The sequence below is a fragment of the Emcibacter sp. SYSU 3D8 genome (assembly GCF_039655875.1).
Lineage (GTDB): Bacteria > Pseudomonadota > Alphaproteobacteria > SMXS01 > SMXS01 > RI-34.
Genome location: NZ_JBBYXK010000002.1, coordinates 164,615 through 619,787, shown reverse-complemented (window position 1 = coordinate 619,787; position 455,173 = coordinate 164,615). Strand labels below are relative to the sequence as shown.

The window sequence follows — 455,173 nt, the reverse complement described above, 5'->3', positions numbered from 1 at the left end:
CCTGCGGGCACAGCAGGCCCTGCTCGCCGGCCTTGCGCCAGAAATCCCGCGGCACCTTGCCGGCCTTCTCCCACTCGCCGTGGAACGGTGTCAGCTCCTTCTGGAAGAACTTGCGGACGGCGTCGCGGAACATTTCGTGTTCCGGCTCATAGATGTTGCGGGTGAGCATGGAGGGCTCCTGCGTGGATTCGGGTAGGGCGTAAAGAGAGGGCAAGTCGGCCGTTCAGGCAAGCCGTTCGCATCACCCTCGGCCGTCATGGTTCCACCAAACCCCTGATCACCTGCATCGGCAGCACGAGCCGCAGCGAGTCCGGCAGCCGCACGAAGCCGTTGGCTTCATAGAAGGCCGCCGCGCGCTCGTTGATCGCGTCCACCACCAGCATCGACGAGCCGACCGTCGCCGCGCTGGCGTGGGCGCGGCGCACGGCGTCGGCGAGCAGCATGGCGCCCAGCCGCTCGCCCTGTCTCGTGTCCGACACAGCCAGCCGGCCGACGAGGGTGGCGCTGACCAACGGATAACGCGGCACATGCTTGAGCGCGGCGGCGGGAACGTCGCCCGGCGCCAGCGCCGTGGCGCAGAGCGTGTAGTAGCCGAGCACGACATCCGGCCGTTCGGGTTCGACGAGAACGAAGACGCCGTTGGCCTTGCGCCTGACATCCTGTGAGGCTTGGGTGCGGAAGTAGCGGTCGAGGCTGTCGACGCCGCAGGAAAAGCCGTCCCGGTCGTGATGCGCCGCCAGCGCCTCGATCCTCAGATCTGGCGGCGCGGCCACGCTCAGGGCGCCACGCGCCGCTTGTGTTCGGCCAGCGCGCGCACCAGCCGTTCGCTCGGCTCGGGCGGATTGACCAGCGCGTCGAAGAACGCCGCGCGGTCGCGGTCAGACAGCGCCAGCGTCTCATGCTCGGCGATGGTCCGGCGCGCGGTCTCGGCCAGCGCGGTGACGCAGAAGTCGCTCACCTTGCGCCGGGACAGATGGGCCGCCCGCTCGATCAGCTCCTTGGTGTCCTCATCCAGCCGAAACCCGAGCCGCTCGACGCGGTTGGGCGGGCTTTCGGCTTTCGCGTGTTTGCGCGGCATGGGGCATACTCCTGACGGGCATTCATTTGACGCATAATGTGTGTCATATAGACGTACAATTCAAGTGCATTCCAATCCTTGGGTTTATTCGACATCGCTAAGAGAATTGCCGACAACTGGGACGAGTGCGGTCACCTACTTTGAAAAGCGCATCGAGCTTGTCGTGTCAGACGGAAATTGGCCATCAAACTTGGTTGGAACGCCGCCAGACTCGGAATAACCGCCTGGCTCGCACCAGAATCCGACATTGGGAAACGGTTGCTTTCCCTCGGCTTTGGCCGAGGCTTCGAGGTTCGCATTAAGTATTTTGGCCGCCATTTCACAACTGCCAAGATTGTAGTCGGCTCCTTCCGCAGCGTCGAAAGTTGCCCAATGAATGCGGAGATCGTTTGCCAAGGGGGAGTTTCGATAAAGCGTAACTACATCGATCTGCTCGCTAGGCCCGCATCCGGCGATCAACCCCGCTGCAATAAACGCAATTGTTCGCATCATTTGCCCTTTGGGTATAAGCGCCACCGGAATGTGACGAAAATGCGCTCAGAAGGCATTTGGGCTAGGGAACTCCTCGTACCCGGCACACATCGCGTATTCGGCATAATTGGCGTAGCGAGCATAAGCGTCTCGTGGCGCGTAGGGCGAGAAACTCGACTGAATGCAGGAGAACTTACCGCAGTGCGTAATGAGACGATCTCGATTCATCAATTCGCCCAAGTATCTTCCGTTTGGGCGATAATTTTCACTGCCGACGAAACGACCAACGTGCTTTCCATCGGATGTCCACAAATCGTCGCTATGGCGATACCCAAATCACTCGCCTCCCAATGTCCAGAGCTACAGTATCGCCCTATCCCCAATAGTTGTCTCGCTTCCGTTGCTCATCGGGCAAGCGCTTCAAGATTTCTGTCAAAGATGGCATCGGGTTTTCCTCCAACCGGAATCTAATCCCCCATCGCCTGCTTCACCAGCGCCACCGCTTCCGGGCTGTCCCATTCGGCGTCGCCCAGCATGCGGCCCAGTTCGCGGCCCTGCGCGTCGAGCAGGATGGTGGTGGGCAGGCCGGTGACGCCCAGGCCCATGCCGACGGCGTTCTTGGGGTCGTAATAGCGTTCCAGCTTGAAGCCCTCTTCGTCGAACCAGGGATCGACCGCGCGCTTGCCGGCCCGGTCGCTGGAGATGGCGACGACGGCGAACTTGTCGCCGCCCAGCTGCGCCTGCAGCCGGTCGAGCGATGGCATCTCCACCTTGCACGGTGCGCACCAGGTGGCCCAGAAGTTGAGCAGCACGGTCTTGCCGCGGAAGTCGCTCAGCGTCACGTCCCGGTCGCCCACGGTCTTGAAGGCGAGCTCCGGCACGGGCCGGGGCTCGGCGGCAACCTCGAAATCCTCGACCTGTCCCACGGGTTGCAGCGCGGGCGCCGTACCGGTTTCCGGGTTGCCTGTCTCGCCGCAGCCGACATATAAGGCAGCGCTTAGGACAATGGCGGTGCGCAGCAGGCGCTTCAGGGTCATGATGAGCTCCGGTTCAGGGGCGGCGGCGGACAAGATGGCAGACGACAACGGGTCCAACAAGCTCTGGGGCGGCCGCTTCGCTGGCGGGCCGGCCGCGATCATGGAGCGTATCAACGCGTCCATCGGCTTCGACCGCAAGCTGTATGCCCAGGATATCGCCGCGTCGAAAGCCCACTGCGCCATGCTGGTCGCCACCGACATCATCGGCGCCGAGGACGGCAAGGCGATCCTGGCCGGGCTCGACCAGATCAAGGGCGAGATCGAGGCGGGCGACTTCACCATCAATCCGGCGCTCGAGGACATCCATATGCATGTGGAGTCCCGGCTTGCCCAGATCATCGGCGACGCCGCCGGCCGGCTGCACACCGCCCGCTCGCGCAACGACCAGGTGGCGACCGACTTCCGGCTCTGGGTGCGCGACACGATCGACGATCTGGACGGCGCGCTCATCGACCTGCAGCAGGCGCTGCTGGCACGGGCCGAGGAGCATGCGGAAACCCTGATGCCGGGCTTCACCCATCTGCAGGTGGCCCAGCCGGTGACCTTCGGCCACCACCTGATGGCCTATGTGGAGATGTTCGGCCGCGACCGTGGCCGGCTGGCGGATGCGCGCACGCGGCTCAACGAGAATCCGCTCGGCTCGGCGGCGCTTGCCGGCACGTCGTTCCCCATCGACCGGCACATGACGGCAAGGGCGCTCGGCTTCGACCGTCCCACCGCCAATTCGCTCGATGCGGTGTCCGACCGGGACTTCGCGCTGGAGTTCCTGTCGGCAGCCTCGATCTGCGCCGTGCATCTGTCGCGGCTGGCGGAAGAGCTGGTCATCTGGTCCAGCGCCCAGTTCCGCTTCGCCAGCCTGAGCGATTCGTTCTCGACCGGGTCGTCGATCATGCCGCAAAAGCGCAACCCGGACGCGGCCGAGCTGATCCGCGCAAAGACCGGCCGGATCGTCGGGTCGCTCAACACCCTGCTGATCGTCATGAAGGGCCTGCCGCTCGCCTATTCCAAGGACATGCAGGAGGACAAGGAGCCGACCTTCGACGCCGCCGAGGCGATCGGCCTGTGCGTCGCGGCCATGGCCGGGATGATCGGCGACCTGAAGGTCAACAAGCCTGTCTTGCTGCAGGCGGCCGGCGCCGGTTTCGCCACCGCGACCGACCTGGCCGACTGGCTGGTGCAGAACCTGGACATGCCGTTCCGGCGCGCCCATCACGTCACCGGCGCGCTGGTCAAGCTGGCCGAGGACGAGGGCTGCGACCTGCCGGATCTGAGCCTTGCGCAGATGCAGGCCGTCGAGGCCGGGATCACCGACGCCGTGTTCGGCGTGCTGACCGTCGAGCGGTCGGTGGCCAGCCGCCGGTCCTATGGCGGCACCTCGCCCGAGCGGGTGCGCGAGGCCATTGCCGCGTGGAAGGAGCGCCTCGCATGAACGCCTTGAAGATCGCCGCCATCATCGCGCTTTGCGGGCTTGCTGCCGCCTGTGGCCGCAAGGGCGCGCTGGAGGCGCCGCCGAACGCAACCGCACCGCCGCCGGTAAAGGAAGTGTCGCCCCAGTCGCCCGGCTCCAAGCCGACGATGAACGTGCCGCCCCAGCAGAACACGCCCTGATGAATCATTTCGAGTACCGCAACGGCATCATGCATGCCGAGGATGTGCCGCTGACCGAGATCGCGGCGGCGGTGGGCACGCCGTTCTATTGCTATTCGACCGCGACGCTGACCCGGCATTACACCGTATTCTCGAATGCTTTCGCGCAGATGGACGCGCTGGTCTGCTACGCGATGAAGGCCAATTCCAACCTGGCGGTGCTGAAGACCCTGGGCAGACTGGGCGCCGGCGCCGACATCGTCTCGGAAGGCGAGCTGCGGCGGGCGCTGGCGGCGGGCATCCCGGCGGACAGGATCGTGTTCTCGGGCGTCGGCAAGACCCTGGACGAAATGGCCTTCGCTCTCGATCAGGGCATCCTCCAGTTCAACGTGGAATCCGAGCCCGAGTTGATGGTGCTGAACGCCGTCGCCGTGCAAAAGGGCGTCCGGGCGCCGGTGGCGCTGCGCATCAACCCCGATGTGGATGCCAGGACCCATGAGAAGATTTCGACCGGCAAGGGCGAGAACAAGTTCGGCCTGCCGCTGGCGCGGGCGCGCGAGATGTACCGGCTTGCCGCCGACCTGCCCGGCATCGAGCCGGTCGGCGTCGACGTGCATATCGGCTCCCAGCTGACCTCGCTCGATCCCTACGAGGAGGCGTTCGGCCATATCGCCAGGCTGGTGGTGGAACTGCGTGCCGAAGGGCACGACATCCGGCGCGTGGACGTGGGCGGCGGGCTCGGCATCCCCTATCATCCCGATGATCCGGAGCCGCCGCATCCGGACGCCTACGCCGCGTTGATCGCGCGGCTGATCGGGCCGCTGGATTGCCAGGTCGTGCTCGAGCCGGGCCGTCTGATCGTCGGCAACGCCGGAATCCTGGTCTCGAAGGTCGTCCATGTGAAGCAGACCGGAAACCGCAGCTTCGTGATCATCGACGGCGCCATGAACGACCTGGTGCGGCCCAGCATGTACGGCGCCTATCACCATATCCTGCCCGTCGCCGAACCTGCCCCGGACATGGAAGCCTCGCCGGTCGATTTCGTCGGCCCGGTTTGCGAAACCGGCGACACCTTCGCCAAGGAGCGGATGTCGACCCCGCTTGCCGCCAATGATCTTGTCGCCATCATGTCCGCAGGCGCCTATGGCGCTGTGATGGCGTCCAGCTATAATACCAGGCCGTTGGTGCCGGAAGTGCTGGTGGACGGCGACAGATTCGCCGTGATCCGCCGCCGGCCTACATACGAGGAAATGCTGGCCGCGGAAACGCTGCCGGAATGGCTGCTGGGCTGAGGAAACGCAGGGCAAGATGCCTGATTCCGACGAACAACCTCCGGGCCGCCTCTCGCGGATACTGGCTGTCGCGCGCTGGGCCGCGGTCGGCGTGCTGCTCGCCATCATCGCCGTGCGTTATATTCTGCCGCACGTTGCGGCCGATCCCGACATGGTGTCGATCAAGCTCGAAGATGCGGTCACGGTCGACGACATCAAGGACAAGCTGGTGCCGCCGGACCAGATCTTCGTCAACCCGGTCGCCCGCCAGCTCGTCGAACTGGGTAACCGCCTGGTCGCCGCGCCGCGGGACCGTCAGGACGCGATCCGCCAGCTGTTCGCCCTGAGCGAAAATCCAGACATTCTGGGCGACGATATGACCACCTATCTGGCGGTGCGCTCGGCCTACTGGCAGCTGCGCCGGGATCCGGAAGTGCGCGGCAGCTTCGAGACCGCCCTGATGCTGTGGGACGCGGCGGAAAGCCTCGAGAGCAACAGCGCCATTGCCGCGGCCAGCAGCGGCAGCGCCGCTGGCGGTCTGGATTAGCTGGCCGTCGGCTTGAGGCGGCCTGCGGCAATATTCCGGCCAGCGGGACGCTTAAGTGCTTTTCGCGCCTATAGTCAATTTTGACGGCCGATTGGCTGTGGAATCGGCCAGAATCGCGGGAAAGCGGTTCATTCCGCTGGCGGTTCGAACTCGTAGACCCGGCTGCAAAATTCACAGGTCACGACGATCTTGCCGTCGACCACCATGTCCGACATGTCGTCGCCGGCGAACTGGGCCAGCACGTCCTCGATGCGCTCGCGGCTGCACTGGCAGAACACGGCAAGCGATAGGGGGTCGAACACGCGCACGCCGCGTTCGTGGAACAGCCGGAACAGCACCTGCGTCGGCGTCAGCGCCGGGTTGACCAGTTCTTCGTCGCGGGTGCTGGCCATCAGGATGGCGCTCTCGCGCCAGCTGTCGTCATCCTCGTCGCCATCGTCGTGCTGGTGTCCGGCGGAGGCCAGATATTGCAGCATGATGCCGCCGGCCCGCCATTTGCCGTCCACCCGCGCGGCGCTCAGCTTCACCGCCGAGGGAAGCTGCTCGGAATCCTCGAAATATTTCTGGGCGCATTCGGCCAGGGTGCCGCCTTCCAGGCCGACGATGCCCTGGTAGCGTTCTGTATCCGGTCCCTGGTCGATGGTGAAAGCCAGATAGCCGCCGCCCAGCAGCTGCGGCACCTCGCGGCCCGGATCGACGCCCTTGGCCACCGCCGCGTCATACAGCGCCTGGTCGAAGGCAACCCAGCCGCGCATCTCGCCCGGCGTCCTGTAATCGACGACGATGGTCTTCACCGCGCCGTCGCCCTTGGCCTGCATGATCAGCTTGCCCTCGAACTTGATCGCGCTGCCCAGCAACGCTGTCATGGCCAGCGCATGGGCAAGCAGGCTGGCGACGCCATCCGGATAGGCGTGGCGGTTCAGGATATCGTCGACCAGCGGACCGAGACGGACGACCCGGCCGCGCACCGCCGCGCCCTCGATCTGGAACGGCTGGATGACATCGTCGGCGGTGCCGCCGAGTAGCGAGGCGCTGGCAGGCATGAAGGCTCTTACTTTCCCAGGCACCACAGCAGGATGGCCTTCTGGACGTGTAGCCGGTTCTCGGCCTCGTCCCAGACGACCGACTTGGGCCCGTCAATGACCGTCTCGTCCACTTCCTCGCCGCGATGGGCCGGCAGGCAGTGCAGGAACAGGGCATCGGGTTTCGCCGCGGCCATCAGTTCGCTGCTGACGGCGAACGGCGCCAGCCGCTCCAGCCGCTTTTCGCGGCCGGTCTGCCCCATGGACACGAAAGTGTCGGTGAACACGCAGTCGGCGTCCCTGACGGCGGCCCACGGATCCTCGCCGACCGAGACACGGCCTCCATGCGCGGCGGCCCAGTCCAGCACGTCCTGGCGCAGGGCATATTTCTTCGGTGTGGCGATGCGCAGCTCGAAATCGAACTTCACGGCCGCATGCACCAGGCTGGCGCAGACATTGTTGCCGTCGCCGGTCCAGACCACCACCTTGCCGGCGATGGGGCCGCGATGCTCCTCGATGGTCATCACATCGGCCATCAGCTGGCATGGATGAGTCAGCTGGGTCAGGCCATTGATCACGGGGATCGTGGCGTTTTCGGCCAGCTCCAGCAGGTAATCGTGGCGCAGGGTGCGGAGCATGACAGCGTCGACAAAGCGCGACAGGACGCGGGCGGTATCGGCCACCGTCTCGCCACGGCCCAGCTGGGTTTCGTCGCCGGTCAATATCATGGTCCGGCCGCCAAGCTGGCGCATGCCGACGTCGAACGACACACGGGTCCGGGTCGACTCGCGCTCGAAGATGGCGGCCAGCATGTGACCGTCCAGCGGCGCGTCGGGGTCCGGCGCGCCCTTGGGCAATCCGGCGCGCGCGCCCTTGATCTGCCGGGCGCGGGCGATGATGGCCTTCAATTCGCCGGCATCGATTTCATCAAGGTCGAGAAAGTGCCGATAGCCGCCGTCGCTCATGGCACGGGACTCAGCCGTGCCGCGACCGCGCCGCACGCCGTGTCGATGGCGGCGACCGCCTCATCGATTTCATCCTCGGTGACGGTCAGCGGCGGCAGCAGGCGCACCTGGTTTTCACCCGCCCCGACGGTCAGCACATGCTGGTCGCGCAGCGCATTGACCAGATCGGTGTTGGGTACCTTGCAGCGCAGCCCCCGGATCAGGCCGACGCCCTGCACACTGTCCAGGATGTCCGGATGCTTGGCCACCACCGATGCCAGCTTCTGGCCCATATAGCCGCCCAGATCCTGGACCCGGTCGAGAAACCCGGGCGCCAGCACGACGTCGAGCACCGCATTGGCCACGGCGCAGGCCATGGGGTTGCCGCCAAAGGTCGAGCCATGGCTGCCGGCGACCATGCCTTTGGCCGCTTCTTCAGAGGCGAGGCAGGCGCCGATCGGGAAGCCGCCGCCCAGGCCCTTGGCACTTGCCAGGATGTCGGGCGCGATGTCGGACCATTGATAGGCGAACAGCTTGCCGGTGCGGCCGATGCCGCACTGGACCTCGTCCAGCACCATCAGGATGCCGCGCTCGTCGCACAGCTTGCGGATCCTGGCCATCAACTCGACCGGAATGGCGTTGATGCCGCCCTCGCCGCGCACCGGCTCGAACAGCACGCCGGCGGTGGCCGGACCGATGGCGTTGGACAGGGCGTCGAGGTCGCCGAACGGCACCTGGTCGAAGCCCTCTACCTTGGGCCCGAAGCCCTCGAGGTGCTTGGCCTGTCCGCCGGCGGCGATGGTCGCCAGGGTGCGGCCGTGAAAGGCGCCTTCCATGGTGACAATACGGAAGCGCTCCGGCGCGCCGTTGACATAGTGATATTTGCGGGTGGTCTTGATGGCGCATTCCAGCGCCTCGGCGCCCGAATTGCATACAAACACGGTATCCGCGAAGGTCGCCTCGGTCAGGCGCGCGGCCAGCTTTTCCTGTTGCGGAATTCGGTAGAGGTTCGAGGTATGCCAAAGCGCCTCGGCCTGGGCCTTCAGCGCCTCGACAAGATGCGGGTGGGCATGGCCGAGGCTGGTCACGGCGATGCCGCCGCAGAAGTCCAGGAACTTCTCGCCTTCGGTGCTGTAGAGGTACGAGCCCTTGCCCTTGTCAAAGGCGAGGTCGGCCCGCGCATAGGTCGGCATCACAGCCGTGATCATCGAATTTCCCCGTCCGGGTTTGGGTCTCGGAAAAAGCCGTGGAGTATCGGGAGGCCCCCACGGGGTGTCAACGAAAAAGGCAGACGCCCGAAGGCGCCTCGGTCCTGGTCGCGGTGTTCGGACGGCGAGGCTTTCAGCCGCGCCTGAAAGCGCTCAGTCCTTCAGCCGGTAACCTCGTCGGAACACCCAGTAGCAGACGGTGTATAGCCCGATGTTGAGCGCCAGCATGACGCCCATGCCCAGCGGAATGGAGCTGTCTGCGTGATCGATGAACGAATAGCGCAGGCCGTCGATCGCATAGAAGAACGGGTTGAAATGGCTGATGGTCTGCCAGACGGCCGGCAGTCGCTCGATCGAATAGAACGTCCCCGACAGGAATGACAACGGCATGATGACGAAGTTGGTGATCGCCGCCATGTGGTCGAACTTGGTCGCCCAGACGCCGCCGAGCAGCCCTACCAGCGACAGCAGCAGCGAGGCCGACAGCGCGAAATAGACCGCCAGGAAGGGATGCGGCAGGTGGATGTCGACGAACGGCAGCAGCGGCAGCACCACGGCGACGGCGACCAGGATGCCCCGCGTCACCCCGCCGAGCGCGAAGGCCAGCACCATCTCGCCGGCGCTCAGGGGCGGCATCAGCAGATCGACGATGTTGCCCTGCACCTTGGCGATCAACAGGGAAGACGATGTGTTGGCGAAGCTGTTCTGGACGATTCCCATCATCACCAGGCCCGGGACGAGGAACTCGGCAAAGGGCAGGCCGCGCACCACCCGGTGGTCGCCGCCCAGCGCCAGCATGAAGACGGCAAAGAACAGGATCGTCGTCACCGCCGGCGCGAACACCGTCTGCAGGCCGACCTTCATGAAGCGCTTCACTTCCTTGCAGTAAAGCGTCCAGAGCCCGATCCAGTTGACGGCGCCGATCTGGCGGACGGCATAGGCGGGCGGTTCGATGATCTTGTGCATGCGGTTCCGATATCCTCGCGCCGCTTCTACCGCGAGGCCCGATATTGGGCAAGTGCGCCGGAAGGTGCGGCGCTGCACGGACGATGTGCGCGGGGATTTGACAAGCCCGAAGGGCGTACTATGTCTCGCAATTGACCGAAACGAGCGTTTTCTGTAGGGTGCGCCCCCCGAACTCCGGACAGGATTTAGACGATGACCTTGGGTTGGACCGACGAACGGGTCGAACTGCTTAAGACTCTTTGGAAGAAGGGCCTCAGCGCCAGCCAGATCGCCGAGGAACTCAGCGGTGACGTGACGCGCAATGCGGTGATCGGCAAGGCTCACCGCCTTGGCCTGTCGTCACGGCCGTCGCCGGTGAAGAAGCCCGCCGAGGAAGCTGCCGAGCCGGTGGCCAAACCGGCGAAGAAGGCGCCGAAGGTCGAAAAGCCCGCGCCCAAGGCCGAACCTGAGATGATCACCATCCTCACGCTCACCGACCGCATGTGCAAATGGCCCATGGGCCATCCCGGCGATTCGGATTTCCGGTTCTGCGGCCGCAAATCGACACCGGGCCAGCCCTATTGCCAGCACCACGCGTCGATCGCCTATCAGGCGCCGCAGCCGCGCAAGGATCGCCGCCGCGGCAACCGGTAGGGTCTTGCGTTCCGTCCAATCGAGACGCTGAATCGAAAAGGGCATCCCGGTGAACCGGGATGCCCTTGAACGTTTCGGCGTTGGCCGCCTCTGTCTCCGGAGCGGCCGTTACTTGGCTTCCGGCTCGGCGGGCGGCGGCGCGTCCTCGCCTTCGTGGCCCGAACCGGCATCGGCGGTCGGCGTCGGCTTCTCGATCTTGGCCTTGCTGCGCAGTTCTTCGAGGATTTCCTGGACCACCTTGTCGTGCTCGGATTCCCGGATCTGGGCTTCCACGTCTTCCAGCTTGGGCGGCGTGCTCTGCCGGGTGTCGACGACCTTGATGACGTGCCAGCCATACTGGCTCTTCACCGGCGTCTTGGATACCTCGCCCGGCTTCAGCGCGGTCACCGCCTGGGCGAACTCGGGCACCATCTTGTCGGGCGCGAAATAATCGCCCAGATCGCCGCCTTCGGCGGCCGAACCCTTGTCCAGCGACTTGTCTCTCGCCAGCGCGGCGAAGTCGGCGCCCTTGGCGAGATCGGCGATGACCTGCCGGCCCTCTTCCTCGGTCTTCACCAGGATATGGCTGGCCTTGAATTCGGTCGATGGCTTGAACTCGGCGACCATCTCGTCATAGGCCTTCTTCAGTCGCTCGGGAGACAGGCGCTTGTCGATCTCCTTGGACAGCCAGACATCTTCCAGAATCTGGTCCTTCGCCTGGCTGAGCCGTTCCTTGTACTTGGCGTCCTTCTCCGTGCCATCGGCGCGGGCCTTGGCGGTCACCAGCTTCTGGTCCACCAGCCGCTCGACCAGCTGGTCCTGCAGGAAGTCGATGGGCAGCTGGCGGTATTGACCCGGCAGCGCGTCGTAGAGTTCGGTCACGTCGGATTGGCGGATCTTCTGGCCGTTGACCGTCGCGACCACGGCGTCCTCGGCCTTTGCCTGTTCGTCGGGGGCCTTCTTGTCGCAGGCCGTCAGCGCGAGGCAGGCAAGCACAAGGCCCGTAACGGGTCCGAGAGCGAATTTCATGGCGGCAGCCTTCTCTGAATTTGTGATCCGGCGGGTTTTTTGATCGGGCCGGTTGGCGTTTCCTAGCCTCGCATGCTGTAGCAAGCAGTCGGGACAAAGAAAAGATGTAACTCCGCCACACCCGAAGGCAACGGCGGGTTTCAGTGGCTGTGGCCGGAACGCCCATGGTCGTGGGCCGCGCGCTCGCGTTCACCGTGGCTGTGGCGCAGCCGGTGGTAGGTCAGGTGCAGCAGCGAGCCGGCAACGAATGCCTGGAGCCAGGCGAATTCGGCCTCGCTGGCGACGCTCGCCACCGCCGACGCGGCGAAATAGCCCGCCACGGTCGCTGCCGCGAGCAGGGCCAGCACCACCATGGCGGCGCGGGTGCCGACATTGGTCTGTACCAGCCACCAGATGGCCAGGCCGGCGGGCACGTTGTGCAGCACCACGGCCATCGACAGGGCTTCGTGACGGCCGAGCTGTCCGCTCAGCAGCGCCGCGCCATCGGCCGCGCTGTGCAGCAGCAATCCGCCCACGCCCACGACCAGAGTTACCGCATGGACCCCGCGCTCGCGGTGCAGCAGCGCCTCGGCGGCGAGCGGGCCGGCCAGGCCGGCCGTGGCGAAGGCAACGATCAGCCAGCCGCCGGACTCGGCCGTGTCCCACAGGATCAGCAGCGCCAGCACGGTGATGACGCCCGTGACAGCCAGGTCAAGCGCGTGCCTGAACCGCGACAGCCCCTGCAGGAGCTGGTACGCGGCGGGTCCGATGAGCAGGGCGGCGATGCCGGCGGCGAGATACATGTCTTTGTTATAACATAACGCTGAGAGTGATGCGTCCTTATCGGTGACATGTCGGGCGGATGCAAGCGCCCCGTCGCGGACGTCGGACTTGCAAACATCACCATGCCCGGCATTAAGATGTCCGTGGAGGATCCGATGCCCGTCAGACCGATTATCGCCGCGCTTGTGCTCGCCGCCAGTGCCGCAAGTGCGGCTGTTGCCGCCGAGGCCGACCTGGCGGACGCCAGCCCGGCCGAGCTGCAGGCGGTCATCGAGCGGATTGCGCCTGCCGGCGCGCCCAGCGATCAGGCATTGCGACGGGCCGAGGCGATGTTTCGTCTTGGCGACCTGAACGGCGACGTCGGTCTGATCCGCCGCGGCGCCGACGCGGCATCCGCCGTGTTGTCGTCGCTGGAAAGCGGCGGCCGCGGCGCGCTCTGGGTCGCGGCAAGCAAGGATGTCGGCACGGCACTGGTGATGCTGGCCCGGCGCACCAATGATCGCAGCCGGCTCGACGAGGCCATTGCCGCCTTCGAATCGGCGGCGCTGTTCGCCCGCGATTCGCAACCGGAACAATGGCCCGGCCTGATGAACAGCCTGGCCATCGCCCAGTGGACCAAGGGCAGCATGGCGAAGGACGCCGCCGCGCTGAAGCTGGCCCATCAGACCTTCCGCGAGGCGCTGAGCGATCGGGCGATCAAGCCGGACGACCGCGAGCGGGTGCGCATCCAGGTCAACATGGCGAGCGCGCTGGTCGAGATGGCCATGCTGACCAACGAGGCGGCGCCCGCCGACGAAGCGGTGACCCAGCTGCGCGCGGCGCTGGCTATGGCGGCAACCCTCGATCTGCCGGCCCAGACGGCGATCATCCAGGGCAATCTGGCCCAGGCGCTGACTGTCCGGGGATGGCACAACAAGGCCGCCGCTGACGTGGAACAGGCGGTCGAGCTTGGCAAGGCGGCCATAAGCTATTGGGATTCCGTGGGCGCGATCGATGCCCGCGACGACACCGAAGCCAATCTGCGTCAGTCCTATCAGGTTCTGACGGAGCTCTACAGCATACGCTGAATAACCGAAGCGGGGAGACGCGACATGGTTGCCTTGGACGATTACCGCACACTGGGCCGAAGCGGCCTGAGGGTCTCGCCCCTTTGCCTGGGCGCCATGACCTTCGGCGAGGATTGGGGCTGGGGCGCCAACGCCCAGGACAGCCGCCGCATGTTCGACATGTATGCCGATCGCGGCGGCAATTTCGTCGACACGGCCGATGGGTATACCCAGGGCACCAGCGAGACGCTGCTCGGCGAGTTCATGAAAGGCCAGCGCGAGCGCTGGGTGATCGGCACCAAGTTCACCATGAACACCTCGCCGGGCGATCCCAACGCCGGCGGCAACGCCCGCAAGAACATCATGCAGTCGCTGGAAGCCTCGCTGAAGCGTCTGGGTACCGACTACATCGATCTGTACTGGCTGCATGTCTGGGAATTCCGTACGCCGGTGCATGAGATCATGCGCGCGCTCGACGACGCGGTGCGCCAGGGCAAGCTGCTCTATGTGGGCGTGTCCAACGCGCCGGCATGGAAGATCGCCCAGGCCAACGTGCTGGCTGAGTTGAAGGGCTGGACCCCGTTCGTGGCACTCCAGCTTGAATACAACCTGCTGCAGCGAACACCCGAACGCGACCTGCTGCCCATGTGCCGCGAATTCGGCCTGGGCGTTACGCCGTGGTCACCGCTCGCGGCGGGCCTGCTTACCGGCAAATATGGCCGCAAGCACATCGCCCAGCCGGGAAGCGGCGACAGCCGCGTGCTTGGCGGCGGCAATGGTACCCGCGAGAACATGGTGGCCGCCTCGGGCCGGGTGACCGAACAGGCGCTCGAGATCAACGACGCGCTGATCGACATCGGCAAGCAGATCAACGCCACGCCGGCGCAGGTGGCGCTGGCCTGGGTGATGGCGCATCAGAATGTCTCAAGCACCATCCTGGGCGCCCGGACGCCAGCCCAGCTCGAGGATAATCTCGGCGCCATGGAGGTGGCCCTGCCGCTGGAGCACAAGGCGTGGCTGGACGAGCTTACCCAGATCGAACTGGGCTATCCCCACGACCTGATCCAGAGTCAGTTCATCCAGGACGTTTCAGACGGCGGCGCCAAGATCGACAAGCCGTTCGGCCGGCCGGCGTAACCCTGGCCCGAACCTTCTGCCGGCCGTCGCTGGCCGCTAGAAGTGCGCGCGCAGATATTCGCCGACGCGATTGATGCCGCGCGAGGCTTCCGGCACGCCGTGGCCCAATGCGTGCCAGACATGGATCACGTCGGGCCAGCATTCCAGGGTGACGTCGACACCAGCCGCCGTCGCTTTCTCGGCGGCGGCGCGCGAATCGTCCAGCAGGGACTCGTTTTCGCCAACCTGGATCAGCATGGGCGGCAGGCCGGCGTAGTTGCCGAATAGCGGCGACACGCGCGGGTCGGCGGGATCGCCGTCGCCGACCACCAGGCCCGCCATCCACGAGATCAGGCCATAGCCGACCATGGGGTCCTTGTCCGAGTTGGTACGCAAGGTGCCCCCCGAGCAGGTCATGTCGGTCCAGGGCGAGATCAGGACAGCGGCATCGGGTGCGCGCACGCCTGCATCGCGGATTCCCTGCAGCACGGAGAGCGCCAGGCCGCCGCCGGCCGAATCGCCGGCGACGAAGGCGTGGCTCGCCGGGTCTTCGCCCAGCGGGCCATTGTCCAGCATCCAGCGATAGGCCAGCAGGGCGTCCTCGAACTGGGCGGGTGCGGCATATTCGGGCGCCAGCCGGTAGTCGACGTTAAGCACCGATGCGCCGGACGCCACCGAGATATCGCCGCACAGGGCCCGGTGGGTGTCCAGGTTGCCGGCCGCATAGCCGCCGCCATGCAGGTACAACACCCGCTTGTTGGAATCGGCGCCCGGGGCGCAGACCCATTCGCAGGGCACGGTCACCGCCCGCGCCTTCGACGTCCTCAGTCCGGACGGTGCCGGCGCGGTGAATACCGCGCTGGCCATCATCTCGCGCACGCCCTCTACCGAGGGCGCCGCGCCGGCCTGGGCGGCGGCTTCATTGCCCGCACGCAGCTTGTTGATGGCGTCCAGTAACTGGGGCGATGCGGCCATGGAACCCTCCCGTGTGATCAGGCGGGTATTGTCGGGGTAAAATCGGGCGGAGTCGACCTCAGGCCGACAGTGCCGCGACGAGTTTCTCGATGAAATCCGTGCCCGCGTCCATCTGGCTCAGTTCGATGAACTCGTCAGGCCGGTGGGCCTGGTCGATGGAGCCGGGGCCGCAGACCACGGTGGGGATATCGGCCAGCTGGAACAGCCCGGCTTCCGTGACATAGGCGGCGGTCAGCGAATCGTTCTCGCCGGTGAGCGCCCGCACCAGTTCTTCGGCGGGCGAATTCGGCTGACGCAGCAGCGCCGGCGCCCGCGCGATCTGCGTGGTGACGATGGACGCGCCGTCGAACCGGGCGCGCATCTCGGCCTCGACGTCGCGGGAGAATGCGTCGAAGCGGGAAATGATCTCATCCTCGTCGGCCTGCGGCAGCGGCCGGTATTCCCACACCATCCGGCACCGGTTGGGGGTGATGTTCAGGGCGCTGCCGCCGTCGATCGTCCCGATATTGAGCGAGGTATAGGGCGGATCGAACCGGCCGGTGTCGTCGCCGCGCGCCTTCATCTCGGCAAGGATCGCGCGGAGAAATTCGATCAGCCTGCCGCCTGCCATGATGGCGCTGACGCCGAATTCGGTGTTGCTGGAATGGGATTCGCGGCCGGTGATCACGGTCTCGAAGGCGCGGATGCCCTTGTGGGCGGTCACGGCGCGCATGGAGGTGGGTTCGCCGACAATGCAGGCGCGCGGCAGCGGCGAGCGTCCCGCGATCTTTTCGATCATGCCCGCCACGCCGCGGCAGCCGACTTCCTCGTCATAGGAAAACGCGAAATGGATCGGCCGCTTCAGATCGGCCCTGGCGATGACCGGCGCCATGGCCAGGCAGATGGCGATGAAGCCCTTCATGTCGCAGGTGCCGCGCCCGAACAGCTTGCCGTCCCGCTCGGTCAGGGAAAACGGGTCGCTCGACCAGTCCTGCCCGTCGACCGGAACCACGTCCGTGTGTCCGGACAGCACGATGCCGGGCACACCGGCCGGGCCGCCTATGGTGGCGAACAGATTGGCCTTGGCGCCGCTGTCGTCGCGGATCAATTCGCACTCGACACCCACGCCCGCCAGGTAATCGGCCGCATAGTCGATCAGCTTCAGGTTGGAGTTGCGGCTGACCGTGTCGAACGCGATCAGGTCGTGGAGAAGCTCCACCGCACGATGCGCGTTCGGCCGCATCGCCTAGCCGTAGATCCGGCTGGCCGGGCTGCCGATCATGGCCATGAACTCGGCGCGGGTGTGAATGTTGTCGCGGAACGCGCCGAGCAGTGTGCTGGTGACCATGGACACGCCGTGCTTGTGCACGCCGCGGGTGGTCATGCAGTGATGCACCGCCTCGACGACGACGGCGACGCCATCGGGCTGCAGGGCCGAATTGATGCATTCGGCGATCTGGGCGGTCATTTTTTCCTGCACCTGCAGGCGTTTGGCGAAAGCGTCGACGACCCGGGCCAGCTTGGAGATGCCGACCACGCGATTGGTCGGCAGATAGGCCACATGCGCCTTGCCGATGATCGGCGCCAGATGGTGCTCGCAATGGGATTCGAACGGAATGTCGCGCAGCACGACCATCTCGTCATAACCCGCGACTTCCTCGAAGGTGCGCTCCAGATACTGGTTCGGATCCTCGCGGTAACCGGCGAAATATTCTTCATAGGCGCGCACGACGCGGGCCGGCGTATCCATCAGGCCTTCCCGCTCCGGATCGTCGCCCGCCCAGCGCAGCATGGTGCGCACGGCCTCCTCCGCCTCCTCGCGGGTTGGCATCCTCACCACTCTCTTGTCCACTGGGTCCTCCCCGTTTCGGGCGTCAGTTCAGGCTGGTCCGCTGATACGGGCTGTCCAGCGAGAAGGCGGGGATGTCGATCTCGAATCCTTCGCCTGCCTTGGTTTCCATATGGTACCGGCCCACCATGATGCCTGACGGCGTCGACAGCGGCGTGCCGCTTGTGTACTCGAAGCTTTCGCCCGGCCGCAGCACGGGCTGCTCGCCGACCACGCCGTCGCCGCGCACTTCCTGAACCTGGCCGTTCGCGTCGGTGATATGCCAGTACCGGCCGATCAGCTGCACGATCTCGTCGCCGGCGTTCTCGATATTGACCTGATATGCCCAGACGAAGTGGTTGTCTTCAGGGTCCGACTGATCCTCGATGAAGTAGGGCGTTACGGTCACGCTGATTTGCCGGGTGACGGCGTTATACATGTTCAAGCCTTGTGTTCGATCGGACCGGGCCGCGTTTCGGGTACTCTACCCCCCGAACGCGGATTGTCCACTGCCCTAAGCCGATATACGCGACATCGCCTGTTCCAGATCCTCGATGAGATCGTCGGAATCCTCCAGCCCCACCGACAGGCGCAACGTGCCCTCGATGATGCCCAGTTCCAGACGCGCGTCCTCGGCCAGCGAGCGGTGCGTCGTGCTCGACGGATGGGTCATCAGGCTCTTGGCGTCGCCCAGATTGTTGGAGATGTCGATAATCTCCAGCGCGTTCAGCAGCCGGAACGCGGCATCGCGCCCGCCGGGCACGTCGATGGTGATAACGCTGCCGCCCGTCTTCATCTGGCGCATGGCGAGGTCATGCTGCGGATGGTCGCGCCGGCCCGGATACAGCACGCGCTCCAGCTTCCCGCTCTCGGCCAGGAAGTTGGCCACCTTCAGGGCGTTGTCGCACATCCGCTGGACCCGCAGATCCAGGGTCTCCAGACCCTTCAGCATGATCCATGCGTTGAACGGGCTCATGGTCGGGCCGGTATGGCGCAGATACTGGTTGAGGTGATCTTCGAAGAACGCCTCGCTGCACAGGATCACGCCGCCCAGCGCCCGGCCCTGGCCGTCGATGTGCTTGGTGCCCGAATATACCACGATGTCGGCCCCGAAATCCGTGGGGCGCTGCAGCAACGGGGTGGCAAAGACATTGTCGACGATAACGGTCGCGCCGACGGCATGCGCCGCCGAACAGACATGGGCGAGGTCGACCACGTCGAGGGTCGGGTTGGCCGGCGTCTCGATGAACACGGTCTTCGTGCCCGGGGTGATCGCCCGTGTCCAGGCGTCGTTGTCGGAACCGGTGACCAGCTCGGTGGTGATGCCGAAGCGCGGCAGGATCTGCTCGAGAATATAGCGGCACGAGCCGAACAGCGCCTTGGCGCCCACCACCTTGTCGCCGGCGCGGAGCTGGCACATCAGGGCGGCGTTGACCGCGGCCATTCCGGTCGCGGTGGCCTTGGCCACGGGAAGGCCCTCGATCAGCGCCATGCGCTCCTCGAACATGGCCACGGTCGGGTTGGACAGGCGCGAATAGGTGAAGCCGTCGGCGGTGCCCGCGAAACGGTCGGCGGCGACTTCCGCTGCGTCGTAGCGGAAGCCCGAGGTCATGAAGATCGCCTCCGACGTTTCGCCGAAGTCCGACCGCTTCGTGCCGCCGCGCACCAGCCTGGTGGCCAGCCGCCATTCGGAAGGTTTCTTTGCCGTCATGCGCTTGCTTCCTTCTCGTTCCGTTCCATCGCCTCGGCGATGGCGGTGTTGTTCTCGCCGCCCCGGGCCCGCAGCGCGGCGATCACCTTGCGGCGGTCGGCGCTGGTCCGGTTCTGCGACAATTTCCATTTTGCGTCGATCCGCTCCAGCGGGATTTCCAGGCCGACGATGTCGCGCTGCATGGACACCACCGCCTTCGCCGGCGCCTGCCCCAAATCCCAGGCCGGCTTGGGCGCCAGATGGCGTTCCTCCTGGGCGATGAGCGCGCGCAGATGGGCCTCGAGCGCCGCCGCCGGCAGTTCCCTCGCCATGCCCGAGACATGCACCGCCATGTAGTTCCAGGTCGGCACCTGTCCGGCGGTGTCGTACCAGTCCGGCGACACGTAACAATGGGGGCCGGAGAATACCGCCAGCACACGGCTGCCCAGCGCCTCGCGCCAGACAGAATTGGCCCGCGCCACGTGGCAGCGCAGCAGCCCTTGCGAACGGTCCAGCACGAACGGAATGTGCACCGCTTCGGCGCCCGCCACCAGCAGGCCGAATTCGTTCCGCTCGATCAGGTCGAGCGCGGCCTCGCGGTCGTCCTGCTGAAAATGGTCCGGTACGTACATCGCATCCGCCCAAAACAAAAAACCCCGACCGGAACGGGTCAGGGTTTGCGCCCGACCGTTTAGCTGTTTTTTTAACGTGGCCGCAAGCTGGTCGCCAAATCGCCACGGGCAAAGTGTTAGGCGTTTTCCTCTGCACGGTCAAGCAACTGGCGCAGCTGGGCGGCCAGTTCCTGGTTGCGGAACGGCTTGCGCAGCACCGGGTCGTCCAGCCCGATCTGTCCCATCTTGTCCGTCGCGTTCTTCGGATAGCCCGACATGAACAGCACCTTCAGGCCGGGCCTGAGCGCCCGCGCCTGTTCCGCCAGCTTGTCGCCGTAGAGGCCGCCGGGCAGCACCACGTCGGTCAGTAGCAGATCGACGGCGGATGTCTCGCGCAGCATCTTGAGCGCCTTCACCGCATTGTCGACGGGCACCACCTCATAGCCCATGCCGCTCAACCGGCGCACGAGCAGGTCGCGCACCGCCGCGTCGTCTTCCACCAGCATGATGCGCTCGCCGTAACCCGGCGGTCCCGCCGCCGCGTTCCTTGTGCTGGCCACGGCCCCGGTCTCGTCGCGGTGACGGGGCAGGTAGAATGTCAGCCGGGTGCCCTCGCCGGGCTCGCTGCGCGCCTCGATGGCGCCGCCCGACTGGCGCACGAAGCCATAGGCCATGCTCAGGCCAAGGCCGCTGCCGCGGCCGGTGTCCTTGGTGGTGAAAAACGGCTCGAAGATGCGGTCGAGCACGTCCGGCGGCATGCCGGTGCCGGTGTCCGAAACCGTGATGGTCACGTAGTCGCCCGCCGGCAGCGAATCCTTTCCGGCCATGGTTTCCTCGGCGAAACAGTCATTGCGGGTGACAATGGTCAGATCGCCGCCCAACGGCATGGCGTCGCGGGCGTTGATCGCCATGTTGAGAATCACCGATTCGAGCTGGGTCGGATCGACCCGCACCAGCCACGGTTCCCGCGTCAGGTCGCGCCGGAGACGGATGCCGTCGCCCAAAGCATGGTCGAGGATGTCGCTCAGGCCGAGGAGCAGGGCATTGACGTCGACCACCTTGGGCGACAGCGCCTGGCGCCGCGAGAACGCCAGCAGGCGCTGGATCAGCAACGCGCCGCGCTCGGCGGCATTGAGCGCCTTGCGGAGCAGCGATTTGCTGGCGCCCGGGGCCTCGGCCAGGGTTTCCTCGGCCAGTTCCATATTGCCGATGATCACCGCGAGCAGGTTGTTGAAGTCGTGCGCCAGCCCGCCGGTCAGCTGGCCGACGCTCTCCATCTTTTGCGCCTGGAACAGGGCGTCGGCGGCATCGATCTGTTCGGTGATGTCGCTACAGGCGCCGCGATACCCCACGAACAGGCCATGATCGTCGAAGATCGGCTTGCCGCTCGCCATCAGCACCTTGCGCTCGCCGGACATGGTGGTGACCGGCACGCGCATGTTGCGGTAGCTTTCGTGCTGCCTGATATGCTCGAGCAGGATCGGCCAGTCGGGCTCGGTGGCACTGGTCACCTCGTCCATGAACGCCACCCGGCCCAGCAGCAGCTCGGTCTGGCTGCCGACGAATTCGGCGAAGCGTTCCGACACATATTGCAGCCGCCCCATCGCGTCGGTCTCGAAGAAGAAGTCACTGGCGCTGTCGGCGATATCGCGCAGGCGGCGCTCGCTGGCGATCACTTCCCGCTGCATGCGCCGCATGGCCTCCATGGCGGCATAGAGCAGCAGCGCCGTCAGGGTCGACAGGGTGCAGAACGAAGTCAGGGTGGTCCACTGGCCGCCGATGGTGAAGCCGTGCAGCGGGCCGGCGCCCTGGGCGGTGCCGAACTGCGCGAAGACCAGCGACACGGCGATCAGGATGCCGACGCCAAGCAGGTTGAAACGGACCGCCATCCAGGCGAGCAGCGGAAACTGGCTCACCACCAGGGCAAGCTGAACCGAGTTGGGCAGCGCGGGCGTGTTGATCAGGGCCGCGGTCAGGGCCTTGATGCCCAGGATGCCGGCGAACTCCAGCCAGCGGAGCGGCCGGGTGGCGATGGCGGTGCTTTGGTTCATGCCCATCAGCAACGGCACGAAGGCAAATCCGCTGAACACGCAGCCGAGCCAACGGCCCAGGATCGCGTCGCCCGGATCGGCGGCCGTGGGCGAGAGTTCCGGCACCAGAAACAGCAACGCGTCGCCCAGCGCGGCGACGAGAGCCGTGGCCGGCACGATGACCGCCATCAGCAGTCCCACGTCGCGGAACCGGTCGAGACCGGTGCCCAGGCGCAGCCTTGCCGCCAGCCAGGCGCCCCCGAGCGCGGCCGCGGTGCCGGTGCCGGCCGAAATTGCCGCAGCGGGGCCCAGACCGGCGATCAGGGCCCCGGCCAGCCAGCCCAGGAACACGCCAGGCCACGCGACGCGGCCCAGGACGATCAGGCCGCCCAGGGCAATGCCCAGCGGCCACCAGGTGGCGGGCGGCACGATGCTGGCAATGGAGAACAGGTGACTGAAGGCGGCGATAGCCGCGCAGGCGAGCGCGACAAGGAAGACCTTGCCGGCCTCGGCCCAATTACGTGGAATCATCGCGGAACCGCACGCCGTTTCCCAATCACGGTGCTGTAGGCAATCCCCAAGTCCACTCCATCATAAGGTCATCTACCCGGATCGGGCATAAAATTCGCGCCGCTCACACCGCTGGCGGATTGTGCAGCCGGTGTTCGGCCAGCGCGATCTGGACGCCTTCGTCGTCGAATCGCTGCTTGAGTCGTTCGACCAGATCGTAGCGGAAAACCAGATAATCGGCGCTCCTCACCCAGACCCGGATGATGATCTGCACGGCCATATCGCCCAGCGCACCGGCCACCACCTGCGGCTCGGGCTGGGGCAATGGCCGCGGATCGGCGGCGATGGTGTCGCGGATCATGGCGAGGACCGCGTCCAGCCGGTTACCGTAGCCCACATTGACGCTGAGGTCGACGCGCCTGGTCTTGTGGGCGCTGAAGTTCTTGATCGCCGCGCCCCATACCATGCCGTTGGGCAGGTACAGCTGCACATTGTCCGCCATGGCCAGTTCGGTCGCGAACAGGCTGATGGCGCGCACGGTGCCGATGCTCGAGGCAACCTCGATGTCGTCGCCGATCCGGAATGGCCGGAAGATCAGCAGCATGACGCCCGAGGCGAAGTGACTGAGTGTCCCCTGCATCGCCAGCCCCACGGCGATCGACGCGGCGCCCAGCACCGCGATCAGGCTGGTGGTCTCGACGCCGAACTGGGACAGCACCGCGATGATGGTGAAACCCAGGATCGCCCAGCGCGAGACGCTGGCCAGGAACAGCGACAGGGTCGGGTCCAGCCGGCTGGCGCGGCCCGACAGCCGCAGCATGGCCCGGTTCGCCCAGGACGACAGCGTCCAGCCGACGATCAGGATCACCACCGCGCCGATCAGCTTCAGGCCGTAGACCGTCAGCAGCGTGGTCGCCGATCGTACTATTACGTGCATGTCCATGTGGTTCTCCCGCTGGAACGCCCTTCAATACGGGATTTCTGCAACGCGCGGGAGATATGAAAATGCTCGACAGCACCGGCCCATATGCTATCTCAGACCGGCTGGACGCGCGGGTGTAGCTCAATGGTAGAGCAGAAGCTTCCCAAGCTTACGACGAGGGTTCGATTCCCTTCACCCGCTCCACCCTACGCCCTCACGGGCTTCGGGTGGCAGGCCACCACACTTGACGGCGTAGGGTGATCTCCCGAAGCTGCGAAGCAGCGCAGGGAGACTTTATGTGGTACGTCTATTTTCTTAAGTTGAGCAATGACGATGTCTATGTCGGCTCGACGAATGATCTGAAGCGACGATTCTCTTCGCACAACGCGGGTAAGGTGCTTTCGACCAAAGCATATCTCCCCGTTGTTCTGAAATCCTATGTCGCCGTCGAGACGGAACAACACGCGCGCGAACTCGAGACGTATTTCAAGTCTGGATCGGGAAAGGCTGTCGCGCTCAAACGCCTGATCCGAAGCCCCAAATCGACCGACTATTTTTACCCCGACTTCGTTGCCGAACTGCAGGACGGGCGGCAGCTGGTAATCGAATACAAGGGGGTGCGAACCCAAGATTCAGAGGAAAAGGACAACATCGGGCGCAAGGCGGAAGAGACGAGCGGCGGCAAATTGCTGTTTCTCATGGCCTTCAGGCGTGACGAGGCTGGCCGCAGCGTAACCGATCAGATTCTGCATAAGATCGGTCAGGGTGGATAGACGCGGCCACCTACTTGATCTCGACCATGATTTCCCGGTAGCGGCCGGTGCCGACATTCTTTGCATCATGCACCGCCGGGGTGCTGAGGCCGCCCGACGTGGCGACGCCGCCGCTGATCTCGAAGAAATGGGTGTCGTTCGGCTGGAGGGTGACGTCCACCTGATTGCCGCCGTCGCCGTCGGTGGCGCGCAGGGTCGAGCCCTCGATCACATGGACCATGTAGCTGAGCTCGTGCCGGTGCACGCCGGTGCTCTCGCCGGGTTCCAGCACCAGTTCCCAGACGATGACCTTGTCGTTCTCGAGCAGTTTTCTTGTCGCGACCTCTGTCATGAATGCCTCCCTGCGTTCAGGCGGCCTAGAATCCGTAGCCGCCGGATTCCGGCGCCGGCCGGGCGCGCTGGTTGTAGAGCATCTTCGTGCGGCGCTCGATTTCCTCGGGCGGCAGGTCGGCCAGGTTGGCCGCGAAGTCGGCGCCGACGGCCATGCCGCGCTGGACGGCGGGACGTTCGCTGAGCTCGTCGAACCAGCGTTTGAAATATTTGAATTCGCCCAGGTCCTGGCGGTGGAATTTCCAGTTCACCGTCCATGGATAGGCGGCCATGTCGGCGATGGTATAGGTGTCGCCGGCCAGGTAGCGGCGGTCGTACAGCCGGTTGTTCAGCACGCCGTACAGCCGGTTGGCTTCGTCGGTGAACCGGCGCACGGCGAATGACTGGTCGCCATGCTTGTCGCCGGCGCGGATGAAGGTCCCCAATTCACCCAGCTTCGGTCCCTGGTTCGCCATCTGCCAGAACACCCACTGCACCACGTCGTATCTGGTGCGCAGGTCCTGCGGCCAGAACTGACCGGCCTTCTCGGCCAGATAGAGCAGGATCGCGCCGGATTCGAACACGCTGATCGGTGCGCCGCCGTCGGCGGGCGCGTCGTCGACCATGGTCGGCATCCGGTGATTGGGATTGATCGCCAGGAATTCCGGCTTGAACTGGTCGCCAGCGCCGATGTTGCACGGCACGATCACATGCTCGATCCCGGCTTCCTCGAGCAAGATCGTGACCTTCTTGCCGTTCGGCGTCGGCCAGTAATGAAGATGGATCATGGAATGGTCCTCCGTTGCTGCCGCCGGCCGTGCCGTGGCATGTCCCCAGGCCGCGAAGCGTAAACCGCCGCCTGGCGACCGGCCAGCCTTGTGTGCCGGCGGGGAGGACTAATTCTTCATCGGCGGAATCCGCCCGGCCGCATGCGCATCGCTGGGGCGCTTGACGTCGATCAGGCGGCCATCGCGCTGCATGCGGCGCCCGGCATCCTGCCAGAACGGCAGGCGGGCCGTCTCCTGTTCCCAATGGAGCACCGATGCCTCGCTGCACCAGCGGTGCAAATGGGGCATGATCGCCTTGTGGGCGCCCGACGTCACAAAGGCCCGCATGGATGCCTCGTCACGCCAGGCCGACTTGGTCCAGAACGTCATGCCCGCATCCCGGAACACCTCGGCGCCCATATTGCCGGGCGCGGCCCGGGTCTGCCGCGTGATCCGCACCGAATGCAGCAGAAAGTCCGGCAGGAACCGCCAGGACCTTACGCGCAATCGGGTGACGGAGATAATGGCCATGGAATCCTCAGGGTGCCGGGAACGTATATATAGTCGTTGTCACGACACCAGCAATAACGGCCCCGGGCGGTTTCCGGTTTCAAAGATTTGCTGCAGCTGGCGCGACGCGGCGGCGGTGCGGCCCATCACCAGCAGGCCGGGTTGCAGGTCTGCCAGTTCGGCGGCCAGCGCGGCGGGGTCGGGCTCGGAGAACTGCAACAGGCGCGTCGGCAGGCCGCGACGGCCCAGCCAGTCCTGCGCCCGGCGGCGGGCGCGGGCATCCATGCCGTGGGGCAGCACCACGGCCAGGTCCTTGGCGAATGCCCGGGCCATTTCGCGGGCAACGCCCAGAACGCTGGTGTCGCCCTCGTACAGCGCGATCACCGGCCGGTCCTGCCCCATGCCGTCGCCCAGCAAGAGCAGCGAACAGGCAAGCGCGCCGATCGTGTCGCTGACCCGGGTGGCGGTTCGCGACGAGATCGCCAGCAGGTCGCCCTGCAGCGCCTCCCGGGCGGCCACCTGTTCGGTGTGGCCGGTCGTGGTGCGGAACGACCAGCGCACGCCGGACGCCGCGCGGGCCAGCAGCGCCTCGGCCTGGTGCGCCAGCCGGTCCAGCCGGTGTTCCAGCATGGTCCGGTCGATCTGGCGGGTGACGCCGGCGCGGCTGGTCAGCGTGGCGCCGAACGGCAGCGAGACCATGTTCATCATGTCGCTGGTCTTGACGAACAGCGTGACCAGATCGGCCTCGTAGGCGCGGGCCAGACGCACGGCGGTGTCGATGGCCTCGCCGCCCATCGATTCGGCTTCGATGGTCAGCACGACGCGGCTGACCGCACGCCGCCTTCCGGTGGTCCCGGGCCCGGTGGCGGCCGCGGCGGTCACGTGCCGGATTCCCACCGGGGCGGCTGGCCGAATCGCTGGCGCGCCTCGGCGAAGCCGTGCAGCCGCGCGGCGACGCGGGCGTTGATGCTGCCGGGCGGAAACAGGCCATTTTCGTCGGCCTTGCCGGCCGCCACGCCGGTCAGGATCTCGATGCCCTGGTCAATGCTCGAGACCGCGTGGATGTGGAACTTCCTGGCCTCGACCGCCTCGACCACACGGCGGTCCAGCATCAGGTGCTTGACGTTGGCGGTGGGGATCAGCACGCCCTGCTTGCCGCTCAGCCCGCGCCTGTCGCACAGGTCGAAATAGCCCTCGATCTTCTCGTTGACGCCGCCGATCGCCTGCACCTGGCCGCGCTGGTTGACCGAGCCGGTTACCGCGAAATGCTGGAAGATCGGCGCCTCGGCCAGCGCCGACAGCAGCGCGTAGAGCTCGGCAGACGAGGCGCTGTCTCCGTCGACTCCGCCATAGGATTGCTCGAACACCAGGCTGGCCGACAGCGACAGCGGCATGTCCTGGGAATATTGCGCGCCCAGATAACCCGACAGGATCAGCACGCCCTTGGAATGCAGCGGCCCGCCCAGCGCCACGGTGCGCTCGATGTCGAGCACGTCGCCGCGGCCCAGCCAGACCCGCGCGGTGATGCGGCTCGGCTTGCCGAACGCCGCGGCGCCGATGGTATAGACCGACAGGCCGTTGATCTGCCCGACGACGGCGCCCGCCGTGTCGATCAGCATGGTCTGGCGCATGATCTCGGCCTGCATGCGCTCGTTGATCCGGCTGACCCGGCGGCGCCCGGCGTCGACGGCGTCGTTCACGTCGCCGGCCGTCACCACGTCGTGGCCGGTCTTGCCGGCCAGATAATCGGCCTCGCGCATCAGGTCGGTAAGGTGCTCCACATTGGCCGACAGGCGCTCGGAATCCTCCTCCTCGCGGGACATGTCGTCGATCAGCCGGGCCACGGCGTTGCGGTGGAACGGCCTGAGACTTTCGCTGCGCGCGCGGGCGGCGATCAGCCGGGCCATTTTCTGCACCGTCGCGTCGTCGCGGACCACCCGCTCGTCGAAGTCGGCCATCACCTTGAACAGGCCGGGAAAGTCCGGATCGTAGGCATGCAGCGGGTAATAGATGTTGCCCTCGCCCAGCAGCACGATCTTGACCTGGAGCGGGATCGCCTCGGGCTCCAGCATGGTGGTGACCGGCAGGCCCATGGCGCCGAACACCGGCTCGATGCGCACCTCGCCCGCCCGCAAGGCGCGCTTCAGCGCCTCCCAGGCCATGGGCTGCATCAGCACTTTTCTCGCATCGAGCAGCAGATAGCCGCCATTGGCCCGGTGCAGCGCGCCGGCGCGGATCATGCTGAAGTCGGTCACCAGCGTGCCCATCTCCACCCGCTGCTCGATGCGGCCGATCAGCCGCTCGTAGGTGGGCTCGTCCTCATAGACCACGGGCGCCGGTGCGCCGTCCTTGTGCTCGACGATCAGGTTGACGAGGTAACGGCGGAAGAACGAATCGGCTTCCGGCCCCCTCGACGGTCCCCTGTCGTCTTCCGGCGGTTTTTGGGCCTTCAGGAACAGGTCGACGCTGTCCTTCAGGTCGGCATGGACCCGCTCGAGATAGGTCGCCACCGCCTCCAGATCCGAAAAGCTCTGTTGCACGGCGCGCACCAGGCCGCCGGTCGCGAATTCGGCGGTCTCCTCGTTCAGCGTCTCGATGCGCTCGCGCACCTCGCGCAGCACCGCCGGCATCTTCTGCATGGCGACGCGCAGGCCTTCCTGCAGGTCGCGGATATCCTCCTCGATGCGCTTGCGGTCTTCCTCGGGAAGCTGGTTGAAATTCTCCGGCTCCATCACCTTGCCATCGGCCAGCGGCGCGAATCCCATGCCCATGGGCGTGTTCAGCAGGGTGATGTTCTTTGCCGCGGCCTGGGCGCGCAGCTCCTCCAGGGCGGCGTTCTGGCGCCGTTCCACATCGTCCTGGATGGCCTGGACGGCGTTGCGGTAGTCCTCGCCCGAAAAGGCGCTGGTCAGCGCCGCGCGGGAATCGTGCACCAGCTTCTTCATCGCCTCGGCCAGGACCTCGCCGCGCCCGGCGGGCAGGGAAAGGGCGCAGGGCCGCCGCTCGTCGTCGAAATTGTACACATAGGCCCAGTCGAGCTCGCCGGTGCGGTTCGCCGCGGCCTGCTCCACCAGCCCGCGCACCAGCCGGTACTTGCCGGTGCCGCGCGGACCCACGGCGAACAGGTTGTAGCCGGGCTTGTCCATGCCCAGCGCGAACTCGATGGCCTCGATCGCGCGCTGCTGGCCGATGACGCCGTTGGCCTCGGTGATCTCGGCGGTGGTCTCGAATCCCAGCGTCGACGCGTCGCATTGCCCGCACAGGGCGCTGGCGGGCAGCGGCAGGTGGACCGGTGCGTCGGTTGCGGTTGGCTTCTTCGTCGGCATGGCGTTCCTCCCAAGCGGAAAATAGGGCGGCTGACCGGAAAAGTCTTGATTGAACGCCCGGGGATGCGAGAAACGACGCTGGTTCCGCACAGTGCCGAGACTGCCATGCCGCCGAAAATCTCAAAGCGCAGCGACATTCCCGCGTTCCGCGTCATGGACGTGATGACGGCGGCCGCCGCGCTGGAGGCGCAGGGCCGGCGGATCATCCACATGGAGGTGGGCGAGCCGGGCACGCCGACGCCCGCGGCGGTGACGGACGCCGCCGAGCGCACCATGCGCGCCGGACGCGGCGGCTACACCGTGGCGCTGGGCATCCCCTCCTTGAGGGAACGCATCGCCCGGCATTACGGCGACGCCTATGGCGCCGACGTGGATCCAAAGCGGGTGATCGTCACCACCGGCTCGTCGGCGGCGTTCACCCTGGCCTTCACCGCCTGCTTCGACATCGGCGACCGCATGGCGATCGGCCGGCCGTGCTATCCGCCCTATGAGCGGATCATGCGCACCCTGGGCATCGAGGCGGTCGAGTTGCGCACCACGCTGGCCGACAATTTCCAGCCCACGCCGGCGCATCTGGCGTTCGTCGACCGGCTCGACGGCCTACTGGTCGCCAGCCCGTCCAATCCCACGGGCACCATGATCGACGCCGCCGGCATGGCCGCGCTGGGCGCGGCATGCCAGGAGCGCGGCGTCCGGCTGATCTCGGACGAGATCTACCACCGCATGGTGTTCGACGGCGACGAGGTCACCGCCCTGTCGTTCAACCCGGAGGCGGTCGTGATCAACAGCTTCTCGAAATATTACTGCATGACCGGCTGGCGCATTGGCTGGATGGTGGTGCCCGAGGCGCTGGTCCGGCCGGTCGAGCGGCTGGCGCAGAACCTTTTCATCTCGCCGCCGACGGTGGCCCAGCATGCGGCGCTGGCGGCGTTCGAGTGCACCGAGGAGTTGGACCTGCGCGTCGCCGCCTACAAGACCAACCGCGATCTGCTGCTGGCCGAACTGGCGCCGCTGGGGCTCAGCTTCGCCAACCCGCAGGGCGCGTTCTACCTCTATGCCGACGTGTCGCGCTTCACCAGCGACAGCGCCGCGTTCTGCCGCGCCATGCTGGACGGCGCCGGCGTGGCGACCGTGCCGGGCACGGATTTCGACGAGATCGACGGCGACCGGTTCATCCGGATGTGCTTCGCGGGCACGGCCGAGGACATGGCCGAGGCGGCGCGGCGGCTGAAGGCGTGGCTGCCTGGGCAGGCCGCCTAAGTTCGCCCACGCCAGCCACTACCGCCGCCCATGCGCCGGCAACACGGCGCGGATGGCGCACAACAGAAAACGGCTCCCCGTCCGCACACGGGAAGCCGTTTTCCGAAAGAGACCCAAGCCGAGTTCCTGAAAACCTCAGGCGGCCCAGGCCGTCGGCATGTCCGGGGCGCGCATGATGCGCTTCAGTTTCTCGAAGGCGCGCACCTCGATCTGCCGCACCCGCTCGCGCGAGATGCCGTGTTCCTGCGACAGGGCGTCGAGGGTCGGCGGATCGTCGCGCAGCCGGCGATTGATCAGGATATGCTGTTCGCGCTGGTCCAGATGGGTCAGGCAGCGGGTCATCAGCGCCCGGCGCTTGGCCATCTGGTCGTTCTCGATCAGTGCGTCTTCCTGCGTGACCTCGCCGTCCTCAAGCCAGTCCTGCCATTCGGTGTCGTCCTCGTCCGAGATCGTCACGTTCAGCGACTGGTCGCGGCCGAACAGCCGCTGGTTCATGGAGATCACGTCCTCCTCGCTCACCTGTAGCTGGTGGGCGATGAACGCGACCTGCACCGGCGTCAAGGTGTCCTCCTCGATGGCGCGCAGGTTGGTTTTCAGCCGGCGCAGATTGAAGAACAACTTCTTCTGCGCCGACGTGGTGCCGAGCTTTACCATGGACCACGTCCGCAGGACGTATTCCTGGATCGTCGCCCGGATCCACCACAACGCGTAGGTGGACAGCCGGAAGCCGCGCTCGGGCTCGAAACGGTCGATGGCCTGCATCAGGCCGACATTGCCCTCGGCGACAAGTTCACCCAGCGGCAGTCCGTAGCCCCTGAAGCTCTTGGCCACCTTCACCACGAGGCGAAGATGGCTGCCCACCAGCTGCTCGGCGGCATGGGGGCAGCGCCGCTGCTGCCACGCTACCGCCAGTTCCCGTTCATTAACTGCGTCCAGAACCGTGAATCGCCGCATTTCCTTGAGGAAGCGACCAAGATTCTCATCCGCGACAAAAGTTGCTCTCGACATCGTCACCCCGATGGATCGTGGAACCTAGGGTATCCGTGCCCTCGTCACGATGAAGAATGGTGCCGGACAGATGAACGCTGGCTGAACATGAACGGTTCCCGGCGTTCAGATTTCAGGTGAAGACCGGGTTCCTGAGACTTCGACTCGTGCGCGGAATCAGCGGCGCCGGAAAGCCGCCGCGGCGGTCCATCCGGCGGCCACCGCGAGCACGATGGCGGCCAACCCGTAGGCGAACGGATGGTTATGGGCGACATTGTAGGTCCACTGCTCCAGACCCTGCTTGCCGACAGTGAGAATCGAAATGGTCCGGCCGATCTCCTTGCCGCCGCGGAACATGCGGACGATCACCCGGTAATCGCCTACCGGCACGCGGGCCGGGAAATAGATGTCGGCGCGAAACAGGTCGCCCGACGGGAAGGTGACGGCATCTTCCTGAATCTCGTACAGGCCGGCGCTGGTGCGGTTTTCGATGATGGCCTCGCGCAACCCCTGCAGCTCGTCGGTGCTCACCTCCTCGACCGACAACAGCACCAGATTGCTGGGGCCGATATTCTCGCGGCGCAGATAATTGGCGCCCGCGATGTCGGCAAGGCGGCGGTTGCTGGCCACCGCGTAGAAGCCGGGCACGTTGTGAAAACGCACGGGCCGGCTGTTCATCCAGATGCCGGCAATCCGCTGCTTGCGGTAGATCGTCATGGGCTGCTCGGGGCCGTGCACCACGGCGATGATGTCGACGGGCCCTTCCTTGGGGCCGGTGTTCTTCGACCCGAACAGCAGCAGGCTGGTGCCGTTGAAATTGGACCGGATGGCGATCTCGCGGCTCGACAGGTCGCTCGACAAGGTGGCTGCGTGTGCCGGGCCGCCGGACAGCGCCATGGGAAGCAGCAGGAGCAGCAGGATGTGCAACCGCGTCATTCGTCATCCACCAGGGTCGAGACGAAGTACATTTCCCGCGGTGTCACCACCAGCCCCCAGGCCAGGCCCAGGCAGACGGCGACGACCACGCCGGCGAGCATCAACCGCAGGTGCTCGCCCTTGACATTCAGGCCGGCGCGGGCGCCGAACTGGGCGCCGACGACGCCGCCGGCGATCAGCAGCAGCGCCAGGATCACGTCGACCGTATAGGTGGTCGTGGCGTGCAGCATGGTGACCGTGGCGGTGACGAAGATGATCTGGAACAGCGAGGTGCCGATGACCACGTTGGTGGCCATGCCCAGCAGGTAGATCATCGCCGGAACCATGACGAAACCGCCGCCCACGCCCATGATCGCCGACAGGACGCCGGTGACGAAGCCGATGGCGACGGGGGGAATGACGCTGATATAGAGTCGTGACTTGCGGAACCGCATCTTCCACGGCAGCCGGTGCGCCAGGTCGTCGTGGCGGCGCCGGGAAGGCACGACGCCCTTGCGGGCGCGCAGGATGGCGCGAATGCTCTCGTTCAGCATCAGGCCTCCCACCGTGCCCAGGAACACCACGTAGCTGAGCGAGATCAGCAACTCCACATGGCCGACCGAGCGCAGATAGTCGAACAGCACCATGCCCGCGCCCGATCCGAGCACGCCGCCGACCATCAGCACGGTGCCCATCTTGAAGTCGACGCCGCCACGCCGCCAGTGGGCCATGACGCCGGAGACCGACGAGGCGAGGATCTGATTGGCCTGGGTGCCGACGGCGACCGCCGGGGGGATGCCGGCGAAAATCAGCAGGGGCGTCATCAGGAAGCCGCCGCCGACGCCGAACATGCCCGACATGAATCCCACACCCGCGCCAAGACCCAGGATCAACAGCCAGTTGATCGACAGTTCGGCAATGGGCAGATAGATCTGCATGGGAAGGTGGGCGTTTCCGCTTTTCTACCGTGTGTATGCGCCGAAACGCCTCGTGGCGCAACGGATGGTAGGGGAATTATACGCCAGCCATGTCCATTTCCAGCGGGATTACGGCGTGGGCTCGGCCGGCGGAGGCGGTCCGTCGCCGCGCCGCTCGTCGCCGCGGCGTCCCCTGGCCTTGTCGCCGTCGCGGCGCGGGTCCAGCAGCCGGCGCATATAGCGTTCGCCGCCCTTCGCCAGCTTCACCCGTTCCTCGACGGGAAGACGGCCGGCGGCCTCGATGAAGCTTTGCTGGACGGTGGCCTGGATCGCGTCACGATGCCTGCCCGCCTCGGCAAAGGCGGCCTCCAGCGCGGCGCGGTCGAACGGCTCCTGCTCCAGGGCCCGGGCGATGCCGTCGCGGGCGGTGCGCATGGCGTCGAACTCCAGCCTCAGCGCGTCACGATTCTGGGCGACGGCCTCGCGCAGCACGTCCCGGGATTCGGGCGCCAGGTGCTTTTCCAGCCGACCGACGCGCACGTCGGGCCCGCGATGCCGATCGTGATGCGGGCCGGGATGGAAGAAGATCAGCGCGGCAAGCAATCCGTTGAGGGCGAGCGACAGGCCCAGCCCGCCCAGCAGCCATTTCTCCGATCGGGTCATAGTCCTGCTTCTCCGTCAATGCCGCCGCCGAACACGTAGTCGCTGATGATGACGGTGTCGTTGTCCGCCGCCATGGTCTGGACCGGCTGGAACAGGCTGGTGGTGCCGATGTAGAAGCCCAGCATCGCCGCCGCCGCCAGTCCCGCGAAACGCGGCAGCACCGGCAGGAATCCGAAGCGCCAGCTGCCGGCCTTGCGCGTTTGCCGCGCGGTCCGGGGGATCGCCAGAACGCTGTCCAGCAGCGCGGCGCTTGGCGCGGCGGGCGGCGCGCCGGCGAGCAGCCCGTCGAACGCCGCCTCCTCGGCCAGCAGGCGCCGGGCCTCGTCCGAGACCGCGAGCAGCGCCTCGGCAGCCTCGCGCCGTTCGCCGGGCCAGCGCCCGGGATCGGCGCCCCAGGCGTCCAGCAGGCTCCTGAATTCCTCCAGCCTCATAGTCATTGGGCAACCCCCGACACTTCAGTTCGCAGCGGCGCCAGATGCTGCTTCAACGCGGCCCTGCCACGGGTGAGCAGACTCTCGAGCGCCTTGATGTTGACCTGCAGCACGGCGGCTGCCTCCTTGTTGCTCAGCCCCTGCAGATAGCAGAGGCTGATCGCCTCCCGCTGCCGCTCGGGCAATTCGGCCAAAGCCCCGTCGATCCGTTGGCGGACCTGCCGGTCGTGGATGCCGGCGTCGGCGCTCTGCCGCCCGTCGGCCAGTTCGCCCGCATCCTCAAGCGGCACGTGCCGGCCGCGCCGCTTGCGCTGGCGGTCGATGCACAGGTTCAGCACGACCCGATAGAACCAGGTGGTGAACCGCGCCCCGCCCGGCTGCCAGTTCGCGGCACCGCGCCAGAGATTCAGAAACGCTTCCTGCATGACTTCCTCGCCGTCGGCCCTGTCGCCCAGCACCCGCACGGCAAAACCCAGATTGCGGCCCAGATGGCGCTCGACCAGCACGCTGTACGCCGGTTGGTCGCCCACGCCGACGCGCTGCATCAGCGCCTCGTCCGAGAGGATATTCAGGGCGGCGGTACCAGCGGCGATAGTGGGCGGCGCGGGACGCGCATTGTCCGTGGTCAATCCGGTCATCTCCCAGGACGGTTTCACCCAGTCTATCCGATCGCCAATCGTTGCTCTAAGTCCTGTTCTTGGCTATTAAACGATGGCCTGCGGGAAACCCTTCGGCATGGACGGCTATATTCCGGTATAGACTTCCGGACGAGGCCGGGGCATGGGGATTTGAAGTGAGACGTCATAGGGGAGAGGTGGGCTGATGGGCCTGACCGTTGCCATTATCGGGTCCGGGCCCGGTGGATTTTACACGGCCGCCGCGCTGGTCAAGGATATCCCGGACTGCAGGGTGGACGTCATCGATCGACTGCCGACGCCGTTCGGCCTGATCCGTGCCGGCGTGGCGCCGGATCACCAGAGCAGCAAGAAGATCGCCAAGATCTTCGAGCGCACGGCCCAGTCGCCGCAGGTTCGCTTCCTGGGCAATGTGGAAGTGCCGCGCGACGTGACCATCGCCGAGTTGCGCGGCCTCTACGACGCCGTCGTGCTGGCCACCGGTGCACCGCGCGACCGCCGCATGGGCATTCCCGGCGAGGATCTGGCCGGCGTCTACGGCTCGTCCGAGTTCGTCGGCTGGTACAATGCCCATCCCGACTTCCGCGAATTGTCGCCCAGCCTGGAAACCGGCACCGCGGTGGTGATCGGCGCCGGCAACGTGGCGCTCGACGTGGCCCGCCTGCTCGCCAAGACCGGCGAAGAGGTGCGCGCCACCGACATGGCCCATTATGCCGCCGACGCCATCGACACCTCGCCGGTGAAGGACATCTATGTGTTCGCCCGCCGCGGGCCGCTGCAGGCCGCTTTTACCCACAAGGAGGTGAAGGAGTTCGGCGAACTGGAGAACGCGGTGACCCTGGTCGATCCGGCCGTGCTGCCTGACGAGACCGTGGCGCTCGAGGACAAGGGCCGCGGCAGCCAGGAAAAGAATATCGGCTACCTGCGCGAATATGCCCTTCACACGGGTGACGAGAAGGGGGTGCGCATCCACCTGGAATTCTACGCCATGCCCGTCGAGGTGCTGGGCGCGGACGGCAAGGTGGCGGCCATTCGCATGGAACGCACCCGGCTGGATGACGACGGCCGCGTGGTGCCCACCGGCGAGACGTTCGAGGTGCCCTGCAACATCGTGGTCGCCTGTATCGGCACCCAGTCCACGCCGCTCGACAACGTGGCCTATGATGACCGGAACCAGCGGTTCCAGAACGAGAACGGCAAGATCGATGACGGTCTTTATGTGGCCGGCTGGGCCAAGCGCGGCCCCAGCGGCACCATCGCCACCAATTTCCCCGACGGCAGCCAGGTGGCGGAACACGCCAAGGCACTGACGCCGGACGCCTTCAAGCAGGGTCCGGCGGGTCTCGACCAGCTGCTGTCCGATCGCAAGGTGCGGGTGGTGACGTTCGAGGACTGGAAGCGCATCGAGGCGGCCGAGGAAGCAGGCGCCACACATGGCGCGCCGCGCCGCAAGTTCACCACTATCCCGGAGATGATCGGCTCGCTGGGCTGAGGCGCGGTTTCCCGAGGCAGGTTCTGATGTCGCAGAATGGTCCCGATAACCCGATCCGCCCGCTCGGCGTCGGCGAGGCCGCGTCGCTGCGGCGGAGGTAACCTTTTCCGCATGCGCGCGTTAACAGGCTCGGGAAGACTCCCGAAACTGTTCGAGGCTCGCCATGCGCTACATGCTAATCGCCGTCGCCATTCTCCTGGTGCTGATCGTCGGTGCGATCGTGTTCGACAGGGACCATACCCCAATGGCGTCGCGCGACGACGCGCTGATCGTGCGCACGGAAGGCCGGTGCGGCATGGTCGACCGCGACGGCAAATGGGTGCTCAACCCGCAATTCGATGCGCTGTGGCCCTATGAGAACGGCCTCGCCGTGGCGCGGCAGGGTGACCGCTGGGGCTATGTGGACAAAAGGGGTAAGTGGGCGATCCCGCCCGATTTCACCGCAGCCTACCTGTTCGGCGATAATGGCCTGGCGCCGGTCGAGACCGAAGACGGCGCCGGCTATATCGACAAACAGGGACAGTGGGCAATCGAGCCGACAATCGAGTCCGCCGGCGATTTCTCCGATGGCGGCATTGCCGCCGCCATGCAGGCGGGCCTGTGGGGTTATATCGACAAGACCGGCAAGTGGGTGATCAATCCCCAGTTCACACAGGCCAACATGTTCAACGAGGGCCGCGCCGCCGTCCGCCAGGGTGACCGCTGGGGCTATATCGGCAAGGATGGCAAATGGGTGGTCAACCCGCAGTTCTCCTCGGCCGGGACCTATGGCGACGACGACAGGGCGCGGGCCGGATTTGAGGGACGTTACGGCTTCATCGACGGGAAGGGCGTCTGGATGATCAACCCGGAGTTCGACCAGGCCGGCGTCGAGTTCGAGGATGGCCTGGTGCCCGCGTCCCAGAACGGTCTCTGGGGCTTCCTCGACAAAGACGGCAAGTGGGCCGTCAACCCGCAGTTCCAGTACGCCGGGCCGTTCGAGGACGGCCTCGCGCCCGCGGCGCTGAATGGCCGCTGGGGCTTCATCGACCGGAAGGGCCACTGGGTGGTCAACCCGCAATTCGACGACGCCGGACCGTTCGACGACGGCCTGGCGCTGGCCAGTTTCGGCGGCAAATGGGGCTTCGTGAACAAGAAGGGCAAGTGGGTCATCAACCCGCAATTCGACGGCAACGCCGGCGACTGCGCGCGGTAGGCCTCGTCAATCCAAGAAAAAAGGGGCGCCGCGCGGCGCCCCTTCGTGTTTCCGGAGGCTGAAAGCCTCAGTCGACGGTCCAGGTGCTGCCGGCGAACAGCAGCTCCTTCATGTCGGCGTTCGGCTTGGCGCTCTTGGCCGACTCGACCTGCGAGGCGACGCCGCCGTCATAGGTGTCGGCCGGATTGCAGTAGATCACGCCGACCACGACCGGCGCGTCGGGCCCGTCGAGGGTGACCAGCATCTGTGCCAGCAACGCATCGGTCTCGTCATGCACCAGGATGTCGTCCTCGGTGATGCCGTTCTCGCCGATGGTCACGATCTCGATCGCCACATTGTCGCGGTCGAGGCGCAGGCCCTTCTCGTTGTTGGGGCCGAAGACCAGCTTGTGGCCATGCTCGGCGCGCAGCTGGCGCTCCGGTGCGTTCTTCTTGTCGGTGAAGTCGGCGAACACGGCGTCGTTGAACACGATGCAGTTCTGGAAGATCTCGACGAACGACGCGCCGCGGTGTCCGTGGGCGCGCTTCAGGATCTCGGGCATGTGCTTCTGGTCGGTATCGACGGTACGCGCCACGAAGCATGCGCCGGCGGCCAGGGCAAAGTTGCACGGATTCAGGTTGCGCTCGATCGAGCCGCCGGGGCTCGACGGCGAGCGGGTGCCCGGCCGCGACGTGGGGGAATACTGGCCCTTGGTCAGACCATAGATCTCGTTGTTGAACAGCAGGATCTGGATATCCACGTTCCGGCGCAATACGTGCAGCAGGTGATTGCCGCCGATCGACAGGCCGTCGCCGTCACCGGTCACCATCCAGACGTCGAGTCCCGGATTCGCCAGCTTGATGCCGGTGGCGAAGGCCGGGGCGCGGCCGTGAATGGTGTGGAAGCCGTAGGTGGCCATGTAATAGGGGAAGCGCGACGAGCAGCCGATGCCCGATACGAACACGGTGTTTGCCGGATCGGCCTCGAGGTCGGCCAGCGTCTTCTGCACCGATTTCAGGATGGCATAGTCGCCGCAACCCGGGCACCAGCGCACTTCCTGGTCGGTGGCATAGTCCTTGGCGGTCAGCTTCTGCGGGGAGAGTTCGTTCATGATTGCTTTCCTCAGCCCAACGTCTCGGCGATGACGTCGTTCAGGTGGCTCACCTTGAAGGGCTGGCCGTTGACCTGATTCAGCCTGACCGCGTCCACCAGGTAATTATCGCGCAGCACGGTAGCGAACTGGCCCTTGTTCATTTCGGGGACCAGCACCTTCTTGAAGCCCTTCAGCAACTCGCCCAGGTTCTTCGGCAGCGGCCACATGTAGCGGACGTGAATCTGCGACACGTTCAGGCCCTTGGCGCGCGACTGCTCGACGGCGCGGTAGATCGGGCCGAAGGTCGAACCCCAGCCCACCACCACCAGTTCGCCCGAGGCATCGCCCTGGGTGATTTCCTGCAACGGGATATCGTCGGCGATGCCGAGCACCTTGTTCCAGCGCGTATCGGTCATCAGCTGGTGATTGTCCGCGGCGTAGGAAATGTTGCCGGTGTTGAAGTCCTTCTCGATGCCGCCGATGCGGTGCTCGGTACCCGGATTGCCGGGGATCGCCCAGTTGCGCGCCAGGGTCTTCTGGTCACGCGTGAACGGGCTGAACCCTTCGGCCTCGGTGTGGAACGCGACCGGGAATGGCTTCAGGCTGTCGAAATCCGGTACCGGCCACGGCTCGGCCGCATTGGCCAGATATCCGTCGGTCAGCAGGATCACCGGAGTCATGTACTTGACGGCGAGGCGCACGGCCTCGATGGCCACCTCGAAGCAATCGCCCGGCGTGGCCGAGGCGATTACCGGCAGCGGCGCGTCGCCGTTGCGGCCATAGATCGCCTGGTACAGATCCGACTGTTCCGTCTTGGTCGGCAGGCCGGTCGACGGACCGCCGCGCTGCGAATTGACGATCACCAGCGGCAGTTCGGTGGTGATGGCAAGACCCATGGCTTCGCCCTTCAGCGCGATGCCCGGACCGGACGAGGACGTCACGCCCAGCGAGCCGGCGAAGCTGGCGCCGATGGCCGAGCAGATGGCGGCGATTTCGTCTTCCGCCTGGAAGGTGACGACGCCGTGCTCCTTCAACCGCGCCAGCTGATGCAGCAGGGTCGAGGCGGGCGTGATCGGGTACGAGCCGAACATGATGTTCAGTCCGGCCAGCTTGCCGCCGGCCACCAGACCCAGCGCCAGCGATTCCGCGCCGGTGATGGTGCGGTAGACGCCCGGCGCCACTTCGGCGCGGCCGACCGTGGAATGGCTCATGTCGCCCGCCAGCTCGGCGGTCTCGCCGAATGCATGGCCGGCATTCACGGCGGCGACGTTGGCGTCGGCGAGCTGCTGCGACTTGGCGAACTTGCCGCGCAGCCAATCGACCACCGACTGGCGCTGACGGCCGTACATCCACAACATGAGACCCAGGGTCCACATGTTCTTGCAGCGGATGGCGTCCTTGTTGGACAGGCCGAATTCCTTGACGGATTCCAGCGTCATCTTGGTGATGTCGAGCAGGATCACCTGATAGGGCGCGATGGTGCCGTCCTCGAGCGGGTTCGAGGTGTAGCCCGCCTTGGCCAGGGTCCGGCTGTTGAACGAGCCGGTGTCGACCACCAGAGTCCCGCCCGGCTTGAGCGAGTCCAGATTGGTCTTCAGCGCCGCCGGGTTCATGGCGACGAGCACATCGGGCTGGTCGCCCGCTGTCAGCACGCGGCGTGCGCCGAAATTGATCTGATAGGCCGAGACACCGAACGTGGTGCCTGTAGGCGCCCTGATCTCCGCCGGAAAGTCGGGGAAGGTCGCCAGGTCGGTGCCCATCAGCGCCGTCGAGTGCGTAAATTGCGTGCCCGTCAATTGCATGCCGTCGCCGGAATCACCGGCAAAACGGATAACGACGGATTCGAGGCTTGCGGGGACGCGATCGTCCACGCTCGCGGTCGGCTTTTGAGCGAGATTGGTTGCCATCTTCTCCCAGCCCCATCCTTTCGGGGTCGAATTTTCGGCAGACGTGCTTAAACGCGCGCTGTCACACGGCTTACATACTACCACGCGTACCCTGCGGCAAGGCGAACAATAGCGGTAGAGCCTGCGCGCATAACTGTTGGGGTATCTAGTGTTACGCGCTGGACTAATCAACAAAAATGTAAAATATAATTTAATACACAATTTATATGTATTATTGTGCGCCGCCCGCCTGATCTGTTAGCGCCCGCAACAATCCGGCCGATCCGGCCTCGATCAGATCCAGCACTTTGTCGAACCCGCCGGTGATGTAGGGATCGGGCACGTCGTCCAGGCCGACGACAGGCGCATAGTCCAGAAACAGCCTCGGAACCGTGCGCCCCGAAGCGGCCATGCGCTGCACTGCGGCAAGGTTGCTGCGGTCCATCACGAGGATATGATCGAACTCGACGAAGTCTTTTTCGTGCACCTGCCGGGCCCTGAGGCCGGTGATGTCGATTCCCCGTTTCGCGGCCGTCGTGATGGCGCGGCGATCAGGTTGTTCGCCGATATGCCAATCTCCGGTGCCGGCTGAATCGATGGCAATGACCTCCTTGAGACCGGCTTTCACGACCATGTCGCGGAACATCCCCTCGGCCATGGGCGAGCGGCAGATGTTGCCCAGACAGACGAACAGGACGCTGGTTGGAGACATCGGGGCTACTGTTTCACGGCCATGGTGAGGCCGTCGCCGATCGAGACCAGCACGCTGAACACGCGCGCATCGTCCCTGATCTTCTCGTTCAGCGCCCGGATCGCGGCGGTGCTCTCGTCCTGCTTCTCGGGATCGGCCACGCTGCCGCCCCACAGCACATTGTCGACCAGCACCACGCCGCCCGGCCGCAACAGGGTCAGGCTGTATTCGTAGTAGCCGTCATATTCCTTCTTGTCACCGTCGAGAAAGATCATGTCGAAGGTGCCGGCCTCGGGACCGTCCGCCAGCGCCGCCATGGTCTCGAGCGCGGGCGCCAGCCGCAGGTCCACCTTGCCGGCGACACCGGCCTCGGCCCAGTAGCGCTTGCCGACCGCGGTCCATTCCTCGCTGATGTCGCAGGCCACCACCTTGCCGTCATCCGGCAGCGCCTGGGCGACCACCAGCGCGCTGTAGCCGGTGAAGGTGCCGACCTCCAGGTATTTTTTTGCGCCCATCAGCTTGACCAGCACCTGCATGAACCGGCCCTGGTCGCGGGAGATCTGCATGCCGGCCCACTGGCCGGTCTTTTCGGTGGTCTCGTCCCGCAGCCGCTCGAGCAGCGGCTCGGGCGCGAGCGTCGCCTTCAGCAAATAGTCGTAAAGGCCATCATTGAGAAAACTGCCTCTGGACATATCTCATCTCCATCCGGTCATATCGACATAGCAGCGGCGGCGAGAGGCATCAACATGACAAAACTCGAGGGACCCGAGCGCACGGCGGCGCTTGCCACCCTGCCCGGCTGGTCCGACGTGCCGGGCCGCAACGCCATTACCAAAACCTACAAGTTCGGCGACTTCAACGAGGCATTCGCCTTCATGGCGCGGGTCGCGCTGGCCGCCGAGAAGGCCGATCACCATCCCGAATGGTCTAACGTCTACAACCGGGTGGAAGTGACCCTGTCGACCCACGACGCCGGCGGCGTGACGAAGAAGGACATCGCGCTGGCGACGTTCATGGACAAGGCGGCCAGATAGTCCGGGACGCGGCCTGCTTGCGGCGCAACGGAATGCCCAAATCCCTGAGCGGGGATTCGGATAAAAAAAGGGGCCGCGAAGGCCCCTTTTCCCGTCCTATCTGGACAAGCTCACTTCGGCGCCATGCGCAGCGCGCCGTCGAGACGGATGGTCTCGCCGTTCAGCATCACATTGTCGAAGATGAACATGGCGGTCTTGGCGTATTCGCTGGGATCGCCCAGGCGCGGCGGGAACGGCACCGACTCGCCCAGCGCGTCCTGCACGTTCTGCGGCAGGCCCTTCAGCATGGGGGTGATGAACAGGCCCGGCGCGATCGTGCAGCAACGGACGCCGTCGCGCGACAGGTCGCGGGCGACGGTCAGCGTCATGGACACCACGCCGCCCTTCGACGAGGCATAGGCCACCTGGCCGATCTGGCCTTCATAGGCAGCGACCGAGGCGGTGTTGACGATCACGCCACGCTCGCCGTCGGCCAGCGGCTCCATCTGGGTCATGCGCGCGGCCGCCAGGCGGATGCAGTTGAAGGTGCCGATCAGGTTGACGTTGATCACCTTGGTGAACACAGCCAGCGAATGGGGCTCGCCCTTGGACACGGTCTTGCCCGCGTCGGCGACGCCGGCGCAGTTCACCAGGATGCGGGCGTCCTGACCATGGGCCGCCTTGCCCTTGTCCAGGCCGGCGATGACGCTTTCTTCGCTGGTCACGTCGACCTTGGCGAAGACACAGCCCATTTCCTTGGCCGCCTGTTCGCCCAGGGTTTCATTGACGTCGAAGATGGTGACTTTGGCACCCTTGGCCAGCAGCGCTTCCGCGGTGGCCCGGCCCAGGCCGGATGCGCCGCCGGTGATCACGGCGGCAACTCCATTCACATCCATTCTGTGTCCTCGTTTTTCGTTGTTTCGTGTTTAGGCGCGCCGATTTAGCACAGTGGTTTCACGGAGTCGAGGATGCGGCGGGTGGTGAAATTCACGTTACCGCCAGACGCTGGCGGTCATCGCCTCGAATGTTGCCCTGTCGGCGTAGACCTGGCTGGGGGGCGTGCGCATGACCAGATTCCAGTGGGCGAGAATGGTTTCCTGGAAGGCGCGGAACCGGGGCTGCAGCGCCTCGAGCGGCTGGCCGAACACGGCCTCGAGATAGGTCGGGTACATCTTGCGGTCGCGGGCCCTCAGCGCCGCCATGAAGGCGGGCAGCTTGCCCTCCTTCCAGATGAAAATCATCAGTAGCCGCTGCTGGCTCTGGTACCGGGTTCCGTCCACGGTTGGCGTGTCCGAGACCAGATTCGCCAGCTTCAGGTCGGGCAGCAGCAGCCTGATGTCCTGCAACCGCCAGGGATTGTGATAGCCGTGGGCGAACCGCACCACCCGCTGGCCGGCCGCGGCGTCGGTCTCCCAGAAGCCGTAGAACTTCTCGAAATAGGTGCGCAGCCCGGTCACTGCCCATTGCGGCAGGTCGTCGTATCCGTCGCGCAGCAGGCCAGGCAGCAGCAGGCTGGTGACGGTGCCCACACCAGAGCGGCTGTAGGTCACCAGCCGGCCGTCGCTGACAAAAACACCGTATTTGGGGATGTCGATCGCCGGATAGTTCCGGCGCATGTAGGACGCGAAATGCGCGGCATCGTCGGTCATCACGATCTCGATACCGGCATGGGGATCGCGGGGCAGGAACTCGTTGTCGACCATCGCGGCGAAGCCGTCGATGACGGCCTGCATTTCGGCCTTGCGCCCGGGGGTTTCCAGATACTCCCAAGAGATGGTGATCTCGGGTCCGGTGCTGTCGAAAACGCCGGCCATGTCGAGCGCTGCCGCCACGCGGGCGGGCATCGCCGCCAGCGCGAGACTCAACGCTGCCGCCAATATTCTCGCCGCCATGTTGTTCCCCTCGCCGGCCGTTATGCGGCCTCAGGCATTGTAAACGGCCCGTGTGACGGGTGGCCAGCCGTTAATCTGCCCGCGTGGGTCAGGGATTGGTGGACACGGCGGGCGGCTTGCCCGCCTTTGCCAGCCGGTGTTCGCGCCGCGTGATGTAGAAGGTCGAGCCGATCAGCAGCAGCGCGCCGGCGCCGGTCCAGATGTCGGGATATTCGGCGAACAGCAGCAACCCGGCCGTCGTAGAGAACAGCAGCCGCGTATATTCGAAGGGCGCCATGGAGGACGCCTCGGCCAGCCGATAGCCGCGCACCACACAGGTTTGCAACAGGGTGGCGACGACGGCGATGGCCGCGAGCAACGCCAACTCGCGCAGGTCGGGCGTGTGCCAGTTCAGCGCGGCTGGGATGGCGAGCACGATTGTCTGCGCCAGCACCGCATAGAACACCAGCGTCTCGGTGCGGTCCGTTCGGGTCAGGATGCGGACGAGCACGATATTGACCGCCGCCAGCCCCGCGGCGGCCAGCGCGATCAGCGCCGCCGGTTCCATGCCTGGCCCGGGCCGCATGACAATCAGCACGCCGACGAAGCCCACCAGCGTCGCCGTGGTCCGGTACCATCGCAGCCGTTCGGACAGGAACAGCGCCGCCAGCACCAGCACGAACAGCGGGCGCGAGAACAGGATCGAGGTCACCTGGGCCAGTGGCAGGTGCACGAACGCATAGAACGCCGCCAGCAGGATCATCCCCGAGCTGACCGCGCGCACCAGTTGCAGGATCGGCCGGTGGGTCTTGAAACCGCCCAGGCCGACGCGCCACATGAACGGCAGGACGACCGCCAGACCGAACAGGCCCCGAAAAAATGCGATCACCGTCGGCGGCACGGTCTCGCCGGTCACCTTCACCAAGGCCATGAGCACTGTGTTGAGCACCGCCGCCGCCAGGATCCATACCGCGCCGCGCAGATTGTCGCGGGCCTGTTCGGGCCTTTCAAGCGCTGCGGCCACCTATTCGGCCGGATCCGGCACGGCCTTGGCCGCCGCCCGGCCCGCCGCCTCGCGCCGGGCGATGTACACCGTGCTGAACACGATAAGTCCGCCGCCGACCACGGTGAGCAGATCGGGCGTTTCGCCGAACAGCGCAACACCCAGAAGGGTCACGAACACCAGCCGCATGAAATCCAGGGGCAGCACGGCGCCGGCGTCGGCCATGGACAGTGCCTTGGCGAGGAACCACTGGGCGGTGCTGGACACCGCGCCGATGATCGCCAGCACCATGAAATTGTGCCAGGTCATGGCCTGCCAATATATCAGCGCCAGTCCCAGCGAGATGGGCAGGCACAGGGTGTTGCCGTAAAGGATGATGGTCTGGGTGGCCTCGGTGGCCGACAGCTTCTTCACGCACAGGAGCGAACTGGCCATGGCCATCGCGCCCATCAGTGCGGCCAGGATGCCGAGATGGACGTCCTCGATGCCGGGCCGCACCACCACCAGCATGCCGAGGAAGCCGACCAGCACGGCCACGATCCGCCGACGGTGCAAGGTCTCGCCCAGCAGGATCGCCGCGCCGATGGTGGCGAACAGCGGCGCCGAGTAGTTCACCGCCATGCCCTGCGCCAGCGGCACGTGGGCGATGGAATAGAAGATGCCGACCATGGCGACGAGGCTGCAGGTGCTGCGCAGGAAATGCAGCGGCAGCCGCCGCGTCCGCAGCCCCGCGCCGCCCGATTTCAGGAACAGCGGCGCCAGCACGATTGCGCCGAACAGCGAGCGCCAGAACACCATGTAGATCGGATGCATGGTCTCGGCGCCCCAGCGCAGCAGCGCCCACAGCACCGAAATGGTGGCGCTGGCGCAGATCATCAGCAGTACGGCCTGGACCGTCCGGGATGGGGCGGCGATTTTCAGCATGCGCGCAGGTTATGCCGATCGTTGTGGCCTGCCAAGACTCTGGTAATATCCGTTCGAATTTTCGAGATGACGGGCTTGATGTTGACGCGATTGATTTTCCTGCTCGCCGCGCTTGCGTGGTCAACGTGCTTCTCCGCGATGGCGGACGAACCGGCTCTGGACGCGACCGTATCGGCCCTAAACGCCGATCCTTGGGGTTATCACGGCAAGCGGGTTCGCCTCACCGGCACGTTCGGAGAATGTTATGGCTTCAATTGCGTGCTGTGTGACGGCGAACAGCAGCCGAGGCCGGGCGCGGCATGCGCCTCCGTTTCGTTCTCTGCCAGAGGCGCATCGCGCCAGGAACTCGATCTCGCCGAAGCCCTCGAAAGGCGACTGCGTTATGCGACCGCGACCATCGAAGCGAGCTACGATGCCGCCTGCTCCGGGGTAAAGCGTCCCGGAAGCCCGCCGAATTTGATCACAGTCTGCACGGACAAGGGGAGCACGCTCGAAGGCGTGACTCTGGTGCGCGTCCTGGCCTTCCGCGACGGGATATCGCAGGTGCCTCGTGGGGGTGGCAACCCACTGACCAAGCCCTTGCCGAAGGACGAACGGGGATTGCAGGCCGCACTGGCTGACATATTGCCAGGAGGCGACACCTACGGGTTCGAGCAGCCGTTCCTCTTCGTCGTGGAGGAACACCCGCAAGCACCGCCGGAGTTGCCGGTGGAGGCCCGTGGCGGTGCCTGCATCTGTCTGGCCGCTGCATGCGCGGTCTGGCCGTTCACCCATGGACAGACCTACATCACCACCGATATCGATCCCTATCGCTGCTGGCAGGCGGAACGCCGTGACGGAAGATGGCGTTTCGTGCTGTCCGATCCGCTGCGTTGAGGGCCAGAACAGGAACCCGGGCGTTTTCGCATCCTGCTACTCGCACGGCGTGCTGAACGGCAGGGTTGGTCTTTTCGACCGTATAGCGTAACTTGACACCGAACATATGCGCCCATATCGAGATCATCGACCTCGATTATGAAGATTGCCACTAGGAACCCGCCGTGAACGCGACCGCAGGTATCCGGCTGAAAAACCCCGCCCATCCCGGCGGCTTCATCCGGCACGAGATCATCGAGCCCCTCGGACTGTCGGTGACGGCGGCGGCAGCGGCGCTCGGGGTGACGCGGGCGACGCTGTCGACCCTGCTCAACGAACGCTCCCACCTGTCTCCGGAGATGGCCTTGCGGCTGGAGAAGGCCTTCGGCGTGTCGATGGATACGCTCATGCGCATGCAGAACAGCTTCGACATCGCCCAGGCCCGCAAGCGCGAGGGGGAGATCGATGTCGCGCGGTTCGGGGCACCCCTGTAGCCGGCTGGATTTGCGCCATCGCCGCGCACCCTGTATAAGCCGCGCGAAACCGGCCTTTCAGGCCATGGACGGAGCGCATGCGCGGGTTTTTCGGCATCGGGGTCGAGAGCGGCGACAAATCGGGCAATCTGGGCAACCTGATGCGTACGGCGCACGGGTTCGGCGCCAGCTTCCTGTTCACGGTCGGGCGCGACTACAACAAGGACGACACCTTCTCGGACACCAGCCGCACCGACCGGGAAGTGCCGCTGTACCGGTTCGACAGCGTCGAGGCCATCATGCTGCCGGCGCGCTGCGTGCTGGTCGGCGTCGAGCTGACCGAGGATGCGATCGACCTGCCCAGCTTCGCCCATCCGCGCCAGGCCGCCTATGTGCTGGGTCGCGAGCGCGGGTCGCTGACGCCGGAGATCCTGGCGCGCTGCGCGCATGTGGTCCGCATCCCCACCAGCTTCTGCCTCAACCAGGCGACGGCGGGCGCGGTGGTGATGTATGACCGGGTGCGCACGCTGGGGCGCTGGCCGGTACGCCCCGTGACGCCGCGCGGCGAGCCGATCCCCATGCTTGAGCATCGCTACGGCGAGCCTATCTCCCGGTTGAAATCTTGACGGCCGTGAAAAACAGGACGATCCACAGCTCTGTGGTGGATGTCGTGGAAAATCGGCGCCGCGCCTTATATGGTAGGTCCATGAAAACTATCCTGATTCTGGCCGGACTCGCGGCCTTTGCCGCCGCCGGGCCCGCGCTCGCCGCGCAGCCCAAGCTGCTCGGAACGTTCACCGACTGGGACGCGTTCACGAATGGCAGCGGCAACGCGAAGACGTGCTGGGCCATTACCGTGCCCAAGCGCACCAAGCCCCAGGAAGTGGATCATACAGGCGTGTTCTTCATGGTGTCGCACAAGCCCGGCAAGAAGATCAGCGACGAGGTGCGCTTCGGCGCCCGCTACACTCTCAAGTCCAACAAGGACGGCACCGCCATCATGGGCGGCTTCAAGGAGCCGCTGTTCAATTCGGGCAAGGATGCCTGGGCTTATGACGCTGCCTCCGACAAGCGGATCGTCGCCACCATGAAGGGCGCGGCGCTGCTGACGGTCAAGGAAATGGCGGCCAACGGCGACAACACCGAATACGACTTCTCGCTGTCCGGATTCACCGCCGCGATCAATGCGGCAAAACAGGCGTGCGGCTCATGAACATGCTTCGTACGCTGAACACGCCCGAAACGTCCGGCAAGAGCAATCTATGCGGCCTGTCGCGCGACGAACTGCGCGCCGCGCTGGCAGTCGCTGGCGTGCCCGAGGGCCAGACCAAGATGCGCGCCCAGCAGTTGTGGCACTGGATCTACAACAAGGGCGCCACCTCGTTCGACGTCATGACCAATGTGTCGAAGGACATGCGGGCCACGCTGGAAAAGACCTGCGAAATTCGCCGGCCCGAGGTATCCGTTGCCCAGCTGTCCGAGGATGGCACGCGCAAATGGCTGGTCCGGCTCGACGATGGCAACGAGGTCGAGGCGGTATTCATTCCCGAGGACGACCGCGGCACCTTGTGCGTTTCGTCTCAGGTCGGCTGCACGCTGACCTGCAAGTTCTGCCACACCGGCACCCAGCGGCTGGTGCGCAACCTGACCGCCGCCGAGATCGTGGGCCAGGTGCTGATTGCCCGCGACGCGCTGGGTGAGTGGCCAAGCCCGTCCGACGGACGGCTGCTGTCCAATATCGTGCTGATGGGCATGGGCGAACCGCTCTATAATTTCGACAACGTCAAGCAGGCCATGAAGATCGTCATGGACCCGGAAGGCATCTCGCTGTCGAAGCGCCGCATCACCCTGTCGACCTCGGGCGTGGTGCCGATGATGCAGCGCTGCGGCGAGGAGATCGGCGTCAACCTGGCGGTCTCGCTCCACGCGGTGCGCGACGAGACCCGCGACGCCATCATGCCGATCAACAACAAGTATCCGCTGAAAGAACTGCTGACGGCCTGCGCCAATTATCACGGCGTGTCGAACGCCCGCCGCATCACCTTCGAATACGCCATGCTGAAGGGCGTCAATGACAGCCTGGAAGACGCTCAGGAACTGGTCCGGCTGCTGAAGAAGTACGACATCCCGGCCAAGGTGAACCTGATCCCGTTCAATCCGTGGCCCGGCACCGCCTTCGAGTGCTCGGACTGGGACACCATCCACGCATTCTCGGAATATGTGTTCAATGCCGGCATCTCGGCGCCGATCCGCATGCCGCGCGGCCGCGACATCATGGCTGCCTGCGGCCAGCTGAAGTCCGCCTCGGAAAAGATCCGCAAGGCCGATCTGCCGGCGTCCGGCCCGGCGGCCACCTCCGCGTAGAGCTGGCCGCATGGTGCCCTTGAAGCTCCTGCTACGCAGGCTCATCAGGAAGGGTACGCTGGCTGTCACCGATCCCAGCGGCAAGACCGAGACCTTCGGCACGCCGCCGGGCATTTCCTCGGCCATCAGGCTGCACGACCCGAAGCTGGCGTGGCGCATCCTGCGCGACCCGACCCTGGCGGTGGGCGAGGCCTATATGGACGGCACCTTGACCATCGAGCAGGGCGATATCCTCGATTTCCTCAACCTGGTGGCGGTCAATTCCGGGCGCGCCACCGACGCCAGCGCCTTCCGCCTGGGCGCCGGGCCGTTGATCCGCGGCGTACGGCGCGCCAACAGCCGGCGGCGCGCCAAGCGCAATGTGGCGCAGCACTACGAATTCACCACGGAATTCTACGACCTGTTCCTCGATGGGAACCGGCAATATTCCTGCGCCTATTTCCGCAATCCCGGCGACACGCTCGAGCAGGCCCAGCGCGACAAGCTTGACCATGTGGCCGACAAGCTGCTGCTGCAGCCCGGTCACCGGGTGCTCGATATCGGTTGCGGCTGGGGCACGCTGGCCCGGCACATCAACGCGGTCTCCGGCGCTCATGTCACCGGCATCACCCTGTCCGAGGAACAGTGCCGCGCCGCCCGCGAAATGGCGGCTGCCGAGGGCAAGGAGGATGTCCTCGATTTCCGCATCGAGGATTATCGCAAAATCGAGGGTCCGTTCGACCGCATCGTCTCGGTGGGCATGTTCGAGCATGTGGGCATGGCGCATTACGACACGTATTTCCGCCGCATCCGCGACCTGCTGACGCCGGACGGGCTCGCCATGGTGCACACCATCGGCCGCAGCGACGGACCGGGCGGCACCGACGCCTGGACCGAGAAATACATCTTTCCCGGCGGCTATTCGCCCGCCTTGTCCGAGGTGATGCCGGCCATCGAGCGCTCCGGCCTGTTCATCAGCGACATCGAGGTACTGCGGCTGCATTACGGCCGCACCACCGAAGCCTGGTACCGCCGTTTCCAGCAGAATCGCGACCGGATCAGGGCGCTCTATGACGAGCGCTTCTGCCGGATGTTCGAGCTGTTCCTGGCCGGCTGCGTCGGCAGTTTCGACTATGGCGGGCTGGTGGTGTTCCAGATGCAGCTGGGCAAGCAGGCTGATTCGGTGCCGCTGACCCGGGATTATCTGTACCGGTAAATCTTTGGTGCTTCTGCGAGCGTAGCGAAGCAATCCAGCCAGGCCGTCGCACAGCCGTCAACGGCACGGCTGGATTGCTTCGCGTTGCTCGCAAAATCACGGGAATTCAAGGTAGGAGGCTCTCGAACAGCCGCAGTTGCCCCTGCGTCGTCGCGTCCCAGCTGAAGCCTTCGGCGTAGGCGCGCGTCGCTGTCCGCTCCGGCGGATGGTCGAACAGCGCCTTCAGGCCAGCCGCGATACCGGCCGCCGACCTGTCCTTCACCAGCACCCCGGCCTCGGGCGCGGCGACCACCTCGCCGGTGCCCCAGACGTCGGTCGCGACCACGGGCGTGCCGCAGGCCATGGCCTCAAGCAGCACATTGGCCCAGCCTTCCCGGCTCGACGCCAGCACCAGCGCGTCGGCCGCGCTGTAGAGCGATGGCAGGCTGTCATGGGGCACCTGGCCCAGCAGCCGCACCCGCCCGGTCAGGCCCAGCTCGGTGATCTGCCGCTCCAGCGCCGGCCTTTCCTCGCCGCCGCCGGCGATCAGCAGCGAGGCGTCGGACACCGACTTCATCGCCTCGATGGCCAGATGGTGTCCTTTGCGCTCGATAAGGCCGCCGACCGAGACGATGGTGCGGCCGTCGGCGCCCCAGCGGTTACGGGCGGCCATGCGGTCGAGCGGGCGGAACAGCGCCAGATCGACGCCGTTGCGCAGGGTGGTGATCTTGCCGGCATCGATGCCCATGTCGAGCAGCGGCTGCTGCAGCGCATCGCAAACGGTGATGATCGCATTCGCCGCCCGTGCCGCCTGCTCGATCTGCAGCCGCGGTATATCGAATTGGGGGATCAGGTTGAGATCGGTGCCGCGCGCGGTGATGGCAAGCGGCAGGTCCAGTTCGCCGGCCAGCTTCGCGGCCGCCACGCCGTCGGGATAGAAGTAATGGGCATCGATCAGCTGGGCGCCGCGCTCGCGGGCCAGTTTCCGTACGATCGTGCGCGCGCCGCGATAGAGCAGCGCCGGCGCGATATTCATGCCGACCTTGGGAATCACCTTGTAGCGTGGGTGGAAGATTTCGATGCCGTGGCGCACTTCGTGCGCGGGCACGCTGGCATAGGCCGCATAGGTACCGAACGCCTTCGCGGTGAACGGGAACCAGGGCACCGGCGCGACCACGGTCAGGTTGACCCGGCCGCTCTCGGTCAGACGCCGCAGCCGGTTCTCCACGAATATGCCCAGCACCGGCTGGGCCGCGTTGGGATAGAGCGTGGTAAAACTGAGGATGTTCATGGCCGGCTCGCGGCATCGTGCCGCAGGAACCCCTGGAACATCAGCAGCAGCCAGAGAATCCTCGAATTGTCGCGGTAGCCGCCCTGATGCTGGTTCAGCAGCATCTCGACCGCCTGCGCATCGACAAACCCCGACTCGCTGAGCAGGCTGCCGGTCAGCGCCTCGCGCACCATGTCCCTGAGCGGCCCGCGGAACCACGGGCCGATGGGCACGGAGAAGCCCTGCTTGGGCCGGTAGAGAATGTCGGCCGGCACGAACGGATCCATCGCCTGCTTCAGGATGGCCTTCTTCTCGCCCCCGGCGATTTTCACCGAAGCCGGCAGGTTGACGCCCCATTCCAGCAGGCGGTGGTCGAGGAAGGGTGCGCGCACTTCCAGGCTGTTGGCCATGCTGGCCCGGTCCACCTTCACCAGGATGTCGCCGGGCAGCCAGGTCTTGATGTCGGCGTATTGCGCCTGCTTCAGCGGGTCGGCGCCATCGGCCTTGCGCCAGTGATCGCGCAGCACCTCGATGGGATGGTAATCCGAGCGGTGCAGCTGGCCGCGCACATCGAGGCTCAGCAGGTTGCGTCGCTGCCGCTCGGTGGTCGCCGAGACGCTGAGGAAGTACGCGTCGACGTCGTCGAGGGCCAATTCCTGGAACGTGGTCCTGGCGCGCAGCATCCGCGGCGCCCAGTCGGCCCTGGGGTAGATCTTGCCCAGCGTGCCGAACAGCACGCGGCGAAAGCCGGGCGACAGCAGCCGGCGCACCCGTGCCTCGCGCTCATGCCACAGATAGCGCCGGTAGCCGCCGAACACCTCGTCGCCGCCGTCGCCGGACAGGGCGACGCTCACCTTCTCACGCGCCAGCGCGCAGACCTGGAACGTGGGAATGGCCGAGCTGTCGCCGAACGGCTCATCATAAATCCCCGCCAGCCGATCGATCAGTCCGAACGAATCGGGGTCCACCTGCCGCGCCGTGTGATCGGTGCCGTACCGGCTGGCGATGACGCCGGCATAGGCCGATTCGTCATAGGCCCTGTCGCCGAAGCCGATGGAGAATGTCTTTACCGGCGTCTCCATGCCCAGCGCCATCTGGGCGACAATGGCGCTGGAATCCACACCGCCCGACAGGAACGCACCCAGCGGCACGTCGGCGATCAGCCGCCGCCGGGTGGCGATTTCCAGTTGGGCTGCCACGTCGGCCGGATCGCCTGCGGTCGGCGCCAGCTGCAGGTCCCACCACTGGCGCAGCTGCGGCTCGCCGCCGCGCCGCCAGCGCAGGCAATGTCCCGGCGCCAGCTTGCGCGCCGCCCGGTAGATGCTTTTCGGGTCGGGCACGTAGCCATAGGCGAAGAAGTCGGCGACGGCCTCGGTGTCGATGTCGCGCGGCAGGTCCGGATGGCAGGCCAGCGCCTTCAGTTCGGAGCCGAACAGGCACAGGCCGCCGGGCAGGATGGCGTAATAGAGCGGTTTCTTGCCCAGCCGGTCGCGGGCAAGGAACAGGGTGCTCTCGCGCGGGTCCCAGAGGGCGAAGGCGAACATGCCGTCGAGATGAGACAGGCACTCGGCGCCCCATTGCTTCCAGCCATGCAGGATCACCTCGGTGTCGCACCGGGTGCGGAAACGGTGGCCGTGACCGGCCAGGGTGTCCATCAGCGCGGGGAAATTGTAGATCTCGCCATTGAACACGACTGTGACGCCGGTTTCCGGATCGGTCATCGGCTGGGCGCCGCCGGCCAGATCGATGATCGACAGCCTGCGGTGGCCCAGCGCAATCCCCGGCTCGGCGAACAGTCCCGACCCGTCGGGTCCGCGATGGACAAGGGTATCGGTCATGCGCCGGAGGAGGCCCCGGTCCATGGGCCGCGTCCCCGTGCCGTCGAACATGCCCGCCAATCCGCACATAGGCTTGTTTTCTATCAGAATCAGGCGCTTGGCGGGCGCAAAAAGCGCGCCTTGCCCGTCGGCGTCATTTCCCTATACTCCGCCGCCAATCCGATCCCCGGGAACACACGCTAATGAGCAAGAAAATCAACAAGGTCGTGCTTGCCTATTCAGGCGGGCTGGACACCTCGGTCATCCTGAAGTGGTTGCAGGCCACCTATGATTGCGAGGTGGTCACATTCACCGCCGATCTGGGCCAGGGCGACGAGCTGGAGCCGGCGCGCAAGAAGGCCGAAATGCTGGGCGTGAAGCAGATCTACATCGAGGATCTGCGCGACGAATTCGTGCGCGACTATGTGTTCCCCATGTTCCGCGCCAATGCCGCCTATGAGGGTATCTACCTGCTCGGCACCTCCATCGCCCGACCGCTGATCGCCAAACGGCAGATCGAGATCGCCCGCGAAGTGGGCGCCGATGCCGTGTGCCACGGCGCCACCGGCAAGGGCAACGACCAGGTCCGTTTCGAGTTGGGCTATTACGCGCTGCAGCCCGACATCAAGGTGATCGCGCCGTGGCGTGAATGGGATCTGACCTCGCGGACCACGCTGATCAAGTTCGCCGAGGAAAACCAGATTCCGATCCCGAAGGACAAGAGGGGCGAGGCGCCGTTCTCGGTCGACGCGAACCTGCTGCATATCTCGGCCGAGGGCAAGGCGCTCGAAGACCCGTGGTCCGAGCCCGAGGAATTCGTGTTCTCGCGCACCGTCGCGCCCGAGGATGCGCCCGACAAGCCGACCTATGTGGAAATCGACTTCGAGAAGGGTGACCCGATCGCCATCGACGGCGTCCGGATGGGCCCTGCCGACCTGCTGACCCGGCTCAACGAACTGGGCGGCGCCAACGGGATCGGCCGTCTCGACCTGGTCGAGAATCGCTTCGTCGGCATGAAGAGCCGCGGCATCTACGAGACACCGGGTGGCACCGTGCTGTATGCGGCGCACCGGGGCATCGAAAGCATCACCCTCGACCGCGGCGCGGCGCATCTGAAGGACGAGATGATGCCGCGCTATGCCGAGCTGATCTATAACGGTTTCTGGTTCAGCCCCGAGCGGCGCATGCTTCAGGCGCTGATCGACGAGAGCCAGGAAAAGGTCTCAGGCACCGTGCGGCTGAAGCTGTACAAGGGCAGCGCGACGGTGGTGGGCCGCAAGTCGCCCAACACGCTCTATTCGCTGCAGCATGTGACCTTCGAGGAAGACGCCGTCTACGACCAGCGCGACGCCGAAGGCTTCATCAAGCTGAACGCCCTGCGGCTGCGCCTGCTGGGGCAGCGCGACCAGAAATAAAAACTCGCCGGTTCTGCGAGCGTAGCGAAGCAACCCGGCCAGGCCACCGCACAGCCGTCAACGAGACGGCTGGATCGCGTCGCTATGCTCGCGAAGTTGGGCTCGGGCGATGGTCTAAACCTTTGGCTCCTCGACCCCTGCCTGCCGGCAGGCCGCGATCACCGTGTTGTGCAGCAAGGTCGCGATGGTCATGGGGCCGACGCCGCCGGGCACCGGCGTGATCGCCGCCGCCCGGTCCTTCGCCTCGGCAAAGCACACGTCACCCACCACGCGGGTGCCGCCGCCATCCTTGGGGATGCGGTTGATGCCCACGTCGATGACCACGGCGCCGTGCTTGATCCAGCCGCCGCGCACCATGTCCGGCTTGCCGACGGCGGCGACGACGATGTCGGCGCGGCGGCATTCGGCCGGCAGGTCGTCGGTGCGGGAATGGGCCATGGTGACCGTGGCGTTGGCGCGCAGCAGCATCTGGGCGATGGGCTTGCCCACCAGGTTGGAGCGGCCGAGCACGATGGCGCGCTTGCCCGACAGGTCGGCGCCCAGCTGGTCCTCGATCAGCATCATGCAGCCCGACGGCGTGCACGGGAACAGGCCCGGCAGGCCGCTCGCCAGCCGGCCGGCGTTGATCACATGCAGGCCGTCGACATCCTTGTCCGGGTCGATGGCCTGGGTGACCGGCTGCTCGACCAGCGGTTTGGGCAGCGGCAGCTGCACCAGGATGCCGTGGACGCGGGAATCGGCGTTCAGCTCGCGCACCAGGCCCAGCAGCGCGTCCTGGGTGATGTCGGCCGGCCGCTTGAACTCGAACGAGTTCATGCCGGCCTCGGTGGTCTGGGTGTGCTTGTTGCGCACATAGATCTCGCTGGCCGGGTCGGCGCCCACCAGCACCACCGCGAGGCCCGGCGTCAGGCCGTGGTCCGCCTTGAGTGCCGCCACCTGCCGCGCCACCTTGCCGCGAAGATTCGCCGCGAACGCCTTGCCGTCGATGATCGCCGCTTCAGACACCCAGCTCTCCTGTCAGTTTTTCCAGCAGGACGGCGATCTCGGCGGGGTCGCCGCGCACCAGTACGTCCTTGTTCCGCGATGTCGTGCCGCCAACCACTTCGACCCGCCCGCCGGCGACGCCCAGCGCCCTGGCGAGCAGTTTCTCCAGCGACGCGTTGGCCTTGCCCTTCTCGGGCACGGCGGTGACCTTGACCGCCAGCGCCCGGCCGCCCGCCGCCTCGTCCCGCAGGCCTTCGATGACATTCCGCGACGCCTTGGGCGTCAGCCGCACGGGCACGACCACCCCATCGGCTGTCGCCCGGCCGATCACATGAACATCGGCAGGATGTCCTGCAGCAGCAGCGTCTGGATCACCCAGATGATGATGATCAGCACCATCGGCGAGAAGTCGATGCCGCCCGCGGTGGGCAGGAAGCGCCGGATCGGCCGCAGCAGGGGCGTGAAGAGCGCCTCCAGCGAGCGCATCACGCTCGACACGAAGGGGTTGCGCGCGTTGACCACGTTGAATGCAATCAGCAGGCCCAGCACCGCCCAGATGATGAGCATCCAGATCAGGAGCTGGCCGGCCAGATAGATGAGCTGCGCAAGTGCGTTCATGGAATTCCCGCCTGTTGTGAGGCTGGTTTAATATGGGCTTGGGTCTGCGCGCAAGTAGGGTTGTTCACCCGGCGCCGCGCATCTGCCGAAAGCGCGTGGACGGCTCTTGACTTTAGGGGCGCGCCGTCACAAGGTGCGCGCCGTTTCGTCGGAGGGGCCGTAGCTCAGTTGGGAGAGCGTCGCGTTCGCAATGCGAAGGTCAGCGGTTCGATCCCGCTCGGCTCCACCAGAAACACTTCCCTGAAATCAATGGGTCATTCCGGACAGAATTGATTGTCTGGAGCGGCGGACAAATTGGCCGGCACGATCCGGACACAGCGCCGCAGAATTTTCTTTTTGCCAAGTTCCAAAAAGGACGCCTTGTCGCCGTCCGGGCATTCCGCAGCCGCCTTTCTGAGTTGATGAGCCAGCGCGGTGTTTTGCCTGCGGCCTCTCCTGCGCCTTGGTCTGGCGGTCCAAAATCACCTACGGTGGCACTTCCGCGCGCCGTCTATTGAGCGCGGGGGCTTCAATCGGGCGCAGCTTTGCGCAGGCAGGACAATTGACCGACTCAAGAAGCAAACTCGCCGCGTCTTCCCCCGAGCGCCGCCGCGGCATGCTGTCACACTTTGCCCGGCGCATGCTGGGCGATGTCGGCGCTGTTTTCCTTGTCTCCATGATCGTGATCCTGGGTTTTGCCGCCCTTGCGGCGTTGGTGCCGGTGTCTGTCGCCGCGGTTTCAAGTCGGCTTCTCGATGTCACGGCCCACAATTTCGGGTGGCTCTATCTTTTCGTGACCAGTGGCTTCGCCTGCTTTGCGATCTTTCTTGCCGTCTCCAGGTTCGGGACCATCCGGTTCGGCCCCGACCACGAGCCGCCGGAATTCTCGTATACCGCATGGCTGGGCATGATCTTCTCGGCGGGCATGGGCGTGGGCCTTGTGTTCTGGGGGGTGGCCGAGCCTCTGACCCATTTCAACGAGCCGCCCCTCGGGATCGGCACGCCCCGCTCTTTCGAGGCGGCGCAGACGGGGATGCGATATTCGTTCTTCCACTGGGGCATTCATCAGTGGGCAAACTTTGCCATCGTCGGCCTTTCCATTGCCTATGTGCGGTTCCGGCACAACAGCCGCGGCCTGATCAGCGAGACCTTCAGACCCCTCATCGGCAGTGGCGTCGATGGGACCTGGGGCAAGGCGATCGACATCCTGACCGTGGTCTCGACGGTTTTCGGGGTTGCGACCACCCTCGGACTCGGGGCCCTGCAGCTGAACAGCGGGGTCGTCCGGTTTCTGGATGTGGACTATGGCTATTCCACCCAGCTCGCCATCATCCTCGGGCTGGGCCTTGTGTTCCTCGTTACGGCGGTGACGCCGCTGGAAAAAGGCATCCGTTACGTCAGCAACGCCAACATGGCGATCGCGGCGGCGTTGCTGGTTGCGGTCGCCGTTCTCGGCCCGACCTCATTCATTTTCGGCGTGCTCACCCAGACGCTGGGTGAGTATCTGGGAAACATCGTCGAAATGAGCCTGGTGACGTCACCATATTCCGGCGGCCAATGGGTCGAGCAGTGGACCATGTTCTATTGGGCGTGGGGACTCAGCTGGGCGCCATTCGTGGGCAGCTTCATCGCCCGTATCTCGCGAGGACGGACCATCCGGGAGTTCGTGCTGGGCGTGATGATCGTCCCCGTCGCGCTCAGCATGCTCTGGTTCTCGGTCTTCGGCGGGTCGGCTGTGTATTTCGAGCTGTTCAAGCAGGCCGGTATCGCCGACGCCGTGGCCAATGAGGCGCCGAGCGGCCTCTACGTCCTGCTCGACCAATTGCCGGCCAGCCGGATGCTGGTCGCCGGTACGGTCCTGCTGGTCGCCATGTTTGTCATGACGTCGGCCAATTCGGCGACCTTCATCCTGGGCATGTTCACTTCCAAGGGCGTGCTGAACCCGACGCGTTTCGTGCGTGTCTTCTGGGGGGTGATGATCCTCGTTCTCGCCGCCGCGCTGCTCTTCAGCGGCGGGCTGGGCGGCTTGCAGACCATCTCGATTATCACCGCGTTTCCGTTCATGCTGCTGATGATCCTGATCGCGTTTTCCCTCTACCGGGACCTGTCCAAGGAATTCGCCATACGCGACGAAAGTGCCCGTGTGCTCAACGCGCGCATCGAGCAGTTCTTTTTGCGAGAACCCGAACGTGAGGCGGCGCGCGAAGCCGAGGAGGAGGTCCACCCGACCGCGCCCGAGGCAGACATGCCCGATCCAAAAAGCGACCCGACGCAGGGGATCTCGCGCTGAATGTGCGAATCCTCCCGCTACGGGCGCCGGCGATCAGTCGCTGCCAAGTTCCTTCGACGATTCGGTGATGTTGCGGAGAACGCGCGCCTCGGCTTCGTCAAAGTTCGGGTGCGATGTGGCGACGACATCGCCGGCCGGTGAAATGGTCACGGCCAGATAGGGAAGCCCTGGTTCCGGCGGCCCATAGACCGCCCTGATTGCTGTCGCACTGCTCATGGTCGCTCTCCTGATGTTCGGATGGGACGGACTGCGCCGGCCGGGCTGGATTTCCGCGGGTGGCGGGCCTTACTGGATGGCGTGCACATGCACGTCCTTGCCGGAATGTTTCTCGAGGATGCCGACGGCCCGCTTTTCGCGATCCGCATCCCAGGTTCTGACCCAAAGCAGCAGTCCGCCATGATCCAGCTGTTCCTGCAGATATTGGGCATGATGTTCGCCGACCACCACGGCAAGCACCGTACCGATGGCGCCGCCAGCGCCGCCCATGAGTGCTGCACCGGCGATGACCGCCGCCAGCGTGCCGCCGGTGGCCACGATCGCGCCCGCACCGGCAACGGCACCGACATACAGCAGGGCGCTGACCAGCGCGCCCTCAGCGGCGCCGACCGATTCCGGGTTCACATAAAAGGCGCGGGGAACGGTCTCGTCGTCTTCAAGCTGGGCAACCCTGCGATAGGTATGGCCAAGCTTCTCCTCGACCGCGTGCTCGCCCGCCAGCAGGCTGAGCTCGGCCCGGTCGAAGCCTGACGTGAGCAGCTCGTCGATGGCACTCTGAAGCGACTCGAATGTGGTGAACACGCCTACCGCTTCCCGAATTGGTTCCACCGGCTGTTCGGGCATCATCTGACTCCTTTTGAATGACTTCATTGTATCGCGCATCCGGAGGGATCGGCCATTGAGACAGATCAATCCGTGGCCGGCTGACCCGGCGCCGGTGGAACCGCAGGCCCCAGCGGCGGCGGCGACTTCTCCAAGAAACGTCCGGTCGGACCGGGCACGGCGTCCCGGCCGGCAAGGCGCTATCCGACCGGCCAGCGCAACGCCAGGTTCTTCATGGTCCGGAGTTGGCCGCTCTCGTAGACAGGCGGTGATCCCGGGACCAACTCGAACGCCGGGATGCGGCGCAGGAATTCCTCCACCGTCACCTTGATCTCAAGCCGCGCGAGATGCTCGCCCAGGCAGCGGTGCGGGCCGACGCCGAAGGTGGTGTGGACGATCTGGCTGCGCTTCGGATCGAAGGTGCCGGGGGCATCGCAAGCCGCCGGATCGCGGCTGGCGGCGGCGAAGTTCAGCGCCACCCGATCGCCCGGCTTCAAAACCACGCCAGCCACCTCTGTGTCGGCGCGCACGGTGCGCGCGGCGGCCACCACGGGCGGATAGAGCCGAATGACCTCCTCGACAACTGCGTCGATCAGACCCGGATCGGCCCGCAGCATATCGCGGGTTTCGGGATGGGTCGCAAGGTGATGGATGGCGCCCGACATGACATGCGTCGTCGTCGCCAGCCCGCCGAACACCACGTCGAGGATAATATAGACCTTGTCCTCCCACGGACACGGCGCGCCGTCCTTGTCCACGCCCGCGACGATCAGGTCGACAAGGTCGCCCTGGGGCGGTTGTGCGCTGCGGTCGCGGAGGAAGGCCTCGAGATAGGCGTGGACCCGGGCAAATGCCGGTCCGCGCTCCTCGACAGGGCCGAACGAGAAGGTGTCGATGTCCTGGAACAGCACCGGCAGGTCGGCCACCGGCACCGGCAGGATGCGCTCGAACAGGATGCGGCCCGGCAGGATGGCCGCGTAGTCGGCGATGAACTCGCACGCGCCCCTGGGCGCCAAGGCCTCGATCAACTCGCGGGCGCAAGCCCGGGCGAAGTCCTCCAGGCCGCCGACCTTGCCGCGGCTGAAAAAGGGGTTCAGCACGTGACGCCAGGTGTTGTGATAGGGCGGGTCGGAATCCTCGGGCAGGATGGGGATCGAGCCTTCGGGTGCGTTCAGCATCCAGCCATCGGCGCTGGAGAAGGTGCGCCAGTCGCGGGCGCAGCGGTACACATCCTCGTAGCGATTGATCACGAAATAGCCGCTGCCATCGCGGCTGCGGGCAACTGGGCAGCCGTCCAGCAAGTCGTCGAGCGTTTCCTCGAAGTGCTCGTCGAACAGCGGGTCCTCGATGTGGAAGTCCGTGTAAAGACGCCGCGCCACTTCCGAATCGGTCATGCTCTGGTCCTCCGGCATCGAGACTAACCGAGAGTTCCCGACGATTCGACTGCATATGGCGCTGGCGTTCCGGCGCATTGGATCCGGCCACAGATATTGTGGCCGCGCCAATCCGCGCATTCAGCTGCTTTCCGGCGGGCTCCCGCAGGAACCATCCGCGCCGGGCGAGGTTTTTCACGCGGCCAGACCAGTGGAGACACATGCATGGGGACCGACAGCGGATTTGGGCCGCCCGACGAGCGCACGGTGCATCTGTGCATCGACATGCAGCGCCTGTTCGCGCCGGGCGGGCCATGGGCCGCGCCCTGGATGGACTCGGTGTTGCCAGTCGCCGCCGGGATCGCGCAGCGCAGTCCCGAGCGCACCGTGTTCACCCGGTTCATACCGCCGCTCGAACCCGAGGATATGCCCGGAGCCTGGCAACATTATTACCGGCGTTGGCGCCATATCACCCGCGACCGGCTGCCGGCCCGCATGCTTGATCTGGCGCCTCCCCTCGACCGGTACGTGCCGCCCGCCGCAATCGTCGACAAGGCAACCTACTCGGCGTTCGGCACTCCGGCGCTGGACCGGCTGTTGCAGGCCAAGAACGTGGATGGCCTGATCGTGACCGGTGCCGAGACCGATTCCTGCGTGCTCGCGACCGTGCTGGGCGCGGTCGACCGGGGGTACCGGGTCTATCTGGTGACCGATGCGGTGTGCAGCTCTTCCGACGAGGGGCACGATGCGCTGATGGGCCTCTATCGCCGGCGGTACAGCCAGCAGATCCAGACCCTGAGCGCAGCGGAAGTGATCGAATCCTGGCGCCTCTAGCGGCTCGTGACGGGAAGGCGCCCGGCAGCGTGCCGGGCAGGCAGGTTTTCGCGGGCAGAAGCGAGGGCGTGTCGCGGCAAATTTTTCTCTGGAAAAGCGCGGCTGGCGGGCGCCATGCTTGGGACCGCCAGAAACCGGGAGAGCCTCATGTCATCACCGCTTTATCTGCACGTCACCCTGAAGGTCCGCATGGACGGTTACCACCGCTTCTGCGAAGGCATGGCCAAACAGGTGCCGATCATCGAGAGCTACGGCTGGAAGCTGATCGGTGCGTGGGTAACCACGGTCGGCCGGCTTCACACGGTGATCGACATCTGGGAAATTCCCGATGCGAACGCCTATGCCGAGGTGATGAAGAAGGTTGCCGAGCGTCCCGATTATCCGGCGTTCTGGAAGCTGCTCGAGGAAACGCTCGAGGAAGAAGTGGTCACCATGGTCCAGAAGGTGCCCTACGCACGCTGACGTCGGCCCCGGATCAAATGATCCGCAGCCGCATGGCCTGAGCCACGGCATGGGCGCGGGTCTCGACGCCCAGCTTGGTCTTCAGGTTCGCCACATGGTAGTTCACCGTCCGCTCGGCGATCTGCATGATCTCGGCAATGTCCTCGGTGGACTTGCCGTGGCTCAGCCAGCTCAGGATTTCGACCTCGCGGTCGCTGAGCATCGGCGTGTTGTCGCCGCCGCCGGCCGTCAGTTGGCACCAGGTCTCGTGCGCCTGATTGCACAGCGCCGGCATCAGCATTTCCGCGTGCTCGAAATGTTGCGGGCCCAGCGCCTCGTAGTCGGCCTTGGTCGGCGTCACGGCGAACAGCCCCATGTAATTGGTCTGGTCGCGCACCGGAAAGTGCCAGGCCGGCGAATAGATGCCGAAATCCTTCAATCCGTGGAAAATGTCGCTGGCCCAGGAGCCGTCGTCGTCGATGTCGCTGCGCCGGACGGGCGTGGTCTTGGTGATGACGTAGGCGATGAGCGGGTCGCGGACGGCGACGCTGGTATCCGCCCAGACGCGGCGGATCTCGTCCGGATAGGTCGAGCAGATCATGTACAGCCGCGGCTGGCTGACGTCGATCTGGGAATAGATGTAATGGGAAAAGCCGAGACTCTGGATGACCTTCTGAAAACGGCGGCCCAGCGCGCCTTCGTCGGGCGCCTTGCGCACGAAGTCAATGAGCGAACTGTTCGGCTCAACCCCCTGAATGGGAGCAAGCCTCTCAACGTGAATTTGTCTCAAAATAACCCTCGGTAAACCTGTTGCCGCGCCAAATGCGGCGCGATTAGTCTGAAGCCGCCTGGTAGGTCCTGCGCTGGAAAATGAACAACAATTCTTGATGGTTGGCCATGAAGTCCGATGTTCCCACCTTGAACATGTTCACCAGTTCCCACGCCGACCCATGTTCAACATAGAATTCATCGAGCATTTTTTCCAGCCTGTGCGACTGGTCGTGCAAGGCGCCGCCCGTCGCCGCCACCATGACGCGGTGCTCGATGCGCAGCCTTGGCTGTTCCCTGACCACTGACGTGGGTTTAGCCACCGGCATTCCCTGGGACCCCCGATCTCGTGTTCCGAGCCGCTTTTTACGGCGTTTCCACCCAGGGGATAGGACACGCCAAAATTCGCTTCAGGGGAACTGTAAGAATTTACAGTCTGGGCGTCCGGCCGGGTCCGGCGTGCTACATCGCGCTGATTCCGCCGTCCAGCACCAGCTCCGAGCCGGTCATGAACTTGGATTCCTCGGACGCCAGGTAGACCACGCCCCAGGCCACGTCGTCGGGCTCGCCCACCTTGCCCAGCGGAATCTGGCGGCCGAGCTTTCCGAGGGCTTCTTCGCGACTCATGTTGACGGCAATGTCATCGAGAATCGGCGTGTCCACGAAGGCGGGGTGCACCGAATTGCAGCGGACACCCGGCGCCTTGCGCGCGCAATGCAGCGCCACCGACTTGGTCAGGTGCCGGACCGCCGCCTTGGCGGAATTATAGGCCGGCACATTGTGCCCGGCGACGATGCCGGCGATGGAGGAGATGTTGACGATGGCGCAGCCCCGTTCGGGCGTCGCCGCCGCGCGCAGATACGGCACCGCGTACTTGCAACCCAGGAAAACGCTGTCCAGGTCGATGGCGTGAACCCTTTTCCACTCGGCGAATTCGGCCTGCTCGATGTTCCCCACCGAGCCGATTCCCGCGTTGTTGACCAGCACATGGATCGCGCCGAACCGGTCGGCCGCCGTCTTGAGGACTTCCTGCCAGCGCGTCTCGTCGGTGACGTCGTGCTGCAGGGCAAGGCTGCCGGGAATTTCCGAGGCGATGGCCTCTGCCGCGGCCAGGTTGATGTCGGTCAGCACGACGCTCGCGCCTTCCTGCGCCAGCCGCCGTGCGATAGCCGATCCCAGCCCGCCCGCCGCGCCGGTCACGATTGCCACCTTACCGGCGACCCGGCCAGTTTTCCCGTTCGTCATGTCGATTTCCTTAGTGGGCTTCGTCCCAGTTGTCGCCGACGCCGACGCCGACCGTCAGCGGCACGGACAGATCGACCGCCGGCGAGGCTGCGCCTTCCATCACGGTGCGAACCAGATCGCCTGCGGCATCGATCTCGTTGGCGGGCACCTCGAACACCAGTTCATCGTGCACCTGCAGCAGCATCCTGGTGCGCAGTCCGGCTTTCTCCAGCGCCGCGGGCATGCGCACCATGGCGCGGCGGATGATATCGGCGGCCGAGCCTTGAATCGGCGCATTGATCGACGCGCGCTCGCCGAACTGGCGCAGCGCGGGGTTCTTGTCGTTGATGGATTTGATATGCACCCGGCGGCCGAACAGGGTGGTGACGTAGCCGCGCTCGCGCGCCTGGGCGATGGTCTCGTCCATATAGGCCCTGATGCCCGGGAAGCGCTCGAAATAGCGGGTGATATAGGCCTTGGCCTCGCTTTGCGGGATCGACAGCTGGCGCGCCAGGCCGAAGGGCGAGATGCCGTAGATGATGCCGAAATTGATCGCCTTGGCGCGGCGGCGCTGTTCCGGCGGCATGCCTTCCATGGGAATGCCGAGGACTTCCGACGCGGTCATGGCATGGATGTCGAGGCCGTCTGCAAATGCCTGCTTCAGGGCCGCGATGTCGGCCATGTGCGCCAGGACACGCAGTTCGATCTGGCTGTAGTCGGCCGACATCAGCTTGTGTCGTTCCTTCGGGATGAAGGCCTGGCGAATCTTGCGGCCTTCCGCCGTGCGGATCGGGATGTTCTGCAGGTTGGGCTCGGTCGACGACAGGCGGCCGGTCGTGGTCGAGGCCATGGAAAAGCAGGTGTGAATCCGCTGCGTGACCGGGTCGATCTGCTGCTGCAGGGCGTCGGTATAGGTGCTTTTCAGCTTGGACAGCTGGCGCCAGTCCAGCACGCGGGCGGGCAGGTCGTGGCCTTGCGCCGCCAGGTCCTCGAGCACATCGGCGCCGGTCGAACGGGCGCCGGATTTGCCGGTGCGGGTACTGCCCAGGCTCATCTCGTCGAACAGCAGCTCGCCCAGCTGCTTGGGCGAGCCGATATTGAACTCGCGCCCGGCCAGCCGGTAGATTTCCTTCTCCAAGGAGGCCATGCCGTCGGCGAACTCCCGCGACAGGGTGGCAAGGCGTTCCCGGTCAACCTTGATGCCGTCGCGCTCCATGGCGCCCAGAATCGGCGACAAGGGCCGCTCCAGCGTCTCGTAGACCGTCACCAGATGTTCCGGCACCAGCCGCGGCTTCAGCGCCTGATGCAGCCGGAGCGTGACGTCGGCATCCTCGGCCGCATAGGCGGTGGCGGTGTCGATGGCCACCCGGTCGAAGGTGACCTGGCTCTTGCCGCTGCCCGCCACCTCGGAGAACTTGATGGGCTTGTGGCCCAGATGCAGTTCGGACAACTCGTCCATGCCGTGGCCGTGGGCGCCGCCTTCCAGCACGTAGGAGATCAGCATGGTGTCGTCGATCGGCGCGACCGAGATGCCTTCCTTGGCGAACATCACCGCATCGTACTTGATGTTCTGGCCAATCTTCAGCACGCCCGGATCCTCGAGCAACGGCTTCAGCCGGTCGAGCACCGCCTGCTTGGGCAGCTGCTCCGGCCGGTCGCCGTCCAGATCCAGCGTGCCCGCGCCGCCCGAGCCGGTGTGACCGACCGGAATGTAGCAGGCCTTGCCGGGCTGGATGGCGAGCGAGACGCCGACCAGGCTGGCCAGCATGGGCTGCACCGATGTGGTCTCGGTATCGACCGCGACAAATCCCTGGTCCGCTGCCGACTCGATCCACATGTCGAGCGCCTCGAGGCTCAGGATGGTGTCGTAGCCGGTGGTCTCGATCTTCTGCCGGGGGTGCGCCGGCATGGGGCCGGACGCCGCCGAGCCGCCGCCGGCACGCGCCCCCAGCTTGGTGGCCAGGCCGCGGAAGCCATTGGCCTCGACGAAGGCGACCGCCCTTGCATAGTCGATGGGCCGCACCTTGATGTCGTCGATGCCCTCGGGTATCGGCACCCGGTCGTCGAGGCGCACCAGATCGCGGCTGATGCGGGCCTGGTCGGCGAAGGCGATCAGGGATTCGCGGCGCTTCGGCTGCTTGATCTCGCCGGCCCGGGCCAGCAGCGTATCCAGATCGCCATATTCGGTGATGAGCTGGGCGGCGGTCTTGACGCCGATGCCGGGAACGCCGGGCACGTTGTCGACGGAATCGCCGGCCAGCGACTGCACGTCGACCACCTTCTCGGGCGCCACGCCGAACTTCTCGAACACTTCGGGAATGCCCAGCCGCTTGTTCTTCATGGTGTCGAGCAGCATCACGCTGTCGTCGACCAACTGCATCAGGTCCTTGTCCGACGAGACGATGATCACCGTGGCGCCCCGTTCGCGGGCCTGCCGGGCATAGGTGGCGATGATGTCGTCGGCTTCGTAGTTTTCCAGCTCGATGCAGGGCACGTCGAAGGCGCGGACCGCGTCGCGGATCAATGCGAATTGCGGGACAAGGTCCTCGGGCGGCTCGGGCCGGTTGGCCTTGTAGGCCGGATAAAGTTCGTTGCGGAAGGTGATCTTGCCGGCATCGAAAATCACCGCCAGATGGGTCGGCGCCTCGGCGCCGCTGTCTTCCAGCAGCTTGTACAGCATGTTGCAGAAGCCATAGACCGCGCCCACCGGCGTGCCGTCTGACGGCCGCGAAAGCGGCGGCAGGGCGTGGTAGGCCCGGAAGATGTAGCCGGACCCGTCGATCAGGAAGATGTGCTCGCGTTCGCTCATGGGGCCGCATCATGCCGAGCCGGACACGCCGAGGCCAGCCCTTCGTGCGGCTGGCGGATGAACGCGGCTGCGCACAGCGGCTTCAGACCTGTTAGATCAGAAGAAGTATGCTTGACGTACATAATACATATCCGCAATATCAAAGGGTTGTGGTGTTCAGGAGGCGATATGTCAAAGGCGCCCGTCCATCCCGGCCAGTATCTTGCCGATGCGTTGCAGGACATCGGGGTGACGCCGACCGAGTTGGCGCGGCAGATCGACGTACCCGCCAACCGACTCTCGGAGATCATCCGCGGCCGACGCTCGATCACCGGCGATACCGCCCTGCGGCTCAGCCACTGGCTGGGCACGACGCCGCAATTCTGGATGAATCTTCAATCCGCCCACGACCTCCGTGTAGCCGCGCTTCGGGCGGGCGAGGCGATCGGCAAATTGCCGCGCCGGGGAGATGAAGGGGCGTGAAAGCCTAGTGGCTGCCGTCGCCGTCGAGAATGAACAGCCGGTCGCAATAGGGACACTCTACCCGGCCGGTCTCGTCCATGTGGAGGTAGACGCGGGGATGGCCCAGCGCGCCGTCGCCGCCGTCGCAGACGACCTCGATCGTATGGGTGTGGATGACTTCTGGCGCCTCGGGCGCGGGTGCTGCGGAATTCGGCACAGTGATTGTTCGCTTTTTATGACGCCAGGGTCGTTGAGGTTTGCCTGAGCGGATGATACGGATTGCCGCTCGCACTTCAACCGATAGTGCGCGCCACACAACAGGCATGCAGGAAATCCGTCGCCCCATGATCGCGCCCGATAACGCCATCGAGATCCGGGGACTGCGGAAGCAGTATCGCGGCGGCAAGGGTTTCAGTCCGCACGAGGCGCTGAAAGGCATCGACCTCGACATTCCGCGCGGCTCGTTTTTCGGTCTGCTGGGCCCCAACGGCGCCGGCAAGTCCACCCTGATCAACATCCTCGCCGGACTGGTCAACAAGACCGAGGGCGAGGTTCGGGTGTGGGGTTACGACATCGACAAGCATCCGCGCGGCGCCCGCGCCAGCATCGGCGTCGTGCCGCAGGAGATCAGCTTCGACGCGTTCTTCACGCCGTTCGAGGCGCTGGAGTTGCAAGCCGGCCTCTACGGCGTGCCCAAGTCCGAGCGCCGCACCATGGAAATCCTCGCGGCCATGCACCTGACCGACAAGGCCAACGCCTATGCCCGCGCCCTGTCGGGCGGCATGAAGCGCCGGCTGCTGGTGGCCAAGGCCATGGTGCACAGCCCGCCGATCCTGGTGCTCGACGAGCCCACCGCCGGTGTCGACATCGAGCTTCGCCAGCAGCTCTGGGAGCATATCGAGGCACTGAAGAGCGGCGGCGTCACCATCATGCTGACCACTCATTACCTCGAAGAGGCCGAGCGTCTCTGCGACCGCATCGCCATCATCGACAAGGGCGCGGTGGTCGCCAACGAGCCGACCCAGACCCTGCTGCAGCGGATCGACGAGCGCGAGCTGGTGTTGCGTCTCGATCGTCCGGTGACGGGCGTTCCGGAGGGGCTGCTCGGTTTCCAGACGAAAACGCTGGCCGACAACGAGCTGTGCGTGCGCTACTCGGCCAGCCTGCACAAGGTGGACGAGGTGCTCGGCGCGGTGCATGGCGCCGGTTATTCCATCCTCGACCTCACCATGCGCGAGGCTGATCTCGAGGACATCTTCATCAGTCTGACCAGCCGGAAATAACATGGCCAACGATGCCGTTTTCGATGTTCTGGTGATCGGCAGCGGCGCGGCCGGCCTGACCCTGGCGCTGTGCGTGGCGGACCATTGCAAGGTGGGCGTCGTCTCGAAGGCCGGGATCGATTCGGGCAGCACCAACTGGGCGCAGGGCGGCATCGCCGCCGTGCTCAGCGCCACCGACACGTTCGATTCCCATGTGCAGGACACCGAGATCGCCGGCGCCGGACTGTGCGATCCGGACGCCGTCCGCTTCACCGTCGAGGAAGGTCCCGCCGCCATCCAGTGGCTGCTCGATCAGGGCGTGCTGTTCGACACCACCAAACGTGGCCCCTGGCACCTGACCCGCGAGGGCGGCCACAGCCACCGCCGGGTCATCCATAACAAGGATGCCACCGGCAAGGCGGTGCAGCGGACGCTGGACGAACAGGCCAAGCTCCATCCCAACATCACCGTGCTGGAGGATTACGTCGCCGTCGACCTGATCAACCGGGACGCGTCGGGCGAGCGCGGCCCCTGTCAGGGCGCCTATCTGTACGACCAGACGGAATCGCGGGTGAAGACCTTCGGCGCCAAGGCGACGGTCATCGCCACCGGCGGCGCCAGCCGCGTGTATCTCTATACCTCGAACCCGGACGGCTCGACCGGCGACGGCATTGCGATGGCCTGGCGCGCCGGCTGCCGGGTGGCGAACATGGAGTTCAATCAGTTCCATCCGACCTGCCTCTACCATCCCGAGGCGCGGACCTTCCTGATTACCGAGGCGGTGCGCGGCGAAGGCGGCAAGCTGCTGTTGCCGAGCGGCGAGCGGTTCATGAAACGATTCGATCCCCGCGGCGAGTTGGCGCCCCGCGACATCGTCGCCCGCGCCATCGATCACGAGATGAAGCGGCTGGGTCTCGAATGCGTCTATCTCGACATCAGCCACAAGAAGAAGAGCTTCATCAAGGAGCACTTCCCGAACATCTACAAGCAGTGCAAGAAATACGGCATCGACATCTCCAAGGAACCGATCCCGGTGGTGCCGGCCGCACATCATACCTGTGGCGGCGTCATGGTCGACCGGCACGGCCAAACCGACGTGGAGGGGCTGTATTGCATCGGCGAGGCGTCTTATACCGGCCTGCACGGAGCCAATCGCCTGGCCAGCAACTCGCTGCTGGAATGTGTCGTCTATGCGACCAGCGCCGCCCAGGACATCCTGGAAAAGCTGGAGAGCCTGCCGCCGCCGCCCGACCTGAAGCCGTGGGATGAAAGCCGCGTGACCAATTCCGACGAAGAGGTCGTCGTGTCCCATAACTGGGACGAGCTGCGCCGCACCATGTGGAACTATGTCGGCATCGTGCGCACCGACAAACGCCTGCGCCGCGCCCAGCGCCGCATCGACCTGCTGCGCGCCGAGGCCCAGGAATATTACGGCAATTTCCGGGTCACCTCCGATCTGCTGGAGCTGCGCAACCTGGTGACCGTGGCCGACCTCATCGTCAAGTCGGCGGCCTCGCGCAGGGAAAGCCGGGGTCTGCATTATACGCTCGACTATCCGGATACATTGCCGGAAGCGGTGCCGACCGTGCTGGCGCCGGCCTGATCATGTCGCGGGTCGCCTACGTCAACGGCCGCTATGTGCCCTATGCCCACGCGGCGATCCATGTGGACGACCGGGCGGTACAGTTCGCCGACGCGGCCTATGAGGTGATCGCGGTCATCGGCGGCCGGATCGCCGACCTGGAGCCGCATCTCGACCGGCTCGACCGGTCGCTCGCCGAGTTGCGCATCGAAGGCCAACCGGGCCGCGCGGCGCTGATGGTGATCGCGAACCAGATGCTGCGCCGGAACCGCCTGCAATACGGCCTGCTTTACGTTCAGGTGGGACGGGGCGCACCCGGCCTGCGCCATTCGCCGCGCGACAGCGCCTTTCCCCTGAACGTGAAGCCTTCGGTGATCATGACCTGCCGCCCGCTGGATTTTTCCAGGGTCGCGGCCCGGGCGGCGTCGGGCGTCGCCGTCGCGACCATGCCGGACCAGCGCTGGGGCCGGGTCGACATCAAGGCCGTGTCGCTGCTGCCCAATGCGCTGGCCAAGCAGGCGGCCCGCGAATCCGGCGCGTTCGAGGCATGGATGGTCGGCGCGGACGGCAAGGTGACCGAAGGCGCGTCCACCAATGCCTGGATCGTCGAGGCGGATGGAACGATTGTCACCCGGCCGCTGTCCAACAACATCCTGGCCGGCATCACCCGGCAGGTGGTGATCGTCCAGGCGCGGGATGCGGGCCTGAAGGTTGACGAGCGCGCCTTCACCGTGGCCGAGGCACAGGCCGCGAAGGAGGCGTTTTTCACCAGCACCACCGGCGGCCCGATCCCGGTGGTGACCATCGACGGCAAACCGGTGGCGAACGGCGCGCCGGGCGAGATCACTGAAAAACTGGTTGGCCTCTACCGGCGGCACCTGGCGTCGTTCGCGGCCGACCCGGAGGCGGCGTTCCAGACGCTGGGCGGTTGATGGCACACGAACTCCACGGCAAGGCTACCTGGATCTTCGATCTGGACAACACGCTCTATCCGGCGGCCTGCGACCTGTTCGCCCAGATCGACGTGAAGATGGGCGCCTATATCTCCAGGCTCCTCAGCGTTGACCTGATCGAGGCGCGCCGGGTGCAGAAGGACTACTTCATGCAGTACGGCACCACGCTCGCCGGCCTGATGCGCCATCACGACATCGATCCGCATGATTACCTCGACTATGTGCACGACATCGACGTCAGCGTTGTCATGCCCGACGAGCGCATGGCGAAGGCGCTGGCGGTGCTGCCGGGGCGCAAGATCGTCTACACCAACGGCTCGGCCGGGCACGCGGCGCGGGTCATGGAACGGCTGGGGATCACCCACCTGTTCGAGGGCACCTTCGACGTGCTCGCCTCGGATTTCATCCCGAAGCCCGATCCCGGTGCGTTCACCGCCTTGATCGAGGCCTATGCCATCGACCCGGACGACGCGGTGATGGTCGAGGATCTGGCCAAGAACCTGATCCCGGCCCACGACCTGGGCATTACAACGGTCTGGGTGCCGACCGCCTCCGAATGGTCGCGCGCGGGCGCCGACGGCGGCTTCATCGATTATGTGGCCGACGACCTGTCCGCCTGGCTGGCCGAGGTGGCCGGTCTAGCCGATTGACACGACCTCCGGCGCGGCTATGGTCTCCGCGCCTCAAGATTTAAGGATAAAACCATGAGCCTGACGAGCCTGGAGCCCATCATCGACCGCGCCTGGGACGAGCGCGACGGGATTTCCCTGACCACCACCGGCGAAGTGCGCGACGCGGTCGATTCGGCGCTCGATGCGCTCGACGCCGGCAAGGCGCGCGTGGCCGAGAAGGCCGATGGCGGCTGGGTGGTCAACCAGTGGCTGAAGAAGGCGGTGCTGCTGTCGTTCCGGCTCAACGACATGGAGCCGATCATGGGCGGCCCGGGCAACCACGCCCGCTGGTTCGACAAGGTGCCGTCCAAGTTCGAGGGCTGGACCGGCGAGCATTTCCGCGCTGCCGGTTTCCGCGCCGTGCCCGGCTGCTTCGTGCGCCGCTCGGCCTATATCGCGCCCGGCGCGGTGCTGATGCCCAGCTTCGTCAATCTGGGCGCCCATGTGGGCGAAAACACCATGGTCGATACCTGGGCGACGGTCGGTTCCTGCGCCCAGATCGGCAAGAACTGTCACATCTCCGGCGGCGCCGGCATCGGCGGCGTGCTCGAGCCGCTGCAGGCCGACCCGGTCCGCATCGAGGACCACGTGTTCATCGGCGCCCGCTCGGAAGTCGCCGAAGGCGTCATCGTCGAGGAAGGCTCGGTGCTGTCCATGGGCGTTTATATCGGCGCCAGCACCAAGATCGTCGACCGGGAGACCGGCGAGGTGTTCTTTGGCCGCGTGCCCGCCTATTCGGTGGTGGTGCCGGGAACACTTCCCGGCAAGGCCCTGCCCGACGGCTCGCCCGGCCCGAGCCTCTATTGCGCGGTGATCGTGAAGCGGGTCGACGCGAAGACGCGGTCGAAGACCTCGATCAACGAACTTCTGCGGACTTAACCGCCTCTCTCTGCCATCATCCCGGCGTGTGCGGGGATGACGATTTTGGGGTGTGGTGTGGCAGGCATTGATCCAATCAAGCTGACCCAGGAACTCATCCGCTGTCCGAGCGTGACGCCGGCGGATGCGGGGGCGCTCGACGTGCTGCAGCGGGCGCTGGAGCAGGTCGGCTTCGTGTGCCGGCGGTATGTGTTCTCCGAGGAGGGCACGCCCGACATCGACAACCTCTATGCGCGGCTCGGCACGGCGCTGCCGAATTTCTGCTTCGCCGGCCACACGGACGTGGTGCCGGTGGGCGACCTGGCCGGCTGGACCGTCGATCCGTTCGGCGCCGAGATCATCGACGGCGTCCTGTTCGGCCGGGGCGCCGCCGACATGAAGGCGGCCATCGCCTGCTTCGCCGCTGCCGCCGGGCGCTTCGCCGAAGCGGCGCCGGGCTTTCCAGGCTCCATCAGCCTGCTGATCACCGGCGACGAGGAAGGCCCATCGATCAACGGCACCAGGAAGGTGCTGGAAGCGCTTCGGGAGGAAGGCGAGCAACTCACCCATTGCCTCGTCGGCGAGCCGACCAATCCCATCCGGCTGGGCGACATGGCCAAGATCGGCCGGCGCGGCAGCCTCAATGGCCTCATTACGGTCAACGGCGTGCAGGGGCACGTGGCCTATCCGCACCTGGCCGACAATCCGGCGCCAAGGCTCGTGCGGCTGATGACCCGGCTGGCCGGGCTGGAGCTCGACCGGGGCAATGCCCACTTCCAGGCGTCGAACCTGGAGATCACCGCCATCGAGACCAGTCCGGGGGCCGAGAATGTCATCCCGGCCTGGGCCCGTTGCCGCTTCAACGTGCGCTTCAACAGCGACCATTCGTCCCAGGACGTCGAGCGGCTGGTGCGCCACGCGCTCGACCACGAACTGATCCCTTACGACCTCGCCGTCAAGGTCAGCGGCGAATCCTTCCTCACGCCGCCCGGCAAGCTCAGCCGGCTGGTCGTCGATGCCTGCAAGGCCGTGCTGGGCAGGGAGCCGGAGTTGAGCACCACCGGCGGCACGTCCGACGCGCGATTCATCAAGGATTATTGCCCGGTGATCGAGTTCGGCATGGCGAGCGGCACCATGCACAAGGTCGATGAACGGGTCGCGGTCTCCGACATCGACGGCCTGACGACGATCTATGAGGAAGTCCTGCGGCGTTATTTCGCCGGATAGACCACCCGCGTCAGGTAAAGCCCGTCGGGCGGCGCATTCAGCCCCAGCCGCTGCCGGTCCCGCGCTTCCAGCGCCGCCGCCACGTCGTCTGGCGTCCATTTGCCTTCGCCCACCAGCTTCAGGGTGCCGACCATGGAGCGCACCTGGTGATGCAGGAACGAGCGCGCTTCGGCGATCACGGTGAGTTCGGCGCCGTGGCGCGAGACGTCCAGCCGGTCCAGGGTCTTGAGCGGCGACTGCGCCTGGCAATGGGCCGAGCGGAACGTGGTGAAGTCGTGTCTGCCGACCAGGTGCTGGGCCGCCGCGTGCATGGCGCCCGCGTCGAGCGGTACCGGCACCTGCCAGGCGAGGCCGCGGTCCAGAGTCAGCGGCGGGCGCCGGTTGACGATGCGGTAGCGGTAGGCGCGGCCGACGGCGTCGAACCGGGCATGGAAGTCCGGCGCGGCGACCGCCGCGTCCAGCACGGCCACCGGATCGGGCTTCAGGTGATGGTTGAGCGCGCCCTGGACCTCGTTCGGACCCTTGTCCGCCAGCAGGTCGAAATGCACCACCTGGCCTTCCGCGTGTACGCCGGCGTCGGTGCGGCCGGCGCCGATGATGGTCACCGCCTCGCCGCTGAACCGCTCGATGGCGCGCTCCAGCGCCGCCTGGATCGATGGTCCATTGGTCTGGCGCTGGAAGCCGACGAACGGCCCGCCGTCATATTCGATGGTCAGCCGATAGCGGGGCATCAGGCGAGCGCCTCGCCGCATGCGACGGGAAAACCGCGCAGCAACGATCTGGCGTCCATGGCGCCCTTCCCGGCTCGCTGCAATTGGGTCAACGCGACCGCGCCGTCGCCGCATGCGACGGTCAGCAGGTCGTCGAGTACCGTGCCGGGCGCGCCCGATCCGGCGGCGAGCCGGCTGCGCAGCGCCTTGATACGCTCGCCGCGCAGCTCGAACCACGCGCCGGGAAACGGGCTGAGGCCGCGGATCTGCCGGTCCACCTCGATCGCGGGGCGGGTCCAGTCGATGCGGGCCTCGGCCTTGTCGATCTTCTTCGCGTAGGTGACGCCGTCCACGGCCTGCGGCACGGGCGCCGCGCCGGCCTCGAGGTCGGACAGTGCCGCGAACAAGGGCGCGCTGCCCAGCGCGGCCAGGACGTCGTGCAACTCGCCTGCGGTCATCTCGGGACCGATGGGAATTTCCTCGCGGCGGTAGACCGGGCCGGTGTCGAGGCCTTCCTCCATGCGCATGATGCACACGCCGGTAGTCTGGTCGCCGGCCATGATCGCCCGCTGGATCGGCGCCGCGCCGCGCCAGCGGGGCAGCAGCGAGGCGTGGACGTTGAGACAGCCAAGGCGCGGCGCATCGAGGATCGGCTTCGGCAGGATCAGCCCGTAGGCGGCGACAACCGCCACGTCGAGATCGAGCGCGGCGAAGTCGTGCTGGTCCGTAGCGGATTTCAGGTTCCCGGGCGTCAGGACGGGAATGCCCAGCGCGTCAGCCAGGCGGTGCACCGGCGACGGCTGCGGTTTCTTGCCGCGGCCTGCCTCGCGCGGCGGCTGGCTGTAAACGGCGACGACCTCGTGTCCGTGGATCCGCGACCAGTCGGCAAGATCGGCGAGGATGCGCGCCGCGAAATCGGGCGTGCCCATGAAGGCAATGCGCATCGTTGGCGTCCGGTTACTCGGCGGCTTCGATTTTGCGCGCCTTGGTCAGCTTGCGCACGATGATGTCGCGCTTCATCCGCGACAGGTGATCGATGAACAGCACGCCGTTCAGGTGGTCCATCTCGTGCTGGATGCAGGTGGCGAGCAGGCCGGTCGCGTGGATTTCGCGCGGCTCGCCATTGTAGTCCAGGTAGCGGACCTTGACCTCGGCCGGGCGGTCGACGTCGCCGAAAGACTCCGGCACCGACAGGCAGCCTTCCTGGTAGGAGGCCAGTTCCTCGGATTCCCAGACGATCTCCGGGTTGACGAAGTGCCGCGGCATGCGGCCCTCCTCTTCCGTGGCGATGTCCATCACCAGCACCCGCTTGGGCACGCCCACCTGGATGGCGGCGAGACCGATGCCGGGCGCGTCGTACATGGTCTCGAGCATGTCATCCATCAACGCGCGGAGCGCGTCGTCGACCGTCTCCACAGGCTTTGACACCTGTTTCAGGATTGGATCGGGGACAGTGACGATGGTGCGGATGGCCATGTTTGCTCGCTGGTCTGTTTGCCGGTAGTTAGTACGGGTGGCCGGGAGCGTCAAGCGGCGCTGGGCACGGCGAATCCCGGCATGGTACCCTATGTCACGGATTGGCCGCCAATATCGGGAGCGACGACATATTGATGGAAGACACAGGCGCCTTGCTCGTTTTCGGCCTGATCGTTGTCGTCCTGCTGGTCGCCGGCGGTTTTTGGCTGGTGCTCAATCATCTGAAGCAGCCGCGCCAGGACCCGATGGCCCAATGGCAGGCCGAACAGCTCGCCAGCCTGACCGCGCGGCTCCAGGCGCTGGCGGAAAGCCAGGTCAACCTGCAGGGCGCCATCAACCAGCGGCTCGACAGCGTCACCCACCGGCTGGGGGAAGGCTTCAGCCAGAACGCCGAGAAAACCGCCAAGTCGCTGGGCGAGATCCAGGAACGGCTCAACGTCATCGACAAGGCCCAGGACAATCTGGTCAAGCTGTCCAACGACGTGGTCGGCCTGCAGGATATCCTGTCCAACAAGCAGGCGCGCGGCGCCTTCGGCGAGATCCAGCTCAACGACCTGGTATCCCAGGTCCTGCCGCCCTCGGCCTACGAGTTCCAGGTGACGCTGGCCAACGGCAAGCGCGCGGATTGCCTGATTCACCTTCCCAATCCGCCAGGCTCGATCGCCATCGACGCCAAGTTCCCGCTGGAAAGCTATCGGCTGCTGCGGGCCGCCGAGCGCGGTGACGAACGCAAGCTGGCCGAGCGCGCCTTCCGGGTCGACGTGCTGAAGCACGTGGCCGATATCGCCGAACGCTACGTGGCGGTCGAGGGCACCGCCGATTCGGCGCTGATGTTCCTGCCGTCCGAGGCGGTCTATGCCGAGTTGCACGCCAATTTCCGCGAGGTGGTGGAAAAGTCGTTCGCCGCCAAGGTGTGGATTGTGTCGCCCACCACCATGATGGCGACGCTGAACACCGTGCGCGCAATCCTGCGCGATGTGCGGATGCGCGAGCAGGCCGGCCTGATCCAGAAGGAAGTGGCCGTGCTGATGGAGGACATCCGCCGGCTCGACAAGCGGGTCGACAATCTGCAGACCCATTTCAACCAGGCCAGCCGCGACATCGACGAGATCGTCATCTCCAGCAAGAAGGTGACCAGCCGCGCCGGCAAGATCGAGGAGCTGGAGCTCGACAAGGCCGAACCGGTGGTGAAGCTGGTGGTGGAGAATTAGGGCCTAGAACGGCCGTCTCGCCCTGAGCGCCGTCGTCAGCGTCCCGTCGTCCAGGTAATCCAGTTCGCCGCCCATGGGCACGCCGTGCGCCAGGCTGGTAACGGTCACGCCCGCATCCTGCAGGCGGTCCGTGACGTAGTGGGCGGTGGTCTGGCCGTCGACCGTGGCGTTCATGGCCAGGATGATCTCGGTCACTTCGGGGCGGCTTGCCCGGTCGATCAGCCCGGCGATGTTGAGGTCGTCGGGGCCGACGCCGTCGAGCGCCGACAGCACGCCGCCCAATATGTGATAGCGGCCCTTGTAGGCGGCCCGCTCCAGCGCCCACAGATCGGCCACCTCCTCGACGACGCACAGGATCGACGGGTCGCGCCGGGGATCGGTGCAGATGTGGCACGGGTCCACTGTATCCAGATTGCCGCAGACGCCGCAGGGCTTGATGTTGATCGCCGCCTCGGTCAGCGCCCGGGCGAGGGATTCCATGGCCGACGGGCCCTTCTTCAACAGGTGAAGGGTCGCGCGCCGGGCCGAGCGGGGGCCGAGCCCCGGCAGCTTGGCGAGAATCTGGATCAGCCCGTCGATCTCCGGGCTGATGACGGGCGCGGCCACTAAAGCGCAGCCCTGCGAGGCGGGCTCGCCCTGCTGCCCGAAAGCCGCGACAAACCGGAAAGGCGTGGTGGGGTCTTCAATGAACCGCTCTAGAACGGCAGGCTCATGCCGGGCGGCAGCTCAAGGCCGCCGGTGACCTTCTTCATTTCCTCGGCGGCATATGCCTCGGCCTGGGCCTTGGCATCCTTGTGGGCGGCCAGGATCAGGTCCTCGAGCATTTCCACGTCGTCGGGCGTGGCGATCGACTTGTCGATGCGGATGCGCTTCATCTCGCCCTTGCCCGACAGGGTGACAACGACCATGCCGCCGCCGGCGCTGCCGTCCACCTCGGCACCGTCAAGTGCGGCCTGCATATCGGCCATCTTCTGCTGCATCTGCTGGGCCTGTTTCAGCATGCCGGCAAGATTCTTCATAGGTCCAGTTCCTCCAAATCGTCCGGGTCCGCGTCGATAACGGAATCGGCCTCTGACGGTGCCGGGTCCGCCGCGGCGGTATCGATGATCGATGTTACCTGTGCGCCGGGAAAGGCGCGCAGCGCGGCCTTTACCAGCGGATGCTCGTTGACTTCATCGTGGCGCTGGCGCTCGGCGGCCTGCCGCTGCTCGCGCAGGGTCGGCTCGCCCGGTTCGCTTGAGACCGTCACCACCCAGCGCACGCCGGTCCATTCGTGGAGGCGCTGGCTGAGCTTGCCGATCAGGTCGGGCGGGGCACGGCCGGCCGGGCGCAGCTCGATGCGACCGGGCTGGAAGCGCACCAGGTGCACGTTGTCGATCAGATGGGCCTCCAGCACGCCTTCCTTCTGCTCGACGGCTAGCGCGACCAGATCAAGGAAGCTGCGCGGCTGCGGCAAACCGCTGGCCTGCGGCTGCGGGGCGGCGTGGGCCATGGGCGCGGTCTCGGCACGCGCCGATCCGCCATGGGAGACGGCCGAGGCGCCGCCATTGCCGCCCGACGGCTGGGGTGCGGCTGGCGCAGACGGCGCGGCGCCCGCGCTCGTGGCCGGTGTACCCTGCAGCTTTTTCACGAGGTCGGCCGGGCTAGGCAGGTCGGCGGCATAGGCGAGGCGGATCAGCACCATTTCTGCCGCGCTGATCGGCGCTGGCGCGGCGCGGGTTTCCTCCAGGCCCTTCAGCAGCATCTGCCAGGCGCGGGTCAGCGACGGCATGGTGAGGCTGCTGACGATCTTCTCGCCGAACTGGCGTTCGGCCTCGGGCAGGCCGTCGGTGCTGGCCTCGGGGGCGAGCCTCATCTGGGTCAGCCAGTGGGTGACGCCCAGCAGGTCCTCGATGATGGTGGCCGGATCGGCGCCCGAATTGTATTGCTCGCGGACATTGGCCAGGGCGGTGCGGATGTCGCCGCTTATCACCGCCTCGAACAGGTCGAGCACGCGGGCCCGGTCGGCCAGGCCCAGCATGTCGCGCACCTGCGCTGCGTCGACCTTGCCCGCGCCGTGGGAAATGGCCTGATCCATCAGCGACAGCCCGTCGCGCACCGAGCCGTCGGCCGCGCGGGCGATCATGGCCAGCGCGTCGTCGTCGATTTCCACATTCTCCAGTGCAGCGAGCGAGGCGAAGTGCTGCTTCAGCGTGGCGCCTTCCACCCGGCGCAGATCGAATCGCTGGCACCGCGACAGCACCGTGATCGGTACCTTGCGGATCTCGGTGGTGGCGAAGATGAATTTCACGTGTGGCGGCGGCTCTTCCAGCGTCTTCAGCAGGCCGTTGAAGGCCTGCTTCGACAACATGTGGACCTCGTCGATGATGTAGATCTTGTAGCGCGCGTCGCCGGGCGCATAGCGCACGCCGTCGATGATCTCGCGGATGTCGTCGATGCCGGTGCGGCTGGCGGCGTCCATCTCGATCACGTCCACATGCCGCGATTCGGCGATGGCGAGACATTGGCGGCAGACGCCGCAGGGATCGACCGTCGGACCGCCCTGCCCGTCGGCGCCGACGCAGTTCAGCGCACGGGCGATCAGCCGCGCGGTGGTGGTCTTGCCCACGCCGCGCACGCCGGTCAGCACGAAGGCGTGCGCCAGGCGGCCGCTGTCGATGGCATTCTTGAGGGTGCGGACCATCGGCTCCTGGCCGATCAGCGCCGCGAAGGTACCCGGGCGGTACTTGCGCGCCAGCACCCGGTAGGGGGTGGCCTGCGTGTTGGTCTCGGGGATCTGGGCTGTGCCGTCCGTCATCCGTTCCGCGCGCCGGGGCGGCCTGCTGTCTGGCGGTGCCGCGATGTATGGGAGGAGGCTGGACGAGTGACCCAAATCGGGCTCGTTACGGCTGCTTCCTTCCGGACCTGACCGGGTTGGCGAGTGATCTGCCCACCGCCAACCTCCCGCCCTCTATATCGGGCATTTGTTTCAGCGTGGCAAGGGCAGGTGCAAAAATCGAAGGGCCGCCCCTTTCGGAGCGGCCCTTCCATTGTCAGCCGTTATGGCGCGACTAGCGACCGAACTCCACGGCGGAGGTCAGTGCCCTCAGTGCACCTTTCGGCGTGTGACAATGAGACATCGGACCACCTCCTTTCTATATGTTGACGACACCATCCATATTGAACGAACCGAGCGAAATATCAAGATACGGTATGTCGCTTCTTCATCAGCGTTGAATTACCCGAAATTCGCGCCTCGTCCGGCAGGCCGGTTTCCCGTCCGGATCCGGAACGACCCGCGCGCTCCGGCGTGGAACCGACCCGCCTCGCGGGCGTTCGTGTGTCGGCGAGTCTGCAGCCGCGGTGAACTCGTCCTGTAAGGGAGTAGCGGGTGGCGGCAATCGGTTTGGACATGCAGCGTCTGGTCTGGGATTGGTCGTCCTGGCCTTTCTGCTGGTGCTGCCGATTGGCTGGGAGCGCGGGCGGGGCCGGCACAGTGTCGGCTTTCGCACCTTCCCGGTCGTGGCCATGGCCGCCTGCGGATTTGCCATGATCATAGACGCCGAGGCGGCGAACAACGTGGAGGCGCGGGCGCGTGTCCTGCAGGGTGTGGTGACGGGGATCGGGTTCATTGGCGGCGGCGCCAATGTCCGCGGACTGGTCACCGCCGCCAGCATCTGGAACGCCGGCGCGATCGGCACCGCGATAGGGTTCCAGCGGGCGAACATCGCCGTCGTCCTGGCATTGATAAACATCCTCAGCCTGCTGGTGCTTTCCCGGGTGAGTGACAGGGTGGTGGGCGATCCTGGGGAGGACGAGTCATGACGCCTGACATTTTCTTCAATAGCTGGAGCGGCCTGGGCCGGGCCCTGTTGATCGGCGTGCTGGCCTATGCGGGCTTGATTGTCCTGCTGCGCATTTCCGGCAAGCGTACGCTGAGCAAGATGAACGCCTTCGATCTGGTGGTGACCGTTGCGCTGGGCTCGACCCTGGCGAGCGTGTTGCTGGACCGTTCGGTGCCCCTGGCGGAAGGGCTGCTGGCGTTCGCGCTGCTCATCGTCCTCCAGTTTGTCATCACCTGGATGTCGGTCCGGAACCGGTGGTTTCGCGGCATGATCAAGAGCGAGCCTTCGCTGCTGGTGCGCGATGGCGCCTATCTGCCCGGGGCCATGCGGCGGCAGCGGGTTACCCGCGAGGAGATCGAGGCCGCCCTCCGGAAACACGGCCACGACGACATCGCCAAAGTGGCCGCCGTCGTTCTTGAAACGGACGGCGCGCTGAGCGTGATACCCAGCCGCAGCTCTTAGATTTATTGGAGTTTCGCCCCGGCGAATGAGCGGCTAATCTGCGCGCCATGCTGAACCATATTCCCGTTCTCGAAACCCATAACGTGTTCGCCGGCAGTCCGCTCGATCGCTGCGAGATCCTGCGCGGCGATTCGGGCAGGGTCGATGCCATGATGCGCGCGGCCGATACACGCTTCATCTGCATCTGGCGCACCAAGCCGCTGATCAAGCCAGGCGAGACCCTGCGCATCCAGTGGGTCAACGGGTTGATGGCACTGCCGATCATCGACGCCGGCGCCGCCTGGGTGTTCCTGGGAACGGCCGACGGACGCGCCCATTTCGCCGTCGACATCTCGGCGGAGAAGGATCCCGAGAACAGCGGCGATTTTGCCGGCATGGGCATCTTTCCCGACCTGCGCATGAGCGCGGCGAGCCTCGACCGGGGCGACGCGGCGATCATCGCCCAGGCCAAGCCGCTGATCGACTGGCACAGCCGCCGAACCTTCTGCTCGGTATGCGGCTCGCTGACCGCGATGCGCCAGTCCGGCGCGTCGCGCATCTGCACCAACGAGGCGTGCAAGGCGTCGCACTTCCCGCGCACCGATCCTGTGGTGATCATGCTCGCGATCCATGAAGGGCGCTGCCTGCTGGGCCGGCAGAAAATCTTTCCACCGCACATGTATTCGGCGCTGGCGGGCTTCATCGAGCCGGGCGAATCCCTCGAGGAGGCGGTGCGCCGCGAGATCCAGGAAGAATCGGGCGTGCCGGTCGGCGAGGTGCGCTACCACTCCAGCCAGCCCTGGCCGTTCCCCGCCTCGCTGATGATCGGCTGCCATGCCATCGCGCTCGACGACAAGATCGAGCTGCCCGGAGACGAGCTCGAGGAAGCGGTCTGGTTCGAGAAGGGACTGATCCGCGAGGCGCTGGAAGGCAAGCACCGCGACCGGGTCTGGATGCCGCCGCCTCATGCCATCGCCCACCAACTCATCAAGAGCTGGGCGTCGGTAGACTAGCCGGTCGCCCCTTTATCGCCGTTGCCAGGCGCGTGGCGACGCGGTCATCCAGCCGTGCTGTTGCCGCTCGCGCGGAGAATAGCCTGGTCTGCTTCGCCTGGCGCACGACGACGGCGGCGCACAAAGAACGCTAGTCCAGCGTGTCGCGGAACGCATTCTTCGGGTAGACGCCCAGCACCTTCACCGTGGTCGAGAAGAACCGCAGCTCTTCCATGGCCAGCTGCACCGCTCGGTCTTCGGGGTGCCCTTCGATGTCGGCATAGAACATGGTGGCCTTGAAGCTGCCCTCGAGCTGGTAACTTTCCAGCTTGGTCATGTTGACGCCGTTGGTGGCGAAGCCGCCCAGGCTCTTGTAGAGCGCTGCCGGCACGTTCCGCACCTCGAACACGAAGCTCATCATGGTGGGCGTGCCGGGCGCGGGCACAGCGGGCTCGCGCGACAGGATGACGAAGCGGGTGGTGTTGTGTCCCGCGTCCTCCGCTTCTTCCAGCAGGATGTCGAGGCCGTAGATCTCGGCGGCGAGCGAAGAGGCCAGCGCGCCGAGAGTCCTGTCGCCTTTCCCGGCGATCATCTTGGCCGCGCCCGCGGTATCGGCATTGGCGACCGGCCTCAGGCCCAGCCCGCGCAGCCGTTCGCGGCACTGTCCCAGCGCCTGGACATGGCTGTGGACCTCGCGCAGGTCGGCGATGGTCGTACCCTTCAGACCCAGCAATTTATGGTTCACGCGCTGGAAGTGCTCGCCAATGATGTGCAGGCCCGAATCCGGCAGCAAATGGTGGTTGTCCGCCACGCGTCCGGCCAGGGAATTCTCGATCGGGATCATGGCGAGTGCCGCGCGGCCATCGGCAACGGCCTGGTAGGTATCCTCGAACGTGGCACAGGGAAGCGGCGACATATCGGGCCGTGCATTGCGGCACGACAGGTGCGAATACGCGCCCGGTTCGCCCTGGAAGGCGATGGTCCTGTTGGGGCTGGCGCCGTCCGCGATGGTCACGCTCTGCTCTTTCCGTGCAATCCTAGGCCGCATAAATGTGCGGGCAGGTGGCCGGTTATACGGCTTGCAAACGAACGGGGGAAGCGGCTAAATTCCGCGCAAATTTCGGACCCCAGGGGCCTGAAGCACGGCCTGAAGAAGAAGGGCGGAAACAGTGGACAGTTTTGAGTGGAACAAGATCGCGGGCGCGGTGCTGTTTGCGATGCTCGTGGTCATGGGCCTTCGCCAGGTCAACGAGATCGTGAATCACGAACCTGAAGTGGCCGAAAAAGGCTGGCAGGTTCCCGGCGTCGAAGCGACCGAGACCGCGGCCGAAGCGCCGAAGGAGGAGCCGCTGGCCGTGCTGCTGGCCAAGGGCAGCGCCGAGGACGGCGCCAAGGTGTTCAAGAAATGCCTGGCATGCCACACGATCGAGCAGGGCGGCGCCAACAAGGTCGGCCCCAATCTGTACAACACCGTGGGCAATCATTTCGCCCACATGGAAGGCTTCTCCTATTCCGAGGCCCTGAAGAGCCATGGCGGCACCTGGGGCTACGAGGAAATGGACCATTGGCTGGCCAGCCCGCGCTCCTACATCCCCGGCAACAAGATGGGTTTCGCCGGACTGCCCGATGGACAGGACCGCGCAAATGTCATCCTCTATCTGGCTGCCAATGCGGCAAATCCGCCGCCGCTGCCGGAGCCGCCGCCCGAAGCACCTGCCGAGGAACCGGCCGACGAGGCAACGCCGGCCGACGGCGCCGCGCCTGCGGACGGCGCGGCCCCTGCGGACGGCGCGGTCCCTGCGGAAGAGGCCGCTCCGGCGCCCGCGCCGCAAGGCTGAGGCACCCGGACATTCCCGGATCACAAGGGTCGCTTCGGCGGCCCTTTTTGCGACCAGCCGACAAGGTGTTATATCTTGCCGAACGGGTTGGGTATCGAGGCGAGACGTTGATGAAGAACATGATTCTGGCTGGCGCGCTGATTCTGGCGGCCATGGTCCCGGCGCTGGCGCAGCAGCCGGTCACGACGAAAACCGTCAACGCCCTGTCGCTGATCGGCGAGCCCAAATACAAGCCAGGCTTCGACCATTTCGATTTCGTCAATCCGGATGCGCCCAAGGGCGGCAGCGCGCGCCTTTCCGTGGCGCCGGGCAGTTTCGACAGCCTCAATCCCTATATCGTCGCCGGCACGCCGCCGCGGGGCGTCGGCCTGGTGTTCGAATCCCTCACCCAGGACAGCTTGGGCGAGCCGTCGACCGCCTACGGGCTGATCGCCGAGACCATTACCGTGCCCTCCGATTCTTCCTGGGTGGAATATGCGCTGAACCCGAAAGCGAAGTGGCATGATGGCAAGCCGATCACGCCCGAGGACGTAATCTTCTCGTTCAATACGCTGATGGACAAGGGCACGCCGTTCTGGGCCCAGTATTATCACAATGTGAAGAAGGCCGAGAAATCCGGCCCGAGAAAGGTGAAATTCACCTTCGATCAGGCCGGTAACCGCGAGCTGCCCATGATCATGGGGCAGCTGCCCGTGTTGCCGAAGCATTATTGGCAGGGCCGCCGTTTCGATGCGCCGACCCAGGACCCGCCACTGGGCAGCGGGCCGTATCGCATCGCCGAGGTCAAGCCGGGCCGGTCGATCTCCTATGAGCGGGTCAAGAACTACTGGGGCAAGGACCTGCCGGTAAACAGGGGTTTCTACAACTTCGACCGGATCAGCTACGAGTATTTCCAGGATGAGACGGTCGAGCTGGAGGCGCTCAAGACCTACAAGTTCGATTTCATCAACGAGAATACCGCCAAGACCTGGGCAACCCAGTACCAGCCCGGCAGCTTCCCGGCGCTGAGGGCCGGCCTGGTCAAGAAGGAGGAGCTGCGCCACAAGAACCCGACCGGCATGCAGGCCTTTGCCTTCAATATCCGCCGCGACGTGTTCAGGGACGTCCGAGTGCGTGAGGCGCTGAACCTGGCCTTCGACTTCGAATGGACCAACAAGAACATGTTCTACGGCCAGTACACCCGGACGCAGAGCTTCTTCTCGAATTCCGACCTGGCCAGCAGCGGCCTGCCCTCGCCGGCAGAACTGGCCCTGCTCAATCCGCTCAAGGGCAAGATTCCGCCGGCCGTGTTCACGCAGGCCTACAAGGCGCCGGCCTCGGACGGCACGGGCGGCAACCGCGCCAACCTGCGCCGGGCCGCCATGCTGCTGCAGCAGGCCGGCTACGAGATCAAGGGCCGCATTCTGGTCAACAAGCGGACCGGCAAGCCCCTGGCATTCGAGATCCTCAACGCCCAGCCGGCGTTCGAGCGGATCATGCTGCCGTTTGTCGAGACGCTGAAAAAGCTGGGCATCGAGGCTCATATCCGCACCGTCGATCCGGCTCAGTACGAGCAGCGCATGAAGGACTTCGATTTCGACATGACGGTCGAGACCTTCCCGCAGTCGAATTCCCCCGGCAACGAGCAGCGCGAATTCTGGAGTTCCGGCGCGGCGGCCCGCGCGGGCAGCCGCAATGTCATCGGCATCAGGAACCCGGCGGTGGATGCGCTGATCGACAAGGTGATCTATGCACCCGACCGGGCCGGCCTGCTGACCGCGACGCGGGCGCTGGACCGGGTGCTGCTGAACAACCACTACGTGATTCCCATGTGGCACACCCGCGTGTTCCGAATCGCCTATTGGGACAAGTTCGGCCGCCCCGCCAATCCGCCGGAATATCATCACGGCTTCCCGCTCATCTGGTGGCTCGATGCCGCCAAGGACGCGGCGCTCAAGACGAAGATGAAATAGAGGCGTCCAGCAACATGGTGGCAGCACGCGCCGATGCCGGTATGATCGCCGCATGAGAGCCTTCGCCGTGGCCACGCTCGTGGCCTTTCTGTCCATCTGCAGCACCATCACCGGACCGGTCCAGGCTGCGCCTGTTCATGGCCTTTCGGCGTTTGGCGCATTGAAATACGGGCCGCATTTCAAGCACTTCGATTATGTGAACCCGCGGGCGCCAAAGGGCGGCGCCATGGCGCTGCTGCCGGTCAGCGGCAAGACCACCTTCGACAGCCTCAATCCATTTATTCTGGCGGGCACCGGCGCCGAGGGCATCGACAACGATGATCCGCGCAGCCTGGTCTACGATTCCCTGATGACCCGCGCCTATGACGAGCCGGATGCGGTCTATGGGCTGGTCGCGGAAAGCGCTGAACTGGCGGCCGACCGGACCTGGGTCGTGTTCAATATCCGGTCCCAGGCCAGGTGGCATGACGGCACGCCGATCACGGCGGCCGACGTGGTGTTCACGTTCAAGGCGCTCAAGGACAAGGGGCATCCAAAATACGCGGCCAAGCTGGCCGACGTGAAGAACGCCGTGGCCCTGTCGCCCTCGAAGGTGAAGTTCAGTTTCGATCCCAAGGGGGCGGTGCGCGACCTGCCGATGACGGTCGCCCAACTGCCGATCCTGTCGAAAGCCTGGTACACGGCGCATGAGTTCACCAGGCCCTCGCTGCAGCCGCCCCTGACCAGCGGGCCCTACCGCATCGGCAAGGTCGTGCCGAACCGCTCGGTGAGCTACGAGCGCGTCAGGGACTATTGGGGCAAGGATTTGCCGGTCAGCGTCGGCCGCATGAACTTCGACACCATCCGTCTCGAATATTACCAGGACCGCGCCATCGCCATGGAGGCGTTCCTGGCCGGCGCCTACGACTTCCGCGAGGAATTCACATCGAAAACCTGGGCCACCGAATACAAGGGCCCCGGCATCGACAGGAAATGGATCCTGCGCGACACATTGAAGGACAACCGGCCATCGGGGGCGCAGTTCTTTTTCATCAATCAGCGCCGCCGCACCTTCAGCGACATCCGGGTACGCGAGGCGCTCGATTTGGCGTTCGACTTCGAATGGACCAACAGGGCGATCTTCTATGGCGCCTACGGCCGCACCAGCAGCGTGTTCGAGAATTCCGACCTGGCTGCGACCGGCATGCCTGGCCCGGCCGAGCTTGCGCTGCTCGAGCCGTTCCGTAACCAGCTTCCGCCGGCCGTCTTCGGTCCCGCTTTCGAGCCGCCGAAAAGCGACGGCAAGGGCCGGAACCGCGAGAATCTGCGCAGCGCCGTCATCCTGCTGCAGCAGGCGGGCTATGTGACGAAGAACGGCGTCCTGACGGGCAAGGACGGCAAGCCGCTTACCGTCGAAATCCTGAACTACGAGCCCGGCTTCGAACGGGTGCTGCTGCCCTATATCGAAAGTCTCAAGCGGATCGGTGTCGTGGGAAGCCTGCGTACGGTCGACCCCGCCCAGTACGAGCAGCGGGTGAAGGACTTCGACTTCGACCTGACCATGGAACGCATTGCGTGGCCGAACACGCCCGGAGTCGAACAGCGCGCCTACTGGTCATCGACCGTGGCCGATGTGAAGGGCAGCTTCAATCTGGCCGGCATCAAGAACCCGGTGGTCGACGTCCTGATCGGCGCGATCCTCGACGCCAGGGACCGGCCCGCCCTGATCGCGGCGACTCGCGCGCTGGACCGGGTGATCATGTTCAACCACTACATGGTTCCGCAGTACTTCAAGGGCAGCCACACCATCGCCTGGTGGGACAAGTATGGCCGTCCCAAGGTGAAGCCGCCGTTCGAGCGGGGCGTGGAGGATCTGTGGTGGTACGATGCCGCCAGGGCCAAGGCGCTGGCCGCCGCACGGGGACGCTGATGGCCGCCTATATCCTCCGCCGCCTGCTGCTGATCATCCCGACCCTGTTCGGCATCATGGTCATCAACTTCGCCATCGTCCAGGTTGCGCCAGGCGGCCCGGTCGAGCAGATGATCGCCCAGATCACCGGCACCGATGCGGGTTCGACGGCGCGCCTTGGCGGCGGCACCGGCGGCGACATGGGCTCGGCCGCGCGCCAGACCGACGTGGCGGGCCAGGGCGCGGGCAGCGACGTCAAGTACCGGGGCGCGCAGGGGCTCGATCCGGCGCTGATTGCCCGCATCGAAAAGCAGTTCGGCTTCGACAAGCCGGCCCATGAGCGCTTCTTCATCATGGTGCGCGACTACGCCACGTTCAATTTCGGCGAGAGCTTCTTCAAGGGCAGGCCGGTGATCGACCTGATCCTCGACAAATTGCCGGTATCGATCACGCTGGGCCTGTGGACCACGCTGATCGTCTACATGGTCTCGATCCCGCTCGGCATCCGCAAGGCGGTGCGCGACGGCACCCGGTTCGATACCTGGACCAGCGCGGCGATCATCGTCGGTTACGCCATTCCCGGCTTCCTGTTCGCCGTGCTGCTGATCGTGCTGTTCGCGGGCGGGTCCTACTGGGACATCTTCCCGCTGCGTGGACTGACCTCGGACAACTGGGACCAGTTGAGCTGGTTCGGCAAGACGCTCGATTATCTCTGGCACATCTGCCTGCCGGTGCTCGCCATGACCATCGGCGGCTTTGCCAGCCTGACCATGCTGACCAAGAACTCGTTCCTCGACGAGATCAACAAGCAATATGTGATGACCGCCCGCGCCAAGGGCCTGACCGAACACCGGGTGCTGTACGGCCACGTGTTCCGCAACGCCATGCTGATCGTCATTGCCGGCTTTCCCGGCCTGTTCGTCTCGATCCTGTTCGCCAACTCATTGCTCATCGAATACATCTTCTCGCTCGACGGGCTGGGCCTGCTGACCTTCGAGGCGCTGATCCAGCGCGACTATCCGATCATGTTCGGATCGCTCTACGTGTTTACCCTGATCGGACTGATCGTGAAGCTCATCGGCGATCTCACCTATGTCTGGGTCGACCCCCGCATCGATTTTGCCACGCGAGATGTCGGATGACCGGTCAACCCGCCGCCCGCCGATTCCTGTTCTGGAAGATGACGCCGCTCAACGAGCGGCGCTGGACCGTGTTCAAGCGCAACCGGCGCGGCTACTGGTCGCTGTGGGTATTCGGCGTGCTGTTCGGCCTGTCGCTGTTCGCCGAGCTCATCGCCAACGAACGGCCGCTGGTCCTGCAATATAATGGCGGCATCTACGTGCCGGTGCTGCGCGACTACCCGGAAACCGAGTTCGGCGGCTTCTTCGAGACACCGGCGGACTACCGCGATCCCTTTGTCCAGAACCTGATCAAGGACAGCGGCGGCTGGATCGTCTGGCCGCTGATTCCCTACAGCGAGAACACCATCAACCGGAAAATCCCGGTGCCGGCGCCCGCGCCGCCGAGCTGGGACAACCCGCTGGGCACCGACGACCAGGCCCGCGACGTGGCCGCCCGCGTCATCTACGGCTTTCGCATCTCGGTGCTGTTCGGCCTGTTGCTGACGATCGCATCCTCGATCATCGGTGTGTGGGCCGGCGCCATACAGGGCTATTTCGGCGGCAAGATCGACCTCGCCGGTCAGCGGTTCATCGAGGTGTGGAGCGGGCTGCCCGAGCTGTTCCTGCTGATCATCCTGGCGAGCATCGTCACGCCAAGCTTCTGGTGGCTGCTGGGCATCATGGTGCTGTTCAGGTGGACCAGCCTGGTCGATGTGGTCCGCGCCGAGTTCCTGCGCGCGCGCAATTTCGATTATGTGCGCGCCGCCCGTGCGCTGGGGCTGGGCAACGGCAGGATCATGGTCAAGCATGTGCTGCCGAACGCCATGGTGGCGACGCTCACCTTCATGCCGTTCATCCTCAATGGCTCGATCACCACCCTGACGGCCCTGGATTTCCTGGGCTTCGGACTGCCGCCGGGCTCGGCGTCGCTGGGCGAGTTGCTGAAGCAGGGCAAGAATAACCTGCAGGCGCCGTGGCTCGGCATCTCGGCGTTCCTGGTGCTGGCGTTCATGCTGTCGCTGCTGATCTTCATCGGCGAGGCGGTGCGCGACGCGTTCGATCCGCGCAAGACCATGGGTGAGCGCAAGTGAGCCTGCTCGAGGTCAGGGACCTGTCGGTGAATTTCCGCTCCGAGGACCGGATCGTCGAGGCGGTGCGCGGTGTCTCGTTCTCGATCGACAGGGGCGAGACCCTGGCGCTGGTGGGCGAATCCGGCTCGGGAAAGTCGGTCAGCGCCCTCTCCGTCCTGCAGCTGCTGCCCTATCCAACGGCCTTCCATCCGACCGGCTCGATCCTGTTCGAGGGTCGCGAACTGGTGGGCGCCGACGAGAAGACCCTGCTCTCGATCCGCGGCAACCGCATTTCCATGGTGTTCCAGGAGCCGCTCACCTCGCTCAACCCGCTGCATAGTGTCGAGCGCCAGATCGGCGAGGTACTGGCGCTCCACAAGGGCATGAAGGGGCAGCAGGCGCGGGCCCGGATCATCGAACTGCTCAATCTCGTCGGCCTCGGCGACGTCACCGCACGGCTGAAGGCCTATCCCCATGAACTGTCCGGCGGCCAGCGCCAGCGGGTGATGATCGCCATGGCGCTCGCAAACGAGCCCGATCTGCTGATCGCCGACGAGCCGACCACAGCGCTCGACGTCACCATCCAGGCCCAGATCCTGGCGCTGCTGCGCGACCTCCAGCGCCGCCTGGGCATGGCCATCCTGATGATCACCCACGACCTGGGCATCGTCGAGAAGTTCACCGACCGGGTCTGCGTCATGACCGACGGCGAGGTCGTCGAGAACGGCCCTTCGCAGGAGGTATTCTCCCGGCCGCAGCACCCTTATACCCAGAAGCTGCTGGCCTCGGCGCCGCGCGGCCGGCCGGCAGCCAAGCCGGACGGCCTGCCGGTGCTGGTCGAGACCGATCACCTGAAGGTCTATTTCCCGATCAAGGGCGGCCTGCTGCGCAAGACCGTCGATTACGTGCGCGCCGTCGACGACGTGACCATTTCCGTGAAGGCCGGCACGACGCTTGGCGTCGTCGGCGAATCCGGTTCGGGCAAGACCACGCTCGGTCTCGCCATCCTGCGGCTGATCTCCAGCGACGGGCCGATCCGTTTCGCGGGCCAGGATATCGCGGGCCGGTCGTTCGGCGACATGCGTCCGCTCAGGCGCGAGATGCAGATCGTTTTCCAGGACCCGTTCGGCTCGCTCAGTCCGCGCCTGTCCGTCGCCCAGATCATCGAGGAAGGCCTGACCATCCACGAGACGCAGCTGGACGAGGCCGAGCGCGACGTGCGCGTGGTGCAGGTGATGGGCGAGGTCGGTCTCGACCCGGACATGCGCCACCGCTATCCGCACGAATTTTCCGGCGGCCAGCGCCAGCGCATCTCTATTGCCCGGGCCCTGGTGCTGAAACCGCGCTTCCTGGTGCTGGACGAGCCCACCTCGGCGCTCGACATGTCGGTGCAGGCCCAGATCGTCGATCTGCTGCGCGATTTGCAGGCGCGCCACGACCTGACCTACATGTTCATCAGCCACGATCTGCGGGTGGTGCGCGCCCTGTCCGACCAGGTGCTGGTGCTGAAGGACGGCAAGGTGGTCGAGCATGGCCCCGCCGACCGCATCTTCGACAGCCCCCAGACCGACTACACCAGGGCGTTGATGGCCGCCGCCTTCAACCTGGAAGTGGCCCACGCGGACGCGGTGGGGACCTGACGAACCGCCGGCCTAGACCAACCGCCGGATCGCCGTGATCGGCACCGGGTTCTTCTTGGCGATTTCGGCGGCCACGTAGCGCAGCGGGTGGGGCGAGACCATCATGTCCCAGGCGTTGGCGTGGAGCAGCACGCCGTCGTCGATCACCAGACCCACATGGCCGGGGAAGAACACCAGGTCGCCGCGCCGGGCGAGGCGGGCGTCGGGCTCGATGGGCTCGCCGAGGCCGGCGGCCTGCATGTCGCTGTCGCGCGGGCAGTTGAGGATGCCGGCAAAGCGCAGCGAGGTCTGCACCAGCCCCGAGCAGTCGAGGCCCATGCTGGTGTTGCCGCCCCACAGATAGGGCACGCCGATGAATCGGATGGCGGTGGTCAGGTAATCGGCTTCCACCTCGGCCACGGGCTTCAGGTGCCCAGTGAACAGATAGCCGCCGCCATCGATGGCGGTGAATTCGCCGTCGTCGCCCGTCGCGGACACGGTCGCGCCCAGGCTGGCGGCACCCAGCACCGGCGACTTCAGGTCGGGCTGACGGTAGATGAAGCTGCGCAGCGCGGCTACCTTGTGGGTCGCCTCGGGTCCGGGGTCGCCCAGCGCTACGCTCGGCATGTAGCCCACATAACCATCGGCGGCGAGCTGGCACCAGGACCAGCCGCCCGCGTCCTCGTAGACGGTCACCGCCTCGCCCATCAGCGCCTCGGTCAACCGGCCCGAGCCTGTGTCCGGCCGCTTGTGCAGCGGCGCATAGGGCAGCCGCACCTGTTTGGCCACGCCCTTGGCGTAATTGGCGACCTTGACGACGGCGCGCAGATAATCGGCGGCCAGATCCTCGCGGGCCGGCGTGATGCGTGGGTCGCCCCTCACGGGCTGGCACCTGTCACGCGTCGAAGCCTGCCGTGACGATGATGTCCGAAAGCTGGCCCAGATAACTTGAGCCGCGCGGCGTCCGGTCGATCAGCACGTTCCGCTTGTCGGTCATGTCGCGCCGGCGCTTCAGCAGGCCGAGCCTGCCGAGGGTATCGAGCGCCCTGGTCACCACCGGCTTGGTGATGTCCAGTTCGGCGGCGAGACCGCGTACCGTGTGCGGGCCGGGAGTGAGATAGACGGTAAGCAGGATCGCCATCTGACGCGATGTCAGATCGTGCGTTTCCTCGCCACGGACCAGCGTGCTTACGGTGTTCAGCCAAAGGCTCAGTGCCTGGGGATTTGTAAGTTGTAAAGTCATAGAAAGATTATCGGTTTGCGCGGTTCTTTTACAAGCGGCCCCACAACGATTTTAACGGGCAAACCGGGACCTTATTAGGTCGAAGACAGCCCGCATTGCCATCACTTCGCCACCAATGAGGCGGCCGGCCCGCTTGTCGGGATTCCACGCATAGATGTCAAGGTGGATCCAGCGTTCTGGCCTGGCCACGAAACGCTTCAGAAACAGCGCCGCCACCACCGCGCCGGCGAAGGGGCCGCCGTCATTGCGCAAATCGGCGATATTGCTTTTCAGGTTGTCCGCATAGGCCGGCCACAACGGCAGCCGCCAGACCGGGTCGGCCGTCGCCTCTCCGGCTCGGGAAAGCGCCGTCGCCAGGTCCTCGCCATCGGTGAAATAAGGCGCGACTTCGGGGCCAAGAGCCGAGCGTGCGGCACCCGTCAGGGTTGCAAAATCGACGATCAATTCGGGCGATTCTTCGCTGGCGAGCGACAGGGCGTCGGCCAGAACCAGTCTTCCCTCGGCGTCGGTGTTGCCGATTTCGACCGTCAGGCCCTTGTGGGTGTCGATCACATCGCTGGGCCGGAACGCGCCGCCGGACACGCTGTTCTCGACCGCCGCCACCAGCACCCGCAGGCGAACCGGCAGGTTCAGGGCCGCGATCATATGGGCCAGGCCCAGCACATGGGCCGCGCCGCCCATGTCCTTTTTCATCAGCGCCATGCCCGAACCGGGTTTCAGGTTATAGCCGCCGGTGTCGAAGCACACACCCTTGCCGACCAGGGTCACCTTGGGATGGGACGGATCCCCCCAGCGCAGGTCGATCAGCCGCGGCGGCCGCTCGCTGCCCTTGCCGACCGCGTGGATCGCGGGGAAGTTGCTGTCGAGAAGATCCTCGCCGATGACGCTGGTCGCTTCGGCGCCGATGCGCGCGGCCAGGTCGAACGCCTCGCGCTCCAGTTCGGCCGGCCCCATGTCGTTAGGCGGCGTGTTGATCAGGTCGCGGGCCAGGAACGTGGCCCGGGCGGCTGCCTCCACATAGGCGCGGTCGCAGCCGTCGGGGATCGCCAGATGCGGATGCGGCCGCGGCGGTTCGGCGTCCGACAGCTTGTACCGCTCGAAACGGTAGGTGCCGAGCGCCCAGCCCAGCGCCGCGGTGGTGGCGAAGGCGGCATCGGGGACGCCGTCGAAGGCATAATTTCCCTGTGGCAGGATGGCGGGCAGCCCGGCGAAGGTCCATGGCGACAGCGGCCCGTCGCCGCTGCCCAGCCCCAGCAGCACGCGGCCAACATTGCCATCGCTGCCGGGCAGCGTGACGATCTGCGCCTTTTTTGCCTTGAAGCCATGAAGATCGGCCCATTTGCGGACCGGTCCGGGTTGCGCTTCCAGCCAGCCCGGCAGGGCGGCCTCGGTCAGCGCCGTGATGGCGACGGTATCGTCCGGACGGTTGTCGGTGAGGAAATCGAACACGAGCGCCCCTGCCTGTGAATTTCGGTCGCTCCGTATGTAATGCACCAGGCGCGGCGGACCAAGGGCTTCGCGGCGTGGCTATAATATGAGCGAAACTCTTAATTGACCAAAAAATGCACAATGCCTGCCCATGGATTGTCCGGGCCGGCGCTGCGGCGGCCCTCATACTGCCGGTAACCCGGAAATTGCCCGCTTGGCACGGGAGTTGCTTGTTACCCAAGGCATGGTGGCTAGGGTTCCGGCGCGAACAAATCGCGCGACTGGTCCGAGAGCCGCCGCTCGTCCGGTGAACAGCGGCCGAGTACACGGCGGGACAAAAGCCCGGGAGGTCACCATGATGCTGGGATTGGCATCATACTTTCGGCCTCGCCAATCCTCGGATCAGCACTCGTATTTGGAGGATTGGAACTATGCAGAAAACATCCAGGTTCATCGCCGCGCTGGCGATCGCCGCCATGACGCTGACGGCCTTTGCCGCACCGGCAAGCGCCGCCAAGAAAACCGAATTCAAGTTCGCGTGGTCGATCTACGCCGGCTGGATGCCATGGGGCTGGGCCGCCGATCAGGGCATCGTCAAGAAATGGGCCGACAAATACGGCATCAAGATCGAGGTGGTGCAGTTCAACGACTACGTGGAATCGATCAACCAATATACCGCCGGCGCCTATGACGGCGTCGTCGCCACCAATATGGACACGCTCGCCATCCCGTCGGTCGGCGGCGTCGACACCACGGCGCTGATCGTCGGCGATTTCTCCAACGGCAACGATGCGCTCATCCTCAAGGGCAAGACCAAGCTGCCAGACATCGTCGGCCAGAAGGTGAACCTGGTCGAGCTGTCGGTGTCGCATTATCTGCTGGCCCGCGCCTTGCAATCCATCGACAAGGCCGAGAAGGACGTCACCGTGGTCAACACCTCGGACGCCGACATGGTGGCGGCCTGGAAAACCAGTGACGTGACGTCTGTGGTCACCTGGAACCCGCTGGTTGCCGAGATTCTTGCCGACAGCAATGCTCACAAGGTCTTCGATTCCGCCCAGATCCCCGGCGAGATCATGGACCTTTCGGTGGTCAATACCCAAACCCTGAAGGATAATCCCAACTTCGGGCGCGCGCTGACCGGCGCGTGGTACGAGACCATGAAGATCATGAGCTCGGACACGCCCGAAGGTAAGGCCGCCCGCGAGGCCATGGGCAAGGCCTCGGGCACCGACCTGGCCGGCTACGATGCGCAGCTTGCCACCACGCGCATGTTCTACAAGCCTGCGGAAGCCACCTCGTTCACCATGGGCGGCACCCTCTACAAGACCATGGACCTGGTGCGGAACTTCCTGTTCTCGCACGGCCTGCTGGGCCAGGGCGCGGCCAGCGCCGACGTGGTGGGCATCGCCTTCCCCGACGGCAAGGTGCTGGGCGACAAGGACAATGTGAAGTTCCGCTTCACCGCCGCCTATATGAACGAAGCCGCCAAGGCCGAATAAGGACGTGACGATGGACGCGACGGCGGGCGGCAGACCGGTCAAGCGCAAGCGCATGATCAATGTCTATCCGACGCGGGGTACGGCGCTGTTCCTGGCGGCGCTCCCCTTCATTCTGCTGCTGCTCGCCTACCTTTTCGCATCGGCGGCCCGGCTTGCCATCAACCCTGACGACAAGCTGCTGCCGTCGCTCGCGTCTATCGGCGCCGGCTTCGCCCGCATGGCGTTCGAGGCCGATCCACGAACCGGTGACGTGCTTTTGTGGGTCGACACCGCGGCCAGCCTTGCCCGATTGCTGGCCGGGCTGGCCATCGCCACGGTGATGGCCGGGGTATTCGGCATCGCCATCGGCCTGGTGCCCTATATGCGGACCACTTTCAATGGCTTCGTCGGGGTCATCGCGATGATCCCGCCGCTCGCCATCCTGCCGATCCTGTTCATCATCTTCGGGCTGGGCGAGACGTCCAAGGTGGCGCTCATCGTCATTGGCGTCGCGCCCGTGGTGATGCGGGACATGATCCTTCGGGTCGACGAGATGCCGAGGGAGTTGATGGTGAAGGCCCAGACGCTCGGCGCCTCGACGTGGCAGATCGCCCTGCGCGTGGTCGTGCCGCAGATGATGCCCAGACTGATCGATTCGGTCAGGCTGTCACTGTGCTCGGCCTGGCTGTTCCTGATCGCGGCGGAAGCCATCGCCTCCCAGGCGGGTCTCGGCTACCGCATCTTCCTGCTCAGGCGTTATCTCGCCATGGATACGATCCTGCCTTATGTGGCCTGGATCACCCTGCTCGCCTTCGCCCTCGATTTCGGTCTGCGGCGGTTGCAGCGCAAGGCCTATCCCTGGTTCGCGCAGGGGAGAAGCTGATGACCGCCGTCAGCGTCCAGAACGTCTGGAAAGAATATGACGGGCGCATCGTGCTCGAGCAGGTGTCGCTCGAGGTCGAGCCCCATTCCTTCGTGTCGCTGGTCGGCCCCTCCGGCTGCGGCAAGTCCACCTTCCTGCGCATGCTGCTCTCGGCGGAGACGCCCACCAGGGGCGACATCCTGGTCGAGGGCGAGCGTCTCCCCGATGAGCCCACCGCCGATCGGGGTGTGGTGTTCCAGCGCTATTCCGTGTTTCCGCACCTGACGGTGCTGGAGAACGTGATGCTGGGCATGGAATTCGCCGCCGCGCCATTCCTGGGCATGCTGTTCGGCAAGGCGAAGCGGAAAGCCCGCGACGAGGCGACCGAAATGCTGACCGCCGTCGGGCTGGGCGATTTCATCAACCTTTATCCCAGCCAGCTGTCGGGCGGCATGCAGCAGCGCCTCGCCATTGCCCAGGCGCTGGTCAAGCGGCCGCGCATCCTGCTGCTGGACGAGCCGTTCGGCGCGCTCGATCCGGGCATCCGCGCCGAGATCCACGTGCTGATGCTGAAGCTGTGGCGCGAAACCCGGATGACCGTGTTCATGGTCACCCACGACCTGTCCGAGGCGTTTCATCTCGGCACCCGGGTCATCGCCTTCGACCGGCTTCGCAACCGGCCCGAGGAACGCGAACGCTACGGCGCCACCATCACCCATGATCTGGCCGTCTGGCCGCCGAAATACCCCGTATCAGACACGCACACTGCCTCGGGTGGGACGACCCACCTGCTCGACGAGCTCGAGGCTTTGCCGGGACGGCCCGGCGTCGGTCAATAAGGAGGACATCATGACCGCGCCAGACCAGGCCACCCCGGAGGAATTCCGCCGCCGCTACGAGCAACTGAGGGCCGGCGCCCACGACATGTCGCCGCGTCTCGCCCAGGCGGCGCAGGAACCATCCAACCCCGCACGCATCAAGCCCAGGAAGGTCGTCCACCGGGAAATCATCCCCGGCGGCTGGTACTGGGGCATGGTGATCCCGCGCGGGCAAACCCTGCGCATCGTCAATGGCGGCACCGGCAGCGTGTCGGCGCTGTTCTGGAACATCGACGATACCAGCGAGCGCTACAACGCCGGCGACACCGTCAAGGTGCAATGGCACGCCAATTTGTCGAAGGGCCGGGTGCTGTTTTCCGACATGGGCCGGGTGTTGATGTCGATCACCGATGACACGGCGGCGGGCCGGCACGATTTTATCGCGGGCGGCTCGACGCCGTTCAGCAACGTCCGCAAATACGGTGACGACACCTTGCGGAACAGCCGCGACAATTTCCGGCTGGCGGCGGGCAAGCACGGCATGGGCGTCAAGGACGTGCCGCCATGCGTCACCTTCTTCGCCGGCGTCAGGGTCGGCGAGGATGGCCGCTTCACCTGGGCCGGTGGTCACGACAAGGCCGGCGATTATGTGGATTTGCGCGCCGAGATGAACGTGCTGGCGGTGTTGTCCAATTGCCCGCACCCGCTCGATCCATCGCCGGTCTATGCGCCTAAAGCCGTCGAGGCGATCGTCTGGAGGTCGCCCGGCCCCGGCGACGACGACCTCTGCCGCACGGCGACGGAGGAAGCCATACGAGGCTTCGAGAACACCGATCCGCTGTTCGACGGCAAGGCATAGGGAGGCGGACATGACAAAGTTCATCGAGCGTGATTACGCGGCTGCTGCCTACGATTTCGTCATTCCCGCCCAGAAGCCGTGGTCGGGTGTCGTGAAGCAGGGCCAGGTGCTGCGCATCGTCGACCTGGAAAGCCAGCAGGCCGTCGACACCATTCTCTACAACGCCCACAACACCACCGAGCGGTACAGCGCCCAGGACACGCTGACAGCCCAGGGCGCCGCCTATATCGAGGCGGGGACGGCGCTGATGTCCAACGAGGGCAACGTGATGGCGACGCTGGTCGCCGACACCTGCGGCCGCCACGACACCTCGGCCGGCGCCTGCTCATGCGAGAGCAACACCGTGCGGTTCGGCCACCAGACCAGATACATGCATGCCTGCCGCGAGAACTTCCTGCTCGAGGTCTCGAAATACGGCATGTCCAAGCGGGACATCGTCGGCAACATCAACTTCTTCATGAATGTGCCGATCAGTCCGGACGGCGAGGTCAACATCGACGACGGCATCTCCGAGCCGCTGGGCTATGTCGATCTGGAGGCGGCCATGGACGTGCTGGTGGTGATCTCCAATTGCCCGCAGGTGAACAATCCCTGCAACGGCTTCAATCCCACGCCGATCCGCGTGCTGATCTGGGACGCGGCGTGACATGTTCAACAAGGTCCTGATCGCCAACCGAGGCGAAATCGCCTGCCGGATCATCCGTACCCTGCGCCGCATGGGCGTCGGCTCGGTCGCCGTCTATTCCGACGCCGACCGCCATGCGCGCCACGTGCTGATGGCCGACGAGGCGGTCCGCATCGGTCCGGCGCCCGCCGCCCAAAGCTACCTTGACCAGCAGGCCATCATCGACGCGTGCACCGCGACCGGCGCCGAGGCGGTGCATCCCGGCTATGGTTTCCTCAGCGAGAACCCCGGCTTTGCCGAGACGCTCGATCTTCATGGCGTCCGCTTCATCGGTCCGAGCGCGGACCACATGCGCGCATTCGGCCTGAAGCACACGGCGCGCGAGATCGCGGAGAGAAGCGGCGTGCCGCTCCTTCCCGGCACCGGCCTGCTGGCCGACGTCGGCGAAGCGATGCGCGCCGCGGCTGAAATCGGCTATCCGGTCATGCTCAAGAGCACGGCGGGCGGCGGCGGCATCGGCATGCAACTGTGCCACGGCGAGGCTGAACTCAGCGCCCGCTACGAGGAAGTGAAGCGCCTCAGCCAGAACAATTTCGGCGACGCGGGCCTGTTCATCGAGAAATTCGTCTCGCGGGCGCGGCACATCGAGGTGCAGGTCTTCGGTGACGGCAAGGGCAATGTGGTTGCCCTGGGCGAACGCGACTGCTCACTCCAGCGGCGCAACCAGAAGGTGGTCGAGGAAACCCCCGCGCCGAACCTGTCGGCCCGGAATCGCCTCGACCTGCACGCCGCCGCGGTCGCGCTGGGCAAGACCGTCGACTACGAATCCGCCGGCACCGTCGAGTTCGTCTACGATGTCGACGCCGAGGCCTTCTACTTTCTCGAGGTCAATACCCGGCTGCAGGTCGAGCATTGCGTCACCGAAGAGGTGTTCGGCGTCGATCTGGTGGAATGGATGGTGCGCCAGGCGGCCGGCGAGACACTGTCGCTGGACGTGCCCGAGCCGAAGGGTGCGGCCATCGAGGTGCGGATCTACGCCGAAGACCCCGCCAAGGATTTCCGTCCCAGCGCCGGCCGGTTGACCCAGGTGACATTCCCCTGCTCGGCGCGTGTGGATGGCTGGGTGGAGTCCGGCACCGAGGTGCCGCCCTATTACGATCCCATGCTGGCCAAGCTGATCGTCTCCGGCCCGACCCGCGCCGCCGCGGTCGAGAAGCTGGCCGACGCGCTCGACAAGTCCGCCCTTTACGGCATCGAGACCAATCTGGCCTATCTTCGCGAGATCGCCCGGTCACAGGTATTCCGCGACGGCAAGGCGATCACGGCGACCTTGAAGTCGTTCCCGTTCGTGTCGAAGTCGGTCGAGGTGCTGGCGCCCGGCGCCCAGTCGAGCATCCAGGACTGGCCCGGCCGCATCGGCTACTGGAATGTCGGCGTGCCGCCGAGCGGCCCTATGGACGCGTTCTCCTTCCGCCTCGCCAACCGGCTGGTCGGCAATGACGAAGGCGCGCCGGGCCTCGAGATCACGCTCACGGGCCCGACCCTGCGCTTCGGCTGCGACGCGGTCATCGCGCTGGGCGGGGCGAAGATGAAGGCGGCGCTCGACGGCGAGCCGGTCGCCTGGTGGCGGACGCTGACGGTGAAAGCCGGGCAGACCCTCGCCATCGGCGGCATCGAGGGACCCGGCAACCGGGCCTACCTGGCGGTCGCGGGCGGCTTCGACGTGCCCGACTATCTGGGCTCGGGCGCTACCTTCGGGCTGGGCGGCTTCGGCGGCCATGCCACCGGCACCTTGCGCACCGGCGACGTGCTCCGGCTGAGCGGCACGGACGTTGCTCCTGTTCCCCAGACGCTGCGCGCCGATGCGCTGCCGCCGCTGACGCGGACCTGGGAGATCGGCGTGCTCTACGGCCCGCACGGTGCACCCGATTTCTTTACCGAAGCCGACATCGAGACCTTCTTCGCGGCGGAATACGAGGTGCACTTCAACTCCTCGCGCACCGGCGTGCGGCTGATCGGGCCGAAGCCGCAATGGGCGCGGGCCGACGGCGGCGAGGCGGGCCTGCATCCGTCCAACATCCATGACAATGCCTACGCCATCGGCGCCGTCGACTTTACCGGCGACATGCCGATCATCCTCGGCCCCGACGGCCCCAGCCTGGGCGGCTTTGTCTGCCCGGCGGTGATCGTGGATGCCGAATTGTGGAAGACCGGACAGCTCAAGCCGGGCGACAAGGTGCGGTTCCGGCGGCTGGAGCTGGAAGAGGCCGCGGCGCTGCGAAGGGCGCAGGACGCGGCGGTGATGAACCTGGCCGCGCCGCCGCCGGTCGTGGCGCCGGTCACCCATCACCGGGACGCCGTTCTGGAGCGTTATTCCGAGGATAACGTGCCGGTGTGCTACCGCGCGGCCGGCGATTCCTACCTGCTGGTGGAATACGGCCCGCTGGTGCTCGACATCGCGCTGCGCATGCGGGTCCACGCGCTGATGCAGGCCATCGAAGCCGAGAACTGGCCCGGCATTATCGACCTGACACCGGGCATCCGCTCGCTGCAGATCCATTACGACAGCATCGCCCTGCCGCTGGGCAAGCTGCTGGACGGCCTGAAGGCGCTGGAAGTGAGCCTGCCCGACGCCAAGGATATGCGGGTGCCGTCGCGCATTGTCCATCTGCCGCTGTCGTGGAACGACGACCAGGCGCAGCTTGCGGCGCAAAAATACATGGAGCTGGTGCGGCCCGACGCGCCGTGGTGCCCGTCCAACATCGAGTTCATCCGCCGGATCAACGGGCTCGATAGCGTCGACGACGTCTACAAGCTGTTCTTCGACGCCAGCTACATGGTGCTCGGCCTGGGCGACGTCTATCTGGGCGCGCCCGTCGCCACGCCGGTCGATCCGCGCCACCGGCTGGTCACCACCAAGTACAATCCGGCGCGCACCTGGACGCCGGAGAACGCGGTCGGCATCGGCGGCGCCTATCTGTGCATCTACGGCATGGAAGGGCCGGGCGGCTACCAGCTGGTCGGCCGCACCATCCAGGTGTGGAACACCTGGCGCCAGCCGAAGCCGTTCGAGCCCAAAGTGCCGTGGCTGCTCCGGTATTTCGACCAGATCCGGTTCTTTCCGGTGTCGGCCGACGCGCTGCTGGAGGCCCGCGCCGACTTTCCCCATGGCCGCTACAAGGTCGACATCGAGGAGACCAGCTTCAGCCTCAAGGAATACACGCATTTTCTCGATGCCAACGCCGACGGCATTGCCGCTTTCAAGGCGACGCAACAGTCGGCGTTCGAGGCCGAGCGCCAGCGCTGGGCCGAGCAGGGCCTCGCCACCTATGTGGGCGAGGAGACCGTCGCCGCCATTCCCGACGAGGCCGCGCTGCCGGAAGGATCGGTGGGCGTCGAATCCCACGTCCCCGGCAATGTCTGGAAGCTGGTCGCCGAGCCGGGCCAGTCGGTCGAGGCCGGCGACACCCTGGTCATCGTCGAATCCATGAAGATGGAGCTGGCCATCATTGCCCCGGTTGCGGGCGTGGTCAGCGAATATCGCTGTCAACCCGGCCGTCCCGTGCAGGCGGGACAGGTCGTCGCCGTATTGAAGGCCGCCTGATGCCCTTGTCATCGTTTCAGATCGAAGACCTCCTTGCCGCCTATCGCGAGGGCCACACCACGCCCGAGGCGGTGATCGCCGAGGTCTATGACCGGATCGAGGCTTGGCCCGACAAGGCGGTGTGGATCAGCCTGTTCCCGCGCGAGGAGGCGCTGAACAAGGCTCGGGCGGTGGCCGCGCGGCCCGAGGGCGTCGACGGGTTGCCGCTCTACGGGATCCCGTTCGCGGTGAAGGACAACATCGACGTGGCCGGCCTGCCGACCACGGCGGCCTGCCCCGACTACGCCTACCAGCCCTGGGAGAACGCCACGGCGGTGCAACGCCTGCTCGACGCCGGCGCCCTCGTCATCGGCAAGACCAATCTGGACCAGTTCGCCACCGGCCTCAACGGCACGCGCTCGCCCTATGGCGCGCCGCGCTGCGTGTTCGACCAGGACTATATCTCCGGCGGCTCCAGCTCGGGCTCTGCCGTGGCCGTTGCCTCGGGCATGGTCTCGTTCTCGCTCGGCACCGACACGGCCGGGTCGGGCCGGGTGCCGGCGGCGCTCAACAACATCGTCGGCGTCAAGCCGACCAAGGGCCTGCTCAGCACGGCGGGCGTGGTGCCGGCGTGCCGGTCGCTCGATTGCGTCACCGTGTTCGCGCTCAATGTGGGCGACGGCAACCGGGTGCGGCGCATCGCCTCGGCCAATGACGGCGACGATCCCTATGGCCGGACCATGACGCCAAAAGCCCTTCCGCTGCGCGGCTTCCGCTTCGGCGTGCTGGCGGAAGAAGACCGCAAGTTCCTGGGCGACCGGGATGCTGCCGGCCTCTACGACCGCGCCTGCGAGCGGCTTGCCAGTCTGGGCGGGCAGGCGGTTTCCTTCGATTACCAGCCCTTCCGCGCCGCCGCCGCGCTGCTCTATGACGGGCCGTGGGTGGCCGAGCGGCTGGCGGCGATCCAGACCTTCTTCAACAACAACCCCTTGATGGTGCATCCGGTGGTGCGCCAGATCATCCAGGGCGGCCGCCGGTTCAGCGCCGTCGATGGGTTCGAGGGACAATACCGGCTGAAGGCGCTGGAACGGGTGGCGGCGCGCGAGTGGGAAAAGTTCGACTTCATGCTGCTGCCCACCTGCCCGACCACCTACACGGTGGCGGACATGGAGGCCAATCCGGTCGAGTACAATGCCAATCTGGGCCTCTACACCAATTTCGTGAACCTGCTGGATTGCTGCGGCCTCGCCGTGCCGGCCGGCAAGCGCCGCGACGGCCTGCCGCTGGGCGTGACCCTGATCGGCCCGGCCTTCACCGACGACGCGCTCGGCGTGCTGGGCGACCGGCTGCACCGGGCGCTGGTCGAGAGCGCCGGCGCCACCGGCCAGCTGCTGTCGGCCCGCTCGCTGGTCGCCGAACCGGCCGGCGCCGCCTGGGTGGACCTGGCCGTGGTCGGCGCCCACCTGCGCGGCATGCCGCTGCACCACCAGCTCACCGAACTCGACGCCCGATTCGTGCGCGCCTGCCGCACCGCCGGCAGCTACCGGCTGTTCGCGCTGCCCGACACCACGCCGCCCAAGCCCGGGCTGATCCGCGATCCGGACTTCAAGGGCAAGGGGCTGGAGATCGAGGTCTGGCGCCTGACCGACGCCGCCTTCGGCCGCTTCGTCGGCCGCATCCCCGGCCCGCTCGGCATCGGCACCATCGAGCTGGAGGACGGCACCAGCGTGAAGAGCTTCCTCTGCGAGGAATGGGCCGTGCGCGGCGCCGAGGACATCACCGGCTTTGGAGGGTGGAAGGGCTATTGCACCGCTTTGACGATAGGGACGGCGGGGGCGGCATCGCCGGGTTGATCGGTGGCGGCTCCTAAATCGGCTGTCATCCCGAGCATGGTGGTACGCCGAAGTCGCCGAACTGGCGCGGAAATGAGGACGTCCCCGTGCTCGATCGGCTGTTGGAATTCATAGTTGGCAAAGCGCACTGTCCGCAATCGACAACCCACTGCGGACGTTCGAGCTGTCTATGAGGACCGGTCCCTTGGAGGTGGGCTATGGATCAATTGCCGCCCCACGGTCATCGATGATTTGTTTCGAGACGGTCCTCAGCGCACCAGACCACAGGAACATTACCACCCCGGCGGAGAGCGACATCACCGCACCGATGGAAAGTCCAAGCCTGGGCGCCGTGTCCACAGGCACCAGAGTGAACAACACCGTCATCAATAAGCCGCCAGCGGTCTGTCCAGAAAGCCGAGCGAGGCTCTGCAGCCCACCGGCAGCACTGCTGCGCTCGCGCGGTGCGGACAGGAATATATTGCGGTTGTTAGGCACGTTGAAGAGACCGAATCCGATTCCGCAGAGGATAGTGCAAAAGCTCAATGTTAATGGTCCGAAGTACACCGGCAGGATCGCGGCGAGGCCCAGTCCGACCGAGAGGAGTACCCCACCAGCAAAGCAAAGCCATGCCGGCGAAATCCGGTTCGCCAGCCGGCCAACAACCGGCGCCATGGATGCCACGGCCAGCGGCCAAGGCGTGAGGTACAGACCAGTGATCACTGGCGACATGCCACGCGCGTTCTGGAAGTGGAACGGCAAGGCGACCAACGCTGCACTCACACCCGTGAAGCACATCACGGACGCGATGACCGATATACCCAAAGACGGCGTGCGCAGCAGGTCAAGCGGAATGAGAGGTGAAGCGTAGCGCGACTCTCTCTTCACCAGCAGAACCGCAATTGCCGCAGCTCCAACAACGAGCGCCCCTGCGAGCACAGGGCAGTTCGGCGCAATCTGGACTCCGATAACTATAAGGGCGAAGAAGCATGCGCTGAGCGCAACGCTCAGGAAGTCAACGGGTTGGCCCGTACCCCTCACCCTCGGAAGCGAACACGCTGCAAGCAGCACCATCAACCCGATTGGCAAATTGACAACGAACAGCCAAGGCCATGGCGCCACGGAAAGGATCGCCGCACCGAGCATCGGGCCCGCTGCTGACGTAAGCGCCACAGTCAGCGCGTTCCAGCCGATAGCGGCGCTTAGGCGATCCTTTGGAACTATGAAACGCAGCAGTGCGATTCCGAGGGACATTACGGCGGCGCCGCCAAGCCCTTGGACAAAACGCGCGGCTACCAGGATGTTTAGCGATGGCGACAGCGCACAAATGATGGACGCGAGGGTGAATATTGCGGCGCCCGTCAGGAATACACGTCGGTAACCTAAGCTTTCACCAAGCGCAGCGGCCGGAAGCAGGCTAATGACAAGGCCAAGTTGGTAGGCGGTCACGACCCTGACCGCCGCCGCCGGCGTCACATGCAAGGCCCGCTCAATGGTCGGGAGGGCAATGTTGGCGATAGCCGCGCCGAGCACCACTAGTACCATCGCGGCCAGCACTGCGGCGATGGCAAGGGTGCGCCGCGGCTCGGCGAATCGCTCCCAGTCATCGAGCGCTAAGACAGAGGGGGCGGTCATTGGCCACTCGTCGTCCAGTAGCCATCGCGTTGGACGTACCGGCTCACCCGATGGTCGACTTCATCCTCCACCTTCAGATCCCGCTCGGTGAAGCGGAACAGGATTGCGGGACCGGAGACGCACAAGGTGTCATGGATATCGCCGGGCAGGTACACCTGCGCCATCCCGGGCTTTAGGAGTTTGGTGTTGCGCTTCGCTAGGCGGACCTGACCAGCCGGAGTTTCGGTCCGGCCGTAGGTTCCCATCTCGCTCTCGCCTTGCTGGACGGCATAGACCACCCAGCTCCGCCCATGGTCGTGCGGCGGGCGGTAGAGGCTGGTCATCTCGACGTGGGCGAGAAGGACAAACCCATGCACCGGATCACGATACAGTTCGCTTCTGGCCGGCAGATCGCGGTGTAAGTCCGCAAGCCACGGTTCGTCGGTCGAAGCCCGCGCTAGGGTCTCCAGATGCAGCCGGGCTGCATCGGCCAGCTCTGTCGTTAGCGGCCCCCACATTGAACTCAGGGCTGCCATGGAGTCTTCGAGAGTATTCTTAGTCATTCCATCCTCTTTCGGCTTAGGACTGCAGCTAGGTTTCACAACAAGCCTAGGACGGCCGAATACGTGGCGGAATGCGCAACGATTGCAGGTTATTAGTGCATTTGACGCCACATGTGGCAAAGTCGAGTCATGTCAGGCCCCGACCTCAATCTGCTCGTAGTTCTCGATGTTCTGCTCGAGGAAGGCAGTGTGGTACGTGCCGCCCGCCGGCTCCGTCTTAGCCCGTCAGCGATGAGCCGTTCTCTTGCCAGGCTGCGGGAGACGACCGGTGATCCGCTGCTCGTGCGGGCTGGTCGCGGCCTCGTTGCGACGCCCCGCGCACTTGAGCTACGTGGGCGCGTTGGGGCGCTGGTGCAGGAGGCGCAGTCCGTTTTACGTCCCGCTGACGCAATGAGTCTTTCGACGCTGGAGCGCACCTTCACACTGCGCACCAGCGATGGCTTCGTTGAGAACTTCGGACCGCGCCTCTTGGCCCGCGTCAAAGCCACGGCACCAGGCGTCCGGCTCAACTTTCTCCAGAAGCCAGACAAGGACAGCACGCCTCTGCGCGAGGGTGCGGTCGATCTGGAGACGGCTGTCGTCGAGCCGTCTATGGGGCCGGAATTGCGTGCTCAAGCACTGTTTCACGATCGCCTCGTCGGCGCCGTGAGCATGGACCATTCATTTGCAGCAGAGGGTGTTACCGCCAAGGACTACGTGCAGGCGTTGCACGTTATCGTCTCACGTAGCGGCTTCGACGAAGATGCTGTCGAGCGGCCTTTCCTGCCAAACAACCTCTCACGCCGCGTCGTCAGCGCTGTGAGCGGCTTTGCAACTGCGCTCGCGCTGGCGCGCAATTCAGATCTCGTCGCCACGGTTCCTGAACTGCACACTTCCGCGCTGAGGAAAGGAATGTTCAGCTTTGCCGTGCCGGTAAGGACGACAGGCTTTACGGTCTCAATGGTCTGGCATCCTCGGTTGGACGCCGACCCGGTCCACCGGTGGCTCCGCGCATGCATAAGGCAGGCCTGCACTCCTACCGACGTGGATTGACGTCCGGCCGTGAGCGGTGCTCTGGGCGCCGTTTAGGGCGCAGGGCTGCCTTGACGACCGTTCGAGGCAAAGGTTCGCTTTCACCCATAGCGGATTACAGTTTTGCTGTCCAAGGACCCTACGGCGGCCAATCTACGCTCTCCCTACGAACGTCACCAGCACAGTGCCCTCGGCCACCTGATCGCCCGCGGTAACGCGCACCTCGTCGACGGTGCCGGCCGCGGGCGCCACCAGAACGTGCTCCATCTTCATGGCCTCGAGGATCACCAGCGGCGCGTGTTTCGCCACCGCCTTGCCCGGCTCGGCCAGCACCTGCGCCACGCGGCCCGGCAGCGGCGCGCGGATGTCGGATGCGCTGGCTGCGGCGTCGTCGCCCGCCGCGTCGGCCTGCACCAGTTCCAGCTTGTGGGCATGGCCCCTGCGCAGCACGGTGATCGCGTCGCCCTCGGTGAGCACGTGGACCGATGAGCGCACGCCGCCGAGGCTGACGGCCAGGTCGCCGTTGGCCTCCTGCGCGAAGGCGGCGGGCAGGCTTTCGCCGTCGATCTCGAGGGTCAGCGACGGCGCATGGGTCACGGTCACGCGGCGCTCGGCGTCGCCGTCCTTCAGCACGAAGATTTCGCACGGCGGCAGGTTCATGCGCCATGCGGTGCGGTCGTCCCACGGGTCGGCGGCGGGCTGCGTGCGCGCCGACAGGATCGACAGCACCGCCGCGCCGAGCGTTTCCCTGTCGGCAGGCTGGGCCGCCGGGATCAGGTCGGCGGCGTGCTCGTCGATGAAACCGGTGTGCAGGTCACCCTTCAGGAACGCCGCGTTGCCGGCGATGGCGGCGAGGAAGCCGAGGTTGGAGGCGATGCCCGCCAGCCTGGTCTGCTCCAGCGCCGTCTCCAGCCGCCGCGCCGCGCCGGTGCGGGTTGTGTCCCAGGCGATCACCTTGGCGATCATCGGGTCGTAGAAGATGGAGATGTCCTGGCCTTCCTCGACGCCCGAATCGATCCGGACATGTGCGCTCTCCGGCGGGAAGCGCAGGCGCTTCAGCGGCCCGGCCTGCGGGAAGAACTTCTTCGCCGGGTTCTCGGCGTAGAGCCGCGCCTCGATGGCGTGGCCGTTGATGGCGAGCTGGTCCTGCGTCAGCGGCAGCGCCTCGCCCGAGGCGACGCGGAACTGCCATTCGACCAGATCGGTGCCGGTGATCATCTCGGTCACCGGATGCTCGACCTGCAGCCGGGTGTTCATCTCCATGAAGAAGAAGTCGGCGTTGGCCAGCCCCTCGCTGCCGTCGACGATGAACTCGACCGTGCCCGCGCCCCGGTAGCCGATGGCCTTGGCCGCCGCCACCGCCGCGCCGCCCATGCGGCCGCGCAGCTCTCCGGTCATCCCGGGCGCGGGCGCTTCCTCGATCACCTTCTGGTGGCGGCGCTGGATCGAGCATTCGCGCTCGAACAGATGGACCGCGTCGCCATGGATGTCGGCGAACACCTGGATCTCGATGTGGCGCGGGCGGGACACGAATTTCTCGACCAGCATGGTGTCATCGCCGAACGCACTCATCGCCTCGCGCCGCGCGGCCTTCAGTTCCTTGTCGAACGACGCCGGATCGTTTACCCGGCGCATGCCCTTGCCGCCGCCGCCCGCCGCCGCCTTGATCAGCACCGGATAGCCGGCATGCTCGGCGGCCAGCGCCAGCATCTCGTCGGACTGGTCGGCGCCGTGATAGCCGGGGACGACGGGGACGCCGGCCCTGTCCATCAGCGCCTTGGCCGCGCTCTTGTTGCCCATCTGGCGGATCGCCTCGACCGGCGGGCCGACGAACACGATCCCCGCCGCCGCGCAGGCCTCGGCGAAGACCGCGTTCTCCGACAGGAAGCCGTAGCCCGGATGGATCGCCTCGGCGCCCGACCTGACGGCCGCCTCGATGATCCGGTCGATCTTCAGGTAGCTTTCCAGCGCCGGCGGCGGGCCGATCAGGTGCGCCTCGTCGGCGAAGCGGACATGGGGCGCGCCGGCATCCGCCTCGGAATGGACGGCGATGGTCCGCATGCCCATGCGCCGCGCGGTGCGCATGACGCGCAGCGCGATCTCACCCCGGTTGGCGACGAGGACCGAACGGAACATGGCTACATCCTGAAGACGCCGAAGCGGGTTTCGGGGATCGGCGCGTTGAGGCTGGCCGAGATCGACAGGCCCAGCACGCGGCGCGTGTCCGCCGGGTCGATGATGCCGTCGTCCCACAGCCGGGCGCTGGCGTAATAGGGATGGCCCTGTTCGTCGTACTGGGCGCGGATCGGCGCCTTGAACGCCTCCTCGTCCTCGGCCGGCCAGCTCTCGCCGCGCGCCTCCATGCCGTCACGCTTGACGGTGGCGAGGACGGTCGCCGCCTGCTCGCCGCCCATCACCGAAATCCGCGCGTTGGGCCAGGTGAACAGCAGGCGCGGGCCGTAGGCGCGGCCGTTCATGGCGTAGTTCCCCGCGCCGAACGAGCCGCCGATGATCACTGTGAACTTGGGCACTTTCGCGTTGGCGACGGCCATGACCATCTTCGCGCCGTCCTTGGCGATGCCGCCGGCCTCGTATTTGCGGCCGACCATGAAGCCGGTGATGTTCTGCAGGAACACCAGCGGGATGCGCCGCTGGCAGCACAGCTCGATGAAATGGGCGCCCTTCAGCGCGCTTTCCGAGAACAGGATGCCGTTGTTGGCGACGATGCCGACCGGAAAGCCCCACAGCCGCGCGAAGCCGCAGACCAGGGTATCGCCGTAGAACCGCTTGAACTCGTCGAAGCGCGAGCCGTCCACCAGCCGGGCGATGATCTCGCGCACGTCGTAGGACTGGCGGCCGTCCTTCGGGATGATGCCGTAGATGTCCTCGGCCGGATAAAGCGGTGCTTCCGGCGCGGCGATGTCGAGCCCGTGGGCCTTGCGCCGGTTGAGGTTGGCGACGATCCGCCGCGTCATGGCGAGCGCATGGGCGTCGTTGCCCGCCAGATGGTCGGTGACGCCGGAGATGCGCGAATGCAGGTCGCCGCCGCCCAGCTCCTCGGCGCTCACCACCTCGCCGGTCGCCGCCTTCACCAGCGGCGGGCCGCCGAGGAAGACGGTGCCCTGGTTGCGGACGATGACGCTCTCGTCGGCCATGGCCGGCACATAGGCGCCGCCCGCCGTGCACGAGCCCATCACCACGGCGATCTGCGGGATGCCGCCCGCCGACAGGTTGGCCTGGTTGTAGAAGATGCGGCCGAAATGGTCGCGGTCGGGAAACACCTCGTCCTGGCGCGGCAAATTGGCGCCGCCCGAATCCACAAGATAGACGCAGGGCAGCCGGTTCTCGGCCGCGATCTCCTGCGCCCGCAGGTGCTTCTTCACCGTGACCGGATAGTAGCTGCCGCCCTTCACCGTGGCGTCGTTGCACACGATCATGCATTCGGCGCCGGACACGCGGCCGATGCCGGTGATCAGCCCGCCGGCGTTGATGGTGTCCTCGTACATGCCGTGGGCGGCGAACTGGGACAGCTCGAGGAACGGCGCGCCGGGATCGAGCAGGGCGTCGATCCGGTCGCGCGGCAGCAGCTTGCCGCGCGCCACATGCCGCTCGCGGGAGCGCGCGTCGCCGCCCAGGGAAATGGCGGCGGCCTTCGCGCGCAGATCGCCGACCAGCGCGCGCATGGCGGCGGCGTTGTCACGGAAGGTGTCTGACGTGGTCTTGATCGCGGTCGCAAGCGGCTGCATGACGTCTCCCCTGCAGCAGTTGTAACGCAGGCTGGCCGCTTTAATCCATAACCCGTCTTTGCGAGCGCAGCGCGGCAATCCAGCCGTTCCGTCGCACAGCCGTCAACGGCACGGCTGGATTGCCGCGTCGCCTCGCTCCTCGCAAAGACGGAGAATTTAGAGGAAAGGACCCTTTACCGGGTCGGGACAGGCTTCTCGCCGGAATAATCGTAGAAGCCGCGGCCGGATTTCTTGCCCAGCCAGCCGGCCTCGACATACTTCACCAGCAGCGGGCAGGGCCGGTACTTGCTGTCGGCCAGGCCGTCATACAGCACCTGCATGACCGACAGGCAGACGTCGAGACCGATGAAATCCGCCAGCTCCAGCGGGCCCATCGGATGATGCGCGCCCAGCTTCATGGCGGTGTCGATGGCCTCCACATTGCCGACGCCCTCATAGAGCGTATAGACCGCCTCGTTGATCATCGGCACCAGGATGCGGTTGACGATGAAGGCCGGGAAATCCTCGGCGTTGGTGGTGATCTTGCCCAGCTTGTCGGCGAAAACCTTCACCGCCTTGTAGGTGTCTTCCACCGTAGCGATGCCGCGGATGATCTCCACCAGTTCCATCAGCGGCACCGGATTCATGAAGTGCATGCCGATGAAACGCTCGGGGCGGTCGGTGGTCGAGGCAAGACGGGTCACCGAGATCGACGACGTGTTGGTCGCGATATAGGCGTCCTTGTTCAGGGTCTTGCACAGCTCCTGGAAGATGGCGACCTTCACCGTCTCCTTCTCGGTCGCCGCCTCGATGACCAGATGGCAGTCGGACAGCGCCGCAAGGCCGTCCACCAGACGAATCCGGTTCATGGCCTGGCGGTGCTCGTCTTCCTTGATACGGCCGCGGGCAACCTGACGAGACATATTGCCGTCGATGATCCCCAACGCCTTCTGGGCGGCGTCCGGATTGGCGTCCACCAGCAGCACGTTGAATCCGGCCAAGGCAGCAACGTGGGCGATGCCGTTGCCCATCTGGCCGGCGCCGATGATCCCGACTGTCTCTATCATGGCGTCTGCCTCGAGCCGTTGGAGTGTGGGATAAGTCCGATTTTACAGAGCCTTTTCGAGCTCGGGCACGGCCTGGAACAGGTCCGCGACAAGGCCGTAATCGGCCACCTGGAAGATCGGCGCCTCTTCGTCCTTGTTGATCGCCACGATCACCTTGGAATCCTTCATGCCAGCCAGATGCTGAATGGCGCCCGAGATGCCGACCGCGATGTAGAGCTCCGGCGCCACGATCTTGCCGGTCTGGCCGACCTGATGGTCGTTGGAGATGAAGCCCGCATCGACGGCGGCGCGCGAGGCGCCAACGGCGGCGCCGAGCTTGTCGGCAAGGCTCTCGATGATCGAGAACGCCTCGCTCGAGCCCATGCCGCGTCCGCCCGACACGATCACCTTGGCGGCGGTCAGCTCGGGACGGTCCGACTGGGCCAGGTCCGCGCCCACGAAGCGCGAATTGCCCGGATTGGCGGCAGCGGCGACATTGCGGATCTCGGCCGAGCCGCCAGTGGCGGCGGCCGCGGCAAAGCCGGTGCCGCGCACGGTCATCACCTTCTTCGAGTCCGTGGACTGCACCGTGGCCAGCGCGTTGCCCGCATAGATCGGCCGGACGAAGGTGTCGGCCGATTCGATCTTCATGACGTCGGAAATCTGGGCGACGTCGAGCAGCGCAGCGACGCGCGGCAGGATGTTCTTGCCCGAGGTGGTGGTGGGCGCGACGATGGCGTCGTAGTCACCGGCCAGCGAGACGATCAGCGGCGCGACATTCTCGGCCAGCTTGTTCTCGTAGGACGGGTCTTCGGCCAGCAGCACGGCCGAGACGCCGGCAATCTGGGCGGCTGCATCGGCCACGGCCTGGGCGCCGCCACCGGCGACCAGCACATGCACGTCGCCGCCGAGCTGGGACGCGGCGGTGACCGCGTTCAGGGTGGCGGGCTTGAGTTCCTTGTTGTCGTGTTCTGCGAGGACCAGCGCCGTCATTAGATCACTCCCGCTTCGTTCTTCAGTTTGTCGATCAGCTCCTCGATGGACTTCACCTTGACGCCGCCGGTGCGCTTGGGAGGTTCTTCCACCTTCAGCGTCTTCAGGCGCGGCGCGGTGTCCACGCCGTAATCGGCGGGAGTCTTGACGTCGAGCTGCTTCTTCTTGGCCTTCATGATGTTCGGCAGCGACGCATAGCGCGGCTCGTTGAGGCGCAGGTCGGTGGTCACGATGGCCGGCATGGTCAGCGCCACGGTCTCGAGACCGCCGTCAACCTCGCGGGTCACCTCGATGCCGCCGTCCGTCACCTTGACGATGGAGGCGAAGGTGCCCTGGGGCCAGCCCAGCAGGGCCGCCAGCATCTGGCCGGTCTGGTTGCTGTCGTCGTCAATGGCCTGCTTGCCAAGGATCACCAGGCCGGGCTGTTCGGCATCGACGACGGCCTTCAGCAGCTTGGCGACCGCAAGCGGTTCTACCGCCTCGTCGGTCTGGATCAGGATCGCGCGGTCGGCGCCCATGGCGAGGGCGGTACGCAGCGTTTCCTGGGCCTGTGCCGGGCCGATGGACACGGCGATGATTTCTTCCGCCTGTCCCGCTTCCTTCTTTCGAATTGCCTCTTCAACGGCAATTTCGTCGAACGGATTCATGGACATCTTGACGTTGGCCAGGTCCACGCCCGTCTTGTCGGCCTTCACGCGCGCCTTGACGTTGTAATCAATGACCCGCTTCACAGGGACCAGAATCTTCATGCCTGAGGTCTCTCCCGCATTTTCTAGCATTTTTTCGCAGTGCACCAATTAACCCAAGGGCATATTAGTGTCAACGACCCACCCCCGCAGGAAGGGCGTCGCAGATTCCCCAACGCGCTTTGCGAGGCTCCTCCGGGATCGGGCGGATCGGGAGGTCCATGATCGGTGGACCCTATCGGTTCGCGCCAGGCACCCACAGGACGTCCTGAGCGCCATTGTCGTTCAGGTGACGGGCGAGCACGAACAGGTAATCGGACAGCCGGTTGATGTAGCGGATCGCCGCCGGATTGACCGGCTCGGTTTCGGCCATGGTCACCATGTCGCGCTCGGCGCGGCGCGCCACGGTGCGGGACAGGTGCAGCGCCGCCGCCGCCGGCGTGCCGCCGGGCAGGATGAACGAGGTCAACGGCAGCAGCCGGTCGTTGAGCAGGTCGATCTCATGTTCCAGCCGGGCCACCTGGGCCTCGACGATGCGCAGATTGGATGTGTTCTCGAAATCCTCGCCCGGAGTCGCCAGGTCGGCGCCCAGGTCGAACAGGTCGTTCTGGATTCGCGACAGCGCCGCGTCCGCCTCGCCGATGGTATGAACCCGGGCCAGGCCGATGGTGGCGTTGGTTTCGTCGACCGTGCCATAGGCCGCCACCCTCGGCGCCGATTTCAGCACCCGGTCGCCGCTGACCAGCGAGGTTTTGCCGGTGTCGCCGCCGCGCGTATAGATTTTGTTGAGTTTGACCATCCCTAGCTGCCGAGGGCCAGGGCGGCGAACAGGATCAGCAGGATGACGAACTGGATCGCCACGCGCATCTGCATCAGCTTGTTGGAGCGGCGCGGATTGGTGCCGCCATTGCGCGCCAGGCCGACGATGCCCATGCCCAGCACGACCACCAGCGCGATGGCGAGAAGACCGATGATGACGAGCAGCGGCGTTGACATGGGCCTAACCTAGTGCGGGGATCAGTTGCTTTCCAGCAATCTGCGCGTAATCACCTCGGCCTGGATTTCGCCCGCGCCCTCGAACACGTTGAGGATACGGGCATCGCACAGGACGCGGCTGATCGGATATTCCAGCGCATAGCCGTTGCCGCCATGAATCTGCATGGCGTTGTCGGCGGCGGCCCAGGCGACGCGGGCGCCCAGCAGCTTGGCCATGCCGGCCTCCAGGTCGCAGCGCAGGCCTTCGTCCTTCTCGCGGGCAGCGAAGTATGAAAGCTGGCGGGCCATCATGATCTCGACCACCATCCAGGCGATCTTGCCGAACACGCGCGGAAAATTATAGATCGGCTTGCCGAACTGCACCCGGTCGAGGGCATATTTCAGGCCAAGCTCCATGGCGCACTGGGCCACGCCGATGGCGCGGGCGGCGGTCTGGATGCGGGCCGACTCGAAGGTGGCCATCAGCTGCTTGAAGCCGTTGCCTTCCTGCTGTCCCAGCAGGTTCTCGGCCTTGACCTCGAAGCCGTCGAAGCCCAGTTCGTATTCCTTCATGCCGCGATAGCCCAGCACGTGGATTTCGCCGCCGGTCATGCCCTTGGCCGGAAAATCGGTCTCGCTGTTCATACGGGGCTTCTCGGCCAGGAACATGGACAGGCCGCGGTAATCCTTGGTTTCGGGATTGGTGCGGACCAGCATGGTCATCACGTCGGCGCGGGCCGCGTGGGTGATCCAGGTCTTGTTGCCGGTGATCTTGTAGACGTCGCCGTCCTTCACGGCCCGGGTGCGCAGGCTGCCCAGGTCCGAGCCGGTGTTGGGCTCGGTGAAGACGGCGGTCGGCAGCGTCTCGCCCGAGGCGATCTTGGGCAGCCACTGGTGCTTCTGCTCCTCGGTGCCGCCGTTCAGTATCAGCTCGGCAGCGATCTCCGAGCGTGTTCCCAGCGAGCCGACGCCGATATAGCCCCGGCTCAGTTCCTCGGACACCACGCACATGGCGGTCTTGCCCAGGCCCAGCCCGCCATATTCCTCGGGGATGGTCAGGCCGAACACGCCCAACTCGCTCATATGGTTGACCACATCGGCCGGAATCAGCTCGTCCTTCAGGTGCCAGTCATGGGCATAGGGCGCGACCTCTTCCTGGGCGAAACGGCGGAACTGGTCGCGGATCATGCCCAGCGTCTCGTCCAGGCCCGTGTCGCCGAAGGCGCCGGTGGCGAGGCCGTCCTGCACCAGTTCGGCGATGCGGGCGCGCACCGACTCGGTATTACCGCCGCGCACCAGCGCGCGTACGGCCGGATTGCTCGCGAAGGCGGCGATCTGCGCGTCCGAGGCGCCCATCTCCGACGGGCGTGCCCATTCCACCTGGCTCATCTGCAGCCCGCCGATCAGCTGGGCGCAATATTCGCCGAAGCCGGCCTGCAGGATCAGCGTCTCGAGCTCGCCGCCTCGGCCTTCTTCCGTCAGGGCCTTGCGCCATGCCAGCGTCTGGCGAAGCGCCTCGATATAGGTGGCGTACCAGCCATAGCCGTGGGCGACGGACTGGTGGGCCTCCAGCAGCTTGCGGTCGACCCGGCCGTCGCGGACGATCAGCGCGGCAACGGCGGCGCGAACGGCAAGGGCCAGGGTCTCGGCGGCTTCCAGCGCCTGCTCGCACAGCGGCACCAGATTGTCGAGATGCACGCTCTGGGTTTCGTCCTTTGGCAGGGTGGAGGCCATGTCGCAGTCCTTCTCGTTTCGTCGGTAGGCTTCGCTATACGGAGGCGCTTCCTTAGCGGATGAAGCCCCGCAAATCCAGCCGTCCGGTCAGGCGCCCAGGCCCGGTTCGTTGCCGGCCTCGATGGCGTCCTCGATCGTCCTGAGGCCCGGGTAGCGGGCCGACACCAGCACGGCCATGTTGCCGGGCTTGTGCTCGTTCTTCCACATCTTGGTGTGGGCGCGCGGGATATCCTCCCACGAGAACACTTCCGACATGCAGGGGTCGATGCGGCGCTCGATGACCAGCTGGTTGGCCTGGCTGGCCTGCTTCAGATTGGCGAAATGGCTGCCCTGGATACGCTTCTGGCGCATCCACACGAAGCGGGCGTCCATGGTCAGGTTGTAGCCGGTGGTGCCGGCGCAGAACACCACCATGCCGCCGCGCTTGACCACGAAACAGCTCACCGGGAAGGTCGATTCGCCCGGGTGCTCGAACACCATGTCGACGTCGTTGCCCTTGCCCGTGATGTTCCAGATCGCCTTGCCGAACTCGCGGCTGCGCTTCATGTAGTCGGCATAGACAGCCTGATCGCCGACCGGCGGCAGCTGGCCCCAGCAATCGAAATCCTTGCGGTTGATCACGCCCTTGGCGCCCAGCGACAGCACGAAGTCGCGCTTGCTTTCGTCGGAAATCACGCCGATGGCGTTGGCGCCGGCGGTGGCGCAGAGCTGGATCGCCATGGAGCCGAGTCCGCCCGATGCGCCCCAGACAAGAATATTGTGGCCCGGGCGGATGATGTGCGGCCGATGCCCGAACAGCATGCGGTAGGCGGTCGCCAGGGTGAGCGTGTAGCAGGCGCTCTCTTCCCAGGTCAGGTGCTTGGGCCGGTGCATCAGCTGGCGCGCCTGGATCTTGGCGAACTGGGCGAACGAGCCGTCCGGCGTTTCATAACCCCAGATCCGCTGCGACGGCGAATTCATCGGGTCGCCGCCGTTGCACTCCTCGTCGTCGCCGTCGTCCTGGTTGCAGTGGACCACGACCTCGTCGCCCACCTTGAAGCGCTTCACGCGCGAGCCGATCTTGTAGACGATGCCCGACGCGTCCGATCCGGCGATGTGGTATTCGGCCTTGTGCACGTCGAACGGCGACAGCGGAATGCCCAGGCCAGCCCAGACACCGTTGTAGTTGACGCCGGCCGCCATCACCAGAATGACCACCTCGTCCGGGTCCACATCGGGTGTATCGACCACCTCGATCTGCATGGCCTCCTCGGGCGGGCCGTGACGTTCCCGGCGAATCGCCCATGCGTACATCTTTGGCGGCACATGGCCCAGCGGCGGGATTTCGCCGACTTCATACAGGTCTTTCAGGACCTGTCCGGTGGGCGGGGCGTTTTCTGCGGTTGCGGGCTGCTGGGTCATGGGCGTTCACTCCTGTCGCCGGGCTGCTTTCCCGGAAGGCAGACCTTCCAAAGCAACATTGTCGTTCAAGTCATTTTGCGGCGCAGCATCTATTATGATATTTCCGGTAGGCGGTCCATCCGGAAATAAACGACTCCGTTACCACCCGGTAGCGCTAACAAACCACAGGAGAACCAATGAGCGAGACGTCAGGCAAGGGGGCCGACTCAGTAAAGCCGAAGACGGCCAGGGACAAACCATGGCTGATCCGCACCTATTCCGGCCACTCCTCAGCCAAGGCGTCGAACGAGCTCTACCGGACCAATCTGGCGCGCGGCCAGACCGGCCTTTCAGTGGCGTTCGACCTGCCCACCCAGACCGGTTACGACAGCGATCATCCGCTGGCGCGGGGCGAGGTGGGCAAGGTGGGCGTGCCGGTCGGGCATCTGGGCGACATGCGCGCCTTGTTCGACGGCATCCCGCTCGAGAAGATGAACACCTCGATGACCATCAACGCCACCGCGCCGTGGCTGCTGGCGCTGTATATCGCCGCCGCCGACGAGCAGGGCGCCGACCGCTCGAAACTCAGCGGCACGGTGCAGAACGACATCATCAAGGAATATCTCAGCCGCGGCACCTACATCTTCCCGCCGGCGCCGTCCATGCGCCTGACCACGGATGTGATCAGCTACACCTACCGCGAGCTGCCGAAGTGGAATCCGACCAACGTCTGCTCCTACCACCTGCAGGAAGCCGGCGCGACGCCGGTGCAGGAGGTGGCGTTCGCGCTGGCCACCGCCATTGCCGTGCTCGATTCGGTGCGCGATTCGGGCCAGGTGCCGGCGGACGAGTTTCCGACGGTCGTCGGCCGGATCAGCTTCTTCGTCAATGCCGGGGTGCGCTTCATCACCGAGATGTCGAAGATGCGCGCCTTCACCGAGCTGTGGGACGAGTTGACGGCGACGCGCTACGGCATCGAGGACGCCAGCCTGCGCCGCTTCCGCTATGGCGTGCAGGTCAATTCGCTGGGTCTCACCGAGCAGCAGCCCGAGAACAACGTCTACCGCATCCTGCTGTCCATGCTGGCGGTCACCCTGTCGAAGAACGCCCGCGCCCGCGCGGTGCAGCTGCCGGCCTGGAACGAGGCGCTGGGCCTGCCGCGTCCGTGGGATCAGCAATGGAGTCTCAGGCTGCAGCAGATCGTCGCCTATGAGACCGACCTGCTGGAATATGCCGATATCTTCGACGGCTCGGTCGCCATCGAGAAGAAGGTGACGGCGCTGAAACAGGAAATCCTCGAGGAGTTCGAGCGCATCCAGGCCATGGGCGGCGCGGTCTCGGCCATCGAATCATCCTATATGAAACAGGCGCTGGTGCAGTCGAACAGCCTGCGCATGAACGCCATCGAGGCGGGCGAGCTGCCGTTGATCGGCGTCAACATTTTCGCCGAAACGGCGCCCTCGCCTCTGACCGGCGGTGACGGCGCGATCCTGACGGTGGACGATTCGGCCGAGCACGACCAGATCGAGCACCTCAAGGCCTGGCGCGCCCAGCGCGACGGGGCGGCGGTGAAAGCCGCCCTTGCCGGCCTGTCCGACGCCGCCAGGGAAGGCCGCAACATGATGCCGGCGTCGATTGAAGCGGCGAAGGCGGGCGTCACCACCGGCGAATGGGGCCAGGTGCTGCGCGAGATCTTCGGCGAATACCGCGCGCCCACGGGCGTGGGCCGCGCTTCCAATGACCGGGGCGCGGATCTGTCGGCGGTGCAGGCCAAGGTCGACGCGGTCTCGGCCAAGCTGGGGCGGCGGCTGAAAATCCTGGTCGGCAAGCCCGGCCTCGACGGCCACTCCAACGGCGCCGAGCAGATCGCCGTGAAGGCCCGCGATTCCGGCATGGAAGTGGTCTACGAAGGCATCCGCCTGACACCCGCCCAGATCGTCAACGCGGCGCTCGAGGAAGGCGTGCACGTGGTCGGCCTGTCGATCCTGTCCGGCAGCCACGTCGCGCTGGTCACCGACGTCATGGACCGCATGCGCGCGGCCGGCATGGGCGACATCCCGGTCGTGGTCGGCGGCATCATCCCGCCCGAGGACGAACGGACCCTGAAGGCGGCCGGCGCCGCGGCGGTCTACACGCCCAAGGATTACCAGATCAGCGAGATCATGAGCGACATCGTGGATCTGGTGGACAAGTCGCAGGACGAGGCGGCGTAGAAGCCCGATCGCACAGTCGCTAGCCGGTGCGCAACCTTTCCGGCATCATGCCGCCCGTTTCAGGAGGTGCGCATGACGCAACAACACCTTTGGCTCGTCTTCGATCTCGGCGGCGTGCTGTTCGATTTTCATGGCGTGCATGGGCTGGCGGACATCACCGGCCGCAGCTACGACACCATCCATGCCTCGCTGAAACATTCGCCGGCCTGCCGGCTGTTCGAGAGCGGCAGGATCGGCGGCAAGGAGTTCGCCGTACTCCTGCGCGACGAACTGGCGCTGGACATGCCGCCCGGCGAACTGCTGGAGCGCTGGGTCGGCTGGCTGGGCGGGCTGAAGCCGGGGGCGGCGGAGTTGCTGGCCGAGGTCCGGGCGCGCTATCGCACCGCCTGCCTCAGCAACACCAACGAGCTGCACTGGGCCGGGCTGATGGACATCCACGGCCTCGGCGGCCTGTTCGAGCGCACCTTCGCCTCGCACGAGATCGGCCACTGGAAGCCGGACCCGGAGATCTTCGCCCATGTGGCGGACGCGCTGGGTGCGGCGCGCATCGTCTATTTCGACGACAACGCCCACATCGTCGACGGCGCCCGGGCGTTCGGATGGGACACGCACCATGTGCAGGGGCCGCTGGAGATCAGGGCGGCGTTGGGGACGCTGGGGTTGGTCTGACCATTTAAAAAAACCTCGTCATTCCCGCGCACGCGGAAACCCAGCTCTTCGTAGGGCCGGTTACCTGGGACCGCCCCTTAAGCGAAAGGCATTCTTCGTGACGGCGCGGTTGAGAGGCCACGTGACGGCCCCGACTGGGTACCCGCGTGCGCGGGTATGACGACGATATTTTGAATGCGAGAACGGCCCTTACTTCGGCTGGGGCACCACGCGCAGATACGGCTTCACCGTCTTCCAGCCGCCGGGGAATTTTTCCTTGGCCTGCTCGTCGGAGACCGACGGGACGATGATCACGTCCTCGCCGCTCTTCCAGTTCACCGGCGTCGCCACCGAGTGCTTCGCCGTGAGCTGCAGGGAGTCGATCACCCGCAGGATCTCGTCGAAGTTGCGGCCCGTGCTCATGGGATAGATCAGCATCAGCTTGATCTTCTTGTCGGGGCCGATGACGAACACGGTGCGCACCGTGGCGTTGTTGGCGGCGGTCCGGCCTTCCGATGTGGTGCCCGCGTCCTCGGGCAGCATGTCGTACAGCTTGGCCACCTTCAGATCGGGGTCGCCGATCATCGGGAAGTTCACCGGCGAACCCTGGGTTTCCTCGATGTCCTTGGCCCATTCGCCGTGATTCGTCACCGGATCGACGGAGAGCCCAATCACCTTCACGTTGCGCTTGGCGAATTCGGGCGCGAGGCGGCCCACATAGCCCAGCTCGGTGGTGCAAACCGGCGTGAAGTCCTTGGGATGGGAGAACAGCACGCCCCAGCTGTCGCCCAGCCACTCATGGAAGTTGATGGTGCCCTGGGTGGTCTCGGCGGTGAAATTCGGGGCGTCGGAATTGATGCGCAGCGACATGGGAAGCTCCTCTCTCGGGGCGCCCGACCGGCCAAACGGGGCACGGGGACGCCAAACGCGCCGCAGGATACATCCTCGCTTGTGTCGAATCCATGACCCCTTGGGCGCGATCGGGTCGTGCGGTGCCTGATCAGCCGGCCGGCGGGCGCGGCTTGTTGGTCAGTTTCCACTCCTGGCGGGCCGCCCATTCGCGCATGCTCTCGAGCTTGATCGGGATGCGGTCGAGCACCGGCTTCATGTCGACCACGAACGGCTTGGTCGGGGCGAAATTGTTGTAGATGTAGAATTCGGCGATGCGGGCCGAAATGGCCGCATGTTCTTCCGGCGATACGCTGTCGCCGAACGCGTCGGCCAGCGCCTTGCCGAACTGGGCCGGCGTGCGCGGGACGAATTCGATGGGGCGGCCGATGGTCTCGCTCAGCACCTGCGCCACATCCTCGGGCACCATGCGCTCGGGACCGCCGATGTTCATCCACGCGCCTTCCAGGTCGGGCCGGTCGATGGCCGCGATCATGAACTTGGCCACGTCGTCCAGGCTGATCCAGTTGGCCTGCAGGAAGGGGTTGTGCGGATAGGTGTAGATGCCGTCGCGGACGATCGACTCGAACGCCCAGCCGGTCAGCAGATTGTCCATGAACAGCACCGAGCCGAATACGGTGGCCGGGCAGCCGGTGCGCCACAGCTTGTTGATGGCGATGGTGTTGGCGCCATATGCGCCCGGATCGCCCGGCCGGTCGGGAATCCACATGGAGGTGTTCCACACCATGCGCTTGACCCCGGCTTTGGCGCAGGCCTTGCCGACCCGTTCGACCCAGGTCACGCGGTCGCCGCCGCGCACCGGATGGGTGTAGAACACGGCATCGACGCCGTTCACCGCGTTCTGCAGCGAGACGTCGTCGGCGGTATCGGCCGGCATCACGCTGATCTTGCCGGCGCCCTCGAAAACCTCGCCGTAGAATGGGTCCTTGCTGCGCGATAGGGCGCGCACGTCATGGCCCGCCTTCACCAGCTGGCGCACCTGCGCCAGGCCCTGGCGCCCGCTCGCGCCGAATACCGCCACCAATGCCATCTGGTCCTCCCGTCTGATTGATGTGGGCGGATATAAGCACACGGCGAAATACCGATCAAGCATGATCGGTCTTTAATATGGACAGACTCGCCAGTTTCGACCACTCTGGCGCCATGGCAACCATGAAACCCCTCGAACGGCGGCCCCGCCGGTGGCTCACACGACGTGGCGAGAGCGCGCGCGAGACCATACTGCGCGCCGCCGTGGCTTGCTTCGTAGAGGTCGGCTACGCCCGCACTACCATGAGCGAGGTCGCCAAACACGCCGGCGTCACTCGCGGCCAGGTGCAGCACCACTTCGCCACCACCCGCGACCTGTTGCTGGCGGCGGTGCGCTGGCTGCACGCCGAGATCGGCCGCGAACTGGACGAATCGCTTGCCCAGGCGGCAGGCCGCGACATCGTCGAAACGGCGGTCGTGGCGCTGTGGAATCACGCTGGTGGTCCCATGCAGACCGCCGCGCGCGAATTGACAGCCGCCGCACGTACCGACGCCGGGCTGCGTCAAGTGCTCGACGAAAGCCGTGCCGGCATTGAGGGCGACCGCAACGACCGGTTGCGCCATCTCTACCGCGAGGTGATCGAACTCGATCCGGAAGGCTTCGCCATGCTGGCCGACTACATGGAGGTATTCCTGCACGGCCTGTCCGAGACTGCCTTCGCCACCGATGACGCAGCCCGCAAGCGGGCGCTGCTCGAGTTCTTCATGGCCAACATCCGCCGCTTTTGGACCGACCGTGGTAAGAGCGCGGCCCTGACGCCGAAGCAGGTGGGCTCGCGGGCGGCGTCGTCGCGTGGGAAGCCCCAACTTCAGCTGTCATCCCGCCGAAGGAGATTGTGATCAAACCAATTAACAAAGCTGTCATTTCCGCGCACGCGGAATCCCGGACGGTCGTCGTAGAGCGAGTTAGTCGCCATGGCCCATATCCGCAGAAAAATCATTTCGCTCTATGGAGGGGTTGAACGCTTCTTGCCCTTGCCCACCTTGGACCCCGCGTGCGCGGGAATGACGAGGACTTATTTCAAGATATTGTTTTCTTCACACGCTATTCAGCGGGATGACGATGTTGGGAAGGCGGAGCCTAATCCACCAGCGCCCGCGCCTCGGCCGTCGTCATACCCGCGGCGCGCAGGTCGCGCAGCGCCGGGGCGCCCTTGGACTTGGCAAGACGCATGCCGCCGGCATCCCGGATCAGTCGGTGATGCCAGTAGTCCGGCACCGGCAGCTGCAGCAATTCCTGCAGCAGCCGGTGGATATGGGTGGCGTGGAACAGGTCCTCGCCGCGTGTCACCAGGGTCACGCCTTGCAGCGCGTCGTCTACGGTAACCGCGAGGTGATAGGACGTGGGGATATCCTTGCGCGCCAGCACCACATCGCCCAGCGATGCCGGATCGGCGGCGACCTGGCCCCTCAGCCGGTCGGACCAGCCCAGCGGCCCGGTCATCGCCACCGCTCTGGCCACGTCGAGGCGGATGGCGAATTTCTCGCCGGCCTCGATCCGCCGCCGGCGTTCGCCGTCAGACAGGTGGCGGCAGATGCCCGGATAGAGCGCGCCCTCGGGACCATGCGGCGCGGCAGGGCTCCTTGCGATCTCGGCCGCGATGTCCTTGCGGGTGCAGAAACAGGGATAGGTCAGGCCCATCGACTCCAGCCGGGCGAGCGCGGCTTCATAGTCGGCGACATGCTCGGACTGGCGGCGCACCGGTACCCTCCAGGTCAAGCCAAGCCAGGCCAGATCCTCGAAGATCGCCTTCTCGAATTCGGGCCGGGCACGGGCCGTGTCGATGTCTTCGATACGCAGCAGAAACCGGCCATCCGGCCGTGCCGCCCGGAACCCGGTCATGGCGGACAGGGCATGGCCAAGATGCAGGTAGCCGTTGGGGCTGGGAGCGAAGCGGGTGACGATCATCGCAGGGCCAGCACCTGGTATTCCTGGTCGATGTTGCGCCCGCCGACGCGCAGGCTGGCCTTCTCCAGCCCGTAGACCGTGAAGCCGAAGCGGGCATAGAGCGCGCGGGCCGGTGCGTTGGCGACGGCCACCTTCAGCCAGATCATGTCGACCAGCGGGCGCGCATGCTCGATCACCGCCTGTACCAGCGCGGCGGCCATGCCGGTGCCGCGGGCGCTCTCGCGCACATACATGGCATAGAGCACCCCGCGGTGCCGCTCCTTGGCGCGGGGCATGACGTAGAAGCCGACGATACCGGCGAGCGCCTCGCCCTCGAAGCCGCCCCAGAACTGGTGCGCCGCCAGCGTGGCCGCGAAGTCGCCGGCGGGCCGCTCCCGCTCGACTTCCCAAACCGTGCCGAAATTCTCCGGATGCAGGCGCAGGCATTCGAGGCGCACCGCGCGAAACGCGGCCGCATCGTCAACGTCCAGACGCCTGACCCGGATCATCGGTTTCGCTCCCCTCGCCGCCCCGCTATCTTTCACGCGAACCGTTCCTGCCGCAAGGAAGCACAATGCCCGATCTGCCAAAACTTTCCGGTCCCAGCCTGCCGCCCTTTGCCGGCGGCCGCCCCAGCAAGATCGTGGTGCTGTGCCATGGCTTCGGCGCCAGCGGCCAGGACCTGAACGGGCTGGCGCTGGGCTGGCGTATGGCGTTCCCGCACACCGCGTTCTATTCGCCCGACGGGCCGGACCGTGTGCCCGGCATGGAGGACGGTTACCAGATCGGCTACCAGTGGTGGCCGATCCGCAACTTCTCGGCCGCCGAGAGCGAGGCGGGCCTGGCCTATGCCGCGCCGATCCTGAATCACTTCCTCGATCGCCTGCTGGAGAAGGCCGGGCTGACCGAGGCCGACCTGGCGCTGCTCGGCTTCTCCCAGGGCACCATGCTGGCGCTGCATGTGGGGCTGACGCGCGAGAAGCCGGTTGCCGGCATTCTCGGCTATTCGGGCGCCATCGCCGCGCCCAGGCTGCTGGAGCCGCTGATCCGCTCGCGGCCGCCGGTGCAGCTTGTCCACGGCGACCTGGACCAGATGATTCCGCCCATGGCGATGGATTCCGCTGCCAATTTCCTGCGACGGAACCATGTTCCGGTAGAGACGCACCTGTCGGCCCATGTCGGCCACGGCATCGGGCCGGACGGCGTCGACCTGGGGGAGACATTTCTGGCACGGGTGCTTGGCCCTGAAAAATAGTGGCGAACGGCACTTGCGCGTGCAAAACTTGGTGGTGTCATCACGGCGTCATACCCGATCTGGTATGACATCGATGACTAAGGAAGCGGAACGCCTGTGGAAACTGCCGTACCGACCCTGGAGAGTTGCCCTGCGCTGGTGCTGAACGCGGATTATCGTCCGCTCAGCTATTACCCGCTCTCGCTCTGGTGCTGGCAGGACGCCGTCAAGGCGGTGTTCATGGAGCGGGTGGTCATCGTCGCCGAATACGACCGGGTGATCCGCTCGCCCAGCTTCGAATTCAAGCTGCCCAGCGTGATCTGCCTGAAGCGCTACGTGAAGCCGGCGCCGTTCCCGGCTTTCACCCGGTTCAATCTGTTCCTGCGCGACGAATTCGCCTGCCAGTATTGCGGTGATCGCCACGATCTGACCTTCGACCACCTGGTGCCGCGCGCCTATGGCGGCATCACCACCTGGGAGAACGTCATCACCGCCTGCGCACCGTGCAATCTGCGCAAGGGCGGTCGCACACCGGGCGAGGCCGGCATGCATCCGCGTACGGTGCCGTTCCGACCCAACCAGCACGACCTGCAGGATCGCGGACGGCGCTTCCCGCCCAATTACTTGCACGAAAGCTGGCGGGACTATCTCTACTGGGATGCGGAGCTGGAGCCGTAATTCACGCTGCGCTTGGCAGCGGCTTGGCGCGTTCGATCCGGCTGCGCTCCGCCGGCGAGTTCATGGCCTCCCCCCATCTCGCCCTTCGGTAGATTCCAACGACGGCGCATAGGCCCGCACCATAGAGCGCTATGAACAGCACGTCGTGTCCGAAACCCGGCGGGCCAAAGAAGACCCAAGGCTTGGTTTCGGGCGATATGACGAACAGATTAGCGGCGCTGAGCGCCAGCTCCAGGCAGAGCAGTCCAACAGCGACCAAGACGGGCCACTTCAACGCTGCCGTATCGTCCATCCGTTACTTCGCCATATACCCACCATCCACCACCAGCGACGAGCCGGTGATGAAGCTGGCCTTGTCGGACATCAGGAAGATCACCGCGTCGGCCACGTCCTGTCCGGTGCCGAAGCGGCCGATCGGGTGCAGGTCGAGCAGCATCTTCTGGAATTCCTCGGGCAGCGGGCCGGAACCCAGCCGGCCATCGGAGATCACGGCGGGCGAGACCGCGTTGATCCGGATGCGGTCGCCGGCATATTCCAGCGCCGCCATCTTGGTATAGCCCTCGACGGCGTGCTTGGTGGCCGGATAGTGGCCCGAGCCGGCGATGCTCACATGGCCCTGCACCGAGCTGCAATTGACGATGGCGCCGCCGGTCCCCTGCTTGAGGAACTGCAGGATCTCGTGCTTCATCGACAGGAACACGCCTTTCACGTTGATGTTGAACATGTCGTCGAAGCTGTCGGCGTCCATGTCGGCCAGCCGGCCGCCCGCCGCGCCGATGCCGGCATTGTTGAACGCGGCGTCCAGCTTGCCGAATTTCTTCACCGTCTCGGCGATCGCCTTCTCGATGTCCTCTTCGTTGGAGACGTCGCCCTGCACGAACAGCGCCTGCCCGCCCGCCTGCTCGATCAGCGCGACGCATTCGGCGCCTTCCTCCGGCCGCCGGCCGGTGACGGCGACCTTGGCTCCTGCCTTCGAGATCGCCTGCGCGGTGATCCGCCCGATCCCGCTGGAGCCGCCGGTCACGAGTACGACTTTGCCTTCAAGCATTCGGTATCCTCCCCTTGATGTGGCGGGGAGTGTATTCGCAATCCCATCAGCCGTCATCCCGCCGGAGGGCGGGATCCAGTCCCCAACGAAAACACCGGCGCGAATCGCGCCGGACTGTCAAGTCTGGGTCCCGGCCCTCGCCGGGATGACGGCTAAAGTGGTGGCTAAACCCTGCTCGACAGCCAGATGGCCAGCCGGGCGCCGGTCTTGATGGCGCCCGTCAGGACGGGGTAGCCGATGGCCTCGCGGGCGCCCTGCTCCTCGGCTTCGGCCTTGTGCTCGATCTCCTCGGCGCGGCATTCCTCGATCAGAGTCTTCAGTTCGGGGTCGCCGTCTTCCAGCCGCTCGGCCTGGCGGGAATAGTGCTCGTCGATCACTTCCTCGACGGCGACCGTACACGCCATGGCGGCCTTCTCGCCGATCAGCGCGGTGGCCGCGCCCAGGGCGAAGCCGGCCATGTGCCACACCGGCGACAACAAGGTGGGGCGCACCTGGCGCCGGGTCATCAGCCGGTCGAATTTATCCAGGTGCCGGGCTTCCTGCGCGGCCATGCGGCGGATCACCGCGCCTGAGGTGCGGGCGCCCAGCACGGCAAGCTGGCCTTCATAGATGCGCACGGCGCCATATTCGCCGGCCTGGTCGACGCGGATCATCCGCGCCTTCTCTTCGTCCAGGGTCAGCGTGCCGGGCAGGCGTTCGGGCGTGTCGGTCATGGCCGTCCTTTCAGGGCCAGCCGGAACGCGCCGAGCGCCAGCAGACCCGAGATGACGAAATTGTAACCCGCCATGGACACGCCGAACAGGGACCAGGGCGTCTGGTCGCAGCGGATCAGGCCGGGGCCGATGTCCTGGTGGAAGATGTCGCCGGTCACCGGCGGGCCCGAACAGGTATCGGGGCCGGGCCACCAGTGATATTCGACGCCGGCATGGTACCCGGCGATGCCCATGCCGGCCAGCAGCGCGAGGCCGGTCAGGATCAACAGCGCCCGTGCGGCTGGCGTGCCGCGCGTCGCGGCGACCACCAGCGCTAGCCCGGCCAGCGGAATCGCCGCGTAATAGGCGTAGCGCTGCCAGTAGCACAATGCGCAGGGTTCGAACCCGCCGATATACTGAAAACCATAGGCGCCCAGGATCATGGCGAGGCACGCCGCGAACAGGACGACGGGTCCGGAGATCGACGGTTTCGCTGAACGAATCATGCGGTCCTCGCTGCCGTGGAACGTGCGCCCGAATCGTGTAACAGGCCGCTTTTGCCGCTGCAATCCAAACCGGATCGCCTATCTAAGCGGAACGTGAGCGGGAGAGCGATATGCAGACCATGCACCGGCGGCCCATTCCATCGACCGGCGAGTTGCTGCCGGTGATCGGCTGCGGCACCTGGCAGGCCTTCGACGTGCGCGACGGCGCGCCGCTGGTGCCGGTGCTCGAGGAATTGTTCGCTGCTGGCGGCTCGCTGGTCGATAGCTCGCCCATGTACGGCAGGGCCGAGGCGGTGGCCGGTGCGCTGCTCGGCCGCATGGAATCGCTGGACCGCGCCTTTGTCGCCACCAAGGTCTGGACTTCGGGCCGCGACGCCGGCATCGCGCAGATGGAGCGCTCCATGGCGCTGCTCGGCAAAACCGACCTGATGCAGGTGCACAATCTGCTCGACTGGCGCACCCATTTCGAAACCTTGCGGCGCTGGAAGGATGAGGGCCGCGTGCGCTATCTGGGCGTGACCCATTATACGCCCACCGCCCACGACGCGCTGGAAGCGGCCATGCGCGCCGAGGCCATGGATTTCGTCCAGCTCGACTATGCGCTGGACGACCGGGCCGCCGAGCGCCGGCTGCTGCCGCTGGCGGCCGACAAGGGCATCGCGGTTATCGTCAACCGGCCGTTCGGCGGCGGCGGGCTGGCCCGGCGGGTGCGCGGCCGCGCGGTGCCGGACTTCGCCGCCGAGCTGGGCTGCGACACCTGGCCGCAATTGCTGCTGAAGTTTATTCTCGGCCATCCGGCCGTCACCTGCGCCATTCCCGCCACCGCCAATGCGGTTCACATGGCGGACAATGCCCGCGCCGGCTGCGGCCCGCTGCCCGATGAAGCCATGCGCGCCCGCATCGCGGCGTCGTTTGCATCCTGAGTTCAACCGCAAGCCCCGGAGTGTCCGCTGTTGCATCCTTCCATAGATAGGGGTTGAAGCCGGCGTTTGCGCGCGGCTCAATGGAAAGGATCAGGATGATGGACATGACCCCGATCGCCTCGACCGACACATCCCGCTGGCAAGCCGTGCTGGACCGCGATCCGGCCGGCGGCTTCGTCTACGCCGTCGTCACCACCGGCATCTATTGCCGGCCCGATTGTCCGTCACGGCGGGCAAAACGCGAAAACGTCCGGTTCTTCGACACCGGGGAGGACGCCCAGTCGGCCGGATTCCGCGCCTGCCTGCGCTGCCGTCCCGGTCAGGCGGACCGCAACGCCGCGCTGGTCGAACGGGCCTGCCGGATGATTGAGGACGCCGAGGAAGCGCCCGACCTGAGGGCGCTGGCCGAGGCGGCGGGGCTCAGCACCTTCCACTTTCACCGGCTGTTCAAGGCCCGCACCGGTGTCACGCCGCGCGAATACGCCAGGGCCCTGCGCGACCGGCGGGTGCGCGCGGCGCTGGGCGAGGCAAGCACCGTGACCGAGGCGCTCTATGACGCCGGCTTCGGCTCGTCGGGCCGGTTTTATGCCGGCGCCAATGCCAGCCTCGGCATGACGCCCACCCGGTTCAAGGCCGGCGGTCAGGGCGAGACCATCCGCTACGCCTGGGGCGAAAGCTCGCTGGGCGGCGTGCTGGTCGCGGCCACAAGCCGGGGCGTCTGCGCCATCATGCTGGGCGACGACCGCGCGGCGGTGCTGGACGAGTTGCGCAGCCAGTTCCGCAAGGCGGCGCTGGTGCCGGGCGGTGCGGATTTCGACCTGTGGGTGGCGCAGGTGGTCGCTTGTGTGGACGATCCCCGGCTTGGCCTCGGCCTGCCGCTCGACATCCGCGGCACCGCCTTCCAGCAGCGGGTGTGGCGGGCGCTGGTCGCGATCCCCGTGGGCGAGACCCGCACCTATACCCAGATCGCCGAGTCGCTCGGCACGCCGAATGCGGTGCGGGCGGTGGCGAGCGCCTGCGCGTCCAATCCGATCTCGGTCGCTATACCGTGCCACCGGGTCCAGCGCATCGGCGGCGCCCTGGCCGGCTATCGCTGGGGGCTCGAGCGCAAGCGCGCGCTGCTGGATCGGGAAAGCGAAGAATGAGTGACGGCCTGCCATCGGGGGATTTGTTGGCAGGTCTGGCTGGTCCGTCGACCGAGCCGCTCGCCAGCGGTGCGGTGCTGCTGCGCGGCTTCGCCGCTGATGAGGCAGCCGCACTGCTTGAGGCGATCGGCCGGATCGCCGCGCAGGCGCCTTTCCGGCACCTGGTCACGCCGGGTGGATTCCGCATGTCGGTGGCCATGACCAATTGCGGCGCGGTCGGCTGGATCAGCGACCGGCGCGGCTACCGCTATGGCGCCGATGATCCTGAAACCGGCAAGCCGTGGCCCGCAATGCCGCCGCTGTTCCGCGGCCTGGCCGGGCGCGCGGCGCGTGAAGCGGGCTTTCCCGGCTTCGAACCCGAGGCCTGCCTGATCAACCGCTACGAACCGGGCGCCCGGCTCACCCTGCACCAGGACCGGGACGAGGGGAACCTGTCGCACCCGATCGTCTCGGTATCGCTGGGCGTGCCCGCCACCTTCCTGTTCGGCGGTCTCGACCGGAAGGACAAGCCGCGCCGGTTCCGGGTCGACCATGGCGACGTCGCCGTCTGGGGCGGCCCGTCGCGACTCGCTTTCCACGGCGTCGATGCGCTTAAGCAGGGGCATCACGATCTTACCGGCCAGCTGCGGTACAACCTCACCTTTCGCAAGGCGCTTTAGAGACAGCCTTACAAATACCGGCAAGGGCTAGGGCGCGGCAGGATCGTCGCCGTAGCGGTTGGGACCTTTCGTGCCGGCGCGGGCGAGCATGACCACCAGCACGATGAGCATCGGCGGCAGGGCCATTAGTCCCCACGCGCCCCCCAGGCCGCGATCATGCAGCCGCCGCGTCACCGCGCCCGCCAGCAACAGGCAGAAGCCTGCGCTCGCGGCGATACCCCACGGGATCAATCGGTTGAAGTCCGGCTCGGCGGCCAGTAGCTCGGGATGGCCGACGGACAGTTCGGTCCTGCGCTCCATCACGCCGTAGATCAGCGGAACGGTGACCGCAATCTGGGCCATCGTCAGCGCGAGATAGAGGAAGATGGCGTAGGACCAGAACTGCGACCGCGTGTCCCTGCCGGAAAACACGGCAACCATGCGGAATCCACGCCAGACCAGCCCAAATATTCTACCGAAACTCATGGTCCTCCCCCGCACAATATCGCTTTTGTGTACTCCGGCCTGGCGCCACGGTCCACAGGCGGCGCTTGCCGACATTGACCCGGCGCGCGCCCTCGCTATGATGCGCTTCCTCCGCGCGGGCGTGGCGGAATGGTAGACGCGGCGGACTCAAAATCCGTTTCTAGCGATAGAGTGTCGGTTCGAGTCCGACCGCCCGCACCAGCCTTCGCGCTGCACGCTTCGGCTTGGCGAGCCAAGGACGATATGACTCATACCGGCAGGTGATCGAGCGGCAGCGATGCCGGCGACTTTACCGTGCGGATGGCGAAGTTGGAGCGCACGTCGATCACGCCGGGAAGCCTGAGCAGGCGGCCCATCAGGAACTGCTCGTAGCCTTCCAGGTCCGGCACCACCACCTCCAGCAGGAAATCGTGCTCGCCCGACACCAGGTAGCAGGCGATCACCTCGGGCACGTCCGCCACCGCCCGCTGGAACGCCGTCGCTTCCTCGTCGTGGTGGCGCTCCACCTTCACGCCGACGAACACGGTCAGGCCCAGCCCGGCGTTCTTGCGCGACAACGTCGCGCGGTAGCCGGCGATGATCCCCGCCTCCTCCAGAATCCGCACCCGGCGCAGGCAGGGCGAGGGCGACAGGCCGATGCGGTCGGCCAGTTCCACATTGGTCAGCCGGGCGTCTTCCTGCAGCTCGCGCAGGATGCGCCGGTCGATGGCGTCGAGAGTCAGTTTTGGCATAAGACACGTTTAATCAGGTAAAAATTGGCAGAGAACGCCAATACTGTCGGGCTTTTCCCCAAAGAACGCAAGGACATGCGCGGGCTTCCGGCGCTAGGTTTCCGCTCGTCGTCCCCACTCACGGCGACGCGCAGGGCGGCGCCTCCGCCCAACCAGAAGGAGTGAGAGAGATGCCATTGGTCACCATCAAGGGAATCGAAGGCGTGTTTTCCCCGGAACAGAAGCGCGACGTGATCGAGCGCGTCACCGAGGCCATGGTCGCGGTGGAAGGCGAGGCGCTGCGCCCCTACACGTTCGTCATCTTCGAGGAAGTGAAGAGCGGCGACTGGGGAATTGGCGGCAAGACACTGGCCGCCGCAGACGTAAAGGCCATGCAGGCCGCCGGCGCAAGCCGGGCCGCCTGACGGCGCGAGGCGGCGCGGGTTTTGCAGTCTCGGCCAGCCGGTGTAGCCTTCGCGCTTCGGGGCCGGAGGTGACCATGAGCAGAGCTGTAAAACCCGCGATCCGCGTCGGTATCGGCGGCTGGACGTTCGAGCCGTGGCGCGGCGAATTCTACCCCGAAGGTCTGGTGCAGCGGCGCGAGCTGGAATATGCCAGCCGCCGACTCACCTCCATCGAGGTCAACGGCACGTTCTACGGCTCGCAGAAACCGGAGACTTTTGCCAAGTGGCACGACGAGACGCCCGAGGACTTCATGTTCGCGCTCAAGGGCCCGCGATTCGCCACCAACCGCCGCGTACTGGCCGGGGCGGGAGAATCGGTCGAGCGGTTCCTAGCCAGCGGTGTGCTGGAGTTCAAGGACAAGCTCGGCCCCATCAACTGGCAGTTCGCCGCCAGCAAGACGTTCGATCCGGACGATTTCGAGGCGTTCCTGGGCCTGCTGCCCCATGAATTGAACGGGCGCAGGATTCGCCATGCCGTCGAAGTGCGGCACGACAGCTTCCGCGTGCCGGCATTCGTCGATCTCGCCCGTAGCTACAAGGTCGCGGCTATCACCGCCGGCGATTCGGATTACCCGCAGATTGCTGATCCGACCACGGATTTCGTCTATATCCGCATCATGGGGACGCAGGAAAATCTTCCCCACGGCTATACGCCCGAGGCGCTCGATGTTTGGGCGGCGCGTGCGAAGACATTCGCGCAGGGCAGCGTGCCCGAAGACCTCGCCGTCATCGGCACTCCCGCGGCCGCGACGCCGCGCGACGTCTTCCTCTACGTCATCAGCGGCGACAAGGTGCGCAATCCGGCGGCGGCCATGGCGTTGATCGAACGGCTCAGATCCGGTTGATCGCCGGGTCTGCCCCGCCGGCCCAGGCCTTGCGGTAGAGCTCCCGCGTCGCGGAAGCGGCGAACGGATCGCCGGCCTGCGCATAGGCTTCCTTCAGGCCATACAGCGCCCAGCCGTTGTTGGGGCTGCGGATCAGCGCCTCGCGGAACGCCTGCACCGCCTTGCCGGTCTCGCCCGCCTGCAGCAGGACGGCGCCCAGGGTCTGCCGGAGCGGATAATACCAGTAGGGCGGCTCCGTATAGGGAATGGTGTCCTCGATGGCGATGGCCGCGCGCAATTGGACGGCGCTGGCGGCGTAGTCGCCCCGCGCCTGCGCGGCGCGCGCAGCCACGACCCGTTCTGCAACCTGGAGAATGTCGGCCACGGGTACATTGGCGTTGACCAGCGCCGTCATGTCGGCGCTGGCGCGGATGCCGGCGATGGCCTTGGCCTCGGCCTCGGCGCCGGCCGGGTCGCCTTTCAGTGCGAGGGCGACGCCGCGGGCGTAATGCCACTGGGCGACCACGTACGGAAATTGTGCGTCGGGACGCTCCAGGGCGAGCACTTCCCCGGGCGAGGCGAACCGCGCCTGCACCATATAGGGCGATGCCATCATCGGCTGCAGCAGACCCGCGACCGCCAGCGCCATTTCGGGATTGATGATCCGCGACAGTTTCTCCGCCGCCGCCAGGGCGTTCGTCCGGTCGCCGGCCATCAGCGCCGAAGTCAGCAGGAAGTGGACGTTGTGGGGATAATAGGCGTTGGCATAGAGCCCCGCGCCCGCATTCGCGGCGCGAATGAACGCCTCGTCCGCTGCCGTGGCGGTGATGTTGCTGGCCAGCGAGTCCCGGAACCGGCCCACGCGGTAATAGGTATGCGACGGCATGTGCACCAGGTGCCCCTGTCCCGGCATCAGCGCCGCCAGCCGCCCGGCCGGTGCCTCTGCCTTCCACGGATCACCCGATGCCTCGGTGAGGTGGATGTAGAGATGGATCGCGCCGGGATGGTCCGGGTTGGCGGCCAGCACCGTCTCGATGGCAGCGATCGCCGGACCGATCCGCCCCTTGGGCGTCACCCGGTCGGCTTCCCAATAGTCCCAGGGCTGGGTGTCCATGGCCGCCTCGGCATAAAGGACGGCGACATCCTGGTGGTCCGGGAAGCGCTCGTGGACAGCCTTCATGGCGTCGGCATAGGCGATGTCGAAGGGGGCGCGCTCGGCTTTCTGATCGATGGAGTAGCGTGACCTGAGCGCCTCGATCAGCGCCCGTTCCACATCGGTTTCGTCATTGACCGCCGCCACGGTCCGCTGCAGCGCCTCCCAGGCGGGCGGCGCTGCATCGGGATCCATGGGCACGTTGATATTGGCGCCCAGCGACAGCGATTCGCCCCAGAAGCACATGGCGCAGTCGGGATCGAGCCGCTGCGCCGCCTTGAAGGCGCGGATCGCCTCGGCGTGGTTGAAACCGAACATCAGGCGCAGGCCCTGGTTGAAATAGGCCTGGGCCTGCGGCGAGGTCGTGGTCACGGCCATGGCATAGCTGCCGAGGTTGTCGTAGAGCGGCGGTGCCTCGGTGGATTGCGACGCGGCAATGGCGGCGGGAATGCCGAACAGGGCGACGAGTCGGGACAGGCGGTTGTCCGCCTCCCGCGCGCCGCCGCACAGTCCGGCGCGAAGCTGGGTCGGGTCGAGCAGCCGCGCCGCGTCGGCGGCATGGGGCGCGGTTTCTTGCTGGCCGCTGCCGGGCGCAAGGATCAATGCGCCGATGACGATGGCCGCTGCGGTCAGACCGCCGGTAAGAATGCGGTTCATGGTCCCCTCCATGATGGTCGAACGCAGTCCACGGTGGTTCCAGTTTACCGCAAAGTGGCCCCGGAACGAAGCATGCGGTGCATCGCTGTTGCCACCGCTCCGCGACCAAGGGAAACTGGGTCATTATCCACCGCCGAGGACCGCCGATGCCGCCAGCCCCTTCTCCGTTCCAGCGGGCATGGCTCGCCGGTGTGCTGGCGCTGGCGGCGTGGCTCGCCGGCTGCGGCGTGATCGGGCCGTCCAAGCAGTCGGTCGAGACGTTCTGCACGGAGGTGGTGCCGGTCATTTCCGAGTGGCGGGCGGACGCGCTGAAGCCGTTCGGCACCGACGAGTTCAATGGCAGGATCGGCAGCGCCGACCAGCAGCGGATGTTCGTGGTGTTCTCCAAGCTGGGCGATCTGGCCAGCTTCCAGGCGCCCACCATGACCGGCTACACGAGCTCCACCGGAAAGGGCACGTTCGTCACGGTGGAGGTGAATGCCAGGTTTGCCAGGGGGCCGGCGGTCATCCGCATGGTGCTGCGCAGCAGTGGCGGCGACCTGAAGCTGAACGCGCTCAACATCCGGTCTCCGGTGTTCAGCGATCCCTCGGCCCGTCCCAGCACGGTGCAGCAGATCTGATCAGCTTGCCGCGTGCGCCGCCGCCAGGTCGCGCGGCAGGCGGCGCGCCGCCAGGTAGTAGAACAACACGCTGAGCAGGATCGGCACGGTCAGCGCCAGCATGGCGTAGCGCAGGGATTCGAGGCCCAGCGACGGCTGCAGCAGATCGCTCAGCAGGCCGACGACGAACGGGCCCACGCCGCCGCCGATCACATTGAGGCAGAACAGCAGGAATGCCGCCGCCAGCGCCCGCAGCCGCAGCGGCACCAGTTCCTGCACCAGCGCAAAGCTGGGGCCGGCATGGAAGATGGCGACGGAGGCGGGAAACGTCATCAGTGCCAGGGTCAGCCACTGGTTCTGCGCCAGGAACGCGGCGGCCGCCAGCGGCGCGGCGATGCTGGCCGAGATGCAGATGATCCACAGCCGCCAGCGCACGTCGCGCTTGCCGGTGCGGTCGGCCAGCCAGCCGCCGGCAAAGGTGCCGATGGCGCCGCCCACGCCGACCAGGATGCCGATGATCGGCCCGATCTCGCCCGGGCTCAGCCCGTAGCTGCGGTGGAAGAATGCCGTCGCCCAGGCGATGGCGCCATAGCCGAACATGCCGGCGCAGGAGAAGCCGGCAATGATCCACAACAGGGCCGGCCGCGCGGCGATGGTCCGCAGCAGTGTGCCGAAGCCGGGCCGGTCCCCGGCGCGGTCCTCGACCTTGTCGATCATGCCCCGGCGCGGCTCGCGCATCGAGGTGACGAGGATCACGGCCATCAGCAGGCCGGGCACGCCGACAGCAATGAACGCCATGCGCCAGCCGAACATCTCGGCGAGGATGCTGCCGGCGATAAAGCCGAACATGATGCCGAGATTGGGACCCACGGCCAGCAGCGCCATGGGTGTCGCGCGTTCGCTGGGCGCAAACAGGTCCGAGACGATGCTCTGCGACGCCGGTCCCGCGCCCGCCTCGCCCACCGCCACGCCGATGCGCGCAAGCACGAGCTGAAGGGCGGTTGCCGCCATGCCGCAGAACACGGTCATGGCGCTCCACACCGCGATGGCGGCGGCGATCAGGTTGCGCCGGTTGGACCGGTCGGCCAGCAGGGCGAGCGGCACGCCCAGCACGGCATAGAATACCGAGAACGCGGCGCCGGTCAGCAGCCCCATCACCTTGTCGGACAACCCGAACTCGGCCTTCACCGGCTCGACCACCACGTTGAGGATCTGGCGGTCGATATTGGCGAAGATCTGCACCGCCAGCAGCAGCGCCACGATGGTCCAGCGTCCGGCGGTTTCGGGCGACATGGCCGTCCGGTCTGGGGTGTTCAAGCGGCGGGCTCCTGATCCTGGGTGAGGAACCTTAGACCGACGGGATGAAGGATTACCAGCGTGTCCGGTCGCGGTACGGATCGGTGCCTTTCCAGCCCACCGATGCGACGGCGATGCAGCCGAACAGATCCTGCAGGTCGGGCGTGTCTTCCAGCAGCTCGGTCATGATGCCGAAGGCGGGGCGGGTGTCGATGAAACAGGAGCGCCGGGCGCCGATCGCGACAGCGGATGATCGCCCGCAAGGGTGAAATAGCTGGCCAGCAGGTCAGCCGTGGACTCACGCGTCCAGATAGGTCAGCAGCGTCTCATGCACCCGGCGGATGCGTGACTCCTGGTAGCTCGACAGGGTCGCCTTGCCCTTCTTGCTGGTCCGCATGCCTTCCTGCTGCCAGCGCATGATGCTGGTGTCCTGGTCATAGACCTTGGCGACGAACGGGTCGAGACCGGGCACCTTGGCGAAGCTCTCGTCCTCGCGGATGGTTACCGGCTCGGCGGGGTCGGGGCGGCCGTCCTCGGGGCGGAACGGGCGCAGGCGGAAGGATTCCATCACCGACCGGTTCGGGTCGTTTGCCACCGGCCAGAACACGGTGATCGACGCAGCGGCGACGCCCGCGTTCACCATCACGTTGGGGAACAGGTTGTATTTCAGCGAGTCGATGATCTCGGCGTCGGACAGATCCGACAGGTCCATGCCGTACTTGTCCGCGTAATTCTTGCGCATGGTCTTCGCGAGCACGATGCGCGCCGTCTCGCCCTCCGGCACCATCATCCGGTTGCCGCCCTTGGCGGTGCTGGGGTCGCCCAGGAACATGTTGTCGAGCAGCTCCTGCTCGGTGCGCTTCTCGGCGGTCGGGCTGGTGACGCCCATGGCCGACAGGTCGCGGCTGACATGGTCGCCGAACACGTCGTGCTGCAGGTTCCAGTCGCCGACCACGGTGGTCAGCTCCGGATGCACCACCGGCGTGTGATAGGCCTCCATGAACGCCTCCAGCACGACCTTCCAGTTGCAGGCGAGCTCCTTGCGGAAATGGATGAAGGTGTACCAGTTGCTCAGGTCGCGCCTGGCGAAGTGCTCGGGTAGCACTTCCAGATACTCGAGCAGCGGCCGGGCGTTCTCGTCCATGTTGATGAACACGAAGCTGTTCCACACCTCGACCTTCACCTGCGGCAGCCGGTTGGCTGCGTAGTCCAGGTGCTTGAACTCCCAGGCGCAGGGCACTTCGTTCAGCGTGCCGTCCAGGGTCCAGGTCCAGCCATGGAACGGGCACTGCAACTCGCCTGTCCAGCCACTGGTGCCCGACGGCTTCAGCTTGGTGCCGCGGTGCAGGCAGGAATTGTAGTAGCCGCGAATGCCGTCCTCGGTGCGGATGACGACGATCGACCAGTCGCCGATGTCGTGCACCCAATAGTCGCCGACCTCGGGCACATGCTCCTCGCGGCAGACGAACTGCCACACCCGCGGCCACATGCGCTCCATCTCCAGGTCGAAGAACGCCTGCGAGGTGAACTGGTCCAGCGGAATGTCGTCGGTGGGCTGCGGCGGGTTGGATTTCAGCGCCAGCAGGTCCGCCACCGGCGTGCTGTCGCGGGCGATGATGTCCTGGTAGCTCTCGAATGCCGGCGCGTCCGCCTTGTTGAACTTCCTGATGCGCTCGTTCATTGCGTTCGTCCCCGTGATCAATTAGACGTTTGTCTAATCATGAAGCGGCAGTCAGGCAAGTGTCGATGTCCACGGTGCGCAGGCGGGATGCGGCGGCGACGCGCGGGAAGATCCTCGACGCGGCCGAAGAGCTGTTCGCCGAGCGCGGCTATCATGGCGTCTCCATTCGCGAAATCGTCGCGCTGGCCGGTGTCGATCTGGCGCTGGTGCATTACTATTTCGGGCCGAAGGACGCGCTGTTCCGCGAGGTGATCGAGCGCCGCGGCGCCGGGCACGCCGCCGACCACATGGCGGCGTTGGACAAGCTGCGGGCCGAGTCGGACGGCCCGCCCGGCGTCGCCGCGCTGATCCGCGCCTTCTGTGCGCCGATGTTCGAGAAAATGGGCCGCGGCCCGGAATGGCGGAACTACATGCACCTGCTGGCGCACCGGGCACTGGCCCGCCAGAGCGAGGTGTTCCTGGCGCCCTACGAAAAGACCTTCGAGCCCATGACCCGCGCCTTCATCGCCGCCTTCCGCGAGGCGCTGCCCGAGGCGGATGAGAAGAACCTGTTCCACGCCGTCTATTTCATGCACGGCGCCATCGTCTACGCGCTGGCCGAGACCGGCGCGATCGAGCGGCTGTCCGACGGCAAGATGGATTCGTCGGATTTCGACACCCTGCTCGACCGCTTCGTTCCGTTCTTCACGGCGGGGTTCATGGCATTGGCCAAGGCGCCGCGATAACCCAAGCGGCGCGGCCTTGCCCGATCTATTCCTTCAGCAGCGCGACGAAGTCGATCATGTGCGGGTCGGCGTCCTTCATCTCGCCGTCGAGCCAGCGGCCGTTGCCCTTGAACCGGCCGGTCTTGCCGGTGGCCGGATCTTGGACGGCGACGGTGCCGTCCTCCTGCCTGGTGTAGACGCGTCCGTCGATGGCGCTGGTGCGCGAAACCGCCATGCTGTTCTCCTGAATCGAAGGACCCGGCCGAAGCCGGGTCCTGAACCGTGCGTTACTCGGCGTTGATGTATTCGTCGATCTTCCAGTGCAGGTGGCGCAGCCGGCTTTCCTGGTAATTCGCCAGCGTCACGCCGCGTTTCAGCGACTTCATGCCTTTCTGCACCTTGGGCATGTTGAGCATGTCCTGCTGGAATACGGCCGCGAGGCCGCCGATCTCGTCTTCGGCGACGATCCATTCCTCGTCCTCGCCCAGCAGGCGCATGGGCGCCGGGTCGGGACGCGGGCCGTTCAGGTCGTAATCGCTGAGAATGAACACCTCCATCAGCGCCGAATCCGGGTTCAGCCCGTCGGGGCGGAAGCGGTAGGTGATGTTGGTGCCCATGCCGCCCCACGGGAAGAAGTTCGGGAACACCCAGTACTGGATGGCATCCAGCATCTCGCTGTCGGTGGCGTCCGAATAGTCGCGGTTCTTGGCATCGCCCACCTGCTTGCGCCGCATCTCGGCCATGTACTGGCGCGCGGTCATGCCTTCGGGCACCTTGAACTCGTCCATGGCCATGCCCATGCGATAGGCGCGCGGCGTCATGGAATCGACGATGGCCTGCTCCTCCATCGGCGGAATGTGCGGGCTCTGCACGCCCATGGCGGTAATCATGCGGTTGTAATTCAGCTTCGGATCGACGTCGTACTGGGTGTTGGCGTCGGCGGTCGAGGGCATGATCTGCGGATGGGTGGCGACCACGTGGAAGCTCTCGGCGAAGGCCTCGATGCCCACCTTCCAGTTCATGTCCACCCGCTTGGCGATGTGATTCATGACGTATTTGTTCTTGAAGTCCCAGCGCTCGAACTCCGGGACCAGGTCGCCCAGGAAGCTTTCCAGGCTGTCGGCGTTCTCATCCATGTTGATGAACACGAAGCCGCCCCAGGTGCCGACCTTCACTTCCGGCAGGTGATATTCGGCGTCGACGATATGCGGGAAGTCCCAGCGGCAGGGGAAGTCGCTCAGCGTGCCGTCGAGGGTCCAGGTGAAGCCGTGGAAGGTGCAGCGCAGCTCGGTGGCGTTGCCGTGGGTGCCCTCCGGCTTCAGCTGGTTGCCGCGGTGCAGGCAGGCGTTCCAGTAGGCCTTGATGGTCTCGGCCTCGATGCGGATGACGAGGAACGACCACTCGCCGATCTCGTAGGTGGTAAAGTCGCCCACTTCCGGGATGTGCTCCTCGCGGCAGGCGAACTGCCAGACCTTGGTCCACATCTTGTCCATTTCGAGCCGGGCGAAGGCCGGGTCGGTCCAGCGCGATGTCGGCAGCCGGTCCGAGCCCATATGGACGTTGAAGTTCTTGCGCAGCACCGGCGGCACGGCGAGCTTTTCGCGATCGAGCAACTCCTGCACCGAAATCGCTTCCGAGCGCGCCTCGCCGGGCTTCAGCTTCTTTGGGTTCTCGATGTTCATGCTCTGCTCCTCGTTTCGCGGCGGCGACGTGTCAGACGGGTTGCCGGTCGTACCGTGGCCGGGCGATTTTGCGCGTTGTCTACGGCCCTTGCCGAACACGTTCCATATTTGACCTTGCGCCGTCAAATGGAATACCCGTCAGGCTGGCGACAACGCGGCTGAAATTTCCCACCTTTTTTCAGGCGGTGCAAGATCGGGGCGGCGGAGACGCTTTGCCCGTTACCGGCAACCGTCGCAGTGTGCACGCGCGCAGCAATTATTAAGCGTTAATGACTTTTTACTATACCGCCAGAAGAGGACCGTGGCGACCGAAACCTTGCCCGGGAAGGCCGGTAGAATCAGAATCCAAGCGCGCTCAACCCCGGGTGGTCGTCGGGACGCCGGCCCTGAGGCCAGTGGAACCTGCGGGCTGCGGCGGCGATGGGCGCATCGTTGATGCTGGCGATGCGCCACTGCATCAGCCCGCGGTCGTCGAACTCCCAGTTTTCATTGCCATAGCTGCGGTACCATTGGCCGCTGTCGTCGCGCCACTCATAGGCGAATCGTACGGCGATGCGGTTGCCCGTGAAGGCCCACAATTCCTTGATCAGGCGGTACTCCATCTCCCGCGTCCATTTGCGAGTGAGGAATGCCTCTATCGCCGCGCGCCCCTCGACGAATTCGGCCCGGTTGCGCCACCGGCTGTCCGGCGTATAGGCCAGTGCCACGCGGGACGGATCGCGGCTGTTCCAGCCATCCTCGGCAAGGCGCACCTTCAGGGCGGCGCTCTCGGCGGTGAAAGGCGGCAGCGGCGGGCGTTGGTCGTCCTGCATGGTCATGCTCCCTTCAAGGCCGCCAGTTCCCGGGTAAGGGCGGCGTTTTCCGATTCCAGTTGTTCCATGCGGTCGCGGACAGGCGCCAGCGCCGCCTCCAGTTCCGCCTCGGTGAAACGCGGCGTGATGTGCTGCGGGCAGTTCCAGTCGAAGGCCTCCAGATGGAGCAGGAAGGCGCGTTCGGGCTTCGCCTTGTAACTGCCCAGGTCCAGCGCTTGTGCCAGCGCCGGATCGGCGGCCATACCGCGCTGCTCTGCCCTGGCGTAGATCTTGAGCCGGCGGCGGTTCGGGTAATCCATCAGAATCAGGGCGGCCCGGTCGTTCGCGGTCAGATTGCCCAGGCTGATATATTGCCGGTTGCCGCGAAAATCCGCGAATGCGAGCGTCTTGTCGTCGAGCACGCGCAGAAAGCCTTTTGGCCCGCCGCGGTGCTGGACATAGGGCCAGCCGGTTTCCGAGACACTGGCCATGTAGAAGCTGTCACGGGCGGCGATGAACTGTTCCTCCACCCCGGTGAAGCGATCGAATGCGCGGTGTGCCTTCGTGCCGGACCAGAGCGCCGCGCTGCCATTGGCCGCCTGTGCCTCGCGGACACTCGGCGTCGCCGCGATGTCCAGAAATCCGTAGGCCATGATCGTGCTCTCCTTATGCGGCAGGCGGACCGGCAGGTGCTGCCGGTCCGTATCCGTATGCCGATCAGGCTGCTTGCGCGGCCTGGACGACCGGGAAGTCGATGTCGGTACGGGCGACATTGTTGATCAGGTTCGTGAACATGTTCTCGGCCACGATCGCCACGATCTCGATGATCTGCGCGTCGCCGAACCCGGCCAGTTTCACGGCCGACAGGTCGACGTCGGACACGCGGCCCCGGGTCTCGGCCACGCTGGCGGCGAAGCGGACGGCCGCATCGGCTTTGGGGTCGCTGGACCTGCCCTGGCGGTTCAGGGCGATTTCCTCGTCGCTCAGGCGGGCCATGTTGCGGCCGATATAGGTGTGGGCCGACAGGCAATAATCGCAGCCGTTCACCTGCGCCACCGCCAGCGCGATCCGCTCGCGGGTCTTGACGTCCAGGGCCTTTGACAGCGCGCCGCCAAGACCGGTCAGGCCGGCAAGGACGGCCGGGCTCGAAGCGGCGAGGCGGTACAGGTTCGGCAGGGTGCCAAGCTGCTTTTCGATGGCGTCCAGGATGGGCTGGGCGGCGTCGGGGGCATTTTCACGGGATGGAATGGCGATGCGGGACATGGGTTTTCTCCTTGTGGATTTGCGCCGGTTCCGGCGCGGCAGGAGAACCCTATCCAGTTTCGGTAATTCCAATAATATAGACTTTTGTATAATCACCTTCTCGAAAAATGGAATGATCGTGTGGATCGATTAGAGGCCATGTCCATCCTCGTCGCTGCCGTCGAGACCGGCAGTTTCTCGGCAGCGGCGCGCCGGCTCGGCACGTCGTTGCCGACGGTCAGCCGCAAGGTGGCGGAGCTCGAAACGCACCTCAATGCGCGCCTCCTGATCCGTTCGACCCGGAAGCTCACCTTGACCGATACGGGCCAGGCCTATCTGGCCGCGTGCCGGCGTATTCTGGAACAGGTGGGAGATGCCGAGAGGGTCGCCTCGGGCGAATACAGCGCGCCCCGGGGAGACCTTGTCGTCACCGCGCCGGTCGTGTTCGGCCGGCTGCATGTGCTGCCGGTGGTGACGGCCTTTCTCGCCGCCTATCCGGACATCAATATTCGCCTGTCGCTGTCCGACCGGAATGCCCACCTGATCGACGATCATATCGATCTCGCCGTGCGGATCGGCGCGCTGCCCGACAGCGGACTGGTCGCGGCCCGCGTCGGCGCGGTGCGGCTGGTCGTCTGCGGCAGTCCGGACTACTTCGCCAGCCATGGCGCGCCCGCCACGCCGGCAGACCTGTCGGCGCTGTCGTGCATCAGCTTCGATGGGCTCGCACCGGCGTCCTCATGGATTTTCGGCGGTCCTCGATCAGGCGGTGCCGCGCAGGTTCCCGTCATTCCCCGGCTGTCGGTCAACACGGCTGAAGCCGCCATCGACGCGGCCGTCGCGGGCCTGGGCGTCACGCGCGTCCTGTCGTATCAGGCGGCAGCGCCCGTCGCCTCCGGCGCGCTGGCTGTCGTCCTCAGCGAATTCGAGCCGGCCCCGATGCCGATCCACCTGGTCCACGCGGGACAGGGCATGGCGCCGCTGAAGCTGCGGGCCTTTCTCGACTTTGCGGCGCCCCGCATCCGCGAGCGGGCCGCCGAGATCATGCTGCGGTAGGGAAAGGCGTTACCCGGCCAGATATTTGTCCAGCGTCTGGTGGATGTGCCGCACCCGCGCTTCCTGGTAATTGCCGAGGGTGATGCCCGGCTTGCGCGCCGCCTTCAAGCCGATCTGCAGCCGCTCCAGATTGGACGTGTCCTGGTCGAATACGGGGCCAAGTCCGCCCAGCTCCGGCGCGTCCGAGAACATCTCGTCATCGCCCAGGATGTGCAGCGGCGCCGGGTCGGGACGCGGGCCGTCCTTCGGGCAGGGCCGCATGATCAGGACGTCCATGATCGAGCTGTCCGGATCGTTGCCGTTGGGCCGGAAACGATAGACCAGCGGCACCGTGATGTTCGCCCAGGGGTGGAAATTGGGGAACAGGAAGTACTCGATGGTGTCGAGCGTCTCGCTGATGCTCAGATGCGACAGGTCGGTGCCCAGCGCCGGCCCGATCGACTCCTGCACGCCTTTCGCGATCACCTGCCGCGCGGTCATGCCGTCGGGCACCTTCAGCATGTTGCCCTCGCCGGCGTGGCCCAGATCCATCAGCATGGCGTCGGCGATCACCTGCTGGCTGACCTCGCCCAGATGCGGGCTGGCGACGGCCTGGGTGTTGAGCTGGCGGCTGACGTGGTCGCCCCAGATGTCGTACTGGGAATTGGCGTCGCCCAGATAGGCCAGCGCCTGCGGATGCGTCGCCAGCACGTGGTAGGATTCCATGAAGGCTTCCTGGGTCACCTTCCAGTTGCAGCGGATCACCTTGCGGACGTTGGCGACGATGGCGCGGTCTTCCAGCGGCCAGATCTTCATCTGCTCGGGCAGCACGCCCAGATAATCCTCGAAGGGCTGGCAGTTCTCGTCCGGATTGATGAACACGAAACCGCCCCAGGTGCCGACCTTCACCTCGGGCAATCTGAATCCCTCGTCGGTGACCTTGGGGAAGTCCCAGCGGCAGGGGATTTCCTTCAATGATCCGTCCAGATTCCAGGTCCAGCCGTGGAACGGGCAGCGGAACTGCGCCGCCGTCCCCGCCGAGTCGGAAGGGCGAAGCTGGGTTCCCCTGTGCAGGCAGGAATTGACGTATGCCCTGATGGCGCCCGAGTCGGTGCGCACCACCAGGAACGAGTAATCGGCGATGCTGTATTCCACATAATCGCCCGGCTCGGAAATTTCCTCCTCGCGGCAGGCGAATTGCCAGACCCTGGTCCACATCCTGGCCACTTCCAGGTCGTGGAAGACGCGGCTGGTATAGCGCTCGGTGGGAACGTCGGCATCGCCGAGAAAGCGATAGGACTGCTCGCGCAGCACCGCGGGGACATCCTGACCGTCGGCGGTGATGATGTCCTGGGCGCTCGGGCCGGGACAGCGCGCTTCGCCGGGCTGCAATGTCTTGGGCGTCTCCACATTCATCGCGTTTCCCCTTAGCGTCGATGACTTCCGCAGGTTTTACGCCAACAATGCGGGGTGCGCGACTCATGTCGCGAAGTCAGGGGCGCGGAAAAGGGGAGAAAGATGGATTACTCGTCCTATCAACACCTGCTGATCGAGCGCCGGGACAAGGTGCTGCGGGTCACGCTGAACCGGCCCGACGTGCTCAACGCGGTGAATGCGCGGCTGCATTACGAGCTGTCCCACATCTGGGACGACGTGATGTATGACGACGAGGTCGATGTTGTGGTGCTGACCGGCGCGGGACGCGCATTCTCGGCGGGCGGCGATTTCCCCTGGCTGCTCGAGGGGCTGAAAGACCGCAGCGTGGGCAAGCTGTCGAGCTACGAGGCCAAGCGCGTGGTGTTCAACCTGCTGGAATGCGAAAAGCCGGTGATCTGCCGCATGAACGGCGACGCGATCGGCCTGGGCGCCACGCTGGCGCTGTGCTGCGACATGGTGATCGCCGCCGACACCGCCCGGATCGGTGACCCGCATGTGCGGGCCGGCCTGGTGGCGGGCGACGGCGGCGCGGTGCTTTGGCCCCAGCTGATCGGCTATGTCCGCGCCAAATACTATCTGATGACCGGCGATCTGATCGAGGCCGCGGACGCGGTCAGCATGGGCCTGATCAACCGTGCCGTGCCCGCGGACGGGCTGGACGCGGCGGTCGACACGCTGGCGGACAAGCTGGTGAACGGCGCCACCAAGGCGATTCGCTGGACCAAGGTATCGGCCAATATCGCCCTGAAGCAGCTGGCCCATGGCGTGTTCGATGCGGGTATGGCCTACGAGTTGATGACGCAGGTCGCCGACGACCACGCCGAGGCGGTCCACTCCTTCGTCGAGAAACGCAAGGCCAGGTTCACCGGCTCGTAAGTGCGGTATCGCTTGGCTGTAACCACTTTGAGAGACATATTGAGAGGGCATAAATAGAGCGGGAGGCTCAAGTGACACTGGACGAGGCAACACAGGCGATGAAAAGCCTGTTCGACGGCAAGGACAGCGGCATTGGCCGTACCCTGAAGCTCAACTTCGGAAACGATGGCGTGGTATTCATCGACGCTAAGTCTGCGCCAAACTCGGTTTCGAACGAAGACGGCGAGGCCGACACCACACTGGTCATCACGCTCGAGAATTTCGGCCGGCTGCGCAGCGGCGAGCTGCAGGGCCAGCAGGCCTTCATGACCGGCGAATTGCAGGTCGAAGGCGATCTGATGGGCGCCATGGCGTTCGGCACCTATACGTCGCAATAGGACCGGGGCGATGGCGTTGGAGTTCCCCGGAGAGCGGCTGACCCCACTGCGCCTTGTGCCGCGCGGCGGCCTGTGCGCGCGCTGCGGGGTGCGCACCGTGGCGGCCTGCGCCGCGCTCGATGACTGGGAACTCCAGCAGTTGGAGGCGATCACCGTTTCCACCAGCTTCGAGGACGGCCAGACCATATTCGAGCAGGGCGACGAACCCCGCTTTATCTTCAACCTCACCCAAGGCGCGATCCGCCTGGTCAAGCTCCTTCCCAACGGCCGGCGGCAGGTGGTCGGCTTCGTGTTTCCCGGCGACATGCTGGGCCTGTCGAGCCACGGCGCCTATACCTGTTCGGCCGAGGCCATCGGCAAGGTCGGCGTCTGCCGCTTCCCGCGCGGCAAGCTGCTGGCGCTGCTCGACGAATTTCCCAACCTGAAGACAAGGCTGCTCGACATTGCCGCCGACGAACTCAGCGAGGCGCAGGAGCAGATGCTGTTGCTGGGGCGCAAGTCGCCTGCCGAAAAGCTGGCCTCGTTCCTGTGGCGGCTGCACCGGGACGGCAGCCGTTGCGGCGGGTCGGAGGATCGCATCGACCTGGCCATGAGCCGCTCGGACATCGCCGATTATCTGGGCCTGACCATCGAGACGGTCAGCCGAACCTTCACCAAGCTGAGAAACGACGGCGTGATCAGTCTCGACGGCGCCGCCCATGTGGTCATCGAGAACGCGGACGCGCTTGAGGAACTTGCGGAGGCGATGGGCGACTAGGCAGCCTCCGTTTCCAATCGCCGCGAAAAATTATACGATGCTCGGGTTTTGAAACGGGCGGGAGACCGGGAATGGCCGTGCCGAAGAACGAGAAGTTCGAGATCATGGGCATCAATCACCTGGCGCTGGTGTGCCGGGACATGAAGCGCACGGTCGAGTTCTATTCAGGCGTGCTGGGCATGCCGTTGATCAAGACCCTCGATCTGCCCTATGGCTCCGGCCAGCACTTTTTCTTCGACATCGGCAACGGCGACGCGCTGGCGTTCTTCTGGTTTCCCGATGCGCCCGACTCCGTGCCGGGCGTGACCCATCCGGCCAACCTGATCGGCAGGGGCTCGATGACCTCGGCGCATGCCTCCATGAACCATCTGGCGTTCAACGTTCCCGCCGAAAGAATCGATGAATACCAGAGAAAGCTGGAAGCGGCGGGCATCGAGGTGACGCCGGTGGTCAACCACGACGAATCCGAGACCCAGGCCAGCATGGAGCTGACGCCGTCCACCTTTGTGCGGTCCATCTACTTCCTCGACCCGGACGGCATGATGCTTGAATTCGCCGCCTGGACCCGCGCCATGGGAGCGCCGGGCGACGTCCGCCACGAACCGGCGACCGACACGGACAAGGCCCGCTACATGGCGATGAAGCCGAAGGTGAAGGAACCGGCGCAGTAATGCCGGCCAGGCACCGCGGCCCGGTTCCCTTGGCAGGCTGCTCATCCTATCGTGTGTCGACCGCACGACAGGGGAGATGACCATGCCCAGACTTCGCCAGGTGCCACGCGCCGAAGCCGCGTCCGAGGTGCTGAAATATTACGATGCGCTGTTTCCGGGCCGCGACCCGGTTGCCGAGCCGGGCACGGCGACGGGAACGCCCGGCAACTGGTGGACCGTCTTCGCGCTCCAGCCGGCGATTTTCAGCCACGCAACCGCGCACTTCGCCATGTTCGGCATGTTCGCCGACAGTTCGATCAGCAAGCTGGATCCGGCGATTCGCGAAATCGGCATTCTGCGCGCCGGATTCGCCGCCGGCAGCCAGTTCGTGTTCTCTCAGCATTGCAAGGCCGGCCGGAAGAACGGTGTGTCCGACGCCAAGATCGCGGCCATCCCGCATTGGGCCGTTGCGGATGTCTGGACGCCGCTGGAACGCGCGGTGCTCGCCTATACGGACTGCCTGGTCTACGACGGGGGCCGGACACCGGACGGCGTGTTCGATGCGCTCAAGGCGCTGATGAGCGATGAGGACATCCTGGAGCTGACCTATCACGTCTGCGGTTACAATCTGCATGCCACCATGTGCCGGGCGCTGCGGCTGGAATATGACGACGTGCCCGAGCGCATCGAGGAAGTGCCCATGCCCGACGGCCCTGGCGTGCAGGCCAACCGCGATACTGAAAACTGGGCCGGCCGCGCCTGGTCGAAGCCGGCTTGAAGGCTGTCCTGCAATACCGCGCCAGCACCGGATTCCGCAGCCAGCTCGAGGCGGCGCGGCCGGACTGGCTGTCGCTCGCCATCGTCGACGAGGATGACCGCCCTGCCTTCGCCCACGAGATGGCGGATGCCGACATATTGCTGCACGTATTGGAGCCGGTGACCGCGGCCGTGATCCGGGCGGCGCCGCGGCTGCGGCTGATCCAGAAGATCGGCGTGGGCGTCAACACCATCGATCTCGATGCCGCGCGCGCCTGTGGCGCCGCCGTCTGCAACATGCCCGGCAGCAATAGCCAGGCGGTGGCCGAGGCCACCCTCATGCTGATGCTGGCGGCGCTTCGGCAGGCGGTTCCATTCGATCGAAGGACGCGTGACGGTCAGGGTTGGCGCATGAGCGCCGACGTCTTCGACCGGGTGGGCGAGCTTGGCGGGCGCACGATCGGGTTGATCGGATTTGGCGCGATTCCCCAGCGGCTGGCGCCGGTGCTGCGGGCGCTGGGCGCCCATGTCATTCACACCTCGCGCACGCGAAGGCATGAAGGCTGGCAGCCGCTTGCCGACCTGCTCGCCCGCGCCGACGTGGTGTCGCTGCATGTTCCGCTGACAGACGAGACCAGGCGGCTGATCAACGCGGACAGTCTCGGCGTGATGAAGCCGGGCGCCGTGCTGGTCAATACCGCGCGGGGCGGTCTTGTCGACGAGCCGGCGCTGATCGACGCGCTCCGCTCGGGGCGAGTCGGGGCCGCCGGCCTCGACGTCTTCGCCGGGGAACCGGCGCCGGCGGACAATCCATTGTTTGCTCTCGATAATGTGATCGTGTCGCCGCATGTGGCGTGGCTGACACCCGAGACCCTGGCGCGAAGCATTCATGTGGCGATCGAGAATAGCCGCCTGCTGCGAGATGGCGGGACCCTGCTCAATCGGGTTGTCTAGGGCGCCATGTTGAGCGGGCCGAAATCAGGCAGGCCGTCATCCTGCTCCTCGGTTTGCGGCGTTTCCGGCAGCTTGAGGCGTTTGCCCTCGCGCCAGTCCCACGGAGCGATGTAGTCGCCGGTCCAAACGCCCTGCCTGGCGCTCTGGGCGGTATCCTCATAGGGCGCGTAGTCGTTGTTGACCGAGCGGTCGGCAAAGGCCCAGCCGCTTGCCACCATCCATGCGCCGAGGTCTTCCCCGTTGAGGTCGCAGGTGGCGAGAATATAGCCGCCCACATTGCGAATCGTCTGGCACCGGACCGGCTGTCCGCCAATCAGCGACGACAGCGACCGGGCGGATTCCTCGCCGCAGGGCCACGGCCGGTTGCCGTTCAGGCAGATCTGCTCGGGTTCCAGGGCGTCGATGCCGAACAGCTTCACAACCTGCCCTTGCATCTCGAGGGTTTCGCCGTCGATGACATCGGCGGTGCCGGTCTGGTCGGCATGCGCGGTGCCGATACACAGCACCAGGCCCAGCACGGCCAGCCTTCCGCGGGTAAATGTCTGTAGAACCATCCGAGATCCCAAACCGTTGAGAAGCATGTGTATTCCGTCCATCAATAAAACAACGTCGGTAAAATTGCGATGATCATGCATGCCGGGGCGTTCTGTGCGCGAGGCGCGGCGCGAGCGGCGCGGCGGCGCCGCAATATATTCTGGTTCCGTAACCATCACTGCATATGCTTGTTTCCGGTTGCCGGAGTCTGCCCGAACAGGCTGGCATTACAAAAAGCGTAGTGATAATCTCCCCTTAGGTGATCGCGGCGGCGCGTTGACACGAAAAATTCCATTGCCGCTCGTGGTGCACGATGATATGCCTAATGACGCTGTAAGCCGCTGGGGGTTTCGGAGGGGGTGACTATGACGAATGCCAACAAGTTGATGACGGCCGCCGTATGTTCGGTGGTCACTGTCGTCTTGGGCGCATCCGCGGCCTTCGGCAACGGGTTCCTCGAGAACCGGCCGTGGCAGTTCGATACACCGAATGACAAGATTGCCAAGGCGTCGATCGCCGACCTTCGCGAGAAGAAGAAGGGCGGCTACTACGATGGTTTCGACACCAACATCAACAACACGTACAGCACGAACATCGCGGGCGATCAGATCAACTGCAACCTGACCGCGTCGGCGATTGGCAACACCGGCTCGAACGGCGTGACCAGCAATGCGTCCTCGCCGGTGGTCGATATGCCTGGCAGCATCGGCGCCAATGCAACCGGCAACAGCAGCAGCACGGCGACCAACGGCTCGTCGCCCGGAAACGGGGCGGACAGCTCGGCCAACAGCAGCTCTTCCGGGCAATCGTCCGCAGTGGGGCAGGCTGGCCAGCTCAGCAATACGTCGCAGGGCAATACCGACAGTCCGCAGACCGCAGGTGTGGACAATTCCAGCGTATCCGGCAGCGTCGACGGCATGAATTCCTCAGGGGGGCATTCGGACGTCGCGCTGAATTCTGATATGAGCAACATGGATAGCCCGCAGACCGCATCTGTCGATAACAGCGAAGCATGCGGGTTCAGTGAATCGGCCGCAGCGCCGTTGAACTGAACATCTGGTCCGCGGGCAGGCGTCGCCGGCCAATGGGCAAGGGCAAGAGGGGGAATAACGTGACTACCGGCTTTACTTTGTGCAGGAATATCGTCACCTACGCAGCGATCATTTCGCTGACCGGGTGCATGGCGTCGGTCGATCACTACAAACGTAACCCTGATGAGGCGCCCACTGTGCAGGGCCCGCCGGTTACCGACAACACCACGCCGCTGGAAGGCACATTCCAGTGCATGGCTCAGAAAATCCGTGAAAATGGCCGCAACAAGATCCGCGTCGCCGTCGGCACGGTGAAGGACTACACCGGCAAATTCAGTGAATCGGAAGGTGGCAACCCGATCACCCAGGGCGGCTCGCTCATGGTGATGTCGGCGCTCGGCAAGCTGGGCGACGCGGTGCGGATGCAGGAACGTTTCGACACGCAGGTTACCGAGCTTGAGTTGCGCTATCTCGACCGGCGCTATCTCGGCGACGGGTCCGTGCACGAGGTTCGCGGCAAGACCGGCAGTTCGCAGAAGGTTCCGTGGAAGCCGTATTACGGCGGCACGGTCATCGAATCCGACTACTTCATCGTGGGCGGCATCACCGAGCTCAATTACAACGTGCAGTCCGGTGGCCTGGAAGTGAACGTCGACGGGTTCGGCGGCAAGGGCCGCGTGTTCACCGTGAACGTCGCGGCTGACCTGCGCATCGTCGACACCTCGTCGCTGGAAGTGCTGAAGACCGTCAGCCTGCAGAAGCAGATTACCGGCTACGAAGTGGGCGCCAACGTCTTCAATTTCTTCAAGAACACCCTGGTCGACGTCAATGCCGGCCTGAAGAGCCAGGAGCCGCTGCAGCTGGGCGTTCGCACCGTCCTCGAACTGGGCGTGCTCGAGCTGGTCGGCGCCGTCACCGGCGTTGACGAAAAGCCGCTGGTCAATTTTGAGGGCGTGAATTCCTGTCCGTCAGTGGCTGGCGTGCCGGTGGCCGTCGCGCCGGAAGAGCCGCCGCCGCCGCCGGAAGCCCCGGTTCCGCCCAAGGCCAGCACGTTCACCGTATATTTCGCCACCGCCAGCGCCCAGTTGACGCCGGAGGCCGCGAAGACCATCGCCGATGCCGCCGCCGCCGCAAGGGCCGGTCAGGCAGCCAACCTGCTGCTTGAGGGCCATGCGGATACCCAGGGCGGGGAACTCTACAACCTTGACCTGTCGCGGCGCCGCGCCGTGGTGGTCCAGGAGGCGCTGGTCAAGGAAGGCATTCCGAAGAACCGTATCTCGCTGGTCTGGTATGGCGAAAGCCAGCCGGCCGTGAAGACCGGGGACAATGCCGCCGAACCGCTGAACCGCCGCGTGGTGATCCAGATTCTGGAAGATACCGCCCTGCTGAAGTGAAGCGGCTGATGCAGCGGGCGTAGGCAGGCCATGGGGGGCAATGGTGAAGGCATGGTGGGGCGGCTCGGGAGTGATCGCGGCGGTACTGGCGGGGGTTCTCGCTGCCGCTGTGGACGCCCAACCCCTTAACACCGAGATACCTGCCGACCCGGTTACCGGGGACGGCATGCCGCTGGGCGAAACCGGCGACATCGGTGACAGCCGCACGCCGCCACCAGCCATGACGCCGCCGCCACCGGGTGTCACCGGTCTCCCGGCGCCGGGCGTCGAGTGGGCCGAGCATGTTTCGCCGTCCTTCCGCCGCTGGATCGATGGCGCGACTGCGCCCATGTCCGAGGCGGCTGCAACGCCAGACGCGCCGATTCGCAATCGACCAGACGCAATCCAGGCGGGCAGCGACCTCAGTTCCGTCGAGAACGCCTTGGACAAGCACGCCGCCGCTGCACCCGACCAGGGTGGCGCCAGCGCGCGGATATTGTTCATGAAACGCACCAGCCGCGCCCATGCCCGCTCGATCGTCGGACCCGAAGGCGCGCTGATGGGGGCCGAACTGGCCGACGGCATATCCATGGCGCCACTGGCGCGCAGCCGTTCCAAAGGCACCCTGTTCGAGCGACAATTGCCGGAAATCGGTGCCGCGCCCAAGCTGGCGACAGGCCCGATGCCGGGTGAAGGCCCGTTGCAGGACATGCCGCCCGCCGAGAATTACGACGGCGGGCCGATCTACAGTCAGGATGCGGCGCCCGACCGGCCGGCCGAGGACAAGGCCTACATGATCACCCTGGCGAAGGGCGATCTGGTGGGGGTCGACCTGGGAGACAAGGTCAGCGTCGTCCACGTATCGCAATTCGCCAGGGGCGAGCGGCCGGATGGCGGTGAGTTCGTGGTCTATCCGCGCGGCCGGTTCCGCCCGTTCGGCCCGATCAATTCGTTCGAGACCGTGAACTCGTTCCAGGCCATCAATGTCGAGCCGCTGCAGAGCGCGCAGGACCCTGCCGACCTGTCCCCGGCTGCGCGCAGCGCCTATGCCATCGGCAACTGGGATCTGCCCGGCGATATCCAGTTGTCGCTGTCGGACCGGTCCGTGTATGACCGCCGCGACTGGCTCATCCGTCATCTGCATGATTGCTGCGGCCGCAACTATGTTTCGGTGATGCACGATCCGCTGGCTCTCGTGGTGCATCACAACGGCATATTCTTCGTGCCGGGCCAGACCTATGGCCATGTTCCGCTCGCGCCGGGTATGCCGGCGTTCTGATCCAGATCCTGCCGGGAACCCGAGAGCGGCAGTGGTATCTCATTGCTTCTTCTCGATATTTTTCGCCAAATTGATGTCATTTTTCTTGGCCGTTGCCCCCCTGTCTTGTACCCTTTAGCCGCTGAGTCTGAGATTCAGCCGCGCGCAAATACGGCCAGTGGCCGGCTGCCGCGATTTGTAGGGCTTTGAGGGGGCTAATCATGAAATTTAATCTCGCCTTGACGGCGGTGAGCGCTATTGCTTTGGCCACGGCGGCCGGTGTTTCCGGTGCGCGTGCCGACAACATCCTGTTCGACCTGTCGCTGGCGCCGACGTTGACGGCACCAGGCGCGAGTTCGGTGATCGACACCAGCGTCCAGAACAACACGACGACCTCCCTCAGCGCCACGAACGCGGTTGCGTCCATCTCCATTCCGCTGATCGGTCCGCAGGACGTCGAGGGCGGCACGGTAACCGTGCTCGAGGATTTCAATACGATTTTCGCCCTGGCCGTGGGCAATGCGGCGATCAGTCCGGTGGTGGTCGGTGCGGTCGATACCGATCCCGGCACCTTCGTGGATCTGTACACGGCCACCGGCACCGGCACCACCAGCGCGGCCACAGCCGCCACGCTTCAATCCAATGTCAATCTTGGTGCGGTCGGCATCAGCGCCACCACGTCCAGCGCGGAGATCCGGTCGGAATTCGATGATCTCGGCACGGGCAGTTCCGTGATTCTCGACAACAACGCCATCGTGTCCGACGGCCGCGGCAACCAGGCCTCGACTATGGTGGCGGGCGACATCAACCCCGGTCTCTCCAGCGCCGAAGCTGGCCAGTCGACACTGACCAATCCCGGCGCGCCGGACGAAGTGGTGGCGGGCGCGACCATCCTCGCCGCCAGCGCGCAGCTCAACGCCAATCTGGCGGTAGCGTCGGCGACGGTCGGCGATTCGCGGATCGGCACCCTGGCCACTGTTGACGGCACGCCTGCGGCGCTTGCTGGCGTCAATCTCGATCTGACCAACAGCCTGATCCGGGCGGATTTCACCGGCAATGACGCGGCCACCAGCGTGAACGTCGGCAACGACGGCAAGCTGGATCTGGTCGGCACCGCCGGAGTCACGAGCGTTCAGCTCAGCGGCGGAGACGTACCGTTTTCGGCCAGCGTCACCAATTCCGTGGTCGAAGCCGGCGAGTCGGCGACATCCACGGCCATTGCCGATCTGGCGGGCAGCAGCCTGACCTTCACCGGCAACGACATCATTGCCCAGTCCACGGCCAATACTTCCGCCAATTCCCTGAATCTGGCTGATGGCGTCAACCAGGCTGCCAGCCTCAGCACTCAGGCAAACACCTACACGGGCGGTTCGCCCGACATCGCCGAGGTGGGCGCTGATCTGTTCGTCCAGAATGGGCAATACAGCCTCGTCGATGCCGCAGCCAGCGACCAGGGCGACATGTTCGTGCTGACCGAGGATCTGGATGGCGCCACCGTCACGGCGTCGTCCAACAGCATCGGCGCCGCCGCAACAGCCAACGCCACCGTCAACGATCTGCAGGTAGAAGGGGCGACCACGTTCGGTTCGATCGCCGCGGTCCAGTCCATCCAATATGCCGAGAACCTGCAGACCGCCGATACCGGCGCCGCGGGTGATGGCGCCAATCTTCAGGTGTCTATCGCCAGCCTCGCCGGCGCCGCCGGCGACATCGTCGGCACCGAAGTGCTGGTCGAGGATAACCGCCTGTTCTCCAAGGCCATGGGCAATGTGGGCGACAGCGCGATCGTCATCGATGGCACGACTGTGGGTGATGGCACGACAGGATCGGACCTGGCGGACTACCGCTCGTCTCCGTTCATTGGTGCATCCGCGGAGGTATCTCTGCTCAACGGGCAGGTGCTTGACGGTGGCGGCGCCCAATCCACCACGATCTCCAATATCCGTGTGAACTCGGCAATGTTGTCGCCGGCGGGCTCCGAGATCGACACCGCCCATATCAGCACGTCGAATAACGAGATCTCGGCACTGACCGTGGGCAACCTGTCCACCGGGGCAAGCGTTGATATCACCGGTAACAGCGTAACCCTGGGCGCCATTGCAGCGAATTCCCAGACCGTCGAGGACGGCGCCTCGCTGACGGCTCAGACGGATTCGCCGTCGACCAATCAATCGCAACTCGAAGTGTGGGGATTTCCGCAGCAGATCGCGGATTCCAGCATCAACACGGACGGCAACGTGTTCAGCGCCCGCGTCTTCGGCAACCTGTCGGATGGCACCGGGACCTCGCTTGACGTCGCCGGCACCACCATCGTCTCGGGTTCCGCGCTTGGCTATGCCGCTACCCAGCGGGGCTCCGGTGTTGCAGAGGCCGAAAGCGTCTCGGACTTTATCGTGTTGAACGACCAGGCCGTGGAAGACCTGGAAGGCGCCATCGTCACCGCGACCAACGGCATCGTCGCGGATGGGGCGCAGGGTGACCTTGTCTTCGTGCGCATCGGACTGAATCCCGCATTCGCGCTGACCGACAGCAAATTCACCGCCAATGGCAATGCCGGTGTCGTCTCGGCCACCTTGAACCAGGCCACCTCCTCGCTGTCCGTCGATGCGGCAACCACGCTGGATGCCATGTCGTCGCTGATCAATATGCAGTCCGTCGCCGACGATGATGGTGACGGCAATTCGGCGGCACTGATCGCCAACCAATACGATGCGGACATCACCCTGAGCGTCGGCAGGACCGGCGACGGCTCGCCCGAATCCATTACCGGCGCGCGCTTCGAGATTGACGGCAACGAACTGCTGGCCTCCGGCCGCATCAACCTCGCCACCAACACTTTGTCGGTCGAGGCTCAGACACAGGCGCCCGGCGAGTATCAATCAGTCGGCAATCAAACTGCGGCAATTGACGGTTCGGGCATGTTCACAGCCGCCGCGCACTCACTCGTCAATGACCAGTGGTTTGTCGATCTTGGCGATGCGGGCAGCGGCGCCGGTCTCGACGTCGTCAACGACAATTCGGACTTCAGCATGGTCGTCGGCACCGCGGGTGCCTTCACCAACAATGTCGCCGAGATCGATGGCAACGCCATGACCATTCAGGCCCTGGGCAATGATGCCAGCAACAGGCTGGCCCTCGACATCGGGACCTTGAGCGCGCCGGTCACCGGCAGCGCACCGTTTGCCATGCTGGTGTCGAACCAGGGATCAGAAGTCACGGATACTAACAACGGCTTCTCGGCGCTCGGCGATACGACGCGGGCCATCCTGGACCTTTCCGGCGTTGCCGGCGCGATCAGCGATGGTTCAGTGACCATCGACGGCAATGAAATGCGGGCGGTGGCCAGGGTCAACAATGTCAGCAACGTGCTGACGGCCACGGGCACCTCGCTGCCCAATATCAATCCCGCCGACACCCAATTTCCCACCGCAGAGGTGTACGATTCCGGCTCCGGCGACATCGTGACCTTCACCGACTCCGTATTCGGTCTGGCCTCCAACCAGGTAAACAGCCACGACGTCACAGCGGCGCTGACCGGTTCGGGCGGCGGCACGCCCGTCGGCATGCGGATCATCGCCGACGGTGCGCCCACCATCACCGGCACCGACCTGTCAGCCAGCGGCAATTCGCTGATCGCGGAAGCGCGCGGCAGCGATTCGTCGAACCTGCTGGTGTCCGACTACGTCACCAATTACGGACAGGCATTCCTGGCCAATGTGCAGAGCGCGACGGATGAGGATCCGTCCATTACCGCCGACGTCTTCGATATCGAGATTCTGGTGGATGTGGATGGCGATACGATCGGCATCAGCCCGGCGCTGGATGGGGTCAGCATCAGCCTGGAGGGCAATGGTATCGGTGCTCTCGCCTCCTCCAACCGGACAGCCAATACGCTTTCTGTCACGGGCACCAATATCCTCAGCAGCTTCGACGTAGCGCCCTCAGCGTCCATCAGTGCAGGCGGCGCGCCCATGATCGGGGTGACCGGCGATATCGCGCTGATCAACATGCAGGGCAGTCCGGACTTCACATCGCCCAACGAGGACGAAGACGTCTACGCAACCGTCGATACCGTCAACATTCTGGCGGACGTGGCGACGTTCAATACCGGGTCGTTGACCGTGGACAACAATGCCGTGCTCAGTCAGGCAATGGTGCACAGCGCGTCAAATCTGCTGTCCATCGCCGGCGCCGCCAATATCGGCGCGGTGGACGAAACGCCCAGCGCGGCGCTGGTCTCGGTTCAGACAATCTCTGACGACGGCGAGGTCGAGGCCCTTACCACCAACGTGACAATCGGGGCGGCCGACGCGATCAACTCGGCGGCCTCGGAGGGCCTTGATGCAATCGGCAGCAGCGGCAGTGTGGCGGCAAGTGTGTCGGGGAACTCCGTGGCCAGCACCGCCACCGGTGGCACGGCAACCAATCGCCTGACGGCGACCGCAGGTGCGGCCATCCTCGGCGGGGTTACCGCACCGGCACCGTCCGTCGGTTTCCCCGGCTCGGACGACATCAACCTGGATGCGGATTACTCCCTGCTCAACATGCAGACAGCCTTCAGCGACGAAGAGGACATTGCGTCAGAGGTATCGCTGACCGGCATCGGCATCGTTGTCGACTCCGATGCGGTCACCGACGCGCTGACCGTCGACAACAACATGGTGATCGCGCAGACGCGCGGTTTCTATGCGAGCAATGCACTCGGCCTGGATGCGGGATCGTCCAGTGACGCCACCGCACAGGTTGCCAGCATCCAGGTGCTTGACGGCTTCGCGGCCCTGTCCGCCGATGCCGACGAGATCGCCATCGGCCTGGCCGTAGCGGGCAGCGGGCTGGACAGCAGCGCCAATGTCGCCGGCAACCAGGTGCAGGCTTCGGTTTCCGGCAACACGGCCCTGAACAGCCTTGCCACCATCGCGGGCGCGGCCTTGCAGGAAGAAGCCGGCGCGGGCGTATCCATCGATCCGGGCGCCTCGACCGAGATCGGAATCACCGGCGCCGAATATGCGGTGCTGAACCGTCAGTCGGTGTCTGGATTTGACGAGGGATTGTTGGCCACGGCATCGGACGTGACGGTTGGGATCGACGGGTTTGTCGGCGGCGTCACCGATTCAGTGCTGAACGTCAGCGGCAACGAGGTCGGCGCCAGCAGCATTGGCAATGATGCGGTCAATTCCCTGGTGCTGAACACGGGTACGTTCGAGCATCCGTCCGCAGCTGTTGCGAACCTGCAGACCATCTCGGGGACCACGATTTCCGCAACGGTCACCAATACGCTGGTGGGCATTGGCAGCGGCGTCAATATCAGCGGCGTCAGCAACAACAGCACGCTGAAGGTGCAGGGCAACACGGTTGGCGCCACGGCCATCGGCAACCGGGCTACCAACAGCATCGGCAGCAACTAGTCTCGGTTCGATCGGGCCGCTTCCCGGCGGTCCCCGGCACGACATTCGGGCGAAGCAGCACTGCTTCGCCCGAAATGCTGTCAACGCCGGGTCTATGGGCAGGCGGGGCGCTGCCTGTATGATGCCCTCGCGATTCACCGGCGGAAGGAGTGGCATTATGCGGATCGGAATTCTCACGGGCGGCGGCGACGTTCCGGGCCTCAATCCCTGTATCAAGGCGGTGGCCACCAGCGCCGCCGAGCTTGGTTGGGAAACCGTCGGCTTCCGCCGCGGCTGGGCCGGTCTCCTCAACATCGATCCGGACGACCGAGAATCCATCGACGCCAACACGATGATCCTCGACCGGGGCCGGGTACGCGGCATCGACCGCACCGGCGGCACCATCCTTCACACATCGCGCACCAATCCCGGACGGGTGGCGGTGAAGGATCTTCCCCGCTTTCTGGAATCGCCCTATGCGGTCGACGCCGGCGCGCGCATCGACTGTACCGACCATGTGGTCGATGTGCTGGAGAAGCTGGGCATCGGCGCGCTGATTGCCGTTGGCGGCGACGACACCCTGTCCTATGCGGCGCGGCTGCATCAGGAGGGTGTCAAGGTGATGGCCTGTCCGAAGACCATGGACAATGACGTCTTCGGCACCGATTACTGCATCGGCTTCGGCACGGCGGTCAGCCGTAGCGTCGAGGCCATCGACGCCCTGCGCACGCCGACGGGGAGCCACGAGCGTATCGCCGTGGTGGAGCTGTTCGGGCGCAACAGCGGCGAGACGGCGCTGATCTCAGGCTATCTCGCTGCCGCCGATCGGGTATTGATCAGCGAGGTGCCGTTCGACGTGGAGAAGGTCGCCGAACTGGTGATGCGCGACAAGACCGACAATCCGGCGGGGTATGCCATGGTGGTGATTTCCGAAGGCGCCTCGATGACGGGCGGCAGGACTGTCGAGACCGGTGAGGCCGATGCCTACGGCCACCGCAAGCTGGGCGGCATCGGCACCTATCTGGGCGAGGAACTGCAACGGATCACCGGCCAGGGCATCGTCAACCAGTCGCTGGCCTATCTGATGCGTGCCGGTGCGCCGGACGCCCTCGACCGCATGGTTGCCTCGGCCTATGGCGTCGGTGCGGTGCAATTGCTGGCCGAGGGCAGGAGCGGCCTGATGATGGCGATCCGCGACGGCAACTACACCACCGTGCCTGTGGATACCTGCATCCAGGGCAAGCGGCGGGTCGACGTGGCCGAGCTCTACGACACCGAGCAGTACCGCCCGGTGATCCGCCAGGTTCAGGGCAAGCCCATGTTCCTGTATTAGGGGCTGCGTCCGGCGGACCTGTTCAGGGCCGCATGTGGAACAGCGCCCTGCCGGCGGTGCGTAGCGGGGCGGCCAGGTTGGCGAACTCGCACAACAGCGGGCGGGTGTCGCGCGGGTCGATGATGTCCTCGATCAGGAAGGCTTCCGCGGTGCGGAACGGCGAGCGCACCCGGTTCAGGCGTTCCAGGATGTCGGCCAGCATGGCTTCCGGGTCCTCGGCTTCCCGCAACTCCTGCGTGTAGGCGGCCTCGATGCCGCCTTCGATGGGCAGCGAACCCCAGTCGCCCGACGGCCATGCATAGCGATAGCGCAGCCGCTCATGATTGGCGTGGGCCGAACCGGCAACCCCGAAGGCCTTGCGGATCACCACCGAGCACCAGGGCACCGTTGCCTGATAGACGGCGGCCAGCGCGCGCGAGCCGTGCCGGATGGTGGCCGCCTGTTCGTGCGCCACGCCCACGGCAAAGCCCGGATTATCGACGAAATGCACCACCGGCAGGTGGAACGTCTCGGCCATGTCGATGAAACGGATCGCCTTGTGCGACGCGTCGGCCGTCCAGCCGCCGCCATAGAAGTACGGATCGCTGGCCAGCACGGCGACAGGCCAGCCGTCCAACCGGGCAAGGCCGGTAATCAGCGGGCGACCATTGTATTTGCCGATCTCCATGAACGAGCCCGCATCGACCACGGAATCGACGATCTTGCGCATCTTGTAGACCTTGCGCCGGTCCCTCGGGACGATCGACAGCAGCGCGTCGTCCCGGCGGTCCGGGTCGTCGGTCGTGGGGCCGCGCGGCGGCAGTTCATGAACGCTGGGCGGCAGGTAGGACAGAAACCGGCGGGCATTGGCGATGGCCTGGTCCTCGGTCGCCACCTCGTCGTCGACCGAGCCGTTGCGGGTGTGCATCCAGCTGCCGCCCAGTTCCTCCTTGGTGACGTCCTCGCCCACATGCCTGGCAACGGGCGGGCCGGCGACGAATACCTGGCTGAGTTCCTTGACCATCACCGAATAATGGCTGGTCACGAGCCGTGCCGCGCCCAAACCCGCGACCGGGCCCAGACCCAGCGCCACCACGGGGACCGTGCCCATATTGGCGACGACCAGATCCCAGCCGGGATTGCGCGGCAGATAGGTGCGGCCGTCCTTTTCGAGCATCTTGACCGAGCCGCCGCCGCCGGTGCCGTCGATCAGCCGCACCAGCGGAATGCGCAGCTCCAGCGCCATCTGTTCCGCATAGGCCTGCTTGCCGGCGATGGCGGCATCCGATGCGCCGCCGCGCACGGTGAAGTCGTCCCCCTGCACCATGATGGTGCGGCCCTCGACCTTGCCGCGCCCCATCACCGTGTTGGCCGGCATCACCTCGATCAGGTTGCCGTTCTCGTCATAGGTCGCTTTGCCGGAGAGGCCGCCGACCTCGCGGAACGAGTCCGCATCGACCAGCCGGGCGATCCGGTCGCGGACCGTCAGCTTGCCCCGGGATGTCTGCTTCAGGACCTTGTCTTCGCCGCCCATCTTCAGCGCCATTTCCTGGCGGCGGCGCAGTTCGGCGACGTCGGCTTCCCAGCTCATTCCGTGTCTCCCCGTTTCACAGAGAAGGCATTCTCACGGATAAGGGGCCGGGACGCAATTCACGCGCGGCCAGCGCGGTCCCTATTCGACCAACTGGCCGGCGAGCGCGATTTCCTCGATGCTCGCATCGCCCGTTGCGGCAGCCTTGGCGACAACGTCTTTTGCCAGTTTGCCGGATTCCTCGATGGTCTTCTCGACCGCATCCGCCGCAACGGCCCCGGTGCTTGCCGCCATGACAGCGAGCAGGTCGGACTGCGCCTGGCGGGTGATCCCGGCGAGCTGGCTGGCGTTCTGCAGGGTAATCCTGGTGCCGAGGCGCGCGGCCTCGAGCGGCAGCTCGAGCAGGCCTGCCGGATCCCGGGGCACGGCGGTCTCGCGCCAGCTTTCCAGGATCGTCGCTGCCATCTCCTGCTGTTGCTCGAGCACCTGCCGGCTGGCTTCGGCGCCGATACGGGCGAGTGCTGCCATCACCTCTGCTGGCCCCTGCGCCGAACCGGCGAAAGGGGTGCCGGCGGCAAACCAGGACGAAAAGGGGAAAAGCGTGGTGGCCATGATCGGGTTCCTTTCTCGGCGACGGGGCGGCACGGAGGCCGACACTCTCGATCTACCCAACGCGCGTGGCCGGGAAGGGATCGGGAAAAAGGAAAAACGAAGGCGCAGGGCTGGCCCGCGCCTTCGTCAAGTCGTGCGGTGCGGCTCCCGTGGGGCGCCGCGCCGGGTTTTATGGCTATTTCTTGCCAGTATTCTTTTCAAACTGGGTCGTCAGCACGCCCCAGATGTCGGTCTGGGCCTTGCGGGCGATTTCCGACAGGTCACCGAAATTCTTGGCGGCTTCTTCCGCCTTGGTGCGGAAGGTGTCGAGCGAGCCGGTCATCAGCGCCTGGCCTTCGCCCCTGGCGAGCTTGCCGGCCGTATCCTGCCACTCGGCAACCGCCTGGGTGGCGATGGCCTGCTGCTGCTTGACGATGTCCTGCAGTGCGTTCGCGGCGATCTTCGCCACGTCACCCATGGCCTTCATGTTGCCCTGACCGGCCTCGGTCAGCGACTTGAGATCGACGGCCGGCAGGGTGCCACCGACCATCTTCTGTACGTTCTCATACCAGTCGGCGAACGGGTTCGCCGGGGTGCTGGAGTTCTTGCTAGCCATCTTCAGTTCCTCTCGTTGTCGCCTTGCGGCGGGATCGACCCCGATGCTCAGTGATGAAAAGGTTCCAAAACGGCCGGGGCTGCTGTTTTGTGCACTGCAACATAACCATCAAATATTATATTGCAAGTGCGAAATACACTTCGGGAGTTTCTCAGCCAAAGTCAGGCAAGCGGTAGACCCGGCTGGCCGTGCCCGAAAATAGCGCGGTCTTGTCGGGCGCGCTGAAACCGGCGGCGATCTGCTTGAAGGAATTCCACAATATTCCGTAGGAGACGGACAGCTTGTCGACGGGGAAATTGCTCTCGAACATGCACCGGCCGGGACCGAACACGTCGATCATGTGCAGGTACCAGTCCCGCGTCGCCGCGGTCAGTTCGGCGGATGTCGGCGGCTTGTCGCGTTTGTGCCAGCCGAAACCGTTCACCGCCATGTTGATGCCGCCCAGCTTGGCGTTGACGTTCGGGCATGCCGCCAGTTCGGCGACGTCCTTCTTCCACTGGGTGAATATCTCGTCGCGCCTGCCTTCATAGGGGCCGACGCCGAGTGGTCCGCCGAAATGGTTGAAGATCACCGGGATGCCGGGAAAGGCACGCGCCAGGTCGGTCAGCTCGGGAATCTGCGGATGGTACAGCCAGGAATCGAAGCTCATGCCGAACTTGCCCAGCTGGGCGTAGCCCTCGCGGAAGGTGGCATCGAGCAGCAGGTGCTCGGTCGGGTTGGTGTGCGAGCGGCGCACCCGGTCGTCCTTGTCCCAGCCGGCGGCGTGGCGGATGCCGCGGAACCGGTCGGGCGCGGCGTTCATATGCGCCTCGAGCACCTCGGCGACCGCAGCGCCCAGGGTCAGGTCGGCAAAGCCGACGATGCCGGCGCAGGCCCGGGTCTTCCCGTAAAGGCCGCTGGCGCTCATGGCGGCGACGCCGTTGACGAATTCGGTCTCGCCGACCGGCGCGATGCGCACCGGTCCGTCGGCCCGGTACATGGCGGCGCATTCCATGAATACGGTGGCAACGACGTTGTGACCGCTGCCGGTGTCGGCAAGCAATTCGTCGAGCAGATAGCGCGAGCCGGGGTGATCCCACAAATGATGGTGCGGATCGACGATCGGCAGGTCGGGCTCCAGCGCCTCCTCCTGCACCTGTGCCAGCCAGGCTGCATCACCTGCCATCATGTTCTCCCCATTCAGTTGCGCAGCGAGCCTACCCCAAGCGGCGCTGCAGGAAAACGGGGCTCATCATTTCTCGGCGCAGGGCGCCTTGCGTGCGAAGCCATCGAACAGATCCAGCATGCGCTGGCGCCAGTGCTCGACGATATCGTCCGGCTCGAGGATCGGGCCGGTGCTGGTCCGTGCCCACATGAAGCCGCCGAACGCGCAGTAATCGGCATAGGCGGGCGCGTGGCCGGACAGGAACGGCCGCTCCTTCAGGGTCAGCCGCATGGGCTCCAGGCTGGCGCGCACCTTGCCCACATTGCCGGCGTCGCGGATCTGCTCGATGGTCATACCGGTCCACTGGAACCGGCTCTCGCGGTAATAGGGCTGATCGGCCTCGGGTGTCAGGTCGTAGGTCGGCGCGCAGCACAGCATGAACAGGCTGGACAGGAACTGGCTGTCGCACCAGTGGTTGAACACCCGCGACAGCGCCCGGCCGCCGTCGCCGCCGAACAGGCTCGGCCGGTCGGGATAGCGGTCTTCCAGATGGCACGCGATGCGCCACGAATCCGCGATCACCCTGTCACCGTCGACCAGCACCGGCACCCGGTCCTGGCCCGAGAAGGCAAGGGCCGCCTTGTCGCCATAGCCGATAGCGACGGTTTCAGGGGTGAAGCCCTTGTGGGCGAGCGCCATCTTGGCCCGCCAGACGAACGGGCTGACCGAGCGGCCGTGATCGAGAATGAGTTCATAAAGCTGCATGGCCAGAGACTATCGCGGCGCGGCGATCATTGCGCGCCGGAACCGACATAAATTCTCGTGCTGTATTCCAGATCGACCGTGTCGTTTCGCGCCGTGCGCTCGAACAGATCGTGCAGCGCCAAAGCAAGAAGTCCATGGCCGCGGCCGGATAGGATGTCCGGTATCGGATGTAATCGGCGACCCGGCCGCTAACCGGCGGGTCGAATCGCTGCTCATCGGCTCCCTCGCGACGCTCGAAAGATGGTGACGTCGGCTTAGTAATCCAGCTTGTACTGCAGCTTGAACTTCTGGTTTCCGGTCGTTGTCGCTTCCGTGCCCACGCTCAGATGTTTGGTCAGGTCGATTTCCACCGAGACAGACTGCGCGTCTTCCTCCTCGGTGGCGCTGCCCGCCTCGATATAGATGTTCTTGGTGATGTACTTGCCACCACGGATCACCGGCTTGCCGGCATTGTCCTCGTCGTCGGCGCCGGGCTGATCGAGGGTGCCCACGGACAGCCGGTCCAGGGTCAAGGCGCCGCGCAGCTTGCCGATGACATCGAAGCCAGAGCCGGACGAGCCCAGCGAGGCGACGGCTGCCGCAAGCTGGGCGGCCTCGAATGCCGACAGGTTCTGCTTGTCCTGGCCGAACAATACCCGCGAGATGATCTCGTCCTGCGGCATCTCCGGGTTGGAGGACAGCTTGATCTGCGGGTTGGAGGCGCGCCCGGTCAGCGCGATCTCGGCAGTCAGCGAGGTCACCGAATATACCGCGCGGGCGGTGATGACCGGATCGAGATCCGTGCCGCCCAGCAATTCTATCCGCGAGCCGTCCTGCAGCACGAAGCGGCGGCCGGCGAAATCGAATTCGCCTTTCACCAGTTCGATCCGTCCCTGCATGGCAAGCTGGTCGGTGGTGCCGCGCACGCGGACCTTGCCGCTCCATTCGGAATCGAGGCCGCGGCCGCGCACGAAAATGCGGTTGCCTGCGGTGACGTCGATCCGCAGCCGGGTCTTGAACGTGCGCTCGGATGGCTTCTCGGGCAGGCTGATCAGACCTGGCGGACGGTTCAGCTCGACCACGTAGAGCTTGACGAAATCGTCCGACGCCTTGGCATTGAGGGTGTACTCGGCCTCGTTGATGGCGGCCTCGCCCTTGAGCAGCGCGCCGTCCTTGTCCTGGGTGTATTGGATCTGGCCGGTGGCGCGCGCCGTCATGTCGCGCAGCTTAAGGATGCGCGCCTTGGTGAACTGGGCGGTGATGTCGGCCTGCATGCCGCCGGGCGCCAGCGGTCTCACCCAGCCGGACAGCACGATGCTGCCCTTGCTACCGTCGGTTGCATTGGTGGTCGGCAACTCGAGCAGGCTGTCCTTGAGCACGAAGCGCATATTGGCGGCCTCGATCTGGGTTCCCGTGGACAGGTTGCGATAGGTGAGACCGGCAATGGCAAAGTCGCCGTTCAATGTCGGATTGGCGACGGACCCGGTGACACGCGCATCCACGGTCGCCCGTCCGCCGACGATATGTTCATAGGCGCCGGTGAGCGGCCAGAGATAGGCCAGTTCGGCGTTGCCCTTGATGTCGAGGGCGAGCGGCTTGTCGGTTTCGACCGCGAGCGCGAATGGCCCCTTGGTGCCGCGCGCCACCGGCAGGTCGAGCGCCACGTCCAGCGCCCGTTCGCTGGCCGTGTCGACGGTCAACCCGCCCTTCACCCGGCCGCCTGCCAGCGTGACGCTGCCCTTCAGGTCGACCGGCTTCTGGTCGAGCGTATCTTCGACGATCAGATCCTTGACCTGCAGGTTTGCCTCGCCGCGCGGCATGCCGCCGCTGAAATCGATCTGGCCGTCGATGGTCAGCTTGCCGGCGACGTCCTGGCCGCCGGTCAGGATCGACATCACCGACAGGTCGAGGTCCCTGCCCGAGAGTCTCGCGGTGCTGCCGCTGTCGCGCAGGGTTGCCTGCATTTCCAGCGGCGCGCCGTTGTAGCTCAGCCGGATCGGGCCAATGTCGGTGCGATCCTCGGCAAGCACGGCGGTGGCCGGTGCCGACAGGGCGATCTTCTGGCCGGCAAAGGTGCCGTCCAGGCTGTCCAGGGTGATGGTGTTGGGCGCGGCCAATATGGCGCGGTCGGCGCGGCCTTGCAGCGACAATTCCAGCGGCCCCTCGAACTCGCCCTTGGCCGAGGCGGTGAGCGCCAGGCCGCCGCCGCTGGGCGTGACGGTGGCGGCAAGGCTGGCCAGCTTGGCGCGGCCGGCGGTGATGTCGGTTCCATCCAGGGTGATGCGGCGCACGTCGAGTGCATCGCCGATGGCGACATCGCCCTCGAGACGCGCGCGGGCAACGGTGGCGACCGAGCCGTCTCCCGTGGCGAAGGAGGCCTTGGCCACAGCCACATCGAAACGCAGTCCCTGGACGTCCTCTTCCGGCTCGAGGATCACCGCGCCCTCTACCGAGCCGGAGGCCGGCATACCGGCCAGCGCGGACATCACGCCGCGTCCCGACAGACGCAGGTCGAGTCTGCCGGTCATGGGCGCGCCCAGGCTGGCGGAGGCGAGGCTGCCCGACAGGCTCGCCGACTTGCCTTTTACCTCGATGGGATCGGCGGTCCAGCCGCCGGTCTCGTCGAACAGGAAGGGGATCTCGGCCGTCACCTTTTCGCCGTCCATGGCAAAGGCGGCATCGATCCGGCCGCGCGGTGCGCCGCCCAGATCGGTGGCCTCGGCGGTCAGGGCAAGGTCGGTGATCGCAATACCGGAAAGCGATGCCTGCGCCAATTGGGTGCGCAGGGTCACATCGGGCGAGTCGGTGGCGCCCCTCAGCGTGCCGGTCACGATCAGCGGACCGGACGCTTCCAGCGCACCGTCTCCAGCCAATGCCGCGACGTCCGCAAAGCGCGCCTCGTAAACCGCGTCGACGGTACGGCCGATGCGGCCCTTCAGGCTGGCCGTCACCTGCGCGCCGGTGACGGCGCCGTCGAGTTCGCCCTGACCGTTGCCGGCCGGATCGTCCAGCTCCAGGCGGAACGACGGCGCCGGACCCAGCAGCGCCGAAAGCCGTGCGTCGGCCAGCACCAGGCCCTTGGCCGAGCCCTTGGCCTTCACCATCAGACGGCCGCGATCGGGCCGCCACTCGAAGCTGCCGTCGGCGGCAATGCCGCCGCGCATGCCTGCGCCGGTCCAGCGGCCGATCTCCGTTACCGCCACCGTGGCCGAGCCTTTGACCGACAGCGGCGAGAGACTCACGTCGCCCTTGGCGGCGATGCGCGAGCCATTGTCCGAAAGCCGCAGGTCGGTGATCGATATCTGTTCCTTGCCGGGATCGTAGCGGCCGTCCAGCATCCAGTCGGCGCGCAGGTTGCGCTCGCCGGCATCAATGCCCTCCACCGCGCCCTTGCCGGTCAGTGCATAGGCCAGGGTCCCGCCCGCGTCGCTGGCGGTCAGGCTGATGTCGCCGGAAAATTTTCGCGCGGCGAAGCCATCGCCCGCGAGCCGTTCGACAGCCATGGTGGCTTGCACATTCGGGCCGTCGCCGGTCTGGGACACGGCGCCGGATAGTGACGCCCGCCCGAAGGTCCAGCCGCCCAGCACCGGCGCAAACCACGCCGCATTGCTGGAGACGACGGAGAACCGCGGCGACAATATGGCCTCGCGGTCGGCGAGACTGCCTGCCAGGCGGATATTCGCGCCGTCGTTTACGATGCCGGCGGTGTAGGTATCGGGCAGGCCGTTCTTCAACTTGAGGTCAAGGGTCACGCGCGGCGCGCCGATCAGCGCCGTGGTCTCGGTTCCGGGCAGGAAGGGCCGGGGATCGAGCATGCCGTCGATGCGCAGCCGGTCGGTGACGGCGATATCCAGCGCCGCGACGACGTCGTTGCCGCGCTTGCCGTCCAGCCGGCCGCGCCAGTTCTCCACCGATCCCTCGCCAGCCAGCACCAGTGAAATATCGCCTGATTCGCCGGGGAACAGGAAGTCGCCCAGCCCGCCGCCAGACTTGCTCGTCAACTTTCCGTCCAGGACCAGGCGGTTTTCGTTGGGCTCGTAGTCCACGGAGAGACGGATGAACTCGCCATCCGGGTCCTGCGGCGCGAGCGCCAGGCGCACCTCGATCGCGGGATCGGTGGTCCAGCGGCCGGCACCCACCAGCGTGAAGACCGTAGGCGACCCCTCGAAACGGATTTCGTCCACCTTCAGCCGGACGAGCCGGACGTCGACGGGCAGTTTCGGCAAAGCGGTTGGCAGCGGCTGCTCGGGACCGCCCGGCGGCGCCGCCGCCAGCAGCAGCCGTTCGGCCGTCAGCGTCTCGACCCGCACGCGTCCGGACAGCAGGCGCAGATGGCTCCAGCGCAGCTCGATCTGCTCGGCGGCCACGGTGACCTTGCCGCGCTCGGCAATGGTCAATCCGCGGATGGCGGCGTCGGACAGCGGGTCGCCCCGCAGGCCGTTGACGGTGGCGACCGTTCCGGTGGCCGGGTCGCTCAAGGCGTCCTCGATGAGACCTGCGATCATGCCGTTGAAGGCGCCCATGCGGACCAGCGCATAGAGCAGCACGACGGCCAGCACCAGGGCGCCCAGCACATAGGCCGCGGCCCGCTTCCACCGGGTCGTGCCCTTGTGTTCCGCTGGTGCCTCGGCCATCAGAATGCCTGTCCTATGCTGACATAGATCTGGAACTTGTCGTCGGTGGGCTGTTTGTTGATCGGAAAGGCGACGTCGAGCCTGATGGGCCCGAATCCGGTGTAGTAACGCACGCCGATGCCCGCGCCCCAGCGCAGCTTGCGCGAGAAATCGGGCAATTCGCTGTCGAACACGCTGCCGCCTTCGAAGAACGGCACCACGCCCCAGGTCTCGGTGATCTTGATGCGCATTTCGGTACTGACTTCGAACAGCGACATGCCGCCAATCGGCTCACCGGCCGGATCCTTGGGGCCGATGGCCTGATAGCCATAGCCGCGGATCGAGTTGCCTCCCCCGGAATAGAACCGCTTCGATGCGGGTACGTTGCGGATATCGTCCGCGCCGAACAGCACACCCACTTTCACGCGGCTGGCCGAGACGAACCGGCCGCCGTCGTCGAGCCGGAAATAGGCCCGCGCGGTGCCCTCCATGCTGACGAAATGCTTGCCGTCGCCGAACACCGCGTAGGGCGAGACCTTGCCGTCGAGGCGGTAGCCCCTGGTCGGGTCGAGCAGGTTGTCGCTGTGGTCATAGGTGACGATGGCTGGCAGGCCGACCAGCACGTTCTTCGCCGGCGCGAAGGCGTCGCGCGTGTCCAGGTACGATACTTCCGGGCCAACCCGCACCCGCAACCGTTTGTTGATCTCGCGCTCCACCGCCGCGCGCAGCACGCCGCGATATTCAAGGAACGCGTCGGTGTCCTCGCGCGCCGCCTCGGCGCCGAATAGGAGTTTCTGGTCCTTGCGCAGGAAGCGCGGCTTGGTCAGGTCGGCCGTGAATTGCTGCAGTTTCTGGTCGCCTTCCAACTCCAGCACCAGCCGTTCTCCTGCGCCGAAGATGTTGCGATGCTCCCAGAAGACCGAGCCGCCAGGCCCGTTGACCGTGGAATAGGATGCCGTTGCGCCGATCGAGCGGTGCTTGGCCTCGCGCAGCCGGATCTTGACCGGCTGGCGGTCGCCCTGCAGCGGATCGTCGGTGTCGATCCGGATCGAGGCGAACAGGTTCATCTCGGTCAGTTCCTGGCGGAACGCCTCGACCTTGCGGCTGTCGTAGACGTCGCCGGTCTTCCAGGTTACCGACTTCAGCACATAGCCGGATTTCACACTGGCGAGCCCGTCGAGACTGATCTCGCCGAAACGCACCCGCGGCCCGGTATCGATCCGCACCCGGGCGGTCAGCTTGCCGGTCTTGTGATCGGCCTTGAAGTCCTGCACCGCCAGTTTGGCGCGCGGATAGCCGCGTTCCGGCAGCTTGGCCATCACCTGTCCGAACGCCAGCGCCACGGTCTCGCTCCGCGCCGGCCGGCCAACCTGGCGGTCGGCGATCGAGCGCGCCTCGTCCATGACCGGCTGGGGCACCGAATCCGGGCCCACGAGTTCGATGGAATAGGCGCCGATGACGAATCGCTCGCCCGGTTCCACGTCGATGGCCACCCTGATCGGCTTCGCAGCCCGGTCGATTTCGTAGGTAATGCGGGCGCCGTAATAGCCCTCGGAACGCAGCACGTCGGCAAAGCCGGTGATGTCGCGGCGAATGCGCGCGCGCAGATCCCAGATCGACGCCGGTTCCTCCTTGCGCAGCCGCACCAGATCCGACCGGTCCTTCAGCAGTTGCTCCAGCCCTGTCTTCTTCAGTCCTTCGATGTCGACCTTGTAGGCGTAGGAGGGCAGGCCCAAAGCGGCGCGCTTGCGGTCCTGTTCCTCTTGTTCCCGCTTCTTTTCCTCGTCCAGTCTCTCCGTTTCCTGCTTGAGACTCTTGCGCTCGGCCTTTTCGGCCTTCTTTTGCGCCTTGGTCATCCGGGGCGGGTCGAGCGCGGATTGGGCAAGCGCCGACGCCGCGCCAAGCGGCACGGCCAGTCCGGCCCACGTGATTATCGCAATTGTCGTCAAGGCCGGCCGAATCACCGCTCTCCTGTTGGTGGGCGGCTTGACCGCCGGACTGGTCGCCACCTGTCCGCCCCTCCGGAGCGTTAACGCGGCAACATGCGAATGGTTCGTCCCGCGCCGTCGCGGGCGGCCTCGACCCCGGCAAGTGTGGCACGAATGGGCCGTTATTTCCACGAGCGGACGAGGCACGACAACAGGTTAAGGTTGTATGATGTTTCGATGATGGCGCGTTTCGATGGTTGTAAGGCGCCGCAGGCTAAGGTAAGGTTTTTACATCAAATGTGCGTCTTTCGGCCGTGGGGCTGCCGCGTCGCGCATGGGCGGGCTATCAGTCCGCGTGTTGTTGAGGCCGCAAAATTTTCTCGAGGGGGGCTACCAATGCGTAAATCCAATGTGCTGGCAACTGTCAGCGTAATCGCGCTTTCCACGGCTGCAGGTTTCACCGGCGCCAATGCTGCGGGTGATGCCAATCTGCGCCTGACCTGGGAGCCCGCGCCGTTGCTGGCCATAGACGCCGGTTCGACGGCGATTGCGGCGGTCACCAACCAGGACAACAACAACACGCCGATCAGTGCAACGATCGATGTCACCAAGATCACCAGCAACGCGCCTGGTCTCAACGATTTCATGGGCGGCGCCGGCAACAGCATTTCCGTCACCGACAACGTCGGCACCGCGACGGCGATCGGCAACATCGAAGACACCAAGTCCATCAGCATCTGGACAGTAACCGGATCGGGCGCAACGGACGCCGGCACGCTCGGCTCCATCCAGATGAACCGCGGCACCACGACCATCGACAGCGCGATTTCCAACTTCGAAATCGAGGCGGCATCCGAGGATCTGGGGCTGGGCAGCTCGCAGCTGGTCGACCGCAACAGGCTGACCTCCACCACCTCGGGCAACATCACGGTCAACGTGGTCGAGGGCGACCTCAACCCGGCCTGGAGCAGCACCGAACTGGGGCAGACCCAGATCGCTCAGGGACTCAATGATTTCCTCGAGGCCAGTGCCGGACTGCTGATCGGATCGGCCCAGGTCAATGACGGGATCGATGCGACGGCCACGGTGACCACCGCGCGAATCGGCTCGCTGGCGCTGGTCAACGACGATACGATCACCATCGACGGGATCCCGCTGTCGGTGCAGGACAACACCATCGAAGCGCTGATCGTGGGCAACGACGGCATCAACACCCTGCAGCTCGACGACGACCTGGACGTGAAGAACGCCTCGGATGTCGTCCTCGATGGCGCGGTTGGCGTCGTGAACGCCCAGCTCAATCGCCAGGACGCGATGAGCCTCACCGCCGAGGTCAAGGACGTGGCAATCGAGGCCGGCGATACGTTCGGCGGCACCGAGCCGATCGACAATCTGACCGGCTCCACGGTCAATTTCGCGGGCAACGACATTCTTGCCGACGCGATGGGTAATACCGCAACCAACAAGGCGCGGGTCGACGGCATCACCGTCAACGGCACCTTCAGCGCCGGCAAGGCGACTGACAATGTTGGCCTGATCAACGCGGGCAATGAAGAAGGTCATGTGCTGGCGGTGGGCGATGTCTTTGTCTCCAGCCTGCAGTTCACCGAGGCCACCGTCACCGCGACCATCGGCGACGGCGTCGGTGCGCTCGACGTCAATGACGGCGACCTGAATGTGCTGGTCGAAGACACGACGGGCTCCAGCGTGATCGGCGGCGACACCGATCTGCTGGACGGCGTGTTCGACGGCAACTCCATCTTCGCCGCCGCCGGGGGCAACTCGGTCAGCAACCGCGTCGATGTGGAGAATGTCACCACCTTCAACGCCCTGACCACCCTGACCAGCCTTCAGAACACCGATGGCGGCAACCAGCAGATCGCCTCGACCAACGGCGACCTGACCGTCAGCGTTGCAACACTGGGCGGGTCTGACGGCACGATCGACGACACGGCGATCAACGCCGATGGCAACCGGATCGGCAGCTCGGCGATCACCAATAACGGCTCGAACAATCTCAGCATCGATGCCACCACCATCAACGGTCCGGGCGTCGATCCGAATGAAACCAACCTCGGCTTCATGACCCGGTCCTGGCGGTCGAACCTGGTGTCCAGCGCCTCGACCGATATCGCGCTTGTCAGTTCGCAGCATGTCGACGACAGCACGCTGTCCTCGACGACGATCGGCAGCTTTGTTGTCGAGGCTGCCGATATCGGCGGCACCAAGGGCTCGGTCACCCAGGCCGATGTCAGCGCGTCGGGCAACGCCGCGGTCGCCCTGATCATCGGCAACGTCATCAACGAAAACCATATCGACATCAACAGCGATGGCGGCGGCGCGACGTTCGACGCTTCGGTCGGCCTGGTCAGCACCCAGGTGGTGCAGAATTCCAACGACGCGTCGAAGATCGGTCTCAACCTCTCTGCCACCGTCCGTCCCGGCGACGACGTCGCAGGCCTGGCCATCGTCGACATGGACTCGAATGCGCTGGCGACCTCCGACTCGCAGTTCGATGCCGACGGCAACAGCATCAGCGCCCAGGTATTCGGCAACCTGGTGAACTCGGACACCAACGCGATCACCATCTCGGGTGTTACAGTTGGCGACAATGACATGGGCTCGCGCACGGCGGCAGGGTCCAAGGCTCTGGAAGTATCGATCGGCGCCATTGAAGCCCAGGTCGACCGCAACATCGCGGGTGACGATCTGCCCCAGACGACCGTCAATTCCGGCTTCTCGCTGATCAGCGATCAGAGCTTCGAGGATTCGGAGGGCAACCCGATCACGGCCACCGTCATCGGCAATTTCGTCGATGTGGCGATCGGGTCCACCGATGCCGGCGCGACGCTCAGCAAGGTCGATGTCTCGGCCAGCCAGAATGCCATCGAGGGCTCGGTTGCACTCAATACCAGCAACAACCTGATCGATGTCGGCGCCGTGACGCTCGACGCTAACAGCACGCTGGTCAACACCCAGACCCTGTGGGACGAGGAAGACCAGTTCAACGGTTCCGGTTCGGTGGAAGTCAGCGTTACCGGCGACATCCTTGTCGACGTTCAGGCTGGCGCCACCACGATCAGCGACCTGAATGCCGAGGCCAACAGCAACAGCATCCTCGGGTCTGCCCGGATCAATAACAGCACGAACGCTGTCGAGATCAGCGCCCAGACGCAGGAAGTCACCGGCATCATCGCAGGCGCAGACATCAATTCGATCAACATCGGCGCGGACAAGAGCGTGATGCGGGCCGAGACGGGCCTGCTCAACGATCAGGATTTCAATGGCCTGATGGGCAACGGCCTGTCCGTGCTTATCGACGATACGGATATCCAGGTGACCGCCGGCACCAATGATGGCTCCATCGAGAACAGCACGGTGACGGCCGACGCCAACAGCATCAAGGCGCAATCGCTCGCCAATGAAGCCAGGAACTCGATGACCCTCGATGTGGGTTCGTTCGACCTGGACGATGCTCTCATCGGCGGCGGCGCCGGTAATGCGCCGCTTGGCATCATCGGCAACGCCCAGCGTTCCAGCGACGCCGACCAGGCGGGCGCTGTCGGCGTGGTTCAGGCGCAGATCCAGGGCGTCGATATCCTCGCCAGCGTGGCCGATGTGGATAACGCCGCAGACGGCATCACGCTGACGGTGGACGGGAACGACATCCGGTCGGTGGCCCGCGTCAACAACGGCATCAACACCCTCGCCGTCAGTGGCACCACCTATGAGGAGGCCGTTGCCGGCACGCCTCAGGTCAAGGCGCTCAGCGGCGCCCCCGGCGGCAGTGTGGCGGCGGACGATCTGGCGTTCGGTATCGCGTCCTATCAGATCAATGGCTATGACGTGACCGCCATCGGTCAGAGCATGAGCCTGATCGCCGACGCGGAAGGCCCCGGCACGATCGACGCCTCGACCATTTCGGTGAGCGGAAACACCCTGCTTTCCGAGGCACGCAGCAATGAAGCCAGCAATGCCGCGGCGGTGGACTTCGTCACCAACAACGCATCTGCCTTTGTCGCCAATGTCCAGACGCCTGGTCCGGGTAACCTGGTCGTGACCGCGTCGCAGGATGGCAATTCGCTCATCGTGCGCGGTGACCCGGTCGGCACATCGGTCACCACCGACAGCCATGCCAGCGTCGACGGCAACGCGATCGCCGCCCTGGCTAGCTCCAACCGCGCCACCAACCAGCTGGTTCTCGACGGGACCAACGTATTCAGCGGCTCGGGCGGTGCGGCGCCTGCCGCCACCATCGATCCCACGGGCGCATTCGACGTGACCGTGGCCTCGGATGCCAGCATCCTCAACGTCCAGGGTCCCGCCATCGGCGGTATCGAGACCGAGGATGTGATTGCCGAGGTGGACAACACCAACCTGTCGGCCTTCTTCGACACGGTCGATAGCGGCACCGTGTCCATCGACAACAATCTGCTGCTCGGTCAGGCGGTCATCCATAGCGCCACCAACCGGCTGGGCATTGGCGCGGGCTATGGCCTCGACTCAGGCGGCCAGCTTGTTGTTGTCGACAACGGCAACCTCGCCAATCTGGACGGCGCCTCCGCCTCGGTCATTTCGCAGCAGGTCCTGACGGACGGCAGCAGCGTCGAGGTCGATACGGAAGACATGACGCTTGAGGCCAACATCAACAGCATCGCCAGCACCGACGCGGTCGCGGTCAGCATCTCTGGCAACAACATGCTGGGCCAGGGCATCGGCGGTTCGGCTTCCAACCGGATCGACATCTATGCAGGGGCGGCGATCACCGGCGCGGTTGGCGCACCGGCCCCGGTTGTCGGCGACCTGTCGGCCACCAATCCACTCACGCTCAACGCCGACTTCAACATCCTGAACTTCCAGACCGGCGCCCAGGCAATCGATGTTGATGTCGAGGACGGCTCCTTGCTCATCGACATCGAATCGGAACTGGACGGCGATGCTGCCGTGATGAACCAGAATGTCGTGAGCGGCACCAGCACGGGCTTCAGCTCCTCGAACATCCTGGTGCTCAATGCAGGCGCCGCCAGCGACGCCACGGCGAACGTGCTGAACCGCCAGGACATCAATGGCGGCACCATCGATACCGACGTAAACGATATCGACATGGTGATCATCAGCCACAACGACGCCGATACCGGCGCCGTCAACAGCTCGGTCACGATCAACGAGAACGAAGTGCTGGGTTCCGCCACCGGCAACACGGCGCTCAACGCCCTGTCGACCACGGCGGGCTCGACCCTGCAGGAATCCTCGGGTGCGGGCGTCACCATCGACCCGGCCGGTGTGCGGCCGATCGTGGTCAGCGACAGTGACTACGCCGTTCTCAACTGGCAGAGCCTGGACGCCGCAACGGTGAACACGGACATCGACAATGTGACGATTGCCATCGACGACTTCTCCGGCCTGACCGGTGTGGTCGACAGTGCGCTCAGCGTCAACGACAACATCGTCGAGGCGACCACCACGGGCAACCGGGCGGTCAACAGCCTGGTGCTGAACACCGGTACGTTCCAGCATCCGAGCGCGACGGTGGCCAACCTGCAGACCACGTCGGGCGCCACGATCTCGTCGTCGGTCAACGATGTGTCCATCGGCATCGGCAACACGGTTGCGTTGGGCAACGCCGTCAGCACCGGAAGCTCGTTCACGGTGCGCGGCAACCAGGTCGGCTCGACCTCCATCGGCAACAGCGCCACCAGCAGCATCACCGGCAACTGATCGCCGCTGCAGCGAGAAACCCGCAAGGGCCGGAACGCAAGTTCCGGCCCTTCGCATTTGCGCTACACTGGGACAAATGCTCCAGGGGAACCGCCATGCTGATATTCCGGCAGCTATTCGATCCGCAATCATCGACCTACAGCTATCTGCTGGCCGATTCCCGAAGTCGCGACGCGGTTCTGATCGATCCGGTGTTCGAGCAGGTCCGCCGGGAGGTGGCGCTGATCGAGGAATTGGGACTCAGGCTGCGGCTGACCCTGGAAACCCATGTGCACGCGGACCACGTGACCGGCGCGTGGATGCTCCGGCGCCGACTCGGCAGCCAGATCGCCATGTCGGCGCGATCGGGGGCGCAAGGTGCCGACATAATGTTCGGCGACGGCGATCGCCTTGAATTCGGTGGCCGCCACCTGAGGGTGATGGCAACGCCCGGCCACACCGGTGGCTGTTCCACCTTTGTGCTGGACGACAATTCGATGGCGTTTACCGGTGACTGCCTGCTCATCAGGGGCTGCGGCCGGACCGACTTCCAGCAGGGCGATCCTGCCGCCATGTACCGCTCGGTGCATGACCGGATATTTCGCCTGCCCGATGAATGCCTGCTCTATCCGGCACACGACTACAAGGGCTCGACGGTTACCAGCGTAGCCGAAGAGAAGCTGTTCAACCCGCGCCTGGGTGAGGACATCGGCGAGGACGACTTTGCCGGCTACATGCGTAACCTGGGACTTGCCCACCCGAACAAGATTGATATCGCCGTGCCCGCCAATCTGCGGTGCGGCGAGCCCGAATCATCCGCGCCGGTGGATCCCAGTGTCGCCGAGCCGGACTGGGCGCCGCTGACCTATACCTATGCGGGTCTGTGGGAGTTGCAGCCCGAATGGCTCGAGGAGCATTACGCCCAGGTGCAGATCGTCGATGTGCGCGAGCCCGATGAATTCAACGGCATCCTGGGGCATGTCGAGGGCGCCGTGCTGATGCCGCTGGGGGAACTGAAGCAACAGGCCGCCACGCTCGACAAGACACGGCCTGTCGTCACGGTGTGCCGCTCCGGCGCCCGGTCGGCCCAGGCGGCCGTCATGCTCGACAAGGAAGGCTTCGGCAAGGTCGCCAACCTGGCCGGCGGCATGTTGCGCTGGCGTACCCAGCGATTGCCGGTCGAGGGCATGGATTAGCGGCCGGCGCCGGCATTCCGGCTTTCACGGAGACGCCAGCGCCGATCAGGCCGAGGCTATCCGCGCTTGCCAGCCTCGCGCAGGATGGTCGGCTCCTGCTGATGGAATGCGCCATTGCCGACGGCGGTCGTCGCGCCGGCGTCTACCGCCAGTGTCTGGCCCGTCACGTAGCGGGCCTCGTCGCTCGCCAGATACAGCAGCGCATTGGCGATATCGATCGGATACGCCGCGATGCCCAGCGGCGAGGATGCCTTGAACGCGGCGGCGGTCTTCTCCTCGTCATCGACATTGCCGGTTACTGCGCTTGCCGTCATTGGCGTGACCGTACCGGCCGGCGCCACGGCGTTGACCCGGATGCCCGAGGACGCCAATTCCGATGCCGCCGACTTCGTCAGGCCGACCACAGCGTGTTTGGCGGCGGTGTAGGCGTGGGGACCCAGCCCGCCCAGGATGCCGGCGGTGCTCGACAGTGACAGGATCACGCCGCTATTGCGGGGCTGCATGACGCGTGCCGCGTGCTTGATCCCGAGGAACACGCCGCGCAGCAGAATGGCGATGGTGGTGTCCCACGCCTCGACCGACGTCTTCGAGATGGGACCGATGGCGCCGACGATACCGGCATTGTTGACCATGATGTCCAGCTGGCCGAACTCGGCCATTGCCAGGTCGATGGCCGCGGCAACGTCGACTTCGCGGGTCACATCCGTGCTGATGAAGCGGGCCCGGTCACCGAACTCGGCCGCAGCGGCGATCCCGGCCTCGGCCTGCAGGTCGGCGATAACCAGCGACGCCCCTTCTTCGAAAAACCGCCGCGCCGTGCCCAGCCCGATGCCGCTTGCCGCACCGGTGATGACGGCGACCTTGCCCTGTAACCTAGCCATGAATTCCTCCCTGTTTGCAGATCACCCCGCAACGATGAGGCTCCACCGAAGCGCCCGAAGATGATCGATTCTCGTGTACCAGTGCTTCTGGTCCGGGTTCAGCCGAACGTTGTTTGCTCTGGATGCCGGGCGATCCTAGAGCGGTTCGTGCCGGGTGAAAATCACATAAGAACAAGGGCTGCTTCGCCCGGCGGTGCGGTTGTCCCACCCGGCTGTGCAAATATACCGCTGGATTTTTTGGTGTCAGCCGCCCACACCAACCCCTTCCCGACCGGAGACCGTAATGCCACAGAAGACGGCTGAAGAATTTCTGGGTCTCAAGCCGACCCACAATCCGCACCGCTGGATCCTGCCGGTGGTCGACGCCGTGGCGACTCCTGGCAATTTCCTGTTCGGCGGCTGCGGCCTCGCCGCGGCGATTTCGGCCATGGAACAGACATGCGGCCGTCCGGCGGTGTGGGCAACCGCCCAGTACCTGTCCTATGCGCGGCCGCCAAGCATCATGGACCTGGACGTCATCGTGCCGGTGTCGGGCAAGAGCAGCACCCAGGCGCGCGTCGTCGGCCATGTGGGCGACACGGAAATCCTGACCGTGAACGCGGCGCTGGGTTCGCGCGACATGGAGCTGTCCGGCCAGTGGGCGACGCCGCCGGACGTTGCGCGGCCGGATGATTGCGATCCGGTGCCGCGATGGTCGAAGCGCGAGGGATTCATCGACAGCCGGGTGGAGTTGCGGGTGGCCCGCGGCCGCTGGGGCATGCATGACGACGGCACGCCGGGCGATGGGCGGGCGGTTCTGTGGGCGCGGATTCCGGAAGGGGTCGAGATGACGGCGCCCATGCTGGCGGTCATTGCCGACAAGATGCCGGCGGGTTTCAGCGGCGCGCTGGGCCACCGGGTGGGAGGCAACAGCCTCGACAACACCATCCGGATACACCAGATCCGCCCGACCGAATGGGTGCTGTGCGACATCCAGGTGCATGCCGTCCATGCCGGCTACGGCCATGGCCGGATGCATCTGTGGAGCGACGACGGCGTCCTGCTGGCGACCGCCAGCCAGTCGGCGATAATGCGGATTCACAATGAAACACCAAAGGGATAATTCACTGTCTGCTTCAAACACGTGTTGTATCCGGGCACCTGTCAGTTTTAACATGCCCGGGCTGCCGATGGGCTGGGGGAGTGCGTCGGGCTCGCCGCTTGAGTTTGTTTGTTAAGTATCCGGCACGGAGGCCAATGATATGGTGACGCATACGACCCTAAAGCGGTCGAACGTCGCCCTTGTATGCCTGCTGACGACAGGCGTCTGGACTGAAACGGCAACGGCGGCTGATGGGCCCGCCGCTGGATTTGCTCGCGCGGAATTCCAGGTTCTCGATCAGGTTGTCACGACCGCCCGCCGACGCGCGGAAACGGTTCAGTCGGTTCCGGGCACCATATCGGTGTTGCCGGAGGCGCTGATGCGCCGGCTTGGTGTGGAAAGCCTCGAGGATCTCTCCGAGATCGCGCCGAACCTGCTGGTCGCCCCCGATAACGTGTCGTCGCGCGCATCGCGCATTACGCTGCGCTCGCAGGTGCAAAACGACACGCTGATCACTGTCGATCCGGCCGTGGGGCTGTACCTGGACGGCGTCTATGTGGCGCGCAGCGCGGCCTCGCTGCTCGACCTCGTCGATGTGGAACGGGTCGAGGTGCTGAACGGTCCGCAAGGCACGCTCTATGGCCGAAACACCACCGGCGGCGCCATCACCGTCACCGCCAACAAGCCGACCCAGGAATTCGAGGGCCGGCTCAGCGGCGGCATCGGCATGTATACGGACAAGCCGGGCAGCGGCAACGGCGTCAATCACGACGTGTCGGCCGTGGTCAATATTCCGCTGTCCGACAAGCTGGCAGCGCGCTTTGTGGCACAGAGTTCGGGCCTGACCGGCTACAGCGAGAACACGGCCCTGGGCCGCGATCTGGACGACGACCGCACGCTGTCGTGGCGGGCGAGTTTCGCCTGGCAGGTCAATGACGATGTGGACGTGCTGCTGATTCACGACGGCATGCGCTCGCGCGGCCAGCAGCGGCTCGTGCAGGTGTCGGAAATCGTGCCCGCCGGGCTTGATCCCGGCTGCAGCCTTGCCGATCCCAACCCGGTGAACGCCTCGGCCTGCGCCATCAATCTGTTTCTGACCGGCGGACAATGGGGCACGGCGGCGCTCGACGGCGACCCGCGCCGTACCGGACAGAACCCGCTGGTGCTGACCGGCGAGCCGGGCCGTACCTCCGCCGACGTCCAGGGCGTGGCGCTGATCACGACCGCTCGCCTGGATGGCCTCGTCCTGAAGAACATCTCGGCGTGGCGGCACATGGAACAGTTCAGCTCGTTCGATTTCGACGGCACGGTGTTCGATATCGGCGAAGCGGTGCAGACCGACACGCAGCGTCAGCTATCGACCGAGTTCCAGCTTCTCAGCGACAATCCGGGCGGCGCGGTGAACTGGCTGGTCGGCGCCATCTATCTGCACGAGGCCGGCCGTACCGACAATGTGGCGCGGGCGCTGTCGTTTCTCAATCCGACCAACCCGTTCACCGCCACGGGGCGCGGCGTGAACAGCGCGGCCGGTGTCTACGGTCACGCGGTCTGGACGCTGAACGACGTGTTCTCGCTGGTCGGCGGTGCGCGCTTTACCTGGGAGCGCAAGGAACTGACCGCCGACAGCCGGGACGCGCTGGTCGGTTGCCTGGTGCCGCCCGAGTTCAACCAGGATCTGGCAACCGGCGGCTGCCGCGGCGAGTTCGGCAAGAGTTTCACGCGCATCACGTGGGAAGCGGGGGTCAACGCGCAGGTCACCGACCGGACATTGCTGTTTGCCAAGCTGTCCACCGGTTTCAAGAGCGGCGGCTTCAACCTGCGCGCCAAGTCGGACATTTCCTTCGAGCCGTTCAAGCCCGAACGGGTGCTCAGCGTGGAAACCGGGTTCAAGGCGTCCTTCCTCGACGGTAACGGGCTGGCCAACCTGACCATTTTCTATGCCGACTACACCAACATCCAGCGCACCGACTTCACCTTCGAGGGCGGCAACGTCACCACCTTCATCACCAACGCGGCCAAGGCCAATGTGTGGGGCGGCGAGTTCGAGCTGGACGTGACCGCCCATGAAAGCCTGCGGCTGCGCGGCACCCTCGGCGTGTCCGTCGCCCGCTACCGCGCATTCGATTTCGGCGGCGTGGATTTCTCCGACAAGCGGTTCCCGCTGTCGCCGGACTTCTCGGCCGGCATCGCGGCGATCTACACCCTGCCGGTGGACTGGTTCAACGCGGACTGGACGCTGACCGGCGATTTCACCTGGCGGTCGAAGGCCTATCAGGACGTCGCCAATACCGCGAGCCTCGCCCAGAACGGCTTCGGCCTGCTCGATCTGCGGCTGGACGTGGAGCCGGAAGGCAGCCAGGTGCGGGTCAGCCTGTTCTGCAAGAACGCCACCAACAAGCTGTTCCGGACCACCGGCACGACCTTTCTCGACCAGCTCGGATGGGCGTTCAGCCAGTATGGCGCGCCGCGCCGCATCGGCATGCAGGTAGATGTGAGCTGGTGACGGCCGGCGCCCGCTAACGGGCTTTAACCATCCCGGATTAGTTGATAATAGGGGCTGGCCTTTCGATAACGCTTTTGTGAAGAATAATCACGATATGTTGACGCCCGACGAAATCGCCCTGTGCGAGCAGGCTGCTGTGATTTGCCCCAGCTTCCATCTGCGAAAATCGGCGCGGGCGGTGTCACGGATGTTTGACGAGGCGCTGCAGCCCAGCGGCCTGCGCTCGGGCCAGTTCGTCATGCTGCTCTCGATCGCCCGTCTGGGCGATCCGACCTACGGCCAGCTGGCGCGCGAACTGGTGATGGATACCTCGACCATCGTTCGCAACCTGCAGCCGCTCCAGCGCGAAAATCTGATCGACCTGGTGGCCGGCCCGGATCGCCGGCGCAAGACGGTTCGGATCACCGCCGGCGGCGCCGCCCGCATTCGCCAGGCGGTGCCGCTTTGGCGCAAGGCCCAGGAAAGTTTCAACAGCCGGGTCGGCGAAGACCGCTGGACCCGCATGCTGGTCGATCTGGGCCAGACCCTGGAGAGCGTCCGGGGGTATTAGCCTCTCGGCCCGAACAGGATGACGCAGGCGCCCGCAATCGCGAGCGCAGCGCCGATCATGTCCCAGCGGTCGGGCCGGACGTTCTCGGCTCCCCACAGCCACAGCAGCGAGGCGGCGATGTAGATGCCGCCATAGGCGGCGTAGGCGCGCCCGGCCATGTCGGCGTCCACCCGGGTCAGCAGAAAGGCGAACAGCGCCAGCGAGGCCATGCCGGGTATCAGCCACCAGGACGATTGTCCATTGCGCAGCCAGGCCCAGAAGGCGAAGCAACCGGCGATCTCGGCCAGCGCCGCGCCGATATAGATCGCGACCGACCCCACCACGGTTCCTCAGTAAAGGGCGTCCAGCACGTCCTTGTAGTTGCGGACGATAACATGCCGCCGAATCTTCATGGTCGGCGTCATCTGCTCGTTGTCGATGCTGAACGGCGCGGTAGCCACGGCGAACCGGCGGATCTTTTCGGTCGAGGACAACCGCTGGTTCACCCGGCCGACTGCCTTGTCGAGGGCCGTGTGGAACGCCGGGTCGGCCGACAGCGCGGCCATGTCGGCAGTCTTGCCGTTCTCGCCGGCCCATTTCGCGGCCCAGTCCATGTCGGGCACCAGTAGACCGACCATATGCGGCCGCCGGTCGCCATACAGCATGGCCTGGCCGATTTCGGGCTCCAGCGTCAACAGGCCCTCGACCCGTGCCGGCGCGACATTGTCGCCCTTGTCGTTGACGATGATGTCCTTCTTGCGGTCGGTGATCTGCAGGTGGCCATCCTCGTCGATGATGCCGATGTCGCCGGTGTGCAGCCAGCCGTCGATAATCGTGCGCGCCGTCGCCGCGTCGTCGCGCCAGTAGCCCTTCATCACCAGTTCGCCGCGGATCAGGATCTCGCCATCCTCGGCAATGCGCACCTCGGTTGCCTTCATCGGCGGGCCGACGGTGTGGATCTTCACCAGGCCGGGCCGGTTGACGCTGACCACCGGGCCGGATTCGGTCTGGCCATAGCCCTGCAGCAGCCGCAGGCCCAGCGCGTGAAAGAACAGGCCCACATCCGAATTGAGCGGCGCGCCGCCCGACACCAGCGCCTTCACCCGTCCGCCGAACCGCTGCTGCACCTTGCGGCGCACCAGCTTGTCCAGCACCACGTTCTCGATACGCTCGCCCAGGCTCAGCGACCGCCGGTCGTTGAATCGCTTCTCGCCCAGCTGCACGGCACGGTGAAACAGCCTGGCGCGGGTGCCGCCCTGTTCCTCGATGGCGCGGGTCACGCGGGTGCGCAGCATCTCGAACAGCCGGGGCACCACGGTCATGATGGTGGGGCGGCATTCCGCCATGTTGGCTGCCAGCTTCTCGATGCTTTCGGCGTAATAGATCTGCGCCCCGATCGACAGCGGGAAGAACTGGCCGCCCGAATGCTCGTAGGCGTGCGACAGCGGCAGGAACGACAGGAACACCTCGGTCTTGTCCAGGCCGTCGTCCAGCCCCAACTCGGCGATCACCTCGCTGGCGCCGGTGCAATTGTGCAGGATGGCGCCGTGGCTGATCATCACGCCCTTCGGCGCGCCGCCGGTGCCCGAAGTGTAGATCAGGCATGCCAGATCGTCGCGGCCTATGCCGGCGATCCCGGCACGGGTGGCAGCGACGGTGCCCTTGCTGTTGGCGATCACGTCCTGCCAGAGGTGGACGTCCAGGTTCAGGCTTTGCGCCAGCTTGGGCTGTTCCATGGCGATGACGAAATCCAGCGAGCCGGCGTCCATGGCGGCGGGCAACAGGGCGCGCGCCAGCCTGGCGGTCGACACGATGGCGCCGCGCGCGCCGCTGTCGTTGAGGATGTGGGCGTGATCGCGCTCGGTATTGGTGGTGTAGGTCGGCACGGTCACCGCGCCCGCCGCCATGATCCCCAGGTCGGCGATCAGCCATTCGGGCCGGCTCTCGCTGACCAGCGCCACCCGGTCGCCGGGCCGGATGCCCATGTCCTTCAGCGCCGCCGCAAGCCGCGCGACCTGCTCCGCCACCTGGCGCCACGACACGGGCTGGAAGGTCTTCGACGTGCCGGGCTTGGACCAGACGCAGGGCCGCTCCCCGCGCCGCTCGGCCTGGTCGAGGAACATGTCGACGAGATTGCGCGCCTTGTCCGCTGTCATCCGTTCCCCCGGTTGGATAACAGGACGTTACGTCATGCCCCCGGCAGGGGCAAGGCGGCGCTCAACCCAGCAAGGTGCTGATCGCGGGCGGCAGGACGAAGGCGGCCTGATGAACCTCCGGCGTGTAATAGCGGGCGCCGATGCCGCTGCCGCGGAACCGGTCCTGAAGCAGCGAAAGCGCCGCCGTCCGGGTGGCCGGATCGCGCGCCGCCCAGCCAAAGGCCATGGCGCCGCCCGCATAGCTGGGCACGGCCGCCAGATAGCAGGCGACGTCCGGGAACAGGGGCGACAGCGCCGCCGCCGCCCGCCGCAGGGTTTGCGGGCCGGTCAGCGGCAGGCCGCACTGGGCGACCAGAATGCCGCGCGGGTCCAGCCGGTCGCGGCACGCCCGGTAGAAGGCCGCGCCGAACAGCGCCTCTCCAGGCCCGGCCGGATCGGGCGAATCCACCAGGATCACGTCGAAGGTTTCCCTCGTCCCGGCGATGAATTCGGCGGCGTCGCCGATTTCCAGCCGCAGCCTGGGGTCCTCGAAGGCGCCGCCGCAGATGGACGGCAGGTGACGCCGTGCCACCTCGACCACGGCGGCGTCGATCTCGGCGACGATCACCTGCTCGACGCCGGTGTGCTTCAGCACCTCCTCGGCCAGGCCGCCGTCGCCGCCGCCCACGATCAGCACGCGCCGCGCCGCGCCGTGGACCAGGATCGGCACATGGGCCATCATCTCGTGATAGACGAATTCGTCGGCCTCGGTGGTCTGGATCGCCCCGTCCAGCGCCAGCACCCGGCCGAACAGCGGGTCGCGGAATACCAGGATGGACTGGTACGGGCTGCGGCTCTCGTGGATGATCTCGGCGGTCTCCAGCCGCAGCCGGGGCGCCTCGTCCTCGTCGAACCAGCCGTTCATGCGGCGGCCGTACCGCGCAGCAGTTCGTGGACTTCCACCTCGTCCGCCTCGAACGCCTCGCGCAGCACCTCGATGGCCGCATGCGGATCGGCATCGCCGCACATGAAGATGTCCAGCGCCGCATAGTCCCGCTCGGGCCAGGTGTGGATGCTGATGTGCGATTCGGCCAGCACCGCCACGCCCGACACGCCGCCATTGGGCGTGAAATAGTGCAGGTGGATGTGCAGCAGGGTCGCGCCGGCGACCTCGATACAGCGCCGCAGGGTCTGGTCGATATGGGTCAGGTCGTCCAGCCGGCGGGCGCCGATCAGGTCGAGCACGAGATGGATGCCGGCGCAAACGACGCCGTCGCGCTCGACGAAATGATCCCTGTTCTCTTCCTCCGGTGCCGCCGTCGCGGCGGCGGTGTCTTTTTCTTCCGTTTGGGCGTTTGTTGAACCGTCATAGAGGTCCATCCCCAATTGGAAGAGGGATTGTGTTTGGGACACAGTGCTCCTCCCCAACCAGCAGATGTTGCCGCCACCGCGGCAGGAGAGTCCGTGTACAGGGGAAAGCGGTGCCGAATCAACCCCTTGGGGTCAATTCGCAGGCTCTAGGCGCGCCAGACGCAATATTCGTTGCAGCTCGGCCGCGCCACCTTGACCCAGGCGAGGCCCGGGAACGTGCCGGCAAGCCGGGCCGCGATCCAGCGCGAGATGGTCTCCAGCGACGGAGTCTCGAGGCCCGGAATCTCGTTCAGCACATTGTGGTCCAGGATGTCCCGCACCGCGTCCAGCGCCTTGCCCACCTCGGCGAAGTCGGCGACCCAGCCGGACACCGGATCGGGCTCGCCGGTCAGCGCCACCTCGACATGATAGGAATGGCCGTGCATGCGCTGATAGCCATGCCCCACGGGCATGTGCTGGAAGTGGTGCGCCGCCTCGAAGGTGAACGCCTTGACGATTTCAAGCCGACCGGTCATGGCGCGGCTGTGTACGGGAAAGGGGCCGGTTAGGCAAGCGGGATGAGGCTCATCTCGACCTACGTCACTTTTGGTTGCCAATACCCTGCATCACTCTGGCCAAATTCTGCCAAGAGTACTCCAGGATGCTGACGGGCCCACAGGGCTGTTGAACAACCGAGATGGTTGCAAGCCCATTACGCCCGATCTCAGCCTTCAGACCGACGATCACTTCCTTGGGTTCGATCCAGGTGTCCGGCTCTCCGAAAGTCGAGTTACGCCACTCCGCTTTAACCTCGCGGGCGGCAATTTCCCCGCTGAGCGTCTTTAACACTTCGAAGCGGAAGACAGCATTCTGACCGGCAGGGCGCTTCTCATATGCAACTACCCATGCACGCAATATCAGGTCAGATTCGCGAAAGATGGTATAGTCGATCTCAGGATTGGCTTTAAAGCAGGCTGCCGCAGGTGGCGCAGAGAAGAGTAGGCACATTCCCGCTAGGTATATATTCAAAGCTATGTACGGTGGAGGCATTATTTAAATTCCATAGCGTTACTTAACATATATAGAAATTTATTCGGAATATTGAGAGGTCTCTATCAATGCTTTGGCCAGCTCACGTAACTCCGTACGCCGTATTTTGATGCCATTGGCGCTTTCGATAACAGGGAATGATTCCAGTGTCGCAAAACGCATGGGCTGCTTGTATCGGGCGAGCGTCTGACAGTGGACGATCAGCGCTGCATGATCAAGCGCCTGGCCCTCGCGCAGGATCACGAACGCCACCGGCCGCATGCCCTGCCCCGTGCCGACGGCCACCACCTGCGCCACGTGAACCGATGGGTGCGCCTGCAGATGCTCCTCGATCTCGGCCGGGTTCACCAGGAACCCGCCGAGGCGCAGCACGTCACCCATGCGGCCGAGGAATTCGAAGGCGCCGTCGGGTTCCATCCGCGCCAGGTCGCCGGTGCGGAAAAAGCCGTCTTCGGTGAAGGCGGCGGCCGTCGCGTCGGGGTTGCCGTCGTAGCGGGCGAACAGGCTGGGGCCGGCCACTTCCAGCGCGCCGGCCTCGCCCATGGGCAGCACCGCGCCGGTCTCGGGGTCGGTGACACGCACGCGGGCGTCCGGCGATACTGGCGTGCCGCCGCCCTTCTTGCGCTCGGCTACGGAAGCGTCGATGGGGCGGACGCTGTAGAGCGCCATGCACTCGCTCATGCCGTAAAGGCCGCGCAGGGTCACGCCGCGCGCCTGCGCCCGCTCGGCGATGTCGCCCAGGGCGCTGTTGAAGGCGGCGTAGCCGACGAATTTCAGGCTGGGGAACGGCTCGGGCCCGGCGGCGAGGATGCGCTGGATCATGTCGTCGCTGGCGGCGAAGCTGTCCACCTTCCATTGCCGGATCAGGCTGGCGGCCTGCGCGCCGTCGAACTTGGCCAGCATCACCAGTCGGCCGCCCGAGGCCAGCACCGCCATGGCTTGGGCGAAGCCGAACACGCCGCACAGCGGCAGCGCCTGGAGCGAGACCGTCTCCGGCCCGAAGCCGAACCCGGCGGCCACGTCGAACGCGTGCCGGGCGATGGCGCCATGGGTCTGCACCACGATCTTGGGCGCGCTGGTGGTGCCCGAGGTGGTGAAGGTGGCGCAGTCCATGTCCGGCCCGGCCAGCGAGGTGTCCATCGGCGGGTCATCCAGCAGCGCCTCGAAGCGGATGCGCGGCGCGTTCTCCCAGCCGGGCGCGGTCACTGCGCCGCCGCCCATCTCGATCAGCATCTCCAGCCGGGGCAGGGCAACGGGATCGATGCGGGCCAGCACGTCCTGGCTGGCGATGCCGCCGAAATCGGGCCACAGCGCCAGCGCCTTCGCCCCCGAGCGGCCGACGATGTCGGCCACCTCGCCTGCGCCGAAGCGGGTGTTGACCGCCACGGCCGTCACGCCCAGCCGGGCGCAGGCCAGCAGCAGGACCACATAGGCCGGCACGTTGGGCAGCCAGAAGGCGATGCGGTCGCCCGGCATGAAGCCCAGGTTCTTCAGCCCGCCGGCCACGTTCGCCGCCTGCTTCACCATCTGGCGATAGGTGATAAGCTCGTCGTCCCATATCAGGGACACGCGGTCCGGATGCCGTTTCGCGGCCGCGTCCAGCACTTCGGGGAGGGAATTGAACCGTGTCATCCACAACAGTTAACGAACGTCTGCAGCGCTCCACAAGCGGAGACATCAGGCTGCTCGAAGGAAAGATTGCCATTATCACCGGCGCGGCCTCGGGCATCGGCCGGGCCGCCGCCCACCTGTTCGCCGAACATGGCGCCAGGGTGCTGGCCGTCGACCTGCCGGACCACGGCCTGGTCGATGCCCACGAGGACTACGACGACATAGTCGGCCTCGAACACGACATCACCGGCGCCGACGCACCCGAGAAGATCGTCGATACCGCCATCGCCACCTGGGGCCGGCTCGACATCCTGTTCAACAATGCCGGCGTCAGTGGCCGGGCCAATACCGTCGACATGCCCGACAGCCACTGGGACAAGGTGATGAGCGTCAACGTTACGGCCCAGTTCCGCCTTGCCAGGGCGGCGATTCCCCATCTGCGCGAGAGCGGCGCGGGGCGGATCATCAACACCGCCTCGGTGATGGCCCAGGGCACCGATTACGGCCTCGCCGCCTATTGCGCGTCGAAGGCCGGTGTCGCCGGCCTCACCCGCACCATCGCGCTGGAGGAAGGCCGCCATGGCATCACCGCCAATTACATCGAGCCGGGCGCTGTCGTCACCGGCATGACCACGGCCATGCACCAGGACGAAAATGTGGCGGCGATCTGGGCCAAGAAGTCACCGCTGAAGCGCCTCGGCCAGCCCATCGACATCGCCAAGGGCGCGCTGTTCCTGGCGTCCGACCTGGGCGGCTTCGTCACCGGGCACGGGCTGCGGGTCGACGGAGGGCTGATGCTGCGGGTTTAGGCCTATCCCAGCTCGAAGCTGGTGATGCCGTAGATTTCCCCCAGCGGCAGCAGGGGAATCGGACCCGAATACATGCGTGCGGTCTCGAAAACCCTGGTCAGGCCCTTGCGGTCTGCCAGGGCGATCGCGGCCTCGTTGGGTTCGGGCACGTCGAGAAAGACCGGCGCGGCCGCGTGCCGCGCGGCCGCGTCGAACAGGCGTTCGGCCACCTCGGCCGAGACGGCGAACAGCGGGGCGATCTTGGTGCCTTCCCGGCACGGTCGGGTGACGCAGAAGCCGTCGAGCCGGCTGCCCTGGAAGCAGCCCAGCGCCCGGTGCCCCTCGGCTGACACCCAGGCATCGAGAAACGACTTCCGCTCGTAACCGAAACAGGCCAGGTCCATGGCGTAGACGCTGTGCATGTCGGCCGGCGTCAGCGGGCGGACGCCGTCGTCCGGGCCGCCCAATCCGGTGGGCGTGCCGCCGTAGCGGTAATTCGGGTGCGCCAGGGTGAAGCCCCATTCGGCGTAATTGTCCTGCTGCTCGACCACCCCGTCGAGGCCGATGGTGCGGGCTTTCAGTGAATCGCGGCCGAAATTGGCGATCTTGAAGCCATAGCCGTCGCCGCGATGTTCCGGGGCGCAGATATAGAAACCCATGAACGCGAAGGACGCCCCGTAGGAAACAGCCGAGACGGCGGTGATGATCCTGCCGTCCAGCACGCCGACCAGGAAGCCGTCCGGATCGGCGGTATAGAAGCATTCCGCGTCCCGCAGCCCTGGATTCCAGCCTTCCTTCGCGGCCCAGTCGACGATCATATCGACTTCGTCCCGGGTCGCCGTGCGGATCACGTAGTTGTCTTCGGCCATGGTCTGTTCACTCTCCGGCTGCAATTCGGGCGCCAACGCGCAATGCGCGCGCCATTACAGCACGCGCGCGGCGGTGAGGGCTAGGAGCGCAGGTCGAGCACATCCGGGCCCGGCGGCTGCTCGAACAGCCTGGCTTCCAGGTTGGCGCGGTTTTCCAGCGCGGCCCGCTGGTTGACGTAGCCCTTCTCGGTGATCTCGTGGTTCTCCATGGACGGCGGCTCCACCATCAGCAGCGCCCGCTGGATGCGGGTGGACGAGCCGGGCCGGGCCTTGTTGTGGGCGTCGAGGCCATTCCTGATGTGCTGGATAACTTTCGGGTGGCGGATCAGTTCCGCCACGGGCATGTCGTCGCCGACGCCGGCGATCTTCCGGCAGGCGGCCACATTTGGCCACAGCAGGCTGCCGACGAAGTCCTTGTCGTGGCCGGCGATCAGATTGTCGGCCACGGCAGGCGCGCAGGCGTCGTTGACCTGCACCCGCAAGGTGCCCACCGACACGAAGGTGCCCGAGGTCAGCTTGAAATCCTCGACCACGCGGCCGTTGAAGCGCAGCCCCTGATTGATGTCGTTCTCGTCCACCAGCGCCAGTGCGTCGCCGATCTTGTAGAAGCCTTCCTCGTCGAATGCCTCGGCGGTCTTTTCCGGCTGGCGATAATAGCCGGTGAAGATGTTCGGGCCTTTCACCCGCACTTCCAGCTTGTCGCCGTTGGGCACCAGCTTCAGCGTCGTGCCGGGCATGGGCAGGCCCACATTGCCGGTGCCCTCGATGGGCCAGTGCAGGGTCGAGGATACCGGTCCGGTCTCGGTCGAGCCCCAGCCGGTGCGGAACAGCAGCCGCTGGCCGGTCTCGCGCACCGCCAGGTCCTGGTAGCGCTGCCAGATCTCGTGCGGCAGGCTGGCGCCGCCATAGCCCAGCTTGCGGACGCTGGAGAAGAAGTGGCGGGCGAGGTTCTTGTCCTCCTCCAACGCGTGCACGACCAGCGCGTGGCCGGCGGCGACCGACAGATATTCGGTCGGCGCGATCTCGCGCAGGTTCTCGACCGTGCGGCCGAGGAACTCGGGCAGCGGCTTGCCGTCGTCGATGTAGAACGAGCCGCCCTGGCTCAGCACGCCGTTGAAGTTGGAGTTGCCGCCATAGCAGTGGTTCCACGGCAGCCAGTCGACCAGCACCGGCGCGTAGTCGGGATCGCGCGGGAAGATGATCTCGTTGGCCCTCTGGTTCGAGCACATCATCCGCTGGGTCTGCGCCACGCCCTTGGGCATGCCGGTCGAGCCGGATGTGAACAGGTACTTGCCGACGGTGTCGGGACCGGTGCGGTGGTAGGCCGCCTTGACCGCGTCGGTCGGCGTCGTCGCCGTCAGGTCGCTGAACGGCGTCGCCCGGAAGCCGCGCGGCGGATCCTCATGGGCCACCAGTTCGACCCCCTCGAGGTCGAGGGAGGCCAGCGCCCCTTCGAACGGCGTGCCCTGCTCGACGAAGATCAGTTTCGGCTCGATCAGGTTGAACACATGGTGCAGCTTGGAGTGGGCGCCCGGCATGGTCGAATAGGCGGTGGCGACCGGCGAGGCGGGAATGCCCACCTGCATGGCGCCCATCACCAGCAGCGCCTGGTTGATGGAATTGCCGGACAGGATCATGACCGGCTTCGAGCCGTCGAGGCCGCGATCGAGCAGCGCCTGCGAGATCGCGTTCACCTTCCGCAGGCCCTCGCCATAGGTGATGCTCTCCCAGCTGCGGTCCTTCGCCCGCTGCGCGATCCACAGCCGGTCCGGCACCTTCGCCGCCCACTGGCGCAGGAACGCGACCACGTTGGGCTCGTAGTCGCCCAGCTGCAGCAGGGTGTCGACGATGATGCTGCCGTCCGGCCGGCGCACCATCTTGCCCTGCGGCTCGGCGTAGGGGATCGGCAGGAACGGGGCGAGGTTGGTCTTCTGGTCCATGTGTGGCCTCAGCGTCCGGTGAATTGGGCGGGGCGCTTCTCCAGGAAGCTGGCTACGCCCTCCTTGTGGTCTTCGGTCTGGAACAGGATGCCCAGGATGTGGGCGATCCAGCTGCCGATCTCGCGGTGGTCGCCATAGGTGGTCTTGCGCAGCCCTTCCTTCAGGTGTTGCACCGCGAGCGGCGGATTGGCGGCGATCTTCGCCGCCATGGCGTAGGCCGCCGGCATCAGTTCGGCATGGGGGACAGTCTTGAGCACAAGGCCGATACGCTCGGCCTCGGCGGCGTCGATGATGTCACCGGTGAACAGCAACTCCGCCGCTTTCTGCACCCCGACGACCAGCGGCAGGCGGGTCAGGCCGCCCAGGTCGGTGATCAGGCCGCGCTTGACGAACAGCTCGGAAAACCTGGCCTTGTCCGAGGCGATGCGGATGTCGGCCATCAGCGACAGGTCCATGCCCCAGCCCATGGCCGCCCCGTTTACCGCCGCGATGATCGGTTTGCCGCAATCCATGATGGCGGTGGCGGCCGGCGTCGGCACCGGTTTGACGCGGGTCAGGCGGTGGACGCTGCCCTCGCGTTCGTTGCCCGCCATGATGGCGCGCACGTCGTCTCCCGAGCAGAAACCCGGATCGGCGCCGGTGAGCACGATGACGCGCACCTCCGCATCGTCATGCGCCAGCAGGAACGACGTTTCCAGCTCGTCATAGGCGCGGTGATTGAGCGCATTGTAGATTTTCGGACGGTTCAAGGTGACCGTCGCGACATGATCCTTCACGTCATAGATGACGTGGACGAATTCTTCAGGTTTCAGCATCCCGTTTCCCCAGTAACGCGCCAGTCTATGCGGCGCGAGCCGCGCTTGGCAACGTGGCGATCACCGGGCGCAATCAAAGATAAAGTCACGGCTGAACTCTATACAGCGTTACACATTTTAAATTGACTCGCATGACCGGGAGTAGAATATTCAACTGGAGAAGTTGACGAACGGCGCTGGCAAGACATCTGTTCAATAATCGATTGGTAAATCAAAGTATAAAAAATACCGCATCCGCGTACTTTTTGCCTGGGGAGGTGAGAGGCCATGAATGCATCGAGACATCGCATCGCGATATCCATCCCGCTGGCGGCCGTTCTCGTCGCAGGCGGCGTTTGGGCAGAACCGGCGGCGGCCCAGGAGCTTGCGCCGGAAGTGGAGCGGAAGACCGAAACCATCACGGTAACGGCGCGCAAGCAGGAGGAAACCCTGCAGGAAGTACCGGTGGCGGTGACGGCCATCGGCGGCGCGGATGTCGAGCGTTTCAACTTCGACAAGGTCGAGGACGTGGTCACCCGCATTCCGACCCTGAATGTCCAGATCGGCGGCTCGGGTTCCGGCGCCCAGCTCAGCCTGCGCGGCGTCGGCTCGTCGAACATCTCGGCGGCTTTCGACTCCGCTGTGGCGCTGGATTTCGATGGCGTGCAGATCAGCACCATGCGGATCCTGCAATCGGGCTTCATGGATATCCAGCAGATCGAGGTGCTGAAGGGGCCGCAATCGCTGTTCTTCGGCAAGAGCGCCTCGGCCGGCGTGCTGTCGATCAAATCGAAAAACCCCACTCCCGACTGGGAGTTCGGCGGCAAGGCAGCCTACGAGTTCGAGGAGCGCGGCTATACGCTCGAGGCCTTTGCATCGGGACCGATCACCGACAAGCTGGGCATTCGCGTGGCAGCCCGCTTCAACGATGTCCAGAAGCTGCTGTTCAACACCGCGCCGGTCGCCGATCCCAAGCGCGGCGAACAGAACTTCAACGGCCGGGTCACCTTGCAGTTCGACCCCACCGACAATTTCTCGGCCAATCTGAAGGTGAACTACGTCAAGCACGAGAACGACGGCGCCATTTTCTACGCGGTGAACGATTGCGGCAAGAACGGCCAGCCGGACGGGATTTACCTGCTCGGCGGCGGCTTCGTGGTGCCGCCGGGTTACGGCTGCGACACATCGGGCAAGACCTTCTTCCTGCCGGATATCGCGCCGCCGCTCGCGATCCAGGGATTTGACGGGGCGCACAAGCCCGGCAACAACAACGGTATTCCCTATGGTATCGCCGAGACGCTGTTCACCATCCTGAAGATGGACTGGGACATCACCGACAGCCTGACCGTGTCCTCGGTCACCGGCTACGTGACCCAGTCGGCCCAGGACCTGGACGAATACAGCTATGGCGGCTTGCTGGGCGGTGTTTCGTTCGGCGTCGGTACCGGCGAAACCGACCACCAGCTCAGGCAGTTCAGCCAGGAATTGCGCCTCGCCAGCGACTTCGACGGCTTCTTCAATTTCATGCTCGGCGCCTTCTTTGAAAGCCGGCATGTCGAGTTCAATACGGGGCAGCAGGCGGTCAACATCTCGCTGGTCGGACGCGACCCCGTCACCGGCAACAGCTACGACTGGTACAAGCGCCACATCACCAACGGCGATGCCTTTTCGGTATTCGGCAGCGTGGCGTTCGATATCACCGACGATCTCGAGTTGTCGGGCGGCGTACGCTGGACCCACGAGAAGAAGACCAACACCATTCTGGTGCCCTATGTGCACACCTTCTTGTCATCGGGCCCGGCCTTCATCGGCAGTGGCTTCGATTCCGGGCCGATCCAGTTCAAGGACAACAACCTCTCGCCCGAAGTGACGCTGGCCTACCAGGTGACACCGGACGTCAATGTCTACGGATCATACAAGACCGGCTTCAAGTCGGGCGGCATCGACAACAGCGCGCTGCCGTCATCGAATCTGCTGGGTTTTGCCAGTCCAGATCCAGCCGTCAGGGCGGCGACAGCCGATGCGCTGATCTACGAATCCGAAACGGCCAAGGGCGGCGAAATCGGCGTGAAGTCCCAGTGGATCGATGAATCCCTGACGGTGAACGCGACGGCCTTCTATTATGTGTTCAAGAACCTGCAGGTGCAGAACTTCGATGCCGTGTCCATCCAGTTCTCCACGTCCAATGCCGGCGAGGTGACCACCAAGGGATTCGACATGGACCTGAACTGGCTGACGCCGGTGGACGGCCTGCGTCTTTATGGCTCCATTGCCTATACCGAGGCCAAGTACACGGCGCCATTCGACCCCAATCCCAACGACACAGTGATCGACAACCTCCAGGGTCGAGCCGTCGCGCGCGCGCCCAAATGGTCGGGCAATGTGGGGGCGGACCTGCGGGTGCCGCTGGGCAACGCCCTGGAATTCGGGATCACGGGCAACATGCAGTACAGCGGCAAATACTTCACCAACGAGGATTCGTTCGACGACATCGTCCAGGGTTCCTTCGTGACATTCGATCTGGCGGTATCCGTTGGCGATCCGGATGGCCGCTGGCAGGTGGCGTTCATCGGCTCGAACCTGGCCGACAAGCGCTATATTTCCACCAGCGGCGGGCGGCCCTTCCTCGCCCCGGCAGGGAACCCGCAGGGCCTGCTGGCCGGCGACGACCAGATACTCAACCTGAATCGTGGCCGGCAGCTCTCGGTGGAGGCTTCTTTCAAGTTCTAGGGACAGATCGTCTCCAGATGCTGCCTGGCTGCCCGAATGTAATTCGGGCAGCCTGTGCTATTGGCCGGCAGGCGGGACACAGGCGCCTGAAATAAATGCTGTCATTGATGAAACACGCCGCCTTGTCTGGCGGGCGTGGTGAGATAAATTCAATCCGTGGCCGCCGCGAGGGGTGCTGCCGGTTGCAAGAATATTTGGGCGGGAAACGTGTCGGGAAGGTCAGCGGGGGCGCTCGCCGGATTTTGTGCATTGAGCGCCATGCTGCAAACCCTGCCGGCGTGGGCGCAGGATGTCGCGCGCCCGGCCCTGCACCCCGAATCGATCACGGTTTCCGCCCGCAAGCAGGAGGAAAGCCTGCAGGCCGTGCCCGTCACGGTAACCGCCGTCGGCGCCGCCGAGATCGCGCGCTTCCAGTTCGACAAGCCCGAGGACATCATGACTCTGGTGCCGACCCTGCGCGTGCAGGTGGGCGGGCCAGGGTCTGGCGGTTCGATCAGCCTGCGCGGCGTCGGCTCTTCCAACCTGTCTGCCGCCTTCGATTCCGCGGTGGCGCTGAACTTCGACGACGTGGTGGTCAGTTCCATGCGGGTGTTGCAGTTCGGCTTCGACGACATGCGCCAGATCGAGGTGCTCAAGGGCCCGCAATCGCTGTATTTCGGCAAAAGCGCCTCGGCCGGGGTCCTGTCGTTCAACTCCGCCGATCCTGCCGATGAATGGGAAGCGGGCGGCAGGGCGGCCTACGAGTTCGAGGAGCGCGGCTATACGCTGGCCGCCTACGTCTCGGGGCCGGTCACCGAGACGCTGGGGTTTCGCCTGTCGGCCCAGTTCAACGACATTGCCCGGCTCTTTCGCAATGCCGCACCGGGCGCCGCGCACCCGGTGCGCGGCGAGCAGAACGCCAACATCCGAACGACCTTTCAGCTGGATCCCTCGGACCGTTTCTCGGCGAACCTCAAGCTGAACCACATCCGTTTTGAGAACGACGGGCCGTTGCGCTTCGTCGTGGTCGATTGCGGCGCCAACGGCATGGCCGACCCGTTGGTGCTGCTGAGCGGCGCGCTGCGGGTGCCGGCGGGCTATGCCTGCGATACTTCGGGCAAGCAATATTTCCTGCCCGATTCGCCGCCCGTGCTGGCAAAAAAGCCGCCGCTGGGATTGGACAACAAGGGCGGGGCCAGTTTCGGCCGCTCGCAGATCTGGTTCGGCCGGTTCAAGTTCGATTGGGAACTGGCCGACGCGCTGACCCTGTCGTCGGTCACCGGCTATTTTGATCAGTCCGCGCACGAGCAGGAACAGTACAGCTTCGGCGGCCTGTTTCAGGGCGTTGGCTTCGGCCTGGCCGGCGGCCTGCCGCGGCACGACCTGCGACAGGTCAGCCAGGAATTGCGGCTGAGCAGTTCGTATGACGGCATGGTCAACTTCATGCTGGGCGCGTTCTTCGAGACACGGCACATCGTCTACGCCTCGGCCCAGCAGATCGCCGCCATCTCGCTGCTCGGCGCCGATCCGATTACCGGCAGCACCTATGACTGGTACAAGCGCTTCATCACCGACACCGATGCCTATTCGGTTTTCGGCAGCGTCAGCCTGCAGTTGTCCGAAACGCTCGAACTGACGGCGGGTGCCCGCTGGAGCACCGAGACGAAGGATTCGGTGTTCACCGTTCCCTATGTCCATGCGCTGCTCTCGGCAACGCCGGCTTTCGTCGCCAGCGGCTTTGATTCCGGGCAAATCCGCTTCAAGGACAACGACCTCTCGCCCGAGGCCTCGCTGACATGGCGCGCCAATCGGGACTTGACCCTGTTCGGCGCCTTCAAGACCGGTTTCAAGTCGGGCGGCATCGACAATTCGGCATTTCCCTCGGCCACATTGTCTGGTCTTCTCAGCGCCAGCCCGGCAGTGCGCGCCGCCGCCACCGACCTGGTCTCGTTCGATTCCGAGACCGCGATCGGCGGTGAACTGGGCGCGAAGACGCGGCTGTTCGCCGGGACGCTGACCCTGAACGGCTCGATCTATTATTACGTGTTCGAGGATTTGCAGGCCCAGCACTTCGACCCGCTCAGGGCACAATATGTCACCACCAACGCCAGCGAGCTGACCACCAAGGGCGCCGACCTGGACTTCCACTGGGCGACGACGGTCGACGGGTTCAGCATCTTCGGCTCGCTGGCCTATACGGATGCGCAATTCACCAAGCCCTATGTCGCCGACCCGGACAGCCATCCGGAGCGGGACATCAATGGCCGCCGCGGTGCTCGTGCGCCCCGCTGGGCCGGCAACATCGCCGCCGATCTGAGCGTGCCGCTAGGCAATGCGCTGCAGCTCGGGCTGACGGGTAACATGCAGTTCTCGAGCGCCTATTTCACCAACGATCTGGCGCTGGACGACTATGTTCAGCCCGCCTATGTGCTGTTCGACGTCAACGTGTCGGTCGGCGATCCCGACGGGCGCTGGCAGCTTGCCTTTATCGGCAAGAACCTGACCGACAGGCGGGCGGTCGCCACCAGCGGCTCCCGGACCTACCTGCCGGCGAATGGCGACGACCGCGTCCTCGACCTGACCCGTGGACGACAGCTTTCGGTGGAAGCGTCCGTCAGATTCTGACGACTATTCCGCCGCCTTCCAGTGAGGTTCGCGCAGCGAATATTTCAGCACCTTGCCCGCCCCGGTCAGCGGCAGCGGCTCGGTGCTGAATTCATAGCTCTTGGGACATTTGTAGGCCGCGATCAGCGCCCGGCAGTGCTCGTCCAGTGCATCATCGGATATTTCGTGGCCGGCGCGCGGCACGATCACCGCGTGCACCGCTTCGCCCCATTTTTCGCTGGGAATGCCGATCACCGCGCACTGGGCGACGGCCGGATGGCGGTAGAGCGCGTTCTCCACCTCGCCCGAATAGATATTCTCGCCGCCCGAGATGATCATGTCCTTGAGCCGGTCGGCGACGAAGACGAAACCGTCCTCGTCCATATGGGCCAGGTCGCCGGTGAACATGCGGCCGCCGCGCACGGCCTGGCTGGTTTCTTCCGGCCTGTTCCAGTAGCCGAGCATGATCGTCGGTCCCGAGACTGCCACTTCACCCACAGTGCCGCGCGGCACTTCGTCGCCGTTCCCGTCGACGATGCGCACGTCCATGCCGTGGATCGGCTGGCCTGCGGATCGCAGCTTGGCGCCGCCGAGCACCTGGAATGGCGGCTTGAGCAGGGTGAAGAAACCGGTGGTCTCGGTCATGCCGTAGCGCTGCATGAAGCCGGCCTTGGGAATTTTCTCCAGTGCCCGGACCAGCAGCGTCTCGGCAATGGGCGAGGCGCCGTAGATCATGCTGCGAAGCGAGGACAGGTCGTAGTCATCGAAACTCGGATGGTCGAGCACGGCGCGCAGCATGGTCGACACCAGATAGACCTCGGTCACGCCGTGGTCCTGGATCGCCTTCATGGTCGCCTCGGGCTCGAAGCGGGGCAGGCAGACATGGCTGCCGCCCGACATGGTGGCGCCCATCACCGTGCCCACGTCGGCCAGATGGAACATGGGCGCCGCATGCAGGCCGACGGAATCCGGATGGAACATGTCCTCCGCGATCATCATCAGGCTGTGCATGTAGAGGTTGCGCTGACTGAGCATCACCCCTTTCGACCGGCCGGTGGTGCCACCGGTGTAGAAGATGCCGGCGAGCTGATCGTGGGGGACCGGCTCGGGTGGCATGGGCCGGGCGGCCGCGATCAGCGTTTCCAGGTCATGGGCGCCGGCGGGCGTCGCGCCGGTGGCGATCACGATGTCGATCGATGGCGCGCCCGCCAGCACGCCGGGCAGCAGGTCGAGGTGGGCGTCATCGACGATCATGACCCGGGGCGCGCAGTCGTTCAGTCCGTCGATGATCTCGGGCAGCGCCCAGCGGGTGTTGACCGGGGCGATGGCCGCGCCTGCCCAGGGAATGGCGAAATAGGCCTCGATATGCCAGCCGGCATTGTCGGCCATGACCGCGACCCGGTCGCCGGTCTCCACCCCCAGAACGCGCAAGGCCGAGGCGAACCGGGAAACCCGGTCCTCTACCTCGGCCCAGCTCAGCCGCCTGCCCGGTTCGATGATCGCCGTGTGGTGTCCGCGAAGCTGTGCGGTACGGCGCAGGCCGAGCGAAAGCAGCATGGGTTCGTGGCTACTCGGCGGCCTTCAGGCGTGCCTGCTTCTTCGGACCCTGGAAGCCGAACAGGTAGCCCGCCACCTTGCGGATCTGGATCTCTTCCGAGCCTTCCGTGATGCGGTAGCGGCGATGATGGCGATAGATGTGCTCGAACGGCTTGTGCCGCGAATAGCCCATGCCGCCATGGGTCTGCATCGCCTGGTCGGCCGCGTTGCAGGCCAGGCGGTTGCCGCGGTAGTTACACATGGAGACCGCGTCCGAGACTTCCATGTGGTTGTGGCGGTCCAGTTCCCAGGCCGTCTTGCGCACCAGCCAGCGGACCATCTCGCATTCGGTCTGCAGTTCGGCCAGCGGCCACTGGATCGCCTGGTTGGCCGAGATCGGCTTGCCGAAGACGATGCGGTTGTTGGCATATTCGACCGACTCGTTGATGCAGTACTGGCCGACGCCGACGCCGGATGCGGCCTGGCGGATGCGGTTCTCGTGCAGGAAGGTCTGCGCGACCTGAAGGCCAAGGCCTTCTTCACCGAAGATCGACGAATGCGGCACCTTCACGTCGCGCAGGGTCACGTGGGCGTGATCCGTCGGCATGTTGAAGGTCCACATGAACTTCTCGACCTTGAAGCCCGGCGAGTTGGTGGGCACGAAGAAGCAGGTGATGCCCTTGGCGTCGCCCGGCTTGCCCGAGGTGCGGGCGTAGATCATGTCGTGGGTGGCGTGATGCAGGCCGGTGTTCCACATCTTCTCGCCGTTGATGATCCAGTCGTCGCCCTGGCGGACCGCGTTGGTCTCCATCCAGGTGGCGTCCGAACCATGGGCCGGTTCCGTCAGGCCGAAGGCGACCCGGGCCTTGCCGGTGATCGTCGGCTCGAGGAACTGCTCCTTGTGCTCCTTGCTGGCGAAACCCATCAGCATGTGCACGAACGGGAAATTGCCGACGATGGAGCTTTCGTTCTGCAGGTCGTTGTGCAGGCCCAGGCCCTTCTTGGCCAGGTGCTCGCGGATGATCGCCATGCCCAGATTCGAGCCGCCATCGCCGCCCACTTCCTTGGGCAGGGCATAGCGCAAATGGCCGGCCTTGTCGGCGCGGCGGCGCATCTCGCGCAGCAGCTCTTCCCATTCGGCGTTGGGCTGGCCGTCATTGTCCCAATCGGTCCGCGAATGCTCGCGGCGGTGATCGAAGAAACGAATGTTGTCGTTCTCGTTCTCGAGCGGCTTGATTTCCTTCTCGATGAAGGCGTCGAGCGCGTCGAGCTTGGCCTGGATATCGGCCGGAATCGTGAAGTCCATGATCGTCTCCCCTGTCGGACGGTGGCGGCCCGAAGGCCCGGTCGTCGGGCACTATAGGCGCTCGGTTACCGGCTGTTAACGGGAAAAGGGCGTGGATGAAGGTTTGCGAGATACCGGCCCTGCTGTCGGCGGTCAGGCCAGCCGCCGGGCGATGTCGTAGGCCGCCTTCGATTGCGGCCAGGCGCGCCTGCCCATCATCATGGCCTGGTCGCTGGCCGCCGTGCCCTTCTGGGCGCGGGCCAGGATGCCCAGCGAGATCTGCGCGTGGCGGAACAGCATGGCGGCCAGGTAATATTCCCAGTGCGGCACGCTGCTTCGGCCCGAATATTTGCAATAGAGCGTCAGCATCTCGTCCTCCGTGGGGATGCCCATGTCCTTCAGGGGAAGATGTTGCAGGCCGCCGGGGACGTCCTCGCCCTGGCGATAATAGAGCGCATAGACGGCAAGGTCGGCCAGCGGCTGGCCGATGGTCGACAACTCCCAGTCCAGGATGCCGATAACCCTGGGCTCGGTCGGATGCAGCACAAGGTTGGCCAGCTTGTAGTCGCCGTGGACGATGGTGGCCGGCTCCTCGGGCGGGATGTTGGCGGGCAGCCACTCGGCCAGCCAGTCCATTTCGGGAATCTTGGTGGTTTCCTCCAGCCGGTACTGGCCGATGAAGCGGCTGAGCGTACGGGCGATGTAATCGGTGGGCTTGCCATAATCGGACAGGCCGATCGCCTGGTAGTCCACCGCATGCAGCCGCGCGAATGTCTCGATCATCGATTCGTGGATCGCGGCCCGCTCTTCCGGGTTCGACTCCGGCACGTCGTTGCCCCAGATGATGCGGCCGTCCATGTGGTCCATGATGTAGAACCAGGTGCCGATGACGCTCTCGTCGGTGCACAGGGCGTAGGTTTTCGGGACCGGCACGTCGGTGGCGCCAAGCGCCGACATGACCTTATATTCCCGGTCGACGGCATGCGCGGACTTCAGCAGCTGCCCCGGCGGCTTGCGGCGCATGACGTAGCGCTTGCCGCCGGCGGTCAGGCTGTAGGTGGGATTGGACTGGCCGCCCTTGAACTCGCGCGCCTCGACGGTCCCGGTGAAGCCGGCCACATGCTCTTCCATGAAGGCCTGCAGCCTGGCGATGTCGAATGCCCGGCCGGGCGAGACCGGCTGGGTCCCGGTAAACAGATCCTGGTCAGACATTGCCGTCCTGCTTGGTCATCGTCGCCTCCCGTTCGATCATGCTCTGCTCGCCGATGCGCAGGAAGCGCGCGGCGGCGGTCCACAGGCCACCGAGAACCTGTATCCCCAGCACCGCGGCGAAGGCAAGCCGGTAGCTGTCCGGCGCCGCGTCGACGCCGACGCGCGGATAGAAGTCCAGCAGGCTGCCGACGACCCACTGGACGATGGACGTCATCAGGAAGCTCATCTGGTTGAAGCCGGTATAGACCCGTCCCGCCAGATGCACGGGGAACGCCCGCGCCAGGCTGGCCAGGGTAAGGCTGCTCCAGCCGATCGACAGCGCCCAGAACACCCACAGCAGGGTCATGCCGGGAAAGGCGACGATCAGGCCCAGTACCACCATGCTGAGGAAAATGCCGGTATAGGGCACGGTCATCGGGCCGAAGCCGCGCTTTCCCAGCCATTCCATCAGGAAGCCGACCAGCAGGTAGTTGAAGATCGACACGAAGGCGATCAGGAACAGGATGTCGGTGGCGCCGGACAGGCTCAACCCGCCTGCGCCCTTCAGCCAGGAAATCACGTAAAGCGTGCCGATGCCCTGCGAGATGCCGATGGAGATGAACGCCCATGGCGTCGTGCGCCAGAAATAGCCGTCGCCATACACCTTGCCGATGCCCTTGATCTGACTCAGCAGGCTCTCGCCCGACGCCTTCGACAGGTGCTTCGGCGCGATGGTCAGCAGCAGCACGGCGGCCAGCATCGTGAGCGCCGCCATGGTCAGATTGATGCCGCGCCAATCGGTCACCTCCAGCAGCCACTGGGTCGGCTTGGTGGCCGAAATGGCTCCCAGGATGCCGACCGAGAACTGGATGCCGTTGATGGTCGGCAGCTTGTTCACCGGGAACCACAGCGAATAGGTCTTGAGCGCCGACATCATGCAGGCGGCGAACCCCATGCCCATCAGCACGCGTCCCACCGCCATGTGGCCGCTGGTATGGGAAAAGGCGAAGACCAGCGTGCCCGCGGCAGCGACCAGCAGCATGAAGGCGCAGACCCGGCGTGGGTCGTAGCGGTCGAGCAGCACGCCGATGGGCAATTGGGCCAGGCCGAAGGCGATGAAGAAGGCCGTCCCGAAGGTCAGGCCCATGGTCGCCTCGGACAGGCCCAGGTCGGCCTGGACGGGCCCTTTCAGCAGGTTGCCGCTGGAGCGGCAGAACATGGAGAGAAAGAAGCCGAAGCCGAACGCGGTCAGGATACGCAGGGCAAGGCCCGCGGGCAGGGTGGCAATCTTCAATGGCGTCGGTCCGGTTCAGTTCGAGCCGGAGCCTAGCCGCAATCGCCCCTGCCGCCTAGACCGGACTGAGCCGGGCCGCCGGATCAGTCCGAGCGCTTCTCGGTGTAGAAAAGATGGCCGCCAAGTTTGGCTGTCTGCACCATCCGCCGTGCCCAGTCGGGCTTGCCGACCGAGACGGCGTGAAAATATTTCGAGTCGCCGACGGGATCCGGCAGCCAGTTTTCGCGCACCATATAGGCGATACGGTTGGCCGTGTCCCACGCCGCCGGATCGTGCGGCCGGTCGGACAGGCCGTCGCAGGCGAAGTGGAACTGGCACCGGTTCAGGTTTTGCTGGTTCTGGAAAACCACCCCGCAGATGGTGCCCGGATAGCGGTCGTCGCCGACCCTGTTCAGAATCACGCGGGCCACGGCGGCCTGACCTTCGGTCGGTTCGCCGCGTGCCTCGAAGTAGACCGCCTGAGCCAGGCAATATTGCTGCGTGTCTTCGGCGCCGGGAACATTCGCGAAGTCGACGAGTTCATGGACCGACGTCGGCAGCTTGGTCCCTACGGCAACTTCCAGCATCGCCATGCGATGTTGGGCCCAGGATTCCAGCGGCGATCGGTGGTGGAGCCCCGCGCTCGCGGGGATCGTCATGATGCCGGCGCAGATAGCGAACGCGACGGCAACATGCCAGGTATTGTTAATCAACTTCACTACTGAGTGTTGCCCTGCGTAGTTAGCGCATGAACGGCGACTCATGCCGTGCCCGCGGCACCGGAATTTACGACCCCGGCCCCAGACGAGCGGGCTGGACGTAGTCGGTCTGGTCGCAAGGCGCAAGCGTTTTTGGCCCAAAATTGGGGCAAACGGAGAATATTACCTGAAGTTCGACGTGATTGTGTGTCTAAACGGCAACATATAGTAGGGCTTGGCCACTACTTCTTGGAGATCTGCTCCAACTGCTTCTGCAGGGCGTCGAGCTGGGCTTTTACCTGCGCCAGCGATTCATCCGGGCTTTCCCGTGCGGGTTCCGGCGCGGGCTGTTCCCCGCCCTCAGCCTGCGCCGAGAACGGCGAGAACATGTTGAACATGCGCTCGAACAGGGCAATGTTCTGGCGCGCCATATCCTCGAACCGGGCGAGCGGCGGCTTGGGCGTGAACGTATTCACCAGATATTCGCGCATCTTTTCCTGGTCGCGGGTGAACCGGTCCATGCTCATGTCGAGATATTTCGGCAGCGCCGCCTGCAACGTGTCGTCGTAGAACCGGATGAGTTGGCGCAGGAAGTTGATGGGCAGCAGATTCTCGCCCTTGGATTCCTGCTCGAAGATGATCTGGGCGAGCACCGTGCGGGTAATATCGTCACCGCTCTTGGCATCGAAGACGACGAAGTTGTCGCCCTCCTTCACCATCTCGCGCAGGTAATCGAGCGTCACGTAGCTGCTGGTAGCCGTATTGTACAGCCGCCGGTTGGCGTATTTCTTGATGACGATCGGCGCTTTTTCGGTGCCGTCATCTGCGGCTTTCGGCGTTTCCGGTGCTTTTGCTATCTTACGCTCCCTCAACGACTCTTCCCCCCTGGCCCAGCATTTAAGCGCGCCTAACTTTTGAGCATCTTGCGCGTTCATGTTGCATCGCGCAAGGCCCTACTTCCCTAAAACCGCTTGATTCTACCGCGCTGCACTATAAGGTCCGCCGCATTCTTGGGCGCGGCGAATCGGGACGCGCCGAGGGTGACTCAGCTTCAGGGAGATGCAGGATGACCGAGGTCTATATCGTCAGTGCCGCGCGCACGCCGGTTGGTTCTTTCAATGGCTCTCTGAGCGGCGTTCCTGCCCATTACCTGGGTCAGGTGGCGATGACCGAGGCGCTGAAGCGCGCCGGTGTCGTCGGCGCCGATGTGGAAGAAGTGATCTTCGGCCAGATCCTCACCGCCGGCCAGGGCCAGAACCCGGCCCGCCAGGCGTCCATGGCCGCGGGCATCCCCAAGGAAGTTTCCGCCTGGGTCGTCAACCAGATGTGCGGCTCGGGCCTGCGGACGGTTGCGCTTGCCACGCAGGCGATCAAGAACGGTGACGGCAACATCATCGTCGCCGGTGGCCAGGAGAGCATGAGCCAGGCCCAGCATGCCGCGTATCTGCGCTCGGGCGTGAAGATGGGCGACCTGAACTTTATCGACACCATGATCAAGGACGGCCTGTGGGACGCCTTCAACGGCTATCACATGGGCACCACGGCCGAGAACGTGGCGAAGCAGTGGCAGATCACCCGCGACCAGCAGGATGAATTCGCCCTCGCCTCGCAGACCAAGGCGTCCGCCGCCCAGAAGGCCGGCCGGTTCGCCGACGAAATCGTTCCTGTCACCATCAAGGGCCGCAAGGGCGACGTGATCGTGGCCGAGGATGAGTACATCCGCCACGACGCCACCCTGGAGAAGATGTCCGGCATGCGCCCGGCCTTCAGCAAGGACGGTTCGGTGACCGCCGCCAATGCCAGCGGCATCAACGACGGCGCCGCCGCGCTGGTGCTGATGTCGGGTGAGGAAGTGAAGCGCCGCGGCCTGACGCCGTTGGCCCGCGTCGCTTCGTGGGCCCAGGCCGGCGTCGATCCGGCGATCATGGGCTCGGGCCCGATCCCGGCCAGCCGCAAGGCGCTGGAGAAAGCCGGCTGGAAAGTCGGCGACCTGGACCTGATCGAGGCCAACGAAGCCTTCGCCGCCCAGGCCTGTGCGGTGAACAAGGACATGGGCTGGGATACGGCCAAGGTGAACGTCAACGGCGGCGCCATCGCCATCGGTCATCCTATCGGCGCCTCGGGCGCCCGCGTGCTGACCACGCTGCTGCATGAAATGGGCAAGCGCGACGCCAAGAAGGGTCTGTCGACCCTGTGCATCGGCGGCGGCATGGGCATCGCCCTCTGCGTCGAACGCGACTAATCAGAAACCATAGAAGACTTCAGGAGACTTAGCATGGCACGTGTTGCGCTGGTTACGGGCGGCACTCGGGGTATTGGCGCGGCGGTGTCGTGCGCGCTCAAGAATGCGGGCTACAAGGTCGCGGCGAACTACGCCGGCAACGACGAGGCCGCTGCCCAGTTCAAACAGGAACACGGAATCGCGGTCTACAAGTGGAATGTGGGCGACTTCGACGCCTGCGCCGCCGGCATCAAGGCGATCGAGGCCGATCTGGGCCCCATCGACATCCTCGTGAACAACGCCGGCATCACGCGCGATGCCATGCTGCACAAGATGTCCAAGGAACAGTGGGACGATGTGCTGAACGTCGATCTGACCTCGGTGTTCAACATGTGCCGCCACCTGATCGACGGCATGCGCGAGCGCAATTTCGGCCGCATCATCAACATGACCTCGATCAATGGCCAGAAGGGCCAGATGGGCCAGACCAACTATTCGGCCGCCAAGGCCGGCATGATCGGCTTCACCAAGGCGCTGGCGCAGGAGACGGCGAAGAAGGGCATCACTGTCAACGTGATCGCGCCGGGCTACATCAACACCGAGATGGTCGCCGCCGTGCCAGAGAAGGTTCTGGAGAGCATCATCGCGACGATCCCGTGCGGCCGCCTCGGCGAGCCGGAAGACATCGCCCGCGGCGTGCTCTACCTGGCCGCCGACGACGCCGATTTCATCACCGGTTCGACCCTCACCATCAACGGCGCCCAGTACATCGCCGGCTGATTGACGGTCTCAGAGACGACGGAAAGGGCGGCCTCGGGTCGCCCTTTTTCGTTGGAAGCCTGAAGGGACGCGGTCCGGTTCGACCCTGCTAGAAATTATCCTTCCGCCGCCGGGTCTCGGCGAACACGTCGACCAGCGGGGCGCCAACCATGCCCAAAGTCTTCTGCAGGTCCGGGCTATCCGGGCGCAGGAACGGGTTGCTGGCGAGTTCTTCGGCCAGGATGGACGGCACGGTGCGCCTGCCGCTGGCGCGCATGTCGTCGATCAGCGCCTTGCGCTTGACCAGCACGGGATTGCCCGGCTCGACGGTGATCGCGAAGTTTGCATTGGCCTGGGTATATTCGTGGGCGCAGTACACCCGTGTCTGCGGCGGCAGGGCGCGCAACTTCTGCAGTGACGTCCACATCTGCTGCGGCGTTCCCTCGAACAGCCGGCCGCAGCCCAGCGCAAACAAGGTATCGCCGCAGAACAGCGCGTCCGACTCCCCGAACCAGTAGGCGATATGACCGCGCGTGTGGCCGGGCACGTCGAACACCTTGGCCACGCTCTCGCCCAGCGCATAGCTATCGCCATCGCCCACTTCCACGTCGATGCCGGGGATCCGGTCCCGGTCGGCGCGCGGGCCGACGATGATGCAGCCGGTGCGCTCCTTGACCACCAAGTTGCCGCCGGTGTGGTCGGCATGGTGATGGGTGTTGAGGATGTGCGTCAGGGTCCAGCCCTTCTGCTCAAGCGCCTCGAACACTTCCTCGTGGGTGGCCGGATCGACGACGGCCGTCATCCCGGTCGCCGCGTCGTGGGCCAGGTACACATAATTGTCCGACAGGACGGGTATCTGATGTATTTCAAGCATGGGGCTAACATAGTCCCGGCGAGGGGCATTTGGAAGGCGCAGCAGGCCGGTGTATCTCGACATAACGGAACTTCAGGCGTTCTACGCAAGCCCGCTGGGGCGCACCGCCCAGATGCTGATCCGCGCCCGGCTGGTCGAGGCCTGGCCCGATTTCGGCGGCGGTCTTACCGTGGGATTCGGCTATGCCGGGCCGCTGCTGCGCGGCCTGGAGACCGGCGGCGGCCGGCCGCCGGTTCTGCTCATGCCGGCCGAGCAGGGCGTCGCCCGCTGGCCGCGCGGCCAGCCCAACCGGGCGGCACTGGCCGACGGCGACTATTTGCCACTGGCCGATGCATCGGTTGACCGGCTGGTGGTGGTCCACGCGGTCGAACACGCCGAAAACACCCGGAAGCTGATGCGCGAATTCTGGCGGGTGCTCAGCCCCGCGGGACGCATCATGCTGGTGGTGCCGCACCGCCGCAGCCCGTGGTCGTTCACCGAGCGCACGCCGTTCGGTCATGGCCGCCCCTATTCCGTCCGGCAGGCCAGCCGGCTGCTGAGCGATGGCCTGTTCGAGCCGGCCGGCTGGCGCGGCGCGCTCCACGCCCCGCCGGGACCGGTGAGCCTGCTCCGCTGGGCCGAGCGCCCGGGCGTCAGGCTGTGGCCCACGCTGGCAGGCGTGCTGCTGGTCGAGGCGGTGAAGGTGGTCGAGGCGCGCATCAATGGCGGCAAGACCAGGCCGGCGCTGGCCTATGCGCGGGCATGAATTTTTGTCACGCAAGTGACCGGGCTTAGAGAAGGGTGGCCAATTGCGCCGGCCGTTCCAGCAGCCGCGTCATCCCCGCCAATTCCAGTTCCTCCGGGCTGCCATAGCCCCACAGCACGCCGATGGGCCTGATGCCGTGGGCGCGGGCGCCGATGGCGTCGTGCTCGCGGTCGCCGATCATCATGGCATTCGCCGGGTTCTCGCCGGTCTCGGACAGGGCGAAGCGCAGCAGGTCGGTCTTGCGGACATTGGCGCCATCCAGTTCCGAGCCGAAGATGCGCAGGAAATGTTCCGCCAGGCCGAAATGCTCCAGGATGCGCTCGGCATAGACCCGTGGCTTGCTGGTCGCCACATAGAGGCGCGGCCCTGCTGCCCGCAAGGCGGCCAGCGCCTCGGGGATGCCGTCATAGACCTTGTTCTCGAACAGGCCGACCTCGGCATAGCGTTCGCGGTAATGAATCAGCATCTGCGCGCCGCCCGCCTCGCTGCCGGCAAGCGTGCGCAGGCTTTCCTGCATGGGCGGGCCGATGCACCAGGTCAGCTCGTCCTGATGCGGCACCGGCAGGCCGTGCCTTTCAAGCGCGTATTGCAGGCAGCCGGTGATCCCGGGCTTGGGATCGGTCAGGGTGCCGTCCAGGTCGATGAAAACGGCGTCGATGGTCATCGGTACAGCGGCGCGCCCGACTCGTCCCGCTCGCCATTGAACGCCAGCAGAAACAGCGCCTGCTCGGCCATCAGGTTGGCGCGGCGGGTGGAATGGACGGTGCGCGAGCGCTTGCCGCCCGCGTCGATGGCGAGGAACCGTTCGATGGTGATGCCCAGATCCTCGCACAGCGCGATAAAGTCGCGGATGGTGCACAGATGGATGTTGGGCGTGTTGTACCAGGGATGCGCCAGCGTCGCGGTGTCCGGCATGCGGCCCTTGAACAGCAGCTGCATCCGCACCCGCCAGTAGCCGAAATTGGGGAACGACACGATGGCGCGCTTGCCGATGCGCAGCATCTGTTCCAGCCCGGCGCGGGTGTCGCGCATGGCCTGCAGCGTCTGGCTGAGGATGGCATAGTCGAACGCGCCGGTCGGATAGTCGATCAGGTCCCGGTCGGCGTCGCCCTGCACCACCGACAGGCCGCGGGCCACGCAGGCGTTCACGCCCTCGCGGCTCAACTCCATGCCGCGCGCATCCACACGCCGGTCATGCACCAGGTGATAGAGCAGGTCGCCGTCGCCGCAGCCGATGTCGAGCACCCGGCTGCCCGGCTCGATCATCCGGCCGATCTCCAGCAGGTCGACGCGCACGTCCCGCGCCCGGATGGTGGCCTCGCGCGTCGCCATTACAGGCCCCGCTTTTCGGCCGCGGCGCCGATGAAGCCGCGCAGCACGTCGTAGAATTCGGGCACGTCGAGCAGGAAGGCGTCGTGGCCCTTGTCGGTCTCGAACTCGACGAAGCTCACCGGCGCGGCCACGGCGTTGAGCGCGTGGACGATGGCCCGGCTCTCCGCCGTGGGATAGAGCCAGTCGCTGGTGAACGAGGCGACGCAGAACCGGGCCTGCGTGTCCTTGAAGGCGTTGGCGAGCAATCCGCCATAATCCGCCGCCAGGTCGAAATAGTCCATGGCGCGGGTGATGTAGAGATAGGAATTGGCGTCGAACCGGTCGACGAAGGTGCTGCCCTGGTGCCGCAGATAGCTTTCGATCTGGAAGTCGGCGTCGAAGCCGAAGGTCAGCGCGTCGCGGTCCTGCAGCTTGCGGCCGAACTTCTGGTGCAGCCCGGCTTCCGACAGATAGGTGATGTGCGCGGCCATGCGCGCCACCGACAGGCCCGCCTTGGGCCCCGGCCCGCCGTAATAGGCGCCGCCGCGCCATTCCGGATCGGCCATGATCGCCTGACGGCCCACTTCGTGGAACGCGATGTTCTGCGCCGAATGCCGTGCCGTGGTCGCCACCGGGATGGCCGAGAACACCCGTTCGGGATAGCGCGCCGCCCAGTCCAGCACCTGCATGCCGCCCATGGAGCCGCCGATGACGCAGAACAGGTCGGCGATGCCGAGCTGGTCGAGGAACGCTGCCTGCAGCCGGACCATGTCGCCGATGGTGATGACCGGGAAGTCGATGCCCCATTCGCGGTTCGTCGCCGGGTTGATCTCCTTCGGACCGGTGGTGCCCAGGCAGCCGCCCAGCACGTTGGCGCAGATCACGTAGAAGCGGTTGGTATCGATGATCTTGCCGGGCCCGACGGCGCTTGCCCACCAGCCTTCCTTGCCGGTGATCGGGTGCGGATTGGCCACATGCTGGTCACCGGTCAATGCGTGGCACACCAGCACCGCGTTCGACTTGTCGGCGTTCAGCGTGCCATAGGCCTGGTAGGCCACCGTCACCTCGGGCAATTCTGTGCCCGACACCAGACGGAACGGCACGGCCTCCAGCCGCAGCACGCTGCCGCGCGGGTCGTTGTCCTGTCCGTGCTGACGCCGCGCCTCCACATAATTGGGGTGCGGCAGGGAGATCGAGTTCATCGCGTCGTTTCGGGTCTTGGGTTCTGGCCGGTTCACATAGGTCCGGACGGCGAACTAGCTAGGGGTCGGCGCTTCGGAGTGTCAATGTTTTCTTTGATTTTCAGGGGGGTGCCGACTAGTAATTGGCGCTTCCGAAATCAGGGGCCAGCCGCCATGTCCCAGCCGACGCTGGAGCAGATACGCGAGAAGATCGACGACGTGGATGACCGGATCCACGCGCTGCTCATGGAACGCGCCATGCTGGGCGAGCTGGTGGTCGCCGCCAAGAACGGCGCCGCGCCCGACGCGCCGCGCCTGCGGCCCGGCCGCGAGGCCAGCATTCTGCGACGCCTGCGGCAGCGTCACTCGGGCAGCCTGCCATTCCCGGTCGTCGCCCATATGTGGCGCGAGATGATGACCGCGTTCCTCAACCGCCAGTCGCCCATCGAGATCGCCGTCTGGGGCGGCCGGAACCGCATCGCGGTGTGGGACATCGCCCGCGCCCATTTCGGCGTCAACACCCGCTTCACGCCGCAGCAGGACGCATCGGCCGCGCTCGCCCACCTGGCGGCGACGCCGGGCGCCATCGGCGTGTTCGCGTTCGATCCCGCCGCCGCAGCGGATGGCGGCGAGCCCTGGTGGCGCAGCCTTGCATCGTCCGAGACCAACGGGGCAGGCCTGCAGATTTTCGCGCGCCTGCCCTTTTTCGTGGACAACGGGACGACCGCCTTCGCCGTCGCCAATGCCCGCGAGGACAGCGGCGACGAAACCACCCTGGCGGTGCTGCAAGGCGTTGGCGGCAACGAGACCCGGTCGCCGGCCGGCGACGTGCTGGCGCGACATAGTGACACGGCGCTGGTCGCCATCCCCGGTTTTCACCGGGCCGGCGATCCTGCGCTGGAAGCCGTCCGCGCCGCCCATGGCGCCAGGAGCGCCGCAATCATCGGCGGCTACGCCAACCCAATCAAAGGTTAAAGTCATGACCGGACCCGTTCCGCGCCCCGGCGTGCTCGCCATCGAGCCGTATCAGGGCGGCAAGTCCAAGGACACCAGCTTCATCGGCAAGTTGTCGTCGAACGAAGCCGCGCTGGGCCCCAGCCCCAGGGCGCTTGAAGCCTATGCGCAGGCCGCCGCGCTGGTGCACCGCTATCCCGACGGCGGCGCGCAACTGCTGCGCGAGGCCATCGCCCGCCACCACGCGGTGGAGCTCGACCGCGTCGTCTGCGGCTTCGGCTCGGACGACATCCTGCAATTGCTCGCCCGCGGCTATGCCGGCCCGGGCGACGAGGTGCTCTACAGCGAACACGGCTTCCTGATCTATCCGATCGCCGCCCATGCGGTGGGCGCGACGCCCGTGGCGTCGAAGGACGACGGCTACACCGTCTCGGTCGACAACATGCTGAACTGTGTCGGCGAGCGGACGCGGCTGGTCTATCTGGCCAATCCCAACAATCCGACGGGCACCTATATCGGCCGCGACGAGCTGGAGCGGCTGCATGCCGGCCTGCCCGAGCACGTGGTGCTGGTGATCGATTCCGCCTATGCCGAGTTCGTCGACGACCCGGACTACGATTCCGGACAGGAGCTGGCCTCGTGGGCGCCCAATGTGGTGATGACCCGCACCTTCTCTAAGATCTACGGCCTCGCCGCGCTGCGCGTGGGCTGGGCGTATGGTGCGCCGGGGATCATCGACGTGCTGAACCGGCTGCGCGGCCCGTTCAACGTGGCCGCGCCGGCCCAGGCGGCTGCCGTCGCCGCCCTCGACGACCGCGAATTCTTCGACAAGGCCCGCGCCCACAATACGCGCTGGCGCGACTGGCTGTTCCAGCGTCTCGGCGGTCTTGGCCTGTCGGTGGTGCCCAGCGCGGGCAACTTCCTGCTGATCGACTTCGGCGCGCCTGAGCGCGCCCAGGCGGCCGACGCCTATCTGCGCGACAGGGGCTGGTATCTGCGCCGCATGGAGTCCTACGGCTTTCCCGGCCATCTGCGCCTGACCGTGGGGACCGAGGCCGAAAACCGGGGCGTCACCGACGTGCTGGCGGCGTTCATGGAGCCGGCCCGTGGTTGACCGGCCCATTTTCGACCGGCTGGCGCTGATCGGCGTTGGCCTGATCGGCTCGTCCATCGCCCACCGGGCGCGGCGGGACGGGCTGGCCGGTGAAATCGTCGCCACCGCTCGCAGCAAGGCGACCCGCGACATTGTCGCCCGGCTGAAGATCGCCGACAGGGTGTTCGATACCGCCGCCGAAGCGGTCAAGGGCGCCGACCTCATCATCCTGTGCACGCCGCCCGGCGCGTTCGGCGACGTGGCGCGCGAGATCGCGCCTCATCTGGCGCCCGGCGCCACCCTTACCGATGTGGGCTCGGTCAAGCAGGCGGTGGTCGACGATGTCGGCCCGCATGTGCCGCCGGGCGTGCATTTCGTGCCCGGCCATCCGGTGGCGGGCACCGAGAATTCCGGTCCCGAATCCGGCTTTGCCGAGCTGTTCGAGGGCCGCTGGTGCATTCTCACGCCGCCGCAGGGAACCGACGCCGCCGCCACCGACAAGCTGGCGGCGTTCTGGAAGGAAATGGGCAGCAAGGTCGAGGTGATGGACGCCCGTCACCACGACCTGGTGCTGGCCATCACCAGCCACGTGCCGCATCTGATCGCCTACAACATCGTCGGCACCGCCGCCGATCTGGAGGAAGTGACCCAGTCGGAAGTGATCAAGTTCTCGGCCGGCGGCTTCCGCGACTTCACCCGCATCGCCGCCTCGGACCCCACCATGTGGCGCGACATCTTCCTGGGCAACAAGGAAGCCGTGCTGGAGATGCTGGGCAGGTTCACCGAGGACCTGACCGCGCTGCAGCGCGCCATCCGCTGGGGCGACGGCGATGCGCTGTTCAACCTGTTCACCCGCACAAGGGCGATCCGCCGCGAGGTGATCGACGCGGGTCAGGAGACACCGGCGGCCGATTTCGGACGGCCGCACGGGAAGGGGTGAGGCCGGCTTGAAACCGCCTGACGTCGCTAACTGACCGGCGACGCCTCCGCAATGGCCCGCGCCAACTCGTCCTGCGTGAACGGCTTGGCCAGCCTCGGCAGGCCCGCGCCTGTTCCCGGCGGCAGCTCGGCGAACCCCGTCGCCAGAATGATCGGCACCGCCGGCCACCGCGCATTGACCATGGCGGCGAGCTGGGCGCCGGTCATCTGCGGCATGGCGTGGTCGGTCAGCACCAGCTCGATGCGGTATTCCTTCAATATGTCCAGCGCCTCGGCGGCGGAATCGGCCTCGAACACGGTGTGGCCTAGGTCGGCCAGCATGGCGGCGGTGTTGTTCAGCACCAGCGGGTCGTCGTCGACGGCGAGCACCGACAGGTGCCGGCCGTCGGCCAGCGGCTCGGGCGCGGCCGTGGCCCGGTCGGCGGCGGGCGCGCCCTCGGCGGCCACGGGGAACCACAGTTCGGCGGTGGTGCCTTCGCCCATGCGGCTGGTCAGCACCAGCCGGCCGCCGGATTGCTCGGCAAGGCCCTGCACCATGGACAGGCCCAGGCCCGTGCCCTTGCCGACGCCCTTGGTGGTGAAGAACGGGTCGGAGGCACGGGCCAGGGTTTCCGGGTCCATGCCCTCGCCATTGTCGGTCACGGCGATCACCACATAGCGGCCGGGCTTCAACGCGCCGTCCTCGGCCACCGTCTCCTCGCGGCCGGTGATGGCGATGGCGCCGCCCTGGGGCATGGCGTCGCGGGCGTTGACCACCAGGTTGAGCAGCGCCGCCTCGAGCTGGTTGGCGTCGGTCATCGCGGGCGGAAGGCGGTTGGGGAAGGTTGTGTCGATGCTGAAGGCGGGGCCGAGCGAGCGCTGCATCAGGTCGTTCATGTCGGCGACCAGCGCCTGCACGCCGGTGGGCTGCGGGTCCAGGTTCTGGCGGCGGGCGAAGGCCAGCATGCGCCGGGTCAGAGAGGCGCCGCGCTGGGCGCCCTGGACGGCGTTCTCGAGCAACGGCATCAGCGACGAATCGCCCGGCAGGCGCTTGCGCATCAGCTCGAGGCTGCCCAGCACCACCATCAGCAGGTTGTTGAAATCGTGGGCGATGCCGCCGGTAAGCTGGCCGATGGCCTCGAGCTTCTGGGCCTGGAACAGCTGCTCGCGCGCCTCATCCAGCGCCCGCTGGGTCGCCTTGCGCTCGGTGACGTCGCGGGTGATCTTGGCGAAGCCGATCACCCGGTTGGTGGCGTCGCGGATCGGGTCGATCACCACATTGGCCCAGAACCGGGTGCCGTCCTTGCGGACGCGGATCGCCTCCTTTTCGAAACGGCCCTCGCGTTCGGCGGTTTCGAGCGCCCGCTGGGGTTCGCCGGCCTCGCGGTCGTCCTCGGTATAGAATGCCGAGAAATGCCGGCCGATGATCTCCTCGGGGGTGTAGCCCTTGATGCGCTGGGCGCCCGGGTTCCAGTTGCTCACATGGCCGGTGGCGTCGAGCATGTAGATGGCGTAATCGGACACGCCCTGCACCAGCAGGCGGAACTGCTCCTCGCTCAGCCGCAGGCTTTCCTCGGCCAGCTTGCGCTCGGTCAGGTCGCGGGTGATCTTGGCGAAGCCCAGCAGCTCGCCCGATGGCGTGCGGATCGGGTCGATCACCACATTGGCCCAGAACCGGCTGCCGTCCTTGCGCACCCGCCAGCCCTCGCCCTCGAACCGGCCCTCGCGCTCGGCGGTCTCCAGCGCGATGGCGGGGCGATCGGCCAGCCGGTCGGCGTCGGTGTAGAACCGCGAGAAGTGCTGGCCGATGATCTCGTGGGCCTCATAGCCCTTGAAGCGATGGGCGCCGGCGTTCCAGCTCGTCACCACGCCGTCCGGGTCGAGCATGTAGATGGCGTAGTCGGTGATCGCATCGACCAGAAGCCGGTAGCGGTCTTCCTCCGGCGGCGGTGCCGAGACGCTTACGGCGCGTTTCATGACCGTCCCTCTTCAGCCCGCATATGGTCCGATCCCCCGTGCCCAACCCTTGCCAACGCCGGCGGCACAGGTCTGTTCCCGGACCCCGGCGCGAATCCTAGCAGGCGGCGTGGCGCAAGGGGAGTTCTGCTTTCCCGGGGGCGGTGTTTCGCCGCCGCAGGAAAAACGGTTCCGCAACTATTTGCGCCGCCGGGGCGTTACCACCCTGCAATGACCGGTAAGGAGAATGCAAAAATGTCCCGCAATGTAGTGATCGGACTCGCCGTGGCCGTCGTCGTGATTGTCGGCGTCCTGTTCGCCTCGGGGTTCTGGAGCGCCAATGTCACGGATCCGGGCGAGATGCCCGAGGTCAACATTTCCGCCGAGCCGGGCCGCGCGCCCGATGTAGACCTGGATTCCAAGAAGGTCGTCATCGGCACCGAGGAACGGACTGTCGAGGTTCCCAAGGTCGAGACCGAGGAAAAAGAGATCGACGTTCCCGTCATCGGCGTGACCGACGGCGACAAGGACTAGGTCAGGTGCGCCCACGGGCCGCGAGGTCCGTGGGCGTTTCCGTCCCTCCGCACGACGGATTCAGACCATGAGGGCGGCGACAAGCAGCGCCGCCGCTGCCGAACTGGCCACGGTGCGAACCGTGTTCCAGGCCGTCCACACCTTCAGATAACGCGCCCACAACGGCGCTTCCCGATCGGGCGCCGCGCGCGCGAGCGCATTGTTCAGCGGCACGTTGAACACCATCGTCACCCCGAAGCACCCGAACAGGTAGAGCAGGCTGCCGGCCAGCGCGGCCTTGCCCGCCAGTCCGTCCAGCACGGGCAGCGACAGGCCGGCCAACGCCAGGCACACCAGCGCGGTGCCCATGAACGCCAGCATGAACACCGGATTGATCACCGCCACGTTGATCGCCTTCATGGCAGCCGCGCCCTGTTCGGCGGGCAGTCGTCCCAGCGCGCGCATCACGAACGACGAGAACGCATAGAAGATGCCGCCGACGATGCCGCAGCCCATGGCGGCGACAAAGGCGAGGATGACAAAGGCGCGGTCGCCCAGTCCGGCTGCTTCCATGTGAGGTCTCCCTTGAACGGCGTGGCATGCACCGCCAATTCTCGCCAAATGCCCTGCAACTGCAATCGTGGGTAACCGCGCGGGCTTGAGGTATGATGGGATTTGGGGAGACCACATGCCTGGAACCGCCAGAGTCATGCTGCCGCTTGCACTGTCGCGCCGCCTCGACACGGCCGCCAGCGCGCTCCTGCGTTCGGAAAGCCATGCCATCGATTTCGCCCAGCCAGCGGGAGAGCCCGCGCTGGTGGCCGCCGATTCCGTGTCGTGGCGCATTTTCAAGAACCCGATCACGATGTTCATCGGCGGGGTCGCGGCGGTGATCCTGGAACTGGCCGAGCCGTCGGTCCGGTCGGGCGTATGGGAGCATTCCGGCTTCCGGGGCGATCCTGTGCGCCGGCTGCGGCGGACCGGCCTCGCTGCCATGGTCACGGTCTATGGCGCGCGCAGCGTGGCCCAGACCATGATCGCCGGCGTCCGGCGCATGCATGCGCGGGTGCATGGCGAAACCGCCTCGGGCGTCCGTTACCGGGCCGCCGATGCGGACCTGCTGACCTGGGTGCAGGCGACCGCCAGCTTCGGGTTCGCCGAGGCCTGGAGCCGATATGTCCAGCCGCTGTCGAAGGATGAACTCGACCGCTACTACGCCGAGGGTGACGCCGCCGCCCGGCTCTACGGCGCCGTCGACGCGCCCATGTCGGATGCCGAGCGCGCGGCCCTGTTCGATGCCATGCACGGCCGGCTGGAGGCGTCGCCCATTCTGTTCGAGTTTCTCGAGATCATGGGCCGGGCGCCGATCTTCCCGGCGCCGTTCCGGCCGGCCCAGCGGCTGCTGGTGCGCGCCGCCGTCGACATCACGCCACGGCGGGTGCGCGACCTGCTGGGACTGGACCGCGACCAGGGCCTTGTGCCGTGGCAGGCGCCGCTGGTCCGGCGGGCGGCGCAATTCTCCGAACGCATGATGCTGGCGTCGAGCCCGGCGGTGCAGTCGTGCCTGCGCCTTGGCCTGCCGGCTGATTTTCTCTACCGGCGGGGCGCGGCATGACATGGATCACGGACGAGATGCGCGGCATTGTCGGCAAGGTGATGCGCGAGGCCATCTCCCATCCCATCGCGCTGTCGGACATCCGCAAATGGGCGATGGCGGTATACTGGCCCGAACCACCGCCGCGCCAGTACTGGGACGAGGACTATGCCGCCCAGTTCGGCGGCATCGCCGCGCCCGAGGACTTCAATCCGTTCGCCTGGACAGCCGCCATGCCGACGCCCGACGATCCGCCGGTTTCCATGAGCGCCTTTCGCGAATCCGAACTGGGCGTGGCGACGCCCGATTACAAGGCGATCCTGCTGACCGAGATCCGCGCCCGTCACGGCGCGCCGATGCGGCCCGGCGACGTGATCCGCTGCATCTGGAAGATCACCGACTACATGGAGCGCGAAGGCCGCATGGGGCTGATGCTCTACACCACCTTGTCGCAGGAGTTCACCAACCAGCGCGGCGAATGGGTGCGCACCCTCGATTCCGTCTTCGCGAGGTACTGATGACCGATCCCGGCGCCATCGCCGTGGGCGACGAGATCCCGGCGTTCTCCCGCGAGGGCACCGTGCATCACTGGAACCGCTTTGCCGCGGTGAACGATGAATTCGCCGGCCATCACTGGGACGACGACGTGGCGCGGCACGAGGGTTTTCCCGCGCCTTTCGCCATGGCGCCGCTGCTGCATGCCTATCTGCACGCCATGCTGCGCCATTGGGCCGGTCCGTCGGCGCGCATCGCCGCCGTCGCCATCCGTCTGCGCGGCCCGCTCTTCAAGGGCCGCCGCATGACCTCGGGCGGCAGGGTGACCGCCCTCCGCGCCGAGGCAGGCGAGACCATTGCCGATCTCGAGTTGTGGATGGACGACGATACCGGCGCGCGGCTGTCCACGGGCACGGCGACGGTGGCGTTTCCCGTATGAAGCGCCATGCCTCCTGACCGGCCAGGGATTCTGCGCAGGCGCTGAATAATCCGTTTACGCGGCCCCTGAACCGTCGGAGACTGAACGCCGAACCAAACGGGGAAAATTGATGCGCTGGTACTACGGATGGAACGTGCTCGCCGTGGCGATCGTGTTCCAGGCGCTGATGGTCGGCATCGTGTTCTATGGCTTCACCGTCTGGGGAACGCCGTGGATCACCGAGTTCGACACCGGCGCCGAAATGATCATGCGCGCCAATGCCGGCGCCACGCTGGCGACCGGGGCGCTGATGCTCTATGCCGGCCGGCTGATGGACCGCTTTTCCATGCGCTGGATCATCATCGGCGGCACGCTGCTGCTGGCGGCAGGCATGGTGCTCGTCGCCTACGCCACGTCCATGTGGCAGATCATCACGCTGTACACCACGCTGATCGCCTGCGGCTACGCGTTCTCCACCACGCTTGCCGGGCAGGTGCTGGCGGCCAGGTGGTTCCCGAGCCGGGTCGGCTTCGCCGTCGGCATCTCGCTGCTCGGTTCCTCGTTCGGCGGTATCGTCATGCCGCCGCTGCTGGCCTGGCTGCTGAAGAATTACGGCTGGCGCGACGCCAACCTGATGCTGGCGGCGCTGGTGGTGATCCTGGTCGTTCCGCTGGTGTGGTTCATCGTCCGCATGCCCCGCGAGGGTGAGACGCGCGTTGCCGACACGGCGCAGACGGCACAGGGCACGGCGGCGGGCGAGGCGCCCTGGGGGTTCTTCGAGGTGCTGCGCGAGCCGACTTTCTGGATCATCGGGCTCGCTTGCCTGGGTACGACGCTCGCCTCCTATTCCTTCCTCACCAGCATCGGGCCCTATGCGCACGATCTGGGCATCGATCCCCAGCGCATGTCGCTGCTGATTCCGATCCTTGCCGTCGCCGGCATCGTCGGCAGGCTGGCGCTGGGCTGGATGGCGGACAAGGTCGATGCGCGGATTCCCTACTGGATCGCCACCGCGGTCATCTGGGGCACGCTGCTGCTGACCCTGGGCGAGCCAAGCTATCGTCAGCTGATGCTGATCAGCGGCCTGATCGGCCTTGGCGCCGGCGGCCTGCTGCCGGTGTGCTGCGTGATGGTCGGACAGAAGTTCGGCGCCCGCTCGTTCAGCCGGGTGATGGGCATGGCGACGCCGTTCTTCTCGATCTCGGCGGCGGCGGGACCGTGGATTTCCGCCAAGATCCGCGACAGCCTTGGCAGCTATACCGGGACGTTCCATTTCGAGATTGCCGGCCTGCCGCTGTCGGTGACGGCATTCGGGATCTATCTCTGGGTGCTCCCCTTGGCCGCCGCGCTCATGTACTTCCTGCACAAGAGCGCGATGACCAGGACGGCGGCTATCGCGCTGCCGCGCCGGGCCGCCGCCTAGGTCCGCTCGATCCCGTCCCGCTTCAGCTCGTCGGCGCTGGCAAGGCGCGACGCGCTGCCGCGCGGCTGCTCGTACCAGCCCGGATCGGGATTGTCCGTCAGATCGTCGCGGACCTTCAGGATGGTGAACATGCCGCCCATGGTGATCGCATCGTGCGGCCCCTGGATCGGCGCCATGGCGATGGTGTTCTCGGGCATCTCCATGTGCATGCCGTGCTCGCCCATGTCGTCCATGCCGCTGGTGCCCATGACCATGGCATCCGGCACGGCCTTGCCGATGGCGGCCCGAAGCTTTCCGGCATCGGCGCCGATCATGTTGGGCAGGTCGTGCCCCATCTGGTTCATCAGGTGATGGGTCATGTGGCAATGCATCGCCCAGTCGCCGGGATGCTCGGCGGTGAACTCGATCGTGCGGGTGGACCCGGTCGGCACCAGCACGGTGGTCTCCGGCCACTGCCCGGCCCGCGGTATCGGCCCGCCGTCGGTTTCCGTCACCCGGAAATTGTGGCCGCGCAGGTGGATCGGGTGATGATCCATGGCGCTGAGGTTGCCGATGCGGATCCGCACCAGGTCGCCGGTGCGCGCCAGCAAGGGGGGCGTCCCCGGATAGCACAGCCCGTTCATGGTCAGCACGTTGAAGTCGGTCATTTCGTTGGGATCGGGGCGCGTGGTGCCGGGCGTCACCTTCCATGTGCTCAGCATCAGGGCGTAGTCGCGGTCGGCGGGCCGCGCCTCGCGCGGATGCACCACCACCAGCCCCATCAGGCCCATGGCCATCTGGGTCATCTCGTCGTGGTGCGGGTGGTACATGAATGTCCCGTGCTGGCGGAACGTCCATTCATAAAGGAACGTCTCTCCCGGCTTGATGGTCGGCTGGTTCAGCCCGCCGACGCCGTCCATGCCGTTCGGCAGGATGATGCCGTGCCAGTGGATGGTGGTCGGCGCGGGCAGCTTGTTGGTCACATAGACCCGAACCCGGTCGCCCTCGACCGCCTCGATGGTCGGCCCATGCACGCGGCCGTTGTAGCCCCAACATTGCCCGTTCAGGCCCGGCGCGAAAACATGCGCCACCGGTTCGGCAACCAGGTGGAATATCTTCACGCCGCCGACCGTCCGGAACGACAGCGTGTCGCCGCCCGGTGTCGTGACCCTGCCGCGCCGGGATGTCGCCGCCGGCGGCGGCGGGGCGGGCGATGCCGGTGGCATGTGGTGATCGTGCTGGGCCAGCGCGTCGCGCGATACCAGCACGCCGGCGGCCAGTGCCGCGCCCGAAAGCCCCAGTGCCTGTCTGCGATTGATGCCGGACATCAGTGCTCTCCCGCGGTCTGGGCCGCCACGGACACTGCCGTGCCGGCCGAGCCTCCCTGCGCCAGCAGCGCGGCGCGGGTGCTGGCCGACCAATAGGCGGTCAGCGCCACCACGTGCCGGCGCTTGGTCTCGATCGCCGCCGCGCGGGCGTCCAGCAGATCGAAGATGCCGGTCTGCATGGCGTTGTAGCCGAGCATGGCCTGACGCATCGCCTCGCGCCCCGCGGGCAGCGCCTGGTCGCGGCTGGTCGCCGCATCGGCGCGCGCCCGCTCCAGCTGCGCCCGTGCCGCGCGGGCCGCCGACAGGACCCGCACCTGGGCGGCGGCGTGACGGTCCTCGGCCTGCAGCACCTGCGCCCGCGCCCTTGCCGAGCGTGCCCCGCCCAGGTCGAACAGCGGCAGCGGCACGGCGATGCTGGGGCCCGCTTCCCAGGAGCCTTCGTTGCGTTCGGCCACGGCGCCGGCTTCGGCGTCGGTGATGACCCGCCGGGCGAGACCGTTGCGTTCGCCAAGGGCGATCAGATCCTGCCAGGCCGCGGCCACTTCAAGGCTCGCCTCGAGCGCACGGCGCTCCAGGCCGTCCAGCCCGTCCGCCGCCGGCATATCCGGGATGGTGGAGGTCGCCCGCCATCCATCCTCGCGCACGCCCATGAGGATATTGAGCCGCTCGCGCGCGGCGGTCCTGGCGTCCTGTGCCGCAGTGGCGGCGAGCCGCGCCTGCGCCAGCTGGCCGGCCGCCATGGCGCGCTGTCCGGCAGTGATGTTGCCGGCCTCGCGCAGGACATTCGCCGCGTCCGCCCTGGCCTGGGCGATGTCCAGCGCGTCGGCGGACAGGGCCGCGCCGCGTGTCGCCGCCTGCACCTCGACGAAGGCGATCCGTGTCCGTGCCGCCAGCGCCAGCACCTCGCCGGTCACACGCAGCCGTACGGCCTCGGCCTCGGCCTCGGCGGCCCGGCTCCGGGCGGGCAGAAACAGCAGATCGATGAACTCGAACGCGACGCCGAAATCCAGGTTCAGCCCGCCGCCATCGGTGGGCAGCTTCATGGCGGCATCGAGCACCGGGTTGCGCGGGGTGGCCGCCTGCACCGCGTCGGCGGTGGCGACCTGGGCGAAGCTGGCCTGCAGGTCGCGGTTGCCCACCAGCGCGATCCGGGTGGCGCTGTCGGCGGTCAGGGGTTCGGCAAGCAGCGAGGCCGTGAGCGCATCCGCCAGTTGCCGGGCATCGCCGTCGCGCAGCCACGCGACATCATGGCCCGAGCGGGATTTCACCTCTTGCGCCACCGGCGAGAAACCCTGGTCCGGCGGCATCGCCGCGCAGCCTGCGAGCAGGCCGAACAGCGCGAGATGGGATGGGATACGTCCACCATCACGGCATTGATAGTGGATTTGTACTATACCCCCGTAAGGTATGTCAATGCGACGCCGGCGGGGTCCTCGCGGCAGCTTCGCGGGCGCTAGAGAATGTCCAGCACGGCCTCGGGCGGGCGGCCGATGCGCGCCTTGTCGTTCGCCAGCACGATGGGCCGCTCGATCAGCACCGGATTTTCGACCATCGCCTGGATCAGCTGGCCGCGAGTCAGCGCCTCATTGTCCAGCGCCAGCGCCTTGTAGGGCGGTTCCTTCCGGCGCATGGCCTCGCGCGGCTCCATGCCCAGTTTCTGCAGGACCGCGTCCAGCTCGGCGGCCGACGGCGGCGTTTTAAGATATTCGATTATGTCGGGCACGACCCCCTTCTGCTGCAGAAGGGCAAGGGTCTCGCGCGACTTCGTGCAACGCGGATTGTGGTAGATGGTCACGTTCATGCTCGGTCCCCGATTTGTCCGGCTCCCCTGAAACCACGCCGCGCCACCGGGCGCAAGCGATGACGGAGCAGGGCTTCACTTCCAGAGTAATTGACACTCATTCGCATCAGGCTATATACAAATGGCAACTGGAGTGCGAATCGAATGTACGTTTGCATCTGTAACGCCCTGCGTGAAAGCCAGATTCGGGAACTGGCCGTGGAACGCCCGGCCGCATCCGCGGAAGACATCTACGCCGCGCTCGGCGTCGACCCTGATTGCGGCACCTGCCTGTACTACGCCCAGGACGTGATTGATTCCGAACGGGCCAAACTCGCCGCTCCCGTGGAACTTGTCTCCCTCTAGTCCATTGCGCCGCCGCGTAATTTTTTGACCGGCGCGGCGAACGGACCTATTCTGAACGCCAAGCGTTTATCGTCGATATCCGGCGATTAAAGGAGGGTCCCATGAAGGGCGACAAAAAGGTTATCCAGTTCCTCAATCTGGCCCTCAAGAACGAACTGACCGCGATCAACCAGTACTTCCTCCATGCCCGCATGCTGAAGAACTGGGGGCTCAACAAGCTCGGCGACTACGAGTACGGAGAGTCCATCGACGAGATGAAGCACGCGGACAGGCTGATCAACCGCATTCTGTTTCTCGAAGGCCTGCCCAACCTGCAGGATCTGAACCGGTTGCGGATCGGCGAGAATGTGGCCGAACTCCTGAAGGCCGATCTCGATACCGAAGTGGAAGCCTGCCCGGTGCTGCGCGACGCCATCGCCCATTGCGAGACGGTGCGGGACTACATTTCGCGTGAGCTATTCGAGGACATCCTGGAATCGGAAGAAGAGCATATCGACTTCCTCGAGACCCAGATCGAGTTGATCGACAAGGTCGGCATCCAGAACTACCTGCAATCCCAGATGGGCGACGACAGCGGCGAGAGCTGATCGTTGCGGCCATGATGGCGCCCTTATAGCGGCTAGTTCTTGCCCACGGCGTCGGACACAGTCGCGAAGCCGTCGCGCTTCAGCAGCGCCGACAGCTCGCCCTTGATGCGTCTGACAAGGCCGGGTCCCTCATAGACCAGCGCCGAATAGAGCTGGACGACCGATGCGCCGGCGCGGATGCGGTCGTAGACGTCCTGTCCCGACGATATGCCGCCCACACCGATCAGCGGCACCGTGCCGCCGGTCAGGCGGTACATCCGCTGGAGAGTCTCCAGCGCCAGTGCTTTCAGCGGCGCGCCGGACAGTCCACCGGCTTCGCTCCTATGCGGGCTGTGCAGGGATTCGGGGCGGCCGATCGTGGTGTTGGAAATGATCAGGCCGTCAATATCGTGCTCGAGCGCCAGCGCGGCGATGTCCTCCAGTTGGGGCGCGCTCAGGTCCGGCGCCAGCTTCACCAGCAGCGGCGGCTTGCGTACCCGGCTCATATGCTCGCGGGTGGCGATCAGCGCATCCATCAGCGGCTTGAGCGATTCGCGCGTCTGCAGGGCGCGCAGGCCCGGCGTGTTGGGTGACGAGATATTGATGGTGTAATAGTCGCCCAGGCCCGAGAACCGCTGCAACCCGTTGACGTAGTCGCCCACCCAGTCCTCGGAATCCTTGTTGGCGCCGATATTGATCCCGATCTTGCCCATGCGCGAGGCGGCTCGGCGTTCGGACAGGCGGCGCGTCACGATGTCGGCGCCCTCGTTGGCGAAGCCGATCCGGTTGATCACCGCCTCGTCCTCGACCAGCCGGAAGATCCGGGGCGGTGGGTTGCCTGCCTGGGGGCGCGGCGTCACCGTGCCGATCTCGACGAAACCGAAACCCAGGCGCAGCATGGCGTCGGGCACCTGGGCGTTCTTGTCGAAGCCCGCAGCCAGCCCTATCGGATTCGGCAGGCGAATCCCCAGAAACGTGGTCTCCAGGTCGGGTGTTTCGGCGGTGTCGCCGCCAAGCAGCCCGGCCAACGGCGAGTTCAACAGCCGCAAGGTCAGACGATGCGCCTGCTCGGCGTCGATCTTCATCAAGGCAGGGCGGATCAGCCGGTACAAATCACGCATCGTCCAGGCTTTCTGGAAACAGGTGACCTGCGCCGTCCCGCCACGGCAGCGGGTCCACACGCAACGCTGCGGTCACGGGCAACGGCGCATACAGATGCGGGAACAGGGCGCCGCCCCGCGATGGCTCCCATTTCAGGACTTCCCGGGGCAGCCGGTTCGTATCGATCTGCACCAGGACGAGGCCGTGCTGGCCGGCGAAATGCTTCGCGGCGGTGTCGGGTGCCTGCTGCGCGGTTGAGAAGTGAATGAACCCGTCCGCCCTGTCCACGGCCGACCCGGCATAGCTGCCGGCCGCTACGGCCTGCGCCCATTCGGCGCGCGAACAAATCTTGTAAACCAGTCGGTTCATGTCGCGGGCACGCTACCGCAATGGGCTTGAGGTGAACAGGGCGATCGAGCGCGGCGGGGACGCCGTCCCGGCTATTTCCCCGCGATCATCTTCTCAAGCAGGTTCGGTGCGTCGAAGTAGCTGCCGTTGGCCAGCCTGTGATGGGCCCATTGGCGCGGGGCGCCGGGCCCGGTGCCGCTTCGGCCTTCGGCGTCGAACAGGCTGCGGGTCTCGCCGTCATGGTGATAGAGGCGGCGCAGGCGGTCATATTCGACCAGCAGGTAATTGTCCCGGGTCACGCCGTCCCAGACGCCCACATGCACGATGTCGTGGCTGGCGCCGTCGACGGTCAGCACCAGTCGGCTCCCGTCCGGGATTTCGGGAAGCGTCGCCGCGCCGGGCGCCTGAAGGCCGCTCTCGAGCAGCAGCAGATAGCCGCTGCCGTTCATGCGCACGGTGTCGTAGGCCAGCGGCTTGCCGTTGGCGCCCAGCGTGACGCGCCAGATCAGTCCGTCCAGCGGGTTGGCCTTGAACCAGATCAGGTAATTGATCTGCAGGACCGGCGCGCCCTTCCACTTCGCCTGCGAAAATTTCGCATAGGCCACGGCGGCATTGTATTCGCTGTCGATCTTGCCGTCCTTCCAGACCGGAATGACCATGGACTCGTCCGGCTCTCCGCTGACGCGGACCATGGGCGCGAAGCTGCCGAACAGCCGTTCGGCGGCGTCTTCCTTGGGCTCGGGAATCTTCAGTTCCTCGGTGCGCGACTGGTCGACAAGAAGCTTCACCGTATAGGCCGACATCGGTTTGGTGCCCATGGGCTCGAACACCGTCGTGCCCGTTGTCAGGGGCGGCGTCGCCGCGGTCAGCGCGGCAAGCTGCGCGGGCGAACGGACGGCGGCCTTGGCCGGCGCGGCGTCCGATGCGGGCACCAATGCGCGCGGCGGCAGCGCCTTGTGCGCCTCGGGCTTGAGGTGGTCGAATGCCCGGAGACTGTCGGCGCACGCCTTGGTGCTGGTGACCGGATCCCGCTCCAGGTTGCCGTAAAGCTCGCCGCGCTTGGTCGCGGGCAGGTTGCCGATCTCGATGGCGCGTTCGTCCTTGTCGGCCTGCACCAGCTGGTCGATCCATTCGGTGCGCTCGGCCGGCTTCAACGCATTGAAATCGTAGCTCGCCAGAAAGCGGTTGATCCGGAAATAGGGAAAGCCGTCGATGCGCGCATATTCGGCGTCGGCGGTGCCGGCTTCCTCAACGGCCCTGTCGATATTCGCGTATTCGGCGATACATTTCTCGACGGCGGCGTCGCCCACGCGCCATTCGCCCGTGGGAGACAGGGCCATGAGCCCGATGGCGGCGGCGGCAACGAAAACAGCTTTCAGCAATCCCTGCTCCATCGATGAGGGCCTAGACATTCTGGTGCGGATGACCTGGACTTGATCATCAGGCCGCGAGCTTGCCCGCCAGCGCGTCGGCCAGCAAGGCGCGGCTGTTGTCCAGACCGTACAGCGCGAAGAAAGATCCCATGCGCGGGCCCTGGCTCTGGCCCAGCAGAGTCTCGTATAGCGCCTTGAACCAGTCGCGCAGTGGCTCGAAATCATGGGTCTTGCCGACGGCATAAACCTCGTTCTGGATCTCCTCGGCGGTTGCCCCGGCCGGCAGGCGATCCAGCGCCGCCGCCAGGTCGGACAGCGCCGCCCGCTCGCGTTCGTCGGGCTTGCGGAACCGCTTGGCCGGCTTCACGAAGTCGTCGTAATAGGCCACCGCGAAGCGCACCAGGCGATTGAGCAGCGGATGCGTGGCGGGAGTGGCGCCCGGCGCGTATCCGCTGATGAAGCCCCACAGGATGGCCGGGTCTTCCGAATTGCTGGCGCTCACCAGGTTGAGCAGCAGGCCGAACGTGACGGGCACGTCTTCCTTCGGCGGGTTGCCGCCGTGGATGTGCCACACCGGATTGGCCAGCCTTTCCGCGGCAGCCGACTGCCGGTGATAGGCGTCGAGGAAGGTGATGTACTCATCGACCGCCTTCGGGATCACGTCGAAATACAGCCGCTTGGCCTTGCGCGGCGACTGGAACATGTAGAGCGACAGGCTCTCGGTCGGCGCATAGCGCAGCCATTCCTCGATGGTCAGGCCGTTGCCGCGCGACTTGGAAATCTTCTCGCCGTTTTCGTCGAGGAACAGTTCGTAGTTGAAACCCTCGGGCGGCGTTCCGCCCAGCACGGTGCAGATCCGGCTCGACAGCTTCACCGAGTCGATCAGGTCCTTGCCGGCCATCTCGTAATGCACGCCCAGCGCTACCCAGCGCATGGCCCAGTCGGCCTTCCATTGCAGCTTGCAGTGGCCGCCGGTGACCGGAACGGTGACCCGTTCGCCGCTGTCCTCGTAGGTAATGGTCCCGGCGGCTGCGTCGCGGTCGACGACCGGCACCTGCAGCACCTGGCCGGTGCGCGGGCACACCGGCAGGAACGGACTGTAGGTGGCGCGGCGGTCCGGGCCCAGGGTCGGCAGGATGACGTTGATCACGTCATCGTAATTGTGCAGCACCTGCAGCAGCGCCGTGTCGAACCGGCCGGCCTTGTAGCACTCGGTCGAGCTCATGAATTCGTATTCGAAGCCGAACGCGTCGAGGAACGCCCGCAGCCGGGCGTTGTTATGGGCGCCGAAGCTGTCATGGGTGCCGAACGGGTCGGGCACCTGGGTCAGCGGCTTGCCCAGATGCGGGACCATGGCTTCCTTGTTGGGGATGTTGTCCGGCACCTTGCGCAGGCCGTCCATGTCGTCCGAGAAGGCGATCAGCCGGGTCGGGATATCCGAAATGGTCTCGAACGCCCGGCGCACCATGGTGGTGCGCGCGACCTCGCCGAAGGTGCCGATATGCGGCAGGCCCGACGGGCCGTATCCGGTCTCGAAGATCACCGCGTCCGGTGTCACGCCGGTCTTCTCGAACCGGTCGACCAGCTTGCGCGCTTCCTGGAAAGGCCAGGCATTGCTGTTCAGGGCGATTTCTCGAAGCTCGGACATGGGTGTTCCCGGGACTGGAAGTCGGCGGAAGGTAGGGCCAAGGCGATGAAGCGTCAATGTTCCAGCGGTTTCAGGTGGCGTCATGGCCGGCATGCGATCCTGTTTTGTTCGCAGCACGCATGACAGGGCGCCGGGTCTCTCCTTATATTGGGTCCGATGACTGCTTCCGCACCTACTATCGCGCTTCCCGCCATGCCCGCTCTCGCGGTCGGTTTTCGCGCTGCCGCGCTGGTGACCGTCGATGGCGAGGTGGAGACGCTGGGCCTGGGCGAGGCCGCCGTCCGGGCGGCGCGCGGCATGGTGCTGGTGTGCCACGAGCCGGTCGTCAGTGCCCGGCTTGAAACCGAGCCACTGGTTCGGGTACTCGATGTCCTCGACCTCTATGCCTTTGTCCGGCCCGCGACGTTCTGCCTGCCCACACCGGGCGGCCTCGCGGCGGCGCTCGGCCTCGACATGCCGGCATCCGAGCTGGAGGACCAGGCGGCGATCCTTCACCGGGCCGCGGCGCTGCTGCTCGCCCAACTCGCCGATCCGCGCTATCCGGACAGGCCCGAGGCGCAGCGCCTCGCCCGCTCCATGGCGAAGGCGGGCTGGACCTGGGGCGCCAATGTCACGGCGGCGCTTGGTGCGCCGGTATCGGGCGAGGACGCGGGCAGCGGTCTCGATGTGTGGCGCCGTCTCCCGCAATGGGAGGACGAAGCGCCGCGTCCGCCGCCCGATGACTTTCCCGTCGGCCCGGGCGAGGTGCAGGACCGGTTGACGGCGCTGCTGGGCCGGGGCGCCGAAGACCGCACCAGCCAGCGCGACTATGCCGGCGTGGTTACCGCCGCCTTCGAGCCGCGCGAGATCGTCTCGGCGCCCAATGCCGTGATCGCCGAGGCGGGCACCGGTATCGGCAAGACGCTGGGCTACATCGCGCCGTCGAGCCTGTGGGCCGAACGCAATCACGGTCCGGTCTGGCTCAGCACCTACACCAAGAACCTGCAGCGCCAGCTGGACCAGGAGCTGGACCGGCTGTTCCCCGACCGGCGCATGAAGGCGCGCAAGGTTGTGGTCCGCAAGGGCAGGGAGAATTATCTGTGCCTGCTCAATCTGGAGGAGGCCGTTGGCCGTGCCCAGATGATGCCGGAGAATCTGGTGCGCCTTGCGCTGGTGGTGCGCTGGGCGCGCTATAGCCGCGACGGCGACATGGTCGGCGGCGATCTGCCTGCCTGGCTGCTGCAGCGGATCGGAGCGGGCCGCGCCTCGGGCCTCACCGACCGGCGCGGCGAATGCGTCTATTCGGCCTGCACCCATTGGCGCACCTGCTTCATCGAGCATTCGACCCGCAAGGCGAAGGGCGCCGATCTGGTGATCGCCAATCACGCGCTGGTGATGATCCGCGCCGCGCTGTACGGCCCGGAAGAGGACAAGCCGACACGCTACGTGTTCGACGAAGGCCACCACCTGTTCGACGCCGCCGACAGCGCGTTCTCGGCCCATCTTTCGGGCCTTGAGGCGGTCGAGCTGCGGCGCTGGGTGCGTGGCCCGGAAGGGGGCCGGCGGGGCCGGTCGCGCGGCATCGAGGCGCGCATCGGCGATCTGCTGGTTCTGCATCCGGAATCCGAGACGCTGATGCGAGAAGCGATCCGTGCCGCCGCCGCCCTGCCCGGCGAAGGCTGGCTTGGACGCATCGCCAGCGCTGCCGCGCAAGGCGCGGCCGAGGCGTTTTTCGCCGCTGTCCGCACCCATGTCTATGCCCGCGCCCAGCGGCCTGACGATCCCTATACGCTGGAGGCGGCCACCCATACCCTGTCCGACGAACTGCGCGCCGCAGCCGGTGGGCTGGAGCGGGCGCTGGCCGAGCTGACCGTGCCCATGCAGCAGCTTGCCCGCGTCATCGGCAACCGGCTTGCCGATGAATCCGAGGAACTGGACAGTTCCGAACGGACACGGCTCGAGGCGGCGCGGGGCGGTATTACCCGGCGGGTCGACGCCATGATGCTGCCGTGGCGCGCCATGTTGCGCGACCTGGAGAAGGGCACGGCGGAGGGCTTCGTCGACTGGTTCTCGGTCGAGCGCGGCGGCCAGCGCGAATATGACGTGGGCCTGCACCGGCACTGGATCGACCCGACCAAGCCGTTCGCCGACGTGGTGCTGGCGCCGGCCCATGGCGTCGTCGTGACCTCGGCCACGTTGCGCGACGAGACGGGCGGCGAAGGCGACGACCTGGACAGCTGGCGCAATGCCGAACTGCGGACCGGATTCAACCATCTGGTGCTGCCGGCGAAGCGGTCGAGCCATAAGTCGCCGTTCGATTACGGCAGCCAGGCGAAAGTGCTGGTGGTCCGCGACGTCAAGCGCACCGATTCCCAGCAGGTAGCCGGTGCCTACCGGGCGCTGTTCGAGGCGGCCGGCGGCGGCGGACTGGGCCTGTTCACCGCCATCAACCGGCTGCGCGATGTCCATGGCCGCATCGCCGCGCCGCTCGCCCAGCAGGGGATCGGCGTCTATGCCCAGCATGTCGACGCGTTCGACCCCGGCACGCTCGTCGATATCTTTCGCGCCGAGCACAATTCCTGCCTGCTGGGGACCGACGCCATCCGCGACGGCGTCGACGTGCCGGGCGATGCACTGCGCCTGATTGTGTTCGACCGGGTACCATGGCCGCGCCCGTCGATCCTGCACCGGGCCCGGCGCGACGCGTTCGGCGGCAGCCGCTATGACGACATGCTGGTCCGGTTGCGGCTGAAGCAGGCCTTCGGCCGGCTGATCCGCCGTGCCGGAGACCGGGGCGTGTTCGTCATGCTGGACAGCGCCATGCCCAGCCGTCTGCTCGGCGCGTTCCCCGACGACGTCGAGGTGGCGCGGGTCGGCCTCGCCGAGGCGGTGGAGATCAGCGGGGCCTTCCTGCGTTCGGCGGTGCCGGCGGCATAAGTCGTTGAAGGCCGTGTGCCGCGCACCTATGTTGGCGCGCACCGCAACAAGGCAGGATTCCATTTGTGAGCGACTCGGTTCTTACCCCCCATTCCGCACTGGTCTACCTGATGGTGATCGTGGCTGCCGCCGATTCGAAGATGGTCGACGCGGAGATCGGCGCCATGTCGCACACGGTTTCCCACCTGCCGGTGTTCGAGGGCTATGACCGGGCCAAGCTGCTGTCGGCGGTCCAGGCCTGTAACGATATCATCGAGCATGGCGAGGGCCTGGAGACGGTACTCGGCCTCGTGAGCGAAGCGCTGCCCGACAGCCTGCGCGACACGGCCTATGCCATTGCCTGCACCGTGGCCATCAGCGACGGCAGGCTGGGCCAGGAAGAGTTGCGCCTGCTGGAGATGATCCGTCACGAACTGGACATCGACCGGCTTGCCGCTGCCGCGATCGAACGCGGGATCGTTGCGCTCAACCGCAAACTGCCAGCCTAGGCGTTTTCGCCCGCCAGGCGCCGCTCCCCATTCACGGGAACGACACGTTCGATCTGTATGGTGCGCCGTGAAGTGAAGGGAGACCCGCGTTGAAACGTCTGCTGCTGCTCCGCCACGGCAAGTCCGACTGGAACAATCCGGATCAGCCGGACAAAGGGCGGCCGCTCAACGACCGGGGCCAGCGCGCCGCCGCCCTGATGGGCGCCTATCTTCGCCAGCGCGGCCTGACGCCCGACCTGATCCTCTCCTCGCCTGCCGTTCGTACCAGCGAGACCGCGCAGCGCGTACTGATTGCGCTGCAGTCCGACGTACCCCTGACGTTCCGCCCCGAGCTTTACCTGGCCGATCCCGAGACCGTCATGGAGGTGGTGCGCGGCGCGCCTGACGATGTGGCGACCCTGCTCGTCATCGGCCATAATCCGGGCATGCAGCTCGCCGCACTCAAGCTTTCGGCCGGCGATCCGGCGGGGCGCCGCGACGACATCGAGGACAAGTTCCCCACTGCGGCGCTGGCGGTCATCGAATTCGACATCAAGAGCTGGGCCGCCGCCAAGTCTGGCGACCTTGTCGCCTTCGACAGTCCCAAGGCGCTGGTCTGACAGTTCGATAAGTATTTCACTGGCCGGTTGATCGGGCGCAAGGTTCGGGGCGGGATAGTCCCGCAGGCTTGGCGTTATGAACACTCCGTCAGAATCTGCCGCGTTCCGCGTCGAAGGTCTGACCAAGGTCTATGACATGGGCGAGGTCCAGGTGATGGCCCTGCGCGGCGTCGATCTCGAATTGTACGAGGGTGAATTTGTCGTGCTGCTGGGGCCGTCCGGCAGCGGCAAGTCGACGCTGGTGAATATACTGGGCGGCCTCGATACGCCGTCCGATGGACACGTTTTCTTCCGCGGCGAAGATCTCACGCTGGTTGGCGATCAGGCGCTGACCTTGTACCGGCGCCACCATGTGGGATTCGTCTTCCAGTTCTACAATCTGATCCCGAGCCTGACCGCCCGCGAGAATATCGCGCTGGTCACCGAGATCGCACCGGATCCTCTGGCGCCCGAGGAAGCCTTGCGCCTCGTGGGGCTGGGCGAACGCCTCGACCACTTTCCGGCGCAGCTCTCGGGCGGCGAACAGCAGCGTGTCGCCATCGCGCGCGCGGTGGCCAAGCGTCCCGACGTGTTGCTCTGCGACGAGCCGACCGGGGCCCTCGACATCACCACCGGCATGATCGTGCTTGAGGCACTGGAACGGGTGAACAGGGAACTCGGCACCTTGACCGTGGTCATTACCCACAACGCATCGATCCGCCATCTGGCCGACCGCGTGATCTACTTTGCCGATGGCCGGATCAACCGGATCGAAGCCAACCCGGTGCGGATGAAGCCGTCGGACATCGACTGGTAGCGATGGCCGTACTTGATCGAAAGCTGCTGCGAAACCTGCGCTCGATGGCAACCCAGGTAATCGCCATCGCCTTGGTGATGGCCGCCGGCATTGCCACCTATGTGATGAGCACGGGGCTGATCGATTCGCTGGGCGAGACGCGGCGGCTCTATTATCAGGACTACCGGTTCGGCGACGTGTTTGTGAGCGTCAAGCGCGCGCCGGAGATAGTCGGGCGGCGGCTGGCCGATATTCCGGGCGTCCAGCGTGTCGAGACACGGGTTGCGGTCGGCGCGATCCTGGACGTGGCCGGCATGAGCGAGCCGGCTACCGCATTGCTCACGTCGCTGCCCGAGGCGGGACAGCCCACATTGAACCGTCTGCATCTGCGTGCCGGCCGTTTGGTCGAGCCCTACCGTGAGAACGAGGTGGTGATCAGCGACGCATTCTCGGAGGCGCACCGTCTTGGGCCGGGCGACAGCGTGTCGGCGCTGATCAGCGGGCATCAACGCCAGCTGGACATTGTCGGCGTCGCCATTTCTCCCGAGTTTGTCTACGCGTTACCGGCCGGCGCCCTGTTCCCCGACAACAAGCGCTTTGCCGTGATGTGGATGGGCCGCGCCGCGCTCGAGGCGGCGCATGACATGGAGGGCGCGTTCAACGACGCGGTCCTTTCGCTCATGCCCAACGCCTCGGTGGCCGACGTGATCGATGCCATCGACGCCATGACGCGCCAATATGGCGGGCGGGGCGCCTATGGCCGCAAGGATCATCAGTCCGACATGTTCCTGCGCAGCGAACTGGACCAGCTCCGCGCCATGGCGGTCATCCTGCCGCTGATCTTCCTGGTGGTGGCCAGCTTCCTGCTCAATACGGTGCTGGCGCGCATGATCAACCTGGATCGTGCTGAAATAGGCACGCTGAAAGCACTGGGACTGACCAACCGCGAGGTGGGATGGCACTATGCGAAATTCGCCGCTGCCATCGCCATCGCCGCCGCCGTGGCGGGCATTGCCGCAGGTGCCTATTTCGGCCGGTCGATGGCCGACATGTATGCGGAGTTCTATCGGTTCCCGCATCTTCATTACAGGCTCGACCCGCTGGTGCTTGTGTCCTCGGTCGCGCTGAGCCTGGTGGTGGCGTTCCTGGGCGTTGCCCGGTCCGTTCGCCGGGTGATGCTGCTGCAGCCGGCGGAAGCCATGCGGCCCGAGCCGCCGGTGGTATATCGCGCGCTGCTGTTCGAGCGGCTGGGCCGGGCGCAGCTGCTGTCACCGACGGCGAGGATGGTCCTGCGCTACCTGGAGCGCCGCTGGCGCCTCACCCTGATCACCTGCCTGGGCATCGCCACGGCGCTGGGGACGCTGATCGCAGCCAGCTTCTTTCTCGATACCATCGATTTCATGCTCGATGTTCAGTTCAACCGGTCCGAACGCGAAGACATTGCCATCACCCTGGTCGAGCCGGCGTCGCGGGGGGCGTTGGGCGACCTCGTCCACATGCCGGGCGTGATGCGGGCCGAACCCTATCGTGCCGTGCCGGTGAAGCTCAGCCTGGAAAATCGCACGCGTCGGCTGGCGATCGTCGGCATGGAGATGGGTGGCGATTTGCACCGCACGCTCGACAAGCGGCAGCGCCCCGTATCGCTGCCTCCGGATGGCCTGCTGCTATCCGACCTGCTGGCCCAGTTGCTGGGCGCGAAACCAGGGGACATGCTGACCGTCGAGGTGCTGGAGGGGCGCCGGCCGGTCCACCAGATTCGCGTCGCGGGCATTGCCGAGCAATTCATCGGCACTGGCGCCTATATGGACATCGCGGCGCTGAACCGGCTGATGCTGGAAGGGCCCAGCATTTCCGGCGCCTGGATGAATGTCGATGAAGCGTCGATGAGCCGGTTCTATGACGCCGCCAAGAGAACCCCGGCCATCGCGGGCGTGTCGATCCGTTCCGCCGCGATCAGCGGCTTCGACGAGACGATGGGTGAGAACCTGGTGCAGATGACCATGGTCAATATCGTCTTTGCGTCGATCATCGCCTTCGGCGTGGTATACAATTCGGCGCGGATCAGCGTCTCCGAGCGGGGCCGGGAACTGGCCAGCATGCGGGTCATGGGCTTCACGCGGGGCGAGATATCGACCATCCTGCTGGGCGAACTGGCGCTGCTCGTGGCGCTCGCGGTGCCGCTGGGCTGGCTGATGGGATACGGCCTGTCGAACCTGATGGTTCAGGCGTTTCAGACCGAGCTGTTCCGCCTTCCGGTGGTTATCGACAGGTCCACCTACGGCTGGACCGCTCTGGTGATCATCGCTGCGGCGTCGGTCTCGGCGCTGGTCGTGCGGCGGCGTCTCGATCGGCTCGATCTGGTCGCTGTTCTGAAGACGCGGGAATAATCATGGCGATGAACGACAAGCACATCCGGTCAGTCGTCGGCCGCTGGGGCAAGTGGGCGGCCGGCGGCATTGTCATCGCCGTCCTGCTTTACCTTGCATTCGTGCCCAGTCCGCTTGCCGTCGACGGCCGCGAAGTGACGCGAGGGCGGCTGGACGTGTCGGTCACTGCCGAGGGCAAGACAAGGATTCGCGATATCTTTACCGTGTCGGCGCCGGTCAACGGCCGATTGCGCCGCGTGACGCTCGATCCCGGGGACCCGGTTGTCGCTGGCGAAACCATGGTGGCGATCTTCGAACCGAGCGCGCCGGATTTCCTGGACCGCCGCAGCGCGGCCCGGTCACGGGCGCGCCTTGACCAGGCCAAGGCGGTGACCGCGCGCGTGAAGGCCGACAGGACGCTGGCCCGACTCGAATGGGAAAGGGCCAAGGCATTGACCGCGGGAACCGCCATCTCGCAGCGCGACCGCGACCGGCGGCGTGCGGAACTGGATGCAGCGGAGGCGGCTTACCAGGCCGCCACGGCCGAACTGGCGGCTGCCCAGGCGGAACTCATCGTGCCGACCGACGAAGCGGGCGTCGCCGATGCCGGTTGCTGCCTGCGCATGGCCGCACCGATCTCCGGCCAGGTATTGCGGGTGATGCAACAGAGCGAACGGGTCATGGCGGTCGGCGCGCCGATTCTCGAGCTGGGCGATCCGCGCAATCTGGAGATCGTCGTCGATCTGTTGTCGCAGGACGCCGTGCGCGTCCGGGCGGGCCAGCCCGCACGCATCGAAAATTGGGGCGGGCCGGGCGACCTGAACGGCACGGTGCGCCGCGTGGAACCGTCGGGATTTACCAAGGTTTCGGCACTCGGGGTCGAGGAACAGCGGGTCAACGTGATCATCGATCCAACCGATCCGCCGGCGCGCTGGGACTCGTTGCGCGATGCATACCGGGTCGAGCCGCGCATCATCGTCTGGTCGTCCAGCGATGTTCTGACCGTGCCCCTGGGCGCCCTGTTCCGCAGTGGCGGCAACTGGGCGGTCTACCGGGTCGAGGACGGACGTGCCATGCTGCGCCGCGTCCAGATCGGCGTACGCAACACCGAGGCAGCGCAGGTGATAAAAGGGCTGAAGCAGGGGGATGTGGTGATCAGCCACCCGAGTGAAGATGTCAGCGACGGCCGGCGGGTTAGCGTTCGCACGGTGGACGGGGCCTGATGCAGGAAAAGGAGTTGCGTCTTGCGATCGTGTGCAGTGGCGGCATCTCGCTGGCCGTCTACATGCACGGCATCGCCAAGGAAATCCTCAAGCTGGCGCGGGCGTCGAAACTCTATCATTCAGTTCACGATGCGGGCCTGAAGCGCGAGCGCAGCTTCGCCGACCTGCCGCCGAGTACCGATCGGATCATCGATACCGAGGCGGTCTATTTCGACCTGTTGCGCGAGATCGGGGCGGGGCTCGATCTGCGGGTCATCGTCGATGTCATCGCCGGCGCCAGCGCCGGCGGCATCAACAGCGTGCTGCTGGCCCGTGCGCTGGCGCACGACCTGCCGTTCGACGACCTGCGCGACATGTGGCTGACCGGCGCCGACGTGGAGTCGCTGATTTCCGAGGGCAGCACGACGGCCTGGAGCGACCGGCTGTTCTGGCCGCTGGTGCGCTGGATCGCCGGCGACCGGCTCGACGACATCGATCTGGACGACGAGGTGGAAGGCAAGCTGCGCCGGATGATGCAGATCGTCCGCCTTCGTCCGCCGTTCGACGGCGAGCGGCTGGTCGACAGCCTGATCAACGCCATGGAGGCCATGGGGGCGCCGAGAAGCGCCATCGACTCGCTGGTGCCCACCGGTCTCAAGCTCGACATGTTCGTCACCCTTACCGATTTCTTCGGCTATGAACGGTCTATCCCGCTCTATGACCCGCCGCTGATCGAGGAACGCGAGCACCGTCACCGGCTGCATTTCCGCTACCGCCGCTGGGTCGATGGCCAGGTGGAAACCGATTTCGACATGGCCTGCATTCCGGCGCTGGCCTTCGCCGCCCGCGCCACCGCCAGCTTCCCGGCCGCGTTCCCGCCGGCCCAGCTCGGCGAAGTCGACCGGGTGCTCGATCGCCGCGGCCGGACCTGGACCAACAAGGAGAAATTCCTGCGCGCCAATTTCCGGCCCTATTTCCAGGCCGGCACGGATCCGGAGAAGACCTCATTCCTCGATGGCAGCGTGCTCAACAACAAGCCGTTCGCGCCGGCCATCGATGCCATCGGCCGCCAGCCGGCCTATCGCCGGGTGGACCGGCGGCTGGTCTATATCAATCCCAGCCCGGCCAACAAGCCGCCGCCGCCCACCGGCAAGCCGCCTGGCGTGCTGCGCACCCTGAAGGCGGCCTTGTCCGACATTCCGCGCAACGAGCCGATCGCAGACGATCTGGACTGGGTGCAGGAGCTGAACCGCCGCACCCGCTCTACCCGGCACATCATCGAGGCGGCCCGGCCCGACATCGTCGCTGCCGTCGAGAAGGTGACGCGGGGAAAACTGGATCGCCGCCGGCTCACCGACGCACAGATCGCCGAGTGGCGGACGCAGTGCAGCGCCGAGGCCGCCAAACAGGCCGGATTCGCCTACAAGGGCTATCAGCGGCTCAAATTGCAGGAGGCCGTCGATCAGGCGGCGAAGATCGTCGGCCTGCTGTGCGGCCAGGAGCGCGGCACCGTGCAGGCGGAATTCATCGAGGCCGCGCTGCACGAATGGGCCGCCGCTCGCGGGGTTCTGCCCGCGGGCGACGCGGCGCCGCAGGCGGAGGACGGTCCCGGCCTGCCGGCCTGGGTAAAATTGCTGCGAACCTTTGACCTGGAGTTCCGCAGCCGCCGGATCCGGTTCGTCATCCAGGAACTCAATGCGCTTTATGGGCGGCTGGACCCTGAAGGCATGTCCGACCTTACCGGCCACAGACTGGACAGCCTGAAGGGGCGCTTCTACGAAGTGCTCGACGCGTTGCGCTCGCGTGACGGCACCGCCGCCGTCAGCCTGGAGGCGGCGGGCCGGACCCGCGACGTCTTCGGCCCCATATTATCCCGCGCCAAATTCGACGGTTCGGGCGGCGCCGCCTTCGCGCGCGACAATCTTGCCGCCATCGACGCCATCGTCACCGGCATTGCGCGCGATATCGATCTGGAATCCCTCAACCGCCGTTCCGATGAGATCCTGTCGGGCATCGAGCCGGAGGGCACTGCCGGCACCATCCGCCGCGACCTGCTGATTCATTATCTGGGCTTCTCGTTCTGGGACATGGTGACGTTCTCGGCCGGCATGTGGGACCCGACCGGCAATTACAACGAGATCAGGATCGCCCGGCTGAGCCCGCAGGACTGCACCACCATCCGCAGCGGCGGACCCGAGGAATTCCTGAAGGGCGTAAAGCTGGGCAATTTCGGTGCGTTCTTCAAACGCGCCCACCGCGAGAACGATTATATCTGGGGCCGCCTGCACGGCGCCGACCGGCTGATCGATATCGTCGTCGACGCCGCCCGCGTGGACGGCGCTGGCGGTGATATCGATTCGCTGGCGCTCAAGCGGCGGGCATTCCGCATCATTCTCGATGCGGAGAAGCCTTTCCTGAAAGAGAGCGCCGAACTCATTGCCGAGCTGGAGCGGGAAGTCGAGGCGCTGGCCGGCCAGGCGGACCAGCGGCGGGCCTGAAGGGCGCATCCGGGGGCTACCGAACCACGTGCGCCGCAGCGAAACCTCGCATTGCCGGAAGCGGGCGAACCCGGCACAATGTCGCTGTGCCGGCCCGTGGGGTGTGCTGGTGCGTGGTGGACAGGTTCGGTTGCTCGGCCTGGTCCATCCCTGGGGCAAGCATCATGGAGGGGCACGTGAGCAGCGCAGTAAAATTGTACAAGCCGAAATCGGTCAGGACAGCGATCAATATTCTGGCCGCCGGCCTGTTTCTGGGCCTGATTATGCTTGGCCTGGAATACGCGCACTTCCACTCGGGCCTGCTCGAGACATTCACGCCGCTCCATCAGGGCATCGCCTATGGGGCGCTGATCCTGCTGCTGTTGCTGGTGTCCAACGGGCAGGGCTGGGCGCGGTTTCTGCTCGCGGCCTGGTTGCTGGCCGGCGTGGTGCTGGGCGGGCCTGTGATCCTGGCGCTGTTCGCCAAATATTCTGTACTCGCCGCGCTGGCCGCCGGTCAGCTCGTTCTGGTCCTGGCCGGACTGGTGATGCTTTTCGGCCAGCGCGCGAACAGCTGGTACAAGGGCTGATCAGCCCTGCGCCGGGCGCTCGCGATGCGCGCGGTATTCTGAAACCAGCCTGTGTTAGCGTTTCGTTTTCCGGTTTGCTGGAGCGGGGCTGGATGCGCGTGTTCATGGATTTCGAAGCGTCGGGGTTGACCCAGAACAGCTATCCCGTCGAGGTGGCCTGGGTGTTCGAGGACGAGCGGCAGGAAAGCCACCTGATTCGGCCCGCGCCCGGCTGGACCGCATGGTCGGCCTCCGGCGAGGAAACCCACGGCATCAGCCGGACCACCCTGGACAAGTCGGGCGAGCCGGTCGGTGCAGTGGCGCGGCGAATGGTGGAAACCCTGTCGGGCCATGACCTGTTCGCCAGCGCCCCGGCATGGGACGGCAAGTGGCTCGGCGACCTGCTCGAGGCGGGTGGCTTCCCGCGCAATGCACTGACCCTGCGCGATACCGAGGTGGCCCAGGCCGAGATCATCGCCGAGACCCTGGGCATCGATCTCGCCACCGCGCCGCGCGATCCGGGCGAGGAATTGCCCATGGCGGTCGAGACCATCATGGTGCTGGCCTCGATGGAGGAACGCCGCCCTCACCATCACCGCGCCCTGGACGATGCCCAGGAGGAGCGGCGCCAATGGATACGCGTGCGCGAGATGGCCGAGAAGCAGAAAGGGCGGCTGGCGGGATAGTCCCGGCGCGGCGCAGAATTGCGAGGTAATGCGCCAGAACCGCTTGTTTCACCCGTGGTTCTTCATGCAGTGTGAATGTCGACTATAAATGTAAACGGGAAAGAATAAGCACGTTGAAAAGTTATCGGGACAAGGTCGTCGTCATTACCGGTGGTGCAACCGGAATTGGTTTCTCTTTCGCCAAGCGCTTCGGCGGCGATGGCGCGAAGCTGGTGATTGCGGGCCGCCGCAAGGACAAGGTCGATGAGGCGGTCGCGGCGCTCAGGGACATGGGCTACCAGGCGGTTGGCACGGCGTGCGACGTGTCCGAGCTTTCCCAGGTCGAGGCGCTCGCCGATTTCGCCTGGCAAAGCTGGGGCCGCGCCGACGTCATCATGAACAATGCGGGCGTTGCCCAGCGGCCCGTGCCGATCATCGGCACCGATCCCGAAGAAGTGGAACGCATCATGCGGACCAATTATTTCGGGGTCTGGTATTGCTGCCACGTCTTCGGCAAGCGCTTCATCGAACAGGGCACGCCGGCCGCCATCTACAATGTCGGCTCGGAGAACAGCCTCGCCAATTTCGTCTTCATGGCCGGCACCTACGAGGCGTCGAAGCATGCGCTCCATGCCATGACCGATGCGATGCGCGAGGAGGTGCCGGATTTCATCGAGGTATCGTTCGTGGTGCCGGGATTCGTCTCCTCGGAGATGACCGATCCGTTCGGCAAGGGTCTCACCATGGATACCGACCGCTATACCGGCATCGCCTTCCCGCAGTTGCAGGCGGGCGAGTTCTACGTCGTTTCCCACGCCTACAACATGAAGCGCATCACCGACCGCTATGAGGAAATCAGCGCGGCCTACGCCAAATACGCGCCGCGCTACGAGGGCGACGAGGAATTCGACGCGCGGTCGCTGATGGCGAAGATCCGCGCGCGTATGCAGGGATAGGATCGCGGTCCAGCCGCTCAGAGCACCATCGGGGCGATGCTCAGCGCCAGTGCCGTGCCCATGGCGATGTTGAACCATTTCAGCCGCACCGGATCGGCGAGGAACCCGCGCATGGCGGTGCCGAATCCGGCCCATGCCGACACGCTGGGGAGGTTGACCAGGGCGAAGGCCACGGCGACGAGGATCACCGACAGGATCGGCCGCTCGGCGCTGGTGTAGAGCGACATGGCGGTGACTGCCATGACCCACGCCTTGACGTTGACCCACTGGAACGCCGCGGCCTGCAGGAAGGTCATGGGTTTCGCGCCAGTCGCGCCCGCCTTGCCCATGGTTCGTGCCATGGCGATCTTCCAGGCCAGGTACAGCAGGTAGGCGCCGCCGGCCAGCTTCAACGCAATGTGGATCGGCGGGTATGCCATCAGCAGCGCGCCGAGCCCGAACCCGACCGCCAGCAGCAGGACGAGGAAGCCGACGCCGATCCCCAGCATGTGCGGGATGGTCCGCACGAAACCGAAATTCACCCCGGACGCCAGCAGCATCAAATTGTTGGGGCCGGGCGTGATCGAGGACACGAAGGCGAACAGGAGAAGCGCGAGGAAAACGTCGAGGGACATGAGATTACTCAAATGTTCCCCATCGGCGTCATTCCCGCGCACGCGGGAACCCGGCTCTTCGTAGGGCTGGTTGACTGCGGCCAGCCTTCTACAACGAAAGAGGAGTCTTCGTGACCGAGCGGGTTGAGGGGCCACGTGACGGCCCCGACTGGACTCCCGCATGCGCGGGATGACGATAGTGGGGATTGAAGGCCGAACTGAACCTTGCGTCAGACGGTAAAGCTCTCGCCGCAGCCGCAGCGGCCTTTTTCGTTGGGGTTCATGAACAGGAAGCCCGAGAAGAACTTGTCTTCCTGGTAGTCCATCTCCGAGCCCAGAATGTACATCACCGCCTTGGGGTCGACGTAGACCTTACCGCCATCGGTTTCGACCACGTCGTCGCCGGGCTTGGCCTCGTCGGTGAAGTCCACCTTGTAGCTCAGGCCCGAACAGCCGGCTTCCTTGATCCACACGCGCAGGCCCGCCGCATCCGGGCGCTTGGCCATGAGCGTCTTCACGCGGTCCACCGCGCGGTCGGTCAGGGTAATGATGCCTGCTGCCATCGTCTGCCTCCTACAACATGCCCAGTTCGAGCTTGGCCGCCTCGGACAACTTGCTCATGTCCCAGGCAGGCTCCCATACGAGCTCGACCTCGACCTCATTCACGCCGTCGACCTCTCGCACCTTGCTCTCCACCTCGCCGGGCATGGATTCGGCGACGGGGCACATGGGCGTCGTCAGGGTCATGGTGACCTTGATGTCGTTCTCGGCCGATACGTCCAGTCCATAGATAAGACCAAGTTCGTAAATGTTAACCGGAATCTCCGGATCATAGATCGTCTTAAGCTTGTCGACGATCTGTTCGCGAAGCGCATTGTCCGGGGCGGCCTCTGCCGGGCCGTCGAGGAACTCGTTCAGAAAGGTCTCGCTCATTCCGTCACCACTGTTTCGCCGACATTTTCCAGGGCCGCGTTCATCGTGTGCCAGCCCAGCGTGGCGCATTTTACCCGCAAGGGATAGTCGCGCACGCCGGAGAACACGGCCAGTTTATCAAGATCCTCGAGCTGTGCCGGTGTCACGCCTTCGTCACCGGTGATCATTGCGTGGAACTTCTCGAACAGGTTTCTGGCATCGACCTCGGTCATGCCCTTCAGCGCTTCGGTCATCAACGAGGCGCTGGCCACCGAGATGGCGCAGCCCGCGCCCTCGAACTTCACGTCCTCGACGATGCCGTCCTTTACCTTCACGTGCACGTCCAGCTTGTCGCCGCACAGCGGATTGTGGCCATGCGCCTCCCGGTTCGCGTCCGGCAGCGCGCCGAAATTCCGCGGCTTGCGGCCGTGATCCAGGATCACTTCCTGATAAAGCTCGCGCAGGTCGTTCATGAGCCGAATATCTCCTGAACCTTGGCGATGCCGTGGATCAGTGCGTCCACGTCATCGAAGTCGTTATAGATGCCGAAGGACGCCCGGGTCGTCGCCGGCACGCCGAACCGGTCCATTACCGGCTGGGCGCAGTGATGCCCGGCGCGCACCGCGATGCCTTCGAAATCCAGGATCGTGCCCACGTCGTGCGGATGCACGCCCTGGATGGCGAATGAGATCACCGCCGCCTTGTTCTTCGCGGTGCCGTAGATGGTGATGGTGTTCAGCGCCTGCAACCGCTCGGTGGCGTATTCCAGCAGCGCCTGTTCATGCGCCAGCAGGGCCTGCCGGTCGAAGCCCTCAAGGTAGTCGATGGCCGCGCCCAGAGCGATGGTGCCGGCGATGTTGGGAGTGCCTGCCTCGAACCGCTGTGGAATATCCGCATAGGTCGTCTTGGCGAAGGTCACCGACGAGATCATGTCGCCGCCGCCCTGATAGGGCGGCATGGCTTCCAGGATCTTCGCCTTGGCGTAGAGCACGCCGACGCCGGTCGGCCCATAGAGCTTGTGGGCGGAAAAGACGTAGAAGTCCGCGTCCAGCGCCTGAACGTCGACCGGCATGTGCGGCACGGCCTGGCAGCCGTCGACGAGCACGGGCACGCCGTGCGAATGGGCGACCTTGATGATCTCGGCCATGGGCGTAATGGTGCCCAGGGCGTTCGACACATGGGTCATGGCGACCAGCCTGGTTTTCGACGTGAACGCCTTCTCGTAGGCTTCCCAGACGAGTTCGCCGGAATCCGTGATCGGGATCACCACCAGTTCCAGCCCGGTCTCCTCGCGCAGCATCTGCCACGGCACGATGTTGGCGTGATGCTCCATCTCGGACAGGATGATCTGGTCGCCCTGCTTCAGATTCTTGCGGCCCCAGGTCTGCGCCACCAGGTTGATGCCTTCGGTGGCGTTGCGCACGAACACGATCTCGCGGTCGCTGGCGGCGTTGATGAACTTGCGCACCTTGGTCCGCGCCTTGTCGAAGGCGGCGGTGGCGCGCTGGCTGAGGTCGTAGACGCCGCGGTGGATGTTGGCGTATTCGGCTTCGTAGACATGGCTCTGGGCATCGATGACCTGGCGCGGCTTCTGGGCGCTGGCCGCCGAGTCGAGGAACACCAGCCGCTTGCCGTTGCTGGGCAATTGCAGGATGGGGAAATCGGCGCGGATGCGCGCAATGTCCAGGCTGGCCGCAGGCGCGACGCGGGTTTCGGTGGGCGCGTTCACGACAGCGGCCTCCCCCGCAGCCAGCCGCCGATGTCGGTGCGGAACATGTCGCGGATTTCGGGCGAGACGATACGTTCGAGCACTTCCAGCACGAAGCCCTCGACCAGCAGCGCCCGGGCGGCTTTCGGCTCCAGGCCGCGCGCCTGCATGTAGAACAGCATGTCCTTGTCGAGTTCGCCCACCGTGGCGCCATGGGCGCATTTCACGTCGTCGGCGAAGATCTCCAGCTCGGGCTTGCTGCTTGCCTCGGCCGAGCGTGCCAGCAGGATGTTGTGGTTGGCCTGGCGCGCGTCGGTCTTCTGCGCGTCTTGCCGCACAATCACCTTGCCCTGATAGACGGCGTGGGACTGGTCGTCGAGCACCGCCTTGAACATCTGGTCGCTGATGCTGTTCGGCACTGCGTGGTCCAGCACGGTCACGCTGTCATGCAGCTGCCTGCTGCGGCCCAGCGACACGCCGGCCAGATGGCATTGGGCACGCTCGCCCGCGATGGTGACCTGGACCTCGTTGCGGGCGACGACGCCGCCCAGCATGATCGCGACGCTGTTGAAGCGCGCATCGGCCGCCAGCCGGACGCGGCTGGAGCCGATATGATAGGCGGCAAGGCCTTCGCTCTGCTGGCGCGCATGCTCGACGCTGGCGCCCTCGGCCACGAAGAACTGGTTCACCACATTGTTCCAGTAGACGTCCCGGGTGCCGAAATAGCCTTCGGCGACAGTGACGCTGGCGCCCTTGCCGGCGACGATCACGTTGCGCACCTGGTTCATCCCGCCGCGCTTGGCGAAGAACAGCAGGTGGATGGGCGCCTCGACCTGGACGCCGTCGGCCACGCGGATCACCGCGCCGTCATTCATCAGCGCCGTGTTCAGCGATACCAGCGCGTCATCAGGGCTGTCGCCGGCAGCCTGGGTCAGCCAGGGCGACAAATCGTCACCCCGCGCCAGCACGTCGGCCAGGCTCTCGATGGTAACGCCCTTGGGCGCCTGCTCGACATTTGACAGCGCCGCGTCCATGCGGCCGTTGACGAAGACCAGTGTGAGCGCGTCGGGGATCAGGTGGGCGGCGATGTCGGCGGGCGACACGTCCGATGCATCTGCCGGCTCAAGGTCGGCGGAGCTGATCGGCGTCAGCTTGGTATGGCGCCACGCCTCGCGTTTCACGCCGGGGAAGCCGTGCGCCGCATAGCGGGCGAACGCCTGCTCGCGCAGGCCAGCCGCGCCGGGAAGGGCAGGCTTCAGTCGCTCGAACTGTTCGGCATAGGGAATGGCGGTCATGGCTTACGCCGCCTCCGGCACGTAGTTCACGTAGCCGTCGCGCTCCAGTTCCAGCGCCAGCTCCTTGCCGCCCGAGGCGACGATCTTGCCGCGCGCCAGGATGTGGACGAAATCCGGCTCCACATAGGACAGCAGCCGCTGGTAATGGGTGACCAGAACGGTGGCCTTGTCCGCGCCGCGCAGGGCGTTGATGCCCTTCGACACAACCTTCAGCGCGTCGATGTCGAGGCCGGAATCGGTTTCGTCCAGGATCATCAGGTTCGGGTCGAGCACGGCCATCTGGGCGATCTCGTTGCGCTTCTTCTCTCCTCCCGAGAAGCCGACATTGACCGACCGCTTCAGCAGCGCGTCGTCCATCTCCAGCATCGTGGCTTTCTGGCGCAGCAGCTTCAGGAAGTCGATGCCGTCCAGTTCCGGCAGATCCCGGTGCCGGCGCACGGCGTTGGCGGCGGTGCGAAGGAACGTCATGCCGTTCACCCCGGGAAGTTCGACCGGATACTGGAAGCCCAGGAACACACCCTCGCGGGCACGCTCGTCGGCCTCCATCTCCAGCAGGTCCTTGCCCTGATAGCTCACCGATCCTTCGGTGACTTCATAGCCGGCGCGGCCGGCGAGCACATAGGCCAGGGTCGATTTGCCCGAGCCGTTCGGCCCCATGATTGCGTGCACTTCGCCGGCGTTGACCGTCAGGTCGATGCCGTTGAGGATTTGCTTGCCGTCGACGGCGGCGTGCAGATTCTTGATTTCCAACATTGTCTGTTCCGTTTCCTTCAGCGTCTCAACCGACGCTGCCTTCAAGACTGATGCCCAGCAATTTCTGGGCCTCGACGGCGAATTCCATGGGCAGGTTCTGCATCACTTCCTTGCAGAACCCGTTGACGATCATCGACACCGCCTCTTCCTGGGTCAGCCCGCGCTGCAGGCAGTAGAACAGCTGGTCTTCGCTGATCTTCGATGTGGTCGCCTCGTGCTCGATCTGGGCGCTCGGATTCTTCACCTCGATATACGGCACCGTATGCGCGCCGCACTTGTCGCCCATCAACAGCGAATCGCACTGGGTGTAGTTGCGCGCGTTCTCGGCGCCCGCCAGCACCCGTACCAGACCGCGATAGGTGTTCTGGCCGCGGCCGGCCGAGATGCCCTTGGAGATGATCCGGCTGCGGGTGTTCTTGCCGATATGGATCATCTTGGTGCCGGTGTCGGCCTGCTGCATGTTGTTGGTGATGGCGACCGAGTAGAACTCGCCCTGCGAGTTGTCGCCCTGCAGGATGCAGCTCGGGTACTTCCAGGTGATCGCCGAGCCGGTTTCCACCTGGGTCCAGGAAATCTTTGAGTTCACGCCGCGGCAGGCGCCGCGCTTGGTGACGAAGTTGTAGATGCCGCCCTTGCCGTTCTTGTCGCCCGGATACCAGTTCTGGACCGTCGAATACTTGATCTCGGCGTCGTCGAGCGCGATCAGCTCCACCACTGCGGCATGCAGCTGGTTCTCGTCGCGCATGGGCGCGGTGCAGCCTTCGAGATAGGACACGTACGAGCCCTCGTCGGCGATGATCAGGGTGCGCTCGAACTGGCCAGTTTCCTTGGTATTGATGCGGAAGTAGGTCGACAGTTCCATCGGGCAGCGCACGCCCTTGGGGATGTAGACGAACGTGCCGTCCGAGAACACGGCGGAGTTCAGCGTGGCATAGAAATTGTCGGACACCGGCACGACCGAACCCAGATACTTGCGGATCAGCTCGGGATGGGTCTTCACCGCCTCGGAGAACGAGCCGAAGATGATGCCCATCTCCTCCAGCTTCTTCTTGTAGGTGGTGGCGACGGACACCGAATCGAACACCGCGTCGACGGCGATGTTGGGCGAGCCCATGACGCCGGCCAGCACTTCCTGTTCCTTGATCGGAATGCCCAGCTTGGCGTAGGTCTCGAGCAATTCCGGATCGACCTCGTCGAGGCTCTTGGGACCGTCCTTTTTCTTCGGCGCGGCATAATAGTGGATGTCCTGGAAGTCGATCGCCGGATAGTGGACCTTGGCCCATTCCGGCTCCTCCTCCTTGCCCCATTTGCGGAACGCCTCGAGCCGCCATTCGAGCAGCCATTCCGGCTCCTCCTTCTTGGCGGAAATCATGCGGACGACGTCTTCGCTCAGGCCTTTCGGCGCGACATCCATCTCGATGTCGGTGACGAAGCCGTGCTTGTACTCGCCGCCGATGTCCTTGAGGGCTTGCTGGGTTTCGGTGGTCGCGGCCATGGTGTTCGGACTTCCTTACTGCACGTCTGCGATGGTCTGCCGCGGCGCGGGAGTGCGCGGCGGGAACATGGCAATCTGATCGGCGCACAATTCCGCGAGACTGATCTCGCTCAGCGCGCCGCTGACCGCCTTGTTGATCTTCTGCCAGGAGGTGCGCACGCCGCAGAGCGACTCGATGCCACACCCGCTGTCGTCGGTCAGGCAGTCGGTGAGGGCGATGGGGCCATCGACGGCGCCGACGATATCGGCCACGGAGATGGCGGCCGGCGGGCGCGCCAGCGTGTAGCCGCCGGCCTGCCCCCGGTGCGAGGTCAACAGACCGCCGCGCGACATCACGCCCAGCAGCTTGCTGACCGTCGGCATGGGAATATGCGTCTCGACCGACAATCCGCCCGCATTGTGGATGCGGTCCGGATGACGGGCGAACTCATGACCCAGATGGGTCATCAGCAACACCGCATAGTCTGCCAGCCGCGTCAGGCGGATCATGAAACTGGTCCTCGCTCCATTGCACCGATCATACTATACCGTTTTGGTACGGAATGCGTGAGATGGGGCATGACGCCCCATGAGTCAACGGCGTTTGACTAAATCGGAGCGATCTTGTCAAGATTCCGGGCGTTTTCCGGGTGCAGCTGAGAATCGCTCGCGAAAGCGGCGGGTTCGCGGCGACCGCGGGGACTAATTCTCCCGGCGGCGTGACATGTCGACGTCCTCGTAGATCGCCTGCGGCCGCTCGAAGCTGCTTTCGTCGGCCATGCCGATGCGGGCGCTCTGCAACTCCACGGAACCCTGCATCATGTCGGTGCTGGTGCGCATGTATTGCATCACCATGCGGTCGTCGATGCACAGCCGCGTGCCGGTGTTGCCGCCCATGTCCCAGATGGTGCAGGGCGTACCGTTGAACGTGTCCATGCCGACCCGCTTGCCGCCCTGCGCCAGCGTCAGTTGCTCGAAGAACTCCCGGCCGCTTCCGGCGCTCGCGGCGGCCGCCGCTTCCTCGTTGGGCACCCGCGTGCCCTGCTTCGCGGCAAAGTCGTAGGTGTAGATCCATTGCGGGTCGGTAAAGGTCGATACGTTGATCTGCTGCGGACCTTCCGCCGAAGGCACGGTCGCCTCGTAATGCTGGGCGGTGGTGCGGCCGAAATCCTTGATGGTGATGGTCTGGGTGCCTTGCTGCGCGCCCGTGACCGCGTAGGTCAGGGTCGCTTTCTCGAACGGGTACATCTTCACCGGCTCGGCAGCCTGCGCGCAGGATGCCATGGCGATGGTGGCAAGACCAGCGACGACGAGGGTTCTCAAATCAGCCTCCCGCATGAATGCAATCGTTACGGACAATGATATGGGCACGAAGCCCGTTCGCCGCTACCTTTCCCACCGTACCGCCGGGGAAACCCATGAAGCTCAAGACCCTCACCGGGCGCAAGCCCATCGTCATCGCCCATCGCGGCGCCAGCGGCTATGCGCCCGAGCACACCGCTGCGGCCTATGCCCTGGCGCTCGATATGGGCGCCGACGCGGTCGAGCCCGACCTGGTGATGACGCGGGATGCACGGCTGATCGTCCGCCACGACCGCTATCTGGGCACCACGACAGATGTGGCCGGGCATCCCGAATTCGCCGGCCGCCGCGTGGTCAAGCCCGGCAAGGCCGAGCCCGAATGGTATGCCGAAGATTTCACCCTGGCCGAAATCCGGCGATTGCGTGCCCGCCAGCCGTTTCCCGGCCGGCCGAAGGACATGGATGGCCTCTACCCGGTCATGACCTTCGAGGAGTTGCTGCAATTGCTGCGTGACCGCGAGGCGCGCCGAGGTTCGACCATCGGCTTCCACCCGGAGATCAAGCATCCGGACACTCTGCTGGAGATGGGGTTCGACTTCATCCCGCCCTTGCTGAAGGCGCTGGCCGATCACGGTTACGGCGCGGATCGCGGCGATTTGTACGTCCAATCCTTCGACCATGCATTCCTGAAGCGGCTGCGGCCGCTGACCGAGATATGCCTCACCCAGTTGCTGGTGGATGACGGACACGGCGCGCCCCATGTATCGCTGGCGCAGGCCGCCACCCTGGCGGCGGCGATCGGGCCGCAGAAGTCATTGCTCCTCGATCCCGCGACCAGGCAGCCGACCCGACTCATCGAGCAGGCTCATGCGCTTGGCTTGCAGGTCCATACGTGGACATTCCGCGACGATGCGGTCGGTCCGGGCTTCGCCGATGTGCGCGAGGAGATGCTGGCGTATTTCGCCGCGGGTATCGACGGCGGGTTTTCCGATTTCACCGACACGGCGCTGGCGGTCCGTGACGAGTTCATCGGCAGCCTGTAACGGGCCTGCATGGCCTCCAACCTGCCCGCCAGCCAAGGGAGCATCCGATAAAGCGGCTATCCGTATTTCTGCTCTGGGTCATGCTGACGCTGTTGCCCGCCGTGGCGGCTGCCGGCGCTGGAGGCACGCCCGCCGTCATCGCCCATCGCGGGGCGAGCGGCTACCTGCCCGAACACACGCTCGAAGCCTATGCCAGGGCCATCGACATGGGCGCCGACTTCATCGAGCCCGATTTGGTGTTCACCAAGGACGGCGTGCTGGTCGCCCGGCACAATCGCTGGCTGAGCCTGTCGACGGATGTGGCCGATCGCCCAGAGTTCGCCGATCGGCGCGTGATCAAGCCCGGCAAGGCCGAGCCAGACTGGTACGCCGAAGACTTCACCTTCGCGGAACTGCGCACCTTGCGGGCGCGCCAGGCGTTTCCCGGCCGCAGCAAGACCGATGACGGCACATTCCTGATCCCGCGCCTCGAGGAGATCCTGGAGCTTGCCCGCGATGCGAGGGTCGGCGTCTATCCGGAAGCGAAGGCTCCGGCGGCGCTGGCCGCGCTGGGCCACGACTTCGCCGAACCGCTGCTCGATGCGCTCGGCCGGTACGGCTTCGGCCCGGGTGGGCTGCCGGTGTTCATCCAGTCCTTCGACCCCGGCTTTCTGCGCAGCCTGCGAAACCGGACGCGGATCCCGCTGATGATGCTGGTCTACGGGGTGGCCGGGTCCGAAAGCGTCAGCCTCGATCAGGCGGCCGAATTCGCCGATGGCGTTGCCCCGGCCAAGGCCCTGCTGATCGACCCGCAGGGCGCGGACACCGGTTATGTAAGACGTGCCCACGAACTGGGGCTCCTGGTTCACCCCTACACCTTTCGCGACGACTTGGTGGGCACCGGCTTCGCCGATATCGACGCCGAGTTGCGGGCGTTCCTGGCGCTCGGCATCGACGGTCTGTTCACCGACTTTCCGGATACCGCCGTTGCCGTGCGCGGCGCTCGCTGAATGCCGCCTGCGCGGGTGCTTTTTCAACTGCATCCGCCGCGCGGACCGTGCTAGCGTCTTGCCCCACAGGACCGGATAGTAACAAGCGCGTTGTCTGGCGTTTGAAGATCGAGAGGAATGGGGACATGGATTTCAACGACTCACCGGAAGAAGCCGAGTTCCGCGCCGAAGTGCGCGCCTGGCTGGCCAAGAACGCCCCGGAAGGCTGGCGCGAGCGCATGGCCGCGGGTCAGGTGCAGGAAGTCTGCAAGGAATGGCAGCGGGTGAAGTATGACGCCGGCTGGGCCTGCCTGAGCTGGCCGAAGGAATATGGCGGGCAGGGCCTGAGCCCGATCAAGTCGGTGATCTGGTCGCAGGAAGAATCCAAGGTCGCCCCGCCGTCCGCCGCCATGCTGGTCGTCGGCCTGGGCATGACCGGTCCCATGCTGATGGTCCACGGCACCGAGGAACAGAAGCAGACCCATCTGCCGCCGATGGCGCGCGCCGACATCATCTGGTGCCAGTTGTTCTCGGAACCGGCCGGCGGTTCCGATCTCGCCGCACTCCGCACCCGCGCGGTGAAGGATGGCGATGAGTGGGTGGTCAATGGCCAGAAAATCTGGTCCTCGGGCGCGCACCAGTCCGACTGGGCGATCCTGGTTACCCGCACCGACCCGACCGTGCCGAAGCACAAGGGCCTGACCTTCTTCATCGTCGACATGAAGACGCCGGGCATCGAGCCCCGGCCGATCAAGCAGATCTCGGGCGCGGCCCACTTCAACGAGGTGTACCTGACCGACGTGCGCATCCCCGATTCGAACCGTATCAGCGCGGTGGGCAATGGCTGGAACGTGGCCATGACCCTGCTGATGAACGAGCGTCTCGCGGTGGGCGCCTCGGGCGGCGCGGCCGGCGGCGGCGTGAGCTGGGACGGCCTGTTCGAGCTGGCGCGTTCGCTTGAGGACGACGACGGCCCGCTGATCAACAACCAGGCGGTGCGCGAGAAGCTGGCCGACTGGTATGTGCGCGAGGCGGGCGTGCGTAACGTCAACGCCCGCACCCTGTCGGCGCTGTCGCGCGGCGACACCCCCGGTCCCGAATCGTCCATCGCCAAGCTGATCCAGGGGCCGCAGAAGCAGAACATGGCCTCTTACGGCATGGACCTGGCGGACATGGCCGGCGGTATCTCGGACCCCGATCTCGCGGTGCAGCGCGCCGCCTATCCGTGGACGCTGCTGGGGGCGCCGGCTGGCCGCATCGCCGGCGGCACCGACGAGATCATGCGCAACATCATTGCCGAGCGCGTCCTCGGCATGCCGGGCGACATCCGCGTCGACAAGGACCTGCCGTTCAACCAGATCCCGACCGGCGGCAAGGCGGCGTAGCCGAGCGCTGCCCGCGGCAACACCCGCGCAGCGGCTGGAGGACAACTTACTGTTGACTCCATCCACTGTTCCCGGCTGTTTGTCGCTCAACTGTCATGAGGCGGTCCATTCGCGCCGTGCATGGGAGCCGTCAGGTTGTCGGAAGACGCCAATGCGGCTATATGCGGCGGACACCGGAAACCAACGGGATTTGAAGGCGTGAGCACGACGGCAAAGGCGACCAGCAGCGGGGTGCAGATTTCCGCCGCGCGGCTGACCCATCTCCAGAGACTGGAGGCTGAGTCCATCCACATCCTTCGCGAAGTGGTCGCCGAGGCAGAAAATCCGGTGATGCTCTATTCGGTCGGCAAGGACAGCGCCTGCATGCTGCACCTGGCGCGCAAGGCGTTCTATCCGTCGCCGCCGCCATTCCCGCTGCTTCACGTGGACACCACGTGGAAGTTCAAGGCCATGTACGAGCTTCGAGACCGCATGGCCAGGGAAAGCGGTATGGACCTGATCGTCCACCAGAATCCGGACGCCAAGGAAAAGGGGATCAACCCCTTCGACCACGGGTCGCTGCACACCGACATGTGGAAGACCGAGGGCCTGAAGCAGGCGCTCGACAAGTACGGTTTCGACGTGGCCTTTGGCGGCGCCCGCCGCGACGAGGAGAAGAGCCGCGCCAAGGAACGCATCTTCTCGTTCCGCTCGGCCAACCACCGCTGGAACCCCAAGAACCAGCGCCCCGAACTGTGGCGGCTCTACAACGCCCGCAAGGCCAAGAGCGAGAGCATTCGCGTGTTCCCCATCTCCAACTGGACCGAACTGGACATCTGGCAGTACATCCACCTGGAGAGCATCCCCATCGTGCCGCTTTATTTCTCGGACATGCGCCCGACCGTGGAGCGCGACGGCCTGATCCTGATGGTGGACGACGAACGCTTTCCGCTGGAGCCGGGCGAAGAACCCGTGATGCGGCCGATCCGCTTCCGGACGCTGGGCTGCTATCCGCTCACCGGCGCCGTGGTCAGCGAGGCCGCGACTTTGCCGGAAGTGATTCAGGAAATGTTGCTGACCACCACCTCGGAGCGCCAGGGCCGCGCCATCGACCACGACCAGGCGGCCAGCATGGAGAAGAAGAAGCAGGAGGGCTATTTCTGATGGCTACGCCCCTGTCGGATGCCTCCAAGGCCAGCGCCTACAAGGCCCAGGATCTCATCGCCGAGGATATCGACGCCTATCTGCTGCAGCACCAGCACAAGAGCCTGCTGCGCTTCATCACCTGCGGCAGCGTCGACGATGGCAAGTCCACCCTGATCGGCCGGCTGCTCTATGATTCGAAGATGATCTTCGAGGATCAGCTTGCGGCCCTCGAGGCCGACAGCAGGCGCGTCGGCACCCAGGGCGACGAGATCGATTTCGCGCTTCTGGTCGATGGCCTCGCCGCCGAGCGCGAGCAGGGCATCACCATTGATGTGGCCTACCGGTTCTTCTCGACCGACCGGCGCAAATTCATCGTCGCCGACACGCCCGGCCACGAGCAATACACCCGCAACATGGTGACCGGCGCCTCGACCGCCGACCTCGCCGTCATTCTGATCGATGCGCGCAAGGGCGTGCTGATCCAGACGCGGCGCCATTCCTATCTGACCAAGCTGATCGGCATCCGCCACATCGTGCTGGCCATCAACAAGATGGACCTGGTGAACTACGACCTGGCGGTATTCAACCGGATCGTCGAGGAATACCGGGCGTTCGCCGAGAGCATCGGCATCGACCAGTTCCTTGCCATCCCGATCTCGGGCCTGCGCGGCGACAACATCACGGCGAACAGCGATGCGACGCCCTGGTACAGCGGCCCGACGCTGCTCGAGCATCTCGAGACGGTCGAGATCGGCGATGATCCCGCCTCGACCGGCCCGTTCCGCATGCCGGTACAATGGGTCAACCGGCCGAACCTGGATTTTCGCGGCTTCTCGGGCCTGATCACCGGCGGCACCGTCTCGCCGGGCGACACGGTCCGCGTGCTGCCGTCCGGACGTACCTCGACGGTCGCCCGCGTCGTTACTTTCGACGGCGATCTGCCCAAGGCCGTCACCGGCCAGTCGGTCACCGTCACCCTGACCGACGAGGTCGATTGTTCGCGCGGCGACGTCATCGCCGCCGCCGGTGCGCCGCCGCAGGTGGCCGATCAGTTCGAGACCACCATCATCTGGATGGCCGACGAGGAAATGCTGCCCGGCCGGCCCTACTGGCTGAAGCTCGGCACCCAGATGGCAACAGCCACGGTGCAGCCGCCGAAGTACCAGGTGAACGTCAACACCATGGAACACCTTGCGGCAAAGACGCTGGGGCTGAACGCCATCGGCGTGGCCAACATGTCCACCGACCGGCCGCTGGTGTTCGAGCCCTACGAGACATCGCGCGACCTGGGCGGTTTCATCCTGATCGACAAGATGACCAACGCCACGGTCGCCGCCGGTCTGGTCAACTTCTCGCTGCGCCGGGCACAGAACGTGCACTGGCAGGCCATCGACATCGACCGCGACGCCCACGCCGCACAGAAAGGCCAGCGTCCCAGGCTGCTGTGGTTCACCGGCCTGTCGGGCTCGGGCAAATCGACCATCGCCAACCTGGTCGAGAAGCGGTTGTTCGCCCTGGGCAAGCACTCGTTCCTGCTCGACGGCGACAATGTCCGCCACGGCCTCAACAAGGATCTCGGCTTTACCGACGCCGACAGGGTCGAGAACATCCGGCGCGTCGGCGAAGTGGCGAAACTGATGTCCGATGCCGGCCTGATCGTGCTGGCCGCCTTCATCAGTCCGTTCCGCGCCGAGCGCGACATGGTCCGTGCCATGCTGCCGGAAGGCGAGTTCATCGAGATCTACGTCGACACGCCGCTGGCCGAGGCTGAGAGGCGCGACGTGAAGGGGCTCTACAAGAAGGCGCGCGCCGGCGAACTCAAGAACTTCACCGGCATCGACAGCCCCTACGAGCCGCCGGCAAAGCCGGAACTCACCATCGACACCCAACAGATGACGCCGGATCAGGCCGCCGAGCACATCGTCGCCCGCATCCTGTGGGGCCGCTCGGAGATTCCCGACGACGACGATCCGGACTGGTTCAAGGGCCGCGGGATCTAACATCGCCGGCGCATAGCCTGTTCAGGGTCACGCCGCGACGGTCTCGCGCCGTCTCGATTCCGGCCACGCAGTCGTATAGATTTCGAAGTCGCGCGCCAACCGGACAGAGGGAAGGCGGGGCGAGCGGAGAAGGGCCGTCCCCATGGATAATCAACCGACTGCGCCCACCAGCGTGTCGCTAGTCCCGCGATTGCTGCGCAAGGCTTTCGAGGCATCGCCGGACGGCAAGTTCGGCGCTCTGGCTGGCGTGTTCACGCCCAATGTGCTGACCATCCTCGGCGTGATCATGTTCCTGCGCTTCGGGCAGGTCATCGGGCAGGCCGGCATCCACGATGTGGTGATCATCGTGTTGCTGGCGACGTCCATATCCCTGCTGACGGCGTTCTCGCTCTCGGCGGTCGCGACCAACACCAAGGTCAAGGGCGGCGGCGCGTATTACCTCATCAGCCGAAGCCTGGGCATGGAATTCGGCGGCGCCATCGCCATCGTGTTCTATCTCGCCCAGGCGATCGCGACGGCCATGTACATCATCGGCTTTACCGAGGCGATCAAGCAGGCGTTCCCCGCGATTCCCTGGTCGTCGCAGGTGATCGGGACGATCACCAACGTGGTGGTCTTCATCAGCGTGTTCGTCGGCGCGGGATGGGCGATCCGGTTGCAGTTCTTTATCTTGGCCGTGCTCGCCCTCGCCCTCGTGTCGTTCTATGTCGGCGCAGGGCTTTCGTTTTCGACGGCGACATTCATGTCGAACCTGCCTGCCAATTACGAGTTCGACCAGAGCTTCTTCACCATGTTCGCGCTGTTTTTCCCCGCCGTAACCGGAATCATGGCCGGCGCGAACATGTCCGGGGACCTGCGCGATCCTGCCGCCGCAATTCCAAAGGGCACCTTCGGCGCGATCGGCGTGACCACGCTGGTCTATCTCAGCATCATCGTCCTGCTGGCGGGGGCGAGCACGAGCGAGACCCTGATCGACAACAACTTCATCATGCGCGATATCGCCGTGAGCGGGACGCTGATCGTCGCCGGCGTGTTCGCCGCGACCCTGTCGTCGGCGCTCGGCAGCATGATGGGGGCACCGCGCATATTGCAGGCCTTCGCCAAGGATGACATCTATCCGTGGCTGCGCTTTCTGGGCCGGGGCTGGGGCCCCAACAACGAGCCGCGCACCGCCATCGTGCTGACCTTCCTGGTGACCGAGGCGGCGGTGATGCTCGGCGACCTGGATATCATCGCGCCCATCATTACCATGTTCTTCATCGTGACCTACGGCACGCTCAACCTGGCCTGTTTCTACGAGGCCTATTCCCGTAATCCCAGTTATCGGCCGCGGTTCAAGTTCAACCACTGGACCGTCAGCCTGGCGGGCGCCATCGGCTGCGCCATCGTGATGCTGCTGATCGCGCCGCTATGGGCCATCGCCGCCGCGCTGACCATGGTCGGGCTCTACAAGATCATCGCCCTGTCCGAGGTCAAGACCCGGTGGGGCGACGTCAAGGGCGGCATGGCATTCGAGCGGGCCCGGCGCGCGTTGCTGCGCCTCGAGGAAGAGGAACAGCATCCCAAGAACTGGCGGCCGCGGATGCTGGCGCTGGTGGCGGGCAAGTCCAGCGGCTACATCGCGGCGGAATTCGGCTACTGGCTCGGCGCCGGCAACGGCGTGCTCACTCTGGGGCAGGTGATCAGCGGCGCCATCGGCGAGCGCCTGCAGCGGGTCAAGTTCGCCGAGAACAGCCTGCGCGAGGTCATCCGCTCGGAGGGACTCGCCGCGTTCCCCTGCGTCGTCGCCGAAGACGACGTGGTCGAGGGCATCAAGGCCATGCTGCAATGCCACGGCATCGGTGGCATCAGGCCGAACGCCATCGTGCTGGGCTGGCCGCGCGACATCAGCCACGCCGAACAATTCGGCGACATGCTGAGACTCACGCGTCAGCTGGGCCGCAGCGCCATCGTTATCAAATGCCGGCCGGGCCACGAATTGTGGACGGTGCCGGCGGGCAATATCGAGGTCTGGTGGCGTGACCGTCAACATGGGCCGCTGATGCTGATCCTGGCGCATCTGTTGACCCAGAACCGCGAATTCCGGCAACACCCGATCAAGGTCATCCAGGTCGTGCCGCATCTCGCGGGACGGGACAGCGCGCTGGGATACATGAACAACATCATCCAGGGGGCGCGCATCGACGCCACGGCCGAGGCCCTGGTCAGCGGCGATCTGCAAAGCGCGCTCGGCGTGCGGGGAAGCCGCGACGGGATTGTGTTCCTGCCGTTCGAGCCACCGGAAAAGGGCGCGGAAAAGGCGTTTCTCGATCAGTATGAGGCGATGGGCAGCAAGGCCCATACGATGATCATGGTCTCAAGCGCCGGCGGCATCGACCTCGACGTCTGATGCCGAGGCGACGCGCCGCCAGCACAGGGTCGGCGCGCCGGCTTTGCCGCTTATCCGACAGGCCGGAACAAGACAGGCGGTTGCCGGGTTGAGGAGCTGTACAGCCATTTGCCGAACCATGGGGAGGCACCTGTCATGATCCCAGCCAACAACAATTCTGTCGGACCTGACTCGGGCCAGACTGGCGCAGGCCGACGACCAGAGGACGCCCGTCCCGAGCCGCAGCCTGCCGGACGCCGTGCCGCGCCGTCCGCCTATCCCTCCGACAAGGCCCGGGGCGCCGAGATCATCCTGAAGACGCGCGCCCGACGCTTCATCTTCTTCGGCGGCCCGGCTCTCGCCCTGCTTCTCGTGTTCCTGCTTATCGCGCTCTGACCGAAGCGCCGAGGCCAGGCGGGTTCTACGCCTTGGCCTCGCTGGTCGCCCAGGCCGCCATCATGGTGTTGGACGGCAGGGTTTCGTCGACCAGCTTACGGGCGGTTTCGCGCCCAGCGACTGGCAGCAGCGAGGGATCCAGCTTGCCGATCTGCACCAGCACCGAGGCCTGATCCCAGTAGATGTGTTCGTTGTACAGCTTGTCGCCGCGGAAGCAGACGATGGCGATCAGCGGCACCTCGACATATTTGCCGGTGGGCGCGACGCCGGGCAGCATCCAGTCGATCTCGCGCGTATGGGTGAAACAGAACAGCATCTCGTCCACCACCCGGTCGGCGCCGATGGTGCGGGAGATCGGAATCAGCCTGGTGTCGTCCGGGTTGGCGTGGACAAAATGGTTCTTGTAGAACCGCTTCAAATGATCGTGCCCGACGCCGCCTGTCATGGTCGGGATATGATTGACGTAAGGCTCGGCGACCATGGTCGCCATGGTCGCGTCGACGTCCCGGGTGCCGAATTCGTAATAGCAATGGGCATCCCACAGGGCGCCCAGATCATAGACTGGCCCGATCGCGCCGCGCAGCACGGTAAGGGTGCGCGAATAGGCCATCATGGTGGCCGGCTTGTCGAACTGGGGCCGGGCGGGCGCGGCGAAGACATGGTCCGCATCGGGGTAGACGAAGGCCGCGAAACCTGGCTTGCCCTCGAACGCCGCGCTGATTTTTGCCTGCGCTTCCGGCGGACACATCTTGTCCTTGCCGGGGATGTGCAACACCACGGGACAGCGGATCGCGCCGATCTCGTGCAGGTCGTTTTCGATGCCCACCCCATAATAGCCAATGGCGGCGTCCACATCGGTCCGCGCCGCCGTCAGGAAGGCGAGCCGTCCACCCAGGCAGTAGCCGACCGTGGCGACGCCGCCGGCCTGCTCGGGCCGGGCCCGCAGGGTGTCGATGGTGGCGGCAATATCCTCGACCGCCTTGTCGGCGTCGAACCGGCCATACAGGTCGAATGCCGTGGCGATCTCAGCGTCCGAATACCCCAGGTCCACGCCCGGCTCCAGCCGCCAGAACAGGTCGGGCACCAGCACCACATAGCCTTCCTCGGCGAAGCGGCCGGCCATGGACCGCATGAAGACATTGATGCCGAGAATTTCCTGCAGCAGCACGAGGCCCGGTCCGGTGCCCTTTTCAGGCAGCGCCATATAGGCCTTGAACGTGCCGCCGTCGGCGGATTGGATGTCGATATAGGTGCCGGCCACCGGTATTCCCCTCTGATGCGGACGTCGGGCCGCATCATGGCAGGCCGTCAGCGCATGTGCCAGAGCACGTCCCGCGGTCGAGGCTGAAACGGGCCCGTCAGCCCCACAGGGCCGTGTCGGCGGGCTGCATCACGCCCCGGTCGTAACGGATGCCATTCTCCCGGTCCTTCGCCAGCAGCAGCGGGCCGTCGAGATCGACCCAGGACGCGTCCTGCGCGACCAGCATGGCCGGCGCCATCGCCAGCGAGGTGCCGAGCATGCAGCCTACCATCAGCTTCAGGCCGCGCTCGCGGGCGGCGGCCGCCGTGGCCAGCGCCTCGGTCAGGCCGCCGGCCTTGTCGAGCTTGATGTTCACGGCCTGGTATTTGCCGGCGATGTCGTCGAGGCTGCCTCGCGTATGCAGGCTCTCGTCGGCACACAGCGGGACCGGGCAGGAATAGCCGCGCAGCGCGTCGTCCTTGCCGGCCGGTAGCGGCTGCTCGATCAGGTCGACCCGCAGCCCGGCAAAAAGCGGCGCCAGGTGCTGCAGCGCCCCGATGGTCAGCGCCTCGTTGGCGTCGACAATGAGCCGCGCCTGCGGGGCGGCGGCGTTCACCGCGCGGATACGGGCCAGATCGTGCTCGTCGCCGGCCAGCTTGATTTTCAGCAGGGGCCGGTCGGCGACTGCCCCGGCGGCAGCCAGCAGGTTCTCGGGCGTGTCGATGCTGAGGGTAAAGGCGGTGACCAGCGGTCCCGGCCGGGACCGTCCGGCAAGGCGCCATGCGGGTGTCCCGGACCGTTTTGCGTCCAGATCCCACAGCGCGCAATCGAGCGCATTGCGGGCTGCGCCGTGGGGCAACCGCGCCTGCATGACCTCGCGCCGGATGCCTGCCTCGACCGCTTCTCGCAGCCCTTCAAGCTGGCTGGTCACGCTCGCGGCGCTTTCGCCATAGCGCACATTGGGGCCGCATTCGCCGCGCCCGGTGAACCCGCCATCCTGCACTTCCACCACCACCACGTCGGTCTCGGTGGCGGAACGGCGGGAAATGCGAAACACGCCGGCAACCGGCCAGCGTTCGGCTCTGATTTGATAGATCATGGCTGGAAGTTACCGGGTGGACACGACATGATGTGCCCAACCATAAACGGACCTATTCCAAAACGGGAGATTTCTCGGATGTCACAAGAAGCCACCGCCACCAAGACCGACCCTGAAGTCCTGCTGGATATCCGGGATCATATCGCCACCATCACGCTCAACGCGCCGCACCGGATGAACACCATTTCCGGGCCCATGCTCGATCTGCTGGCCAGGACCCTGGTCGAGGTCGACGCCAATGCGGATGTGCGCGTGGTGATTCTCACCGGCGCGGGGCGCGCCTTCTGCGCCGGCCTCGACCTTGGCGGCGCCAAGCAGGGCGGCACCGGCATGTCCGGCGCGTCCACGTCCAGCACCATCAGCCTGCGCGATACGCCGCCGACCGTGCTGCACAACATGGATACACCGGTGATCTGCGCGCTGAACGGCGGCGCAGCCGGTTACGGCATGGACATGGCCATGGGCTGCGACATGCGAATCATGGGCGAGGGCGGCAAGCTGGCCGCCGCCTTCACCAAGCGCGGCCTGCTGCCGGAATCGGGCGGCACCTGGATCCTGCCGCGGCTGCTGGGCTGGGCCAAGGCCGCCGAGCTGGTGTTCACCGGCCGCACGCTGGGCGCCGCCGATTGTCTGGAACTGGGACTGGTCAACAAGGTCGTGGCCGACGCCGAGGTTCAGTCGGCTGCGCGTGCGCTGGCCGAGGAAATCGCCGCCAACGCCCCGCTCGCCGTCCGCGCCGCCAAGCGCATGATGCGCATGGGCCTGAAGGAGCCGTTCGACGAGCACGTCCACCATGTCTTCCTGCAGCTGCTGCCGCTGCTGAAGACCGAGGATTTCGGCGAGGGCATCAAGGCCTTCATGGAAAAGCGCGCCCCGGTGTTCAAGGGGAAGTAGCTGCTTTTCCCGTCATTGCGAGCGCAGCGAAGCAACCCAAGCGTTGGTGCTGCCGCACTGCCGTTTCTGGGTTGCCGCACCGCTTCGCGGCTCGCAATGACGGATAGGAATTACGCCGTGTACGGCAGCCGCAATCCCGGACGCGGCCAGTCGATGGCGATCAGCTGGCCCAAACCGGACAACGTCACATAGGCCGTCTTCATGTCCGGGCCGCCGAACGCCACGTTGGTCGCAAGAAAGTCCGTGTTTATCGGCGTGTGCTCGATGGTCTGGCCGTCCGGCGTAATGCGGGTCAGCCCGCCCTTCACCGGCGTGGCGATGACGATGCTGCCGTCTTCCTCGATGGCCAGCGAATCCCAGTAGGTATTGCCGCCAGGCGAGGCCACGGTGCGGCCCTGGAACAGGCCCGGTGCCTTGGCGATCTCGCCCTCGCCGGTGATGTCGAAAGCGAGCAGGTGGGCGCTCATGGACTCGGCCGCGTACACCGTCTTGCCGTCGGGTGAGATGCCGCAGCCATTGGGCGTCAGCAGGCCGAACACCGCTTCCTTTACCAGTGAACCGTCGGGCCTGCCGTAATACAGGCCGCCGCGATCCTGGTCGCGCGCGCGGCCCTGGCCCAGATCGGTGAACCAGAAGCCGCCATTGCGGTCGAACATCAGGTCGTTGGGGCCGGTCAGCGCGTGGCCGTTCACCGTGTCGTAGAGCCGCGTCACCTTGCCGGTCTTCAGGTCGACCCGGTCGATGGAGCCGCCCTTGTAGTTGTTGGCCTGGTGTCCGGGCAGCACGAGGCCGCTGGGCAGGGTGTGGAACTCGAAGCCGCCATTGTTGGTGACGTAACAGGCGCCGTCCGGGCCGATCGCCGCGCCGTTGGGGCCGCCCGGCACCTCGGCGACAACCTCGACGGTGCCATCGGGCCAGCACTTGGCCAGCGCCTGGCCCTGGATTTCGGTGACCAGCACGCTGCCGTCGTTCATCACCACCGGGCCTTCGGGAAAGCGCAGCCCTTCCGCGATCACCCGGTAGTTGACGGCCGGTACGACAGTCGTCGGCGGCGTATAGACCGGCGTCGCCCGGCAGGCGTCGATCAGGCTCTGCGCGGCGGGCGCGCGTCTTTCCCGGGTCCCCATGACTCTCCCCCCTTCTATGATCGGTGCGAGGAGCCTAGCAGAGACCCCGGCACGGTCCAGTGGCGGCGACGGTCAAAGGCCGCCGGCGACGGTGATGATCTCGCCGGTCACCCACGCCGCGGCGGGCGAGGCCAGGTAGACGGTGGCGCCGCAGATGTCTTCCTCCTTGCCCATGCGCTGCATGGGGATCTTGATCATGTCGACAAGGCCGGGAAGCTGCTCTTCGGTCAGCTTGAGGGCTTCCATGAACACTTCGGTGGGGATCGGGCCGGGCGCGACCGCATTCACCCGGATCTTCGGCGCCAGTTCGGTCGCCAGCGTCTTGGTGAGGCTGTTCACGCCCGCCTTGGCCGCTCCGTAGGGTCCGTTCATCGGCGCCGGCTTGAACGCGGCGATCGACGAGATGTTGATGATCGAGCCACCCTCCGGCATGCGCTTGGCGGCAGCGATACTGCCCGCCCAGACCGCCTTCAGGTTGAGGCCGAGCTGGTAGTCCCACTGATATTCAGGCAGGTCCATGAAGGTGCGCATGGTGCGGTCGTCGGCGCCGCCGGCATTGTTGACCCACAAGGTCAGCTTGCCGAGCTGCTTCACGGTCTCTTCGGCCAGATTGTCGATGGCGGCCATGTCCATCATGTCGGTGGTGATCGCCGCGGACTTGCGCCCCAGGGCGCGAATTTCGTCGGCCACGGCCTCGATTTCCCCTGTCCGCCGGGCAGCCACGGCCACATCGGCGCCGGCCTCGGCGAGCGCCAGCGCGATGGCGCGGCCGATGCCGCGGCCCGCGCCCGTTACTACAGCCACCTGGCCGTCCAGGCGAAACTTGTCGATGATGCTCATGATGTTCCCCGTTGTCACAAACTGATCCATCCATGGCCCATCCCCTGGGCCATGTCCAGACGTTTGCCTGCGCGGGTGACTTTTACTTCTTCGGCGTGAACTCGATGTGCAGTTCCTTCAGCGCGCGCAGCGCGAAGGTCGGTCCATGCTTGAAGTCGTTCTTGCCTTCGGCGAACTGGATATGGTCGAACCGGTCGATCATGGCCTTGAAGCCCCAATACAGTTCGCGGCGGGCCAAAGGCGCACCCAGGCAGTGATGGATGCCCGAGCCGAAGGCCATGTGGCTGCCGGCGTTCTTGCGGTCCAGGTCGAGCTTCTCGGGATTGTCGAAATGCCGCTCGTCACGGTTGGCCGAGGCGTAGCGGGTGTTGATCATGCTGCCCTTGGGGATGTGCACGCCGTGGATTTCGATGTCCTTGGAGGCGATCCGGAACAGGCTCTGCACCGGGCTTTCGAGCCGCAGCACCTCCTCGACGAAGGTGCGCAGGTCCTTTTCCACGCCCTGCTTCAGCCGCGCCCACACATCCTGGTTCTGGATCGCCAGCATCATGCCGGCCGACAGGGCGTTGGTGCTGGTCTCCGAGCCGCCGACGAAGGTGTCGGCCATCATCTCGGCATGCAGTTCGTTGTCGTTCAGCGTGCGGCCCCATTCGGGGATCACGGTATTCACCAGATCGGACAGCAGGGTGTCGTCCGGCTCCTTGCGCAGCCGCTCGAAGATGGGCTGGAAATAATGCTGGGCTTCGATCTCCATCTCGACCGACCAGCGTTCTTCTTCCTCGCTGAGCATCATGCCGAGGCGTTGCACCCAGGCGTCGGTCCAGGCCTTGATCCGCCAGATATCCTCTTCCTTGGCGCCCATCTGCCTGCCGATGATGATCAGCGGCAGCGGCACGGCGAACTGATGGACCCATTCGCAATGGCCGTCGGCAAGGAATGCGTCGATCAGCTTGTAGGCGGTCTGCTCGACGGCCGGATCGACTTCCTTGATCTTGCCCGCGCGGAACGCCGCGTCGAACATGGCGCGCATCTGCTTGTGATTGGGATCGTCGCGGCCGGCCAGGGTGGGCTCGGGAAGCCAGCCCTTTTCCTCGTAAAGCTTGCGCATCCGCTGGGTGCGCTCGGGGACGAGCGTCGCCTTGGGACGCACATTGCTGAAGCTCTCGGTGTCGAGCAGCACCTTGCGCAGGTCGTCGTAGCGGGTGATGAAATAGAAGCCCGTCACCCCGTCCTTCCACACCGGCGCGTCGTCGCGCAGGGTGCGATAGGCGTCATACGGGCATTCCTGCAAATCCGGTTCGAAGAAGTTGAACTCGGGCGTCTTGGCGGTGGTGCTCATCGGTGCTCCCCAAAGTCATCTGTGAGTGTTTGTACAACCCTTCCGGCGCGCCGGTAAAGGGCACTGAAGGATGAAGAAAAAATTCAGCGTTTAAGGTAGCTGCATTATGCATTAATGTACCTTGTATACTATTTGCCGCCGGGATAGATGTCATCCTATGCAAAACGAGGATCTGGACCGCACCTTCGGGTTTCTGGTGCACGACATCGGCAGGCTGATGCGGCGCGACTTCGAGCGCCGCGTGCGCGACATGAGCTTTACGCGCAATCAGTGGCGCGTTCTTGCCCATCTGCGCCGGATCGACGGCATCAACCAGAGCCAGCTCGCCGACCGCATGGACGTGGAGCCGATCGCGCTGGTGCGCCTGCTCGACAAGCTGGAAGCCGCCGGCTACGTACAGCGCCGCCAGGACCCCCAGGACCGCCGCGCCTACCTGCTCTACCTGACCGAAAAGGCCGGGCCGCTGATCGAACGGCTCGAGGCGATCTCGGTCGAGCTGCGTGAAGAGATGCTGGGTGATCTGAACGCCGCCGAGCGCGACGTCCTCATCGACCTGCTGATGCGGATCAAGTCCCGGATGACCAACAAGACCACCGAGAAACTGCTGGAGGTTGCGGCCCATGAATAAGGTGGCGCGCATCGACGAGGCGGACGCCTCGCCTGTCGACACAAGCCGGTCGGGGGCCTCCTGGAAGACCCGCATGCGCGAAGGCCTTCGCGTCGGCCTGCTGGTGCTGCTGGGCGTGGCCGTGCTGACCGGACTCGTCTTCTACCTGCTGTCGGGGCGCTACGAGACCACCGACAACGCCTATGTGCAGGCGAACAAGTCCTATATCAGCGCCCAGGTGCAGGGGCGGGCCGTCGAGGTGATGGCGCACACCAACCAGACCGTGAAGGCCGGCGACGTGTTGTTCCGTCTCGATGACGCCTCGTACCGGATCGCCCTGGCCAAGGCCGAGGCCGATGTGGAGACCACACGCAACGACCTGGGCTCGCTCAACGCCTCTGTCGGCGAAAAAAGCGCTGCGGTCGGTGCCGCCAAGGCCAACCTTGCCTTCGCCCAGAAGGAATACGACCGGCAGAAAGAGCTGACGGCCCGCGGCGTGGTCTCCAGGGTCAAACTCGACCAGGCCGAGCACGAGCTGTCGGTCGCCCGCCAGAGGGTGGCCCAGGCGCAGCAGGATCTGGCTGCGACCACGGCCCGGCTGGGCCAGAGAGTCGGTCCTGCGGTCGACCAGAACCCTGAAGTGCGCCACGCCATCGCGGTGCGCGACCAGGCCAGGCTCGACCTCGACCACACCGTGGTGCGCGCGCCCGAAGAAAGCATCGTCGCCTCGGTCGATGTGCAGCTTGGCGAGCAGGTCGTGCCCGACAAGCCGGTGGTGAGCCTGGTGTCGAAGAATTCGCTGTGGATCACCGCCAATTTCAAGGAGACCCAGCTCACCAATGTGCATCCGGGCCAGACCGCGACGATCACGGTCGACATCTATCCTGGGCGGGAATGGCACGCTACGGTGGGCAGCCTCAGCCCGGCGACCGGCGCCGAATTCTCGCTGATCCCGCCGCAGAATGCGTCGGGCAACTGGGTGAAGGTGGTGCAGCGCGTGCCGGTCCGGCTCTATCTGCTGGACTACAAGGGCGACGTACCGCTGCCAGCCGGTCTCAGCGCCCAGGTCAAGGTCGACACCGGCCACCGCAGCGGGCTGGCGCGACTGATCGAAAGCGTGTTCGGCTAACCCCATGAGCGATTCCGGCCACAAGCCGATGCCCTATCGCGGCATCGTGTCGGTCTCCGCCATGATGGCGACCACGATGCAGGCCATTGACGGCACCATTGCCAACGTGGCCTTGCCGCACATGCAGGCGAGCCTGTCGGCGACACCGGACCAGATCGCCTGGGTGCTGACCTCCTACATCATCGCCTCGGCGGTGATGATCCCGCTGACCGGCGTGCTGACCTTCCGATACGGCCGCAAGAAGCTTTATCTGCTGTCCATCGCCGGCTTCACCATGGCCTCGGCGCTGTGCGGCATCGCCACCTCGCTGGACGAGATGCTGGCGTTCCGCCTGCTGCAGGGCGTGATGGGCGCGGCCCTCATACCGCTGTCCCAGTCGCTGATGCTGGACGCCTATCCCGATCACGAGCGCGGCAAGGCCATGGCGATCTGGGGCGTGGGCGTCATGGTCGGCCCGATCCTGGGGCCGACGCTGGGCGGCTGGCTCACCGAATCGTACAACTGGCGCTGGATCTTCTACATCAACGTGCCGTTCGGCATCGCCGCCTTCGCGGGCCTGGCGCTGTTTTCGGCCGACACCGTCATCGACCGAACCCGCAAGTTCTCGGGCTATGGCTACGCCATGCTGGCGCTCGCCATCCTTGCATCCCAGCTCATGCTCGACCGGGGCGAGCGCGCCGACTGGTTCGAGTCCGACGAGATCCTCATGTGGGCGGCGCTGGCGTTTATCGGCCTGTTCCTGTTCCTCCATCACATGGTGTTTTCCAAGCAACCCTTCATCACCCGGGCGGTGCTGAAGGACCGGAATTTCGTCGCCGGATCGATCTTCTATTTCGCCGTGGCGATGGTGCTCTACACCTCCATGGCCATGGTGCCGGTGATGCTCCAGAACCTGATGCATTATCCGGTGCTCACCACCGGCTTCCTGATCGCGCCGCGCGGCTTCGGCATGATGCTGGGCATGACCGTGGTGGGCCGCCTGGCGCAGCGCGGCTACAGCGCGCGCGGGTTCATCGCCGTCGGCCTGCTGCTGACGGTCTATTCGCTGTGGGAAATGTCACGCTTCAATCTCTACACCAGTTCGGGCGAGTTCATCTGGCTGGGGGTGGTGCAGGGCGTCGGCATCGGCATGACATTCGTGTCGCTGAACCTGATTTCCTATGCGACGCTCGAGGCGCGGCTGCGCACCGAGGCAGCGGCCTTTGCCAACACCATGCGCAGCTTCGGCTCCAGCATGGGCATCGCCGTGGTGTTTGCCTTCCAGTCGCGCGCCGCCGGAATCAACCACGCGACGCTCGCCGAGCACTACACGATGTCGAATAAATCATTCGAGATCATGCGCCCCGACATCTGGGACCTGGGCACGGCCGCCGGCCGTGCGGCGCTCGACATCGAACTGGGCCGGCAGGCGGCGATGATGGCGTTCACCACCGACTTCCAGCTGGTGATGGTCGCCACCATCTGCATCTTCCCGCTGCTGCTGCTGGTGAAGATGCCGAAGGACATGTTGAAACCACCACCCCAGGCCGCGGCCAGCGATTAGGGTTACTTCTTCTTTTTCTTCTTCGCGGCCTTCTTCGGCACCTGCACCGTGCCCTTGCCGATGATCCAGGGCAGGTCGAGAAATGTCTTCACGCCCGAGGGCGCGTCGCAGACATAGGGCACCGCGTTCACCGCGTGCATGGCCGTGCCCTGCAGGCCGTCGCTGATCCACTGGGCGTCGAAGTTGACATGCATGCGCGGCTCGCCCTCGATGGCCACGGAATGGTCGCCCGTGGGCCATTCCGGCGCGACGCTCTCATGAATGCGCCAGACGGTTTCGTGGACGATCACGTCGTTGCCGCCGGCGACACCGGCCCATGTCCAGTGCTGGCCCGCGACCGTGCCCTTCCTGACCGTGCCCGAGGCCGTCTCCAGATCGGTCGCGGCCAGCTCGCGCACGGTGCTTTCCCTGATGTCGTCGAGCTTCACCCCAAGGGCGTCGGCGATCATCTGGATGTTCTCGCGGAACAGGCCGGACAGCCAGAAGGAATAGCGCTCGGCATCCTTCTTGAACTGGGTTGGCGTCTTCGAGAATCCCATCATGTCGAACATGATCTCGGGCGACGGATAATGCTGGAAGTTGGAGATTTCCCGGACATAGATCTTGTCGACCCGCCTGGACAGCGCGGTCATCGTCATGGGCAGCAGGTCGCCCAGCCAGCCGGGGTTGAGGCCGGTGGAGTGAAACGTCGAGCCGCCCTTGCGGCAGGCTTCTTCCAGCCGCTTGTTCAGCTTCGGCCCGTACACCTTCGGATACATGTAGCCGACGGTGGTGATGACGTCCTTGCCCGACGCCAGCAGCCGGCAGAACAGGTCGATGTCGGCCATGGGATCGGCGCCATAGACCAGCGATGGCAGCGCGGTGTGGATGACCACGTCGGCATCCATGGCGACGATCTTCTCGGCATCGTTCGTCGCCTTGACGCCCAGCTTGCCGATGCCGGCGACCTTGCCCGCGTCCTGCCCGGCCTTGGCGTCGGAGAACACATACATGCCGACCAGCTTCATGTCGGCCCGCTCGGCGACGGCGCGCGCGGCATGCTTGCCGACATTGCCGCTCGACCACTGGATCACTTTGTAGGCCATGGAAGGCTCCCCTCGTCGCTGCCCCAAACGGGCACGATAGACAGCAGCGGACGATGTTACCAGAGGGTCAAGCGGTGGCGGAGTTGAACTGCAGGCCGGAACATGCCATTCCGGTTGCAGGGACCATGTGCACAAGGGGAAGATTCATGGCTGATACCGCGCAATATGTCGCCGACCGCATGGCGCTGATGGACGTGATGCTGAAATACGCCAAGGGCTGCGACAACCGCGACCTGGCGCTCTACCGCTCGTGCTTCGCCGACGACGCGGTGATCACCGGCTTCGGCGACGTCACCTACGACGGCGGCGACGCCTGGACCGCCTATGTCGTCGAGGCGCTGGGCCGCTTCGGACCCACCCAGCACATGCTCGGCCCGCAGCTCGCCACCATCGACGGCGACACCGCCGAGTGCCGCACCGACGTGCAGGCCACCCACTATCTGAAGGACGCGGCCAGCACCACGATGACCTTGTGGGCCACCTACGAAACCCAGATGAAGCGCATCAACGGCGAATGGAAAATCGCCCGCCACCACCTGGTGCGGCGCGGGACGCGGGTTCAGGCGGACTGAGGTCTACCCCACCCGCGTGTCCATCCCCGCCCAATAGGGCTCGCGCAGCTCGCGCTTGAGCAGCTTGCCGATGGTGCTGCGCGGCAGGTCGTCGCGCAGCTCGACCTTGTGCAGGCGCTGCAGCTTGCCAAGGCGCTCGTTGGCCCAGGTGCGGATTTCCTCGCCGGTGGCCCTGGCGCCGGGCTTCAGCACCACAAGGCCCAGCGGGCTCTCGCCCCATTCGTTGCTGGGGATGGCGATGACGGCGGCATCATCCACCGCCGGATGCTTCAGCAATTCGGTCTCCAGGTCGGCGGCGTAGATGTTGAAGCCGCCCGAGATGATCATGTCCTTGGCGCGGTCGAGCAGGACGATGAAGCCTTCCTCGTCCATCTTGCCCATGTCGCCGCTGCGCTGCCAGACGCGGCCCTCGGCGTCGGTCCAGCGGGATTCCGACGTCTTGTCGGGCTTGTTGTAATAGCCGGACATCATGAAGCCGGACCAGCCGATCAACTCGCCGGTCTCGCCGCGGGGCACTTCCTTCATGGTCTCGTCGACCACGCGGATTTCGGTGCCCTCGCGGGCATAGCCGACAGTATGCACCTTGTCCGGCCGTTCATGGGCGTTGAGGAAACAGCCCACGCCGCCCTCGGTCATGCCGTAGACCTCGGTGAAGCCGCCCGGCCAGTCGGTGATCAGCCAGGTCTTGAACTTGGGCCGCAGCGGCGCCGAGGTGCAGAACTTCCACACGAAGCTCGACAGGTCGTATTTGCCGAAATCCGGGTGATCGTGCAGCCGGTGATACTGCACCGGCACCTGCATGGTGTGGGTGGCGCGCTCCTTCTCGGCGAGGCGCAGATAGTTCTCGGTGTCCGAGCGCGGCAGCAGGATGGTGCAGCCGCCCCAGGCCAGCGCCGGCAGCAATGCGAACAGGGTGGTGTTGGAATAGAGCGGCGTCGAGACGATCAGCCGCGTGTCCGGCCCATAGCCGAACGCGTCGCGCGTCGCCCAGTAGGAGATGCGGGTGCGGTGATCGTGCAGGATGCCCTTGGGCACACCTGTCGTGCCCGACGAATAGATGATGTTGAAGTCATCCAGCTTGTCGATCTCGACGCCCGGATTGGTGCCGGGATACTGGGCGATCCAGTTCTCGAAGCCGGTCCAGCGGTCGTCGGAGAAATCATAGGCGATGCGCCCGCCAGGCACGATGGTGGCGAGCCGTGTGTCGATCTGGCCCACCAGATCCATGGTCTTCTTCGACACGAACAACGCTTTCGAGCCGCTGTCGGCGATCATCGCCTCGAGGCTTTCGGCGCTCGCCATGCCGGACAGCGGCACGGCGCAGGCGCCGGCGCGGATGATCCCCCAGAAGGTGAAGAAGTACTCGGCCGAGGTGTCGGCCAGGATGGCGACCTTGTCGCCCCGGCCGATGCCGAGCGCGATCAGGCCGTTCGCCACCCGGTTGATGATTTTATCGCCCTCGCCCCAGCTGTAGCGCCGGTCGTTGAACACCAGCATTTCTGCGTCCGGGCGCGTGCGCGCCTGGAAGTCCATGAGGTCGGAGAGGTTGGCTTCCCGTTCGAACTGCGTGAGCATCGTCTGATCCCTGAGAGTTTCTTGAGGCGCAGCGTGCCCGGGGCACGGCGCAAGTCAATAGGCAGCTTCGAGTATGGCTTTCACCGACTCCACGTCGGGCAACGGGCGCGGGTTGGTGCGCACCCACATGCTGGCCACGCTCCGGCTGGCGATGCCGTCGAAATCGCCGCGGCTCACGCCCACGTCGCGCAGCGTCTGGGGCAGGCCGAGACTGCCGATGAAATCGTGCACCAAGTCGGCGGCGTCTTCTTCGGGCTTGCCGAAGGCGGCCGCGACATAGCGCTGCGCCTCTTCGGTCACCGGCTTGTTGTAGCGCAGCACGTGCGGCAGCAGGATGCAGGAGGTATAGCCGTGCGGCACCTCCTTCATGCCGCCCAGCACGCCGCCGATGCCGTGGGACGCGCCGTAGGGCGCGCGGTCGATGCCGTGGCCGGCGATCCAGGTGGCCTGCTGGCAGGCGAGACGGGCCTCGAGGTCGTTCGGGTCGGCCTTGGTGCGCGGCAGGTTGACGCGGAACATCTCGATCGCCTGGCGGCAGCAGCCGGTGATGAACGGATTGGCCTTGATCGAGCAGATGCCCTCGACCGCGTGATCGAAGCCGCGGATGCCGGTCGACAGCCACAGCCATTCCGGCGTGTGCACCGTCATCGCCGGATCGAGGATGATGACCTGGCCGGCCGAGTTGGTGCCGACGAAGCCGTCCTTGAAATGCTTCCTGAGGTCGGTGACGCCGGCGATGGTGCTGAACTCGGCACCCGACAGGGTCGTCGGCACGATGATCTGCCGCACGGTCGACGGCTTCGTCTTCGGCGTGACATAGGTGCCGTCCGGATTGACCCGTGTATGCCACGCGTCCATGCCCTCGATGGTGCGCACGTCCTCGGCGATGCAGATCTGCACCGTCTTGACCATGTCGATGGCGGTGCCGCCGCCGATGGTGACGATCAGGTCGGCGTTCGCGGCGCGGACCGCGTCGGCGCAGTCAAGCACGGTCTCGCGCGGCGTGTGCGCGATGCAGTCGTCATAGAGACCGACGACGAGGTCGCCCAGCGCCGCCCGCAGGTCGGCGATGGCCGGCGTTTTGCGGTTCAGCGACCTGGCGGTGACGATGAACAGGCGATTCTTGCCCAGGCGCGCCGCTTCCGCCGCGATCGCCTCGGCCGACGGGCGGCCGAAGACGATGCGTTCCTGCGGAATGTAGTCGTAGCTGCCCGAAGGCATGCGTGGCTCAGGAGCCGCCGGTGACATAGAGGCACTGGCCGGTCACCCAGCCCGACGCGGGCGAGGACATGTAGAGTACGGCGGCGCCGATGTCCTCGGGCGTGCCCCAGCGCTCGAGCGGGAGCTTGATATATTCCTTCAGCTCGGCCTCGCGCTCGGGCGTGTGCATCTTCATGGAATCGATGAAGTTCTCGGTCGGGATCGGGCCCGGCGCCACCGCGTTGACGCGGATCTTCGGGGCCAATTCGCGCGAGAAGGTGGCGGTCAGGCTGTTCACTGCCGACTTCGATGCGCCGTACGGACCATTCTTCAGGTTCGGGCCCATGTCCTTGGCCGCGCGCGACGAGATGTTGACGATGGCGCCGCCCTTGTCGCCCATGGCCTTGGCCGCGACCACGCAGCCCGCCCACACCGCTTTGATGTTCAGGTCAATCTGCGCCATGAACTGCTCTTCCGACGTGCGGGTCAGCCAGCGCGGAATGCCGTCGGGCAGGCCGCCGGCATTGTTCACCCAGATATCGAGACCGCCCAGTTCGTCCTGGGTGCGCTTGGCCAGGTTCTCGAGGAATTCCATCTTGGTCACATCGGTCGGCACCGCGATGGCGCGGCGGCCGCGCTCCTGCACTTCCTTGACCACCCGGTCCAGTTCGTCCTTGCTGCGCGAGGCAACGGCGATGTCGGCGCCCGCTTCGGCCAGCGCGAGCGCGATGCCCCGGCCGATGCCCTTGCCCGCACCCGTGATGACGGCAACCTTGCCGTCCAGCTTGAATAGATCGAGAGCACCCATCCCGTTTGTTCCTTTCAACTTCCCTGTGGATTGTTTCTAGGCGGTCGCCGCCGGCAGGCGGATCACCATCTTGCCCCGGTTCTCGCCATGATAGAGCCGCTGGAATACGTCCGGAAAGTCGCCAACGTCGCCGTCGACGATATTTTCCCGCATCACCAGCTTGCCGTCCTTTACCCAGGCCGCGAGTTGCTGCTGGGCGGCGGCGAATTTGTCCGCATAGTCGTAGACCACGAAGCCCTGCATCCGGGCGCGCATGGTGCCCAGCCAGATATAATTGCTGGGGCCTTCCATCTTTTCCTGTGTGTATTGCGACGTCGAGCCGCACAGCAGAACCGTGCCGCGCAGGGCAATCCAGCGCAGGCTCTCGTTGAGGATATCGCCGCCCACATTGTCGAAGATCGAATTGATGCGGTCGGGCGCGGCTTCCACCAATTGCTCGTAAAGGTCGCCCTTCTTGTAGTTGATGGCCACGTCGAACCCCAGTTCGTCGGTCAGCCAGCGGGCCTTCTCATCGCTGCCGGTGATGCCGATCACCCTGGCGCCCATGATCCGGCCGATCTGCCCGGCGATGGAGCCGACGGCGCCGGCCGCGCCGTTCACCACCATGGTGTGGCCGGGGCCCGGCTTGCATTCCTCGGTGACGGCGAAATAGGCGGTCAGGCCGGATACGCCCATGCCGCCCAGCCATTGCGGGAGCGGTGCGATGGAGGTGTCGACCTTCTCGAGACCGGTGCCGTCGGAGACGGCATAATTCTGTACGCCCAGACCGCCGGTGACATAGTCGCCCTGCTTGAATTTGGGGTTGCGGGATTCGACCACCTTGCCGGCCACGCCGCCGCGCACCAGGTCGCCGGGCTGGACCCGGAACAGGAAGTCCTTGCTGTCGCGCATGATCAGCCGCAGCGCCGCGTCGACGGACAGGTACTGGATCTCGACCAGCACCTCGCCATCCTTGGGCTCCGGCATCGGCGCCTCGCGCACCTCGAAGTCGCCGGGCCCGGCTTCGCCCTTGGGAAACCGGGTCATGAAGAGCTGGCGGTTGCGGCTGTCATTGCGGAGTGTGGTCATGGGATCAACGCTTCTCGAAAGTGACGTGCAGGTGCTTCAGGGCGCGCACCATGAAATTGCCCTGGTGCTGGAAGTCGTTCTTGCCCTCGGCGAAGCGGAAGTTCTTCATCCGCTGGAACAGGATCTTGAAGGCGATGTTCATTTCCTGCCGGGTCAAAGGCGCACCCACACAATGATGCTCGGCCGTGCTGAAGGCCAGATGCGCGCCGGCGTTCTTGCGGCAGACGTCGAGCCGGTCCGGTTCGGCGAATACCTTGGGATCGCGGTTGGCGGCCCCGAAGCGCATGTTGATCATGGAGCCGCGCGGGATCATCACGCCGCCCAGTTCAACATCCTTCACGGCGACACGGAAGATGCCCTGGGTCGGGCTTTCGACCCGCAGCACTTCCTCGACGAAGTTCTTGATCAGCTTCGGGTCTTCCTGGACCAGCGCATACTGGTCCGGATTCTGGATCAGCAGCATCATGCCCGACGACATGGCGTTGGTGGTGGTTTCGTTGCCGCCCACGAGCAGTTGCTCGACCATGGACATGATCTCGCGGGTGGTCAGGTCGCGCTCGCCGTTGAACTTGCCGTGCACCAGGTCGCTGATGATCCGGTCGTCGCGGTTCAGCCGCTTTTCCTCGAACTTTTCGGCCAGGTAGCGCTGCAGTTCGACGATGTTGCGGGCGCATTCCACCTCGCGCTGCTCGCTCATGGTGTGGGCGTGCGGCAGCACCCATTCCTCGGACCAGAATTTCAGTCTGGGCAGGTCCTCGGCCGGCAGGCCCAGCCGGTCGGCGATGACGTGCATGGGCAGGGGGTAGGCGAAATCCATGATGAAGTCGCACTCGCCCTTGTCGATGAACTTGTCGATCAGCTCATTGACCAGGCCGGTGATGAACGGCTCCACGGCGTCGATCCGGCTCTTGGTGAACGAGACGTCCACCAGGCTCCGGTACATGTCGTGCAGCGGTGGATCGCGCGACAGGATCTGGTCGCGGGGCCAGCCCTCGTTCTCGAAGATCGCCGGGATTTCCGGGTTCTTCCACAGGGTTTCCTGCGACCAGTCGCTGAGCTGATCCGAGAACGTCTCCCAGTCCTTCGCCACCTTGCGGCACAGATCGTAGGCCGTGACCACGTACCAGCCGGTCTCCGGCATCCGGTAGACCGGCGCTTCCTCGCGCAGCCGCTGGTAGTCGTGATAGGGGCACTCGACACTGGCCGGATCAAGCAGGCGAATGTCGATTTTTTCCTGGTTCATGGCTTCCTCGCTGTCTCTTCGGCCGCGGCGCACCTCACCGGTTGCGCAGCTTCAGCCACCAGTCCTGCATGACCACGCCGTGGTCCTGCGAATAGCGCCGGGCCAATTCGCTGGCGCCCGGCGGCAGCGGTTGCGGATTGGTCGCCGGCAGGTCGGAGGCGCCGTCGACCGGGTCGAGCCATTCCAGCCGGTTGCTCTCGAGCAGCGCGCCGAAGTCGGGCGCTTCATGGTGATCGCTGGTCTGGTGGACCATGAAGGAATTGAAATCCTTGAACGACAGCAGGCAGTAATAGTGGCCCGGCGTCTGCGACCGAAAATATTCGTAGCGCAGCACGTCCTTTTCGAGCGTGTGGGTGTTTTTCCACAGCTCCCGGGCGACCTTCTCGAACTCGGCTTCCTTGCCGTCGAAAATCTTGATGTGGGCGAAGAATGTCGCCATGGCCTGTCTCCCCTGATCCCCTAGTTGCGCAGCGCTTTCCACCAGTCGGCCATGCGCACCGCATAGTCCTTGCTGTATTTCCGGACCAGGTCGCTGGCGCCCGGCGGGGCGTCCTGCGGCGCGGTCGGTGCAAGCGCGTTGGCGCCCTCGATGGCGTCGACCCATTCGATACGGATGTCCTGCACCACGTCGCCGAACTGGCCGCCGAATTCCTCGTGGGCATCACTGGACTGGTGCACCAGGAAAGCCTGAAAGTCCTTGAACGACAGCAGGCCGTAGTACCAGCCTTCCTTTTCGCCGCGGAAGAACTCGTAGCGGGTGGTGTCCGGCTCGTTCGCATGCGTGCTGCGCCACAGCGCGCCCTGCAATTCCTCGAACCGGGCTTCCTTGCCCGGCCTGATCTGGATGTGCGCCAGAATCGTCGCCATGCCTGCCGTCCCCGTTTTTTCTGGGGCTCCCCAGGGCGCTTCCCGTCGCCCCATGAAACCTTCATGCGTGATTGTTGTGGCGAGTGTGGGGCTGCGCGCACCGCCAAGTCAAGCGTTAACGGGTGTGCTTGCGGGCTGCCGGCGAGGGCGCCGCACTGCCGGAAACAAATAGGCCCGATTGTCGATTTGTTGCTTTGCCGCCACACGGTTCAGGTTTGTCGTTTTCAAAAGTCACGCGTGAACGGTTTTGCGTGACGTGATTGATTTCACGCGACTATTGTCCGCCGCGTAGCAAGGCGACCCGGGTCAACCGGGCGCGACAACCACCAGAACCGAAGGGGGTTCCTTAATGAGTGCTTCATCAAGGCGCGCGCTGTGCGCGTCTATAGCATTGGCTATTGCGGGTGCATGGTCACCGGTTTTCGCCCAGAGCGACGCGCCTGCCGCGCTTCCGTCCGCCGCACCTGACCGTGCGTCTGTCGGCTCGCTGGAATCGGTGACCGTCTCGGGCACCAAGCGCGATGAGTTGGCGCAGGACGTGCCGATCGCCCTGTCGGCGATTTCCGCGTCGCAGTTGGCCAATACCTTCCGCACCGACATCCTGGCCGTATCCGACCTGTCGCCTGGCGTGCAGCTTGGCCAGGTGCCGGGCTTCCGCGCGGTCGCCGGCGGTATCCGCGGCACGGGCCAGAACGGCATTCTGACCACCCAGGACAGCTCGGTCGTGCTGTTGCTCGACGATTTCGCGCTGACCAGCGTCCAGTCGCAGTTCGTCGAGATGTTCGACGTCGATCGGGTCGAGATCTATCGCGGTCCGCAGGGCACCCTGTTCGGCAAGTCGGCCACCGGCGGCGCCATTTCCATCGTCACCAAGCGGCCGGAGATGAACGAATTCTCCGGTGCGATCGAGGGCCAGATCGGCAAGTTCGACAGCAAGGGCGGCGGCATGATCGGCAAGGGCAAGCTGGCCCTGAACATTCCGGTCGTCGACGACAAGCTGGCGTTCCGCTTTACCGCTCTCTACGACTACGATGACGGCTTTTTCCGCAACGACAAGGCCGCCAGTGCGTTTCCCGACAACATTCCGATCTATTCGCTCTATGGGTTGCCGACGGCCAATCCGCCGCTGCCGCCCGAGCTGAACACCGCCAAGAAGGGTGGCGGCGAGCGCCTCAACGGCACCGATACCTTCGCCTCGAAGTTCAAGGTGCTGTTCACGCCGACCGATCACTACGAAGCCTATTTCATCTTCGAGTTCCTGCGCGACCGGTCCGAGGCCGTGCCCGGCGTCAACGAAACGCCGGCACTGGGCCAGATCGATTCGGGCGTGACGCGTCTTTCCAACGGCACCTTCGTGCGCAACAATCCGTCGGTGTTCACGCTGGCGCGGCTGGGCTTCGACGGTATCCACACCACGGGCCAGACCGACGTCTACAGCACCGGCACAACGAACAACTGCCCCGGCGGCAGCGCGTTTTGCCAGACCAAGGGGCACCGGGTCAGTGTCGAGGCCTACAATCTGCAGCAGCAGCTGACCTATGACAGCTTCAACCTGAAGCTCATCACGGCCTATCGCCACACCACGGAAATCCTGCCGGACACCTATACGGGCGAAGCCTTCCTGTCGCTGTTCGACAGCTCGCGCAACACCACCCGCAACTCGGTCCAGGTCGAGCTGCGCGGATCGACCACCTTCGACGGTCCGTTCAACTTCGTATCCGGCCTGGTCTACACCTACGACAAGACCGACATGCTGGCCTACTCGACGGTCGGCCTCTCGAGCCTGCTGCCCCAGACCGACACGGCGCTGGGCAACCCGGCCAACGGCAACCCGTTCCTGGACGACCGCGGGTTCATCAATCTGAACCTCGACTACATCAACGACCCGACCATGACCGGCGCCCGCCAGAAGCGTAACACCTACGCGATCTACGCCGACGGCCATTACGACATCACCGACCGGCTCCGCTTCACCCTGGGCGGCCGCTACACGTTCGACGAGAAGACGTTCTTCCGCCGGGCCAATGCGGGCGGTCCGTGCACCGCCAATACGCCGGCGCGCGACCAGGTGACCGTGGGCGGCGTCTGTCTCGACAAGCGCTCGAACACCATCTCCCGCGTGGGCGGCGGCTTCACCATCGCCGATGCGGATCCGCACAATCTGCCGCTGCCGGACAGCGCCTTCGGCATCAACAACACCTTCCACGACAACTGGGACAAGCTCACCTGGCGTGCGGTGCTGGATTATCAGGCCTGGGACGACGCCATGGTCTATGCCAGCTATTCGACCGGTTTCATCCCCGGCGGTTTCACCGAGACCTGCTCCAGCATCACCACCTGCGCGCCTTATGAGTCGGAAACCAACTGGAATGCCGAAACCGGCATCAAGGCGCGGTTCTTCGACCAGACCCTGCAGACCAACCTCTCGTTCTACTACACCCGCTACTCCAACCTGGTGCGCTCGCAGGTGGTGCCGTTCACCGATCCGTTCGGCCTGACCACCCAGGAAACCACCAACATTAACGCCGGCAAGTCGCGCAACCTGGGCGTCGAGCTGGAAGCCACCTGGGTGCCGACCAACGATCTGCGGTTCGACTTCACCGTGGGCTTCATGGACCACAAGTACCTGGAGTTCATGCTGGGCGGCCAGGATCTGTCGGACCTGTCGGTGCCGTTCTCGCCGCGCTGGAAAGTCAGCGCCGGCGTGACCTACGACATGCTGGTCGGCAATGCGGGCACGCTGACCTGGAACACCTCCGTCAACTACACGTCGGAATCCGAATCGTCGGTGTTCAACTCGCTGTACACCCAGTACAGCGACCGCACCCTGTGGGACGCCAGTGTCACCTGGCGCGACCTCAACGAACGGTACCGCGTGACCGCCTACGTCAAGAACATCCTCGACGAGCGGTATCGCACAGGCGCCAATTCGGTGGCCGGCCTGTGGAACTTCACCATGTGGGGCCGTCCGCGTGAATTCGGCGCTGAATTCGGCGTCAAGTTCTAAGCCGTTCGAAGGGTGCGGCGGCGACGCCGCGCCTTACGAATCCGACTGACACTTTAGGGCGGGCGCTTCGGCGTCCGCCCTTTTTTCGTGACCTAGAGAGACGAAAGAAAAGAACATTAGGGACTGTTTTAATGTGATGTTTCCGCAAATGAGGTGCGAGTTTGCATGGTTCCGGAAAACACAGGATACCCCTTGGGTCATCAGTGGTTTTAGGCTCGAAGATGTCTGGGGGTGTTGCATAAAGAGCACGAAAGGCGGAAAACAGAAAAAATACATTCATGTCTGATCTTTGTTGATGACGCCGCAGTGTCTGCTTTGTATCGTCCGCTTACTGGGGGGTAACCGGAGCAGAGAGTCCGGAAGCCGCCAGTGTCACAAAGCGTATCGGGGGGAGAATCCGAATGAAGCTTTCAATCAGACACACCATAAGCGTGTGCGCCTTGGCCGTGGCCATGGGCGCACCCTTGATTGCCGCGCCGGCCCTGGCGCAGAACCCTCCGCCCGGTCCTGCCGCGGCGGCGCCTGCCGGCGCGCCGATGGCCAAGCGCCTCGAGTCCGTCACCGTGTCGGGCACCAAGCGCGAAGAATCCGTCCAGGAAGTGCCGATCGCCATCACGGCGATCACGGAAACCGCCCTGGCGCAGACCTTCCGTAACGATATTCTCGCGGTATCGGACATGTCGGCCGGTGTGGCGCTTGGCCAGATGGCCGGCTTCCGCGCTGTCTCGGGCGGTATCCGCGGCACCGGCCAGAACGGCATCCTGGTGACCCAGGACAGTTCCGTCGCCATCCTGGTCGACGAGTTTGGCCTCAACAACGTGCAGGCCCAGTTCGTCGAACTGTTCGACGTGGAACGGGTCGAGGTCTACCGCGGTCCGCAGGGCACCCTGTTCGGCAAGAATGCCACCGGCGGCGCGATCTCGATCATCACCAAGCGTCCGGAGATGAACGAATTCACCGGCGACATCGAATTCCAGATCGGCATGTTCGACAGCAACAACGGCAAGATCGGCAAGGGCAAGGTCGCCGTGAACGTGCCGGTGGTCGAGGACAAGCTGGCGATCCGCATGACCGCCATCTACGACTACGACGACGGCTATTACAGCAACACCAAGGACGCCAGCGGCTGGCCGAACAACGTGCCGTTCTATGGCCTGTTCGGTTTGTCGCCGTCGCAGCTCCCGCCGGAACTGTTCGCGCTGCCCGGCACCAGCGGCCGCGCGGCGGGTGGCCGTGCCAACGGCACCGAAGTGTTCGCCGGCAAGTTCAAGGTGCTGTTCACGCCGACCGACAATTACGAAGCCTACCTGATCGTGGAAATGCTGCGGGACAATTCGGAGTCCGTGGTCAGCGAGAACGATTCGCCGGCCATCGGCGCCATCGATCCGGATGGCGGCCCGCAATCCATGCTAATGCCGCTGCTGGGCTTCGATGGCCGTGATGTGAACCAGCCGGGCAAGTGGGTGTCGGCCATCGACAACCAGTGCCTCGACAACAACACCAAGGGGCTTTGCATCCCGTCGGGCCATGACGTCAAGGTGATGGGCTACAACCTGCAGCAGACCCTGAAGCTCGAGGACGTCGACTTCAAGCTGATCACCGCCTATCGCGAGCAGAAGGAAATCCTGCCCAGCACCTATCCGGGCGAGCCCTTCAACAGCCTGTTCGACGCCAGCCGCAACCTGGAGCGCGAGCAGATCCAGGTCGAGTTGCGCGCCGCCACCCATTTCGACGGTCCGTTCAACTTCGTCGCCGGCGCCACCTATCAGGAAGACAACGTCGACATGCGGGCGTTCTCGACCGTGGGCCTGTCCGGCCTGCTGCCGAAGACCGATGACTATTACGGCCGGCCGATCAACGGCAATCCGTTCCTGGACGACCGCGGCTTCATCAATCTCGACCTGTCCTATCTGACCGATCCCGCCACGGGCGGCGCCAGCCAGGACCGGACCACATACGCGGTCTATTTCGACGGCAGCTATGACGTCACCGATCGCCTGCGCTTCACCGCCGGCGTCCGCTGGACGCTCGACGAGAAGAGCTTCTTCCGCCGCGCCAATGCAGGCGGCCTGTGCAACCAGTACACGCCGTTCGAGCACATGTCGACGGACGTCAACGGCGCCTGCCGCGACATCCGCTCCAACGTCATCTCGCGTGGTGGTCTGGAGCCTGTCGACATCGACCCCCGGGTCCTCCCGCTTCCCGACGAGCAGTACGGCCTGGTCGTCAACACCAAGGACAATTGGGACCGGATCACCTGGCGCGCCGTGGTGGATTACAAGGTCACCGACGAAGCCATGGTCTATGCCAGCTACGCGACCGGCTTCATCTCGGGCGGCTACACCGAGACCTGCTCCAGCCCCACAACCTGCATTCCCTTCCAGCCCGAAAAGAACTGGAACGCGGAACTGGGCCTGAAGGCCCGCTGGCTGGACAACTCGCTGCAGACCAACATCTCGGTGTTCTACACCCAGTACAGCGACCTGATCCGCTCGCAGGTGGTGCCCTACACCGACGTGGCCGGCAACACCACCCAGGAAACCATCAACGTGAACGCCGGCAAGTCGCGCAACATCGGCGTCGAGGCTGAAATCAACTGGCAGCCCACCGACGCGTTGCACATCGACCTCTCGGCCGCCTACATGGACCACAAGTACAAGCAGTTCCTGCTCGACCGGAACGGCGACGGTCTGTACACCGGCTACACGCTGGCCAATGGCTGGTTCATCAACGAAGACCTGAGGCACCTGAAGGTGCCGTATTCGCCGAAGTGGAAGATCGGTGGCTCGATCACCTATGACATCGATCTCGCCGACAGTGGCCATCTGGCCCTGAACACGACGGGCAACTACCAGTCGACCGCCGAAACCTCGGTGTTCAACTCGCTCAACACCCAGATGGAGAGCCGGTTCCTGTGGGACTTCTCGGCCACCTGGGAAGATCGCGACTCCCGTTACCGCGTGACGGCGTTCGTGAAGAACATCCTGAACGAATACAAGCGGATCGGCGCCAACTCGGTGGCCGGCCTGTGGAACATGACCATCTATGGTCGCCCGCGGACCTATGGCCTGGAAGTGGCCTACCACTTCTAGACGCCGCATCCTTTGCTTTGCTACCGGCGGGCGCTTCGGCGCCCGCTTTCTTTTCCGCTCGTCGGCATCATACAATCACGCTTGATTTTTGAGGTGACGCCCGCCGCGATTTGAATTATCGTCAGATCGATTGGTAACCGCACAGGCTGATTTTTTTGGTGCGTGAGCCAATGGAAGTGGGGAAACTCAACAGACGTCCATAGGGCGTGGGGCAGCCGAAGGGCCCGGATTGCGCGTAAACTAGCCGGAAGACAGGGGCTAAAAAAGCATCTGAACTGGATACTTTTACGCGCTGCCGCTGCTGGGATTCTCCACGGAAAACGAAATCAAGGACCGGCACAAGCCGGAACGCTGTAACAAACATTTGGGGAGGTTCCATGAGGGACATCAGAACAAGGGCGAGCACTTACGCCATGGCCGTGGCCATGGGCGTAGGGATGCTTGCCGGACCGGCATTCGCGCAGGACAATGTCCCGCCGCCTGTCGCCAACGTTGGCGCGCCGATGGCGAAGGGCCTCGAGTCCGTCACCGTGTCGGGCACCAAGCGCGAAGAATCCGTCCAGGAAGTGCCGATCGCCATCACGGCGATCACGGAAACCGCCCTGGCGCAGACCTTCCGTAACGATATTCTCGCGGTATCGGACATGTCGGCCGGTGTGGCGCTTGGCCAGATGGCCGGCTTCCGCGCTGTCTCGGGCGGTATCCGCGGCACCGGCCAGAACGGCATCCTGGTGACCCAGGACAGTTCCGTCGCCATCCTGGTCGACGAGTTTGGCCTCAACAACGTGCAGGCCCAGTTCGTCGAACTGTTCGACGTGGAACGGGTCGAGGTCTACCGCGGTCCGCAGGGCACCCTGTTCGGCAAGAATGCCACCGGCGGCGCGATCTCGATCATCACCAAGCGTCCGGAGATGAACGAATTCACCGGCGACATCGAATTCCAGATCGGCATGTTCGACAGCAACAACGGCAAGATCGGCAAGGGCAAGGTCGCCGTGAACGTGCCGGTGGTCGAGGACAAGCTGGCGATCCGCATGACCGCCATCTACGACTACGACGACGGCTATTACAGCAACACCAAGGACGCCAGCGGCTGGCCGAACAACGTGCCGTTCTATGGCCTGTTCGGTTTGTCGCCGTCGCAGCTCCCGCCGGAACTGTTCGCGCTGCCCGGCACCAGCGGCCGCGCGGCGGGTGGCCGTGCCAACGGCACCGAAGTGTTCGCCGGCAAGTTCAAGGTGCTGTTCACGCCGACCGACAATTACGAAGCCTACCTGATCGTGGAAATGCTGCGGGACAATTCGGAGTCCGTGGTCAGCGAGAACGATTCGCCGGCCATCGGCGCCATCGATCCGGATGGCGGCCCGCAATCCATGCTAATGCCGCTGCTGGGCTTCGATGGCCGTGATGTGAACCAGCCGGGCAAGTGGGTGTCGGCCATCGACAACCAGTGCCTCGACAACAACACCAAGGGGCTTTGCATCCCGTCGGGCCATGACGTCAAGGTGATGGGCTACAACCTGCAGCAGACCCTGAAGCTCGAGGACGTCGACTTCAAGCTGATCACCGCCTATCGCGAGCAGAAGGAAATCCTGCCCAGCACCTATCCGGGCGAGCCCTTCAACAGCCTGTTCGACGCCAGCCGCAACCTGGAGCGCGAGCAGATCCAGGTCGAGTTGCGCGCCGCCACCCATTTCGACGGTCCGTTCAACTTCGTCGCCGGCGCCACCTATCAGGAAGACAACGTCGACATGCGGGCGTTCTCGACCGTGGGCCTGTCCGGCCTGCTGCCGAAGACCGATGACTATTACGGCCGGCCGATCAACGGCAATCCGTTCCTGGACGACCGCGGCTTCATCAATCTCGACCTGTCCTATCTGACCGATCCCGCCACGGGCGGCGCCAGCCAGGACCGGACCACATACGCGGTCTATTTCGACGGCAGCTATGACGTCACCGATCGCCTGCGCTTCACCGCCGGCGTCCGCTGGACGCTCGACGAGAAGAGCTTCTTCCGCCGCGCCAATGCAGGCGGCCTGTGCAACCAGTACACGCCGTTCGAGCACATGTCGACGGACGTCAACGGCGCCTGCCGCGACATCCGCTCCAACGTCATCTCGCGTGGTGGTCTGGAGCCTGTCGACATCGACCCCCGGGTCCTCCCGCTTCCCGACGAGCAGTACGGCCTGGTCGTCAACACCAAGGACAATTGGGACCGGATCACCTGGCGCGCCGTGGTGGATTACAAGGTCACCGACGAAGCCATGGTCTATGCCAGCTACGCGACCGGCTTCATCTCGGGCGGCTACACCGAGACCTGCTCCAGCCCCACAACCTGCATTCCCTTCCAGCCCGAAAAGAACTGGAACGCGGAACTGGGCCTGAAGGCCCGCTGGCTGGACAACTCGCTGCAGACCAACATCTCGGTGTTCTACACCCAGTACAGCGACCTGATCCGCTCGCAGGTGGTGCCCTACACCGACGTGGCCGGCAACACCACCCAGGAAACCATCAACGTGAACGCCGGCAAGTCGCGCAACATCGGCGTCGAGGCTGAAATCAACTGGCAGCCCACCGACGCGTTGCACATCGACCTCTCGGCCGCCTACATGGACCACAAGTACAAGCAGTTCCTGCTCGACCGGAACGGCGACGGTCTGTACACCGGCTACACGCTGGCCAATGGCTGGTTCATCAACGAAGACCTGAGGCACCTGAAGGTGCCGTATTCGCCGAAGTGGAAGATCGGTGGCTCGATCACCTATGACATCGATCTCGCCGACAGTGGCCATCTGGCCCTGAACACGACGGGCAACTACCAGTCGACCGCCGAAACCTCGGTGTTCAACTCGCTCAACACCCAGATGGAGAGCCGGTTCCTGTGGGACTTCTCGGCCACCTGGGAAGATCGCGACTCCCGTTACCGCGTGACGGCGTTCGTGAAGAACATCCTGAACGAATACAAGCGGATCGGCGCCAACTCGGTGGCCGGCCTGTGGAACATGACCATCTATGGTCGCCCGCGGACCTATGGCCTGGAAGTGGCCTACCACTTCTAGACGCCGCATTATTCTCGACCTGGACGGGCGCTTCGGCGCCCGTTCTTGTTTTTGGGGCCACGAGACCGGCAACGGCTCCAGCCACTTTTCCGCTCGGTCAAACTCGAGTAAAAGGGCGGGCCGTTCCGGCACCGTCCGCCAAACCGAAGGCCCCCCATGCAGGCACCCCCCACCGCCCGGCCGCCGGAGCCGTCATGGCCTAACCCGGCCTATGCCTGGTATGTGGTCATCATCCTGTTCATCGCCTCGATCGTGTCGTTCCTCGATCGGCAGATCATCGCCATCATGGTCAGCGACATCAAAGCCGATCTGGGTCTCAACGATTTCGAGATCGGCCTGCTGCAGGGTCCGCCCTTCGGCATCTTCTATGCGCTGATGTCGGTACCCATCGCGCTGGCTGCGGACCAGCTCAACCGGCGCAATATCATCGCCCTGGGCGTCACGTTCTGGAGCCTCGCCACCGCCGCCTGCGGCCTCGCCGGGAACTTTGTCCATCTGTTCGTCGCCCGCATCACCGTCGGCGTGGGCGAGGCGACGCTGGGCCCATCGGCCTATTCGATCATCAGCGACTACTTTCCCCGGCAGAAGCTGGCCATGGCCATGAGCGTCTTCACCATGGGCAATCTCACGGGTATCGGCCTGGCGCTGATGCTGGGCGCCACGCTGCTTGGCGCGATCAATACCGTCGGCATCACCGAAGTCTGGCTGCTGGGCGAAGTGCGGCCGTGGCAACTCGCCTTCATCTGCGTCGGCCTGCCCGGCTTGCTGCTGACCGTGCTGATCCTGACCATTCGCGAGCCGTTCCGCCGCGGCCGAATCCGCAGCGAGGAGGCGGTCGGCGGCGCTGCCCAGATGGGCGAGTTCTTCCGCCACCTGCGATCCCACGGCCGCACGTTCACCCATATTCTCGTCGCCTTCACCACCATGGTTCTGGTGGCCTACGCCAATTTCGGCTGGGTCGTGCAGCATCTGGTGCGCGAGTTCGGCACCACCCAGATTCATGCCGGGTACTGGTATGGCGTGGTGCTGCTGATCTGCGGCACCTCGGGGACATTCTTCGGGGGATGGTTCGCCGGATATCTGGCGCGCCGGGGTCATGCCGACGCCATGCTTCGCGCCAGCCTGATCTGCACTGCGCCGCTGGGACCGGTCGCCGCCCTGACTTTCCTGTGGTCGCCGACCCTGGACTGGGCGGTGTTCCTGCTCGGTCCGTGCCAGTTCATGGGCGCGGTCCCGGCGGGCCTGGCGGGCGCGTCCCTGCTGTCGATCACGCCCAACCAGATGCGCGCCAAGATCGGCGCGCTCTATGTGTTCCTGTCGAGTGTGGTGGGGATCAGCCTGGGCAGCACGATGGTGGGATTTCTCACCACCTACGTTTTCCGTAACGAGCAGATGCTGGGCGAGGCGCTGGCGCTGATCAACTGCATCGGCATCCCGTTCGGGGTGATCCTGCTGATCCTGGGCCTGAAGCACTACCGCGCCAGCCTGGCGCGGATCGAGGCGCAGACGGCGTCAGCCTGACAGCCAGGGGAGCGTTCCCCGGGGAATCGGGCAGTCCGGATGCCGGCTGCCGATGTCGCCGCCATAAGGGGCGCATGCGAGCCGCCCAGCGCACGAGTCTAGGCCCATGCGCCGGCGGCTACGTGCACCGGTATTACTTCTTGGTGGAGGTCTGCACTTCGGAAATGCTTTCCTGAACGCGGCGGCCGATGATGCCCCACGCCTCGGTCTGCGACTTGCCGGCCAGCTCGGCCAGTTCCTTCATGTTCGCGACCGACTTCTCGAAGCTGCCACGGGCCAGTTCGACGGGCTTGGCGAAGACTTCGGCACCCTTGCCGGCGCCGATGGTCTTGGCGGTTTCCTGGAATTCGCCGAACGCTTCGACAGCCATTTCCTGCTGACGCTTGGCGACGGCCTGCAGGCCTTCCAGCGCGATGCGGTTGGCTTCGGTCAGGGCGGCGATATTCGCCTGGCCGGCCTTCATCAGGCCATCGACGTTCATGCCCGGGACGGCGCCCGTGAACTGCGAAAAGCCCTTGGTCCAGTTCTCGAACACATCGGCGAACGGATTGGTCTGCGACATGGTGATCTCCTAACTCGGTAAGCTGCCAGTTATCGGTGTTGCGGGATTATCCCGTCCTTGTTGCACTGCAATATATCTGCCAGGGTTTATTTTGCAACCGCAAAAAGCAAGCGTGCTCGCACAAATCGTCGAGTTCGCCTTTGAACCACTTCGACCCAGATATGTTACTGATTGGTGACGAAGCCCTTTAACTAGGTATAGTGGTGCCCTTGGGAGAGACGCCCAGTGAATGGGCGCAACGGCGAGGAAACAATATGAATGCGGATGCGCATGTGACGCTGGGCGCACGGCACTACGACCCACCTCCTGCAATATGGTCCATGCTCGAGCCTGCCCGGGCCATGATGGAGATGGGCCTGCTGCCCTTCGCGGCGCCCTGCCTGGGGCAGGCGCCGCGCGGCGACGGCCATCCCGTCATGGTGATTCCCGGCTTCATGGGCACCGATACCTCGACGGCCGTGCTCCGCACCTATCTGCAGGCGCTGGGCTACGCGGTACATCCCTGGGCGCTGGGGCGCAATGTCGGCCCGCGCGGCGACATCGAGGAGCGCATGGTCGAGCGCGCCAATCACCTCGCCGCCCGTTATGAACGCAAGGTCAGCCTTGTCGGCTGGAGCCTGGGCGGCATCTTCGCCCGGCAGATCGCCCGCGATATTCCCGACGCTATCCGCCAGGTGATCACCATGGGCAGTCCGTTCGGCAGCGCCGGACAGGGTGGCACCAACAGGGAGATCGCCGAGCTGTATGAAGTGCTGTCCGGCGACATGATCGGCCATGCACCCGAGCACATCCGCGCCGTGCACCGTTCGCGTCCGCCGGTGCCGTGCACGGCGATTTTCTCGAAAACCGACGGCGTTGCCGCGTGGCAGGTCTGCTCCGAGGAGCCCGGTCCCGATACCGACAACATCCAGGTGGTCGGCAGCCACACCGGGCTCGGCTTCAATCCGCTGGTGCTCTACGCCGTCGCTGATCGGCTGGCGCTGCCCGAGGACGGCTGGCAGCAGTTCGACCGGGGCGGGTTCAGGGCACTGTTCTACGGGTAATCGGCGCGGGCCGACGTCCCGGCGCCAGGGACCGGCGAAGACGGTCGGTCTGACGCCGACGCGTCAAACGGCTGTTCCTCGCGGCCGGCTCTGATATGGTCCTACCCGAACACAACGGGAGGATGTCATGAGCAATCTGGTCAATCGGCAATGGACCCTGGCGAGCCGGCCGTCCGCCATGGTCAGCCCCGACAATTTCAAACTGGCCGAGGCGCCGGTGCCCGATCCGGGCGACGGCCAGATCCTGGTCAAGATCACCTATATTGCGTTCGAGCCGGCCATGCGCGGCTGGATGGCCGACAATCCGGGCTACATGGCCGCGATTCCGATCGGCGGCGTTATGCGGTCGATGGCGGCAGGCGAGGTGATCCAGTCCCGCCATCGCGACTTCCAGCCGGGCGACAAGGTCTCGGGCATGTTCGGCTGGCAGGAATATGCTGTGGTCGACGCCAAGGGCGCGTTGCTGCCGGTGCAGAAGCTCGCGCCGGGCGTGACCGAGGAAATGGCCTTGAGCGTGCTCGGCATTACCGGCCTGACCGCCTATTTCGGCATGCTTGATGTGGGCAAACCCCAGCCGGGCGATACGGTCGCCGTGTCGGGCGCGGCGGGCGCCACCGGCTCCATCGCCGGCCAGATCGCGAAAATCAAAGGGTGCAAGGTCATCGGCATCGCCGGAGGCCCCGACAAATGCACGTGGCTGACCGAGACTGCCGGCTTCGACGCGGCCATCGACTACAAGTCCGAGAACGTCCGCAAGCGCCTGCGCGAGCTGGCGCCCGACGGCATCAACGTGTTCTACGATAATGTGGGCGGCGAGATTCTCGAAGCCGCGCTGGACAATTTGGCGGTGGGCGCGCGCATCACCCTGTGCGGCGCCATCTCGGGCTACAACACCGGCTCGGTGCCGCAACCGCCGAAGAATTACATGGCGCTGATCCTGAAATCCTCCAGCATGGCGGGATTCCTGCTCGGCCAATATTCGAAGCGGTTCGGCGAGGCGTCGGCCGAGCTGGGCGCCTGGGTGCGTGACGGCAAGCTGAAATTCGCCGTCGACGTGCAGGACGGCTTCGAGAATGTGCCGTCCACGTTCCTGCGTCTGTTCCACGGCCAGAACCTGGGCAAGCAACTCAACCGTGTCGGTTGAGGCAGGCGCCGTGACCCAGAACCGCCAATGGCTGCTCGCCAGCCGTCCCGAGACTGCGATCTCGGAGGCCAATTTCGTGCAGGCCACGGCCGAGCTGGCCGAGCCGAAGCACGGACAGGTCGCCGTCCGCGTCACCCACATCGCCTACGAACCGGCCATGCGCGGCTGGGTGCGCGAAGTGCCGGGGCAGGGCTCCAACGTCAAACTGAACGGCGTCATGCGATCCCAGGGCGCGGGTGAGGTGATCGCCTCGCGTCATCCGGACTTCCAGCCCGGCGACCGGGTGACCGGCTTCTTCGGCTGGCAGCAATATGCCGTCGTCGACGTGGCGGGCGAGTTGCTGCCGGTGAAGAAGCTGCCCACCGGCGTGACCGAGGAGATGGCGCTGTCGGTCCTCGGCATCACCGGCCTGACCGCCTATTTCGGAATGCTGGACGTGGGCAGACCCCGGGCTGGCGACACGGTCGTGGTCTCGGGCGCCGCGGGCGCGACCGGCTCCATTGCCGGCCAGATCGCGCGCATCTCAGGCTGCCGGGTGATCGGCATCGCCGGCGGCGCGGATAAGTGCCGCTGGCTGACCGGGGACGCGGGCTTCGATGCGGCCGTCGACTACAAGACCGACGACGTCTCGGCCCAGCTCAAGCGCCTGTGCCCGACCGGCATCAACGTGTTCTACGACAATGTGGGCGGCGCAATCCTCGAGGCGGCGCTCGACAACATTGCCCTCGGCAGCCGCATCGTCATCTGCGGCGGCATCTCGGGCTACAACGTGGCCGACGGCGAATGGCCGGGGCCGCGCAACTACATGCGCATCGTCAACAACCCGTCGACCATGAGCGGATTCCTGCTCGGTCAGTTCAGCGCCCGCTTCGGCGAAGCCTGGACCCGGCTGGCCGACTGGACCCGGGACGGCCGGATTCGCTTCGCCGCTGATGTACAGGAAGGCTTCGACAACGTGCCCGCCACGCTGATGCGGCTGTTCAACGGCCAGAATTTGGGCAAGCAGCTGTGCCGCATCGGCTGAACCGGAGCGGCATGCCAGCCGTACAGGAGCCATGACCCAGACCGATTCAACCGTCGGTGTGCTGCTCATCAATCTGGGCACACCCGACGCGCCGACGCCGCAGGCCGTGCGGCGGTATCTGCGCGAGTTTCTCAGCGACCGGCGGGTGATCACCACCAACCCGCTGATCTGGCAGCCCATTCTCAACCTGTTCATCCTACCGTTCCGGCCGAGGAAAGCCGCCAAGGCCTACCAGCTGATCTGGCGCGACGATGCCGACGGCTCGCCGCTGCGCCACTTTACCCGCACCTTGACCGAGGCGGTCGCCGCCCGCGCCGGCCAGACGCGCAACGATGTCGTCGTCGACTGGGCCATGCGCTACGGCACGCCATCGGTGCGCGACAAGCTGGAAAGCCTGCGAGCCCGGGGATGCACGAGGATCCTGGCCATCGCGCTCTATCCGCAATACAGCGGCACCACGACGGCATCGGCCTATGACGCCGTCACCGCCGGCCTTCGCGCCCTGGACTGGCAGCCAGAATTGCGCACCGCCGCGGCGTTCCCGGAAGACCGAACCTATATCGAGGGGCTGGCCCGGTCCATCGAGGACCATGTCGCCGCGTTGTCCTCGCCGCCGGATGTCATCATCGCCTCCTATCACGGCCTGCCGCAAAAATATGTCGACGAGGGCGATCCCTATTACGATCAGTGCCTGCTGACGACGCAGCGCCTGCGCGAGCGCCTGGGCTGGGGTGAGGACCGGCTGCGCATGACCTTCCAGTCCCGCTTCGGCGCCATGGAATGGCTCCGACCCTATACCGACTTGGTGCTGGCCGCGCTCCCCGGTGAAGGTGTGAAGAAGGTGGCGGTGATCGCGCCCGCCTTCCTCGCCGATTGCCTGGAAACACTGGAGGAAATGGCCGAACGCGGCCGCGAGACCTTTCTGGAAGCAGGCGGCGAGCAGTTCAGCTATATCCCCTGCCTCAACGATACGCCGCCCGCCGTCGCGCTGCTCGACGGGCTGATCGGCCGCGAGATCGCCGGCTGGGCCGGCCGCTGAACGGACCCTGAGCATGGCCGAAGCCGAATTTTTCCTGGTTGGAACGTCCCGCACGTATTTGCAATGATGCCGGAAATGGTCCCCTGATCCTTCGGGAAGCAGCGGGCCCTGTTGCCCTGCAATCAGGGGCTTTGCCGGTAGGCCGGGATGGAAAACGCGCTCATCGCATTGGTGACTGCCGGGGTCGCGGGACTCCTGCTGATGCCCCGGCTGGCCCGTTCGCGGATGTGGCGGGCGACGATAACGCCGCTTGCATCGATCATTGGCAGCGGCTTTCTGGTGCTGGGGCCGATCCTCAACGTCTCCTATGGTTATCTGGCGCCGCTGGTCATGGCGCTGCTTTGCCTCGTCGCCTATCTCTTCGGCTCGGCAATCCGGTTCAACATCAGCCGGCTCGACGCCGAGGGGGCCGCGCGCCCCAGAACCGAGACCGAGATCGAAGACGCGGCGTCATGGGTGCTCGCGGTCGCCTATTTTATTTCGGTTGCCTATTACCTCAACCTGTTCGGCTCGTTCGGCGTCAGCCTCACGCCGTTCGACGACACCCGCTATGCCCGGCTGCTGACCAGCGCCATGCTGCTGTTGATCCTGGCCGTGGGATGGTTGCGCGGATTCTCGGCGCTGGAGCGCCTTGAGCAGGTGTCGGTCGGCATCAAGCTGGCGATTATCGCCGGATTATTGGTTGGCCTCTGCTGGTATTTCCATGACCGCGCCACCGGCGCAAGCCTGGTCTTCGCGCCGCCAACACTGACGCCTGTCGCCAGCGTCACCCTCGCCTTCGGCCTGCTGATCACCGTGCAGGGTTTCGAAACGTCGCGCTATCTGCGGGATCACTACGACGCAGCCACGCGCATCCGTTCCATGAAGCTGGCCCAGTGGCTGTCGGCCGCGATCTACATGGCCTACATCCTGCTGATCGCCTTCGTCTTCCGCGCCAATGGCGTGGCGCTGACGGAAACCGCCATCATCGACATGATGCGGGTGGTGGCGCCGGTCCTGCCGGCCATGCTGGTCGTCGCCGCGCTCGCCGCCCAGCTCAGCGCGGCGGTGGCGGACACCAACGGCTCCGGCGGCCTGGTCGAGGAACTCAGCCGCGGACGCATCCCGGCGCGCGGGGCCTACAGCTTGCTGGTGGCGGTGGGCCTGCTGCTGACCTGGACTGCCAATGTGTTCGAGATCATCAGCTATGCCTCGCGGGCCTTCGCGCTCTACTACGCCCTGCAGAGCCTGATCGCCGCGCTGGCGGCACGGCGCACCGGCCGGCACGGCCGCGCCGGCCTCTATCTGGGGCTGGCGTTCCTGGGCCTGATGGCCGTGCTGTTCGGAACGCCAGCCGAATAGGGTCGGTTTATTTCTTCGCCGCCGGTCCGTCGAACGACTTGATCAGCTCGTACCAGCCCGAACCCTTGACGGCGAGGGGCATGCCATCGAACTTTTCCGCCGTGTCCAGATGCTTCTGGCGGCCTTCCCATGCCTTTGGGTCGCGCTGCCACTCGTTGAGGACGCGCTCGGCCTCTTCATAGCTGGGCGCCTCGACCTCGTAGAGCGACAGGTAGCCGGACACGGTCTCGCTGCCCAGATGGGCACCCGCCAGCTTGAACACGCTGCCGCGCACGAAGTTCGGGCAATGGGCCGTGTCCTCGATGTGCTGGTCGACGAACCATTCGTCGAACTGCGCCTGCTTGTCGGCGCTGGGCGGCTCGCAGAGCCCGATGAGAACGAAACGCGGCATGAAAGGTCTCCCCCTTTTAGTGAAATCCGTCAGCAAGGTAGCAGTTTTTCGAGGCGCTCAACGTTCAAAATCTTCCGGGCGGCGCTTGTTCGAGCGCCGGCGCCGCTGCATGATCGCCTTATGTTCATCGACCGTTTTTTCGACCGCTCCCGCCACGTATTTGCCGAGCAATTTCAGCCGGACGGCGAGGCATTTCTCTATCGCAAGAATATGCGCGGCGCGGCCCGGAAGGTGACTGCGGGCGAGCGCGAGATCTTCATCCGTGAGTTCGACAAAGGCCTGCGCTATCTGGCCCGCTTCCTTCTCGCGGGCGTTCCGGTAACGGCGCTGTGCCTGATGGGATTTGCCGGTGCGCGCGGCGGTTACATCGACAAGGGCTGGATCTTCACGTCCGTCTCCATCTGGACCGGCATCTGCCTCAGCTCCTGGCATTTTCTCTGGCATGTGCCGGAGCGCGCGCTGGCTCACCGGCCTCGCGCCAGAAACCGGAGTTCCCACGCCAAGGTTCGCCACCTGGTGGTAGCGAAAGCCAGTTGGGATCAGTTGGCCAGCGCCGGCACGTCGATCATGCTCGTCATCGCGAGGTTTGCGGCCAGACCGCAACTCCTGACGGGCTGGAACAGGCTAATGTTTTTCGCCGCCGCCGGCGGACTCGTCGCGCTTGTCGGGCAGGTTCTGAAGCGGTTCGGGAGGCGCCGCCCTTGACACGCGGTATCCGCTGACGCCAAAACCGGCGCAACGGAAACGCCCGGGACGAGCATGAACGTCGAAACCCCGCTGTCCGGCCAGGCCATGGACGACATATTGCGCGGCGCGATCCGCGACGGGTTCGCGTGGTCGGTCTCGACGCAGCATCCGGACGGCTACTGGGTCGGCAAGCTGCAGACCAACGCCTGCATGGAAGCGGAATGGGTGCTGGCGCTACACTTTCTGGGACTGCACGATCACCCGCATCTGCCCGGCCTGAAGCGATCGATCCTGCGCGGCCAGCGCGAGGACGGGTCGTGGTGCATCTATCACGGCGCGCCCGCCGGCGACATCAACGCCACCGTGGAAAGCTATGCGGCGCTGCGCTGCATGGGTCTGCCGGCCGACGATCCGGTGATGGCGAAGGCGCGCGACTGGATCTTCGCCAAGGGCGGCCTGCGCAACGTGCGGGTGTTCACCCGCTACTGGCTGGCGCTGATCGGCGAATGGCCGTGGGACAAGACGCCGAACATCCCGCCGGAGGTGATCCGCTTCCCGCTGTGGTTCCCGTTCAGCATCTACAATTTCGCGTCCTGGGCGCGGGCGACCTTGATGCCCATCGCCGTGCTGTCGGCGCGCCGGCCGTCGCGGCCGCTCGGCAAGGGCCGCACGCTCGACGAGCTGTTCCCCGGCGGCCGCGCGTCATTCGACTATTCGCTGCCGAAGAAGATCAGGCCGTTCACCTGGGAACAGTTCTTCATGGGCACGGACAGGATCCTGCACGGCGCCCAGACCCATAACCTGGTCCCGGGACGCGAGGCGGCCATCGCCCGTGTGCTGGAATGGATCGTCAAACATCAGGACGCAGACGGCGCCTGGGGCGGCATCCAGCCGCCCTGGATCTACAGCCTGCTGGCGCTGCACATCGAGGGCTATCCCATGGGCCATCCGGTGATGGCCAAGGGGCTGGCGGCGCTTAACGATCCGCGCTGGTCCTACGAGACCGCCGACGAGGACGGTGTCGCCGTCAACATCCAGGCGTCGGTGTCGCCGGTGTGGGACACGGTGCTGACCCTGCTCGCCATGGAAGATTGCGAGGCACAGGACGAGCACAAGGAGGCGGTCGGCAAGGCGATCGGCTGGCTGCTCGACAACGAGGTGCGCCATTACGGCGACTGGTCGCAAAAGGTGAAGGGCGTCGAACCCGGCGGCTGGGCGTTCGAATACGCCAACCAGTTCTATCCCGACGTGGATGATACCGCCGTGGCGCTGATCGTGCTGGCGCGGCACCGCCACGATCCCGGATGGCAGGCGCGCGGCATCGGCGCGGTGATCGCCCGGGCGGTGAACTGGGTGCTGGCCATGCAGTGCCGGGGCGGCGGCTGGGCGGCGTTCGACCGCGATAACGACGCCGCGATCCTCACCCGCATCCCGTTCAGCGACTTCGGCGAGGCGCTCGATCCGCCCAGCGTCGACGTCACCGCCCATGTGCTGGAAGCCCTCGGCGTGCTCGGCTACGACCGGCATCATCCCGCCGTTGCGCGCGGCGTCGCCTTCCTGCGCAAGGAGCAGGAAAAGGACGGCAGCTGGTGGGGCCGCTGGGGCGTCAACTACATCTACGGCACCTCGGCCGCGCTGCCGGCGCTGCGGGCGGTGGGCGAGGACATGCGCGAGGCCTATATCGCCCGCGCCGCCGACTGGACCATCGCCCACCAGAACGCGGATGGCGGCTGGGGCGAGAGCTGCGGTTCGTACATGGACCGGTCGCTGGCGGGGAAGGGCGACAGCACGGCGTCGCAAACCGCCTGGGCGCTGATGTCGCTGCTCGCCGTTGGCCGGCCCCAGGACCGTGCGGTTATCGAGAAGGGTCTCGGTTTCCTCTCGTCGCGCCAGAAAGACGGCAGCTGGGACGAGGCGGAATATACCGGGACCGGCTTTCCAGGCTACGGCCTTGGCCGCCACATCGACCTGGACACCGGCGCCGCCGAGACTCTGGGCCAGTCGATCGAGCTCAGCCGCGGCTTCATGATCAACTACAACCTCTACCGCCACTACTTCCCGCTGATGGCCATGGGCCGGGCGCGGAAATACCTGGCACGGCTCGGCAACGAGGCCCTGTAGGGACCAAAAAATCTACGTGGCGATCCGGCGACGCGAGCCGGATCGCCACGTAGTACAGGGGAACGCTAGAACCTGAACGACGCTTCCACCGTGAGCTGCCGGCCGCGCGCGAAGGTGAAGATCTCGTCGTCGCCTACGCCCGGTTGCAGGAACGGCCGCGGGCCGGAGCTTTGCAGGTAGTGCTTGTCGGTCAGGTTGGTGCCAATCATCGACAGGCGCCAGCGGCCCTCCGGATCGCCGATGGAGGCGGCCAGGTCGAACGTCCAGTAGGCCCTCTGCCGGTAATTGCTGAAGTTGGTGAAGAACGAGCCGCTGTACCGGGCGTTGCCGGTCAGGCCGAGCTCCAGCGAGTTGCCCAGCGGCACGCGCCAGTCGAAGGCGGCGTTGCCGGAGAAGTCCGGCGACTGCAGTCCGTCCCGGCCCTCGAGGTTCTGCGACACGCCGTCCAGCGGGTTGGGGTCGAAGAACGCCGTGTACTTGTTGCTCAGGAACGTCATCGATCCGTAGAGGCTGAGGCCGTCGAGCGGCGTTGCCCAGCGCCAGTCCAGGTCGACGCCCTTGGTGGTCACCTCGCCAGCGTTGGCGGTCAGGAACTGGATGGCCACGGCGTCGAAGTTCTGCACCTGCAGGTTCTTGAACACATAATAGAAGGCCGACAGGTTCAGGGTCAGCGAGCGGTCCGCCCATTGCGACTTGACGCCGATCTCGCCGCCCTTGGCGGTCTCGGACTCATAGACCAGCGCATCGGCCGTGGCCTGTCGGACCTCCGGATCCGGGCTGGCGAAGCCCAGCAGGTTTGACGACGGCAGTGCCGAATTGTCGATGCCGCCCGACTTGAAGCCGGTCTTGTAGGATGCGTAGAGCTTGATGTCGTCCGTCGCCTGCCAGCTCAGCGTCACTTCCGGCGAGATGTTGTTGTCGCGGAATTCGATCGGGCCAGAATCGAACCCGCTCTGGATGAAGGCGCCGGTCGCCACCAGGAAGGTGTGCACATAGGGCACCAGGATGTGGTTGACCTTCTTTTCATGGGTCCAGCGCACGCCACCCGACAGCTCCAACTCGTCGGTGAAGTTGATGGTGGCGCTGCCGAACACCGAGACTGCGCTCGTATCGGTCGGATGCTCCTTGTACCAGTCGAAGCTGTTGCCGGTGATCGGGTCGGGGCTGAAGAACGAGATGTTGACCGCGTTCTGGCTGGTGTTGAACTCGATGTGGCGGTCCTCGTAGAAGGCGCCGACCATGAAGTTGAACCAGTGGTCGAAGTCGCTGCGCAGGCGGACTTCCTGGCTGAACTGGCGCAGCTGGTTGTCGGTCAGGCCAGTGCCCGCGCCCTGGCCGACGCCGGCGATGACGCCGCCGTAGGAATAGCTGTCGTTGTCCTGGGCCGACTGGTCCAGGTAGCCGCTGACCGACGACAGCGTCAGGCTGCCGGTGATGTTCCAGTCCCACTTTAGCACGCCGAAATAGATGTCCGAGCGGCCATAGGGGATGCCCCCTTTCAGCCTGGGGCCTTCGGCCGGCGCCTGGGCCGAGAGGGCTGGCGCCATGTCGGGGAGGTAGAACACCGGTTGCTTGCCTGTCTCGTAGCACGGATAGCCCGCCGGAATTGGCAGCGCGCCGCTCAGCAGGAAGACGGAATCGGGCACGCCGTTGGGCCCGCAATCCATGGCCGAGCGCTGGATGGCGCCGTCATTGGCGTGACGGATGTAGTTGAGCTTGAGGTTGGCGGTGAAGTTGTCGGTGGGTTCGAACTCGAACGTGGCGCGGATGTTGAGGTTGCGCTCGCCGCGGTGGGGATCGGCCACCGGCGCGGTGTTGAACCACACCGTCCTGATGTCGTTGTAGCGGGCCGCCAGCCGGAAGCCGAACTTGTCGGTGACCGGGCCGGAAACGGACGCTTCCGTGGTGAGGCCGTCCTCCTCGAACTCGTAGGCGACCTTGCCGCCGAACTCCCAGTCGTCGGTGGGGTCGGCGGACTTGATCGACAGCACGCCGGCCGAGGCGCTCTTGCCGAAATACAGCGACTGCGGGCCCTTCAGCACCTCGATCTGGCGAACGTCCATGAAGGCCGACTGCAGCACGCGCATGGAGCTGACCTGCATGCCGTCGAAGTCCAGCGCCACGGCGGAATCGAACGCCGCCGAGATGTAGGACGAGCCGACACCGCGCAGGCTGAGCGACGCGCCCGAGCCCGAGCCGCCGGTTTGCACGTTCAGCGTCGGAATGCGGCTGGTGATGTCCGCGACCTTGTCGTAGTTGAAGCGATCGATCTCCGCGGCGCCGACGGCGGTCACGGTCACGGGCACTTCCTGCAGCGTCTCGGTCTGCTTGCGCGCCGTCACCGTCACCGTCTCGGTGCCGCGCAATATGATAGGCTTGTCCTGAGCGGATGCCTGTATCGGCGCAAGAGCCAACAATAGTCCGGCAAACAATCCGATAGACAAAGCCGATCTTGCGATGGCATCACGGCGCGGTTTTTCACCGCGTCTCATGAGCTTTTTCATAGTTTCCTCCCCCGCGTCATCTGCGGATGGGCCGCAGATTCATCCCTGACGTGCCGATGGACACGTTCCCGGATGGTAAGTTGGCGAGCGCGCGGGTGACTACCTGATAGATTTACGAGGTTCCGGCCCTCGTGGCGGCGGATCCGTTATGCGATCGTTTCCGGCGCCGGCATAGGCCGGGGCAACAGGCCGAGTCCCATGGCGTTGTAGATGGCCTGCTGGCGGGAGCTGGCGTCGAGTTTGGCCATGGCGTTCTGGACGTGAAAATCGGCGGTACGGGCGCTGATGGCCAGGATCAGGGAAATTTCCCACGAGGTCTTTCCCATCGCCACCCACCTGAGGCACTCGATCTCCCGCGCGGTCAGCGCGGGCGCGGCGGGGCTCGGCGGCGCTTGCCGGCAGGCGCAGGTGATGAGCGAGTTTCCCAGCGGGATCGACTCCTTGATTTCATCGATCGCGCGGTCGACCTCGATACTCTCGGCGGAATCCAGCGCGACGAGCGTGCCGCGGATGTTCGACGGTCCGAACAGCGGGATTGAGACGCCGCTATGGAAGCCCTCGTCGGCGACAATGGTGAAAAGCTCGCGCTGGCGCGGGCTGCCGTTGTGGCGGAACTCGTCGACGGTCCATATGACGGGTTTGGCGTTGTCCCTGATCCAGCACTGCACCGGGTCCTCGTCGCCGAATTCCTCTCTGGTGTATTGCTCAATCAGCTTGCGCGCCGAGGATGAAACCGCGCCGGAGGCCTTGAGCGGGATGTGCGTTCCGCTCCTGCCTCCTTCGACCGAACAGATATATCCGGACCAGCCGCGGCTGTCGGCGTAGTTGTCCAGGATCCGCGAACCCGCGACATCGGAGACTTCAGGGAAATCAACGACAATCATTCCACATCACCTACGCTTCGCTCGGTTGGGGCAAGTCGCAAGACCTGTCCCGCCCCTGAGCACAACTCAATGTGGCCGCGAGGATGGTCCGCGCGGGACAGACCTGCTTACACCCGCTGCCGCGTCGCCGATACCTGTCAGTTCACACAGGGGTGCGGCCTCGCCCTTGCCACTAAAGTCCGGGTCAATTGCCACCACGCGCTGACGGAGCGAATGTCCATGGCCAAAGTGAACCGCATGGCGGATCCGGTATGCCCGCGAAGCCTCGACGAGGCGGTGCTGGCCGACCCCGAAGTGCTGGAATGTCCCTACCCGACCTACGACCTGCTTCGGGAACAGGCGCCGGTGTGGCGGGATCCGTTGACGGGCATCTTCAACATCACCCGCTACGAGGACCTGCGGCAAATTCTGCGGGACACCGACACCTTCTCCAATCGCCGGCCGGGCGAGGACTTCAAGAATGCAACGGGCACCGCGCGTCTTGTCCACGACAGGTACCGTGATAAGGGCTGGGTGCCGGGCATCTCGCTGGCGGGCCGCGACGACCCCGAGCACAAGCAGATGCGCGCCATGTTCGACCAGGCGTTCACCGCGGGCAAGATCAAGGAGATGGATTCCTTCGTCGAGCAGGTCGCCGGCCAGTTGATCGACGGGTTCATCGGCGACGGCCATTGCGAGTTCGTCGGCCAGTACGCCGCGCCGCTGCCGTTGATCGTCATCTGCAGGCAGATGGGCGCACGGGACGAGGACATCTGGCGGATCAAGGAGTGGACCGATGCCTGGATCAAGGGGCGCGGTTTCGGGCTGACCGAGGAGGAACTGCTCTGGTCCATCGACAAGGAGATCGAGGCCCAGCACTATTTCCAGCCGATCTTCGAGCGGCTGCGCCGCAATCCCGACGGCACGCTGCTGTCGGCGCTGGTCAACACGGTGATCCCCGAATGGGGCCGGCCGCTGACCGACAACGAGCTGCATGCCGAGATGATGCAGGACACCTTCGTCGGCGGGTCGGAGACCACCACCAACGCCATCGCCGGTGGGCTGATGCTGCTGGGCATGAACAAGGATGTCTGGAACCGCCTGAAATCCGATCCGGACCGGTATCTCAAAACGTTCTGCGAGGAAGTAGTCCGGCTGGAAAGCCCGGTGCAGGGACTGACCCGGCTCACCACGCGCGACGTGGAGATGCATGGCGTGACCATCCCGCAAGGGTCGATCATCTGCATCCGCTTCGCCGCCGCCAATCGGGATCCGGAGAAGTTCGAGTGCCCCGGGCAGGTGGACCTGGAGCGCAAGAACGCCGGCGCGCATCTCGGCTTCAGTTCGGGTACACACCATTGCCTGGGGGCGCCGCTCGCCCGGCGCGAGCTCTACTGGGCCTTCAAGACCTTCATCGACCGGGTCGAGGATTTCCGATTGGCGCCCGAAAACACCTTCCGGCACCTGCCCAACTACGCCCTGCGGATCAAGACGACGCTGTTCGTCGAGTTCACGCCAAGGCAACAACCCGGCGGTCCAGGCTGAGCGCAATGCCTCGGCCAAAAAAAACGCCTCGAATCGAGGCAGTTTGGTAGGCGAACTTCTGGAATCAGTCTCTTGGCGTCCCGGGCCGTGGAGCCCGGGATGCATGTGGAGGGCTCACGAGTGAGACCCTCCCTGCAGTTCGCCGGATTGTTAGTCGAGCGGCTTCAGTTCTTCAGCTGAGCTTTTGCCGTTGCGGCCACGAGTCAGTTCGTAAGAGACTTTCTGCCCCTCACGCAGGCCCGACAGGCCGGCCCGCTCGACGGCGGAGATGTGGACGAAGGCGTCGGCCGAACCATCGTCCGGCTGGATGAAGCCATAGCCCTTGGTCGAATTGAACCACTTCACGGTTCCGTTGGTCATAGAGAGTGCTTTCTTCAATGATGGCATAACGACCATCCGCACCAACCGGTGCGGACAGTTTCTCAGCTCGCTCAAGTCCTGAATTCGATAGCTCGGTCGGTGACGAAGCAGATGAGCCCGGTCTTAGGTCACTGATCTTGCGGATATAATCACGCAATCTGGCGAACACAAATAAAATTCACCCGGCGCGCGGACCTGATCCCGGCCGGAAACCGGCCGTGACCAGGGGCTGCGAAAGTCTCAGGCGGCCTGACGCATGGGACGGCGGCGGCGGCGATTGGGATTCCGGCGGGCATCCGGCTGCGCTGTCGTATTGCGCGTGTTGCCCGGCTCGGACCGTGCATCGCGGGGAGGCCTTGCCTCGCGGGCAGGCCTCGCGTCGCTTTGATCGGCGCCGGCCTCGCGGGGCGGCGTGCCCGTGACCGTGAGTTGTACGCGGGTCAGCTTCTCGATGCTTTTCAGATAGGCCCGTTCGGTCGGGTCGCAGAACGCGATGGCGACGCCGCCGGCGCCGGCGCGCGCGGTGCGGCCGATGCGGTGGACGTAGCTCTCGGGCTCGTTCGGCAATTCGAAGTTGATCACGTGGCTGATGCCGTCCACGTCGATGCCGCGGGCGGCGATGTCGGTGGCGACCAGCACGCGGGACGCGCCGGACTTGAAGCGGTCAAGGGCGCCCTGGCGGGCGCTTTGTGACTTGTTGCCATGGATCGCATCGGCGGGCAGGCCCGACCGGCCAAGTTGCTCGGCGACGCGGTTGGCGCGGTGCTTGGTCCGGGTGAACACGATCACCTTGGACAGGGCCTCGTCACGCAGCAGGGTGGTCAGCAGCGACTGCTTGCCGGCGGACTCGATGAAATAGACGCTCTGGCTGATCTTCTCGACGGTGGTCGCCTGGGGCGTGACCTCGACACGCACCGGATCGATCAGCATGTCCTGGGCAAGCCGGGCCACGTCTCCGGGCATGGTGGCCGAGAACAGCAGCGACTGGCGCTTGCGCGGCATGTGGGCAACAATCTTGCGCACGTCGCGGATGAAGCCCATGTCGAGCATCCGGTCGGCCTCGTCGAGCACCAGAATGCCTGTGCCCGAGAGGTTGACATGCTTCTGATTGACCAGGTCGAGCAGGCGGCCCGGCGTGGCGACGAGGATGTCGACGCCGCGGGCCATGGCCTTTACCTGCGGGTTCTGGCCGACGCCGCCAAGAATGACGGTGTGGCGCAGGTTCAGATGGGCGCCATAGGCGCGGATGCTGTCGGCGATCTGCACCGCCAGTTCGCGGGTCGGGGCGAGGATCAGCGTCCGCGCCGTCTTCGGCGCGGCCTGGATATTCTCGGCGGCCAGGCGCTGCAGGATGGGCAAGGTGAACGCGGCGGTCTTGCCGGTGCCGGTCTGGGCAATGCCCAGCAGATCGCGGCCCTGCAGCAGCAGCGGGATCGCCTGCGCCTGGATCGGGGTGGGGGTGGTGTAGTTCTCGGTGGCCAGAGCCTTCATCAGCGGCTCGATAAGCCCGAGATCAATAAATTGGGTCACTTAAACAGAGTCCTTCCGCGCCGGGCGCACGCGGTCATCGCGGACGCTCTCAGCGTGTTGCCTTTTCCACGCGCACCTGGAAATCAAGCGGGGTTTTTCGGTGACCTGTCCGGAAGGAAACGCCATCAGGGCGTATCGCGCGGTCACGGTAGGTCTGCAGGGTAAGTGCGCCTGCTTCGTGCCCATGTCAAGCGGTATCGGGCTATGACCCTGAAGGTGATGCGTTTTCGCCACACCCGGGGAATCTTTTCCACCAAACGCGGCGAAGCCTTTCCCAACGCCTACGTCCTGTGCGACCACTGCCGCGCGCACGGGACGTAGGCGCGTGGGTGTAAAGGGGAAAGACTAGGGAGGCGTCATCGTCGGCACTGGCCGTTTTCCGTTCCATCCGTCTTGCCCAACCGTGATTTGCACAGTTGGGCGCTTGCAATTTACCCTGTGAACAGTTGAGATTGCGCTCGCGCAGTTGAATCACCCGAGAGGCTTCTGAATGTATCAAGTCCGACCCCGCCGCCGATTGCGCGCCGGCTACGCCATTGCTGGAGGCCTCGTCGTCGCCAGCACCATGGGCGTGCCCGATCTTTCGGAGGCCGCGGACCTGACCATCACGAAAACGGTGACCGAGCCGGTCAACACCGCCAATGCCAGCAGCGGTCCCGGCAACATCCTCATCGAATCCGGCGGCGCGGTTTCGGTCGACAAGGGCACCGCGGTCACCGTCAACAGCAACAACACGGTGGAGAACAACGGACGCATCCAGTCCAGCGGCGGCATCGACAGCCGCGGGATCGTGATCAGCGGATCGGTGACCAGCGACATCACCAACAAGGGGACCATCTCCCTCGGCACCGATGCGGACGACGACACCAAGGACGGCGGCAATTACGGTATCTATCTGCAGCCCGGCGCGAGCATGGCCGGCGACATCCTCAACGACACCGGCGGCACGATCACCGTCGACGGTTTCGAATCGGCCGGCATCTTCAGCGCCGGATCGCTGACCGGCAGCATCAAGAACGACGGCCAGATCACCGCCACCGGCGAGGCTGGTGTCGGCGTGCTGGTCAGCGGCAATGTTTCCGGCAGCGTCACCAACAACGGCTCGATCAGTACCGGCGTCGGCTCGAGCCAGTCCTTCGACAGCAAGGGCAATACGATCACCATCCCGGAAACGCCGGGCGGCGACGGCCTGGCGATCGCGGGTAGCGTCAGCGGTGGCATTGTCAATACGGGCGACGGACTTACCGATGTGGAGGAGAAGAGCCTCACCGCCGGAACGGTCGAGACCATTCGCGGTCTGAAGAAAGACGACATCGGCGTCGACGCAACGATCACCATCATCGGCCCCGAAAACGCGCTGCATGTCGGCCCCGATGCCGGCGGCACCGTGGGCGGCAATCTCACCATCGGCGCGGTGGGAGCGGACGAGGACGCCTACGGCATCATCAATCGCGGCGACATGACCAGCAGCTCGACCGCCGATAATGGCCCGGCCGAGACCGTGCGCATCGGTCTGGGCGCGGGGACCGGTGCCACGGGCACCACCACGGTGGTCGGCGGCTTCCTGAACGACGGCGGCGACATCACCACCAAGTCCGACAGCGGCAAGTCCACCTCCGTTGCCATCGGCTCGGGCGCGATCCTGCCCGAGTTGAACAATGTGGGCACGATCAAGGCCACCACCGAGACCGGCGACGCCTATGCCCTGTCTATCGAGCAGAGCGCGCAACTCGACAAGCTGACCAATTCGGGCTTGCTGGAGGCCGAGGCGACATCGGTGAACGGCGACGCCATTACCATCGTCGACGCGTCGGACACGCTGAAGTTCATCGAGAACACCGGCACCATCTCGTCGATCGAAACCATTGGCGCCGACATCAAGGGTCTGCCGATCACGTCAACCGGCACGGCCATCGACCTCAGCGTGTCGACGGTCGACGTATCCGTCCTGAATACGGGCACCATCGCCGGCGACGTCCTGTTTGGTACCGGTGACGACAGCTATACCCTCGACGGCGGCACCCAGACCGGCACCATCGATTTCGGCGGCGGTGAAAACACCTTCATGCTGAACAATGCGATGTTCTCGGGCGACCTCGCGGCAACCAAGGGCAGCGTCGATCTCGACGTCAAGGGCTCGACCTTCGCCATCGTCAGCGAGGACGGCGCGCAGGTGCGCGACGCGGCGTTCGACAAGGATTCCACCCTGGTCGTTCCGATCTTCGGCAGCGACGCCATTGCCGGCACGCTGACGGCATCGGGGACGGTGAGCTTTGCCGACGGGACCGGCCTGGTCACCGATTTCAAGACGCTGTCCGCCGAGGATATCACCTTCACGCTGGTCGATGCGGCGACGCTGACCTTCGAAACGGACGTAACCGGGCTGATGATCTCGGACACATCGGCGTTCTTCAATGTCGACGTGGCGATCGACGAGGAAGACCCGGGCAAGCTCGTTGTCACCGTCCACCGGGCGACCGCCGAGGAGCTTGGCCTGAACGGCAATCAGACCGCTGTCTTCAACGTCACCAAGACGCTGCTCGAGCAGGACACGGAAATGGGCGCGGCCATGGCTAATCTGAAGACCGCCGAAGAGGTCCAGGACGCCTTCAACCAGCTCATGCCGGACAACAGCGGCGCGACGCAGCAGGGCATCTTCCAGACCCAGGCCGCCATCTTCGGCGCCATCAACAAGCGTATGGACGGCATTTACAAGCTCGATCAGCGCTACAAGGAGCGGGTCGAGCGCATTGCCGGCAAGGATCCCAAGCGCGCCAAGCGGATGAGCAAGCGGAACCAGCCGACAATCTGGGCCGAACAGCTCGTCCTCGTCGCCAATCAGAGCCCGTTCGCCGATCAGCTCGGCTATGGCGGTTACAGCTATGGCGTGGCGCTGGGCGCGGATTATCCGCTGCTCGGTCTCGACGCGGTGGGCATCAGCCTTTCGCAGGTCTGGTCCGAATACAAGGAGAAGACCTCGTTCGATAAACCGACGGCGGTCTCGACCACCCAGTTCAATGTCTATGCCGGTTGGGAGAACAGTGGTTTCTTCGTCGACGTCAGCGGCGGCTACGGCTTCAGCTCCTATGACGGCGAGCGCAACATCGTCATCGGATCGGTCTCGCGCACCTCGCTTGGCGAGTGGAGCGGTCATCATATGGCGGCCAATGTTCGCGCTGGATACAACATCGTCATGGGCCGCTACACACTCGGCGCAGCGGCCAGTTTCAGCTGGATGAAGCTGCATGAGAACGGGTATGTGGAAACCGGCCTTGGCGAAAACGACACCTCCGGCGCGGCGACCAATCTGGTGGTGGGTGAGCAGGACGTCAGTTTTGCGCGCGGCAATTTCGGCCTGACCGCCGGCATGCGGTTCGAAGACGGCACCGGCCTTATCGAGCCACAGATCCGCGTCGGCGCCACGCACGAATTCAGCTACAAGGGGCCGACCAATGCGGCCTATTTCGGCTTCCTGAAGGATGGCAACAACCTGCCTACCCGGCTGTCCGACGACTTCATGACCGTGGGCGCGCTCGCCGCCAAGACCACGTATTATGCGGGTGTCGGCGTCGATCTCAGCGCGCATTTCGGGACGCTGTCGTTCGATTACGACGCCGAATTCGGTGGCGGCAAGCTGAACCACATCGTGTCGGGAACGGTTCGCGTCAGCTTCTGACAAATAGGAACGAAGCCCGGCGGCTTTCGCCGCGCGGGCCCCGTCCCGTATGTAGCCGGCTGAGACGACTACAGCCTGTGAACGTATGCCCGTGGCGAAGGTTCCGTGTCGCGGGACCGGGCGTCTGGTCCGCACTGTCCGTGCCAGCGCCGCGGCGCCCTCGTCAGCCGCGAAATCCGTAGTCGGCCCGCCGCTTATGCAGTATTGAGAAAATGCTTCCGGTGAGGATCGGCGGCCAGCCCTGAACGACGAGAAGCAGCCGCATGAGCACCATCGCCGCCGACGCCCATGCCAGCCGTCCGCTGTCCCGGCAGGACGTGAAGACATTGTCGCTGTCCGCCCTGGGCGGTGCCCTCGAATTCTACGACTTCATCATCTTCGTGTTCTTCACGGCGGCGCTCAGCAAATTGTTCTTCCCGCCCGACGTGTCCGATTGGGTGCGGCAACTCCAGACCTACGGCATATTCGCGGCGGGCTATCTGGCGCGGCCTCTGGGCGGCATCGTCATGGCGCATTTCGGCGATCTGGTCGGCCGCAAACGCATGTTCACCTTCAGCATCTTCCTGATGGCCGTGCCCACCTTCGCCATGGGCCTGTTGCCCACCTACGCCGACATCGGCATCGCCGCGCCGGTCCTGCTGCTGCTGCTGCGGATCATCCAGGGCGCGGCCATCGGCGGCGAGGTGCCGGGCGCCTGGGTATTCGTGGCCGAGCATGTCCCGCCGCGGCATATGGGCTTTGCCTGCGGCACGCTTACCGCAGGCCTCACGGTCGGCATCCTGCTGGGATCGCTGATGGCCACCTTCCTCAACCAGACCCTGTCGCCGCAGGAGGTTCTCGATTATGGCTGGCGCCTGGCCTTCGTGACCGGCGGCGTGTTCGGCCTGCTCGGCGTCTATCTCCGGCGCTATCTGAGCGAGACGCCGGTATTCGAGGAAATGCGCCAGCACAGGGCGCTGGCCCGCGAATTGCCGGTGAAAACCGTGCTCCTCGCCCATCCGGGCTCGGTGGCGCTGTCCATGCTGCTCACCTGGATGCTGACGGCGGCCATCGTCGTCGTGATCCTGATGACGCCGGGAATCCTGCAATCCGCCTACGGCTTTGCGCCGGCAGCCGCGTTCAACGCCAATTTGCTCGCGGTTGCCTCACTGACCGTGGGCTGCCTGTTCGCCGGCTGGGCCATCGACCGCTACGGTGCGGGCACGACCTTCATCGCGGGCAGCGTGCTGCTCGCGGGCTGCGTCTGGGGCTTCTATACCAAGATCGTCGCCGATCCGTCGCAGCTGATGACGCTCTACGCGCTCGCCGGCCTGTCCGTCGGCATCGTCGGCGCGGTTCCCTATGTCATGGTCAAGGCGTTTCCACCCGCGGTGCGCTTCTCCGGATTGTCGTTTTCGTACAACCTTGCCTATGCGATTTTCGGCGGCCTCACCCCTGTTGCGGTGGCCGCATTGCTCGGGGAAAGCGCCCTCGCGCCGGCCTATTATGTCATCGCAACCTGCGGCATCGGCCTGGTGGCGGGCATCTACATGAAGCTGACGGGCTTTGGCCGGGACACGGTTGAACGCTCCGCCCCAGGCCCTACCTAAGACATAGGGTTTGGCAATGGAGAGGTTCGATGCAAGCGACACAGATCATCGACTATGCCCAGCGGCTCTACCGGGCACACGGCAACCAGGCGGAATACGAAGCCGCCTCCCGGCAGCAGGAATGCGAGAAGCGCGGCGACAAGGAACAGGCCGAGACCTGGAACCGGATTCGCCTAGCGATCCGCGAAATACGCCACTGATCCTGTCCCGGCGCGGCAGGGCCGCCTGAGATCGCTCAGGTCGCAGGGACGATCTCGTCCCCAAGCTGCTTGATCATGTCCGCTGCCTTGTCCGGCCAGAGGGCGAATACGGGTACGGTCAGGCGGTGGACCCCAATGTCCGCAAACCGCTTCACCGCGTCGGCGCCGCCCTTCATCGCCCATACCCCGGTAATCTCGATCTCGTTGAAATCGCGGCCGACCCGGTCGCAGGTATCGCGCAGCACCGCAAGCTGCTCGGTCAGTTCGGTGACGCTGCCACTGGGCGAATACCAGCCGTTGCCATAACGGGCGACCCGCTCGAACACCTTGCCTTTGCTGCCGCCGATATGGACCGGAAGGGGCGTCTGCACCGGCACCGGGTAGGACTTGAAGTTGTGCCAGCTGACAAACTCGCTTTCGTGCTCCACGACATCGCCCGACCAGACCTTGCGCATGGCCTGGATATAGTCGTCGAACCGCGCGCCGCGGTGCTCGAACGGCGTGCCCATGGCGGCGAACTCTTCCTTCAGCCAGCCGATGCCGGCCCCCAGCATGAACCGGCCTCCGGAAATGAAATCCAGGCTGGCGGCCTGCTTGGCCAGCAGCAGCGGATTGGCCTGCGACAGGATGTTCACGCCGGTGCCGAGGCGCAGGGTCGTGGTCTCGGCGGCGATGGCCGTCAACGCCAGCAAGGGGTCCACGTAATTGGTTTCGGGAATCGCCGTCATGCGGCCCGTGGCGTTGTAGGGATAGCGGCTGTCGTATTCGAGCGGAATGATGACATGCTCGAAGGTCCAGACCGATTCGATTCCGGCCTGCTCCGCCAGCCTGGCATTGGCGATCATGGCGCCGGGCGAGGCGATGTCCTTGTTGATGGGGCCGATACCGAATTTCATGCTTTGGTCCGCTTTCTCGTTGGCAGGAAAAACATGCCCGCCGCCGCGACGAGCGCACCGATCATATATATTTCCAGCGCCGGATCGTAGGAGTTGAAGTGGTCGAATACGCGGCCCGAGATGACCGCGCCCAGTGCGCTTACGGTCAGGAACGGCATCAGCAGTCCGGCCACCTTGCCGAACGAGGCCGCGCCGAACCGGGCGCCGACCATGGCGCCCAGCAGCGCCATGTGCGAGCCGCCGGTGAAGCCGGCGCAGGCGGCGACGGCGAGCATGGCGGGATAGCTGGGCCGGCCGATCATGATTGCCATGGCCACCATCAAGGGAATAGCGGTGGCCCAGTAGACGAAGCGCAGGTCGACGCGGTCCGACAGGGTGCCGACCGCCAGCTTTGAGCCGACCATGGCCACCGCCACCACCGACATCAGCGACGCGCCCAGCGCGGGCGGAATGCCCACATCCGCGGCATAGGGCCCAAGGTTGGCCATGAAACCGGCAAAGGCCAGCGCAGGCGGCAGGATGCCGAGGACGATCAGCCAGAACGTCCGCTCGCGCAGAATCTCGGCATAGCTCCACTCCCGGTGCAGCCCGTCGGCGGCGGCCTGCCGCGACAGGGCGCTTTCGGGGTCCGGTACGACGCCCGCCGCTTCGGGGCTGTTGCGAATAACCAGCCAGGCCGGCGGGATGATGGCCAGGGCGGCGAATACGGCGAGGATCTGGTGGGCGGTGCGCCAGTCGAACTCCCGGGCGAGAACGGTAACCAGCAGCGGCAGCACCGCGCCGCCGAGCGAACTGCCCAGCGAGACGATGCCGATGGCCAGTCCGCGCTTGCCCCGGAACCATTTGGCGGCGAGGGCCTGTCCGCCCAGCGATCCTGCAAGCGTGAAGCCAAGGCCCAGCAGCACGGCATAGATGGCGACGATCTGCCAGAGCGCCGTGGAAACCGAGATCAGCGCCAGGCCCGCGGCATAGGATAGCCCGCCCAGGCAGATCAGCACCCGCATGGAGACCCGGTCGAACGCCCAGCCGGCGGCTGGTCCCATCACGCCAAGGGCAATGGTAAAGACGGTGATCGCCCACATCACGTCGCCGCGCCCCGCGTCGAATGCATGCATCCAGTGTTCGACCCAGAAGGTGAAGGCGTAGGTACCCAGGCCGAACGTCACCGCCTGGAACAGCATGGCCACGGCGACCACGTACCAACCATAGTAGATCTTCATGCAGGCACTCTCCCCGGCGGCGATCTTAGGGCTTTTGGCCGAGTGGGGAACCTGCATTCTGGCCGTGCGAGGGCGGCCATGCGAAACTGCCGCGTCGCCTGCAAGGGGAATATCTGTTTGACGAAACTGAGAGTGTTCTGGGTGATCGTGACACTGTGCCTGGCGGCGGCGCCGGCACCCGCACTGGTCGTGGCCGAGAGGCCGGCGCCCGTGAGCCAGGATGATCTGGACCAGCTCATCGCGCCGGTCGCGCTCTATCCCGACCCGCTGCTCGCCCATGTGCTGGCCGCGGCGACCTATCCCGTCGAGGTCGGTGAAGCCGTGCGCTTCATGGAAGAGCACGACGGGTTGCGGGGGCAGGAACTGGCGATGGAGATCCGCAACAAGGGCTGGGAGCCGACTGTTTCCGCGCTGCTGCAGTTCCCCGCCGTTCTCGCCATGATGGGCGCCCATGCGGACTGGGTGCGCCGTCTCGGTGACGTGTTCCTGCGCGAACAGCCGGCGGTGATCGAGACCGTACAGACGTTGCGGGGCCTGGCGCTTGACCAGGGATCGCTGCGCTCCAGCCTGCAGCAGAACATCTATGTGGCGGGCGACCTCATCACCATCCTGCCGGCCAATCCGCGCGACATCTGCGTGCCGGTCTACGACCCGTCCACCATCTACGGCGCCTGGTGGCTGCCCGAGAAGCCGCCCCTGATCTGGAGGCCCCGCCAGCGCGGCCCCCGTGTCCACGACATGCTCTCGGCCGGCATATCCTTCGCGCCGTGCAACACGCTGGCGGCCGCATCCTATGCCAGCGCCAGCCCCGACTGGGAAACACGGCAACTCAGGATGACCCGCCGCGGCGTCACCGAAACATGGCAGCACGACCCCGGCCACCGGCGCGGCGCGCCCTATCCCACAGCCGCGGTGCGGGCGCGGTTCGAATCGGAGGGCCCTGGCCGTGACAGCGGGATCCGCCGCGGCCCTCGGGGCGCATCGGGCGTCACGATCATCCGACCTAAGGTGGACCCGCAGCCGGAAGCGGAGCGCTAGAAACACCTGGAATCGCAGTGTCGCTGGTCAGGGCCAGATCGGCGCCTCGCCCTCGGGCAGGCGCGCGTCGGCGACGTTCAATGTGAACGACACCAGGCAATAATAGCCGACCAGCGCCGTCACTTCGGCCAGCTTCGGAAAACCCAGCGCCGCGCTGGCGGCGGCGTGCAAGGCGTCGCCGACCCGGCCGGACTGCAGGAGGTCGCGCGCCACTTCGTGCACCAGACGCTGGGTGTCGTTCTCATAGGGCGGCGGGGCGCCGGTGCGCACGGCCTCGATGATCGCCTCGGGCAGGCCTTCCGCGCGGGCCATGCGGGCATGGGCCCAGAATTCGTATTCCGCCTTCCAGTGGGCGCCGACGGTGAGGATCGCCAGTTCGCGTTCCCTGCCGCCCAGCAGCGAGCCGAAACGCAGCCGCTCGCCCATCTTCGAGCCGATGTGGCCGAACGACGGAATCTGCAGCCAGGCATTGAACGGTCCGCCCAGTTCGGCGGTGGGCGGGCCCATGCTCGCCTTGCGCGGTCCCTCGACGATATCGTCCCACAGGGCCGCCTGTTCGTCGGTCAGGTCGCCGCGCCGCAGCTTCGGAAATTTCACCATTCGTTCCTCCCATATGGCGGGAGGAATATGTCAGCCCTGGCCCACCAGCCGAAGCGGTTTCCGCTGGCCATCCACCACCAGAATGCGGAAGGCGTCGACCGCGCCGTCGAAATCGGCGAGCGACGGGTGCAGCAGCGTGTAGGAGGCGATGCCCGACATCACCAACGACGCCAGCACCGCACCCGCGACCGTCGCATCCGTGTCGGCTGGCAGTTCGCCCGCGTTCACCGCATCGCCGATGATCCGCTGGAATGGCGCGTCGATGTGGGCGCGCGCGGCGCGGATGGCGCCGAACCGGTCCGGGTCGCGGGCGCACTCCAGCAGCGCCGAATGGCCCAGGCGCTGCAGCACCATGTCTTCGCGGTAAAGCTCGTGGATCATGCCCAGCACCGCCGTGACCTGCGCCAGCCAGCCGCCGGGGGCGGAGACGGTTTCGTCGATGGCGGCGGCGATCTCGTCGAACATCGAGCATACGGCCGCGATGAACAGGTCATCCTTCGACGAGAAGTGGTTGTAGATCGCGGGAGCGGTCAGACCCGCCGCCCCGGCGATCTCGCCCAGCGTCGTGCCTTGCAGGCCATTGCGGGCAAACAGGGTGGCGGCGGCCTGCAGCAGACGCTTGCGGGTTTCCTCCGCCGTGGCACCTTCCGGCCTTCCCAGATTACGGGCGGTGAGGCCGCCGGTGCCCGGCTCGCCGGCCATGTCAGCGCTTCTTGAACGTGATCGGCAGCTCCTTCATGGGCATGAAGTACAGGCTGGGATTATGCACCGGCTGAGGCAAATCGTGCTCCAGCCTGATGTCGTCCAGCCTTGTCAGCAGGGCGGTGAACGAGCTGACCATCTCCTGCCGGGCCAGGCTGGCGCCGACGCAGAAATGCGCGCCCGCGCCGAAGGCGATCTGGGCCCCCGCATTCTTGCGGTCGATGTCGAACAGGTGCGGGCACTCGAACTTCTCCGGGTCGCGGTTGGCGGCGCCGTAGCGGGTCAGCACCAGGGAGCCTGCCGGGATCAGCGTGCCGTTCAGCTCCACGTCGCGCGTGGTCTTGCGGGCCAGTCCCTGGACGGGGCTTTCGATGCGCATGGCCTCCTCGCAGAACGGCTTGATCAGGCTCATGTCACCCCGCAGCCGCTGCATGGTCTCGGGGTGACGCAGCAGCAGCCACAGCCCGTGGGCGATGGCGCTCTGGGTGGTCTCGAAGCCGCCGCTGATCAGCTGGTGCATCAGGTTTTGCAGCTCGTGCATGGACAATGGCTCCTCGTCGTCGCCATGGGCATGGACAAGGGCCGAGATCAGGTCGCCGGTGGGGTTTTTCCGACGGTCCTCGAACACATCGAAGAGATAATGCTGCATTTCCAGCTCGGTTTCGGCGATCTGGCGGATCTCCGGCTCGCTCCACTTGCGGATCGACAGGGCGATCAGCGCGTCGGCCCAGCGCTTGAACCTGGCCACGTCCTTGCGGCCCAGGCCGAGCTGTTCGGCGATGATGATGCCGGGCATGGGCATGGCGAACTGGCTGTTGAACTCGCAGCGGCCGTCGTCGATCCATGATTCGATCAGGTCGTTGGCCACCTGGTCCACATAGGGCAGCATCTCCCGCACCCGCCTGGCGGTGAACACCCGGTCCAGCAGCTTGCGGTAGCGCGAGTGCTCGGGCGGATCGGTGCGCTGCAGGGTCTGCACATGGGCCCAGCCGCGCTCGGCAATGATCTCCTCGTACAGCACGCCCAGATCGCCCTGCAGGCCTTTGCCGTCCTTGGCGCTGACGTCGTTGGAGAAGGTGTCGGTATCCTTCAGCACCTGCCGCAGATCGTCATATCTGGTGACCATGTAGAAGCCGGTCTCGGGCATCCGGTAGACGGGACACTGCTCGTGCAGCGCCGCATAGAATTCGAACGGGTCGCTCTGCGTCGCGTGATCCATGAGGCTGTAGTCCTCGACCCGGCGCTTGACGGCGGCTTCCATGGCTTCCTCCCCGGAAATCCCTGATGAGGCGATTTATATTAACAATGGTTCATTAAATCTGCAACGGCCTTGCGGGCGCGCGCTGCTGCCGCGATCATGGGGCTGATTATCCAGGGGAGGAAACCATGGCCGACGCGAGCCTGTCCGATATCATATTCACCACCCGCGCCATGCGCCGGCTGAAGCCAGACCCGGTGCCCGACGCGCTGATCGAGCAGATTCTGCGCGCCGGCCAGGCCGCGCCCAGCGGCGGCAATGCCCAGAACTGGGGATTCCTTGTGGTGAAGGACCCAGACGTCAAACGTCAGGTGCAGGTCTATTACCAGCGCGCTTACGACGAAGGTGTCGGCAAGCACTATGCCGAGCGGCTGGCATCCATGTCGGCCGGCGAGGCGCGGGACAAGCTGGAGCGGCAGGTCGCCGCCGTGCACCACCTGACGCTGCATTTCCACGAGGTGCCGGTGTGGATCGTGCCGTGCCTCGACGTCGGTGCGCGGGGGCCGCTCGGCATGAGCGGCGCGTCCGTCTATCCGGCGGTGCAGAACATGCTGCTGATGGCGCGGTCGCTGGGCCTCGGCTCCACGCTCACCTGCCGCCACATGATGTTCGGCAAGGAATGCGACGCCATTTTCGGCCTGCCGGAAACTGTTGCATCCTTCGCCATCCTGCCGGTGGGCTGGCCCGAGGGAAAATTCGGGCCGGTCAGCCGCGGTCCGCTGTCCCAGGTGGTATACCGGGACCGTTGGGGCCAGCCATACTTCTGAACCAGCCTGCTCCGCCGCCATGTATGTTGAATTTGCATCAATCGTCGGTATTCTGCCGCCATGAAGAAAACCGTCCTATTGGCCTGCTCCCTGTGGCTGGCTTTCGCGGCGCCGGCGCTTGCCGCGGCCGTTGTCAGCACCGACGCGCTGCGCGAATGGAACCTGATCGTGTTCGGCAACGTCACGTCGAATTCAGAGGTCGAGGGCCGCTCGTTCATCGGCGGCGATCTCGATGGCAGCTCGTCCAACTACATGATCCGCACGCCGCCTCTCTCTCCGACCAGACAGCCGGGCCTGACCGTGGTCGGCAACGTCACCGGCAACACCAAGAGCCTCAATAACGGCTCGGGCGCGGTGATCGGCGGCAACGTCACCAGCGGCTTCAACCTGAATGGCCCGGCGCAGACCGTGAAGGTGGGCGGCACCATCAGCAACACCAACGTCAACCAGAACACGGTCCTGTCGGGCCTGGCCGCGTCGGACCAATATTTCCTGGCCGACCTGACCCAGCAGAAGACCCTGCTGCAGAGCAGCCTGACCGACCTGTCCGGTTCGCTGTCGCAGCTGGCCTCGAACAGTTCGGTGACCGTCGCCAACAACCGGGCCACCTTCATCTCGGCGCCGGATTCGACGGGGCTGGCGATATTCGACCTGACCGCGGCACAGCTGGGCAACGCCAGCGAGATTGCGCTCAACGTGAACGGGGCCGACACGGTGGTGATCAACGTCAGCGGCGAGAACATCGCGCTGGCCAAGAACTTCCTCGGCGGGACCACCGGCCTGGGCGAGAAGGTGATCTGGAATTTCTACGAGGCGAAGAATTTCGCCCTGTCGACCGCCTGGGGCGGTTCGGTGCTGGCGCCGCTGGCCGCCGCGCAGACCAGCAACTACATCGAGGGCTCGGCCGTGTTCGCCAGCCTGCAGCAGAACGGCGAGTTCCACCTGGGAACCTATTCCGGCACATACTTCCCGCCGCTGGTGCCGCCCGGTGGCGACACCAGTCCCGGCGGCGGCGGCGGGACAAGCGTGCCCGAGCCGGCCACGTGGCTGCTCCTTCTCGGCGCGCTGGCATTGTTGTGGACCGGACGGCGGACATTGGCACGGCGTGCGCGCTGGGCCTCAACCCGTCCTTGATTTCGGCCGCCGCATCGTCTATCCGTTGCGGCGTTTTCCAGGGCCGCTTTAGCTCAGCTGGTAGAGCATCGCATTCGTAATGCGAGGGTCAGGTGTTCGAGTCACCTAAGCGGCACCACTTTCCCTGGTAGAATCACCCTTCCAAGAATAGCGTAACCTCCGGATTCGCCGTCCGGAATCGGCGTGCCGGACGCCATCGACAGCCTATGGTTGCGGTGGTATCATTTTGCCATCAGCCAAACCATACGAACGTAATTTTTTCGCGACACATAATCTCCTCGGGGGCGGAGCAGATGGACATGAGCACTGAGGATGGCAGGCCGGACGGCGCCGTGCGGACTGGCGTGTCGCACCGCCGGGTGCTGGTCGTCGACGACAATGCCTTCGTCCGGATCAGCATTCGCAACATCCTGCTCGATGCCGGCGCCGATTATGTGGAAGAGGCGCGCGACGGCGACGAGGCGCTGGCCAAGGTCAGCGGCGACCTGCCATTCGACCTGATCTTCTGTGACCTGCAAATGCCGGGCCGGGACGGCATCGAGACTCTGCGCGGACTGGCGGGCTTCGATACCCAGGCCTGCATCGTGCTGATGAGCGGCGAGGACCGGAACATCCTGGCCGCGGCCGGCCGCCTTGCGAAGTCGCACGGCCTGCGCATCCTCGGCAACGTGACCAAACCCATCCCCGCCGAGGCGGTTCGCGAGTTTCTCGCCGCCGCCAACGCGGTGGTCCATGCGCCCCGCAAGCGTCCGGGCGGCACCACGCGTATTTCCGACGACGACATCCGCCGGGGTCTGGCCGAGCGCGAATTCTATGTCGACTTCCAGCCCGAGGTGGGGATCGCCGACGGCCGCATCTGGGGCAGCGAGGCGCTGGTGCGCTGGCGCCACCCCGAGCATGGTCTGGTCAGCCCGATGTCTTTCATCGGCGTCGCCGAGCAGTCCGACACCATCGACCTGCTGACCGACTTCGTCCTTGGCAAGGCGCTGGAAGCCCAGACGCTGTGGCGCACGCAGGGCCAGGACATCCACGTGGCGATCAATATCTCGGCCCATTCCATGGTCAATCTGGACATGCCGGATCATCTGGCGCGCATCGTGACCATGCTGGGCGGCAGCCCGGCCGCGGTGACGCTGGAGGTGACCGAAAGTTGCCTGGTCGACGACCTGTCCGCCTTTCTCGACATCGCCACCCGCCTGCGCCTGAAGGGCTTCCGGCTGGCGATCGACGATTTCGGCACCGGCTTCGCCACCCTGGAGCAGCTCAGCCGGCTGCCGGTGAGCGAGCTCAAGATCGACCGGGAATTCGTCGCCGGCGCGCCGGACAACGAACGCACCCGCGCCATTCTCGAGGCCAGCCTGCAACTGGCGCGCAGCCTCAGCCTGACCACCATCTGCGAGGGCGTCGAGACGCAGGCCGAATGGAACCTGGCCGCCGATCTGGGCGCCGACTGCATACAGGGGTTCTACATTGCCAAGCCGATGGCTGCGGGTGAGCTGGTCGGCTGGTTCAACGCGTGGCAGATGACCTGAGCACAGGCGAGGTAGCGGAAAATTTTCTGGGGCGGGGAAGGAATATTCCGGATGCGTGGGCCAACATCTCGGAAGTGCCGGGACACTATCAGGGAACGGTGCGCCGGCGCGGCGGGTGCCTTCGGGGCGGGTATCGTCGCCGTTTCTCTCGCGGCAGGGCCGGCGGCGGCGGCTGAGCGCGTCGCTCTTCTCGATGTGAATGAAATGTCCATCGAGGAACTGGCCAATGTGGAGATCACGTCGGCATCGAAGACGCCTGAGCCGCTCAGCGACGCGGCCGGCGCCATCTTCGTCATCTCCCACGACGACATCGACCGGGCGGGCGCCACGAGCGTGCCCGACATGCTGCGGCTGGCGCCCAATCTGCAGGTGGCGCAGGTCGCCTCCAACAGCTTCGCCATCGCGTCGCGCGGCTTCAACGGCACGCTTACCAACAAGCTGCTGGTGATGATCGACGGGCGCAGCGTCTACACGCCGCTTTATGGCGGCGTCTACTGGGACATGCAGGACGTGATGCCCGGTGACGTGGACCGGATCGAGGTGATCAGCGGGCCAGGCGCCACCTTGTGGGGGGCCAATGCCGTAAACGGCGTGGTCAACATCATCACCAAAAGCTCTGCCGAAACCCAGGGCGGCGTCATCGAACTGGGGGGCGGCAATCTGGAGCGCGGCGCCGCGCTCCGGTACGGCGGCCGGCTCGGACCCGAGCTCACCTACCGCCTTTATGCCAGGGCGACGGATTACAGCAGCCTCGACCAGGTGGGCGGCGCCGAGCGCCAGGAAGGCTGGCACAAGCCCCAGGGCGGATTCCGCCTGGACTGGACCCCGGGCGACGACGTGGTCACCTTGCAGGGCAATTTCTACCGCGGCGAGGAAAAGGCGGGCGCCCTGGCGCACCAGAATGTCTCCGGCGATAACGTCCTGGCGCGCTGGCAGCACCGCTTCGACGACGGATCGAACCTTCAGGTGCAAGCCTATTTCGATCAGGCGAGCCGCTTCGACGCCAATGCCGAACACACCGGTTTCGAGATCAGGACATTCGATATCGACGTCCAGTACAGCTTCCAGGTCGGCGATTGGAACGACGTGGTCATCGGTGGCGGCGAGCGCGCATCGCGCTACCGCATAACCGGAAACGACGCGTTGCTGTTCGTGCCCGACCGGGGGACGCTTTACCTGACCAATGGCTTCATCCAGGACAGCATCAGCCTCGGCGACTCGGTCACGCTGGTGCTTGGCGTCAAGCTCGAGGACGATCCCTATTCCGGCCTGGCGGTACTGCCCTCGGCCCGGCTGTCGTGGAAGGTTGGCGACGACACGTTGCTGTGGGCCGGTGTGTCGCGGGCGGTTCGGTCACCCACGCCCTATGACACCGGCATTGTGCTGAGGCTGGGGACGGTCGACTTCCTGACCGGCAGCAAGAGCTTCAAGGCAGAAAAGGTGACCGCCTACCAGATCGGCTATCGTGGCCAGCCGTTGCCGCAACTGACGCTTTCGGTGTCCGCCTTCTTCAATGACTACGATGATCTTCTGAGCGTCGAGCCGACCCCTGTTACAATATTGCCGCTGCATTTCGAGAACCTGATGCGCGGCCACACCTACGGCATCGAGGCCTGGGCCACCTACCAGGCGGCCGACTGGTGGCGGATCAGCGCCGGTGTCAACTGGCTGCATCAGGACCTGGGCTTCAAGCCGGGCGCCGGCCAGATTGTGGGTCAGGAATTCCTGGGCAATGACCCGGACTACCAGTTCTCCGTCCGGTCGTCGGTCAGCCTGGGTCACGGGATTTCCTTCGAGGCGGCCGTGCGGGGCGTCGGGGCGTTGCCCGATCCCAGGGTGGGGTCATATGTCGAAGCCGATGCGCGCATCAGCTGGCAGGTGACCGAATTTCTCGATGTGTCGGTCGAAGGAACCAATTTGCTGCACCGGAGACATCAGGAGTTCGTGACGGACGGCCTGATGGGGCTGGTCCAGCGCAGCTTCTTCGTGAGCACCCGATGGAAGATCTGATTCGCATCAGGCGTCTGTCCTGGTTCTGCGCCCGCGCCGTATTGGCGCTGGGCGTGATGCTGGCTGGTGGACCCGGCGCGGCCAGCGCGGCGGCCGACAATCCCGTCGAGGCCGCAGTCAAGGCGGCGTATCTGTACAAATTCGGCGCGTTCGTGCGCTGGCCGGACTCGGCGTTCGAGTCCCCGTCGGCGGCAGTCAATGTCTGCATCGCCGGCACCGACCCGTTCGGCGACAAGCTGGACAAGGCGGTCAGCGGACAGCGTATCGGCGACCGCCCGATCGTGGTCCGGCGGCTCAAGACGGTCGACCCGGGTTCCGGCTGCCAGATTCTCTATGTAGGCGGCCCGGACGACAAGGAGGTCGCCGCGGCCCTATCCGCCGTGCGCGGCGCAGCGGTTTTGACGGTGACCGACGATGGCCGGGGCGGCGCGGCGGGAATCCTGCAATTTGTCATCAAGGACAACCGGGTCCGGTTCTCCATCGACGACCAGAAGGCGGCCGAACACGGCCTGGAGCTCAGCTCCCGGCTGTTGCAGCTTGCCGTCTCGGTCAAGCCGAGGGCATAGCCATGCGCTCGCGCATTGCCGGCATGCCGATCCGCTGGAAGCTGGCCTCGGTGACGGTCGTGACCACCATCGTCGCGCTCATCGCAACCGGGCTGACCCTGGCGATCTACGATACGCGGACCTATGAGCGGCAGCGCATCGCCTCGATCGCCGGCACCACCAACATCCTTGCCGACAGCGTCGCCGCGGCGCTCATGTTCAACGATCCCACGACCGTCTCCGAGTACCTGCATGTCTTCGCCGCCAACCCCGATACGGTCGCGGCGGCGGTCTACGGGCCCGACCGGGAACTGATCGCGCGTTACCAGCGGCAGGGCATGACGCAGGTGGCGGTGCCCGAAACCTCGCCCGGGATCGCCAGCCGGTTCGAGGGCGGGTTCGTCAGCGCCTCCGTATCCGTCATTCGCGATGGCCGCAGCCTCGGCACGGTCTATGTCCGCGAGCGCGCCGAGTCCGTCGCCACCCGGCTCCTGCGCTTCGGCGTCATCCTGCTGATCGCGGTCGCGGCGTCGCTCGCCGTCATCCTGCCGATCGCGCTGCGGCTCCACCGGGCGATATCCAATCCCCTGGAGCAACTGGCCGACAAGAACGCGATCATCGAGACCACGTTGGCCTCGGTCGATCATGGCGTGCTCGTGGTCGATGGAAGCATGCTGGTATCCTATCTCAATGAACGCGGCTCGGAAATACTGGCAGGCTTCGGCCTGGGCGACCTGGACATCGGCCACAATATCGAGGACGCCATCCGTCAGTCCGGCAAGGCGGCCATGCGGCGCGACCTGGAGTTGATGGCGTCGCAGGAGCCGTTGCGGCTCAACCAGCAATTGCCCGACGGCCGCACCATCGAACTGCGCCAGTCGCCGCTGCCTCAAGGTGGCTTCGTGCGTACCTACACGGACATCACCGAGGGCATTCACCGCGAGGCCGAGCTTCAGGCCGCCATGCTGAAGGCCGAGGCTGCCGACCGGGCCAAATCCCAATTCCTCGCTGCCATGAGTCACGAAATCCGCACGCCGATGAACGGCGTCATCGGCATCGTCGAGTTGCTGCACGGCACGGCGCTGTCGCCCGAGCAGCAGCAGATGGTGGAAATCATCCGTCAGTCGGGACTCAGCCTGCTCGACGTCATCAACGACATCCTCGACTATTCCAAGATCGAGGCCGGCAAGATGACCATCGAGACGACCCGGTTTGCCCTGGGCGACGTGATCGAGACGGCGGCGGTGGCCATCGGCGGTCACACCAAGAGCAAGACGCTGAACATCCGCTGCGGCATCGATCCTGCCATCGACTGGGTGGTCGAGGGCGACCCGGTCCGTATTCGCCAGGTTGTCCTCAATCTGATGGGCAACGCGCTGAAGTTTACGGAAATGGGCACCATCGCCGTCGACGCAACGGCCGAATCGACGACCGGCGATTCGGTGACGGTGCTGTTCGAGGTCAGCGATACCGGTATCGGCATCGAACCGGAAAAGCTGAGGACCCTGTTTCAGCCGTTCAGCCAGGCCGATTATTCGACCACCCGTGTATTTGGCGGCACAGGCCTCGGGCTGTCGATCTGCAAGAACCTCGTGGAACTGATGGGCGGCGATATCGGTTGCCGCAGCGCGCCGGGTGAGGGGTCGGTCTTCTGGTTCCGGGTTACCTTCGGGCGCCTGCCCGAGAGCGAGCGGAAAGATCCGTTCGTGCGCTACGCCGAGACCCTCGCCGGCCTGCGCGTGATTGTCTTCGACCGGTCCGAGGCGAATCCGGCGACGGCGCGGTACCTGAAGGCGGCCGATGTTCAGGTTACCAACTGCCGGACCGTCGCTGAATTGCTGGACGGCCTGTCCCGGGCGCAGGCCGCCGGCCAGCCGCTCGACCTAGCGGTCATCAGGGTCGGTGTCAGCGAGGACAGCGGCTCGCTGATCACCGCCGAATTGACGCGGCGGCGGGATATCAAGGACACGAAAACCCTCTTCGTGGTGCCGCGCATCGGGTCGCTGGCGCACCAGCTTTCCGGCGCGGATGCGTCAGCGGCGGTCGTGGTCTCGCCGCTGCAGCGCGACCGATTCTATGATGCGGTGGCCGAGGCGACCGGGCGCGAGCCGGCCCACGACGGCGCGCGGGCGGCGGTGGCGGCCCTGGAATTCACCGCACCGGGCATCGAACAGGCCGCCGCCCATGGGGGCCTGATCCTCGTCGCCGAAGACAACGAGACCAACCGCTTCGTGATCGAAAGCCAGCTGGCAAGGCTCGGCTATGCCGCTGAATTCGTCTACGACGGCCGCGAGGGCTGGAACGTCTATTGCCGCGACGACAGCCGATACAGCCTGCTGATCACCGACTGCCATATGCCGTTCACCGATGGCTATCAGCTGACCGGCATGATCCGCGACCGGGAGATGTCGACCGGACGGCGGCTTCCCATCGTGGCGCTTACCGCCAATGCGCTGAAGGACGAGGCCGACACCTGCCTCGCGGCGGGGATGGACGACTACATGTCCAAGCCCGTCGAACTGAAGCACCTGGACGAGATGGTGCGGCGATGGATGCCCAAAGGGGCCGAACTGCGCAGACCGGCGGGAGCCGCGCCGCCGGCCGTACCAGCCGCCGCGCCGTCGGCACCCGCGCCCATCGACATGGAGGTGCTCGCCCGAATACTCGGCAAGGATGATCCCAACTATCTGCGCCTGATGCTGGATGTCTTCTGGCAGAGCGTGGAAGACAGCCCGGCGAAACTCCACCAGCTCGCCGAAGTCCGCGACGCGCGGCAGCTCAAAAGCGCAGCCCACTCGGCCAGGGGCGCCGCAGCCTCGGCCGGCGCCAATATCCTGGCCGAGTTGCTCGGCATTCTCGAGGCCGCCGCCGATGGGCAGGAATGGCGCATCGTCGACGACCTGCTGCCCGGTGTCCAGTCGGCCTTCGACGACCTGGGCGCGTTCATCGAGGCGACGCGGGCGACGGCAGGATAAGTCTGGCCTGCACTGGCGCGCGGCCAAGCCCGGTCGGGGCCTGCTTCACGCCTTGGCGGGCGTGAAGGTCAGCGACAGGCCGTTGATGCAATAGCGCAGGCCGGTTGGTCTGGGCCCGTCCTTGAACACATGCCCCAGATGGCCGCCGCAGCGGCGGCAGTGCACTTCCGTGCGGACCCAGCCATGCGAGCGGTCGGGTTTCGTGCGCACGGCGTTTGCCAGCGGCCTCCAGAAACTGGGCCAGCCGGTGCCGCTGTCATACTTGGTCTTCGATGAAAACAGCGGCAGGCCGCAACCGGCGCAGCTGAAGGTGCCGGCGCGCTTCTCGTGGTCGAGCGGGCTGGTGAATGCCGGCTCGGTTCCTTCGCGGCGCAGCACCCGGTAGGCAGCGGGACTCAGCAGCGCCCGCCACTCCGCGTCGGTTTTTGTGACTTCGAAGGTCTCGGCGCCTGCGGATTTCGCGCCGGCCCGCACCACACCCGTCGCCCCAAGGGCGGCGAGCAGGCCGGCGCCGCCGAACAGCACGGATCGTCTGGTATACATGGCCATGCTCCTATTTCGCGGCGATCAGCACCGGCTGATCGCGGTACTGCTGCGGGAACATCTTCTTCAGATTGGCGATCTTCGGCAGATCGTAATAGGCGATGTAGCGGCTTTCCGGATGCAGCGTGGCGTAGTCCTGGTGATAGTTCTCGGCGGGCCAGAATTTCGGCGCAGCCTGCACCTTGGTGACGATGGACCTGGGATAGGCCTGCGCCTTGTCGAGCTGGGCGATATAGGCGGTCGCAACCGTCATCTGGCTGTCGCTGGTTGTGAAGATCGCCGAGCGGTACTGGGTCCCCGTGTCGGGTCCCTGCCGGTTAAGCTGGGTGGGGTCGTGAACCACCGAGAAGAAGATGTGCAGCAGCTGTCCATAGGTAACCTGCCGGGGATCATAGGTTACCTTGACCGCTTCCGCGTGGCCGGTACGGCCTGAGGTCACGGCCTTGTAGCGCGGCGACTTGACGGTCCCGCCCGCATAGCCGGAGACGGCGCTGGTGACGCCCCTGGTGTGCTGGAAAACCGCCTGCACGCCCCAGAAGCAGCCACCCGCCAGGATCGCGGTTGCCGACGTCGCTGTGGACGGCGCATCGAACGCGGGCGGCGGAATGGCGACCGCCTTCTCGGCGGATGCAGCCGGCGGCGCAGTCAGCATGGCGGCGGCGAGCGCGGTGGCGAGAATGCGGGAAAGCGGGTGAAAGAATCGGTTCATGGGCTCTCTCCTGCGGCCGCACCGGGTGGAGCGCGGCCTTCTCCTGTCATTCGGCAGGACGGTATGAAAGGTTACACGCCCGCCGCCAATAGGGCCCCGCGAGCGAAATTTTCATGGCATGATGTAACCCGCAGCCTGACTCCGGCGAATGAGTTCTCATACAGACCTGCATCGGGGTAAACCGCATGTCCGGCGACGCCAGCACCCAGCCGCGGCCGCACCGCGCCATCCATCCTTCTATCGTCCGGTTGACCCATTGGATCAATGCCGCGGCCTTGATCGCCATGGTGATGAGCGGGTGGCAGATCTACAACGCCTCTCCGATCTTCGACTTCCGGTTCCCGGTTTCGATCACCCTTGGTGGCTGGCTTGCCGGCGCCATCGCCTGGCATTTCGCGGCCATGTGGGTGCTGGCCGTCAACCTGCTGGTCTATCTGGCCTATGGGCTGTTCTCCGGCCATTTTCGCCGCGACCTGCTGCCGATCACGCCCGCCGGCGTCTGGCGCGATGTCAGGGCGGCGTTCGCCTTCCGGCTGCCGCACAGGCCAGGCCGGTACAACGCCGTGCAGCGGTTGCTTTACGCGGGCGTCATTATGCTGATCATGCTCGCCATTGTCTCGGGCCTCGCCATCTGGAAACCGGTGCAGTTCCAGACGCTGGCGTGGCTGATGGGCGGATACGATATCGCCCGTGTCGTCCACTTTTTCGCCATGGCCGGCATTGTCGGCTTCTTTGTCGTTCATATCCTGTTGGTGCTGATCGTTCCAAAGACGCTGCCGCCGATGATCGTCGGTGGCAGAATCGAGGACGCGGAGACAAACCCATGAGCCTCGCCAGACCGCAACGGCCGTCACTTGAGGATATCAAACCCGACCTGGTCGACATGGAGCGCCGGCTGTTCCTGCGCGGCAGCCTGTCGCTGGGGGCGCTCACCATGTTGACGGGCTGCAACCTCGTCGAAGGCAATTCGGTCGACCGGGCGCTGATGGCCATGTCGCGCTGGAACGACAAGGTTCAGGCATGGCTGTTCGACCCCGACAAGCTGGCGCCCACCTATTCCCGGGCCGATATCACCCGGCCGTTTCCGTTCAATGCGTTCTACCGGGAAACCCGCGCGCCTGTCGTCGACGGGTCAACCTACAGGCTGGAACTGTCCGGCATGATCGCGGACAAGGCGCCCTGGACCGTCGATCAACTGCGCGCGCTGCCCCAGGAAAGCCAGATCACCCGGCATATCTGCGTGGAGGGCTGGAGCGCCATCGGCGAGTGGTCCGGCGTGCGCTTCGCGACCTTTCTCGATCGCATCGGCGCCGACAGGCGCGCCCGTTACGTGGGGTTCAAATGTGCCGATGGTTACTATTCAAGCATCGACATGGCCACGGCGCTTCACCCGCAAACCATTCTGGCGCTGGATTTCGGCGCATCGCCGCTGCCGCGCAAATATGGCTACCCCATGAAATTGCGCGTGCCCACCAAGCTGGGTTTCAAGAATCCCAAGCACATCGCCGCACTGTTCGTGACCAACGACTATCCGGGCGGCTACTGGGAAGACAAGGGCTACAACTGGTTCAGCGGATCCTGAGGGTGACCGAATAGGGATTTGCCAAATGCCAGCAGGTGTCCTTAGCCTAGATCAAGGCGCGTTCCGCGCTTCCGGAACCAGCAGAGTGGACAAACGTGAACGGGACGAGATCGACCGCCATCTGGGCGGGCTGATGGCGTCGGCGCAGGCCGGCGACCAGGCCGCCTACGATGCGCTGTTGCACGCGTCCGTTCCCCTCGTCCGGGCGGTCGCACGCGGCCGCGGCGTGCCGCCTGAAACGGTCGACGACGTGGTCCAGGAAACCTTGCTGACCATTCACCGGGCGCGCCACACCTACGACCCCACCCGCTCGTTCCGGGCGTGGCTGCGCACCATTGCCGATCGCCGTGCCATCGACCTGCTGCGCCGGCAGGGACGGCAGCGGTCGCGTGAAGTCCATGACGAGCTGGCTTACGCGTCTCATGCCGACCCCGCGCCCGTCAGGCCGACGCGCCCTGAACTGGACGGTGACCTGCGCCGCGCCGTCGACTCGCTTCCCGATGGCCAGCGTCAGGCCGTCGAGGAATTGACGCTGAAGGATCGAACCCTTGCCGAGGCGGCCATGGCTACCGGCCGGTCTCAGGGGGCACTGAAAGTCAACCTGCACCGCGCGCTGAAGTCGCTGCGGACGCGGCTGAGCGGCTGGGAAGGCTAGATGACAGACAGCCGCTCCACCGAATCCCTGATCCGCAACCTGGGCGCCGGCCTGATGCCGGTCCGCCGTGCCGCTTCGCCAAACCGGCTCACATTGGTGTGGCTCGGCGTCGCGTCGCTGATCGCGGCGGGGCTTTCCCTGATATTCGACATGGATGCCATGATGGCCCGGCTGGCCTCGGCCACCGATCTGTGGCTTGCCGCGCTGGGTGCGCTGCTCACCGCCCTGTTGGCGGCCAAGGCCGCGTTCGAACTGGGCGTGCCCGGGCGCTCGCGCCTGTGGGCGTTGCTGCCGCTGCCGGCGGCGCTGCTGTGGATCGGCGCGAGCGGCATGGGCTGCCTGCGCAACTGGGCCGAAAGCGGCTGGCAGGGCGGTGAGGATCTGGAATGCCTGAGGTTCATCCTCGGCACATCGATTCCGCTGGCGGTCGCCATTGTGGTGCTGCTGCGCCGGGTTTTCCCGCTTTATCCCATGTTGACGGCGGGGCTCGCGGGGCTTGCCTGTGCAGCGGCATCGGCAGCCCTCCTCAACATCGGCCACCCGTTCGACGCGACGGCAACCGATCTTGCCGCCCACGCGGCGGCCGTGGCGCTGGTGACCCTTGCACTGACCGTCTCCGGAGGCCGGTTGCTGCGCCGGTAGGGAACCAGTGCGGGCATTCTCCCTGCGGGTCCTGACAGGTTTCTGGTCCCTTTGACGGCGTGGTAGAACCATGCTGCCCGCCGTGCCGGGGGCACAACAGGGGAGGACGCCATGCCGGGAACCGAGGACAAGCTGGACATCCACGAGACGCTTTATCGCTATTGCCGCTCCATGGACCGCATGGACGCGCCACTGGCGCTGGATTGCTTCTGGCCGGATGCGACACTGGAATATAGCGGCCTCTACAACGGGTCGCCCGCGGGCTTCGTCGACTGGCTGTGGCCGGTGCACGCGTCCATGGTCTGCCACACCCACCGGGTCTGCAACATGCTGGTCGACTTCACCGGCGACGCGGCGGCGGTCAGCGAGAGCATGGTGCAGGTCACGCTGCGCATGCAGCAGGGCGACGAGTTGATCGATCTGATCGGTCATGGCCGATACCTCGATACCTGGCGCAAGGCCGAGGGCCGCTGGCGTATCGCCGACCGCGTCTTCGTGTCGGACATGAGCACCATGGTGCCGGTGCGCGCCCGCGACGTCGGTGCTATTCTCTATCCGGGCACGCCCGGGCAGCAGCCGCTTCCCGGCAGGCGCGACACCTCGGACCTGTCCTACCGTTTGCTACCTAACCTGGGGAGAGCGTGATGAAACTGGGCGCCGTCTATCCGCAAACCGAATTGAAGGGTGATCCGAAGGCCGTGCACGACATCGGCCTTGCCGTCGAGAAACTGGGCTACGACCACATTCTGGTGTTCGACCATGTGGTTGGCGCCTCCCACGACCGCGAACCCAAGCTGTGGGGGCCCTATACCGAGAACCATCCGTTCCACGACCCGTTCGTGATGTTCGGCTACTGGGCCGGCATCACGCACCGGCTCGAGATGGTGACGGGCGTACTGATCCTGCCGCAGCGCCAGACCGTGCTGGTCGCCCAGCAGGCCGCCGATGTGGACCTGCTGTCGCATCAGCGCCTGCGTCTCGGCATCGGCACCGGCTGGAACTACGTCGAATACCATGCCCTGGGCCAGGACTTCGAAACCCGCGGCGCCCGCGCCGACGAGCAGATTCCGTTCCTGCGCCGGCTATGGTCCGAGCAGGTCATGAGTTTCGACGGCAAGTTCGACCACATCGACAAGGGTAACATCCTGCCGCGCCCGAAGCGGCAGATCCCCATCTGGGTCGGCGGTTTTACCGAGCCGGCGTTCAGGCGGGGCGGCCGGCTGGGCGACGGATACATCTTTGCCGGCGATATCGATCACGCCACCCAGGGCTGGGAGCGGGTGCGCCACCACCTGAAGGAATCCGGTCGGCCCGAAGCCGGTTTCGGCCGCGAACTGATCACCATCCGCGCCACCAATCTGCAGGAAACCGTCGATACGGTGAAGCGCTGGCGCGACCTGGGCGGCACCCATGCCTCGATCAACTCCATGGGCAAGGGTTTCACCACCATCGAGGCGCATGTCGACTTCATGTCCGAGGTGCGCCACCGCATCGAGGCGGGACAGACCGCGCCTATGGTCGTTTGAACCCGATAAAGCTGGCGTCGAGCGATCGCGCGTCGATCCGTTGGGCGGCAGCCACCACCGGGATGTAGTAATCGGCCGGCCCGCCGCGGACCGGGTTGGTGTATTCCCACAGCACGGTGCCGGTCCCATCGACCTCGACCAGCCGGCCGCCTTCGGACTCGGTCAGCAGCGTGTTGCCGTTTGCCAGCCGCCGGGCCGATAGCCCCGTCGCGCTGGCGAAGGGCTCGTCGGTGCCGCCGCCATAGGACCAGATGACCGTGCCGGTCGACAGATCGATCTGCTGCACCCTGCTTTCGTTGTCGGCCGGAGCGTCGGCGATCATGAGGTCGCCATCCGGCAGCGCGCGGGCCTCGTGCTGGCTTTGCCATTCGCCGCGCTTCGCCCAGACGATCTTCCTGCTCGGTACATCGAGGATGGCGACGGCATCGAGCATGCCGAATGACAGCAAAACCCGTTCGCCCGCGCTGTCAGGCGCCCCTTTCACCGGGTTGCCGCCAAGATACTGAACGCTTGTCGCGCCCAGCGGGTCGTGTTCGTCAGGCGGCGCGTTATCCAGAAGCGAGGCGAAGCGCGAACGCTCCAGCGCCTCGACCAGCGAGATTTTCGCCAGTTCCTTGCCGGCCGGGGACAACAGCACCAGGAAATCCTCAAGGTAAGGTGTCTCGATGGTCGAAGACGGCCGGCTGTCCTGCTGGATGGACTGGACCAATACCAGCACCCGGCCATCGGGCGTCATGTCGAACCCGCCGTGCGCGCGCTCCAGATAGCTCCAGACCGGACGTGAATCCTTGTCCACCTTGACCATTCCATAGCCCGCCGGCAGGTGCCCGGCCGCCTCGAAGACAGCGATCAGGTCGCCATTGGGCAGCACTCGTGCATCGCGCAGAAACACCAGATCGTCGGGCTGAGGCTCCTTGACGGCAGCCTTTTCCGGAGTCCACGCCCGGCTGTAGGGAATGGTCCATTCATGGACCGGTGCGCCCGTCATGGTCACCAGCCGTGCAATCGGCCCTTCGCCCGACGTGTACAAAGTAAAGCCGCGCTCGGCGTTGATCGGATCCCAGATCGTTACACCCTTGTCGGCGGCGCGGGCGGCGCTCCAGTGATCCGAGGTCAGTGGATCCGTGATCGCCTGCCGCTCCTCGCGCAGCGCGTCGCCCTGCCAGGTATCGAGCACGAAACGCGTGGCCGGCGGCCAGAGCATGAGAACGGCAATCACCGCCGCCACACCTGCCACCCCAACGCCGATCCAGGCCTTATTCTGCAATTGCGGTCCTTTCCTCCAGCGCCTCACGGCGCACCATAGAGGTACAGCGTCGCGCGGGCCAATGCCACCACGCTGGCCAGTATTGCCCCGGCGGAAAGAAGCCTGTTCAGGACAGTTCCGGAATCCCCGGTCAGTGCTCAGAAGTGGGTTGATGTCTGATCTATCCGGACAGATGACAGAAAAGGGGGTGATTGGCTGGGGAACAAGCGACCAGCCATAGAGTTATGTTGATATCAAGCGTGCCTATTTCGCTGCCATGTCAGGAAAGGACATCATCATGACTGATCGTGTTCATCAAAATACCCGCTCGCCGTGGGTGAAAACCGTCGCCATTGTGCCGATCGTCGGCGCCATGCTGGGACTCGCCGCCTGCGGGAGCAGTTCTGGCGGCGCCTATTACACGGACGGCTATCACGGCAATTCGGGCGGCGTCTATTATCGCGAAACCCACCGGCATGATCGCTATGATCGCCATGATCGCCATGATCGGCACGGCGACCGTCATGACCGGGGCCATTACGACCGCAAGGGACACGGGCACCGCTACTGACGGTATCCATGCCTCGGCAATGCAACGCGGGGCAGGCGGCTAACCGGTGTTGTCCAGTACCGTTCTGACTTTCTGGGCCATCTCGGCCTTCCGGAACGGCTTGTTCAGCAGGTTGACGCCGTCGTCGAGCCGGCCGTGATGGACGATGGCATTGTCCGTATATCCCGATGAGTACAGGACCTTGGTGCCGGGCACGCGCCGGACAACTTCCACGGCGATGTCCCGGCCGTTCATGCCGCCTGGCAGGACGATATCGGTGAACAGCAGATCGAAGCGGAGTCCGTCGTCCATCGCCCGCAGCAATTCGGGACCGGTCGGGAACGATGAAACCGTATAGCCCAGCGCCTTGAGGTTGAGTTCCGCGAACTTGCGCACGAGCTCCTCATCCTCGACAAGGGCGATCCGCTCGGACCCGCGTGCGGGCTTGATTTCTTCCAGGCTAGCCGTTCGCACTTGCTCATTGGCGTCTGCGGCGCGGGGAAGGTAGATTTTCACCGTCGTCCCATAGCCCGGCTCGCTGTACAGCTTCACATGGCCGCCCGATTGCCGCACGAAGCCGTAGACCATGGACAGACCGAGGCCGCTGCCCTTGCCGACCGGCTTGGTCGTGAAAAACGGGTCAAAAGCACGCCCAAGAATTGCCGGATCCATGCCCTCGCCGGTGTCCGATATGGCGATCAACACATATGGTCCGGAGTTGATGTCTTCCTGTTCGGTGTAGCTTTCGTCGAGCCGCGTATTCGCGGTTTCGATCGTCAGTTTGCCACCGCCAGGCATGGCGTCGCGTGCATTGATGACGATGTTGATCACCGCGTTTTCGAGTTGCGATCGGTCGACCACCGCCTTCCACAACCCGGCGCCGCGCACCAGTTCGATGTCGATGTTTTCATGCAGCGTGCGGCGAAGTAGCCCTTCGAGGCCGGCGACAAGCTGGTTGGGGTCCACGACGACGGGCGCGAGCGGCTGACGGCGCGAGAATGCCAGCAGACGGTGCGTCAGGTCGGCGCCGCGCTCGGCGGCAGTCTGGATCATCTGGGCAATGCTCCGCAGATGCGGGTCCGCGCCGACCTCCTCCACGAGCATGTCCGCATTGCCGAGAATGACGGTCAGCAGGTTGTTGAAGTCGTGGGCCACGCCGCCGGTAAGCTGCCCGACGGCCTCCATCTTCTGGGCCTGGCGCAATTGCTGCTCGGCACGCCTGCGATCGGTGATGTCGGACACATAGACCGTCATGCCGTCCGGCCCTGGAAACAATCTCACCAGATGATAGCGGTCGATCGGCTCGTAGTAATTCTCCAGTGTCGCGTGTTCGCCGGTTTCCCGGGCTTGCCGAAACTTCGCGTGGACGTCGCTGTCCACAAGCTCGGGAAAAACCTCCCACATGGATTTGCCGAGAACATCTGCCTCCTTGATGGTGAACATCTCTTCGGCGGCCCGGTTGACCCGCGTGTAGCGCCAGTCCATGTCCAGGTGGTAGAGGCCATCCGACATGGTGGAGAATATGCGGGCAATCTCGTCGCGCGCTTGTTCTGCCGCCGCCAGTGCGCGTGTTCTCGCCTCCAGCAGCCGAACATTCTCGATGGCGGCCGAAACCATCTGGGCAAGCTGCATCAAGACCGCCTCGTCGCGGTCGTCAAAGTCGGCGGTTTCCCGATCCGATAGCTGGATGAGGCCGATATTGCTGCCGTTCTGGGCGATCAGCGGCACGGCCAGCCAGCCGCGCATGGGCGGATGCTCATGCCGGGCCGCGCCAAAGCCCTTCCACGCGGTGTGGGTTTCCAGTTCGTTCTGGGTCAGGCGCATGGGCTGATTGTTCATGCAGACCAGCCGGTAGATGCCTGATCCATCGGCATGGCCCTCGTAGTTCCGCCATTTGCCGTATTTGTCGGACAGCGAGACCGTATGCACCGCCTGGGCATAGTCCTGATCGATGGTCAGGCTGATCACCGCCTGATGACTGGGCACGAGCTCGCGCGACAGTTCCACCGCGCGCCGCAGGACGTCATCCGTGCTGCGCTGGCTCGAGATGTCGACGGACGCGTCGGCCAGCAGGTTGAGCTGGGCGCCGGTGCGATCCTGGTCGCGCTGGCGAAGGCCGAGTTCGCGCACCGCCAGTCCCGTGGCGCCGATGATGAACGCCGTCAAAAGCACGTCGATAAGCGTGCCGATGAGCACACGCATCTTCCAGCGGGCGAAAACGTCACTTTCCGGCATGCGCGCGAGCAACATCAGCGGCATGCCCGGAACACGCGAATAGACGAGCATGGAGCGTTCGCCGGTGGCGGACGTGCCGCCCGCCCAGAACGAACCGGTCTCGCCGGCGTCCTTGAGCGGCCCGTCGAACAATGCTCCCGTCCGATCGGGTCCAAAGGCAGCAACCGCGCCGTCGCCGCTGCCGGCAAGCAGCACCCCATCGGTCCGGACCAGCGCAATATTGGTGTGCGGCGTGAGGATCATGGATTCGAACAGCGTCTGAAAGTGCCGCACGCTGACCGTGCCCACTGCCCAGCCCGTGAGATTGCCGTCGGGGCTGAAACGGGGCCGCGCCAGCCGGATTATCTCGGCCCCGGCTGCCCGGCCGAGGCGACCGGTCAGCGGCGAACTGATCCGCGGCGCCGTCTCGGTCTTGGTCGGCACGGCGTTGAAGGGCGGCTCCCCGGACATTTCCGTGGGTTCCGGTACCGGTTCATAGGACGCTGCGACCACCCGGCCGTTCGCGTCAAGGACGTAGAACTCCAGCACGCCGACGGCGGTATCCCTTCCGGCGCGCAGCGACTCGTGAACACTGCCTGTTGGTTGTTCCAGGTCGAGCCTGCTGGCGAACAGGGCGACGCCCCGGTCGATGGTGCCTAGGGTCTGGCGCGCATGAACGGCGAGCGCGTTGGTAAGATTGTGGAGATCGCCGCGGACCTGCTTGGCCTCGCGCTCATGGTCCAGACGCATCTGAAGGCCGTGCAGGACCAGGAGGATGACGGAAATGGTGGCGACGAGCACGACCAGTAGCCGGACAGACGTAGCCATATGCGATTTCAATGCGTTGCCCCCTGCCGTCCGCACCGACGTGAACGGCATGCTACAACGAATTTGCCGCAACTGCCGACTCATTGCTTTGCAAAGCAACAGGGCCATGCAAAGCGACCGGCCGTGCGGCAAGCGGAAGACCGGCGACGGTCCCGCACCCCGATGAAACGCGCCTGAGCAAAGGATGGTCTAGAGGTTGGTCATGTCCGCCGCTATCCTGCCCCAATGGGGCTAGATATCTTCCAACGCCATGCCAGACGGCCGCTGACCGGCGCGCTGATCGCCGGTGCGATATTGTTGCTTGCCGTTCTGCCCGGCGCGGCGTGGGCAGCCGTGAGCGCGATGCCGCGTGTCGATATGAGCGCGGTCAGTCCGGACGGCGCGCGCGCCGCCGATCCTCTGGGTGACGACGGCGGCGGCGATATCGACTATCTGTTGCAGCTGAAGACGTTCTCCGAACTGGAGGAGCGAGCGGAGCGGGGCGACGCGGACGCGCAGTGGCGGCTCGCGCTTTCCTATTATCGCGGCACCGGCACCGCCGTGGACCCGGAGGCAGGATTCGGGTGGCTTGTCCGGTCGGCTGAAACGGGCAACGCCATGGCTGCGGCGATCCTGGGCAACGTCTATCAGCGCGGCATGGGTACGGCCGTCGATTACGACGAGGCTGTGAAGTGGCTGCAGAAGGCCGCCGATGCCGGCGTTCCCGTGGCATTGTACCAGCTTGGGCTGCATGCCATGCGCGGCTGGGGTATGCCGGTCAATCGGGAGCACGCCCGCACCTGGTTCAAGCTGGCCCACGACAAGGGATGGTCCGACGGGCTGTGTGCCCTGGCCCAGCTGGACATCGAGGGTGACCCCGGCCCCGAAAAGGGCGCGCAGATGGCCGAGCTTGTCCGCCAGGCTGTCGCCGAAGGTTCGGAACTCTGCATGGTCTCGCTGGCCCAGCTCCAACTGGAGGGCCGCTATACGGAACGCGACGAGACGGCGGCGCGCGAACTGCTGCTACGCGCGTCGAGCCTGGGCAACGCCTACGCTCAATATCTGGGCGCAGTCGTGCTGTTGTCCGGCCGCGGCGGCGAGAAGGAACCAGAACGCGGCATGGACCTGTTGCGCCAGGCAGCAGAACAGGGCGTGCCGGACGCACAAGCCGCGCTCGCCGCCGCCTACAGCATGGGCGAGGGCGTCGGCCAGGATCCGGCCAAGGCGTTCGCCCTGGCGACGGCGGCGGCTGGCAAGGGGTCGGTCTATGGCCAGCTGCTGCTGTTCACCTATTACCGGGAGGGCATCGGAACCGCAGCCGACGCGGCCCAGGCTCGCACCTGGCTGGAACGATGCGCCGAGGCGGGGCAACCGGACTGTCTCTACAATCTTGGCGTGCTTTATTCGCGGGGCGACGGGGTGGCTCCCGATCAGACCAGGAGTGCCCGCTTCTGGACTCGCGCGGCCGAGGCGGGCCATCCCGACGCCCAATACGCGTTGGGCGGGCTGTATATGACGGGCGCCGGCGTCGCGAAGGACACGTCCAAGGCGCGCGCGCTGATGGAACAGGCAGCTGCCGGCGGGGTCGATCAGGCTCGGTCGGCACTGCGGTATATCACGGCGCAGGACGGGGCCGGGACGCCGGACCCGGCGGCCGCCAGTGCGGCCTCCCGGCTCTATGCAGACTCGGCGCTGGCGGTCCCGGTGCCGGACGGCGCCGAGGGCCGCATCTCGAGGGCCCGCGCGCTGCTTGGCGAGGCCCAGCGCGGCGGACCTGCCGATGCACCTGCCCTGGTGGAACGTGCGATCGCGGAACTGCAGACGGCGTCGGATATGGGATCGGCCGATGCGGACTATGTTCTGGCCCGGCTCCACGCCGATGCCAGGTTTGGCCGCGTCAACGATACAGCCTCGTTCGCCGCGGCCCTGAAAGCGGCCCGGAAAGGCCATGTGGAAGGCCAGCGGATGGCCGGCATCGCCTATTACCTGGGCAAGGGCGTTGCGCATGATGCCATCGAGGCGCGTCGCTGGTTCTCGGCCGCGGCGGAGGCCGGCAATCTGGGATCACTTGCGAACCTGTCCTACATGCAGCTGACAGGCCACGGCGGCCCGCGTGACAAGGATGCCGCCTACAAGGGCTATCGCAAGGCCGCTGAAGGCGGCGTGGCCGTGGCCCAGTACTGGGTCGGACGCCTGTTGCTGCAGGGCGTGGGCGTGGCGCGCGATGACGTAGCGGCGCGGCGTTGGCTCCAGACCGCGCTCGATAACGGCTGGAGCAATGCAGGACCGTGGCTCGCCAAGTGCCTGTATTGGGGCTGGGGCGGGGCGAAGGATCCGGCGGGTGCTCGCGCGCTGTTCGAGGCCGCCGGCGACGGCGAGTCACTGTGGTACCTGTCCCGGCTGTATGCCAGGGGGGACGGCGTGGAGGCCGACCCGGAGGCATCCATGAACTATCTCCGGCAGTCGGCCGAGTTGGCTTACATCCGCGCCATGGCCAGCCTGGGCGAAGCCTATTATTACGGCAATGGCGTGCCCCAGGATGCTGCCACGGCAAAGGACTGGTTCCTCAAGGCGGCGGAAAAGGGACATCCCGGATCGCAATATGCGCTGGGCATGCTGTACACGCGCGGCGAGGGCGTCGTGGTCAACGACGAGCGCGCACTGGAATGGTTCCGGCGCGCGGCCCGCAACGGCCAGGTCGATGCCCAGGTCCGGCTGGGTGGGTTGCTGGCCGGCCAGCCCGATGCGCCGCCCGATGCCCAGGAAGAAGCGCTGTTCTGGCTCGGCGTTGCGATCGACAAGCTGAAGCCCGGCGAGCTCCGTACTCGGGCGCAGGATGCGGCCCGCGCGATCGAGCAGCGGCTGACGCCCGAACAGCTTGGCGAGGTCCGCAAGCGCCGGGCGGACAGGGGCGCCGATCCGGCCGGCGATACGCCGGATGGCGACGTCGGCCTGGACACCAACTGAGACGCGCGCCAGAATCCCGTGTCTCGGCGGGAGACTTTTGCGATAATCCGGGGCAAAATGACGTATGTGCCGCAGAAGCTGACCGCCTGTAAGGTCGGTACATGGCCGTAGATGCACGAATGACCATTGTTAAGACGCCCGTTGACCTGGCCGGCAGGATCGGCCGCATTCTCTCGGAGCATGAGGCGGTCGAGGGCGCGTGTCTGGTCGTTCTGCAGGCCATCCAGCGCGAGTTCGGATATGTGCCCGCCGGGGCGCTGGAGCCGGTCGCCAGGGCGCTCAACCTCTCCCACGCCGACGTTTACGGCGTGCTGACCTTTTATCACGACCTGCGCCGCGCTCCGCCCGCCCGGCACGTGGTCAGGGTCTGTCAGTCGGAAGCATGCCAGGCCATGGGGTCGCGGAGCCTCACCGAGCAACTCTCCAGGCGCTTCGACATCGGCCTTGGCGAGACCACGGCGGATGGCGCGACTACACTGGAGGCCGTCTATTGCCTCGGCAATTGCGCATTGTCCCCGGCGGTCACGGTGGATGGCGCGCTCTATGGACGGGCAACCGAGTTCCTGGTGCTGGAACGGCTGGGAGCGGCTGAGTGAAATCGGAGACCTTTTTTGTCTCGAGCGATTCGGCGTCGGTTTCGGTCGGTGCCGACGATCTGGTCCGCGCCATCACCGCGGAAGCGGCGCGGCGCGGAATCGAACCACGCATCGTGCGCACCGGCAGTCGCGGTCTCTATTTCCTCGAACCCATGTTCGAACTCGAGACGCAGGAGGGACGCTTCGGTTTCCAGCCGGAGGGCACGATGGCTGAATGCGTCACCGAAATGTTCGACATCGGTGTCGAGGCCCGCACCTGCCTTGGCCTGATGGATGATCTGCCCTGGCTCCACAAGCAGGAACGCCTGACGTTCGAACGGTGCGGCATCGTCGATCCGCGATCGATCAACGACTACCGGTTCCATGGCGGTTTTCTGGGTCTCGAGCGGGCGCTCGGCATGGCCCCGGAAGACATCGTCGCTGCGGTAACCGAATCCGGCCTGCGCGGCCGGGGCGGCGCAGGCTTTCCGGCAGGGGTAAAATGGAGCACGGTGCGCGGCGCCCCCGGCGACGTGAAATATGTGTGCTGCAACGCCGACGAGGGCGACAGCGGCACGTTTGCCGACCGCATGCTGATGGAGGGTGACCCGTTCCTGTTGATCGAAGGGATGATCATCGCCGGGTTGGCGGTCGGCGCCGGGAAGGGCTTCATCTACATCCGCTCGGAATATCCGGCCGCCATCCAGATGATGCGCCAGGCCATCGAAACCGCCCGAATTGCCGGCTGGCTGGGCGGCGACATCCGGGAGTCGGGCAAGGCCTTCGACATCGAGATTCGGGAAGGCGCGGGCGCCTATGTCTGTGGCGAGGAAACCGCCATGCTCGAGAGCCTGGAAGGCAAGCGCGGCATGGTCCGCGCCAAGCCGCCGCTGCCGGCGCTGGAAGGCCTGTTCGGCAGGCCGACCGTGGTCAACAACGTGCTGACGCTGGCCGCCGTTCCCATGATCGTTGCGCGCGGTGCGGCATTTTACCGGAATTACGGCATGGGCCATTCGCGCGGCACCCAGCCGTTCCAGCTCGCCGGCTGCATCCGCAACGGAGGGTTGGTCGAGAAGGCGTTCGGCACCACACTGCGTACCCTGATCGAGGATTTCGGTGGCGGTACCGCGACCGGCCGGCCGCTGAAGGCGGTGCAGGTGGGCGGCCCGCTGGGCGGCTATATCCCCGAGCACCTGCTCGACCTGCCGGCTGATTACGAGGCGCTGGCGGAGGCCGGGTTCATGCTCGGCCATGGCGGCCTGGTGGTGTTCGACGACCGGGCCGACATGCTGGAACAGGCACGCTTTGCCATGGAATTCTGCGCCATTGAATCGTGCGGCAAGTGTACGCCATGCCGCTTGGGCGCGCAGCGCGGCGTCGAGGTCATCGACCGTGTCGCGGCAGGCGTGGAGCCGGCGAAAAACCTTGCCCTGCTCGATGACCTCTGCACCTTGATGAAGGACGGCTCGCTCTGTGCCCTGGGCGGGCTGACACCCATGCCGGTGCGCACGGCGCTGTATCATTTTCCCGGCGACTTCGAGCGGGCCGCTGCCCAGGGAGACATCAGGTGGGCCTGATCCACGAGACCGATTTCGGCACGCCCGGGAGAGACGGCGCACCGGTGACGCTCGAGATCGACGGCATGGCGGTGACCGTGCCGGAAGGCACCTCGGTCATGCGCGCCGCCATGGAGGCGGGAGTGAGCGTGCCCAGGCTTTGCGCCACCGACAGCCTGGAAGCGTTCGGCTCGTGCCGGCTGTGCCTGGTCGAGATCGAAGGACGCAAGGGTACGCCGGCATCCTGCACCACGCCCGTCGCCCCGGGCATGCAGGTCAGCACCCACACGAAGCGGCTCGCAGATCTGCGGCGCGGCGTGATGGAATTGTATATCTCCGATCATCCGCTCGATTGCCTGACCTGCGCGGCCAACGGCGACTGCGAGTTGCAGGACATGGCGGGCGCGGTCGGTCTGCGCGAGGTGCGCTATGGCTATGAGGGCGCCAATCATTTCGACGCCCCGAAGGACGAGAGCAACCCCTATTTCAGTTTCGATCCGGCCAAGTGCATCCTGTGTTCGCGCTGCGTCCGGGCCTGCGACGAGGTGCAGGGGACGTTCGCGCTGACCATCGACGGGCGCGGCTTCGCCTCGGCGGTTTCGCCGGGCGGCGACGATTTCCTCGACTCCGAATGCGTGTCCTGCGGCGCGTGCGTTCAGGCCTGCCCGACGGCGACGCTCATCGAGAAATCCGTGATCGAGAAGGGCCAGCCCGAGCGCAGCGTGCTCACGACCTGCGCCTATTGCGGCGTCGGCTGCTCGTTCAAGGCCGAGATGCAGGGGAACGAGGTGGTCCGCATGGTCCCGGACAAGGACGGCGGCGCCAATGAAGGCCATTCCTGCGTCAAGGGCCGCTTCGCCTGGGGCTATGCGATGCACCAGGACCGGGTGCTCAACCCGATGATCCGCGAGCGCATCACCGATCCGTGGCGGGCGGTGAGCTGGGACGAGGCCATCGCCTACACGGCCGATCGCTTCCGGACGATCCAGGAAACGTATGGGCGCGGCGCCATCGGCGGCATCACCTCGTCGCGCTGCACCAACGAGGAAGTCTACGTGGTGCAGAAGATGATCCGCGCCGCGTTCGGCAACAACAACGTCGATACCTGCGCCCGCGTCTGCCATTCGCCCACGGGCTACGGCCTGAAGCAGACCTTCGGCACCTCGGCGGGCACCCAGGACTTCCGCAGCGTGGCGAAGTCCGATGTCATCATGGTGATCGGCGCCAACCCCACCGACGGCCATCCGGTGTTCGCCTCGCGCATGAAGCAGCGGCTGCGCCAGGGCGCCAGGCTGATCGTCGTCGATCCCCGGCGTATCGACCTGATCGACGCGCCCCATGTGCCGCAGGCGCTGCACCTGCCCGTCCGGCCGGGCGGCAATGTCGCCCTGATCAATGCGATGGCCCATGTCATCGTGACCGAGGGACTGGTCGACGAGGCGTTCGTCGGCGAGCGCTGCGAGGACGACAGCTTCGCCCGCTGGGCCGATTTCATCGCCCATGAGCGGAACGCGCCAGAAATGCTCGAGGAGGCCACCGGCGTCCCGGCAGCGCTGGTCCGCGACGCGGCGCGGCTTTATGGCGGCGGCGGCAACGGCGCCATCTATTACGGCCTGGGCGTGACCGAGCATTCGCAGGGCTCGACCATGGTGATGGGCCTCGCGAACCTGGCCATGGCGACCGGCAATATCGGACACGAGGGCGTCGGCGTGAACCCGCTGCGCGGCCAGAACAACGTGCAGGGTGCATGCGACATGGGTTCGTTCCCGCACGAATTGCCCGGCTACCGCCACATCAGCGACGCCGCCGCCCGCGGCCTGTTCGAGAAGGTCTGGGGCATCCAGCTTGAGCGGGAGCCGGGCCTGCGCATTCCCAACATGCTGAATGCCGCGCTCGACGGCAGCTTCCGCGCCATCTTTGTCCAGGGCGAGGATATCGCCCAGTCGGACCCGAACACAAAGCACGTCACCGCCGCGCTGAAGGCCATGGACTGCGTTGTGGTGCAGGACCTGTTCCTGAACGAGACCGCGGCCTTTGCCCACGTGTTCCTGCCGGGCACCTCATTTCTCGAGAAGGACGGCACCTTCACCAATGCGGAACGGCGGATCAACAGGGTGCGTCCGGTGATGCCCTCGACGACCGGCCTCGACGAATGGGAGGTTGCCTGCCGTCTCGCGACCGCGCTGGGCTATCCGATGAGCTACCCGAATGCATCCGCCATCATGGACGAGATCGCCGGTGTGACGCCAACCTTCGCCGGCGTCAGCTTCGAATTGCTGGACCGGCTGGGCAGCGTGCAATGGCCGTGCAACGACGCGGCGCCCGAGGGCACGCCGGTTATGCATCTGGACCGCTTCGTGCGCGGCAAGGGCCATTTCGTTGTCACCGAGTTCGTGCCGACGCCGGAGCGCGCGACCCGCATGTTTCCGCTCATCCTCACCACCGGCCGAATCCTCAGCCAGTACAATGTGGGCGCCCAGACACGGCGGACCGACAATGTGATCTGGCATGCCGAGGATATTCTGGAGATCCATCCGCACGATGCCGAGGAACGCGGCATATCGGACGGCGACCGGGTCATGATAGCCAGCCGAATGGGCACCACCGCATTGCATGCGATCGTGACCGACCGCATGCCGCAGGGCGTGGTTTACACCACGTTCCACCACCCGGTAAGCGGCACCAATGTCATCACCACCGAGTTTTCCGACTGGGCGACGAACTGTCCCGAATACAAGGTGACCGCCGTGCAGGTCACGCGGACGAACCTTCAGGAGAACGCCGAGGCGGCGGAATGAGCACGCCGGTGCGGCGCGCGCCCCGCTTTCGCGGCGGCGACGCCATGGTCTCCGGCCGTCTCGAATCAACTGGCGACGTCCGCTGGCACCTGGCCGAAGAAGTACCGGCGGCTCTTGCGTTCAACAATGGCGTGAGCGTGGTGATGATGGTGACGCCTGCCGATCTGGAGGATTTCGCCGTCGGTTTCGCAATCAGCGAAGGCATGGTGCCGACCGCCGCCGACATCACGAAGATTGACGTCCTCGCCAGCGCCAACGGCTATGTCATCGACATCCGGGCGAGCCGTCTGACCGAGCGCGCCGGCCGCGAGCGCGCCATCGCCGGCCGCACCGGCTGTGGGCTGTGCGGTGTCGACTCGCTGGAGGATGCGGTGCGGCCACCTCGCGCCGTGACGCGGCGGTTTCCGGTTGGCGCGGACGCTGCGGCACGTGCGCTGGCGGCGCTGCCGGAGCACCAGCCGCTCAACCGGCTGAATCATTCGGTACATGCGGCGGCGTGGTGCGGCCCGTCGGGTGATATTCGGTGCGTGCGCGAGGACGTAGGCCGGCACAACGCCCTCGACAAGCTGCTCGGGGCGCTGCTGCGCGGCGGCCTCGATCCGGCGGATGGGTTCGTCGCCCTGTCCAGCCGCTGCAGCTTCGAACTGGTGCAGAAGGCCGCCGCATTAGGCGTGCCCTATCTGGCGAGCATCTCCGCGCCGACGACTCTGGCGCTGTCCATGGCGAGGGAGGCGGGGATGGGTCTGGCCTGCCTGTCGCCGGACGGTATCGTCACCTTCGGTGCGGACTGATGGCCAGCGCCGACATCGTCCGCATGGCCAACCAGATTGCAGACTTCTTCGCCGTGTCCGGCCATGACGAGGCCGTCGTGGGCATTGCCGGTCATATCCGCAATTTCTGGGATCCGCGCATGCGCCGGGAGTTATACGCGCATGCGGACAGCGGCGGCGAAGATCTGGCGCCGCTGGTGATCGACGCCGTAGCGGCGCTGAAACAGGCGGACGTGACCGCCTCAGCCGGCTGAGCTGACGTCTTCCTTGCGGACGGCGGTCCATTCCAGCGTCGCGAAGCTGCCGCAGCTGCCGCACAGTTCGGACCAGGCGCTCTGGCGGTAGCCGCAATTGCTGCATTGCCACGCAGGACCGCGCGGCGCGGAAGCCGCCTTGCCGGCGGCGAACCGCGCGGCGGTATCGTTGCCCAGTTTCTGCTCCAGCGCCTCCAGCGCCAGATAGACCCGGCGCTGCGGACCCAGCTCCAGCGCTGCATTCAGATGGCTGCGCGCAGGTCCCGGCAGGTCCGCGGCGGTGGCGTGCCTGCCCAGCGCGAGATGACCATCGATGCTGGTCCGGTCGCCGATCAGCGCCTCGAGTTGCTGGTACCGGCGCGTCGGCGAGGTGTCGTCGGCGAGGTCGAGCCATGCCGCCGTCAGATCCGGATGAGGCATATGCCGCCAGCCCTCGCGCACCATGGCGCGAGCCCGGCGCACAGCGCCCTTCTTGCGGTACTGGGCGGCGGCCATAAGCCGGGCGGGCACCAGCGCCGGCTCCAGCTTGATCGCCTCGCGCGCCAGCTTCAGTACGTCATCCCCGCGGCCTTCCGTCTCGGCCTTGCGGGCCTCGGCCAGCCGGATGGTGGCACGGCGGTGGCGGAACTCCTGCTCTGTCACCCGGCTCGACCGGTAGGCGGCGAGCAGCGCCTTGTCGGCGGCAGCCCAGTCGGCCAGCGCCACGGCGTTCTCGAACAGGCCGGTCTGCGCCCAGTCGGCGCGGGGAAGTTGTTCGATGGCCCGGCGCGCGGTCGCCAGCATGGCCGGCTGGTCGCCCTGCGCGGCATCGACCGCGAACAGGCCATGCAGGGCCAGCGCCTTGGTGCGGCGGTCGCCTTCCAGCGCCCGGAACCGCTTGCGGGCCGTCGCCATGTCGCCTTCGGCAAGTGCGGCCTGTCCGGCGAGCACGTCGGACAGGGCCGTCTGGCCGACCAGATCCTCGAATTTCCTGGCGTGGCGGGCGGCACGCTTGCCGTCGCCTTCCATCAGCGACGACAGGCCCCAGGCCAGTTCGTTGTAGCCGCGCCGGTGGCGTGCCAGCTTCTGGCGCTCCCAAAGGCCAGTGGTGATCCAGCGCCACAGCAGCATCAGCAACGCGGACAGCACCATCAGTACCGCTGTGGCGATGGCCAGCATGGCGACCGAGGTGTCGAGCCGGTGGTTCTCGAAATCGATAACCACCCGTCCGGGGTGATCCATCACCCACGCGCCCGCCGCCGCCAGGGCGGCCGCGACGGCAAGGGCGAACAGCAGCCGGATCATGCTGGTTGGGCCTCCCTCGCATAGCCGACCGATTGCAGCGCGCGCGCCACGTCGTCCAGTGTGGCCGGGTCGTCAATGGTGGCCGGCATGGTCCAGGCGTCGCCGTCGGCGATTTTCTGCATGGTGCCGCGCAGGATCTTGCCGGAGCGGGTCTTGGGCAGACGCGCCACCACGGCCGCAGTCTTGAACGCGGCGACCGGGCCGATGTGGTCGCGCACCCGCTGGACAAGTTCGGCGACGATCTCGGGATGAGGCCGGTTGACGCCTGCCTTCAGCACGACCAGTCCCACGGGCGCTTGTCCCTTAAGCGCATCGGCGACGCCAAAGCAGGCGCATTCGGCCACGTCGGCATGGCCGCCCAGCACTTCCTCGATGGCCCCCGTCGACAGCCGATGGCCGGCGACGTTGATCACGTCGTCGGTCCGGCTCATCACGAACAGATAGCCGTCCTCGTCGATGTATCCCGCGTCGCCGGTCTTGTAGTAGCCGGGATAGTCGGTCAGGTACTTTTCCACATAGGCATCGTCGTTCCCCCACAATGTGGGAAAACAGCCGGGCGGCAGTGGCAGGCGGATGACGATCGCCCCGGTCTGGCCGGCGCGAACCGGCATTGCCGCCTCGTCCACCACCTGCACGTCGTAGCCGGGTGACGGCTTGGCCGGGGAGCCGTATTTGACCGGCAGGAAGCCCAGGCCACGGAAATTGGTGTTGATCGGCCAGCCGGTCTCGGTCTGCCACCAATGGTCGATGACCGGCACGTTCAGCGTACGCTCGGCCCACTGGATGGTGTCCGGGTCGCCGCGCTCGCCGGCAACGAACAGGGTCGCGAATTCGCTCAGGTCGAAGTCGCTGGCCAGCTTGCCCTCGGGATCCTGCTGCCTGATGGCGCGGATCGCTGTCGGCGCGGTGAACATGGCGCGCACGCCGTGCCGCTCGATGATCCGCCAATAGGTGGCCGCATCCGGCGTGCCCACCGGCTTGCCCTCGAACAGCACGCTGGTATTGCCGTTCAGCAGCGGGCCGTAGCAGATATAGGAATGGCCGACGACCCAACCCACGTCGCTGGCCGCCCAGAAGACCTCGCCCGGCTTCATGCCGTAGACGTCGCGCATGGACCACGCCAGTGCGACCATGTGGCCGCCATTGTCGCGGACGATGCCCTTGGGCGTCCCGGTCGTCCCGGACGTGTAGAGCACATAGAGCGGATCGGTCGCCGCGACGGCCACGCAATCGGCGGGCGGGGCGGCATGCTCCCACGCGGTCCAGTCATGGTCGCGGCCTTCGGTCAGGGCGGCCTGTGACTGCGGCCGCTGCAGGACGACGCAGGCCGAGGGTTTCCTGGTGCTCATCTCGATGGCTGCATCGAGCAGCGGCTTGTAGGGAACCACGCGGCCCGGCTCGATACCGCAGGAGGCGGACAGAATGACCTTCGGTTCCGCGTCGTCGATGCGGCTGGCCAGTTCATGGGAGGCGAACCCGCCAAAGACCACGGAATGGACCGCCCCAATGCGCGCGCAGGCCAGCATGGCGATGATCGCCTCGGGAATCATCGGCATGTAGATGATCACCCGGTCGCCCTTGGCCACGTCCAGCGCCTTGAGGCCGCCGGCGGCTTTCGACACGCGCTCCAGCAACTCGCTGTAGGTGAGACTGCTCACCGTGCCGGTGATCGGACTGTCGTGGATCAACGCCTTCTGGCCACCGCGTCCCGCCGCCACGTGCCGGTCCAGGCAATTGTAGCAGGTGTTCACCTCGCCGCCGGTGAACCAGCGGTAGAAGGGAGCGTCGGTGTCGTCGAAGACCTTGTCCCACGGCTTGACCCAATCGATATGCGAGGCGGCGTCTCCCCAGAAGCCTTCCGGGTCTGCCATGGCGCGGGCATAGGTCTGGTCGTATTGCGTCACTGTGGCGCGTCCTCGATCTGCGGCGCCGCCTCATCGAGGATCGCGGCCTCCAGCGTGTCGATCGAGGCCAGAACCGATTGGCGGGTCTGTGCCTGTCGCAACCAGTCGGCGGCGGCCAGCGCAGCGGCGGGTGACAATTCCTGCAGCTCGCCTGCCGCCTGGTCCACGTCGCCGCGGTTCAGCGCCGCTTCGGCGCGGGCGACGATCGCCGGCGCATCCTGGCCTTTCACCTCGCCGGTCGGGCGGACAGTGACCATGTTCATCAGCCGTGCCAGCGTGCGGTCCCACCACGACGCCTCGGCCGGGGCGGATTCGGCGTCGATGATGTCGTCGATATGCTCGGCGAACTGGTCCCGCAGGGCCATGGCCGAGACCACGCCCCGATTCTGGTGCGCATCGAGCGTCAGCAGCGCCGTACTGGCCGGCTCGGGCAGTGTCATGCCGTCCAGCAGCCGGTGCACGCCGCCCAGCGCGCCCGCATAGGGCGCCCCCTGCTCGGCCGCCTGGCGCAGGCGCGCGAGCGCCAGCACCGTCATGGGCTTGAGCAAGGTCTGGGACGAGGTCTGTTCCAGCACGGCCAGCCGCTGCTGCTGCTCGGCAAGCTGGTTGAGCATGTGGGCGATCTGGCTGCCCATGGAGGTTACGGCCTCGGCGGTCGATGCCTCCGCCGCCACTTCGCCCTGCAGTCGGGCCAGGTCGATTTCCAGCGCCGCCACCTGGCGGGCCAGTTCGCCGGCATCGGGAACCGGTGCGGTCGGCTCAGGCTCGGTCAGGTCATCGGGCGCTTCGGCCTCGGGCGCGGGAAGCGCGGCGGATTGTGCCGCGGGCTCGGCCGGCGCGGCGACGGCGGCGTCCGGTAGCGGTGCCGAGGCGCCGGTCATCCACCCTGGCAGCGACGCCATGATGCGCGGCGCCAGCAGCACGCCGGCGGCGAACATGGCGGCCAGCAGCACGACAACCAGCAAGGGCAGCATCGACCGCTTCTTGCGGGCGGGCTTTGCCGGTTTCTCGGCGCTCGGTGGGACGTCGGTCATTGGATCAGCTCGATCAGCGCGTTCTGGGTCGGTTCGGCGGCCACCAGCAATCTCCTTCTCGGCAGGGCGTCGAGGGTCTCCGCCACTGCGGCGCTCAGGCACAGCAGGTCGACCGTGCCGAGTCTGTGTGCAAGCCCCGCTTCCTGCACGATCCTAGCAAAGGTTCGCGCCGTGCGCGGCGAAAACAGCGTCACCGCGTCGATCCGGCGGTCCGCCAGCGCAGCGCGCGCCTCTCCGGAAAGCCGCAGGGCGGCCTCGGTCTCGTATACCACCGCGCGCCTGACCTCGAAGCCCGAAGCCGTCAACTCGCCGGCAAGGTCGCCCGCCGAGATCGTGCCTGCGACATGGACCAGCGGCCCGGCTTCCGGCCGGCATTTGCCGCGCACCAGCTCAGCGAGATCATGAACATCGCCCGCGGCGCTCTCGATGCGGTCGAATCCGGCCTCGTGCGCCGCCCGCGCCGTTGCATCGCCCACGCACAAGGCAGGCAGGCCGCGCTCTTCGGTGAGCCGTGCCGCGGCGCGTACGCCGTTGGCGCTGGTGAACAGCAGCGCCTGCGCGCCGGCCGTGTCCAGTGACGCGTCCGTGCGCAGCCGCACGCTCAACAGCGGCTCGATCTGGACCTGGTGGCCCAGCCCGGTGAGGATGTCGGCGAAGGATGCTGCATCCTCCTCCGGCCGTGTGACGAGGATGCGCGCCATGATCAGATCGCGAAGAAGGTGGGGCCGCCGCGCCGTTTCAACTCGGCGCCTGCATCATAGCCCATCGCCGCGGCATCGCTGACCGGGCCTTCTCGCTCGGCATAATGGTACTCGCGTCCGTCGGGCGTCAGGATCTCGCCGCGCAGACGGATGCGGCCATTCGCCAGTGTGGCCAGGCCGGCAATCGGCGTCCTGCACGAGCCGTCCAGTGCCGCCAGCAACGCCCGTTCGGCGTTGACGCAATGCTGGGTCGCCTGGTCGTTGATGGCGAGCAGCAACTGGGCCATTTCTGCGTCGTCCAGCCGCGCCTCGACGCCGATGGCGCCCTGGGCGATGGCCGGCAGCAGATTGTCGATGGGCCCGGCGGCCACGTGCTCCAGCCCCAGCCGCCGCAGCCCGGCCATCGCAAGCAGGGTGGCGTCGGCCTGGCCTTCCTCAAGCTTGCGCAGGCGGGACTGCACGTTGCCGCGGAAAGTTGCCACCCGCAGGTCCGGCCGCAGCCGCAATATCTGGGCCTGGCGGCGCAGCGAGGCGGTGCCGACCAGCATACCCGGTGCCAGCGTCTCGATGCTGGCGGCCTTGTGACAGATGAAGGCGTCGCGCACATCCTCGCGCGGCAGCAGGCACGAAATGCCCAGCCCCTCGTGGATTATTGTCGGCATGTCCTTCATGGAATGCACGGCGATGTCCAGCGAGCCGGCCTTCAGGCCATTCTCGATTTCCTCGGTGAACAGCCCCTTGCCGCCCAACTCGGACAGCGGCCGGTCCAGCACCCGGTCGCCCTTGGTGGAGATCGCCACGATCTCGATCTGGTCGTCGCGAAGCTGCGGATGCGCCGCCAGCAGCCGGTTCCTGGTTTCGTGGGCCTGCGCAAGCGCCAGGGGGCTGCCGCGCGTGCCGATGCGGATGGTGCGGGTTGTCTCGGTCATGAATGTGCCTATAACAGGCCGCGAACGGAACTTGAAGCGTCAGGACAGTGCGCGTTCTCGGCATCGAAACCAGTTGCGACGAAACCGCCGCCGCCGTCGTCGACAGCGAGCGGGGCATTCTGTCGAATGTGGTGCTGAGCCAGCTCGACGAGCATCGGCCCTATGGCGGTGTCGTGCCCGAGATTGCCGCGCGTGCCCACATCGACCATCTGGACGGCCTGATCGCCCAGGCCATGGACGAGGCGGACGTCTCATGGGCCGACCTCGACGGCGTCGCAGTAACCTCCGGGCCGGGCCTGATCGGCGGCGTCATGGTCGGGCTGATGACGGCCAAGGCCGTGGCCAGCGCGCATAACCTGCCGTTCGTCGCCGTCAATCACCTGGAGGCCCACGGTCTGGCGGTGCGGATGACCGACAAGGTGGCGTTCCCCTATCTGCTGCTGCTGGTCTCGGGCGGCCATTGCCAGCTGTTGATCGTCGAGGGCGTGGGGAAGTTTACCCGCCTCGGAACCACCATCGACGACGCGGTCGGCGAGGCGTTCGACAAGACCGCCAAGCTGCTGGGGCTGGGCTATCCCGGCGGCCCGGCGGTGGAAGCGGCGGCGAAAACCGGCGACCCGAAGCGCTTCGATCTGCCGCGCCCGCTGATCGGCCGCGACGATTGCCATTTCTCGTTCTCGGGCCTGAAGTCCGCCATCCGCCGCGAGGTGGAGAAGCTCGGCGTTCCCACCGACCAGGACAAGGCCGACCTATGCGCCGGTTTCCAGGCCGCCGCCGCCGATGTGCTGATCGACCGGTCGCGCCGCGCCATGGAGATTTTCGAGCGCCGTACCGGCGGCAAGGGCGCGTTCGTCATCTCGGGCGGTGTCGCCGCCAACAAGTATCTGCGCGCGCGCCTCACGGTGCTGTGCGAGCGGGAAGGCTTTCCCATGATCTGCCCGCCGCCGTCGCTGTGCACCGACAACGGCGCCATGATCGCATGGGCGGGACTGGAGCGGCTCGCGCTGGGGCTGGTCGACACGCTGGAAGCCCAGGCCAGGGCGCGCTGGCCGCTCGACCCGGACGCACCGGCGGCCATGGGCGCGGGCGTGAAGGCCTGAGCTATCGCTTCTGCAGGCCTGTCAGCAGCAGCTGGATGACGCCTTCCAGTTGCGGCTCCAGGTCGGGCAGGTGGCACTGGCTGTGCAGCTGCGGATACCGGAACCGGAAAGTCGCGTCCTGGATATAGGAGGCGGCCGCGTCGGGATCGTCGATGGCGAACTCGCCGGCGGCGACGCCGGCTTTCAGGATATCGGCCAGCAGGCAGCGCGAGCGGGTCAGATATTCCTGCGCCAGCATGGGGCCCTTGCCCTGCGGATCGCGGACCTGCTCCTGCAGGGTCGGATAGGTCTCGAGCTGGTCGTAGGTGAATTGCATTTCCCGCAGCACGAACTCACGGAACTGGCCGGCCATCGTCAGGTGCGGCAGCGCAAATACCGAGCGCAGCTCGTCCAGTACCTGGTCCATGGCCTCGCGCATGATGACTTCGGCGATATCGGCCTTGTTCTTGAAATAGCGATAGAGGTTGCCGGGCGACATGCGGCAGTCCGCGGCGATCTCGGCCACGTTGGTCTTGCCGTAGCCATATTGGCTGAACCGGCCGCCGGCGGCGTTGAGGATGCGGCGGCGGACGTCGTCCATGGATTTGAGCGTGCTTGCCATTGGCCGACATTACGGAGGCTTGGTGCGCCGCGCAATCTTGGAGTTGGCAGGTATGGCATGTCTCGGCGCGCGGCTTGCGGCGGCCTGCGGCAGCGGGCATAAACGTCGTATCGGAGGACGCGATTTGAACCATATCGGGGTCATCGGCGGAGGCGCCTGGGGGACGGCGCTGGCAGCTAGCGCGGTGCGCGCGGGCCGGCGCGTGACGCTCTGGGCGCTTGAGGCCGAGGTGGTCCAGGCGGTCAACGAATCCCACGAGAATCCGCTTTACCTGCCGGGCGTGGCGCTCGACTCGGCGCTGCGCGCCACCGGCGACATGGCGGAGGCTGCCGCGGCCGACGCCATCCTTCTGGTCTGCCCGGCGCAGCACATGCGCGCGGTCAGCGCCCAGGTTGTCGACGCGGGCGCCGACGCGCCGCTGGTGATCTGCGCCAAGGGCATCGAACAAAAGACCCTGCAACTGATGAGCGACGTGCTCGGCGATACCGCGCCCGGCATGGACATGGCCATATTGTCCGGCCCTACCTTCGCGGCCGAGCTGGCGAAGAACCTGCCGACCGCCGTTACCCTGGCGGCGCGGGACGACGGGCTGGCCCGGTCGCTGATCGACGCGCTGGGTCACAACCGTTTCCGGCCTTACCAGTCCCATGACGTCATCGGCGCCCAGATCGGCGGCGCGGTGAAGAACGTGCTGGCCATCGCCTCGGGCATCGTCGCGGGCGCGCGGCTCGGCGACAACGCGGCGGCGGCGCTGATCACCCGCGGCCTCGCCGAGATCATGCGCCTCGGCGCGGCGCTGGGCGCCCGGCGCGAGACGCTGATGGGCCTGTCCGGCCTGGGCGACCTGGTGCTGACCTGCGGCAGCATCCAGTCGCGCAACATGTCGCTGGGCAAGGCGCTCGGCGAGGGCCGCACGCTGGCCGAGGTGATGGGCGAGCGCCGGTCGATCGCCGAAGGCGTCTATACCGCAAGCGGCGTTGCCGCGCTGGCGGCCCGGCATGACATCGACATGCCGATCTGCGCCGCCATGGACCGGGTGCTGAATCACGGGGCGGCGGTGGGCGACGAGATCGAAGGCCTGCTCAGCCGCCCGTTCAAGGTCGAGACCGTTTAGGAGAATTCCATGCTGTACGTCATCTACGCGCCGGACAAGTCCGATTCGAAGGAACGCCGCGCCGCCACCCGGCCACGCCATCTGGACTATTGGGGCAAGAACGCGCCGCTGAAGGTGATCCTGGCCGGACCCATGCTCGACGAGGGCACCGGCGACATGAAGGGAAGCATGCTGATCGTCGAGGCCGACGACATCGAGACGGTGCGCGAAAAGGCGTTCGACGATCCCTACTGGACCGAGGGCGTGTTCGAACGGATCGATATCACGGCCGTCAGGCTGCCGCTGGGCGTGCTGGCGGAGAAGTTGTGATGGCGTACTGGCTGGTGAAATCCGAGCCGGGCGCGTGGTCGTGGGACGACCAGGTCCGCGACAAGACCACATCGTGGACCGGCGTACGCAATCATCAGGCGGCCCTCAACCTGAAAGCCATGAAGAAGGGCGACAAGGCGTTCTTCTATCATTCGGTCGCCGAGAAGCGGATTGTCGGCGTGGTCGAGGTGGTCAAGGAAGCCTATCCGGACACGACCGATCCCACCGGCCGCTTCGTCACCGTCGATCTGAAGGCGGTCAAGCCGGTGCCGCAGCCGGTCACGCTCGCCGACATCAAGGCCGACCCGCGCATGGCCGAGTTCGGTCTCGTGCGTCAGTCCCGGCTTTCCGTGGTGCCGGTGACCGACGAGCAATGGACGATCATCTGCGGCATGGGCGGCGTCACGCCGTGAAGCGGCCGCGCGCCGAGAGCCTGGACGAAGTGCCCGGCGGCCCGTCTTTCGGCTCCGTGCTGTGCCGTCTCAGCGAGCTGCCGCCGCGCGGCTCGAAGGCGTTCCAGTTCCGCGATGGGCGGCTGCGTTACGACATCTTCGTCCAGCGGTGGGACGACAAGGTCTACGCCTACCGGGATGTCTGCCCGCATTTGAGCCTGCCGCTGGACTGGCGCCGCGGCCATTTCCTCGACGTCGACGGCCAGAACATCCAGTGCGGCCATCACGGCGCGCGCTTCCGGGTCGAGGACGGCTTGTGCATCGAGGGGCCGTGCAAGGGCGAATATTTGACCCCGGTGCGCATCGCGGTGCGCGGCGACGAGGTGCAGGTGGCATGATACCGGGCAGGTGGTGCGCGCCGGCGGCGGTTCGTCGCACGACGTTTGCGCGCTATTGTGCGGGCGTGGGCCAGCCACCTATCATCCGGCCGGGCAGGACAGGGAGACCATGATGGCTGACGATCACGTATATCCGGTTTCGAAGGACTGGGCGAAGCGGGCCTGGGTGAACGACGCCCGGTACCAGGAGATGTACAAGCGGTCGATCGCCGATCCGGATGGTTTCTGGGGCGAGCACGGCAAGCGGCTGGACTGGATGAAGCCCTACACCAAGGTCAAGAACACCAGCTTCGAAGGCAGTGTCAGCATCAAGTGGTTCGAGGACGGGGTCCTCAACGCCAGCGTCAACTGCATCGACCGGCACCTCGACAAGCGCGCCGACCAGACCGCCATCATTTTCGAGGGCGACGAACCCACCGACTTCCGCAATATCACCTACCGTGAACTGCACGACGAGGTCTGCCGCTTCGCCAATGTGCTGAAGGCGCGCGGCGTCCGCCGCGGCGACCGCGTCACCATCTACATGCCCATGATCCCCGAGGCTGTTTATGCCATGCTGGCCTGCGCCCGTGTCGGCGCGGTGCATTCGGTCGTGTTCGGCGGTTTCTCGCCCGACAGCCTGGCCGGCCGCATTCTGGATTGCGAATCCACTGTCATCATCACCACGGACGAAGGCGTGCGCGGCGGCAAGAAGATCCCGCTGAAGGCCAATACGGACGAGGCGGTGAAGAAATGCCCGGGCGTGAAGGCGGTCATCGTGGTCCGGCACACCGGCGGCGAGGTGGCGTTCAACCCGGACATCGACGTCTGGTATCACGACGAGGCCCAGCACGTGCCGCCGTTCTGCCCACCCGAGGAGATGAACGCCGAAGACCCGCTGTTCATTCTCTACACCTCAGGCTCGACCGGGAAACCGAAAGGCGTGCTGCACACCACCGGCGGCTACCTGATGTTCGCGGCGATGACCCACCAATATGTGTTCGACTATCACGACGGTGACATCTACTGGTGCACGGCCGATGTGGGCTGGGTCACCGGCCACAGCTATATCGTCTATGGTCCGCTCGCCAACGGCGCCACGACGCTGGTGTTCGAGGGTGTGCCGACCTATCCGGACGCGTCGCGGTTCTGGCAGGTCATCGACAAGCACAAGGTCAACATCTTCTACACCGCGCCCACCGCCATCCGTGCCCTTGAGCGCGAAGGCGACGGACCGGTGAAAAAGACATCGCGGGAATCGCTGCGTCTGCTGGGGAGCGTCGGCGAGCCGATCAACCCGGCAGCCTGGGAATGGTACCACGACGTGGTCGGCGACGGCCGCTGCCCGATCGTCGACACCTGGTGGCAGACCGAGACCGGCGGCATCCTGATCACGCCGCTGCCGGGCGCCACCGCGCTGAAGCCCGGCTCGGCGACCCGGCCGTTCTTCGGCGTCCAGCCGGCATTGGTCGACGCGGCCGGCACGATCGTCGACGGCGCCGGCAGTGGCAATCTGGTGCTGCTCGATTCCTGGCCGGGTCAGATGCGCACGGTCTATGGCGACCACCAACGCTTTATCGACACCTACTTCAAGGCCTATCCGGGCATGTATTTCACCGGCGACGGCTGCCGCCGCGACGAGGACGGCTTCTACTGGATCACCGGCCGGGTCGATGACGTCATCAATGTTTCCGGCCACCGCCTCGGCACCGCCGAAGTGGAGTCGGCGCTGGTCGCCCATCCGAGGGTGAGCGAGGCGGCGGTTGTCGGCTATCCGCACGATATCAAGGGGCAGGGCATCTACGCCTATGTCACCCTGACGGCCGGCGACGCGCCAAGCGAGGCGCTGCGCAAGGAATTGGTCGACTGGGTCGGCAAGGAAATCGGCCGGATTGCGTCGCCCGACAGGCTGCAATTCGCGCCCGGATTGCCAAAGACGCGCTCGGGCAAGATCATGCGCCGTATCCTGCGCAAGATCGCCGAGAACGACCCGGGCAATCTGGGGGATATTTCCACTCTGGCTGATCCGGCTGTAGTATCGGACCTGGTGGATAACCGACTGAATAGACAGGGCTAAACCGATGAGGGGTGCCATATGGATCTGCTGACCAATCCGGATGTCTGGGCGTCGCTGGCGACCCTGACGATCCTGGAAATCGTTCTTGGTATCGACAACGTCATCTTCATCGCCCTCCTCGTGCAGCGGCTTCCGGTAGAGCAACAGGCCAGGGCGCGGACGCTGGGGCTTGGCGGCGCGCTGATCATGCGCGTGCTGCTGCTGTTCGCCATCGTCTGGCTGACCAAGCTCACAAAGCCGCTCATTGAACTGGCGGGGCAGACCTTCTCGTGGCGCGACATCATCCTGATCGGGGGCGGCGTCTTCCTGGTCGTGAAGGCGACTATCGAGATACACCATTCCATGGAAGGGCACGTTGACACACCGAAACTGGGTGCGGCGTCGGCGTTCGGTCTCATCATCGCGCAGATCATGGCGCTCGATATCGTGTTCTCGCTGGACTCGGTGCTGACGGCGATCGGGATGGCCGAGCATATCGAGGTGATGATCGCGGCGGTGGTCATCGCCATCGGCGTGATGCTGTTCGCGGCCGGCCCGATCTCGGATTTCATCCAAAAGCATCCCACCACCAAGATGCTGGCGCTCAGCTTCCTGCTGATGATCGGCATGGCGCTGATCGCGGATGGCTTCGGGGTGCATCTGCCGCGCGGCTACATCTATGCCGCCATCGGCTTCTCGGTGATGGTGGAAGTGCTGAACCTGGCGATGCAGAAGCGCCGGGCGAACCGGCATCCGCCCCACGAGACGTGATCGCACGGGCGGCGCCTTCGGGCGCCGCCCGGCGCGCCGGGCCTATGTCGCCAGGAAGGCGCGGCCGATACCGATAAGCGAGACCACCGCCAGCGTCATGGTTGCCGCCATGGTAATCAGCATGCCGGCGCTGCGTTTGGCGGGATCCTTCATATAGGCCGAGGCATAGACGATCCGGCCTGCCAGCCACACGGTGCCGATCAGGCCGCTCCAGGCATCGCCGATCACCGATACCGAAAGCCACAGCACCGGCAGGAACACAACCAGCTGTTCCAGGCTGTTCATATGCACCCGGAATGCGCGCTCGAAGATCGGATCGCCGGTGGTCGCGGGTGCCGCCACGCCGGTCTTGCCGCGCAGCGCGCCGACCCTGCCGGTCAGAAAGAAGATGTAGAGGATCGCCGCGACGGTCACCAGCGCGGTTAGTTTGGCCATGATCATGGTTAGGTTCTCCCTCGTCCCCAGTCATTGCGTGCTCGCAATGACTGACGTTACGACCAGGAGCGTCCGGTGTTCAAGACAACCGGGCGAAATCGGAAACCAGGGGGTCGGAGCGGCCTAGAAGTCGCTGATGATGCCGTTGCGTTCCCAGTCGCCGTAGCGGGTCGGCTCGGGTCCCTTGGGGCCGCCGAATTCGGCTGGCTTCTTCCTGGTGTCGGCGGGCGGCGCCGGATCCTCGGCGCTGGTCTCCGGCTGCTTTTCCGTGGGCTTGGTCATATGCGCGAATCCGTCGGGAGGTTCATTGAATGGACACCGACAATCCTTACATATCGGTAAGTTCGCAACATTAATGAGTCCAACACCACACCATGAACTGGTTCCGCACTACCCTGCTGATGGCGGCGCTTACCGCGCTGTTCATGTTTATCGGCGGCCTGATCGGCGGCAGTGCCGGCGCGCTTCTCGCCCTGCTTGTGGCGGGCGGCATGAACCTGTTCGCCTATTGGAACTCGGACAAGATGCTGCTGCGCATGCACAATGCGCAGCCGGTCGACGCGCGCTCCGAGCCCGAGTTGCATGAAATGGTCTCGCAACTGGCGCAGAACGCCGGCATTCCCATGCCCAGGCTCTATATCGTCGACGAAGACCAGCCCAACGCCTTCGCCACCGGGCGCAACCCGGAAAACGGGGCGGTTGCCGTGACCACGGGCCTGCTGCGGCTGCTGAGCCACCAGGAGGTGGCTGGTGTCGTCGCCCATGAGCTGGGTCATATCAGGAACCGCGACACGCTGATCATGACCATCACGGCCACCATCGCCGGCGCGATCTCCATGCTGGCCAACTTCGCCCTGTTTACCAGCGGCAGCCGCGACAACCCCATGGGCATCATCGGCTCCATCGCCATGATGATCCTGGCGCCGGTCGCCGCCATGCTGGTGCAGATGGCGATTTCGCGCACCCGCGAATACGCCGCCGACCGCGCCGGTGCCGAGATCAGCGGCCGGCCGCTGTGGCTTGCCTCGGCCCTCGAGAAGCTCGAGATGGGCTCGCAGCGGATCGACAATCACACAGCCGAACGGAATCCCGCCAGCGCCCACATGTTCATCATCAACCCGCTGCACGGCGGCGCCATGGATGGCCTGTTCACAACCCATCCCAACACCGCCAACCGCATCGCCGCGCTCAGGGCGATGGCGGGCGCAGGGGCGCCTGGCCCCTGGGGCTGAGCTAGCTGGCCTTGACCAGCCCGAGGACGTCGGAGAGCAGGAAGATCAGGCTGACGATCATCCCGTAGACCACGCCGGAAATCAGCACGACCGACAGCACCGCCGTCACCAGGGCGGCGATATAGACCAGCCCGTCGCGCTCCAGCAGCGCCAGCGAGAACAGGCAGATCGCCAGCGCCGGCGGCATGTTGCCGAGCGGAATGGGCAGGAACAGCACGACCGAAAGCAGCAGGCACGTCAGGCCCATGAACTGGTCGAACGGCCGCGTCGCCAGCAGCACGAGGCGCGGCCGCATCAGGCGTTCGGCCCGCGCCATGACCGGCGCCACACGCGCCACGATGCGGGCGAAATCGGTCAGCAGCAGGGAACGGCGCGAGATCAGCTGGGGCAGCCAGGGCGACGACCGTCCGATGGCGAGCTGGAGGGCCAGGAAGACCAGCGGCGCCCCGAGAATCAGTGACGTGCCCGGCGGCGTGGGCAACAGGTTGGGCACCGCGAAGATGAACATTAACGCGCCGAACGCGCGGTCATCGAGCCGGACGGTAATGTCGGCGATGGAAATGCGCTCGTCGGGATGATCGGCGGCGATCTGGGTCAGCAACTCCGACAGCTTGGGGCCGCGCGGCCGAGCGTGGCCGGCTTCGGCCCTCGTTGCGCTGTCGGGTTCGGTTGTATCGGGCGGTGGGTCGGTGCTCACGGAATCGAGGCTTACCAGATCAACCGGGCGTTGTCTGCGCCCGCATCCGTGAAATGCTCACGACGCTCGAAACAGCGCTTGAAACGGCGTGCGGCGGCGACTACTGAGAGCGCCCATGGATGTTGCACGCCAGACCGCTCTCGCCCTGCTCGAAACGGTGCTTTCCAAGCGCCATGCTTTCGACGATTCGTTTGCCCGCGCGGTCGAGCCGCTGACGCCGCAGGATCGGGGGTTCGTGCGCCAGCTCTGCGCCACCGTCCTGCGCCGGCTTGGCCAGATCGACGACCTGATCGACGGATGCCTGCAAAAACCGCTGCCGCCCGGTATGTCGGCGCCGCGCGACATCCTTCGCCTGGGCGTCGCGCAGCTTCTGTTCCTCAATACGCCGGCCCATGCCGCCATCGACACGTCGGTGACGCTGGCCGATTCCCATGCCGACAAGCGGGTCGCGGCGTTCAAGGGCGTGGTCAACGCCGTACTGCGCCGCCTGTCGCAGGAAGGCGCCGCCAAGCGCGCCCGGCAGGACGGACCGAGACTGAATACGCCGAAATGGCTGTGGGATTCCTGGTCGAAGGCGTATGGCGGCCAGAAGGCGCGCCAGATTGCCGAGATGCATCTGCGCGAGCCGGCGCTCGATCTGACCCTGAAGCCGGGTCTTGATCCGAAGCAGTGGGCGCAAAAGCTGGCTGGGCAGGCGCTGGCGACCGGTACCGTTCGCATCACCGCCGCGGGCCGAATCGAGGAACTGGCTGGCTACAATGACGGCGCGTGGTGGGTGCAGGATGCGGCGGCGGCGCTGCCCGCGCGGCTGTTTGGCGATATTGCCGGCAAGTCCGTGATCGACCTGTGCGCCGCCCCGGGCGGCAAGACGGCGCAACTGGCGTCGGCCGGCGCGTCGGTGATCGCCGTCGACCGCGCGCCGCCGCGGGTAAGAACGCTCAATACCAATCTGCGCCGGCTCAAGCTCGACGTCGAGGTCGTCACCGCCGACGGTACGACCTGGGCGCCGCCGGCGCCCGCCGACGCGGTGCTGCTCGATGCGCCGTGCTCCGCCACGGGCACCATCCGCCGCCATCCGGATGTCGCGCTGCTCAAATCCGAGCGCGACGTCACCTCGGTCAAGACCGTGCAGACCGAGCTGCTGAAGAACGCGGCACGCATGCTGAAGCCGGGCGGCACGCTGGTTTATTGCGTGTGTTCACTGCAGCCCGAGGAGGGGCCGCAGCAGGTCAATGCGTTCCTGAAGGGGCATCAGGGCTTCAGCCGCAAGCCGGTGACGGCGGACGAGATCGGCGGCCTTGCCGAACTGATCACTCCGGACGGCGACCTCCGCACACTGCCGCTGCATCTCGGCGAGCAGGGCGGCATGGATGGCTTCTACGTGGCCAGGCTAGTCAAGAAAAGTTAGTCCGCCCTCACATCCTCGGTCGCGATCCTGCCATCGATGATGTGGATCTGGCGGTCGCCGGCGCGGGCGAAGTCCGGGTCGTGAGTGACGGCGACGACGGTTTTATCCCGCTGGTGCACCAGCTCGGACAGAATGTCTCGCACATTGGCGCTGGACTTCGAATCCAGGTTTCCCGTCGGTTCGTCGGCCAGGATGATCAGCGGATCGTTGGCCAGCGCACGGGCGATGGCCACCCGCTGGCGCTGGCCGCCGGAAAGCTGGTCGGGCCGTTTGCGGATCTGGTCGCCCATGCCCAGATCGGTCAGCAGCGACTCCGCCCGTTCGCGCTGTTCCCTGTCGGTCAGCCGTCCCAGCTTGGCCATCGGCAACGTGACATTGTCGAGAACCGAGAACTCGACCAGCAGGAAATGGAACTGAAACACGAAGCCCAGCTTCTCGAGGCGCACGCGCGCGATTTCCCGCTCGGTCAGCGTCGTGACGGCCTGGCCGTCCAGCGTGATCGTGCCCGAGGTCGGCATGTCGAGCAGCCCCAGAAGATAGAGCAGCGACGACTTGCCCGAACCGGACGGGCCCATGATCGAGACGAATTCGCCGCGGTTGATCACCAGGCTGGCGTCGCGCACCAGCGTCACCGGCACTTCGCCGGTGAGTTCGCGCGTGACATGTTCGGCGCGCAGGACTTCGGTCACGTTTGCGCCCCGCTCATGCCTGGCCTCGCAGGATATCGACCGGATGCACCAGGCCGGCCTTGCGCGCCGGAAAATACGCCGCGCCCATGGCGCTCAGCGCGGCGAACGCACAGGCCAGCAGCGCCTGGTCCACGCCCCAGTAAAGCGGCATCTCGATCGGCACGCTGACGCCGGGCACCTGGAAGCTCAGGGTGGACAGCACCCACATCAGGCCATAGCCCAGCGTCAGGCCGCCCACGCTGCCCATCAGGCCGATGATGGTGCCTTCCCACAGGAAGATGCGGCGGACGTCGCGGGCGGTGAAGCCCATGGATTTCAGGATGGCGATGTCGCGGCGCTTCTCCATCACCACGGTGGAGATGATATTGTAGATGCCGAACGACGCCACCACCAGGATGGCGCTCACCACGCTGTACATGATGATGTTGCGCACCAGCAGCACCGACAGCAGGCTTTCCGATGCCTCCTGCCAGGACCGCGCCCGGTAGCCGATCTGCTTCTCGATCCGTGCCGCCACGTCGCGTGAGGCATAGGGATCGTCGAGCTGCATCACCAGCATGTTGGCCCGGTCCGGCCGGTCCAGCAGCACCTGGGCACGTTTCAGCAGCACATAGGCCTGGCCTTCGTCGACCGCGGTCGCGCCGGTCTCGAACAGGCCCACGATCTTCATGGTGCGCACCAGGCCGACCGGCGACGACACGGTCACGTTGTCGTCCATGTCCAGGTTCATTTTTCGCGCCAGCGCCCGGCCGATGATGATGCCGTTGGGATTGGACGACAATGCCTGCATGTTGCCGGCGACGATCTTGTCCTCGATGTCGCTCACCCCGGACATCAGCTCGGGGACCACGCCGTTCATCAGCACGCCCTGTTCCTTGCCGGCATAGGTCAGGATGATCTGGCCCGACAGGACGGGCGCGACCCGCAGCCCCGGGATGTCGTCGATGAACGCCATCTTCTGCTTGTAGCCGCGGATGCCGCGGACCTCGGTCTTCGGCTTGACGTTGGAAATGGCCACCGCGCCGTCGGCGAACCGGCGGACCGCCGGCTGAACCGGCGCCTCGCGGAATTCGTCGGTCACCGAGATGTGCGGCGCGGAATCGACCAGGCGCTTGATGAAATCCTGCTCCGATCCGCGCATCAGCGAACTCACCGCCATGAAGAACGCCACTCCCAGCATGACGCCCAGCAGCGACATCAGCGTCTGCCGCCGCCGGCTGTTGAGGTGCGTGACCGCGATCTTCAGCGTAAGCGGCATCAATTGGTTCCGGCGCGCCGGGCCTTCACCTCGCGTCCGGGATTGAGCCGGTCGTCCGGGCTGACCACGAAGGTGTCATCCCTGGTCACGCCGGACTTGATCTCGGTCCAGCCATTGCCGGATGCGCCGGTGACCACGGCCCGTTCCTGGGCCTTGCCGTCCTTGACCAGCCATACCTTGCCCTCGTTGATGGCGGTTGCCGGCACCAGCACGGCGTTGGGTTTCTCGTCTGCGATGATGTTGCAGTCGGCGGTCATGCCGATCAGCAGCGGCGTGTCCTCGGGCAGGCGGATTCGCACCCGGAAGCTTCGCGCGACCGGATCGCCCTTGGGGGTGATCTCGCTTACCGTGCCTTCCAGCACCCTGTCCGGATAGGCGTCGGCCTGGATCAGCACCTTCTGGCCGGGGACGACTTTGGGAATGTCCTCCTCGTCGACTTCCACCGACACGCGGAGCGGCGCGCAACAGGCCATCCAGAACAGGGCCTGGCCCGCGGAGAACACCTGCCCCACTTCGCCGTCGCGGCGGATGATGCGTCCGGCCTCGGGCGCATAGAGCACCATTTCCCTGGTTTGCTTGCGAATCCGGGCGAGGGCCGCCTTCGCCGTATCCAGGTCGTGCCGCGCCGAATCCCGCGCGACGCCTGTGCCGACGCCGCGCGCCAGCAGGCTGGCCGCGCGGTCATACTGATTCTGCGCGAAACGGACGCGGGCTTCCCATTCGCGCACCGACTGGACCAGTTCCTCGCTATCGAAGGCGGCGAGCTTCTGGCCCTTGACCACCTGGGCGCTTTCGTCGACCAGCAATTCATCCAGCCTGCCGGAGATTTTCGGGGCGATCGGCATCATCACCGTCGGCTCGACCGTGCCCGACGCGTAAACGGCCTGCACCGCGGGACCGATCCGCGCCTGGGCCACCTCGACCGTCACCGGTCCGGTACGCCACCAGAATACCGCGAGAGCAACAGCCAGCACGACGGCCAGAAGGAGAAAACGTAGCAGCCACTTATTCATATGCCGTCATACCAGCCCATCCCGAAAAACGCACTATTCCGCCTTGGGTCCGCCACATCGTTAGTTACCCGGCGGTAAGCAGGCGAAGAATGCACTGTAAATGGGCGCGGCGCTGCCAAAAACGACCGTCGCGCTTGCGGCTTCAGGGTCAAGTTGGTAAGCACATCCCATGCAACAACAGGTCCGGATTTCACCGTCCATCCTATCCGCTGATTTCGCGAAGCTGGGCGAGGAAGTCCGCGCGATCGATGCAGCTGGTGCGGATTATATCCATATTGACGTCATGGACGGTCATTTCGTACCCAATCTGACCATTGGCCCTGCCGTCATCAAAGCGCTGCGACCGCACAGCGACAAGATATTCGACGTTCATCTGATGATATCGCCGGTCGATCCGTACATTCAGGCGTTTCGCGATGCCGGCGCCGATATCATCACCGTCCACCCCGAAGCCGGACCGCATCTGCACCGGACAATCCAGGCGATCAAGGCGACGGGTGCCAGGGCCGGCGTATCGCTCAATCCGGCGACGCCGGTCGATGCCATCGATTACGTGCTGGACGACATCGACCTTGTTCTGGTGATGAGCGTCAATCCGGGCTTTGGCGGGCAGTCCTTCATCGAGAGCCAGCTTGCCAAGATCGAGCGACTGCGTACCATGATCGACCGCAGCGGCCGCACGATCGACCTGGAAGTGGATGGCGGTGTCACGGCTGACAACGCTGCCAGGGTCATCGCGGCCGGTGCGGACGTACTCGTCGCCGGCACGGCGGCGTTCAAGGGAGGACCGTTGCAGTACTCGGATAACATTCGCCGGCTCCGCGGCCCTTCAGCCTGATCCGCCGGAGCGCCATGGCAAAGTCGGCGAAAACCAGATTCATCGACCCGACGCGCGGCATGCAGCACGGGTTGCGGCAGCGGCTGCGTACCTATTACTTCGGCACGTTCCTGTACCGCCGGGTGCTCAAGGGCACCCATCCCGTGCAGATCAAGTTCAATCCGAAGAACCATTGGGGCGGCGATGTGGCCGTCGCCGATGCGCTGTTCCGCGGCCAGTACAGCTTCGCCGGCCACACGGTAAGTGCGCCCAACGAGAACCCCTGGCGCCTGCCGGCGCCCAGCCAGGCATGGCAGGATGCCTTGCACAGCTTCAACTGGCTGAGGCATTTCCGCGCCCAGGGCGGCGACGCCGCCAAGCGCCATGTGGAATCGCTGATCCGGAAATGGCTGCAGGACTACCAGGAGTGGGATCCCGTCGCGTGGCAGCCGGATGTCATCGCCCAGCGGCTGATCGCCTGGATGAGCAACGCGTCCATGGCGGTCAGCACCCAGGATCTGGTGCACCACAGCGCGGTAATGAATTCCATGGCGCGTCAGGCGCGGCATCTGGCGCGCACGGCGCTGATTTCCCGCGACGGATTGCCCCGCCTGATCGCCGTCATCGGCCTCGTCTACAGCGGCTTTTGCCTGCCTGAAGGCGCGCGGCGGATGTCGCGAGGCCTGCAGCTTCTCGAGCGCGAGCTGGACCGGCTGGTATTGGCCGACGGCTGCATCGTCACCCGCAATCCCAGCGATCAGTTCGAGGCGCTCCGGGCGCTGGTCGCGCTCAAGGCGGACTTGCGCGCGGCCAACCAGGAGATGCCCAATTATATCCAGCGCGCCATCGACCGCATGACGCCCATGCTGCGGTTCTTTCGGCTGGGCGACGGCAGGCTGGCGCTGTTCAATGGCAGTTTCGAGGATTCCGCTGACGAAATCGACCAGGTGCTCGACGCGGCCAAGGCCCAGGGCAAGCCGCTGGGCGGCGCCATCTATTCGGGCTTTCAGCGGGTCCAGGCTGGACAGACGGTCATTTTGGTCGATGCCGGTTCGCCGCCGCTTGGCGACCTGAGCGTCAATGCCCATGCAAGCCCCAATGCGTTCGAGATGTCGGTGGGGACCGAGAGGCTGATCGTCAATTGTGGCTCAAGCGACGAGATCATGTTCGACGGCGTGCACAAGGTGAGCCGGACGACCGCTGCCCATTCGACCCTGATCATCGACAACAAGAACTCTTTTCCGATCCTGAAGAACCAGCGCATCGGCAAGCGGCCCAAGAAGGTGTTGGCCGTGCGCGACGAGATGGACGACACGGTCAGTCTCGACATCACCCATTACGGCTACGTCACGGCCTTCGGCTATGAACACGAACGTATCCTGAAGGTGGCGCGCAGCGGCAAGGTGGTCGAAGGGATCGACGCGCTCAAGTCGATCAACCGCAAGAAACGGCCCAAGACGCCCATCGACATCCGTTTCCATCTGCACCCCGCAGTGGAGGCCCGGCGCACCGTCGACGGCGGCGCGGTCGAGTTGACCCTGCCGGGCGGCGCCATGTGGCGCTTCGAATCCACCCACGGCGTCAACGTGGAAGAGAGCATCTATCTGGGCGAGCGCGGCAAGGTGCAGCCCTCGCGCCAACTCGTGGTCAGCAGCACCAGCGGCGCGTCGCGGCTGCAGATCAACTGGCGACTGCTCAAAGTCTAACGCAAGAACAAGAAGGAATGCCATGACCGACCAACCCATCCGCAGGGCGCTGCTTTCCGTTTCCGACAAGACCGGCCTGGTGGATCTCGGCCGGTTCCTCGCGGGTCACGGCGTCGAGATCCTGTCGACCGGCGGCTCGGCCAAGCTGCTTGCGGAGCAGGGTGTGCCGGTGCGGGAAGTGGCGGATTATACGGGTTTCCCCGAGATGATGGATGGCCGGGTGAAGACGCTGCACCCCAAGGTCCATGGCGGCCTTCTGGGCCTGCGGGACAAGCATGCCGACGCCATGAAGCAGCACGACATCGGCGCCATCGACCTGCTGGTGGTCAACCTCTATCCGTTCGAAGAGACGGTGGCGAAGGGCGCCGGGTTCGACGAGTGCATCGAGAACATCGACATCGGCGGCCCGGCCATGATCCGCTCGGCAGCCAAGAACCACAAATACGTGACCGTCGTTGTCGACGCCGGTGACTACAAGGCGGTGATCGACGACATGACCGCCCATGGCGGCGCGACCAGCGAGGCAACCCGCCGCCGGCTCGCGGCCAAGGCTTATGCGCGCACAGCCTCATACGATTCGGCCATTTCGGGCTGGTTCGCCGGCCAGCTCGGCGACACCTTCCCCGAGCGGCTGACGATCGCCGGCACGCTGCAGCAGACCCTGCGCTACGGCGAGAATCCGCACCAGCAGGCCGCCTTCTATGTCACCGGCGACACACGGCCCGGCGTTGCCTCCGCGCGTCAGCTTCAGGGCAAGGAACTCAGCTACAACAACCTCAACGACACCGACGCCGCCTTTGAGGCGGTGGCCGAGTTCGACCCGGCCGAATCGCCCGCCGTGGTCATCGTCAAGCACGCCAATCCCTGCGGTGTCGCCATCGCCGGCAGCATGGCCGAGGCCTATCGCCGGGCGCTCGCCTGCGATCCGGTCAGCGCGTTCGGCGGCATCATCGCCCTCAACAACACGCTCGACGGCGAGACCGCGGCCGAGATCGCCAAGATCTTCACCGAGGTGATCATCGCCCCCGACGCGACGGACCAGGCGCGCGAGATCATCGCCGGCAAGAAGAACCTGCGCCTGTTGCTGACCGGCGGCCTGCCAGATCCGGCGGCGCCGGGCATGACGGTGAAGTCGGTGGCCGGCGGGTACCTGCTGCAGAACCGCGACAACGGCCGGGTGTTCCGTGACGGCCTGAAGGTGGTCACGAAGCGCGCGCCGACCGAGCAGGAGCTGACCGACCTGCTGTTCGCCTTTCGCGTCTGCAAGCACGTCAAGTCGAACACGATCGTCTATGCGAAGGACGGCGCCACGGTCGGCGTCGGCGCCGGCCAGATGAGCCGGGTCGATTCAGCCCGGATCGCTGCCAGGAAAGCGCAGGACGTTGCCGAGGCCGAAGGTCTGGCCGAGCCCCGCACCAGGGGTTCGGTGGTCGCCTCCGACGCCTTCTTCCCCTTCGCCGACGGCCTGCTGGCCGCCGCCGAGGCGGGCGCGACGGCGGTGATCCAGCCGGGCGGCTCCATGCGCGACCAGGAAGTGATCGATGCGGCCGACGCTGCCGGCCTGGCGATGGTCCTGACCGGGATGCGGCACTTCCGCCATTAGGCCGGGAGACGCTCAGATCGACGCGAACACGCCCCTGATCTGGCGGGCCACATAACCCAGCTTGCCGACGGTGATGCTGCCGCTCGATTGCATCTCGGCGATCAGTTCCCGGGCGCGGTCAAGCGCCTTGGCATGGTGGTCGGCCCACGGCTCGAGGCCGCCTTCGGCGAGCGCCATGCCAGTCAGCTCGCGCTGCTGGTCGTAAAGGTCGTCGACGATGCTGCCCAGCGCCAGCCGGTCCCAATGGTCACTCGTGACGACCATGTCGGTGGCGCCGCGCAGCCAGTCCAGTCCGGTGCGCGCCCCGACGGCGAAATAGGCGCTGGCGATTTCGTCCAGCGGGACCGTATCGCGTTCCTTCAGCAGAACGATGTCGGGCGCCGAGAGCATGGGCTCGAGGCTGGCGATCCGGTGCGCCAGGTCGGCCGGCACGCCCTTGGCGGCCAGCAGGCTGACCTGCTCGGCAATGGCGTCGCCGCTGCTCAACTCCAGCAATGCTTTCGAGGCCAGCAATGCCTGTACGCCGGGCTGGAAGCGCTCGACCACGGTGCGGATGTCGAGCGGCAGGCCCAGATGCGTCAGGAACCAGCTGGACATGCGGTGCAGCAGCTCCTTGACCTCGATGATCATGCCGGTCTGCACATCGGCCGGCACGGTGTTGTCCAGCCGGTCGATGTCGTCCCACAGCGCCTGCAGGCCCATCACCTCGCGGGCGACGATGTAGGCAGTGGCGATCTGGTCGACCGGCGCGCCGCTTTCCTCGGCCACCCGGGTGACGAAGGTGATGCCGGCCCGGTTGACGATCTCGTTGCCGACCGTCATGGCGATGATGTTCCGCCGGAGCTGATGCTCCTTGATCCTGTCGGTGAAACGCTCGCGCATGGCGGGCGGGAAATAGGCGATCAGGTCGTTGCAGATCCAGGGATCGTCGGGCAGGTCGCTGCGGGCGAGGCGCCGCTTCAGCGAGTTCTTGGCATAGGCCATCAGCACCGCCAGTTCGGGCCGGGTCAGTCCCTCGCCGGTGGCATGACGCCGCGCGATCTCCTCGTCGTCGGGCAGGAACTCCACCGGCCGCTCCAGCGAACCCTCGTGCTCCAGCCGGTGCATGAACCGCGCCTGGGCGTCGAGCTGTTCGGCGGCGCGGGCCACCGTGGTGGAAAGCGTCTCGGTCTGCCGGTAGTTGGTGGCCAGGACCAGTGAGGCCACGTCCCCGGTCATCTCGACCAGCAGGGCGTTGCGCTGCTTTCCGGTCATGTCGCCGTCGGCGACCACCGCGTTCAGCAGGATCTTGATGTTGACCTCGTAGTCCGAGCAGTTCACGCCGGCCGAGTTGTCGACTGCGTCAGTGTTCAGCCGCCCGCCCTTCTGGGCATATTCGATGCGCCCGCGCTGGGTAAAACCCAGATTGCCGCCTTCGCCGACAACCTTGAAGCGGAGATCCCGGCCGTTGATCCTGATCGTGTCATTGGCACGGTCGCCAACCTCGCTACTGGTCTCATCGCTTGCCTTGACGTACGTTCCGATGCCGCCCACCCAGAGCAGGTCGGCGTCGGCCTTGAGCAGCGCATGGATCAACTCTGCGGGGGTGGCGGTGTCGGCGTCGAGGCCGGTCAGCGCCTTGATCTGGGGTGTCAGCGCGATTGCCTTGACCGACCGGGCGAAAATGCCTCCGCCTTCCGAGATCAGTGCGGCATTGTAGTCGGCCCAGCTCGACCGGGGCAGGTCGAACAGGCGCCTGCGCTCCTCGAAGCTGGTCTCGGGATCGGGCGCGGGGTCGATGAAGACGTGCCGGTGGTCGAACGCAGCCACCAGTTTCACGGCCCGGGACAACAACAGGCCATTGCCGAACACGTCGCCTGACATGTCGCCGATTCCAACCACGCTGACCGGCTGGGTCTGCACGTCGATGCCGAGTTCGCGAAAGTGGCGCTGGACGCTGATCCAGGCGCCGCGGGCGGTGATGCCCATCTTCTTGTGGTCATAGCCGTTGCTGCCGCCCGAGGCGAAAGCGTCGCCAAGCCAGAAGCCATATTGGACCGAGATCTCGTTGGCGATGTCCGAGAAGCTGGCCGTGCCCTTATCGGCGGCGACGACGAGATAGGGATCGTCCTCGTCATAGCGCACGACATGGTCGGGCGGGACCACCTGTCCGCCGACGATGTTGTCGGTAATGTCCAGCAGGCCTGCCATCAGCGTACGGTAGCAGCGAATCCCCTCGGCCTGGATTTCCTCGCGCGTACCGGCCTCCGGCAGGCGTTTGGGGACGAATCCGCCCTTGGCGCCATCCGGCACGATCACCGAATTCTTCACCATCTGGGCTTTCATCAGGCCGAGGATTTCGGTGCGGAAATCCTCCGGCCGATCCGACCAGCGGATACCGCCGCGCGCGACGTTGCCGCCGCGAAGGTGGACACCTTCCGTCCACGGCGCATAGACGAAGACCTCCACCATCGGTCTTGGCTTGGGCAATCCCTCGACCATCTGGCTGTCCAGCTTCAGCGACAGATAGGGCTTGTGCTTTCCATCGGTGCCGAGCTGGTAATAGTTGGTGCGCAAGGTCGACCGGATCAGGTTGACGATGCGCCGGATGATGCGGTCTTCGTCCAGGCTCTGTACCGCCTCCAGCTGCAGCTCGATCCGGCGGGCGATGGCGCCGGCTTCTGAATGGTCGGCGGCGGGATCGAAGCGGGCGGCGAACAGGGCCACCAGGTTACCGACGATCTCGGGATTGGCGGTCAGCGATTTGCGCAGATAGGTTTGCGTGAAGTTGGTGCCTGCCTGCCGCATATATTTCAGGTAGGCGCGCAGGACCACGATCTGGCGCCAGCCCAGATCGGTATGCAGCATCAGCTGGTTGAGGCTGTCGTCCTCCACCGAGCCATCCCACATCTCGACCAGCGCCTCCTCGAGCGGCTGCTTGACGCTGCGCAGGCGATGCTCCGTGCCGGCTGCGTCCTGCAGCAGGATGTCGTGAATCCAGGCCTCGCGGTCTTCGCCGCTTGGGCTGACCGGATAGGCCTGTTCCTCCATGACCCGCAGGCCCAGATTCTCCAGCTTGGGCAGGACGTCGCTCAGCGGCACGAGGTGGCTGGCGTGGTAGATTTTCACCCGCAGCACGTTCGCGTGGTCGCCAACGCGACGATAGACGTTGAAGCCACGGGATTCGGGGCCGGTCAGCTGGTCCAGCTTCTCGATGTCGTGGACCGCCAGCTCGGGCTCGTAGGCGTCGCAATAGGCCAGGCTGACGCCGTCGGCGTACCGGTTCCAGAGCAGATTGCCGCGCTCGTCGCCGAAGTGATCGCGCAGGCTGTCCTTCAGCTGGTCCCGCCAGGTACGGATGATCTGGGTAACCTGATCATCGAGGTCGTCCACCTCGACCTTGGGCATCGGCCCAGGGGCAAGGCTGACCAGGAGATGCAGGCGCGCCAGCGGGGAATCGCCGATCTGCAGGTTTTCCGAGGCGATTTCGCCCCCCAGTGCGTCAGCGAACAGCGCCGCGATGCGGCGGCGGCGGTCGTCCGTGAAGGCGTCCTTGGGAATGAACACCTGTACCGACGCGAAGCCGCCATAGGGGTCCATGCGGATGAACGATTTGGCGTGCGGCCGCTCCAGCAGGCGCAGGATGCCGATCGCCGTCTCGTAAAGCTCGTCCGGCTCGATCTGGAAGAGTTCATCGCGCGGATAGGCATGCAGGATGTTGGCGAAAATCTTGCCATCGTGGCTATACCGGCTGAACCCGGCACGCTGGGTGACGATCGCCGCCTTGCGGCGCAGCACCGGGATCGACTTGGGCGACATGGTGTAGGCAAGCGAGGTGAACATGCCGATGAAGCGCCGCTCGCCGATCAGCTTGCCATCATCGTCGTAGCGCTTCACGCCGACGTAATCGAGCTGCACCGGCCGATGCACCGTCGATCGCTGGTGCGCCTTGCCGATGATCAGCGGCACGGGATGGTCGAGAAACGCACGGGCGGTGCGCGGCAGCAGTGAATCCGCGCCGTGCTCGCGCAGCATCGGGAATTCGGGATCGCGAATCAGCCCCAGCCCTTCCTGCGGATCGGTGATCGCGTGCCATTCGCCGTTGCGGTCGGCGAAGTCGTATTCGCGAAAGCCCAGAAAGGTGAAATTGTCGTCGGCCAGCCAGTTGAGGAAGTCCACCGCTTCCTGGACCTCTTCCTTCGGGGCCGGGCCGGGCCGGGCCTGCAGGTCGTCGATCGCCGCCCTGAGCCTGGCGAGCATGGGCTGCCAGTCCTCGAAGGTGGTGCGGGCGTCGGCCAGCACCGCGCTGACGCCCGTCTCGATCGCCTGGATCGACTCGGGGGACGTCTGCTGGTCGATCTCGAGATAGATGTAGGATTCCATGTAGCCCAGGCCGTTCGGCGTGCGCTGGCCGGCCACGTCACGCTCTACCGTGATCACCGGATGCACCAGCAGGGTGATCTCCCGGCCCTGGCGCGCCAGTTCGGCGGTGACCGAGTCGACCAGAAAGGGCATGTCATCGTTGACGATCTCGACAACGGTGTGGCGATCCTGCCAGCCGGACTCCTCCATGGACGGATTGAACGCCTGCACCTTGGCGACGCCGGGCGCGCGGGTGGCGGCGAAGCGCCACAGCGACAGAGCGAGCGCGAACAGGCTCTCGGGACGCCGGTCCAGCAGGTCTTCTGGCGTAACGCCCGCGAAAAAGCGCGACATGAAGTCAAGAAAGGGCGCCGCCTCGGCGTCGTCCAGGCCATCCCTGGCCAGGTCGCCGATGCGGTCCAGATGCTGCTGCTTCCGGTCCCAACGGTTGTCCATCGTGTTCCCCTTTACCCCGGGCACTTGGCGCTTGGGCCGCCGGGCATTGCGTCTGGTACAATATAGAGGCTGTGTGGCGTTTTGGCGAAGCCGCACCACACCGCGCTCGCCGCAAGAGAGGACCCGTCGATGCCAGACATGCCCGCTGTTCACGAGACCGGCCTGCCGTTTCTGACCGAGCTGCTGACGTTTCTCGTGACCGCCATCGTCGTCGTGCCCGTCTCGCGGATGCTCAGGATCAGCCCGATCATCGGCTTCCTGGGGGTGGGCGTTCTGGTTGGTCCTTCGGCACTGGGAATCGCCCGCGATGCCGAGCGGATCGAGGCGCTGGCCGAACTGGGTGTCGTGTTCCTGATGTTCACCATCGGCCTCGATCTGTCGCTGGAGCGGCTGTGGAAGGCGCGCCGCTATGTGTTCGGCATGGGTGCATTGCAGCTGTTCGGTTGCGCCACAGTGATCGGCGGACTGGCCTTCATGTGGGGGAATTCCTGGGGCGCCAGCGTGCTGCTGGGATTGAGCATGGGGTTGTCATCGACCGCCATGGTGATGCAGCTGCTGATCGAGCGGGGGCAACTTTCGTCCCGCGCCGGCCGTACCAGCTTTGCGATCCTGTTGTTCCAGGATCTTGCGGTGGTGCCGATCCTGTTCCTGGCCGGGCTTCTCAGCGCCCGGGGCGGCGTGTCGGACTTTTCCGGATTCGCCCTCGCGATGGGCAAGGCGGCGCTGGCCGTTGCGAGCATCCTGGTGCTTGGACGGCTGCTGGTGCGGCCATTGTTCCGGCGTGTGGCCGCGCTACGAAGCCCGGAACTGTTCATGGCCCTGACCCTGCTCGCCATTCTGGGCACAGCGGTCGCCACCTTTCATGCCGGGCTGTCCATGGCGCTGGGTGCGTTTCTCGCCGGCATGTTGCTCGCCGAAAGCGAATTCCGCCATCAGATCGACGCCAACATCCAGCCGTTCAAAGGCCTGCTGCTCGGCCTGTTCTTCATCTCGGTCGGCATGCGGATCGATTTGTCGATGATCGTCGACGACTGGGGCAGGATTGGCGCTGCGGTCGTGGGGCTCTATGCCGTCAAGGCGGCGGTGATCACGGCGCTGGCGCTGGCCTGGCGGCACACCCTGCCGCAGGCGCTGCAGGTCGGTTTCAATCTGGGGCAGGGCGGTGAATTCGCGTTCGTCGTCATCGCGGCGGCCCTTGCGGGCGCCGTCATCGCCCCGGAGACCGCACAGTTCATGCTGGTGGTGACGGGACTCAGCATTGCCGTGACGCCGTTCGCCGGACTGCTTGGGGAATGGATCACGCGCAAGGCCGCCGAGGGCGGTTCGCCCGACCCGGCCGGCGCCGCACCGGGTGAACTGGCGGATCTCGAGGACCATGTGGTGATCGCCGGCTTTGGCCGCGTTGGCCGTACGGTCGCGGGACTGCTGGCCGACCGCAAGGTGCCCTATGTGGCGCTCGACTCGAATCCGGAAAGCGTTTCGGCGCTGCACCGGACAGGCTTGCCGGTGTTCCTGGGCGATGCGCGGCGGCCTGAGGTGCTCGAGGCGGTGCGCGCCAGCCAGGCATCGGCGCTGGTTATCACCCTCGACGATCCTCGTAGCGTGCAGGAGACGCTCGCGGCGGCGCATCAGCACTGGCCGCGCCTCCGCATTTTCGTGCGCGCCAGGGATACGGAACATGCGCGTGAGTTGATGGCCGGCGGCGCGTGCCAGGCGGTGCCCGAAATGATCGAGTCCAGCTTGCAACTCGCCGCCGAGGTGCTGCTCGACAGGGGTATTCCGGCCGACGCGGTGACGCCGCTGGTCGAGCAGGTCCGCGGCCAGGTCTATGACGACATCAGGCCGAAAGACTCCCGGCCCGCCTAGGTCTGGGCGCCGCAGCCTCGTGCCGCGCAGGCAGTCCGTCGAAAGTCATGGCGAGGTGCAGCGCGCGCATCAGCAGCACGGCGCGGTCGGCACCCGCGTTGAATCGGTTCCAGTACCGCCGGCGCAATGCATTGACCACGCTGCGCGGGAGCAGGCCGCTCTTGATGACAATACGCAGCGCCGACCTGCCGACCGTTCGGGGCCGTGACAGCGGTGCCGCCGGCGTGTCGCAGATCGTGTCGAGCGCAGCCGACATTTCGGCCGGCGAGATCACGCCCGGAATACCGCGGTCCAGCTGGCCGATTGCCGTGTGCAGCAAGGCCTTCTGCCGCCGGATTTCGTCGCCGATGACCGGCTGACCCTGCGGGTTCCGCGCGCCCTGGATCCGGAAAAGATCGGGCAACTTCCCCTGCACCACCTCATTGAACAGGCGCTTGCCGATACGCAGACCGGCCGGAATATGCCGCGCCATGTCGATCACCGACAGGTCCAGGAATGGCAACGCGACAGGCGAACGGCGCGCCGCCGCCTGGCGCCGCATCTCGACCATATTGGCGCGCAGATAGGTGTCGAGGAACAGCATGTCCTTGGTGTCCTCGTTCGCGCGCATTCGCGGCTGGGCGAGGATCTGGGCATAGTCCTCCCATAACGACGCGGCGAGCTGCGACCTGATGTCGGCGGAGAGATGCGGCGCGAACCGGGACAGGATGTCCGGCGACTTCAGCGCGGCCGAGCCCAGCAGCTCGTGTTCGGTGCCGACGCAAAAGGCGCCCTGGCCGAATGCCTCGTCGCCGAAATACATGACTGCGCCGCCACTATGCGCCGCGGCATCGGCGCCGGCGCGCTCATAGGCGCTGACCTCGAAGCAGGGCTTTCTCATAATCAGGCCGTCCTGCACGTGCGAGCGCAGCATGCCGGCAATATCGAAATCCTGATCGAAGCGGTGAATCTTGTGTTCAATGCCAAGGAACGCGGCACGCCGCCGCGCGACATCGGCATCCGATCCGGGCCGTGGCTCGCCCACGGCGAACGAGAAGGCGCTGACCGGATGTCCCGCGCCATGGAGGATCCCGAGCAGGGAGGTGGAGTCGTTGCCGCCGGACAGCGAGATCACGACATGCCGTCCCTCGGCATATCCAAGAGTGGCGGCGGTGATCCGGCTCCACATCTCGCGCGCCGCTTCCCGCATGTCGGCCCCGATGTCCGATCCGGGGCGATGGCGCCAGTACGGCCTGGAGGCGCTTTCCTGCACGGAAAGGCTCACGCAGCTGGCCAGGGGAAGACAATCTACCGCGGCGAACAGCGTGCGGTTCCTTACCAGGTGTCCGTTGACCAGGAAGCTGCCGATGGCGGACAGGTCGGGCACGGCATCGGCGCCGGCGAGCAAAACGGGATCGTCGCTCAGCAGCTGGCACCCATCCGCGTAGGTCCGGTAGACGCGGGAGGTGCCGAGATGATCGGTCCAGCAGGCCAGACGGCGGTCGTCGCCGAGCCACAGATAGCTGCGGTGCTGGCTGGCCGCCGCCACCAGCCCGGCGGGTGCGCCGTCCGTATCGATCAGGGCGCGGGGCAGCGCCCTTTCCGGTGCGCCGCCGGTGCCGTCGACGACCGCGATCGCACCGTGCGGCGGAACCGGCCTGTCGTCCCAGCGGCAGAGCAGCAGGCCGCCTTCGGCAAGGCGAAGCCGGGTAACCGACGACGGCGCGTGCCGGTCTGCAAGCGCCAGCGCCGCGGCTTCGCCGCCTTCCGCGTGGATAACCGCCAGGAATTCAGGCAAGCGCAATCGACAGTCCCCCTCGCCGCGACAGCGGCGCGGGGCTGATGATATGCCGCTTCAGCTCAGCGGGGAATCAAAGTCCTGCCATTTTCACCCGCTGCCTTGGGCTGCGGGCGGGAGGCGGCGACGGCCGGACCGAATTGGTCATCCAGGATCATCGCCAGTTGCAGCGTCCGCAGAAACAGGACCGGGCGCGATGTCCGCCAGCCGTAGCGGTTGAGCAGCTTCCGCCGCAGCATCTGCGCCGCCGGTTTCGGCAGCACTCTGCAATAGGACAGGACCCGGTAGAAGGTGCCGGCTGCCGCGCGGCCATTCTCCCGTACGCGATCCATGGTAACAGGGGCGGTGTGCTCGGCGATGGCGGCTGAAAGCAGGCGATCGAAGCCGTCCGTCTCTCCCAGTCCCGGGATCCTGGGAGACAATGTCCTGATGACGTCCCGAATGCTTGCCTCATCCCGTTCGAGCATGGCGCCGACATTCACAGCCGCCTGGGTATTGCGCGCGCGCTCGAGGGCAAAAATTTCCGGCAGGTGACGGGCCGACACCCGCTTGAACATCGCCTTGCCGATCCGGTGTCCTGCACCGAGATGCTTGACGAAATCCATCAGTGACAGATCAAGAAACGGCTGGGCGAACGGAAGGTAGGGCGCGGCAGTGTGCACCCGCAGCGGGCCGGTGTCGGCGCGGAACAGGTTCGTGTAATAGAACCAGTCCTTGGCGTCATCCGGGCAGGCCAGGGCGGGGATGGACTGGAGCATGTCCGCGTACGCCGCGCCCAGCGCGCCCTTCAGCGCCGTGGTTCGCGCGGTGCCCAGCAGCACTTCGCAGCCATTCAGGGTCTCGGGCGTACGCATGGCTCCGATGCCAAGCATGTCGGTGTCGCTGTCGAGGCGGAACGCACCCATGCCGAAACCCTGTTCGCCGAACATGAACAGGGGATTGCCGAACGCCCGGTGCGCATCCGCCGCAGCCCTTTCGTAAACCGGAAGCTCGAAGCACAGCGCCCGGTTGCGCAGGCCATTCTCCAGATTGCCTCGCAGCAATGCGACCGTGTCGATGCCGTCCATGCGATAGAGGTGATGGGATACGCCAAGAGCGGCCGCCTGCCGGGCGGCGACCTCGGCATCCGAACCGGCCTTGGGCGTGCCATCGCAGAATGAGAAGGTCTGAAACGGCAGGTCTTCGGCGCGCAGCACGCCCAGCAGCGTCGATGAATCGTAACCGCCCGACAATGGCAGCATGATTTCCCGCTGGCCCGCATGGGCGACCACCGCTGTCCGGATGCGGCGCCAGAATTCCTCCTCCAGTTCCCTCTCGTCTTCCCACGCCTGGCCACCGGGCTGGAAGCGCCAGTAGGCCTCGATCGACATGCCGTCCTGATTCAGCGCGCCGGTACTGGCCACGGGGAGGGCGCGCACGCCCTGGTGCAGAGTACGGTCGGCCAGAAGCCAGCGATTGACCACGAAGCTTGCAACCATCGCCTGGTCAAGCTCTGGCGCCAGCGCGGCCAGCGGCGATGGGCAGTCGGATATTGCCAGACAGCCCTGGAACGCGGCGGCATACAGGCGCGAGACGCCGGTATGGTCGGTCCAGACCCGCACCCGCCGTTCCCGATCGAGCCACAGATAGCTGCGGTGCTGCGCGATCTGTACGGACAGCTCCGCAGGCACTTCCTGCACGACGTCACGAGGCACGGCCACCGAGGGCGCACCGCCCGTGCCATCGGCGATGACCAGCATGTCGCCGCTGTTGCCGTCTTCGCCGCGCCACAAGGTCAGCCATCCATCTGCTGTCGGCACGCGCCGCGCTCCCGACAGGCCCAGGGCGGCAACAGCCGTGTCGACCGCTGGCGACGCGGCATCATCATGGATGAACGCCACGAAACCCGGCGCGGCTGTCATGGTTCGGGGGGCCGAATCGGAGGACCGAGCTGCTGGAAGCCCATGGCCAGATGCAGCACCCTGCGGAACATGTAGGCCGGATCCAGCAGAATCTGGTGGGTGTTCCAGAACCGCCGCTTGATCGGTTGCAGCCAGTGCAGCGGCAGGACCTGCAGCCGGGTGAGGTTGCGGAAGAACTGCAGGCCGAAGGCCTCGGGACGCGACAGCAACGGACCGCCCGGCGGTGGCGGCCGTGACGCCAGCACCGTGTCCAGCATGGCGTCGAAGCCACCCGGCAGCGCCAGACCGGGGATCACGCCGTCGAGCGTGGAAGACACTTCCCGGATCGCCGGCGCGTCGCGGCGTAGCGCCGATGCGACGTCGGAAACGCCTTGCCGGTCTCTGGACCGGGGCTGGCTGAACAATTCGGGCAATTTTCGTTCGCACACCTGCCGGAACAATCGTTTGTCCAGCCGGTGGCTGAAATGCAGGTGCTTCAGGAAATCGAGCATGGCGATGTCGTAGAGCGGCGTGGTGTACGGCAATTGAGTGCCCGCCGTATGGACGCGCATGGGAAGCAGATCCCAGGTCGCCGATACCGACGAATAGAGATAATCCTTGAGATCGTCCGGATGTTCAAATGGTGGTGCGGCATCCAGCAGGCGGCGGTAGTCGGCTGCCAATGTTCGCTGGAGACCGGAAACCCGTTCCGCACCCAGCAGCGGCACGTAGGCCAGCAACGTGTCCGGATGCTTGACGGCGGCGCCGCCCAGCATGTCCGTTGCCGTCTTCAACCGCAGCGTACGCTGACCGAAAAGGTGGTCGCCGAATACGAACAGCGGGTCCGCGAATTTCTCCCGCGCCGCCGCTGCCGCATCGCGATAGGCGCCGATCTCGTTGCAGCAGCCTCGAAGACGCAATCCCTGAGCCAGATTCTGCCGGATCAGGCTGAGTGTGTCGGTGCCGTCAATCCGGTAGGTGGTGTGCGCGACGCCGAGCCTGCGGGCCTGTTCGCGGGCGACGGCCGCGTCGGAATGGGGTTGAGGTTCACCATTGACGTAGGAGAACGCGGTGATTGCCGCGCCCGACCGGTGCAGGATGCCGAGCAGCGTGGTGGAATCATGGCCGCCCGACAGCGGCAAGACGATCTGCCGTCCTGCGGTGTGCGCGGCGACGGCGGACTCGATCCGGTCCCACAGGCCGCGCGACACGGCGTCGGTGTCCGGATCCGCGTCCTGGCCCGGCCGGAAGTTCCAGTAGCGGCGCGCGGCGGGTCCGGTATCCGCAAGGGTCACGATGCTGGCCACGGGCAACGCGCTCAGTCCCGCATGTAGCGTGCGGTCCATGAACGTGGCGCCATTGGTCAGGAAGAAGGCGAGACAATCCTCGTCCGGTTCCGGCGCCAGCCGCGCCAACACGGCAAGATTGTCGGAAAAGACATCGCAGCCGGCGGCCTGCACATGATAGATGCGCGACGTGCCGATATGATCGGTCAGGAACGCGAGAGACCGCGCCTCGTCCAGATACAGGTAGCTGCGGTCCTGCGAAATCCGGTTCAGCAGGCCGGCGGGAATTCCGTCCGTGTCGATCAGCGCCGTCGGCACGGCCACTTCCGGCGATCCGGCGGTGCCGTCGACGACGGCGAGGATGCCTCGGTCCGGTCTCGCTGGCGCCACAGCCCAGGTGCACAACAGCATGCGGCCGCGTTGCAGCGGGATTTCCGTGATGTCTCGCGGCGCCATCGCGGTGGCGATGTATTGCGCGGCCTTGTCGGCATCACCGCAATTCACGACTGCCACAAACACTGGTTCGCTCAACGCGACCACCCCAAATTCATTTTGGCCCCATGGCGCATAGTAGTGCGTCGCCGGAGGAAAAGGAAAGCAGGGGACGGTCTTATCGGCTCTCGATGCGGCGCACGAAGTCGGCAAGCACGCTTTTGTACAATTCGTCCTTCAGGATGCCGTCTTCAACGCCCCGGTCAATATTGGGGTTATCGTTGATTTCGATGACGAAAACGCCGTCGTCACGCTGTTTCAGGTCGACGCCGTACAGGCCGTCTCCGACCAGGTTGGCGGCGCGCACGCCTGCCTCGACGACCTCTTTCGGCGCGTCCTCGACGGCCACGGATTTGAACGCGCCTTCGGCGAATCCGCCGCCCGGCTTGTGGTTGATGATCTGCCAGTGCCGGCGCGACATGAAGTATTGCGACACGAAGAGCGGCTTGCGATTCAGCACCCCGACCCGCCAGTCAAACTCGGTGAACATGAATTCCTGGGCCAGGATCACGGCCGAATGACGGAACAGGCGCTTGCCATGCTCCAGCAGGTCCGAGCGGTTCTCCACCTTGACCACGCCGCGCGAGAACGAGCCGTCGGGAATTTTCAGCACCAGCGGATAGGACAGCTGCGCCTCGGCGTTGAGAAGGTTCAGGCGGTCGACGATGACGGTCCTGGGCGCCGCCACCTTGTGGGTCTGCAGCAATTCGGCCAGGTAGACCTTGTTGGTACAGCGCAGGATCGACACCGGATCGTCGATCACGGGCAGGCCCTCGAACACGGCCTTCTGGGCAAAACGGAAGGTGTGATTCTCCAGCGTGGTGGTCTCGCGGATGAACAGGGCGTCGTATTCCGCGAGGCGCAGATAGTCCTTGCGCTCGATGGTCTCGACGTCGATGCCCATCTGGGCGCCGATGGAGACGAACTTCCTGATCGTCTCTGGCGAGGACGGCGGCAGCTTGGCCGAGGCGTCGTACAGCACGCCGAGCGCAAAGCGCGACGTGGGCCGCGCCTTGGGCGCGCGCCAGTCGGCACGGGTATAGTGCTCCAGCCGCGCCAGGAAGAAATCGAACTCCTCGGGGCTGAGCGCGCGCGGCGCGATCGCCTGCAGCGTCTTGACGCTCCAGCGCTCGTCGAGCGCCACCTCGACCCTCAGCAACGGGCACCGGAACCGGTCGAACAACTGGCGGGCGAAGGTGCGGAACCGGTTGCCCGGGGTCTGGCCGAAATAGACCGTCAGCGTGAACGCGGCCTGCGGCGGATTTGACAGCTTCCCGATCTCGTCGCGCAGGGTGTAGTTCAGGTCGGGCAGCTGGACGCTGTAGAGCTGCTTGCGCGACAGGTTGAGAATGGTCTCGACCGTCGGCACCACCTTCTGGCCACGCGCCTCGGCCAGCAGCGAGCAGTAATAGCCCAGATCGAGATATTCCAGGTCGCCGCTCAGATTGATGACGCGCGCGCTCTTGCTCGACAGGCCATCGGGCGATCCGACATATTGCTGCAGGGTCACGGCCTTGCCCGCCTTCCGGGCCCATTCGCAGTCGGCCTGGGAGTCGACAATGATGATATGACGCGCCATGGGGCCTTCGTGGTTGGAACTGGTTGACTTGTGTCTGGAGCGCCGTTCGGGGCGGTATGGCCGTCGCGGGCGCATCCCCCCGTTTGAACCCCGCCGCGTGCCATGATGCGCGCCGCTATTGGTTCAGTAAAGATGGCGTTTGACGGCTAGACCGGTAGTCCCGCGAGGCGCTTTTTCATGGAGATCGCCGCCGCGCCGTCGTCATAGAAACCCGGCTTGCTGCCGACCGTCACGTAGCCGGTCGCCAGGTAGCGGCGATGCGCCGCCACGTTGTCCTCGCGCACCTCCAGCCGCATCACATCACGGCCCGACGATACCGCCAGCCGTTCCGCCTCGGCCATCAGCGCAGTGCCGATTCCCGCCTTGCGCCGGGCTGGATCGACGGCGACGGAGTAGAGCCGCGCCGACCGGCTGCCCCGGCGCAGCAGCACCACCGCGTCGCCGACCACGTGCTCCTCCACTTCGGCGACCAGGCAGATGGCGCGGCCCTCGCGCACCAGACGCCGCAATGAGCGTACCGACAACCGGTCGCCGGGGAATGAAATCTGCTCCAGCCGCACCATGGCCGGGATGTCGGCGAGCGTGGCGGGGCGGATCCGGTGTGTCATCGCGATTACAGGTTTCTGAACATGACGAAGGCGTCCACATAGCCCAGCGCCGGATGGCGGAATGCGCCCGGCAACCGCCCGACGATATCGAAACCCAGTGACCGCCAGAGAGCGACGGCACGCTCGTTGGTGCTGACGACGAAGTTGAACTGCATGGCGCGAAAGCCCTGTCGCCGCGCCGCCACCATCGAATGCTCGCACATCAGGCGCGCGATGCCCCGGCCGCCGGCGGCCTGCAGCGTCATGTAGCCGCAATTCGCTACGTGGCTGCCCCCGCCTTGCTGGTTGGGCCGGAGATAGTAGGTGCCGACGACCTGATCGCCGTCCAGGGCGACGAAGGTTTCGCGATCGCGGCCCAGCCACCGTTCGATGCCGGCCTCCTCGGCAATGCCCGGTTCAATCGTGTAGGTTTCCCCGGCCCTGATGGTGGGACCGATGATCGCCCATATGGCGGATGCGTCATCCCGGGTGGCTGGCCGTATATGCATGGTCCCTATATGCATGGTCCCTCTGAATTTGGCGGAACACCTGTCAGTTGAATTCCATATCGCGGCGCATAAGGTCGATTTCGGCTACAATGCGGGCTTTCCCTATGGGGGCGCAAGATGACCCGAAAATCGATCGATCGTTATCGCGCGGGCAAGATGTCAGCCCTCGCCCTCGGTGCAGCCGCCCTTGGCGCGACCGCCATCGGCGCCCTGGCGATCGGCGCCTTGGCCATCGGGGCCCTGGCGATCGGCAAGGTGCGCATCCGCTCGCTGGAAGTGGACGAACTGACGGTTCGCCGGCTCCGCGTGCTGGAGGACGCCGGACCGGAGGCGTGACCCGTGCCGGTTTCGCTGGCGGATCCACGGTGAATGTTCCACCGTGACCCGGGGAGATTCCATGGCCGACGACGCATCAGCCAACATGCCGCTTTCCGGCATCACCGTGCTGGATCTGGGGCAGGTCTACCAGGGACCCTATGCGACCATGCTGATGGCGCGGGCCGGGGCAGACGTGATCAAGGTCGAGCCGGTCGACGGCGAGCCGGTGCGGCGCCGCTCGGCGGTGTCGAAGGGCGCCATGCTGCCGCTCGCCATGCTCAATGCCAACAAGCGCGGCATCACCCTCAACCTGAAATCGTCGGAAGGGCGCAGGCTGTTGTTAAAGCTGGCGGCGCGCGCCGACGTGCTTCTGGAGAACTTTGCGCCGGGCGTCATGAATGGCCTGGGCGTCGGCTGGGAAGCGCTCCATGCAGTCAATCCGCGGCTGATCTACGCCTCGGGAAGCGGCTTCGGCCTGTCCGGCCCGGACCGTGAGACGCTGGCCATGGACCTGACGGTGCAGGCAGTGTCGGGCGCCATGAGCGTCACCGGCTTTCCCGACGGCCCGCCGCTCAAGTCCGGGCCCGCCTTTGTCGACTTCCTCAGCGGCACACACCTCTACGGCGCGGTGCTGACCGCCCTGTTCGAGCGGACGCGGACCGGCAAGGGCAGGCTGGTCGAGGTGGCGATGATCGAGACCGTCTATCCGGCACTGGCCTCGAATCTGAGCCTGCTCCATGGCGCTGCGGGCGCGGTCACCACGCGCACCGGCAACCGGCATGGCGGCCTCGCCATCGCGCCATACAATGTCTATCCGGCCGGCGACGGCCACGTCGCCATCCTGTGCATCAAGGAGGCGCACTGGAGCAACCTGTTGCGTGCCATGGGGCGCGACGACCTGGCCGGCGACCCGCGCTTTTCCACCAACGCGCTGCGCGTCCGCAACCTTGAAGCGACGGACCAGGTCGTCGAGGCGTGGACGGCGGCACGGACGCGGGCGGAAATCTTCGCCGCCATCAAGCAGTTCCGCATCCCCTGCGCGCCGGTACGCGACCTGGAGGAAGTGATGAACGACCCGCACATGCACGAGCGTGGCATGCTGGAACGGGTCGATCATCCCGAACTGGGCCCTGTGGTGCTGCCGACCAGCCCGCTGCGCATCCACGGCGCCGAGCGTCCGGCGACGGTGCCGAGCCCGCTGCTGGGCCAGCACAACGACGAGATCTACGGCGACATGCTGGGCCTGACGGCGGCGGAGATCGCCGCGCTTCGCCGGGGTGGCGTCATCTGAGCCGCCGCTGCCGTTGCCGCACAATCGCTGAATCGCACGGCGGACCGGGCTGATGTAGGCTTGAGGCTGTGGATCAGGCCGCTTGCGGCAAGGAGTTGGAGCAATGGAAAACAAGGCGCGGTTTCACGCCTGGTACTGGATCGGCGCCATTGCGATCATCATGCTGCTGCAATATCTGCTGGCGAGCGCGCAGCAGGTTGCGACCATTCCCTACAGCGAATTTCAGGAGCTTCTTCGCGGCGGGAAGGTGGCCGAGGTCGCCGTATCCGAGACGTTCATCCGCGGCACGCTGAACGATCCTCTGGCGGGCGGCCAATCCATGTTCGTCACCACGCGGGTCGCGCCGGACTTTGCCGATCAGCTCCAGCAATATGGCGTCCGCATCACCGGCGAGATCGAAAGCACCTTTGTGCGCGATCTGGTGTCCTGGCTCGTCCCTGTCGCCTTTTTCGTGGTGATCTGGATGTTTCTGCTCCGGCGGATGGGCGCCGGTGCGGGCGGCGGGCTGATGCAGATCGGCAAGAGCAAGGCCAAGGTCTATGTGGAATCCGACACCGGCGTGACATTCGACGATGTTGCGGGCGTGGATGAGGCGAAGGACGAGCTGAAGGAGATCATCGACTTCCTGAGAAGCCCCGAAGAATACGGCAGGCTGGGCGGACGCATGCCTCGCGGCATCCTGCTGGTTGGCCCGCCCGGCACCGGCAAGACCCTGCTCGCCAAGGCGGTGGCCGGCGAGGCCAAGGTGCCGTTCTTTTCCATCTCCGGCTCCGAATTCGTCGAGATGTTCGTCGGCGTCGGCGCGGCGCGGGTGCGCGACCTGTTCGAACAGGCCCGGGCCCAGGCCCCCGCGATCATCTTCATCGACGAACTGGATGCGCTGGGGCGGGCGCGCGGCATCACCTCGCTGGGCGGCGGCAATGACGAGAAGGAACAGACTCTCAACCAGCTGCTGTCGGAACTGGACGGCTTCGATTCCTCCACCGGTCTGGTGCTGCTGGCGGCAACCAACCGGCCGGAAATCCTCGATCCCGCGCTGCTTCGCGCCGGCCGGTTCGACCGGCAGGTGCTGGTGGACCGGCCGGACCGGTTCGGCCGGGTCCAGATCCTGAACGTGCACATGAAGAAGGTGACACGCGCTCCCGACGTGGACGCCGAGCAGGTCGCGGCCCTGACGCCGGGTTTCACCGGCGCCGACCTGGCCAATCTGGTCAACGAAGCCGCGCTGCTGGCTACCCGGCGGCACGCCGACGCCGTCGCCATGGAGGATTTTACCCAGGCGGTCGAGCGCATCGTGGCGGGCCTGGAGAAACGCAACCGGCTGCTCAACCCCAGGGAGCGGGAAATCGTCGGCTATCACGAGACCGGCCATGCGCTGATCGCCTCGCTGCTGCCGGGCTCTGATGTGGTTCACAAGATATCGATCATTCCCCGCGGCGTCGGCGCGCTCGGCTATACCATCCAGCGGCCGACCGAGGATCGCTTCCTGATGACCCAGGAGGAACTGGAGAACAAGATGGCTGTGCTGCTTGGCGGCAGGGCGGCCGAGTGGATTGTTTACGGCCAATTGTCGACCGGCGCCGCGGACGACCTGGCCAAGGTCACCGACATCGCGCGGGCCATCGTCACCCGCTACGGCATGTCAGCCAAGCTGGGCCATGTGTCGCTGGAACGGGAGCGCCAGTCCTATCTTGCTCCCAACGAATATGCCGGCGGGCTGCGGCAGCAGGAATATTCCGACCAGACCGCGGCCGTGATCGATGGCGAGGTGCGCCGAATCGTCGGCGAGGCGTTCAGCAGGTCGGTGGGTTTGCTCGGCGAGCGCCGTGAGACGCTCGATACCGTGGCCCGGCGCCTGGTGGAACAGGAGACGCTGGACGGCGACGAACTGAAGGCCCTGATCGGGGCCGGGCTCCCTGCCGCGGCGCCCGACGCCGCCGAATAGCGCGCCGCGTCCTATTCGGACGGCGCTTCCTCGGCTTCCGGGTCGCGAAAATAGGCTTCGACCGTGCCCTTCAGCTTGACCAGCATGGGATTGCCGTGGCGGTCCAGCGAACTGGCGACACTCACCTTGATCCATCCCTCGCTCACGCAGTACTCGTCGACGTTGTGCTTTTCGACGCCCTTGAAGCGAATGCCGATGCCGCGCCGCAGGAGATCCTCGTCGTAATGCGGGCTCTTAGGATTGGTGGACAGGCGGTCGGGAAGGGTGTCGGTCATGAGGTGGGCTTTCGGCTGAGTGTCAGGCGGGCACATTGCCGCAAGGCCGCACCCGATTCCAAGCCGATTCAACGTGCCGGCCGGCGGGTGACCGTAAAGCGCGTCAATTCCTTCCTGGGCAGTTCCCATTCGGGGTTGAGCGCCAGCGCCTGCTGGTAGTCGTAATAGGCCGATGTGAGGTCGCCCAGTCCCTCGTGGGCGATGGCCCGGTTGTAATACGCCTTTTCGGGCTCATCGAGGCCAAGCTCCAGCCCCTTGTTGGTGTCGGCCAGGCCTTCGGCGAACCGCCGTGTGCCGATCAGCAGCGCGCCGCGGTTGACCCAGCCTTCGCCCATCTCGGGCTTGCGCTGGAGCGCGCTGTCGAAGTCGCTGTGGGCCCGGTCCCAGTCGCGCCGGCGCATGTGAATGATGCCGCGGTTGATGAAGGTGCTGGCCCGGCGGAACTGGTCGAGGGTTTCGTGCGTCAGCGCGACGTCGCAGGTCGACAGCGACGTGTCATCGGCGCGGCCGAACAGCGCGGCCCGCGAGCAATGCGCGGCCTTCGAATCGCCAAGAATGGTGATCGCGCCAGCCCAGGCAGGCGCTGCGGTGGTGCAGAGCAGAACAGTCAACGTCATCAATAGTCTGACGTTCATTGCCGGTCTCCCTAGACCAAGGGGCCTATTCGCCAGTCAGCCCGCAACATTCGTGCAGGGCGCATCGGTGAAAAGGGTCGGCGAATAGATATCGTTTGGTAACGGGTGTTCTAAATCGGACTCGGGCGTCGCCCTGCATTATACGCCGGCGGCCGACAGGATCCAAATCGCCCGGCTTTGCGGCGTCAGGCGGCGGCTTGCCTGCCGATGGTGACCGGCGATCCGGCATAGCGGGCCAGGAACGGCAATTCCCGGCACAGGGCCTCGACCTGTTCCACGTCCTCGGCAGTCCAGATCACGCTGTCGCGCGACAATTTGGGGGATTCGAACACCACGGCGTCGCACGCGGCCAGAAACGCCGGGTCGGCCTCCAGTCCCACGAAGGCGCAGAGCTGGCTCATATGCCCTTCCACGTCCTCGACGAAGTCCTCGTGCCATTGCTGCAGCAGTTCCTCGGGCTCCAGCCGTTCCATCACCTGCTGGCACGTGACGGCCAGCTTGCGATAGCGATTGATCGTGTAAGCCACGGATCGTTGTTCCCGCCGGGACATGGTGGCGATGTTGTCGTAGGGGTTGCGCACGCTGTGGACGAACCGCATGGGCATGGCCATGCGGCGGCGCATGACGCCGAGCAGGCCCGGCCGCTCCCTCAAACTCCAGATGGTGCCGCCGGCCTTCTTGTCGCCGACGACAAGCAGACAGTCATGCACGCCCTGGAAGCCGCCCGGCACATCATAAGAATAGCCCGCATTCACGCGTCCCCGTTCAGTGAAATCCACGTCGCGGCGCAACAGCAGCGCCAGAACTTGCTGCCGCCGGAACCCCAGTCTGAAATACCGGGTGGCGAACAGTTCATGGGCGATCAGCGCCTGCGGGTGTGCGTTCAGCAAGGCGCCGACCAGCGAATGCCCGCTTCTGGGGTAGCCGATGAAGGTGACGTAAGCTCGAATGTTTTCGAACAGCCGGCGGTGCGCGAAATAATCGATCCATGCGGCAGGGTACACCACCAGCAGGATGTACAGCGTCCGCAGGCGCTCGGACTTGACCAGCTGGCTTAACCGCCTCTGGAATAGAAACGATGCGGCAGACACTCCCCCACCCCCGACTCAGTTGCGCGTCGCCAGCATCCTATGCCCGGGAGCCGCGGCGCAACCAAAAGACGCACCCTGCCAGGGACGCCGATCCCCGGCGCCGCATCATGGTGGAATTGCAGGAAAATATTGGAGCGGGCGATGAGATTCGAACTCACGACCCTAACCTTGGCAAGGTTATGCTCTACCCCTGAGCTACGCCCGCGCTCCGTCCGCGTCCTGGGGTGTCCCCCGGTGCAGGCGGCGGATATTACGCATTGGCTTGGGCTTTGCAACCCCAATCTTGAGGGAAAAATACCGGGTCTGTTTGGAGCTTCCTGAGCCCCCAGCCTTGACGGAACACTTAATTTCACCACCTGATTGTGTTAGGCCACCGCCACGGCGAAATACAGGCCGGCGGCGCCAGCGTCGGCCCCTAACAGACCGGAAGGCAAGCATGAGCACGTTGCAGGCGCCGCAAGGCGAACTGATCAAGGATTCGGATACCGCTAATTTCATGGCCGACGTCATCGAGGCGTCGCGCACGGTGCCGGTGATCGTGGATTTCTGGGCGCCGTGGTGCGGGCCGTGCAAGCAGCTGACCCCGGCGATCGAGAAGGTGGTCATGGCCGCGAACGGCCGTGTCCGGCTGGTCAAGATCAATGTGGACGAGAATCAGCAGCTCGCCGGCCAGCTCCGGGTCCAGAGCATCCCGGCCGTGTTCGCGTTCTTCAACGGCCAGCCGGTCGACGGCTTTACGGGCGCGCTGCCCGAAAGCCAGGTGAAGCAGTTCATCGACCGCGTGTCCGGCATGGGCGGTCCCAGTCCCATCGAGGAAATGGTGACGGCGGGCACCGAGGCGCTGGAAGCCGGCGATTTCCAGAACGCCGAAGCGATTTTCACCGAGGTGCTGGCCGCCGATCCCGAGAATTTGGTCGCCTTTGCCGGGGTGATCCAGGGCCGCATCAAGTCGGGCGATCTGGATGCCGCCCGGCAGATGTTCGCCTCGCTGGATGACGATACCCGGTCCAAGAACGAATTCGCCGGCATTCGCGCCGCGTTCCAGCTTGCCGATCAGGCGGGCGACGCGGGCGATGTGGCCGAGTTGCGCGCGAAGGTTGACGCTGATCCGGCCGACAGCCAGGCCCGCTTTGATCTGGCGTTGGCGCTGTCGGGGGCGGGCCGTAACGAAGACGCGGCGGCGGAGTTGCTGCATATCGTCCGCCACGACCGGGCCTGGAACGACGACGGCGCACGCAAGCAGCTCGTCACCCTGTTCGACGCCTGGGGGCCAACCCATCCGCTGACGGTGCGGACGCGCAAGTCGCTGTCTTCACTGCTGTTTTCATGAGCCAGGACTGGACAGATCTTCCCGGCACCTTGCCGGTGTTCCCGCTGGCCGGCGCGCTGCTGTTGCCGCGGGGCGCCTTGCCGCTCAACATCTTCGAGGCACGCTACCGCGCCATGATCGAGGATGCCCTCAAGGGCAATCGCGTCATTGGCATGGTCCAGCCCCGGAACCCTGAAGCCGAGCTCCAGGAACCGCCGGTCTACGACATTGGCTGTGCCGGCCGCCTGACCGCCTTCCAGGAACTCGAAGACGGCCGCTATATCATCACCCTCACCGGCATCCGCCGCTTCCGCATCGTCGAGGAGATGGCGCGCACCACGCCCTACCGGATGTTTCGGGTGAACTATGCCGACTTCCTGCAGGATTTCGAGCCCGAGACAGCCGCCAGCGCCGACCGGGACTATTTCCTGAAGCTGATCCGGCAATATGTCGATATCCAAGGCTACCATGTGGACTGGGACGTGATCGAGAATACCGATACGGAAACCCTGATCCATGCGTCCTCGACGCTGGCGCCCTGGGCCCCCAGCGAGAAACAGGCGCTGCTCGAGGCGGCCGATATCGACCGCCGCTACCAGACGCTGATCGCGCTCTACGAGATGGCCATCGCGCAGGCGCATGGGGCCGGCGGCTCGCTGCAATAGGCATCGTGGCCGCCGGATGGTGGCTGTTAGCATGAGGAATCCCGGGATGGCGTCATCCAACGATATCGATCCCAAGCTGTTGGAGATTCTGGTCTGTCCGCTGACCAAGGGGCCGCTGGAATACGATCGGCAGGCGCAGGAACTGATCAGCCGCAAGGCGCGTCTGGCCTTTCCGATTCGCGACGGCATCCCGATCATGCTGGTCGACGAAGCCCGCGAACTCGACGGCAAATGACCGGCAAGCCCTGGCCCGCCGATCTCCGCTTCAACCAGGCGGAACGGCTGCTCGAAATCGATTTCGAGGACGGCCGCAGGTTCCGCCTGCCCTATGAATTGCTGCGGGTGGAAAGTCCCTCGGCCGAGGTGCAGGGGCATGGCGCCGGCCAGAAGACCATCGTGCCGGGCAAGCGTCAGGTCGGCGTCGCCGGCGTCGTCCCGACCGGCAATTATGCAATCCGCATCCAGTTCGATGACGGCCACGATACCGGCATCTACAGCTGGGATTACCTGTACGAGCTGGGCGCGAAGCAGGACGAGCTGTGGACCAGATACCTGCAGGCCCTGGAATGGAAAGGCCTGAAGCGGGACTGAGCGGCGGCCGGCTACCCCGCCAGCCCCGATGCCGTGATCACACCACCGCGAATGGCGGTTCCGGATCGTACTGGATGGATTTCTGCACCAGCGCGCCATGCGCCGCGCCGAAGCGTTCGCCGGTCAGCCACAACGCCATGTCGATGCCCGCCGAGACGCCGGCCGAGGTCACGACATTGCCGTCGCGCACATGGCGCTTGTCCCTGATCATCTCGCCGACACCTTCTATCGTTGCCAGCTCGGGAAACGCGGCCCAATGGGTGGTGACGCGTTTGCCGCTGGCAGGGCCTGCCGCCACCAGCACGAACGATCCGGTGCAGACGCTGGTGACCCAGGCGCAGGTCTGCGCCTGACGGTGCACGAAGCTCAGCATGGCCGGGTTGGTCATCTCGCGCCGCGTGCCCTGGCCGCCCGGGAGCAGGATGATGTCCAGGTCCGGGCAGGTGGCGAAGGAATGGTCCGCCTCGACCCGCATCCCCTTGGCGCAGCGCACGGTCTGGCCGGTCTGCGATATCAGGAACACCTGATCGGGCGCCGGCTTCTTCTGCCATTTGAAGACTTCGTTGGAGCTGGTCAGCACCTCCCACGGACCGACGAAATCCAGTTCCTCCGCGCCGTCAAAGACCACGATGCCGATATTCATGGGAAAATTCCTTTCTGGCTGAATGGGGAAGCCGCCGGAACCGGTCGCGATAGGCCTTGGGGCCCACGCCCAGGCGGCGGATAAAGGTGCGGCGCATGCGCTCCATGGAGCCGAATCCGCAGTCGAAGGCAATGCGGTCGATGGAATGGGCGGTGTGTTCCAGGTCGCGGCGGGCCGCCTCGGTGCGGCTGCGCTCGACGAACTCGGCCGGCGTTACGCCGGTCTCGGCGCGAAACACCCGGGCCAGGGTGCGCTCGCTCATGCAGGCGCGCGCCGCCAGGGCGGGCACGTTCAGGTCCGCGCCGGGGTGGTCCGCGATCCACGTCAGCAGCTTGCCCAGCCTGCCATCCTGTCCGGCCTGCGCCTCGAGTTGCACGCTGAACTGGGACTGGCCGCCCGGGCGAATCATGAACAGCACGTGGCGGCGTGCCACCTGCACGGCCACGTCATGCCCCCAGTCCTCCTCGATCACCGCCAGCGCAAGGTCCATGCCCGCGGTGATGCCCGCCGAGGACCACAGATTGCCGTCGCGCACGAAAATGGCGTCCCGGTCGATGCGCAGGTCGGGAAAGGCCGCGCCGATCAGGTCGCAGGCATTCCAGTGAGTGGCAACCCGCTTATGCCTGGCCAGCCCGGCCTGGGCGATCAGGGCGATGCCGCTGCAGATGGACACGATTCGGCGGGCATGTTGCGCCGCGCGCCGGATAAAGGCGATCTGCCGTGGATCGCGCAGGGCGTCGGCAGTGCCGTCGCCGCCCGCGACAACCAGGGTGTCGAGGTCGGCCAGCAGGTCATCGCCGATCTCGTCGAATGCCCGGTCCATGCCCAGGCGCATGCCGCTGGTGGTGGTGATGAAACCCGGATCGGGCGCGGCGAGGGTGATCGCATAGCCGGCTAACCCCGCGTCGCGCACGGCCGAGAAAAGCTGCATGGGGCCGGTGATATCGAGGATCTGGGCCTGCTCGAAGCAGACCATGACGACGTTCCTGGCCTTGCGGGCTGACTGGAGCATGCCGCTCTCCCTTCAGCCCGAATCTTACGGCCGCGGCCGGTTGGCGGAAATGACAATTATCCCTCGTTTTCCGCCAGCCGGTTCCAGGCGGCCGTCAGCGCTTCAGCAGCAGCTCGGCGATCTGGACCGCATTGAGCGCGGCGCCCTTCAACAGCTGGTCACCGGCGATGAACATCGCCAGGGTCCTACCGGACGGATCGGCGGTGTCGACACGGATGCGGCCAACCAGCACGTCGTCCTGTCCCGAGGCTTCCGACGGCATGGGGAAGTGGTTGGCGGCGCGGTCGTCCACCAGCCGCAGGCCCGGCGCGTCCGCCAGCAGCGCGCGGGCGTCCTCGGGCGTCACCACCTGGTCCAACTCCACGGAAATCGCCATGGCATGGGCGCGCAGCACCGGCACGCGGATGCAGGTGATGCCGATGGGCAGGTCGTCAACGCCCATGATGCGGCGGGTCTCGGCGACAACCTTCTCCTCCTCGCCGTTATAGCCGCTCTCGGGGTCCACATCCGCATTGTGGCTGAACAGGTTGAAGGCATAGGGATGCGGCAGCACGGTAGGCTCGAACGATTCGCCGCGCAGATGCGCCGCCGTCGACTCGCGCAATTCCTCCATGGCGGCGGCGCCGGCGCCGGATGCAGCCTGATAGGTGGTCAGGCGCAGGCGGCGGATCGGATGCGCCTTGTGCAGCGGCGCAAGCGCCACGGTGGTGATGGCGGCGACGCAGTTCGGGTTGGCGACGATGCCGTTGTGGCGCGAGATCATGTCGCCGTTCACCTCGGGCACCACCAGCGGCACGTCCGGATCCATGCGGAACGCCGACGAATTGTCGACCATGATGGCGCCGGCGCCCAAGGCATGCGGCGCGTGGCGGCGCGAGAGGGTGGCGCCGGCCGAGAACAGCGCCACGTCGACGCCTTCGAAGCTGCGCTCGGTCAGTTCCTCGACGGTCACGTCCTTGCCCAGGAACGGCAGCGCCTTGCCCGCCGAGCGGGCCGAGGCCAGCAGCTTCAGGCTGCCCACCGGGAAGCCGCGGCTTTCCAGGCAGCGGATGAGTTCGACGCCGACGGCGCCGGTCGCGCCGACGATGGCCACGACGGGCGCGCTGGACTGGATGGTACGGGGTGAGTTGGTCTGCATGATGTCTCTCTTCCTCGGTTGTGGGAGAGACAGGGTCAGCTCTTCGTGCGTGGCCCCGCCTCCGGGGCCGGTCGCCTGATGCCGCTTCTTAAACCGCGCGCACCCGCGAACGCCCCGCCGAAGCGGTCGTTTTCGTCGTGGTGCTGAGTTTGGTCATCGACATGGCGCGGTGTCTAGCATGGTGGGCTGTCGGCGACAACCTGCGCCATCCGCATGGCAGCTGGCGGCGCCCGGCAAAAACAGCGGGCCGCCCGCTTTCGCGGACGGCCCGGTGAGTGGCAAAGAAGGGTCAGGCAGCCGCGTGGTCGATGACCTTGGCGCCCTTGCCGTTGATGGCGATCTGCCGCGGCTTGCGCTCCTCGGGAACCTCGCGAACCAGGCTCACATGCAGCAAGCCGTTCTCGAGCGAGGCGCCTGTGACCTTGATCGTGTCGGCCAGATGGAAGCGGCGCTCGAAGGCGCGCTTGGCGATACCGCGGTGCAGGTAGACCGGCTGCGGTGTCTCGGTCTCGTCTTCCGCGGTCTCTGCCTTCTGGGCGCGGCCCGAGATCACGAGCACATCGTCCTTCACGGTCACGTCGAGCTCGTCCTCGCCGAAGCCCGCGACGGCCATGGTCACGCGGTAGTTATCGTCGCCGACTTTCTCGATGTCATAGGGGGGATAGCCGCCGTCGCCGTTGAGGCGGGTGGCATTGTCGAGCATGCGGACGAGGTTGTCGAAGCCCACGGCCGAACGCATCAGGGGATTGGTGTCGAATACACGCATCTTACTCTCCATCGAGCAATAAGGGTTGCTTGTGGCCCACCGTCTGGTCGGGCCGGTTTCCGTCGCCGGGCCCGTCATCGGCACCCGACGAATGGACATTTGGGAAGGGTTTTGGGCCATTCAAGAGGGAATGCGGCGGTATTCGACCGGGCAGGGCGCTCACGCCACCGGCTTGCGGAACCACACTCGCGGGAAGCCATCTTCCACGCCGCGGCGGATCTCGCGATAGCCGAGCGCGCTGTAATAGGTGATGTTCTCGGTCATCTTCTGGTGGGTGTAGAGTTCGACCGCGCCGAGCCGCAACCGCCGGGCCGAGGCTTCCGCAAACGCCATCAGCTCCCGCCCGAAGCCTTTCCCGCGCGCCTCGGGACTGACCGCCACGTTCTCCACGTGGAGCGCGGCGCCCCGTGGATAAAGAACGATCAGGCCGACCAGGTCGGGCGCGGTCACGTGTACCTTTCCTGCCGCGACCAGCGCGGCGTAATCGGCGAGCATGGGTGCGGGCGGGCGGCCGATCCGCTCGACGAAGGGCGCGAAGGCGGCGTGCACGCAGGCGCGGATCCTGTCGGTGTCTTCGGCCTCGGCCGGGCGGATCATGGGGTGCTCCTGGCCGCCGCTAGGCGTTCCGGTCCGTGGGCGGGTCGTGCCACCATTTGCCATCCGCTCCGGGCGCTGGTTGCTGGGGTCGCGCTACGGCAGGGTTTCCGGTTTCCGGCACGCCCACCATTCTGTCCCTTACCACCTGCCGAAGGCGCGCCGCGCCGGCACGGACCCCCGAAATCACGGCGACCGCCACGATTAGCGGCGCGAAAGCCAGCAGGGGGATGTCCAGGCCGAAGCCGAAGATCATGTTGCCGATGAAAACCGCGATGGCCACCGCGACCAGCGCCGTCGCCCCGTGGCATAGCAGCACGATGGCGCCCAGCGCCCTGTCGATTCTTGCCGTCTTGTTGGCCCCGGCTGTGGTCATCGATCGGGCGCCGTCAGCGCCTGATAGATCAGCGCCTTCATGTCCTCGCGCAGCTTGTGGGCGTCGCTGGGCATGAACTGGGTGCTGAGCACGGCGACGATCTTCTCCTGCGGGTCGATGAAGAATTCGGTGCTGGCCGCGCCGCCCCAGCGGAACTCGCCGGCCGATCCGGGCATGCCCGACGCCCCCGGATCCTCCAGTACGCCGAACCCCAGCCCCATGTCGTAACCGGGCGAGAAGTCCTTCAACGTGCCGCGGCGGTCGGGCGACACTTGGCCCGTGGTCATCAATTGCACTGTCTTGGGCACAAGGATGCGTGCGCCATCAAGCTCGCCGCCGTTCAGCATCATCTGGCAAAAGCGCAGGTAATCATAGGTGGTGGACACCAGGCCGCCGCCGCCCGACAGCAGCCTTGCATCGGTCTCGTAGAGTCCAAGGCCCGCGCCGTCCCTCAGGACCGCCAGCTTGCCGTCGGGGCCGCTGGTATAGAGTTCGGCGAAGCGGCCGCGCAGGGACGCGGGCACCGTGAACATGGTGTCGTTCATCTTCAGCGGCGCGAACAGGCGCTCCCTCAGGAACTTATCGAGCGGCTTGCCCGACGCCACCTCGATCACCCGGCCCAATATGTCGATGGACGCGCCATAGTGAAAATTGCCGGGCTCGTCGGTCAGCGGGATGCTCGCCGTCTTCTTCGACAGCTCGGCCAGCGTGTTGCGAGGGTTGAATACGTCCTTGCGGTCGTAGATCGTGCCCACTGCGGTCGTATCGTAGCCACCCGGATAGGACAGGCCCGAGGTGTGGGTCATCAGGTGGAATATCCTTGGCGGGGATTTCGGCGGACGGGTGTTCGGCGTATCCGGTCCGCCATCGACGTAGATTCCGGTGCCGGCGAACTCGGGCAGGTAGGACGAGACCGGATCGGTCAGGCGCAGCTTGCCCTCCTCAACCAGGATCAACGCCGCGACCACGGTCACCGCCTTGGTCATGGAATAGATGCGCACCAGTGTGTCACCGGTCATGGGCAGGCCGCGCGCAATGTCCGCCATCCCCACCGACCTGTCGTAGACAAGCTTGCCGTCGCGGGCGACGGCGATGGTGACGCCGGCCAGCTTGCCGTCGTCCACCCAGCGCTGCATGGCATCGTCGATGCGCGCCAGCCGGTCGGGCGAGAAACCGTGGCTTGCCGAATCGCCTTCAGGCAGTCCCCCGGCAAGCCCGCCAGCCGGTGCCAGCAAGCCCGCCAACAGGAATGCTGCGAAACGGTTAATCTGCACCGGACTTCACCAATGCCTGGTAGGTCAGATTTTTCAGCTCCTGGCGCATCTTGTACTGGTCCGGGAACATCTGGGTTATCAGCACGGCGACGATTTTCTCCTTCGGATCGACGAAGAAGTGGGTGCTGGCCGCGCCCGCCCAGTTGAACTCGCCCGCCGATCCCGGCAGGTGCGACTCGCCCACGTCCTCCAGCACCGCCATGGTCAGGCCCATGTCGTAGCCGGGCAGGCCCACCAGCATGTAGCCGCGGCGCTCGTGGGAAATCTGTCCCGTGGTCATCAGTTGCACCGTCTTTGGCGACAGCAGCCGCACCCCGTCCAGCTCGCCGCCATTCAGCAGCATTTGCGCAAAGCGCAAATAGTCGCCCACGGTCGACACCATACCGCCGCCGCCGGACTTGAACGGCGAGCCGTCGATGTAGTCTGGGTTCCAGACCTCGTTGACCAGCGGCGCTGGCGCTCCGTCGGGGCCGGGGCCATACAGTTCCGCAAGGCGGCTGGTCTTGTCCTTTGCCGCGAAGCTGGTGTCGTCCATGCGCAGCGGACCGGTGATCCGTTGCTCCACGAACACGTCGAATGGCTGGCCGGAGACGACCTCGACCAGCCGCCCGAGCACGTCGATGGACACGCCGTAATTGTACTGCGTTCCCGGCTGCGCCATGAGCGGCAGCGAAGCGACCAGCTTCACGAACTCGGCGGTGCTGCGGCCCGCATTCATCACATCGTTCTCGTCGTAGAGCTTGCCCACGGGCGTGGTGTCGTACAGGGCATAGGTCATGCCCGACGTGTGGGTCAGCAGGTGGAAGATGCGGATCGGCTGTTTCGCCGGTTCGGTGACAATGCCGTTCGGTCCGTCGCCGGTAGCCACCTTCATGTCGAGGAATTCGGGCAGATGGTCCGACAGCTTGTCGTTGAGACGCAGCTTGCCCTCCTCGACCAGCATCATCACGGCGACGGCGGTGATCGGCTTGGTCATGGAGTAGATGCGCACCAGCGTGTTGTCAGCCATGGGCCGCTGCCGGGCGATGTCGGCCATGCCCGCCGAATGCTGATAGGCGACCTTGCCGTCGCGGGCGATGGCAATGGTGACGCCGGCCAGCTTGCCGTCGTCCACCCAGCGCTGCATGGCATCGTCGATGCGCGCCAGCCGGTCGGGCGAGAAGCCCAGCGATTCGGGCGGCGCGGCCGGCAGCCCCGACGCCAGCGCCGGAACCGGCGTCAGCAGCAACAGGAGAGCGGCGAGGGTCCTAGTCCACATCGCGCGCCTCCACCAGTGCCTGGTAGGTGATCGCCTTCAGTTCCTCGCGCAGCGGATACTGGGTCGGGGGAAAGTGCTGGGTGAGCAGGATCGCGATCAGCTTTTCCTTCGGATCGATGAAGAAATAGGTGCTGGCCGCCCCGGCCCAGTTGAACTCGCCGACCGAGCCGGGCAACTCCGAGCGCCCCAGGTCGACCAGCACGGCGACCCCGAGGCCCGTGGTATAGCCTGGCATGAAGGCGGCCATCGCGCCCATCCGGTCCATGGGCAGCGCAGGGGCGGTCATCAGCGCCACGGTCTTGGGGCCGAGGATGCGCACGCCGTCCAGTTCGCCGCCATTGAGCAGCATCTGGCTGAACCGCAGATAATCGCCGACGGTGGAGGTGAGGCCGCCGCCGCCCGAATTGAGCCGGGCGCCTGCATCCGCACGGAACCGTGTGCGGACCTCGTCGTCCGCGACCGGCTGCAGGCCGCCGCCGGGCTTCGCCTCATAGATCTCGGCAAAGCGCTCCAGCTTGTCGGCGGGCACGGTGAAAGCGGTGTCGGCCATGCCCAGCGGCTCGAAGACATGCGCCCTGAGATAGGCATCGAACGGTTCGCCCGACACCACCTCGATGACACGGCCCAATATGTCGGTCGAGACGCCGTAATTGTAGGTGGTCTGCGGCTGGATGGTCAGCGGCAGTCCGGCGATCACCTTGCTGAACTCTTGCAGCGTGCGGTCGGCGCGCATGATGTCCGCCGTTTCGTAGGCGGCGCCAACCGGCGTCTGGTCGAACATCCCGGCATAGGTGAAGCCCGACGTATGGGTGAACAGGTCGCGGATACGGATCGGCTTTGCGGGCGCCTCCAGCTTCATGCTGCCGTCGGCATTCTCGCCGGCATACACCTTCACGTCCCTGAACTCGGGCAGGTGCTCGGCAAGCGCGTCGTCGAGCCGCAATTTGCCTTGCTCGACAAGCTGGAGGGCGGCCACCGCGGTGATCGGCTTGGACATGGAATAGAAGCGGAAGATGGTGTCCTGCCGGATCGGACGCCCGGCCGCGATGTCGGCCATCCCTTCGGAGTGCAGATAGGCGAGCTTGCCGTCGCGGGCGATGGCGATGGTCATGCCGGCGAGTTTCTGTTGTTCTGTATAGCGCTGCATCAGCGCATCGATGCGCTTCAGCCGCTCGGGCGAGAAACCCAGTTGCGCGGGCGGCGCCGCAGGCAAGCCTGCTGCCAGGGCGCCGGTGGACAAGGAAAAAATCAGCAAAAAGGCGAGAACGGGCAATGCGCCCAAAAGGCGATTCATCATCACTTCCCCTTTTCCCGGCCGGTTCTCCCCGAACCGGCGTCAATGCCCCGTAGTATGCGGTAGCCGGCTGTGCGGCACAAAAAAGAAACGGCACCTTGCGGCGCCGTTCCCAAATTCAGTGATGTTGACCTGCTTAGAGGCCGAGATTCGCGAAACGCTTGTTGAACTTCGCCACCTGACCGGTTTCGAGCACGCGCTGTACGCCACCCGTCCAGGCCGGATGCGACTTGGGATCGATGTCGAGCGTCAGCGTGTCGCCCTCGCTACCCATTGTCGAACGGGTGTTGAAGGTGGTGCCGTCGGTCATCACGATCTTGATCGTGTGGTAGTCCGGGTGAATGCCGGTTTTCATGGTCAGCTCCGGTAAAAGTCGAGGGCGCTATATAGACGAGCCAATCTGGCTCCGCAACCCCGATGTGCAGCGCCGCAAGGGTCTGCCGCATTGGTGTTTCACCTACACTACTGATATAGGGAGGCACGGCAACGGAAAGTGAGCGCGTGACCGAGAAAGACCCGCAGCCTGCCGAGGCGATGAGCCCCGTATTTGCTCGCGCTGGCAAGCGCAAGCTGGGACACCTGCGGTTCCTGCTCCAGTTCCTGCGACCCTACCGCACCATGATCGTCTTCGCCGCCATCGCGCTGGCGACCGGCGTCGGGGCGGTGCTGGCATTCGGTCCGGCGTTGCGGCGGGTGGTCGACATGGGCTTCAACGCCGAACATGCGGGCCATGTGAACTATTATTTCCTGGCGGTGTTCGGGGTCGTCGTCATCCTGGCGGCAGCCACCGCCGCGCGATTCGCCCTGGTTTCCTGGCTGGGTGAGCGGGTCGTGGCGGACATCCGCGCGGCGGTTTACAGCCACGTGATCTCGCTGAGTCCGTCATTCTTCGAAGAAAACCGCTCGGGCGAGATCGCCTCGCGCCTGACCGCCGATACCACGCTGATCCAGTCGGTGGTGGGTTCCAGTTTCTCGGTGGCGATTCGCTCGGCCCTGACCGTGATCGGCGGCCTGATCGCGCTCGGCCTCACCAATTTCAAGCTGACCCTGCTGGTGCTGCTGGCCGTGCCGCTGGTGCTGGCGCCGATCCTGCTGATCGGCCGCTCGGTCCGCAACCTGTCGCGCGCCAGCCAGGATCGCATCGCCGATATCGGCGCCACGGTCACCGAGAGCTTCGGCGCCACACAGACCATCCAGGCATTCACCCATGAGGAGGCGGACCGGACTGTGTTCCACCGCATCGGCGAAAGCGCCTTCACCACGGCGGTGCGGCGCATCCGCTCGCGGGCGCTGCTGACCTTCCTGGTGATCCTGCTGGCGATCGGCGCCATCGACGTGGTGCTGTGGATCGGTGCCCAGGACGTCATCTCCGGGCGCATGACCAGCGGCGCGCTGGCCCAGTTCGTGTTCTTTGCCATCATGGTCGCCGGCTCGGTGGTCGGGGTGAGCGAAAGCTATGGCGAGATCCTGCGCGCCACCGGCGCCGCGGGTCGCATGATGGAACTGCTGCAGATCGAGCCGGAAATCCGTACGCCAGCCAGCCCCATGGCGCTTCCCGAGCCGCCCCGCGGCGAGGTGGCGTTCGAGGGCGTCACCTTTCACTATCCGTCGCGCCCCGAAACGGCTGCGCTCAACGACTTGTCGTTCAGCGTGCGCGCGGGGGAAACCGTTGCACTGGTCGGCCCGTCGGGGGCCGGCAAGTCGACCGTCTTCCAGTTACTGCTGCGGTTCTACGATCCGGCGCAGGGAACGATCCGCATCGACGGCGTCCCCGTCGCCCGCGCCGATCCGCGCCATGTGCGCCGCCGGCTTGGCATCGTGCCGCAGGACACCATGATCTTCGCCGCCTCGGCGCTCGAGAACATCCGCTATGGCCGGCCCGGTGCGACCGACGACGAAGTGGGCGCCGCCGTCAGGGCCGCCCATGCCGACGAGTTCCTGGAAAGCCTGCCGCAGGGCCTCGACACCCAGCTGGGCGAGCGCGGCGTGAAGCTCTCCGGCGGCCAGCGCCAGCGCATCGCCATCGCCCGCGCCATCCTGCGCGATCCGCCGATCCTGCTGCTCGACGAGGCGACCAGCGCCCTCGATGCGCGCAGTGAACAGGTGGTGCAGGCGGCGCTCGACGTGCTGATGAAGGACCGGACAACGCTGGTCATTGCCCATCGGCTGGCCACCGTCCTGAAGGCCGACCGCATCCTGGTCATCGACGGCGGCGAGCTGGTGGCCGAAGGCACGCATCAGGAGCTGCTGGCGAAAGGCGGGCTTTATGCGCGGCTCGCCGAATTGCAGTTCGGTTCGGAACCCGGCCGCAAGCTCAGCGTGATTTCAGGGTAGAGGGGCCTGATCCCGGCGTTTCCGGCACGGTGAACCGCGCCTGCGCCGTTCCGGGTTATTCCTGCAGGAACCTGACGTCGACCCGCTCGGGCGCCTGGCCGTCATGGGCCGGGCCTTGCGGCCGTACGGCGATGCGGGTGCCGTCCATGCCCTTGCCCATCAGGTAGCCGCGCACGGCGATGGCGCGCTGCAGCGCCAGGCGGCGGGTATCGCTGGCCGACTGCTTTTCCGTGCCGGCATAGGCCTTCAGCTCCAGCCGCTGGCTGCCGGATTGGGCGGCGATCTCGTCGAGTCTCCTGGTGGCGCCTGCCTCGAGCGCCGCGCTGCCGGGCTCGAACAGCACCATCACCGACCGGCCGGTGAATGTCTTCACCTTGGCCGGCTTGGTGGATTCCGGCGCTGCGGTCGCCGGCGCGGCTTGCGGCGGCGGCGTATCGGTGGGGCGATTCTTCAGCGCATCCATGTTGATGTCGATGCCATCGCCTTCCTGCGCCGCGGCGCAAGCGAGCGGCGCGGCGGCGAGAGCGAGGGCCAGCAGTCCCGAACGGAAAACATGATGTGTCATGTCTCGGGACATAGGGTGCGAAACCGGCTAATTCGAGGCCGTCTTTGCGGTGCGTGCCGCAACGTCGCGCCGCGCGTCCGAGATCAGCTTGACCAGCGCGGGGTGAAGATGGTCGTTGGCCGCCAGAACCTCACCGCTCTGCACTGCGCGGTCGCGGCCGGCATAGTCGGTAATGAAGCCGCCTGCTTCCCTCACGATGATCGCGCCCGCCGCCACGTCCCACGGCTTCAGATCCAGTTCCCAGTAGCCCTCGTAGCGCCCGGCGGCCACATAGGCCAGGTCGAGCGCCGCCGCGCCGAAGCGCCGGATACCGGCGGTGCGCGCCATGAAGATCTCGGACATGGCAAGGAACTCCCGGGTGTTGCCGCGTCCATGATGAGGGATGCCGGTCGCCAGCACCGCCTCCGACAGGTCGGACCGGCTGGAGACGCGCAGGCGCTTGTCGTTCATCCACGCGCCGCGGCCGCGTTCGGCCCAGAACATCTCGTTCTTGATCGGGTCATAGATCACCCCGGCCAGAATCTCGCCGTTGCTCTCGTAGCCGATGGAGATGGCGAAATGCGGGATGCCGTGCAGGAAATTGGTGGTGCCGTCGAGCGGATCGATGATCCAGCGCTGGGTGCTGTCGGCGCCTTCGCGCACGCCCTGTTCTTCCATCAGGAAGCCGAAGTCGGGCCGCGCCTTGCTCAGTTCGCGGTGCAGGGTCTTCTCGGCCTTCAGGTCGGCCATGGACACGAAGTCCGATGGGCCTTTCTTGGATACCTGAAGCTGCTCGACCTCGCCGAAGTCGCGGGCGAGTTGCGGGCCGGCCTTCAGGGCGGCGCCGACCATGACGTTGATGATGGCGGATTTGACGGCCATTCTTTTGCTTATGCTCTTTCGCTGTAGGAAAAGGTTTCGGTGTTGACGATGACCCGGTCGCCGATGCCGATGAACGGCGGCACGGAGACGCGCACGCCATTCTCCAGGATCGCCGGCTTGTTGGAATTGGCGGCGGTCTGGCCGCGGACTACCGGCTCGGTCTGAGCCACTTCCAGCGTCACCTTGTCAGGCATGCGCAAGGAGAGCGGCTCGTCTTCGTAGAACTCGATCTCGACGGACATGCCGTCCTGCAGGAACACGACCTGTTCGCCGGCCAGTTCGCGGGCGACGGTGACCTGCTCGTAGTTCTCGGTGTTCATGAAGGTCAGGTTGTCGTCATCGCCGAACAGATACTGGAACGGCCGCAGCTCAAGCTGAACCCGGTCGACGGACTCGGCGGCGCGGAAACGCTCGTTCAGCTTCGATCCGTCGCGGATGTTCTTCAGTTCCACCTGCAGATAGGCGCCGCCCTTGCCGGGCTGGGTGTGCTCGGTCTTCACCGCCCGCCACAGCCCGCCATTGTGCTCGATGATGTAGCCGGGCTTGATCGCGTTGCCGTTGACTTTCATGACCTGAAGCGTTCCTCGCACGGGTTCCCGGAGCGGCGCGGACTATAGGAGCATGGGTAGGGGGAGGCAATGCCGGGATTCCGGTTGCTGCCATGGCCAGACGGGCGGCGTCGGTTCAGCCGGTGATCTCGTCGAAAATCGCGTTGAAGCGCTTCACGGCGTCCGCCGGACCCGCTTCGTCACCCCAGACGCCGGCCGCGACGGCGATGAAGTCGGCGCCGGCCTCGACGAGCGGGCGGCAGTTCTCCGCCGTGATGCCGCCGATGGCGACGCAGGGGATCTCCATCAGTTCCTGCCACCAGGTCAGCAGATCGAGCCCGGCGGTGGATTTGGGCGTCTTGGTGGCGGTCGGAAAGAACGCGCCGAACGCCACGTAGTCCGCGCCTTGCTCGCCCGCTTCCATGGCCAGATGCCGGCTGTCGTGGCAGGTGACGCCGATGATGGCATCCGGCCCCAGCAGCTTGCGCGCGTCCCTGTAGGACATGTCTTCCTGGCCGACATGACAGCCATCCGCCCCCACCGCAGCGGCCATCCTCGGGTCGTCGTTGATCAGCAGCGCCACGTCATAGGCCTGGCAGACCGGCAGCAGGATATCCGCCGCCCGGCGCACCTCGTCTTCGGGCACTTCCTTAAGGCGAAGCTGGAGGCAGGCGGCGTCGCCGGCATCCAGCGCCTTCGCCAGGGTTTCGGAAAACGGGACGGGGTCGATCCGCGGCGGCGTGATCAGATACAGCCGCGTACGCTCTCGTCCCGCGGCGCTCATTCCTTGCCCTGATAGATGCGGATGATGGTGCTCAGCATGGCGATGGCTTCGTCGCGCGGCCGCTGGAACGTGTTGCGGCCGATGATCGAGCCGTTGCCGCCGCCGTCGCGGATGGCGCGGGCGTCGTCAAAGACCGAATCCGCACCCTTGGCTGCGCCGCCCGAGAACACCACGATGCGGCGGCCGTTGAACGACGACTGCATGACGTGCTTCACGCGCGCCGCCATGCTCGACAGGTCGATCTTCTGCTTTTCGTAGACCGCGCGGGCTTCCTTCTGCTCCAGATGGTCGCTGGGCAGCTTCACCTTGATGATGTGGGCGCCCAGAAGCGCGGCCATGTGCGCCGCATAGGCGCAGATGTCCATGGCGGTTTCGCCTTCCTTGGAGATGTCGCCGCCGCGCGGATAGGACCAGATCACCACGGCGAGGCCGACCGACTTGGCCTCGTCGGCCATCTCGCGAATCTCTTCCATCATCTCGAAGCAATATTCCGAGCCGGGATAGATGGTGAAGCCGATGGCCGAACAGCCCAGCCGCAGCGCGTCGTTGACGCTGCCGGTGATGGCCTGGTCCTTGGCGTCGGCCAGCGAGTTGGACGAATTGACCTTCAGGATGGTCGGGATCTGGCCGGCGAAGGTGTCGGCGCCCGCTTCCATCATGCCCAGCGGCGTGGCGAAGGCGTTGAGGCCTGCATCGATGGCAAGCTGGAAATGGTAGTGTGGGTCATAGGCGGGCGGATTCGGCGCGAAGCTACGCGCGGGACCGTGCTCGAAGCCCTGGTCGACCGGCAGGATCACCAGCTTGCCGGTGCCGCCCAGCTTGCCGGTCATCAGGATACGGTTGAGATTGGCCTTGGTGCCCGGATTATCGGACTCGTAGTGGCCCAGGATCTGCTTGACGATACGGGTGCTTTTCATCGGTGTCTTCCCTGACCCAATTGTACTCGGAATTTCAAACCTGCAGCGCCTTCACGCCAGGCAGCTCCTTGCCCTCTACCCATTCGAGGAAGGCGCCGCCCGCGGTGGAGATATAGCTGAAATCATGCGACACGCCGGCATTGTTCAGTGCCGAAACCGTATCGCCGCCGCCCGCGACAGACAACAGGTTGCCTTCGCGGGTAAGCCGGGCCGCTTCGCGCGCCAGCGCCACCGTGCCCACATCGAAACCGCGGACCTCGAACGCGCCCAGCGGCCCGTTCCACAGCAATGTCTTGCAGCGGCGCAGCACGTGCTTCAGTTCCTCGATGGTGTCGGAGCCGACATCGAGGATCATATCGTCGCTTTCGACCTCGCGCACGGGCACTTCGCGCACCGGCACATTGGCCGCCAGCTCCTGCGCGACCACGGCGTCGATGGGCAGCAAAATCTTGCAGGCCGTGGTCCGGGCACGGGCCAGGATTTCCAGCGCCCGTTCCTTGAGATCCTTTTCGCAGAGCGAGGCGCCTACGTCGACGCCCTTGGCGTAGAGGAACGTGTTGGCCATGCCGCCGCCGATGATCAGATAGTCCATCGTGTTCACCAGCGCGCCCAGCACTTCCAGCTTGCTCGAGACTTTCGAGCCGCCGACGATGGCCGCAACCGGCCTGTCGGGGTTGTGCAGCGCCTTCTCCAGCGCCTCCAGCTCGGCCTGCATGGACAGGCCGGCGGCCGACGGCAGCAGCCTTGTGATCGCATCGACGCTGGCATGGGCGCGGTGCGAAACCGAGAAGCCGTCATTGACGTAGGCGTCGCCCAGTTCGGCCAGCTTGGACGCGAACGCCTCGCCGTTGGCTTCCTCGCCGGCGTGGTAGCGCAGGTTCTCCAGCAGCACCACATCGTGACCCTTCACGACCTTTTTGGCCTCGGGACCGATGCAGTCCTCGGCGAACGCCACCGGCCGGCCGAGGGCCCGCGACAGCGGCTCGGCCACCGGACGCAACGAGGCTTCCGGCAACCGCTTGCCCTTGGGCCGGCCGAAATGGGACAGCACCACGACCTTGCCTCCCCTGGCAAGGATCGCCTTCAGGGTCGGCACCACCGAACGGATGCGGGTGTCGTCGCCGACCTCACCGTCCCGCATGGGGACGTTGAGGTCGGCGCGGACCAGTACCGTCTTGCCGGCGACGTCGAGGTCGTCGAGGGTCTTGAAGCGCTTCAGACCGCTATCGGCCATCTGATCAGCCCAGGCTGGCCATGATGCGGGCGGTATCCGACATACGGTTGGAGAAGCCCCATTCGTTGTCGTACCAGCTCAGCACCCGCACCAGCTTGCCCGAGACCACCTGGGTCTGGGTCAGGTCGAAGCTGGAGCTGGCGGGGTTGTGGTTGAAGTCGATGGAGACGCAGGGCTCGTCGACCGCGTTCAGCACCTGGCCCAGCGGGTCGTTGCCGCCGGCAGCCCGCTTGATCGCCTCGTTGATCTCCTCGGCGCTGGTCTCGCGCTTGGCGATGAACTTCAGATCGATCATGGAGACATTGGGCGTCGGCACGCGGATCGAGGTGCCATCCAGCTTGCCGGCCAGCTCCGGCAGCACCAGGCCGACGGCCTTGGCCGCGCCGGTGGTCGACGGGATCATCGACATGGCGGCGGCACGGGCGCGGCGCGGGTCCTTGTGCAGGGTGTCGACGAGGCTCTGGTCGCCCGTATAGGCGTGCACCGTGGTCATGAAGCCGGCCTCGATGCCGATCGCCTCATGCAGCACCTTGGCGACCGGCGCCAGGCAGTTGGTGGTGCACGACGCGTTGGAGATGATGCGGTGCCCGGCCTGGATCTTGTCGTGGTTCACGCCAAAAACCGTGGTCAGGTCGATGTCGGTGCCGGGCGCCGAGATCAGCACCTTACTGGCGCCGGCCGCGAGATGGGCGCCGGCCTTGTCGCCGGTGGTGAAGATGCCGGTGCACTCGAACGCGATATCGACGTTCAGTTCCTTCCACGGCAGCTTGGAGGGGTCGCGCTCGGAGGTGATGCGGATCGGGCCCTGGCCCACGTCCATGGTGTTGCCATCGACATTGATCGGCGCCGGGAACGGGCCGTGGACGCTGTCATATTTCAGCAGGAACGCATTGTCCTGGACCGAGCCAAGGTCGTTGATGCCGACGACCTGGATATCGCTCTTGCTGTTCTCGATGATCGCCCGCAGCACGAGGCGGCCGATGCGGCCGAAACCATTGATGGCAACCCGAACCGTCATATTACTTCTCTCCGCTCTTGATATGCTTGTTACAGACGCGCCTTGGCCTCGGCGGCGACCTTGTCGGCGGTGATGCCGAAATGCTCGTACAGTGCCTTGATCGGCGCCGATGCGCCGAAGCTGCTCATGCCAACGAAGCCGCCGCCGTCGCCGATGAACCGCTCCCAGCCCTGGCGCACGCCCGCCTCGACAGCGACGCGGGCAGTCCCTTCGCCCAGCACCTGCTTGCGGTAGACATCCGATTGCCTCTCAAATAGCTCGAAAGACGGCACGGACACCACGCGGGTGGGAATGCCCTCGGCCTGCAATTTGGTCCGGGCTTCGGTGGCGATGGCCACTTCCGAACCGCTGGCGAACAGGGTGACTTTCGCCGCACCGTCGGCCGGCAGCAATTCGTAGGCGCCGTGGGCGCACAAATTTTCGCTTTCGACAGTCAGGCGCTGCTGCGGCAGATTCTGGCGGCTCAGCGCCAGAATCGACGGCGTGTGCGAGGATTTCAGGGCAATCTGCCAGCATTCGGCGGTTTCCACCGCGTCCGCCGGGCGCATCACGTTCAGGTTCGGCATGGCGCGCAGGCTGGCCAGATGCTCGACGGGCTGATGGGTCGGGCCGTCCTCGCCTAGGCCGATGGAATCATGGGTCATGACATAGATGACCCGCAGCGACATCAGCGCCGACAGGCGGATTGCCGGCCGGCAATAATCGGTGAACACCATGAAGGTGCCGCTGTAGGGGATCAGTCCACCGTGCAGCGCGATCCCGTTCATGGCCGCGGCCATGCCGTGTTCGCGGATGCCGTAATGGATGAACGAGCCGGTGAAGTCGCCCGGCTTGACCACGCCCTGGGCCTTGGTCTTGGTGTTGTTGGAGCCGGTCAGGTCGGCCGAGCCGCCGATCGTCTCGGGTACCGCGCCGTTGATGATCTCGAGCGCCATTTCCGACGACTTGCGGGTCGCCACATTGGCGGGCTTGGCGATCAGGTCGGCGATATACGACTTGATGGCGGCGTCGAAGTCCTGCGGCAACGCGCCGCGCTGGCGCCGCTCGAACTCGGCGCGCTGACCGGCCTCGATGCCATCCAGACGGCCTTGCCAGGTCTGGAACGCCGAGGCGCCGCGGGCGCCGGCGGACCGCCAGGCCGACATGATGTCGGCGGGAATCTCGAAGGGCGGCGATGCCCAGCCCATATTCTCGCGGGCGGCCGCCACTTCCTTGTCGCCAAGCGCCGCGCCGTGGGTGGCCGAGGTCCCCTGAACGTTCGGGGCGCCATAGCCGATGATGGTCCGGCAGGCGACCATGGTCGGGCGGTCCGATGCCCTGGCGGTGCGGATCGCCTCGGCGACCGCGTCCTGGTCGTGGCCGTCGACGGCCAGGGTGTTCCAGCCGGCGGCGCGGAAGCGCGCGGCCTGATCCTCGGAGCTGCTCAATTCGACGGGACCGTCGATGGTGATGCGGTTGTCATCCCACAGCACGATCAGCTTGTTCAGGTTGAGGTGACCCGCCAGCGAGATCGCTTCCTGGCTGATGCCTTCCATCAGGCAGCCATCGCCCGCGACCACATAGGTGTGGTGGTCGACGATCTGTTCGCCGAACCGGGCGGCCAGCAGCCGCTCGGCCAGCGCCATGCCGACGGCGGTGGCGATGCCCTGGCCCAGCGGACCCGTGGTGGTCTCGATGCCCGCGGCATGGCCGAATTCCGGGTGGCCGGCGCAGGGGCTGCCGAGCTGGCGGAAATTGCGGATGTCGTCCATTCCGATGCTGTCGTACCCGGTCAGGTGCAGCAGCGAGTAGAGCAGCATGGAGCCGTGGCCGGCCGACAGCACGAAGCGGTCGCGGTCGGCCCAGCCGGGATGCTGCGGGTCGTATTTCAGGAACTGGGTAAACAGTACCGTTGCGACGTCGGCCATGCCCATGGGCATGCCGGGATGTCCGGAATTGGCGGCCTGAACCGCGTCCATCGATAGGGCCCGGATGGCGTTGGCCATATCCCGGCTGGTGACCATCTGGACGGCTGTCTCGTTCATCGTGCGGTGTGTTCTCCGAGGGCGGGAATCTGCCGTTCCCGCAGGTGGCGCCACAATACTCAGGAACATCCTCAGGTCAACCGCGAAGCGGGCCGCCTGTAAGGGGCATGACAGCGGGTGTTGCTTGGGGCTATCATCTAACGCGAGAAATAGGGTATAAGCCATTGAACAACAGTAGAACAGGCAGGGCAGGCGCCATGGCGACCAACCCGGAATCGGTGGAAGCACTCACGGAAGCGACAGCGCGGCTAAAGGCGGCGCTGGACCGTTTGAATCGGGCGGTCGCCGCCCGCGGCGACGCCCCGTCCTCGGCGGATGTGGACCGGCTGCGCGGCGAATGCGATCAGCTCCGGTCGGAAAACAACGCGCTCAAGCAGCGGCTGGCGCTGGCCGAGGCCACGAACCGCTCGCTGGAAGAGCGCAACACCCAGGCAGCCGGGCGTCTCGATGACGTGATCGGCTCGCTGCGACGCGCGATCGCAGGATAGGAGTCGGCCGTGCCCCAGGTAACGCTCACCGTCAACAACGCGCCCTATCAGTTCACCTGCAACGAGGGCGAGCAGGACCGCCTGCTCGAGCTGGCGCAGATTTTCGATGCCCGGGTAACGGAACTTGCCGGCGCGCTCGGACAGGTGGGCGAGGCCAAGCTGATCCTGATGGCCGGGATCATCCTGCTCGACGAACTCAGTGAAGGCGGCGGCGCCAAGCTGTCGCGGGGCGACCTCGTGTCCCATCTGGGCGATATGGACACGCTGGCCGCGCAAATCGAGCATATTGCCGCCCGCATGGAAAGCGCCTAAGTATGAGGGGCAGTGGGTACTGCGCTTCTCGAAGACGTGCATATTCCCTGGGGCGATACCAACCTCGACGGGAGCTGTCCCTGGCGTGACCCTGGTCCTGCTATACGGCGCCCACCTGTACAAACAGGCCACAGAGGAATTTCTTGGTTCTACGATTGCGGCGGTCCCACTGCACATTTGACCGCGCACCGGTGACCATGCAGCCCAACAAACCCGAACTCCGCCGGCAAGCGGCGGCAGCCCGAGAAACCCTCGCGCGGGCCGCTGGCGACATCGGCGCCCGGCTGGTCACGTCGTTCGCATCCGCCATCCTGATCAAACCCTGCGGGACCATCGCCGGCTATCACCCGTTTCGCGACGAGGCCGATCCGTTGCCCCTGTTGCGGTTCCTGGCGGCGGCCGGCTGGGAATGTGCGCTGCCGGTGCCCGTCGACCCGCCGGATGGATTGGTTTTCCGCGCCTGGCGTCCCGGCGGGGCGCTGGTGACGGGCCGCTTCGGCATTCTGCAGCCGCCCGAAACGAACCAGGCCCTGCGGCCCGATATTGTCCTCGTCCCGCTTCTCGCCTATGACGGTGCCGGTCGGCGCCTGGGATACGGTGCCGGCTATTACGACCGGGCACTCGCCAATCTGCGGCGCGCCGGGCCCGTGCTTGCCGTCGGCATCGCCTATGCCGGCCAGCGCGTGGCCGCGGTGCCGACGCAGGCGCACGACGAACCGCTTGACATGGTGGTCACGGAAGAGGGCGCCATGGACTTCAGAAAGGCCGTTTCGTGAAGCTTGCATATTTCGGGGATATCGTCGGCCGCGCCGGACGCGATGCCCTGCTCCAGCGCCTGCCGGATATCCGTGAACGGCTCGACCTGGATTTCGTCGTGGCCAACGGCGAAAACGCCGCCGGCGGCTTCGGCATCAGCCAGGACATCGCCAACCGGCTGCTCCAGACCGGCGTCGACGTGATCACCGGCGGCAACCACAGCTGGGACCAGCGCGAGATCGTCGACATCATGGATCAGCAACCGCGCCTGCTGCGCCCGGCCAACTTCCCGGAAGGGACGCCGGGGCACGGTCATGGCATGTACATGGCGCGGGGCGGCCAGACGGTCGCCATCATCAATGTCATGGGGCGCATTTTCATGGATCCGCTCGATGACCCGTTCCGCGTGGTCGACCAGGCGCTGATGGAATACACGCTGGGCAAACGCGCGGATTTCGTGCTGATCGACATTCACGCCGAGGCAACCTCGGAAAAGATGGCCATGGGCCACTTCGCCGACGGGCGCGCCAGCCTGGTGGTGGGGTCGCACAGCCATGTGCCCACGGCCGACGCGCAGATATTGCCCGGCGGCACCGCCTATCAGACCGACGGCGGCATGTGCGGCGACTACAATTCGGTGATCGGCATGGACAAGGAAGAGCCGCTCCGGCGTTTCACCACCAAGATCGGCGGCGGCCGCTTCGTGCCGGCCAACGGCGAGGCGACGCTCTGCGGTGTCTATGTGGAAAGCAACGACACGACGGGGAAGGCGGAGCGCATCGTGCCGCTCCGGATCGGCGGGAGACTTGCCGAAAGCTGGCCCTAGAGGCTATTGCGGTCTCACAACAAGGCCACAATTCCAAGGTATCCGGGGTTTGCGTGCACGCTCAATCGAATGTGAATTAGCTGCCTGACCCCACAATATCTGGTATAAGTCAGGGCAGATCACCGCGCGGCCCGAGGGCCGTCGCAACAGGTTGAACACCAGAAAAACACGAGTCGAGCAGAGACGATGGCGGGTCATTCCAAATTCAAGAACATCATGTTCCGCAAGGGCGCCCAGGACGCCAAGCGGTCCAAGCTTTTCAGCAAGCTGGCCAAGGAAGTCACGGTGGCGGCGAAGATGGGCGGTCCTGACCCCGCGTCGAACGCCCGCCTGCGTGCGGCGATCTCCGCGGCGAAGGCCCAGAGCATGCCCAAGGACAATATCGACCGGGCCATCAAGCGCTCGACCGCGTCAGATCTGGAGACCTACGAAGAGGTACAGTACGAGGGCTTCGGCCCGGGCGGGGTCTCGGTCATTGTCGAGGCGCTGACCGACAACCGCAACCGCACCGCCTCGGAAGTCCGCACCAAGTTTTCGAAGAACGGCGGCAATCTGGGCGCGTCCGGCAGCGTCTCGCATGCGTTCGACCGGGTCGGCATGCTGAAATATCCGGTCGCGGCCGGGTCGGCCGAGACGGTGTTCGAGGCCGCGCTGGAGGCCGGCGCCGACGATTGCCAGTCCGACGAGGACGGCCATGAGATCATCTGCGCGCTGGAGGAGTTCGCTGCCGTCCGTGACGCGCTCGAGGCGGCGTTGGGCGAGGCCGAGGAGGCGCGGCTGATCTGGAAGCCGCAGACCACCATCCAGGTCGACGGCGACAACGCGGCGACATTGATGAAGATGCTGGGCGCGCTCGACGATGACGACGACGTCCAGAACGTCTATGCGAATTTCGAGATGTCCGACGAGGTGATGGAAGGGCTCAGCGCTTAGGAGAATGGCAGACAGCGTCCGGCTTATCGGGCTCGATCCCGGCCTGCGGTGCACCGGCTGGGGCGTCATTGACGCCTCCGGAAGCCGTTTGCGGCACGTGGCCAACGGCAGCGTGCGGTCGGACGACAGCGGTAGTCTGGCGCAGCGTCTCGCCGAGATTTTCGCCGGTCTGAATGCGGTTCTCGATGCCTGGCAGCCGGACCTTGCCGCTGTGGAAGAAACCTTCGTCAACAAGAATCCCGGATCGACCCTGAAGCTGGGCCAGGCGCGCGGCATCGCCATGCTGGTGCCGGCCATCCGCGGTATCCCCGTGGCTGAATATGCCACCAATCAGGTGAAGAAGTCCGTGGTCGGCGTTGGCCACGCGGCCAAGGATCAGATCCGCATGATGGTCGGCATCCTGCTGCCCGGCGTGGACCTGGCGGGGCCGGACGCCGCAGACGCGCTCGCCGTTGCCATCTGCCACGCGCATCTGGTGCGCAGCGGCGCCAATATCGAATCGCGGGTGTCTTCGTCTTTCGGTGGAGGCGTGCGGCCATGATCGCGCGGCTCAGGGGCACGGTCGATGAAATCGGCGAGGATTGGGCGATTATCGACGTCGGGGGCGTGGGTTACTTCGTGTTTTGTCCCGGGAAAACCCTGCAAGGCCTGCCAAAAACTGGAGAATCTGTCGTTCTGCATATTGAGACCCACGTACGCGAAGACCACATCCACCTCTACGGTTTTCTGACAGGTGGCGAAAAAGAGTGGTTTGGGCGGCTGCAGAGTGTCCAGGGTGTGGGCGCCAGGGTTGCGCTGGCGATCCTGTCCATCCTCTCGCCGGGCGAGATCGCACAGGCGATCGCCGGGCAGGACAAGACCATGATCGGCCGCGCCTCGGGCGTGGGGCCCAAGCTTGCCACCCGCATCGTGATCGAGCTGAAGGACAAGGTGCCGGCCTTCGAAGGCTTCGACGCCTCGTCGGTCGCGGCCGGCGGCACGCCCGGTGGCAGCCCGGCGGCGGATGCGGTCTCGGCACTGGTCAATCTCGGCTACCGGCAGGCCGACGCCATGGGCGCGGTGGCGCGGGTCAACCGGGCGCAGGGCGGTGCGGCGTCGCTGGACGTTCTGATCCGCGGCGGGCTGAAGGAACTGGCTGGATGAGCACATCCGCCGGAGACGACCGCATGGTCGGCGCCGTGAAGCGCGACGAGGACGCCTACGAAGCGAGCCTGCGTCCCGGGCGCTTCGCCGAGTTCATCGGCCAGCGCCAGGCGATCGACAACCTCACGGTGTTCATCCAGGCTGCGCGCAGCCGGGGCGAGGCGCTCGACCATGTGCTGCTGGCCGGCCCGCCCGGCCTTGGCAAGACCACCTTGGCGCAGATCGTCGCCCGCGAGATGGGCGTCAATTTTCGCGCCACCTCGGGGCCGGTGATCGCCCGGGCGGGCGAACTGGCCGCCCTGCTGACCAACCTCCAGGAAAACGACCTGCTGTTCATCGACGAGATTCACCGGCTCGCGCCCGCCGTCGAGGAAATCCTGTATCCGGCCATGGAGGACTTCCAACTCGATCTGATCATCGGCGAAGGGCCGGCGGCGCGTTCGGTGCGGATCGACCTGCCGCGCTTCACGCTGGTCGGCGCCACCACCCGTTCGGGCCTGCTGACCACGCCGCTGCGCGACCGCTTCGGTATCCCGGTCCGGCTGGAATTCTACGGCGTGGATGACCTGTGCTCCATCGTCGAACGGGGCGCCCGGGTGATGGACTTTGGCCTGAGCCGCGATGGGGCCATCGAGATCGCCCGCCGCTCGCGCGGCACCCCGCGTGTCGCCGGCCGCCTGCTGCGCCGGGTGCGCGACTTTTCCGAGGTCGCCGGCCACGGCATGGTCGACGCCGCCATGGCCGACATGGCGCTGACCCGCCTGGAGGTGGATGGCCGCGGCCTCGACGCCATGGACCGGCGCTACCTGCGCTGCATCGGCGTCGACTTCGGCGGTGGGCCGGTCGGCATCGAAACCATCGCCGCCTCGCTGTCCGAACCGCGCGACGCCATTGAGGACATAATCGAGCCCTATCTTCTGCAGCAGGCGTTCATCCAGCGGACACCGCGAGGGCGTATTCTGACCCCGGCTGCCTACAAGCATCTGGGCCTTGCCGCGCCTGCCGCCTTGCCCGCGGCGCAAATGAGCCTTCCCACGGGGGAAGAGGATGTCTGACTGGATGTCCGGCACGGTCAGCGAGGGTATGCACCGTTTTCCGGTGCGCGTGTATTTTGAGGACACGGACACGGCACAGATGGTCTATCACGCCAATTATCTGCGCTATATGGAACGTGCGCGCACCGAATTGCTGCGGCTCGTGGGTGTCAGCCAGTACGTCGCCATGCGGGGCGACGTCGGCAGCGTCCTGGGCTTCGCGGTCAAGAACTGCCACGTCGAGTTTCGCGCGCCTGCGCGGCTCGACGACCTGCTCCAGGTCCGCACCGTGAACAATGGCGTCGGCGCGGCGTATATCGACTTCGGCCAGGACATCTGGCGCAACGACACTCCCATCGCCGAGGCGCGGATTCGCGTCGTCTGCCTGGACGGCAAGGGCAAGCCGCGCCGTCAGCCGACCGATCTCATTGCCCGGCTCAAGACCATGCTTCCACCACGCGACACCGCAAAGGCCTGACCAATGGAACCAGAAATTACGCAAGCGGCTTTGGAAGGCACGGCGCCCGCGCACGACCTTTCGATCATCGGGCTGATCCTGCATGCCGACATCATCGTCCAGGCGGTGCTGTTGCTGCTGCTGCTCGCCTCGCTGTGGTCGTGGGCGATCATCTTCGACAAGATCGGGCGTTACAGGAAGGTCAGCGCCGAGGCCGACACCTTCGAGGACGAATTCTGGTCCGGCCGGTCGCTCGAGGAATTGTACGACCGGCTGCAGGGCCGGGCGAGCCATCCCATGGCGCTGCTGTTCCAGGTCGCCATGCGCGAATGGCAGCGGTCGATCGGCAAGTCCAATGTGGCGACCTCGGGCGCCCGTTTGCAGGAACGCATCGCCCAGGTCATGCGCCTGACGCTGAACCGCGAGGTCGAACGTCTGGAGCGCTATCTGGGCTTCCTCGCCACGGTCGGCTCGACCGCGCCTTTCGTCGGCCTGTTCGGCACGGTCTGGGGCATCATGAACAGCTTCCAGGCCATCGGCGCCTCGGCCGACACCAGCCTGGCCGTCGTCGCCCCCGGCATCGCCGAGGCGTTGTTCGCCACGGCCGTGGGCCTGGTCGCGGCGATTCCCGCGGTGATCGCCTACAACAAGTTCGCCGCCGACATGGATCGCTTCGCCAACCGGCTCGAAGGCTTCGTGGATGAATTCAACACGATCCTGTCGCGCCAGATCGACGAAGGGCAGGGCTGATGGGCGCCGACCTCAGAAAACGGGGTGGCGGGCGCAAGGGCAAGTACGCGCCCATGTCGCAGATCAATGTGACGCCGTTCGTCGACGTCATGCTGGTGCTGCTGATCATCTTCATGGTGACCGCGCCGCTGCTGTCGACCGGGGTCAAGGTGGACCTGCCGCAGACCAGCGCCAAACCGCTTTCCGCCGAGGACAAGCCGTTGTCGGTGTCGCTTCGCGGCGACGGCAGGGTGTTCCTGCAGGATACCGAGGTGCAGGTGGAAACCCTGGTCGAACGGCTGCGCGCCATCGGCGACGTCAGCAAGGAAACCCGCATCTTCGTGCGCGCCGACGAGAACCTGTCCTACGGCAAGGTGATGGGCGTGATGGGCATGATCAACGGTGCGGGATTCAACAAGGTGGCGCTCGTCACCCAGCCGACGAAGGGCGGCAAGGGCAAGTAGAGACGTGCGCAAGCCCCTCATTTTTTCAGGCCTGTTCCATGTGCTGATCCTCGCCATGGCGTTGGTCAGCTGGAACTGGTTCGGCGAGCCGGAGATCATCGACGACAACGTTCCCGTCGTCATGGTTCCGCCCGAGGCGTTGATCACGCCCGATGCGATCCCGACTCCGACGCCAAAGGACGAGCCGAAGCCGCAAAAGCCGGACGAGAAACCGCCCGCCGAAAAGGCGCCCGAACCCGAACCGGATCAGGCGTCGCCGACGCCGCCGCGCGTCGACGAGGCGGCTGAAACGCCGCCGCCCGAGCCCGCGCCCACGCCCGAGCCGACGCCAGAGCCGCCCAAGCCGGACCGGGTCACCAAGGACCTGCCCAACGTGACGCCGCGCGACAAGCCGAAGCCGCCGAAGAAATTCGACATGGCGGCCATCGAGAAGCTGCTGCTCGACAAGCGCGACACCACGACGCCGCAGACCAAGGACAACAAGCCGAAGAAGCCGACCGACCCGGATCCGTCACAGGCCAAGGATCCCAGCCGGAACCCGATGGAACAGGCGCGGGCCACCGCGAACATCCAGTCGGCCATCGCATCGCAGATCGCGCGCTGCTGGGCCGCGCCCGTCGGTGCGACCGGCGCTGAAACTTTGGTTGTCAGAATTCGTATCTATCTTCGAAGGGACGGGTCGCTCGCGAATGACCCCGTCATCGTCGACAGAGGGCGGATGATGTCTGACAATCTCTACAAGGTGGCTGCCGAGGCTGCGAAGCGCGCCGTCCAGCGTTGCGCGCCGCTCAAGCTGCCGGCGGATTATTACGATATCTGGCGGGACGTGATCCTGAATTTCGATCCCAAGATGCTCTGAGGAGGAACCGGCCCATGAACGCACTCTTAGCCTGGCGCAGGACGCTGTCCACCGGCCTGCTTGCCGCCCTGATGATCGCGGCCGGGATCGCCACGGCGCCCGGGGACGCCCGCGCCCAGCTTATGGTCGACATCACCAATCCGACCATGGAGCCGATTCCGGTCGCCATTCCGGTGTTCTCGGCGCAGAGCCAGGTGCCGTCGCGGCTGCCCGAAATGACCAAGCTGGGTGACGACATGGCTGGCGTGATCGCCGCCGATCTCGAGCGCTCGGGCCTGTTCCGGCCGCTGTCGAAAGCGGCTTACATCGAGCAGGGACTGGTGCCCGAGCGGCGGCCGCGCTTCCCCGACTGGAAGGCGATCGGCGCCCAGGGCCTTGTCGTCGGCAGCGTCAACTTCCTGGCCGATGGCCGGGTCGAGGTCGTGTTCCGGCTGTGGGACGTCTACGGCCAGCAGCAGTTGACCGGGGTGAAATACCAGACCACCCCCGACAACTGGCGGCAGATATCGCACCGCGTCGCCGACGCCATCTACCAGCGGCTGACCGGCGAGGAAGGCTATTTCGACACCCGCATCGTCTATGTGGCGGAATCCGGCTCGGCGACGGCCCGCGTCAAGCGGCTGGCCATCATGGACCAGGACGGCGCCAACAATTCCTACCTGACCAAGGGCGACTTCCTGGCGCTGACGCCGCGCTTCTCGCCCAGCAGCCAGGAGATCACCTACCTGTCCTATTTCAACAACAAGCCGCGCGTCTACATGTACAATCTGGAGACCGGCAGGCAGGAATTGCTGGGCGACTTCGACGGTATGACGTTTGCGCCGCGCTTCTCGCCCGACGGCAACCAGGTGGTGATGAGCCTGGCCAAGAACGGCAACACCGACATCTACGTCATGGATCTGCGCACCCGGAAAATGCGGCGGCTCACCGACGCGCCGGACATCGACACGTCCCCCAGCTTCTCGCCCGACGGCCAGTTCATCACCTTCGAATCCGATCGCGGCGGCGGGCAGCAGATCTATGTCATGCGAGCCGACGGTTCGGGCGTGAAGCGAATCAGCTTCGGCAAGGGCCGTTACAAGACACCGGTCTGGTCGCCGCGCGGCGATCTGATCGCCTTCACCTTCACCTCGGGCGGCAAATTCAAGATCGGCGTCATGCGGCCCGACGGCTCCGGCGAACGGATGCTGACGGAAAGTTTCCTTGACGAGGGGCCCACCTGGGCGCCCAACGGCAGGGTGATCATGTTCTTCCGCGGATATCCGTCGCGCAGCGGGCAGGCCGGCAAGGCCGAGCTCCGCTCAATCGATCTCACCGGCCGGAATGAACGCAAGGTTCCGACCGCAGGAGATGCATCGGATCCCGCATGGTCTCCCTTGCTGAAGTGATGGGGAAAGATTACAATGACGTCACCGAAGAACTCGGTATCGGGGGGCGCGCACGATCGAGTACGCGTCTGGATTCGTGCGTTGCAAGCCTATACGTTATCAACCATAGCCTCGCTTAAGAAGGAAACGCCACCAATGTTCTCCCACGCGCTGAGAATGAAGTTTATCGTTCTGGCCGCTGCTTCAACCCTCGCCCTCGTCGGCTGTTCCGACAAGGACGAGAAGGCTCCAATCGCCACCGCCCCGAGCGGCCCTTCGGGCACCGCCGCCCCCAGTCGACCCGTGAGCGATGGCATTCTGCCTGGCTCGCAGGAAGAGCTCGAACGCGACGCCGGCAGCCGTATCTACTTCGGTTACGACGAGTACAATCTCGATGATCGCGCCCAGGCCACCCTGTCCAAGCAGGCCCAGTGGCTGAAGCGCTATCCGAACAAGTCGTTCACCATCGAGGGTCACGCCGACGAGCGCGGCACCCGCGAGTACAACCTGGCTCTCGGCGCCCGCCGTGCCGAAGCTGCCAAGCGCTACATGGTCGGCCTGGGTATTGAGGAAGGCCGTCTGAATACCATTTCCTATGGTAAGGAGCGCCCGGAAGTTGCCGGTTCCAACGAGTCCGCCTGGGCTCAGAACCGCCGCGACGTCTCGGTCGTTCAGTAAGCGTCCCATTGTGACGTGCGCCGCGCGAAAGCGCGGCGCATCACATGCAGTACAGAAAGTTGAAGCGTGCGCTGGCAGTCTCTCGGCATCGTCTCTCTATTCGCGCTTCTTGGTACCTCCACCATTGCCGTTGCTCAGCCGCAGCTCGATACCTATCGTGCCCAGAATGAAGTGCGCCTGACGCGGATCGAAAACGATATCCGCAGGCTCACGGGCGGCAACGAAGAAGCCATGTACCGGCTGACCCAGCTGAACCAGCAGCTCGAGAAGCAGCTGGAAGACATGCAGTTTCGCATCGATACCCTCGAGAAGCAGCTGGCCGCGGTCCGCAGCGGTCAGGCCCAATCGGGCCAGGCCCAGGATGGCGAAAGCCAGGACGCTCAGGGTTTCGGCGCGCCCGGCGCCATGATGCCGCCGGACGGTACGGCCGATGACGGCATGGACTATGGTCAGGGGATGGCCGGCGACGCGCCGACCGGCATGCAGGATGACGGTTCTGGCCCAGGCGGCCGGGTGCCTGACACCCTTGGCGGCCAGCTCGACTCGCCCGGCGGCACCCCGCCGCCGCCGAAAGGCACGCCCGAGGAAACGCCTGAGCGGTATCTGGAGGGCGATGGCCCCGACGCCCAGTTCAACTATGCGTTCTCGCTGCTTCGCCGGGATGATTTCCAGGGCGCCGAGGAAGCCTTCCGGGCGTTCCTGGCGCTCAATCCCGATCATCGCGCCGCGCCGAATGCCAAGTACTGGCTGGGCAAGACCTATTACGCCACGCGCAATTATGCCGAGGCGGCGCGGGTGCTGCTGGACGGCTTCAAGCAGTTCGCCGACAGCGACAAGGGGCCGGACATGATGCTCACCCTGGGCCTCAGCCTCCGGGAGCTTGGCCAGAAGGACCAGGCATGCGCCACCTTCGACGAACTCAGCCGCCGCTATCCCAAGGCGACGCCGTCGATCCGGCAAAAGACCGAAGCGGCGCAGCAAGCCACCGGCTGCAACTGACAGCCATGACATGGTGACCGGCGCACAGCATCACGCCGCTCCCCTTTCCCGGCAGGAATTCGATTCGCTGATGCGGGCATTGCCCCGCACGGACAGCGCCTCTCATGTCGCGGTCGCGGTGTCCGGCGGCCCCGACAGCATGGCGCTTGCCCTGCTTGCCCAGGCCTGGGCGGCGGCTCGCGGCATCACTCTTACGGCGCTGACCGTCGACCATGGTCTCAGGCCCGAATCGGCCGCCGAAGCGGTTGCTGTCGGCGGCTGGATGGCGGCGCGGGGCATTTCCCATCATATCCTGGCATGGGGCTCCAGGCCGCACGGCAATGTGCAGGCCGAAGCCCGCCGCGCCCGGTATGGCCTGCTTGAAAACTGGTGCGCCGCGCGGCAGGTGCCGGCGCTCCTTCTGGCCCATCATCTCGAGGACCAGGCCGAGACCGTGCTGCTGCGGCTGGGCAGGGGCAGCGGCGTCTATGGTCTCGCAGGCATGGCCGCCGAGGCCGCGCCGGTCTGGCCGGGCGCGCCCGCCCGCATCCGTCCGCTGCTTGAAGTGCCCAAGGCGCGGCTTGTCGCCACGCTGCGTGCGGCGGGACAGGATTGGATCGAGGATCCGAGCAACCGCGACCCGGCCTATGCCCGTGTCCGCGCCCGGTCGGTCTGGCCGGTGCTGGCGCCGCTTGGCATCACGCCCGACCGGCTGGCCCGCACCGCCCGCCAGATGGCCCGCGCCCGCGCGGCCCTGGATGCCGAGGCTCATGCGCTGATCGCCGGCGCCGGCACATTCGGCGTGGGCGGCTGGTACAGCCTTCGCCCCGCGGCTCTCGTGGCGGCCCACGAGGAAGTGGGTCTGCGCGCGCTGGCGCTGGTGCTGATGGCCGTGGGCGGCAGCGGCTATCCACCCCGGCTCGATCGTCTCGAGCGGCTTTGGGCGCGGCTGCGCGCCGGCGGGCACGAGGCCATGACGCTGGCGGGATGCCGGATCATTCCGGCAGCGGACACGCTGCTGCTGGTGCGCGAGACGCGCGGCGTCGAGGGGCCGCTGGCTCTTGGCGGCGCGCCGCAGATCTGGGACGGACGGTTTATTGCCGTGGGCCGCGGCGTCACCCTGGACCGGCTGCGCCCCGGCGGCATGGCGGCGCTGCGCGCGGCGGTGCCCGAATCGGTCCTGAAGCGCGTGCCGGCTGCCGCGCGCCCGGCGCTCCCCGCTGTCTACGACCAGGCCGGACTGGTTGCCGTGCCGGCCTTCGGTTTCCACCGGCAGGGTTCCGGGACGCCTGCGGCGACGATCGATTTCCTGCCCCGCCACCACCTGCCTGCGGCCGCATTCGCGCGCTGACCTATTGCGTGTTCATGGTGCTTGTCTGCCCGGGCAAACATCCTATCTTTGACGGACGGCCCGGCAGGCGGGCACGCGATGTCGAAACCGGGAAAACCGTTGAACAATCTTGGACGCAATCTCTTCATCTGGGCGCTCGTGGCGTTAATCGTCATCGTGCTGTTCAGCCAGTTCCAGCACTCGGGCACCAATGCGCCGACCGACAAGGTGGGATTTTCCCAGTTCCTGGATAACGTCAACGCCGGCAACGTCGAGACCGTGACCATTCGCGGCGACGAGATCGTCGGCCAGTACCGCGATGGCAAGGCGAAGTTCACCACCCAGTACCAGGAAGGCGCCTATCCCGATCTGGTCAAGACGCTGCGCGAGAAGCAGGTCGACATGCGCTTCGAGCAGCCCGAAACCAGCAATTTCTGGGCGATCCTGATCAATGTCGGCCCCATGCTGCTGCTGGTCGCCGTCTGGATCTTCATCATGCGGCAGATGCAGGCGGGCTCGGGCCGGGCCATGGGCTTCGGCAAGTCCAAGGCCAAGCTGCTCAACGAGCGCACCGACCGGGTGACGTTCGATGATGTGGCCGGCGTGGAAGAGGCCAAGGAAGAGGTGCAGGAGATCGTCGAATTCCTGCGCGACCCGCAGAAATTCCAGCGTCTCGGCGGCAAGATTCCGCGCGGCGCACTGCTCGTTGGTCCGCCCGGCACCGGCAAGACCTTGCTCGCCCGCGCCATTGCCGGCGAGGCGAACGTGCCGTTCTTCTCCATCTCCGGCTCCGACTTCGTCGAGATGTTCGTGGGTGTCGGCGCCAGCCGCGTCCGCGACATGTTCGAGCAGGCCAAGAAGAACGCGCCCTGCATCGTCTTCATCGACGAGATCGACGCCGTGGGCCGCCATCGCGGCGCCGGCCTTGGCGGCGGCAACGACGAGCGTGAGCAGACCCTCAACCAGCTGCTGGTCGAGATGGACGGCTTCGAGGAAAACGAGGGCGTCATCATCATCGCCGCCACCAACCGTCCCGACGTGCTGGACCCGGCGCTGCTGCGCCCGGGCCGCTTCGACCGCCAGGTGGTGGTGCCGAACCCCGACGTGCTGGGCCGCGAGCGCATCCTGAAGGTGCATATGCGCCGGGTGCCGCTGGCGCCGGACGTGGAAGCCAAGGTGATTGCCCGTGGCACCCCCGGATTCTCGGGCGCCGATCTGGCCAATCTTGTGAACGAGGCGGCGCTGCTTGCCGCGCGCAAGAACAAGAAGGTCGTGTCCATGGCCGAGTTCGAGGACGCCAAGGACAAGGTCATGATGGGGCCTGAGCGCCGCTCCATGGTGATGGACGAGGATGAAAAGCGCCTGACCGCCTATCACGAGGCCGGCCACGCTCTCGTCGGCCTGAAGGTGTCGGACACCGACCCGATCCACAAGGCGACCATCATCCCGCGCGGCCGTGCCTTGGGCATGGTCATGTACCTGCCCGAAAAGGACAAGCTGTCGCAGACCCGCGAGCAGATGCATTCGCGTCTCGCCGTGATGATGGGCGGCCGCATCGCCGAGGAATTGATCTTCGGCTATGACAAGGTCACATCGGGCGCGTCGTCGGACATTTCGGGCGCTACGCGCCTGGCAAAGGCCATGGTCACCCGCTGGGGCATGAGCGACAAGCTCGGCCCGCTGTCCTATGGCGACAACGAGGAAGAGGTTTTCCTGGGCCATTCCGTTACGCGGACCCAGAACATGTCCGAGGAGACCTCGCGTTTGGTCGACGGGGAAGTGCGCAAGTTCGTCGAGGATGCCTACGCCCACGCGCGCCAGATTCTCACCGATCACAATGACGACCTGCACCGCATCGCCCAGGCATTGCTCGAATACGAGACCCTGACCGGCGAGGAAATCCGCGCCCTGCTGCGCGGCGAGCCGATCGACCGGCCCGAGGACACGCCGGAGACGTCGCCGCCGCCCAGCAAGCCGCGCACCGTTCCCAGTGCTGGCCGCACCCCACGACCCGGCGCGGCGCCGGAGCCTCAGCCGGGCACTTGAAAACGCCCCGCTCTGCCTGGATTTCACATCCGCCGATGGGGCCGCTCGAATTCGGGCGGCCTCTGGTCATGGGTGTGCTCAATGTAACGCCTGACAGCTTTGCCGACGGCGGCCGCTATCTCGAGCCGGATGCCGCCATCGCCCACGCGCGGCGTCTTATCGAGCGTGGCGCCGACATCATCGATGTGGGAGGCGAATCCACCCGGCCCGGCGCCGAACCGGTGCCCGTCGAGGAAGAGCTGCGCCGGGTGCTTCCGGTGATCTCGGCCCTGCTGGGCATCGGCGTGCCGGTCTCCATCGATACACGGCACGCGCCGGTCATGCGGGCGGCGCTGGCCGCCGGCGCGTCCATCATCAACGACGTGTCCGCGCTGACCGGCGATCCGGAGAGCCTGGCCGTGGCCGCGGCGTCCGATGCGCCGGTGATCTTGATGCACGCGCAGGGCGATCCCCGGACCATGCAGGACAGTCCCGTCTATACCGACGTGGTGGACGAGGTGCATGAATATCTGAAACGCCGCATCCAGGCCTGCACCGATGCCGGCATCGATGCCGGGCGACTGATCGTCGATCCGGGCATTGGCTTCGGCAAGACGCTCGATCACAATCTGGCGTTGTTGCGCAACCTGCACCGGTTCCACGATCTTGGATGCCCGGTGCTGCTGGGTGTGTCGCGCAAGAGCTTTCTCGGCCGGCTCTCCGGCGGTGCTCCCGCTCACGGGCGGCTGCCCGGTTCGCTGGCGGCAGCGCTTGCGGCGATTCACCAGGGCGTGCATATTTTGCGGGTCCATGACGTGGCCGAAACTCGCCAGGCTCTCGACGTCTGGCAGGCGATATTCCAGGGCACCGCGACAGAGAATTCATGAACAAGCGTCAGTATTTCGGAACCGACGGCATTCGCGGCACCGCCAATACGTTGCCGATGACCGCCGATGCGGCGCTACGCGTGGGCATGGCGGCGGGCGCCCAGTTCCGCCGCGGCGACCACCGGCACAGGGTTGTCATCGCCAAGGATACGCGGCTGTCCGGCTACATGCTGGAAGCGGCCATGACCGCCGGCTTTACTTCGGTTGGAATGGACGTGGTGCTGGTCGGTCCCATGCCGACTCCGGCGGCTGCCATGTTGACCAAGTCCATGCGCGCCGATCTGGGCGTGATGATCTCGGCCTCGCACAACCTGTTCGAGGACAACGGCATCAAGCTGTTCGGTCCGGACGGATTCAAGCTGTCTGACGCCATCGAGGCCGAAATCGAGGCGCGGCTGGAAAGCGGCAGGGAACTGGACGTGGCCGCCTCGCGCGACATCGGCCGCGCCCGCCGGCTCGATGACAACGGCCATGGCCGCTACATCGAGGTGGTCAAGAGCACGTTCCCGACCGGCCGGGCGCTGGATGGCCTCAAGGTGGTGATCGATTGCGCGAATGGCGCCGCCTACAAGCTCGCGCCCATCGTGCTGACGGAGCTGGGCGCCGAGATCGTGCCCATCGGCGTCAGCCCGAATGGCGTCAACATCAACAAGGGCTGCGGCTCTACCGACACGGCGCTGATGCAGCGCACCGTGCGCGAGAGCGGCGCCCATCTGGGAATCGCGCTCGATGGCGACGCCGACCGGGTGCTGATGGCCGACGAGAACGGCAATCTCCTCGACGGCGACCAGCTCATGGGCCTGATCGCGGCCTACTGGCACCGCACCGGCAGGCTGCGCGGCGGCTGCCTGGTCAGCACCGTCATGTCCAATCTGGGGCTGGAGAATTATCTGCACGCCCAGGGCATCGGCCTGGTGCGCACCGCCGTGGGCGACCGCTACGTGGTCGAACACATGCGCGCGCACGGCTGCAATCTGGGCGGCGAGCAGTCCGGCCACATAGTCATGACCGACTACACCACGACCGGCGACGGACTGATCGCGGCTCTGCAGGTGATGGCGGTGATACTCGAGACCGGCAAGCCGGCCAGCGAGACCTGCCGGGTATTCACGCCGCTGCCGCAGGTGCTGAAGAACGTGACGGTATCCGGTGGCGCGCCGCTGGATGATGCCGCGGTCAAGGCGGCCATCGCCGACGGCGAGGCCCGGCTGAAAGGCACCGGCCGCGTGCTGATTCGCCCGTCGGGCACCGAGCCCAAGATTCGCGTCATGGCGGAGGGCGAGGACCAGGCGCTCGTCAATGCCGTGGTCGACGACATTGCGGGCGCCATTTCGCGCGCGGCGAAAGCCTCGTGACGCTGCCATGAACGGGCGGGTTCTCATTATCGCCGGCTCGGATTCGGGCGGCGGCGCGGGTATCCAGGCCGATATCAAGACGGTGACCATGCTGGGCGGCTTCGCGGCCACGGCGATCACCGCGCTCACCGCCCAGAACACTCTGGGCGTCCACGGCATCCTCGGCATCGATCCCGCCTTCATCCGCCAGCAGATGCAGGTGGTGCTGCGCGACATCGGCGCCGATTGCCTGAAGACCGGCATGCTGCACAGCGCCGAGGTCATCGAGGCGGTCGCCGCCACCATCGAGGAAGACGCGGCCGGCGTGAAACTGGTGGTCGATCCGGTGATGGTGGCCAAGGGCGGCGCCGCGCTGCTGCAGGACAGCGCCGCCCATGCGCTGATCACGCGCATGGTGCCCAAGGCGACCGTGCTGACACCCAACCTGCCCGAGGCGGCGGCGCTGACCGGCCTGGAAGTCGCCGACCTGGGTGGCATGCGCCGGGCCGGCGCCGCGCTGCTGGAGCTGGGGGCGAAGGCGGTGCTGGTAAAGGGCGGACACCTCGATGGGCCGGTGCTGCACGACCTGTTGCTGACCGGGGACGGCGAGCATGTTTTCGAGTCCCGGCGCATCGAGACGCGCCACACCCACGGGACCGGCTGCACCCTCGCAAGCGCCATCGCCACGGGTCTTGCGCAAGGGATGACGGTGGTGGATTCCGTGGCCCGCGCCCGCGAATACGTACACCGCGCCATCGCCTCGGCGCCGGGGCTTGGGCAGGGCCACGGGCCGCTCGACCATGGACACCCTCTAGGCCCCTGATTGTGAAATGTTTACCGCCGGTTTGATGCGCCTGCCGCAGCCCTCACGCGCGGAACTGCAACGTTGACATGATTAGGCCGGCCCCTATTATCCGCCGCGAACCGATGACCGCTCAATATGCGCGCTAACCAGACAGCCTGAACCTCACCGGGAAATCATCATGAAACCGACCGAACGGCCCCGTTCGCCCTTCTTCTCGTCCGGACCATGCGCCAAGCGGCCGGGCTGGTCGGTTGATGCGTTGAAGGACGCCTGCGTTGGCCGGTCGCACCGGTCCAAACCGGGCAAGGCCAAGCTTGCCGAAGCGATCGATCGCACCCGCGCCGTACTGGGCGTGCCGGACGACTACCGCATCGGCATCGTGCCGGCCTCGGACACCGGCGCTATCGAGATGGCGCTGTGGTCCATGCTGGGCGCGCGCGGCGTCGACATGCTGGCATGGGAAAGCTTCGGCGCCGGCTGGGTAACCGACGTGGTCAAGCAGCTGAAGCTGACCGACGTGCGGACCATGGAGGCCGGTTACGGCGACATCGTCGACCTGTCCAAGGTCGATACCGACCGTGACGTCGTCTTCACCTGGAACGGCACCACCTCGGGCGTCAAGGTGCCCGACGGCAGCTGGATCAAGGACGACCGGCAGGGCCTGACCATCTGCGACGCCACCTCGGCCGTCTTCGCCATGGAGATGCCGTGGGAAAAGCTCGATGTGGTCACCTATTCCTGGCAGAAGGTGATGGGCGGCGAAGGCGGCCACGGCATGCTGATCCTCAGCCCGCGCGCTGTCGAGCGGCTGCTGACCTACAAGCCGGCCTGGCCGCTGCCGAAGATTTTCCGCCTGACCTCTGGCGGCAAGCTGATCGAGGGCATCTTCAAGGGCGAAACCATCAACACCCCGTCCATGATCTGCGTCGAGGACTATATCGACGCGCTGGTCTGGGCCGAGGGTATCGGCGGCCTGCCGGCGCTGATCAAGCGCTCGAACGCCAATCTGGGCGTGCTCGAGGACTGGGTCGCATCGAAGAACTGGGTCAGTTTCCTCGCCGAGGACAAGGCAATCCGCTCGAACACGTCGGTGTGCTTCAAGATCGTCGATCCGTGGTTCGATGGTCTGGACGGTGACGACGCCCGGGCTGACGTGCCGAAGAAGATCGCCTCCCTGCTCGAAAAGGAAGGCGTCGCCTACGACATCAATGGTTATCGCGATGCGCCCGCCGGTCTGCGCATCTGGGCCGGCGCCACGATCGAGGCCAGCGACCTGAAGGCGCTGACGCCGTGGCTGGACTGGGCATTCAACGAGGTGAAGGGCTGATGAGCAAGGTACTGATTTCCGACAGCCTGAGCCCGCGGGCGGCTGAGATTTTCCGTGAGCGCGGCGTCGAAGTGGTCGAGAAGGTCGGCCTGAAGCCCGAGGAACTGATCGCCATCATCGGCGAGTTCGACGGCCTCGCGATCCGCTCCAACACCAAGGTCACCGCCAAGGTGCTGGAAGCCGCCACCAACCTGAAAGTGATCGGCCGCGCCGGTATCGGCGTCGACAATGTGGACATTCCGTTCGCTACCTCGCGCGGCGTGATCGTGATGAACACGCCGTTCGGCAATTCGATCACCACCGCCGAGCACGCCATCGCCATGATGTTCGCGCTGGCCCGCGACATTCCGGCCGCCGACCGGTCGACCCAGGCCGGCAAGTGGGAAAAGTCCCGCTTCATGGGCGTCGAGGTGACCGGCAAGACCCTGGGCCTGATCGGCTGCGGCAACATCGGCTCGATCGTCGCCGACCGCGCCATCGGCCTGAAGATGAAGGTCGTCGCCTTCGATCCCTACCTGTCGCCCGAGCGCGCCATGGATCTGGGCGTCGAAAAGGTCGAACTGGACGAATTGTTCGCCCGCGCCGATTTCATCACCCTGCACACGCCGCTGACCGATGGTACGCGCGGGATCATCAATGCCGATGCCATCACCCGGATGAAGGACGGCGTGCGTATCATCAATTGCGCGCGCGGCGGCCTGGTCGTCGAGGCCGACCTGCGCGACGCGCTCGACAGTGGCAAGGTGGCGGGCGCCGCCTTCGACGTGTTCGAGGTCGAGCCGGCCAAGGAGAATATCCTGTTCGGTCGCGAAAACCTGATCGCAACACCCCACCTGGGCGCCTCGACCGAGGAAGCGCAGGAGAACGTGGCGCTGCAGGTTGCCGAGCAGATCGCCGACTATCTGGTGGACGGCGCGGTTACCAACGCGCTCAACATGCCGTCGGTGACCGCCGAGGAAGCGCCGCGCCTGCGCCCCTACATGAAGCTGGCCGAGCAGCTCGGTTCCTTCATGGGGCAGATCGTCGAGGGCAATATCGCCTGCGTCGAAGTGGAATATCAGGGCGCCGCCACCGCGCTGAACACGCGGCCGCTCAACGCCATCGTGCTGCAGAGCCTGCTGGCGCCGATCCTCGACCTGTCGGTCAACATGGTGAATGCGCCGGTCATCGCCAAGGAAAAGGGCATCGAGGTCACCGAGAAGAAGCTGAACTGGGAAGCCGACTATCACACCCTGATCAGGCTGTCGGTGAGTACCCAGGACAACAACACCTACACCATCGCCGGCACGCTGTTCGCCGACCGGCAGCCGCGCATCGTCGATATTCTGGGCATCGATATCGATGCCCAGCTTGGCGAGCACCTGCTGTTCGTGCGCAACGACGACAAACCGGGCTTCATCGGCGCGTTGGGCACCCTGCTGGGCGACGCTGGGGTGAACATTGCCAACTTCAACCTGGGCCGCGTCGGTCCGGGCCAGGGCGCACTCGCGCTGATCGACGTGGACCAGCCCATTGGCGACGATCTGCTCAAGAAAATCTGTGCGCTGCCGCAGATGCGCCAGGCCAAGTCGCTGTCGTTCTAGGCGACGGACATCGTTTTAACACTCACGACGGCCCTGCCTTTGGGCTAGGTTCGGAACCATGAACGACGCCGCGACCCGCGCTCTCTTGCCGGAGGGCCTGCACGACACCTTGGCGCCCCGCGCCGAGTTGGAAAGCCGTGCCGTGGTGGCCCTGCTGGCCTGCTTCTCGGCGCACGGCTACGACCAGGTGGCGCCGCCGCTGGTCGAATTCGAGGACAGCCTGCTGGCCGGTGTCGGCGCCGCCGAAGGCCGGCGCATGTTCCGGCTGATGGACCCGGCCTCCCACCGCATGATGGGCGTACGGACCGACATGACCACCCAGGTCGCCCGCGTCGCCACCACGCGCCTCGCTGCCGCGCCGCGTCCGCTGCGGCTGTGCTATGCCGGCCAGGTGCTGCGCGTCGAAAGCGGCAAGCTGCGCTCGGAGCGTGAGTTCGGCCAGGCGGGAATCGAGCTGATCGGCACCGCCTCGACCGGGGCCGAGGCGGAAGTGCTGCTGCTGGCGGCCGAGGCGCTCCATTCGGTCGGCGCTGTCGATTTCACCATCGACCTGACCGTGCCGACGTTGGTGCCGGCTGTCTCTGCCGGGCTGGGCCTCGACGCCGCACGCGCTGCCATTGCCCGCGATGCGCTCGATGAAAAGGACATGGCCGGCCTGTCCGTGTTCGACGGCCGTGTCCGCGAAGTGTTCGAGACCCTGTTGCTGGCAGGCGGCGAGGCAGACAAGGCTCTGGATGCACTGACAGGGCTCGATCTGCCCGGCGAGGCTGCGGCGCTGGTCGAGGAGTTGCGCGCCATGGTCGGCACCCTGCGCGGTGCAGCACCGGCATTGACGCTCACCATCGACCCCGGCGAATACCGCAATTTCGAATACCATACCGGTATCTGCTTCACCGCGTTCGACCGCAACGGCAGCCGCGAACTGGGCCGTGGCGGCCGCTACCAGGTGCAGGGCGCGGCCAGCCTCGAGCCGGCCGTGGGTTTCACCGTCTATGTGGATTCGCTGCTTCGGGCGCTGCCCGAGCCGCGCCGGGCCAATGCGGTGTTCGTGCCCGCCGGCACGCCGCGCGAGGCGGCCGAAGGGCTGCGCAGCAGTGGCTGGCGCACGGTGGCGGGACTCGACGCGGTGGCCGACGACGCCCGCGAGGCACGGCGGCTGGGATGCAGCCATGTCTACCGCAACGGCAGTGTGGAAGGAGTCTGAATCGTGGCGAACGTGGTGGTCATCGGCTCGCAGTGGGGCGACGAAGGCAAGGGCAAGATCGTCGACTGGCTGTCGGAACGCGCCGACGTGGTGGTGCGCTTCCAGGGCGGCCACAATGCCGGCCACACGCTGGTCGTGGGCGATCAGACCTACAAGCTGAGTCTGCTGCCGTCGGGCGTGGTGCGCGGCCGGCCGTCGGTGATCGGCAACGGTGTCGTGGTGGATCCGTGGGCGCTGGTCGCCGAGATCGACAAGATCCGCGCCCAGGGCATCGACATTACGCCGGACACGCTGCAGCTTGCCGAGAACGCGTCGCTGATCCTGCCGCTGCACCGCGAGCTGGACGGCATGCGCGAAGACGCCTCCACCGAGCGCGCCAAGATCGGCACCACGCGCCGGGGGATCGGGCCGGCCTATGAGGACAAGGTCGGCCGCCGCGCCTTGCGCGTCTGCGATCTGGAGGACGACGAGGCCATCAACACCCGCATCGATGCGCTGCTGGCGCACCACAATCCGCTGCGCCGGGGGCTGGGCCAGCCCGAGGTGGACCGCGACGATCTGTTTGCCCAGATCAAGGAAATCGCGCCGAAGATCCTGCCCTATGCCGCGCCCACCTGGCGTTTCATGGCCGAGGCGCGCCGCGCCGGACAGCGTATCCTGTTCGAGGGGGCGCAGGGCGCCATGCTCGACGTGGATCACGGCACCTATCCGTTCGTCACCTCGTCCAACACCATCGCCGGACAGGCAGCGGGCGGTGCGGGCAACGGCCCGGGCGCGCTCGACTATGTCCTGGGCATCACCAAGGCCTATACCACCCGCGTCGGCTCTGGTCCGTTTCCCACCGAACTCACTTGCGACATAGGCCAGAAGCTGGGCGAGAGGGGCCACGAATTCGGCACCGTCACCGGCCGCAAGCGCCGCTGCGGCTGGTTCGACGCGGTCATGGTGCGCCAGGCGGTGAAGGTCGGCGGCATCCAGGGCATAGCCCTGACCAAGCTGGACGTGCTCGACGGCTTCGACGAGCTGAAGGTATGCGTCGGCTACATGCTGGACGGCGAGCAGATCGACTATCTGCCATCGAGCGCCGACAAGCAGGCGCGCGTCACCCCGGTCTATGAAACGCTTGAAGGCTGGCAGGACAGCACCCAGGGCGCCCGGTCGTGGGCCCAGCTGCCCGCCACCGCCATCAAGTATATCCGCCGGATCGAGGAACTGATCGACGCGCCCGTGGCCATGCTCTCGACCAGCCCCGAGCGCGAGGACACCATTCTGGTCCACGACCCGTTCGTCGACTGAGCCCGGCGGGTGCTAGCGCACCCACCAGTCCTCGCCGATCTGCTCAATCGGTTGACTCAGACTCCGGTCATGCAAGGTCAGGAAAAGCGTCCTGCCGCTCACGGCCAGCCATGTCCAGCCGAGAAGATGGGCACAGACAATCAATGCGGTGATGGCCATGAACCCGGACTTGCGGCGCTTGTGGCGCGTCGCCTGCTGGGCGAGGATTCCGCCGGGCCAGCCGCCCAGCAGGTCCAGCAGGTGCAGTATGTTTTCCGGGGTCCGGCGGCCGCCAGACACCGCGCGCTGCTTGTCGCCCGCGTAGACGGTATAGCTCAGGACCGACATGGCGCCATAATAGACCGCCATCCAGTACGACGTCCGCCCGAGCGCAGCCAGAACGGCGATCCCGGCAATGAACCACAAACCGGGCGTAAGGGCGGCAAGGATCCCTGTTTCGATGGATACGTCCTGCCCTGACAGAGTGCGCAGGTGGCGGCACGGGACGTCAGCGTTTAGCTTCATGGTATGCTATCGGCTCCTGGGGAGGAACACATGACGCAGATCAACCGTATGGACGACCCTGTGCGCCCGGCGACAATCGGCGAGGCGGCGCTGGCCGATGCCGAGGTGCTGGAGTGCCCCTATCCCACCTACGAACTGCTGCTGGAGGCGGCGCCGGTATGGCGCGATCCGGCGACGGGCATGTTCGTGGTCAGCCGCTACGACGATCTGCGCGCGGTGCTCAAGGATACGGACACCTTCAGTAACTGGCGCACCGAGCACGACCACGCGGCGCTGACCGGGCCGGCGCGCAAGGCCTATGAACGGTTCCTCGAGAAGGGCTGGGTGCCGGCGCCGTCGCTTGCTGCCCGCGACGATCCCAACCATGCCGAGATGCGCGCCACCTTCGACAAGGCGTTCCGTGCCGGCCGGATCAAGGACCTGGAGCCGCTGGTGTCCGGGCTCGCCAACGATCTGATGGACGCGTTCGTGGCCGATGGACACTGCGAATATGTGAAGCAGTTCGCCATTCCGCTGCCGCTGATCGTCATCTGCCGCCAGATGGGCGCGCGGGACGAGGACGTCTGGACCATCAAGCGCTGGACCGACGCCTGGATCAAGGGCAAGAGCATCGGCCTGTCGGAGGACGAGGTGCTGTGGGCCACAGACATGGAGATCGAGGCCCAGCACTATTTCCAACCCTTGTTCGAGCGGCTTCGCCGGGAGCCTGACGGCACCCTGCTGTCGGACCTGGTCAACAATGTCATCCCCGAATGGGGCCGGCCGCTCAACGACAACGAACTGCACGCCCACATGATGCAGGACACCTTCGTCGGTGGCTCGGAGACCACCACCAACGCGCTGTCGGCGGGCATCATGATGCTGGCGCGCAACCCGGATGTCTGGCGCAAGCTGAAGTCAGATCCCGACCGGTACCTGAAAACCTTCTGCGAGGAGGTGGTGCGCCTGGAAGGGCCGGTGCAGGGCCTGACACGCATGGCGGTCAAGGAAACCGAAATCCGGGGCGTGACGATTCCCAAGGGCGCCATCGTCCAGGTGCGGTTCGCCGCAGCCAACCGGGATCCGCGGCATTTCGAGTGCCCGCACGAGATCGATCTGGAGCGCAAGAACGCCGGTTCGCACCTCGGATTCAGTTCTGGCGTTCACCATTGCCTGGGTGCACCATTGGCGCGGCGGGAGCTTTACTGGGGGTTCAAGGCTTTCGTCGACCGCATTGACGAAGTCTGGCTGGCCGAGGGCCGGAACGACCTGCGCCACCTGCCGAACTACCATTTGCGGATCCTGAAGGAACTCCACATCGAGTTCACGCCGAGCCAACGGTAGTTGCATGACTCTATTGATCCTGCTGGGGACGGTCGTCGTGACGTCGATCCTCTCGCCGCTGTTCCTCATGATGCTGATGCGCGCAAGCCGTCGGCCGCCTGACGTGGACAAGGAAGGCAGGACCGTGCTCGGCCTTACCCCCGGCCTCGTGGTGCTGGGCATCTGCAGCGCCGCCACCTGCCTTGCGCTTGTGGCCCTGTTCATCGTTCTCGCGTTCAATTCGCAGCCGTGGGACCTGGCGACGGCGTTCGTGCCGGCCATCGGTTCGCTGATGTTCGTGCTGCTGGGATGCGCGGTCTATGGCCTGTTCTGCGTCAGCGCGCGTTACGGCACCGACGGCATTCTCTATCGCCGGTTCGCGTCGCGGCGTCTTGTCCCGTGGAACCAGATCGATCAGGTCGTCGATCACCCGATCTTCGGCACCTATCTGCGCACGGCGGCGGGGAGGCTGTATGTGTCGAAATACCGCACGGGATTCCAGCAGCTCCTCGGCGAACTCCGCAGCCACGGGGTCAAGGGCGCCGAACGGCGCAGTCTCGCCCGCCTCGTTTAAGGCCGATCCGCTACGCGCCCAACGCCCGCTGTTCCTCAGCGGCGATCTGGCGGTCTTTCATGGCGTTCTTCATGGCCTTCTGCAGCTTCTCGAAGGCGCGGACCTCGATCTGGCGGACCCGTTCGCGCGAGATATTGTATTCCTGGCTCAGATCCTCGAGCGTCGTCGGCGCGTCCTTCAGACGCCGCTCGGTCAGGATGTGCTTCTCGCGGTCGTTCAGCACCGACATGGAATCGGTCAGCAGCTGCTGCCGCAGCGACAATTCGTCGCGCTCGACCAGACGCTCTTCCTGGTCCATGTCGTCGTCGACCAGCATGTCCTGCCATTCGCTGTCGGATTCGTCGCGCAGCGGCGCATTGAGCGAGCTGTCCGGCGCGGTGAGGCGCCGGTTCATGGAAACCACCTCGTCCTCGGTCACGCCCAGTCGTCGGGCGATCTCCGCCACGTTCTCGGGCTTCAGGTCGCCTTCCTCGATGGCTTCGATCTGGCCCTTGATGCGCCGCAGGTTGAAGAACAGCTTCTTCTGCGCCGCCGTGGTGCCCATCTTCACCAGCGACCACGAGCGCAACACATATTCCTGGATCGAGGCGCGAATCCACCACATGGCGTAGGTGGCCAGGCGGAATCCCCGCTCAGGGTCGAACCGCTTCACCGCCTGCATCATGCCCACATTGCCTTCCGAGATCAGCTCGCCCAGCGGCAGGCCATAGCCCCGATAGCCCATGGCGATCTTGGCAACGAGCCGCAGATGGCTGGTCACCAGCTTGTGGGCGGATTCGGTGTCGCCGTGTTCCTTCCAGGCGCGGGCGAGCATGTACTCCTCCTCCTGCGCCAGCATGGGAAACTTGCGGATTTCCTGCAGGTAGCGCGACAGGCTGCCTTCCGGGCTGAGCAGGGCCGGGAGTTGTGCAGAGGACATCTGGGATCTCTCGTTCATCTCGTTATTGTAAGGGATGGCGCCGGAAACGCCAACTCCACCCCCTTAACCCCCCGACGAACCGGATTGATCCATCGACAGCACCAGCGTCAGCCGGACAGGGCCCGCGCCAGTGCGTCAATGTCACTTGGGAGTTCGCTTTCGAACTTCAAGAGCTTGCCGGTCACCGGGTGTTCGAACCCCAGAACGCCCGCGTGCAGCGCCTGGCGGTGGAACGTCTTGAGGAATTCCTGCGCCGCCGGGGGCAGACCTTTCGCCCGCCGCCCGCCGCCATACATGGGATCGCCGATCACCGTGTGGCCGATATGGGCCATATGCACCCTGATCTGGTGCGTCCGGCCGGTCTCCAGCCGGCATTCGATCATGCAGGCCACCGGGGCGGACGGGTCGCCATAGACCGCCTCCACGGCGTAATGGGTGACCGCATGCTTGCCGCCCGACTTCAGCACGGCCCGTTTCTTGCGGTTGGCGGTGCTGCGGCCGATCTGGGTCTCGATGGTGCCGTGGCGCGGCCGCGGCGCGCCCCAGCAAACCGCCCTGTAGGCGCGCTCGATGCTGTGGGCATGGAACTGCGCCGCCAGGCCATTGTGCGCCGCGTCGGTCTTGGCCGCCACCATCAGGCCAGATGTGTCCTTGTCCAGCCGATGGACAATGCCCGGGCGCCGGACTCCGCCGATGCCCGACAGGCTGTCGCCGCAATGGGCGATCAGCGCGTTCACCAGGGTGCCGACCGCGTGACCCGCAGCCGGATGCACCACCAGGCCGGCCGGCTTGTCCACGACGATCAGGTGGGCATCCTCGAACACCACATTCAGCGGAATGTCTTCGCCGCGCGGCACGGCCTCGACGGCGGGCGGCACGGTCAGCAGGTAGCGCTCCCCCGGTTTGACCTTGGCAGAGGCGTTGTCTATGGTCCGCGCCTGATGGCCGTCCACGCGCGCGACCATGCCTGCGGCCAGGAGCTGCTGGATGCGCGCACGCGACATGCCGGGCAGGGCGGCGGCGAGCGCCTTGTCGAGCCGGTCGCCACCGTCGCCGTCGCCGATGATCGCCTCGACCGTCTGATCGGAAAGCTGGGACATGAGCGAACAAGTGGACCAAAAGCAGCGTACGCTCAAGATCATCGTGATTCTGCTGGGCGTCGCCATCATGATTTGCGTCGGCGTCATCGGCACAACCATGGCCTTGCGCGCCGCGCGCATGGGCAAGGAAGCGCCCGCCGAGACCACGGCAAATGAGGTCGTGAGCGGCCCGCAGGCCAGGGTGCTGGGTAATGTGGATGTGCCGGTGCCCTATGGCGCGCGCGTCGTCGGGGTGACCGCCGGTCCCGGCGAACTCCAGGTGCTGCTCGATTTGCCCGAGGGACGCACGCTGCTGCTGGTCGATCGCCGGACCGGCGAAGTGCTGGGCTCGTTGCGATTCGTGCCCGGCGCCGTGCCTGCGGCGCCATGATCCGCCTGCCGCCCGAACTGGCCCACCGCATCCGGGGCGCAGCCCGGGCGGCCTATCCCGAGGAATGCTGCGGCCTGCTGATCGGCCACGCCGAGGGCGATGCGCTGGTGATCGACGATGTGGCGGAAAGCGTCAACCTGTCGGCCCGGCCCCGCGACAGCTTCGAGATCGACATGCGCCTGCGCCTGACGCTGCAAAAGGCGCTGCGCGGTACCGGCCGCGAAATCGTCGGCCATTATCACTCGCACCCCGACGCGCCCGCCGCGCCTTCCGAGCGTGACCGCGCCCAGGCCTGGGAACCGGACATGATCTGGCTGATCGCCGGGGTGGCGGACGGCGTCGCCGGCGACCTGGGCGCCTTCCGCCTCGACGAGGCTGCCGGCCGCTTCGATGCGGTGCCCATCGTCATGCTGGCCTGAGCGTCATATTTCCCTTGATCGCGATAGGCCATCCCGCCTATCTAGTGCGCCTGTTCACGGCCAAGCTCCCTTCGTCTAGTGGCCCAGGACGTCGCCCTCTCACGGCGAAAACAGGGGTTCGAGTCCCCTAGGGAGCGCCAACCTTTTCAATGGGTTAGGTCATACTTTTGGCCGCAAAACCCTCCTGTCCTGTAATTCTCCTGTAAATCTGTGGTGGCATGTCGGGCGATAGAGCGTTCCCGATTGGCTCTTCCGAATCCATTTCGCCGCCGGCGCCGGACAGGTGAGAGCCTAGGCGACTGCCAGCGAACGTCTGCGTATAATTCAATATTTTCAATGGGTTAATGGCTATTCGATGCTATCCTGAACCTCTGTTGTTCAGGAGGCGCACATGCCCGTTTTGCCCGCATCGTTCGACCGGCATCTCCATGTCATGCTGCCGGCCAGCCTTGAGACCCGTCTAAAGGAAGCCGCGGCCCGTCAGGACCGGAAGCTGTCCGACTTTGTCCGTGACGCTCTGCGCCGCCACGTCGAGAAGGAGGCCGCATAATGGGCCTCCTCGGATTTCTCGGAGGCAAGAAGGGCGGGGGCACACCCAAATACGCGCAGAAGGCGTTGCTGGGCATGCTGGACGAGGCCAAGAAGACGGCCGCCATTCCGTTTACACCCTATGAGGAAACGAGGGTCGCGCCGGTCAATTCCACGATCACGGGGGGCATCTCGACCATCAATTCCGCCCCAGCGGCGGGCGCCAGCGCGATCAACGCCGCCATCGATCTGGCGAAGCAGAAGGCGTCCTATTCGCCTCTTCAGATCACGGCGCCGACCATGACGGCCGCCACCATGAACGCCAGTTCCATCGCTCCGGTGCAGGGGATCTTCGGCGCCACGGTTGCCCCGGTCGCGGACGTCAGCGGCGTAGATCGCTCACTGGTGGGCCAGGTCGGCGCCGACACGTTCCTGGACTACGACATGGGGGCCTACATGAACCCCTATCTGCAGAACGTGGTCGGGTCCGTGATGGACAATCTCGCCTTCCAGCGGGAACAGCAGCGGGGCGTCGACAATGCCAGGGCAGTGCAGGCCGGCGCGTTCGGTGGCTCCCGTCAGGCGGTGGTCGACGCCCAGACCAACGACATGTTCAACCGCACGCTGGGCACGACTGTTTCCGATCTCTACAACAGGGGCTACGACACCGCCTCCGGGCTGATCATGCAGGACGCGAACCGGAAGTTGTCGGCGGACCAGACCAACCAGGGCGCCGATGTCTCCCTGCTGGGCATGGACCAGGAAGCGAAGGCCCGCAATCAGGCTGCGGCGCAGGCTGCGGCATTGGCCGAGGCCGGTTATTCGCAGGACGCCGCGAAGACCAACCAGAGCGTGTTGTTCAACACCGGCGCCCGCAACGCCGAGATGGAACAGGCGGCGGCGGCGGCCAACATGGCGGCGGCCAATGCCGCGTCGCAGGGCAATGCGGCGTCTGGACTTGAGGCGCTGAAGGTGAACCAGGCGGCGGGGCTGACCGCGAACCAACAGGGCGTCACGGCGGCTGGGCTGCTCGGGGATTTCGGAGCGGACCAGAGCCGGATCAAGCTCGACGCCGGTACGGCAGCGGTGCAGGCCGGCTCCCTCACCCAGAGCATCCAGCAGAAAATGGAAGATGAGAAATACCTCGAGTTCCTGCGGAAGATCGGTCACCCGGCCGCGCAACTCGGCATCCTGCAGAGTGCGACCGGCCAGCTCGTGCAGACTGAGACCCGCCCGACGCAGGGCCTGTTCGAAGTCGAGGCGATGCGGCTCAAGAACGACGGCATGGCCATGGACAACGCCGGCAAGTTCATGGGCATGCTCGGCGGCTGCTGGGTCGCCCGCGAGGTCTACGGCGCCGACAATCCGGAATGGCTCCGTGTCCGCGCCTGGCTGTTCAGCACTGCGCCGGCATGGTTCCGCGATCTCTATCTCCGGCACGGCGAACGCTTCGCCGCATGGATCGCCGACAAGCCGGTCCTGAAATTCCTGATCCGGCAACTCATGAACAGGGTGGGGCACTGACATGGACTTGGAAACGCTCAACGAAGACCAGCGGCGCCTGCTTCGCCAAGCCCGGTTCCGGGATATCGGTGCGGCGCTGCAAGGCGGTGTGTCGAACGACCGGGAACGGCTCATCGACAAATTCGCGAGCCAGCGGGACGCGGAAGCACAGCGCGCGGCGCGGCAACTCGCCGTCGCGGGCTGGGACGCGCTCAACGAGAACCAGAAGGCGCTGGTGCAGCAGAGCGGCTACATGCCGCCGAACAGCATCATGGGACAAGGTGGTGGCGCAGCTACCGGCATGGACCAGCAGGCCATGGGCAATGCGGCCGACGCCGCCGCGCCGGTAACGCCAGGCAGCGTTCTCTCGCCTGATGGCGGCTTGTCGCCGCTGAACACGGCACAGCAGACCCTTCTCGGCTACAACCCGGCAGGAGGCCGGCCGTCGCCGGAGATGCTGAACTGGATGCGAGCCAGTCAAGTCGACACCGCAGGCATCGCGCCCGACTGGCAGTTCCAGGACGCCTATGACCCGGCATCGGGCCGCCAGATGCGCGTCGCCGCGGACCGGCTGGACCCGACGCAGACCATTGGCATCGGCGGCGTCAAGGCCCCGGACCCTGAGGCAGGCACGCCCGTCAAGATCGTCCGCGACGGCCAGGTGGTCTGGGCCCGGCCGTCGGATGCCTACGGCCAGCCCGCCCACGTCGAGCCCCGACACCCCCGCCAGCCCACGGTCGCGGAGCAGCGCTACAACTACCTGATCCAGCAGGGCGTCGATCCTCAGCGTGCCCAGGGCCTTGCCTACGGCGGCATCGAGGTCGGCGTCGACAGCGCTGGCCGGCCATATGAGCTCAATCTGGCGGGACCGAACGCCCAGACCGCGCCCGGCACGACAGTCCCCGGGGTACCTGACGGCGGTGGACAGGCTGGGCAGGCCCAGAGCGAGGCCGCACCGTCGCCCGCTGCCCAAGGTCATGTCCCGCCGAAGCTGGCTCAGGAGCGAGCGGAGGAGAACAACCAGATCGATCTGGCTTCGTCGCGGGTCAGGGACATGCTTGCCAGCGACGTCTGGCAGCAGGGCATCGGCGTCAAGACGGCGGCGGGCCGGGCATGGAACGCGGTCGGCGCGCCCTTCGTCGGTGGCTACCAGAAGGAATCCGACCAGGTCGGCGTCGACATCGCGACCTTGAGGCAGGATCTGATCGCCGCGCTGAAAAGCGACAAAAGAACCACGGAAGCGGACGTGAGGCGCATCGAGAGCCTGTTGCCGAGTGGGGGTCCGTTCACCTCAACGGAGCAGGCCCGGCAGCGGCTGGTCGAAATCTATCAGTGGTTGCAGCAGATTCGCAGCAGGCCACTCGCCGTCGACCCCCGGGGAGCCGTCATGGCGCCACAGTCCGGCGATCCCATGAGCCTCGGTAACGGAGGCACCGTGCCTACAAACGACCCGCTGGGTCTGTTCCAATGAACATCAAGAACTTCAAGCAGCAGAACCCTGCATACGCCGACGTTCCCGACCAGGAGTTGGCGGATGCGCTGTACCGGAAGCACTACGCCCAGACCGGCATGACGCGGGCCGACTTCTACCAGAAGGTCGAGGTCCAGATCACCAATCCGGAGCGCGTACCGCAGGAAGGCTCCGACGTCCTCAGCGTTGCCCAGCAGGTTCCCGCGGGCATCTGGCGCGGCCTCGGGCATGCGAAAGACGCTATTGGCGGCATTCCGGTGGCGCTGGCCAATAGTTATGTCAACAGCTTCATCGCCCCGCAGGGGCGCATCATTGGCGACCCTGAGGGCGCGCTAGAGGACATGACTTCGGGTAAGGGCCTGCAAGGCAATGTCGATATGCGCCCCATGGTCAGCCAGGCGCTTGAGCCTGTCCTGGAGTCCGCCGGCGGGCGTCAGATCGACCGCGCGCTGAGCAGTATCGGCGACCGGCTGGGCGATGCCCCTGAGCCCCGGGACGCGGCCGAACGTGTCGCGGCCAAGACGGGTGAATACATCGGTGCTTCCCTCCCCTTCGTCGCCGCTCCGCAGGTCATGGGGCTTGCCAAGCCGGCGTCCTACGCCACAGCACCGGTGGATGCCGCCACGGTGATGGGCCAGGTCGGCCAGAACATGCTCAAGGGCACCATGCAGGCGCCCGTCAGGACCGCCGCTGTTGAAACCGGGCTCTCGGCCGTCTCCGGCCTTGGTGGTGGTATTGGGCAGGAGGTCGGCGGCGACACCGGAGAGATGATCGGCGCCATTGCCACGCCCACCGGCCTGTCCGCTGCGGCGTTCTTCTCGCCGACCTTCATGGCCGGCCGACTGGCACGCACTCTGGCCCCGACCGTCTCGGATAAAGCCGCGACATCCCGCGCCAGAGAGATGGTCGGCCAGACGCTGGGCGAGGAGCTTCCGCGCTATCAGCAAGAGGTTGCACGTTCCGGTGAAGTAGAGAGGGCAGTGAACGAAGCTGCGGCACGCTCTGGCAGTCCTGACCGCATGGAGCTGTCCCTCGCCGAGCGTACCGGCTCCCCTGCCCTCATGGCTGCCCAGAAGGATCTGGACGAGCGCATCACCGGCCCCACTCTCGAGGCCGCCAGGAAGCGGCGAGACGCCCAGGACCGGGCGATCGATACCTTTGCCGAAACGCAGGCCCCGGTGTCGTCTCTGTCCTCCGAAGCCGTTGCCGCTCGCGCCCAGGTTCGCAGCAAGGCCATCGCCGACAAGCTGCAGCGGGAGCAGGCGCAGAAGCGGGCGGAACGGGAAGTGCTGGCCGGTAACGTGCCGTCCGTCGATCTGGTGCAGGCCGGCCAGAACATGCGCGCCGCGCTAAACGATACGCGCCGGGCGGTTCGCGACCACTTCAACCAGCGGGCCATCGCCGAGGGGCTGAACACGGCCGATGTCACCCTCGATTTCCGGGGCTTCCAGCAGCGCGTCGCCGACACCTATGCGCCGCGCACCTTCGATAACCCCAGCTATCGTCCCAAGGTGTTGGACGCAATCGTGCGATATGGCGCGGAAGACGCCGCTCGCCAGCCCGTCCGGTTCCAGGACGTGAAGGCCCTGCGGGAGCGAATCGTCGACGATCTGAACGTGAGCCAGAAGTCGAGCAATCCGGCCGACCGAATGCAGGAATCGACCCTCTCGCGGCTACTGCGCGATTTCGACGACATGATCGTCAACACCGAGTTGCGGACGAGTGACCAGAACCTTGCCGAGCGGTGGAACGCGTTCCGGAAGGACTACAGAGATCAGGTCATCGAGACCTTCCGCCAGCCCGACGTGCGCAGCTTTGGCGCCCGCGACAATGAAGGCTTCCGCAAGCTCAGCGATGAGGCCATGGCCTCCGATCTGTGGAAACCGAACAACGTCACTGGCTTGCGTTCATTCACGAAGGCGCTGCAGGGCATGGATCCGGCGAGTTCGGAGTATGTCAGAGGTGTCGAAGCGCTGGAAAGTGTGGCGCTGGACAGCCTGCGCAAGGCCGCGGTGCGGGATGGCGTGATCGACCCGGCCAGATATTCGGCTTGGGTTCGCCAGCATGATTCCATGCTCTCTGAAATGCCCTACCTGCGGTCTCTCGTCGAGGATGTGGGAAGTACCGACCGGCTCCTCCTGGCGCGGCAGCAGACCCTTGCGGACAGGGCGCGTGTGGTCGAGCGGAACGTCCTGGAGCGTAAGCTGGCGAGCGTCGAGGCTGGGGCCAAGTCTGCCGACTCCCTCATCGACGAGGCCGTCCGGAACCCGGGCTTGGCGATGAAGCTGCGGAGCCGTGTCCGTGACGACAAGGCCGCGTTGGACGGCCTCCGGGCGGCGGTATGGCAGCGTATCCCTTTCGACGATCCGAGAAGCACAATCACCTTCCTGGACAAGAACCAGAAGGCCCTTGGGCTGATCTTCTCGGCGGAGCATCTGAGGAATGCCAGGTTCATCGCTGACGCCCGCGCCATGGCCGACCGACTGCCCAAGCCCGGCGGCGCCGCCCCGCAACAGGTGCCGTTCCGGGCGGCTGAGGATGCGTTGGGCATGAAGCTGCCGCAGATCGGCACACGCCTCTACGCCATACAGTCCGGCCGCGTCGGAAAGATCTATCCGGCGATGGAAGGCGCGATGAACTTCGTTCGTGGTCGGACCAAGAGGCAGATGGACGACCTCTGGCAGAAGGCGCTGTTCGACCCCGAGGTTGCCAAGGATCTGGCCGCTACGATGCAGAACCCGGATCCGTTGACGCTGAGAAAGCTGGCGGCGAAGACTTTCAAGTTTGGCGTTGGCATCGAGCCCGACAGGCCCAATGCCTGGACAGCCGGAGCCGCGCTGGGGGCTGTGGAGGACCGCGAACAGTCCGTGCTGAATCCCACGGACTACAGCGTCGGCCGGCGCCGCGCCGCCGGGATGCCGGATGGAGCGGTGCCGGTCGATGCTACCAAGTTGACCGACGCCCAGCGCCACATGCTGGGGATCAAGAATTACACCAGCACGCCCCTCCCCATCGCGAAGGCTCCATTCCCGAGCGCCGATCCCGAAGCTGCTGCCGCCCGTTTCAATGACGCCCAGCGTCGGCTCATGGAGGTAATACCTTGAACACAGACCTCAGCCCGGCAACGGAATCCGGCTCGGCCATGGCCCGCCTCGAGGCCGTCGGTGTCGACGCCCTACTCACCGAGTGGGCCGGTGGCCTGACCTTTCAGCAGCTCGCCGACGCGCACCATGTCGGCAAGAGTTCGATCCAGCGGTTCCTGAACTCACCCGAGAACAAGGAGCGGTTCGCCGAAGCCAAACGGCTCCGTGCCGCGGCGCTTGCCGACGAGTGCCAGGCCATCGCCGACGCCGAGGACAAGGACAGCTATGTCGACGACGGGACGACGCGGCCCAACACGGTGAAGGTTCAGCGGGACAAGCTCCGGATCGAAACCAGGAAGTGGTATGCCGGCATGCTCGATCCGGCCAACTTCGGGGAGCGCGGCGGGCCCAGCATCAATATCAGCATCGGCCAGGCTCATCTTGACGTGATGAAGTCGATGAAGCGCGCCGACGACGGCCGGCAGTAGCGCTTGGAGCGGGTGCGCCATCTATCTGCCGTAGAGAATCTGTGCACACCCCAATCGAGCCCAAGAAGCTTCTTCCCTGAACCGAGCTTCGTCCATGCTGTCCGCTTGGGCCAATATGTTCAATCGGCTCTGTTGGTCGGGATTGCCCACTATCCCGCTACGTTGCTTGGGTGCCTCTCGCGCCAGCGTAGTAATACCGGATTCCAGGTCTCTGCAAAGATCGGGGATCGTCTTTAGGTCAGCGGCATACAGGGGCGACGAAACTGCACACAGCACCAGAACCAGTAGTAACCGCCCAGCCCATGGTTTCGCGGTAACCATGGCTTAGTAGCAAGGCGTGCTTGAAAGGCTGCCGCATCCCCCGGCCGGAACTGTCATGGAGGGGACCAGTAAGGCGGTCCCGAAGAATGTCGTGGCTTGGAAACAATTCATGGCTTCCCCCAAGGAAACGACTCGCTCAAACACTTTGATGGTACACCCCGCCTCGGGGTTCCAGCTACTTCTCGCACTTAATGCGTTCGCCTCGGCGCCACCGCTCCGGCATGTCGTACCTGCCGGCCCAGATTCCGCGACGGCCCTTCTTAGACGCGGCTTCGGCCGCCGGATAGCGCCTCGCCTGGTCGCCCACCAGATACCGGGTGTAAGCCACGGCATTGCCGCTCCGGATCATGGCCTCGCCAATATCCCGGCCATTGACCGTGCACGTGGCGACGGCGCGGCCGTAACGGTCGGTGTCGATCCGGACACAGACCGGTGCGCCCTTTGCCAACAGGCTCAACAGATAGCCCTTGGAGACGGCACCGCAGGGCATGCACCGGCCGGACTCGGTGGCGCACTTCTGGTCCAATTCCGGTGCGTCGATAGCGGCAATGCGGATCTTGGTGCCATCGAGCGTGATGGTGTCGCCGTCATGGACACGGACGTCCGCCAATGCCGCGGGCGACGAAAACAGGACCATCAGAGCAGCCGCCCATATCCACCTCATTGCACCCTCCAGACGCTTCAAGCCGAGCGGACCGCCGCCGTCAGTTGGCGCGCGGCCGCTCTGTGCTATGCTCCGCCCATATTGGGGGAGGTCAACATGTTCATGCCTGTTTTCATCCAAACTGCCACGACCGCCTTGCTTCCGGCCGGAGGCTGTCATGGGGCTTAGGTTCCGGCGCAGCGTCCGCCTCATGCCTGGCGTCCGTCTAAACTTCGGGATGCGAGGTGCCAGCTTGTCGGCTGGACCGCGTGGCGCATCGGTGACATTGGGGCGGCAGGGTATCTACGGAAACGCTGGCATCCCTGGCACAGGCCTATCCTATCGCCAGCGGCTAGACTCGCCATCTTCGCGGCGCTCGCGTTCGCCCGCTGCCCAAACGACCAGTGTGCCGATGCGTCTTGAACTGCATGACGACGGTTCGGTGAGGTTTCTGACTGCCGACGGCGCCGAAGCACCTGCGCGGCTGGTGAAGGCCGCTAGGGAGCAGCAGGGTGACAAGCTTTCAGAGTGGCTTCAGGCCGAGGTCGACGAACTCAACGCCGATTACACCTGCTGTGTGGATATCCACCTTTCAACACCCGACCCCCGCCTGCCACGGTTCCGTCAACTCGATGCGTTCGGCGAGCCGCGCCCCGCCGCGCCGGTTCTCCGAGGCATCACCTGGTTCGACAAGCTCCTGGGCCGACGCGCCGATATCGAAGCCTCCAATTTCATTGCCGAGCGCCAGCATTCCGAAGCTCTGACGACGTGGGAGGGAAGATTGAAGAAGCACGCCGAGGATGCGGCCGACTGGCTCGCACTGCTGGGCCGGCTTGAGCGCGGCGATCCCGACGCCATGGAGAAGCTGTTCACGGCTGCGCTGGGGCAAATCGCCTGGCCAAAGGAGACGCTCGTCGACTTCGACCTCTCCGAAGACGGGAGATCGCTGCAGCTCGACGTCGACCTCCCCGACGAAGACGACATACCCCGCAAGATCGCGTCTGTTGCCGGCCGGGGGTTCAAGGTGACGTTCAAGGAACGCAGTGACGCCCAGATCAGGCGGGACTTCGCGCGCCTCGCGCACGGCACCTTGTTCCGCGTCATCGGCGAGGCCTTCGCCACCATGGCGACGCTAGACCGGCTGACAGCATCCGCCTATGTGCAGCGACCTGACCCGGCAACCGGCGCTGTGGTCGATGTCTACATCCTGGCTGTCCGGGTGGACCGAGAGACGTGGTGCCGCATCGACTTCGATCGCCTGGCGGATGTGGACCCCGTTGCCGCGCTCGAGGGAATGGGTGCGGTCAAGTCCGTTCGGCGCGGTGGGCACTTTGCCGCCATCGAACCCCTATAGGACTGTCAACGCCGACGCACGCCCAGCCCGTCGATATCGCCGATTGTGAGGAACACGACGCCTGCAGCTTCGAGTGCAGACTTCATCCGGGCCTTGCTGGCCTCATACGTTGCGCGGTCGCCGCGCTCAAATTCAGAAACGGTGCTGATTCCGACACCTGAGGCTTTGGCGAGGTCTTCTCGGGACCAGTCGAGCAGCGTACGGGCGGCCTTGCAGAGCCGTGCATCGAAAAGCGTCATATCTTACCTATAATTCCGTTGATGTTATCATGTACATCAACTATTATATAGGTAACTACAGCGCAAGGCAAATGTGCAGTAGTCGGCCCGGTGAGAGGCGGCAACCTCCACGCCGGGCCTAACCCTGACAACCTTCCGAGGAGGCCATCATGGCTGAGAAACAGATTACCACGATCACACCCGCGTCAATCTCCCCGATCTTCGACAGGTTCCGCGCCGCGATCCTTCCCCACATTCCCGAGGGGCTCGAAATCGATTTCGATCAGACCATCGAAGAGGTCTACCACGAGCATGTGGTGTCCGTTGATTGGCAGTCGATCAGTGCTGCCGAGGCATACGTCACCGTGCATACCCTCCGCGCACTGCAAAGCTGCGAGGCCTTGTCGAAGGTTGAGGAGGTAATCGCGGGTCTCGTCATGGGCACCATGTACGACGTGCTGAGGAGCGACCATCCTAAAATGCTTCACACCAAGGCTGATGCCATGGCCCGGCTCGACTGGGTAATCGAGGAACTGGAATCCGGGGATGGGCCGTCGACGAATGACATCGACGCGCTCAAGCGAGCCCGATGGGCATTTAGCCGACTGATCAATTCTGGAGCTGTGGTTGATGATCGCCCGGTGCGAAAGGCATGGGGACCGACCGTGGGTGAGGTTGATGCCGTCGAGAAGGCATTCGCCAAGCATGGTCTCAGTGTCGACCAGGCGCATGAAGCGGTAGGCTGCACACCACACAAGGCGAGCGGAGAGTAATGCGGAACACCAAGGGTGGGGGCCGGTTCGCGCCGGTCCTTCCCGAGGCTGCGCCGGATGGCGTGACCTTGGAAGAACGGTGGGCGCTGGCCCGCATCGTGGCAACCTCTGACCTGATCCGGCTTCCCGACGGTCGGGAATATCTCCTCACACCAGCGCCGGCCGAACTGGTCGACGCCCTCGCGGCATTCGGTGCCCAGGAGGAGGACATGGAGGATGAAGGGCTGGCCCTGGACTGGGCATGGGGTGCTCCCGTCCCCGTCGGCAACAACTGGGTTTATCCCGTCATCATGCAGGATGACGACCGGGAACCGGCATACACCTAGGCGCATCAACCACGCCTGCAGAGCCCCGCCGGTTCGCGCCGGCGGGGTTTCTATTTGCCGATGACGTCGGGATGCGTCGTGTCCACCCATTGCGCGCCGATCCTGCGCAAGCACCAGATATGGGATGCCGTTTGCTCGGGCGCTGAGGCTCACTGGTGCGCAAGATGAGGCGCACCGCTGTGAGATAGCGGAAACACCGACAAGCGCGTCAGTGACTCTCTGTGCCGATTCTAGGGCATATGCCTATCCGGGCCCGTCTCAGACACCCCCCCCCGGCACCAGGCACCCCACCCCCGCCACTACGCGCGGACCGACACACGCCGAAAAATCCATAGATCTGGGAAAATGAGCTCTTATTCGTCTGGGAAGGTGTATGGCGAGTTGAAGAGGGGGGTTGCGGCCGGTGAAACTGTGAGCGAGCCCAGTCTCTCTACGCCCGGAGCGATCCCGGCCGCCGTCGGCAAGAATAGTCAGAGGGTCGCTGGATTGCAACGTTCGGGCCAAATGTCGGTAGGTCTCAGTTAGCAAGCCTTAGCGGCTTGGCCTCCAGTGTGCCATTCTCCTCAGTGCAGGTACCTAATATTGTTCTCAAGATCCTCAATTCGGCTTTTTTGTTTGTCCAATTGGCGTTGTTGCACTTCCACCGTTTCCTGCAACCAATCAATTTCCTGCTCTAGTTCATCTGCCCGATTGACCAATGGGGAGAAGCCATTTGCTAAGGCGATCAGATCTTTCATCGTGGCGGGCCGCGCGAGTATTTTGTTTCGCTGGTCAGCTTCTTTCTCTTCAGCAGTCTGGTGATGACATGCCGCCACAGAGACAGCCGCAATCATCATTAGAGCCACTCTTAATCTGCCAGGATTCGTTGCCATATTCCCCTCCTCTGATTCGCCAACCCCGTAGAAGATTGACTCGTACTAGACAGGCGCGCAAACCGGAACGAAACAAGCACAATCGAGTCGGAGAGGGTGCATGGGCCGCAGGCGGTTCAAGCGGACGGGTCTGCGCGACGATCAGAAAGCCGAGGTCGTCAAAACGATCGGAGCCGCTCGGCGAGTCATCAACCAGGTGACGTTGAACTACTATTTCGAGCAGCCAGAGTATCAGGCGGCCTGCCGTGCCAACGACGCGCTGTTGGAACTCGGCGATATTCTGGGCCGAGCCGATGACAGCATGTGGCGGGGCTGCGCGACACAGGTGACGGCGCCGGAGAAGAAGGAGCCCTGACCATGTGCGGCCGGATGACGCGGTGCTACATTTGGAACGAGGTCCACGCCTACTACAGCCTGATCTCCGCGCCGTAGACCAACCTCGAGCCGGCCTACAATGTCGTGCCGACGCAGGATGTCCTGATGGTCACCGCCGGCGCCGAGGGTAATGTCGGCCAGATGGCGCGCTGGGGCTTGGTGCCGCCGTGGTCGGCTGAGCCGCTGAAGGCCGCGACCTTCAACACCAGGACCGACACCATTGAGACGAGCAAGCTCTGGAAGCCGTCGCTTGAGAAGTGGCGCTGCGTCGTGCCGGCGTCGGGCTGGTACGAGTGGTCCGGGCAGAAGGGGGACAAGCAGCCTTGGCACTTCACCCGGCCCGATGGCGAGGTGCTGAGCTTCGCGGGCCTGTACGCCCCTCCTGGACGATATGGGAGGCCATCGTGCAGCATCGTCATCACAGAAGCCTGTGACCAGACCCGGCACATCCACGGCCGCATGCCGGTGATCCTCGAGCACGAACAGGCTGCCCAATGGCTGGCCACGCCGGATGTCTCGCTGCTGAAGCCCTACCAAGGGCCTATACAGATCCGGCCGGCGAACAAGCTGGTCGGCAACGTCCGGAACCAAGAACTCGAGCTGCTGGTGGCTAAGGAGCCAGTCGAGCCGCCGCGAGGCCATTTCCACGACTAAGCAGGAGCGCGCCGGTCGTTTCGATGCTACATTAAGCGGATGGGCGTCACGCTTTCTTGGGGGAAGCCATGACAAGGATTCTCATCTCGACAATTTCGACTATTTTTCTCTTGGCATCGGCAACAGCGCAGGCGGCGACGCTGTGCCCCGACGGCTCATATGTATCGTCTGGCCCGTGCCGACTGGCACCGGATGGCAGCTATGTTGGAGGCAATCCACGCATGGCGCCGGATGGCAGCTTTGTAGGCGGTCAGCCAAGACTCGCACCGAATGGCAGCTATGTCGGAACCGGCCGAAGCGGCCGGACCACCCTCTGTCCCGACGGCTCTTACGTTGGCGGTAGCCGCTGCAAGCTGACGCCCGCCGGCGGCTACGTAGGTGAAGATTGAGATGCTGTTCCAGCGTCTGGCGGTCCTGGCGGCGGCCCTGATTGCACTAACGGCGGCGCCCGCTCACTCCCACGGCGGCGGCCTCAACGCCGAGGGATGCCATAACAATCGGAAGACCGGGGAATATCACTGCCACCGAGGGCCGCAGGCAGCGCAGCCCCAGCAGAGGGTGCAGCCGGCATATGGCGGCGGCTCACGGTCATTCAGTAATTGTGCCGCCGCGCGCGCCGCCGGAGCAGCACCGGTGCGGGCCGGCGATCCGGGCTACGGCAAGCACCTGGACCGCGACGGCGATGGAGTGGGCTGCGAGTAAGCGAGGAATGCCGGCATGAACATCGCGAAATGTGGAGGCTGCGGCGTCCAATTGAACACCCCAGCGGAAATGACGGGGGCTAGTCGCCCGCCGTGCCCGGAGTGTGGATCCAGCTCGCGGGTGTTCGACGATACCGTCGTCGAGACTATCGAAATGCTTGACTCGTGGTCGATGAAGCATCGGCGTCCAGGAGAGCGCCAAGGCAAGAAAAAGTCAGCGATCGCTGAAAGTTTCGATGGCTGGGAATACAACCGCGATGAGAACGATTGGGTCCGCGTCTCTCGCTCCGTCGATCGTTTGAACGATTGGTATCGCGAAACAATAACGACCAGAGATGGTCGAATTTTGAGAGATGTCAGCGAACCGCTAAGCCAGCATCGCGGTCGCGGCGCCGCACGGCGGAATGAGTAGAACGGGCCGTAATTGTCTTTGACCAGCTCGCCTGAACACGTGTCACTCCACCTCAACGGGTGGAGATTTCGGCGGGATGGATTCCCCTGTCGTCGATGATGCAGCGGGCGTGATGCGGCAGCTCGGCTCCGAGCCCGTTCTTGGCGTCGAAGTCGAAGTCCACGGCCACGTTCCCCTGTGGCGCCCGATAGACGCTGGTGCTGAACATATGCCGGTCCAGGGTCGAGGGATAATGCAGCTGCATCTTCACTGAATCCTCGCAAGCAGATATCGCTTGGGTATCTCCAATGGCCGCCGTCTTGGCGTTGTTCGACACGGCCGCCGCCTCTGACTTCAGCTCGTCCTCCGTGACGTAGAAGCGCTTGCCGTTCCGGCAGTCGGCATAGAAGCTGAAGCTCTGGCGCGGGATGCTGCGACTATCTGACAGGCCAACCATCTCGACGTAGTCGCACTCGTCAGACCTAGCGACCTTCAGGGCCGCCTTGGGCATCGCGGCATTGATCCGCCGGATCCACTCGGCGCCCCAGGCCTCTCGGGTGCGATCCCAGCCTCCACCCTCGATCAGGAAAGCCGCGGACGGGTCGATCTTGCTGCTGACGTCGGCCACGGGCTGAGGCTCTGGCATGGACGCGATCTCAGCGCCCGCCGAAGACTTGACGGCTTTCTCCGGTGGTGGCGCCGGCGGTGGCTCGCGATCCGGCTGCACGTTCGCGCCAGCCCACACCACGCCAACGAGCAGAAGCGCTGCGCCCCAGCCAAATGCTCTCCTGGTTTCGCCCAGGGCGGGGATGGCGCGGGCAATGAATTGGCCTGTGGGTGGCACTATCACCAGGCCACCAATCAAGGCGATGAGGCCCGGCATGAACCCGGCAGAGCCCATCAGCCCCATGCCGGCGAACATGACCATCAGCCCTAAAATCCATCGTGCGGTCGGCGCCATGCGAGCCTCCGAATAGTCAACGTTGATATCTGCCTATTAGGACACGCCGCCGCGCGGCTGAGAAGGCCCAGATCGAGATACGGCGAAGCAGAGAGTGGAGCCGCGGTGCCAGACGTGGCATATTCGACTCACGCCCCGGGAGCCGTTTCGGACGTGACGGCGACGGTCCTAACGGGCAGATCGCCGCCCGGGGCTACCTCTCTTCCATCAACCAGAAC

Annotated in this window: 423 protein-coding genes, 6 tRNA genes, 1 other RNA gene, 1 pseudogene and 2 riboswitches (1 of these 433 only partly in view); of the genes and pseudogenes, 215 read left to right on the top strand and 216 right to left on the bottom strand. The window is 65.6% G+C overall.

From position 1 onward, the window contains the following. The 5 genes from WJU21_RS08845 to WJU21_RS08825 form a co-directional block, all read right to left on the bottom strand. A protein-coding gene (locus WJU21_RS08845; protein WP_346323041.1) for an acyl-CoA dehydrogenase family protein crosses the window boundary here: on the bottom strand, positions 1-169 show its 5' end (the start). 971 nt of this gene lie to the left of the window's left edge; only the first 169 of its 1,140 coding nucleotides appear in the window; its start codon is at positions 167-169; its stop codon lies beyond the left edge, outside the window. An 85-nt stretch (positions 170-254) separates the two neighbouring features. Further along, a complete protein-coding gene (locus WJU21_RS08840) occupies positions 255-779 on the bottom strand; it encodes a GNAT family N-acetyltransferase (RefSeq protein WP_346323484.1) in 525 nt (174 codons plus the stop codon). After that, entirely contained in the window at positions 776-1,078 is a 303-nt protein-coding gene (locus tag WJU21_RS08835; protein WP_346323040.1) for a DUF1778 domain-containing protein, read from the bottom strand. Before WJU21_RS08835 ends, WJU21_RS08840 begins: the two co-directional genes overlap by 4 nt. Positions 1,079-1,213: 135 nt before the next feature. Then, on the bottom strand, positions 1,214-1,567 hold the full coding sequence (locus tag WJU21_RS08830; protein WP_346323039.1) for a hypothetical protein: 354 nt from the start codon (positions 1,565-1,567) through the stop codon (positions 1,214-1,216). Positions 1,568-2,016: 449 nt separating this feature from the next. Beyond that, positions 2,017-2,586 (bottom strand): TlpA disulfide reductase family protein, encoded by a 570-nt coding sequence (locus WJU21_RS08825; RefSeq protein WP_346323038.1) that lies wholly within the window; start codon positions 2,584-2,586, stop codon positions 2,017-2,019. A gap of 34 nt (positions 2,587-2,620) precedes the next feature. Between WJU21_RS08825 and argH the strand changes: the two genes are divergently transcribed. From argH to WJU21_RS08805, 4 genes are read left to right on the top strand one after another with little or no spacing between them, the layout of a single operon-like run. Beyond that, complete coding sequence (gene argH, locus WJU21_RS08820; protein ID WP_346323037.1) at positions 2,621-4,015, top strand: argininosuccinate lyase; 1,395 nt, start codon at positions 2,621-2,623, stop codon at positions 4,013-4,015. Then, positions 4,012-4,194 (top strand): hypothetical protein, encoded by a 183-nt coding sequence (locus WJU21_RS08815; RefSeq protein ID WP_346323036.1) that lies wholly within the window; start codon positions 4,012-4,014, stop codon positions 4,192-4,194. Before argH ends, WJU21_RS08815 begins: the two co-directional genes overlap by 4 nt. Next, positions 4,194-5,465 carry a diaminopimelate decarboxylase gene (gene lysA, locus WJU21_RS08810; protein ID WP_346323035.1) on the top strand — a complete coding sequence of 424 codons (1,272 nt, stop codon included), beginning with the start codon at positions 4,194-4,196 and terminating at the stop codon, positions 5,463-5,465. Before WJU21_RS08815 ends, lysA begins: the two co-directional genes overlap by 1 nt. Positions 5,466-5,481: 16 nt before the next feature. Continuing rightward, the gene (locus tag WJU21_RS08805) at positions 5,482-5,991 is read left to right on the top strand and encodes a DUF4175 family protein (protein WP_346323034.1); all 510 of its coding nucleotides are present in this window, start codon (positions 5,482-5,484) and stop codon (positions 5,989-5,991) included. A 128-nt stretch (positions 5,992-6,119) separates the two neighbouring features. Here WJU21_RS08805 and WJU21_RS08800 read toward each other — a convergent pair whose 3' ends face one another. The 4 genes from WJU21_RS08800 to WJU21_RS08785 form a co-directional block, all read right to left on the bottom strand. Then, positions 6,120-7,034, bottom strand: coding sequence for an Hsp33 family molecular chaperone (locus WJU21_RS08800; protein ID WP_346323033.1), 915 nt, complete (start codon positions 7,032-7,034; stop codon positions 6,120-6,122). A gap of 8 nt (positions 7,035-7,042) precedes the next feature. Then, a complete protein-coding gene (gene argF, locus WJU21_RS08795; protein WP_346323032.1) occupies positions 7,043-7,978 on the bottom strand; it encodes an ornithine carbamoyltransferase in 936 nt (311 codons plus the stop codon). Next, on the bottom strand, positions 7,975-9,165 hold the full coding sequence (locus WJU21_RS08790) for an aspartate aminotransferase family protein (protein WP_346323031.1): 1,191 nt from the start codon (positions 9,163-9,165) through the stop codon (positions 7,975-7,977). The genes argF and WJU21_RS08790 overlap by 4 nt, the downstream gene beginning before the upstream one ends. Before the next feature lie 153 nt (positions 9,166-9,318). Further along, positions 9,319-10,131: an ABC transporter permease gene (locus WJU21_RS08785; RefSeq protein ID WP_346323030.1), complete on the bottom strand. Its 813-nt coding sequence runs from the start codon at positions 10,129-10,131 to the stop codon at positions 9,319-9,321. 198 nt (positions 10,132-10,329) lie between these two features. On the opposite strand from WJU21_RS08785, the gene WJU21_RS08780 reads away from it, so the two are divergent. Continuing rightward, a complete protein-coding gene (locus WJU21_RS08780) occupies positions 10,330-10,764 on the top strand; it encodes a GcrA family cell cycle regulator (RefSeq protein WP_346323483.1) in 435 nt (144 codons plus the stop codon). 108 nt (positions 10,765-10,872) lie between these two features. Here the strand turns inward: WJU21_RS08780 and WJU21_RS08775 are convergent, their stop codons facing one another. Together WJU21_RS08775 and WJU21_RS08770 are read right to left on the bottom strand one after the other, a co-directional pair. Next, positions 10,873-11,772 carry a peptidylprolyl isomerase gene (locus WJU21_RS08775; protein WP_346323029.1) on the bottom strand — a complete coding sequence of 300 codons (900 nt, stop codon included), beginning with the start codon at positions 11,770-11,772 and terminating at the stop codon, positions 10,873-10,875. Positions 11,773-11,912: 140 nt separating this feature from the next. After that, positions 11,913-12,554: a ZIP family metal transporter gene (locus tag WJU21_RS08770; protein ID WP_346323028.1), complete on the bottom strand. Its 642-nt coding sequence runs from the start codon at positions 12,552-12,554 to the stop codon at positions 11,913-11,915. Between the two features lie 135 nt (positions 12,555-12,689). Here WJU21_RS08770 and WJU21_RS08765 point away from each other — a divergent pair, with 135 nt between their 5' ends. Continuing rightward, positions 12,690-13,601, top strand: coding sequence for a hypothetical protein (locus WJU21_RS08765; RefSeq protein ID WP_346323027.1), 912 nt, complete (start codon positions 12,690-12,692; stop codon positions 13,599-13,601). Between the two features lie 24 nt (positions 13,602-13,625). Continuing rightward, positions 13,626-14,717, top strand: a complete 1,092-nt coding sequence (locus WJU21_RS08760) for an aldo/keto reductase (protein ID WP_346323026.1) — start codon at positions 13,626-13,628, stop codon at positions 14,715-14,717. A 36-nt stretch (positions 14,718-14,753) separates the two neighbouring features. On the opposite strand, the gene WJU21_RS08755 is transcribed toward WJU21_RS08760, so the two are convergent. The 8 genes from WJU21_RS08755 to WJU21_RS08720 form a co-directional block, all read right to left on the bottom strand. After that, positions 14,754-15,671 carry an alpha/beta hydrolase gene (locus WJU21_RS08755; protein WP_346323025.1) on the bottom strand — a complete coding sequence of 306 codons (918 nt, stop codon included), beginning with the start codon at positions 15,669-15,671 and terminating at the stop codon, positions 14,754-14,756. A 58-nt stretch (positions 15,672-15,729) separates the two neighbouring features. After that, positions 15,730-16,893, bottom strand: a complete 1,164-nt coding sequence (gene argE, locus WJU21_RS08750; protein WP_346323024.1) for an acetylornithine deacetylase — start codon at positions 16,891-16,893, stop codon at positions 15,730-15,732. A gap of 3 nt (positions 16,894-16,896) precedes the next feature. Then, a complete protein-coding gene (folE, locus tag WJU21_RS08745; RefSeq protein WP_346323482.1) occupies positions 16,897-17,481 on the bottom strand; it encodes a GTP cyclohydrolase I FolE in 585 nt (194 codons plus the stop codon). A gap of 43 nt (positions 17,482-17,524) precedes the next feature. Further along, positions 17,525-17,917 (bottom strand): Co2+/Mg2+ efflux protein ApaG, encoded by a 393-nt coding sequence (apaG, locus tag WJU21_RS08740; RefSeq protein WP_346323023.1) that lies wholly within the window; start codon positions 17,915-17,917, stop codon positions 17,525-17,527. A 75-nt stretch (positions 17,918-17,992) separates the two neighbouring features. Continuing rightward, positions 17,993-19,189, bottom strand: coding sequence for an O-succinylhomoserine sulfhydrylase (metZ, locus tag WJU21_RS08735; protein ID WP_346323022.1), 1,197 nt, complete (start codon positions 19,187-19,189; stop codon positions 17,993-17,995). After that, entirely contained in the window at positions 19,186-19,800 is a 615-nt protein-coding gene (locus tag WJU21_RS08730) for an FMN-binding negative transcriptional regulator (RefSeq protein WP_346323021.1), read from the bottom strand. The genes metZ and WJU21_RS08730 overlap by 4 nt, the downstream gene beginning before the upstream one ends. 39 nt (positions 19,801-19,839) lie before the next feature. Beyond that, positions 19,840-19,916: riboswitch (SAM riboswitch) on the bottom strand. After that, entirely contained in the window at positions 19,917-22,340 is a 2,424-nt protein-coding gene (locus tag WJU21_RS08725; protein ID WP_346323020.1) for an ATP-binding protein, read from the bottom strand. Between the two features lie 103 nt (positions 22,341-22,443). Then, positions 22,444-23,262, bottom strand: coding sequence for a mechanosensitive ion channel domain-containing protein (locus tag WJU21_RS08720; RefSeq protein WP_346323019.1), 819 nt, complete (start codon positions 23,260-23,262; stop codon positions 22,444-22,446). A 109-nt stretch (positions 23,263-23,371) separates the two neighbouring features. On the opposite strand from WJU21_RS08720, the gene WJU21_RS08715 reads away from it, so the two are divergent. Both WJU21_RS08715 and WJU21_RS08710 read left to right on the top strand, forming a co-directional pair. Beyond that, positions 23,372-23,445 (top strand) — tRNA-Gly (locus WJU21_RS08715). 92 nt (positions 23,446-23,537) lie between these two features. Next, entirely contained in the window at positions 23,538-24,014 is a 477-nt protein-coding gene (locus WJU21_RS08710) for a GIY-YIG nuclease family protein (protein ID WP_346323018.1), read from the top strand. 10 nt (positions 24,015-24,024) lie between these two features. On the opposite strand, the gene WJU21_RS08705 is transcribed toward WJU21_RS08710, so the two are convergent. From WJU21_RS08705 to WJU21_RS08685, 5 genes are all read right to left on the bottom strand, one after another. Then, entirely contained in the window at positions 24,025-24,345 is a 321-nt protein-coding gene (locus tag WJU21_RS08705) for a hypothetical protein (RefSeq protein WP_346323017.1), read from the bottom strand. 25 nt (positions 24,346-24,370) lie between these two features. Further along, positions 24,371-25,111, bottom strand: coding sequence for a glutathione S-transferase N-terminal domain-containing protein (locus WJU21_RS08700; RefSeq protein ID WP_346323016.1), 741 nt, complete (start codon positions 25,109-25,111; stop codon positions 24,371-24,373). A 108-nt stretch (positions 25,112-25,219) separates the two neighbouring features. Next, entirely contained in the window at positions 25,220-25,621 is a 402-nt protein-coding gene (locus tag WJU21_RS08695) for an antibiotic biosynthesis monooxygenase (RefSeq protein WP_346323015.1), read from the bottom strand. A gap of 39 nt (positions 25,622-25,660) precedes the next feature. Further along, positions 25,661-26,482 (bottom strand): hypothetical protein, encoded by an 822-nt coding sequence (locus WJU21_RS08690; protein WP_346323014.1) that lies wholly within the window; start codon positions 26,480-26,482, stop codon positions 25,661-25,663. Further along, positions 26,479-28,926, bottom strand: coding sequence for an AAA family ATPase (locus WJU21_RS08685; protein ID WP_346323013.1), 2,448 nt, complete (start codon positions 28,924-28,926; stop codon positions 26,479-26,481). The genes WJU21_RS08690 and WJU21_RS08685 overlap by 4 nt, the downstream gene beginning before the upstream one ends. Positions 28,927-29,031: 105 nt before the next feature. On the opposite strand from WJU21_RS08685, the gene WJU21_RS08680 reads away from it, so the two are divergent. After that, complete coding sequence (locus WJU21_RS08680) at positions 29,032-30,186, top strand: aminotransferase class I/II-fold pyridoxal phosphate-dependent enzyme (RefSeq protein WP_346323012.1); 1,155 nt, start codon at positions 29,032-29,034, stop codon at positions 30,184-30,186. Between the two features lie 135 nt (positions 30,187-30,321). Here WJU21_RS08680 and rpoH (WJU21_RS08675) read toward each other — a convergent pair whose 3' ends face one another. The 6 genes from rpoH (WJU21_RS08675) to WJU21_RS08650 all read right to left on the bottom strand — a co-directional run bounded on the left by rpoH (WJU21_RS08675) (position 30,322) and on the right by WJU21_RS08650 (position 34,728). Beyond that, positions 30,322-31,194 carry an RNA polymerase sigma factor RpoH gene (rpoH, locus tag WJU21_RS08675; protein ID WP_346323011.1) on the bottom strand — a complete coding sequence of 291 codons (873 nt, stop codon included), beginning with the start codon at positions 31,192-31,194 and terminating at the stop codon, positions 30,322-30,324. A 156-nt stretch (positions 31,195-31,350) separates the two neighbouring features. Then, positions 31,351-32,109: a TIGR02186 family protein gene (locus WJU21_RS08670; protein WP_346323010.1), complete on the bottom strand. Its 759-nt coding sequence runs from the start codon at positions 32,107-32,109 to the stop codon at positions 31,351-31,353. Next, the gene (locus tag WJU21_RS08665; RefSeq protein ID WP_346323009.1) at positions 32,106-33,026 is read right to left on the bottom strand and encodes a sulfite exporter TauE/SafE family protein; all 921 of its coding nucleotides are present in this window, start codon (positions 33,024-33,026) and stop codon (positions 32,106-32,108) included. The genes WJU21_RS08670 and WJU21_RS08665 overlap by 4 nt, the downstream gene beginning before the upstream one ends. 108 nt (positions 33,027-33,134) lie before the next feature. Then, positions 33,135-33,668, bottom strand: a complete 534-nt coding sequence (locus WJU21_RS08660) for a periplasmic heavy metal sensor (RefSeq protein WP_346323008.1) — start codon at positions 33,666-33,668, stop codon at positions 33,135-33,137. Then, complete coding sequence (locus WJU21_RS08655; protein ID WP_346323007.1) at positions 33,665-34,105, bottom strand: hypothetical protein; 441 nt, start codon at positions 34,103-34,105, stop codon at positions 33,665-33,667. The genes WJU21_RS08660 and WJU21_RS08655 overlap by 4 nt, the downstream gene beginning before the upstream one ends. Beyond that, positions 34,102-34,728, bottom strand: a complete 627-nt coding sequence (locus WJU21_RS08650; RefSeq protein ID WP_346323006.1) for an RNA polymerase sigma factor — start codon at positions 34,726-34,728, stop codon at positions 34,102-34,104. Before WJU21_RS08650 ends, WJU21_RS08655 begins: the two co-directional genes overlap by 4 nt. Positions 34,729-34,921: 193 nt before the next feature. Here WJU21_RS08650 and WJU21_RS08645 point away from each other — a divergent pair, with 193 nt between their 5' ends. Both WJU21_RS08645 and WJU21_RS08640 read left to right on the top strand, forming a co-directional pair. Beyond that, positions 34,922-36,226: an FAD-dependent oxidoreductase gene (locus WJU21_RS08645; protein ID WP_346323005.1), complete on the top strand. Its 1,305-nt coding sequence runs from the start codon at positions 34,922-34,924 to the stop codon at positions 36,224-36,226. A 163-nt stretch (positions 36,227-36,389) separates the two neighbouring features. Next, entirely contained in the window at positions 36,390-37,421 is a 1,032-nt protein-coding gene (locus WJU21_RS08640) for a WG repeat-containing protein (RefSeq protein WP_346323004.1), read from the top strand. A 67-nt stretch (positions 37,422-37,488) separates the two neighbouring features. Here WJU21_RS08640 and WJU21_RS08635 read toward each other — a convergent pair whose 3' ends face one another. The 4 genes from WJU21_RS08635 to WJU21_RS08620 form a co-directional block, all read right to left on the bottom strand. Then, the gene (locus tag WJU21_RS08635; protein ID WP_346323003.1) at positions 37,489-38,511 is read right to left on the bottom strand and encodes a 2-oxoacid:ferredoxin oxidoreductase subunit beta; all 1,023 of its coding nucleotides are present in this window, start codon (positions 38,509-38,511) and stop codon (positions 37,489-37,491) included. 11 nt (positions 38,512-38,522) lie between these two features. Next, the gene (locus WJU21_RS08630) at positions 38,523-40,400 is read right to left on the bottom strand and encodes a 2-oxoacid:acceptor oxidoreductase subunit alpha (protein WP_346323002.1); all 1,878 of its coding nucleotides are present in this window, start codon (positions 40,398-40,400) and stop codon (positions 38,523-38,525) included. Between the two features lie 211 nt (positions 40,401-40,611). Further along, positions 40,612-41,091 carry a low molecular weight protein-tyrosine-phosphatase gene (locus WJU21_RS08625; RefSeq protein ID WP_346323001.1) on the bottom strand — a complete coding sequence of 160 codons (480 nt, stop codon included), beginning with the start codon at positions 41,089-41,091 and terminating at the stop codon, positions 40,612-40,614. Between the two features lie 5 nt (positions 41,092-41,096). Next, positions 41,097-41,762, bottom strand: coding sequence for a class I SAM-dependent methyltransferase (locus WJU21_RS08620; protein ID WP_346323000.1), 666 nt, complete (start codon positions 41,760-41,762; stop codon positions 41,097-41,099). A gap of 54 nt (positions 41,763-41,816) precedes the next feature. Here WJU21_RS08620 and WJU21_RS08615 point away from each other — a divergent pair, with 54 nt between their 5' ends. Continuing rightward, the gene (locus WJU21_RS08615) at positions 41,817-42,104 is read left to right on the top strand and encodes a 4a-hydroxytetrahydrobiopterin dehydratase (RefSeq protein ID WP_346322999.1); all 288 of its coding nucleotides are present in this window, start codon (positions 41,817-41,819) and stop codon (positions 42,102-42,104) included. Between the two features lie 110 nt (positions 42,105-42,214). On the opposite strand, the gene WJU21_RS08610 is transcribed toward WJU21_RS08615, so the two are convergent. The 4 genes from WJU21_RS08610 to WJU21_RS08595 all read right to left on the bottom strand — a co-directional run bounded on the left by WJU21_RS08610 (position 42,215) and on the right by WJU21_RS08595 (position 45,881). Then, positions 42,215-42,979 (bottom strand): 3-hydroxyacyl-CoA dehydrogenase, encoded by a 765-nt coding sequence (locus tag WJU21_RS08610; protein WP_346322998.1) that lies wholly within the window; start codon positions 42,977-42,979, stop codon positions 42,215-42,217. A 96-nt stretch (positions 42,980-43,075) separates the two neighbouring features. Further along, on the bottom strand, positions 43,076-43,975 hold the full coding sequence (locus WJU21_RS08605; protein WP_346322997.1) for a hypothetical protein: 900 nt from the start codon (positions 43,973-43,975) through the stop codon (positions 43,076-43,078). Between the two features lie 88 nt (positions 43,976-44,063). After that, on the bottom strand, positions 44,064-44,978 hold the full coding sequence (locus WJU21_RS08600) for a DMT family transporter (RefSeq protein ID WP_346322996.1): 915 nt from the start codon (positions 44,976-44,978) through the stop codon (positions 44,064-44,066). Beyond that, positions 44,979-45,881 carry a DMT family transporter gene (locus tag WJU21_RS08595; protein WP_346322995.1) on the bottom strand — a complete coding sequence of 301 codons (903 nt, stop codon included), beginning with the start codon at positions 45,879-45,881 and terminating at the stop codon, positions 44,979-44,981. 66 nt (positions 45,882-45,947) lie between these two features. Here WJU21_RS08595 and WJU21_RS08590 point away from each other — a divergent pair, with 66 nt between their 5' ends. From WJU21_RS08590 to WJU21_RS08565, 6 genes are all read left to right on the top strand, one after another. Beyond that, positions 45,948-46,757: a hypothetical protein gene (locus WJU21_RS08590; protein WP_346322994.1), complete on the top strand. Its 810-nt coding sequence runs from the start codon at positions 45,948-45,950 to the stop codon at positions 46,755-46,757. 164 nt (positions 46,758-46,921) lie between these two features. After that, on the top strand, positions 46,922-47,230 hold the full coding sequence (locus WJU21_RS08585) for a HigA family addiction module antitoxin (RefSeq protein ID WP_346322993.1): 309 nt from the start codon (positions 46,922-46,924) through the stop codon (positions 47,228-47,230). Between the two features lie 77 nt (positions 47,231-47,307). Further along, positions 47,308-47,835, top strand: a complete 528-nt coding sequence (locus WJU21_RS08580) for an RNA methyltransferase (RefSeq protein WP_346322992.1) — start codon at positions 47,308-47,310, stop codon at positions 47,833-47,835. 80 nt (positions 47,836-47,915) lie between these two features. Next, positions 47,916-48,422: a hypothetical protein gene (locus tag WJU21_RS08575; RefSeq protein ID WP_346322991.1), complete on the top strand. Its 507-nt coding sequence runs from the start codon at positions 47,916-47,918 to the stop codon at positions 48,420-48,422. A gap of 2 nt (positions 48,423-48,424) precedes the next feature. After that, on the top strand, positions 48,425-49,573 hold the full coding sequence (rlmN, locus tag WJU21_RS08570; protein WP_346323481.1) for a 23S rRNA (adenine(2503)-C(2))-methyltransferase RlmN: 1,149 nt from the start codon (positions 48,425-48,427) through the stop codon (positions 49,571-49,573). 10 nt (positions 49,574-49,583) lie between these two features. Next, positions 49,584-50,768, top strand: a complete 1,185-nt coding sequence (locus WJU21_RS08565) for a cyclopropane-fatty-acyl-phospholipid synthase family protein (protein WP_346322990.1) — start codon at positions 49,584-49,586, stop codon at positions 50,766-50,768. A 106-nt stretch (positions 50,769-50,874) separates the two neighbouring features. Here the strand turns inward: WJU21_RS08565 and WJU21_RS08560 are convergent, their stop codons facing one another. Next, entirely contained in the window at positions 50,875-52,038 is a 1,164-nt protein-coding gene (locus tag WJU21_RS08560) for a glycosyltransferase family 4 protein (RefSeq protein ID WP_346322989.1), read from the bottom strand. Then, positions 52,035-53,924 (bottom strand): XrtA/PEP-CTERM system amidotransferase, encoded by a 1,890-nt coding sequence (locus WJU21_RS08555; RefSeq protein WP_346322988.1) that lies wholly within the window; start codon positions 53,922-53,924, stop codon positions 52,035-52,037. The genes WJU21_RS08560 and WJU21_RS08555 overlap by 4 nt, the downstream gene beginning before the upstream one ends. A gap of 113 nt (positions 53,925-54,037) precedes the next feature. Between WJU21_RS08555 and WJU21_RS08550 the strand changes: the two genes are divergently transcribed. Beyond that, positions 54,038-55,249: an argininosuccinate synthase gene (locus WJU21_RS08550; protein ID WP_346322987.1), complete on the top strand. Its 1,212-nt coding sequence runs from the start codon at positions 54,038-54,040 to the stop codon at positions 55,247-55,249. A gap of 114 nt (positions 55,250-55,363) precedes the next feature. On the opposite strand, the gene folD is transcribed toward WJU21_RS08550, so the two are convergent. The 3 genes from folD to WJU21_RS08535 are packed head-to-tail and all read right to left on the bottom strand — an operon-like array spanning position 55,364 to position 56,851. After that, positions 55,364-56,254 (bottom strand): bifunctional methylenetetrahydrofolate dehydrogenase/methenyltetrahydrofolate cyclohydrolase FolD, encoded by an 891-nt coding sequence (gene folD / locus WJU21_RS08545; protein ID WP_346322986.1) that lies wholly within the window; start codon positions 56,252-56,254, stop codon positions 55,364-55,366. Then, positions 56,247-56,531 carry a DUF167 family protein gene (locus WJU21_RS08540; protein WP_346322985.1) on the bottom strand — a complete coding sequence of 95 codons (285 nt, stop codon included), beginning with the start codon at positions 56,529-56,531 and terminating at the stop codon, positions 56,247-56,249. Before WJU21_RS08540 ends, folD begins: the two co-directional genes overlap by 8 nt. 29 nt (positions 56,532-56,560) lie before the next feature. Next, entirely contained in the window at positions 56,561-56,851 is a 291-nt protein-coding gene (locus WJU21_RS08535; RefSeq protein WP_346322984.1) for a YggT family protein, read from the bottom strand. Between the two features lie 153 nt (positions 56,852-57,004). On the opposite strand from WJU21_RS08535, the gene WJU21_RS08530 reads away from it, so the two are divergent. Together WJU21_RS08530 and WJU21_RS08525 are read left to right on the top strand one after the other, a co-directional pair. Next, positions 57,005-57,080, top strand: a tRNA-Ala gene (locus WJU21_RS08530). Positions 57,081-57,392: 312 nt separating this feature from the next. Next, entirely contained in the window at positions 57,393-59,120 is a 1,728-nt protein-coding gene (locus WJU21_RS08525) for a BCCT family transporter (RefSeq protein WP_346322983.1), read from the top strand. A 33-nt stretch (positions 59,121-59,153) separates the two neighbouring features. Here WJU21_RS08525 and WJU21_RS08520 read toward each other — a convergent pair whose 3' ends face one another. From WJU21_RS08520 to WJU21_RS08510, 3 genes are all read right to left on the bottom strand, one after another. Further along, the gene (locus WJU21_RS08520) at positions 59,154-59,336 is read right to left on the bottom strand and encodes a hypothetical protein (protein WP_346322982.1); all 183 of its coding nucleotides are present in this window, start codon (positions 59,334-59,336) and stop codon (positions 59,154-59,156) included. A gap of 69 nt (positions 59,337-59,405) precedes the next feature. Further along, positions 59,406-59,960: a hypothetical protein gene (locus WJU21_RS08515; RefSeq protein ID WP_346322981.1), complete on the bottom strand. Its 555-nt coding sequence runs from the start codon at positions 59,958-59,960 to the stop codon at positions 59,406-59,408. Between the two features lie 179 nt (positions 59,961-60,139). Next, the gene (locus WJU21_RS08510; protein WP_346322980.1) at positions 60,140-61,333 is read right to left on the bottom strand and encodes a cytochrome P450; all 1,194 of its coding nucleotides are present in this window, start codon (positions 61,331-61,333) and stop codon (positions 60,140-60,142) included. Positions 61,334-61,537: 204 nt separating this feature from the next. Between WJU21_RS08510 and WJU21_RS08505 the strand changes: the two genes are divergently transcribed. Both WJU21_RS08505 and WJU21_RS08500 read left to right on the top strand, forming a co-directional pair. Next, positions 61,538-62,146 (top strand): cysteine hydrolase, encoded by a 609-nt coding sequence (locus WJU21_RS08505; RefSeq protein WP_346322979.1) that lies wholly within the window; start codon positions 61,538-61,540, stop codon positions 62,144-62,146. A 147-nt stretch (positions 62,147-62,293) separates the two neighbouring features. Further along, the gene (locus WJU21_RS08500) at positions 62,294-62,608 is read left to right on the top strand and encodes an NIPSNAP family protein (RefSeq protein WP_346322978.1); all 315 of its coding nucleotides are present in this window, start codon (positions 62,294-62,296) and stop codon (positions 62,606-62,608) included. Positions 62,609-62,621: 13 nt separating this feature from the next. Here WJU21_RS08500 and WJU21_RS08495 read toward each other — a convergent pair whose 3' ends face one another. The 4 genes from WJU21_RS08495 to polA all read right to left on the bottom strand — a co-directional run bounded on the left by WJU21_RS08495 (position 62,622) and on the right by polA (position 67,388). Further along, positions 62,622-63,305 carry a LuxR C-terminal-related transcriptional regulator gene (locus WJU21_RS08495; RefSeq protein WP_346322977.1) on the bottom strand — a complete coding sequence of 228 codons (684 nt, stop codon included), beginning with the start codon at positions 63,303-63,305 and terminating at the stop codon, positions 62,622-62,624. A 115-nt stretch (positions 63,306-63,420) separates the two neighbouring features. Continuing rightward, positions 63,421-63,678 (bottom strand): hypothetical protein, encoded by a 258-nt coding sequence (locus WJU21_RS08490; RefSeq protein WP_346322976.1) that lies wholly within the window; start codon positions 63,676-63,678, stop codon positions 63,421-63,423. 139 nt (positions 63,679-63,817) lie between these two features. Next, positions 63,818-64,600, bottom strand: coding sequence for an SDR family oxidoreductase (locus tag WJU21_RS08485; protein ID WP_346322975.1), 783 nt, complete (start codon positions 64,598-64,600; stop codon positions 63,818-63,820). Between the two features lie 10 nt (positions 64,601-64,610). Beyond that, a complete protein-coding gene (gene polA / locus WJU21_RS08480) occupies positions 64,611-67,388 on the bottom strand; it encodes a DNA polymerase I (protein WP_346322974.1) in 2,778 nt (925 codons plus the stop codon). 168 nt (positions 67,389-67,556) lie between these two features. On the opposite strand from polA, the gene WJU21_RS08475 reads away from it, so the two are divergent. Continuing rightward, positions 67,557-67,850: a HigA family addiction module antitoxin gene (locus WJU21_RS08475; RefSeq protein WP_346322973.1), complete on the top strand. Its 294-nt coding sequence runs from the start codon at positions 67,557-67,559 to the stop codon at positions 67,848-67,850. A gap of 4 nt (positions 67,851-67,854) precedes the next feature. Here WJU21_RS08475 and WJU21_RS08470 read toward each other — a convergent pair whose 3' ends face one another. After that, on the bottom strand, positions 67,855-68,046 hold the full coding sequence (locus WJU21_RS08470) for a zinc-finger domain-containing protein (RefSeq protein ID WP_346322972.1): 192 nt from the start codon (positions 68,044-68,046) through the stop codon (positions 67,855-67,857). A 127-nt stretch (positions 68,047-68,173) separates the two neighbouring features. Between WJU21_RS08470 and WJU21_RS08465 the strand changes: the two genes are divergently transcribed. Genes WJU21_RS08465 through dapE form a run of 6 tightly spaced genes read left to right on the top strand, consistent with a single transcriptional unit; the run spans position 68,174 to position 74,382 of the window. Next, complete coding sequence (locus tag WJU21_RS08465) at positions 68,174-69,112, top strand: ABC transporter ATP-binding protein (RefSeq protein WP_346322971.1); 939 nt, start codon at positions 68,174-68,176, stop codon at positions 69,110-69,112. Between the two features lies 1 nt (position 69,113). Then, positions 69,114-70,694, top strand: a complete 1,581-nt coding sequence (gene nadB / locus WJU21_RS08460) for an L-aspartate oxidase (RefSeq protein ID WP_346322970.1) — start codon at positions 69,114-69,116, stop codon at positions 70,692-70,694. Positions 70,695-70,696: 2 nt separating this feature from the next. Then, complete coding sequence (locus WJU21_RS08455) at positions 70,697-71,605, top strand: D-amino-acid transaminase (protein ID WP_346322969.1); 909 nt, start codon at positions 70,697-70,699, stop codon at positions 71,603-71,605. Next, positions 71,605-72,276 (top strand): pyrimidine 5'-nucleotidase, encoded by a 672-nt coding sequence (locus WJU21_RS08450; RefSeq protein WP_346322968.1) that lies wholly within the window; start codon positions 71,605-71,607, stop codon positions 72,274-72,276. Before WJU21_RS08455 ends, WJU21_RS08450 begins: the two co-directional genes overlap by 1 nt. A gap of 54 nt (positions 72,277-72,330) precedes the next feature. After that, on the top strand, positions 72,331-73,176 hold the full coding sequence (gene dapD / locus WJU21_RS08445) for a 2,3,4,5-tetrahydropyridine-2,6-dicarboxylate N-succinyltransferase (RefSeq protein ID WP_346322967.1): 846 nt from the start codon (positions 72,331-72,333) through the stop codon (positions 73,174-73,176). Positions 73,177-73,233: 57 nt separating this feature from the next. Continuing rightward, positions 73,234-74,382 carry a succinyl-diaminopimelate desuccinylase gene (dapE, locus tag WJU21_RS08440; RefSeq protein WP_346322966.1) on the top strand — a complete coding sequence of 383 codons (1,149 nt, stop codon included), beginning with the start codon at positions 73,234-73,236 and terminating at the stop codon, positions 74,380-74,382. On the opposite strand, the gene truA is transcribed toward dapE, so the two are convergent. The 3 genes from truA to def are packed head-to-tail and all read right to left on the bottom strand — an operon-like array spanning position 74,367 to position 76,568. Further along, entirely contained in the window at positions 74,367-75,113 is a 747-nt protein-coding gene (truA, locus tag WJU21_RS08435; protein ID WP_346322965.1) for a tRNA pseudouridine(38-40) synthase TruA, read from the bottom strand. The genes dapE and truA overlap by 16 nt on opposite strands. Next, positions 75,113-76,036: a methionyl-tRNA formyltransferase gene (gene fmt / locus WJU21_RS08430; protein ID WP_346322964.1), complete on the bottom strand. Its 924-nt coding sequence runs from the start codon at positions 76,034-76,036 to the stop codon at positions 75,113-75,115. The genes truA and fmt overlap by 1 nt, the downstream gene beginning before the upstream one ends. Positions 76,037-76,049: 13 nt before the next feature. Beyond that, complete coding sequence (def, locus tag WJU21_RS08425; protein WP_346322963.1) at positions 76,050-76,568, bottom strand: peptide deformylase; 519 nt, start codon at positions 76,566-76,568, stop codon at positions 76,050-76,052. A 134-nt stretch (positions 76,569-76,702) separates the two neighbouring features. Here def and rmuC point away from each other — a divergent pair, with 134 nt between their 5' ends. Continuing rightward, the gene (gene rmuC / locus WJU21_RS08420; RefSeq protein ID WP_346322962.1) at positions 76,703-77,779 is read left to right on the top strand and encodes a DNA recombination protein RmuC; all 1,077 of its coding nucleotides are present in this window, start codon (positions 76,703-76,705) and stop codon (positions 77,777-77,779) included. A gap of 3 nt (positions 77,780-77,782) precedes the next feature. Here the strand turns inward: rmuC and recR are convergent, their stop codons facing one another. The 4 genes from recR to ffs all read right to left on the bottom strand — a co-directional run bounded on the left by recR (position 77,783) and on the right by ffs (position 80,723). Continuing rightward, positions 77,783-78,385, bottom strand: a complete 603-nt coding sequence (gene recR, locus WJU21_RS08415) for a recombination mediator RecR (protein WP_346322961.1) — start codon at positions 78,383-78,385, stop codon at positions 77,783-77,785. Between the two features lie 89 nt (positions 78,386-78,474). Then, positions 78,475-78,798, bottom strand: coding sequence for a YbaB/EbfC family nucleoid-associated protein (locus tag WJU21_RS08410; protein WP_346322960.1), 324 nt, complete (start codon positions 78,796-78,798; stop codon positions 78,475-78,477). Then, positions 78,795-80,576, bottom strand: a complete 1,782-nt coding sequence (locus tag WJU21_RS08405; protein ID WP_346322959.1) for a DNA polymerase III subunit gamma/tau — start codon at positions 80,574-80,576, stop codon at positions 78,795-78,797. The genes WJU21_RS08410 and WJU21_RS08405 overlap by 4 nt, the downstream gene beginning before the upstream one ends. Positions 80,577-80,626: 50 nt before the next feature. After that, positions 80,627-80,723, bottom strand: an RNA gene (gene ffs, locus WJU21_RS08400) — signal recognition particle sRNA small type. A 467-nt stretch (positions 80,724-81,190) separates the two neighbouring features. On the opposite strand from ffs, the gene WJU21_RS08395 reads away from it, so the two are divergent. Genes WJU21_RS08395 through nudC form a run of 3 tightly spaced genes read left to right on the top strand, consistent with a single transcriptional unit; the run spans position 81,191 to position 83,057 of the window. Continuing rightward, a complete protein-coding gene (locus WJU21_RS08395) occupies positions 81,191-81,583 on the top strand; it encodes an MgtC/SapB family protein (RefSeq protein WP_346322958.1) in 393 nt (130 codons plus the stop codon). Then, complete coding sequence (locus WJU21_RS08390; protein WP_346322957.1) at positions 81,580-82,065, top strand: YetF domain-containing protein; 486 nt, start codon at positions 81,580-81,582, stop codon at positions 82,063-82,065. The genes WJU21_RS08395 and WJU21_RS08390 overlap by 4 nt, the downstream gene beginning before the upstream one ends. 47 nt (positions 82,066-82,112) lie before the next feature. Next, entirely contained in the window at positions 82,113-83,057 is a 945-nt protein-coding gene (gene nudC, locus WJU21_RS08385; protein ID WP_346322956.1) for an NAD(+) diphosphatase, read from the top strand. Between the two features lie 130 nt (positions 83,058-83,187). Here the strand turns inward: nudC and WJU21_RS08380 are convergent, their stop codons facing one another. Next, positions 83,188-84,045 carry a prephenate dehydratase gene (locus WJU21_RS08380; RefSeq protein WP_346323480.1) on the bottom strand — a complete coding sequence of 286 codons (858 nt, stop codon included), beginning with the start codon at positions 84,043-84,045 and terminating at the stop codon, positions 83,188-83,190. Positions 84,046-84,205: 160 nt separating this feature from the next. On the opposite strand from WJU21_RS08380, the gene WJU21_RS08375 reads away from it, so the two are divergent. The 6 genes from WJU21_RS08375 to WJU21_RS08350 all read left to right on the top strand — a co-directional run bounded on the left by WJU21_RS08375 (position 84,206) and on the right by WJU21_RS08350 (position 92,545). Then, complete coding sequence (locus WJU21_RS08375; protein WP_346322955.1) at positions 84,206-84,874, top strand: cytochrome c family protein; 669 nt, start codon at positions 84,206-84,208, stop codon at positions 84,872-84,874. Positions 84,875-84,984: 110 nt separating this feature from the next. Then, positions 84,985-86,826 (top strand): extracellular solute-binding protein, encoded by a 1,842-nt coding sequence (locus WJU21_RS08370; protein WP_346322954.1) that lies wholly within the window; start codon positions 84,985-84,987, stop codon positions 86,824-86,826. Positions 86,827-86,878: 52 nt separating this feature from the next. Then, on the top strand, positions 86,879-88,735 hold the full coding sequence (locus tag WJU21_RS08365) for an extracellular solute-binding protein (protein WP_346322953.1): 1,857 nt from the start codon (positions 86,879-86,881) through the stop codon (positions 88,733-88,735). Continuing rightward, positions 88,735-89,856, top strand: coding sequence for a microcin C ABC transporter permease YejB (locus tag WJU21_RS08360; protein ID WP_346322952.1), 1,122 nt, complete (start codon positions 88,735-88,737; stop codon positions 89,854-89,856). Before WJU21_RS08365 ends, WJU21_RS08360 begins: the two co-directional genes overlap by 1 nt. After that, on the top strand, positions 89,853-90,926 hold the full coding sequence (locus WJU21_RS08355; RefSeq protein WP_346322951.1) for an ABC transporter permease: 1,074 nt from the start codon (positions 89,853-89,855) through the stop codon (positions 90,924-90,926). The genes WJU21_RS08360 and WJU21_RS08355 overlap by 4 nt, the downstream gene beginning before the upstream one ends. Continuing rightward, positions 90,923-92,545: an ABC transporter ATP-binding protein gene (locus tag WJU21_RS08350; RefSeq protein WP_346322950.1), complete on the top strand. Its 1,623-nt coding sequence runs from the start codon at positions 90,923-90,925 to the stop codon at positions 92,543-92,545. Before WJU21_RS08355 ends, WJU21_RS08350 begins: the two co-directional genes overlap by 4 nt. A 12-nt stretch (positions 92,546-92,557) precedes the next feature. Here the strand turns inward: WJU21_RS08350 and WJU21_RS08345 are convergent, their stop codons facing one another. Genes WJU21_RS08345 through WJU21_RS08335 form a run of 3 tightly spaced genes read right to left on the bottom strand, consistent with a single transcriptional unit; the run spans position 92,558 to position 95,216 of the window. Next, entirely contained in the window at positions 92,558-93,406 is an 849-nt protein-coding gene (locus WJU21_RS08345; RefSeq protein ID WP_346322949.1) for a C40 family peptidase, read from the bottom strand. 13 nt (positions 93,407-93,419) lie between these two features. Then, a complete protein-coding gene (locus WJU21_RS08340; protein ID WP_346322948.1) occupies positions 93,420-93,767 on the bottom strand; it encodes a MarR family winged helix-turn-helix transcriptional regulator in 348 nt (115 codons plus the stop codon). A 51-nt stretch (positions 93,768-93,818) separates the two neighbouring features. After that, entirely contained in the window at positions 93,819-95,216 is a 1,398-nt protein-coding gene (locus tag WJU21_RS08335) for a leucyl aminopeptidase family protein (RefSeq protein WP_346322947.1), read from the bottom strand. A 219-nt stretch (positions 95,217-95,435) separates the two neighbouring features. Then, positions 95,436-95,546: riboswitch (guanidine-I (ykkC/yxkD leader) on the top strand. Between the two features lie 80 nt (positions 95,547-95,626). Between WJU21_RS08335 and WJU21_RS08330 the strand changes: the two genes are divergently transcribed. From WJU21_RS08330 to atzF, 7 genes are read left to right on the top strand one after another with little or no spacing between them, the layout of a single operon-like run. Continuing rightward, the gene (locus WJU21_RS08330; RefSeq protein ID WP_346322946.1) at positions 95,627-96,697 is read left to right on the top strand and encodes a putative urea ABC transporter substrate-binding protein; all 1,071 of its coding nucleotides are present in this window, start codon (positions 95,627-95,629) and stop codon (positions 96,695-96,697) included. A gap of 10 nt (positions 96,698-96,707) precedes the next feature. Further along, positions 96,708-97,559, top strand: a complete 852-nt coding sequence (locus tag WJU21_RS08325) for an ABC transporter permease (protein ID WP_346322945.1) — start codon at positions 96,708-96,710, stop codon at positions 97,557-97,559. Further along, the gene (locus WJU21_RS08320) at positions 97,559-98,377 is read left to right on the top strand and encodes an ABC transporter ATP-binding protein (protein ID WP_346322944.1); all 819 of its coding nucleotides are present in this window, start codon (positions 97,559-97,561) and stop codon (positions 98,375-98,377) included. Before WJU21_RS08325 ends, WJU21_RS08320 begins: the two co-directional genes overlap by 1 nt. A gap of 10 nt (positions 98,378-98,387) precedes the next feature. Then, positions 98,388-99,215, top strand: a complete 828-nt coding sequence (locus WJU21_RS08315; RefSeq protein ID WP_346322943.1) for an urea amidolyase associated protein UAAP1 — start codon at positions 98,388-98,390, stop codon at positions 99,213-99,215. Positions 99,216-99,225: 10 nt separating this feature from the next. Further along, a complete protein-coding gene (locus WJU21_RS08310; protein WP_346322942.1) occupies positions 99,226-99,861 on the top strand; it encodes an urea amidolyase associated protein UAAP2 in 636 nt (211 codons plus the stop codon). Position 99,862: 1 nt separating this feature from the next. Next, on the top strand, positions 99,863-103,444 hold the full coding sequence (gene uca / locus WJU21_RS08305) for an urea carboxylase (protein WP_346322941.1): 3,582 nt from the start codon (positions 99,863-99,865) through the stop codon (positions 103,442-103,444). Beyond that, entirely contained in the window at positions 103,444-105,276 is a 1,833-nt protein-coding gene (atzF, locus tag WJU21_RS08300; protein ID WP_346322940.1) for an allophanate hydrolase, read from the top strand. Before uca ends, atzF begins: the two co-directional genes overlap by 1 nt. Before the next feature lie 195 nt (positions 105,277-105,471). Here atzF and WJU21_RS08295 read toward each other — a convergent pair whose 3' ends face one another. Beyond that, positions 105,472-106,890, bottom strand: coding sequence for an MFS transporter (locus WJU21_RS08295; RefSeq protein WP_346322939.1), 1,419 nt, complete (start codon positions 106,888-106,890; stop codon positions 105,472-105,474). Then, on the bottom strand, positions 106,887-107,432 hold the full coding sequence (locus WJU21_RS08290) for a hypothetical protein (RefSeq protein ID WP_346322938.1): 546 nt from the start codon (positions 107,430-107,432) through the stop codon (positions 106,887-106,889). Before WJU21_RS08290 ends, WJU21_RS08295 begins: the two co-directional genes overlap by 4 nt. A 129-nt stretch (positions 107,433-107,561) precedes the next feature. Here WJU21_RS08290 and WJU21_RS08285 point away from each other — a divergent pair, with 129 nt between their 5' ends. Continuing rightward, positions 107,562-108,464, top strand: a complete 903-nt coding sequence (locus tag WJU21_RS08285; RefSeq protein WP_346322937.1) for a LysR family transcriptional regulator — start codon at positions 107,562-107,564, stop codon at positions 108,462-108,464. Between the two features lie 132 nt (positions 108,465-108,596). Here WJU21_RS08285 and WJU21_RS08280 read toward each other — a convergent pair whose 3' ends face one another. From WJU21_RS08280 to ccrA, 9 genes are all read right to left on the bottom strand, one after another. Further along, a complete protein-coding gene (locus WJU21_RS08280) occupies positions 108,597-110,579 on the bottom strand; it encodes a biotin carboxylase N-terminal domain-containing protein (RefSeq protein ID WP_346322936.1) in 1,983 nt (660 codons plus the stop codon). Positions 110,580-110,581: 2 nt separating this feature from the next. Further along, the gene (locus WJU21_RS08275) at positions 110,582-112,189 is read right to left on the bottom strand and encodes a carboxyl transferase domain-containing protein (protein ID WP_346322935.1); all 1,608 of its coding nucleotides are present in this window, start codon (positions 112,187-112,189) and stop codon (positions 110,582-110,584) included. A 173-nt stretch (positions 112,190-112,362) separates the two neighbouring features. After that, positions 112,363-113,235 carry a 3-hydroxybutyryl-CoA dehydrogenase gene (locus WJU21_RS08270; RefSeq protein ID WP_346322934.1) on the bottom strand — a complete coding sequence of 291 codons (873 nt, stop codon included), beginning with the start codon at positions 113,233-113,235 and terminating at the stop codon, positions 112,363-112,365. Between the two features lie 42 nt (positions 113,236-113,277). After that, on the bottom strand, positions 113,278-114,207 hold the full coding sequence (locus tag WJU21_RS08265) for an FAD-binding protein (RefSeq protein ID WP_346322933.1): 930 nt from the start codon (positions 114,205-114,207) through the stop codon (positions 113,278-113,280). Beyond that, complete coding sequence (locus WJU21_RS08260; protein ID WP_346322932.1) at positions 114,207-114,956, bottom strand: electron transfer flavoprotein subunit beta/FixA family protein; 750 nt, start codon at positions 114,954-114,956, stop codon at positions 114,207-114,209. The genes WJU21_RS08265 and WJU21_RS08260 overlap by 1 nt, the downstream gene beginning before the upstream one ends. A 172-nt stretch (positions 114,957-115,128) precedes the next feature. Continuing rightward, complete coding sequence (locus WJU21_RS08255) at positions 115,129-115,692, bottom strand: cob(I)yrinic acid a,c-diamide adenosyltransferase (protein ID WP_346322931.1); 564 nt, start codon at positions 115,690-115,692, stop codon at positions 115,129-115,131. A 2-nt stretch (positions 115,693-115,694) separates the two neighbouring features. Further along, positions 115,695-115,889: a twin transmembrane helix small protein gene (locus WJU21_RS08250; protein WP_346322930.1), complete on the bottom strand. Its 195-nt coding sequence runs from the start codon at positions 115,887-115,889 to the stop codon at positions 115,695-115,697. Positions 115,890-115,910: 21 nt separating this feature from the next. After that, positions 115,911-117,602: an acyl-CoA dehydrogenase family protein gene (locus tag WJU21_RS08245; RefSeq protein WP_346322929.1), complete on the bottom strand. Its 1,692-nt coding sequence runs from the start codon at positions 117,600-117,602 to the stop codon at positions 115,911-115,913. An 87-nt stretch (positions 117,603-117,689) separates the two neighbouring features. Beyond that, a complete protein-coding gene (gene ccrA, locus WJU21_RS08240; protein WP_346322928.1) occupies positions 117,690-119,003 on the bottom strand; it encodes a crotonyl-CoA carboxylase/reductase in 1,314 nt (437 codons plus the stop codon). A gap of 176 nt (positions 119,004-119,179) precedes the next feature. On the opposite strand from ccrA, the gene WJU21_RS08235 reads away from it, so the two are divergent. Both WJU21_RS08235 and WJU21_RS08230 read left to right on the top strand, forming a co-directional pair. Next, positions 119,180-121,195 (top strand): protein meaA, encoded by a 2,016-nt coding sequence (locus WJU21_RS08235; RefSeq protein WP_346322927.1) that lies wholly within the window; start codon positions 119,180-119,182, stop codon positions 121,193-121,195. A gap of 72 nt (positions 121,196-121,267) precedes the next feature. Further along, positions 121,268-121,864, top strand: a complete 597-nt coding sequence (locus tag WJU21_RS08230; RefSeq protein ID WP_346322926.1) for an HAD family phosphatase — start codon at positions 121,268-121,270, stop codon at positions 121,862-121,864. Between the two features lie 189 nt (positions 121,865-122,053). Here the strand turns inward: WJU21_RS08230 and WJU21_RS08225 are convergent, their stop codons facing one another. Together WJU21_RS08225 and WJU21_RS08220 are read right to left on the bottom strand one after the other, a co-directional pair. After that, positions 122,054-122,713 (bottom strand): peroxiredoxin, encoded by a 660-nt coding sequence (locus WJU21_RS08225; protein WP_346322925.1) that lies wholly within the window; start codon positions 122,711-122,713, stop codon positions 122,054-122,056. A 130-nt stretch (positions 122,714-122,843) separates the two neighbouring features. Then, positions 122,844-123,782 (bottom strand): NmrA family NAD(P)-binding protein, encoded by a 939-nt coding sequence (locus tag WJU21_RS08220; protein ID WP_346322924.1) that lies wholly within the window; start codon positions 123,780-123,782, stop codon positions 122,844-122,846. A 77-nt stretch (positions 123,783-123,859) separates the two neighbouring features. Here WJU21_RS08220 and WJU21_RS08215 point away from each other — a divergent pair, with 77 nt between their 5' ends. Beyond that, complete coding sequence (locus WJU21_RS08215; RefSeq protein WP_346322923.1) at positions 123,860-124,621, top strand: helix-turn-helix domain-containing protein; 762 nt, start codon at positions 123,860-123,862, stop codon at positions 124,619-124,621. Positions 124,622-124,862: 241 nt separating this feature from the next. Here WJU21_RS08215 and gluQRS read toward each other — a convergent pair whose 3' ends face one another. Together gluQRS and WJU21_RS08205 are read right to left on the bottom strand one after the other, a co-directional pair. Beyond that, complete coding sequence (gene gluQRS / locus WJU21_RS08210) at positions 124,863-125,690, bottom strand: tRNA glutamyl-Q(34) synthetase GluQRS (RefSeq protein WP_346322922.1); 828 nt, start codon at positions 125,688-125,690, stop codon at positions 124,863-124,865. Further along, complete coding sequence (locus WJU21_RS08205; protein WP_346322921.1) at positions 125,687-126,178, bottom strand: GNAT family N-acetyltransferase; 492 nt, start codon at positions 126,176-126,178, stop codon at positions 125,687-125,689. The genes gluQRS and WJU21_RS08205 overlap by 4 nt, the downstream gene beginning before the upstream one ends. Positions 126,179-126,243: 65 nt before the next feature. Here WJU21_RS08205 and WJU21_RS08200 point away from each other — a divergent pair, with 65 nt between their 5' ends. Both WJU21_RS08200 and WJU21_RS08195 read left to right on the top strand, forming a co-directional pair. Continuing rightward, positions 126,244-126,924, top strand: coding sequence for a hypothetical protein (locus tag WJU21_RS08200; RefSeq protein WP_346322920.1), 681 nt, complete (start codon positions 126,244-126,246; stop codon positions 126,922-126,924). A 96-nt stretch (positions 126,925-127,020) separates the two neighbouring features. Then, positions 127,021-127,581, top strand: a complete 561-nt coding sequence (locus tag WJU21_RS08195; RefSeq protein ID WP_346322919.1) for an HNH endonuclease — start codon at positions 127,021-127,023, stop codon at positions 127,579-127,581. A gap of 1 nt (position 127,582) precedes the next feature. Here WJU21_RS08195 and WJU21_RS08190 read toward each other — a convergent pair whose 3' ends face one another. The 4 genes from WJU21_RS08190 to WJU21_RS08175 all read right to left on the bottom strand — a co-directional run bounded on the left by WJU21_RS08190 (position 127,583) and on the right by WJU21_RS08175 (position 129,827). Beyond that, positions 127,583-127,873 carry a hypothetical protein gene (locus WJU21_RS08190; RefSeq protein WP_346322918.1) on the bottom strand — a complete coding sequence of 97 codons (291 nt, stop codon included), beginning with the start codon at positions 127,871-127,873 and terminating at the stop codon, positions 127,583-127,585. A 3-nt stretch (positions 127,874-127,876) separates the two neighbouring features. Then, a complete protein-coding gene (locus WJU21_RS08185) occupies positions 127,877-128,629 on the bottom strand; it encodes a glucose 1-dehydrogenase (RefSeq protein WP_346322917.1) in 753 nt (250 codons plus the stop codon). A gap of 164 nt (positions 128,630-128,793) precedes the next feature. Continuing rightward, positions 128,794-129,342, bottom strand: coding sequence for a demethoxyubiquinone hydroxylase family protein (locus WJU21_RS08180; protein WP_346322916.1), 549 nt, complete (start codon positions 129,340-129,342; stop codon positions 128,794-128,796). Continuing rightward, complete coding sequence (locus WJU21_RS08175) at positions 129,339-129,827, bottom strand: disulfide bond formation protein B (RefSeq protein ID WP_346322915.1); 489 nt, start codon at positions 129,825-129,827, stop codon at positions 129,339-129,341. The genes WJU21_RS08180 and WJU21_RS08175 overlap by 4 nt, the downstream gene beginning before the upstream one ends. Before the next feature lie 110 nt (positions 129,828-129,937). On the opposite strand from WJU21_RS08175, the gene WJU21_RS08170 reads away from it, so the two are divergent. The 3 genes from WJU21_RS08170 (at position 129,938) to alkB (ending at position 132,554) form a co-directional block, all read left to right on the top strand. Next, complete coding sequence (locus WJU21_RS08170; RefSeq protein ID WP_346322914.1) at positions 129,938-130,750, top strand: aldo/keto reductase; 813 nt, start codon at positions 129,938-129,940, stop codon at positions 130,748-130,750. A gap of 104 nt (positions 130,751-130,854) precedes the next feature. After that, positions 130,855-131,895, top strand: coding sequence for a bifunctional DNA-binding transcriptional regulator/O6-methylguanine-DNA methyltransferase Ada (ada, locus tag WJU21_RS08165; protein ID WP_346322913.1), 1,041 nt, complete (start codon positions 130,855-130,857; stop codon positions 131,893-131,895). Continuing rightward, a complete protein-coding gene (alkB, locus tag WJU21_RS08160; protein WP_346322912.1) occupies positions 131,892-132,554 on the top strand; it encodes a DNA oxidative demethylase AlkB in 663 nt (220 codons plus the stop codon). The genes ada and alkB overlap by 4 nt, the downstream gene beginning before the upstream one ends. A 27-nt stretch (positions 132,555-132,581) precedes the next feature. Here the strand turns inward: alkB and WJU21_RS08155 are convergent, their stop codons facing one another. Further along, on the bottom strand, positions 132,582-133,019 hold the full coding sequence (locus WJU21_RS08155; RefSeq protein WP_346322911.1) for a DUF805 domain-containing protein: 438 nt from the start codon (positions 133,017-133,019) through the stop codon (positions 132,582-132,584). Between the two features lie 115 nt (positions 133,020-133,134). On the opposite strand from WJU21_RS08155, the gene WJU21_RS08150 reads away from it, so the two are divergent. Beyond that, positions 133,135-133,220 (top strand) — tRNA-Leu (locus tag WJU21_RS08150). Between the two features lie 47 nt (positions 133,221-133,267). Here WJU21_RS08150 and WJU21_RS08145 read toward each other — a convergent pair. Further along, positions 133,268-133,750 carry an Lrp/AsnC family transcriptional regulator gene (locus WJU21_RS08145; RefSeq protein WP_346322910.1) on the bottom strand — a complete coding sequence of 161 codons (483 nt, stop codon included), beginning with the start codon at positions 133,748-133,750 and terminating at the stop codon, positions 133,268-133,270. Between the two features lie 170 nt (positions 133,751-133,920). Between WJU21_RS08145 and WJU21_RS08140 the strand changes: the two genes are divergently transcribed. Further along, positions 133,921-134,154 carry a 4-oxalocrotonate tautomerase family protein gene (locus tag WJU21_RS08140; protein WP_346322909.1) on the top strand — a complete coding sequence of 78 codons (234 nt, stop codon included), beginning with the start codon at positions 133,921-133,923 and terminating at the stop codon, positions 134,152-134,154. Positions 134,155-134,228: 74 nt separating this feature from the next. After that, on the top strand, positions 134,229-135,038 hold the full coding sequence (locus WJU21_RS08135) for a DUF72 domain-containing protein (RefSeq protein ID WP_346322908.1): 810 nt from the start codon (positions 134,229-134,231) through the stop codon (positions 135,036-135,038). On the opposite strand, the gene WJU21_RS08130 is transcribed toward WJU21_RS08135, so the two are convergent. Next, a complete protein-coding gene (locus WJU21_RS08130; protein WP_346322907.1) occupies positions 135,025-136,827 on the bottom strand; it encodes a tetratricopeptide repeat protein in 1,803 nt (600 codons plus the stop codon). The genes WJU21_RS08135 and WJU21_RS08130 overlap by 14 nt on opposite strands. Positions 136,828-136,973: 146 nt before the next feature. On the opposite strand from WJU21_RS08130, the gene WJU21_RS08125 reads away from it, so the two are divergent. Further along, positions 136,974-137,447 (top strand): hypothetical protein, encoded by a 474-nt coding sequence (locus WJU21_RS08125; RefSeq protein ID WP_346322906.1) that lies wholly within the window; start codon positions 136,974-136,976, stop codon positions 137,445-137,447. Here WJU21_RS08125 and WJU21_RS08120 read toward each other — a convergent pair whose 3' ends face one another. Continuing rightward, on the bottom strand, positions 137,448-138,743 hold the full coding sequence (locus tag WJU21_RS08120) for an MFS transporter (RefSeq protein ID WP_346322905.1): 1,296 nt from the start codon (positions 138,741-138,743) through the stop codon (positions 137,448-137,450). Positions 138,744-139,020: 277 nt separating this feature from the next. Further along, complete coding sequence (locus WJU21_RS08115; RefSeq protein WP_346322904.1) at positions 139,021-140,403, bottom strand: aromatic ring-hydroxylating dioxygenase subunit alpha; 1,383 nt, start codon at positions 140,401-140,403, stop codon at positions 139,021-139,023. 65 nt (positions 140,404-140,468) lie between these two features. Here WJU21_RS08115 and WJU21_RS08110 point away from each other — a divergent pair, with 65 nt between their 5' ends. Next, positions 140,469-141,128, top strand: coding sequence for a TetR family transcriptional regulator (locus WJU21_RS08110; protein ID WP_346322903.1), 660 nt, complete (start codon positions 140,469-140,471; stop codon positions 141,126-141,128). Positions 141,129-141,153: 25 nt separating this feature from the next. Here WJU21_RS08110 and WJU21_RS08105 read toward each other — a convergent pair whose 3' ends face one another. The 5 genes from WJU21_RS08105 to WJU21_RS08085 all read right to left on the bottom strand — a co-directional run bounded on the left by WJU21_RS08105 (position 141,154) and on the right by WJU21_RS08085 (position 144,843). After that, positions 141,154-141,342, bottom strand: a complete 189-nt coding sequence (locus WJU21_RS08105) for a transposase (protein ID WP_346322902.1) — start codon at positions 141,340-141,342, stop codon at positions 141,154-141,156. 52 nt (positions 141,343-141,394) lie between these two features. Further along, a complete protein-coding gene (locus WJU21_RS08100) occupies positions 141,395-142,789 on the bottom strand; it encodes an aromatic ring-hydroxylating dioxygenase subunit alpha (RefSeq protein ID WP_346322901.1) in 1,395 nt (464 codons plus the stop codon). Between the two features lie 338 nt (positions 142,790-143,127). Continuing rightward, positions 143,128-143,601, bottom strand: a complete 474-nt coding sequence (locus tag WJU21_RS08095; protein ID WP_346322900.1) for a nuclear transport factor 2 family protein — start codon at positions 143,599-143,601, stop codon at positions 143,128-143,130. 2 nt (positions 143,602-143,603) lie between these two features. Further along, positions 143,604-144,233 (bottom strand): pyridoxamine 5'-phosphate oxidase family protein, encoded by a 630-nt coding sequence (locus tag WJU21_RS08090; protein WP_346322899.1) that lies wholly within the window; start codon positions 144,231-144,233, stop codon positions 143,604-143,606. A 64-nt stretch (positions 144,234-144,297) separates the two neighbouring features. After that, positions 144,298-144,843, bottom strand: coding sequence for a carboxymuconolactone decarboxylase family protein (locus WJU21_RS08085; protein ID WP_346322898.1), 546 nt, complete (start codon positions 144,841-144,843; stop codon positions 144,298-144,300). A gap of 120 nt (positions 144,844-144,963) precedes the next feature. Here WJU21_RS08085 and WJU21_RS08080 point away from each other — a divergent pair, with 120 nt between their 5' ends. Then, positions 144,964-145,878, top strand: a complete 915-nt coding sequence (locus WJU21_RS08080) for a LysR family transcriptional regulator (RefSeq protein WP_346322897.1) — start codon at positions 144,964-144,966, stop codon at positions 145,876-145,878. Positions 145,879-145,887: 9 nt separating this feature from the next. Here the strand turns inward: WJU21_RS08080 and WJU21_RS08075 are convergent, their stop codons facing one another. Beyond that, positions 145,888-147,273: an aromatic ring-hydroxylating dioxygenase subunit alpha gene (locus tag WJU21_RS08075; RefSeq protein WP_346322896.1), complete on the bottom strand. Its 1,386-nt coding sequence runs from the start codon at positions 147,271-147,273 to the stop codon at positions 145,888-145,890. Positions 147,274-147,375: 102 nt separating this feature from the next. Here WJU21_RS08075 and WJU21_RS08070 point away from each other — a divergent pair, with 102 nt between their 5' ends. The 6 genes from WJU21_RS08070 to WJU21_RS08045 all read left to right on the top strand — a co-directional run bounded on the left by WJU21_RS08070 (position 147,376) and on the right by WJU21_RS08045 (position 151,664). Beyond that, on the top strand, positions 147,376-148,170 hold the full coding sequence (locus WJU21_RS08070) for an enoyl-CoA hydratase-related protein (protein ID WP_346322895.1): 795 nt from the start codon (positions 147,376-147,378) through the stop codon (positions 148,168-148,170). A 71-nt stretch (positions 148,171-148,241) separates the two neighbouring features. Continuing rightward, the gene (locus tag WJU21_RS08065; RefSeq protein WP_346322894.1) at positions 148,242-148,547 is read left to right on the top strand and encodes an SCP2 sterol-binding domain-containing protein; all 306 of its coding nucleotides are present in this window, start codon (positions 148,242-148,244) and stop codon (positions 148,545-148,547) included. 10 nt (positions 148,548-148,557) lie between these two features. After that, on the top strand, positions 148,558-149,304 hold the full coding sequence (locus WJU21_RS08060; RefSeq protein ID WP_346322893.1) for a helix-turn-helix domain-containing protein: 747 nt from the start codon (positions 148,558-148,560) through the stop codon (positions 149,302-149,304). A 71-nt stretch (positions 149,305-149,375) separates the two neighbouring features. Next, positions 149,376-149,975 (top strand): VOC family protein, encoded by a 600-nt coding sequence (locus WJU21_RS08055; protein WP_346322892.1) that lies wholly within the window; start codon positions 149,376-149,378, stop codon positions 149,973-149,975. 82 nt (positions 149,976-150,057) lie between these two features. Next, the gene (locus WJU21_RS08050) at positions 150,058-150,732 is read left to right on the top strand and encodes a carboxymuconolactone decarboxylase family protein (RefSeq protein ID WP_346322891.1); all 675 of its coding nucleotides are present in this window, start codon (positions 150,058-150,060) and stop codon (positions 150,730-150,732) included. Beyond that, the gene (locus tag WJU21_RS08045) at positions 150,729-151,664 is read left to right on the top strand and encodes a 2-hydroxyacid dehydrogenase (RefSeq protein WP_346322890.1); all 936 of its coding nucleotides are present in this window, start codon (positions 150,729-150,731) and stop codon (positions 151,662-151,664) included. The genes WJU21_RS08050 and WJU21_RS08045 overlap by 4 nt, the downstream gene beginning before the upstream one ends. On the opposite strand, the gene WJU21_RS08040 is transcribed toward WJU21_RS08045, so the two are convergent. Further along, the gene (locus tag WJU21_RS08040; RefSeq protein WP_346322889.1) at positions 151,661-152,218 is read right to left on the bottom strand and encodes a thermonuclease family protein; all 558 of its coding nucleotides are present in this window, start codon (positions 152,216-152,218) and stop codon (positions 151,661-151,663) included. The two genes, WJU21_RS08045 and WJU21_RS08040, sit on opposite strands and share 4 nt — an antisense overlap. Before the next feature lie 345 nt (positions 152,219-152,563). Between WJU21_RS08040 and WJU21_RS08035 the strand changes: the two genes are divergently transcribed. From WJU21_RS08035 to WJU21_RS08015, 5 genes are all read left to right on the top strand, one after another. Further along, positions 152,564-153,250 (top strand): hypothetical protein, encoded by a 687-nt coding sequence (locus WJU21_RS08035; RefSeq protein ID WP_346322888.1) that lies wholly within the window; start codon positions 152,564-152,566, stop codon positions 153,248-153,250. Positions 153,251-153,309: 59 nt separating this feature from the next. Beyond that, complete coding sequence (locus tag WJU21_RS08030) at positions 153,310-154,623, top strand: OmpA family protein (protein ID WP_346322887.1); 1,314 nt, start codon at positions 153,310-153,312, stop codon at positions 154,621-154,623. Between the two features lie 40 nt (positions 154,624-154,663). After that, positions 154,664-155,881, top strand: a complete 1,218-nt coding sequence (locus tag WJU21_RS08025) for a hypothetical protein (protein WP_346322886.1) — start codon at positions 154,664-154,666, stop codon at positions 155,879-155,881. 200 nt (positions 155,882-156,081) lie between these two features. After that, entirely contained in the window at positions 156,082-161,265 is a 5,184-nt protein-coding gene (locus WJU21_RS08020; protein WP_346322885.1) for a hypothetical protein, read from the top strand. Between the two features lie 157 nt (positions 161,266-161,422). Then, positions 161,423-162,577 (top strand): ATP-dependent 6-phosphofructokinase, encoded by a 1,155-nt coding sequence (locus WJU21_RS08015; RefSeq protein ID WP_346322884.1) that lies wholly within the window; start codon positions 161,423-161,425, stop codon positions 162,575-162,577. A gap of 22 nt (positions 162,578-162,599) precedes the next feature. Here the strand turns inward: WJU21_RS08015 and WJU21_RS08010 are convergent, their stop codons facing one another. From WJU21_RS08010 to WJU21_RS07980, 7 genes are all read right to left on the bottom strand, one after another. After that, complete coding sequence (locus WJU21_RS08010) at positions 162,600-164,147, bottom strand: carboxyl transferase domain-containing protein (RefSeq protein WP_346322883.1); 1,548 nt, start codon at positions 164,145-164,147, stop codon at positions 162,600-162,602. Between the two features lie 81 nt (positions 164,148-164,228). Continuing rightward, positions 164,229-164,699, bottom strand: coding sequence for a hypothetical protein (locus WJU21_RS08005; RefSeq protein ID WP_346322882.1), 471 nt, complete (start codon positions 164,697-164,699; stop codon positions 164,229-164,231). 175 nt (positions 164,700-164,874) lie between these two features. Then, entirely contained in the window at positions 164,875-165,294 is a 420-nt protein-coding gene (locus WJU21_RS08000) for a phasin family protein (protein ID WP_346322881.1), read from the bottom strand. Between the two features lie 151 nt (positions 165,295-165,445). Then, positions 165,446-166,459 (bottom strand): amidohydrolase family protein, encoded by a 1,014-nt coding sequence (locus WJU21_RS07995; protein ID WP_346322880.1) that lies wholly within the window; start codon positions 166,457-166,459, stop codon positions 165,446-165,448. A gap of 66 nt (positions 166,460-166,525) precedes the next feature. Further along, positions 166,526-167,203, bottom strand: coding sequence for a glutathione S-transferase N-terminal domain-containing protein (locus tag WJU21_RS07990; protein ID WP_346322879.1), 678 nt, complete (start codon positions 167,201-167,203; stop codon positions 166,526-166,528). A 254-nt stretch (positions 167,204-167,457) separates the two neighbouring features. Then, positions 167,458-171,816 (bottom strand): translocation/assembly module TamB domain-containing protein, encoded by a 4,359-nt coding sequence (locus tag WJU21_RS07985; protein WP_346322878.1) that lies wholly within the window; start codon positions 171,814-171,816, stop codon positions 167,458-167,460. After that, positions 171,816-173,744 carry an autotransporter assembly complex family protein gene (locus WJU21_RS07980; RefSeq protein ID WP_346322877.1) on the bottom strand — a complete coding sequence of 643 codons (1,929 nt, stop codon included), beginning with the start codon at positions 173,742-173,744 and terminating at the stop codon, positions 171,816-171,818. Before WJU21_RS07980 ends, WJU21_RS07985 begins: the two co-directional genes overlap by 1 nt. A gap of 375 nt (positions 173,745-174,119) precedes the next feature. On the opposite strand from WJU21_RS07980, the gene WJU21_RS07975 reads away from it, so the two are divergent. Both WJU21_RS07975 and WJU21_RS07970 read left to right on the top strand, forming a co-directional pair. Next, entirely contained in the window at positions 174,120-179,441 is a 5,322-nt protein-coding gene (locus tag WJU21_RS07975; RefSeq protein WP_346322876.1) for a hypothetical protein, read from the top strand. A 98-nt stretch (positions 179,442-179,539) separates the two neighbouring features. Continuing rightward, positions 179,540-180,616: a rhodanese-like domain-containing protein gene (locus WJU21_RS07970; RefSeq protein WP_346323479.1), complete on the top strand. Its 1,077-nt coding sequence runs from the start codon at positions 179,540-179,542 to the stop codon at positions 180,614-180,616. Positions 180,617-180,672: 56 nt separating this feature from the next. On the opposite strand, the gene WJU21_RS07965 is transcribed toward WJU21_RS07970, so the two are convergent. Beyond that, positions 180,673-181,497: a glucose 1-dehydrogenase gene (locus tag WJU21_RS07965; RefSeq protein ID WP_346322875.1), complete on the bottom strand. Its 825-nt coding sequence runs from the start codon at positions 181,495-181,497 to the stop codon at positions 180,673-180,675. A 283-nt stretch (positions 181,498-181,780) separates the two neighbouring features. Here WJU21_RS07965 and WJU21_RS07960 point away from each other — a divergent pair, with 283 nt between their 5' ends. The 3 genes from WJU21_RS07960 to WJU21_RS07950 all read left to right on the top strand — a co-directional run bounded on the left by WJU21_RS07960 (position 181,781) and on the right by WJU21_RS07950 (position 185,631). Then, a complete protein-coding gene (locus WJU21_RS07960) occupies positions 181,781-182,599 on the top strand; it encodes an acyl-CoA thioesterase (RefSeq protein WP_346322874.1) in 819 nt (272 codons plus the stop codon). Between the two features lie 139 nt (positions 182,600-182,738). Continuing rightward, complete coding sequence (locus WJU21_RS07955) at positions 182,739-185,081, top strand: TonB-dependent receptor (protein WP_346322873.1); 2,343 nt, start codon at positions 182,739-182,741, stop codon at positions 185,079-185,081. Between the two features lie 94 nt (positions 185,082-185,175). Continuing rightward, positions 185,176-185,631, top strand: coding sequence for a MarR family winged helix-turn-helix transcriptional regulator (locus WJU21_RS07950; RefSeq protein WP_346322872.1), 456 nt, complete (start codon positions 185,176-185,178; stop codon positions 185,629-185,631). Here WJU21_RS07950 and WJU21_RS07945 read toward each other — a convergent pair. From WJU21_RS07945 to WJU21_RS07915, 7 genes are all read right to left on the bottom strand, one after another. Further along, complete coding sequence (locus WJU21_RS07945) at positions 185,628-185,951, bottom strand: YnfA family protein (RefSeq protein WP_346322871.1); 324 nt, start codon at positions 185,949-185,951, stop codon at positions 185,628-185,630. The genes WJU21_RS07950 and WJU21_RS07945 overlap by 4 nt on opposite strands. Before the next feature lie 9 nt (positions 185,952-185,960). After that, complete coding sequence (locus WJU21_RS07940) at positions 185,961-187,766, bottom strand: long-chain fatty acid--CoA ligase (RefSeq protein ID WP_346322870.1); 1,806 nt, start codon at positions 187,764-187,766, stop codon at positions 185,961-185,963. A gap of 61 nt (positions 187,767-187,827) precedes the next feature. Further along, entirely contained in the window at positions 187,828-188,670 is an 843-nt protein-coding gene (gene speE, locus WJU21_RS07935) for a polyamine aminopropyltransferase (RefSeq protein ID WP_346322869.1), read from the bottom strand. Further along, positions 188,667-189,158, bottom strand: coding sequence for an adenosylmethionine decarboxylase (speD, locus tag WJU21_RS07930; RefSeq protein ID WP_346322868.1), 492 nt, complete (start codon positions 189,156-189,158; stop codon positions 188,667-188,669). Before speD ends, speE begins: the two co-directional genes overlap by 4 nt. Before the next feature lie 104 nt (positions 189,159-189,262). Next, on the bottom strand, positions 189,263-189,631 hold the full coding sequence (locus WJU21_RS07925) for a 6-carboxytetrahydropterin synthase (RefSeq protein WP_346322867.1): 369 nt from the start codon (positions 189,629-189,631) through the stop codon (positions 189,263-189,265). A gap of 64 nt (positions 189,632-189,695) precedes the next feature. Further along, positions 189,696-190,103: a hypothetical protein gene (locus tag WJU21_RS07920; RefSeq protein WP_346322866.1), complete on the bottom strand. Its 408-nt coding sequence runs from the start codon at positions 190,101-190,103 to the stop codon at positions 189,696-189,698. Positions 190,104-190,184: 81 nt separating this feature from the next. Then, complete coding sequence (locus tag WJU21_RS07915) at positions 190,185-191,777, bottom strand: AMP-binding protein (protein ID WP_346322865.1); 1,593 nt, start codon at positions 191,775-191,777, stop codon at positions 190,185-190,187. Between WJU21_RS07915 and WJU21_RS07910 the strand changes: the two genes are divergently transcribed. Next, complete coding sequence (locus tag WJU21_RS07910) at positions 191,771-192,565, top strand: SDR family NAD(P)-dependent oxidoreductase (RefSeq protein WP_346322864.1); 795 nt, start codon at positions 191,771-191,773, stop codon at positions 192,563-192,565. The two genes, WJU21_RS07915 and WJU21_RS07910, sit on opposite strands and share 7 nt — an antisense overlap. 2 nt (positions 192,566-192,567) lie before the next feature. Here the strand turns inward: WJU21_RS07910 and WJU21_RS07905 are convergent, their stop codons facing one another. The 3 genes from WJU21_RS07905 to WJU21_RS07895 form a co-directional block, all read right to left on the bottom strand. Beyond that, positions 192,568-193,413 (bottom strand): GNAT family N-acetyltransferase, encoded by an 846-nt coding sequence (locus WJU21_RS07905; RefSeq protein WP_346322863.1) that lies wholly within the window; start codon positions 193,411-193,413, stop codon positions 192,568-192,570. An 80-nt stretch (positions 193,414-193,493) separates the two neighbouring features. After that, the gene (locus WJU21_RS07900) at positions 193,494-195,353 is read right to left on the bottom strand and encodes an AMP-binding protein (protein WP_346322862.1); all 1,860 of its coding nucleotides are present in this window, start codon (positions 195,351-195,353) and stop codon (positions 193,494-193,496) included. Between the two features lie 8 nt (positions 195,354-195,361). Next, complete coding sequence (locus WJU21_RS07895; RefSeq protein WP_346322861.1) at positions 195,362-196,168, bottom strand: enoyl-CoA hydratase-related protein; 807 nt, start codon at positions 196,166-196,168, stop codon at positions 195,362-195,364. 267 nt (positions 196,169-196,435) lie between these two features. On the opposite strand from WJU21_RS07895, the gene WJU21_RS07890 reads away from it, so the two are divergent. Beyond that, positions 196,436-198,877 carry a TonB-dependent receptor gene (locus WJU21_RS07890; protein ID WP_346322860.1) on the top strand — a complete coding sequence of 814 codons (2,442 nt, stop codon included), beginning with the start codon at positions 196,436-196,438 and terminating at the stop codon, positions 198,875-198,877. A gap of 207 nt (positions 198,878-199,084) precedes the next feature. Next, on the top strand, positions 199,085-201,481 hold the full coding sequence (locus tag WJU21_RS07885) for a TonB-dependent receptor (RefSeq protein WP_346322859.1): 2,397 nt from the start codon (positions 199,085-199,087) through the stop codon (positions 201,479-201,481). A gap of 3 nt (positions 201,482-201,484) precedes the next feature. On the opposite strand, the gene WJU21_RS07880 is transcribed toward WJU21_RS07885, so the two are convergent. The 6 genes from WJU21_RS07880 to phaR form a co-directional block, all read right to left on the bottom strand. Further along, positions 201,485-203,017, bottom strand: a complete 1,533-nt coding sequence (locus WJU21_RS07880; protein ID WP_346322858.1) for a long-chain-fatty-acid--CoA ligase — start codon at positions 203,015-203,017, stop codon at positions 201,485-201,487. A 10-nt stretch (positions 203,018-203,027) separates the two neighbouring features. Continuing rightward, positions 203,028-204,302: an acyl-CoA dehydrogenase family protein gene (locus tag WJU21_RS07875; RefSeq protein WP_346322857.1), complete on the bottom strand. Its 1,275-nt coding sequence runs from the start codon at positions 204,300-204,302 to the stop codon at positions 203,028-203,030. Positions 204,303-204,434: 132 nt separating this feature from the next. After that, positions 204,435-205,493 (bottom strand): phosphotransferase family protein, encoded by a 1,059-nt coding sequence (locus WJU21_RS07870; protein ID WP_346322856.1) that lies wholly within the window; start codon positions 205,491-205,493, stop codon positions 204,435-204,437. Continuing rightward, positions 205,486-206,766 carry an MFS transporter gene (locus WJU21_RS07865; protein ID WP_346322855.1) on the bottom strand — a complete coding sequence of 427 codons (1,281 nt, stop codon included), beginning with the start codon at positions 206,764-206,766 and terminating at the stop codon, positions 205,486-205,488. The genes WJU21_RS07870 and WJU21_RS07865 overlap by 8 nt, the downstream gene beginning before the upstream one ends. A gap of 83 nt (positions 206,767-206,849) precedes the next feature. Continuing rightward, complete coding sequence (locus WJU21_RS07860) at positions 206,850-207,509, bottom strand: cell wall hydrolase (RefSeq protein ID WP_346322854.1); 660 nt, start codon at positions 207,507-207,509, stop codon at positions 206,850-206,852. 176 nt (positions 207,510-207,685) lie between these two features. Beyond that, entirely contained in the window at positions 207,686-208,315 is a 630-nt protein-coding gene (phaR, locus tag WJU21_RS07855; RefSeq protein WP_346322853.1) for a polyhydroxyalkanoate synthesis repressor PhaR, read from the bottom strand. A 194-nt stretch (positions 208,316-208,509) separates the two neighbouring features. Between phaR and WJU21_RS07850 the strand changes: the two genes are divergently transcribed. Further along, positions 208,510-209,685, top strand: a complete 1,176-nt coding sequence (locus WJU21_RS07850; RefSeq protein ID WP_346322852.1) for an acetyl-CoA C-acetyltransferase — start codon at positions 208,510-208,512, stop codon at positions 209,683-209,685. Between the two features lie 33 nt (positions 209,686-209,718). Further along, complete coding sequence (phbB, locus tag WJU21_RS07845) at positions 209,719-210,444, top strand: acetoacetyl-CoA reductase (RefSeq protein WP_346322851.1); 726 nt, start codon at positions 209,719-209,721, stop codon at positions 210,442-210,444. Between the two features lie 88 nt (positions 210,445-210,532). On the opposite strand, the gene gloB is transcribed toward phbB, so the two are convergent. After that, positions 210,533-211,297 (bottom strand): hydroxyacylglutathione hydrolase, encoded by a 765-nt coding sequence (gene gloB, locus WJU21_RS07840; RefSeq protein WP_346322850.1) that lies wholly within the window; start codon positions 211,295-211,297, stop codon positions 210,533-210,535. Positions 211,298-211,346: 49 nt separating this feature from the next. Here gloB and WJU21_RS07835 point away from each other — a divergent pair, with 49 nt between their 5' ends. After that, the gene (locus WJU21_RS07835; RefSeq protein WP_346322849.1) at positions 211,347-212,042 is read left to right on the top strand and encodes a class I SAM-dependent methyltransferase; all 696 of its coding nucleotides are present in this window, start codon (positions 211,347-211,349) and stop codon (positions 212,040-212,042) included. 25 nt (positions 212,043-212,067) lie between these two features. Here the strand turns inward: WJU21_RS07835 and WJU21_RS07830 are convergent, their stop codons facing one another. The 3 genes from WJU21_RS07830 to WJU21_RS07820 are packed head-to-tail and all read right to left on the bottom strand — an operon-like array spanning position 212,068 to position 214,555. After that, positions 212,068-212,700, bottom strand: a complete 633-nt coding sequence (locus WJU21_RS07830; protein ID WP_346323478.1) for an HAD family hydrolase — start codon at positions 212,698-212,700, stop codon at positions 212,068-212,070. A gap of 2 nt (positions 212,701-212,702) precedes the next feature. Beyond that, entirely contained in the window at positions 212,703-213,374 is a 672-nt protein-coding gene (gene metW, locus WJU21_RS07825; RefSeq protein ID WP_346322848.1) for a methionine biosynthesis protein MetW, read from the bottom strand. Further along, positions 213,374-214,555, bottom strand: a complete 1,182-nt coding sequence (locus WJU21_RS07820) for a homoserine O-acetyltransferase (protein WP_346322847.1) — start codon at positions 214,553-214,555, stop codon at positions 213,374-213,376. Before WJU21_RS07820 ends, metW begins: the two co-directional genes overlap by 1 nt. A 153-nt stretch (positions 214,556-214,708) precedes the next feature. Here WJU21_RS07820 and WJU21_RS07815 point away from each other — a divergent pair, with 153 nt between their 5' ends. The 3 genes from WJU21_RS07815 to WJU21_RS07805 are packed head-to-tail and all read left to right on the top strand — an operon-like array spanning position 214,709 to position 217,521. Beyond that, positions 214,709-215,509 carry a chorismate mutase gene (locus WJU21_RS07815; RefSeq protein ID WP_346322846.1) on the top strand — a complete coding sequence of 267 codons (801 nt, stop codon included), beginning with the start codon at positions 214,709-214,711 and terminating at the stop codon, positions 215,507-215,509. 4 nt (positions 215,510-215,513) lie between these two features. Further along, entirely contained in the window at positions 215,514-216,602 is a 1,089-nt protein-coding gene (gene hisC / locus WJU21_RS07810) for a histidinol-phosphate transaminase (protein WP_346322845.1), read from the top strand. Next, positions 216,595-217,521, top strand: a complete 927-nt coding sequence (locus WJU21_RS07805) for a prephenate/arogenate dehydrogenase family protein (protein WP_346322844.1) — start codon at positions 216,595-216,597, stop codon at positions 217,519-217,521. Before hisC ends, WJU21_RS07805 begins: the two co-directional genes overlap by 8 nt. Positions 217,522-217,547: 26 nt before the next feature. Here WJU21_RS07805 and WJU21_RS07800 read toward each other — a convergent pair whose 3' ends face one another. Continuing rightward, positions 217,548-219,476, bottom strand: a complete 1,929-nt coding sequence (locus WJU21_RS07800) for a PAS domain S-box protein (protein ID WP_346322843.1) — start codon at positions 219,474-219,476, stop codon at positions 217,548-217,550. 234 nt (positions 219,477-219,710) lie between these two features. Between WJU21_RS07800 and WJU21_RS07795 the strand changes: the two genes are divergently transcribed. Continuing rightward, the gene (locus WJU21_RS07795; RefSeq protein ID WP_346322842.1) at positions 219,711-219,989 is read left to right on the top strand and encodes a hypothetical protein; all 279 of its coding nucleotides are present in this window, start codon (positions 219,711-219,713) and stop codon (positions 219,987-219,989) included. A gap of 60 nt (positions 219,990-220,049) precedes the next feature. Here WJU21_RS07795 and WJU21_RS07790 read toward each other — a convergent pair whose 3' ends face one another. After that, complete coding sequence (locus tag WJU21_RS07790; RefSeq protein WP_346322841.1) at positions 220,050-220,541, bottom strand: anthrone oxygenase family protein; 492 nt, start codon at positions 220,539-220,541, stop codon at positions 220,050-220,052. Between the two features lie 115 nt (positions 220,542-220,656). Here WJU21_RS07790 and WJU21_RS07785 point away from each other — a divergent pair, with 115 nt between their 5' ends. From WJU21_RS07785 to WJU21_RS07770, 4 genes are all read left to right on the top strand, one after another. Then, positions 220,657-221,583, top strand: a complete 927-nt coding sequence (locus WJU21_RS07785; protein ID WP_346322840.1) for an oxygenase MpaB family protein — start codon at positions 220,657-220,659, stop codon at positions 221,581-221,583. Beyond that, positions 221,580-222,080, top strand: a complete 501-nt coding sequence (locus WJU21_RS07780) for a MaoC family dehydratase N-terminal domain-containing protein (protein ID WP_346322839.1) — start codon at positions 221,580-221,582, stop codon at positions 222,078-222,080. The genes WJU21_RS07785 and WJU21_RS07780 overlap by 4 nt, the downstream gene beginning before the upstream one ends. Further along, the gene (locus tag WJU21_RS07775) at positions 222,080-222,496 is read left to right on the top strand and encodes a hypothetical protein (protein WP_346322838.1); all 417 of its coding nucleotides are present in this window, start codon (positions 222,080-222,082) and stop codon (positions 222,494-222,496) included. The genes WJU21_RS07780 and WJU21_RS07775 overlap by 1 nt, the downstream gene beginning before the upstream one ends. A 109-nt stretch (positions 222,497-222,605) precedes the next feature. Continuing rightward, the gene (locus WJU21_RS07770) at positions 222,606-223,898 is read left to right on the top strand and encodes an MFS transporter (protein ID WP_346322837.1); all 1,293 of its coding nucleotides are present in this window, start codon (positions 222,606-222,608) and stop codon (positions 223,896-223,898) included. Here the strand turns inward: WJU21_RS07770 and WJU21_RS07765 are convergent. The 3 genes from WJU21_RS07765 to arsC form a co-directional block, all read right to left on the bottom strand. Then, positions 223,895-225,205 (bottom strand): copper oxidase, encoded by a 1,311-nt coding sequence (locus WJU21_RS07765; protein ID WP_346322836.1) that lies wholly within the window; start codon positions 225,203-225,205, stop codon positions 223,895-223,897. The two genes, WJU21_RS07770 and WJU21_RS07765, sit on opposite strands and share 4 nt — an antisense overlap. Continuing rightward, entirely contained in the window at positions 225,205-226,512 is a 1,308-nt protein-coding gene (locus WJU21_RS07760) for a TolC family protein (RefSeq protein ID WP_346322835.1), read from the bottom strand. The genes WJU21_RS07765 and WJU21_RS07760 overlap by 1 nt, the downstream gene beginning before the upstream one ends. A gap of 146 nt (positions 226,513-226,658) precedes the next feature. Further along, entirely contained in the window at positions 226,659-227,006 is a 348-nt protein-coding gene (gene arsC, locus WJU21_RS07755) for an arsenate reductase (glutaredoxin) (protein WP_346322834.1), read from the bottom strand. 144 nt (positions 227,007-227,150) lie between these two features. Here arsC and WJU21_RS07750 point away from each other — a divergent pair, with 144 nt between their 5' ends. Both WJU21_RS07750 and bfr read left to right on the top strand, forming a co-directional pair. Next, complete coding sequence (locus tag WJU21_RS07750; protein WP_346322833.1) at positions 227,151-227,351, top strand: (2Fe-2S)-binding protein; 201 nt, start codon at positions 227,151-227,153, stop codon at positions 227,349-227,351. Positions 227,352-227,452: 101 nt separating this feature from the next. Continuing rightward, complete coding sequence (bfr, locus tag WJU21_RS07745; protein ID WP_346322832.1) at positions 227,453-227,938, top strand: bacterioferritin; 486 nt, start codon at positions 227,453-227,455, stop codon at positions 227,936-227,938. 32 nt (positions 227,939-227,970) lie between these two features. On the opposite strand, the gene WJU21_RS07740 is transcribed toward bfr, so the two are convergent. From WJU21_RS07740 to WJU21_RS07725, 4 genes are all read right to left on the bottom strand, one after another. Further along, positions 227,971-229,038, bottom strand: coding sequence for a quinone-dependent dihydroorotate dehydrogenase (locus WJU21_RS07740; RefSeq protein ID WP_346322831.1), 1,068 nt, complete (start codon positions 229,036-229,038; stop codon positions 227,971-227,973). Continuing rightward, positions 229,031-229,387 carry a DUF952 domain-containing protein gene (locus WJU21_RS07735; protein WP_346322830.1) on the bottom strand — a complete coding sequence of 119 codons (357 nt, stop codon included), beginning with the start codon at positions 229,385-229,387 and terminating at the stop codon, positions 229,031-229,033. The genes WJU21_RS07740 and WJU21_RS07735 overlap by 8 nt, the downstream gene beginning before the upstream one ends. Positions 229,388-229,458: 71 nt before the next feature. Continuing rightward, entirely contained in the window at positions 229,459-230,748 is a 1,290-nt protein-coding gene (locus tag WJU21_RS07730) for a hypothetical protein (RefSeq protein ID WP_346322829.1), read from the bottom strand. Between the two features lie 58 nt (positions 230,749-230,806). Next, positions 230,807-232,387, bottom strand: a complete 1,581-nt coding sequence (locus tag WJU21_RS07725) for a lysine--tRNA ligase (RefSeq protein WP_346322828.1) — start codon at positions 232,385-232,387, stop codon at positions 230,807-230,809. Between the two features lie 192 nt (positions 232,388-232,579). Between WJU21_RS07725 and WJU21_RS07720 the strand changes: the two genes are divergently transcribed. The 10 genes from WJU21_RS07720 to WJU21_RS07675 all read left to right on the top strand — a co-directional run bounded on the left by WJU21_RS07720 (position 232,580) and on the right by WJU21_RS07675 (position 245,400). Beyond that, positions 232,580-235,303, top strand: a complete 2,724-nt coding sequence (locus WJU21_RS07720; protein WP_346322827.1) for an ATP-dependent DNA helicase — start codon at positions 232,580-232,582, stop codon at positions 235,301-235,303. A 65-nt stretch (positions 235,304-235,368) separates the two neighbouring features. After that, a complete protein-coding gene (locus tag WJU21_RS07715; RefSeq protein ID WP_346322826.1) occupies positions 235,369-235,791 on the top strand; it encodes a tellurite resistance TerB family protein in 423 nt (140 codons plus the stop codon). Between the two features lie 89 nt (positions 235,792-235,880). Then, entirely contained in the window at positions 235,881-236,390 is a 510-nt protein-coding gene (locus tag WJU21_RS07710; RefSeq protein ID WP_346322825.1) for a histidine phosphatase family protein, read from the top strand. Between the two features lie 76 nt (positions 236,391-236,466). Then, positions 236,467-237,186, top strand: a complete 720-nt coding sequence (locus tag WJU21_RS07705; protein WP_346322824.1) for an ABC transporter ATP-binding protein — start codon at positions 236,467-236,469, stop codon at positions 237,184-237,186. Positions 237,187-237,188: 2 nt separating this feature from the next. Next, a complete protein-coding gene (locus tag WJU21_RS07700) occupies positions 237,189-239,552 on the top strand; it encodes an ABC transporter permease (protein ID WP_346322823.1) in 2,364 nt (787 codons plus the stop codon). Positions 239,553-239,554: 2 nt separating this feature from the next. Then, on the top strand, positions 239,555-240,754 hold the full coding sequence (locus tag WJU21_RS07695) for an efflux RND transporter periplasmic adaptor subunit (RefSeq protein WP_346322822.1): 1,200 nt from the start codon (positions 239,555-239,557) through the stop codon (positions 240,752-240,754). 14 nt (positions 240,755-240,768) lie between these two features. Beyond that, positions 240,769-243,231, top strand: coding sequence for a patatin-like protein (locus WJU21_RS07690; protein WP_346322821.1), 2,463 nt, complete (start codon positions 240,769-240,771; stop codon positions 243,229-243,231). 176 nt (positions 243,232-243,407) lie between these two features. After that, positions 243,408-243,800: a hypothetical protein gene (locus WJU21_RS07685; protein ID WP_346322820.1), complete on the top strand. Its 393-nt coding sequence runs from the start codon at positions 243,408-243,410 to the stop codon at positions 243,798-243,800. A 92-nt stretch (positions 243,801-243,892) separates the two neighbouring features. After that, entirely contained in the window at positions 243,893-244,465 is a 573-nt protein-coding gene (locus WJU21_RS07680) for a transcriptional regulator (protein WP_346322819.1), read from the top strand. A 113-nt stretch (positions 244,466-244,578) separates the two neighbouring features. Continuing rightward, positions 244,579-245,400 carry an SDR family NAD(P)-dependent oxidoreductase gene (locus tag WJU21_RS07675; RefSeq protein WP_346322818.1) on the top strand — a complete coding sequence of 274 codons (822 nt, stop codon included), beginning with the start codon at positions 244,579-244,581 and terminating at the stop codon, positions 245,398-245,400. A gap of 17 nt (positions 245,401-245,417) precedes the next feature. Here WJU21_RS07675 and WJU21_RS07670 read toward each other — a convergent pair whose 3' ends face one another. The 10 genes from WJU21_RS07670 to WJU21_RS07625 form a co-directional block, all read right to left on the bottom strand. Next, positions 245,418-246,014 (bottom strand): LysE family translocator, encoded by a 597-nt coding sequence (locus WJU21_RS07670; protein WP_346322817.1) that lies wholly within the window; start codon positions 246,012-246,014, stop codon positions 245,418-245,420. Between the two features lie 209 nt (positions 246,015-246,223). After that, positions 246,224-246,556 carry an iron-sulfur cluster assembly accessory protein gene (locus WJU21_RS07665; RefSeq protein WP_346322816.1) on the bottom strand — a complete coding sequence of 111 codons (333 nt, stop codon included), beginning with the start codon at positions 246,554-246,556 and terminating at the stop codon, positions 246,224-246,226. Positions 246,557-246,566: 10 nt separating this feature from the next. Beyond that, entirely contained in the window at positions 246,567-246,926 is a 360-nt protein-coding gene (locus tag WJU21_RS07660; RefSeq protein ID WP_346322815.1) for an SUF system Fe-S cluster assembly protein, read from the bottom strand. Beyond that, positions 246,923-247,378 carry a Fe-S cluster assembly sulfur transfer protein SufU gene (gene sufU, locus WJU21_RS07655; protein ID WP_346322814.1) on the bottom strand — a complete coding sequence of 152 codons (456 nt, stop codon included), beginning with the start codon at positions 247,376-247,378 and terminating at the stop codon, positions 246,923-246,925. The genes WJU21_RS07660 and sufU overlap by 4 nt, the downstream gene beginning before the upstream one ends. Next, a complete protein-coding gene (locus WJU21_RS07650; RefSeq protein ID WP_346322813.1) occupies positions 247,375-248,634 on the bottom strand; it encodes a cysteine desulfurase in 1,260 nt (419 codons plus the stop codon). Before WJU21_RS07650 ends, sufU begins: the two co-directional genes overlap by 4 nt. After that, entirely contained in the window at positions 248,631-249,908 is a 1,278-nt protein-coding gene (gene sufD, locus WJU21_RS07645; protein ID WP_346322812.1) for a Fe-S cluster assembly protein SufD, read from the bottom strand. Before sufD ends, WJU21_RS07650 begins: the two co-directional genes overlap by 4 nt. A gap of 3 nt (positions 249,909-249,911) precedes the next feature. Then, the gene (gene sufC / locus WJU21_RS07640; protein WP_346322811.1) at positions 249,912-250,661 is read right to left on the bottom strand and encodes a Fe-S cluster assembly ATPase SufC; all 750 of its coding nucleotides are present in this window, start codon (positions 250,659-250,661) and stop codon (positions 249,912-249,914) included. 25 nt (positions 250,662-250,686) lie between these two features. Further along, positions 250,687-252,156, bottom strand: coding sequence for a Fe-S cluster assembly protein SufB (gene sufB, locus WJU21_RS07635; protein ID WP_346322810.1), 1,470 nt, complete (start codon positions 252,154-252,156; stop codon positions 250,687-250,689). 15 nt (positions 252,157-252,171) lie between these two features. Further along, positions 252,172-252,645 carry an SUF system Fe-S cluster assembly regulator gene (locus WJU21_RS07630; RefSeq protein ID WP_346322809.1) on the bottom strand — a complete coding sequence of 158 codons (474 nt, stop codon included), beginning with the start codon at positions 252,643-252,645 and terminating at the stop codon, positions 252,172-252,174. Between the two features lie 192 nt (positions 252,646-252,837). Beyond that, positions 252,838-253,458 (bottom strand): hypothetical protein, encoded by a 621-nt coding sequence (locus tag WJU21_RS07625; protein ID WP_346322808.1) that lies wholly within the window; start codon positions 253,456-253,458, stop codon positions 252,838-252,840. 95 nt (positions 253,459-253,553) lie between these two features. Here WJU21_RS07625 and WJU21_RS07620 point away from each other — a divergent pair, with 95 nt between their 5' ends. From WJU21_RS07620 to WJU21_RS07590, 7 genes are all read left to right on the top strand, one after another. After that, the gene (locus tag WJU21_RS07620) at positions 253,554-254,480 is read left to right on the top strand and encodes a glycerophosphodiester phosphodiesterase family protein (protein ID WP_346322807.1); all 927 of its coding nucleotides are present in this window, start codon (positions 253,554-253,556) and stop codon (positions 254,478-254,480) included. An 80-nt stretch (positions 254,481-254,560) separates the two neighbouring features. After that, positions 254,561-255,469 carry a glycerophosphodiester phosphodiesterase family protein gene (locus WJU21_RS07615; protein WP_346322806.1) on the top strand — a complete coding sequence of 303 codons (909 nt, stop codon included), beginning with the start codon at positions 254,561-254,563 and terminating at the stop codon, positions 255,467-255,469. Positions 255,470-255,594: 125 nt separating this feature from the next. Next, positions 255,595-256,833, top strand: a complete 1,239-nt coding sequence (locus WJU21_RS07610; RefSeq protein WP_346322805.1) for an acyl-CoA dehydrogenase family protein — start codon at positions 255,595-255,597, stop codon at positions 256,831-256,833. Between the two features lie 198 nt (positions 256,834-257,031). Further along, entirely contained in the window at positions 257,032-257,976 is a 945-nt protein-coding gene (gene cysD / locus WJU21_RS07605) for a sulfate adenylyltransferase subunit CysD (RefSeq protein ID WP_346322804.1), read from the top strand. Further along, positions 257,976-259,958, top strand: a complete 1,983-nt coding sequence (gene cysN, locus WJU21_RS07600; protein WP_346322803.1) for a sulfate adenylyltransferase subunit CysN — start codon at positions 257,976-257,978, stop codon at positions 259,956-259,958. Before cysD ends, cysN begins: the two co-directional genes overlap by 1 nt. 142 nt (positions 259,959-260,100) lie before the next feature. Then, on the top strand, positions 260,101-262,347 hold the full coding sequence (locus WJU21_RS07595) for an amino acid permease (RefSeq protein ID WP_346322802.1): 2,247 nt from the start codon (positions 260,101-260,103) through the stop codon (positions 262,345-262,347). Positions 262,348-262,482: 135 nt separating this feature from the next. After that, positions 262,483-262,722 carry a hypothetical protein gene (locus WJU21_RS07590; RefSeq protein ID WP_346322801.1) on the top strand — a complete coding sequence of 80 codons (240 nt, stop codon included), beginning with the start codon at positions 262,483-262,485 and terminating at the stop codon, positions 262,720-262,722. Positions 262,723-262,747: 25 nt separating this feature from the next. Here the strand turns inward: WJU21_RS07590 and WJU21_RS07585 are convergent, their stop codons facing one another. Continuing rightward, positions 262,748-263,983, bottom strand: coding sequence for a dienelactone hydrolase family protein (locus WJU21_RS07585; protein ID WP_346322800.1), 1,236 nt, complete (start codon positions 263,981-263,983; stop codon positions 262,748-262,750). A gap of 97 nt (positions 263,984-264,080) precedes the next feature. Continuing rightward, positions 264,081-265,061, bottom strand: a complete 981-nt coding sequence (dgcA, locus tag WJU21_RS07580; RefSeq protein ID WP_346322799.1) for an N-acetyl-D-Glu racemase DgcA — start codon at positions 265,059-265,061, stop codon at positions 264,081-264,083. Positions 265,062-265,139: 78 nt separating this feature from the next. On the opposite strand from dgcA, the gene WJU21_RS07575 reads away from it, so the two are divergent. Then, a complete protein-coding gene (locus WJU21_RS07575) occupies positions 265,140-265,955 on the top strand; it encodes an enoyl-CoA hydratase-related protein (RefSeq protein ID WP_346322798.1) in 816 nt (271 codons plus the stop codon). Positions 265,956-266,065: 110 nt separating this feature from the next. Here WJU21_RS07575 and WJU21_RS07570 read toward each other — a convergent pair whose 3' ends face one another. The 3 genes from WJU21_RS07570 to WJU21_RS07560 form a co-directional block, all read right to left on the bottom strand. Next, positions 266,066-267,082, bottom strand: coding sequence for an SMP-30/gluconolactonase/LRE family protein (locus tag WJU21_RS07570; protein WP_346322797.1), 1,017 nt, complete (start codon positions 267,080-267,082; stop codon positions 266,066-266,068). Between the two features lie 72 nt (positions 267,083-267,154). Next, the gene (locus WJU21_RS07565) at positions 267,155-267,922 is read right to left on the bottom strand and encodes an SDR family oxidoreductase (RefSeq protein ID WP_346322796.1); all 768 of its coding nucleotides are present in this window, start codon (positions 267,920-267,922) and stop codon (positions 267,155-267,157) included. A gap of 82 nt (positions 267,923-268,004) precedes the next feature. Continuing rightward, complete coding sequence (locus tag WJU21_RS07560) at positions 268,005-269,261, bottom strand: cytochrome P450 (RefSeq protein ID WP_346322795.1); 1,257 nt, start codon at positions 269,259-269,261, stop codon at positions 268,005-268,007. A gap of 157 nt (positions 269,262-269,418) precedes the next feature. Here WJU21_RS07560 and WJU21_RS07555 point away from each other — a divergent pair, with 157 nt between their 5' ends. From WJU21_RS07555 to WJU21_RS07545, 3 genes are read left to right on the top strand one after another with little or no spacing between them, the layout of a single operon-like run. After that, on the top strand, positions 269,419-269,889 hold the full coding sequence (locus WJU21_RS07555; RefSeq protein ID WP_346322794.1) for a MarR family transcriptional regulator: 471 nt from the start codon (positions 269,419-269,421) through the stop codon (positions 269,887-269,889). Further along, positions 269,882-270,997 carry an HlyD family secretion protein gene (locus tag WJU21_RS07550; RefSeq protein WP_346322793.1) on the top strand — a complete coding sequence of 372 codons (1,116 nt, stop codon included), beginning with the start codon at positions 269,882-269,884 and terminating at the stop codon, positions 270,995-270,997. Before WJU21_RS07555 ends, WJU21_RS07550 begins: the two co-directional genes overlap by 8 nt. Positions 270,998-271,001: 4 nt before the next feature. Then, positions 271,002-272,540 carry an MDR family MFS transporter gene (locus WJU21_RS07545; protein ID WP_346322792.1) on the top strand — a complete coding sequence of 513 codons (1,539 nt, stop codon included), beginning with the start codon at positions 271,002-271,004 and terminating at the stop codon, positions 272,538-272,540. 2 nt (positions 272,541-272,542) lie between these two features. Here the strand turns inward: WJU21_RS07545 and WJU21_RS07540 are convergent, their stop codons facing one another. Beyond that, positions 272,543-273,625 (bottom strand): dihydrodipicolinate reductase, encoded by a 1,083-nt coding sequence (locus WJU21_RS07540; protein ID WP_346322791.1) that lies wholly within the window; start codon positions 273,623-273,625, stop codon positions 272,543-272,545. 146 nt (positions 273,626-273,771) lie between these two features. On the opposite strand from WJU21_RS07540, the gene WJU21_RS07535 reads away from it, so the two are divergent. Further along, complete coding sequence (locus WJU21_RS07535) at positions 273,772-274,197, top strand: nuclear transport factor 2 family protein (RefSeq protein WP_346322790.1); 426 nt, start codon at positions 273,772-273,774, stop codon at positions 274,195-274,197. A 3-nt stretch (positions 274,198-274,200) separates the two neighbouring features. Here WJU21_RS07535 and WJU21_RS07530 read toward each other — a convergent pair whose 3' ends face one another. Genes WJU21_RS07530 through WJU21_RS07500 form a run of 7 tightly spaced genes read right to left on the bottom strand, consistent with a single transcriptional unit; the run spans position 274,201 to position 280,958 of the window. Beyond that, complete coding sequence (locus WJU21_RS07530; RefSeq protein ID WP_346322789.1) at positions 274,201-275,772, bottom strand: AMP-binding protein; 1,572 nt, start codon at positions 275,770-275,772, stop codon at positions 274,201-274,203. Between the two features lie 54 nt (positions 275,773-275,826). Then, positions 275,827-276,993, bottom strand: a complete 1,167-nt coding sequence (locus WJU21_RS07525) for an iron-containing alcohol dehydrogenase (protein ID WP_346322788.1) — start codon at positions 276,991-276,993, stop codon at positions 275,827-275,829. 7 nt (positions 276,994-277,000) lie between these two features. Further along, positions 277,001-277,780 (bottom strand): SDR family oxidoreductase, encoded by a 780-nt coding sequence (locus WJU21_RS07520; protein ID WP_346322787.1) that lies wholly within the window; start codon positions 277,778-277,780, stop codon positions 277,001-277,003. Between the two features lie 36 nt (positions 277,781-277,816). Next, positions 277,817-278,848 carry an NADP-dependent oxidoreductase gene (locus WJU21_RS07515; protein ID WP_346322786.1) on the bottom strand — a complete coding sequence of 344 codons (1,032 nt, stop codon included), beginning with the start codon at positions 278,846-278,848 and terminating at the stop codon, positions 277,817-277,819. A 4-nt stretch (positions 278,849-278,852) separates the two neighbouring features. Continuing rightward, positions 278,853-280,091, bottom strand: coding sequence for a cytochrome P450 (locus tag WJU21_RS07510; protein WP_346322785.1), 1,239 nt, complete (start codon positions 280,089-280,091; stop codon positions 278,853-278,855). Positions 280,092-280,125: 34 nt separating this feature from the next. Beyond that, complete coding sequence (locus WJU21_RS07505) at positions 280,126-280,530, bottom strand: antibiotic biosynthesis monooxygenase (RefSeq protein WP_346322784.1); 405 nt, start codon at positions 280,528-280,530, stop codon at positions 280,126-280,128. A gap of 20 nt (positions 280,531-280,550) precedes the next feature. Beyond that, complete coding sequence (locus WJU21_RS07500) at positions 280,551-280,958, bottom strand: antibiotic biosynthesis monooxygenase (protein ID WP_346322783.1); 408 nt, start codon at positions 280,956-280,958, stop codon at positions 280,551-280,553. A gap of 349 nt (positions 280,959-281,307) precedes the next feature. On the opposite strand from WJU21_RS07500, the gene WJU21_RS07495 reads away from it, so the two are divergent. The 4 genes from WJU21_RS07495 (at position 281,308) to WJU21_RS07480 (ending at position 291,637) form a co-directional block, all read left to right on the top strand. Next, a complete protein-coding gene (locus WJU21_RS07495; protein ID WP_346322782.1) occupies positions 281,308-283,965 on the top strand; it encodes a TonB-dependent receptor in 2,658 nt (885 codons plus the stop codon). 401 nt (positions 283,966-284,366) lie between these two features. Next, entirely contained in the window at positions 284,367-287,057 is a 2,691-nt protein-coding gene (locus WJU21_RS07490; protein ID WP_346322781.1) for a TonB-dependent receptor, read from the top strand. Between the two features lie 377 nt (positions 287,058-287,434). Continuing rightward, positions 287,435-290,116 (top strand): TonB-dependent receptor, encoded by a 2,682-nt coding sequence (locus tag WJU21_RS07485; protein ID WP_346322780.1) that lies wholly within the window; start codon positions 287,435-287,437, stop codon positions 290,114-290,116. 156 nt (positions 290,117-290,272) lie between these two features. Further along, the gene (locus WJU21_RS07480; protein ID WP_346322779.1) at positions 290,273-291,637 is read left to right on the top strand and encodes an MFS transporter; all 1,365 of its coding nucleotides are present in this window, start codon (positions 290,273-290,275) and stop codon (positions 291,635-291,637) included. A 133-nt stretch (positions 291,638-291,770) separates the two neighbouring features. Here WJU21_RS07480 and WJU21_RS07475 read toward each other — a convergent pair whose 3' ends face one another. Continuing rightward, positions 291,771-292,199 carry a phasin family protein gene (locus WJU21_RS07475; protein ID WP_346322778.1) on the bottom strand — a complete coding sequence of 143 codons (429 nt, stop codon included), beginning with the start codon at positions 292,197-292,199 and terminating at the stop codon, positions 291,771-291,773. 254 nt (positions 292,200-292,453) lie between these two features. Here WJU21_RS07475 and WJU21_RS07470 point away from each other — a divergent pair, with 254 nt between their 5' ends. The 5 genes from WJU21_RS07470 (at position 292,454) to WJU21_RS07450 (ending at position 297,790) form a co-directional block, all read left to right on the top strand. Beyond that, positions 292,454-293,242 carry an alpha/beta hydrolase gene (locus WJU21_RS07470; protein WP_346322777.1) on the top strand — a complete coding sequence of 263 codons (789 nt, stop codon included), beginning with the start codon at positions 292,454-292,456 and terminating at the stop codon, positions 293,240-293,242. Positions 293,243-293,369: 127 nt separating this feature from the next. Beyond that, entirely contained in the window at positions 293,370-294,386 is a 1,017-nt protein-coding gene (locus WJU21_RS07465) for an NADP-dependent oxidoreductase (protein ID WP_346322776.1), read from the top strand. Next, positions 294,376-295,410 (top strand): NADP-dependent oxidoreductase, encoded by a 1,035-nt coding sequence (locus tag WJU21_RS07460; protein ID WP_346322775.1) that lies wholly within the window; start codon positions 294,376-294,378, stop codon positions 295,408-295,410. The genes WJU21_RS07465 and WJU21_RS07460 overlap by 11 nt, the downstream gene beginning before the upstream one ends. A gap of 31 nt (positions 295,411-295,441) precedes the next feature. Beyond that, positions 295,442-296,449 (top strand): ferrochelatase, encoded by a 1,008-nt coding sequence (hemH, locus tag WJU21_RS07455; protein WP_346322774.1) that lies wholly within the window; start codon positions 295,442-295,444, stop codon positions 296,447-296,449. Positions 296,450-296,596: 147 nt separating this feature from the next. After that, positions 296,597-297,790: a hypothetical protein gene (locus tag WJU21_RS07450; RefSeq protein ID WP_346322773.1), complete on the top strand. Its 1,194-nt coding sequence runs from the start codon at positions 296,597-296,599 to the stop codon at positions 297,788-297,790. A 7-nt stretch (positions 297,791-297,797) separates the two neighbouring features. On the opposite strand, the gene WJU21_RS07445 is transcribed toward WJU21_RS07450, so the two are convergent. Next, positions 297,798-298,181, bottom strand: coding sequence for a hypothetical protein (locus tag WJU21_RS07445; RefSeq protein WP_346322772.1), 384 nt, complete (start codon positions 298,179-298,181; stop codon positions 297,798-297,800). 120 nt (positions 298,182-298,301) lie between these two features. Between WJU21_RS07445 and WJU21_RS07440 the strand changes: the two genes are divergently transcribed. Both WJU21_RS07440 and shc read left to right on the top strand, forming a co-directional pair. Next, positions 298,302-298,886, top strand: coding sequence for a hypothetical protein (locus WJU21_RS07440; RefSeq protein ID WP_346322771.1), 585 nt, complete (start codon positions 298,302-298,304; stop codon positions 298,884-298,886). A gap of 54 nt (positions 298,887-298,940) precedes the next feature. After that, positions 298,941-300,989: a squalene--hopene cyclase gene (shc, locus tag WJU21_RS07435; protein ID WP_346322770.1), complete on the top strand. Its 2,049-nt coding sequence runs from the start codon at positions 298,941-298,943 to the stop codon at positions 300,987-300,989. Between the two features lie 65 nt (positions 300,990-301,054). Here shc and WJU21_RS07430 read toward each other — a convergent pair whose 3' ends face one another. Together WJU21_RS07430 and WJU21_RS07425 are read right to left on the bottom strand one after the other, a co-directional pair. Then, positions 301,055-303,355 carry a TonB-dependent receptor gene (locus WJU21_RS07430; RefSeq protein ID WP_346322769.1) on the bottom strand — a complete coding sequence of 767 codons (2,301 nt, stop codon included), beginning with the start codon at positions 303,353-303,355 and terminating at the stop codon, positions 301,055-301,057. Between the two features lie 284 nt (positions 303,356-303,639). Continuing rightward, positions 303,640-304,377: a LuxR C-terminal-related transcriptional regulator gene (locus WJU21_RS07425; protein ID WP_346322768.1), complete on the bottom strand. Its 738-nt coding sequence runs from the start codon at positions 304,375-304,377 to the stop codon at positions 303,640-303,642. A 219-nt stretch (positions 304,378-304,596) separates the two neighbouring features. On the opposite strand from WJU21_RS07425, the gene WJU21_RS07420 reads away from it, so the two are divergent. Beyond that, the gene (locus WJU21_RS07420) at positions 304,597-305,901 is read left to right on the top strand and encodes a cytochrome P450 (protein WP_346322767.1); all 1,305 of its coding nucleotides are present in this window, start codon (positions 304,597-304,599) and stop codon (positions 305,899-305,901) included. Between the two features lie 150 nt (positions 305,902-306,051). Here the strand turns inward: WJU21_RS07420 and WJU21_RS07415 are convergent, their stop codons facing one another. Next, the gene (locus WJU21_RS07415; RefSeq protein ID WP_346322766.1) at positions 306,052-306,261 is read right to left on the bottom strand and encodes a cold-shock protein; all 210 of its coding nucleotides are present in this window, start codon (positions 306,259-306,261) and stop codon (positions 306,052-306,054) included. Between the two features lie 240 nt (positions 306,262-306,501). Beyond that, positions 306,502-307,791 carry a DEAD/DEAH box helicase gene (locus tag WJU21_RS07410; RefSeq protein ID WP_346322765.1) on the bottom strand — a complete coding sequence of 430 codons (1,290 nt, stop codon included), beginning with the start codon at positions 307,789-307,791 and terminating at the stop codon, positions 306,502-306,504. A 490-nt stretch (positions 307,792-308,281) separates the two neighbouring features. Here WJU21_RS07410 and WJU21_RS07405 point away from each other — a divergent pair, with 490 nt between their 5' ends. From WJU21_RS07405 to WJU21_RS07395, 3 genes are all read left to right on the top strand, one after another. Then, positions 308,282-311,467: an autotransporter domain-containing protein gene (locus WJU21_RS07405; RefSeq protein WP_346322764.1), complete on the top strand. Its 3,186-nt coding sequence runs from the start codon at positions 308,282-308,284 to the stop codon at positions 311,465-311,467. A 263-nt stretch (positions 311,468-311,730) separates the two neighbouring features. Then, complete coding sequence (locus WJU21_RS07400) at positions 311,731-313,056, top strand: MFS transporter (RefSeq protein WP_346322763.1); 1,326 nt, start codon at positions 311,731-311,733, stop codon at positions 313,054-313,056. 29 nt (positions 313,057-313,085) lie between these two features. Next, complete coding sequence (locus tag WJU21_RS07395) at positions 313,086-313,256, top strand: hypothetical protein (RefSeq protein WP_346322762.1); 171 nt, start codon at positions 313,086-313,088, stop codon at positions 313,254-313,256. 35 nt (positions 313,257-313,291) lie between these two features. On the opposite strand, the gene WJU21_RS07390 is transcribed toward WJU21_RS07395, so the two are convergent. Together WJU21_RS07390 and WJU21_RS07385 are read right to left on the bottom strand one after the other, a co-directional pair. After that, a complete protein-coding gene (locus WJU21_RS07390) occupies positions 313,292-314,152 on the bottom strand; it encodes an LLM class F420-dependent oxidoreductase (protein WP_346322761.1) in 861 nt (286 codons plus the stop codon). Continuing rightward, the gene (locus WJU21_RS07385) at positions 314,149-315,372 is read right to left on the bottom strand and encodes an MFS transporter (RefSeq protein WP_346322760.1); all 1,224 of its coding nucleotides are present in this window, start codon (positions 315,370-315,372) and stop codon (positions 314,149-314,151) included. Before WJU21_RS07385 ends, WJU21_RS07390 begins: the two co-directional genes overlap by 4 nt. Positions 315,373-315,489: 117 nt before the next feature. Here WJU21_RS07385 and WJU21_RS07380 point away from each other — a divergent pair, with 117 nt between their 5' ends. Beyond that, positions 315,490-316,410 (top strand): DUF3300 domain-containing protein, encoded by a 921-nt coding sequence (locus WJU21_RS07380; protein ID WP_346322759.1) that lies wholly within the window; start codon positions 315,490-315,492, stop codon positions 316,408-316,410. Positions 316,411-316,437: 27 nt separating this feature from the next. Here WJU21_RS07380 and WJU21_RS07375 read toward each other — a convergent pair whose 3' ends face one another. Genes WJU21_RS07375 through WJU21_RS07365 form a run of 3 tightly spaced genes read right to left on the bottom strand, consistent with a single transcriptional unit; the run spans position 316,438 to position 318,973 of the window. Further along, positions 316,438-317,010: a carboxymuconolactone decarboxylase family protein gene (locus tag WJU21_RS07375; protein WP_346322758.1), complete on the bottom strand. Its 573-nt coding sequence runs from the start codon at positions 317,008-317,010 to the stop codon at positions 316,438-316,440. A gap of 30 nt (positions 317,011-317,040) precedes the next feature. Further along, entirely contained in the window at positions 317,041-317,712 is a 672-nt protein-coding gene (locus WJU21_RS07370; RefSeq protein ID WP_346322757.1) for a TetR/AcrR family transcriptional regulator, read from the bottom strand. Between the two features lies 1 nt (position 317,713). Continuing rightward, a complete protein-coding gene (locus WJU21_RS07365) occupies positions 317,714-318,973 on the bottom strand; it encodes a cytochrome P450 (protein WP_346322756.1) in 1,260 nt (419 codons plus the stop codon). 125 nt (positions 318,974-319,098) lie between these two features. Here WJU21_RS07365 and WJU21_RS07360 point away from each other — a divergent pair, with 125 nt between their 5' ends. From WJU21_RS07360 to WJU21_RS07330, 7 genes are all read left to right on the top strand, one after another. Next, on the top strand, positions 319,099-319,737 hold the full coding sequence (locus tag WJU21_RS07360; RefSeq protein ID WP_346322755.1) for a nitroreductase family protein: 639 nt from the start codon (positions 319,099-319,101) through the stop codon (positions 319,735-319,737). Positions 319,738-319,797: 60 nt separating this feature from the next. Then, positions 319,798-320,871, top strand: coding sequence for a choice-of-anchor A family protein (locus tag WJU21_RS07355; RefSeq protein ID WP_346322754.1), 1,074 nt, complete (start codon positions 319,798-319,800; stop codon positions 320,869-320,871). A 42-nt stretch (positions 320,872-320,913) separates the two neighbouring features. Continuing rightward, positions 320,914-320,989: transfer RNA gene (locus WJU21_RS07350), tRNA-Thr, on the top strand. A 181-nt stretch (positions 320,990-321,170) separates the two neighbouring features. After that, on the top strand, positions 321,171-322,403 hold the full coding sequence (locus WJU21_RS07345; RefSeq protein WP_346322753.1) for an EAL domain-containing response regulator: 1,233 nt from the start codon (positions 321,171-321,173) through the stop codon (positions 322,401-322,403). 204 nt (positions 322,404-322,607) lie between these two features. Further along, entirely contained in the window at positions 322,608-324,413 is a 1,806-nt protein-coding gene (locus WJU21_RS07340) for a TonB-dependent receptor (protein ID WP_346322752.1), read from the top strand. After that, positions 324,401-324,979, top strand: coding sequence for a YfiR family protein (locus WJU21_RS07335; protein ID WP_346322751.1), 579 nt, complete (start codon positions 324,401-324,403; stop codon positions 324,977-324,979). The genes WJU21_RS07340 and WJU21_RS07335 overlap by 13 nt, the downstream gene beginning before the upstream one ends. Before the next feature lie 2 nt (positions 324,980-324,981). Next, positions 324,982-327,933 carry an ATP-binding protein gene (locus WJU21_RS07330; protein WP_346322750.1) on the top strand — a complete coding sequence of 984 codons (2,952 nt, stop codon included), beginning with the start codon at positions 324,982-324,984 and terminating at the stop codon, positions 327,931-327,933. Between the two features lie 45 nt (positions 327,934-327,978). Here the strand turns inward: WJU21_RS07330 and msrB are convergent, their stop codons facing one another. Both msrB and msrA read right to left on the bottom strand, forming a co-directional pair. Then, a complete protein-coding gene (msrB, locus tag WJU21_RS07325) occupies positions 327,979-328,476 on the bottom strand; it encodes a peptide-methionine (R)-S-oxide reductase MsrB (RefSeq protein WP_346322749.1) in 498 nt (165 codons plus the stop codon). A gap of 10 nt (positions 328,477-328,486) precedes the next feature. Then, a complete protein-coding gene (gene msrA / locus WJU21_RS07320; protein ID WP_346322748.1) occupies positions 328,487-329,185 on the bottom strand; it encodes a peptide-methionine (S)-S-oxide reductase MsrA in 699 nt (232 codons plus the stop codon). A 185-nt stretch (positions 329,186-329,370) separates the two neighbouring features. On the opposite strand from msrA, the gene WJU21_RS07315 reads away from it, so the two are divergent. The 6 genes from WJU21_RS07315 to WJU21_RS07290 all read left to right on the top strand — a co-directional run bounded on the left by WJU21_RS07315 (position 329,371) and on the right by WJU21_RS07290 (position 333,590). After that, positions 329,371-330,012, top strand: coding sequence for a cytochrome b/b6 domain-containing protein (locus WJU21_RS07315; protein ID WP_346322747.1), 642 nt, complete (start codon positions 329,371-329,373; stop codon positions 330,010-330,012). Further along, positions 330,009-330,767 carry a molybdopterin-dependent oxidoreductase gene (locus WJU21_RS07310; RefSeq protein WP_346322746.1) on the top strand — a complete coding sequence of 253 codons (759 nt, stop codon included), beginning with the start codon at positions 330,009-330,011 and terminating at the stop codon, positions 330,765-330,767. The genes WJU21_RS07315 and WJU21_RS07310 overlap by 4 nt, the downstream gene beginning before the upstream one ends. Positions 330,768-330,852: 85 nt before the next feature. After that, positions 330,853-331,422: a sigma-70 family RNA polymerase sigma factor gene (locus WJU21_RS07305; protein ID WP_346322745.1), complete on the top strand. Its 570-nt coding sequence runs from the start codon at positions 330,853-330,855 to the stop codon at positions 331,420-331,422. Next, the gene (locus WJU21_RS07300) at positions 331,423-332,064 is read left to right on the top strand and encodes an NrsF family protein (protein WP_346322744.1); all 642 of its coding nucleotides are present in this window, start codon (positions 331,423-331,425) and stop codon (positions 332,062-332,064) included. A 111-nt stretch (positions 332,065-332,175) separates the two neighbouring features. Then, positions 332,176-332,709 carry a nuclear transport factor 2 family protein gene (locus WJU21_RS07295; RefSeq protein WP_346322743.1) on the top strand — a complete coding sequence of 178 codons (534 nt, stop codon included), beginning with the start codon at positions 332,176-332,178 and terminating at the stop codon, positions 332,707-332,709. Next, on the top strand, positions 332,709-333,590 hold the full coding sequence (locus WJU21_RS07290) for an LLM class F420-dependent oxidoreductase (RefSeq protein WP_346322742.1): 882 nt from the start codon (positions 332,709-332,711) through the stop codon (positions 333,588-333,590). Before WJU21_RS07295 ends, WJU21_RS07290 begins: the two co-directional genes overlap by 1 nt. Here WJU21_RS07290 and WJU21_RS07285 read toward each other — a convergent pair. Continuing rightward, on the bottom strand, positions 333,577-334,857 hold the full coding sequence (locus tag WJU21_RS07285) for an arylsulfotransferase family protein (protein WP_346322741.1): 1,281 nt from the start codon (positions 334,855-334,857) through the stop codon (positions 333,577-333,579). The genes WJU21_RS07290 and WJU21_RS07285 overlap by 14 nt on opposite strands. A gap of 277 nt (positions 334,858-335,134) precedes the next feature. On the opposite strand from WJU21_RS07285, the gene WJU21_RS07280 reads away from it, so the two are divergent. Next, positions 335,135-335,407 (top strand): hypothetical protein, encoded by a 273-nt coding sequence (locus tag WJU21_RS07280; protein WP_346322740.1) that lies wholly within the window; start codon positions 335,135-335,137, stop codon positions 335,405-335,407. A 39-nt stretch (positions 335,408-335,446) separates the two neighbouring features. On the opposite strand, the gene WJU21_RS07275 is transcribed toward WJU21_RS07280, so the two are convergent. After that, complete coding sequence (locus WJU21_RS07275) at positions 335,447-338,428, bottom strand: ATP-binding protein (protein WP_346322739.1); 2,982 nt, start codon at positions 338,426-338,428, stop codon at positions 335,447-335,449. A gap of 225 nt (positions 338,429-338,653) precedes the next feature. Here WJU21_RS07275 and WJU21_RS07270 point away from each other — a divergent pair, with 225 nt between their 5' ends. From WJU21_RS07270 to WJU21_RS07245, 6 genes are all read left to right on the top strand, one after another. Beyond that, positions 338,654-341,374 carry a tetratricopeptide repeat protein gene (locus WJU21_RS07270; RefSeq protein ID WP_346322738.1) on the top strand — a complete coding sequence of 907 codons (2,721 nt, stop codon included), beginning with the start codon at positions 338,654-338,656 and terminating at the stop codon, positions 341,372-341,374. A gap of 119 nt (positions 341,375-341,493) precedes the next feature. Further along, positions 341,494-341,970, top strand: a complete 477-nt coding sequence (locus WJU21_RS07265) for an NAD(P)H-dependent oxidoreductase subunit E (protein ID WP_346322737.1) — start codon at positions 341,494-341,496, stop codon at positions 341,968-341,970. Then, complete coding sequence (locus WJU21_RS07260; protein ID WP_346322736.1) at positions 341,967-343,526, top strand: NADH-ubiquinone oxidoreductase-F iron-sulfur binding region domain-containing protein; 1,560 nt, start codon at positions 341,967-341,969, stop codon at positions 343,524-343,526. Before WJU21_RS07265 ends, WJU21_RS07260 begins: the two co-directional genes overlap by 4 nt. Continuing rightward, a complete protein-coding gene (fdhF, locus tag WJU21_RS07255; RefSeq protein WP_346322735.1) occupies positions 343,517-346,303 on the top strand; it encodes a formate dehydrogenase subunit alpha in 2,787 nt (928 codons plus the stop codon). The genes WJU21_RS07260 and fdhF overlap by 10 nt, the downstream gene beginning before the upstream one ends. After that, on the top strand, positions 346,300-347,094 hold the full coding sequence (gene fdhD, locus WJU21_RS07250; protein ID WP_346322734.1) for a formate dehydrogenase accessory sulfurtransferase FdhD: 795 nt from the start codon (positions 346,300-346,302) through the stop codon (positions 347,092-347,094). Before fdhF ends, fdhD begins: the two co-directional genes overlap by 4 nt. Then, positions 347,094-347,327 carry a formate dehydrogenase subunit delta gene (locus tag WJU21_RS07245; protein WP_346322733.1) on the top strand — a complete coding sequence of 78 codons (234 nt, stop codon included), beginning with the start codon at positions 347,094-347,096 and terminating at the stop codon, positions 347,325-347,327. The genes fdhD and WJU21_RS07245 overlap by 1 nt, the downstream gene beginning before the upstream one ends. Here WJU21_RS07245 and WJU21_RS07240 read toward each other — a convergent pair. The 5 genes from WJU21_RS07240 to hemC are packed head-to-tail and all read right to left on the bottom strand — an operon-like array spanning position 347,316 to position 353,179. Continuing rightward, positions 347,316-348,611: a heme biosynthesis HemY N-terminal domain-containing protein gene (locus WJU21_RS07240; protein WP_346322732.1), complete on the bottom strand. Its 1,296-nt coding sequence runs from the start codon at positions 348,609-348,611 to the stop codon at positions 347,316-347,318. The genes WJU21_RS07245 and WJU21_RS07240 overlap by 12 nt on opposite strands. After that, the gene (locus tag WJU21_RS07235; protein WP_346323477.1) at positions 348,608-350,482 is read right to left on the bottom strand and encodes a propionyl-CoA synthetase; all 1,875 of its coding nucleotides are present in this window, start codon (positions 350,480-350,482) and stop codon (positions 348,608-348,610) included. The genes WJU21_RS07240 and WJU21_RS07235 overlap by 4 nt, the downstream gene beginning before the upstream one ends. A 29-nt stretch (positions 350,483-350,511) precedes the next feature. Continuing rightward, positions 350,512-351,549: a mitofilin family membrane protein gene (locus tag WJU21_RS07230; RefSeq protein WP_346322731.1), complete on the bottom strand. Its 1,038-nt coding sequence runs from the start codon at positions 351,547-351,549 to the stop codon at positions 350,512-350,514. Further along, positions 351,546-352,250 carry a uroporphyrinogen-III synthase gene (locus WJU21_RS07225; protein ID WP_346322730.1) on the bottom strand — a complete coding sequence of 235 codons (705 nt, stop codon included), beginning with the start codon at positions 352,248-352,250 and terminating at the stop codon, positions 351,546-351,548. Before WJU21_RS07225 ends, WJU21_RS07230 begins: the two co-directional genes overlap by 4 nt. Positions 352,251-352,252: 2 nt before the next feature. Further along, positions 352,253-353,179, bottom strand: a complete 927-nt coding sequence (gene hemC / locus WJU21_RS07220) for a hydroxymethylbilane synthase (protein WP_346322729.1) — start codon at positions 353,177-353,179, stop codon at positions 352,253-352,255. Positions 353,180-353,226: 47 nt separating this feature from the next. On the opposite strand from hemC, the gene tsaD reads away from it, so the two are divergent. Further along, a complete protein-coding gene (gene tsaD, locus WJU21_RS07215) occupies positions 353,227-354,279 on the top strand; it encodes a tRNA (adenosine(37)-N6)-threonylcarbamoyltransferase complex transferase subunit TsaD (RefSeq protein ID WP_346322728.1) in 1,053 nt (350 codons plus the stop codon). 1 nt (position 354,280) lies between these two features. Here tsaD and WJU21_RS07210 read toward each other — a convergent pair whose 3' ends face one another. Then, a complete protein-coding gene (locus WJU21_RS07210; RefSeq protein ID WP_346322727.1) occupies positions 354,281-354,880 on the bottom strand; it encodes a TetR/AcrR family transcriptional regulator in 600 nt (199 codons plus the stop codon). Between the two features lie 109 nt (positions 354,881-354,989). Here WJU21_RS07210 and WJU21_RS07205 point away from each other — a divergent pair, with 109 nt between their 5' ends. The 6 genes from WJU21_RS07205 (at position 354,990) to WJU21_RS07180 (ending at position 359,899) form a co-directional block, all read left to right on the top strand. Then, positions 354,990-355,994, top strand: coding sequence for an NAD(P)H-dependent glycerol-3-phosphate dehydrogenase (locus tag WJU21_RS07205; RefSeq protein ID WP_346323476.1), 1,005 nt, complete (start codon positions 354,990-354,992; stop codon positions 355,992-355,994). A gap of 9 nt (positions 355,995-356,003) precedes the next feature. Then, positions 356,004-356,303 (top strand): YciI family protein, encoded by a 300-nt coding sequence (locus tag WJU21_RS07200; protein WP_346322726.1) that lies wholly within the window; start codon positions 356,004-356,006, stop codon positions 356,301-356,303. After that, positions 356,303-356,716, top strand: a complete 414-nt coding sequence (locus WJU21_RS07195; RefSeq protein ID WP_346322725.1) for an EVE domain-containing protein — start codon at positions 356,303-356,305, stop codon at positions 356,714-356,716. The genes WJU21_RS07200 and WJU21_RS07195 overlap by 1 nt, the downstream gene beginning before the upstream one ends. Next, the gene (locus tag WJU21_RS07190) at positions 356,713-357,093 is read left to right on the top strand and encodes a Rieske (2Fe-2S) protein (protein ID WP_346322724.1); all 381 of its coding nucleotides are present in this window, start codon (positions 356,713-356,715) and stop codon (positions 357,091-357,093) included. Before WJU21_RS07195 ends, WJU21_RS07190 begins: the two co-directional genes overlap by 4 nt. Before the next feature lie 112 nt (positions 357,094-357,205). Further along, positions 357,206-359,149: an acetate--CoA ligase gene (gene acs / locus WJU21_RS07185; RefSeq protein ID WP_346322723.1), complete on the top strand. Its 1,944-nt coding sequence runs from the start codon at positions 357,206-357,208 to the stop codon at positions 359,147-359,149. An 18-nt stretch (positions 359,150-359,167) separates the two neighbouring features. Further along, positions 359,168-359,899, top strand: a complete 732-nt coding sequence (locus WJU21_RS07180; protein ID WP_346322722.1) for a TerC family protein — start codon at positions 359,168-359,170, stop codon at positions 359,897-359,899. Between the two features lie 42 nt (positions 359,900-359,941). Here WJU21_RS07180 and WJU21_RS07175 read toward each other — a convergent pair whose 3' ends face one another. Further along, positions 359,942-360,340, bottom strand: a complete 399-nt coding sequence (locus tag WJU21_RS07175) for an MAPEG family protein (RefSeq protein ID WP_346322721.1) — start codon at positions 360,338-360,340, stop codon at positions 359,942-359,944. A 117-nt stretch (positions 360,341-360,457) separates the two neighbouring features. Further along, positions 360,458-360,616, bottom strand: a complete 159-nt coding sequence (locus tag WJU21_RS07170; protein ID WP_346322720.1) for a succinate dehydrogenase assembly factor 4 — start codon at positions 360,614-360,616, stop codon at positions 360,458-360,460. A gap of 92 nt (positions 360,617-360,708) precedes the next feature. Here WJU21_RS07170 and htpX point away from each other — a divergent pair, with 92 nt between their 5' ends. Next, positions 360,709-361,566, top strand: a complete 858-nt coding sequence (gene htpX, locus WJU21_RS07165; RefSeq protein ID WP_346322719.1) for a zinc metalloprotease HtpX — start codon at positions 360,709-360,711, stop codon at positions 361,564-361,566. 1 nt (position 361,567) lies between these two features. Here htpX and WJU21_RS07160 read toward each other — a convergent pair whose 3' ends face one another. Further along, entirely contained in the window at positions 361,568-362,263 is a 696-nt protein-coding gene (locus WJU21_RS07160) for an exopolysaccharide biosynthesis protein (protein ID WP_346322718.1), read from the bottom strand. Between the two features lie 115 nt (positions 362,264-362,378). Between WJU21_RS07160 and WJU21_RS07155 the strand changes: the two genes are divergently transcribed. Beyond that, the gene (locus WJU21_RS07155) at positions 362,379-363,671 is read left to right on the top strand and encodes an RsmB/NOP family class I SAM-dependent RNA methyltransferase (RefSeq protein ID WP_346322717.1); all 1,293 of its coding nucleotides are present in this window, start codon (positions 362,379-362,381) and stop codon (positions 363,669-363,671) included. Here WJU21_RS07155 and WJU21_RS07150 read toward each other — a convergent pair. Genes WJU21_RS07150 through WJU21_RS07140 form a run of 3 tightly spaced genes read right to left on the bottom strand, consistent with a single transcriptional unit; the run spans position 363,668 to position 366,631 of the window. Next, the gene (locus tag WJU21_RS07150) at positions 363,668-364,360 is read right to left on the bottom strand and encodes an ABC transporter ATP-binding protein (RefSeq protein ID WP_346322716.1); all 693 of its coding nucleotides are present in this window, start codon (positions 364,358-364,360) and stop codon (positions 363,668-363,670) included. The two genes, WJU21_RS07155 and WJU21_RS07150, sit on opposite strands and share 4 nt — an antisense overlap. A 13-nt stretch (positions 364,361-364,373) precedes the next feature. Then, positions 364,374-365,618: an ABC transporter permease gene (locus tag WJU21_RS07145; protein WP_346322715.1), complete on the bottom strand. Its 1,245-nt coding sequence runs from the start codon at positions 365,616-365,618 to the stop codon at positions 364,374-364,376. Beyond that, positions 365,618-366,631, bottom strand: a complete 1,014-nt coding sequence (locus tag WJU21_RS07140; RefSeq protein WP_346322714.1) for an efflux RND transporter periplasmic adaptor subunit — start codon at positions 366,629-366,631, stop codon at positions 365,618-365,620. Before WJU21_RS07140 ends, WJU21_RS07145 begins: the two co-directional genes overlap by 1 nt. 169 nt (positions 366,632-366,800) lie before the next feature. On the opposite strand from WJU21_RS07140, the gene rpe reads away from it, so the two are divergent. The 3 genes from rpe to purH are packed head-to-tail and all read left to right on the top strand — an operon-like array spanning position 366,801 to position 370,757. Further along, positions 366,801-367,469, top strand: coding sequence for a ribulose-phosphate 3-epimerase (rpe, locus tag WJU21_RS07135; RefSeq protein WP_346322713.1), 669 nt, complete (start codon positions 366,801-366,803; stop codon positions 367,467-367,469). A 14-nt stretch (positions 367,470-367,483) separates the two neighbouring features. Next, positions 367,484-369,154, top strand: coding sequence for a heparinase II/III family protein (locus WJU21_RS07130; protein ID WP_346322712.1), 1,671 nt, complete (start codon positions 367,484-367,486; stop codon positions 369,152-369,154). A 22-nt stretch (positions 369,155-369,176) separates the two neighbouring features. Continuing rightward, the gene (gene purH, locus WJU21_RS07125) at positions 369,177-370,757 is read left to right on the top strand and encodes a bifunctional phosphoribosylaminoimidazolecarboxamide formyltransferase/IMP cyclohydrolase (protein WP_346322711.1); all 1,581 of its coding nucleotides are present in this window, start codon (positions 369,177-369,179) and stop codon (positions 370,755-370,757) included. A 12-nt stretch (positions 370,758-370,769) separates the two neighbouring features. On the opposite strand, the gene WJU21_RS07120 is transcribed toward purH, so the two are convergent. Beyond that, positions 370,770-375,554, bottom strand: a complete 4,785-nt coding sequence (locus WJU21_RS07120; RefSeq protein ID WP_346322710.1) for an NAD-glutamate dehydrogenase — start codon at positions 375,552-375,554, stop codon at positions 370,770-370,772. 129 nt (positions 375,555-375,683) lie between these two features. On the opposite strand from WJU21_RS07120, the gene WJU21_RS07115 reads away from it, so the two are divergent. Next, a complete protein-coding gene (locus tag WJU21_RS07115) occupies positions 375,684-377,420 on the top strand; it encodes a monovalent cation:proton antiporter-2 (CPA2) family protein (protein WP_346322709.1) in 1,737 nt (578 codons plus the stop codon). Here the strand turns inward: WJU21_RS07115 and WJU21_RS07110 are convergent. The 6 genes from WJU21_RS07110 to WJU21_RS07085 form a co-directional block, all read right to left on the bottom strand. After that, on the bottom strand, positions 377,392-379,203 hold the full coding sequence (locus WJU21_RS07110; protein ID WP_346322708.1) for an asparagine synthase-related protein: 1,812 nt from the start codon (positions 379,201-379,203) through the stop codon (positions 377,392-377,394). The genes WJU21_RS07115 and WJU21_RS07110 overlap by 29 nt on opposite strands. Before the next feature lie 56 nt (positions 379,204-379,259). Continuing rightward, positions 379,260-381,098 (bottom strand): asparagine synthase-related protein, encoded by a 1,839-nt coding sequence (locus WJU21_RS07105; RefSeq protein WP_346322707.1) that lies wholly within the window; start codon positions 381,096-381,098, stop codon positions 379,260-379,262. Continuing rightward, the gene (locus WJU21_RS07100; RefSeq protein WP_346322706.1) at positions 381,095-382,882 is read right to left on the bottom strand and encodes an asparagine synthase-related protein; all 1,788 of its coding nucleotides are present in this window, start codon (positions 382,880-382,882) and stop codon (positions 381,095-381,097) included. The genes WJU21_RS07105 and WJU21_RS07100 overlap by 4 nt, the downstream gene beginning before the upstream one ends. Before the next feature lie 91 nt (positions 382,883-382,973). After that, the gene (locus tag WJU21_RS07095; RefSeq protein ID WP_346322705.1) at positions 382,974-384,434 is read right to left on the bottom strand and encodes a RimK family protein; all 1,461 of its coding nucleotides are present in this window, start codon (positions 384,432-384,434) and stop codon (positions 382,974-382,976) included. A 146-nt stretch (positions 384,435-384,580) separates the two neighbouring features. Then, positions 384,581-385,042, bottom strand: coding sequence for an N-acetyltransferase (locus tag WJU21_RS07090; protein WP_346322704.1), 462 nt, complete (start codon positions 385,040-385,042; stop codon positions 384,581-384,583). A gap of 5 nt (positions 385,043-385,047) precedes the next feature. Continuing rightward, a complete protein-coding gene (locus WJU21_RS07085) occupies positions 385,048-385,530 on the bottom strand; it encodes a GNAT family N-acetyltransferase (RefSeq protein WP_346322703.1) in 483 nt (160 codons plus the stop codon). Between the two features lie 117 nt (positions 385,531-385,647). Between WJU21_RS07085 and WJU21_RS07080 the strand changes: the two genes are divergently transcribed. The 3 genes from WJU21_RS07080 (at position 385,648) to ftsH (WJU21_RS07070) (ending at position 389,084) form a co-directional block, all read left to right on the top strand. Then, a complete protein-coding gene (locus tag WJU21_RS07080) occupies positions 385,648-385,866 on the top strand; it encodes a hypothetical protein (protein WP_346322702.1) in 219 nt (72 codons plus the stop codon). 61 nt (positions 385,867-385,927) lie between these two features. Beyond that, entirely contained in the window at positions 385,928-387,139 is a 1,212-nt protein-coding gene (locus tag WJU21_RS07075; protein WP_346322701.1) for a CoA transferase, read from the top strand. A 103-nt stretch (positions 387,140-387,242) separates the two neighbouring features. Then, positions 387,243-389,084: an ATP-dependent zinc metalloprotease FtsH gene (gene ftsH, locus WJU21_RS07070; RefSeq protein WP_346322700.1), complete on the top strand. Its 1,842-nt coding sequence runs from the start codon at positions 387,243-387,245 to the stop codon at positions 389,082-389,084. An 11-nt stretch (positions 389,085-389,095) separates the two neighbouring features. Here ftsH (WJU21_RS07070) and WJU21_RS07065 read toward each other — a convergent pair whose 3' ends face one another. From WJU21_RS07065 to WJU21_RS07050, 4 genes are all read right to left on the bottom strand, one after another. Further along, positions 389,096-389,359 (bottom strand): DUF3297 family protein, encoded by a 264-nt coding sequence (locus WJU21_RS07065; protein WP_346322699.1) that lies wholly within the window; start codon positions 389,357-389,359, stop codon positions 389,096-389,098. Positions 389,360-389,427: 68 nt separating this feature from the next. After that, positions 389,428-389,994, bottom strand: coding sequence for a tetratricopeptide repeat protein (locus WJU21_RS07060; RefSeq protein WP_346322698.1), 567 nt, complete (start codon positions 389,992-389,994; stop codon positions 389,428-389,430). Between the two features lie 185 nt (positions 389,995-390,179). Then, positions 390,180-391,085 carry a sulfotransferase gene (locus tag WJU21_RS07055; protein WP_346322697.1) on the bottom strand — a complete coding sequence of 302 codons (906 nt, stop codon included), beginning with the start codon at positions 391,083-391,085 and terminating at the stop codon, positions 390,180-390,182. Positions 391,086-391,215: 130 nt separating this feature from the next. After that, positions 391,216-391,290 (bottom strand) — tRNA-Gly (locus WJU21_RS07050). Positions 391,291-391,521: 231 nt separating this feature from the next. Here WJU21_RS07050 and trxA point away from each other — a divergent pair. Genes trxA through WJU21_RS07030 form a run of 4 tightly spaced genes read left to right on the top strand, consistent with a single transcriptional unit; the run spans position 391,522 to position 393,650 of the window. Then, entirely contained in the window at positions 391,522-392,415 is an 894-nt protein-coding gene (trxA, locus tag WJU21_RS07045) for a thioredoxin (RefSeq protein WP_346322696.1), read from the top strand. Then, entirely contained in the window at positions 392,412-393,059 is a 648-nt protein-coding gene (locus WJU21_RS07040) for an LON peptidase substrate-binding domain-containing protein (protein ID WP_346322695.1), read from the top strand. The genes trxA and WJU21_RS07040 overlap by 4 nt, the downstream gene beginning before the upstream one ends. Positions 393,060-393,105: 46 nt before the next feature. After that, positions 393,106-393,294, top strand: a complete 189-nt coding sequence (locus WJU21_RS07035) for a Trm112 family protein (RefSeq protein ID WP_346322694.1) — start codon at positions 393,106-393,108, stop codon at positions 393,292-393,294. Further along, positions 393,291-393,650 carry a DUF971 domain-containing protein gene (locus WJU21_RS07030; protein ID WP_346322693.1) on the top strand — a complete coding sequence of 120 codons (360 nt, stop codon included), beginning with the start codon at positions 393,291-393,293 and terminating at the stop codon, positions 393,648-393,650. The genes WJU21_RS07035 and WJU21_RS07030 overlap by 4 nt, the downstream gene beginning before the upstream one ends. Positions 393,651-393,687: 37 nt before the next feature. Here WJU21_RS07030 and WJU21_RS07025 read toward each other — a convergent pair whose 3' ends face one another. The 10 genes from WJU21_RS07025 to rpmE all read right to left on the bottom strand — a co-directional run bounded on the left by WJU21_RS07025 (position 393,688) and on the right by rpmE (position 402,360). Next, the gene (locus WJU21_RS07025; RefSeq protein ID WP_346322692.1) at positions 393,688-394,293 is read right to left on the bottom strand and encodes a DJ-1/PfpI family protein; all 606 of its coding nucleotides are present in this window, start codon (positions 394,291-394,293) and stop codon (positions 393,688-393,690) included. Continuing rightward, the gene (locus WJU21_RS07020) at positions 394,268-395,305 is read right to left on the bottom strand and encodes a helix-turn-helix domain-containing protein (RefSeq protein WP_346322691.1); all 1,038 of its coding nucleotides are present in this window, start codon (positions 395,303-395,305) and stop codon (positions 394,268-394,270) included. The genes WJU21_RS07025 and WJU21_RS07020 overlap by 26 nt, the downstream gene beginning before the upstream one ends. 94 nt (positions 395,306-395,399) lie before the next feature. Beyond that, the gene (locus tag WJU21_RS07015; RefSeq protein WP_346322690.1) at positions 395,400-396,443 is read right to left on the bottom strand and encodes an aspartate-semialdehyde dehydrogenase; all 1,044 of its coding nucleotides are present in this window, start codon (positions 396,441-396,443) and stop codon (positions 395,400-395,402) included. A 289-nt stretch (positions 396,444-396,732) separates the two neighbouring features. Further along, complete coding sequence (locus WJU21_RS07010) at positions 396,733-397,209, bottom strand: Hsp20 family protein (RefSeq protein ID WP_346322689.1); 477 nt, start codon at positions 397,207-397,209, stop codon at positions 396,733-396,735. Between the two features lie 159 nt (positions 397,210-397,368). Next, on the bottom strand, positions 397,369-397,806 hold the full coding sequence (locus WJU21_RS07005; RefSeq protein WP_346322688.1) for a GNAT family N-acetyltransferase: 438 nt from the start codon (positions 397,804-397,806) through the stop codon (positions 397,369-397,371). Between the two features lie 19 nt (positions 397,807-397,825). Continuing rightward, a complete protein-coding gene (locus WJU21_RS07000) occupies positions 397,826-398,179 on the bottom strand; it encodes a hypothetical protein (RefSeq protein ID WP_346322687.1) in 354 nt (117 codons plus the stop codon). Then, the gene (locus tag WJU21_RS06995; RefSeq protein ID WP_346322686.1) at positions 398,176-399,423 is read right to left on the bottom strand and encodes a serine hydrolase domain-containing protein; all 1,248 of its coding nucleotides are present in this window, start codon (positions 399,421-399,423) and stop codon (positions 398,176-398,178) included. The genes WJU21_RS07000 and WJU21_RS06995 overlap by 4 nt, the downstream gene beginning before the upstream one ends. A gap of 19 nt (positions 399,424-399,442) precedes the next feature. Continuing rightward, positions 399,443-400,711 carry a serine hydrolase domain-containing protein gene (locus WJU21_RS06990; RefSeq protein ID WP_346322685.1) on the bottom strand — a complete coding sequence of 423 codons (1,269 nt, stop codon included), beginning with the start codon at positions 400,709-400,711 and terminating at the stop codon, positions 399,443-399,445. Beyond that, positions 400,701-402,005, bottom strand: a complete 1,305-nt coding sequence (locus tag WJU21_RS06985; protein WP_346322684.1) for a serine hydrolase domain-containing protein — start codon at positions 402,003-402,005, stop codon at positions 400,701-400,703. The genes WJU21_RS06990 and WJU21_RS06985 overlap by 11 nt, the downstream gene beginning before the upstream one ends. 136 nt (positions 402,006-402,141) lie before the next feature. After that, positions 402,142-402,360 carry a 50S ribosomal protein L31 gene (rpmE, locus tag WJU21_RS06980; protein ID WP_346322683.1) on the bottom strand — a complete coding sequence of 73 codons (219 nt, stop codon included), beginning with the start codon at positions 402,358-402,360 and terminating at the stop codon, positions 402,142-402,144. A 146-nt stretch (positions 402,361-402,506) separates the two neighbouring features. Here rpmE and WJU21_RS06975 point away from each other — a divergent pair, with 146 nt between their 5' ends. Further along, on the top strand, positions 402,507-404,339 hold the full coding sequence (locus WJU21_RS06975; RefSeq protein WP_346322682.1) for an ABC transporter transmembrane domain-containing protein: 1,833 nt from the start codon (positions 402,507-402,509) through the stop codon (positions 404,337-404,339). A gap of 55 nt (positions 404,340-404,394) precedes the next feature. On the opposite strand, the gene WJU21_RS06970 is transcribed toward WJU21_RS06975, so the two are convergent. The 8 genes from WJU21_RS06970 to tkt form a co-directional block, all read right to left on the bottom strand. Further along, positions 404,395-404,904: an OmpA family protein gene (locus tag WJU21_RS06970; RefSeq protein WP_346322681.1), complete on the bottom strand. Its 510-nt coding sequence runs from the start codon at positions 404,902-404,904 to the stop codon at positions 404,395-404,397. 27 nt (positions 404,905-404,931) lie between these two features. Next, positions 404,932-405,765 carry an inositol monophosphatase family protein gene (locus tag WJU21_RS06965; protein ID WP_346322680.1) on the bottom strand — a complete coding sequence of 278 codons (834 nt, stop codon included), beginning with the start codon at positions 405,763-405,765 and terminating at the stop codon, positions 404,932-404,934. Positions 405,766-405,773: 8 nt separating this feature from the next. Further along, positions 405,774-406,334 carry an elongation factor P gene (gene efp / locus WJU21_RS06960; protein WP_346322679.1) on the bottom strand — a complete coding sequence of 187 codons (561 nt, stop codon included), beginning with the start codon at positions 406,332-406,334 and terminating at the stop codon, positions 405,774-405,776. Between the two features lie 115 nt (positions 406,335-406,449). Next, positions 406,450-407,097 (bottom strand): thiamine phosphate synthase, encoded by a 648-nt coding sequence (thiE, locus tag WJU21_RS06955; protein WP_346322678.1) that lies wholly within the window; start codon positions 407,095-407,097, stop codon positions 406,450-406,452. After that, complete coding sequence (locus WJU21_RS06950) at positions 407,094-408,014, bottom strand: class I fructose-bisphosphate aldolase (protein WP_346322677.1); 921 nt, start codon at positions 408,012-408,014, stop codon at positions 407,094-407,096. The genes thiE and WJU21_RS06950 overlap by 4 nt, the downstream gene beginning before the upstream one ends. Before the next feature lie 34 nt (positions 408,015-408,048). Next, positions 408,049-409,248: a phosphoglycerate kinase gene (locus tag WJU21_RS06945; RefSeq protein ID WP_346322676.1), complete on the bottom strand. Its 1,200-nt coding sequence runs from the start codon at positions 409,246-409,248 to the stop codon at positions 408,049-408,051. A 4-nt stretch (positions 409,249-409,252) separates the two neighbouring features. After that, positions 409,253-410,266 (bottom strand): type I glyceraldehyde-3-phosphate dehydrogenase, encoded by a 1,014-nt coding sequence (gap, locus tag WJU21_RS06940; protein WP_346322675.1) that lies wholly within the window; start codon positions 410,264-410,266, stop codon positions 409,253-409,255. Positions 410,267-410,295: 29 nt separating this feature from the next. Next, positions 410,296-412,269 carry a transketolase gene (tkt, locus tag WJU21_RS06935; RefSeq protein WP_346323475.1) on the bottom strand — a complete coding sequence of 658 codons (1,974 nt, stop codon included), beginning with the start codon at positions 412,267-412,269 and terminating at the stop codon, positions 410,296-410,298. A gap of 218 nt (positions 412,270-412,487) precedes the next feature. On the opposite strand from tkt, the gene WJU21_RS06930 reads away from it, so the two are divergent. The 24 genes from WJU21_RS06930 to WJU21_RS06815 all read left to right on the top strand — a co-directional run bounded on the left by WJU21_RS06930 (position 412,488) and on the right by WJU21_RS06815 (position 435,105). Further along, complete coding sequence (locus WJU21_RS06930) at positions 412,488-412,778, top strand: DUF4164 family protein (protein WP_346322674.1); 291 nt, start codon at positions 412,488-412,490, stop codon at positions 412,776-412,778. Positions 412,779-412,787: 9 nt separating this feature from the next. Then, positions 412,788-413,090 carry a cell division protein ZapA gene (locus WJU21_RS06925; RefSeq protein ID WP_346322673.1) on the top strand — a complete coding sequence of 101 codons (303 nt, stop codon included), beginning with the start codon at positions 412,788-412,790 and terminating at the stop codon, positions 413,088-413,090. A 197-nt stretch (positions 413,091-413,287) separates the two neighbouring features. After that, positions 413,288-413,866, top strand: a complete 579-nt coding sequence (locus WJU21_RS06920; RefSeq protein ID WP_346322672.1) for a 5-formyltetrahydrofolate cyclo-ligase — start codon at positions 413,288-413,290, stop codon at positions 413,864-413,866. Further along, entirely contained in the window at positions 413,863-414,672 is an 810-nt protein-coding gene (locus WJU21_RS06915) for a TIGR00282 family metallophosphoesterase (protein WP_346322671.1), read from the top strand. Before WJU21_RS06920 ends, WJU21_RS06915 begins: the two co-directional genes overlap by 4 nt. A gap of 186 nt (positions 414,673-414,858) precedes the next feature. After that, a complete protein-coding gene (locus WJU21_RS06910) occupies positions 414,859-415,605 on the top strand; it encodes a YebC/PmpR family DNA-binding transcriptional regulator (protein WP_346322670.1) in 747 nt (248 codons plus the stop codon). A 4-nt stretch (positions 415,606-415,609) separates the two neighbouring features. Then, a complete protein-coding gene (ruvC, locus tag WJU21_RS06905) occupies positions 415,610-416,146 on the top strand; it encodes a crossover junction endodeoxyribonuclease RuvC (protein WP_346322669.1) in 537 nt (178 codons plus the stop codon). Continuing rightward, positions 416,143-416,748, top strand: a complete 606-nt coding sequence (ruvA, locus tag WJU21_RS06900) for a Holliday junction branch migration protein RuvA (protein ID WP_346322668.1) — start codon at positions 416,143-416,145, stop codon at positions 416,746-416,748. Before ruvC ends, ruvA begins: the two co-directional genes overlap by 4 nt. Further along, positions 416,745-417,803, top strand: coding sequence for a Holliday junction branch migration DNA helicase RuvB (gene ruvB / locus WJU21_RS06895; RefSeq protein ID WP_346322667.1), 1,059 nt, complete (start codon positions 416,745-416,747; stop codon positions 417,801-417,803). The genes ruvA and ruvB overlap by 4 nt, the downstream gene beginning before the upstream one ends. Next, positions 417,796-418,260, top strand: a complete 465-nt coding sequence (locus tag WJU21_RS06890) for a YbgC/FadM family acyl-CoA thioesterase (protein ID WP_346322666.1) — start codon at positions 417,796-417,798, stop codon at positions 418,258-418,260. The genes ruvB and WJU21_RS06890 overlap by 8 nt, the downstream gene beginning before the upstream one ends. Before the next feature lie 3 nt (positions 418,261-418,263). Beyond that, positions 418,264-418,989 (top strand): protein TolQ, encoded by a 726-nt coding sequence (gene tolQ, locus WJU21_RS06885; protein WP_346322665.1) that lies wholly within the window; start codon positions 418,264-418,266, stop codon positions 418,987-418,989. After that, on the top strand, positions 418,989-419,432 hold the full coding sequence (tolR, locus tag WJU21_RS06880) for a protein TolR (RefSeq protein ID WP_346322664.1): 444 nt from the start codon (positions 418,989-418,991) through the stop codon (positions 419,430-419,432). The genes tolQ and tolR overlap by 1 nt, the downstream gene beginning before the upstream one ends. A 4-nt stretch (positions 419,433-419,436) precedes the next feature. Continuing rightward, a complete protein-coding gene (locus tag WJU21_RS06875) occupies positions 419,437-420,291 on the top strand; it encodes a cell envelope integrity protein TolA (RefSeq protein WP_346322663.1) in 855 nt (284 codons plus the stop codon). A 14-nt stretch (positions 420,292-420,305) separates the two neighbouring features. Beyond that, on the top strand, positions 420,306-421,679 hold the full coding sequence (gene tolB / locus WJU21_RS06870; RefSeq protein ID WP_346322662.1) for a Tol-Pal system beta propeller repeat protein TolB: 1,374 nt from the start codon (positions 420,306-420,308) through the stop codon (positions 421,677-421,679). Between the two features lie 15 nt (positions 421,680-421,694). Then, positions 421,695-422,336: a peptidoglycan-associated lipoprotein Pal gene (gene pal / locus WJU21_RS06865; protein WP_346322661.1), complete on the top strand. Its 642-nt coding sequence runs from the start codon at positions 421,695-421,697 to the stop codon at positions 422,334-422,336. A 66-nt stretch (positions 422,337-422,402) separates the two neighbouring features. After that, positions 422,403-423,335: a tol-pal system protein YbgF gene (gene ybgF, locus WJU21_RS06860; RefSeq protein ID WP_346322660.1), complete on the top strand. Its 933-nt coding sequence runs from the start codon at positions 422,403-422,405 to the stop codon at positions 423,333-423,335. Positions 423,336-423,345: 10 nt separating this feature from the next. After that, entirely contained in the window at positions 423,346-424,665 is a 1,320-nt protein-coding gene (gene tilS, locus WJU21_RS06855; RefSeq protein WP_346322659.1) for a tRNA lysidine(34) synthetase TilS, read from the top strand. 99 nt (positions 424,666-424,764) lie between these two features. Continuing rightward, the gene (ftsH, locus tag WJU21_RS06850; RefSeq protein WP_346322658.1) at positions 424,765-426,690 is read left to right on the top strand and encodes an ATP-dependent zinc metalloprotease FtsH; all 1,926 of its coding nucleotides are present in this window, start codon (positions 424,765-424,767) and stop codon (positions 426,688-426,690) included. Positions 426,691-426,725: 35 nt separating this feature from the next. Continuing rightward, entirely contained in the window at positions 426,726-427,556 is an 831-nt protein-coding gene (gene folP, locus WJU21_RS06845; RefSeq protein ID WP_346322657.1) for a dihydropteroate synthase, read from the top strand. After that, positions 427,553-428,911 (top strand): phosphoglucosamine mutase, encoded by a 1,359-nt coding sequence (gene glmM / locus WJU21_RS06840; protein WP_346322656.1) that lies wholly within the window; start codon positions 427,553-427,555, stop codon positions 428,909-428,911. Before folP ends, glmM begins: the two co-directional genes overlap by 4 nt. Positions 428,912-428,918: 7 nt before the next feature. Continuing rightward, on the top strand, positions 428,919-429,713 hold the full coding sequence (gene thiD / locus WJU21_RS06835) for a bifunctional hydroxymethylpyrimidine kinase/phosphomethylpyrimidine kinase (protein WP_346322655.1): 795 nt from the start codon (positions 428,919-428,921) through the stop codon (positions 429,711-429,713). A gap of 160 nt (positions 429,714-429,873) precedes the next feature. Further along, positions 429,874-431,022, top strand: a complete 1,149-nt coding sequence (locus WJU21_RS06830) for a phosphoserine transaminase (protein WP_346322654.1) — start codon at positions 429,874-429,876, stop codon at positions 431,020-431,022. Then, entirely contained in the window at positions 431,022-432,605 is a 1,584-nt protein-coding gene (serA, locus tag WJU21_RS06825; protein WP_346322653.1) for a phosphoglycerate dehydrogenase, read from the top strand. The genes WJU21_RS06830 and serA overlap by 1 nt, the downstream gene beginning before the upstream one ends. A 58-nt stretch (positions 432,606-432,663) precedes the next feature. Then, a complete protein-coding gene (locus WJU21_RS06820; protein WP_346322652.1) occupies positions 432,664-433,809 on the top strand; it encodes an ATP phosphoribosyltransferase regulatory subunit in 1,146 nt (381 codons plus the stop codon). A 3-nt stretch (positions 433,810-433,812) separates the two neighbouring features. Continuing rightward, positions 433,813-435,105, top strand: coding sequence for an adenylosuccinate synthase (locus tag WJU21_RS06815; RefSeq protein WP_346322651.1), 1,293 nt, complete (start codon positions 433,813-433,815; stop codon positions 435,103-435,105). A gap of 12 nt (positions 435,106-435,117) precedes the next feature. Here the strand turns inward: WJU21_RS06815 and WJU21_RS06810 are convergent, their stop codons facing one another. Beyond that, positions 435,118-435,609, bottom strand: coding sequence for a DUF1294 domain-containing protein (locus WJU21_RS06810; protein ID WP_346322650.1), 492 nt, complete (start codon positions 435,607-435,609; stop codon positions 435,118-435,120). 30 nt (positions 435,610-435,639) lie between these two features. Here WJU21_RS06810 and WJU21_RS06805 point away from each other — a divergent pair, with 30 nt between their 5' ends. Together WJU21_RS06805 and WJU21_RS06800 are read left to right on the top strand one after the other, a co-directional pair. After that, positions 435,640-436,932 (top strand): cytochrome P450, encoded by a 1,293-nt coding sequence (locus tag WJU21_RS06805; RefSeq protein WP_346322649.1) that lies wholly within the window; start codon positions 435,640-435,642, stop codon positions 436,930-436,932. 4 nt (positions 436,933-436,936) lie between these two features. Then, positions 436,937-437,485 carry a hypothetical protein gene (locus WJU21_RS06800; RefSeq protein WP_346322648.1) on the top strand — a complete coding sequence of 183 codons (549 nt, stop codon included), beginning with the start codon at positions 436,937-436,939 and terminating at the stop codon, positions 437,483-437,485. A gap of 10 nt (positions 437,486-437,495) precedes the next feature. Here the strand turns inward: WJU21_RS06800 and rpoH (WJU21_RS06795) are convergent, their stop codons facing one another. Then, a complete protein-coding gene (gene rpoH / locus WJU21_RS06795) occupies positions 437,496-438,404 on the bottom strand; it encodes an RNA polymerase sigma factor RpoH (RefSeq protein ID WP_346322647.1) in 909 nt (302 codons plus the stop codon). A 107-nt stretch (positions 438,405-438,511) separates the two neighbouring features. Then, positions 438,512-439,504, bottom strand: coding sequence for an RluA family pseudouridine synthase (locus tag WJU21_RS06790; protein ID WP_346322646.1), 993 nt, complete (start codon positions 439,502-439,504; stop codon positions 438,512-438,514). On the opposite strand from WJU21_RS06790, the gene WJU21_RS06785 reads away from it, so the two are divergent. The 8 genes from WJU21_RS06785 to WJU21_RS06750 all read left to right on the top strand — a co-directional run bounded on the left by WJU21_RS06785 (position 439,503) and on the right by WJU21_RS06750 (position 447,366). Next, positions 439,503-439,874: a hypothetical protein gene (locus WJU21_RS06785; protein ID WP_346322645.1), complete on the top strand. Its 372-nt coding sequence runs from the start codon at positions 439,503-439,505 to the stop codon at positions 439,872-439,874. The genes WJU21_RS06790 and WJU21_RS06785 overlap by 2 nt on opposite strands. Beyond that, the gene (locus tag WJU21_RS06780) at positions 439,871-440,293 is read left to right on the top strand and encodes a M67 family metallopeptidase (RefSeq protein ID WP_346322644.1); all 423 of its coding nucleotides are present in this window, start codon (positions 439,871-439,873) and stop codon (positions 440,291-440,293) included. Before WJU21_RS06785 ends, WJU21_RS06780 begins: the two co-directional genes overlap by 4 nt. 64 nt (positions 440,294-440,357) lie before the next feature. Continuing rightward, positions 440,358-440,433: transfer RNA gene (locus WJU21_RS06775), tRNA-Glu, on the top strand. 251 nt (positions 440,434-440,684) lie between these two features. Next, positions 440,685-440,843, top strand: a complete 159-nt coding sequence (locus tag WJU21_RS06770; protein ID WP_346322643.1) for a hypothetical protein — start codon at positions 440,685-440,687, stop codon at positions 440,841-440,843. Continuing rightward, positions 440,843-442,345, top strand: coding sequence for a hypothetical protein (locus WJU21_RS06765; protein WP_346322642.1), 1,503 nt, complete (start codon positions 440,843-440,845; stop codon positions 442,343-442,345). The genes WJU21_RS06770 and WJU21_RS06765 overlap by 1 nt, the downstream gene beginning before the upstream one ends. Position 442,346: 1 nt before the next feature. Further along, a complete protein-coding gene (locus tag WJU21_RS06760) occupies positions 442,347-443,795 on the top strand; it encodes a hypothetical protein (protein ID WP_346322641.1) in 1,449 nt (482 codons plus the stop codon). Next, positions 443,792-446,899 carry a hypothetical protein gene (locus WJU21_RS06755; protein WP_346322640.1) on the top strand — a complete coding sequence of 1,036 codons (3,108 nt, stop codon included), beginning with the start codon at positions 443,792-443,794 and terminating at the stop codon, positions 446,897-446,899. The genes WJU21_RS06760 and WJU21_RS06755 overlap by 4 nt, the downstream gene beginning before the upstream one ends. Then, positions 446,896-447,366 (top strand): hypothetical protein, encoded by a 471-nt coding sequence (locus WJU21_RS06750; RefSeq protein WP_346322639.1) that lies wholly within the window; start codon positions 446,896-446,898, stop codon positions 447,364-447,366. The genes WJU21_RS06755 and WJU21_RS06750 overlap by 4 nt, the downstream gene beginning before the upstream one ends. A 496-nt stretch (positions 447,367-447,862) precedes the next feature. On the opposite strand, the gene WJU21_RS06745 is transcribed toward WJU21_RS06750, so the two are convergent. Continuing rightward, positions 447,863-448,351, bottom strand: a complete 489-nt coding sequence (locus tag WJU21_RS06745) for a thermonuclease family protein (RefSeq protein ID WP_346322638.1) — start codon at positions 448,349-448,351, stop codon at positions 447,863-447,865. A 391-nt stretch (positions 448,352-448,742) separates the two neighbouring features. Here WJU21_RS06745 and WJU21_RS06740 point away from each other — a divergent pair, with 391 nt between their 5' ends. Next, positions 448,743-449,684 carry a hypothetical protein gene (locus tag WJU21_RS06740; RefSeq protein WP_346322637.1) on the top strand — a complete coding sequence of 314 codons (942 nt, stop codon included), beginning with the start codon at positions 448,743-448,745 and terminating at the stop codon, positions 449,682-449,684. Between the two features lie 5 nt (positions 449,685-449,689). On the opposite strand, the gene WJU21_RS06735 is transcribed toward WJU21_RS06740, so the two are convergent. Next, positions 449,690-449,923 (bottom strand): helix-turn-helix transcriptional regulator, encoded by a 234-nt coding sequence (locus tag WJU21_RS06735; protein WP_346322636.1) that lies wholly within the window; start codon positions 449,921-449,923, stop codon positions 449,690-449,692. 149 nt (positions 449,924-450,072) lie between these two features. On the opposite strand from WJU21_RS06735, the gene WJU21_RS06730 reads away from it, so the two are divergent. Together WJU21_RS06730 and WJU21_RS06725 are read left to right on the top strand one after the other, a co-directional pair. Continuing rightward, positions 450,073-450,675 carry a hypothetical protein gene (locus WJU21_RS06730; protein WP_346322635.1) on the top strand — a complete coding sequence of 201 codons (603 nt, stop codon included), beginning with the start codon at positions 450,073-450,075 and terminating at the stop codon, positions 450,673-450,675. Beyond that, positions 450,675-451,001: a hypothetical protein gene (locus WJU21_RS06725; RefSeq protein ID WP_346322634.1), complete on the top strand. Its 327-nt coding sequence runs from the start codon at positions 450,675-450,677 to the stop codon at positions 450,999-451,001. The genes WJU21_RS06730 and WJU21_RS06725 overlap by 1 nt, the downstream gene beginning before the upstream one ends. A gap of 563 nt (positions 451,002-451,564) precedes the next feature. Here the strand turns inward: WJU21_RS06725 and WJU21_RS06720 are convergent. Next, complete coding sequence (locus tag WJU21_RS06720) at positions 451,565-451,873, bottom strand: hypothetical protein (RefSeq protein ID WP_346322633.1); 309 nt, start codon at positions 451,871-451,873, stop codon at positions 451,565-451,567. Between the two features lie 100 nt (positions 451,874-451,973). Here WJU21_RS06720 and WJU21_RS06715 point away from each other — a divergent pair, with 100 nt between their 5' ends. The 4 genes and pseudogenes from WJU21_RS06715 (at position 451,974) to WJU21_RS06700 (ending at position 454,015) form a co-directional block, all read left to right on the top strand. Beyond that, the gene (locus tag WJU21_RS06715; protein ID WP_346322632.1) at positions 451,974-452,228 is read left to right on the top strand and encodes a hypothetical protein; all 255 of its coding nucleotides are present in this window, start codon (positions 451,974-451,976) and stop codon (positions 452,226-452,228) included. 92 nt (positions 452,229-452,320) lie between these two features. Next, positions 452,321-452,902: pseudogene (locus WJU21_RS06710) on the top strand (SOS response-associated peptidase); the annotation flags it as partial. Positions 452,903-453,280: 378 nt separating this feature from the next. After that, positions 453,281-453,604, top strand: coding sequence for an excalibur calcium-binding domain-containing protein (locus WJU21_RS06705; protein ID WP_346322631.1), 324 nt, complete (start codon positions 453,281-453,283; stop codon positions 453,602-453,604). 15 nt (positions 453,605-453,619) lie between these two features. Continuing rightward, positions 453,620-454,015 (top strand): hypothetical protein, encoded by a 396-nt coding sequence (locus WJU21_RS06700; RefSeq protein ID WP_346322630.1) that lies wholly within the window; start codon positions 453,620-453,622, stop codon positions 454,013-454,015. Positions 454,016-454,067: 52 nt separating this feature from the next. Here WJU21_RS06700 and WJU21_RS06695 read toward each other — a convergent pair whose 3' ends face one another. Continuing rightward, entirely contained in the window at positions 454,068-454,955 is an 888-nt protein-coding gene (locus WJU21_RS06695) for a hypothetical protein (protein ID WP_346322629.1), read from the bottom strand. Between the last annotated feature and the right edge of the window lie 218 nt (positions 454,956-455,173).

What these genes read in the sequence shown, in the direction of transcription:
- WJU21_RS07335 (WP_346322751.1), top strand. Translation starts at nt 324,401, where the DNA reads ATGGAAGATCTGATTCGCATCAGGCGTCTGTCCTGGTTCTGCGCCCGC.
- WJU21_RS07720 (WP_346322827.1), top strand. Translation starts at nt 232,580, where the DNA reads ATGCCCGCTCTCGCGGTCGGTTTTCGCGCTGCCGCGCTGGTGACCGTC.
- WJU21_RS08830 (WP_346323039.1), bottom strand. Translation starts at nt 1,567, where the DNA reads ATGCGAACAATTGCGTTTATTGCAGCGGGGTTGATCGCCGGATGCGGG.
- WJU21_RS07905 (WP_346322863.1), bottom strand. Translation starts at nt 193,413, where the DNA reads ATGGCCGAAGACAACTACGTGATCCGCACGGCGACCCGGGACGAAGTC.
- fdhD (WP_346322734.1), top strand. Translation starts at nt 346,300, where the DNA reads ATGAGCACGCCGGTGCGGCGCGCGCCCCGCTTTCGCGGCGGCGACGCC.
- WJU21_RS08250 (WP_346322930.1), bottom strand. Translation starts at nt 115,889, where the DNA reads ATGTCAACGCCGCTGCTCGTCATCATCGGTCTTCTCGCCATCGCGCTG.
- def (WP_346322963.1), bottom strand. Translation starts at nt 76,568, where the DNA reads ATGGCCATCCGCACCATCGTCACTGTCCCCGATCCAATCCTGAAACAG.
- WJU21_RS08010 (WP_346322883.1), bottom strand. Translation starts at nt 164,147, where the DNA reads ATGAGCTGGGAAGCCGACGTCGCCGAACTGCGCCGCCGCCAGGAAATG.
- WJU21_RS07705 (WP_346322824.1), top strand. Translation starts at nt 236,467, where the DNA reads ATGAACACTCCGTCAGAATCTGCCGCGTTCCGCGTCGAAGGTCTGACC.
- WJU21_RS06760 (WP_346322641.1), top strand. Translation starts at nt 442,347, where the DNA reads ATGGACTTGGAAACGCTCAACGAAGACCAGCGGCGCCTGCTTCGCCAA.
- WJU21_RS07355 (WP_346322754.1), top strand. Translation starts at nt 319,798, where the DNA reads ATGAAGAAAACCGTCCTATTGGCCTGCTCCCTGTGGCTGGCTTTCGCG.
- WJU21_RS08325 (WP_346322945.1), top strand. Translation starts at nt 96,708, where the DNA reads ATGGACGCGACGGCGGGCGGCAGACCGGTCAAGCGCAAGCGCATGATC.
- WJU21_RS07015 (WP_346322690.1), bottom strand. Translation starts at nt 396,443, where the DNA reads ATGCAGACCAACTCACCCCGTACCATCCAGTCCAGCGCGCCCGTCGTG.
- WJU21_RS07665 (WP_346322816.1), bottom strand. Translation starts at nt 246,556, where the DNA reads ATGGCAGCAGGCATCATTACCCTGACCGACCGCGCGGTGGACCGCGTG.
- WJU21_RS08055 (WP_346322892.1), top strand. Translation starts at nt 149,376, where the DNA reads ATGGCCGTGCCGAAGAACGAGAAGTTCGAGATCATGGGCATCAATCAC.
- msrB (WP_346322749.1), bottom strand. Translation starts at nt 328,476, where the DNA reads ATGTATACCAGACGATCCGTGCTGTTCGGCGGCGCCGGCCTGCTCGCC.
- WJU21_RS07895 (WP_346322861.1), bottom strand. Translation starts at nt 196,168, where the DNA reads ATGCTGAAACCTGAAGAATTCGTCCACGTCATCTATGACGTGAAGGAT.
- sufC (WP_346322811.1), bottom strand. Translation starts at nt 250,661, where the DNA reads ATGTTGGAAATCAAGAATCTGCACGCCGCCGTCGACGGCAAGCAAATC.
- WJU21_RS08665 (WP_346323009.1), bottom strand. Translation starts at nt 33,026, where the DNA reads ATGCAGATCTATCTGCCCATTGCCGAACTGTCGATCAACTGGCTGTTG.
- WJU21_RS07290 (WP_346322742.1), top strand. Translation starts at nt 332,709, where the DNA reads ATGAAACTGGGCGCCGTCTATCCGCAAACCGAATTGAAGGGTGATCCG.
- WJU21_RS08005 (WP_346322882.1), bottom strand. Translation starts at nt 164,699, where the DNA reads ATGGCCACCACGCTTTTCCCCTTTTCGTCCTGGTTTGCCGCCGGCACC.
- WJU21_RS07445 (WP_346322772.1), bottom strand. Translation starts at nt 298,181, where the DNA reads ATGCCGCGTTTCGTTCTCATCGGGCTCTGCGAGCCGCCCAGCGCCGAC.
- WJU21_RS08705 (WP_346323017.1), bottom strand. Translation starts at nt 24,345, where the DNA reads ATGACAGAGGTCGCGACAAGAAAACTGCTCGAGAACGACAAGGTCATC.
- WJU21_RS08730 (WP_346323021.1), bottom strand. Translation starts at nt 19,800, where the DNA reads ATGTACGTACCGGACCATTTTCAGCAGGACGACCGCGAGGCCGCGCTC.
- WJU21_RS08775 (WP_346323029.1), bottom strand. Translation starts at nt 11,772, where the DNA reads ATGAAATTCGCTCTCGGACCCGTTACGGGCCTTGTGCTTGCCTGCCTC.
- glmM (WP_346322656.1), top strand. Translation starts at nt 427,553, where the DNA reads ATGAACAAGCGTCAGTATTTCGGAACCGACGGCATTCGCGGCACCGCC.
- WJU21_RS08560 (WP_346322989.1), bottom strand. Translation starts at nt 52,038, where the DNA reads ATGAACATCCTCAGTTTTACCACGCTCTATCCCAACGCGGCCCAGCCG.
- WJU21_RS07955 (WP_346322873.1), top strand. Translation starts at nt 182,739, where the DNA reads ATGGTGACGCATACGACCCTAAAGCGGTCGAACGTCGCCCTTGTATGC.
- WJU21_RS08040 (WP_346322889.1), bottom strand. Translation starts at nt 152,218, where the DNA reads ATGGTTCTACAGACATTTACCCGCGGAAGGCTGGCCGTGCTGGGCCTG.
- WJU21_RS07890 (WP_346322860.1), top strand. Translation starts at nt 196,436, where the DNA reads ATGAATGCATCGAGACATCGCATCGCGATATCCATCCCGCTGGCGGCC.
- WJU21_RS07275 (WP_346322739.1), bottom strand. Translation starts at nt 338,428, where the DNA reads ATGGCTACGTCTGTCCGGCTACTGGTCGTGCTCGTCGCCACCATTTCC.
- WJU21_RS08175 (WP_346322915.1), bottom strand. Translation starts at nt 129,827, where the DNA reads ATGATTCGTTCAGCGAAACCGTCGATCTCCGGACCCGTCGTCCTGTTC.
- WJU21_RS06755 (WP_346322640.1), top strand. Translation starts at nt 443,792, where the DNA reads ATGAACATCAAGAACTTCAAGCAGCAGAACCCTGCATACGCCGACGTT.
- WJU21_RS08340 (WP_346322948.1), bottom strand. Translation starts at nt 93,767, where the DNA reads ATGACTTTACAACTTACAAATCCCCAGGCACTGAGCCTTTGGCTGAAC.
- ruvB (WP_346322667.1), top strand. Translation starts at nt 416,745, where the DNA reads ATGAGCACATCCGCCGGAGACGACCGCATGGTCGGCGCCGTGAAGCGC.
- WJU21_RS07590 (WP_346322801.1), top strand. Translation starts at nt 262,483, where the DNA reads ATGATCCCAGCCAACAACAATTCTGTCGGACCTGACTCGGGCCAGACT.
- WJU21_RS07485 (WP_346322780.1), top strand. Translation starts at nt 287,435, where the DNA reads ATGAGGGACATCAGAACAAGGGCGAGCACTTACGCCATGGCCGTGGCC.
- WJU21_RS06950 (WP_346322677.1), bottom strand. Translation starts at nt 408,014, where the DNA reads ATGAAAAGCACCCGTATCGTCAAGCAGATCCTGGGCCACTACGAGTCC.
- WJU21_RS07405 (WP_346322764.1), top strand. Translation starts at nt 308,282, where the DNA reads ATGTATCAAGTCCGACCCCGCCGCCGATTGCGCGCCGGCTACGCCATT.
- WJU21_RS07420 (WP_346322767.1), top strand. Translation starts at nt 304,597, where the DNA reads ATGGCCAAAGTGAACCGCATGGCGGATCCGGTATGCCCGCGAAGCCTC.
- WJU21_RS06745 (WP_346322638.1), bottom strand. Translation starts at nt 448,351, where the DNA reads ATGAGGTGGATATGGGCGGCTGCTCTGATGGTCCTGTTTTCGTCGCCC.
- WJU21_RS08205 (WP_346322921.1), bottom strand. Translation starts at nt 126,178, where the DNA reads ATGATCCGGGTCAGGCGTCTGGACGTTGACGATGCGGCCGCGTTTCGC.
- WJU21_RS07340 (WP_346322752.1), top strand. Translation starts at nt 322,608, where the DNA reads ATGTCCATCGAGGAACTGGCCAATGTGGAGATCACGTCGGCATCGAAG.
- WJU21_RS07770 (WP_346322837.1), top strand. Translation starts at nt 222,606, where the DNA reads ATGCGCTGGTACTACGGATGGAACGTGCTCGCCGTGGCGATCGTGTTC.
- WJU21_RS08520 (WP_346322982.1), bottom strand. Translation starts at nt 59,336, where the DNA reads ATGAGCAGTGCGACAGCAATCAGGGCGGTCTATGGGCCGCCGGAACCA.
- WJU21_RS07370 (WP_346322757.1), bottom strand. Translation starts at nt 317,712, where the DNA reads ATGGCCGGCGAGCCGGGCACCGGCGGCCTCACCGCCCGTAATCTGGGA.
- WJU21_RS08095 (WP_346322900.1), bottom strand. Translation starts at nt 143,601, where the DNA reads ATGCAGGACGACCAACGCCCGCCGCTGCCGCCTTTCACCGCCGAGAGC.
- WJU21_RS07975 (WP_346322876.1), top strand. Translation starts at nt 174,120, where the DNA reads ATGCGTAAATCCAATGTGCTGGCAACTGTCAGCGTAATCGCGCTTTCC.
- ccrA (WP_346322928.1), bottom strand. Translation starts at nt 119,003, where the DNA reads ATGACCCAGCAGCCCGCAACCGCAGAAAACGCCCCGCCCACCGGACAG.
- tilS (WP_346322659.1), top strand. Translation starts at nt 423,346, where the DNA reads ATGGTGACCGGCGCACAGCATCACGCCGCTCCCCTTTCCCGGCAGGAA.
- trxA (WP_346322696.1), top strand. Translation starts at nt 391,522, where the DNA reads ATGAGCACGTTGCAGGCGCCGCAAGGCGAACTGATCAAGGATTCGGAT.
- rpe (WP_346322713.1), top strand. Translation starts at nt 366,801, where the DNA reads ATGCAACAACAGGTCCGGATTTCACCGTCCATCCTATCCGCTGATTTC.
- WJU21_RS07035 (WP_346322694.1), top strand. Translation starts at nt 393,106, where the DNA reads ATGGCGTCATCCAACGATATCGATCCCAAGCTGTTGGAGATTCTGGTC.
- phbB (WP_346322851.1), top strand. Translation starts at nt 209,719, where the DNA reads ATGGCACGTGTTGCGCTGGTTACGGGCGGCACTCGGGGTATTGGCGCG.
- WJU21_RS07300 (WP_346322744.1), top strand. Translation starts at nt 331,423, where the DNA reads ATGACAGACAGCCGCTCCACCGAATCCCTGATCCGCAACCTGGGCGCC.
- WJU21_RS07915 (WP_346322865.1), bottom strand. Translation starts at nt 191,777, where the DNA reads ATGACACGGTTCAATTCCCTCCCCGAAGTGCTGGACGCGGCCGCGAAA.
- WJU21_RS06800 (WP_346322648.1), top strand. Translation starts at nt 436,937, where the DNA reads ATGACTCTATTGATCCTGCTGGGGACGGTCGTCGTGACGTCGATCCTC.
- WJU21_RS08245 (WP_346322929.1), bottom strand. Translation starts at nt 117,602, where the DNA reads ATGGCCTCCACCCTGCCAAAGGACGAAACCCAGAGCGTGCATCTCGAC.
- WJU21_RS07195 (WP_346322725.1), top strand. Translation starts at nt 356,303, where the DNA reads ATGGCGTACTGGCTGGTGAAATCCGAGCCGGGCGCGTGGTCGTGGGAC.
- WJU21_RS07995 (WP_346322880.1), bottom strand. Translation starts at nt 166,459, where the DNA reads ATGGCAGGTGATGCAGCCTGGCTGGCACAGGTGCAGGAGGAGGCGCTG.
- gap (WP_346322675.1), bottom strand. Translation starts at nt 410,266, where the DNA reads ATGACGGTTCGGGTTGCCATCAATGGTTTCGGCCGCATCGGCCGCCTC.
- WJU21_RS07575 (WP_346322798.1), top strand. Translation starts at nt 265,140, where the DNA reads ATGTCACAAGAAGCCACCGCCACCAAGACCGACCCTGAAGTCCTGCTG.
- WJU21_RS08575 (WP_346322991.1), top strand. Translation starts at nt 47,916, where the DNA reads ATGAAAACTATCCTGATTCTGGCCGGACTCGCGGCCTTTGCCGCCGCC.
- WJU21_RS07795 (WP_346322842.1), top strand. Translation starts at nt 219,711, where the DNA reads ATGTCCCGCAATGTAGTGATCGGACTCGCCGTGGCCGTCGTCGTGATT.
- WJU21_RS06920 (WP_346322672.1), top strand. Translation starts at nt 413,288, where the DNA reads ATGCAGCCCAACAAACCCGAACTCCGCCGGCAAGCGGCGGCAGCCCGA.
- thiE (WP_346322678.1), bottom strand. Translation starts at nt 407,097, where the DNA reads ATGAGCGCCGCGGGACGAGAGCGTACGCGGCTGTATCTGATCACGCCG.
- sufB (WP_346322810.1), bottom strand. Translation starts at nt 252,156, where the DNA reads ATGGCCGCGACCACCGAAACCCAGCAAGCCCTCAAGGACATCGGCGGC.
- fmt (WP_346322964.1), bottom strand. Translation starts at nt 76,036, where the DNA reads ATGCGCATTGCCTTCATGGGCACGCCCGATTTCGCGGCGCGCATCCTC.
- WJU21_RS07735 (WP_346322830.1), bottom strand. Translation starts at nt 229,387, where the DNA reads ATGAACCGACTGGTTTACAAGATTTGTTCGCGCGCCGAATGGGCGCAG.
- argF (WP_346323032.1), bottom strand. Translation starts at nt 7,978, where the DNA reads ATGAGCGACGGCGGCTATCGGCACTTTCTCGACCTTGATGAAATCGAT.
- WJU21_RS08310 (WP_346322942.1), top strand. Translation starts at nt 99,226, where the DNA reads ATGACAAAGTTCATCGAGCGTGATTACGCGGCTGCTGCCTACGATTTC.
- nadB (WP_346322970.1), top strand. Translation starts at nt 69,114, where the DNA reads ATGGCCAACGATGCCGTTTTCGATGTTCTGGTGATCGGCAGCGGCGCG.
- metW (WP_346322848.1), bottom strand. Translation starts at nt 213,374, where the DNA reads ATGGCGACGCGCGAGGCCACCATCCGGGCGCGGGACGTGCGCGTCGAC.
- WJU21_RS07400 (WP_346322763.1), top strand. Translation starts at nt 311,731, where the DNA reads ATGAGCACCATCGCCGCCGACGCCCATGCCAGCCGTCCGCTGTCCCGG.
- WJU21_RS06725 (WP_346322634.1), top strand. Translation starts at nt 450,675, where the DNA reads ATGCGGAACACCAAGGGTGGGGGCCGGTTCGCGCCGGTCCTTCCCGAG.
- WJU21_RS06830 (WP_346322654.1), top strand. Translation starts at nt 429,874, where the DNA reads ATGAAACCGACCGAACGGCCCCGTTCGCCCTTCTTCTCGTCCGGACCA.
- rpmE (WP_346322683.1), bottom strand. Translation starts at nt 402,360, where the DNA reads ATGAAAACCGGCATTCACCCGGACTACCACACGATCAAGATCGTGATG.
- WJU21_RS08625 (WP_346323001.1), bottom strand. Translation starts at nt 41,091, where the DNA reads ATGTCTCCAACCAGCGTCCTGTTCGTCTGTCTGGGCAACATCTGCCGC.
- WJU21_RS06890 (WP_346322666.1), top strand. Translation starts at nt 417,796, where the DNA reads ATGTCTGACTGGATGTCCGGCACGGTCAGCGAGGGTATGCACCGTTTT.
- WJU21_RS07085 (WP_346322703.1), bottom strand. Translation starts at nt 385,530, where the DNA reads ATGCATATACGGCCAGCCACCCGGGATGACGCATCCGCCATATGGGCG.
- WJU21_RS07480 (WP_346322779.1), top strand. Translation starts at nt 290,273, where the DNA reads ATGCAGGCACCCCCCACCGCCCGGCCGCCGGAGCCGTCATGGCCTAAC.
- WJU21_RS06730 (WP_346322635.1), top strand. Translation starts at nt 450,073, where the DNA reads ATGGCTGAGAAACAGATTACCACGATCACACCCGCGTCAATCTCCCCG.
- WJU21_RS06785 (WP_346322645.1), top strand. Translation starts at nt 439,503, where the DNA reads ATGAGCGAACAAGTGGACCAAAAGCAGCGTACGCTCAAGATCATCGTG.
- acs (WP_346322723.1), top strand. Translation starts at nt 357,206, where the DNA reads ATGGCTGACGATCACGTATATCCGGTTTCGAAGGACTGGGCGAAGCGG.
- WJU21_RS07155 (WP_346322717.1), top strand. Translation starts at nt 362,379, where the DNA reads ATGGATGTTGCACGCCAGACCGCTCTCGCCCTGCTCGAAACGGTGCTT.
- WJU21_RS08025 (WP_346322886.1), top strand. Translation starts at nt 154,664, where the DNA reads ATGGTGAAGGCATGGTGGGGCGGCTCGGGAGTGATCGCGGCGGTACTG.
- hisC (WP_346322845.1), top strand. Translation starts at nt 215,514, where the DNA reads ATGACCGGACCCGTTCCGCGCCCCGGCGTGCTCGCCATCGAGCCGTAT.
- WJU21_RS07760 (WP_346322835.1), bottom strand. Translation starts at nt 226,512, where the DNA reads ATGCCGCCGGACCAGGGTTTCTCGCCGGTGGCGCAAGAGGTGAAATCC.
- WJU21_RS07005 (WP_346322688.1), bottom strand. Translation starts at nt 397,806, where the DNA reads ATGATCCGCCCGGCCGAGGCCGAAGACACCGACAGGATCCGCGCCTGC.
- WJU21_RS07740 (WP_346322831.1), bottom strand. Translation starts at nt 229,038, where the DNA reads ATGCGTGATTTGTACCGGCTGATCCGCCCTGCCTTGATGAAGATCGAC.
- WJU21_RS07060 (WP_346322698.1), bottom strand. Translation starts at nt 389,994, where the DNA reads ATGAACGTCAGACTATTGATGACGTTGACTGTTCTGCTCTGCACCACC.
- WJU21_RS08655 (WP_346323007.1), bottom strand. Translation starts at nt 34,105, where the DNA reads ATGACTATGAGGCTGGAGGAATTCAGGAGCCTGCTGGACGCCTGGGGC.
- WJU21_RS07130 (WP_346322712.1), top strand. Translation starts at nt 367,484, where the DNA reads ATGGCAAAGTCGGCGAAAACCAGATTCATCGACCCGACGCGCGGCATG.
- WJU21_RS07525 (WP_346322788.1), bottom strand. Translation starts at nt 276,993, where the DNA reads ATGCCTTCGGGCAGCTACGACTACATTCCGCAGGAACGCATCGTCTTC.
- WJU21_RS07415 (WP_346322766.1), bottom strand. Translation starts at nt 306,261, where the DNA reads ATGACCAACGGAACCGTGAAGTGGTTCAATTCGACCAAGGGCTATGGC.
- WJU21_RS07115 (WP_346322709.1), top strand. Translation starts at nt 375,684, where the DNA reads ATGCCAGACATGCCCGCTGTTCACGAGACCGGCCTGCCGTTTCTGACC.
- WJU21_RS08060 (WP_346322893.1), top strand. Translation starts at nt 148,558, where the DNA reads ATGGCGTTGGAGTTCCCCGGAGAGCGGCTGACCCCACTGCGCCTTGTG.
- WJU21_RS08580 (WP_346322992.1), top strand. Translation starts at nt 47,308, where the DNA reads ATGCGCGGGTTTTTCGGCATCGGGGTCGAGAGCGGCGACAAATCGGGC.
- WJU21_RS07010 (WP_346322689.1), bottom strand. Translation starts at nt 397,209, where the DNA reads ATGCGTGTATTCGACACCAATCCCCTGATGCGTTCGGCCGTGGGCTTC.
- WJU21_RS07040 (WP_346322695.1), top strand. Translation starts at nt 392,412, where the DNA reads ATGAGCCAGGACTGGACAGATCTTCCCGGCACCTTGCCGGTGTTCCCG.
- WJU21_RS07775 (WP_346322838.1), top strand. Translation starts at nt 222,080, where the DNA reads ATGACCGATCCCGGCGCCATCGCCGTGGGCGACGAGATCCCGGCGTTC.
- WJU21_RS07540 (WP_346322791.1), bottom strand. Translation starts at nt 273,625, where the DNA reads ATGGCCTACAAAGTGATCCAGTGGTCGAGCGGCAATGTCGGCAAGCAT.
- WJU21_RS07330 (WP_346322750.1), top strand. Translation starts at nt 324,982, where the DNA reads ATGCGCTCGCGCATTGCCGGCATGCCGATCCGCTGGAAGCTGGCCTCG.
- WJU21_RS08220 (WP_346322924.1), bottom strand. Translation starts at nt 123,782, where the DNA reads ATGGCATTGGTGGCGGTATTCGGCGCGAGCGGGCGCCAGGGCCTGGCG.
- WJU21_RS07790 (WP_346322841.1), bottom strand. Translation starts at nt 220,541, where the DNA reads ATGGAAGCAGCCGGACTGGGCGACCGCGCCTTTGTCATCCTCGCCTTT.
- uca (WP_346322941.1), top strand. Translation starts at nt 99,863, where the DNA reads ATGTTCAACAAGGTCCTGATCGCCAACCGAGGCGAAATCGCCTGCCGG.
- rmuC (WP_346322962.1), top strand. Translation starts at nt 76,703, where the DNA reads ATGGAAGACACAGGCGCCTTGCTCGTTTTCGGCCTGATCGTTGTCGTC.
- WJU21_RS07555 (WP_346322794.1), top strand. Translation starts at nt 269,419, where the DNA reads ATGCAAAACGAGGATCTGGACCGCACCTTCGGGTTTCTGGTGCACGAC.
- WJU21_RS07940 (WP_346322870.1), bottom strand. Translation starts at nt 187,766, where the DNA reads ATGACAGCGGACAAGGCGCGCAATCTCGTCGACATGTTCCTCGACCAG.
- WJU21_RS07700 (WP_346322823.1), top strand. Translation starts at nt 237,189, where the DNA reads ATGGCCGTACTTGATCGAAAGCTGCTGCGAAACCTGCGCTCGATGGCA.
- WJU21_RS08320 (WP_346322944.1), top strand. Translation starts at nt 97,559, where the DNA reads ATGACCGCCGTCAGCGTCCAGAACGTCTGGAAAGAATATGACGGGCGC.
- WJU21_RS07145 (WP_346322715.1), bottom strand. Translation starts at nt 365,618, where the DNA reads ATGCCGCTTACGCTGAAGATCGCGGTCACGCACCTCAACAGCCGGCGG.
- WJU21_RS08155 (WP_346322911.1), bottom strand. Translation starts at nt 133,019, where the DNA reads ATGAGTTTCGGTAGAATATTTGGGCTGGTCTGGCGTGGATTCCGCATG.
- WJU21_RS08800 (WP_346323033.1), bottom strand. Translation starts at nt 7,034, where the DNA reads ATGCCTGCCAGCGCCTCGCTACTCGGCGGCACCGCCGACGATGTCATC.
- WJU21_RS08050 (WP_346322891.1), top strand. Translation starts at nt 150,058, where the DNA reads ATGCCCAGACTTCGCCAGGTGCCACGCGCCGAAGCCGCGTCCGAGGTG.
- WJU21_RS07210 (WP_346322727.1), bottom strand. Translation starts at nt 354,880, where the DNA reads ATGGCAAGCACGCTCAAATCCATGGACGACGTCCGCCGCCGCATCCTC.
- WJU21_RS08660 (WP_346323008.1), bottom strand. Translation starts at nt 33,668, where the DNA reads ATGACCCGATCGGAGAAATGGCTGCTGGGCGGGCTGGGCCTGTCGCTC.
- cysN (WP_346322803.1), top strand. Translation starts at nt 257,976, where the DNA reads ATGGCTACGCCCCTGTCGGATGCCTCCAAGGCCAGCGCCTACAAGGCC.
- WJU21_RS08355 (WP_346322951.1), top strand. Translation starts at nt 89,853, where the DNA reads ATGACCGGTCAACCCGCCGCCCGCCGATTCCTGTTCTGGAAGATGACG.
- WJU21_RS07140 (WP_346322714.1), bottom strand. Translation starts at nt 366,631, where the DNA reads ATGAATAAGTGGCTGCTACGTTTTCTCCTTCTGGCCGTCGTGCTGGCT.
- WJU21_RS08020 (WP_346322885.1), top strand. Translation starts at nt 156,082, where the DNA reads ATGAAATTTAATCTCGCCTTGACGGCGGTGAGCGCTATTGCTTTGGCC.
- WJU21_RS07960 (WP_346322874.1), top strand. Translation starts at nt 181,781, where the DNA reads ATGCCACAGAAGACGGCTGAAGAATTTCTGGGTCTCAAGCCGACCCAC.
- WJU21_RS06810 (WP_346322650.1), bottom strand. Translation starts at nt 435,609, where the DNA reads ATGAAGCTAAACGCTGACGTCCCGTGCCGCCACCTGCGCACTCTGTCA.
- WJU21_RS07515 (WP_346322786.1), bottom strand. Translation starts at nt 278,848, where the DNA reads ATGACCACACTCCGCAATGACAGCCGCAACCGCCAGCTCTTCATGACC.
- shc (WP_346322770.1), top strand. Translation starts at nt 298,941, where the DNA reads ATGAACGTCGAAACCCCGCTGTCCGGCCAGGCCATGGACGACATATTG.
- efp (WP_346322679.1), bottom strand. Translation starts at nt 406,334, where the DNA reads ATGAAAGTCAACGGCAACGCGATCAAGCCCGGCTACATCATCGAGCAC.
- WJU21_RS08190 (WP_346322918.1), bottom strand. Translation starts at nt 127,873, where the DNA reads ATGGACGATACGGCAGCGTTGAAGTGGCCCGTCTTGGTCGCTGTTGGA.
- purH (WP_346322711.1), top strand. Translation starts at nt 369,177, where the DNA reads ATGACCGACCAACCCATCCGCAGGGCGCTGCTTTCCGTTTCCGACAAG.
- WJU21_RS07815 (WP_346322846.1), top strand. Translation starts at nt 214,709, where the DNA reads ATGTCCCAGCCGACGCTGGAGCAGATACGCGAGAAGATCGACGACGTG.
- WJU21_RS08170 (WP_346322914.1), top strand. Translation starts at nt 129,938, where the DNA reads ATGCAGACCATGCACCGGCGGCCCATTCCATCGACCGGCGAGTTGCTG.
- WJU21_RS07425 (WP_346322768.1), bottom strand. Translation starts at nt 304,377, where the DNA reads ATGATTGTCGTTGATTTCCCTGAAGTCTCCGATGTCGCGGGTTCGCGG.
- WJU21_RS07800 (WP_346322843.1), bottom strand. Translation starts at nt 219,476, where the DNA reads ATGAAACGCGCCGTAAGCGTCTCGGCACCGCCGCCGGAGGAAGACCGC.
- WJU21_RS07595 (WP_346322802.1), top strand. Translation starts at nt 260,101, where the DNA reads ATGGATAATCAACCGACTGCGCCCACCAGCGTGTCGCTAGTCCCGCGA.
- WJU21_RS07620 (WP_346322807.1), top strand. Translation starts at nt 253,554, where the DNA reads ATGAAGCTCAAGACCCTCACCGGGCGCAAGCCCATCGTCATCGCCCAT.
- WJU21_RS08260 (WP_346322932.1), bottom strand. Translation starts at nt 114,956, where the DNA reads ATGAAGATTCTGGTCCCTGTGAAGCGGGTCATTGATTACAACGTCAAG.
- WJU21_RS07615 (WP_346322806.1), top strand. Translation starts at nt 254,561, where the DNA reads ATGCTGACGCTGTTGCCCGCCGTGGCGGCTGCCGGCGCTGGAGGCACG.
- WJU21_RS08115 (WP_346322904.1), bottom strand. Translation starts at nt 140,403, where the DNA reads ATGAACGAGCGCATCAGGAAGTTCAACAAGGCGGACGCGCCGGCATTC.
- WJU21_RS07765 (WP_346322836.1), bottom strand. Translation starts at nt 225,205, where the DNA reads ATGTCCGGCATCAATCGCAGACAGGCACTGGGGCTTTCGGGCGCGGCA.
- WJU21_RS08485 (WP_346322975.1), bottom strand. Translation starts at nt 64,600, where the DNA reads ATGACGAACGGGAAAACTGGCCGGGTCGCCGGTAAGGTGGCAATCGTG.
- tolR (WP_346322664.1), top strand. Translation starts at nt 418,989, where the DNA reads ATGGGCGCCGACCTCAGAAAACGGGGTGGCGGGCGCAAGGGCAAGTAC.
- WJU21_RS07750 (WP_346322833.1), top strand. Translation starts at nt 227,151, where the DNA reads ATGTACGTTTGCATCTGTAACGCCCTGCGTGAAAGCCAGATTCGGGAA.
- WJU21_RS08640 (WP_346323004.1), top strand. Translation starts at nt 36,390, where the DNA reads ATGCGCTACATGCTAATCGCCGTCGCCATTCTCCTGGTGCTGATCGTC.
- lysA (WP_346323035.1), top strand. Translation starts at nt 4,194, where the DNA reads ATGAATCATTTCGAGTACCGCAACGGCATCATGCATGCCGAGGATGTG.
- WJU21_RS07860 (WP_346322854.1), bottom strand. Translation starts at nt 207,509, where the DNA reads ATGAGTCGCCGTTCATGCGCTAACTACGCAGGGCAACACTCAGTAGTG.
- WJU21_RS07175 (WP_346322721.1), bottom strand. Translation starts at nt 360,340, where the DNA reads ATGATCATGGCCAAACTAACCGCGCTGGTGACCGTCGCGGCGATCCTC.
- WJU21_RS08620 (WP_346323000.1), bottom strand. Translation starts at nt 41,762, where the DNA reads ATGTCCAGAGGCAGTTTTCTCAATGATGGCCTTTACGACTATTTGCTG.
- hemC (WP_346322729.1), bottom strand. Translation starts at nt 353,179, where the DNA reads ATGACCGAGACAACCCGCACCATCCGCATCGGCACGCGCGGCAGCCCC.
- WJU21_RS07550 (WP_346322793.1), top strand. Translation starts at nt 269,882, where the DNA reads ATGAATAAGGTGGCGCGCATCGACGAGGCGGACGCCTCGCCTGTCGAC.
- WJU21_RS08330 (WP_346322946.1), top strand. Translation starts at nt 95,627, where the DNA reads ATGCAGAAAACATCCAGGTTCATCGCCGCGCTGGCGATCGCCGCCATG.
- WJU21_RS08145 (WP_346322910.1), bottom strand. Translation starts at nt 133,750, where the DNA reads ATGCCAAAACTGACTCTCGACGCCATCGACCGGCGCATCCTGCGCGAG.
- serA (WP_346322653.1), top strand. Translation starts at nt 431,022, where the DNA reads ATGAGCAAGGTACTGATTTCCGACAGCCTGAGCCCGCGGGCGGCTGAG.
- WJU21_RS08365 (WP_346322953.1), top strand. Translation starts at nt 86,879, where the DNA reads ATGAGAGCCTTCGCCGTGGCCACGCTCGTGGCCTTTCTGTCCATCTGC.
- nudC (WP_346322956.1), top strand. Translation starts at nt 82,113, where the DNA reads ATGCTGAACCATATTCCCGTTCTCGAAACCCATAACGTGTTCGCCGGC.
- WJU21_RS07780 (WP_346322839.1), top strand. Translation starts at nt 221,580, where the DNA reads ATGACATGGATCACGGACGAGATGCGCGGCATTGTCGGCAAGGTGATG.
- WJU21_RS08185 (WP_346322917.1), bottom strand. Translation starts at nt 128,629, where the DNA reads ATGCTTGAAGGCAAAGTCGTACTCGTGACCGGCGGCTCCAGCGGGATC.
- rpoH (WP_346322647.1), bottom strand. Translation starts at nt 438,404, where the DNA reads ATGTCCTCTGCACAACTCCCGGCCCTGCTCAGCCCGGAAGGCAGCCTG.
- WJU21_RS06930 (WP_346322674.1), top strand. Translation starts at nt 412,488, where the DNA reads ATGGCGACCAACCCGGAATCGGTGGAAGCACTCACGGAAGCGACAGCG.
- WJU21_RS07310 (WP_346322746.1), top strand. Translation starts at nt 330,009, where the DNA reads ATGAGCCTCGCCAGACCGCAACGGCCGTCACTTGAGGATATCAAACCC.
- WJU21_RS08225 (WP_346322925.1), bottom strand. Translation starts at nt 122,713, where the DNA reads ATGTCGCTGCGCATCAATTCCGACGCCCCGAATTTCACCGCCGAGACC.
- WJU21_RS08265 (WP_346322933.1), bottom strand. Translation starts at nt 114,207, where the DNA reads ATGACGGCGCTGGTCCTCGCAGAACACGACAACAAGGAACTCAAGCCC.
- WJU21_RS06790 (WP_346322646.1), bottom strand. Translation starts at nt 439,504, where the DNA reads ATGTCCCAGCTTTCCGATCAGACGGTCGAGGCGATCATCGGCGACGGC.
- WJU21_RS08390 (WP_346322957.1), top strand. Translation starts at nt 81,580, where the DNA reads ATGACGCCTGACATTTTCTTCAATAGCTGGAGCGGCCTGGGCCGGGCC.
- ruvC (WP_346322669.1), top strand. Translation starts at nt 415,610, where the DNA reads ATGGCAGACAGCGTCCGGCTTATCGGGCTCGATCCCGGCCTGCGGTGC.
- WJU21_RS08770 (WP_346323028.1), bottom strand. Translation starts at nt 12,554, where the DNA reads ATGTATCTCGCCGCCGGCATCGCCGCCCTGCTCATCGGACCCGCCGCG.
- WJU21_RS08090 (WP_346322899.1), bottom strand. Translation starts at nt 144,233, where the DNA reads ATGGCCTACGGATTTCTGGACATCGCGGCGACGCCGAGTGTCCGCGAG.
- WJU21_RS07495 (WP_346322782.1), top strand. Translation starts at nt 281,308, where the DNA reads ATGAGTGCTTCATCAAGGCGCGCGCTGTGCGCGTCTATAGCATTGGCT.
- WJU21_RS07395 (WP_346322762.1), top strand. Translation starts at nt 313,086, where the DNA reads ATGCAAGCGACACAGATCATCGACTATGCCCAGCGGCTCTACCGGGCA.
- WJU21_RS08235 (WP_346322927.1), top strand. Translation starts at nt 119,180, where the DNA reads ATGAGCGAGACGTCAGGCAAGGGGGCCGACTCAGTAAAGCCGAAGACG.
- WJU21_RS07450 (WP_346322773.1), top strand. Translation starts at nt 296,597, where the DNA reads ATGGAAAACGCGCTCATCGCATTGGTGACTGCCGGGGTCGCGGGACTC.
- WJU21_RS07820 (WP_346322847.1), bottom strand. Translation starts at nt 214,555, where the DNA reads ATGAACTCGATCTCCCTGCCGCACCCCAATTATGTGGAGGCGCGGCGT.
- WJU21_RS06970 (WP_346322681.1), bottom strand. Translation starts at nt 404,904, where the DNA reads ATGACACATCATGTTTTCCGTTCGGGACTGCTGGCCCTCGCTCTCGCC.
- WJU21_RS07900 (WP_346322862.1), bottom strand. Translation starts at nt 195,353, where the DNA reads ATGGACCAGAAGACCAACCTCGCCCCGTTCCTGCCGATCCCCTACGCC.
- WJU21_RS07280 (WP_346322740.1), top strand. Translation starts at nt 335,135, where the DNA reads ATGACTGATCGTGTTCATCAAAATACCCGCTCGCCGTGGGTGAAAACC.
- WJU21_RS07245 (WP_346322733.1), top strand. Translation starts at nt 347,094, where the DNA reads ATGGCCAGCGCCGACATCGTCCGCATGGCCAACCAGATTGCAGACTTC.
- ada (WP_346322913.1), top strand. Translation starts at nt 130,855, where the DNA reads ATGACCCCGATCGCCTCGACCGACACATCCCGCTGGCAAGCCGTGCTG.
- WJU21_RS08680 (WP_346323012.1), top strand. Translation starts at nt 29,032, where the DNA reads ATGCCGCCGAAAATCTCAAAGCGCAGCGACATTCCCGCGTTCCGCGTC.
- WJU21_RS08805 (WP_346323034.1), top strand. Translation starts at nt 5,482, where the DNA reads ATGCCTGATTCCGACGAACAACCTCCGGGCCGCCTCTCGCGGATACTG.
- sufU (WP_346322814.1), bottom strand. Translation starts at nt 247,378, where the DNA reads ATGAACGACCTGCGCGAGCTTTATCAGGAAGTGATCCTGGATCACGGC.
- WJU21_RS07785 (WP_346322840.1), top strand. Translation starts at nt 220,657, where the DNA reads ATGCCTGGAACCGCCAGAGTCATGCTGCCGCTTGCACTGTCGCGCCGC.
- WJU21_RS08370 (WP_346322954.1), top strand. Translation starts at nt 84,985, where the DNA reads ATGAAGAACATGATTCTGGCTGGCGCGCTGATTCTGGCGGCCATGGTC.
- WJU21_RS07000 (WP_346322687.1), bottom strand. Translation starts at nt 398,179, where the DNA reads ATGACCACAGCCGGGGCCAACAAGACGGCAAGAATCGACAGGGCGCTG.
- WJU21_RS07870 (WP_346322856.1), bottom strand. Translation starts at nt 205,493, where the DNA reads ATGTCTGACCAGGATCTGTTTACCGGGACCCAGCCGGTCTCGCCCGGC.
- WJU21_RS07490 (WP_346322781.1), top strand. Translation starts at nt 284,367, where the DNA reads ATGAAGCTTTCAATCAGACACACCATAAGCGTGTGCGCCTTGGCCGTG.
- metZ (WP_346323022.1), bottom strand. Translation starts at nt 19,189, where the DNA reads ATGACGGCAAAGAAACCTTCCGAATGGCGGCTGGCCACCAGGCTGGTG.
- WJU21_RS08200 (WP_346322920.1), top strand. Translation starts at nt 126,244, where the DNA reads ATGCCCGATCTGCCAAAACTTTCCGGTCCCAGCCTGCCGCCCTTTGCC.
- folP (WP_346322657.1), top strand. Translation starts at nt 426,726, where the DNA reads ATGGGGCCGCTCGAATTCGGGCGGCCTCTGGTCATGGGTGTGCTCAAT.
- apaG (WP_346323023.1), bottom strand. Translation starts at nt 17,917, where the DNA reads ATGTATAACGCCGTCACCCGGCAAATCAGCGTGACCGTAACGCCCTAC.
- WJU21_RS07505 (WP_346322784.1), bottom strand. Translation starts at nt 280,530, where the DNA reads ATGGCGACATTCTTCGCCCACATCAAGATTTTCGACGGCAAGGAAGCC.
- bfr (WP_346322832.1), top strand. Translation starts at nt 227,453, where the DNA reads ATGAAGGGCGACAAAAAGGTTATCCAGTTCCTCAATCTGGCCCTCAAG.
- WJU21_RS08720 (WP_346323019.1), bottom strand. Translation starts at nt 23,262, where the DNA reads ATGGACATGCACGTAATAGTACGATCGGCGACCACGCTGCTGACGGTC.
- WJU21_RS07200 (WP_346322726.1), top strand. Translation starts at nt 356,004, where the DNA reads ATGCTGTACGTCATCTACGCGCCGGACAAGTCCGATTCGAAGGAACGC.
- WJU21_RS07170 (WP_346322720.1), bottom strand. Translation starts at nt 360,616, where the DNA reads ATGACCAAGCCCACGGAAAAGCAGCCGGAGACCAGCGCCGAGGATCCG.
- WJU21_RS06770 (WP_346322643.1), top strand. Translation starts at nt 440,685, where the DNA reads ATGCCCGTTTTGCCCGCATCGTTCGACCGGCATCTCCATGTCATGCTG.
- WJU21_RS08450 (WP_346322968.1), top strand. Translation starts at nt 71,605, where the DNA reads ATGGCACACGAACTCCACGGCAAGGCTACCTGGATCTTCGATCTGGAC.
- WJU21_RS08760 (WP_346323026.1), top strand. Translation starts at nt 13,626, where the DNA reads ATGGTTGCCTTGGACGATTACCGCACACTGGGCCGAAGCGGCCTGAGG.
- WJU21_RS08555 (WP_346322988.1), bottom strand. Translation starts at nt 53,924, where the DNA reads ATGTGCGGATTGGCGGGCATGTTCGACGGCACGGGGACGCGGCCCATG.
- WJU21_RS08700 (WP_346323016.1), bottom strand. Translation starts at nt 25,111, where the DNA reads ATGATCCATCTTCATTACTGGCCGACGCCGAACGGCAAGAAGGTCACG.
- WJU21_RS08070 (WP_346322895.1), top strand. Translation starts at nt 147,376, where the DNA reads ATGGATTACTCGTCCTATCAACACCTGCTGATCGAGCGCCGGGACAAG.
- WJU21_RS08785 (WP_346323030.1), bottom strand. Translation starts at nt 10,131, where the DNA reads ATGCACAAGATCATCGAACCGCCCGCCTATGCCGTCCGCCAGATCGGC.
- hemH (WP_346322774.1), top strand. Translation starts at nt 295,442, where the DNA reads ATGACCCAGACCGATTCAACCGTCGGTGTGCTGCTCATCAATCTGGGC.
- WJU21_RS08535 (WP_346322984.1), bottom strand. Translation starts at nt 56,851, where the DNA reads ATGAACGCACTTGCGCAGCTCATCTATCTGGCCGGCCAGCTCCTGATC.
- WJU21_RS08410 (WP_346322960.1), bottom strand. Translation starts at nt 78,798, where the DNA reads ATGAAGAATCTTGCCGGCATGCTGAAACAGGCCCAGCAGATGCAGCAG.
- WJU21_RS07530 (WP_346322789.1), bottom strand. Translation starts at nt 275,772, where the DNA reads ATGCTCACGCAGTTCGAACGGGAAGCCAACCTCTCCGACCTCATGGAC.
- WJU21_RS07090 (WP_346322704.1), bottom strand. Translation starts at nt 385,042, where the DNA reads ATGACACACCGGATCCGCCCCGCCACGCTCGCCGACATCCCGGCCATG.
- argE (WP_346323024.1), bottom strand. Translation starts at nt 16,893, where the DNA reads ATGCGGCCGAACGCGCATCGTGCGGTGGAGCTTCTCCACGACCTGATC.
- WJU21_RS08110 (WP_346322903.1), top strand. Translation starts at nt 140,469, where the DNA reads ATGTCCACGGTGCGCAGGCGGGATGCGGCGGCGACGCGCGGGAAGATC.
- WJU21_RS08455 (WP_346322969.1), top strand. Translation starts at nt 70,697, where the DNA reads ATGTCGCGGGTCGCCTACGTCAACGGCCGCTATGTGCCCTATGCCCAC.
- WJU21_RS07095 (WP_346322705.1), bottom strand. Translation starts at nt 384,434, where the DNA reads ATGGCGCGTCATATCATCATTGTCGACTCCCAGGCCGACTGCGAATGG.
- WJU21_RS07360 (WP_346322755.1), top strand. Translation starts at nt 319,099, where the DNA reads ATGGCCGACGCGAGCCTGTCCGATATCATATTCACCACCCGCGCCATG.
- WJU21_RS07725 (WP_346322828.1), bottom strand. Translation starts at nt 232,387, where the DNA reads ATGTCCGAGCTTCGAGAAATCGCCCTGAACAGCAATGCCTGGCCTTTC.
- WJU21_RS06805 (WP_346322649.1), top strand. Translation starts at nt 435,640, where the DNA reads ATGACGCAGATCAACCGTATGGACGACCCTGTGCGCCCGGCGACAATC.
- truA (WP_346322965.1), bottom strand. Translation starts at nt 75,113, where the DNA reads ATGCCCCGCTATCGGCTGACCATCGAATATGACGGCGGGCCGTTCGTC.
- WJU21_RS06780 (WP_346322644.1), top strand. Translation starts at nt 439,871, where the DNA reads ATGATCCGCCTGCCGCCCGAACTGGCCCACCGCATCCGGGGCGCAGCC.
- WJU21_RS07030 (WP_346322693.1), top strand. Translation starts at nt 393,291, where the DNA reads ATGACCGGCAAGCCCTGGCCCGCCGATCTCCGCTTCAACCAGGCGGAA.
- WJU21_RS07660 (WP_346322815.1), bottom strand. Translation starts at nt 246,926, where the DNA reads ATGAGCGAGACCTTTCTGAACGAGTTCCTCGACGGCCCGGCAGAGGCC.
- WJU21_RS07440 (WP_346322771.1), top strand. Translation starts at nt 298,302, where the DNA reads ATGTTCATCGACCGTTTTTTCGACCGCTCCCGCCACGTATTTGCCGAG.
- WJU21_RS07080 (WP_346322702.1), top strand. Translation starts at nt 385,648, where the DNA reads ATGACCCGAAAATCGATCGATCGTTATCGCGCGGGCAAGATGTCAGCC.
- gloB (WP_346322850.1), bottom strand. Translation starts at nt 211,297, where the DNA reads ATGCTTGAAATACATCAGATACCCGTCCTGTCGGACAATTATGTGTAC.
- WJU21_RS08725 (WP_346323020.1), bottom strand. Translation starts at nt 22,340, where the DNA reads ATGATTCCACGTAATTGGGCCGAGGCCGGCAAGGTCTTCCTTGTCGCG.
- WJU21_RS08615 (WP_346322999.1), top strand. Translation starts at nt 41,817, where the DNA reads ATGACAAAACTCGAGGGACCCGAGCGCACGGCGGCGCTTGCCACCCTG.
- WJU21_RS08295 (WP_346322939.1), bottom strand. Translation starts at nt 106,890, where the DNA reads ATGACCGCCCCCTCTGTCTTAGCGCTCGATGACTGGGAGCGATTCGCC.
- WJU21_RS08505 (WP_346322979.1), top strand. Translation starts at nt 61,538, where the DNA reads ATGGGGACCGACAGCGGATTTGGGCCGCCCGACGAGCGCACGGTGCAT.
- WJU21_RS07020 (WP_346322691.1), bottom strand. Translation starts at nt 395,305, where the DNA reads ATGCTCCAGTCAGCCCGCAAGGCCAGGAACGTCGTCATGGTCTGCTTC.
- WJU21_RS07470 (WP_346322777.1), top strand. Translation starts at nt 292,454, where the DNA reads ATGAATGCGGATGCGCATGTGACGCTGGGCGCACGGCACTACGACCCA.
- WJU21_RS07105 (WP_346322707.1), bottom strand. Translation starts at nt 381,098, where the DNA reads ATGACAGCCGCGCCGGGTTTCGTGGCGTTCATCCATGATGATGCCGCG.
- WJU21_RS08270 (WP_346322934.1), bottom strand. Translation starts at nt 113,235, where the DNA reads ATGATAGAGACAGTCGGGATCATCGGCGCCGGCCAGATGGGCAACGGC.
- WJU21_RS08695 (WP_346323015.1), bottom strand. Translation starts at nt 25,621, where the DNA reads ATGGCCATTATCTCCGTCACCCGATTGCGCGTAAGGTCCTGGCGGTTC.
- WJU21_RS07120 (WP_346322710.1), bottom strand. Translation starts at nt 375,554, where the DNA reads ATGGACAACCGTTGGGACCGGAAGCAGCAGCATCTGGACCGCATCGGC.
- WJU21_RS06735 (WP_346322636.1), bottom strand. Translation starts at nt 449,923, where the DNA reads ATGACGCTTTTCGATGCACGGCTCTGCAAGGCCGCCCGTACGCTGCTC.
- WJU21_RS08685 (WP_346323013.1), bottom strand. Translation starts at nt 28,926, where the DNA reads ATGCCGACGAAGAAGCCAACCGCAACCGACGCACCGGTCCACCTGCCG.
- msrA (WP_346322748.1), bottom strand. Translation starts at nt 329,185, where the DNA reads ATGAACCGATTCTTTCACCCGCTTTCCCGCATTCTCGCCACCGCGCTC.
- WJU21_RS08510 (WP_346322980.1), bottom strand. Translation starts at nt 61,333, where the DNA reads ATGACCGATTCGGAAGTGGCGCGGCGTCTTTACACGGACTTCCACATC.
- WJU21_RS07950 (WP_346322872.1), top strand. Translation starts at nt 185,176, where the DNA reads ATGTTGACGCCCGACGAAATCGCCCTGTGCGAGCAGGCTGCTGTGATT.
- WJU21_RS06695 (WP_346322629.1), bottom strand. Translation starts at nt 454,955, where the DNA reads ATGGCGCCGACCGCACGATGGATTTTAGGGCTGATGGTCATGTTCGCC.
- WJU21_RS07025 (WP_346322692.1), bottom strand. Translation starts at nt 394,293, where the DNA reads ATGAATATCGGCATCGTGGTCTTTGACGGCGCGGAGGAACTGGATTTC.
- WJU21_RS08590 (WP_346322994.1), top strand. Translation starts at nt 45,948, where the DNA reads ATGACGGGCTTGATGTTGACGCGATTGATTTTCCTGCTCGCCGCGCTT.
- dgcA (WP_346322799.1), bottom strand. Translation starts at nt 265,061, where the DNA reads ATGATCTATCAAATCAGAGCCGAACGCTGGCCGGTTGCCGGCGTGTTT.
- WJU21_RS08610 (WP_346322998.1), bottom strand. Translation starts at nt 42,979, where the DNA reads ATGGATGTGAATGGAGTTGCCGCCGTGATCACCGGCGGCGCATCCGGC.
- WJU21_RS07880 (WP_346322858.1), bottom strand. Translation starts at nt 203,017, where the DNA reads ATGCTGCTTTCGCTCGGCCTGCGCCGTACCGCACAGCTTCGCGGACAC.
- WJU21_RS06820 (WP_346322652.1), top strand. Translation starts at nt 432,664, where the DNA reads ATGAACGACGCCGCGACCCGCGCTCTCTTGCCGGAGGGCCTGCACGAC.
- WJU21_RS06740 (WP_346322637.1), top strand. Translation starts at nt 448,743, where the DNA reads ATGCGTCTTGAACTGCATGACGACGGTTCGGTGAGGTTTCTGACTGCC.
- rlmN (WP_346323481.1), top strand. Translation starts at nt 48,425, where the DNA reads ATGCTTCGTACGCTGAACACGCCCGAAACGTCCGGCAAGAGCAATCTA.
- WJU21_RS08645 (WP_346323005.1), top strand. Translation starts at nt 34,922, where the DNA reads ATGGGCCTGACCGTTGCCATTATCGGGTCCGGGCCCGGTGGATTTTAC.
- ftsH (WP_346322700.1), top strand. Translation starts at nt 387,243, where the DNA reads ATGGAAAACAAGGCGCGGTTTCACGCCTGGTACTGGATCGGCGCCATT.
- WJU21_RS07315 (WP_346322747.1), top strand. Translation starts at nt 329,371, where the DNA reads ATGTCCGGCGACGCCAGCACCCAGCCGCGGCCGCACCGCGCCATCCAT.
- WJU21_RS06990 (WP_346322685.1), bottom strand. Translation starts at nt 400,711, where the DNA reads ATGTGGACTAGGACCCTCGCCGCTCTCCTGTTGCTGCTGACGCCGGTT.
- WJU21_RS08835 (WP_346323040.1), bottom strand. Translation starts at nt 1,078, where the DNA reads ATGCCGCGCAAACACGCGAAAGCCGAAAGCCCGCCCAACCGCGTCGAG.
- WJU21_RS08280 (WP_346322936.1), bottom strand. Translation starts at nt 110,579, where the DNA reads ATGTTCCGTTCGGTCCTCGTCGCCAACCGGGGTGAGATCGCGCTGCGC.
- WJU21_RS08315 (WP_346322943.1), top strand. Translation starts at nt 98,388, where the DNA reads ATGACCGCGCCAGACCAGGCCACCCCGGAGGAATTCCGCCGCCGCTAC.
- speE (WP_346322869.1), bottom strand. Translation starts at nt 188,670, where the DNA reads ATGAACGGCTGGTTCGACGAGGACGAGGCGCCCCGGCTGCGGCTGGAG.
- WJU21_RS07225 (WP_346322730.1), bottom strand. Translation starts at nt 352,250, where the DNA reads ATGGCGCGCATCCTCGTCACACGGCCGGAGGAGGATGCAGCATCCTTC.
- WJU21_RS07630 (WP_346322809.1), bottom strand. Translation starts at nt 252,645, where the DNA reads ATGATCCGCCTGACGCGGCTGGCAGACTATGCGGTGTTGCTGATGACC.
- WJU21_RS07925 (WP_346322867.1), bottom strand. Translation starts at nt 189,631, where the DNA reads ATGACCGGTCGGCTTGAAATCGTCAAGGCGTTCACCTTCGAGGCGGCG.
- WJU21_RS08015 (WP_346322884.1), top strand. Translation starts at nt 161,423, where the DNA reads ATGCGGATCGGAATTCTCACGGGCGGCGGCGACGTTCCGGGCCTCAAT.
- WJU21_RS06720 (WP_346322633.1), bottom strand. Translation starts at nt 451,873, where the DNA reads ATGGCAACGAATCCTGGCAGATTAAGAGTGGCTCTAATGATGATTGCG.
- WJU21_RS08405 (WP_346322959.1), bottom strand. Translation starts at nt 80,576, where the DNA reads ATGACGGACGGCACAGCCCAGATCCCCGAGACCAACACGCAGGCCACC.
- WJU21_RS08790 (WP_346323031.1), bottom strand. Translation starts at nt 9,165, where the DNA reads ATGATCACGGCTGTGATGCCGACCTATGCGCGGGCCGACCTCGCCTTT.
- WJU21_RS06945 (WP_346322676.1), bottom strand. Translation starts at nt 409,248, where the DNA reads ATGGCCGATAGCGGTCTGAAGCGCTTCAAGACCCTCGACGACCTCGAC.
- WJU21_RS08230 (WP_346322926.1), top strand. Translation starts at nt 121,268, where the DNA reads ATGACGCAACAACACCTTTGGCTCGTCTTCGATCTCGGCGGCGTGCTG.
- tolB (WP_346322662.1), top strand. Translation starts at nt 420,306, where the DNA reads ATGAACGCACTCTTAGCCTGGCGCAGGACGCTGTCCACCGGCCTGCTT.
- WJU21_RS08130 (WP_346322907.1), bottom strand. Translation starts at nt 136,827, where the DNA reads ATGAACCGCATTCTTACCGGCGGTCTGACCGCAGCGGCCATCGTCATC.
- WJU21_RS07475 (WP_346322778.1), bottom strand. Translation starts at nt 292,199, where the DNA reads ATGTCGCAGACCAATCCGTTCGCCGATGTGTTCGAGAACTGGACCAAG.
- WJU21_RS06910 (WP_346322670.1), top strand. Translation starts at nt 414,859, where the DNA reads ATGGCGGGTCATTCCAAATTCAAGAACATCATGTTCCGCAAGGGCGCC.
- WJU21_RS07610 (WP_346322805.1), top strand. Translation starts at nt 255,595, where the DNA reads ATGGATTTCAACGACTCACCGGAAGAAGCCGAGTTCCGCGCCGAAGTG.
- WJU21_RS07875 (WP_346322857.1), bottom strand. Translation starts at nt 204,302, where the DNA reads ATGGACTTCACGATTCCGGCCGATATCCAGGCCAAGCTCGACGCGCTC.
- WJU21_RS07265 (WP_346322737.1), top strand. Translation starts at nt 341,494, where the DNA reads ATGACCATTGTTAAGACGCCCGTTGACCTGGCCGGCAGGATCGGCCGC.
- WJU21_RS08285 (WP_346322937.1), top strand. Translation starts at nt 107,562, where the DNA reads ATGTCAGGCCCCGACCTCAATCTGCTCGTAGTTCTCGATGTTCTGCTC.
- WJU21_RS07560 (WP_346322795.1), bottom strand. Translation starts at nt 269,261, where the DNA reads ATGAGCACCACCGCCAAGACGCCCGAGTTCAACTTCTTCGAACCGGAT.
- WJU21_RS07985 (WP_346322878.1), bottom strand. Translation starts at nt 171,816, where the DNA reads ATGGCCGAGGCACCAGCGGAACACAAGGGCACGACCCGGTGGAAGCGG.
- WJU21_RS07075 (WP_346322701.1), top strand. Translation starts at nt 385,928, where the DNA reads ATGGCCGACGACGCATCAGCCAACATGCCGCTTTCCGGCATCACCGTG.
- WJU21_RS06985 (WP_346322684.1), bottom strand. Translation starts at nt 402,005, where the DNA reads ATGAATCGCCTTTTGGGCGCATTGCCCGTTCTCGCCTTTTTGCTGATT.
- WJU21_RS06965 (WP_346322680.1), bottom strand. Translation starts at nt 405,765, where the DNA reads ATGGCCGTCAAATCCGCCATCATCAACGTCATGGTCGGCGCCGCCCTG.
- WJU21_RS07680 (WP_346322819.1), top strand. Translation starts at nt 243,893, where the DNA reads ATGCGCGTGTTCATGGATTTCGAAGCGTCGGGGTTGACCCAGAACAGC.
- WJU21_RS08500 (WP_346322978.1), top strand. Translation starts at nt 62,294, where the DNA reads ATGTCATCACCGCTTTATCTGCACGTCACCCTGAAGGTCCGCATGGAC.
- tkt (WP_346323475.1), bottom strand. Translation starts at nt 412,269, where the DNA reads ATGGTCACCAGCCGGGATATGGCCAACGCCATCCGGGCCCTATCGATG.
- WJU21_RS07345 (WP_346322753.1), top strand. Translation starts at nt 321,171, where the DNA reads ATGAGCACTGAGGATGGCAGGCCGGACGGCGCCGTGCGGACTGGCGTG.
- WJU21_RS07510 (WP_346322785.1), bottom strand. Translation starts at nt 280,091, where the DNA reads ATGAACCAGGAAAAAATCGACATTCGCCTGCTTGATCCGGCCAGTGTC.
- WJU21_RS08815 (WP_346323036.1), top strand. Translation starts at nt 4,012, where the DNA reads ATGAACGCCTTGAAGATCGCCGCCATCATCGCGCTTTGCGGGCTTGCT.
- WJU21_RS08635 (WP_346323003.1), bottom strand. Translation starts at nt 38,511, where the DNA reads ATGAACGAACTCTCCCCGCAGAAGCTGACCGCCAAGGACTATGCCACC.
- dapD (WP_346322967.1), top strand. Translation starts at nt 72,331, where the DNA reads ATGAGCCTGACGAGCCTGGAGCCCATCATCGACCGCGCCTGGGACGAG.
- WJU21_RS07375 (WP_346322758.1), bottom strand. Translation starts at nt 317,010, where the DNA reads ATGGTGAAATTTCCGAAGCTGCGGCGCGGCGACCTGACCGACGAACAG.
- WJU21_RS08135 (WP_346322908.1), top strand. Translation starts at nt 134,229, where the DNA reads ATGAGCAGAGCTGTAAAACCCGCGATCCGCGTCGGTATCGGCGGCTGG.
- WJU21_RS08000 (WP_346322881.1), bottom strand. Translation starts at nt 165,294, where the DNA reads ATGGCTAGCAAGAACTCCAGCACCCCGGCGAACCCGTTCGCCGACTGG.
- WJU21_RS07990 (WP_346322879.1), bottom strand. Translation starts at nt 167,203, where the DNA reads ATGCAGCTTTATGAACTCATTCTCGATCACGGCCGCTCGGTCAGCCCG.
- WJU21_RS07670 (WP_346322817.1), bottom strand. Translation starts at nt 246,014, where the DNA reads ATGTCCCTCGACGTTTTCCTCGCGCTTCTCCTGTTCGCCTTCGTGTCC.
- WJU21_RS08085 (WP_346322898.1), bottom strand. Translation starts at nt 144,843, where the DNA reads ATGTCCCGCATCGCCATTCCATCCCGTGAAAATGCCCCCGACGCCGCC.
- WJU21_RS06715 (WP_346322632.1), top strand. Translation starts at nt 451,974, where the DNA reads ATGGGCCGCAGGCGGTTCAAGCGGACGGGTCTGCGCGACGATCAGAAA.
- WJU21_RS07295 (WP_346322743.1), top strand. Translation starts at nt 332,176, where the DNA reads ATGCCGGGAACCGAGGACAAGCTGGACATCCACGAGACGCTTTATCGC.
- WJU21_RS08755 (WP_346323025.1), bottom strand. Translation starts at nt 15,671, where the DNA reads ATGGCCGCATCGCCCCAGTTACTGGACGCCATCAACAAGCTGCGTGCG.
- htpX (WP_346322719.1), top strand. Translation starts at nt 360,709, where the DNA reads ATGAACTGGTTCCGCACTACCCTGCTGATGGCGGCGCTTACCGCGCTG.
- ruvA (WP_346322668.1), top strand. Translation starts at nt 416,143, where the DNA reads ATGATCGCGCGGCTCAGGGGCACGGTCGATGAAATCGGCGAGGATTGG.
- argH (WP_346323037.1), top strand. Translation starts at nt 2,621, where the DNA reads ATGGCAGACGACAACGGGTCCAACAAGCTCTGGGGCGGCCGCTTCGCT.
- WJU21_RS07565 (WP_346322796.1), bottom strand. Translation starts at nt 267,922, where the DNA reads ATGAGCATCATCGACAAGTTTCGCCTGGACGGCCAGGTGGCTGTAGTA.
- WJU21_RS07545 (WP_346322792.1), top strand. Translation starts at nt 271,002, where the DNA reads ATGAGCGATTCCGGCCACAAGCCGATGCCCTATCGCGGCATCGTGTCG.
- WJU21_RS06700 (WP_346322630.1), top strand. Translation starts at nt 453,620, where the DNA reads ATGAACATCGCGAAATGTGGAGGCTGCGGCGTCCAATTGAACACCCCA.
- WJU21_RS08290 (WP_346322938.1), bottom strand. Translation starts at nt 107,432, where the DNA reads ATGACTAAGAATACTCTCGAAGACTCCATGGCAGCCCTGAGTTCAATG.
- WJU21_RS08100 (WP_346322901.1), bottom strand. Translation starts at nt 142,789, where the DNA reads ATGAACATCGAGAACCCAAAGAAGCTGAAGCCCGGCGAGGCGCGCTCG.
- gluQRS (WP_346322922.1), bottom strand. Translation starts at nt 125,690, where the DNA reads ATGATCGTCACCCGCTTCGCTCCCAGCCCCAACGGCTACCTGCATCTT.
- WJU21_RS07570 (WP_346322797.1), bottom strand. Translation starts at nt 267,082, where the DNA reads ATGGGGACCCGGGAAAGACGCGCGCCCGCCGCGCAGAGCCTGATCGAC.
- pal (WP_346322661.1), top strand. Translation starts at nt 421,695, where the DNA reads ATGACGTCACCGAAGAACTCGGTATCGGGGGGCGCGCACGATCGAGTA.
- folE (WP_346323482.1), bottom strand. Translation starts at nt 17,481, where the DNA reads ATGCCAACCCGCGAGGAGGCGGAGGAGGCCGTGCGCACCATGCTGCGC.
- WJU21_RS07520 (WP_346322787.1), bottom strand. Translation starts at nt 277,780, where the DNA reads ATGGGTGCTCTCGATCTATTCAAGCTGGACGGCAAGGTTGCCGTCATC.
- WJU21_RS08255 (WP_346322931.1), bottom strand. Translation starts at nt 115,692, where the DNA reads ATGGTCAAACTCAACAAAATCTATACGCGCGGCGGCGACACCGGCAAA.
- WJU21_RS08275 (WP_346322935.1), bottom strand. Translation starts at nt 112,189, where the DNA reads ATGCAGCCGCTTGCGACCGCGATCAAGACCACGTCAGACACCTTCCGT.
- WJU21_RS08180 (WP_346322916.1), bottom strand. Translation starts at nt 129,342, where the DNA reads ATGACCGACACGCCCGAACGCCTGCCCGGCACGCTGACCCTGGACGAA.
- WJU21_RS08215 (WP_346322923.1), top strand. Translation starts at nt 123,860, where the DNA reads ATGGACAGACTCGCCAGTTTCGACCACTCTGGCGCCATGGCAACCATG.
- WJU21_RS07535 (WP_346322790.1), top strand. Translation starts at nt 273,772, where the DNA reads ATGGCTGATACCGCGCAATATGTCGCCGACCGCATGGCGCTGATGGAC.
- WJU21_RS08565 (WP_346322990.1), top strand. Translation starts at nt 49,584, where the DNA reads ATGGTGCCCTTGAAGCTCCTGCTACGCAGGCTCATCAGGAAGGGTACG.
- WJU21_RS08550 (WP_346322987.1), top strand. Translation starts at nt 54,038, where the DNA reads ATGAGCAAGAAAATCAACAAGGTCGTGCTTGCCTATTCAGGCGGGCTG.
- sufD (WP_346322812.1), bottom strand. Translation starts at nt 249,908, where the DNA reads ATGACCGCCATTCCCTATGCCGAACAGTTCGAGCGACTGAAGCCTGCC.
- WJU21_RS07965 (WP_346322875.1), bottom strand. Translation starts at nt 181,497, where the DNA reads ATGGCTAGGTTACAGGGCAAGGTCGCCGTCATCACCGGTGCGGCAAGC.
- WJU21_RS07920 (WP_346322866.1), bottom strand. Translation starts at nt 190,103, where the DNA reads ATGTGCCTACTCTTCTCTGCGCCACCTGCGGCAGCCTGCTTTAAAGCC.
- WJU21_RS08035 (WP_346322888.1), top strand. Translation starts at nt 152,564, where the DNA reads ATGACGAATGCCAACAAGTTGATGACGGCCGCCGTATGTTCGGTGGTC.
- thiD (WP_346322655.1), top strand. Translation starts at nt 428,919, where the DNA reads ATGAACGGGCGGGTTCTCATTATCGCCGGCTCGGATTCGGGCGGCGGC.
- WJU21_RS07235 (WP_346323477.1), bottom strand. Translation starts at nt 350,482, where the DNA reads ATGGCAGACCCGGAAGGCTTCTGGGGAGACGCCGCCTCGCATATCGAT.
- WJU21_RS07385 (WP_346322760.1), bottom strand. Translation starts at nt 315,372, where the DNA reads ATGAAGATCTACTATGGTTGGTACGTGGTCGCCGTGGCCATGCTGTTC.
- WJU21_RS07240 (WP_346322732.1), bottom strand. Translation starts at nt 348,611, where the DNA reads ATGATCCGGCTGCTGTTCGCCCTTGCCGTCGCGGCCGCCCTGGCGGCG.
- WJU21_RS08710 (WP_346323018.1), top strand. Translation starts at nt 23,538, where the DNA reads ATGTGGTACGTCTATTTTCTTAAGTTGAGCAATGACGATGTCTATGTC.
- WJU21_RS07850 (WP_346322852.1), top strand. Translation starts at nt 208,510, where the DNA reads ATGACCGAGGTCTATATCGTCAGTGCCGCGCGCACGCCGGTTGGTTCT.
- tolQ (WP_346322665.1), top strand. Translation starts at nt 418,264, where the DNA reads ATGGAACCAGAAATTACGCAAGCGGCTTTGGAAGGCACGGCGCCCGCG.
- WJU21_RS07270 (WP_346322738.1), top strand. Translation starts at nt 338,654, where the DNA reads ATGGGGCTAGATATCTTCCAACGCCATGCCAGACGGCCGCTGACCGGC.
- WJU21_RS08765 (WP_346323027.1), top strand. Translation starts at nt 12,690, where the DNA reads ATGCCCGTCAGACCGATTATCGCCGCGCTTGTGCTCGCCGCCAGTGCC.
- WJU21_RS07500 (WP_346322783.1), bottom strand. Translation starts at nt 280,958, where the DNA reads ATGGCGACGATTCTGGCGCACATCCAGATCAGGCCGGGCAAGGAAGCC.
- WJU21_RS08360 (WP_346322952.1), top strand. Translation starts at nt 88,735, where the DNA reads ATGGCCGCCTATATCCTCCGCCGCCTGCTGCTGATCATCCCGACCCTG.
- WJU21_RS07180 (WP_346322722.1), top strand. Translation starts at nt 359,168, where the DNA reads ATGGATCTGCTGACCAATCCGGATGTCTGGGCGTCGCTGGCGACCCTG.
- WJU21_RS07065 (WP_346322699.1), bottom strand. Translation starts at nt 389,359, where the DNA reads ATGACCGACACCCTTCCCGACCGCCTGTCCACCAATCCTAAGAGCCCG.
- WJU21_RS07695 (WP_346322822.1), top strand. Translation starts at nt 239,555, where the DNA reads ATGGCGATGAACGACAAGCACATCCGGTCAGTCGTCGGCCGCTGGGGC.
- WJU21_RS07390 (WP_346322761.1), bottom strand. Translation starts at nt 314,152, where the DNA reads ATGAAATTCGGTATCGGCCCCATCAACAAGGACATCGCCTCGCCCGGC.
- WJU21_RS08475 (WP_346322973.1), top strand. Translation starts at nt 67,557, where the DNA reads ATGTCAAAGGCGCCCGTCCATCCCGGCCAGTATCTTGCCGATGCGTTG.
- WJU21_RS08125 (WP_346322906.1), top strand. Translation starts at nt 136,974, where the DNA reads ATGCCGCCAGCCCCTTCTCCGTTCCAGCGGGCATGGCTCGCCGGTGTG.
- rpoH (WP_346323011.1), bottom strand. Translation starts at nt 31,194, where the DNA reads ATGTCGAGAGCAACTTTTGTCGCGGATGAGAATCTTGGTCGCTTCCTC.
- WJU21_RS08630 (WP_346323002.1), bottom strand. Translation starts at nt 40,400, where the DNA reads ATGGCAACCAATCTCGCTCAAAAGCCGACCGCGAGCGTGGACGATCGC.
- WJU21_RS08075 (WP_346322896.1), bottom strand. Translation starts at nt 147,273, where the DNA reads ATGAATGTGGAGACGCCCAAGACATTGCAGCCCGGCGAAGCGCGCTGT.
- WJU21_RS08105 (WP_346322902.1), bottom strand. Translation starts at nt 141,342, where the DNA reads ATGGCGGTTTCGCGCACCAGCGCCATCGACGGACGCGTCTACACCAGG.
- atzF (WP_346322940.1), top strand. Translation starts at nt 103,444, where the DNA reads ATGCCCTTGTCATCGTTTCAGATCGAAGACCTCCTTGCCGCCTATCGC.
- WJU21_RS08605 (WP_346322997.1), bottom strand. Translation starts at nt 43,975, where the DNA reads ATGGCGGCGAGAATATTGGCGGCAGCGTTGAGTCTCGCGCTGGCGGCG.
- WJU21_RS08670 (WP_346323010.1), bottom strand. Translation starts at nt 32,109, where the DNA reads ATGACGCGGTTGCACATCCTGCTGCTCCTGCTGCTTCCCATGGCGCTG.
- WJU21_RS08595 (WP_346322995.1), bottom strand. Translation starts at nt 45,881, where the DNA reads ATGCTGAAAATCGCCGCCCCATCCCGGACGGTCCAGGCCGTACTGCTG.
- polA (WP_346322974.1), bottom strand. Translation starts at nt 67,388, where the DNA reads ATGAGCGAACGCGAGCACATCTTCCTGATCGACGGGTCCGGCTACATC.
- WJU21_RS07230 (WP_346322731.1), bottom strand. Translation starts at nt 351,549, where the DNA reads ATGACCGACGTCCCACCGAGCGCCGAGAAACCGGCAAAGCCCGCCCGC.
- WJU21_RS07465 (WP_346322776.1), top strand. Translation starts at nt 293,370, where the DNA reads ATGAGCAATCTGGTCAATCGGCAATGGACCCTGGCGAGCCGGCCGTCC.
- alkB (WP_346322912.1), top strand. Translation starts at nt 131,892, where the DNA reads ATGAGTGACGGCCTGCCATCGGGGGATTTGTTGGCAGGTCTGGCTGGT.
- WJU21_RS08140 (WP_346322909.1), top strand. Translation starts at nt 133,921, where the DNA reads ATGCCATTGGTCACCATCAAGGGAATCGAAGGCGTGTTTTCCCCGGAA.
- WJU21_RS07365 (WP_346322756.1), bottom strand. Translation starts at nt 318,973, where the DNA reads ATGGAAGCCGCCGTCAAGCGCCGGGTCGAGGACTACAGCCTCATGGAT.
- WJU21_RS08515 (WP_346322981.1), bottom strand. Translation starts at nt 59,960, where the DNA reads ATGCCCGAACAGCCGGTGGAACCAATTCGGGAAGCGGTAGGCGTGTTC.
- arsC (WP_346322834.1), bottom strand. Translation starts at nt 227,006, where the DNA reads ATGAACGTGACCATCTACCACAATCCGCGTTGCACGAAGTCGCGCGAG.
- WJU21_RS08825 (WP_346323038.1), bottom strand. Translation starts at nt 2,586, where the DNA reads ATGACCCTGAAGCGCCTGCTGCGCACCGCCATTGTCCTAAGCGCTGCC.
- WJU21_RS08465 (WP_346322971.1), top strand. Translation starts at nt 68,174, where the DNA reads ATGATCGCGCCCGATAACGCCATCGAGATCCGGGGACTGCGGAAGCAG.
- WJU21_RS06765 (WP_346322642.1), top strand. Translation starts at nt 440,843, where the DNA reads ATGGGCCTCCTCGGATTTCTCGGAGGCAAGAAGGGCGGGGGCACACCC.